Source organism: Paenibacillus sp. G34 (assembly GCF_056856875.1).
In genome coordinates this window covers 3,921,658-4,383,030 of the sequence record NZ_CM166469.1, presented here as the reverse complement: position 1 = coordinate 4,383,030, position 461,373 = coordinate 3,921,658, and the positions used below count along the sequence as shown (strand labels likewise).

General features: G+C 45.3%; 461 protein-coding genes, 4 tRNA genes, 1 other RNA gene, 3 pseudogenes, 1 riboswitch and 2 other annotated features (2 of these 472 cut by a window edge). Of the genes and pseudogenes, 397 read left to right on the top strand and 72 right to left on the bottom strand.

Annotation, left to right across the window (positions count from 1 at the left end; all coding sequences use genetic code 11):
- The 9 genes from recO to rnpB form a co-directional block, all read left to right on the top strand.
- Positions 1-648, top strand: the 3' portion of a protein-coding gene (recO, locus tag AC1VYS_RS20040; RefSeq protein ID WP_482911156.1) for a DNA repair protein RecO. 105 nt of this gene lie to the left of the window's left edge; the window shows 648 of its 753 coding nt (coding positions 106-753); the start codon falls outside the window, past its left edge; it ends in the stop codon at positions 646-648.
- 415 nt (positions 649-1,063) lie between these two features.
- Entirely contained in the window at positions 1,064-1,951 is an 888-nt protein-coding gene (glyQ, locus tag AC1VYS_RS20035; RefSeq protein WP_110897982.1) for a glycine--tRNA ligase subunit alpha, read from the top strand.
- Positions 1,944-4,019: a glycine--tRNA ligase subunit beta gene (gene glyS / locus AC1VYS_RS20030; RefSeq protein ID WP_482911155.1), complete on the top strand. Its 2,076-nt coding sequence runs from the start codon at positions 1,944-1,946 to the stop codon at positions 4,017-4,019. The genes glyQ and glyS overlap by 8 nt, the downstream gene beginning before the upstream one ends.
- Before the next feature lie 236 nt (positions 4,020-4,255).
- Positions 4,256-4,714, top strand: coding sequence for a YaiI/YqxD family protein (locus tag AC1VYS_RS20025; RefSeq protein WP_482911154.1), 459 nt, complete (start codon positions 4,256-4,258; stop codon positions 4,712-4,714).
- A gap of 47 nt (positions 4,715-4,761) precedes the next feature.
- Positions 4,762-6,582, top strand: a complete 1,821-nt coding sequence (dnaG, locus tag AC1VYS_RS20020) for a DNA primase (protein WP_482911153.1) — start codon at positions 4,762-4,764, stop codon at positions 6,580-6,582.
- Positions 6,583-6,627: 45 nt separating this feature from the next.
- A complete protein-coding gene (gene rpoD / locus AC1VYS_RS20015) occupies positions 6,628-7,767 on the top strand; it encodes an RNA polymerase sigma factor RpoD (RefSeq protein WP_154888049.1) in 1,140 nt (379 codons plus the stop codon).
- A gap of 185 nt (positions 7,768-7,952) precedes the next feature.
- Positions 7,953-8,711 carry a tRNA (adenine(22)-N(1))-methyltransferase gene (locus tag AC1VYS_RS20010; protein WP_482911152.1) on the top strand — a complete coding sequence of 253 codons (759 nt, stop codon included), beginning with the start codon at positions 7,953-7,955 and terminating at the stop codon, positions 8,709-8,711.
- Positions 8,687-9,802 (top strand): Nif3-like dinuclear metal center hexameric protein, encoded by a 1,116-nt coding sequence (locus AC1VYS_RS20005; RefSeq protein ID WP_482911151.1) that lies wholly within the window; start codon positions 8,687-8,689, stop codon positions 9,800-9,802. Before AC1VYS_RS20010 ends, AC1VYS_RS20005 begins: the two co-directional genes overlap by 25 nt.
- An 81-nt stretch (positions 9,803-9,883) precedes the next feature.
- Positions 9,884-10,292, top strand: an RNA gene (gene rnpB / locus AC1VYS_RS20000) — RNase P RNA component class A.
- Positions 10,293-10,587: 295 nt separating this feature from the next.
- Here rnpB and AC1VYS_RS19995 read toward each other — a convergent pair.
- Complete coding sequence (locus AC1VYS_RS19995; protein WP_482911150.1) at positions 10,588-11,817, bottom strand: aminotransferase-like domain-containing protein; 1,230 nt, start codon at positions 11,815-11,817, stop codon at positions 10,588-10,590.
- A gap of 112 nt (positions 11,818-11,929) precedes the next feature.
- Here AC1VYS_RS19995 and pdxR point away from each other — a divergent pair, with 112 nt between their 5' ends.
- Complete coding sequence (gene pdxR / locus AC1VYS_RS19990) at positions 11,930-13,456, top strand: MocR-like pyridoxine biosynthesis transcription factor PdxR (protein WP_482911149.1); 1,527 nt, start codon at positions 11,930-11,932, stop codon at positions 13,454-13,456.
- Between the two features lie 85 nt (positions 13,457-13,541).
- The gene (locus tag AC1VYS_RS19985; RefSeq protein ID WP_441929427.1) at positions 13,542-13,796 is read left to right on the top strand and encodes a hypothetical protein; all 255 of its coding nucleotides are present in this window, start codon (positions 13,542-13,544) and stop codon (positions 13,794-13,796) included.
- Positions 13,797-13,897: 101 nt separating this feature from the next.
- On the opposite strand, the gene AC1VYS_RS19980 is transcribed toward AC1VYS_RS19985, so the two are convergent.
- Entirely contained in the window at positions 13,898-15,772 is a 1,875-nt protein-coding gene (locus tag AC1VYS_RS19980; RefSeq protein WP_482911148.1) for a S8 family peptidase, read from the bottom strand.
- Positions 15,773-16,073: 301 nt separating this feature from the next.
- Here AC1VYS_RS19980 and AC1VYS_RS19975 point away from each other — a divergent pair, with 301 nt between their 5' ends.
- The 6 genes from AC1VYS_RS19975 to thiI all read left to right on the top strand — a co-directional run bounded on the left by AC1VYS_RS19975 (position 16,074) and on the right by thiI (position 20,969).
- The gene (locus AC1VYS_RS19975; RefSeq protein WP_434750110.1) at positions 16,074-16,580 is read left to right on the top strand and encodes a YpuI family protein; all 507 of its coding nucleotides are present in this window, start codon (positions 16,074-16,076) and stop codon (positions 16,578-16,580) included.
- Between the two features lie 173 nt (positions 16,581-16,753).
- Positions 16,754-16,972 (top strand): DUF1540 domain-containing protein, encoded by a 219-nt coding sequence (locus AC1VYS_RS19970; RefSeq protein ID WP_090914705.1) that lies wholly within the window; start codon positions 16,754-16,756, stop codon positions 16,970-16,972.
- A 34-nt stretch (positions 16,973-17,006) separates the two neighbouring features.
- The gene (locus AC1VYS_RS19965) at positions 17,007-17,435 is read left to right on the top strand and encodes a hypothetical protein (RefSeq protein ID WP_482911147.1); all 429 of its coding nucleotides are present in this window, start codon (positions 17,007-17,009) and stop codon (positions 17,433-17,435) included.
- Between the two features lie 226 nt (positions 17,436-17,661).
- Complete coding sequence (locus tag AC1VYS_RS19960) at positions 17,662-18,408, top strand: lytic transglycosylase domain-containing protein (protein ID WP_482911146.1); 747 nt, start codon at positions 17,662-17,664, stop codon at positions 18,406-18,408.
- 162 nt (positions 18,409-18,570) lie between these two features.
- Positions 18,571-19,719 carry a cysteine desulfurase family protein gene (locus AC1VYS_RS19955; protein ID WP_482911145.1) on the top strand — a complete coding sequence of 383 codons (1,149 nt, stop codon included), beginning with the start codon at positions 18,571-18,573 and terminating at the stop codon, positions 19,717-19,719.
- Between the two features lie 8 nt (positions 19,720-19,727).
- The gene (gene thiI, locus AC1VYS_RS19950) at positions 19,728-20,969 is read left to right on the top strand and encodes a tRNA uracil 4-sulfurtransferase ThiI (RefSeq protein WP_482915071.1); all 1,242 of its coding nucleotides are present in this window, start codon (positions 19,728-19,730) and stop codon (positions 20,967-20,969) included.
- A gap of 173 nt (positions 20,970-21,142) precedes the next feature.
- Here the strand turns inward: thiI and AC1VYS_RS19945 are convergent, their stop codons facing one another.
- Positions 21,143-21,844 carry a TerC family protein gene (locus tag AC1VYS_RS19945; RefSeq protein ID WP_482911144.1) on the bottom strand — a complete coding sequence of 234 codons (702 nt, stop codon included), beginning with the start codon at positions 21,842-21,844 and terminating at the stop codon, positions 21,143-21,145.
- 88 nt (positions 21,845-21,932) lie between these two features.
- On the opposite strand from AC1VYS_RS19945, the gene AC1VYS_RS19940 reads away from it, so the two are divergent.
- The 6 genes from AC1VYS_RS19940 to AC1VYS_RS19915 all read left to right on the top strand — a co-directional run bounded on the left by AC1VYS_RS19940 (position 21,933) and on the right by AC1VYS_RS19915 (position 27,870).
- Complete coding sequence (locus AC1VYS_RS19940) at positions 21,933-22,592, top strand: TerC family protein (RefSeq protein ID WP_482911143.1); 660 nt, start codon at positions 21,933-21,935, stop codon at positions 22,590-22,592.
- A gap of 440 nt (positions 22,593-23,032) precedes the next feature.
- Entirely contained in the window at positions 23,033-23,527 is a 495-nt protein-coding gene (locus AC1VYS_RS19935) for a hypothetical protein (RefSeq protein ID WP_482911142.1), read from the top strand.
- Positions 23,528-23,711: 184 nt separating this feature from the next.
- Positions 23,712-25,559, top strand: coding sequence for a translational GTPase TypA (gene typA, locus AC1VYS_RS19930; protein ID WP_482911141.1), 1,848 nt, complete (start codon positions 23,712-23,714; stop codon positions 25,557-25,559).
- 312 nt (positions 25,560-25,871) lie between these two features.
- A complete protein-coding gene (locus AC1VYS_RS19925; protein WP_110897963.1) occupies positions 25,872-26,168 on the top strand; it encodes a YlaH-like family protein in 297 nt (98 codons plus the stop codon).
- 90 nt (positions 26,169-26,258) lie between these two features.
- On the top strand, positions 26,259-27,320 hold the full coding sequence (locus AC1VYS_RS19920; protein ID WP_482911140.1) for an LCP family protein: 1,062 nt from the start codon (positions 26,259-26,261) through the stop codon (positions 27,318-27,320).
- Positions 27,321-27,417: 97 nt separating this feature from the next.
- On the top strand, positions 27,418-27,870 hold the full coding sequence (locus AC1VYS_RS19915) for a pyridoxamine 5'-phosphate oxidase family protein (protein ID WP_123062548.1): 453 nt from the start codon (positions 27,418-27,420) through the stop codon (positions 27,868-27,870).
- A 7-nt stretch (positions 27,871-27,877) separates the two neighbouring features.
- Here the strand turns inward: AC1VYS_RS19915 and AC1VYS_RS19910 are convergent, their stop codons facing one another.
- Entirely contained in the window at positions 27,878-28,534 is a 657-nt protein-coding gene (locus tag AC1VYS_RS19910) for a YhcN/YlaJ family sporulation lipoprotein (protein WP_482911139.1), read from the bottom strand.
- A gap of 80 nt (positions 28,535-28,614) precedes the next feature.
- Here AC1VYS_RS19910 and AC1VYS_RS19905 point away from each other — a divergent pair, with 80 nt between their 5' ends.
- From AC1VYS_RS19905 to AC1VYS_RS19895, 3 genes are all read left to right on the top strand, one after another.
- A complete protein-coding gene (locus AC1VYS_RS19905) occupies positions 28,615-28,761 on the top strand; it encodes a hypothetical protein (protein ID WP_482934403.1) in 147 nt (48 codons plus the stop codon).
- A complete protein-coding gene (locus AC1VYS_RS19900; RefSeq protein ID WP_482911137.1) occupies positions 28,762-30,096 on the top strand; it encodes a PhoH family protein in 1,335 nt (444 codons plus the stop codon).
- Between the two features lie 246 nt (positions 30,097-30,342).
- Positions 30,343-31,617, top strand: coding sequence for an extracellular solute-binding protein (locus AC1VYS_RS19895; protein ID WP_482911136.1), 1,275 nt, complete (start codon positions 30,343-30,345; stop codon positions 31,615-31,617).
- Here AC1VYS_RS19895 and AC1VYS_RS19890 read toward each other — a convergent pair.
- Together AC1VYS_RS19890 and AC1VYS_RS19885 are read right to left on the bottom strand one after the other, a co-directional pair.
- Entirely contained in the window at positions 31,614-32,693 is a 1,080-nt protein-coding gene (locus AC1VYS_RS19890; RefSeq protein WP_482911135.1) for a hypothetical protein, read from the bottom strand. The two genes, AC1VYS_RS19895 and AC1VYS_RS19890, sit on opposite strands and share 4 nt — an antisense overlap.
- 194 nt (positions 32,694-32,887) lie before the next feature.
- Positions 32,888-33,124 carry a DUF2626 domain-containing protein gene (locus AC1VYS_RS19885; RefSeq protein WP_110898524.1) on the bottom strand — a complete coding sequence of 79 codons (237 nt, stop codon included), beginning with the start codon at positions 33,122-33,124 and terminating at the stop codon, positions 32,888-32,890.
- Positions 33,125-33,437: 313 nt separating this feature from the next.
- Between AC1VYS_RS19885 and AC1VYS_RS19880 the strand changes: the two genes are divergently transcribed.
- The 37 genes from AC1VYS_RS19880 to AC1VYS_RS19700 all read left to right on the top strand — a co-directional run bounded on the left by AC1VYS_RS19880 (position 33,438) and on the right by AC1VYS_RS19700 (position 75,741).
- Positions 33,438-34,088, top strand: coding sequence for an RsfA family transcriptional regulator (locus AC1VYS_RS19880; protein WP_482911134.1), 651 nt, complete (start codon positions 33,438-33,440; stop codon positions 34,086-34,088).
- Between the two features lie 167 nt (positions 34,089-34,255).
- On the top strand, positions 34,256-35,221 hold the full coding sequence (locus tag AC1VYS_RS19875) for a ketopantoate reductase family protein (RefSeq protein ID WP_482911133.1): 966 nt from the start codon (positions 34,256-34,258) through the stop codon (positions 35,219-35,221).
- Positions 35,221-35,595, top strand: a complete 375-nt coding sequence (locus AC1VYS_RS19870; protein ID WP_482911132.1) for a DUF3397 domain-containing protein — start codon at positions 35,221-35,223, stop codon at positions 35,593-35,595. The genes AC1VYS_RS19875 and AC1VYS_RS19870 overlap by 1 nt, the downstream gene beginning before the upstream one ends.
- Before the next feature lie 150 nt (positions 35,596-35,745).
- Complete coding sequence (locus AC1VYS_RS19865; protein ID WP_482911131.1) at positions 35,746-37,446, top strand: peptide ABC transporter substrate-binding protein; 1,701 nt, start codon at positions 35,746-35,748, stop codon at positions 37,444-37,446.
- 190 nt (positions 37,447-37,636) lie between these two features.
- On the top strand, positions 37,637-38,569 hold the full coding sequence (locus tag AC1VYS_RS19860) for an ABC transporter permease (protein WP_482911130.1): 933 nt from the start codon (positions 37,637-37,639) through the stop codon (positions 38,567-38,569).
- A gap of 47 nt (positions 38,570-38,616) precedes the next feature.
- Positions 38,617-39,498 carry an ABC transporter permease gene (locus AC1VYS_RS19855; protein ID WP_482915070.1) on the top strand — a complete coding sequence of 294 codons (882 nt, stop codon included), beginning with the start codon at positions 38,617-38,619 and terminating at the stop codon, positions 39,496-39,498.
- 17 nt (positions 39,499-39,515) lie between these two features.
- Entirely contained in the window at positions 39,516-41,285 is a 1,770-nt protein-coding gene (locus AC1VYS_RS19850) for an ABC transporter ATP-binding protein (protein WP_482911129.1), read from the top strand.
- Positions 41,286-41,440: 155 nt separating this feature from the next.
- Entirely contained in the window at positions 41,441-43,072 is a 1,632-nt protein-coding gene (gene bshC / locus AC1VYS_RS19845; RefSeq protein WP_482911128.1) for a bacillithiol biosynthesis cysteine-adding enzyme BshC, read from the top strand.
- 57 nt (positions 43,073-43,129) lie between these two features.
- Positions 43,130-44,395, top strand: a complete 1,266-nt coding sequence (locus AC1VYS_RS19840; RefSeq protein WP_482911127.1) for an adenosylhomocysteinase — start codon at positions 43,130-43,132, stop codon at positions 44,393-44,395.
- A 275-nt stretch (positions 44,396-44,670) separates the two neighbouring features.
- Complete coding sequence (mraZ, locus tag AC1VYS_RS19835) at positions 44,671-45,108, top strand: division/cell wall cluster transcriptional repressor MraZ (RefSeq protein WP_482915069.1); 438 nt, start codon at positions 44,671-44,673, stop codon at positions 45,106-45,108.
- A gap of 18 nt (positions 45,109-45,126) precedes the next feature.
- Entirely contained in the window at positions 45,127-46,077 is a 951-nt protein-coding gene (gene rsmH / locus AC1VYS_RS19830) for a 16S rRNA (cytosine(1402)-N(4))-methyltransferase RsmH (RefSeq protein ID WP_482911126.1), read from the top strand.
- A 26-nt stretch (positions 46,078-46,103) separates the two neighbouring features.
- Positions 46,104-46,529 carry a hypothetical protein gene (locus AC1VYS_RS19825; RefSeq protein ID WP_482911125.1) on the top strand — a complete coding sequence of 142 codons (426 nt, stop codon included), beginning with the start codon at positions 46,104-46,106 and terminating at the stop codon, positions 46,527-46,529.
- Between the two features lie 12 nt (positions 46,530-46,541).
- On the top strand, positions 46,542-48,890 hold the full coding sequence (locus AC1VYS_RS19820; RefSeq protein WP_482911124.1) for a penicillin-binding transpeptidase domain-containing protein: 2,349 nt from the start codon (positions 46,542-46,544) through the stop codon (positions 48,888-48,890).
- A 92-nt stretch (positions 48,891-48,982) separates the two neighbouring features.
- Positions 48,983-50,941, top strand: a complete 1,959-nt coding sequence (locus AC1VYS_RS19815; RefSeq protein WP_482911123.1) for a stage V sporulation protein D — start codon at positions 48,983-48,985, stop codon at positions 50,939-50,941.
- 174 nt (positions 50,942-51,115) lie between these two features.
- Positions 51,116-52,603, top strand: a complete 1,488-nt coding sequence (locus tag AC1VYS_RS19810) for a UDP-N-acetylmuramoyl-L-alanyl-D-glutamate--2,6-diaminopimelate ligase (protein ID WP_482911122.1) — start codon at positions 51,116-51,118, stop codon at positions 52,601-52,603.
- Complete coding sequence (locus AC1VYS_RS19805; RefSeq protein ID WP_482915068.1) at positions 52,603-54,006, top strand: UDP-N-acetylmuramoyl-tripeptide--D-alanyl-D-alanine ligase; 1,404 nt, start codon at positions 52,603-52,605, stop codon at positions 54,004-54,006. The genes AC1VYS_RS19810 and AC1VYS_RS19805 overlap by 1 nt, the downstream gene beginning before the upstream one ends.
- Positions 54,007-54,027: 21 nt before the next feature.
- Entirely contained in the window at positions 54,028-54,996 is a 969-nt protein-coding gene (mraY, locus tag AC1VYS_RS19800) for a phospho-N-acetylmuramoyl-pentapeptide-transferase (protein WP_482911121.1), read from the top strand.
- Between the two features lie 3 nt (positions 54,997-54,999).
- Positions 55,000-56,421: a UDP-N-acetylmuramoyl-L-alanine--D-glutamate ligase gene (murD, locus tag AC1VYS_RS19795; RefSeq protein ID WP_482911120.1), complete on the top strand. Its 1,422-nt coding sequence runs from the start codon at positions 55,000-55,002 to the stop codon at positions 56,419-56,421.
- Positions 56,422-56,469: 48 nt separating this feature from the next.
- On the top strand, positions 56,470-57,567 hold the full coding sequence (gene spoVE, locus AC1VYS_RS19790) for a stage V sporulation protein E (protein ID WP_482911119.1): 1,098 nt from the start codon (positions 56,470-56,472) through the stop codon (positions 57,565-57,567).
- Positions 57,568-57,575: 8 nt separating this feature from the next.
- A complete protein-coding gene (gene murG, locus AC1VYS_RS19785; RefSeq protein ID WP_482911118.1) occupies positions 57,576-58,685 on the top strand; it encodes an undecaprenyldiphospho-muramoylpentapeptide beta-N-acetylglucosaminyltransferase in 1,110 nt (369 codons plus the stop codon).
- Between the two features lie 165 nt (positions 58,686-58,850).
- Positions 58,851-59,036 carry a hypothetical protein gene (locus tag AC1VYS_RS19780; protein ID WP_482911117.1) on the top strand — a complete coding sequence of 62 codons (186 nt, stop codon included), beginning with the start codon at positions 58,851-58,853 and terminating at the stop codon, positions 59,034-59,036.
- Positions 59,037-59,098: 62 nt separating this feature from the next.
- On the top strand, positions 59,099-60,382 hold the full coding sequence (gene murA, locus AC1VYS_RS19775; protein WP_482911116.1) for a UDP-N-acetylglucosamine 1-carboxyvinyltransferase: 1,284 nt from the start codon (positions 59,099-59,101) through the stop codon (positions 60,380-60,382).
- 59 nt (positions 60,383-60,441) lie between these two features.
- Positions 60,442-61,209, top strand: coding sequence for a cell division protein FtsQ/DivIB (locus tag AC1VYS_RS19770; RefSeq protein ID WP_482911115.1), 768 nt, complete (start codon positions 60,442-60,444; stop codon positions 61,207-61,209).
- A 295-nt stretch (positions 61,210-61,504) separates the two neighbouring features.
- Positions 61,505-62,779 carry a cell division protein FtsA gene (gene ftsA, locus AC1VYS_RS19765; protein WP_482911114.1) on the top strand — a complete coding sequence of 425 codons (1,275 nt, stop codon included), beginning with the start codon at positions 61,505-61,507 and terminating at the stop codon, positions 62,777-62,779.
- Positions 62,780-62,929: 150 nt separating this feature from the next.
- Positions 62,930-64,039: a cell division protein FtsZ gene (gene ftsZ / locus AC1VYS_RS19760; protein WP_434750146.1), complete on the top strand. Its 1,110-nt coding sequence runs from the start codon at positions 62,930-62,932 to the stop codon at positions 64,037-64,039.
- A gap of 397 nt (positions 64,040-64,436) precedes the next feature.
- On the top strand, positions 64,437-65,417 hold the full coding sequence (gene spoIIGA / locus AC1VYS_RS19755; RefSeq protein ID WP_482915067.1) for a sigma-E processing peptidase SpoIIGA: 981 nt from the start codon (positions 64,437-64,439) through the stop codon (positions 65,415-65,417).
- An 11-nt stretch (positions 65,418-65,428) separates the two neighbouring features.
- Positions 65,429-66,151 carry an RNA polymerase sporulation sigma factor SigE gene (sigE, locus tag AC1VYS_RS19750; protein ID WP_090923750.1) on the top strand — a complete coding sequence of 241 codons (723 nt, stop codon included), beginning with the start codon at positions 65,429-65,431 and terminating at the stop codon, positions 66,149-66,151.
- A 111-nt stretch (positions 66,152-66,262) separates the two neighbouring features.
- Positions 66,263-67,045 carry an RNA polymerase sporulation sigma factor SigG gene (sigG, locus tag AC1VYS_RS19745; RefSeq protein WP_110898501.1) on the top strand — a complete coding sequence of 261 codons (783 nt, stop codon included), beginning with the start codon at positions 66,263-66,265 and terminating at the stop codon, positions 67,043-67,045.
- Positions 67,046-67,262: 217 nt separating this feature from the next.
- A complete protein-coding gene (locus tag AC1VYS_RS19740; protein ID WP_482911113.1) occupies positions 67,263-67,655 on the top strand; it encodes a YlmC/YmxH family sporulation protein in 393 nt (130 codons plus the stop codon).
- 54 nt (positions 67,656-67,709) lie between these two features.
- Positions 67,710-68,609 carry a peptidoglycan editing factor PgeF gene (gene pgeF / locus AC1VYS_RS19735; protein WP_482911112.1) on the top strand — a complete coding sequence of 300 codons (900 nt, stop codon included), beginning with the start codon at positions 67,710-67,712 and terminating at the stop codon, positions 68,607-68,609.
- A gap of 6 nt (positions 68,610-68,615) precedes the next feature.
- Positions 68,616-69,317: a YggS family pyridoxal phosphate-dependent enzyme gene (locus tag AC1VYS_RS19730; RefSeq protein ID WP_441928760.1), complete on the top strand. Its 702-nt coding sequence runs from the start codon at positions 68,616-68,618 to the stop codon at positions 69,315-69,317.
- Positions 69,308-69,775 carry a cell division protein SepF gene (locus AC1VYS_RS19725; RefSeq protein ID WP_482911111.1) on the top strand — a complete coding sequence of 156 codons (468 nt, stop codon included), beginning with the start codon at positions 69,308-69,310 and terminating at the stop codon, positions 69,773-69,775. Before AC1VYS_RS19730 ends, AC1VYS_RS19725 begins: the two co-directional genes overlap by 10 nt.
- 16 nt (positions 69,776-69,791) lie before the next feature.
- Positions 69,792-70,055, top strand: a complete 264-nt coding sequence (locus tag AC1VYS_RS19720; protein ID WP_090923796.1) for a YggT family protein — start codon at positions 69,792-69,794, stop codon at positions 70,053-70,055.
- Positions 70,056-70,070: 15 nt separating this feature from the next.
- Positions 70,071-70,853 (top strand): YlmH family RNA-binding protein, encoded by a 783-nt coding sequence (locus AC1VYS_RS19715; protein WP_482911110.1) that lies wholly within the window; start codon positions 70,071-70,073, stop codon positions 70,851-70,853.
- Between the two features lie 246 nt (positions 70,854-71,099).
- Complete coding sequence (locus AC1VYS_RS19710) at positions 71,100-71,609, top strand: DivIVA domain-containing protein (RefSeq protein WP_090923744.1); 510 nt, start codon at positions 71,100-71,102, stop codon at positions 71,607-71,609.
- A 57-nt stretch (positions 71,610-71,666) separates the two neighbouring features.
- Positions 71,667-71,956 (top strand) — a binding site (T-box leader).
- A gap of 105 nt (positions 71,957-72,061) precedes the next feature.
- Positions 72,062-75,160 carry an isoleucine--tRNA ligase gene (gene ileS / locus AC1VYS_RS19705; RefSeq protein ID WP_482911109.1) on the top strand — a complete coding sequence of 1,033 codons (3,099 nt, stop codon included), beginning with the start codon at positions 72,062-72,064 and terminating at the stop codon, positions 75,158-75,160.
- A 218-nt stretch (positions 75,161-75,378) separates the two neighbouring features.
- A complete protein-coding gene (locus AC1VYS_RS19700) occupies positions 75,379-75,741 on the top strand; it encodes a DUF5665 domain-containing protein (RefSeq protein ID WP_482911108.1) in 363 nt (120 codons plus the stop codon).
- A gap of 39 nt (positions 75,742-75,780) precedes the next feature.
- Here the strand turns inward: AC1VYS_RS19700 and AC1VYS_RS19695 are convergent, their stop codons facing one another.
- Entirely contained in the window at positions 75,781-76,518 is a 738-nt protein-coding gene (locus AC1VYS_RS19695; protein ID WP_482911107.1) for a TraR/DksA C4-type zinc finger protein, read from the bottom strand.
- Between the two features lie 235 nt (positions 76,519-76,753).
- On the opposite strand from AC1VYS_RS19695, the gene lspA reads away from it, so the two are divergent.
- The 8 genes from lspA (at position 76,754) to AC1VYS_RS19655 (ending at position 83,306) form a co-directional block, all read left to right on the top strand.
- The gene (gene lspA / locus AC1VYS_RS19690; protein ID WP_482915066.1) at positions 76,754-77,251 is read left to right on the top strand and encodes a signal peptidase II; all 498 of its coding nucleotides are present in this window, start codon (positions 76,754-76,756) and stop codon (positions 77,249-77,251) included.
- Entirely contained in the window at positions 77,244-78,206 is a 963-nt protein-coding gene (locus AC1VYS_RS19685) for an RluA family pseudouridine synthase (RefSeq protein WP_482911106.1), read from the top strand. The genes lspA and AC1VYS_RS19685 overlap by 8 nt, the downstream gene beginning before the upstream one ends.
- A gap of 110 nt (positions 78,207-78,316) precedes the next feature.
- Positions 78,317-79,570, top strand: coding sequence for an LL-diaminopimelate aminotransferase (locus AC1VYS_RS19680; RefSeq protein ID WP_482911105.1), 1,254 nt, complete (start codon positions 78,317-78,319; stop codon positions 79,568-79,570).
- Between the two features lie 181 nt (positions 79,571-79,751).
- Complete coding sequence (locus AC1VYS_RS19675) at positions 79,752-80,663, top strand: decaprenyl-phosphate phosphoribosyltransferase (protein ID WP_482911104.1); 912 nt, start codon at positions 79,752-79,754, stop codon at positions 80,661-80,663.
- Positions 80,664-80,702: 39 nt separating this feature from the next.
- Positions 80,703-81,335, top strand: a complete 633-nt coding sequence (locus AC1VYS_RS19670; protein ID WP_482911103.1) for an HAD family hydrolase — start codon at positions 80,703-80,705, stop codon at positions 81,333-81,335.
- A gap of 29 nt (positions 81,336-81,364) precedes the next feature.
- Positions 81,365-81,655 carry an EamA family transporter gene (locus AC1VYS_RS19665; RefSeq protein WP_482915065.1) on the top strand — a complete coding sequence of 97 codons (291 nt, stop codon included), beginning with the start codon at positions 81,365-81,367 and terminating at the stop codon, positions 81,653-81,655.
- Positions 81,642-81,962: an EamA family transporter gene (locus tag AC1VYS_RS19660; protein ID WP_482934402.1), complete on the top strand. Its 321-nt coding sequence runs from the start codon at positions 81,642-81,644 to the stop codon at positions 81,960-81,962. Before AC1VYS_RS19665 ends, AC1VYS_RS19660 begins: the two co-directional genes overlap by 14 nt.
- 36 nt (positions 81,963-81,998) lie before the next feature.
- A complete protein-coding gene (locus tag AC1VYS_RS19655; protein WP_482911101.1) occupies positions 81,999-83,306 on the top strand; it encodes a DUF6080 domain-containing protein in 1,308 nt (435 codons plus the stop codon).
- A gap of 129 nt (positions 83,307-83,435) precedes the next feature.
- Here the strand turns inward: AC1VYS_RS19655 and AC1VYS_RS19650 are convergent, their stop codons facing one another.
- The gene (locus tag AC1VYS_RS19650) at positions 83,436-86,111 is read right to left on the bottom strand and encodes a YhgE/Pip family protein (RefSeq protein ID WP_482911100.1); all 2,676 of its coding nucleotides are present in this window, start codon (positions 86,109-86,111) and stop codon (positions 83,436-83,438) included.
- Positions 86,112-86,798: 687 nt separating this feature from the next.
- On the opposite strand from AC1VYS_RS19650, the gene pyrR reads away from it, so the two are divergent.
- From pyrR to AC1VYS_RS19550, 20 genes are all read left to right on the top strand, one after another.
- Positions 86,799-87,362, top strand: a complete 564-nt coding sequence (gene pyrR / locus AC1VYS_RS19645; RefSeq protein WP_441928729.1) for a bifunctional pyr operon transcriptional regulator/uracil phosphoribosyltransferase PyrR — start codon at positions 86,799-86,801, stop codon at positions 87,360-87,362.
- Complete coding sequence (locus AC1VYS_RS19640; protein WP_482911099.1) at positions 87,359-88,273, top strand: aspartate carbamoyltransferase catalytic subunit; 915 nt, start codon at positions 87,359-87,361, stop codon at positions 88,271-88,273. The genes pyrR and AC1VYS_RS19640 overlap by 4 nt, the downstream gene beginning before the upstream one ends.
- 125 nt (positions 88,274-88,398) lie before the next feature.
- On the top strand, positions 88,399-89,703 hold the full coding sequence (locus AC1VYS_RS19635) for a dihydroorotase (RefSeq protein WP_482911098.1): 1,305 nt from the start codon (positions 88,399-88,401) through the stop codon (positions 89,701-89,703).
- Between the two features lie 389 nt (positions 89,704-90,092).
- Positions 90,093-91,235, top strand: coding sequence for a glutamine-hydrolyzing carbamoyl-phosphate synthase small subunit (gene carA, locus AC1VYS_RS19630; RefSeq protein ID WP_482911097.1), 1,143 nt, complete (start codon positions 90,093-90,095; stop codon positions 91,233-91,235).
- 1 nt (position 91,236) lies between these two features.
- Complete coding sequence (gene carB, locus AC1VYS_RS19625) at positions 91,237-94,452, top strand: carbamoyl-phosphate synthase large subunit (protein WP_482911096.1); 3,216 nt, start codon at positions 91,237-91,239, stop codon at positions 94,450-94,452.
- A 106-nt stretch (positions 94,453-94,558) separates the two neighbouring features.
- A complete protein-coding gene (gene pyrF, locus AC1VYS_RS19620; protein ID WP_482915064.1) occupies positions 94,559-95,299 on the top strand; it encodes an orotidine-5'-phosphate decarboxylase in 741 nt (246 codons plus the stop codon).
- Entirely contained in the window at positions 95,296-95,937 is a 642-nt protein-coding gene (gene pyrE / locus AC1VYS_RS19615) for an orotate phosphoribosyltransferase (protein WP_482911095.1), read from the top strand. Before pyrF ends, pyrE begins: the two co-directional genes overlap by 4 nt.
- A gap of 273 nt (positions 95,938-96,210) precedes the next feature.
- Positions 96,211-97,158, top strand: a complete 948-nt coding sequence (locus AC1VYS_RS19610) for an ABC transporter ATP-binding protein (protein ID WP_482911094.1) — start codon at positions 96,211-96,213, stop codon at positions 97,156-97,158.
- Entirely contained in the window at positions 97,121-98,236 is a 1,116-nt protein-coding gene (locus AC1VYS_RS19605; protein ID WP_482911093.1) for an efflux RND transporter periplasmic adaptor subunit, read from the top strand. Before AC1VYS_RS19610 ends, AC1VYS_RS19605 begins: the two co-directional genes overlap by 38 nt.
- Positions 98,236-101,154, top strand: coding sequence for an ABC transporter permease (locus AC1VYS_RS19600; RefSeq protein WP_482911092.1), 2,919 nt, complete (start codon positions 98,236-98,238; stop codon positions 101,152-101,154). The genes AC1VYS_RS19605 and AC1VYS_RS19600 overlap by 1 nt, the downstream gene beginning before the upstream one ends.
- Positions 101,155-101,156: 2 nt before the next feature.
- On the top strand, positions 101,157-102,020 hold the full coding sequence (locus AC1VYS_RS19595; protein ID WP_441928710.1) for an ABC transporter ATP-binding protein: 864 nt from the start codon (positions 101,157-101,159) through the stop codon (positions 102,018-102,020).
- A 21-nt stretch (positions 102,021-102,041) separates the two neighbouring features.
- Positions 102,042-103,493, top strand: a complete 1,452-nt coding sequence (locus AC1VYS_RS19590) for an ABC transporter substrate-binding protein (RefSeq protein WP_482911091.1) — start codon at positions 102,042-102,044, stop codon at positions 103,491-103,493.
- A gap of 179 nt (positions 103,494-103,672) precedes the next feature.
- Positions 103,673-103,837: a hypothetical protein gene (locus AC1VYS_RS19585; protein WP_441928706.1), complete on the top strand. Its 165-nt coding sequence runs from the start codon at positions 103,673-103,675 to the stop codon at positions 103,835-103,837.
- A gap of 69 nt (positions 103,838-103,906) precedes the next feature.
- A tRNA-Met gene (locus tag AC1VYS_RS19580) sits at positions 103,907-103,980 on the top strand.
- A gap of 58 nt (positions 103,981-104,038) precedes the next feature.
- Positions 104,039-104,112: transfer RNA gene (locus tag AC1VYS_RS19575), tRNA-Ile, on the top strand.
- Positions 104,113-104,388: 276 nt separating this feature from the next.
- A complete protein-coding gene (locus tag AC1VYS_RS19570) occupies positions 104,389-104,814 on the top strand; it encodes a hypothetical protein (protein WP_482911090.1) in 426 nt (141 codons plus the stop codon).
- A 276-nt stretch (positions 104,815-105,090) separates the two neighbouring features.
- Positions 105,091-106,662: an SAM-dependent methyltransferase gene (locus AC1VYS_RS19565; protein ID WP_482911089.1), complete on the top strand. Its 1,572-nt coding sequence runs from the start codon at positions 105,091-105,093 to the stop codon at positions 106,660-106,662.
- Between the two features lie 126 nt (positions 106,663-106,788).
- Complete coding sequence (locus tag AC1VYS_RS19560; RefSeq protein ID WP_482911088.1) at positions 106,789-106,974, top strand: hypothetical protein; 186 nt, start codon at positions 106,789-106,791, stop codon at positions 106,972-106,974.
- A gap of 211 nt (positions 106,975-107,185) precedes the next feature.
- Positions 107,186-107,308, top strand: coding sequence for a YjcZ family sporulation protein (locus AC1VYS_RS19555; protein WP_342552018.1), 123 nt, complete (start codon positions 107,186-107,188; stop codon positions 107,306-107,308).
- Positions 107,309-107,466: 158 nt separating this feature from the next.
- Complete coding sequence (locus AC1VYS_RS19550) at positions 107,467-107,796, top strand: DUF1904 family protein (RefSeq protein WP_482911087.1); 330 nt, start codon at positions 107,467-107,469, stop codon at positions 107,794-107,796.
- Between the two features lie 164 nt (positions 107,797-107,960).
- Here the strand turns inward: AC1VYS_RS19550 and AC1VYS_RS19545 are convergent, their stop codons facing one another.
- The gene (locus AC1VYS_RS19545; RefSeq protein WP_482934401.1) at positions 107,961-108,575 is read right to left on the bottom strand and encodes a hypothetical protein; all 615 of its coding nucleotides are present in this window, start codon (positions 108,573-108,575) and stop codon (positions 107,961-107,963) included.
- A 157-nt stretch (positions 108,576-108,732) separates the two neighbouring features.
- Positions 108,733-108,993: a DUF6199 family natural product biosynthesis protein gene (locus tag AC1VYS_RS19540; RefSeq protein ID WP_482934400.1), complete on the bottom strand. Its 261-nt coding sequence runs from the start codon at positions 108,991-108,993 to the stop codon at positions 108,733-108,735.
- A gap of 205 nt (positions 108,994-109,198) precedes the next feature.
- Between AC1VYS_RS19540 and AC1VYS_RS19535 the strand changes: the two genes are divergently transcribed.
- Positions 109,199-110,347 (top strand): sensor histidine kinase, encoded by a 1,149-nt coding sequence (locus AC1VYS_RS19535; RefSeq protein ID WP_482911084.1) that lies wholly within the window; start codon positions 109,199-109,201, stop codon positions 110,345-110,347.
- Positions 110,348-110,480: 133 nt separating this feature from the next.
- Positions 110,481-110,963, top strand: a complete 483-nt coding sequence (locus tag AC1VYS_RS19530) for a NucA/NucB deoxyribonuclease domain-containing protein (protein WP_482911083.1) — start codon at positions 110,481-110,483, stop codon at positions 110,961-110,963.
- Between the two features lie 239 nt (positions 110,964-111,202).
- Here the strand turns inward: AC1VYS_RS19530 and AC1VYS_RS19525 are convergent, their stop codons facing one another.
- Positions 111,203-111,427 carry a hypothetical protein gene (locus AC1VYS_RS19525; protein ID WP_482911082.1) on the bottom strand — a complete coding sequence of 75 codons (225 nt, stop codon included), beginning with the start codon at positions 111,425-111,427 and terminating at the stop codon, positions 111,203-111,205.
- 214 nt (positions 111,428-111,641) lie between these two features.
- On the opposite strand from AC1VYS_RS19525, the gene AC1VYS_RS19520 reads away from it, so the two are divergent.
- The 3 genes from AC1VYS_RS19520 (at position 111,642) to AC1VYS_RS19510 (ending at position 115,596) form a co-directional block, all read left to right on the top strand.
- Positions 111,642-112,091 carry a hypothetical protein gene (locus tag AC1VYS_RS19520; protein WP_482911081.1) on the top strand — a complete coding sequence of 150 codons (450 nt, stop codon included), beginning with the start codon at positions 111,642-111,644 and terminating at the stop codon, positions 112,089-112,091.
- A gap of 226 nt (positions 112,092-112,317) precedes the next feature.
- Positions 112,318-112,403, top strand: a tRNA-Leu gene (locus tag AC1VYS_RS19515).
- Between the two features lie 271 nt (positions 112,404-112,674).
- Entirely contained in the window at positions 112,675-115,596 is a 2,922-nt protein-coding gene (locus tag AC1VYS_RS19510) for an insulinase family protein (RefSeq protein WP_482911080.1), read from the top strand.
- 150 nt (positions 115,597-115,746) lie between these two features.
- Here the strand turns inward: AC1VYS_RS19510 and AC1VYS_RS19505 are convergent, their stop codons facing one another.
- Positions 115,747-116,454, bottom strand: a complete 708-nt coding sequence (locus AC1VYS_RS19505) for a helix-turn-helix domain-containing protein (protein ID WP_482911079.1) — start codon at positions 116,452-116,454, stop codon at positions 115,747-115,749.
- Positions 116,455-116,743: 289 nt separating this feature from the next.
- Between AC1VYS_RS19505 and AC1VYS_RS19500 the strand changes: the two genes are divergently transcribed.
- From AC1VYS_RS19500 to AC1VYS_RS19480, 5 genes are all read left to right on the top strand, one after another.
- Positions 116,744-118,024, top strand: coding sequence for a MalY/PatB family protein (locus AC1VYS_RS19500; protein ID WP_482911078.1), 1,281 nt, complete (start codon positions 116,744-116,746; stop codon positions 118,022-118,024).
- Positions 118,025-118,264: 240 nt separating this feature from the next.
- A complete protein-coding gene (gene ung, locus AC1VYS_RS19495) occupies positions 118,265-118,966 on the top strand; it encodes a uracil-DNA glycosylase (RefSeq protein ID WP_261764477.1) in 702 nt (233 codons plus the stop codon).
- A 252-nt stretch (positions 118,967-119,218) separates the two neighbouring features.
- Positions 119,219-119,638 carry a hypothetical protein gene (locus tag AC1VYS_RS19490; protein WP_441928680.1) on the top strand — a complete coding sequence of 140 codons (420 nt, stop codon included), beginning with the start codon at positions 119,219-119,221 and terminating at the stop codon, positions 119,636-119,638.
- A 310-nt stretch (positions 119,639-119,948) separates the two neighbouring features.
- Positions 119,949-120,533 carry an LOG family protein gene (locus tag AC1VYS_RS19485; protein ID WP_482911077.1) on the top strand — a complete coding sequence of 195 codons (585 nt, stop codon included), beginning with the start codon at positions 119,949-119,951 and terminating at the stop codon, positions 120,531-120,533.
- A 127-nt stretch (positions 120,534-120,660) separates the two neighbouring features.
- Positions 120,661-120,789: a hypothetical protein gene (locus tag AC1VYS_RS19480; protein ID WP_482911076.1), complete on the top strand. Its 129-nt coding sequence runs from the start codon at positions 120,661-120,663 to the stop codon at positions 120,787-120,789.
- Between the two features lie 166 nt (positions 120,790-120,955).
- Here AC1VYS_RS19480 and AC1VYS_RS19475 read toward each other — a convergent pair whose 3' ends face one another.
- Complete coding sequence (locus tag AC1VYS_RS19475) at positions 120,956-121,306, bottom strand: hypothetical protein (RefSeq protein ID WP_482911075.1); 351 nt, start codon at positions 121,304-121,306, stop codon at positions 120,956-120,958.
- 226 nt (positions 121,307-121,532) lie between these two features.
- Between AC1VYS_RS19475 and AC1VYS_RS19470 the strand changes: the two genes are divergently transcribed.
- The 16 genes from AC1VYS_RS19470 (at position 121,533) to AC1VYS_RS19395 (ending at position 133,175) form a co-directional block, all read left to right on the top strand.
- The gene (locus AC1VYS_RS19470) at positions 121,533-122,270 is read left to right on the top strand and encodes a glycerophosphodiester phosphodiesterase (RefSeq protein WP_482911074.1); all 738 of its coding nucleotides are present in this window, start codon (positions 121,533-121,535) and stop codon (positions 122,268-122,270) included.
- A 274-nt stretch (positions 122,271-122,544) separates the two neighbouring features.
- Positions 122,545-123,600: a FecCD family ABC transporter permease gene (locus AC1VYS_RS19465; RefSeq protein ID WP_482911073.1), complete on the top strand. Its 1,056-nt coding sequence runs from the start codon at positions 122,545-122,547 to the stop codon at positions 123,598-123,600.
- 1 nt (position 123,601) lies between these two features.
- Positions 123,602-124,633 (top strand): FecCD family ABC transporter permease, encoded by a 1,032-nt coding sequence (locus tag AC1VYS_RS19460; protein WP_482911072.1) that lies wholly within the window; start codon positions 123,602-123,604, stop codon positions 124,631-124,633.
- 49 nt (positions 124,634-124,682) lie between these two features.
- Positions 124,683-126,398 (top strand): ABC transporter ATP-binding protein, encoded by a 1,716-nt coding sequence (locus AC1VYS_RS19455; protein WP_482911071.1) that lies wholly within the window; start codon positions 124,683-124,685, stop codon positions 126,396-126,398.
- Between the two features lie 634 nt (positions 126,399-127,032).
- The gene (locus AC1VYS_RS19450) at positions 127,033-127,353 is read left to right on the top strand and encodes a hypothetical protein (RefSeq protein WP_482911070.1); all 321 of its coding nucleotides are present in this window, start codon (positions 127,033-127,035) and stop codon (positions 127,351-127,353) included.
- 64 nt (positions 127,354-127,417) lie between these two features.
- Entirely contained in the window at positions 127,418-127,759 is a 342-nt protein-coding gene (locus AC1VYS_RS19445; RefSeq protein ID WP_482911069.1) for a hypothetical protein, read from the top strand.
- Between the two features lie 209 nt (positions 127,760-127,968).
- On the top strand, positions 127,969-128,373 hold the full coding sequence (locus tag AC1VYS_RS19440) for a hypothetical protein (protein ID WP_482911068.1): 405 nt from the start codon (positions 127,969-127,971) through the stop codon (positions 128,371-128,373).
- Between the two features lie 386 nt (positions 128,374-128,759).
- Positions 128,760-128,993, top strand: a complete 234-nt coding sequence (locus AC1VYS_RS19435; RefSeq protein ID WP_482911067.1) for a hypothetical protein — start codon at positions 128,760-128,762, stop codon at positions 128,991-128,993.
- Between the two features lie 145 nt (positions 128,994-129,138).
- Positions 129,139-129,558, top strand: coding sequence for a DUF4279 domain-containing protein (locus AC1VYS_RS19430; RefSeq protein ID WP_482934537.1), 420 nt, complete (start codon positions 129,139-129,141; stop codon positions 129,556-129,558).
- Positions 129,559-129,611: 53 nt separating this feature from the next.
- The gene (locus AC1VYS_RS19425) at positions 129,612-129,914 is read left to right on the top strand and encodes a hypothetical protein (RefSeq protein ID WP_482911065.1); all 303 of its coding nucleotides are present in this window, start codon (positions 129,612-129,614) and stop codon (positions 129,912-129,914) included.
- On the top strand, positions 129,901-130,602 hold the full coding sequence (locus tag AC1VYS_RS19420) for a hypothetical protein (protein ID WP_482911064.1): 702 nt from the start codon (positions 129,901-129,903) through the stop codon (positions 130,600-130,602). The genes AC1VYS_RS19425 and AC1VYS_RS19420 overlap by 14 nt, the downstream gene beginning before the upstream one ends.
- Positions 130,603-130,635: 33 nt before the next feature.
- Positions 130,636-131,073 (top strand): hypothetical protein, encoded by a 438-nt coding sequence (locus tag AC1VYS_RS19415; RefSeq protein WP_482911063.1) that lies wholly within the window; start codon positions 130,636-130,638, stop codon positions 131,071-131,073.
- 274 nt (positions 131,074-131,347) lie between these two features.
- Positions 131,348-132,112 (top strand): barstar family protein, encoded by a 765-nt coding sequence (locus AC1VYS_RS19410; RefSeq protein ID WP_482911062.1) that lies wholly within the window; start codon positions 131,348-131,350, stop codon positions 132,110-132,112.
- Between the two features lie 73 nt (positions 132,113-132,185).
- Positions 132,186-132,647, top strand: coding sequence for a hypothetical protein (locus AC1VYS_RS19405; protein WP_221789016.1), 462 nt, complete (start codon positions 132,186-132,188; stop codon positions 132,645-132,647).
- A gap of 12 nt (positions 132,648-132,659) precedes the next feature.
- Positions 132,660-132,782 carry an Imm53 family immunity protein gene (locus AC1VYS_RS19400; protein WP_221789017.1) on the top strand — a complete coding sequence of 41 codons (123 nt, stop codon included), beginning with the start codon at positions 132,660-132,662 and terminating at the stop codon, positions 132,780-132,782.
- 114 nt (positions 132,783-132,896) lie between these two features.
- A complete protein-coding gene (locus AC1VYS_RS19395) occupies positions 132,897-133,175 on the top strand; it encodes a DUF5071 domain-containing protein (RefSeq protein ID WP_482911061.1) in 279 nt (92 codons plus the stop codon).
- A 200-nt stretch (positions 133,176-133,375) separates the two neighbouring features.
- On the opposite strand, the gene AC1VYS_RS19390 is transcribed toward AC1VYS_RS19395, so the two are convergent.
- Positions 133,376-134,278 carry a manganese catalase family protein gene (locus AC1VYS_RS19390; RefSeq protein ID WP_123062476.1) on the bottom strand — a complete coding sequence of 301 codons (903 nt, stop codon included), beginning with the start codon at positions 134,276-134,278 and terminating at the stop codon, positions 133,376-133,378.
- Between the two features lie 289 nt (positions 134,279-134,567).
- Between AC1VYS_RS19390 and AC1VYS_RS19385 the strand changes: the two genes are divergently transcribed.
- The 4 genes from AC1VYS_RS19385 (at position 134,568) to AC1VYS_RS19370 (ending at position 135,916) form a co-directional block, all read left to right on the top strand.
- Positions 134,568-134,882, top strand: a complete 315-nt coding sequence (locus tag AC1VYS_RS19385; protein WP_482911060.1) for a hypothetical protein — start codon at positions 134,568-134,570, stop codon at positions 134,880-134,882.
- A 57-nt stretch (positions 134,883-134,939) separates the two neighbouring features.
- The gene (locus tag AC1VYS_RS19380) at positions 134,940-135,269 is read left to right on the top strand and encodes a DUF3889 domain-containing protein (protein WP_221789022.1); all 330 of its coding nucleotides are present in this window, start codon (positions 134,940-134,942) and stop codon (positions 135,267-135,269) included.
- A 154-nt stretch (positions 135,270-135,423) separates the two neighbouring features.
- Positions 135,424-135,651, top strand: a complete 228-nt coding sequence (locus AC1VYS_RS19375) for a hypothetical protein (protein WP_482911059.1) — start codon at positions 135,424-135,426, stop codon at positions 135,649-135,651.
- Positions 135,635-135,916 carry a LexA family transcriptional regulator gene (locus AC1VYS_RS19370; RefSeq protein ID WP_482911058.1) on the top strand — a complete coding sequence of 94 codons (282 nt, stop codon included), beginning with the start codon at positions 135,635-135,637 and terminating at the stop codon, positions 135,914-135,916. The genes AC1VYS_RS19375 and AC1VYS_RS19370 overlap by 17 nt, the downstream gene beginning before the upstream one ends.
- 105 nt (positions 135,917-136,021) lie before the next feature.
- Here the strand turns inward: AC1VYS_RS19370 and AC1VYS_RS19365 are convergent, their stop codons facing one another.
- The 3 genes from AC1VYS_RS19365 to AC1VYS_RS19355 all read right to left on the bottom strand — a co-directional run bounded on the left by AC1VYS_RS19365 (position 136,022) and on the right by AC1VYS_RS19355 (position 137,491).
- Complete coding sequence (locus AC1VYS_RS19365; protein WP_090923789.1) at positions 136,022-136,258, bottom strand: DUF3892 domain-containing protein; 237 nt, start codon at positions 136,256-136,258, stop codon at positions 136,022-136,024.
- A 155-nt stretch (positions 136,259-136,413) separates the two neighbouring features.
- Positions 136,414-136,857: a GNAT family N-acetyltransferase gene (locus AC1VYS_RS19360; protein ID WP_482911057.1), complete on the bottom strand. Its 444-nt coding sequence runs from the start codon at positions 136,855-136,857 to the stop codon at positions 136,414-136,416.
- 352 nt (positions 136,858-137,209) lie between these two features.
- Entirely contained in the window at positions 137,210-137,491 is a 282-nt protein-coding gene (locus AC1VYS_RS19355; RefSeq protein WP_482911056.1) for a hypothetical protein, read from the bottom strand.
- Between the two features lie 146 nt (positions 137,492-137,637).
- Here AC1VYS_RS19355 and AC1VYS_RS19350 point away from each other — a divergent pair.
- From AC1VYS_RS19350 to AC1VYS_RS19320, 7 genes are all read left to right on the top strand, one after another.
- A tRNA-Val gene (locus AC1VYS_RS19350) sits at positions 137,638-137,710 on the top strand.
- Positions 137,711-137,917: 207 nt separating this feature from the next.
- On the top strand, positions 137,918-140,122 hold the full coding sequence (locus tag AC1VYS_RS19345; protein WP_482911055.1) for a M1 family metallopeptidase: 2,205 nt from the start codon (positions 137,918-137,920) through the stop codon (positions 140,120-140,122).
- Positions 140,123-140,277: 155 nt separating this feature from the next.
- Entirely contained in the window at positions 140,278-141,981 is a 1,704-nt protein-coding gene (locus AC1VYS_RS19340; protein WP_482911054.1) for a CotH kinase family protein, read from the top strand.
- A gap of 253 nt (positions 141,982-142,234) precedes the next feature.
- The gene (locus AC1VYS_RS19335) at positions 142,235-142,654 is read left to right on the top strand and encodes an organic hydroperoxide resistance protein (protein WP_090923686.1); all 420 of its coding nucleotides are present in this window, start codon (positions 142,235-142,237) and stop codon (positions 142,652-142,654) included.
- A 255-nt stretch (positions 142,655-142,909) separates the two neighbouring features.
- Positions 142,910-143,110: a hypothetical protein gene (locus AC1VYS_RS19330; RefSeq protein WP_482911053.1), complete on the top strand. Its 201-nt coding sequence runs from the start codon at positions 142,910-142,912 to the stop codon at positions 143,108-143,110.
- A gap of 201 nt (positions 143,111-143,311) precedes the next feature.
- Positions 143,312-143,866 carry a copper amine oxidase gene (locus AC1VYS_RS19325; RefSeq protein ID WP_441928634.1) on the top strand — a complete coding sequence of 185 codons (555 nt, stop codon included), beginning with the start codon at positions 143,312-143,314 and terminating at the stop codon, positions 143,864-143,866.
- A 98-nt stretch (positions 143,867-143,964) separates the two neighbouring features.
- The gene (locus AC1VYS_RS19320) at positions 143,965-144,282 is read left to right on the top strand and encodes a DUF1292 domain-containing protein (RefSeq protein ID WP_482911052.1); all 318 of its coding nucleotides are present in this window, start codon (positions 143,965-143,967) and stop codon (positions 144,280-144,282) included.
- 224 nt (positions 144,283-144,506) lie between these two features.
- Here the strand turns inward: AC1VYS_RS19320 and AC1VYS_RS19315 are convergent, their stop codons facing one another.
- The gene (locus AC1VYS_RS19315; protein WP_482915063.1) at positions 144,507-145,982 is read right to left on the bottom strand and encodes an aminotransferase class I/II-fold pyridoxal phosphate-dependent enzyme; all 1,476 of its coding nucleotides are present in this window, start codon (positions 145,980-145,982) and stop codon (positions 144,507-144,509) included.
- Between the two features lie 177 nt (positions 145,983-146,159).
- On the opposite strand from AC1VYS_RS19315, the gene AC1VYS_RS19310 reads away from it, so the two are divergent.
- Together AC1VYS_RS19310 and AC1VYS_RS19305 are read left to right on the top strand one after the other, a co-directional pair.
- Positions 146,160-147,461 carry an MFS transporter gene (locus tag AC1VYS_RS19310; RefSeq protein WP_482911051.1) on the top strand — a complete coding sequence of 434 codons (1,302 nt, stop codon included), beginning with the start codon at positions 146,160-146,162 and terminating at the stop codon, positions 147,459-147,461.
- A gap of 403 nt (positions 147,462-147,864) precedes the next feature.
- Positions 147,865-148,464 (top strand): hypothetical protein, encoded by a 600-nt coding sequence (locus AC1VYS_RS19305; protein WP_482911050.1) that lies wholly within the window; start codon positions 147,865-147,867, stop codon positions 148,462-148,464.
- A gap of 142 nt (positions 148,465-148,606) precedes the next feature.
- On the opposite strand, the gene AC1VYS_RS19300 is transcribed toward AC1VYS_RS19305, so the two are convergent.
- Positions 148,607-149,212 (bottom strand): suppressor of fused domain protein, encoded by a 606-nt coding sequence (locus AC1VYS_RS19300; protein WP_482911049.1) that lies wholly within the window; start codon positions 149,210-149,212, stop codon positions 148,607-148,609.
- Between the two features lie 212 nt (positions 149,213-149,424).
- Between AC1VYS_RS19300 and gndA the strand changes: the two genes are divergently transcribed.
- Complete coding sequence (gene gndA / locus AC1VYS_RS19295; protein WP_482911048.1) at positions 149,425-150,834, top strand: NADP-dependent phosphogluconate dehydrogenase; 1,410 nt, start codon at positions 149,425-149,427, stop codon at positions 150,832-150,834.
- A gap of 153 nt (positions 150,835-150,987) precedes the next feature.
- Positions 150,988-151,497, top strand: coding sequence for a shikimate kinase (locus AC1VYS_RS19290; protein ID WP_482911047.1), 510 nt, complete (start codon positions 150,988-150,990; stop codon positions 151,495-151,497).
- A gap of 233 nt (positions 151,498-151,730) precedes the next feature.
- Here AC1VYS_RS19290 and AC1VYS_RS19285 read toward each other — a convergent pair whose 3' ends face one another.
- Positions 151,731-152,039 (bottom strand): rhodanese-like domain-containing protein, encoded by a 309-nt coding sequence (locus AC1VYS_RS19285; RefSeq protein WP_482911046.1) that lies wholly within the window; start codon positions 152,037-152,039, stop codon positions 151,731-151,733.
- Between the two features lie 166 nt (positions 152,040-152,205).
- Between AC1VYS_RS19285 and aroA the strand changes: the two genes are divergently transcribed.
- From aroA to ptsP, 5 genes are all read left to right on the top strand, one after another.
- A complete protein-coding gene (aroA, locus tag AC1VYS_RS19280; protein ID WP_482911045.1) occupies positions 152,206-153,501 on the top strand; it encodes a 3-phosphoshikimate 1-carboxyvinyltransferase in 1,296 nt (431 codons plus the stop codon).
- A gap of 36 nt (positions 153,502-153,537) precedes the next feature.
- On the top strand, positions 153,538-153,972 hold the full coding sequence (locus AC1VYS_RS19275; RefSeq protein ID WP_090923677.1) for a CoA-binding protein: 435 nt from the start codon (positions 153,538-153,540) through the stop codon (positions 153,970-153,972).
- A 136-nt stretch (positions 153,973-154,108) separates the two neighbouring features.
- A complete protein-coding gene (locus AC1VYS_RS19270; protein WP_482911044.1) occupies positions 154,109-155,389 on the top strand; it encodes a hypothetical protein in 1,281 nt (426 codons plus the stop codon).
- Positions 155,390-155,501: 112 nt separating this feature from the next.
- A complete protein-coding gene (locus AC1VYS_RS19265; protein WP_482911043.1) occupies positions 155,502-157,382 on the top strand; it encodes a glucose PTS transporter subunit IIA in 1,881 nt (626 codons plus the stop codon).
- Positions 157,379-159,139, top strand: a complete 1,761-nt coding sequence (gene ptsP / locus AC1VYS_RS19260; protein ID WP_482911042.1) for a phosphoenolpyruvate--protein phosphotransferase — start codon at positions 157,379-157,381, stop codon at positions 159,137-159,139. The genes AC1VYS_RS19265 and ptsP overlap by 4 nt, the downstream gene beginning before the upstream one ends.
- 142 nt (positions 159,140-159,281) lie before the next feature.
- Here ptsP and AC1VYS_RS19255 read toward each other — a convergent pair whose 3' ends face one another.
- Positions 159,282-159,815 (bottom strand): type 1 glutamine amidotransferase domain-containing protein, encoded by a 534-nt coding sequence (locus tag AC1VYS_RS19255; protein WP_482911041.1) that lies wholly within the window; start codon positions 159,813-159,815, stop codon positions 159,282-159,284.
- A 283-nt stretch (positions 159,816-160,098) separates the two neighbouring features.
- On the opposite strand from AC1VYS_RS19255, the gene AC1VYS_RS19250 reads away from it, so the two are divergent.
- The 4 genes from AC1VYS_RS19250 to AC1VYS_RS19235 all read left to right on the top strand — a co-directional run bounded on the left by AC1VYS_RS19250 (position 160,099) and on the right by AC1VYS_RS19235 (position 162,949).
- Positions 160,099-160,512 (top strand): hypothetical protein, encoded by a 414-nt coding sequence (locus tag AC1VYS_RS19250; protein WP_482911040.1) that lies wholly within the window; start codon positions 160,099-160,101, stop codon positions 160,510-160,512.
- A gap of 123 nt (positions 160,513-160,635) precedes the next feature.
- Positions 160,636-160,983 carry a bacillithiol system redox-active protein YtxJ gene (gene ytxJ, locus AC1VYS_RS19245; protein WP_482911039.1) on the top strand — a complete coding sequence of 116 codons (348 nt, stop codon included), beginning with the start codon at positions 160,636-160,638 and terminating at the stop codon, positions 160,981-160,983.
- A gap of 92 nt (positions 160,984-161,075) precedes the next feature.
- The gene (gene ccpA / locus AC1VYS_RS19240) at positions 161,076-162,083 is read left to right on the top strand and encodes a catabolite control protein A (protein WP_090923671.1); all 1,008 of its coding nucleotides are present in this window, start codon (positions 161,076-161,078) and stop codon (positions 162,081-162,083) included.
- 170 nt (positions 162,084-162,253) lie between these two features.
- Positions 162,254-162,949: a 5'-methylthioadenosine/adenosylhomocysteine nucleosidase gene (locus AC1VYS_RS19235; RefSeq protein WP_482911038.1), complete on the top strand. Its 696-nt coding sequence runs from the start codon at positions 162,254-162,256 to the stop codon at positions 162,947-162,949.
- 156 nt (positions 162,950-163,105) lie between these two features.
- Here AC1VYS_RS19235 and AC1VYS_RS19230 read toward each other — a convergent pair whose 3' ends face one another.
- A complete protein-coding gene (locus tag AC1VYS_RS19230; RefSeq protein ID WP_482911037.1) occupies positions 163,106-163,738 on the bottom strand; it encodes a GNAT family N-acetyltransferase in 633 nt (210 codons plus the stop codon).
- Positions 163,739-164,007: 269 nt separating this feature from the next.
- Here AC1VYS_RS19230 and acsA point away from each other — a divergent pair, with 269 nt between their 5' ends.
- Positions 164,008-165,732 (top strand): acetate--CoA ligase, encoded by a 1,725-nt coding sequence (acsA, locus tag AC1VYS_RS19225; protein WP_482911036.1) that lies wholly within the window; start codon positions 164,008-164,010, stop codon positions 165,730-165,732.
- Between the two features lie 116 nt (positions 165,733-165,848).
- Here the strand turns inward: acsA and AC1VYS_RS19220 are convergent, their stop codons facing one another.
- From AC1VYS_RS19220 to rpsD, 3 genes are all read right to left on the bottom strand, one after another.
- Positions 165,849-168,953, bottom strand: a complete 3,105-nt coding sequence (locus tag AC1VYS_RS19220; protein WP_482911035.1) for a transglycosylase domain-containing protein — start codon at positions 168,951-168,953, stop codon at positions 165,849-165,851.
- Between the two features lie 253 nt (positions 168,954-169,206).
- Positions 169,207-171,312 (bottom strand): methyl-accepting chemotaxis protein, encoded by a 2,106-nt coding sequence (locus tag AC1VYS_RS19215; protein ID WP_482911034.1) that lies wholly within the window; start codon positions 171,310-171,312, stop codon positions 169,207-169,209.
- Between the two features lie 201 nt (positions 171,313-171,513).
- Complete coding sequence (gene rpsD, locus AC1VYS_RS19210; RefSeq protein ID WP_090923666.1) at positions 171,514-172,113, bottom strand: 30S ribosomal protein S4; 600 nt, start codon at positions 172,111-172,113, stop codon at positions 171,514-171,516.
- A gap of 464 nt (positions 172,114-172,577) precedes the next feature.
- Here rpsD and AC1VYS_RS19205 point away from each other — a divergent pair, with 464 nt between their 5' ends.
- The 5 genes from AC1VYS_RS19205 to AC1VYS_RS19185 all read left to right on the top strand — a co-directional run bounded on the left by AC1VYS_RS19205 (position 172,578) and on the right by AC1VYS_RS19185 (position 177,691).
- Positions 172,578-174,554, top strand: a complete 1,977-nt coding sequence (locus AC1VYS_RS19205) for a sensor domain-containing diguanylate cyclase (protein ID WP_482911033.1) — start codon at positions 172,578-172,580, stop codon at positions 174,552-174,554.
- A gap of 197 nt (positions 174,555-174,751) precedes the next feature.
- The gene (locus tag AC1VYS_RS19200; RefSeq protein ID WP_482911032.1) at positions 174,752-175,609 is read left to right on the top strand and encodes a hypothetical protein; all 858 of its coding nucleotides are present in this window, start codon (positions 174,752-174,754) and stop codon (positions 175,607-175,609) included.
- 110 nt (positions 175,610-175,719) lie between these two features.
- On the top strand, positions 175,720-176,835 hold the full coding sequence (locus AC1VYS_RS19195) for an aminopeptidase (RefSeq protein WP_482911031.1): 1,116 nt from the start codon (positions 175,720-175,722) through the stop codon (positions 176,833-176,835).
- A 96-nt stretch (positions 176,836-176,931) separates the two neighbouring features.
- A complete protein-coding gene (locus AC1VYS_RS19190; RefSeq protein WP_090923662.1) occupies positions 176,932-177,177 on the top strand; it encodes an HPr family phosphocarrier protein in 246 nt (81 codons plus the stop codon).
- Positions 177,178-177,397: 220 nt separating this feature from the next.
- A complete protein-coding gene (locus AC1VYS_RS19185) occupies positions 177,398-177,691 on the top strand; it encodes an Fpa/YlaN family protein (protein ID WP_482911030.1) in 294 nt (97 codons plus the stop codon).
- A gap of 182 nt (positions 177,692-177,873) precedes the next feature.
- Here the strand turns inward: AC1VYS_RS19185 and cax are convergent, their stop codons facing one another.
- Complete coding sequence (gene cax / locus AC1VYS_RS19180) at positions 177,874-178,944, bottom strand: calcium/proton exchanger (RefSeq protein WP_482911029.1); 1,071 nt, start codon at positions 178,942-178,944, stop codon at positions 177,874-177,876.
- 183 nt (positions 178,945-179,127) lie between these two features.
- On the opposite strand from cax, the gene AC1VYS_RS19175 reads away from it, so the two are divergent.
- Positions 179,128-179,490, top strand: coding sequence for an Asp23/Gls24 family envelope stress response protein (locus AC1VYS_RS19175; RefSeq protein WP_434750339.1), 363 nt, complete (start codon positions 179,128-179,130; stop codon positions 179,488-179,490).
- Positions 179,491-179,596: 106 nt separating this feature from the next.
- On the opposite strand, the gene ftsW is transcribed toward AC1VYS_RS19175, so the two are convergent.
- Both ftsW and AC1VYS_RS19165 read right to left on the bottom strand, forming a co-directional pair.
- Positions 179,597-180,883, bottom strand: a complete 1,287-nt coding sequence (ftsW, locus tag AC1VYS_RS19170; protein WP_482911028.1) for a putative lipid II flippase FtsW — start codon at positions 180,881-180,883, stop codon at positions 179,597-179,599.
- A gap of 12 nt (positions 180,884-180,895) precedes the next feature.
- The gene (locus tag AC1VYS_RS19165) at positions 180,896-181,243 is read right to left on the bottom strand and encodes a YugN family protein (protein ID WP_090923657.1); all 348 of its coding nucleotides are present in this window, start codon (positions 181,241-181,243) and stop codon (positions 180,896-180,898) included.
- A gap of 210 nt (positions 181,244-181,453) precedes the next feature.
- On the opposite strand from AC1VYS_RS19165, the gene AC1VYS_RS19160 reads away from it, so the two are divergent.
- The 8 genes from AC1VYS_RS19160 (at position 181,454) to AC1VYS_RS19125 (ending at position 189,853) form a co-directional block, all read left to right on the top strand.
- Entirely contained in the window at positions 181,454-182,626 is a 1,173-nt protein-coding gene (locus tag AC1VYS_RS19160; protein WP_482911027.1) for a M20 family metallopeptidase, read from the top strand.
- Positions 182,627-182,760: 134 nt separating this feature from the next.
- Entirely contained in the window at positions 182,761-184,506 is a 1,746-nt protein-coding gene (locus AC1VYS_RS19155) for a DNA repair helicase XPB (protein ID WP_482911026.1), read from the top strand.
- 36 nt (positions 184,507-184,542) lie between these two features.
- Positions 184,543-186,348: a helicase-associated domain-containing protein gene (locus AC1VYS_RS19150; protein ID WP_482911025.1), complete on the top strand. Its 1,806-nt coding sequence runs from the start codon at positions 184,543-184,545 to the stop codon at positions 186,346-186,348.
- 96 nt (positions 186,349-186,444) lie between these two features.
- The gene (locus AC1VYS_RS19145) at positions 186,445-186,882 is read left to right on the top strand and encodes a YlbF/YmcA family competence regulator (RefSeq protein ID WP_482911024.1); all 438 of its coding nucleotides are present in this window, start codon (positions 186,445-186,447) and stop codon (positions 186,880-186,882) included.
- Positions 186,883-186,975: 93 nt separating this feature from the next.
- Complete coding sequence (locus AC1VYS_RS19140; RefSeq protein ID WP_095290540.1) at positions 186,976-187,239, top strand: YlbG family protein; 264 nt, start codon at positions 186,976-186,978, stop codon at positions 187,237-187,239.
- Between the two features lie 164 nt (positions 187,240-187,403).
- On the top strand, positions 187,404-187,841 hold the full coding sequence (locus AC1VYS_RS19135; RefSeq protein ID WP_090923653.1) for a hypothetical protein: 438 nt from the start codon (positions 187,404-187,406) through the stop codon (positions 187,839-187,841).
- 142 nt (positions 187,842-187,983) lie between these two features.
- Positions 187,984-188,895: a selenium metabolism-associated LysR family transcriptional regulator gene (locus AC1VYS_RS19130; protein WP_482911023.1), complete on the top strand. Its 912-nt coding sequence runs from the start codon at positions 187,984-187,986 to the stop codon at positions 188,893-188,895.
- A 94-nt stretch (positions 188,896-188,989) separates the two neighbouring features.
- The gene (locus AC1VYS_RS19125; protein ID WP_482911022.1) at positions 188,990-189,853 is read left to right on the top strand and encodes a PHP domain-containing protein; all 864 of its coding nucleotides are present in this window, start codon (positions 188,990-188,992) and stop codon (positions 189,851-189,853) included.
- Positions 189,854-189,873: 20 nt separating this feature from the next.
- Here AC1VYS_RS19125 and AC1VYS_RS19120 read toward each other — a convergent pair whose 3' ends face one another.
- Positions 189,874-190,116: a GNAT family N-acetyltransferase gene (locus AC1VYS_RS19120; RefSeq protein WP_482911021.1), complete on the bottom strand. Its 243-nt coding sequence runs from the start codon at positions 190,114-190,116 to the stop codon at positions 189,874-189,876.
- Between the two features lie 103 nt (positions 190,117-190,219).
- The gene (locus AC1VYS_RS19115; RefSeq protein WP_482911020.1) at positions 190,220-192,019 is read right to left on the bottom strand and encodes an Rqc2 family fibronectin-binding protein; all 1,800 of its coding nucleotides are present in this window, start codon (positions 192,017-192,019) and stop codon (positions 190,220-190,222) included.
- Positions 192,020-192,455: 436 nt separating this feature from the next.
- Between AC1VYS_RS19115 and AC1VYS_RS19110 the strand changes: the two genes are divergently transcribed.
- From AC1VYS_RS19110 to spoVM, 19 genes are all read left to right on the top strand, one after another.
- On the top strand, positions 192,456-195,314 hold the full coding sequence (locus AC1VYS_RS19110; RefSeq protein ID WP_482911019.1) for a calcium-translocating P-type ATPase, SERCA-type: 2,859 nt from the start codon (positions 192,456-192,458) through the stop codon (positions 195,312-195,314).
- Between the two features lie 175 nt (positions 195,315-195,489).
- Entirely contained in the window at positions 195,490-196,323 is an 834-nt protein-coding gene (dapF, locus tag AC1VYS_RS19105; protein WP_482911018.1) for a diaminopimelate epimerase, read from the top strand.
- A gap of 215 nt (positions 196,324-196,538) precedes the next feature.
- The gene (locus AC1VYS_RS19100) at positions 196,539-198,428 is read left to right on the top strand and encodes a bifunctional homocysteine S-methyltransferase/methylenetetrahydrofolate reductase (RefSeq protein WP_482911017.1); all 1,890 of its coding nucleotides are present in this window, start codon (positions 196,539-196,541) and stop codon (positions 198,426-198,428) included.
- Between the two features lie 19 nt (positions 198,429-198,447).
- Complete coding sequence (locus AC1VYS_RS19095) at positions 198,448-199,347, top strand: YicC/YloC family endoribonuclease (RefSeq protein WP_482911016.1); 900 nt, start codon at positions 198,448-198,450, stop codon at positions 199,345-199,347.
- 51 nt (positions 199,348-199,398) lie between these two features.
- A complete protein-coding gene (gene remA, locus AC1VYS_RS19090) occupies positions 199,399-199,659 on the top strand; it encodes an extracellular matrix/biofilm regulator RemA (RefSeq protein WP_006209218.1) in 261 nt (86 codons plus the stop codon).
- 13 nt (positions 199,660-199,672) lie between these two features.
- Positions 199,673-200,245, top strand: coding sequence for a guanylate kinase (gmk, locus tag AC1VYS_RS19085; protein WP_434750352.1), 573 nt, complete (start codon positions 199,673-199,675; stop codon positions 200,243-200,245).
- Positions 200,246-200,408: 163 nt separating this feature from the next.
- On the top strand, positions 200,409-200,621 hold the full coding sequence (rpoZ, locus tag AC1VYS_RS19080; protein ID WP_090923643.1) for a DNA-directed RNA polymerase subunit omega: 213 nt from the start codon (positions 200,409-200,411) through the stop codon (positions 200,619-200,621).
- Between the two features lie 162 nt (positions 200,622-200,783).
- Positions 200,784-202,097: a bifunctional phosphopantothenoylcysteine decarboxylase/phosphopantothenate--cysteine ligase CoaBC gene (coaBC, locus tag AC1VYS_RS19075; protein ID WP_482911015.1), complete on the top strand. Its 1,314-nt coding sequence runs from the start codon at positions 200,784-200,786 to the stop codon at positions 202,095-202,097.
- 3 nt (positions 202,098-202,100) lie between these two features.
- Positions 202,101-204,650 carry a primosomal protein N' gene (gene priA, locus AC1VYS_RS19070; RefSeq protein ID WP_482911014.1) on the top strand — a complete coding sequence of 850 codons (2,550 nt, stop codon included), beginning with the start codon at positions 202,101-202,103 and terminating at the stop codon, positions 204,648-204,650.
- Positions 204,651-204,777: 127 nt separating this feature from the next.
- Positions 204,778-205,266, top strand: coding sequence for a peptide deformylase (def, locus tag AC1VYS_RS19065; protein WP_482915062.1), 489 nt, complete (start codon positions 204,778-204,780; stop codon positions 205,264-205,266).
- 12 nt (positions 205,267-205,278) lie between these two features.
- Positions 205,279-206,238, top strand: coding sequence for a methionyl-tRNA formyltransferase (gene fmt / locus AC1VYS_RS19060; protein WP_482911013.1), 960 nt, complete (start codon positions 205,279-205,281; stop codon positions 206,236-206,238).
- 182 nt (positions 206,239-206,420) lie between these two features.
- Positions 206,421-207,782, top strand: coding sequence for a 16S rRNA (cytosine(967)-C(5))-methyltransferase RsmB (rsmB, locus tag AC1VYS_RS19055; RefSeq protein WP_482915061.1), 1,362 nt, complete (start codon positions 206,421-206,423; stop codon positions 207,780-207,782).
- Between the two features lie 255 nt (positions 207,783-208,037).
- A complete protein-coding gene (rlmN, locus tag AC1VYS_RS19050) occupies positions 208,038-209,078 on the top strand; it encodes a dual-specificity RNA methyltransferase RlmN (protein WP_482911012.1) in 1,041 nt (346 codons plus the stop codon).
- 7 nt (positions 209,079-209,085) lie between these two features.
- Positions 209,086-209,856, top strand: coding sequence for a Stp1/IreP family PP2C-type Ser/Thr phosphatase (locus AC1VYS_RS19045; protein ID WP_482911011.1), 771 nt, complete (start codon positions 209,086-209,088; stop codon positions 209,854-209,856).
- Positions 209,853-212,066 carry a Stk1 family PASTA domain-containing Ser/Thr kinase gene (pknB, locus tag AC1VYS_RS19040; RefSeq protein ID WP_482911010.1) on the top strand — a complete coding sequence of 738 codons (2,214 nt, stop codon included), beginning with the start codon at positions 209,853-209,855 and terminating at the stop codon, positions 212,064-212,066. The genes AC1VYS_RS19045 and pknB overlap by 4 nt, the downstream gene beginning before the upstream one ends.
- Before the next feature lie 60 nt (positions 212,067-212,126).
- Positions 212,127-213,044, top strand: a complete 918-nt coding sequence (gene rsgA / locus AC1VYS_RS19035; protein WP_482911009.1) for a ribosome small subunit-dependent GTPase A — start codon at positions 212,127-212,129, stop codon at positions 213,042-213,044.
- Positions 213,045-213,046: 2 nt separating this feature from the next.
- The gene (gene rpe / locus AC1VYS_RS19030) at positions 213,047-213,706 is read left to right on the top strand and encodes a ribulose-phosphate 3-epimerase (RefSeq protein WP_441928535.1); all 660 of its coding nucleotides are present in this window, start codon (positions 213,047-213,049) and stop codon (positions 213,704-213,706) included.
- A gap of 3 nt (positions 213,707-213,709) precedes the next feature.
- On the top strand, positions 213,710-213,961 hold the full coding sequence (locus AC1VYS_RS19025) for a hypothetical protein (protein WP_482911008.1): 252 nt from the start codon (positions 213,710-213,712) through the stop codon (positions 213,959-213,961).
- A gap of 165 nt (positions 213,962-214,126) precedes the next feature.
- Positions 214,127-214,207, top strand: a complete 81-nt coding sequence (gene spoVM / locus AC1VYS_RS19020; protein WP_019424875.1) for a stage V sporulation protein SpoVM — start codon at positions 214,127-214,129, stop codon at positions 214,205-214,207.
- 203 nt (positions 214,208-214,410) lie between these two features.
- Here the strand turns inward: spoVM and rpmB are convergent, their stop codons facing one another.
- Entirely contained in the window at positions 214,411-214,599 is a 189-nt protein-coding gene (gene rpmB, locus AC1VYS_RS19015) for a 50S ribosomal protein L28 (protein ID WP_024631107.1), read from the bottom strand.
- A gap of 637 nt (positions 214,600-215,236) precedes the next feature.
- On the opposite strand from rpmB, the gene AC1VYS_RS19010 reads away from it, so the two are divergent.
- The 9 genes from AC1VYS_RS19010 (at position 215,237) to glsA (ending at position 228,508) form a co-directional block, all read left to right on the top strand.
- Positions 215,237-217,036, top strand: a complete 1,800-nt coding sequence (locus tag AC1VYS_RS19010; RefSeq protein WP_482911007.1) for a DAK2 domain-containing protein — start codon at positions 215,237-215,239, stop codon at positions 217,034-217,036.
- Positions 217,037-217,137: 101 nt separating this feature from the next.
- Positions 217,138-218,001 (top strand): DegV family protein, encoded by an 864-nt coding sequence (locus tag AC1VYS_RS19005; protein ID WP_482911006.1) that lies wholly within the window; start codon positions 217,138-217,140, stop codon positions 217,999-218,001.
- 10 nt (positions 218,002-218,011) lie between these two features.
- A complete protein-coding gene (gene recG, locus AC1VYS_RS19000; protein ID WP_482911005.1) occupies positions 218,012-220,057 on the top strand; it encodes an ATP-dependent DNA helicase RecG in 2,046 nt (681 codons plus the stop codon).
- A gap of 291 nt (positions 220,058-220,348) precedes the next feature.
- Positions 220,349-220,636: a stage VI sporulation protein F gene (locus AC1VYS_RS18995; protein ID WP_482911004.1), complete on the top strand. Its 288-nt coding sequence runs from the start codon at positions 220,349-220,351 to the stop codon at positions 220,634-220,636.
- Positions 220,637-222,324: 1,688 nt separating this feature from the next.
- Positions 222,325-223,977, top strand: coding sequence for a LytS/YhcK type 5TM receptor domain-containing protein (locus tag AC1VYS_RS18990; protein WP_482915060.1), 1,653 nt, complete (start codon positions 222,325-222,327; stop codon positions 223,975-223,977).
- 58 nt (positions 223,978-224,035) lie between these two features.
- A complete protein-coding gene (locus AC1VYS_RS18985) occupies positions 224,036-224,947 on the top strand; it encodes a LytR/AlgR family response regulator transcription factor (protein ID WP_482911003.1) in 912 nt (303 codons plus the stop codon).
- A 222-nt stretch (positions 224,948-225,169) separates the two neighbouring features.
- Positions 225,170-226,414 carry an L-lactate MFS transporter gene (locus AC1VYS_RS18980; protein WP_482915059.1) on the top strand — a complete coding sequence of 415 codons (1,245 nt, stop codon included), beginning with the start codon at positions 225,170-225,172 and terminating at the stop codon, positions 226,412-226,414.
- A gap of 362 nt (positions 226,415-226,776) precedes the next feature.
- Positions 226,777-227,259: a GNAT family N-acetyltransferase gene (locus AC1VYS_RS18975; protein WP_482911002.1), complete on the top strand. Its 483-nt coding sequence runs from the start codon at positions 226,777-226,779 to the stop codon at positions 227,257-227,259.
- Between the two features lie 307 nt (positions 227,260-227,566).
- On the top strand, positions 227,567-228,508 hold the full coding sequence (gene glsA, locus AC1VYS_RS18970; protein ID WP_482911001.1) for a glutaminase A: 942 nt from the start codon (positions 227,567-227,569) through the stop codon (positions 228,506-228,508).
- 289 nt (positions 228,509-228,797) lie between these two features.
- On the opposite strand, the gene AC1VYS_RS18965 is transcribed toward glsA, so the two are convergent.
- Both AC1VYS_RS18965 and AC1VYS_RS18960 read right to left on the bottom strand, forming a co-directional pair.
- Positions 228,798-229,151: a YolD-like family protein gene (locus tag AC1VYS_RS18965; protein ID WP_482911000.1), complete on the bottom strand. Its 354-nt coding sequence runs from the start codon at positions 229,149-229,151 to the stop codon at positions 228,798-228,800.
- A complete protein-coding gene (locus tag AC1VYS_RS18960; protein ID WP_482910999.1) occupies positions 229,148-230,392 on the bottom strand; it encodes a DNA polymerase IV in 1,245 nt (414 codons plus the stop codon). Before AC1VYS_RS18960 ends, AC1VYS_RS18965 begins: the two co-directional genes overlap by 4 nt.
- An 872-nt stretch (positions 230,393-231,264) precedes the next feature.
- On the opposite strand from AC1VYS_RS18960, the gene AC1VYS_RS18955 reads away from it, so the two are divergent.
- The 7 genes from AC1VYS_RS18955 (at position 231,265) to AC1VYS_RS18925 (ending at position 240,352) form a co-directional block, all read left to right on the top strand.
- Positions 231,265-233,490 (top strand): hypothetical protein, encoded by a 2,226-nt coding sequence (locus AC1VYS_RS18955; RefSeq protein ID WP_482910998.1) that lies wholly within the window; start codon positions 231,265-231,267, stop codon positions 233,488-233,490.
- A 46-nt stretch (positions 233,491-233,536) separates the two neighbouring features.
- The gene (locus tag AC1VYS_RS18950) at positions 233,537-234,748 is read left to right on the top strand and encodes a HEAT repeat domain-containing protein (protein WP_482910997.1); all 1,212 of its coding nucleotides are present in this window, start codon (positions 233,537-233,539) and stop codon (positions 234,746-234,748) included.
- A 22-nt stretch (positions 234,749-234,770) separates the two neighbouring features.
- Positions 234,771-236,171, top strand: a complete 1,401-nt coding sequence (locus AC1VYS_RS18945) for a glycosyltransferase family 2 protein (protein WP_482915058.1) — start codon at positions 234,771-234,773, stop codon at positions 236,169-236,171.
- Positions 236,172-236,438: 267 nt separating this feature from the next.
- Entirely contained in the window at positions 236,439-237,242 is an 804-nt protein-coding gene (locus tag AC1VYS_RS18940) for a response regulator transcription factor (RefSeq protein WP_482910996.1), read from the top strand.
- Between the two features lie 310 nt (positions 237,243-237,552).
- On the top strand, positions 237,553-238,920 hold the full coding sequence (locus AC1VYS_RS18935) for a nucleotide sugar dehydrogenase (protein ID WP_482910995.1): 1,368 nt from the start codon (positions 237,553-237,555) through the stop codon (positions 238,918-238,920).
- A gap of 8 nt (positions 238,921-238,928) precedes the next feature.
- The gene (locus tag AC1VYS_RS18930) at positions 238,929-239,876 is read left to right on the top strand and encodes a hypothetical protein (RefSeq protein WP_482910994.1); all 948 of its coding nucleotides are present in this window, start codon (positions 238,929-238,931) and stop codon (positions 239,874-239,876) included.
- Between the two features lie 131 nt (positions 239,877-240,007).
- Complete coding sequence (locus tag AC1VYS_RS18925) at positions 240,008-240,352, top strand: DUF3139 domain-containing protein (RefSeq protein WP_482910993.1); 345 nt, start codon at positions 240,008-240,010, stop codon at positions 240,350-240,352.
- Positions 240,353-240,425: 73 nt separating this feature from the next.
- On the opposite strand, the gene AC1VYS_RS18920 is transcribed toward AC1VYS_RS18925, so the two are convergent.
- Positions 240,426-240,899: a stalk domain-containing protein gene (locus AC1VYS_RS18920; protein WP_482910992.1), complete on the bottom strand. Its 474-nt coding sequence runs from the start codon at positions 240,897-240,899 to the stop codon at positions 240,426-240,428.
- A gap of 313 nt (positions 240,900-241,212) precedes the next feature.
- Positions 241,213-242,070 (bottom strand): helix-turn-helix transcriptional regulator, encoded by an 858-nt coding sequence (locus AC1VYS_RS18915; RefSeq protein ID WP_482934399.1) that lies wholly within the window; start codon positions 242,068-242,070, stop codon positions 241,213-241,215.
- Positions 242,071-242,533: 463 nt separating this feature from the next.
- On the opposite strand from AC1VYS_RS18915, the gene AC1VYS_RS18910 reads away from it, so the two are divergent.
- From AC1VYS_RS18910 to AC1VYS_RS18810, 21 genes and pseudogenes are all read left to right on the top strand, one after another.
- On the top strand, positions 242,534-243,736 hold the full coding sequence (locus tag AC1VYS_RS18910; protein ID WP_482910990.1) for an LLM class flavin-dependent oxidoreductase: 1,203 nt from the start codon (positions 242,534-242,536) through the stop codon (positions 243,734-243,736).
- A gap of 14 nt (positions 243,737-243,750) precedes the next feature.
- Complete coding sequence (locus AC1VYS_RS18905) at positions 243,751-245,019, top strand: ABC transporter substrate-binding protein (protein WP_482910989.1); 1,269 nt, start codon at positions 243,751-243,753, stop codon at positions 245,017-245,019.
- 3 nt (positions 245,020-245,022) lie between these two features.
- On the top strand, positions 245,023-245,895 hold the full coding sequence (locus AC1VYS_RS18900) for a carbohydrate ABC transporter permease (protein WP_482910988.1): 873 nt from the start codon (positions 245,023-245,025) through the stop codon (positions 245,893-245,895).
- A gap of 183 nt (positions 245,896-246,078) precedes the next feature.
- Positions 246,079-246,894, top strand: a complete 816-nt coding sequence (locus AC1VYS_RS18895; RefSeq protein WP_482910987.1) for a carbohydrate ABC transporter permease — start codon at positions 246,079-246,081, stop codon at positions 246,892-246,894.
- Positions 246,895-247,057: 163 nt separating this feature from the next.
- Positions 247,058-248,275, top strand: a complete 1,218-nt coding sequence (locus tag AC1VYS_RS18890) for an MFS transporter (RefSeq protein ID WP_482910986.1) — start codon at positions 247,058-247,060, stop codon at positions 248,273-248,275.
- Between the two features lie 542 nt (positions 248,276-248,817).
- Entirely contained in the window at positions 248,818-249,444 is a 627-nt protein-coding gene (locus tag AC1VYS_RS18885) for a cell wall hydrolase (protein WP_482915057.1), read from the top strand.
- A gap of 213 nt (positions 249,445-249,657) precedes the next feature.
- Positions 249,658-250,332 (top strand): hypothetical protein, encoded by a 675-nt coding sequence (locus AC1VYS_RS18880; RefSeq protein WP_482910985.1) that lies wholly within the window; start codon positions 249,658-249,660, stop codon positions 250,330-250,332.
- A gap of 233 nt (positions 250,333-250,565) precedes the next feature.
- Positions 250,566-251,528, top strand: a complete 963-nt coding sequence (locus AC1VYS_RS18875) for a copper amine oxidase N-terminal domain-containing protein (RefSeq protein ID WP_482910984.1) — start codon at positions 250,566-250,568, stop codon at positions 251,526-251,528.
- A gap of 11 nt (positions 251,529-251,539) precedes the next feature.
- Positions 251,540-251,941: a hypothetical protein gene (locus AC1VYS_RS18870; RefSeq protein WP_482910983.1), complete on the top strand. Its 402-nt coding sequence runs from the start codon at positions 251,540-251,542 to the stop codon at positions 251,939-251,941.
- Complete coding sequence (locus tag AC1VYS_RS18865; RefSeq protein ID WP_482910982.1) at positions 251,938-252,420, top strand: hypothetical protein; 483 nt, start codon at positions 251,938-251,940, stop codon at positions 252,418-252,420. Before AC1VYS_RS18870 ends, AC1VYS_RS18865 begins: the two co-directional genes overlap by 4 nt.
- Positions 252,420-253,478: pseudogene (locus AC1VYS_RS18860) on the top strand (DUF5704 domain-containing protein); the annotation flags it as partial. The gene AC1VYS_RS18865 and the pseudogene AC1VYS_RS18860, both read left to right, overlap by 1 nt.
- A 222-nt stretch (positions 253,479-253,700) precedes the next feature.
- On the top strand, positions 253,701-254,741 hold the full coding sequence (locus tag AC1VYS_RS18855) for a WXG100 family type VII secretion target (protein ID WP_482910981.1): 1,041 nt from the start codon (positions 253,701-253,703) through the stop codon (positions 254,739-254,741).
- A 4-nt stretch (positions 254,742-254,745) separates the two neighbouring features.
- On the top strand, positions 254,746-255,042 hold the full coding sequence (locus AC1VYS_RS18850) for a hypothetical protein (RefSeq protein WP_482910980.1): 297 nt from the start codon (positions 254,746-254,748) through the stop codon (positions 255,040-255,042).
- A gap of 302 nt (positions 255,043-255,344) precedes the next feature.
- Positions 255,345-256,295 carry a copper amine oxidase N-terminal domain-containing protein gene (locus tag AC1VYS_RS18845; RefSeq protein ID WP_482910979.1) on the top strand — a complete coding sequence of 317 codons (951 nt, stop codon included), beginning with the start codon at positions 255,345-255,347 and terminating at the stop codon, positions 256,293-256,295.
- Between the two features lie 293 nt (positions 256,296-256,588).
- Positions 256,589-256,978, top strand: a complete 390-nt coding sequence (locus AC1VYS_RS18840; protein WP_482915056.1) for a CdiA family toxin C-terminal domain-containing protein — start codon at positions 256,589-256,591, stop codon at positions 256,976-256,978.
- A 19-nt stretch (positions 256,979-256,997) separates the two neighbouring features.
- Complete coding sequence (gene cdiI, locus AC1VYS_RS18835) at positions 256,998-257,366, top strand: ribonuclease toxin immunity protein CdiI (RefSeq protein WP_482910978.1); 369 nt, start codon at positions 256,998-257,000, stop codon at positions 257,364-257,366.
- Between the two features lie 300 nt (positions 257,367-257,666).
- The gene (locus tag AC1VYS_RS18830) at positions 257,667-258,581 is read left to right on the top strand and encodes a WXG100 family type VII secretion target (RefSeq protein WP_482910977.1); all 915 of its coding nucleotides are present in this window, start codon (positions 257,667-257,669) and stop codon (positions 258,579-258,581) included.
- A gap of 26 nt (positions 258,582-258,607) precedes the next feature.
- Positions 258,608-258,841: a hypothetical protein gene (locus AC1VYS_RS18825; protein ID WP_482910976.1), complete on the top strand. Its 234-nt coding sequence runs from the start codon at positions 258,608-258,610 to the stop codon at positions 258,839-258,841.
- Positions 258,842-258,870: 29 nt separating this feature from the next.
- On the top strand, positions 258,871-258,933 hold the full coding sequence (locus tag AC1VYS_RS18820) for a hypothetical protein (protein WP_482915055.1): 63 nt from the start codon (positions 258,871-258,873) through the stop codon (positions 258,931-258,933).
- 12 nt (positions 258,934-258,945) lie between these two features.
- Positions 258,946-259,353 carry a hypothetical protein gene (locus tag AC1VYS_RS18815; RefSeq protein ID WP_482910975.1) on the top strand — a complete coding sequence of 136 codons (408 nt, stop codon included), beginning with the start codon at positions 258,946-258,948 and terminating at the stop codon, positions 259,351-259,353.
- 484 nt (positions 259,354-259,837) lie between these two features.
- Positions 259,838-260,272, top strand: a pseudogene (locus AC1VYS_RS18810) (copper amine oxidase N-terminal domain-containing protein).
- On the opposite strand, the pseudogene AC1VYS_RS18805 reads toward AC1VYS_RS18810, so the two are convergent.
- Positions 260,251-261,159: pseudogene (locus AC1VYS_RS18805) on the bottom strand (IS30 family transposase); the annotation flags it as partial. The pseudogenes AC1VYS_RS18810 and AC1VYS_RS18805 sit on opposite strands and share 22 nt — an antisense overlap.
- A 177-nt stretch (positions 261,160-261,336) precedes the next feature.
- Between AC1VYS_RS18805 and AC1VYS_RS18800 the strand changes: the two are divergent.
- Positions 261,337-261,540 (top strand): hypothetical protein, encoded by a 204-nt coding sequence (locus AC1VYS_RS18800; protein WP_482910974.1) that lies wholly within the window; start codon positions 261,337-261,339, stop codon positions 261,538-261,540.
- A gap of 369 nt (positions 261,541-261,909) precedes the next feature.
- Complete coding sequence (locus AC1VYS_RS18795) at positions 261,910-262,635, top strand: restriction endonuclease (protein ID WP_482910973.1); 726 nt, start codon at positions 261,910-261,912, stop codon at positions 262,633-262,635.
- 263 nt (positions 262,636-262,898) lie between these two features.
- On the opposite strand, the gene AC1VYS_RS18790 is transcribed toward AC1VYS_RS18795, so the two are convergent.
- A complete protein-coding gene (locus AC1VYS_RS18790) occupies positions 262,899-263,657 on the bottom strand; it encodes a hypothetical protein (protein WP_482910972.1) in 759 nt (252 codons plus the stop codon).
- 316 nt (positions 263,658-263,973) lie between these two features.
- Here AC1VYS_RS18790 and AC1VYS_RS18785 point away from each other — a divergent pair, with 316 nt between their 5' ends.
- The 10 genes from AC1VYS_RS18785 to AC1VYS_RS18740 all read left to right on the top strand — a co-directional run bounded on the left by AC1VYS_RS18785 (position 263,974) and on the right by AC1VYS_RS18740 (position 269,454).
- Entirely contained in the window at positions 263,974-264,261 is a 288-nt protein-coding gene (locus tag AC1VYS_RS18785) for a hypothetical protein (protein WP_482910971.1), read from the top strand.
- Positions 264,262-264,404: 143 nt separating this feature from the next.
- Complete coding sequence (gene yaaA / locus AC1VYS_RS18780; protein ID WP_482910970.1) at positions 264,405-265,160, top strand: peroxide stress protein YaaA; 756 nt, start codon at positions 264,405-264,407, stop codon at positions 265,158-265,160.
- 249 nt (positions 265,161-265,409) lie between these two features.
- Positions 265,410-265,916, top strand: a complete 507-nt coding sequence (locus AC1VYS_RS18775; protein WP_482910969.1) for an SMI1/KNR4 family protein — start codon at positions 265,410-265,412, stop codon at positions 265,914-265,916.
- A 16-nt stretch (positions 265,917-265,932) separates the two neighbouring features.
- Positions 265,933-266,355, top strand: coding sequence for a hypothetical protein (locus tag AC1VYS_RS18770; RefSeq protein ID WP_482910968.1), 423 nt, complete (start codon positions 265,933-265,935; stop codon positions 266,353-266,355).
- Positions 266,356-266,453: 98 nt separating this feature from the next.
- Positions 266,454-266,879, top strand: coding sequence for a hypothetical protein (locus AC1VYS_RS18765; RefSeq protein ID WP_482910967.1), 426 nt, complete (start codon positions 266,454-266,456; stop codon positions 266,877-266,879).
- A 35-nt stretch (positions 266,880-266,914) separates the two neighbouring features.
- Positions 266,915-267,403 (top strand): HEAT repeat domain-containing protein, encoded by a 489-nt coding sequence (locus AC1VYS_RS18760; RefSeq protein ID WP_482910966.1) that lies wholly within the window; start codon positions 266,915-266,917, stop codon positions 267,401-267,403.
- A gap of 18 nt (positions 267,404-267,421) precedes the next feature.
- Entirely contained in the window at positions 267,422-267,796 is a 375-nt protein-coding gene (locus AC1VYS_RS18755; RefSeq protein WP_482910965.1) for a DUF7674 family protein, read from the top strand.
- A 33-nt stretch (positions 267,797-267,829) separates the two neighbouring features.
- The gene (locus AC1VYS_RS18750) at positions 267,830-268,201 is read left to right on the top strand and encodes a DUF7674 family protein (RefSeq protein ID WP_482910964.1); all 372 of its coding nucleotides are present in this window, start codon (positions 267,830-267,832) and stop codon (positions 268,199-268,201) included.
- A gap of 50 nt (positions 268,202-268,251) precedes the next feature.
- The gene (locus AC1VYS_RS18745; protein ID WP_482934398.1) at positions 268,252-268,884 is read left to right on the top strand and encodes a hypothetical protein; all 633 of its coding nucleotides are present in this window, start codon (positions 268,252-268,254) and stop codon (positions 268,882-268,884) included.
- Positions 268,885-268,938: 54 nt separating this feature from the next.
- Complete coding sequence (locus AC1VYS_RS18740; protein WP_482915054.1) at positions 268,939-269,454, top strand: hypothetical protein; 516 nt, start codon at positions 268,939-268,941, stop codon at positions 269,452-269,454.
- Between the two features lie 279 nt (positions 269,455-269,733).
- Here AC1VYS_RS18740 and AC1VYS_RS18735 read toward each other — a convergent pair whose 3' ends face one another.
- Positions 269,734-270,291, bottom strand: coding sequence for a DUF4879 domain-containing protein (locus AC1VYS_RS18735; RefSeq protein ID WP_482910962.1), 558 nt, complete (start codon positions 270,289-270,291; stop codon positions 269,734-269,736).
- Between the two features lie 581 nt (positions 270,292-270,872).
- Here AC1VYS_RS18735 and AC1VYS_RS18730 point away from each other — a divergent pair.
- The 18 genes from AC1VYS_RS18730 (at position 270,873) to AC1VYS_RS18645 (ending at position 280,632) form a co-directional block, all read left to right on the top strand.
- Complete coding sequence (locus AC1VYS_RS18730) at positions 270,873-271,763, top strand: WXG100 family type VII secretion target (protein WP_482910961.1); 891 nt, start codon at positions 270,873-270,875, stop codon at positions 271,761-271,763.
- A 5-nt stretch (positions 271,764-271,768) separates the two neighbouring features.
- Entirely contained in the window at positions 271,769-272,098 is a 330-nt protein-coding gene (locus AC1VYS_RS18725; protein ID WP_482910960.1) for a hypothetical protein, read from the top strand.
- A gap of 228 nt (positions 272,099-272,326) precedes the next feature.
- Entirely contained in the window at positions 272,327-272,665 is a 339-nt protein-coding gene (locus AC1VYS_RS18720) for a hypothetical protein (protein WP_482934397.1), read from the top strand.
- Between the two features lie 142 nt (positions 272,666-272,807).
- The gene (locus AC1VYS_RS18715; protein WP_482910958.1) at positions 272,808-273,404 is read left to right on the top strand and encodes a pentapeptide repeat-containing protein; all 597 of its coding nucleotides are present in this window, start codon (positions 272,808-272,810) and stop codon (positions 273,402-273,404) included.
- Positions 273,405-273,508: 104 nt separating this feature from the next.
- Positions 273,509-273,976, top strand: a complete 468-nt coding sequence (locus AC1VYS_RS18710) for a DUF6985 domain-containing protein (RefSeq protein ID WP_482910957.1) — start codon at positions 273,509-273,511, stop codon at positions 273,974-273,976.
- Positions 273,977-274,051: 75 nt separating this feature from the next.
- Complete coding sequence (locus AC1VYS_RS18705) at positions 274,052-274,537, top strand: hypothetical protein (RefSeq protein WP_482910956.1); 486 nt, start codon at positions 274,052-274,054, stop codon at positions 274,535-274,537.
- 5 nt (positions 274,538-274,542) lie between these two features.
- Positions 274,543-274,980 carry a hypothetical protein gene (locus AC1VYS_RS18700; RefSeq protein ID WP_482910955.1) on the top strand — a complete coding sequence of 146 codons (438 nt, stop codon included), beginning with the start codon at positions 274,543-274,545 and terminating at the stop codon, positions 274,978-274,980.
- A 93-nt stretch (positions 274,981-275,073) separates the two neighbouring features.
- Positions 275,074-275,454 (top strand): hypothetical protein, encoded by a 381-nt coding sequence (locus tag AC1VYS_RS18695; protein WP_482915053.1) that lies wholly within the window; start codon positions 275,074-275,076, stop codon positions 275,452-275,454.
- Positions 275,455-275,710: 256 nt separating this feature from the next.
- The gene (locus AC1VYS_RS18690; protein WP_482910954.1) at positions 275,711-275,995 is read left to right on the top strand and encodes a hypothetical protein; all 285 of its coding nucleotides are present in this window, start codon (positions 275,711-275,713) and stop codon (positions 275,993-275,995) included.
- Positions 275,992-276,372, top strand: a complete 381-nt coding sequence (gene cdiI, locus AC1VYS_RS18685; RefSeq protein ID WP_482910953.1) for a ribonuclease toxin immunity protein CdiI — start codon at positions 275,992-275,994, stop codon at positions 276,370-276,372. Before AC1VYS_RS18690 ends, cdiI (AC1VYS_RS18685) begins: the two co-directional genes overlap by 4 nt.
- Before the next feature lie 180 nt (positions 276,373-276,552).
- Entirely contained in the window at positions 276,553-276,810 is a 258-nt protein-coding gene (locus AC1VYS_RS18680; RefSeq protein ID WP_482915052.1) for an RNA 2'-phosphotransferase, read from the top strand.
- A 22-nt stretch (positions 276,811-276,832) separates the two neighbouring features.
- Positions 276,833-276,967: a hypothetical protein gene (locus AC1VYS_RS18675; RefSeq protein WP_482910952.1), complete on the top strand. Its 135-nt coding sequence runs from the start codon at positions 276,833-276,835 to the stop codon at positions 276,965-276,967.
- A 39-nt stretch (positions 276,968-277,006) separates the two neighbouring features.
- Positions 277,007-277,321, top strand: a complete 315-nt coding sequence (locus tag AC1VYS_RS18670; protein WP_482910951.1) for a hypothetical protein — start codon at positions 277,007-277,009, stop codon at positions 277,319-277,321.
- A gap of 29 nt (positions 277,322-277,350) precedes the next feature.
- Complete coding sequence (locus AC1VYS_RS18665) at positions 277,351-277,611, top strand: hypothetical protein (protein ID WP_482910950.1); 261 nt, start codon at positions 277,351-277,353, stop codon at positions 277,609-277,611.
- Between the two features lie 119 nt (positions 277,612-277,730).
- Complete coding sequence (locus AC1VYS_RS18660; RefSeq protein WP_482910949.1) at positions 277,731-278,075, top strand: hypothetical protein; 345 nt, start codon at positions 277,731-277,733, stop codon at positions 278,073-278,075.
- Between the two features lie 267 nt (positions 278,076-278,342).
- Positions 278,343-279,593: a WXG100 family type VII secretion target gene (locus AC1VYS_RS18655; RefSeq protein ID WP_482910948.1), complete on the top strand. Its 1,251-nt coding sequence runs from the start codon at positions 278,343-278,345 to the stop codon at positions 279,591-279,593.
- Positions 279,556-280,224 (top strand): pentapeptide repeat-containing protein, encoded by a 669-nt coding sequence (locus tag AC1VYS_RS18650; protein WP_482910947.1) that lies wholly within the window; start codon positions 279,556-279,558, stop codon positions 280,222-280,224. The genes AC1VYS_RS18655 and AC1VYS_RS18650 overlap by 38 nt, the downstream gene beginning before the upstream one ends.
- A gap of 126 nt (positions 280,225-280,350) precedes the next feature.
- Positions 280,351-280,632, top strand: a complete 282-nt coding sequence (locus AC1VYS_RS18645) for a DUF6809 family protein (protein ID WP_482910946.1) — start codon at positions 280,351-280,353, stop codon at positions 280,630-280,632.
- Positions 280,633-280,768: 136 nt separating this feature from the next.
- Here AC1VYS_RS18645 and AC1VYS_RS18640 read toward each other — a convergent pair whose 3' ends face one another.
- Positions 280,769-281,959 (bottom strand): right-handed parallel beta-helix repeat-containing protein, encoded by a 1,191-nt coding sequence (locus AC1VYS_RS18640; RefSeq protein WP_482915051.1) that lies wholly within the window; start codon positions 281,957-281,959, stop codon positions 280,769-280,771.
- 765 nt (positions 281,960-282,724) lie between these two features.
- Complete coding sequence (locus tag AC1VYS_RS18635; RefSeq protein WP_482910945.1) at positions 282,725-284,317, bottom strand: catalase; 1,593 nt, start codon at positions 284,315-284,317, stop codon at positions 282,725-282,727.
- A 218-nt stretch (positions 284,318-284,535) separates the two neighbouring features.
- Here AC1VYS_RS18635 and AC1VYS_RS18630 point away from each other — a divergent pair, with 218 nt between their 5' ends.
- Positions 284,536-286,500, top strand: coding sequence for an ATP-dependent DNA helicase (locus AC1VYS_RS18630; RefSeq protein ID WP_482910944.1), 1,965 nt, complete (start codon positions 284,536-284,538; stop codon positions 286,498-286,500).
- Positions 286,501-286,870: 370 nt separating this feature from the next.
- Here AC1VYS_RS18630 and cysK read toward each other — a convergent pair whose 3' ends face one another.
- The 4 genes from cysK to AC1VYS_RS18610 all read right to left on the bottom strand — a co-directional run bounded on the left by cysK (position 286,871) and on the right by AC1VYS_RS18610 (position 290,262).
- Positions 286,871-287,842, bottom strand: a complete 972-nt coding sequence (cysK, locus tag AC1VYS_RS18625; protein WP_482910943.1) for a cysteine synthase A — start codon at positions 287,840-287,842, stop codon at positions 286,871-286,873.
- 216 nt (positions 287,843-288,058) lie between these two features.
- Positions 288,059-288,445, bottom strand: a complete 387-nt coding sequence (locus AC1VYS_RS18620; protein ID WP_482910942.1) for a YhjD family protein — start codon at positions 288,443-288,445, stop codon at positions 288,059-288,061.
- Between the two features lie 549 nt (positions 288,446-288,994).
- Positions 288,995-289,228 (bottom strand): hypothetical protein, encoded by a 234-nt coding sequence (locus tag AC1VYS_RS18615; RefSeq protein ID WP_482910941.1) that lies wholly within the window; start codon positions 289,226-289,228, stop codon positions 288,995-288,997.
- Entirely contained in the window at positions 289,225-290,262 is a 1,038-nt protein-coding gene (locus tag AC1VYS_RS18610; RefSeq protein ID WP_482910940.1) for a nucleotide-binding protein, read from the bottom strand. The genes AC1VYS_RS18615 and AC1VYS_RS18610 overlap by 4 nt, the downstream gene beginning before the upstream one ends.
- 910 nt (positions 290,263-291,172) lie before the next feature.
- On the opposite strand from AC1VYS_RS18610, the gene AC1VYS_RS18605 reads away from it, so the two are divergent.
- The gene (locus AC1VYS_RS18605) at positions 291,173-291,901 is read left to right on the top strand and encodes a YitT family protein (protein WP_482910939.1); all 729 of its coding nucleotides are present in this window, start codon (positions 291,173-291,175) and stop codon (positions 291,899-291,901) included.
- Positions 291,902-292,100: 199 nt separating this feature from the next.
- Here the strand turns inward: AC1VYS_RS18605 and AC1VYS_RS18600 are convergent, their stop codons facing one another.
- On the bottom strand, positions 292,101-292,586 hold the full coding sequence (locus AC1VYS_RS18600; protein WP_482910938.1) for a DUF2188 domain-containing protein: 486 nt from the start codon (positions 292,584-292,586) through the stop codon (positions 292,101-292,103).
- 188 nt (positions 292,587-292,774) lie between these two features.
- On the opposite strand from AC1VYS_RS18600, the gene AC1VYS_RS18595 reads away from it, so the two are divergent.
- The 4 genes from AC1VYS_RS18595 (at position 292,775) to AC1VYS_RS18580 (ending at position 296,267) form a co-directional block, all read left to right on the top strand.
- Complete coding sequence (locus AC1VYS_RS18595) at positions 292,775-293,575, top strand: lipid II flippase Amj family protein (protein WP_482910937.1); 801 nt, start codon at positions 292,775-292,777, stop codon at positions 293,573-293,575.
- 175 nt (positions 293,576-293,750) lie between these two features.
- Positions 293,751-294,344, top strand: coding sequence for a TetR/AcrR family transcriptional regulator (locus AC1VYS_RS18590; RefSeq protein WP_482915050.1), 594 nt, complete (start codon positions 293,751-293,753; stop codon positions 294,342-294,344).
- An 80-nt stretch (positions 294,345-294,424) separates the two neighbouring features.
- Positions 294,425-295,663 (top strand): MFS transporter, encoded by a 1,239-nt coding sequence (locus AC1VYS_RS18585; RefSeq protein ID WP_482910936.1) that lies wholly within the window; start codon positions 294,425-294,427, stop codon positions 295,661-295,663.
- A 133-nt stretch (positions 295,664-295,796) separates the two neighbouring features.
- The gene (locus AC1VYS_RS18580; RefSeq protein ID WP_482910935.1) at positions 295,797-296,267 is read left to right on the top strand and encodes a GNAT family N-acetyltransferase; all 471 of its coding nucleotides are present in this window, start codon (positions 295,797-295,799) and stop codon (positions 296,265-296,267) included.
- A 141-nt stretch (positions 296,268-296,408) separates the two neighbouring features.
- Here AC1VYS_RS18580 and msrA read toward each other — a convergent pair whose 3' ends face one another.
- Together msrA and AC1VYS_RS18570 are read right to left on the bottom strand one after the other, a co-directional pair.
- Positions 296,409-297,371 carry a peptide-methionine (S)-S-oxide reductase MsrA gene (gene msrA, locus AC1VYS_RS18575; protein WP_482915049.1) on the bottom strand — a complete coding sequence of 321 codons (963 nt, stop codon included), beginning with the start codon at positions 297,369-297,371 and terminating at the stop codon, positions 296,409-296,411.
- 247 nt (positions 297,372-297,618) lie between these two features.
- On the bottom strand, positions 297,619-298,230 hold the full coding sequence (locus AC1VYS_RS18570) for a TVP38/TMEM64 family protein (RefSeq protein ID WP_482910934.1): 612 nt from the start codon (positions 298,228-298,230) through the stop codon (positions 297,619-297,621).
- 234 nt (positions 298,231-298,464) lie between these two features.
- Here AC1VYS_RS18570 and AC1VYS_RS18565 point away from each other — a divergent pair, with 234 nt between their 5' ends.
- Together AC1VYS_RS18565 and AC1VYS_RS18560 are read left to right on the top strand one after the other, a co-directional pair.
- Complete coding sequence (locus AC1VYS_RS18565; protein WP_482910933.1) at positions 298,465-299,403, top strand: Gfo/Idh/MocA family protein; 939 nt, start codon at positions 298,465-298,467, stop codon at positions 299,401-299,403.
- 91 nt (positions 299,404-299,494) lie between these two features.
- Complete coding sequence (locus tag AC1VYS_RS18560; RefSeq protein WP_482910932.1) at positions 299,495-299,809, top strand: hypothetical protein; 315 nt, start codon at positions 299,495-299,497, stop codon at positions 299,807-299,809.
- A 58-nt stretch (positions 299,810-299,867) separates the two neighbouring features.
- On the opposite strand, the gene AC1VYS_RS18555 is transcribed toward AC1VYS_RS18560, so the two are convergent.
- On the bottom strand, positions 299,868-300,686 hold the full coding sequence (locus tag AC1VYS_RS18555; RefSeq protein WP_482910931.1) for an AraC family transcriptional regulator: 819 nt from the start codon (positions 300,684-300,686) through the stop codon (positions 299,868-299,870).
- 192 nt (positions 300,687-300,878) lie between these two features.
- Here AC1VYS_RS18555 and AC1VYS_RS18550 point away from each other — a divergent pair, with 192 nt between their 5' ends.
- From AC1VYS_RS18550 to AC1VYS_RS18525, 6 genes are all read left to right on the top strand, one after another.
- A complete protein-coding gene (locus AC1VYS_RS18550; RefSeq protein ID WP_482910930.1) occupies positions 300,879-301,991 on the top strand; it encodes a Gfo/Idh/MocA family protein in 1,113 nt (370 codons plus the stop codon).
- A gap of 152 nt (positions 301,992-302,143) precedes the next feature.
- Positions 302,144-303,112, top strand: a complete 969-nt coding sequence (locus AC1VYS_RS18545) for a sugar phosphate isomerase/epimerase family protein (RefSeq protein ID WP_090922589.1) — start codon at positions 302,144-302,146, stop codon at positions 303,110-303,112.
- Positions 303,113-303,136: 24 nt separating this feature from the next.
- A complete protein-coding gene (locus AC1VYS_RS18540) occupies positions 303,137-303,865 on the top strand; it encodes a ThuA domain-containing protein (protein WP_482910929.1) in 729 nt (242 codons plus the stop codon).
- 356 nt (positions 303,866-304,221) lie between these two features.
- Positions 304,222-304,524 carry a winged helix-turn-helix transcriptional regulator gene (locus AC1VYS_RS18535; protein ID WP_192895048.1) on the top strand — a complete coding sequence of 101 codons (303 nt, stop codon included), beginning with the start codon at positions 304,222-304,224 and terminating at the stop codon, positions 304,522-304,524.
- 186 nt (positions 304,525-304,710) lie between these two features.
- Complete coding sequence (locus AC1VYS_RS18530; protein WP_482910928.1) at positions 304,711-305,439, top strand: hypothetical protein; 729 nt, start codon at positions 304,711-304,713, stop codon at positions 305,437-305,439.
- 195 nt (positions 305,440-305,634) lie between these two features.
- A complete protein-coding gene (locus AC1VYS_RS18525; protein WP_482934396.1) occupies positions 305,635-306,351 on the top strand; it encodes a hypothetical protein in 717 nt (238 codons plus the stop codon).
- 174 nt (positions 306,352-306,525) lie between these two features.
- Here AC1VYS_RS18525 and AC1VYS_RS18520 read toward each other — a convergent pair whose 3' ends face one another.
- A complete protein-coding gene (locus tag AC1VYS_RS18520) occupies positions 306,526-307,242 on the bottom strand; it encodes a Crp/Fnr family transcriptional regulator (protein ID WP_482910926.1) in 717 nt (238 codons plus the stop codon).
- A gap of 430 nt (positions 307,243-307,672) precedes the next feature.
- Here AC1VYS_RS18520 and adhE point away from each other — a divergent pair, with 430 nt between their 5' ends.
- The 21 genes from adhE (at position 307,673) to AC1VYS_RS18415 (ending at position 323,769) form a co-directional block, all read left to right on the top strand.
- Positions 307,673-310,285: a bifunctional acetaldehyde-CoA/alcohol dehydrogenase gene (adhE, locus tag AC1VYS_RS18515; protein ID WP_482910925.1), complete on the top strand. Its 2,613-nt coding sequence runs from the start codon at positions 307,673-307,675 to the stop codon at positions 310,283-310,285.
- Between the two features lie 815 nt (positions 310,286-311,100).
- Complete coding sequence (locus AC1VYS_RS18510; protein ID WP_482910924.1) at positions 311,101-311,259, top strand: hypothetical protein; 159 nt, start codon at positions 311,101-311,103, stop codon at positions 311,257-311,259.
- A gap of 283 nt (positions 311,260-311,542) precedes the next feature.
- Positions 311,543-313,801: a formate C-acetyltransferase gene (gene pflB, locus AC1VYS_RS18505; RefSeq protein WP_482910923.1), complete on the top strand. Its 2,259-nt coding sequence runs from the start codon at positions 311,543-311,545 to the stop codon at positions 313,799-313,801.
- A gap of 88 nt (positions 313,802-313,889) precedes the next feature.
- Positions 313,890-314,642: a pyruvate formate-lyase-activating protein gene (gene pflA, locus AC1VYS_RS18500; protein ID WP_482910922.1), complete on the top strand. Its 753-nt coding sequence runs from the start codon at positions 313,890-313,892 to the stop codon at positions 314,640-314,642.
- 177 nt (positions 314,643-314,819) lie between these two features.
- Positions 314,820-315,776, top strand: a complete 957-nt coding sequence (locus AC1VYS_RS18495) for an IS30 family transposase (protein ID WP_482910921.1) — start codon at positions 314,820-314,822, stop codon at positions 315,774-315,776.
- 31 nt (positions 315,777-315,807) lie between these two features.
- Positions 315,808-316,116 carry a hypothetical protein gene (locus AC1VYS_RS18490; protein WP_482910920.1) on the top strand — a complete coding sequence of 103 codons (309 nt, stop codon included), beginning with the start codon at positions 315,808-315,810 and terminating at the stop codon, positions 316,114-316,116.
- Between the two features lie 525 nt (positions 316,117-316,641).
- Positions 316,642-317,103 carry a hypothetical protein gene (locus AC1VYS_RS18485; protein ID WP_482910919.1) on the top strand — a complete coding sequence of 154 codons (462 nt, stop codon included), beginning with the start codon at positions 316,642-316,644 and terminating at the stop codon, positions 317,101-317,103.
- A gap of 373 nt (positions 317,104-317,476) precedes the next feature.
- Complete coding sequence (locus tag AC1VYS_RS18480) at positions 317,477-317,863, top strand: hypothetical protein (RefSeq protein ID WP_482910918.1); 387 nt, start codon at positions 317,477-317,479, stop codon at positions 317,861-317,863.
- Between the two features lie 60 nt (positions 317,864-317,923).
- A complete protein-coding gene (locus AC1VYS_RS18475; protein WP_482910917.1) occupies positions 317,924-318,217 on the top strand; it encodes a hypothetical protein in 294 nt (97 codons plus the stop codon).
- Positions 318,218-318,278: 61 nt separating this feature from the next.
- Positions 318,279-318,488 (top strand): hypothetical protein, encoded by a 210-nt coding sequence (locus tag AC1VYS_RS18470; RefSeq protein WP_482910916.1) that lies wholly within the window; start codon positions 318,279-318,281, stop codon positions 318,486-318,488.
- 96 nt (positions 318,489-318,584) lie between these two features.
- Positions 318,585-319,070, top strand: a complete 486-nt coding sequence (locus AC1VYS_RS18465) for a hypothetical protein (RefSeq protein WP_482910915.1) — start codon at positions 318,585-318,587, stop codon at positions 319,068-319,070.
- 40 nt (positions 319,071-319,110) lie between these two features.
- Entirely contained in the window at positions 319,111-319,287 is a 177-nt protein-coding gene (locus AC1VYS_RS18460) for a hypothetical protein (protein ID WP_482910914.1), read from the top strand.
- A gap of 32 nt (positions 319,288-319,319) precedes the next feature.
- Positions 319,320-319,487, top strand: coding sequence for a hypothetical protein (locus AC1VYS_RS18455; protein WP_482910913.1), 168 nt, complete (start codon positions 319,320-319,322; stop codon positions 319,485-319,487).
- A gap of 59 nt (positions 319,488-319,546) precedes the next feature.
- Entirely contained in the window at positions 319,547-319,918 is a 372-nt protein-coding gene (locus AC1VYS_RS18450; RefSeq protein WP_063562938.1) for a hypothetical protein, read from the top strand.
- Between the two features lie 148 nt (positions 319,919-320,066).
- Complete coding sequence (locus AC1VYS_RS18445) at positions 320,067-320,213, top strand: hypothetical protein (protein WP_482910912.1); 147 nt, start codon at positions 320,067-320,069, stop codon at positions 320,211-320,213.
- A gap of 89 nt (positions 320,214-320,302) precedes the next feature.
- A complete protein-coding gene (locus tag AC1VYS_RS18440) occupies positions 320,303-320,542 on the top strand; it encodes a hypothetical protein (protein ID WP_482910911.1) in 240 nt (79 codons plus the stop codon).
- 150 nt (positions 320,543-320,692) lie between these two features.
- On the top strand, positions 320,693-321,424 hold the full coding sequence (locus AC1VYS_RS18435; protein WP_482910910.1) for a PD-(D/E)XK nuclease domain-containing protein: 732 nt from the start codon (positions 320,693-320,695) through the stop codon (positions 321,422-321,424).
- Positions 321,425-321,484: 60 nt separating this feature from the next.
- Positions 321,485-321,778: a hypothetical protein gene (locus AC1VYS_RS18430; RefSeq protein WP_482934395.1), complete on the top strand. Its 294-nt coding sequence runs from the start codon at positions 321,485-321,487 to the stop codon at positions 321,776-321,778.
- 39 nt (positions 321,779-321,817) lie between these two features.
- Positions 321,818-322,234 (top strand): hypothetical protein, encoded by a 417-nt coding sequence (locus tag AC1VYS_RS18425; protein WP_482910908.1) that lies wholly within the window; start codon positions 321,818-321,820, stop codon positions 322,232-322,234.
- Between the two features lie 372 nt (positions 322,235-322,606).
- Entirely contained in the window at positions 322,607-322,741 is a 135-nt protein-coding gene (locus AC1VYS_RS18420; protein ID WP_482910907.1) for a hypothetical protein, read from the top strand.
- A gap of 182 nt (positions 322,742-322,923) precedes the next feature.
- Entirely contained in the window at positions 322,924-323,769 is an 846-nt protein-coding gene (locus AC1VYS_RS18415; RefSeq protein WP_482910906.1) for a hypothetical protein, read from the top strand.
- A gap of 629 nt (positions 323,770-324,398) precedes the next feature.
- Here AC1VYS_RS18415 and AC1VYS_RS18410 read toward each other — a convergent pair.
- On the bottom strand, positions 324,399-325,040 hold the full coding sequence (locus AC1VYS_RS18410; RefSeq protein ID WP_482910905.1) for a hypothetical protein: 642 nt from the start codon (positions 325,038-325,040) through the stop codon (positions 324,399-324,401).
- A 446-nt stretch (positions 325,041-325,486) separates the two neighbouring features.
- Here AC1VYS_RS18410 and AC1VYS_RS18405 point away from each other — a divergent pair, with 446 nt between their 5' ends.
- Positions 325,487-325,729, top strand: a complete 243-nt coding sequence (locus AC1VYS_RS18405) for a hypothetical protein (protein ID WP_482910904.1) — start codon at positions 325,487-325,489, stop codon at positions 325,727-325,729.
- A 40-nt stretch (positions 325,730-325,769) separates the two neighbouring features.
- Here AC1VYS_RS18405 and AC1VYS_RS18400 read toward each other — a convergent pair whose 3' ends face one another.
- The gene (locus AC1VYS_RS18400; protein ID WP_482910903.1) at positions 325,770-326,276 is read right to left on the bottom strand and encodes a stalk domain-containing protein; all 507 of its coding nucleotides are present in this window, start codon (positions 326,274-326,276) and stop codon (positions 325,770-325,772) included.
- 190 nt (positions 326,277-326,466) lie between these two features.
- On the opposite strand from AC1VYS_RS18400, the gene AC1VYS_RS18395 reads away from it, so the two are divergent.
- Entirely contained in the window at positions 326,467-326,889 is a 423-nt protein-coding gene (locus AC1VYS_RS18395) for a hypothetical protein (RefSeq protein ID WP_482910902.1), read from the top strand.
- 67 nt (positions 326,890-326,956) lie between these two features.
- Here the strand turns inward: AC1VYS_RS18395 and AC1VYS_RS18390 are convergent, their stop codons facing one another.
- The 5 genes from AC1VYS_RS18390 to AC1VYS_RS18370 form a co-directional block, all read right to left on the bottom strand.
- The gene (locus tag AC1VYS_RS18390) at positions 326,957-327,073 is read right to left on the bottom strand and encodes an IS3 family transposase (RefSeq protein WP_482910901.1); all 117 of its coding nucleotides are present in this window, start codon (positions 327,071-327,073) and stop codon (positions 326,957-326,959) included.
- The gene (locus AC1VYS_RS18385; RefSeq protein WP_482910900.1) at positions 327,027-327,305 is read right to left on the bottom strand and encodes a transposase; all 279 of its coding nucleotides are present in this window, start codon (positions 327,303-327,305) and stop codon (positions 327,027-327,029) included. Before AC1VYS_RS18385 ends, AC1VYS_RS18390 begins: the two co-directional genes overlap by 47 nt.
- Positions 327,260-327,841, bottom strand: a complete 582-nt coding sequence (locus AC1VYS_RS18380; protein ID WP_482910899.1) for an IS3 family transposase — start codon at positions 327,839-327,841, stop codon at positions 327,260-327,262. The genes AC1VYS_RS18385 and AC1VYS_RS18380 overlap by 46 nt, the downstream gene beginning before the upstream one ends.
- Positions 327,790-328,107 (bottom strand): transposase, encoded by a 318-nt coding sequence (locus AC1VYS_RS18375; RefSeq protein WP_482910898.1) that lies wholly within the window; start codon positions 328,105-328,107, stop codon positions 327,790-327,792. The genes AC1VYS_RS18380 and AC1VYS_RS18375 overlap by 52 nt, the downstream gene beginning before the upstream one ends.
- Positions 328,108-328,216: 109 nt before the next feature.
- Positions 328,217-328,420 (bottom strand): hypothetical protein, encoded by a 204-nt coding sequence (locus tag AC1VYS_RS18370; RefSeq protein WP_482910897.1) that lies wholly within the window; start codon positions 328,418-328,420, stop codon positions 328,217-328,219.
- 181 nt (positions 328,421-328,601) lie between these two features.
- Between AC1VYS_RS18370 and AC1VYS_RS18365 the strand changes: the two genes are divergently transcribed.
- The 9 genes from AC1VYS_RS18365 (at position 328,602) to AC1VYS_RS18325 (ending at position 339,488) form a co-directional block, all read left to right on the top strand.
- Positions 328,602-329,561: an IS30 family transposase gene (locus AC1VYS_RS18365; protein WP_482910896.1), complete on the top strand. Its 960-nt coding sequence runs from the start codon at positions 328,602-328,604 to the stop codon at positions 329,559-329,561.
- Positions 329,562-329,814: 253 nt separating this feature from the next.
- The gene (locus AC1VYS_RS18360; RefSeq protein ID WP_482910895.1) at positions 329,815-332,097 is read left to right on the top strand and encodes a stalk domain-containing protein; all 2,283 of its coding nucleotides are present in this window, start codon (positions 329,815-329,817) and stop codon (positions 332,095-332,097) included.
- A gap of 301 nt (positions 332,098-332,398) precedes the next feature.
- Entirely contained in the window at positions 332,399-332,869 is a 471-nt protein-coding gene (locus AC1VYS_RS18355) for a Fur family transcriptional regulator (protein ID WP_482910894.1), read from the top strand.
- 2 nt (positions 332,870-332,871) lie between these two features.
- Complete coding sequence (yidD, locus tag AC1VYS_RS18350) at positions 332,872-333,126, top strand: membrane protein insertion efficiency factor YidD (RefSeq protein WP_482910893.1); 255 nt, start codon at positions 332,872-332,874, stop codon at positions 333,124-333,126.
- Between the two features lie 460 nt (positions 333,127-333,586).
- Positions 333,587-335,617 carry a methionine--tRNA ligase gene (gene metG, locus AC1VYS_RS18345; protein ID WP_482910892.1) on the top strand — a complete coding sequence of 677 codons (2,031 nt, stop codon included), beginning with the start codon at positions 333,587-333,589 and terminating at the stop codon, positions 335,615-335,617.
- Between the two features lie 333 nt (positions 335,618-335,950).
- A complete protein-coding gene (locus AC1VYS_RS18340) occupies positions 335,951-336,985 on the top strand; it encodes a metal ABC transporter solute-binding protein, Zn/Mn family (RefSeq protein WP_482915048.1) in 1,035 nt (344 codons plus the stop codon).
- Positions 336,986-337,096: 111 nt separating this feature from the next.
- Positions 337,097-337,855, top strand: coding sequence for a metal ABC transporter ATP-binding protein (locus AC1VYS_RS18335; protein WP_482910891.1), 759 nt, complete (start codon positions 337,097-337,099; stop codon positions 337,853-337,855).
- A 50-nt stretch (positions 337,856-337,905) separates the two neighbouring features.
- On the top strand, positions 337,906-338,709 hold the full coding sequence (locus AC1VYS_RS18330; protein WP_482910890.1) for a metal ABC transporter permease: 804 nt from the start codon (positions 337,906-337,908) through the stop codon (positions 338,707-338,709).
- A gap of 59 nt (positions 338,710-338,768) precedes the next feature.
- On the top strand, positions 338,769-339,488 hold the full coding sequence (locus AC1VYS_RS18325) for a cytochrome c biogenesis CcdA family protein (RefSeq protein WP_482910889.1): 720 nt from the start codon (positions 338,769-338,771) through the stop codon (positions 339,486-339,488).
- 200 nt (positions 339,489-339,688) lie between these two features.
- Here AC1VYS_RS18325 and splB read toward each other — a convergent pair whose 3' ends face one another.
- Entirely contained in the window at positions 339,689-340,759 is a 1,071-nt protein-coding gene (gene splB / locus AC1VYS_RS18320; protein WP_482910888.1) for a spore photoproduct lyase, read from the bottom strand.
- A 188-nt stretch (positions 340,760-340,947) separates the two neighbouring features.
- On the opposite strand from splB, the gene mntR reads away from it, so the two are divergent.
- The 3 genes from mntR to AC1VYS_RS18305 all read left to right on the top strand — a co-directional run bounded on the left by mntR (position 340,948) and on the right by AC1VYS_RS18305 (position 344,298).
- On the top strand, positions 340,948-341,376 hold the full coding sequence (gene mntR / locus AC1VYS_RS18315; protein ID WP_441922205.1) for a transcriptional regulator MntR: 429 nt from the start codon (positions 340,948-340,950) through the stop codon (positions 341,374-341,376).
- Positions 341,377-341,563: 187 nt separating this feature from the next.
- The gene (locus tag AC1VYS_RS18310; RefSeq protein ID WP_482910887.1) at positions 341,564-343,171 is read left to right on the top strand and encodes a family 10 glycosylhydrolase; all 1,608 of its coding nucleotides are present in this window, start codon (positions 341,564-341,566) and stop codon (positions 343,169-343,171) included.
- 125 nt (positions 343,172-343,296) lie between these two features.
- Positions 343,297-344,298: a patatin-like phospholipase family protein gene (locus tag AC1VYS_RS18305; protein ID WP_482910886.1), complete on the top strand. Its 1,002-nt coding sequence runs from the start codon at positions 343,297-343,299 to the stop codon at positions 344,296-344,298.
- Between the two features lie 98 nt (positions 344,299-344,396).
- On the opposite strand, the gene AC1VYS_RS18300 is transcribed toward AC1VYS_RS18305, so the two are convergent.
- Together AC1VYS_RS18300 and AC1VYS_RS18295 are read right to left on the bottom strand one after the other, a co-directional pair.
- Positions 344,397-344,735: a hypothetical protein gene (locus AC1VYS_RS18300; protein ID WP_482910885.1), complete on the bottom strand. Its 339-nt coding sequence runs from the start codon at positions 344,733-344,735 to the stop codon at positions 344,397-344,399.
- Between the two features lie 5 nt (positions 344,736-344,740).
- Positions 344,741-345,733: a DUF1385 domain-containing protein gene (locus AC1VYS_RS18295; protein ID WP_441922213.1), complete on the bottom strand. Its 993-nt coding sequence runs from the start codon at positions 345,731-345,733 to the stop codon at positions 344,741-344,743.
- 320 nt (positions 345,734-346,053) lie between these two features.
- Between AC1VYS_RS18295 and AC1VYS_RS18290 the strand changes: the two genes are divergently transcribed.
- The 5 genes from AC1VYS_RS18290 to AC1VYS_RS18270 all read left to right on the top strand — a co-directional run bounded on the left by AC1VYS_RS18290 (position 346,054) and on the right by AC1VYS_RS18270 (position 350,237).
- A complete protein-coding gene (locus AC1VYS_RS18290; RefSeq protein WP_482915047.1) occupies positions 346,054-346,560 on the top strand; it encodes a YqhR family membrane protein in 507 nt (168 codons plus the stop codon).
- A gap of 77 nt (positions 346,561-346,637) precedes the next feature.
- Positions 346,638-347,081: a type II 3-dehydroquinate dehydratase gene (aroQ, locus tag AC1VYS_RS18285; RefSeq protein ID WP_482910884.1), complete on the top strand. Its 444-nt coding sequence runs from the start codon at positions 346,638-346,640 to the stop codon at positions 347,079-347,081.
- Positions 347,082-347,120: 39 nt separating this feature from the next.
- Positions 347,121-348,194: a M24 family metallopeptidase gene (locus AC1VYS_RS18280; RefSeq protein ID WP_482910883.1), complete on the top strand. Its 1,074-nt coding sequence runs from the start codon at positions 347,121-347,123 to the stop codon at positions 348,192-348,194.
- A 41-nt stretch (positions 348,195-348,235) separates the two neighbouring features.
- Entirely contained in the window at positions 348,236-348,793 is a 558-nt protein-coding gene (gene efp, locus AC1VYS_RS18275; protein WP_090922540.1) for an elongation factor P, read from the top strand.
- A 190-nt stretch (positions 348,794-348,983) separates the two neighbouring features.
- Positions 348,984-350,237 carry an aspartate kinase gene (locus AC1VYS_RS18270; protein ID WP_482910882.1) on the top strand — a complete coding sequence of 418 codons (1,254 nt, stop codon included), beginning with the start codon at positions 348,984-348,986 and terminating at the stop codon, positions 350,235-350,237.
- A gap of 74 nt (positions 350,238-350,311) precedes the next feature.
- Here the strand turns inward: AC1VYS_RS18270 and AC1VYS_RS18265 are convergent, their stop codons facing one another.
- Positions 350,312-351,061 (bottom strand): 2-phosphosulfolactate phosphatase, encoded by a 750-nt coding sequence (locus AC1VYS_RS18265; protein ID WP_482910881.1) that lies wholly within the window; start codon positions 351,059-351,061, stop codon positions 350,312-350,314.
- A 262-nt stretch (positions 351,062-351,323) separates the two neighbouring features.
- Between AC1VYS_RS18265 and spoIIIAA the strand changes: the two genes are divergently transcribed.
- From spoIIIAA to AC1VYS_RS18135, 26 genes are all read left to right on the top strand, one after another.
- Positions 351,324-352,328, top strand: a complete 1,005-nt coding sequence (gene spoIIIAA, locus AC1VYS_RS18260) for a stage III sporulation protein AA (RefSeq protein WP_482910880.1) — start codon at positions 351,324-351,326, stop codon at positions 352,326-352,328.
- A complete protein-coding gene (gene spoIIIAB, locus AC1VYS_RS18255; RefSeq protein ID WP_482910879.1) occupies positions 352,321-352,839 on the top strand; it encodes a stage III sporulation protein SpoIIIAB in 519 nt (172 codons plus the stop codon). Before spoIIIAA ends, spoIIIAB begins: the two co-directional genes overlap by 8 nt.
- A 29-nt stretch (positions 352,840-352,868) precedes the next feature.
- On the top strand, positions 352,869-353,072 hold the full coding sequence (spoIIIAC, locus tag AC1VYS_RS18250; RefSeq protein WP_017687585.1) for a stage III sporulation protein AC: 204 nt from the start codon (positions 352,869-352,871) through the stop codon (positions 353,070-353,072).
- Between the two features lie 32 nt (positions 353,073-353,104).
- Positions 353,105-353,494: a stage III sporulation protein AD gene (gene spoIIIAD / locus AC1VYS_RS18245; RefSeq protein ID WP_123062262.1), complete on the top strand. Its 390-nt coding sequence runs from the start codon at positions 353,105-353,107 to the stop codon at positions 353,492-353,494.
- Between the two features lie 56 nt (positions 353,495-353,550).
- Complete coding sequence (gene spoIIIAE, locus AC1VYS_RS18240; protein WP_482915046.1) at positions 353,551-354,705, top strand: stage III sporulation protein AE; 1,155 nt, start codon at positions 353,551-353,553, stop codon at positions 354,703-354,705.
- A 32-nt stretch (positions 354,706-354,737) separates the two neighbouring features.
- Complete coding sequence (gene spoIIIAF / locus AC1VYS_RS18235; protein WP_482910878.1) at positions 354,738-355,580, top strand: stage III sporulation protein AF; 843 nt, start codon at positions 354,738-354,740, stop codon at positions 355,578-355,580.
- A gap of 15 nt (positions 355,581-355,595) precedes the next feature.
- Positions 355,596-356,234 (top strand): stage III sporulation protein AG, encoded by a 639-nt coding sequence (gene spoIIIAG, locus AC1VYS_RS18230; RefSeq protein ID WP_441922235.1) that lies wholly within the window; start codon positions 355,596-355,598, stop codon positions 356,232-356,234.
- 71 nt (positions 356,235-356,305) lie between these two features.
- Positions 356,306-357,136 carry a SpoIIIAH-like family protein gene (locus AC1VYS_RS18225; protein WP_482910877.1) on the top strand — a complete coding sequence of 277 codons (831 nt, stop codon included), beginning with the start codon at positions 356,306-356,308 and terminating at the stop codon, positions 357,134-357,136.
- A 139-nt stretch (positions 357,137-357,275) separates the two neighbouring features.
- Positions 357,276-357,743 (top strand): acetyl-CoA carboxylase biotin carboxyl carrier protein, encoded by a 468-nt coding sequence (accB, locus tag AC1VYS_RS18220; RefSeq protein ID WP_482915045.1) that lies wholly within the window; start codon positions 357,276-357,278, stop codon positions 357,741-357,743.
- Between the two features lie 53 nt (positions 357,744-357,796).
- Positions 357,797-359,140 (top strand): acetyl-CoA carboxylase biotin carboxylase subunit, encoded by a 1,344-nt coding sequence (gene accC / locus AC1VYS_RS18215; protein ID WP_482910876.1) that lies wholly within the window; start codon positions 357,797-357,799, stop codon positions 359,138-359,140.
- 217 nt (positions 359,141-359,357) lie between these two features.
- Positions 359,358-359,768 carry an Asp23/Gls24 family envelope stress response protein gene (locus AC1VYS_RS18210; protein ID WP_090922519.1) on the top strand — a complete coding sequence of 137 codons (411 nt, stop codon included), beginning with the start codon at positions 359,358-359,360 and terminating at the stop codon, positions 359,766-359,768.
- Between the two features lie 146 nt (positions 359,769-359,914).
- Entirely contained in the window at positions 359,915-360,454 is a 540-nt protein-coding gene (amaP, locus tag AC1VYS_RS18205; protein ID WP_482910875.1) for an alkaline shock response membrane anchor protein AmaP, read from the top strand.
- Between the two features lie 14 nt (positions 360,455-360,468).
- Positions 360,469-360,702, top strand: coding sequence for a DUF2273 domain-containing protein (locus AC1VYS_RS18200; RefSeq protein ID WP_482910874.1), 234 nt, complete (start codon positions 360,469-360,471; stop codon positions 360,700-360,702).
- 218 nt (positions 360,703-360,920) lie between these two features.
- Positions 360,921-361,373, top strand: coding sequence for a transcription antitermination factor NusB (nusB, locus tag AC1VYS_RS18195; RefSeq protein ID WP_482910873.1), 453 nt, complete (start codon positions 360,921-360,923; stop codon positions 361,371-361,373).
- Positions 361,374-361,478: 105 nt separating this feature from the next.
- The gene (folD, locus tag AC1VYS_RS18190) at positions 361,479-362,336 is read left to right on the top strand and encodes a bifunctional methylenetetrahydrofolate dehydrogenase/methenyltetrahydrofolate cyclohydrolase FolD (RefSeq protein WP_482910872.1); all 858 of its coding nucleotides are present in this window, start codon (positions 361,479-361,481) and stop codon (positions 362,334-362,336) included.
- A gap of 10 nt (positions 362,337-362,346) precedes the next feature.
- Positions 362,347-363,711 carry an exodeoxyribonuclease VII large subunit gene (xseA, locus tag AC1VYS_RS18185; RefSeq protein WP_482910871.1) on the top strand — a complete coding sequence of 455 codons (1,365 nt, stop codon included), beginning with the start codon at positions 362,347-362,349 and terminating at the stop codon, positions 363,709-363,711.
- Positions 363,701-363,958, top strand: coding sequence for an exodeoxyribonuclease VII small subunit (gene xseB / locus AC1VYS_RS18180; protein WP_221788521.1), 258 nt, complete (start codon positions 363,701-363,703; stop codon positions 363,956-363,958). The genes xseA and xseB overlap by 11 nt, the downstream gene beginning before the upstream one ends.
- Positions 363,951-364,856, top strand: a complete 906-nt coding sequence (locus AC1VYS_RS18175; RefSeq protein WP_482915044.1) for a polyprenyl synthetase family protein — start codon at positions 363,951-363,953, stop codon at positions 364,854-364,856. Before xseB ends, AC1VYS_RS18175 begins: the two co-directional genes overlap by 8 nt.
- Positions 364,857-365,140: 284 nt before the next feature.
- Positions 365,141-367,048 (top strand): 1-deoxy-D-xylulose-5-phosphate synthase, encoded by a 1,908-nt coding sequence (dxs, locus tag AC1VYS_RS18170; RefSeq protein WP_482910870.1) that lies wholly within the window; start codon positions 365,141-365,143, stop codon positions 367,046-367,048.
- 39 nt (positions 367,049-367,087) lie between these two features.
- Positions 367,088-367,933 carry a TlyA family RNA methyltransferase gene (locus AC1VYS_RS18165; RefSeq protein WP_482910869.1) on the top strand — a complete coding sequence of 282 codons (846 nt, stop codon included), beginning with the start codon at positions 367,088-367,090 and terminating at the stop codon, positions 367,931-367,933.
- 85 nt (positions 367,934-368,018) lie between these two features.
- Entirely contained in the window at positions 368,019-368,504 is a 486-nt protein-coding gene (locus tag AC1VYS_RS18160; protein ID WP_482910868.1) for a hypothetical protein, read from the top strand.
- 86 nt (positions 368,505-368,590) lie between these two features.
- Positions 368,591-369,040 carry a transcriptional regulator AhrC/ArgR gene (ahrC, locus tag AC1VYS_RS18155; protein WP_110895260.1) on the top strand — a complete coding sequence of 150 codons (450 nt, stop codon included), beginning with the start codon at positions 368,591-368,593 and terminating at the stop codon, positions 369,038-369,040.
- A 23-nt stretch (positions 369,041-369,063) separates the two neighbouring features.
- Positions 369,064-370,782 carry a DNA repair protein RecN gene (gene recN / locus AC1VYS_RS18150; protein ID WP_482910867.1) on the top strand — a complete coding sequence of 573 codons (1,719 nt, stop codon included), beginning with the start codon at positions 369,064-369,066 and terminating at the stop codon, positions 370,780-370,782.
- 120 nt (positions 370,783-370,902) lie between these two features.
- The gene (gene spoIVB / locus AC1VYS_RS18145) at positions 370,903-372,231 is read left to right on the top strand and encodes a SpoIVB peptidase (RefSeq protein WP_482910866.1); all 1,329 of its coding nucleotides are present in this window, start codon (positions 370,903-370,905) and stop codon (positions 372,229-372,231) included.
- 204 nt (positions 372,232-372,435) lie between these two features.
- On the top strand, positions 372,436-373,254 hold the full coding sequence (gene spo0A, locus AC1VYS_RS18140; RefSeq protein ID WP_441922261.1) for a sporulation transcription factor Spo0A: 819 nt from the start codon (positions 372,436-372,438) through the stop codon (positions 373,252-373,254).
- A gap of 479 nt (positions 373,255-373,733) precedes the next feature.
- Positions 373,734-374,696, top strand: a complete 963-nt coding sequence (locus AC1VYS_RS18135) for a GGDEF domain-containing protein (RefSeq protein ID WP_482910865.1) — start codon at positions 373,734-373,736, stop codon at positions 374,694-374,696.
- 124 nt (positions 374,697-374,820) lie between these two features.
- On the opposite strand, the gene AC1VYS_RS18130 is transcribed toward AC1VYS_RS18135, so the two are convergent.
- Positions 374,821-375,240 carry a hypothetical protein gene (locus AC1VYS_RS18130; RefSeq protein WP_482934394.1) on the bottom strand — a complete coding sequence of 140 codons (420 nt, stop codon included), beginning with the start codon at positions 375,238-375,240 and terminating at the stop codon, positions 374,821-374,823.
- A gap of 14 nt (positions 375,241-375,254) precedes the next feature.
- Complete coding sequence (locus AC1VYS_RS18125; RefSeq protein ID WP_482910863.1) at positions 375,255-375,389, bottom strand: hypothetical protein; 135 nt, start codon at positions 375,387-375,389, stop codon at positions 375,255-375,257.
- A 284-nt stretch (positions 375,390-375,673) separates the two neighbouring features.
- Between AC1VYS_RS18125 and AC1VYS_RS18120 the strand changes: the two genes are divergently transcribed.
- The 4 genes from AC1VYS_RS18120 (at position 375,674) to AC1VYS_RS18105 (ending at position 380,754) form a co-directional block, all read left to right on the top strand.
- A complete protein-coding gene (locus tag AC1VYS_RS18120; protein ID WP_482910862.1) occupies positions 375,674-377,650 on the top strand; it encodes an AraC family transcriptional regulator in 1,977 nt (658 codons plus the stop codon).
- Between the two features lie 155 nt (positions 377,651-377,805).
- Entirely contained in the window at positions 377,806-378,840 is a 1,035-nt protein-coding gene (locus tag AC1VYS_RS18115; protein ID WP_482910861.1) for an NAD(P)/FAD-dependent oxidoreductase, read from the top strand.
- A gap of 249 nt (positions 378,841-379,089) precedes the next feature.
- Positions 379,090-379,743, top strand: a complete 654-nt coding sequence (locus tag AC1VYS_RS18110; protein ID WP_482910860.1) for a hypothetical protein — start codon at positions 379,090-379,092, stop codon at positions 379,741-379,743.
- A gap of 534 nt (positions 379,744-380,277) precedes the next feature.
- Entirely contained in the window at positions 380,278-380,754 is a 477-nt protein-coding gene (locus AC1VYS_RS18105; protein ID WP_090922478.1) for a hypothetical protein, read from the top strand.
- A gap of 140 nt (positions 380,755-380,894) precedes the next feature.
- Here the strand turns inward: AC1VYS_RS18105 and AC1VYS_RS18100 are convergent, their stop codons facing one another.
- Positions 380,895-381,494, bottom strand: coding sequence for a thymidine kinase (locus tag AC1VYS_RS18100; RefSeq protein ID WP_090922476.1), 600 nt, complete (start codon positions 381,492-381,494; stop codon positions 380,895-380,897).
- A 176-nt stretch (positions 381,495-381,670) separates the two neighbouring features.
- Here AC1VYS_RS18100 and AC1VYS_RS18095 point away from each other — a divergent pair, with 176 nt between their 5' ends.
- Positions 381,671-381,883 (top strand): hypothetical protein, encoded by a 213-nt coding sequence (locus AC1VYS_RS18095; protein ID WP_482910859.1) that lies wholly within the window; start codon positions 381,671-381,673, stop codon positions 381,881-381,883.
- Positions 381,884-381,973: 90 nt separating this feature from the next.
- Here AC1VYS_RS18095 and AC1VYS_RS18090 read toward each other — a convergent pair whose 3' ends face one another.
- Positions 381,974-382,291: a DUF2627 domain-containing protein gene (locus AC1VYS_RS18090; protein WP_482910858.1), complete on the bottom strand. Its 318-nt coding sequence runs from the start codon at positions 382,289-382,291 to the stop codon at positions 381,974-381,976.
- Between the two features lie 421 nt (positions 382,292-382,712).
- On the opposite strand from AC1VYS_RS18090, the gene lpdA reads away from it, so the two are divergent.
- From lpdA to lipB, 5 genes are all read left to right on the top strand, one after another.
- Entirely contained in the window at positions 382,713-384,137 is a 1,425-nt protein-coding gene (gene lpdA / locus AC1VYS_RS18085; RefSeq protein WP_482910857.1) for a dihydrolipoyl dehydrogenase, read from the top strand.
- A gap of 140 nt (positions 384,138-384,277) precedes the next feature.
- Positions 384,278-385,306 carry a thiamine pyrophosphate-dependent dehydrogenase E1 component subunit alpha gene (locus tag AC1VYS_RS18080; protein WP_441922279.1) on the top strand — a complete coding sequence of 343 codons (1,029 nt, stop codon included), beginning with the start codon at positions 384,278-384,280 and terminating at the stop codon, positions 385,304-385,306.
- A 2-nt stretch (positions 385,307-385,308) separates the two neighbouring features.
- On the top strand, positions 385,309-386,295 hold the full coding sequence (locus AC1VYS_RS18075) for an alpha-ketoacid dehydrogenase subunit beta (protein WP_090922464.1): 987 nt from the start codon (positions 385,309-385,311) through the stop codon (positions 386,293-386,295).
- Between the two features lie 37 nt (positions 386,296-386,332).
- Positions 386,333-387,814, top strand: coding sequence for a dihydrolipoamide acetyltransferase family protein (locus tag AC1VYS_RS18070; protein WP_482910856.1), 1,482 nt, complete (start codon positions 386,333-386,335; stop codon positions 387,812-387,814).
- A gap of 115 nt (positions 387,815-387,929) precedes the next feature.
- Positions 387,930-388,637 (top strand): lipoyl(octanoyl) transferase LipB, encoded by a 708-nt coding sequence (gene lipB / locus AC1VYS_RS18065; RefSeq protein WP_154888478.1) that lies wholly within the window; start codon positions 387,930-387,932, stop codon positions 388,635-388,637.
- Positions 388,638-388,670: 33 nt separating this feature from the next.
- Here the strand turns inward: lipB and prli42 are convergent, their stop codons facing one another.
- The gene (gene prli42, locus AC1VYS_RS18060; protein WP_090922458.1) at positions 388,671-388,772 is read right to left on the bottom strand and encodes a stressosome-associated protein Prli42; all 102 of its coding nucleotides are present in this window, start codon (positions 388,770-388,772) and stop codon (positions 388,671-388,673) included.
- A gap of 81 nt (positions 388,773-388,853) precedes the next feature.
- Here prli42 and AC1VYS_RS18055 point away from each other — a divergent pair, with 81 nt between their 5' ends.
- A complete protein-coding gene (locus tag AC1VYS_RS18055; protein WP_482910855.1) occupies positions 388,854-389,993 on the top strand; it encodes a M20/M25/M40 family metallo-hydrolase in 1,140 nt (379 codons plus the stop codon).
- Between the two features lie 118 nt (positions 389,994-390,111).
- Here AC1VYS_RS18055 and AC1VYS_RS18050 read toward each other — a convergent pair whose 3' ends face one another.
- A complete protein-coding gene (locus tag AC1VYS_RS18050) occupies positions 390,112-390,249 on the bottom strand; it encodes a Z-ring formation inhibitor MciZ (RefSeq protein ID WP_090922454.1) in 138 nt (45 codons plus the stop codon).
- 150 nt (positions 390,250-390,399) lie between these two features.
- On the opposite strand from AC1VYS_RS18050, the gene AC1VYS_RS18045 reads away from it, so the two are divergent.
- The 7 genes from AC1VYS_RS18045 (at position 390,400) to AC1VYS_RS18015 (ending at position 395,980) form a co-directional block, all read left to right on the top strand.
- A complete protein-coding gene (locus tag AC1VYS_RS18045) occupies positions 390,400-390,993 on the top strand; it encodes an NUDIX hydrolase (protein WP_482910854.1) in 594 nt (197 codons plus the stop codon).
- Positions 390,994-390,995: 2 nt separating this feature from the next.
- Positions 390,996-392,210 carry an endonuclease Q family protein gene (locus AC1VYS_RS18040; protein WP_482910853.1) on the top strand — a complete coding sequence of 405 codons (1,215 nt, stop codon included), beginning with the start codon at positions 390,996-390,998 and terminating at the stop codon, positions 392,208-392,210.
- Positions 392,211-392,363: 153 nt separating this feature from the next.
- On the top strand, positions 392,364-392,993 hold the full coding sequence (gene spoIIM / locus AC1VYS_RS18035; protein ID WP_482910852.1) for a stage II sporulation protein M: 630 nt from the start codon (positions 392,364-392,366) through the stop codon (positions 392,991-392,993).
- A gap of 107 nt (positions 392,994-393,100) precedes the next feature.
- The gene (gene fur, locus AC1VYS_RS18030) at positions 393,101-393,568 is read left to right on the top strand and encodes a ferric iron uptake transcriptional regulator (RefSeq protein ID WP_441922297.1); all 468 of its coding nucleotides are present in this window, start codon (positions 393,101-393,103) and stop codon (positions 393,566-393,568) included.
- A gap of 162 nt (positions 393,569-393,730) precedes the next feature.
- Positions 393,731-393,973 carry a DUF4227 family protein gene (locus tag AC1VYS_RS18025; protein WP_482910851.1) on the top strand — a complete coding sequence of 81 codons (243 nt, stop codon included), beginning with the start codon at positions 393,731-393,733 and terminating at the stop codon, positions 393,971-393,973.
- A 92-nt stretch (positions 393,974-394,065) separates the two neighbouring features.
- Positions 394,066-394,956, top strand: a complete 891-nt coding sequence (locus AC1VYS_RS18020; protein WP_482910850.1) for a tyrosine recombinase — start codon at positions 394,066-394,068, stop codon at positions 394,954-394,956.
- Positions 394,957-395,155: 199 nt separating this feature from the next.
- Positions 395,156-395,980, top strand: a complete 825-nt coding sequence (locus AC1VYS_RS18015) for a purine-nucleoside phosphorylase (protein WP_482910849.1) — start codon at positions 395,156-395,158, stop codon at positions 395,978-395,980.
- Between the two features lie 181 nt (positions 395,981-396,161).
- On the opposite strand, the gene AC1VYS_RS18010 is transcribed toward AC1VYS_RS18015, so the two are convergent.
- On the bottom strand, positions 396,162-396,713 hold the full coding sequence (locus AC1VYS_RS18010; RefSeq protein WP_482910848.1) for a glutathione peroxidase: 552 nt from the start codon (positions 396,711-396,713) through the stop codon (positions 396,162-396,164).
- Positions 396,714-397,012: 299 nt separating this feature from the next.
- Here AC1VYS_RS18010 and AC1VYS_RS18005 point away from each other — a divergent pair, with 299 nt between their 5' ends.
- From AC1VYS_RS18005 to sigF, 4 genes are all read left to right on the top strand, one after another.
- A complete protein-coding gene (locus AC1VYS_RS18005; RefSeq protein ID WP_482910847.1) occupies positions 397,013-398,188 on the top strand; it encodes a D-alanyl-D-alanine carboxypeptidase family protein in 1,176 nt (391 codons plus the stop codon).
- Positions 398,189-398,330: 142 nt separating this feature from the next.
- Positions 398,331-398,684 (top strand): anti-sigma F factor antagonist, encoded by a 354-nt coding sequence (gene spoIIAA / locus AC1VYS_RS18000; protein WP_342551759.1) that lies wholly within the window; start codon positions 398,331-398,333, stop codon positions 398,682-398,684.
- Complete coding sequence (spoIIAB, locus tag AC1VYS_RS17995) at positions 398,681-399,136, top strand: anti-sigma F factor (protein WP_123062222.1); 456 nt, start codon at positions 398,681-398,683, stop codon at positions 399,134-399,136. Before spoIIAA ends, spoIIAB begins: the two co-directional genes overlap by 4 nt.
- A gap of 14 nt (positions 399,137-399,150) precedes the next feature.
- A complete protein-coding gene (gene sigF / locus AC1VYS_RS17990; protein ID WP_090922432.1) occupies positions 399,151-399,906 on the top strand; it encodes an RNA polymerase sporulation sigma factor SigF in 756 nt (251 codons plus the stop codon).
- A gap of 83 nt (positions 399,907-399,989) precedes the next feature.
- Here the strand turns inward: sigF and AC1VYS_RS17985 are convergent, their stop codons facing one another.
- Complete coding sequence (locus AC1VYS_RS17985) at positions 399,990-400,949, bottom strand: DMT family transporter (RefSeq protein ID WP_482910846.1); 960 nt, start codon at positions 400,947-400,949, stop codon at positions 399,990-399,992.
- A gap of 109 nt (positions 400,950-401,058) precedes the next feature.
- Here AC1VYS_RS17985 and AC1VYS_RS17980 point away from each other — a divergent pair, with 109 nt between their 5' ends.
- From AC1VYS_RS17980 to AC1VYS_RS17855, 26 genes are all read left to right on the top strand, one after another.
- A complete protein-coding gene (locus tag AC1VYS_RS17980; RefSeq protein WP_482910845.1) occupies positions 401,059-401,952 on the top strand; it encodes an AraC family transcriptional regulator in 894 nt (297 codons plus the stop codon).
- An 813-nt stretch (positions 401,953-402,765) separates the two neighbouring features.
- A complete protein-coding gene (locus tag AC1VYS_RS17975) occupies positions 402,766-403,422 on the top strand; it encodes a stage V sporulation protein AA (RefSeq protein WP_482910844.1) in 657 nt (218 codons plus the stop codon).
- A complete protein-coding gene (locus AC1VYS_RS17970; RefSeq protein WP_482910843.1) occupies positions 403,409-403,831 on the top strand; it encodes a stage V sporulation protein AB in 423 nt (140 codons plus the stop codon). The genes AC1VYS_RS17975 and AC1VYS_RS17970 overlap by 14 nt, the downstream gene beginning before the upstream one ends.
- A gap of 90 nt (positions 403,832-403,921) precedes the next feature.
- Complete coding sequence (locus AC1VYS_RS17965; protein WP_482915043.1) at positions 403,922-405,529, top strand: spore germination protein; 1,608 nt, start codon at positions 403,922-403,924, stop codon at positions 405,527-405,529.
- Positions 405,530-405,632: 103 nt separating this feature from the next.
- A complete protein-coding gene (gene lysA / locus AC1VYS_RS17960; protein WP_482910842.1) occupies positions 405,633-406,964 on the top strand; it encodes a diaminopimelate decarboxylase in 1,332 nt (443 codons plus the stop codon).
- Positions 406,965-407,252: 288 nt separating this feature from the next.
- Entirely contained in the window at positions 407,253-407,684 is a 432-nt protein-coding gene (locus AC1VYS_RS17955) for a peptidylprolyl isomerase (protein WP_090922413.1), read from the top strand.
- 270 nt (positions 407,685-407,954) lie between these two features.
- The gene (locus tag AC1VYS_RS17950) at positions 407,955-409,274 is read left to right on the top strand and encodes a hypothetical protein (protein ID WP_482910841.1); all 1,320 of its coding nucleotides are present in this window, start codon (positions 407,955-407,957) and stop codon (positions 409,272-409,274) included.
- Positions 409,275-409,428: 154 nt separating this feature from the next.
- A riboswitch (FMN riboswitch) is annotated at positions 409,429-409,596 on the top strand.
- Positions 409,597-409,919: 323 nt separating this feature from the next.
- Complete coding sequence (gene ribD / locus AC1VYS_RS17945) at positions 409,920-411,023, top strand: bifunctional diaminohydroxyphosphoribosylaminopyrimidine deaminase/5-amino-6-(5-phosphoribosylamino)uracil reductase RibD (RefSeq protein WP_482910840.1); 1,104 nt, start codon at positions 409,920-409,922, stop codon at positions 411,021-411,023.
- 89 nt (positions 411,024-411,112) lie between these two features.
- Positions 411,113-411,781: a riboflavin synthase gene (gene ribE, locus AC1VYS_RS17940; RefSeq protein ID WP_482910839.1), complete on the top strand. Its 669-nt coding sequence runs from the start codon at positions 411,113-411,115 to the stop codon at positions 411,779-411,781.
- Between the two features lie 107 nt (positions 411,782-411,888).
- Positions 411,889-413,130 (top strand): bifunctional 3,4-dihydroxy-2-butanone-4-phosphate synthase/GTP cyclohydrolase II, encoded by a 1,242-nt coding sequence (locus AC1VYS_RS17935; RefSeq protein WP_482910838.1) that lies wholly within the window; start codon positions 411,889-411,891, stop codon positions 413,128-413,130.
- 96 nt (positions 413,131-413,226) lie between these two features.
- Positions 413,227-413,694, top strand: a complete 468-nt coding sequence (gene ribH, locus AC1VYS_RS17930; protein WP_090922403.1) for a 6,7-dimethyl-8-ribityllumazine synthase — start codon at positions 413,227-413,229, stop codon at positions 413,692-413,694.
- Between the two features lie 102 nt (positions 413,695-413,796).
- Positions 413,797-414,597, top strand: a complete 801-nt coding sequence (locus AC1VYS_RS17925) for a segregation and condensation protein A (RefSeq protein ID WP_482910837.1) — start codon at positions 413,797-413,799, stop codon at positions 414,595-414,597.
- Positions 414,566-415,255, top strand: coding sequence for an SMC-Scp complex subunit ScpB (scpB, locus tag AC1VYS_RS17920; RefSeq protein WP_482910836.1), 690 nt, complete (start codon positions 414,566-414,568; stop codon positions 415,253-415,255). The genes AC1VYS_RS17925 and scpB overlap by 32 nt, the downstream gene beginning before the upstream one ends.
- A 143-nt stretch (positions 415,256-415,398) precedes the next feature.
- Positions 415,399-416,181 (top strand): DUF2953 domain-containing protein, encoded by a 783-nt coding sequence (locus AC1VYS_RS17915; RefSeq protein ID WP_482934393.1) that lies wholly within the window; start codon positions 415,399-415,401, stop codon positions 416,179-416,181.
- Between the two features lie 211 nt (positions 416,182-416,392).
- Positions 416,393-416,866: a GerW family sporulation protein gene (ytfJ, locus tag AC1VYS_RS17910; protein WP_441922341.1), complete on the top strand. Its 474-nt coding sequence runs from the start codon at positions 416,393-416,395 to the stop codon at positions 416,864-416,866.
- A 137-nt stretch (positions 416,867-417,003) separates the two neighbouring features.
- Positions 417,004-418,191 (top strand): D-alanyl-D-alanine carboxypeptidase family protein, encoded by a 1,188-nt coding sequence (locus AC1VYS_RS17905; protein WP_482910834.1) that lies wholly within the window; start codon positions 417,004-417,006, stop codon positions 418,189-418,191.
- A gap of 49 nt (positions 418,192-418,240) precedes the next feature.
- Entirely contained in the window at positions 418,241-418,867 is a 627-nt protein-coding gene (locus AC1VYS_RS17900; protein WP_482910833.1) for a nucleoside recognition domain-containing protein, read from the top strand.
- A gap of 6 nt (positions 418,868-418,873) precedes the next feature.
- Positions 418,874-419,407 (top strand): spore maturation protein, encoded by a 534-nt coding sequence (locus AC1VYS_RS17895; protein ID WP_090922318.1) that lies wholly within the window; start codon positions 418,874-418,876, stop codon positions 419,405-419,407.
- A 63-nt stretch (positions 419,408-419,470) separates the two neighbouring features.
- Complete coding sequence (locus tag AC1VYS_RS17890; protein ID WP_482910832.1) at positions 419,471-420,289, top strand: S1 family peptidase; 819 nt, start codon at positions 419,471-419,473, stop codon at positions 420,287-420,289.
- A 234-nt stretch (positions 420,290-420,523) separates the two neighbouring features.
- The gene (locus AC1VYS_RS17885) at positions 420,524-421,273 is read left to right on the top strand and encodes a pseudouridine synthase (RefSeq protein WP_482910831.1); all 750 of its coding nucleotides are present in this window, start codon (positions 420,524-420,526) and stop codon (positions 421,271-421,273) included.
- Between the two features lie 322 nt (positions 421,274-421,595).
- The gene (locus AC1VYS_RS17880) at positions 421,596-422,123 is read left to right on the top strand and encodes a redoxin family protein (protein ID WP_482910830.1); all 528 of its coding nucleotides are present in this window, start codon (positions 421,596-421,598) and stop codon (positions 422,121-422,123) included.
- Between the two features lie 14 nt (positions 422,124-422,137).
- A complete protein-coding gene (gene resB, locus AC1VYS_RS17875; RefSeq protein WP_482910829.1) occupies positions 422,138-423,811 on the top strand; it encodes a cytochrome c biogenesis protein ResB in 1,674 nt (557 codons plus the stop codon).
- The gene (ccsA, locus tag AC1VYS_RS17870) at positions 423,808-425,070 is read left to right on the top strand and encodes a cytochrome c biogenesis protein CcsA (RefSeq protein WP_482910828.1); all 1,263 of its coding nucleotides are present in this window, start codon (positions 423,808-423,810) and stop codon (positions 425,068-425,070) included. The genes resB and ccsA overlap by 4 nt, the downstream gene beginning before the upstream one ends.
- Before the next feature lie 140 nt (positions 425,071-425,210).
- On the top strand, positions 425,211-425,927 hold the full coding sequence (locus tag AC1VYS_RS17865) for a response regulator transcription factor (RefSeq protein ID WP_110894386.1): 717 nt from the start codon (positions 425,211-425,213) through the stop codon (positions 425,925-425,927).
- A gap of 226 nt (positions 425,928-426,153) precedes the next feature.
- Entirely contained in the window at positions 426,154-427,380 is a 1,227-nt protein-coding gene (locus tag AC1VYS_RS17860) for an ATP-binding protein (protein ID WP_482934392.1), read from the top strand.
- Positions 427,381-427,572: 192 nt separating this feature from the next.
- Complete coding sequence (locus AC1VYS_RS17855) at positions 427,573-433,143, top strand: BclA C-terminal domain-containing protein (RefSeq protein WP_482910826.1); 5,571 nt, start codon at positions 427,573-427,575, stop codon at positions 433,141-433,143.
- Between the two features lie 76 nt (positions 433,144-433,219).
- Here the strand turns inward: AC1VYS_RS17855 and serA are convergent, their stop codons facing one another.
- Positions 433,220-434,815, bottom strand: a complete 1,596-nt coding sequence (gene serA, locus AC1VYS_RS17850; protein ID WP_090917287.1) for a phosphoglycerate dehydrogenase — start codon at positions 434,813-434,815, stop codon at positions 433,220-433,222.
- Between the two features lie 203 nt (positions 434,816-435,018).
- Positions 435,019-435,249: a binding site (T-box leader), on the bottom strand.
- Positions 435,250-435,578: 329 nt separating this feature from the next.
- Between serA and AC1VYS_RS17845 the strand changes: the two genes are divergently transcribed.
- Positions 435,579-436,172: a CPBP family glutamic-type intramembrane protease gene (locus AC1VYS_RS17845; RefSeq protein ID WP_482910825.1), complete on the top strand. Its 594-nt coding sequence runs from the start codon at positions 435,579-435,581 to the stop codon at positions 436,170-436,172.
- A gap of 46 nt (positions 436,173-436,218) precedes the next feature.
- Here AC1VYS_RS17845 and AC1VYS_RS17840 read toward each other — a convergent pair whose 3' ends face one another.
- Complete coding sequence (locus AC1VYS_RS17840) at positions 436,219-436,467, bottom strand: hypothetical protein (RefSeq protein WP_482910824.1); 249 nt, start codon at positions 436,465-436,467, stop codon at positions 436,219-436,221.
- Positions 436,468-436,620: 153 nt separating this feature from the next.
- On the opposite strand from AC1VYS_RS17840, the gene AC1VYS_RS17835 reads away from it, so the two are divergent.
- Entirely contained in the window at positions 436,621-437,439 is an 819-nt protein-coding gene (locus tag AC1VYS_RS17835) for a metallophosphoesterase (protein WP_482910823.1), read from the top strand.
- Positions 437,440-437,506: 67 nt separating this feature from the next.
- Here AC1VYS_RS17835 and AC1VYS_RS17830 read toward each other — a convergent pair whose 3' ends face one another.
- Positions 437,507-438,268: a polysaccharide deacetylase family protein gene (locus AC1VYS_RS17830; protein ID WP_482934391.1), complete on the bottom strand. Its 762-nt coding sequence runs from the start codon at positions 438,266-438,268 to the stop codon at positions 437,507-437,509.
- A 250-nt stretch (positions 438,269-438,518) separates the two neighbouring features.
- Here AC1VYS_RS17830 and AC1VYS_RS17825 point away from each other — a divergent pair, with 250 nt between their 5' ends.
- The 21 genes from AC1VYS_RS17825 to AC1VYS_RS17725 all read left to right on the top strand — a co-directional run bounded on the left by AC1VYS_RS17825 (position 438,519) and on the right by AC1VYS_RS17725 (position 458,408).
- Complete coding sequence (locus AC1VYS_RS17825; protein ID WP_482910821.1) at positions 438,519-438,869, top strand: hypothetical protein; 351 nt, start codon at positions 438,519-438,521, stop codon at positions 438,867-438,869.
- A 188-nt stretch (positions 438,870-439,057) separates the two neighbouring features.
- On the top strand, positions 439,058-439,672 hold the full coding sequence (locus AC1VYS_RS17820) for a genetic competence negative regulator (protein WP_482910820.1): 615 nt from the start codon (positions 439,058-439,060) through the stop codon (positions 439,670-439,672).
- A 43-nt stretch (positions 439,673-439,715) separates the two neighbouring features.
- The gene (prsW, locus tag AC1VYS_RS17815) at positions 439,716-440,414 is read left to right on the top strand and encodes a glutamic-type intramembrane protease PrsW (protein WP_482910819.1); all 699 of its coding nucleotides are present in this window, start codon (positions 439,716-439,718) and stop codon (positions 440,412-440,414) included.
- Positions 440,415-441,015: 601 nt separating this feature from the next.
- Positions 441,016-442,362, top strand: coding sequence for a germination protein YpeB (gene ypeB, locus AC1VYS_RS17810; protein WP_482910818.1), 1,347 nt, complete (start codon positions 441,016-441,018; stop codon positions 442,360-442,362).
- Between the two features lie 163 nt (positions 442,363-442,525).
- Positions 442,526-443,179, top strand: a complete 654-nt coding sequence (locus AC1VYS_RS17805; protein ID WP_482910817.1) for a flagellar brake protein — start codon at positions 442,526-442,528, stop codon at positions 443,177-443,179.
- A 391-nt stretch (positions 443,180-443,570) separates the two neighbouring features.
- Positions 443,571-444,275 (top strand): (d)CMP kinase, encoded by a 705-nt coding sequence (gene cmk / locus AC1VYS_RS17800; RefSeq protein ID WP_482910815.1) that lies wholly within the window; start codon positions 443,571-443,573, stop codon positions 444,273-444,275.
- Positions 444,272-444,859, top strand: coding sequence for a lysophospholipid acyltransferase family protein (locus tag AC1VYS_RS17795; RefSeq protein WP_482910814.1), 588 nt, complete (start codon positions 444,272-444,274; stop codon positions 444,857-444,859). Before cmk ends, AC1VYS_RS17795 begins: the two co-directional genes overlap by 4 nt.
- 136 nt (positions 444,860-444,995) lie before the next feature.
- Positions 444,996-446,210: a 30S ribosomal protein S1 gene (gene rpsA, locus AC1VYS_RS17790; protein WP_482910813.1), complete on the top strand. Its 1,215-nt coding sequence runs from the start codon at positions 444,996-444,998 to the stop codon at positions 446,208-446,210.
- Between the two features lie 185 nt (positions 446,211-446,395).
- Positions 446,396-447,718 carry a ribosome biogenesis GTPase Der gene (gene der / locus AC1VYS_RS17785; protein ID WP_482910812.1) on the top strand — a complete coding sequence of 441 codons (1,323 nt, stop codon included), beginning with the start codon at positions 446,396-446,398 and terminating at the stop codon, positions 447,716-447,718.
- A gap of 11 nt (positions 447,719-447,729) precedes the next feature.
- On the top strand, positions 447,730-448,353 hold the full coding sequence (gene plsY, locus AC1VYS_RS17780; RefSeq protein ID WP_482910811.1) for a glycerol-3-phosphate 1-O-acyltransferase PlsY: 624 nt from the start codon (positions 447,730-447,732) through the stop codon (positions 448,351-448,353).
- Positions 448,346-449,386 (top strand): NAD(P)H-dependent glycerol-3-phosphate dehydrogenase, encoded by a 1,041-nt coding sequence (locus AC1VYS_RS17775; protein ID WP_482910810.1) that lies wholly within the window; start codon positions 448,346-448,348, stop codon positions 449,384-449,386. The genes plsY and AC1VYS_RS17775 overlap by 8 nt, the downstream gene beginning before the upstream one ends.
- A gap of 115 nt (positions 449,387-449,501) precedes the next feature.
- A complete protein-coding gene (locus AC1VYS_RS17770; protein ID WP_441922394.1) occupies positions 449,502-449,777 on the top strand; it encodes a stage VI sporulation protein F in 276 nt (91 codons plus the stop codon).
- A 168-nt stretch (positions 449,778-449,945) separates the two neighbouring features.
- Complete coding sequence (locus AC1VYS_RS17765) at positions 449,946-450,125, top strand: DUF2768 family protein (RefSeq protein WP_095292896.1); 180 nt, start codon at positions 449,946-449,948, stop codon at positions 450,123-450,125.
- Positions 450,126-450,207: 82 nt separating this feature from the next.
- Entirely contained in the window at positions 450,208-450,843 is a 636-nt protein-coding gene (locus AC1VYS_RS17760; RefSeq protein WP_482910809.1) for a hypothetical protein, read from the top strand.
- A 26-nt stretch (positions 450,844-450,869) separates the two neighbouring features.
- Positions 450,870-451,196 (top strand): 2Fe-2S iron-sulfur cluster-binding protein, encoded by a 327-nt coding sequence (locus AC1VYS_RS17755; protein ID WP_482915042.1) that lies wholly within the window; start codon positions 450,870-450,872, stop codon positions 451,194-451,196.
- A gap of 86 nt (positions 451,197-451,282) precedes the next feature.
- A complete protein-coding gene (locus AC1VYS_RS17750; RefSeq protein ID WP_482910808.1) occupies positions 451,283-452,080 on the top strand; it encodes a hypothetical protein in 798 nt (265 codons plus the stop codon).
- Between the two features lie 466 nt (positions 452,081-452,546).
- Positions 452,547-454,025, top strand: a complete 1,479-nt coding sequence (gene spoIVA, locus AC1VYS_RS17745; protein ID WP_482910807.1) for a stage IV sporulation protein A — start codon at positions 452,547-452,549, stop codon at positions 454,023-454,025.
- A gap of 219 nt (positions 454,026-454,244) precedes the next feature.
- The gene (locus AC1VYS_RS17740; protein ID WP_482910806.1) at positions 454,245-455,342 is read left to right on the top strand and encodes a sugar ABC transporter substrate-binding protein; all 1,098 of its coding nucleotides are present in this window, start codon (positions 454,245-454,247) and stop codon (positions 455,340-455,342) included.
- Positions 455,343-455,420: 78 nt separating this feature from the next.
- Positions 455,421-456,938, top strand: coding sequence for a sugar ABC transporter ATP-binding protein (locus AC1VYS_RS17735; RefSeq protein ID WP_482910805.1), 1,518 nt, complete (start codon positions 455,421-455,423; stop codon positions 456,936-456,938).
- The gene (locus AC1VYS_RS17730; protein ID WP_145331744.1) at positions 456,935-457,921 is read left to right on the top strand and encodes an ABC transporter permease; all 987 of its coding nucleotides are present in this window, start codon (positions 456,935-456,937) and stop codon (positions 457,919-457,921) included. The genes AC1VYS_RS17735 and AC1VYS_RS17730 overlap by 4 nt, the downstream gene beginning before the upstream one ends.
- Positions 457,922-458,135: 214 nt before the next feature.
- Positions 458,136-458,408 carry an HU family DNA-binding protein gene (locus tag AC1VYS_RS17725; RefSeq protein ID WP_090917341.1) on the top strand — a complete coding sequence of 91 codons (273 nt, stop codon included), beginning with the start codon at positions 458,136-458,138 and terminating at the stop codon, positions 458,406-458,408.
- Between the two features lie 63 nt (positions 458,409-458,471).
- Here the strand turns inward: AC1VYS_RS17725 and AC1VYS_RS17720 are convergent, their stop codons facing one another.
- Entirely contained in the window at positions 458,472-458,651 is a 180-nt protein-coding gene (locus AC1VYS_RS17720; protein ID WP_482910804.1) for a hypothetical protein, read from the bottom strand.
- Positions 458,652-458,804: 153 nt separating this feature from the next.
- On the opposite strand from AC1VYS_RS17720, the gene mtrB reads away from it, so the two are divergent.
- From mtrB to AC1VYS_RS17700, 4 genes are all read left to right on the top strand, one after another.
- Positions 458,805-459,026, top strand: a complete 222-nt coding sequence (mtrB, locus tag AC1VYS_RS17715; RefSeq protein ID WP_441922412.1) for a trp RNA-binding attenuation protein MtrB — start codon at positions 458,805-458,807, stop codon at positions 459,024-459,026.
- Between the two features lie 202 nt (positions 459,027-459,228).
- The gene (locus AC1VYS_RS17710) at positions 459,229-459,774 is read left to right on the top strand and encodes a hypothetical protein (protein ID WP_482910803.1); all 546 of its coding nucleotides are present in this window, start codon (positions 459,229-459,231) and stop codon (positions 459,772-459,774) included.
- A gap of 107 nt (positions 459,775-459,881) precedes the next feature.
- Positions 459,882-460,745, top strand: coding sequence for a heptaprenyl diphosphate synthase component 1 (locus tag AC1VYS_RS17705; protein ID WP_482910802.1), 864 nt, complete (start codon positions 459,882-459,884; stop codon positions 460,743-460,745).
- Positions 460,746-460,760: 15 nt separating this feature from the next.
- Positions 460,761-461,373, top strand: partial view of a demethylmenaquinone methyltransferase gene (locus AC1VYS_RS17700; RefSeq protein ID WP_090917226.1) — the 5' portion only. The gene runs 116 nt beyond the window's last position; 613 of the gene's 729 nt are visible here — the first part of the coding sequence; its start codon is at positions 460,761-460,763; its stop codon lies off the right edge, out of view.

Here is a 461,373-nt window from a genome sequence, read left to right as displayed (position 1 = left end):
GTTCGAGGTGCCAAAAAGCCCAAAAGTCGGCATGCTGCACTGGTACAGCCCTTTACTTACGGTCAATATGTTTATTTTCGCAACACAGGTCTGGGTACATTGAATGCTGGAGAAATTATTGAATCCAATCATGAGCTCAGGGAAGATTTGGTAAAGGCTGCCTATGCTTCTTATGCATGTGAACTGCTCGATCGAGTGCTTCAGGATGAAGAGACTGGGGCGTTCTGGTTCAAGCAATTAAAAGCTTGTTTGAAGGCTTTGAAAGAAGATAAAGATCCTTTAGTCATTATAAGTCTGTATGAGATGAAAATATTACAGGCAGCTGGTTACGGACCACAACTGGATGAGTGTATTTCATGCAACCAGGAGCGGCCCGATGAGCAGTTATTTATTAGTCCCAGACTCGGCGGTGTCTTATGCAGGGCATGTAAACATTTTGACCCGCCAGCGATGTCCGTTAGTCCAAAAACTTTAAAGTTGCTGCGCTTGTTTGTACAGCTGGATCTGCAGCGCTTGGGAAATATATCTGTAAGTGAATCTACCCGTACCGAGATTAAAAAAGTAATGCGTGCTTTCATGGATCACCAGTTAGGTCTTCATCTCAAGTCCCGTTCTTTCCTGGATCAGATGGAAAAGTACGGGATTTGAACTGTGGTCACACTTGAAAATAGTTATTGACTTCATACTTCATTTTGTATATTATGAAGTATAAATTCTCTTTTTGGAGACATGCATTGAACGAGAAAGTAGGAAACTGGATTCAGAATATGATTGATATACGTACGAGCTTATGAATAGCTGGTGCATCAATGATAAGCGAGTCAGGGATGGTGAGAGCCTGATTGAATCGGTTTGTGAACAAGGCACTCGGGAGCATGAATGGACACGGAAAAGTGGGCCGGATCAGACAAGGATTTGTTTGACTCAGGCCAAGTAGGGTGGAACCGCGGGAATAGCTCTCGTCCCTACGTCTGTACATCAGGCGTAGTAGGGCGAGGGCTATTTATTATTGGCTGTACTCCTCCTATGCTTGCTAACAAACTACCCGAAAAGGAGCATGATTATGAATTTTCAGCAGATGATCTTGACGCTGCAACAATTCTGGGCCGAGCATAACTGTATTATTGTTCAGCCATATGACACGGAAAAAGGGGCAGGTACGATGAACCCGATGACCTTTTTACGTTCACTTGGACCAGAACCTTGGAAAGTAGCTTATGTTGAGCCTTCCCGCCGTCCATCCGATGGACGATATGGTGAGAACCCTAACCGGTTGTATCAGCATCATCAGTTCCAGGTCATTATCAAGCCTTCTCCGGATAATATTCAGGAAATCTACCTGGAAAGTTTGAAGCGTCTGGGTATTGATCCGCTTAAGCACGATATCCGGTTTGTTGAAGATAACTGGGAGAACCCTTCGCTTGGCTGCGCAGGTCTTGGCTGGGAAGTTTGGCTTGACGGAATGGAGATCACGCAATTTACGTATTTCCAGCAGGTCGGCGGCATTGAAACCAATCCGGTGGCTGTGGAGATCACGTATGGTATGGAGCGTCTTGCTTCTTACATACAGGAAAAAGAAAATGTATTTGATCTTGAATGGGTTGAAGGCATTGCCTATGGAGATGTATTCCGTCAGCCTGAATATGAACATTCCAAATACACGTTTGAAATCTCCGACGTGAAAATGCTATTTACCCTTTTTAATATGTACGAAGAAGAAGCAAATAAAGCGATGGCACAGCATCTGGTGTTCCCGGCTTATGACTATGTGCTGAAATGTTCCCATACGTTCAACTTGCTGGATGCACGTGGTGCGATTAGTGTAACTGAGCGCACAGGATACATTACCCGTGTCCGTAACCTAGCTCGTCAAGTGGCAGCAACATATGTGGAAGAGCGCGAGAAGCTGGGCTTCCCGCTGATCAAGAAAGGGGGAGCCGAGAATGTCTAAGGATCTGTTGTTTGAAATTGGTCTGGAAGAAGTGCCTGCACGTTTTATGCGCGCAGCTATCGCACAGCTTCAGGAACGCATCGTGAAATGGCTTGATTCATCCCGTATTGCCTATGGTGAAGTGCAAGCTTACGCGACACCACGCCGTCTTGCCATTCTGATTCAGAACGTAGCGGAGAAGCAGGAAGATGTGGAAGAAGAGGTAAAAGGGCCTTCCCGCAAAATAGCGCTGGATGACAGCGGTAACTGGAGCAAAGCAGCACTCGGATTTGCACGCAGTCAAGGCGTAGAACCTGATCAATTTACTTTCAAGGAACTGAACGGTGTCGAATACATTTATGCAACGAAAAGTAGCAAAGGTGTAGAGACAGCATCCGTTATTGGCGAAGGGTTGTTATCCGTACTACACGCAATGACTTTTCCGAAATTTATGCGCTGGGCATCCTATGATTTCAAATTTGTTCGTCCGATTCGCTGGATTGTTGCATTGTTTGGCACTGAAGTCATTGATCTTGAAGTCACGGGTATAAAATCAGGTAACGTGACACGTGGGCATCGTTTCCTAGGCAATGAAGCTGTGGTATCTGAGCCTTCAGCTTACGTGGAAGTGCTTCGTGCTCAGCATGTCATTGCAGATATCTCTGAACGTGAGCAGATGATTGTATCCCAGATTGAAGCACTTGCTGCCGATAAAAATTGGAATATTGCGATTAAGGAAGATTTGCTCGAAGAAGTATTGTTCCTTGTCGAAACACCAACGGTGTTGTTCGGCACCTTTGATTCCTCATTTCTGAATATTCCACAGGAAGTGCTGATTACGTCGATGCGCGAGCATCAGCGTTACTTCCCTGTATTGAATCAGGAAGGCCAGTTGCTGCCGTACTTTGTTACAGTTCGCAATGGCGGCAGCGATTCACTCGATGTTATCGCTAAGGGTAACGAGAAGGTGTTGCGTGCTCGTCTGTCTGATGCGAAGTTTTTCTACGAGGAAGATCAGAAGCTGGAGATTAAGGATTCACTGTCCAAGCTCGAAAGCATCGTTTTCCAAGAAGAACTAGGCACGGTGGGAGATAAAGTTCGCCGCATCCGTAAAATTGCTGACAGCCTGGCTTCGAAGTTGCAAGTATCTGGCGATGTGGCTGAATCGGTTAGCAGATCTGCAGACATCTGCAAGTTTGATCTGGTTACGTTGATGGTTGGTGAGTTTCCTGAATTGCAAGGTGTCATGGGAGAAGATTACGCTCGTAAAGCTGCTGAAAAAGAAGAAGTTGCTAAAGCTGTATTCGAGCATTACCAACCTCGTTTCGCTGGCGATCAATCTCCTGCATCTCTTGTGGGTGCAATCGTTAGTGCGGCAGATAAAATCGACACGATTGTAGGCTGCTTCTCCATTAATATCATTCCTACAGGCTCTCAGGACCCTTATGCACTTCGACGTCAGGCAGCGGGTATTGTTCAAATTTTGCTCGATCATCAGCTTCCGCTAACCTTGTCCGATGTATTCGGTGCAGCATTAGAAGTTCACGCGCAGATGAATCTATTGAAACGTTCAGATGCAGAGGTGCGTAAAGATTTGCAGGACTTCTTTGCACTACGTGTGAAAAAATTGCTTTCCGAATCCGTGCGCTATGACGTTGTTGATGCAGTGATTGCTTCCGGATTTGATGATATCAGCGCGATCGTTCCAAAAGGTGAGGCGTTGATGAAAGCTGTACTGGAAGCGGAAGAATTCAAAACAACGCTGGAATCGTTCAACCGTGTTGGAAACCTAGCAGCTAAAGCATCGAATGCTTCGGTACACCCTGAACTGTTTATGGAAGACGGCGAGCGTCAGTTGTTTGATGCCTGGAATCAAACGAACGAAACTTATCGTGATGCATTGTCTAAGCATAATGCTTCCGAAGCTTTAGCTATTGCTTCAGCATGGAAGGGTGCCATCACGGTGTTCTTTGACTCCGTTATGGTCATGGCGGAAGATGAAGCGGTGCGTGCGAATCGACTGGCTCTCCTTGCTGCCATAGATCAAGATTTAAAAGGTTTTGCTGATTTCTCCAAATTAGTTGGATAATCTTACTGTATTTGAATGATTATCTTTGTACAATTCGGCAGAATATAAGTTCAGTATTAAAGAATGATATATGAGGGTATAAATATACGGAACGGGTTGTTTCAGTGTTTGAGCAGCCGCTCCGTATTTTAGACTCTGTTTTTCTCCACGGACGACAGAAGGATTTTCGTTGATCGGGGTCGTATATTACAATAAGCAGATATTTTATGAAACCGGGTGGTCTGGGTTTGAATGAAATGAATATACGTCGCATCGTTGTGGATGGAGATGCTTGCCCGGTTAAGACAGAGATTGCCAATACTGCACGCCTCTTTCAGGTTCCTGTATTACTTGTCTCTTCCTTTGATCATTTGCTGCAAGGGGGAGAGGGTGTGCGAACCGTACAAGTGGATCGTAGTGATCAGAGCGCAGATTTATACATTGCGAATCATATCAAACCGTATGATGTGGTCATTACGCAGGATTATGGACTTGCGGCGCTTGCACTTGGCAAACGTTGTTATGTTCTATCGTTTAGAGGTCGAGAATTTAACGATCGAGATATTGATTTTATGCTTGATTCCCGTCATACAGCGGCTAAAGCTCGGCGCCGAGGGCATTATGGAAAAGGTCCAAAGCCCTTCACAGAGCAGGATCGAGAAATTTTTCAACATAAACTGACAAAACTTTTGAAAGATTTGCAGGAGAATGTGTAAGTTTATCGAATTATATTTACGTGTTAGAAGAGATGAAGGTGGCCGAGATGAGTACCGGACAAGGCGGTATACCCGAAAATATTATTGAATCGGTATTGCAACAACATGATATCGTCGATACGGTAAGCCGATTTGTACATCTGACCAAGCAGGGGAAGTATATGAAAGGCCTCTGCCCTTTTCATTCCGAGAAGACGCCTTCGTTCACCGTTACACCTGAGAAACAGATTTTCTATTGCTACGGTTGCGGCACGGGCGGAAATGCCATCAAATTTAGGATGGAAATCGAAGGGTTATCCTTTCCCGAGGCTGTCAAAACGATGGCAGAAGAAAGTCATATCTCCATGGGTGACTGGCAAGGGCGTGAATCTGCTCATGTAAATCCGGAGACGGCTCGTCTACTGGAAGCTTACGAGCTCACCGCGAAGCTGTATCATTTTTTGTTGAAAAATACAGAGCATGGCAAGGTGGCCATGGAATATTTACGCTCACGCGGTATTGGTGACAAATTAATTGATCAGTTTCAGATTGGTTATGCGCCTAACCGTTGGGACACGCTCGTACAATTTCTGGAGAAGCGCACTTATCCACTTGAAGAGATGGAGCGAGGCGGGCTTCTGTCAGAGCGAAGTGAAGGTCACGGATATGTAGACAAGTTCAGAGACCGAATCATGTTCCCGATCCACGGCAGGAGCGGCAAGCCAATTGCATTTGCAGGGCGGATATTAGGAGACGGACAGCCGAAATACTTGAACTCGCCGGAAACCCGGTTGTTTAATAAAGGCCGAGTTCTCTACAATCTGCACCAGGCTAAAAATGCAATACGCAAACAGAGGCAAGTCATTTTGTTTGAAGGCTATGGTGATGTGATCTCTGCCTGGGAACAGGACGTTCAGAATGGCGTTGCTGCCATGGGAACGGCGCTTACGGAGAATCAGGCTCTAATGATCAAGGGCATGTGTGATGAGGTTATCCTCTGTTATGATGGCGACCGGGCCGGACAGGCTGCTGCAATGAAGAACTTCCCTATATTGGAGGAGGCCGGATTGCAGGTTAAGGTGGCGCTTATTCCTGAGGGACTTGATCCAGACGATTTTATCCGAAAGCACGGCGGTGAACGATTCCGTAATCAGATTGTAGATGGTGCCGTAACAACTACAAAATTTAAGCTTATAAACCTCAAAAAAAACCATATACTGCTAGAAGGTGGCGGACAAATCGCCTATTCCAAGGAAGCGGTGAAGTTAATTGCTCCCCTGTCTTCACCAACAGAGCGCGAAGTATATCTTCGTGAACTAGCGGCAGAAGTCGATGTATCCTTTGAAACATTGAAGCAAGAATGTAACGAGGAACGGGAAGCGATGAAAAATAACGAGGATTATGGGGATAATAACCCGAAAAGGTGGAATAATGGTAGGCAACAAAATAGGCAGGTGCCTACACCAAATCTGTTGCCGGCTTACCATGCTGCTGAGCGCAAGCTGATCGCCTGGATGTTACAGGATGATGAAGCGGCTCAGTACGTTAATGAACATCTTGGCGAAGCTTTTAACTTGGATGATCATGCAGCTATTGCTGCTTATCTATATGCCTATTATGCGCAGGGCAAACCGCCGGATACAAGTCGTTTTATGTCTTCGTTGCATGATGATCGTCTGGAGAAGACAGTCAGTTCAATCTCGATGATGGATGGTCCAGGTGAATGGAGTGTTCAAGTGCTCGATGATTGCATCAGGGAAGTGTTAAAGTATCCGCGTAAAAAACAGTACGATCTGAAAAAAGAAGAAATGATTGCTGCAGAGCGGGCAGGTGATTCTGTACGCGCGGCACAAATTGCACTTGAGATGATTGCCCTAGAAAGACAGTGAACGTCTGGATTAGTTGGATGTTTCTAGGGAGGAGGGAGTCGAGTTATGGCGAATGATCAGCATACTGAACTAGAAACAGAATTAACACTGGATCAGGTTAAGGATCAATTGATTGAATCAGGTAAGAAAAGAGCCTCACTGAACTACAAGGAAATTATTGAGAAACTCTCACCGTTTGAGCAGGATGCAGAGCAGATGGATGAGTTTTACGAACAGCTTAGCGACCTTGGTATCGATGTTGTTAATGAAAATGATGAAGAGGTCACTCTTCGTCCTAGCGAGGATTCCGAAAACAATGGTCGAGAGGGAGACGATGAGTTTCACTTTGATGATGATCTAAGCTTGCCTCCTGGTATCAAAATTAATGACCCAGTACGGATGTACCTGAAGGAGATCGGGCGTGTACCTTTGTTGTCTGCTGATGACGAAGTACAACTCGCAAAACGGATCGAAAACGGGGATGAAGAAGCGAAGCGCCGTTTGGCTGAAGCCAACCTTCGTCTCGTTGTAAGTATTGCCAAGCGTTATGTAGGACGCGGCATGCTGTTCCTTGATCTGATTCAGGAAGGTAACATGGGTCTGATTAAAGCAGTAGAGAAGTTTGACCATAAAAAGGGTTACAAGTTCAGTACGTATGCGACATGGTGGATTCGTCAGGCCATTACACGTGCAATTGCCGACCAGGCACGTACTATTCGTATTCCAGTTCACATGGTGGAGACGATTAATAAGCTGATTCGGGTATCCCGTCAGCTGCTGCAGGAACTTGGACGCGAACCAACTCCTGAAGAAATCGCTGCGGAGATGGATCTAAGTGTAGAAAAAGTACGTGAGATTACAAAGATTGCACAGGAACCGGTTTCCCTCGAAACACCAATTGGTGAAGAGGACGATTCCCATCTGGGTGATTTCATCGAGGATCAGGAAGCGCTGGCTCCAGCAGATGCTGCTGCCTACGAGCTCTTGAAAGAACAGCTTGAAGATGTTCTGGACACTTTGACTGAGCGTGAAGAAAATGTTCTGCGTCTGCGCTTTGGTCTGGATGATGGACGTACGAGAACGCTCGAAGAAGTAGGTAAAGTGTTTGGCGTTACGCGTGAGCGTATTCGTCAAATCGAAGCTAAGGCTCTTCGTAAATTGCGTCACCCGAGTCGCAGTAAACGACTCAAGGATTTCCTCGAATAATTGAACTATGGGAGACTTTCTGCGAGACGCTTTTGGCGGCGGCGGGGTCTCCTTTAGTTTTAATTTGAACGGTTGGATTTCTTTCTTTTGGAAATTCATCCTTGAAATGTTTGATTGGATTTCATTTTATCGCTTTTCTTCACTCAATGCAAATCAATAAATTAAATGAATGGTGTAGGTGCTCCATGAAACTTTCGAATCGATTACAACGAATACATGATCAAATTCCTGAAGGAAGCCGGATGGCAGATATCGGCTCAGACCATGCTTTGCTGCCTGTCGCTGCAATTCGCAGTGGTAGAGCCGTTAGTGCAATAGCTGGAGAAGTAAACCCGGGCCCATATGATGCTGCTTGCAAACAAGTCAGTGACGCCGGATTGAAAGAACAAATTACGGTACGCCGTGGAGACGGACTCGACGTCATTACTGCCGGTGAAGTCGAGGTTATCACTATTGCAGGCATGGGTGGCGCACTTATCGCTTCCATTCTGGATCGAGGAATTTCCAAACTGGAAGGTGTGCAGTTGTTAATTTTGCAGCCCAATGTAGGCGAAGATATTTTGAGACGCTGGCTTCTTGAGCATCATTGGGTTGTCGTAGCCGAGCAGCTTCTTGAAGAAGATGGGAAGATTTATGAAATTATTACCGCGATGCCACAGGCCAGCAGTCCAATCGCCAATGAAGAGGTGTACCGCGCTCGTCCCTTGCAAGGTGATGTGGAGTTGACTGAAGACCTGCTGCTACGTATGGGGCCGTACTTGGTGGACCGTGCAACAGATGTATTTTTTGCCAAATGGGAAAGTGAGATTGTCAAATTACAAGGTGTAGTGCAGTCCATCTCCAAGTCCGATCAAGACTCATCCAGAGACAAAGCAGCAGAGATGGAACAGCTTATCACCAGCTTGAAGGAGGTATTGGCATGTTTGCCAAAGGTCAAACCGTAATTCAAATGATGGAGCGACTTGCTCCAAAATACCTGGCTGTACCTGACGATCGAATTGGTCTGCAGCTGGGAAGTTTGCAAAAGGAGATTACCCACGTTCTTGTGGCGCTGGATGTCACAGATGAGGTTGTGAATGAAGCGATTCGGATCGGTGCAAATTTGATTATTGCCCATCATGCTATTATTTTCCGTCCTGTTAAATCACTGAGTACCGATACACCTATGGGTAAATTGTATGAGAAGCTGATCAAGCATGATATTGCAGTTTACATCAGTCACACCAATCTTGACGTGGCGGAGGGTGGTATCAATGACTGGATGGCTGAAGCACTCGGTATAGACAGCAGGGAGTCCCTTGAGGATGTGCATACAGACCATCTGTACAAGCTGGCTGTATTTGTCCCTAGAACACATCATGAGCAAGTACTGCAGGCCATTCTAGAGGCTGGTGCAGGAAGTATCGGTCAGTATAACAAATGCAGTTTCAACACCGAAGGAACAGGCACATTTGTACCTGGTGATGGAACACAACCTTTTATTGGGTCACAGGGACAGATGGAGCGTGTAGAAGAGATACGGATTGAAACGATCGTACCTCAAAGTTTGCGGAGCAAGGTTATTCAGGCCATGTTAAAGGCTCATCCGTATGAAGAAGTGGCCTATGACCTTTATGCAATGGATATAAAAGGGCGCACACTTGGCCTGGGACGTCTTGGTCCTCTTCGGGAGTCTAAAACCCTTGGCGAACTGGTAGAGGTCGTTAAAGCTCAATTGAACGTGCCTCATGTGCGCGTAGTTGGTGATCTGGGCAAAAAAATCAAAAAAGCAGCTGTACTCGGTGGATCAGGCAGTCGTTATGTACTTACTGCACGTTTCAAGGGGGCGGACGTCATTGTAACGGGTGATATTGACTATCACACGGCACATGACGCGCTGATGGCAGGGATGTGCATCATTGATCCAGGTCACAACACAGAGAAGATGATGAAACCTAAAACAGCGGATTGGCTGCGTGCCCAGCTTGCAGATCAGCGATACGAGACAAAGGTGACTGCATCGGACGTGGATACTGAGGTATTCCGCTTCTTGTAAAAGAGGGGATGCAACTGATTTCCATTAATATTTAGCTTGTATGGTAAAGCAAATGCCTGTATACTATGTAATGTTGTTCGGAAAGCTTGACAGACAATCGCTGGTGGCCTTGTTGCCACGAGAGGAAAGTCCGGGCTCCACAGGGCAGGATGCTGGATAACGTCCAGTCAGCGCGAGTTGAAGGATAGTGCCACAGAAATGGACCGCCGATGGCCGGGTTTACCGGCACAGGCAAGGATGGAACCGAGGTGTAAGAGACCCCGAGGAACGCTGGTGACTTCGTTCCTGGTAAACCCCATCTGGAGCAAGACCTAATGGGACACAGTCACCTCTTTGGAGGAGACAGCCTTAGCCCGAGGTGTGTCTAGGTTGGTCGCTTGAGCTGTGCAGCAATGTACGGCCTAGATAGATGATTGTCGCTTCTGGTGGGAGGGTAGTTCCCGTCTGAACCACGAAGAGCACAGAACCCGGCTTACGGTAAGCTTTCCTAACTGCAACAACATGATTTAAGGGTATCAGAGATTTCATGTGTGATGTCGGCAACGCACATCACATGATGAACTTCCCAATTATACATTCAAATTAAATGATCCTGTTTACGACAGGACTGGTATATAAGTAAGGCGGCAGATTCGATTTATCGAATTTGTCGCCTTATTTTTGTTCGTAATGAGAACAGAAACACACACGCATAAAGAAAAACCGCTTATCCCTCGAATGGAACAAACGGCCAACTGTTGTGGTAATCAACTATAGATCATTACAGTTTCATATCTCCTAATTAATTACATCGTAACGACATGGTCTGATTGATTGGAAGCATGCCAGCGCTGGAGTGCACGATCCATTCGCTCAACAGCTTCAGGAAGTAGTTCCGGGTCGGTATGGGTGAAGTTAATACGCATCCGATTGAGCTCCGGTGTGCCCGCATAGAATGAATCGCCTGGTACAATACATACTTTTTCCTGAATGCCATAAGTGAATAAATTGCTGGCGAGCATGCCCTCAGGCAATTGTAGCCACAGGAACATGCCACCTTGTGGTGAATTCCATGTGATGCCGTCCCAATCTTTGGATGCCATGAGTGTGGTCAGCTTTTGCATGCGCTGCTCATAGTCCTGAGAGATCTGACGAATATGAGCATCCAGATCAAAGGTTTCAAGCAAGGCGTGCAGCGCCCGCTGGTCGATGCTGCTGGAGTGCAAATCTGCCCCTTGTTTTGCCCGAGCTGCGATTTTGACAATATCAGGAGAGGCCAGAATCCAGCCTGTACGAAGACCTGGCGCTACCGTTTTGGAAAAGGTGCTGGTGTAAATCACGTTCGAAGGTCCTTCATAGGAAGCAGCATCCAGTGCAGCAAGTGCAGGAACGTCTAGCTGTTCCGGGTTAAAGCGGATTTCACCATAAGGGTCGTCTTCCAGAATAAGCACATTATATTTACGACATAAATCCACGGCTTGTTGTCTTCTTTCCCGTGACCATACTTTGCCTGTCGGATTAGAGAATGTAGGGTTAATGTAAACGAGTTTAGGGCGATGCAGTTGAAGCTGCTCCTCAAGCGATTCAGGCAACATGCCGTGATCATCACAGGCTACGCCATGTGAGACGCCTTGATAGGATTGGATGACCTGCAAGGCTGCGAGGTAAGTGGGTGATTCAACGAGCACGCGATCACCAGGGTCCACGAGGATACGGCAGATCAGGTCAATGGATTGCTGTGATCCTGTAGTTAAAAGCATATGGTCAGGAGAAGCCGGCAGTCCTTTCGATTCCAGACGCTCGGCAATTTTGACACGAAGAGGACGGTAGCCTTCCGTTTCTGCATATTGAAGAGCGGCTGATCCGCTCATAAATACTTTTTCATAAGCGAGGCGAATAGCCTCCAGCGGGAATGAAGTCTGTGCTGGCAATCCACCAGCAAGTGAGATCATTCCAGGTGCCTGAGCAGCCTGTAACATGTCGCGAACGACAGAGGACGGGGTGTTTTGTGCCATTTTGGACCAAGGTGTACTCATATTATTCTCATCTCCTGTTATTCACTGTTATACTGATATTATAAACTATATTAGACGTAACGCACTATAACAGTAAAACAACGATCATAACAGTTGGGGGCGATAAGTAGACATGCATATTGAGCTTAAACGAGGGAGCAGTACCAAATTATATATGCAAATTGCCCTGACACTCGCGGATCGCATCCGCTCAGGATTGATTGAACCGGGCACCAGATTGCCGTCAGTTCGCAAGATGACTGCTGATTTAGGTGTTAGTTTGGTTACTGTGACCAAGGCCTACGCTGAACTTGAAGCAATTCAACTCGTTCGTTGCTCTCAGGGGAAGGGGTGCTACGTAGCCGGAGTTGAGTCTTCTGCACAAATCAATCGCACGGAGCATGGAGATTTTGGCCACAAAATAAGCAACAGTGACTCGGGCGCATTGCTGAACTGGCAGATGACCCTGGTTGATTACTTGCCCAGAGCGCAACTGTGGAGGCATTTTGACGCATCCCCGCAAGTCCGCTATGAACTGCATATGTCAGCAATCCAGCCTGAGTTGTTACCTACGCGTGATATTATTGACAGTGCTTATCACCTATCATCTGATCATGCCGAGCGAATGGCGGCCTATGGATCATTTCAGGGAGATTGGGAACTCAGACAGACGTTTGCAACACATTTTGCTGCGCGCGGACTTCAAGTCACGCCCGAAAGAATGTTAATCACGAGCGGTGCGCAACAGGGGATCGATCTGGTAGCTCGTACATTTATCGGTCCTGGTGATGTTGTGTATATGGAAGCACCCACGTATACAGGGGCAATTGACGTGTTTACGAGCCGGGGGGCCAAAATCATTACTGTTCCTATGGATAACGAAGGTATGCGTATCGATCTGCTGACTCGCTTGTGTGACACGTATCCGCCGAAGCTGATTTATACGATCCCTACCTATCACAATCCAACAGGGGTAACGATGAGTGCCCGAAGACGGGCTCAGTTGCTTAACATTGCACAAAGTTATCACTGTCTTATTCTGGAGGATGACCCGTTTGCAGATTTATACTTCCGTGACCCACCTCCTTCTTCCATCAAATCTATGGATAGTGCAGGGCATGTCGTATACATTAAAAGTTTCAGCAAAGTGCTGTCTCCAGGTTGCCGCGTAGCTTGCGCTATAGCGGACGGGAGTGTACTCACCCGGCTTGTAGCCGCCAAATCAACGGCCGATCTGGGGAGTCCCCTATTAACGCAGAAGGCATTGCAGGCTTACATCCATAATCAGTACGATACTTATGTATATCAGCTCAGAGAAGAGCTATACTCGCGCTTGTGTGCTGCTTCAGAAGTGCTGGAGAAGCATGCGACAAGGGATATGCAGTGGCGTCTTCCCGAGGGGGGACTTAATTTATGGCTGGAGTTCCAGGGGAGCATGGATATACATGAGTTGCATCGGCAATCTCTCGCTGCGGGCGTCTCATTTCTGCCTGGTTCTGCCTGCTATGTTGCTGAGAGCGACACATCCAGTTTACGGATATGCTTCACTGTGACAAGCGTGGAAGCTCTGACGGAAGGGCTTCGTATATTGTGTACTGTCATCGAGAGTGTCTCCTCGCAACAAGCCGGGGCAACGGCGGACAGGCTACCGCTCATTTAATTTTTAGGAACATGGACATCCATCCATACCACATCGTCTTCCTTGCAATAGGTTATAGTATCACTTGAAAGGGAGTTGGTTTGAAATGATGAACCATTGTTGTCCACAGGTTTCACCGATTGTATGTGACCCGATTCAGGTTGTTCAGGATTATTACATTCCACAGATCGTGCCTGTCATCCACCCGATTGAAGTTGTGAAACAACATCACTGTGTTCCGATTCCTCACCATATGTATCCAGTTGTTATAAGAGAAGAAGGTCCAATGTATGTATCCAGTCACAAGAAAAAATCCGTGAAAAAATCAAGCAAAGCTCGCTCGACTTCTCGCAAGCGCTAGTCGCAGTTAACGCCCCGGGAAAAAGAATCAAACCAAAGAGCAGCATACGCCCCGGGGCGCAGCTGCTTTTGTTTTTGTATAAGTTGACTAACTTATATAGATTATCGACTATATTTTTTTATCGTATTATCCATCTGTTGTCTGACATGCTGCGGCCAAAACTGTAGCGGAGCACTGCTTCCAGATGCGGCTTGCAATGCTTTATATACATCAATCTGCCCATAGCCATAGTACTTATCGTGGCCGGGCTCACCTAGATCAATTACACTCTGCCGCATCAGATCCATGACCTCCGTATTGGTTAGATCCGGGTTCAACGAGCGAATCAATCCTGCAAGCGCCGCAACGTGCGGACTGGCCATGGATGTACCTGACAGAGCAGCATATTGATTGTCCGGATAGGTACTGGCGATACTTGATCCCGGAGCCATCACATCCACATAATCGCCGTAGTTGGAGTACGACGCTTTATTCATATCCGGGTCTGTGGCCGAGACAGCAAAAACTTCAGGATAAGCAGCGGGGTAACCTGGACGCTCGGTATTATCGTTACCGGTTGCAGCGATAAGTACGATATCCCGGTCAAAAGCGTATTTAATAGCATCATGGAGAAATTGAGCGTCCGCGTAGTTACCGAGGCTCATATTAATGACTTTGGCGCCATGATCAGCTGCCCAAATGATACCCTCAGCAACCGCATAGGTTGTACCTGATCCAGAGTTATCGAGCACCTTGACGGGAAGAACCTTATTGTACCAGCTCATGCCAGCCACACCTTCGTTATTGTTCACGATGGCCCCGATAATACCGGCAACATGAGTGCCATGACCGACATCGTCCAGCGGTTTGTTGCCCGGGTTCACGACATTGTATCCTTCAAGCAATTTGCCTTTAAGATCCGGATGATTCACATCAACCCCTGTATCAACTACCGCTACGATAACATCTTTGTTCCCCTTCGTGATATTCCAGCCGCGATTTGTCTCAATGGCAGGCAGATTCCACTGATAATCCGAGAATAAAACATCGTTAGGGATAGGTACATCCGGTTGTTCAGCAGCCGTTTCGTTGGTTAAGTACATATAGTGGGGTTCCATATATAACGGATTCCACTTGCTTCCGAAATAATCACGCAATTGTTTATAATTCATCGTTTCAGACCGAAAAACATACGTATAACCGAGTTTGCGGGCAGACTGCATCTTCAAGTCTGAACGAATAATACGCATATCCCGTTCACCGGGATCTTGCCGGAAACGAATGACGATTTCATTTTCGTAAAAGTGGCTTGCATTGGCATTGTCATGTCCTGTCTTTACCGTAATCTCATTTAAGGTGTCGGGGTGTACCGATTCAATTTTGAATTTGCCTTCTCGCGGATACGGGATCATTCGCAAGTTTTTGCGCTGATGTTGCTCCACCGCATTTAATACGCTTTGACTAAACAGAGCGATGATCGCTCGTTTGCCATCCTTGGAGGGCTGTCCCATCACAAAGTATTTTTCTTTCCCAATTGGAAATGAAGAGGACTCAAAGCTTTGACGCTTGTTTACTGCCTTTTTTGCTAAATTCAGTGCATGATTTAACCTTTGTTGCTCTAGCTTGCTTCCTTGTTTGAACGTGCGGTCAAAATTTCTGATGGGTGACCCATGAATATTCATAAGCTGAATGGATCGAATGTGCCCGTGTGAATCTTGAAGTTCTTTTATATAGCGGGTCACCTGTGCATCAGTCATCTTGTTCGTTTTATCCAATATGATTCCGAGGTGCTGTTTGGCATCTACACGGGTCAGCAGATCAGTGGCTTTGATATCCTGAACTTTCAAACGCTGTTTGCTTGCATGTTCCTTCTGAGGATTCTCCTGCATAGCACTCGGTTGTGGTACGGTGCGATTGGATGTGGGAAGCAGTAAAGTCAGTGCTAAAGCGCCTGCACCTGCTGCAAGAGCCCAATTTATCCACTTTGGTCTGGACATAGACAGAACCTCCTCGTTCATTTTGGACAATGACCATTCGGCGTGCCAAGACACATGGCCGTTATCACGGATGTAGTTATCGTTAGGAGAAGAACATATTTTTATGCAAAAGAGTTTGGAGTCCTCCAACCGGTTTCGGAGGATGTTTCATGACAGAAATGGAAAGCGCGATTAAGGGATACCGCTCGTCAACTTTTTATGGTAGGATTATATCTGAGTATTCAAAAGGTCAGGGAACAAACACGGTTTGGCCGACCTGTATGTAAATATGTAAGGACTTATTTAAGGGGGAGCTACCTTTATGTCAGCAGCCAATGTACAGAAAACATGTGAGTCAACCAGAGAAAAGTTAAAACCGGCGATCGATCGGATCGAAAAGTTTTTGAATGAAAATGCTTTGCCTGAACTGGATCAGAACCAGACGGAGGAATCAACCGCCTTCTACAAAGGATTCCTTTCAGATCTCCGTCATTTGCTCGTTTTTTCTGAAGTTTCTTACGAAAAACTTGGCGTTGTGCTGCGTCGTGCCAACTTTGATGTCGAATTTGCCGAAAAGGCTCTTTATAATACGTATCACCAAAGTGTAAACAGCTTTTTCTATCCGAAAAATGAGTGCTACTCTGAGGACGGAAGATATGCTTACACAGGTCAGGATGCCATCCGTTTCCGTGACAAGCCGATTCGTGCGGTGCGCGACGTTATTCTGGAAATTTCCAAAACTTATGAAGAACTGCGTGACGACTTGGCCTATTACGAGAGTGACTATCTGACCCAGCGTCGCATGCAAAACCAACGTAACCACGCTTAAATATACGTAAACCCAGACCGCCCTTGTGGCGGTTTTTTGTGTTTGGATATAAAGCCGTTTCGACCTGAATGGTGTTGGGGGAGTGCGGTTCGTTGTACATGTTATCATCTGACATTTTGACGGAGAATATCGGATTTAGCACGGGGAAACAATAGGTGTCGAGGTGATAAAAAATGAGCCATGACAAACCAATTGTCAAATGCAGCGTATCCAACTGTCATTTCTGGGGAGAAAATAACTTTTGCCAGGCCGATGCCATCATGATTGACATTGACCAGCACGCTACCCGTCGTCTGCATGAGGAATTTGCCGGAGAGACATTCGACTCTGATCATCATGATCATGCACGTACCTCTTCAGCCACTTGCTGCCATACATTCAGACCTAAGTAAGCAGTCATCCAATTATTAACGGAGGTGCTTTCACGTGAAGAATGAAGACTTCAAAGACGAACATCTGGATCGTTACAACACAGAAGCGAAAAGTGAACAACAGCGCCAGCGTGTAGATTACCCGAGAAAAGCATACCGTGAGGAGTATGGGGCGGAGATTGCTCCACAGACAACGGTAAGAAAAAGGGATAGCGTTCGTGTCGACCGTGTACAGTCAGACTCAGTACCGCAGAAACATGAGGCTGACCGTATAATGGAATCTACAGGCCGTGTTGCAGGTTATATGGGTCTTGCCTTTGGGATTGCGTCATTATTCATGTGGTCTATTGTGCTTGGTCCGGCTGCAGCCGTACTTGGTTATTATGCTTATGTGAATGGCCGTAAAACATCAGGAGCCTGGGCTATTGGATTGGGCGTCGTTGCTACACTGAGCTACTTTTTTATGATTCCTTTTGCACGTTAAAAAAGGGGCTATCCTTTCGTGGGATAAGAGAAATATCTTCTGACCACAGGAATGTTAGAAAAACCTTCTGTATTCACTTCCTTATGGTGAATCAGAAGGTTTTTTTCGCATTCACGCATTTTTAAACGTCTTATCAGCTATTTTTTATGAAAATGATGGAACCTGTCTGTAAAACAATGTAGAATAAAGTCATTAAGCTTGAATGAAACGGGAGTGGATATAACCCATGCAAATTGATCCACGCAGTTCGCGGCAATTACTGGAGCTGCAATTGTCTAATATGAGTAACTCAACGAGCGGATCAGCGGTGCAAACTGGTTCGACGACAGACTTTTCTAATATGATGGATGGATTGTTAACTGCGGACACTCGTAGTATGAACGATACAGAGAATCAGCCTTTGATCTCCAAGAGATCGAACGACGGTTTGTTGTGGCTACAGCTCGGTAGTACCTATAGTCCGAATCTGAATACTGTAAGTTCTCCACGAGCGGACAGTCTAGAATCGCTGCTTGCTGTGAACAGTACAGGACAAGCTGATTCCGGTAAATCCGTGCCTACGGATTTCGAATCACTGATCTCACAGGCTAGTATGAAGTACGGTGTACCTGAGTCTTTAATCAAAGCGGTCATTGATACGGAATCAGGTTTTAATCCAAATGTTGTCTCTTCTGCAGGTGCGAAGGGTCTGATGCAATTAATGGATGGTACGGCAGCTGGACTTGGTGTGAGTGACTCCTTTGATCCGGGTCAGAATATTGATGCCGGGACCAAATATTTATCCCTTCAGCTCCAGCGTTTTGGCGGGCAGGAGAAAATGGCTTTGGCAGCCTACAATGCTGGCCCAGGTCGGTTGTCCAAACTGGGTGTTACCAATGATAATGAACTGATGAGTATGCTTCATTTGTTGCCTGTGGAAACACAGAATTATATCACTAAAGTGGAGCGGGCTCGTTCCAAGTATTCGATCTAAAACGGACATCTTCTAAGCATGTCGCAAATAAAGAGATCCAACTTAAAAGGCAGGCCTTCATTGCCTACTTTCAGTTGGTCTTTTTTTTGTGTTGTAGCGAGATCGTGGTACAATGCTCACTATAGGTTCATGAACGAATTGATAAGGAAGGTGCACCTCGTTTTGAAATATTTTGATTATGCTGCAACGACACCTCCATATCCCGATGTAGTTCGCACGATGGCGGAAATTATGGAAACACAGTTCGGAAACGCATCGTCGATTCATGGATATGGTCAACGTGCAGATCAACTACTGCGCCGGGCTCGGACGGGTTGTGCTGCTACAATTGGTGTAAAAGCAGATGAAATTATATTTACATCTGGGGCAACGGAGAGTAATAATCTGGCCATCAAAGGTGCTGCTCTTCGTTATAGCTCACGGGGGAAACATATTATAACGACAGCAACGGAGCACGCGTCTGTGTATGAGAGCGTGTTGCAGTTACAGCAGTGGGGATGGGAAATAACTTTTCTTCCTGTAGATTCAACGGGTGTCGTTACTGCTGAGCAAGTACTGAAAGCCGTTCGTCCAGATACCGTGCTTGTTAGTCTGATGCATGTGAACAACGAAACTGGTGCCATTCATCCAGTAGAAGAGATAGGTAATCTGCTCAAAAAAAATGCCCCGCGAGTCCTTTTTCATGTAGACGGTGTTCAGGGTTTTGGAAAAATGCACGTTGCACCAGCCAAATGGAAGGCTGATCTGTATAGTTTGTCCGCACATAAAGTACGTGGGCCCAAAGGTGCCGGGCTTCTCTATGTAAGAAGTGGCGTAGAGCTTACACCACTTCTGTCTGGTGGCTCTCAGGAGCATGGAATCAGGGCAGGTACGGAAAATACAGCCCTGATTGTCGGCATGGCCAAGGCGATGCGGATTGCAGCAGAGGGACAGATTGGTTTTTCAAGACGTATCCGCATTCTCCGAGATCGGGTGATGAAGACGATTGCTGCTATTCCGGAGCTTCAACTCAATAGTACCCAAGACGGAGCGCCACATATTGTACATTTTTCCTATCCTGCTATGAAAGCAGAAGTAGCACTGCATACCCTAGAGCAACTTGGATGTACGGTGTCCACTCAGTCTGCTTGCTCCTCGCGTTCAGCTGAACCGAGCCGGGTGTTGCTTGCGATGGGAAGAGATGCCTCCTGTGCGGCTGGGGGATTGCGAATTAGCTTTGGTGACGAACATACAGAAGAGGATGCAGCCATGCTGGAAAAGGCACTGCATCAGATGGTGGCACAATTACGGCCACTCGAAAGGCGGATGTAAATTAAATGTTGAATTATGATATGTTACTTCTCCGTTTTGGAGAGTTTATGTTAAAAGGAAAAAATCGTGCGCGATTTGAGAAAACCATCATCACTCAAGTTAAGGCACTGCTTAAGCCTTATCCAGGGGCAAGTCTGCGTAAAGAATATGGCCGAGTTTACGTGGATCTTGGCGGTGAATCCCACACACAGCTAATCCCCGTGCTTAAACGTGTATTCGGTGTGATGTCCATCAGTCCTGTGAAAGTAACACCTTCCGAGATAGACGAGATTGTGCAAACTGCGGTTGCGTTTATGGATGAACGTGCTGAGGAGTTCGGTGAAGTCACGACCTTCAAGGTAAATGCGCGCCGAGTGTGGAAGGCCTTCCCGCATTCTTCTCATGAAACCAATCATCTTGTCGGTTCACCGATTCTACGCAAATTTCAGCAGTTGAAGGTCGATGTTCGTGATCCAGATATTGAGCTGCGTGTAGAAATCCGCGAACAAGGTACGTATATTTTCAGTGAAGTTATCCCTGCCGCAGGCGGATTCCCACTTGGAACGAATGGCAAGGCAATGGTCCTCTTATCTGGAGGGATAGACAGCCCTGTAGCCGCTTGGGCTTCCATGCGTCGAGGGCTCGAAGTCGAGTGTGTGCATTTTTATAGTTATCCTTTTACAAGTCAGCGGGCTAAAGAAAAAGTGATCGATCTTGCGCGTGCGCTTGCAGATCATGCCGGTTCGATCAAATTACATCTCGTTCCGTTTACAGAAATTCAGACTGCATTTACTCAGTTGGGTCAGGATAATCTGATTATTACATTAATGCGGCGTTCCATGCTACGAATAGCTACCAAGCTGGCAGAACGCGAGCGCGCATTAGCACTGATCACTGGCGATAGTTTAGGTCAGGTGGCAAGCCAAACGCTTCCGAGCATGAATGTCATCGGACGCGCTACAGACCTGCCTCTGCTGAGACCGCTGGTTATGATGGACAAACAGGAGATTATTTCACTTTCCAAACAAATTGGTACCTATGACATCTCCATTCTGCCTTATGAGGATTGCTGTACATTGTTTGTTCCAAAATCACCATCGACTAATCCGAATCTGCGAATCGTGGACAAAATCGAAGCAACAATGAGCCATCTGTCCGAATGGCTGGATCAAGCGGTAGAACAGACAGAAACGATCACCTTGCATGCCGGGGAAGCTTCAGTATTGACGGGACAGCCAGAGAACAGTGAAATGAAGGATGACTGGTTCTAATTGTATTTGCGATTTTAGGCATATAACACTAGAAGTAGACATAATAATTGAAATGTAAATAGAACACAAAAATAACAGGACTAACCCATGTGTGAAGGGGCTGTCCTGTTTTTTTGTGTGAGACGTTATCGCGTAAGGGCATTGCTAATATCGCCCCTATATGCCTAGCTTGTTTATGAATAAGAACGTTGCCGTTCAGCTTGAGTTTTCTTACTAGTGGTTCGCTTACGGTAACCCGCAAAAACAACGCCTCCTATCACGACAACGATGAACAGGACGCGGAGTGCTGGATGCTCTGTGAAAAAAGGCAAAATTCGTTTCTCTTCTGTAATCATATTGGCCGCAGTATAACCTAGTACAATAGCGCCAACGTAGATAATCCAGGGAAAGCGGTTAATCAGTTTGATGAACAAGGTGCTGCCCCAAACGATAATCGGGACACTGATCAGCAGTCCAAGAATGACAAGTACCAGATGTTGCTGGGCAGCCCCGGCTACGGCGATTACATTGTCTAGCCCCATAGCTGCATCCGCGATAATGATCGTACGAACAGCCGCCCAGAGTGAAGTTCCTGCCTGAATGTCATTGTGCTCATCACCCTGATCAGCGAGCAGTTTGTAGGCAATCCAGACTAAGAGCAGTCCTCCCACGAACAGGAGCCAAGGTACCTTCAATAACCATAACACAACGACTGTAGCTGCAATCCGGATGAGAAGTGCGCCCCCTGTACCGTACAGGATCGCTTTCTTTTGCACCGAAGGGTGCAGATTTCGGGCTGCAAGACCGATGACGATAGCATTATCACCCGCCAGGATTAGATCAATAAAGACAACGTTTAACAAGGCCAGCCAAAATGTGGGACTAAACAGCTCCATGGCAATATGTCACTCCCTATATATTCTTCAATCAATAAGAATAGCATGTACAATTTCCACATACAAGTTAGAGTGGGGGGATGAGGAGATGGATACGCTGTGGCTGTTAACTCAAATTTTAATGATTAATTTGGTGCTGAGTGGAGATAATGCCGTTGTCATTGCAATGGCGAGCAAAGATTTACCTCCAGCTCAACGTAAAAAAGCAGTCTGGTGGGGTGCTCTTGGTGCGGTGCTGTTACGTTGCGTACTTACTTTTGCAGCTGTACTGCTGCTGGGTATTCCTTTTATTCAAGCGGCAGGCGGGTTGTTATTATTCTGGATTGCACTGAAATTACTACTTCAAAACGAGGATGAAGTACATATCCGTAATGCATCTACGACCTGGAAAGCAATTCAGACAATACTGGTTGCTGATTTTGTGATGAGTCTGGATAATGTATTAGCAATAGCTGCATTGGCTGATGGAGATTTGGCTCTAATTGTTATAGGGATTGCAATCAGCATTCCTATTGTAGTGTGGGGCAGCGGAATTATTGTGGATTTGCTCAAGCGATTCCCTCTTCTGGTCTTTGCTGGATCAGGTATATTGGCTTTTACCGCAGGAGAGATGTTAATGAGAGATCCGAAGCTAGGGGAGTGGCTGGGTGGAATGGCAGCGCAGGCTCATGCGATGTTGCCAGCAGCTTTGGCTTGTCTGGTTATAGCGGCGGGAGGGGCACACAGATTCGTTCGCCGGAATGCTTAGATGTTAATATGAGTTGAAATGAGTTTGGGTTTGAGGGGTGTCCCCTAAGGACACCTTTTCTGTTTTTTATTCATCTGCTTGAGAAGGTAGGAAGGTTCCACCAAGAAGAGTTTGCGTTATTTTTTTGCATGTGAATGGTGAAGATGTAAAGAATAGAACAATAAAGAGTGAAGTGACCATTGTATGATCAGGTGTTTAATATTATATAAGGTGTCTTTAGGGAAATATAGATTAAGGTTGGAAGCGTTAGGTTTATGTTAATGTTTATGTTACCGGAGTCAGGACGACTCATTTTCGGCATCAGTATAGTTTTTTGTGGAAACATCAGATACACTATAAACAAGGATTGAAGCTTATTTTTGCAATTATAAATGTGTTCAGTATTGGAATTCAGCACAGTATCAAAATTACATAGTTAATGAAAACAAGAGGTGATGAAGATGAAGAACGAAAGAGCTATTGGACTGTTCATTGTAATTGCCGGTTTTATCATTTTGCTCGGCAAATTAGGAGTGTTTGGGTTTATTGGTCGAAATTTCTGGCCTTTATTGCTTTTGCTGCCTGGGATAGCACTTTATGCATTGTTTTATGCCCGGGTCTCGCCGTCCTGGTCATTGATGCCTGCAGGCATCCTTACTGTATATGGTGTGCTATTTAGCATCACAAACATATGGGGCGCAGGACTGATGAGGTACCTGTGGCCCGTACTTTTGCTCGGGATTGCAGCAGGTCTGTTAGGGTATGCTATGGTAGAGCGGCGCAGACCCGAATATATCTACCCCGCGGCTCTTGTGATCGGTGCGGTGTCCATCGTATTGTTGGCGTTTACGCTACTCCAGACAGGTATCATTTATGTGCTTGCTGTTCTGCTTATCCTAGGTGGGTTATGGCTACTTGTTGGACGAGGCCGAAGAGGTCGAGGTAAGGTGTGGTGAATATATCCAGCAATATCATGCATCGTTCCGAGCGAAATATCTTGATTTTTACCTATGATAAATTATAATATAAGGGATATAGACATGCGTCGGGATATCACCGACGCTTATTTTGTGAGTAACCTGTGATTTTGCGGGAAGCAGTAGATAAGAATTGAAATTGGAAAGGATATGGATACAAACCATGCATTCAAGAGAACACATTCGCAATATTGCGATTATTGCCCACGTCGACCACGGGAAAACGACACTCGTCGACAAGTTGCTCCAGCAATCCGGTACATTCCGTGATCACGAGACGGTACAGGAGCGCGCAATGGACTCCAACGATTTGGAGCGTGAACGCGGTATTACGATTTTGGCCAAAAACACGGCTATAACTTATAAAGATTACCTGATCAACATTGTAGATACACCTGGACACGCCGACTTCGGTGGTGAAGTAGAACGTATCATGAAAATGGTAGACGGCGTATTGCTCGTTGTTGATGCTTATGAGGGCTGTATGCCACAAACGAAGTTCGTACTTCGTAAAGCGCTGGAGCACAATCTGACTCCAATCGTTATTGTAAACAAAATTGACCGTCCAGCGGCTCGCCCGGCTGAGGTTATTGATGAAGTACTTGACCTGTTCATCGAACTGGGTGCCAACGATCAACAACTCGAATTCCCTGTTGTATATGCTTCCGCATTGAACGGAACATCCAGCATGGAAGACGATCCTGCCAAACAAGATGACAACATGATGGCGATCTACGATACCATCGTAAGTCATATCCCTCATCCAACAGAGAACGTTGAAGAGCCACTGCAATTCCTCGTTACGCTGATGGACTACAATGAATACCTCGGACGTATCGCTATCGGTCGTGTAAACCGCGGCGTAATTCGTCAAGGCCAATCCGTTACTGTTATTATGCGTGATGGCAAAAGCAAAACAGCTCGTATCGAGAAACTGTTTGGTTTCCAAGGTCTGAAGCGTGTAGAGACAGAGGAAGCTGGCGCAGGTGATATCGTTGCGATTGCGGGTATTAAGGATATCAACATCGGTGAAACGATTGCTGACCCGAACAACCCTGAAGCTTTGCCGGTTCTGAAAATTGATGAGCCAACACTGCAAATGACATTCCTCGTAAACAACAGTCCATTCGCAGGCCGTGAAGGTAAATGGGTAACTTCCCGTAAACTACGCGAGCGTTTGTTAAAAGAATTGGAAACTGACGTATCCCTTCGTGTTGAAGAAACAGAGAGCCCAGATGCATTTATCGTTTCTGGACGTGGTGAGCTTCACCTTGGTATCCTGATTGAAAACATGCGTCGTGAAGGATATGAGCTTCAAGTATCCAAACCGGAAGTTATCATCAAAGAAATTGACGGTAAGAAAATGGAACCTCTTGAGCGCTTGTTGATTGATATTCCTGAAGAGAGCATGGGTTCCGTCATGGAGAGCCTGGGCGCACGTAAAGCAGAGATGGTTAACATGGTCAACAATGGTAGCGGTCAAGTACGTCTGGAGTTCCTGATTCCTGCACGTGGTTTGATTGGATATAGCACCAACTTCCTGACATTGACTCGTGGTTATGGCGTAATGAACCATGCATTTGACAGCTACGCTCCAGTCGTATCCGGTCAAGTGGGTGGACGTCACCAAGGAGTACTGATCTCAACTGAAACGGGTATTTCTACATTCTATGGAATGATGGGCGTTGAAGATCGTGGTACGCTCTTCCTAGAGCCTGGAACAGAAATTTACGAAGGTATGATTGTTGGTGAGCATACACGAGACAATGATATCGTTGTTAACATCTGTAAAGAAAAACAACTGACTAACGTTCGTTCTTCCGGTAAAGATGATACGGTTAAAATTAAAACTCCGATTATCTTCTCGTTAGAACAAGCGCTTGAATATTTGAACGATGACGAGTACTGTGAAATCACGCCGAAATCCATTCGTCTTCGTAAGAAGATCTTGAATAAATCCGAGCGTGAGCGTTCAGAAAAACAACGCAAAATGGCTCAAAATAACGCGTAATACCCACTACCCAAAAAGAAGTATAAAAGTCAATGTTTGAAGGGACATTATTGCACGATGGTACGATTCTTGTCTCTCGCCACTGGTAGTGGAGGGAGAGGAATCGATTCTGTAGAAGCGAAGCGCTCGCCTTTGTCACCGAATTTCAACACTTGATAGAGTGTTCACAGAAATTCGGGGACAACAGCGATCGAAAGAACGATCCGATCTCGGAACGGTCGAACGAGCGACGAAGAATCTCATTGTGCAGCAGTAAAGTCCCGCTAATGATTGAATTTTATACAGCATGATCATGAAAGGAGATGCCTTAACATGCAAGCATGGTTTGCATCACACCCGATCATCGCCTATATCGTCATCTTTGTACTGATTACTTACGTGTATAACAAGGTCTTTCGGGTACGCCAGAAATTGCCGATCGGTAAGGAAATTGTATTATATATTTTGATGGCGATGGGTACGTTCATGCTTCTTATTTTTCAGATCGACAAGTTGCCTATCATTCAATGTTTGTTAGTTGCTGTAGGTCTGATGCTGCTAGTGCGCGTGCGTTATTTCGTTGAAGGCCGTCAAAAGAAAAAAGCGGAAGCTGCCGCTCGAAATTCATAATGCTGTCTATGCATAAACACATCCGTTTTCCCTAGGGAAAGCGGTTGTGTTATATATAGACCAAACAGATGTGATAAAGGTGCTGAGAACATGAACTCAAATTCAAATGGATTGCCTCCTCGAAGACAAGCTTCGAATTCAACCGGCAATTCTGGCAATAAGAGCAATAAGGGAAAGCAGCCAAAGAAAAAGAAACGTTTGCGTGGGTTTGTCAGGATTTTTCTGAGTCTGCTTGTGATCGGTATTCTGGTCGGTGGGGGTTATTTATACTGGATTTATAATCAGGTTGCCAATACAGGAATAGATAAACCTGTTCCTCCAGGCATGTCGGCTACAACCAAACCACTGACGATGTTGCTGTTAGGTACAGATAATCGTCCAGAAACGGGCACGTTTTTATCGGATGTTGTAATGGTGGCTGCACTTAATCCGAATACGAAGACTGCAACGGTAGTATCTTTACCTCGTGATACACGTATTCAGATTGATGGCTACAAGTCGAACAAACTGAATGCCTATTATCCAAGGTTTAAGACACAAGAAAAAACATCTGGTAAAAAGGCAGAGGACCAGATGAAGGAAATGATGGGCAAATACCTTGGCGTGGATATCAACTATACAACCGTTCTGAATTTTCAGGCTTTCCGAGATGCGATAAATGCTGTCGGTGGAGTGGATGTAACGGTGGATAAAAACATGTGTTACCGAGATACGGCTGACAATACAGATATCAATCTGAAGGCAGGAGCCCAGCATTTGGACGGAAAAGAGGCGCTTGACTTTGTTCGCTATCGTAAGTCCAACTGTAAGCCAAAGACGGCTGAGTCCAATGATTTTGATCGAAATAAACGCCAGAGCCAAGTAATGAATGCCATGCTGGATCAGATGAAATCGCTTGGCGGAATCACCAAAATTGGCAAAGTGATTAGTGCGGTAGATAAAAACATGACCACGGATGTGGAATCCGAACAAATGAAAAACTTTATCGCGACGTATTGGAATATTTCCACCGCAGATGTACACTTTACTCCGGTTACGGGGGAGTGGAGAAGTCCTTATGTATATATCAATGAGACAGAATTGGCCAATGCCAAACAGGCGTTGCAAGATACACTTTCAGGTAAAGTGATGTCATCAACTCCCAAAGAATAGCAACCGTTTTGGGGATTGGAAGCTCGGTTCGCGGTGTGCTATAATAACATCAACCAAGATGAGAATTGCATAAAGAAGGTTAGGGGGGGCTGGTTGAATGTCCGAAGCCGTCACACAGTTAACAGATTCTCTTTTACAGCAATTTAAAGACGAGACTTTTGTGCTCCTTAACACTGTTGATGTCGAATCTGGAGGTCCGACTTCTACAGCAATCTCCTGGATTTATGCTGAAAATGCATCGACTTTTCGTTTGGCGATTGATCATCGTTCCCGTCTGGTGAATAATATGATACACAATCCGCTGATTACGATTACTGTTTTTGGCGAAGAGATGGTGTATGCAGTCAATGGACGTGCTTCCGTGCGACAAGATCCATTGCAAGACGTACCTTTTAATATGTGCTGTTTCGACATTCGGATTGAGGCGGTGAGGAATGCCCTGTTCTATGGCGCTCAACTGTCCTCTGTGCCTCAATTTGTCAAAATATACGATCAACGTGCTGCGGAGAAGCTCGATGAGCAAGTCTTTGCAGCCATGAAAAAAGCCTAGTGAGAGATCACTGGGCTTTTTGTTGTCTATTTTCCGATGTGTGTTGTTGCATGTACTGATCCTGGGCAGGTTCATCCGGGTTTTGACGAACTTTGACGTCTTTCGGTAGCTGTGGAATGATACGGCCTACCATATCGGCAAGTTCGGAAGCGAAACCGGAAATGGGATGGCCTTTGCGAATATGCTCACCAATCTCTTTAATACGTTCGGTGACGTCAGCATCGGCGGTTACGATGGAATCTACACCTTCCGGATCTTTACGCAAAGCTTCTGCAACGGCATATTTAATGGTACCAACGCGTGCCCGCTCAAGATCACCATCGACATCAATGCCGACAACGGCTGTGTTTCCGAGTATGACACAATTGGCATCCTGTACACCTTCAACTTGCTGGGCAAGAGCTTTGAGGTGACTCACTCGTTTTTTATTGCTCATTCGGCCTGCTTCGGTATCGTCCGCGACATTGAGGTCGTGAACTTCACCTGTATTTTCGTTCAAACGATCGAGGCGCGAAGGATTCATTCGATCTTCTTGCTGTGTTGTTATGTTTCCTCCGTAACTTCTTGGATGCATTTCATGCGGTTCCTGTGAAGCGTTACGTGTAGAACTATTACAGCCAGTAAGAATAAAGATTAGAAGCAGCGTGCATATCCCCATTTTCATAAATGTTCATCCTTTCTTGGAGTTTTTCAGAATGGTTGACAATTATTTTGCCCTAGTCGAATACATTTATGTATGGGAGCATGATTGTCCATGCCGCTGCTGAAGATCAGATGATCAAGATGAACTCGGGAATGAAGGGAAACGGAAGGCTCACACAGAGCACCTTCGTCATTCCCGAGAACACGTTCCAGCCCATGCCTTTAACGACGCCGCTTGGAGGGGATTGAATGAAAAAGATTTTTGTATTGGATACCAACGTGCTTCTGCATGACCCCAATGCCATATTTGCCTTTGAAGAACATGAGGTAATCATTCCCGCGGTTGTACTGGAGGAGATTGACTCCAAAAAAAGAAATGCCGATGAGATCGGCCGTAACGCACGTAATGTGTCCAGACTGCTGGATGGACTCAGGGAACTGGGCCACCTTCATAGTGGAGTTCCTCTTGCGAATGGAGGCAATCTAAAAGTTGAGCTTAACCACCGCAGTTTTGTGAGAGTTCAGGAAATGTTCGGGGAAGTGTCCAATGACAATCGAATCTTGGCCGTCGCGCTGAATTATCAGATTGAAGAGAATGAAAAAGAAGTAGTGGAGCGACAAGTTGTTCTTGTCAGTAAAGACGTTCTGGTACGGATCAAGGCGGACGTACTAGGACTGATCACACAGGATTACTTATCGGATCGGACGGCAGGTCTCAGCGAGTTGTACCCTGGATATACGGCGCTGAAAGTACACCCGTCAGTCATTGATGAGTTTTACACATATCGTTTCTTGCCGATCAAACCGTTACAACTGTCGTACTCTCTTCACCCGAATGAATTTGTCATTCTGAAGGATGAGATGGGGACAAACAAATCCGCTTTGCTTAAAGTGAATACGGAAGGTACAAAGCTGGAGCCGCTGTTCCTCAGTAATGACAATGTCTGGGGGATCAGCGCCCGAAATGCACAACAACGGATGGCACTGGAGCTTCTTCTGAACGACGATATTCCGCTTGTGACGATAACTGGCAAAGCAGGTACAGGTAAAACGCTTCTCGCTTTAGCAGCAGGATTGCTGAAGGTAGAGGATGATCACAAATACAAAAAGCTACTGATCGCACGACCTGTTGTGCCAATGGGCAAGGATATCGGATATCTGCCAGGAGAGAAAGAAGAAAAGCTTCGTCCGTGGATGCAGCCGATCTACGATAATCTTGAGTTTTTATTTGATACAAAAAAGGCCGGTGATATTGATAAAATACTAATGGGCCTAGGCAGCATTCAGGTAGAAGCACTGACCTATATTCGTGGAAGGTCCATTCCCGGCCAATTCATCATTATTGATGAAGCCCAGAATTTGTCTCGTCACGAAGTGAAAACCATTGTATCCCGTGTAGGTGAAGGCAGTAAAATCATTTTGATGGGTGACCCTGAACAGATTGACCACCCTTATCTTGATTCAGCGAGCAACGGACTTACCTATATTGTGGAGCGCTTTAAACAAGAGGGGATCAGTGGACACATTATGCTTGAAAAAGGAGAGCGTTCCAAGCTGGCACAACTTGCAGCAGACTTGTTATAGTAAACTTTTCTCCAGTTTATATCTGGATTTATTTCCCGGAAAATGTTCTACATGAGAGCCGACTCCTGAAGTCGGCTTTTTTTGCTGAAAAAATAAAAATCAATTGTTATACAGAATTGGATATGCTCGTAATATGCAAAATACAAGAAAAGTGTTTTTTGGCAGGGTAGGACAAGAGCACTACATATTTGATACAATAATGGTTGCGAGAAAATACAAAGTAAGTGAATTTAAGGAGGAGAGTGAATGAAGCGTAGACATCAGGTTGTACTATTTGCAGTGTTGCTGCTTTCGCTAACGATCCTCTCACCTAGTTTTGATTTTAGAGGTTCACAGCAAAATCAGTCACGAAATCAAGAGAAAGATACATATCCGGGTGGGTCATCCCGGAATGAGGAGACACGTGCTCCTCTTGAAATAATGGTATCCATGACGAAAGAGGAGTTTGCTTTGTTTCAAGAAGTGGCTGAAGAAGTGGCTTCTTCTCGTTTTGTCGAGGTTAATCTTCGCAATGTGGAACCGGATAAATATCAGGAAGTGCTGGATCAGGAGTTTTCGTTAGGAGAGAACGGAGATATTATTTTACTGCAAAGTGATCAAGTACAGCGCTATGCGAAAAAAGGATATCTTGTTCCTTTAAATGGGACGTCGCTCTCTAAGTCAATTGGAGATACGGTTAACGAGTTGCGGGGAATGACAGAGTGGAACGGATATCAATGGGCAATGCCCTTTGATGTTGATCCTTATGTGATGGGAATAACGCCTTCATATTTGAATGAAACCGGGTTGCCAGAGTTCCCGCTAAATAGGGAGCAATGGTTTAAACTAATCAAAGAATCTCCAACAAAGAGCACACCTTTGATTTCACTAAATATAGATGACACATACGGAGCAAGTGCGTGGTTGAGTTATTTGCCGCCGGGAATGAGTCCTGACCAGATTCTAAGGATGCAACCTGCATCCATGACAAATGAATTTCAGCAGGGAGTAAGCTTGCTCAGCGAGCTCCAACCCCATATTTTGCCTATGTCTGTAGATCCGGTATTATCTGCTTCAGATTATAAGGTGCAAACTCCGATGTTTGTATCTACACTGTCTCGTATTCGTAAGATGGATGAAGCTTCCAAGGGTCAGGGGTCGTTTGCTTCACCTCTTTATTTACAAGTCCTGAAGACGGCCCAGTCCAGAAGTCTGGTTATTACGGCAGGGTCAGCGGAGATAGATACGGCAAGCCGATGGATTGAAGGAATGTTGTCTGCTGCAACGCAGAATAAATGGGTTAAAGAAACCAGGCGCCTACCTGCAAGGCAGCAAGAGATGGAGAAGGAAACCGGAAATGTTGAAGCGCGGTATCGTGTGATTCCCAATCAACCCTGGTTATCCAAAGAATTCACTCCATTAAAACTGGCTGAAAACCAAGCGATGATCACTCGCTTTCAGAAACGGGTGCAGCAGGTGCTTCAAGGGAAGATGAGTGCTGTTCAGTATGTGAACAGCATCAAAAAAGAATCTAACCCTTAGAATGAAATGGCTAATTTCACTTCTAAAACACCTTTATCTGTAGAAACATCGGTAGCTTTGACAAAGGACAGAATTTTTTGTGGATAAAAACCAAGATCAAATTCTTTCTCCAGCATTCGGCGTGTTGTGTCGGGAAGTTCAAGCTGATTGAATACCAGTTTATCCACATGAAAGCGAATAGCGTTTTGCGGTTCGTTCTCAACTGTATAGTGGCCTTCGATGCTTAATTGTAACTGATCCCGCTGTCCCGAGGCTGTAATTTTAGCTTGATCAAATGTAAAGGCAAAATCCTCAAAGATTGCATTCTCCGAACGCAAAAACGAATTCAATTCTTCCTGGCCTATGCGAATGGTATACGTGGCTCCTGTTGTGGCAATGGCTCCATTTTGCTTTTGTACAAAATCGGGTAGATTCTGCATGGCCGACGCCAACGCTTTAAAATAACGTTTCACTTCGTATATGCCGATGTTTTCCCAATAGAGCGTTAATTCGTTCATTAATTTTTGGATAGCTGCCGCGTCACCGCTGGCGGTTATTTGTCTATCCACTTCTTTTTGCAATGAGGCGACCCTAGTACGCTGAGCCTCTAAATTGGTTTTCATGTCAGCAAGCTCCAAAGAGGTTTGACGAATTTGATCTGACGTTCGCTGTAATTCATTATATCGGGTTTGATACTTGTCCAACACGGCTTGATCTTGGCCGATAATGATCTGATAGTAGTCATACAGAACAAACAAATCTTTAAACGATCTTGCTCCAAGCACCGTCATGAGCAGGCTATCGCGCTCTCCTGTATAATAAGACCTTACAACTGCTCCCGCCCGGTCTTGCTGGATATGTATTTCCTTTTCCTGCTGTATCAGTTGGGCAGATAGTGTCTCATGTTGTTTGGCTAATTCCTGCTGCTTTTCTGTAATGCGTTCAATCTCGTGATCAATTTCTACAATAGATAATGCCTTTTGCAAAATGGCTTGAGTATCTTCGGGTGAAGATTCCCCGTAAATGAATGAAGAGGCGGGTTGTGCGAAAAATATAATGATGAACAAGATGGCGATCAGGCCATATCGATGCTTCACGATCATTCTCCTTCCTTAACTCCTACATACGTAAATATTGAGTACTCTTCCTAACTTAGCACTCTTCCTAACAATATATGAAATCCATACGAAAAATATCCTTAGTGGTTACATACCATTATATCTTCATATGTAATCTGAAAAACAAAAAAACAATCCGATAAGAGCCGGATTGCTTTAATGCTGCTGGCGGATTAGAGCGGCAGTCCCATTTCGAATACAGTCCAATAGCTGAACCCTGTGAACGTCACGATCATATAACCCCAGAAGAGCAATATATACGTACGTTCTGTAAACTTCAAGTATCCCAACAGAACAAAAAACGCAGTCTGCAGGAAGAAAAGCAAAGCCATTTCGACTAAATCTCCTGCAAAAGCCATCAGGCCAATCGCAAGCGTGAAGAACCCGAGTACCCTAAACATGCGTGCCACGGTAAATCCTCCTCTCTTATGTACGTTCATAGATTGTCTACATAATATTATACCGAGAAAGGAAAAACGTGTAAACAAATTTGGGTATGAAAGCGAATTCTTTTTTTGTGGGCTAGGATTAAAAGTCGGCAGAATTATCATGATTACGTATGAGGGAACCTGAATATGGAAATACATTTTAGTATGAAAATCAATTCTATGAACTCTATGAGAGGCATAAGAATGAGTAAGCAACTTTTATACCTAATTCACATAACGGGTTACCGGTTATGGGGACGGTTATTTCAGGATGGTGTTAGGAGGGTATTATAGCATGACTGCAGTGAGACAGGATGCTTGGAGTACAGAGGACGATTTGATATTGGCAGAGGTTACATTGCGTCATATTCGGGAGGGTAGCACGCAGCTAGCGGCTTTTGAAGAAGTAGGAGAAAAAATAGGCAGAACTTCTGCCGCATGTGGATTCCGTTGGAATAGTTATGTTCGCAAAAAGTATGAATCAGCCATTAGCAATGCTAAAGCACAAAGGCAAAAGCGCAGCTATCTTAGAAAACAGCCTGCAATGCTGGGTCCGCAGGTTGCTGCACTGGCAACATTAGACGCCGAAGATGGTATCTTTAAAACGGATGGGGTGTCTGATGAATCCTTGTCTATGGATGCGGTGATCCGCTTTTTACGGCAGTGGAAAGGCACAGTGCAGGAGAATAGCCGTCAGCTTAAAATGCTGGAAAAGGAATTGCGTGAGAAGGAAGATGAACTGCTGGAACTACGTTGTGAGAACGACCGACTCTCCAAAGAAGTCAACGAAGTACAGACAGATTATCGTGTTGTTAACGATGATTACAAAGCATTGATCCAGATTATGGATCGGGCACGTAGGCTTGCCTTTTTATCCGAAGAAGAAGAAGAACTTAAGACAAGGTTCAAAATGGATGCTAACGGAAATTTGGAACGGATTGAGTAGCAAATTTGAGTCTGAAGTATCATGATAATAACGTGCCCGCCAGACCTCCGTGATTTTACGGTAGGTATGTCGGGTTTTTAGTTGTGTATATTTGTTCTATTATAGAAAGAAAGGGAATACGGAAAAGCATATGAGAGATGCATCAAACGATGAAAGCAGGGGATTAGATGGTTATAGACGTAGTGGGAGCGGGTTCGCTAGGACTTCTATATGGAGGCAAGTTACAGGCAGCAGGTGAATGTGTGCGTTTCTGGACCAGAACATCAGAACAGGCTGATCAGCTTAAACAAAATGGATTCACAATTACCCAGAGCGACGAAGAAACATACATCAAGCTGGATGAGATACAGGCTAACCCGATATCCCAACTGGCGAATCATTGGAACAAGATGCCTGGCGACTGGATACTGCTCACTGTGAAGCAAACTCATGTAGAGGATTTTATTGCAATGATGGCAACATTAGAACATCAGCGGCACATAAGGATAGCTTGTTATCAAAACGGTCTTGGTCATTTGGAAAAGTTACAGGCTGCATTGCCACACACACTACTGTGTAGCGCGATTACAACAGAAGGGGCAAAACGTATAGGGGATCAAGTATACCGAGCGGGTTTAGGGGAAACACAATTAGGTTGGAGTAAGGCTTTGACTACAATGAATGAGATGATAATAGAAGAAAAACAAATATTTACTTTAGCCAAGGTTTTGCAGCAGGCAGGATTTGACTGTACAGTGTCGAATGAAATCGATAAGCTGATATACAGAAAACTGTTAATTAATGCGGTCATTAACCCGCTCACGGCAATATGGAGAATACCTAATGGTGAATTGCTTCACAAATTAGAGCGGGTCAGAATGATGCGCCAATTGTATGATGAGGCATTGACCGTTTACAAGGCTGTAGGCGTACAATTAGAAGGGGATTTGTGGGAACTGATTCAGGGAGTATGTCAAGCCACTGCTTCCAATACCTCCTCCATGCTTGCAGATATTTTACATAAACGTACAACAGAAGTTGAATCCATTAATGGATCCATCATAAGAATGGCGAAGCAGTTCAATCTGAAGGTACCTACACATGAAATGCTTTTTCATTTGATTCAAGGTATGCAATCAGAAGGGGTGAGTTGATGGGATTTTTCATCGTATTGAGTATATTGCCTTTTTTTCCGTTTTTTCTCGTGTATTGGGGCATGATGGTATGGAAGAAAGATAAGTCATTTGCACTACGGACAGCTATGGATATCACTACATTTTTTCTTATTTTCTCGGTTTCAGCGTTATTCAACTTAACATTTGATTCGAGTTTTGGTTTTTATCTGACATTAATACTCATACTAATTGCGCTTGGTTTTATCGGAGGTGCGCAAAATCGACTAAAAGGAAAGGTAGATGGGGGGAGAATGTTCAGGGCCGTATGGCGTATGTCATTCGTAATGATGAGTTTTGGATATGTTTTGTTTACTTTATTTGGATTATTTAGATACATTATGAATCAGATGTAAGGTTACATAACGCAAAATCCCGAAAAGATGTGGCGATTTTGTCGAAAACTGAAAAAAACATTACTTTCTGAAAAAGTAATGTAGATTTTTTTGACCGGTGGTTGTATAATCTATAAACATAAACCACATAAATTTAGGGGGAAAAGTTAGATGAAAAGGAAAAGTCTATTAGTCCTTTTGACGCTGATCTTGGCGTTCGGTACCGTACTTGCAGCGTGCGGATCGAAAAATGAAGGCACAGGTACCACAACAGATAACAATTCTGCAAGCGGAGAAAAGGGTCTTGCCAAAGATCAAGTTCTGAAAATTAACTTGTCAGCTGAACCTCCTACGTTTGACCCGGCTCAAGCCAAAGACAGCCAAACTAACACAGTTTTGAAATTCTTGTATGAAGGTCTTGTACGCATCGATGAAAACGGCAAAGAAGCTGCTGGTGTTGCTAAAGACTGGAAAATCTCTGAAGATGGTTTGAAATATGTATTCAACCTGAACCCAGATGCAAAATGGAGCAATGGTGATCCTGTAACAGCTGAAGATTTCGTTCGTTCTTGGGAACGTGCTTTGAAACCGGAAACAGCTTCTCCTTATGCGTACCAATTGTACTACATCAAGGGTGCTGAAGGTTTTAACATGAGCAAAGATAAAAATTTCAAAGGCACTAAAATCACTGATTTCTCCCAAGTGGGTGTAAAAGCTACTGATGAGCACACGCTTGAAGTAACATTGGAAAACCCAACTCCTTACTTCTTGGGTTTGACAGCATTCTATACGTACTATCCAGTACACAAGTCTGCTGACACGAATGATAAATTCTTCTCAGACTACAAAAACATGATCGTTAACGGACCATTTGTAATGGATCAATACGCTAAAGGTCAAAAAATTGTAGTGAAGAAAAACGAAGGTTACCATGCAGCGTCTGACATTAAATTGTCTGAAATCAATATGTCTTTGACAAACAGCAGTGCTTCTGAACTGCAAGCTTACAAATCAGGACAATTGGACTACACAGGTGCACCTAACGGTGAGATCCCGTCTGACCAAATTCCTTCTTTGAAAGCTGAACTGCCAAACGAGTTTAAAGCAACTGGTATTGCAAGTACGTATTACTACCAGTTTAACGTAAATGAAGCACCGTTCAACAACGCTAAAATCCGTAAAGCATTTGCAATGTCCATTCAACGTCAATTGATCGTTGATAAAGTAACACAAGGTGGACAAATTCCAGCATTCGGTTTTGTACCTCCAGGTATCCGTGGTGAAAAAGAAGAATTCCGTACGGAACACAAAGATGATTACTTCACTGAAAATGTAGATGAAGCTAAAAAGTTGCTTGCTGAAGGTATGCAAGAAGAGGGTTACACTACTTTGCCTGCAATCACTTTGATCTACAACACAAGTGACGGTCACGCGAAAATCGCTTTGGCTATTGCTGATATGTGGAAAAAGAACCTTGGTGTTGATGTGAAAACAGAAAACCAAGAGTGGAAAGTATTCTTGGATAACCGTCAAAAACAAAACTTCCAAGTCGCTCGTGCGGGCTGGTCTGCGGACTACAACGATCCGTTCAACTTCTTGGAAATGTGGAAAACTGGAAACACAAACAACGACTCTAAATTCAGCAATGCACAGTATGATAAAGACCTCGAAGATACTGTAAAAACAACAGATGTAGCTAAACGTATGGCTGCTTTTGCTGACGCAGAAAAAGTTCTGATTCAAGATGAAATGGGCGTAATGCCAATTTACTACTACACTAACGTATCTTTGACTAAGCCTTACCTGAAAGGCGTACAACTTGATTTCAGTGGAGCGATTGACTTCACTCGCGCATATCTGGAAGAGAAGTAAGTTGTTCTGAAGTCTAATATGATTACTTCGGGATATATATGTGGAATTCCATATATATCCCGATTTTTTTGTATGTGCACTGATTTTCCTTATAATTCTTGAAATTTCCGATAAATGGATTGGACTTTATTGCAGTCTGATTCTACAATCGATTTGTATACAAAATATTGTTTGTGGAGGTGTGCAAGGGTTGGTTAAGTACGTTTTGAAAAAACTGCTATTTATGCTGCTATCGCTTTTCATACTCGCATCGATGACTTTCTTCCTGATGAAAGCCATTCCTGGTGACCCTTTTACATCGGAAAAAAGAGTATCACCTGAGATTCGGGCCTTGCTTGAAGTGAAATACGGTCTGGACAAGCCGATGTATGTGCAATACTTCAAATACATCGGAGATATTGTCAAAGGCGACTTTGGGGTTTCGATGAACTACCTTAATCAAGGTGTCACAGAAATGATTATAAAAACATTTTCGGCATCTTTGAAGATTGGTATCTTTGCAATCATTATTTCCATCATCGTAGGGGTGTTGCTTGGACTACTTGCAGCCGTGTATCACCGTAAACTGATTGATGATGTCACGATGGTTCTTGCTGTTATCGGAATTGCTGTACCAAGTTTCTTGCTGGCGTCCTTAGTGCAGTTTGTGTTTGCATCCAAACTGGGATGGTTCAACGTTATGGGCTTCGACGGTCCACTTGACTATGTGCTTCCGGTTGTAGCTCTATCTGCATCACCAATCGCTTTTATCGCACGTCTAACGCGTTCAAGCATGCTGGAAGTTCTACATGCAGACTACATTAAAACCGCTAAAGCTAAAGGGTTGAAATGGCCTGCCATCATGTTTAAGCACGTTGTACGGAACGGTATTTTGCCAGTTGTTACGTATGTAGGTCCAATGACCGCTAACATTATCACAGGTTCTGTTGTTATTGAGCAAATCTTTAACATTGGCGGAATCGGTAAAGTGTTTGTGGAAAGTATCACAAACCGTGACTACACCATGATTATGGGGATTACTATTTTCTACGGTATTCTCTTGATGTTTGCACGTTTTCTTACAGATATCGTATACGTATTGGTTGATCCTAGAATTAAGCTGGAAAGCCGGAAGGGGGCATAACGTTGTCTGGCACGAATAATAACAATAATGGAACACCGAACACTGACCTGAACAGTCAGGCAGCGGTGAAGCCACAAGAAAGTATTTCCCTTTTTAGAGATGCAATGTATAGATTGGCGACGAATAAAGCTGCAATGATTAGCCTTAGTGTGCTGGTACTTGTTGTACTATTTGCTACACTTGGACCAACTTCTTTGTTTACGAAGTACAATTATTATTCTAATGACTTGCTTAATTCGAACGCTGCTCCCAGTGCGGAACACTGGTTCGGTACGGATGATCTGGGTCGTGATGTGTGGGTAAGAACATGGGTCGGCGCGCGTGTATCCTTGACGGTAGGTCTGGCTGCGGCGTTGATTGACCTTGTGATCGGGGTTATCTATGGTGCGATCATGGGTTACTATGGTGGACGAGTTGACGGAGTTATGAATAAGTTCTCCGAGATTTTGTACTCTTTGCCTTACATGCTGGTTGTTATCCTGTTGCTGGTTGTATTGGAGCCAAGTCTTACAACGATTATTATTGCCCTCACCATTACAGGCTGGATCAGTATGTCCTGGATTGTACGTGGTGAGATTATGCAACTCAAGAATAGAGACTTTATCCTTGCTGCAAGATCGATGGGTGCAAGTACTGGACGTCAATTGTTCCGCCACTTGTTGCCAAACGCAGTTGGGCCGATTATCGTTACTTTGACATTGTCTATTCCAAATGCGATCTTTGCTGAGGCTTTCCTAAGCTTCCTCGGTTTAGGTGTATCTGCACCAAGATCTTCTCTGGGATCGATGATCAACGACGCACTTACAGGATGGACGCTGTATCCATGGCGGATGTGGTTCCCGGCTGGTTTGATGGTTGTAACAATGCTTGCATTTAATTTGCTCGGTGATGGACTGCGTGACGCACTTGATCCGAAATTACGTAAATAGAAAGAGGAGGTGGGATTATGGAGCCGATTTTAACAGTCAAAGACTTAAGCGTATCGTTTACGACGCGCTCGGGTGAATTTGATGCCGTTAAAAATGTGAGTTTCGAAATTGGCAAAGGAGAAACGCTAGGGATCGTAGGTGAATCCGGTAGTGGTAAGAGTGTTACCGCCCAGACGATCATGAAATTGATCCCTTCCCCGCCTTCGAAGGTTAAGAGCGGAGATATTACGTTTCACGGACAGGATTTGCTGAATAAAACAGATAAACAAATGGAATCCATTCGTGGTAAAGATATCGGTATGATCTTCCAAGATCCAATGACTTCATTGAATCCTACGATTAAAATTGGTAAACAGATAACGGAAGTATTGCGTAAACATCAAAATATGTCCAAGAAAGCAGCGAATAAAGCTGCTCTTGAGATGCTTGAACTTGTAGGTATCAAAAATGCAGCAATTCGCATGAATCATTATCCACACCAATTTTCGGGTGGTATGCGTCAGCGTGCGATGATTGCGATTGCACTTGCTTGCCGTCCGTCATTGCTGATCGCGGATGAGCCAACAACAGCACTCGACGTTACCATTCAAGCTCAAATTCTCGATGTCATGAAAGACATGCAGAAAAAGCTTGGAACGTCTATAATGTTGATTACCCATGACCTTGGCGTTGTAGCCGGCATGTGTGACCGTGTGGTTGTCATGAAGGAAGGCGAAGTTGTCGAAACCGGAACAACAGCTGAGATCTTCAGCAATCCGCAGCATCCATATACGATTAAATTGCTAAACGCTCTTCCGCGTCTGGACGAGCCGAAAAAGGAAAAACCAGCACCTGCGGGTATTGTTAAAGGAAGCAACAAACCTTTGGTTCAAGTGAAAAACCTGAAACAATACTTTAACCTCGGTAAAGGTAACATCCTCAAAGCTGTAAACGACGTGAGCTTTGACATCTTTGAAGGAGAAACACTTGGCGTAGTAGGTGAGTCAGGTTGTGGTAAATCGACAACTGGACGTACCATTCTGCGCCTTTACGAGCCGACGGGCGGAAGTGTGAACTTCAATGGTACAGATATTTACAAATTGTCTCCACGCAAGATGAAAGAAATGCGTAAAGACATGCAGATGATTTTCCAAGATCCATATGCCTCGCTGAATCCGCGTTTTAACGTTATGGATATCATCGGTGAGTCTCTGGATATTCACGGTCTGGCAACAAGCTCCAAAGAGCGTAAGAGACGGGTAGAAGAGCTACTGGATCTCGTTGGTCTTAACCCAAGTCATGCTTTGCGTTATCCGCATGAATTCTCTGGTGGACAAAGACAGCGGATCGGGATTGCACGTGCACTTGCCGTTGACCCTAAATTTATCATTTGTGATGAGCCGCTTTCTGCACTGGATGTATCCATTCAAGCTCAGGTCGTTAAATTGCTTGAAGAGTTGCAGCAGCGACTTGGATTGACGTATCTCTTTATCGCCCATGACTTGTCCATGGTTAAACATATCAGTGACCGTGTCGCTGTTATGTATATGGGTAAAGTGGTAGAATTGGCTGAGAGCGAAGAGTTATATGCCAACCCAATTCACCCTTACACTAAAACGTTGCTTTCTGCCATCCCTGTTCCAGATCCGGAAGTAGAAGCAAATAAACGCCGTATTTTGTTGCCGGATGAACAATCTGGTCCAACTCAAAATGGTTCTGGCGGTTCTAAAAACGATCCATATAATTTGGAAAATGCTCAATTGATTGAAGTTTCCAAAGGACACTGGGTTGCAGAACCTTACGTATAATCGTTTCAAAAACGAATATGCTATTATTTACATCATAACCGCCGATTTAAATCGGCGGTTTTTTTATATTATTTGTGACTTTGCTTTGACGAAGAGCCACTGAATTCGGTACAATCAAGGAAGGCTCTTTTGAAGCAGAATAGGAGGCAGACCTCATGAAAGGGATTACCGAGGCGCTCCGCAGCGGATCAAAGCTTGCAGAGGATTATATCTGTACGGCAGATGCTGCGCGAAGCCTTTATGAATATGACATTCGCTGGGAAAACAGCCTCCATGCGCGTGCTGAATGGCTGAAGCAATCGGAGCATACACGTGTTGACCGTCATGAATTGGCGACGTATTTACGTTTATATAATAAGCGAGTGAATGATCATGACAAGGTTCATGATTCAATTAACCGACTTGTTGAAGAGGATGCATTGGTCGTTACCGGAGGACAACAGAGCGGCTTGCTCACCGGACCATTGTTCGTTATATACAAAGCAGCCAGTGTGGTTGCTGCCGCTCGCGAAGCAGAACACCAACTGAACCGACCTGTGATTCCTGTATTCTGGATTGCAGGTGAGGATCATGATTGGGACGAGGTAAATCATACATTTTTGCCTGATTCTCAAGGTGATATCCATAAAATTAAACTTCAAGGTCATTTTACGGGAAGAGATTCGGTAAGTCAGGTGGAAGTGAAATGGGAACAGTGGAAGGCGGTACTGGAGCAAGTAGAGCAGTTATTGCCAGATACCATCCATAAACCAGGTTTAATGAAGGTGATTACGGAAATTCATCATTCCAGTACAAATTTGAGTGATGCGTTTGCCCGAATGATATCCACTTTGTTTGCAGACACTGGTCTGATACTTATGGATGCTGCTGACCCGGATTTACGTAAGTTAGAAAAGCCTGTATTCGAGCGTATGATTCGGAAGAGCAATTCGTTACGTACAGCTTATTTGCAAGGAGCAACACTTGTGGAACAAGCAGGTTACGCCATGCCGGCAGAAGTGGCAGAAGATGGGGCCAATCTCTTTTATATTCATGAAGGCACTCGTTTGCTGTTAACGCTGAAAGATCACTTGTATCAAGATCGAAAAGGGTTGGTGTCTTTTACAGAGGAACGATTGTTGCAAGAGCTGGAAGATCATCCTGAACGTTTCAGTAATAATGTACTTACTCGGCCATTGATGCAAGATTCATTGCTGCCTGTAGCGGCTGTAATTTTAGGACAGGGTGAAATTGCTTATTGGGGTCTTACACGCGAAGCCTTCCGTACATTTGGATTGCAGATGCCGATATTACTGCCGCGTCTTTCCTTTACCATATTGGAAGAAGTGCAGCATAAACATATGAAGCAATACGGACTTTCTTTCCAGGATGTACAGTATGATTTGGAAGAAAAGAAGGCACAGTGGCTAGCTCAGCAGGAAACATTTCAGGTCGATGAGCAGTTCACACAGATCCGTGAGCAGTTTATAACGCTCTATCGTCCGTTGCTGGATCAGGTTGCAGAGGTGCATCCTGGGTTGAACCGGATCGGTGAAGCCAATTTAGCAAAAATGAACGAGCAGATTCAATATTTAGAGAATCAGACTCGTAAGGCGATTGAAGATAAACATCAAGTAACTTTAAGGCATTGGAACGGTATTCAGAATGCTCTGTTCCCGATGGGCAAACCGCAGGAGCGAGTACATAATGCTCTCTTTTACCTGAATCGTTATGGAAGCGACTGGGTTCAGGAATTGATTAAAGCATCTGCTGAATTCCACGGTCAACACAAGGTTATACCGATGTGAGTATCTAGATGATATGGATCTTTATAATAGAAGAAACACATTCGAGGGGGAGATAAAGTGAGCACATCTGCACTGCAAAACAGCATCGTTAAAGACATGGGACTTGCTTCTGAAGGCCATTTGAAAATTGATTGGGTCGAAGCACATATGCCGGTGTTAAACCGGATTCGTCGTCAATTTGAGCAGGATCAGCCTTTTAAAGGTCTGAAAGTATCGATTTGTCTTCACCTGGAAGCTAAGACAGCATATCTGGCAAAAGTCATTCAGGCTGGTGGAGCTGAAGTGACAATTACGCACAGTAACCCGTTGTCCACTCAAGATGATGTATGTGCTGCTTTGGTAGAAGATGGTGTCACGGTTTATGCTAAATATAATCCAGAGCCAGCCGAGTTCAAAGCACTGCAGCTTCGCGCTCTTGAAGTAAAACCTGATTTGATCATCGATGATGGCGGAGATTTCGCTACAATTATTGCTTCTGAACGTCCTGACCTTGCGGCTACGATTCGCGGAGGTGCAGAAGAAACGACAACAGGCATTATTCGTTTGAAAGCATTGGCGAAAGAAGGGCAACTGAAATTCCCGATGGTTGCGGTAAATGACGCATATTGCAAATACCTGTTTGATAACCGTTACGGTACAGGACAATCCGCTTTTGATGGTATCATTCGGACAACGAACCTGGTAGTTGCCGGGAAAAATGTCGTAGTTGCCGGGTATGGCTGGTGCGGTAAGGGTGTGGCCATGCGGGCAAAAGGTTTGGGCGCCAACGTTATTGTAACTGAAATTGACCCGATCAAAGCCGTGGAAGCACATATGGATGGATTCCGGGTTATGACGATGCTGGAAGCAGCAAAGTTGGGTGATTTCTTTATTGCGGTAACTGGCAATAAGGACGTTATTACTGGTGAACATTACGATGTTATGAAAGATGGAGCTATTCTTAGTAATGCAGGTCACTTCGACGTTGAGGTCAACAAACCGGAGCTTGCCAAACGCTCCGAATCAATTCGTACGGTTCGTCGCAATATTGAGGAATATCGTTTCAAAGATGGACGTAAAATGTATCTTCTTGCGGAAGGTCGCTTGGTAAATCTGGGAGCTGCTGACGGACATCCAGCCGAGATTATGGACACTACGTTTGCTCTTCAAGCACTTGGTCTGCGTTATGTGAGTGAACACTATGAATCTCTTGGTAAAAACGTAGTTAATGTTCCCTACGAAATTGACCAGCAAGTGGCGAGTTACAAGCTCGAGAGTCTGAATATTGCCATTGATTCTCTGTCCGCTGAGCAAGTAAAGTATCTCGATAGTTGGAAATTCTAAAGTTTCATCCAATAATTACAAGCTGATAAACTGTTTCGAAAGAAGTAAAATGGTGTATTGATGATATGGCTCATGTACGGGTGCACATACGATCACCCGTAACCGGGAAACGTCTCTGATCCTGAATGACAGGATCAGAGACGTTTTTTTGGGTGGAATCAAATAAAAAAGTAGAAATGTCAAGAAGGGTTTTGATTTTTTTAACCGAATCTATTATGCTTAGGTGGTGGAAAGTGGGGCAAAGTGGGGGAAATGGGTGAGGAGTGAGCGAGACAATGTTTATGGGCGAGTTTCAACATAGCATTGATGATAAAGGCCGGGTCATTATTCCGGCTAAATTCCGCGAATCTCTTGGAGCCTCTTTCGTTGTCACACGAGGTTTGGATCAGTGTCTTTTCGTGTACCCCATGGAGGAGTGGGGGGTCATGGAACAGAAGCTCAAAGCACTGCCGCTGATGAAATCCGATGCACGTGCATTTACTCGATTTTTTTTCTCGGGTGCAACTGAATGTGAACTGGATAAACAGGGCAGGGTAAATCTGCCGGGCAACTTGAGAGAGTATGCCAAACTGGACAAGGACTGCGTTGTTCTTGGCGTGTCGAACCGGGTGGAGATTTGGAGCAAAGGCATATGGGAAAGTTATTTCAATCAATCCGAAGAAGCATTCAACGACATCGCCGAAAAGCTGGTCGATTTTAATTTTGACTTATAAAGTAAGGAGGGGTGCAGGTTGTTTCACCACATCACCGTACTCAAAGAAGAGGCAACCGAGGGACTAAACATCAAGCAGGACGGTATATACGTGGACTGCACTTTGGGAGGGGCGGGACACAGTTCCGTGATTGCATCCAAGCTAGGTCCGGGGGGACGTCTGATCGCACTTGATCAGGATGATTGGGCTTTGGATAATGCACGCGAGAAGCTCGCTGCCTATGAAAACCAGGTTACATTGGTGAAAACCAATTTTAGGGATTTGGAACAAGTTCTCAAAGATCTTGATGTTCCTATGAAGGATGGTATACCACAGGTCGATGGGATTCTGTATGACCTGGGTGTTTCATCACCACAGTTCGACGAAGGAGAACGTGGGTTCAGTTACAATCACGATGCACCTTTAGATATGCGTATGGATCAGGATGCGCTTTTAACAGCCAAAGAGATTGTGAATGAGTGGCCGGAAGCAGAGATTGCTCGGATTCTCTATCGCTACGGTGAAGAGAAGTTCTCCAAACGGATTGCTCGTGTCATTGTGGAAAAACGTAGTCAGTCTGAGATCGAAACGACAGGCGAACTTGTGGAATTGATCAAAGAAGGTATCCCTGCAGCAGCCCGCCGTACCGGTGGACATCCTGCGAAGAGAAGTTTTCAGGCGCTGCGTATTGCTGTAAATGATGAACTGGGTGCTTTTGAGGAAGGACTTCATCAGGCTGTTCGTTGTTTAGCGCCAGGGGGGCGCGTATCTGTTATTACCTTCCACTCCCTTGAGGACCGGATATGTAAACAGATCTTCAGCAGCTATCTTGAAAAATGTACATGTCCACCTGACTTTCCGTTATGTGTATGTGGTGGGAAAGGGACTTTACGTCTCGTCAACCGAAAACCGCTGATTCCAACAGAAGCGGAACTGACCGAGAACTCTCGTGCACGATCAGCTAAGCTGCGTGTAGCTGAGAAATTGTAGAACAAAAGTGGAGGAGGAGCCCTCGAATGGCATATACACGCGGCAATCTAGCGGTCAAAGAAAAAGCCCAGGAACGTGTAACGCAGCAGAGGTACAAGGAAACAACCAAAGTCGTGACACGTCGCACGGGTCTGCCGGCTCGCGAAAAGTTTTTATACCTGATCACACTCTTTGCAGTCATTATTGTTGGTGGCGCGCTGATGTCTCGTTACGCTCATATTTATGAACTGAACAAACAGGCACAGTCTACAATTGTGAAAACTAAAAAGGCTGAGAAGGCCATTGCCGATTTGCAGGTGGAGAGAGAAACATTGAACAATCAGGTTATCGAAAATGCAAAAAGGCTGGGATACGTTGAGGCTTCCGGTAAGGATGTTATTTTTGTACCACGCTCAACAACGAATACATCCAAAGGTACTGAATCATCCTCGAATACGACCAGTAGTAAGTAAAGAGGTGTTTCGATGGTAAAAAGAATAAAAATGCGTACATTGCTAATAGGGGGATTCATTACCCTCTTTTTTCTTGTACTCGTAACCCGTATATTTTTTATTCAGGTGGTCAATGGCAGCACATGGCAAGAACGCGCGGCTGGTCTTATCGAAAGAGAACAGACGATTAAGGCTGCTCGCGGAACGATTACAGATCGAAATGGGAATGTGCTTGCTACGGATTCCCCGGCTTATACCGTTTCGGTTAACCCGCTCCTGATCAATCAGTTGGGGATTGAGGACGAAGTGACGAAGAAGCTATCGGCACTGCTCAAGAAAAATGAGAGTGAGATGCGTGCTCTCGTCACAGCGAAGAAAAGTGAGGGTGGGTTTTTCCAACAACGTGAAGTGCGTAGCGAAGGGTACAAGATTAGTCCTGAGCTTGCGGAAAAAGTCAAAGCACTACGTGAAGAGCTACAGGAACAATATAAGGCAGGCAATGCTATCGTCATGACCCAAGAGTCCAAACGTTTTTATCCGGAAGAGTCGCTGGCCTCTCATGTGCTGGGTTATATGAGTCGTGACGGCAAAGCTGTCAATGGGCTCGAAGTCTCATATGATGATGTGTTGACAGGTACAGACGGTTTTTTGAACTACCAGAAGGATGCCAAGGGCGTCAAACTTCCAAACTCACAGGATAACTACCTGCCGCCGAAAAACGGTAAAAACCTAAAGCTGACGATTGATGATACCATCCAGTTTTATATTGAGAGTGCAATGAAAGAGACGGTTGCGAAATATAACCCTCTGAGTATGACCGTCATTGCGGCTGACCCAAACACGATGGAGATTCTGGGGATGGCAAACTGGCCAACCTTTAATCCGAATACGTATGCGAGCACGCCGGATCAGAAAAACTTCATCAACCATGCAACACAGTCGATCTACGAACCAGGTTCTACGTTCAAAATTGTGACGCTTGCAGGAGCCGTGGAGGAAAAATTGTTTGATCCGAACGCTACGTTTGAGTCCAAGCGTATTTACATCGGCGGTTTCCCGATTAGTGATAACGGACATACGTATGGGAGAATCTCGTACCTTGAAGGTGTCAAACGCTCCAGTAATATTGCTTTTGTTAATCTGGGGTACAGCATGCTCGGGGGAGAGCGGCTACGTCACTATATCGATCAGTTCGGTTTTGGTAAAAAAACGGGCATTGACCTGCCTAGTGAAGCGGCTTCGCCAATCAAACCCCTGGTATACAAATCAGAGATTGCTACCGCTGCATATGGCCATGGTCTCGTACAGGTGACGCCAATCCAGCAATTATCTGCGATCTCAGCCATTGCTAATGGAGGCAAATTGCTTCAGCCTCATCTCGTGAAGGAGATTATTAATCCGAATGACGGTTCAACAGAAGTGGTCAAACCGAAAGTGATCCGTCAAGTGATTTCGCAAGATTCTGCCAAGCTTGTTAGCGGGTATTTGGAGCAGGTGGTAGCAGATCAGACGATCGGTACAGGACGTAATGCCTATATCGAAGGATACCGGGTTGCAGGCAAGACAGGAACAGCTCGAAAAGTTATCAACGGTCAATATAGCAAAAATAAAGACGTCGTTTCGTTTATTGGATTTGCACCGGTCAACAATCCAAAGATTGCTATGTTAATTGTAATTGACCAGCCGGATGGAACTAACATTGGGGGAGGGACTGCAGCGGCTCCGGTATTCAAAAAGGTTGTAAGCCAAACGCTGCAATATATGGGCATCCCAAAAGACACGGCCAAATCGACAAACAAGAAATCAAAAGAAACAGTTGTTGTGCAGGCCAAAGCTCCAGACCTTAGCGGTAAAACAGCCAAACAGGCTAGAAGTCAGCTTCTCAACTCGGGTATCGCTTATGTCACCCTTGGTCAGGGTGAAAATGTAATTCGTCAGTATCCAGAAGCGGGTTCCTCGATGAATCCTGGCCAACGGGTATATCTGCTGACAGAAGAGAGCAGTAAGATGAAAATTCCTGATCTCACGGGTGAGTCTCTCCGAGATGCATTAGAAGTCCTATCGCTGATGAAAGTAGGCGTAACTATAAAAGGTGAGGGTTACGTTGTGAAACAGAAGGAGCAGGTATCAGGCGAGCAACGAATGGTGCAGCTAACCTTACAGACAGCGAAGGCAGCGGTCACCGGTATTGCTGATGAAGCACCAGATTCTTCTGATCCAAATGCGAAAAGCCAAGACAAGGGTGCGCAAACAGGTGATGAGGATAAAGCGGCTGGGAATGATCCGTCAGGAAAGACTCCCAATCAGAGTCAGTCCAACAAGCAGGCGAGTCAAAGTGAAACATCTGGTGAACCAGCGACTGAAGGGGCCTCTCTACCATAAGCTTCATAGACAGCTTGTTCTAACCCCCGGTTGTCCTGAATATTCATGAAGGAGACAGTTCATGATTTTGGGACGAGTGGGGGGATCTTTTCGTGAAGGGATCAAGTGTAAATCTGCGTCGCAGATTGTTATGGAGTTTATTCATTCTGGTTATGTTATTTTCGGCCTTGGTCATCAGGCTTGCTTATGTACAGTTGGGGAAAGGGCCGGAGTTATCGGCCAAAGCGGAAGAATCCTGGCGTCGTAACATTCCGTACACGGCCAAAAGGGGAGAGATTCTGGATCGAAACGGAACATCTCTAGCCTATAACGTGACAACACCTACGATCATGGCGATCCCAGCTCAAGTCAAAGAAGCGGAGACAACGGCCAAGGCGTTGGCACCGTTGCTAGGTATGACGGAAAAGACAGTGCTGGCAACCATCAAGAAACGAGAATTGATCGTACGACTACAGCCCGGTGGCCGCAAAATTACGATGGAGAAAGCACAGCGCATCCGTGATTTGAAGCTTCCGGGTATCGTTGTTGCTGAGGATAATAAACGTTTTTATCCGTATGATGATCTTGCTGCTCATATTCTCGGATTTACAGGGATTGATAATCAGGGACTAACAGGTGTTGAAAAAAGATATGACGATAAGCTGAATGGTTTGAATGGCAGCGTGTCCTACTTGTCCGATGCGGCCGGAAGGCTCATGCCGGGCTCATCTGAGAAGTATGTGGAACCGAAGGACGGGCTAAATCTTAAACTGACCATCGATAAATCCATTCAGTCTATTATGGAACGGGAGCTAGACCAAGCTATGGTTAAGTTTCAAGCCAATTCTGCTCTAGCCATTGCGATGAATCCCAAAACCGGAGAAATTCTGGGCATGTCCAGCAGACCGGGCTACGAACCGGCGGATTACCAGCAGTACCCTTCTGAGATTTATAACCGCAACCTACCCATCTGGATGACGTATGAACCGGGTTCAACCTTCAAAATCATTACACTGGCTGCTGCGTTGCAAGAAAAGAAGGTAAATCTGCAGCAGGATCAATTTTTTGATCCCGGATTTGTAGAAGTCGGCGGAGCACGCTTGCGCTGTTGGAAAAAAGGTGGACATGGAAGCCAAACATTCCTTCAGGTGGTGGAGAATTCCTGTAACCCTGGATTTGTTGCTTTGGGACAGAAGCTTGGCAAAGAATCGTTGTTCTCCTACATTAAAAACTTCGGTTTCGGTTCAAAAACGGGAATCGATCTTAGTGGAGAGGCAAGTGGTATTCTTTTTAAATTAGCCAACGTAGGTCCCGTTGAACTTGCTACAACGGCTTTTGGTCAAGGTGTATCCGTAACCCCTATTCAACAAGTTGCGGCGGTATCGGCTGCTATTAACGGTGGCAAGCTCTACAAACCTTATGTTACGAAAGCATGGGTGCATCCCGAAACCGGAGAGGTGTTGGAAGAAGTGGAACCTGAACTGGTTCGACAAGTCATCTCGGAGGAAACGTCCAAACAAGTACGAGAAGCACTCGAAAGCGTTGTTGCCAAAGGAACAGGACGTCCAGCATTTATCGATGGTTACCGGGTTGGAGGTAAAACAGGTACAGCCCAAAAGGTCATCAACGGACGTTATTCTTCTTCTGAGCATATTGTATCTTTTATCGGTTTTGCACCGGCTGATGATCCGCAAATCGTGGTATACACAGCTGTAGACAATCCCAAAGGCATTCAGTTTGGCGGCGTTGTTGCCGCTCCAATTGTACAGAACATTCTGGAAGATTCGTTGCATTACATGAAAGTACCGGTGCGCAAGGATCAGCTTGCCAAAGAGTATAAATATGGTGAAACCAAAATTGTGACGGTTCCTGATCTTACCGGAGCTACGGTGGAAGATCTTTACGAGGATCTCAACATGAATTTTATGCTGGCGAAGTCTGGCAGTGGCAAATATGTGATTAATCAAGCGCCCAAACCGGGAGCAAGGGTGGATCAGGGCTCAACCATACGGATCTATATGGGCGATGTACTGAAAGATGAAGATGGACATGATCACACGAAACACGAATGAAGGCTTTCAGATAGGGTTTTAATTAAGGATACAATAAAGGATTAAGCGGAGATTCAGTCTCCTACCGCAACAAAATTTAATAGACCGCGTTTCATTATTTGGTGATATGGTCGATATTATTAGTATAGAAATCTGTTGATACAGAAGTATATTGGGAAAAGTGAGGTTATTCATGTGCTTTTAAAACAGTTTGAATCCAAGTTGATTACCGCCCGTCTCGTGGGCGACCCCCATACAGAATGTCACAACCTTCAGACAGATTCCCGGCAGGTTAAACCGGGTGATCTGTTTATCTGTCTTCCGGGGCATACGGTGGATGGACATGATTATGCAGGTAAAGCAGTACAGGGCGGAGCAGCAGCTCTCGTTGTAGAGCGGCAGCTTGACTTGCCTGTGCCACAGCTGATTGTAAAAGACAGTCGCTTTGCGATGGCAGTTCTGTCTGACTTCTTTTTTGACTCCCCAAGCCACAAGATGAAAATGATCGGTGTAACGGGAACCAACGGCAAAACAACAACGACCTATTTGATTGAAAAAATCATGAGCGATTACGGTCAAAAAACCGGGCTTATTGGCACGATTCAGATGCGTTATGATGGACGCACTTATCCGATGTCGGGAACAACGCCTGAGGCACTTGATTTACAACGCAGTCTGCATGATATGGTTCAGTCCGATACGGACTGCTGTGTGATGGAGGTTTCGTCACACGCACTGGAACAAGGCCGGGTAAAAGGCACGGATTTCCGTACGGCAGTATTCACAAACTTAACGCAAGATCATCTGGATTACCACCATTCCATGGAGGAATATCGCGGAGCTAAGGGATTATTCTTTGCTCGTCTCGGTAACGGTTATGCGGCAGATGCTTCTGAGCGGAAGTACGCAGTGATCAATGCGGACGACCCGGCTGCGGATTATTTTATTTCCGTAACGGCTGCTGAGGTTATTACATATGGCATGGGAGAAAACGCGGATGTCCGTGCGTCTTCAATTTCAATCACAGCTCAGGGAACCTCTTTCCATGTGGATACGTTTGCTGGCAGCACGGATATCGAGCTGCGAATGGTAGGCAAGTTCAATGTATACAATGCGATGGCAGCCATCTCGGCAACACTCGTGGAAGGAATCCCACTAGAAGAAATCAAGCGTAGTCTGGAAACAGTACCAGGCGTGGATGGCAGAGTGGAAGCCGTCAATGAAGGTCAGGCATTCGCTGTTATCGTGGATTATGCCCATACACCGGATGGACTGGAGAATGTGCTTCGCACCGTCAAAGAGTTTGCTGAAGGTCGTGTCATCTGTGTATTTGGTTGCGGCGGAGACAGGGATCGGACGAAACGACCGTTGATGGGGAAAATTGCTGCGAAGTATAGTGACTTTGTATTAGTGACTTCCGACAACCCGCGGACTGAAAATCCAGATTTGATTTTGAAAGACATTGAGCAAGGTCTGGTGGAAGAGTCTGTTCCATCCGAACGTTACACGATGACCGTGGATCGGCGTCAGGCGATTTATGAGGCTATTGAAATGGCAAGCCCAGCCGATGTAGTATTGATTGCGGGCAAAGGTCACGAGACTTATCAAATTATCGGCACAACCAAGACGGATTTCGATGACCGGATCATAGCCAAAGAAGCGATAAGGGGCAAATCCAATTGATAAAACGAACATTGGCGCAAATCGCCGACATGTGTGGCGGTACATTAAATGACGCTGTGGTTTATAGTGAAGTTGTAATCGAAGGGGTATTTACCGATTCACGTAAACCAGTGGCAGGAAGTTTGTTTATCCCCTTGGTGGGTGAACGTTTTGATGGACATGAGTTCGTGCAAGCTTGTCTGGAGCAAGGTGCTGCGGGTGCAATGTGGCAAAAGAATCATGGCGTCCCACCGCAGGGAGCGGTTATTTTGGTGGACGATACACTGGTTGCATTACAGACGCTTGCATCGGCATATCTTGCACAGAACAAGGCATCTGTCGTTGGCATTACAGGTAGTAACGGTAAAACAACGACAAAGGATATTGTGGACGCGCTTCTCTCAACCACATTTAAAGTGCATAAAACGCAAGGCAATTTCAACAATCATATCGGTCTGCCATTAACCGTATTGAGCATGACTCCAGATACGGAAATTATCATTTTGGAGATGGGCATGAGTGGTCGTGGTGAGATCCATGATCTCTCTGTCATCGCTCAGCCGGATGTTGCAGTCATTACCAACATTGGTGAATCACATTTGCTTCAGCTTGGCTCAAGACTTGAAATTGCTAGAGCTAAGGCTGAAATTGCGGCTGGAATGAAAGCTGGCGGATTATTCATATACAACGGAGACGAGCCTTTAATTGCTAAAGTGCTCGAAGAGTCCGCAACCAAACAACCTGAAGGCATGAAACGGTTTACGTTTGGGCTGCAAAGGGATAATGACGATTTTCCAACAGGGATGATGAACGCGCAGAATGGAATGGTGTTTACAACCAATCAGTCCGGAGACAAAGCCTATACACTCCCGCTACTGGGTACGCACAATGTAATTAACTGTCTGGCTGCCATGGCTGTAGCGCGTCATTTTGGGGTTACACCTGAACATATGGCGGCAGGCTTATCAAAGTTGAAATTGACTGGTATGCGTATTGAGGTTACACAGGCGGTCAGCGGACTGACTCTTCTGAATGATGCATATAATGCAAGCCCGACTTCTATGAAGGCTGCGATCGATGTGTTAGAAGGGTTAAAAGGATATCGGATGAAAGTGGCTGTACTAGGGGATATGCTGGAGTTAGGCCCTGAGGAGCAACAGCTTCATCATGACATTGGTACGTATATTACCCCTGATAAGTTGGACAGAGTGCTGGTATATGGACCATTATCCATGCACATTGCCGAGGGAGCGAAAAAGCATATGGCCGCTGAAGCTGTGTATGCTTTTGAGAATAAAGAAGATTTGACCCGCTATTTATTGGGAAATCTACATCCGAAAGATGTTGTCTTGTTTAAAGCTTCACGAGGCATGAAATTGGAGGATGTGGCTCAAGCATTACAGACAGCATCATTACACAATTGAGTAGACTAGAGGGGTGAACCCATGGATTTTCAGGTATTACTGTTAACAATCGGTGTTTCATTTATTTTGGCGGTGATCGCCGCACCGCTGCTGATTCCGCTTTTGCGACGGATGAAGTTTGGACAACAGGTCAGGGAAGACGGGCCTCAGAGCCATTTGAAAAAAAGCGGAACACCCACGATGGGCGGAGTTGTTATTTTACTAGCGTTCACGCTGGCATTTCTCAAATTCTCAGCTGTCAAAAACACAGACTTTTATGTGCTGCTTGTCGCAACACTGGGATTTGGTCTTATTGGTTTTTTAGATGACTATATCAAAATTGTATTCAAACGTTCGCTTGGACTAACAGCTAGACAAAAAATGCTGGGACAGCTGTTTTTCAGTGCCCTCATGTGTTATTTGCTTATTCAAAACGGACACAGCACCGCGATTTCCATTCCGGGAACTTCGGTTTCATTTGACTGGACGGGATGGTTCTATTATCCGTTTGTTGTGTTTATGATGCTGGCCATTACTAATGCGGTTAATTTCACGGATGGACTAGATGGTCTTCTTTCTGGTGTTAGTGCGATTGCTTTTGGTGCGTTTGCTATTGTAGCGATGCAAGCAACGTCGATGCCAGCTGCCGTAAGTGCGGCTGCCATGATTGGAGCTGTTCTCGGATTTCTGGTCTACAATGCTCACCCGGCTAAAGTATTTATGGGTGATACCGGGTCGCTAGGCATTGGTGGAGCCATCGGTGCAATTGCCATCGTGACGAAGACAGAGCTACTTTTCCTCGTCATCGGCGGTATTTTTGTCATCGAAGTCCTGTCCGTTGTGATTCAAGTTGTATCCTTCAAAACCCGTGGTAAACGTGTGTTCAAAATGAGCCCGATTCACCATCACTTTGAGCTTAGTGGCTGGTCTGAATGGCGGGTTGTTATCACCTTTTGGGCGGTAGGTGCCATTTTGGCCGCTCTTGGACTTTATCTCAACAAGGGGTTGTAAATTATGAACCATCCAGAAACATATCGCGGACAACAAGTTGTTGTGCTTGGGCTTGCCAAGAGCGGCGTACAGGTAGCCAAGGTACTTCATCGTGCCGGGGCTGCCGTTATCGTAAATGATAAAAAAGACAGGGAACAGTGTCCCGAAGCTTCCGAATTGGAGGCTTTGGGAATTTCTGTTGTATGCGGAGGCCATCCGGATGATCTGATTCATAGCGATGTGAAACTGGTCGTTAAAAACCCTGGCATTCCTTATCATGCTGCTCCTGTGCAGCAAGCTATTGAGTTAGGCATTGAAGTGGTGACTGAGGTAGAGGTTGCGTATCACCTCTGCGCGGCACCTATGATTGGCATTACCGGTTCTAACGGTAAAACGACGACGACAACATGGGTAGGAAATATGCTAGAGCAAACCGGTTTGAATCCGATTGTTGCTGGTAATATTGGAACACCTCTGTGCGAAGCGGCAGAGCAGGCAACACCCGACAACTGGATGGTCGTCGAGCTAAGTAGCTTCCAGCTCAAAGGCACGGTCGAGTTTCGTCCGCGTATTGCTGCACTGCTTAACGTGGCAGAAACCCATCTGGATTATCATGGGGGTATGGAGGATTATGTAGCTTCCAAAGCAAAGCTGTTTGCCAATCAGCAGCCAGATGACGTTGCCGTTCTCAATTGGGACGATGCGGTATGCCGTGAACTCGTTCCTTACATGAAGGCGAGATTAATTCCGTTCTCATTGACAGAGAAGCTGGATGCAGGCGTGTATGCAGATCCGCCTTATGTCGACGGGGAAGAGGATGATGTGAAACGTCAGGTGATCTACGCGGATGGCAACGGCCATCGACAGATGATTATCGATGTAGAAGACATTGGCATTCCTGGACGCTTTAATGTGGGCAATGCGTTAGCTGCGGTAGCTATTGCCATTGCAGCTGGCGCTGACCCGTCCATGCTGGCTGCACCGCTCGCCGATTTTAAAGGGGTTGAACATCGACTGGAGTATGTTCTGGAGCACAATGGTTCTGTGTACTACAACAATTCGAAAGCAACGAATTCAAAAGCAACAGTAATGGCGTTGAATTCCTTCAAGGAACCTGTCGTGCTGATTGCTGGCGGACTGGACCGGGGTTCGGATATGATGGAACTGCTGCCGGTATTCGAGGAACGAGTCAAAGCGCTGGTAGTCCTTGGTGAAAACCGGGCTAAAATAGCTAACGTCGCAGAGCTTGCTGGACTAAAGCATATTAAGGTCGTCGATAATGAGGAGGACGCTGCCCGTACGTTGACGGTTGCCGTTCAGGAAGCAGCAAGTCTGGCTGAACCGGGGGATGTTGTTTTGTTATCCCCTGCGTGTGCAAGTTGGGACATGTTTGCCTCCTATGAAGAACGGGGACGCATTTTTAAAGAGGCGGCGCATAACTTGTAAGTAGGGGGGTGGAAAAGCCCCTACTTCCATGCAAGGGGTGGCCTCCTGATGAAACAGACGCGACCGGCGCCGGATATTTGGCTCCTGATTTGTATTATGGCTTTGCTTGCCATCGGCATCATTATGGTGTATAGCGCAGGCTCGGTGCTTGCGTTTCGCAACTATGGCGATTCATTTTATTTTGTGAAAAGACAGATTTTATTCGCCGTACTTGGCCTTGCAGCCATGTTTGTAACCGCTAATGTAGACTACAGAGTATGGCGAAAGTATGCCAAACCGACTTTAATTGTCTGTTTTATTATGCTTATTGCGGTGTTAATTCCAGGAATCGGTGTTGTTCGCGGAGGTGCACGCAGCTGGCTGGGGATTGGTTCTTTCGGTATCCAGCCTTCCGAGTTCATGAAACTGGGTATGATTTTGTTTTTAGCTCACTGGCTAAGCAAAGAACCCGGCAAGATTAAAACCTTTACAACGGGTCTATTGCCTCCGCTCGGCCTGATGGGGCTTGCTTTCGGCATAATTATGTTGCAGCCTGATCTAGGTACAGGCACCGTAATGATGGGAGCTTCCATGCTCATTATTTTCACAGCGGGTGCACGCATGAAACATTTGGCTCTGCTTGCGCTCGGAGGAGTTGCGGGATTTGCAGCATTGATTGCAGCAGCACCTTATCGCTTGCAGCGAATCACGGCGTTTCTGGATCCTTGGTCTGATCCGCTCGGGGCAGGTTATCAGATCATTCAGTCTCTCTACGCCATCGGTCCGGGTGGACTGGCTGGTCTGGGGCTGGGAATGAGCAGGCAAAAGTACAGTTATGTACCTGAGCCGCAGACAGACTTTATTTTTAGTATCTTGGCGGAAGAGCTTGGTTTCATTGGTGGAATGATTGTTTTATTATTATTTCTGGTGCTGGTGTGGAGAGGCATGCGTGTAGCGATGACGGTTCCAGATGCCTTTGGCAGTCTGTTAGCTGTGGGGATTATCGGCATGGTTGCTGTGCAGGTCATTATTAATATCGGTGTAGTTATTGGACTGATGCCTGTCACGGGTATTACGCTGCCGCTAATCAGCTATGGCGGTTCGTCTCTGACGCTTATGCTTACAGCACTAGGCATACTATTGAATTTATCCCGTTATGCGAGGTGACTTATACGATGCGAGTCGTTCTTAGCGGCGGCGGTACAGGAGGACATATCTATCCGGCCGTTGCCATAGCAAGACAATGCGAGGCGGAGAATCCCGACTCGACGTTTTTATACATTGGTGGAACCCGAGGACTGGAAAGTAAACTCGTTCCTCAGGAAGATATTCCTTTTAAATCGATTGACATTACAGGTTTCAGGCGTAAGTTATCTTTTGAAAATGTAAAGACCATCATGCGCTTCGTTCAGGGCGTACGCAAGTCCAAAAAAATGCTAAAGGAATTCAAGCCGGATGTTGTCATCGGTACAGGCGGGTATGTCTGCGGCCCTGTAGTGTATGCAGCTGCGAAGCTGGGAATCCCAAGTGTGATTCATGAACAAAATGCGATTCCAGGTCTGACGAACAAGTTTCTCATGCGTTATGTAGATACGGTTGCTGTCAGTTTCGAAGGCTCTGAAAAATCATTTTCTGGTGCTAAAAAGGTCATCTATACTGGGAACCCGAGAGCAACAACGGTAGCTCAAGCTAGTCGGAATCGTGGGTTTGCCACGCTAGGCGTTCCGATGGATAGCCGAGTGGTGCTTGTCGTTGGGGGAAGCCGGGGAGCCAAAGCAATCAATCAGGCGATGATCGAGATGGCACCGATGTTGGAGCAGCTGGATGATGTCCATGTGGTTTACGTTACAGGTGAAACCTATTTCGATGAAACACGTGAATCGATCCGCAGTTCTTTGGGAACGATGCCCAATCATCTTCATGTACTTCCTTATGTACATAACATGCCTGAAGTGCTCGCCTGCACCTCTCTGATTGTCAATCGCGCCGGAGCTTCGTTCTTGGCGGAGATTACGTCGCTGGGGATCCCGTCGATTCTGATTCCGTCACCAAACGTAACCAACAATCATCAGGAAGCCAACGCGCGTACCCTTGAAAAGGGAGGAGCTTCACTCACAATGCTGGAGAGAGATCTTACAGGCAAAGGGCTGTATGAAGCGATTGCAGGCATTATGAATGACGAATCGGGACGTAAACGGATGGCAGAGGCTTCTCGAAAATTAGGGAAACCGGATGCAGCAGAAGTGCTCGTAAACGAAATCAAGCGTCTTGTTGCGGGACGTTAGTGAGAGTTAACGCATGTTTATGGGCGATTGTCACACACCAGACGGGACTGACATAAGATACCGTATAAATCGTGACAATCGTTCCATGATACCGCAGCACAGCATCATATCGGAGTAGATTCACCAGGGGGAAGATCGGAAGCCTGCCTGGCGGCCTCTCTAGTCATGGGCGGTAAAACCGAGGGATGGATTGCAGGTTCTCATGGATCGGATGTGTCACGGATATTTCAATTCGCTGAGATTGTACTGGAACAGTGGATGTACCACTTTTCATTGTTCACACAGGCCAAGCGACAGCAGAGGACGTCTTCACCCTTACACAGTCTAATCGTAGCATATGTCATCTCATGACGGTATTGACCTGATACCGTATGTCTTCGCAGTGGGTGAGCGTAAACCCCGGAGGTGATACATTGGACAAATTGGTGATTGAAGGTGGGCGACCCCTATCAGGATCCATACGCATCCATGGAGCAAAAAATGCCGCTTTACCGATCATGGCCGCAAGTTTGCTCGCAGACGGAGAAATTACGCTGCACAACGTTCCACACTTGCTGGACATCGAAGTAATGCTGTATATCCTGGAACGGCTTGGATGCACGTGTAGGCATGAGCAGGGAACAGTGACGATCAATACGTCTTTGGTCCGGTCACATGATGTGCCAGAAGACCTGATGAAGCAAATGCGCTCTTCCATTTTTCTGATGGGGCCGTTGCTCGCAAGGTTTGGGAAAGTATCCGTATATCAGCCGGGAGGCTGTGCAATCGGAGAACGCAAAATCGATCTTCATCTCCGGGGGCTCGAAGCACTTGGAGCACAGATTGAAGAACGGGATCAGCAGATGATATGCCATGGAGCCAATCTGACTGGGGCGGATATCCATCTGGACTTTCCTAGTGTTGGAGCAACCGAAAACATTATGATGGCTGCTGTGCTGGCAGAGGGTACAACTACCATTTTCAATGCAGCGAGGGAGCCGGAGATTCAGGATTTGCAGCATTTTCTGAACGCGATGGGTGCACGAATCATGGGGGCTGGCACCAATACAATCACGATAAATGGTGTTGAGAAGTTGCAACCCTGCACCTATGAAATCATACCGGATCGGATTGTCGCTGGAACCGTCATGATTGCTGCTGCTGCAACGAAAGGCAATGTTACGCTTACACACTGCAATCCGGCACATCTTACTTCGCTTATACATGTGTTAAAGCGCACTGGTGTTCAAATCACAGTCTGCAATGATATAATGACTGTGAGTTGTATGACCCGCCCAAAATCAGTAGACCGTATCGTGACTTCTCCATATCCTTCGTTTCCAACGGATCTGCAATCACAACTCATGGTGCTGCTCAGTTTGGCAGATGGATTCAGTGTGATGAAGGAGACCGTGTTTGAAGGCCGGTTTAAACATGTGGACGAACTAAATGTTATGGGAGCAGATATTTCTGTTGATCTGAACGCAGCTTTTATCCGCGGTGTTCCAAGATTATATGGTGCTACTGTGGAGGCTACAGATCTTCGTGCAGGTGCAGCTTTGGTTATTGCAGGTCTGGCGGCTCAAGGTAAGACTGTTGTGGAGCAAGTGCACCACATTGACAGGGGATATGATCAGATCGAAAAGTTATTCCAGAGTCTTGGAGCCTCGGTGGAGAGACAGTCAACTGTTTCGAAACAGTTGGATTTTGCCAATTAACGTCCTTGGCGTCCCCTTCTTGGAAGAGGAGGGGACCTGAGGCTTTGTGGAGCGTTATTATGCCTAAAAGTCAAATTCCGGTTCTCAAGAAGAATCGCCCAAAAGGAAACACAAGCCGTAAAATTGTAATTATCCTACTATTATTATTTATTGTATTGCTGGCTGTATTATTCTTTCGATCTTCTGTAAGCCGTATATCGGATATCGAAATTACGGGTAATGTGTACACAGCGACTGCGGAGTTGCTAGACAAGAGTGGTCTTAAGGAAGGCGACCAGTTTTTTGGAGCAAGTGCAACCGAAATTATAGAACGTCTTAAAACGATTAAAGCTGTCTCGACCGTTACGGTGGACAAGCAATTTCCGGGTACGATCCATATCAAGGTGCAGGAGTTCCCGACAGTCGCTTATGAGTTGGATACAACCGGGGCGCTTAAAGCCATATTGTCTAACGGGACGAGCCTGAATGTTCCGCCAACGATTGGTGTTGCCGTAGAGAAACCGATTCTGACGCAATGGAAGGCGAATGACCCGCTCAAACCTAAACTGAGCGAGGCATTAGCTCAAATTCCGAATGAATTAACAACGGACATTTCCGAAATCATACCTAATCCAACACCTTCTTTTCCGGATCAGATCCGTATGTATACCAAGTCACAGTTTGAAGTGATTACAACGATATCACTGTTAACGGATAAAGTGGAGTATTTAAATCAGGTGATCGAGACGGAACGTCCTGGCAAAATTACAATGCTTGAGGCAGATACGTATGTGCCATTTATACCGGATAATCCAGAGGATAATGCCGAGCCGGGGACAGGGCAATGATGTATGCCGCTGATTGGCGGCATATTGCGCAAAAGTGTAGGCAGGGTCGGGCTTTAGCACCGGTTGATGTATGAAACTTGTTCTTTCTGAGATGAAGAAAAAATGGTACACTTAAACTTACGGCACATGAGTTGCCTCCTTCTTTTTTCTTCAAGGTTTTATGTTACACATCCAGAACTTGGCACCCAAAAAAATTGTAGAAAAAAGAGGGAAAGCCTAAGCTGTGTTGAATATGTTTTAATGAGTGTTTGAACCCGAACGTATTTTACTATTGGAGTCAGGAGGTGCCACAGACTTGAGCAACAATGACATCATTGTTAGTTTGGACATCGGTACATCCAAAATTCGCGCTATTATTGGGGAAATTAATAATGGAACCTTTAATATTATTGGAGTTGGATCTGCCGACTCGGAAGGAATTCGCAAAGGTGTAATCGTAGATATCGATCAGACGGTGCAATCGATTCGCAATGCAGTCGATCATGCAGAACGTATGGTAGGTATTCAAATATCCGAAGTATATGTTGGAATCTCGGGCAATCACATTGGTTTAATGAGTAGTCACGGTGTGGTGGCAGTATCGAACGAGGATCGTGAGATCGGAGAAGAAGACATGGAGCGGGTGTTGAAAGCAGCCGAAGTTATTGCGGTTCCGCCCGAACGGGAAATTATTGATGTTGTCGCCAAGCAATATGTTGTAGACGGCTTGGAAGGCATACAAGACCCGCGTGGTATGATTGGTGTTCGTCTGGAAGTTGAAGCAACCATTATTACTGGGGCTAAAACCGCGATACATAATCTGTTGCGCTGCGTGGAAAAAGCGGGATTAAAAGTGAGTGACCTAGTCCTTATGTCACTCGGAGCAGGTCAACTTGCCCTGTCCAAGGATGAGAAAACGATGGGCTCTGTGCTCGTAGATATCGGGGCAGGAGCTACAACGATCGCCATCTTTGAAGAGGATAGTTTGGTAGCCACTTCAACACTGCCAATTGGTGGGGAATTTGTAACGAATGATATTGCTTATGGTTTGCGTACTTTGACGGATCAGGCGGAGAAAGTTAAGCTGAAGTATGGTTGTGCTTGGCTTGATGATGCTGCCGCAGATGTGATGTTTAAAGTTACACGCATTGGTAGCAATGTGGATAAGGAATTTTCCCAAGAAGATCTGGCGGCTATTATTGAGCCTAGGGTTCAGGAAATATTCCAGATGATCGGTACAGAGGTCAAACGCCTTGGTTACAATGAGCTTCCTGGCGGTTATATACTAACGGGAGGCACGGTCTCTATGCCAGGCGTTCTGCAAGTCGCACAACATGAACTTGCTGCTTCGGTACGTGTTGCCGTTCCGGATTACATTGGTGTCCGTGATCCTGGGTACACCAGCGGCGTTGGTATTTTACACAATGTTATTCGCAGTTTGCGCATCAGGCCCTCGAGCAGCAACGGCGGTAATAACAACACCAATAGCAAGAAACCGACGAACCGTCCGAAGCCGAATGCGGCTCAGGAATCGGAGCAAAAACCCGGTCTGTTCGAACGACTGAAGAATATGTTCAGTGAATTTATATAACAGGTTGGATCCATTTCATACATTCTTGAAGCCGTCTGAATGCGCTGGTACTAAAATAAACGCTTTCGTTCGTCGATATATGAAATTGATTCGGTTCAAATCAAAAATTGGACGGGCCATCCATGCACATTGAGGGGGAGATGGAATTATATGTTGGAATTTGATTTTGAGATGGAGAGCTTGGCTCAGATTAAAGTCATCGGTGTAGGCGGCGGAGGTAGCAACGCAGTTAACCGAATGATTGAAAATGGTGTACAAGGCGTTGAATTTATTACAGTAAACACGGATGCTCAGGCGTTACACCTGGCAAAATCCGAGCATAAACTGCAAATCGGAGATAAATTAACTCGTGGTCTTGGTGCGGGTGCTAACCCGGATGTAGGTAAAAAAGCAGCGGAAGAGTCCCGTGACTTGATCATGAACACGTTGAAAGGTGCAGACATGGTATTTGTTACAGCCGGTATGGGCGGTGGTACAGGTACTGGTGCAGCTCCAGTCATCGCTGAAATTGCCAAGGAGTGCGGTGCACTCACTGTAGGTGTTGTAACACGCCCTTTCACTTTTGAAGGTCGTAAGCGTTCCAGCCATGCAGAACAAGGTATTGAAGCGCTTAAGGAAAAAGTAGATACACTGATCGTTATTCCGAATGACCGTTTGCTTGAGATCGTAGATAAAAAGACGCCGATGCTGGAGGCATTCCGCCAAGCGGATAACGTATTGCGTCAAGCGGTTCAGGGTATTTCCGATTTGATCGCAGTACCGGGCTTGATCAACCTTGACTTTGCAGATGTCAAAACAATCATGCACGAGCGTGGTTCTGCGCTCATGGGTATCGGTGAAGCGACAGGAGAGAACCGTGCAGCAGAAGCAGCACGCAAAGCGATCATGAGCCCTTTGCTTGAGACCTCCATTGAAGGCGCACGTGGCGTAATCATGAACATCACAGGTGGCGTTAATCTGTCCCTGTATGAAGTGAATGAAGCAGCAGAGATCGTGACATCAGCTTCTGATCCGGAAGTGAATATGATCTTTGGTGCGATTATTGATGAAGATCTGAAAGAGGAGATCAAGGTTACGGTAATCGCGACTGGGTTCGAAGATAAACCTTCTGCTCCGCCAGTGCGCAAACCTGCTGCAGCAACAGAGACAGCGGAGACACGTTCACCGAATCTTCGTCCATTTGGAAACCAGCCAAGCAATGATCAGCTGGACATTCCGACATTTTTACGCAATCGTTCCCGCAACAACAATAACGAATAATACGTTAATTCAACCTCTTGTAAACCCGGCGCTGCTTCTGCAGCAGCCGGGTTTTTGCTGTTTTTTTATACAGTCTAACATACAGGAATGAACAAATTCTGAACAACTTGCCTGCGTATTCCGACAAAAAAAGTTGGAAACAAGCTCCCACATTTAGACAGACTTTGAACAGGAGGCTCCGTATACTTGGGAATATGCTCATGAATATCGAGATGATGAGGCAGTTGAGTCGATCAATCCGAGGCAGTTGAGTCGATCAATCCGAGGCAATTGAGTCGATTCAATCGGAGGCATTTGGGTCGATTGGAGCCAAAGCATTGGGGTGGATTCGATCCGAAGCATGCAAGATTGCTAGAAATCATGATTTCGATAGGTTGGATGCAGGCAGGTGAAGAGCGTGGTTGTTTATGTTGATCTCATCTTTTTGACAAATCTTTGTATTGATGGAGCGCTCATTGGATTGACGGCTTGGATGCGCCAAACGAAGCTGGTCTGGTGGAGATGGCTGTTATCGGCCATCGTTGGCGCGTTATATGTTGTGATGATGTTTGTACCGGAATTTGATTTTCTGTTCACGTTTTTAATCAAGTTTGGCTTCTCTCTTGTTATGTTGAGCATCGCGTTTGGATATAAGGGATTGCAGTCTTTTCTGAGGACGCTGGGTACATTTTATATTATTAATTTTGTCGCAGCTGGAGGCATCCTGGGTGTGCACTATATGCTTCAGAGTTCGGGTGATCTGTTCAATGGCATCTGGTTTACAGCGTCTGGTGGTATGTCATTTGATCTCAAGATTGCGTTCTGGTTCACATTTATTGTATTCTTCGCGGTTCTCTTATTATTCAAAATTGTGCAAGGTGCCAAACGTAAAGCGGATCGAATGACCACGTACCTTGGTCAAGTTGAGGTCAGCATTGATGAAGTTGTTGTGTCTTGTACAGGCCTTCTGGATACAGGCAATCAGCTTACAGATCCACTGTCACGTATGCCAGTGATGGTCATGGAAGTTTCGTTGTGGCAGGATATGCTGCCTAATTCATGGAAGAGCAGACTGAAGCATGAAGCGCCGGACAACCTCATTATGGAGCTGGATCATCAACATTTTCAGTGGCAGGATCGACTGCGATTGGTTCCCTATCGAGGAATTAACAAAGGAACGGCGTTTATGCTGGCGATTAAGCCAGATCGGGTCAAAGTGACGATGGAGGGAACGGAATATGTGACGACAAAGGTTCTGATTGGACTGGATGGGGGCGTTTTGTCGTCAGACGGGAAATATCAGGCCGTAATTCATCCTGAATTGGTGCAAGAAGATGCTTCTGCGCAGTCTAAGACTCCATCCGCGGAAGTCACAGAAAAGCCGCTGAATGTGGTATAGGAGGAACCTACATGCTTGTGAAATGGAAACTGGTTGCCCAGCTGCAATATTATCGTTTGTTGTTCCTGTTTGGGCTAAAAAGCGAAGAGATTTATTACATCGGGGGAAGTGAGGCACTCCCACCTCCATTGACACGGGAAGAAGAGGAGTACTTGCTACAGAAGTTATCGTCAGGAGATTCAGCCATACGTGCCATGTTAATTGAACGTAATCTGCGTCTGGTCGTGTATATTGCTCGTAAGTTCGAGAACACAGGCATCAATATCGAGGATCTGGTATCCATCGGTGCGATCGGACTGATTAAGGCTGTAAATACCTTCGATCCGGAAAAAAAAATCAAGCTCGCTACCTACGCTTCGCGGTGTATCGAAAATGAAATATTGATGTATTTGCGGCGTAACAGTAAAATCCGTACCGAGGTTTCTTTTGACGAACCGCTAAATATTGATTGGGATGGAAACGAACTTTTATTATCCGATGTGCTAGGCACCGAGAACGATACAATCTATCGAAATATTGAAGAACAGGTAGATCGCAAGCTGCTGCACAAAGCACTGGAGAAACTGACGGATCGCGAGCGAATGATTATGGAGCTTCGTTTTGGCTTGACGGATGGCGAAGAAAAGACGCAAAAAGATGTGGCAGATCTGCTGGGAATCTCCCAATCCTATATCTCCAGGCTTGAAAAAAGAATCATTAAGAGGCTTCGAAAAGAGTTCAACAAAATGGTCTGATCCAGTGGGAAAAGAAGAATGGGTATTACTGGCAAGGGTGCCAACGACGAATAAAAAAGCCTGCCCCGGAGATAATGTACATTAATGTTTCTCCTTGGGAGGTAAATCACGATGACCCGAAACAAAGTCGAGATTTGTGGCGTGGACACCGCAAAGTTGCCTGTTCTCACCAATATTGAAATGCGGGAATTATTCCATTCCCTTCAGCAGCACCATGATCGCTCAGCAAGAGAGAAATTAGTGAATGGCAACCTGCGTCTGGTACTCAGTGTCATTCAGCGTTTTAACAATCGGGGGGAGTTTGTCGATGATCTGTTCCAGGTTGGATGTATCGGCCTGATGAAAGCCATTGATAATTTTGATTTATCCCAGAACGTCAAATTTTCAACCTATGCGGTGCCGATGATTATCGGTGAAATTCGCAGGTATCTGCGTGACAATAACCCGATTCGGGTATCCCGGTCACTACGGGATATTGCCTACAAGGCACTCCAGGTTCGTGACAGTCTAACGAATAAAAATTCACGCGAACCGACGATATTTGAAATTTCAGAGGCACTGAATGTGCCGAAGGAAGATGTTGTTTTTGCACTGGATGCCATACAAGACCCAGTATCTCTATTTGAACCGATTTATCATGATGGGGGAGACCCGATTTATGTGATGGATCAGATCAGTGATGACAAAAACAAGGATGTGTCCTGGATTGAGGAGATTGCATTGCGGGAAGCCATGCACCGTCTTGGTCAACGGGAAAAGATGATTTTGTCGATGCGCTTTTTTGAAGGGAAAACCCAGATGGAAGTAGCGGACGAAATCGGGATATCACAAGCTCAGGTTTCACGTCTCGAAAAATCAGCTATACAGCAGATGCAGAAACATGTGAAGTCGTAGAATGACATAAAACAAAAGGGACGATCGATCGGATAACCATTCCATTGATCGTCTTTTTTGTGCAGTGTAGAAGGAAGGGGACTATGCAAGAACGCTGTTAATCGGGTGTGCTTTTGAAATATGCGATTGAAAAATAGGACATTTTTCGCCTACAGGACATATATTGATATAGAAGGATGCAGAACGGGCAGATGAGCGTTAACGGGGGGCGGAAGGGATGAAAGTGAATACAAGCGACTCAACATCACGCGGTATGAAAATTTCTGATTTTCAAACGAAGGATGTCATTAATATTACGGATGGCAAACGTCTTGGCCAGATCAGTGATCTGGAACTGGATCTCAAACAAGGACGAATTGAAGCCATTGTTGTGCCAGGATATAGCCGTTTTATGGGGTTGTTTGGAGGAGGAACGGACCTGATCATTCCTTGGAGAAATATTGTGAAGATTGGCTCGGATGTCATTCTTGTCAAAATGGATGAGGTGAAGGAACAGGTTTATGACGAGCGTGAACGGGAAGCCCGTTTGTATGATGAGCAGCAGCAGAGCCGTTCAGAACGCACAGAGCGACAGGAACGATTGGATCGGAGTCAACGAAGAACGATATAAAGGAGACAGAAGGCATCTGTATTTGGTAAACTGGAAGTTGTGAGGTGATCAGGAATGGAACCATTTGTATTGGATAAAGATATCGTTAAGGATATTGAAGGGCAAACGTATCATGGTGAACAAGATCCGCTGTTATTATATATTGAACCTTGGAAACAGTCGTTTGAACGGTTAACGGTGGGTTTTACAACCAGACACGGGGGCGTTGGTCAAGAACCTTATGCTACCCTTAATTGTGCGTATCACGTTGGGGATGATGCGGAAACAGTGCTTGTTAATCGCCGCCTTGTAACGGAGAAGCTTGCTTTTTCGCTGGATGCATGGACCTGTGGCGAACAGGTGCATGGTAAAGAGGTAGCTGTCATTACAGCCGAAGACAGGGGCAGAGGCCTGCTGGATCGTCAATCGGCATTGCAGAACACGGATGGTCTGGTGACCAACATACCTGGTATTCTGCTGACTTCATTTTATGCTGACTGCGTTCCGCTGTATTTCTATGATCCGGTGACACAGGCTGTAGGGCTCGCTCATGCCGGATGGAAAGGCACAGTTGCAGGTGTTGCTGTCTCCATGGTGGAAACGATGGAACGAGAGTATGGAAGCCGGAGAGCGGATATAAGAGCGGCTATTGGACCCTCCATCGGGGATTGTTGTTATGAAGTGGATGAGGCTGTCATGAAGCATGTCCGGGTTTGGCTGGATGAACCACAGGGTAATGATGAATACAATGATTCTGCCTCAAAGCGCATTTATACACCTGCTGCGAACGGAAAAACGATGTTAAACTTGAAAGAATGTAATCGACACATTATGATGAAAGCAGGAATATTGCCGGATCATATCGAATGTACAACATGGTGTACAAGTTGTCATCCCGAACTTTTTTTCTCCTATCGTAAGGAAAATGGGGTAACGGGAAGAATGGCAAGCTGGATTGGGCTGGAAGAGAGGTGACCCTCTGTGTCATTGGAGGAGCGTATACAACAAGTGAATCAGAAGATTGAAGATGCGTGTAAGCGCAGCAACCGCACTTTTGAGGATGTGAACGTGATTGCGGTCACAAAATATGTTTCACTGCAAACGACGGGTGCTGTGCTTGAACATGGTCTTGAGAATATTGGAGAAAATCGTTGGCAGGATGCACAGGCAAAATGGGAAGCCTTTGGCCAAAAAGGGACATGGCACTTTATCGGTCATTTGCAGACAAACAAGGTGAAAGACGTCATTGGTAAGTTTGCATACATACATTCACTCGATCGTTTGTCACTGGCAAAAGAACTGGATAAAAAAGCCGGCTCACTTGGAATTAAGGTGAACACGTTTATGCAGGTGAACATTTCAGGCGAAGAGAGCAAATATGGTTTGCAGCCTGAACAAACAAGTTCTTTTCTGAAGGATATTCAATCGTTCAAAAACCTTAAGGTCATCGGTCTGATGACGATGGCTCCTCATGAGGAAGATCCAGAGTTAACGCGCCCTGTATTTCGGGGGTTGCGTGAGCTGAGAGAGGATTTGAATGGACAAGCATTGACAACTGAACCGATTACCGAGTTGTCCATGGGCATGTCCAACGATTTCGAAGTGGCCATTGAAGAAGGGGCAACTTGGGTGCGACTTGGATCAATTCTCGTAGGAAAAGAGGAGGGAACACGATGGGCGTAATGAACAAATTTATGAATTTCCTAGGACTTCAGGAAGAGGAAGAGATTGTAGAGCGGGAGCGTCTTGCTGCACAGGAAGAACAAGAGTCTGAACAGCAGGAAAGTGAAACCTCTGCACTCGATAAACGTAGAAACCAAAGGGGGAATAATGTGGTTAGCATTCATTCCCAGAAAAATGTCAAGGTTGTCCTTTATGAGCCTCGTTCTTATGACGAAGCGCAGGAGATTGCCGACCATCTACGGTCGCATCGTACCGTTGTTGTGAATCTGCAGCGAATCCGTCAGGATCAGGCTTTACGTGTGATTGATTTTCTGAGCGGCACGGTATATGCATTAGGCGGCGGTATATCTAAAATTGGCGGCAACATTTTTCTCTGTACGCCAGATACGGTTGAAATTCAGGGAACCATTACGGAGATACTGGCTGACAGCGAGCAAGATTATAACAGAATGAGGTGAGCCTTTTTTGTATCAGATGATTGAAGGTATATTGGGTACGCTATACCAGATTTATTTTTACATGGTTATTGTCTACATATTGATGTCATGGCTTCCCAATGCACGGGAAAGCTTCATCGGTGAATTGCTAGGCAAATTTGTTGAACCCTACTTAAGTCCTTTCCGCCGGTTTATCCCGCCTTTGTTCGGTGTGTTGGATATTTCCCCGATTGTCGCGCTGCTTGTCCTTCGACTGGCGCTTGTTGGGTTACTCTCTATCGTTCAGTATTTAACATTTTAGGTTAGGGTGACATAGATGAGTGGTGATATTTACGAACATTTTAGCCATGATGAGCGTGACTTTGTAGATAAAGCTTCCGATTGGGTTGAACGGGCGAGCAAGGTTCATGATATGAAGCTCACCGATTTCCTTGATCCAAGACAGGTGTTTATTCTTCAAACCTTGGTCAACCGTACCGATGACGTTCAAATTCGTCTGGACGGCGGTTACGAAGGGGCTGAACGCAAGCGTGCATTGATTGCACCCGACTATCGATACCTGGATGAAGAAGATATGGGGATGCAGGTGCTTAGCATTACGTCTGACGATCAGAAAATCTCGGAACTCGAGCATGGGGACTATATGGGTTCCCTGCTCGGACTTGGGATGAAACGTGGCAAGATTGGAGATATTCAAGTGCTGGAGGATGGTTGCCATACTGTGGTGGCAGCGGAGACCGGCGCTTTTTTATCGCTTCAATTGAATCAGGTGCATCGGTTACATGTATTCACAGAGTTACTGCCATTGAATCAGATGAAATGGTCTGTGACGAAATTGGACACCATAGATATTACCGTTGCATCATTACGGCTGGATGGCATTTGTGCAGATGTGTATCGGCTGAGCCGGAGCAAAGTATTGGTTCCAATCAAGGCAGGACGCTGTAAAGTGAACTGGAAAGTGGTGGAAGACCCTTCGAAGCCACTTAAGGCGGGGGATGTAGTATCTATTCAAGGGTTTGGCCGTTTTAAGGTATTGGAACAAGATGGGATGACCAAAAAGGGACGTTGCCGAGTGAAAATCGGGAAATTTGCTTAAGGTTGTTGCAGGATAATCCGAATTCTTGTCGAAATGTTAAACGTAAAGGTAAAAAAATATTCGGCGATTCCGATATACATTAAAGTGCAAGATATTTGGATCTCTGATCATGTCATGTGAGGACAGAACTTGTATTCCGTACAGATTGCCAGATCCGGCATCTTGTATAGGGCTCACTTGGGTGGAACCCATATGCTGCAAACCTTCTCTAAACGTGAGAAGGAATTTTTACAGGAGGTGGACAGCATGCCATTAACGCCGCTGGACATACATAACAAGGAATTCTCCCGACGCTTGCGTGGGTATGACGAGGATGAAGTCAATGAATTTCTGGATCAAGTCATCAAAGATTACGAAGGCGTCATCCGCGAGAACAAAGAGCTGAGCAATCAGTTGCTGTCCGTTCAGGAGAAGCTGGATCATTTTGCTACCATCGAGGAAACTCTTAGCAAAACGATCATCATTGCACAGGAAGCTGCTGATGATGTGAAGAATAACGCGAAGAAGGAAGCTCAGTTAATCGTGAAGGAAGCAGAGAAAAATGCAGACCGAATCGTTAACGAAGCCCTTGGTAAATCACGTAAGATTGCGTTGGAAGTGGAAGAGCTGAAGAAACAGGCTTCGATCTATCGCGCGCGTTTCCGCACGCTTGTTGAAGCTCAGCTTGAACTGTTGACACAGGATGGTTGGGAAGCACTGGAGAGCCGTGAGCAGGAAGTGCGTGACCGTGAGCGGGAGATGAAAGAAATTTATTAGTCTGCTGCCCGGTTGACTTTTGCGGGTAAAGAAGCTATAACTATATTCATATTGAATAGTGATTCCATGACGGGCTCAGTACGTTATGATCTCATCCCTCAGAGAGTTGGTGTCTGGTGCAAACCAACGGATGAGTTATAGCCGAATATCTCCCCGGAGAAGTGACGCTGAAGCGGTAATGCAATGCCGTGTGTAAGCTGAACCGTAAACCGTACGTTATAACGGTACCCTGCATCAGTTTAGCGGGGCTTAAGCGCTGTTGATGACAGAGCATACTCAGGTAACCTGAATGTGGTTTGTGATGAACAGAATTAGGGTGGTAACGCGAGCATAACCTCGTCCCTTTCCAGGGACGAGGTTTTTTTGTGTCCCAAAACGGTGAGCGGAATGAGCAGAACGGGTGGTTTTTTTTCCATCAATTCATCTTAACAAAAGAAAGGAAGTTGAACAGCATGCAACGAGTGGATGTCAAAGAGAAAGCACGCGCACGAGAATTACGTGTATTAGATAAATGGAAAACGGAGAATACGTTCAAACGCTCCATTGAGAATCGAGAGGGTAAGCCAAACTTTGTATTTTATGAAGGTCCGCCTACAGCGAACGGTAAACCACATATCGGTCACGTTCTCGGCCGTGTAATCAAAGACTTTGTGGGTCGTTACAACACAATGAAGGGTTATCGCGTCGTACGTAAAGCAGGATGGGATACACATGGTTTACCTGTAGAGCTTGGTGTACAGAAGAAGTTGGGTATCTCCCACAAGTGGGAAATCGAAGATTATGGCGTGGAGAAATTTATCAACGAGTGTAAAGCGAGCGTATTCGAATACGAGCAGCAGTGGCGCGACTTGACGGAAGGTATTGGATACTGGACGGATATGAATAATCCGTACATCACACTCGACAACAACTACATTGAGAGTGTGTGGAACATCCTGGCGACGATCCATGAGAAAGGTTTGTTGTACCGCGGTCACCGCGTAAGTCCATACTGCCCTTCTTGCCAGACAACACTGAGTTCGCATGAAGTTGCACAAGGATACAAGGACGTTAAAGACCTGAGTGCAACTGCGAAATTCAAGCTGCAAGACAGCGGCGAATTCGTATTGGCTTGGACGACAACACCATGGACACTTCCTTCACACGTTGCTCTTGCTGTGAACCCGGAAATGGATTATTCCCGTGTACGTCAGAACGATGAAGTGTACATCATGGCAACAAATCTGGTGGAGAAAGTAATGAAAGACAGCAAAGGCGAGTATGAGATCATCGGTTCACTGAAAGGTGCGGACCTGGTCGGTAAAACGTACAGCCCGCCATTTAACTATGTACAGGCAGAGAAAACAAACATCGTGCTTGGTGCAGGATTTGTAACGGATGCAAGCGGTACGGGTATCGTTCATTTGGCTCCTGCACATGGTGAGGATGACTACCGTGTATGTCGCGAGAATGGCATTAGTTTTGTAAACATGGTTGATCTGGAAGGTAAGTTTGTGGCAGAAGTGACTGATTTTGCAGGTCGCTTTGTAAAAGATTGCGACATTGACATCGTAAGATACTTGTCCGAGAACGGCCGTTTGTTCAGCAAAGAGAAATACGAGCATAGCTACCCGTTCTGCTGGCGTTGTGATACTCCACTTCTGTACTACGCAATGGACAGCTGGTTTATCCAGACAACAGCGATCAAGGATCAGCTTATTGCCAACAACAGTGAAGTGGAATGGTATCCAGGTCATGTGCGTGAAGGTCGCTTCGGTAAATTCCTCGAAGATCTCGTGGACTGGAACATCAGCCGTGACCGTTACTGGGGAACACCGCTGAACATTTGGGTGTGTGAAGAGACAGGTGAACAGTTTGCTCCTCACAGCATTGCTGAGTTACGTTCGCGTGCCGTAGGGGATGTACCTGAAAACTTGGAGTTGCATAAACCATATGTGGATGAAGTAAAAGTGCTCAGCTCTTGTGGCAAATACGAAATGAAGCGTACACCTGAAGTGATCGATGTATGGTTCGACAGTGGCTCCATGCCGTTTGCGCAGCAGCATTATCCTTTTGAAAATAAAGAAGTATTTGAGCAGCAATATCCTGCAGATATGATCTGTGAAGGGATTGACCAAACGCGCGGCTGGTTCTACAGCTTGCTTGCGGTATCTACACTTTTGACAGGCAAAGCGCCTTATAAAGCCGTTATGGCAACAGGACACGTACTGGACGAAAATGGCCAAAAGATGTCTAAGTCTAAAGGCAATGTTATCGATCCATGGGAAGTCATCGAGGAATACGGTACGGATGCATTCCGCTGGGCGTTGTTGTCTGACAGTGCACCGTGGAACAGCAAACGTTTCTCCAAGGGAATCGTAGGAGAAGCGAAGTCCAAAATGGTGGATACGCTGGTGAATACTCATGCATTCTTGACGCTGTACGCGACCATCGATGGATTTGATCCACAGGAACATCCATTCCAAGTGTCTGCTCACAAATTGGATCGCTGGATTCTGTCCAGATTAAACAGCCTGATCCTTGTGGTAGAAAAAGCATTGTCCGTGAACGACTATCTGAACTCTTCCAAAGCGATTGAAGCCTTTGTAGATGAGCTCAGTAACTGGTATATCCGCCGTTCCCGTGATCGCTTCTGGGGAAGTGGTTTGACAGAGGATAAGCTGGATGCGTATCGTACCCTTACCGAAGTACTCGTGACTACAGCGAAACTGGTTGCGCCATTCACTCCAATGCTGGCTGAGGACATCTACCTCAACCTGACTACGGGGGAAAGTGTGCATATGGATGACTATCCTGTAGCGAATGAAGCATTAATCGATGCGGATCTGGAGCAAGATATGGAAACAGCTCGTCGTGTGGTTGAGCTTGCGCGTAACGTTCGTAACGAGACAGGTATCAAAACGCGTCAGCCATTATCCGAGTTGATTGTATCCCTTGACAAAGGTTTTGATCTGGCAAGTTATGAAGAGATCATCAAGGAAGAGATCAACGTCAAAGGAATCCGTACAGAGCATAACGATGCCGAATTTGTTGATTTCACACTCAAGCTGAATCTTAAAGTTGCGGGTAAAAAATACGGTAAAAACGTAGGTTTCCTGCAAAACTTGTTCAAAGGCATGACGGCGGATGAGACCCGTAAAGTGGTAGCAGAAGGTGCATTCAACGTCGTTTCTCCGGAAGGGGAGGAGCTACAGGTGACGGATGAGGAACTGCTCGTTGAGAAACAGGCTAAATCGGGCTTTGCTTCCGCATCCGGTTATGGTTTGACGGTAGCTCTCAACACGGAAATCACAACGGCGCTGGAGCAAGAAGGTTGGGTACGTGAAGTGGTTCGGGCGGTACAAGATACCCGCAAACGTCTGGATCTGCCAATCGAGAAAAGAGTGCGCCTGACGCTGGATGTGGATGCGGATCTGCAAGCAGCTATTGAAGCATTTGACGATGTCCTGCGCGAAAATGTACTCGTCACAGATGTGACCTTTGGTACGAAGGATGCAATGGAGCGTGTAGAAGCTGGAGGCAAAGCCATCGGAATCTACATTGAAGCCTAGGAGATAGGAACGTTTTCTGTTCTTGCGGATAACTTGATCTTTAGGATTAGGATATGTAATTAAATATAGGATATAAATAAATGAGCCACAGCTAAGGAAGCAATTCCATAAGCTGGGCTCGTTTGTTTTTTTGAGGATAAGGCAATGATTAAAATGTGAAGTTTTTTCTAAAAGTCGTTAGTTTGATCTATATTCATGTAAGGAATGGAGTAGCAAAAATGAGCAAACAAGAACAGTCAGTTGAATCCATAAAAGAAAACTCTGCTACGGATTCTGTGAATACATCCCACGACAAAATCGAAGAGTTACATACATTAACGAATCGGCTTGCCAATGAACTGGAGCGTTCACGAATTGCACAATATACAGAATTGCTGAACCGACCATGGAAACTCATCGGGTTAAATCTGTTATCCGGTGCAGCGAGAGGTGTAGGGATCGCCATCGGATTCACCTTTTTTGCCGCAACCATTATCTATGTGTTACAAGTTCTTGGAGCATTAAACTTGCCTATCGTGGGAGATTATATTGCCGATATTGTGCGCATTGTACAGCGGCAGCTTGATATGAACACGTATTAATAACATGAATTGCCTTCATGTAGTTCACTTCGACCAAGCTTAATACGTTTCATCATCCTCGGTATCCGGTTCAAGCAGTCCTGAGCCTTCGCCATTCTCCAGATACTGTCGATACTGGCGATTTCGGACAATGGAGACATCATGACCATAAATATCGGTTGCGACAAAGCTTTCATAAGCTTCAACAAAGCCGTCTAGCTCTTCCGTAGCTTCAATAGCCATCACATCGTAACTGTCGATATCACCATTTTCCGCCATTGCAGGAGAGTTCGAGTTGCCCCAGCTCTCCACGATCTGCCAGGCATCCTCACCATCAAAACCATTCTGATCATCCCGTTCATCCAGGCTGGTACGCCCAAAAGATGGAGCAAGGAATTCCTCCTCAACAGGACGATTCTCGGAAACGACCGTCTCAGGCTGGTGTTTTTTGCAGTATTTTGTGTATGGCACGGCTTCCATACGCTCATAAGGGATCGGTTGTTGGCAGACAGCGCATGTACCGTAATGACCTTCTTCGATTGAATGCAGGGCTGAGTCAATACGTTCGAGTTGAAACTCATCATGCTCTAACAGAGAGATATCTTTCTCTCGTTCATATACCTCGGTGGCAAGGTCACCAGGGTGGTTATCGATCGGTGAAAGTTCACCGGTCTGCAATTTTAAAGAGTCTCCCAAGCCGTAGTGTTCATTTTCTGATAACCGATGTTCGATATCGCGTTTGTCGGATAAAAGCTGGGAACGTAGAGATTGCATTTGCTCGGCTGTAAAATGTGACATGGCTTTCCCCTTTCTGTTCCATTTGGAATCCGGTTGATGTCTCCATCCTAGGATGTACCTTTTGGGGCTGGATTACAGAAGGCAAATGTTATCGTTTTTTCCAAGCTGTCTGAGCCTGCTTCTGCCTTGCACGTTTGCCATGTCATGGACGATCTCTGAATAGCTGTGCTACAATAAATAAGTCTGGCGAATGCTTGGTATCGCTGGAAAAGACAAGAACGGAGTGACAACAAACGTGGTGTATTATATCCTTGCTTTTATCGTATTTTTAGTGGATCAGGGAACGAAGTACCTGATTGCTACCCGGATGGAACTTAGAGAAGAAATTCCGGTCATTGGCAATTTTTTTGTCATCACTTCCCATCGTAATTCAGGTGCGGCGTTTGGCATTTTGCAGGACCAACGCTGGTTCTTTATTGTGGTGACCATCATTGTGGTTGTCGCTTTGATTTGGTATTTGCAAAAGGTAAAAGATACTCCGCACAAATTGCTGCCCGTAGCACTTAGCCTGGTGCTTGGAGGGGCAATTGGCAACTTCCTTGACCGTGCTTTGACAGGGGAAGTTGTAGACTTTGTGCAGCTTAATTTTGGTAGTTACACATTTCCGATTTTCAATATTGCTGACTCGGCAATCTGTATCGGAGTAGCGTTGATTGTTGTGGAAACATTGCTTGAAGGACGCCGTGAAAAAGCGGCTGCAAAGATTGAAGGGAATGAGCAGCATCATGAGTAATTTTAATGAGGAACAACATAATAATGAAGAGCAATTTAACGGTGAGGAACGGTTGGAATGGATCGTTGCCGCTGAACATAAGAAAGAACGTGTAGATAAATATGTTACAGATGCAGTAGATAACGTTTCTCGCTCTCAGGTTCAGCTATGGATCGCAGACGGAGCCGTTACAGTTAATGGTTCTGTAGTGAAGGCCAATGCGAAACTGTCGGAGGGGGATCAGATCGTGTTACAGATTCCCGAGCCTGCTGTGGTGGAGATCGTTGCGGAAGACATTCCGCTTGAAGTGGTCTACGAAGACAGTGACCTGATTGTAATTAACAAACAACGTGGACTTGTCGTACACCCGGCACCGGGGCATACTTCCGGTACACTTGTGAACGCTTTGATGTATCATTGCAAGGATCTCTCCGGCATTAATGGAGAACTGCGTCCTGGGATTGTGCATCGGATCGACAAGGATACGTCAGGCTTGATTATGGCTGCCAAAAACGACCGCGCTCATGCTTCGCTGGCTGCCCAGCTGAAGGAGCACAGTGTCAACAGACGTTATATTGCGTTGGTTCACGGTCATCTCAGCCATGATCAAGGTACGATAGATGCACCGATCGGACGAGACACGAATGATCGTAAAATGTACACGGTCACGGAGCGCAACAGCAAACATGCTGTGACTCATTTTACCGTGACGGAGCGCATTAATGACTACACCTTACTGGAGCTGAAGCTCGAAACAGGACGTACTCATCAGATCCGGGTGCATATGAAATTTATCGGTCATCCCCTTGTTGGTGATCCGACCTATGGACGTAATAAGGGCATTAGAATGAATGGACAGGCCCTGCATGCAGCAACACTCGGTTTTGTGCATCCTACTACAGGAGAATACATGGAATTCAACGCGCCGATTCCGCAGGATATGGAGGATGTACTGGCTTCGCTGAGAAGCCGTTGACGCTTGAAGAAAGTACAAATGTTCGGATATTTTGTCCATGGTGTTGAATGCTCAAATGCTTCATATTAAAACATGAGAAATTTGCGTCAAATGAGGAGATGAACGACATTATGAGTATCGATAAATATCAGGAAACATATATCCAAACCAATTTTGCCGACCGTATCGGTGGCTCCAACTATGGTAAAGACACGAACATCTATAAATTCGAGAAAATCAAACGTGCGAAAGCTTCGGCAAAAAAAGACTTTCCCGATGTCGAGCTGATTGACCTTGGTGTAGGCGAACCGGACGAGATGGCAGATGCAGGCATCGTAGCTGCACTTGCTGAAGAAGCAGGCAAACCGGAGAACCGTGGTTATGCCGATAACGGGATTCCTGAATTCAAGACAGCAGCAGCAGCTTACTTGAAAAACGTATTTAACGTAGAGGGTATTGATGCGGATACGGAAATCGTGCACTCCATCGGTTCCAAGCCAGCTTTGGCGATGTTGCCTTCTTGCTTCATCAACCCGGGTGACGTAACTATTATGACGGTTCCTGGTTATCCGGTCATGGGTACACATACGAAATACCTCGGTGGCGAAGTGTTCAACGTTCAATTGACTAAAGAGAATAATTTTCTGCCCGATTTGAAGGCGATTCCTGAAGACATTGCAAAACGTGCGAAATTGCTCTATTTGAACTATCCGAACAACCCGACTGGCGCAAGTGCTACGGTAGAGTTTTTCACTGAAGTTGTTGAATGGGCGAAAAAATACAATGTGGTTGTTGTGCATGATGCACCATATGCAGCACTGACATATGATGGGAAGAAACCATTCAGCTTCCTGTCCGTACCTGGTGCCAAGGATGTAGGTGTGGAACTGCACTCTCTCTCCAAATCTTACAACATGACAGGTTGGAGAATTGGCTTCGTAGCCGGTAATCCTCTCGTTGTCAAAGCATTCAGTGATGTGAAGGACAACAACGATTCCGGTCAATTCATCGCGATTCAGAAGGCAGCGGCTTACGGATTGAATCATCCTGAGATTACGGAGAAAATTGCAGAAAAGTATTCCCGCCGTCACGATATGCTGGTTGCAGCACTCAACGAGCTGGGCTTCCAAGCAGAGAAACCAAAAGGTTCTTTCTTCCTTTATGTTGAAGCACCAAAAGGTGTGGTCGGTGGACGTCGCTTCGAGTCAGGAGAAGACTTCTCCCAATTCCTGATTCGTGAGAAGCTGATTTCATCCGTGCCTTGGGATGATGCAGGTAACTTTGTTCGTTTCTCCGTTACATTTATCGCGAGTGGCGAAGAGGAAGAAAAACGGGTTATTGCTGAAATCAAACGTCGTCTGAGTGACGTAGAGTTTGAATTTTAATTCAAACATAGGATAATATAGACTTATGATTGGTATAAAGAGACCGGAAACGGTCTCTTTTTTATGTCAAAATATATTCATTATACTCTTTACAAAAATAACCAAGCAACTTATGATTAAGTCTTTACGTTATTTGTATAGACATCCAAGTCAGAATTGTTGTTGAAGGGAGTTATTACCATTGTTTTCATCAAGACAAAATACGGTATCATCGGCTGAGGGCAGCGCTGGAACGATTTCCGGCTTATTCAAATTGTTAAGGCCTAAACAGTGGACCAAAAATGTATTGTTGTTTGCAGCACTGTTGTTTTCATTTGAGGAAATTCGGACAGAAACCATTGTTGCAACAGGAGTTGGTTTTCTGTTGTTTAGTCTGGTTGCAGGCTGTGTTTATATATTAAACGATTATGTCGACCGGGAACGGGACAGACAGCATCCGACCAAGCAGTTCCGTCCCATTGCTTCCGGGCAGGTTAATCCAACACATGCGTTATTATTCGGAATTGCACTGCTGGTAATCTCTTTGGCAGGCGCCTTTATGATGAATCCGTTATTCGGTGTGTTGTGCGTGGTGTACTTCTTGCTGAACGTATCCTATTCATTTGTGCTTAAGCATCTCGTTATTCTGGATATGATGACCATTGCGGCTGGATTTGTTCTACGTGCCATTGCTGGGGGTGTCTTGATTCATGTTCCGTTCACACCTTGGTTCCTAATTTGTACGATGCTGTTATCACTCTTTCTGGCGATTGGTAAACGGAGAAATGAACTTACATTGCTCGAAGGCAACACAGGATCACATCGTAAGGTGCTGGATAATTACTCGATAACGTTACTGGATCAGTTCAACACGATCGTCACGACAGCAACCATCATCAGTTATTCACTGTTCACCTTTACGTCAGATCGCACCATTCATCTGATGTGGACCATTCCACTGGTGATCTATGGCATGTTCCGGTATTTGTATCTCATCCATATGAAAAATCAGGGCGGATCACCGGACCGTGTTTTGTTTGAGGACAAGCCTATCCTGATTACGGTTATTTTGTACGTAGTGAGTGTGATTACGATCTTTGCCATCTTCGAGTAGATGTAGAGAGAAGAGAATATAAGATAGAGGGGGATCAGGGTGAGACGTACGAAGGTTGCGATCTTTGATATTGATAAAACGATTATACGTAGTGACTCTATGTTCCAATTTGTATATTACGGGATGCGACGTTATCCGTGGCAGGTATGGAGACTGCCTGTCATTGCTCTTCACACGATATTATTCAAAGCGGGCTTTATGACGGTTGAACGTGTTAAACGTTCCTATTTTCAAGAAATCAGGCGTATGTCTGAAAAGGATCTGGAACATTTTTTTGATACACACCTGCGCACATCTATATATACCGAGGCCAGTGTAGAAATGCAACATCGGAAGGAAGCCGGATATCATGTGCTACTGGTGACAGCTTCCCCGCATGCGTATATGAAGTACTTTAAAAACTTCCCTTGGGTCGATCATGTCATCGGAACCGAACTTGTCCGGCATGAGAATGGATATACCTGCATTATTGAAGGTGCCAATTGTAAAGGGGAAGAAAAGGTACGCCGGATTCAGGCTTATTTGGCTGAAAAAAAGTTGGAAATTGATTATGAGCAATCCTGCTCCTATTCGGATTCGTTATCCGACCTTCCCGTCATGCAACTTGTAAGCCAGCGGTATTTTATTAACAAACGTGTTCCGGAGATGGAGGCATTAACGTGGGGGAAATAAGTTCGGCACGTCATACCGGCAAATGGTTGATGCTGGCCTCTGCGTTTCTGACAGCAACCGGGCAGTTGTTCTGGAAATGGGGATTGACGGAGTGGATCTACATGGGCGTCGGTTTTCTATGTTACGGATTGGGTGCAATTTTAATGATTAAAGCATTTGCTCGAGAGAAGCTATCGGTAGCATATCCGCTAATGTGTGCCAGTTATGTATTTGCTTTGATCTATGGGTACTTCTTGCTTGGTGAAGAAATTACGGTACAAAAGCTTGCAGCAGTTGTGCTCCTGGGAATCGGGGTGACGTTAACCAGTGTGGATCGATAGCTGGATGATTGCTGTATTGGTTGTGATGACGTTATGCGGAGCGATGGGCGGAGCGGGATTGAAATATTATGCTACCAGTCGCAAGCGACTTCATGTGCTTACTGGTCTTGGTTTTTATGGAACAGGTGCATTGCTGAATATCGTCTTGCTGAAATTTCTGCCGCTAACCGTTGTTCTGCCTGCCAACGCATTAACCTATGTGTGGACGCTTATCATTGCGAAATGGGCATTTAAAGAGACTGTGGGGCCGATGCGCTGGATGGGTGTGGTATGTATTATGGGTGGATTATGCCTGCTCGTATTATAAGGTTTAAAATTAATATCAACTATTGGATGTGAACGCATGAAATTTTTAGACTACATATTTTATGATCGTAGAGTAACCCGTATTTCTTTTGTTTTGTTTGCGGGTTTTGCCCTTTTTTATGGTTTGATGAATGGATCTTATATTATGTATATCAGTCAACACGCAGAGATGCTGGGAAAATATACACCGTTTAATACGGCCTTGTTCCCCCTAAATCTGTTTAATTTTGATCCTTCGATGTATTACGGGGACAACAGTTCTTCCGTGATTCATCCTTTAATCTCTTATCTGGCGGTGACATTGGCGGCTATTTCCAAACTGCTGGGAGGCAACTGGTTCTTTTTGATTGTACAATCGCTTGTGAATGCAGGATCGGTTGTACTGGCCTTTGTTTTCCTAAGTCAAAATGAAGAGAGACCTTCCCACACACCGCTGTTGTTCGCTTTATTGTTTGGTTTCAGTTCCTATCTCATGTTCACCGCCTTTATTCCGGACTCGTATCCGTATGTGCAATTTGTGATTCTTCTGTCCGTTGTTTACTTGCAGTACACACGTGCACAGAGTGACATTCGTTATGTCCCGAATGCGCTGCTTGCCACAATTAACTTCGGATTAACTTCGACCAATATTATACCGTTTGCCGGGGCTGTCTTCTTTAATATGCAGGCATGGCGTAACAAGTCGGGATGGAAAAAATATATTGGCATCATGGCGCTGGCCGTGCTGATGATCGTGGTGTTAACTGCTATTCAGTATGTTGCCTTTGGCGGACGAAGTTGGGTCAGTAACTGGCTGTTAGGGATTCAAAATGGAGGTACCAGTTATGCAACACCTTTCCAGTGGGCTGCACATTTTAAAGCGTTAGTATTACTGACGATTAATCCGATGTTATCTCCCAAAGTGCATTTGCTTGATCCGGGTATGGTCGCATTTGTTACCGATCTTTCCCGCTCTAATCCACTTTATGTTCAGATTACTGGAGGATTTTTATTGCTTCTTGCACTGGCAGGCTTCATTCGTGGTATTCGGGAGCGAAGTGTGTGGACGTTGATACCGTACATTTTATTTGCTTTCCTGCTTCATATCGTTGTAGGATTCGGGCTGGCTGTATATCAATATGATATGTACCTGTATGCAGGACATTATTTATTTGCTTTTTATCTGCTCGGTGGTATGTTTATCAGCGGTCTGCGTTCCGGATTTGGAAAAAAAGTACTGATTGGACTGCTCCTCGCATCGCTGCTCGTTACGGTCGGAAACAATATCTATCGCCATTTCGAAACGTTAACGACGATTAAACAATCTTATGAACAGCTGGAGCAGCAGCGTTCAGTGCAACAATAATGATTCAGAAAAGATTACAATCATATCAGGATGTATAAGTCCCGTTTCGTAGAAAAAGCTTCTTGAACATGACGTTCAGGAAGCTTTTTTTGGCTAGGTATAGATAACGTTATACATTGAACGGACGAATCAAGCGATGATCTTCGTCTTTTTCGCATTTTCGGCAGAACGTTTCGTCAAGCTGCTCAATGGGCGTTTCAATAAGAGAGCAAGAATCAGACTAAGCACAATGAACAGACATAACCACAGAATGTCCTTTATGGCTGTTGACCATAAGATGCCACCGACAGACTCACGTAGCAGACTGATCGCATAAGTGAACGGCATGAATGGATTTAACGCCTGAAAAAAGGGCGAGGTCATGCTGATCGGGAACGTACCACCCGAACTGGAGAATTGAAACACCATAAAGATGATCGCAATGCCTTTGCCAATATTGCCGAATACAGATAAAAGGGTATATGTGATCGTGACGAACACTGCACTGACCAGCATGGCGAATAAAATGAACCACCATTTATCTGCTACATAAGTCCCCAGAATCAATATGTCTCCTGCTGTAACACATATCGCCTGCAATAAACCAACGGTTAAGAAGGTAGCTAAACGACCGAGATACAGTTCATAACCTCGGTATGTACTCTCCGGGTTTTCTGCTTCCGCACGCAGCAGCGAAATTAACAAAGTTGAGCCTACCCATAGCGATAATACCGCATAGAACGGAGACATGGCTGAACCGTAATTCGGAATGGGGTACAGGTGCTGTTCTTTAATCTGTACTGGACTCGCGAGAAATGCACTTTCCTCTTCAATGTCCCCTCGCAGCAGTTTGGCCAGCTCGGCAAACTGATTATTGCCTTCGACTTCTCTTAATTTCTCGGCAGCCTTGCGGATTGCACTCTCCAGCTCTGGCAAGTCCTCACGAACAAGAGTAGCTACGCGATGTACTCCTTGTTGCACATCGGGCAGTTGTTGCTGTACAAAGCTTGACGCTTTTCCAATTTGCTTCTCTGCCTGAGGCAGATCATTACGAACAAATTCCGCAGCTGCATTTAATTGATCCTCCAGCTTAGGTAGATCATGCTGAATAAGAGAGGACACCGCACTCAAAGCACGAATAAAGGATTCACTCTTGCTACCAAGGGTTTGTGAAATCTCATGTACCTTGGTCTGAATGTCAGGTAGATCACCCTGAATTTTTACCAGCTCTGCTTGACCCAATTGAATACCCTCTTTAGCTGTAGCAAGAATTGCTGCAATGTCGGGAAGACGTTCCTTTGCTGCTTGCAGCGTATTTGCTGACGCTGACAGAACAGACTTGAGCTGTTCCGTTGCATCCGTAAGTGCAGGAACAATCTGGCTGTCAAAGATGCTTAGGAAGCGATCGACCCCTGTGCTAATGTTTCGATTCAGTTCATTTAATCGTTCAACAATATCTGCTGGAGGAATCGTGTTTTCCCGCAAGGCCGTACTGATGATTCCGGCCAGTTTTATCTGTTCCTGAAGCTGTTCAGATATTGTTTGCAATTGCTGTACCCTTGCACCCAGTGGATGAGAAGGTAGTAGAGCATCAATTCTGCCGAACAGGCCCGACATACTGTCCACGATTTTTACTGCAGTGCCTAGACGAGAAGTAAGACGGTCGATGTCATCAGCGCTCGGTAACCTACTCCAATCGGTTCCTTTCAATTGTTCGAACAAATTGCTAGCTGCGTTTGTTATTTGCTGCACAAACAACAAATTCTGCCGAATCGTTGGTGTAATATACCGGAATGCTTCCTGACTGGTACCTGCAAATTGATTCAATCCATTAGCAAACTGCACAGCGTTATCCGAAATTTCTGACACTTTATCGAGATCCTGTTCAGTAGCAGAAACGATAGCAAGAGCACGATTCGTCTTATCCAGGCCCGTTTGAATTACTCCAGAAACTTGTCCAAAGTTGGCATCAACCTCTTGAATACGGGCAACGGTTTGCTCTATTTCCGGTATTCGATCTTGCAGGGCAACCACCTGAGAAGCAGCGGCTTTGATCTGAGGCCAATACTGCTGTATTTTCAGCACATACCCAGCAGCCTCATTGATTTCGGGCAGTCGTTTCTCCAGTTGCACAATTTTTTGTGCCTGCTTCACAATCTCTGGCATGGTTTGGTCAACTTCGAGCACCTTCTGGCCTGCTGTCTGGATTTCAGGTAGATTTTTCTCCAGCATAAAGATGCCACTTTCCATTTTACGCAGTGTTGGCAATTGCGTATTGATCTCTACGCCAGCTTCCTTCAGCTTGGTAAGCACAGCTTCACTGACGGCTTCAGTGAAATTCTCATTAATCTGTGTTGTAATGGCGGATACGCCAGAGCCGGTTATTTTAGGGGCAATGGCGTTGACCTTTTCATTAACTGTGTATATGACTTCAGGGCGATCCAGTTTTCCATCCACAATGCCCGTGATCCGTGATGAAAAATCAGCAGGAATGAGCAAACTGGCATAATACTCGCCGGTTTGAACACCGCGGCTAGCCTCGGTCTGATCGACAAAGGTCCATCCGAGCTTTTTATTCTGACTTAAACTCTTCATTAACTCATCGCCAATATTAATGGTGGTGCCCGTAACTGTGGCTCCCTTGTCTTCACTAGTTACGGCGATTTTAATGCCTTGTGTATTGCTGTACGGATCCCAAACGGATTTGACATTCACCCAATCGTACACTCCTGGTAGTAATATGATGGCAATGATCAGAAATATACCTGTAGGTACTTTGAAAATATGTAGCCAGTCTGTTTTGTAAATTTGCCATATGTGACGCATGATGTCCTCCTTCAAAATAATGAAGGGAGCTATAACCGTGGATGGAAAAGGTCAGCTTCCTTACGTTGTTTACTCCCTAAGCTATATGTATATCGGAAAAAAGGCCGATTTAATAAATGAGCGTGTGTATAAACTTCCCCAATTGAAAGGAGAATGATTCATAGTCTTCATAGATTGAGGAGAAGTATTTGGAATTAGGGGACAGGTGGTGTTATTTGGATTAGAAACAGGTTGTAATTGTCTATGGATAAATATGCAGGTTTGTTGTATAATTATAAATGACGAATGACATGTGATGTGACATGGATGTTTTGTCGCCCAAATGCTGATTCTAATAAGAGGAAGCAGAGGATTTGCACCTGCGATGGTGAGGTGTTGACAGAGGGTTGTCTTTCTGTCATAATTCATGAAGACAAACGGGCATATTGAGTCAGAACTCTGTGAGGTTCCTCATATGCACGACATGAATAGCACCTTTAAATCAGTCCCGTGAGACTGGCAAGGTAACGTGAACGATTCATCATTTATTTGCTGCGGCAGACATAATGATGCATCCCGAGAGTAAACTTTCTTCAGCGACGTCTGAAGTTCGGAGACTCCTTGCCAATAAACACGGCAAGGAGTCTTTTTTGTTCTCCTCGTCACGGGGCCATGGTTTCGAAGGAAAATCCTGAGGAGGCTGAACGCATGAGCACAGAGACACATGTCATTATGGATGAAACGGCGATCCGCCGCGCATTGACAAGGATTGCCCACGAAATATTGGAGAAGAACAAAGGAATCGACGATTGTGTGCTGGTCGGAATTCGTACACGAGGAGTGTACTTGGCTGAACGAATCGCCGCGAAGATTGAAGAGATTGAAGGCGCCAAAGTTCCCTGGGGAGAACTGGATGTAACTCCTTATCGTGATGATCGTCTGGATGACAATCAGATGAATCGCAAGGAACTGTTGATTATGACACCTGAATCACTTTCCATTCATAACAAAAAAGTGATTTTGTTCGATGATGTACTGTATACCGGGCGCACGATACGGGCCGCGATGGATGCGCTGATGGACTGCGGAAGACCACAGAACATACAGCTCGCTGTTCTCGCAGATCGTGGACACCGGGAACTTCCGATCCGACCTGATTTTATCGGCAAGAACGTGCCGACTTCCAAATCAGAGGAGATCGAGGTTGCACTCATGGAAACGGACGGACAGGATGAAGTCAAAATCACACAGAACCGAGGGGAGCAGGCATGATGATTACACAGTCAGCGTTGAGAGACCGGAGCTTGCTTGGATTGAAAGACCTTAGCCGCGATGAGATCGAGTCGATTCTGAATCGCGCAGCTCATTGGGAAGGACAGAAGGAAAAGTTGGTTCCGATTCTGGAATCACACTTTGTAGCCAACATGTTCTTCGAGAACAGCACGCGTACCCGGTTCTCATTTGAAATGGCAGAGAAACGTCTGGGAGCTCAGGTCTTGAACTTCACAGCAGCCGCATCAAGTGTAGAAAAGGGCGAATCGATCTACGATACGGTTCGAACACTTGAATCTATGGGGATCGATGCAGGAGTTATTCGCTTGAAACCGGCGGGTGTCTTGCAGCAACTGGCTCAAAAAGTGAGTGTGCCACTTGTCAATGCGGGGGATGGCAATAATGAGCATCCGACGCAGGCGCTTCTTGATCTCTATACGATGCGGAAGGCCTTTGGTGAGCTGAAAGGCCTGCGTGTTTCGATCATCGGAGATATTTTACACAGTCGGGTAGCACGCTCCAACTTGTGGGCACTGCAAAAGTTTGGAGCAGATGTACGCTTCTGCGCACCGCCAACGATGCAGGCGCCAGAGCTTGCACAGTATGCACCTTATGTAGGTCTTGAAGAAGCGCTGGACGCTGATGTAGTCATGATGCTCCGGGTTCAACTGGAACGTCATCAACATGGCCTGATCACTTCAGCTGAGGATTATCGCGAACACTACGGATTGACGGAAGAACGGGCGTCACGCCTGAAGCCAAATACGATTATTATGCACCCTGCTCCTGTAAATCGGAACGTTGAAGTGGACGATGCGGTTGTAGAGAGTGAAGCATCACGCATTTTTCCACAGATGGCTAACGGAGTTCCGATCCGCATGGCGGTTATGGAACGTGCGATGAAGCTGTAACAAGGCCTAGCATAGAGTCATAGGCTGGCGAGACGATGTTCTTACAGACCAATATAGAGAGTAGACGATAAACAGATCATCTAGCGGATATAACCTGCTGGACAGAACCGAAGCGGAGGGCAATTATGGTACAGGTGATAAAAAACGCAAACGTCTTGAATCAACAAGGGGAACTTGAACGGAAAACCATTCTTATAGAAGAAGGTAAAATCAAAACGATCGCTGGCCCGGAGGATGAAATTGTACGGAACGCCGAGAAGTCAGCAGAGCAGGTAACGGATGCATCAGGCAAGCTGGTCATCCCTGGGTTAATCGATATGCACGTGCATCTAAGAGAGCCTGGATTCGAACATAAAGAGACGATCGAAACAGGAGCTCGCTCCGCTGCGCAGGGTGGTTTTACAACGATCGCCTGCATGCCTAACACAAGACCGGTGACGGATACGCCCGAGGTTGTGGAACTGGTGTTGAATAAAGCGAAGGAAGCAGATCTGGTTAAGGTGCTACCCTATGCAGCGATCACCAAAAACGAATTGGGCCGCGAACTGACCGACTTTGTTGCATTAAAGGCAGCAGGCGCAATCGGCTTCACGGACGACGGTGTAGGTGTGCAGAACGCGCAGATGATGAAGGATGCTATGAGCCTCGCAGCCAGTATGGATATGCCCGTAATTGCACACTGTGAGGATGATTCTCTGGTTGTTGGCGGATATGTCACCGAAGGTGAATTCTCCAAACGCCATGGTATCAAAGGTATCCCGAACGAGTCCGAAGCCATTCACGTAGGACGTGACATTCTGCTCGCAGAAGCAACAGGGGTACACTACCATGTGTGCCACGTCAGCACAGAACAATCAGTTCGCCTGATTCGCTTGGCGAAATCGCTTGGCATCAAAGTTACCGCTGAAGTTTGTCCGCACCACCTGGTGTTGTCAGATGAAGACATTCCGGGCATGGATGCGAATTGGAAAATGAACCCGCCGCTGCGCTCACCGCGCGATGTGCAAGCTTGTATCGAAGGATTGCAGGACGGAACGCTCGACATGATCGTAACCGACCATGCACCGCATAGTGAAGAAGAGAAAGCAAAGGGCATGGAGCTTGCACCATTCGGTATCGTTGGATTCGAAACGGCCTTCCCGTTGCTCTACACGAAGTTTGTTGAAACAGGATTATGGACTTTAGACTTCCTGGTAAAACGCATGACGGCTGATCCGGCTCGCGTATTCAGACTGGATACCGGCAAGCTGGAAGCAGGAGCGCCTGCCGACCTCACGATGATCGATCTGAATCAGGAGAAGGCGGTTGACCCGGCAACGTTCGCAACAAAAGGTAGAAACACACCGTTCACAGGCTGGAAGCTGAAAGGCTGGCCGGTACAAACATGGGTGGATGGCAAAAGTGTATGGAATAACACGTTAGAGCAATAAAACGGCACTATGCTGACGTAATACATTGTTACAAAGATACAATGGTACTAATAATAAATTTTAATGAAACACCAGCTTATGGTTTACTTTCTTATTTAGAACAAACTCAAGGCAAGTCATGCCGAGAGCCCAACATACAAAACAAACACAGTTAAATGTACTTTTTTGAACTTTGAGCACCACCTTAGCTGCGAAGTGGACAGAAAGGACCCGAAGAAGCGAAGCGCTCGCCTTTATCACCGGATTACCCCATTTGAAAAATGGAACCAAAGTAATCCGGGGATAACAGCGATCGCAGGTTTTTTTGTCCACGAAGCCTCACGCTAAAGTAACTCCACGTTCAACCCAAGTCCATTTAACTTTGATAAACACAGAGGGAGTGAAATGGGATGCAGGGACAGGCAAGATTATTGTTGGAAGACGGCACGCTGTTCACCGGAAAATCATTTGGAGCGGAAGGTGAAACAACAGGAGAGGTCGTTTTTAATACGGGAATTACAGGCTATCAAGAGGTACTTTCAGATCCTTCATACTGTGGTCAGATCGTAACAATGACGTATCCATTGATCGGTAACTACGGAATTACCCGGGATGACTTTGAGTCAATTCGTCCGTACGTACATGGTTTCGTAGTACGACGCCATGAGCCGACGCCAAGCAACTGGCGTGCAGAGTATAGCGTGGATAATCTGCTGAAAGAATACGGCATCGTAGGCATCAGCGAGATTGACACACGGATGTTGACTCGCCGGATTCGTCACCACGGTACAATGAAGGGAATTCTCACAACAGGATCGAAACCTGTCGAAGAACTGCTGGAGATGATGGGGGACACGACGATCGAACAATTGCGTAACCAGGTACCTATGACATCTACAGAGCATGTGTACAACAGTCCGGGAACGGCAGAACGGATTGTACTGGTCGACTACGGCGCAAAAACAGGAATTTTGCGTGAACTCAGCAAACGCAACTGTGACGTTGTTGTTGTACCGCATGACGTAACGGCTGACGAGATTCGCCGCCTGAACCCGGATGGCATTCAGTTGTCCAACGGCCCTGGGGACCCGAAAGACGTACCGCATGCCGTGAAGATGATTAGCGAGTTGCTCGGTGAATATCCGATCTTCGGCATCTGCCTAGGTCACCAGTTGTTCGCCCTGGCAGCAGGCGCAGACACGGAAAAACTCAAGTTTGGACACCGCGGAGGCAATCATCCGGTCAAAGAACTGGAGAGCGGACGTTGCTTCATCACATCCCAGAACCATGGTTACACGGTAAACGAAGAGTCTGTGAAAAGCACGGAACTCGAAGTTACACATATCAACAATAATGACAAGACCATCGAAGGTCTGAAACATAAAACATATCCTGCCTTCTCCGTACAGTATCACCCGGAAGCAGCGCCAGGGCCTTATGATAACAGCTACCTGTTTGACCGTTTCATCGAAATGATTCGCGAGCATAAGATCACTAACCCGCAAAAGCCGCGTCAAGCCGTATTGGCAGCCGCAGTGAAAGGAGCGCAATAACATGCCGATTAACAAAGATCTCAAAAAAATCCTGGTGATTGGTTCCGGTCCAATCGTCATCGGTCAAGCGGCCGAGTTCGACTATGCCGGTACGCAAGCTTGTCAGGCACTGAAAGAAGAAGGCGTGGAAGTTGTACTCATTAACAGCAACCCTGCGACAATCATGACGGACACGAATATGGCTGACAAAGTCTATATTGAGCCGATTACGCTTGATTTTGTAACCCAAATCATTCGTCAGGAACGTCCAGACGGCTTGCTGCCAACACTGGGCGGCCAGACAGGTCTGAACATGGCGGTAGAACTCGCACGTGCGGGAGTACTGGAGCGCGAAAACGTAAAATTACTTGGAACACAACTAACTTCTATCGAAAAAGCGGAAGACCGCGATCTGTTCCGTGATCTGATGCGTGAGCTGGAACAGCCTGTACCCGAAAGTGTTATCGTTACAACACTGGAAGAATCTCTGCAATTCGCTGGTGAGATCGGTTATCCAATCATTGTGCGTCCGGCCTATACGCTGGGCGGAACAGGTGGCGGAATCTGTGCAAACGAAGAAGAGTTGCGTGAAACCGTCGCTGCCGGAATTCGTTATAGCCCGATTGGTCAATGTCTGGTGGAGAAGAGCATCGCCGGCATGAAAGAAGTCGAGTACGAGGTTATGCGTGACAAGAACGATAACTGTATCGTGGTCTGCAACATGGAAAACTTTGACCCGGTAGGCGTTCATACAGGTGACAGTATCGTTGTGGCACCGAGCCAAACACTGTCTGACCGTGAATACCAAATGCTGCGTTCCGCTTCCCTGAAAATTATCCGTGCCCTGAACATTGAGGGAGGATGTAACGTACAGTTCGCACTTGATCCACACAGCTTCCAATATTATGTCATCGAGGTTAACCCTCGTGTAAGCCGTTCATCGGCACTAGCTTCCAAAGCAACAGGTTATCCGATTGCAAAAATGGCTGCCAAAATCGCGATGGGTTACACACTGGATGAGATTGTTAACCCGGTTACAGGCCAAACATATGCTTGCTTTGAGCCAACACTTGATTATATCGTAAGTAAAATTCCACGCTGGCCGTTCGACAAGTTCACATCGGCTAATCGGAAGCTGGGTACACAGATGAAAGCAACAGGCGAAGTGATGGCGATTGGACGTACGTTTGAAGAGTCCATTCACAAAGCGGTTCGTTCTCTGGAGATCGGCGTACACCGTCTGTACCTGAAAGGTGCAGAAACACTGGATGAAACGACACTGAACGAACGTCTGATGAAAGCTGACGATGAGCGTATGTTCCTGATCGCGGAAGCTTTCCGCAGAGGTTATACGCTGCAACAACTGCAGGATCTGACCAAGATCGACTGGTGGTTCCTGGATAAAATTGAAGGGCTCATTAAGTTCGAAGATCGCGTTCGCGCTGAATCCGAATTGACTTCCGAAACGCTTTATCAAGCGAAACGCCTCGGTTTTACGGACCGTGCTATCGCTGAGCTGCGTGCCGAAGGTCAACCTGGAGGTACATTGACGACCGAAGCAGAAGTCAGAGCACGTCGTGAAGAGGAGAACCTTCGTCCAGTTTATAAAATGGTAGATACCTGTGCGGCCGAGTTCGAAGCAACAACGCCATACTACTACTCGACATATGAAACAGAGAATGAAGTCATTCCTTCAGACAAGAAAAAAGTCGTGGTGCTGGGTTCCGGCCCGATCCGGATCGGTCAAGGTATCGAGTTCGATTACTCCACAGTACATGCGGTATGGGCTCTACAGAAAGCTGGATACGAGGCGGTTATTATCAATAACAACCCGGAGACTGTATCCACAGACTTCAACACATCTGACCGCTTGTACTTCGAACCGCTGTTCTTCGAGGATGTCATGAATGTCATTGAACAAGAGCAACCGGTAGGCGTTATCGTGCAGTTCGGTGGTCAAACAGCGATCAACCTGGCAGCACCGCTGCGTAATGCAGGAGTAACGATCCTTGGAACAGATTTGGAAAGCATTGATGAAGCAGAGGATCGCAAAAAGTTCGAACGACTGCTCTCCCGTTTGGAGATTGCACAGCCAAAAGGTAAAACGGTCACTTCCGTAGATGATGCTGTGGAAACAGCTCAATCCCTTGGATACCCTGTACTCGTTCGTCCTTCGTATGTCCTGGGCGGTCGAGCAATGGAGATTGTATACTCCGATGCGGAACTCTTGACTTACATGGAGCAAGCGGTGAAAATCAATCCGGAGCATCCGGTTCTGATCGACCGTTATATGCTGGGTAAAGAGGTTGAAGTGGATGCTATCTGTGACGGTGAAACGGTACTGGTTCCGGGCATCATGGAGCATATCGAACGCGCAGGGGTTCACTCTGGTGACTCGATCGCGGTATACCCTCCGCAGCATCTGTCAGCAGATCTGAAAGAGAAAATTGTAGAGATTACGATCAAAATCGCCAAGGAACTGAAAACGATCGGACTGGTGAACATCCAGTTTGTTATCCACGACGGTCAGGTTTATGTCATCGAGGTTAACCCGCGTTCTTCCCGGACGGTGCCTTTCCTGAGTAAAGTAACCAACATTCCAATGGCGAACCTGGCAACACAAGCCATCCTGGGCGTGAAACTGAAAGACCTTGGTTATGTGGATGGTCTGTGGCCAGAAACGGATCACGTATCGGTAAAAGTGCCAGTGTTCTCCTTCGCGAAGCTGCGCCGTGTTGAACCAACTCTCGGACCTGAGATGAAATCAACAGGCGAGGTTATGGGACGTGACCCGAACTATGCGAAAGCCCTGTTCAAAGGTCTGATCGGAGCGGGAATGAAAATTCCGGCTACGGGAGCCATTGTGGTGACTGTCGCAGACAAAGACAAGGACGAAGCAGTACCTTTGCTCGAGGGTTTCTACAGACTGGGATACAAAATTATGGCAACTGGCGGAACGGCAGCTGCGCTTCAAGCGGCGAACATTCCGGTAACCGTTGTGAATAAATTGAGCGAAGGCTCACCTAACATTCTGGATATGATCCGCAGTGGCGAAGCGAATTTTGTGTTCAACACCCTCACTAAGGGTAAAACGCCACAGCGTGATGGATTCCGTATCCGCCGTGAAGCGGTTGAGAATGGTGTGGTATGTATGACTTCCCTGGATACGATTCGGGCGCTGCTAATCATGCTGCAAACGATCAACTTCTCCTCGGAGGCTATGCCAGCCTTTGTATAATAAATAGTCACTTGATGAAGGACATCAGTCAGCCTGCGGGCTGGCGGGATGTCCTTTATATCGGGCAAAAATGGAAAAAATGAGCATGCGGAAGGGGCGCTGGGATATGAATCACCCGAATTTCAATGATATGGCTGGACGTCTGATGGTTGCACTCGATTATCCGGGGGCAGATGAGGCACAGAAACTGGTACAAGCTCTTGAGGGGATTCCCTGTTATCTCAAGGTCGGCATGCAGCTTTTCTATGCAGCGGGTCCGGACTTCATTCGGGAGTTGAAAGCGAGAGGTTACTCCGTGTTTCTTGACGTAAAAATGCATGATATTCCGAACACTGTGCGTGGCGGAGCCGAAAGCATCACACGGCTTGGAGTGGATATGTTTAATGTACATGCGGCGGGCGGGACCAGCATGATGCGTGCAGCACGTGAAGGCGCGGAAGCGGCACTTGCTGCTGATCCTTCGCTAACAAGACCTGAAATTATCGCTGTGACACAATTGACCAGCACGAGTATAGAGACGATGAATAACGAGATCGGTATCCCTGGAAGTGTGGAGCAGGCGGTCGTTCGTTATGCCGGACTGGCGCAGGAAGCCGGACTGGATGGTGTGGTGGCTTCTCCACTCGAAGTGCCAGCGATTCGGGCAGCATGTGGCAGTGATTTTCGCACGGTAACCCCAGGCATTCGTCCAGCAGGCAGTGGCCTAGGTGACCAGACACGTGTCCTGACACCAGGTGAGGCCATTAGCAGAGGCAGTCATTACATCGTTGTGGGCAGACCCATTACCGGTGCACCAAACCCGCGTGAAGCGGCAGAGACCATTTTGAAGGAGATGTTGAACGTATGATCGAACTTAGCCAAATTCCAAACCATATTGCTTCCCAGTTGCTAAAAATTAAAGCGGTGGCACTGCGTCCGCAGCAGCCATTCACATGGACATCCGGCATCAAATCACCAATCTATTGTGATAATCGGCTGACGATGTCTTATCCTGAGATCCGTAACGATATTGCAGAGGCATTTGCCGCGATCATTCGTGACCAGTATCCGGATGCAGAAGTGATCGCAGGTACAGCAACGGCAGGCATTCCGCATGCTGCCTGGGTAGCTCAGAAGCTGAATCTGCCGATGGCTTATATTCGAGATAAGGCGAAAGGCCACGGCAAAGAAAATCTGATTGAAGGTTTAATCAGCGAAGGACAGAAAGTAGTCGTGATCGAAGATTTGATTTCAACCGGCGGTAGTTCGATTAAAGCGGCAGAAGCTGTACGTGCAGCAGGCGCAACACCACTCGCAGTTCTGGCTATTTTCAGCTATCAGCTGGATAAAGGTGTGAAGGCATTCGAAGAGGCAGGCATATCCCTGCAAACTCTATCGAATTACACAGCGCTGATGGATGTGGCTTTGGCTCAGGGAACGATTCAGGAGAGTGACTTTGCCCTGTTGCAATCGTGGCGTGAAGATCCTTCTTCATTTGGTAAATAATATCATTCGGTGGACGACAGACCGCTGCTTAGCAAACGGTATCAAAATTGTAATGATTGCCGTAATGACGGCAAAACAATCGAATAATCAAGAGGCATCCCGTATGTTGGGGTGCTTTTTTGTTATGTTCATCAAAATATTAACTTTTTCACGCTGACGTTGTAAAAAGCTTGTAACTTTTAGTGGAGAACAGTCGTTTATAATTCAGTGTAGCATGGAACAGATTTCTAGTTTTAGGGAGCATGAAGGAAATGTGTGGCATAACAAGAGAGGATGAGCGTGATTGCTGGCATGAAAAAGTTATTTTCAAAGAAAAGACCTGCCAAGAGCCAATCGGGCGATGAACATGAGCAGGACCAACTTGGGCTGGAGGAAAGGGCTGCATCAGGAGAATCTTCATACATAACACGGCCTGAGTATCCAGATCCCGAAGCCGTCATGTCTGATGAGTCATCTGTCTTGGAAGAGACTGCAGTTGCTATAGCTCCAGAGCAAACACCTCAGAAGGCCAAAGCGAAGCCAAAGAAGGAATTGTTACCTCCATATGATGGACCTGTATTGGAGGTGCGTAACGTTCACCGCAGCTTTCAGACAGGCAGTCGTATCATTCATGTGCTCAAAGGTATTGATATGGAAGTAAAGCCGCAGCAGCTTGTTATGCTGAAAGGGCGATCAGGCTCAGGTAAAACAACACTGCTGAACATGCTTGGCGGACTTGATCAACCTTCCAGCGGAGAGATTTTATTCTCCGGACAGCCGCTTCAGGATTGGGGAGATCAGAGGCGGACAGCTTTGCGGCGTAAGGAAATTGGTTTTATTTTTCAAGCGTATGCACTTATGCCTTTATTATCTGCCTGGGAAAATGTAGAGCTTTCGCTCCGCATGGCGGATGTACCGCGATCGGAATGGAAGGAAAGAGTGGGTCATTGTCTGGATTTAGTTGGACTGACCAAACGCGTGAAGCACCGGCCTTTTGAAATGTCCGGAGGGGAGCAGCAGCGTGTGGCTATTGCTAAAGCGATTGCACATAGGCCTCGCCTGCTGCTTGCGGATGAACCAACGGCGGAGCTGGATTCTAAAATGGGTGCACAGGTTATGGCTGTGTTCCGCAATATTATTGAAGTAGAACAAGTAACGATATGTATGACTACACACGATCCTACAATTTTGGAGGTTGCGGACCATGTTTATGAAATGGCGGACGGCAGATTTCTCACGTAAAGGTGCCGTTTCGAAGAGGGGGAAACGCACAGCTCTTATTGTACTTGGTGCAATACTTGCTGCAACGATGTCAGGCTGTTCATTGCTGCCATCCGAATCGGAGGAAGAAGTGCTTCCACCAATAACACCGCCAACGATCTCCAAAAAACCGGAATATGAAGTCCGTACGGAGACGCTCGAGAAGAAGGTGAGCGGTAGCGGCAAGATGATGAGTCAGCGTGAAGAAAAGGCATATTTTACGCTGGATGGCATGCACATCAAAGAGTTGAATGTAAAAACGGGGGATAAAGTGAAGAAAGGACAGGTTCTCGCTGTCCTCGACGTAGCAAGTGTGGAGAAGGAGATCCGCGGCAAGCGGCTTCAGATTCGCAAATCGGAAGTACAGATGAAGGAAACACTTCGTAAGAAGGATGAGATGGACCCGGTGGAGTTTGAAGAAGCGACTATCGCTTTTGAAGAACTTCGTCAGGAGCTTGCTGATCTGGAAGAAAAGCTGGGACAATCCACGTTGACGGCTCCATTTGCAGGTACCATTATTGCGGTCCAAGTCGAGAAGGGGGCAGCTGTCAAAGCGTATGATCCTATTGCGACCATTGCGGATACGTCTAACCTGGTTGTGGCGGCTACATTTGCCAAGGAGGATCTGGAGAAGTTTACGTCTGGCATGAAGGCAGAGGTCGACATCAACGGTGCTGGCAAAGTGGCTGGTAAGATCAAAGCAATGCCTACGGCTAACGCTTCAAGTAACAATAGTGGCAATGGATCAGGTCAGGGCGAAGGCGGATCACCTCCGCAGAAGGAAACGCTGGATCAATATGTTCTTGTTACCTTGGCGAAGATGCCTAAAAATGTAGAACGCGGTACGCCTTTAACGGTTTCGATTGTAACCCAGCGCACCGAGAACGCAATTGTCATTCCTGTATCTGCTCTGCGCTCCATCGGTTCCAGAACCTATGTACAGGTGATCGAGAATGATGGTAGCAAGCGTGAAGTAGACGTTCAGGTTGGACAGCAGACATCAACCGATGTTGAGATTCTGAAAGGTCTGACGGTTGGTCAGAAAGTTGTGGGACGCTAATGGGGCTGCCATTACTTCGGCTTCTGTTCCGCAAAATGTGGAACACGCGCTGGATGACCTTCAGCACATTAATCGGCTTGATTGTGGCGGTAGCGTTCACCGTCAGTATTCCAATGTACGCCGATGGTGCACTGAAACGGGTTGTCGCGCAGACGTTACAGGATAACAGTGAGGGTTTGCCAGCGGGATCACTGTTGATGAGTTACCAGGCACCTGGGGGTGCAAAGACCGATACGAGAGGCTTGGATGAGGTGGATCGCTACATTCGTGAGGATGTTCCCCGCGACATTGGATTTCCATTCCATACGTATGTGAACACGAGATCGATCCGCAGTACAGAGGTTAGTCCGGAGGACCCTACCAAAGTCGATGCCAGCCGTGTGCGAAGCATGACACTCGGTACGATGAGTGGACTAGATGCTCAGGTCAATTACTCGTCTGGTGTCAAACCCGGCAATCAAGTCAAAGGGGACATCATTGAAGCCGTGATGCTCGAAGAAGGAATGTACCGGAATGATCTGCACGTAGGAGATATTTTGGAATATCCGATCTACAGCGGTCTGGATATCACGTTGCGTGTGAAAATTACGGGTTCTTTCAAGGCGGACAATCCGAATAGTCCTTATTGGGTTCAAGGCTTCGATGGCATGATGAATGGATTGTATGTGAATGAATCGGTTTTTAATGACGTATTGCTCAAAGAAAAGGGCGTTCCGCTCCAGAACTCTCGCTGGTACTATGCTTTTGATCTGAAAGAGGTTCAGACAAGCCAGTTGTCTGGCCTAAGCTCTGTACTGGAACGGCTGGATATTGATCTGTATCAGCGGCTGAAAGATACCAAAGTTGATATTACCTTCGGTGATCTGCTCAAGCAGTTCCGTAGTCAGAGTCTGCAATTGCAGACGATGCTATTCACGCTCGCTGCACCGATGATTGCGATGGTCTTTTATTTTATAGCGATGAATGCCAGACAATCGTTGCAAAAACAGGAAAGTGACATTGCAGTGCTGCGCAGTCGCGGAGCCTCAGCTCGTCAGATCTTCTCGCTATATCTGCTTGAAGGAATTTTCCTGGGTGTGATTGCATTGGTCGTTGGACCACTTTTGGGATGGTTCATGGCAAAAAGTATCGGCTCGGCGAGTGGATTTCTCTCATTCGTTGATCGAAAGTCCATACCGATTGGAGTCTCGAAAGAAGCGATTCTGCTTGGTGTAGCAGCCGTACTGGTCGCTATTATTGCATCGCTTATTCCGGCTATTACGTATGCACGGGCAACCATTGTATCCGCTAAAAGACGTCAGGCGCGTACTGATCGTGCGCCGCTCTGGCAACGCTGGTTCCTTGATGTCGGACTGCTGGGCCTGGCTGGTTATGGATACTATCTGTTTTATGAACGCCAGATGCTGACGTTCCAGACAGGAATGACAACGGATCAGTTACAGGTGCAGCCATTTCTGTTCTTTGTACCTGCGTTAGCGATCTTTGCGCTCGGACTGTTTTTCCTGCGTTTGTTCCCATGGATTCTGAAGCTGATCCAGTTGATCGGACGCAAGTTGCTGCCAGTTCCGCTGTATCTGACACTGACACAGTTGTCACGTTCATCATCATCCTACTATCCGCTCATGATTCTATTAGTGCTGACGCTCGGACTTGGGGTGTATAACTCGGCTGCGGCCCGAACCATTGATTTGAATTCAACGGAACGCACGCTATACCGTTATGGCTCAGATGTTATTATGCAAACGGTGTGGGAAGGAACCCCTGAGGTGAAGCCAGGAGGTTCTGGACAAGGTGGCGGATCAGGCGGAGGACAGCAAGGTGGAGGCGGCGGAGGTGCCGGTGGTGGCGCAGGTGGAGGAAATGGCGGTGGAGGAGCTCCTGGCGGTGGAGGTGGCGGCGGTTCATCGCAGCCAACCAAAATCATATATTCTGAGCCGCCATTTGAAGTGTTCCGCCAATTAAACGGCGTGGAGCATGCTGCACGTGTGCTGCAAACGAAAGGCAATATTATTGTCTCGGGTAAATCCGGCGGACAAGGGATGCTCGTCGGCATCGATAATGTGGACTTTGCCCAAGTTGCCTGGTTCCGTAACGATCTATTCCCTGCACATCCTTATAAATATCTTGATTTGCTTGGCAAATATGAAGGGGCTGTTCTGATCTCCTCGAAATTTGCTGATAAGTTCAAGCTCAAAACGGGAGACATGGTCTCTATGGGTATACAGGGTCAAGCGATCGAATTTGTTGTTTTTGGCATTATTCCATATTGGCCTTCACAATACCCGGATCAAATGCCTTTCTTTGTGGCTAATCTGGATTATATCTACGATCAGGTTCCGCTAATGCCCTATGAGGTATGGTTGAAAATGAAACCGGATGCCAAGGTGGCTCCATTAATGGAGAAACTTGCGGCAGAGGGTATCGAGCTATCCTCAGTCCGTGATGTACGAACTGAACTGGTCACTCAGGGGAAACATCCATCCAGAGGCGGAGTATTCGGCATTCTGAGTTTGGGTTTCCTTGTATCGGTCATCATCTCGTTAATCGGTTACGTGCTGTACTGGTTCTTTAACCTTTCGGGTCGTGTGGTACAGTTCGGTGTCCTGCGAGCCATGGGTCTATCCAGAGCACAACTTAGTGGTATGTTATTGCTGGAGCAGGTTTTCACGGCTGGGCTTTCGATTCTGCTGGGGATTAGTATTGGTCAGGTTTCAAGCAGGCTCTTCCTGCCCTTCCTGCAAACGACCGATAATGTGTCTGCACAGGTTCCGCCATTCCGCATCGTTTTTGAACAGCAGGATATGCTGCAGTTGTATGGTGTAACCGTAGTGATGTTAATTATTGGAGCATCGATGTTGCTCTGGCAGATTCGCAGACTTCGGGTTCATCAGGCGGTCAAAATGGGAGAGGAGAGGTAAACGTGATCCAATGCGAAGGACTAGTCAAAATTTTTAAATCCAGCGATGTGGAAGTCGTTGCCCTTCAAGGTCTCAATCTGACCGTCAATCAAGGCGAAATGATGGCGATTATCGGCAACAGCGGCAGCGGAAAATCAACACTGCTCAATATTCTGGGCGGTCTGGATCGCCCTACCGCAGGTACAGCGGTTGTCGGAGATTGGGATTTGCTCAAAATGACGGACGCTCAACTGGTGGAATACAAACGTCACACCGTCGGATTCATCTGGCAAAATAACGGTCGCAATCTGCTTCCTTATCTCACCGCACTGGAAAATGTGGAAACACCGATGATACTGGGTGGCAAACGTGATCGTGCGTACGCCATGCAGCTACTCGAATGGGTCGGTCTGAAGGATCGGATGCATAACAAATTGCATCAACTGTCGGGCGGTGAGCAGCAGCGCGTAGCGATTGCGATCTCCTTATCCAATCGGCCAAAGATTCTATTGGCGGACGAACCAACCGGTTCCGTCGATTCAGAGACATGTGATACGATCATGAACATTTTTCGCAAAATGAATAAGGAACTCGGCGTTACCATTGTCATTGTTACCCATGATTTGACGCTTGCTGGCAAGGTTGATCGGATCGTTGCGATTCGGGACGGTTTGACGAGCACTGAATTTGTGAAGCGCAATCCAAATCTGGACGATGATCAGGGACTGTCTGAAGCAGGTGCTCCTGATATTCATGAAGCTTTCGTCATTATTGATCGTGCTGGACGGCTTCAGGTGCCGAAAGAATATCTGGAAGCCTTATCGATTGATAGCCGCGCTACATTGGAATTTGACGGTGAACGTATTGTTATTACACCGCCAAGATAATTTACGAGGGGGAAATGGGAGATGAAAAACAGGTTGTGGGGAAAACGTGTGCTGGCCGTCATGGCAACAGCAACACTGGCATTGCCGCTCATTGCAGGATGTACAGCGAGTGAGAATACAGATAATGAACAGCGCGTGCTGCGCGTAGCGACGCTCTGGGGAGGTCAGGATGACAGCTACTTCCGTCAGCAATTTACGGATGCTTTTGAGCTTACGCACAAAAATGTGACGGTTGAGATCGTACCTGCAATTGATCAAGGTAGCATGTACGGTTATGGAAATCAGGAGGAACAAAAAGAAGCACCAGACACCATGGAGAGCTTAAAGAAAATTATGACAGGAGATAATCCGGTGGATGTCGTTATAGCAGATACGACTACAATCAAGTCGCTAATCCAGGAGAACATGGTTAAGCAGCTTGATCCGTTAATGCAGGAAGACAAATTTGACACCAGCGATATCGTGCCAAGTGTGCTTGAGGGAATCAAGGATCTGGGCGATCAGAACATTTATGCATTGACGCCAACGTTCTCCTCCTCTGCTTTGTTCTATAACAAGGGGATGTTTGAAAAAGCGGGTGTTGAGCCGCCAACCGATAACATGACGTGGGACGATATTTTTAATCTGGCAACGCGTCTTACTAAAGGGGAAGGTAAAGACCATGTCTTCGGAATGGCATTCACTACCTATAACGGCGGCTCCCCATATTACTCCATGCAGCAGTATTATAATTCACTGCAGCTGAAAGTTTTTGACGATAAGGCAGAGAAAATGACCGTGGATTCACCGCAGTGGGAGAAAGTGTGGAGCACTGTTAGCAAACTGGCGATTGATAAGGTCATTCCGAAAGGTGACGAGCCGCAGGATCAGCAAACGGAGGGGCGCTACAATCCTCTTCAGGGCGACTTGTTCCTGAGTGGCAAAACAGCGATGGCGATCGGGGACTACAATTACATCAATCAATTAATTGATGCCAATAAAAATGCTGATAAAATGAAAGATTTCACGAAAGTAGAGTGGGATGTCGTTACCCCTCCCGTTCATCCCGAAGCTCCTGAGATCGGAGGTAACATCTATCTGAGCAGCTTGATGGCGATCAATAGCTCGGCCCAGAATCCGAATGATGCGTGGGAACTGATCAAGTATATGAACAGCGAGGATTGGGCGAAGATCAAGGCGCGTAGCAGCTATGAATTGGTATCCCGGAAGAGCTTCATTAAACCAAAAGATGGTTTAGATTATAACATTCAGGCGTTCTATACATTGAAGCCGGTGCCACCAACCAACACGAATCTGGATAAAATGTATCAGAAGATGCCTGGACTGTGGCAAGTAAGCGACAAAGGTATGGAGTACTTTAATCAAGTATTAGAGAATAAAAAGACACCGAAGGAAGCGCTGGGCGAATGGGCAGCTAAAGGAAATGAGATGCTTGCGAAGTTGAAAAAAGATCCTAAAGCAACATTCCAATAAGTTCTGCTTTCCAACGATCAGACATATCAGCGCATCAGTTCATATTATTAATGAATTACATCAGCATTACGTTTAAAGGGGCCGCTGGAGATTTTATGATCTCTGGCGGCTATTTTTACGAAATTGGGGTATTCTACAATTAGAAGCAACATATGAACCCTTTGGAAAGGACGAGCAGCATGAGATGGATATATTTCGGCAAGCTGTATGCAACGAAATTTCAGGCAGGCTGTCTGGCAAAAAGATTGGAGCAGGATGGCTGGATTTACGGGCACAATGAGCCTGAAGAAGTTGAAGTATATCGTTCGCGGAAAGGTCGTTATGGTGTACGATTTATTCCCTGAGATTCTCTCTTGACTTGTAGTAGATAAATGGTGTATATTAATTAAGTCGCTGTTTATTAATTTTAACGACGCGGGGTGGAGCAGCCCGGTAGCTCGTCGGGCTCATAACCCGAAGGCCGCAGGTTCAAATCCTGCCCCCGCAATATAGCTTTACTGGATGGTTTACAGCGATCATCTGCACTGTTATATATTATTTGTCTAGGGCCCTTAGCTCAGTTGGTTAGAGCGGTCGGCTCATAACCGATTGGTCACAGGTTCGAGTCCTGTAGGGCCCATATTTCAGAACCCTTGCGATGCAAGGGTTTTTTTCTGTTTTCATAGATCATAATCTATAGTTTATATCGCGGTAGAGGCAGAGTGTCTCTATCCTTTTTCTGTCGATCATAGGGAAAACCTCAAATTTTGTATAATTTGCATAATGAGTAAAGGGAGGCAAATGCTCTGTTTCTCTTTAGTGGTGTATCACTTTTTCAAGTACGGGGATGGATGTCCATGCCAGATGATGATTCTCGCATATACTATCTCAATCCCACCTATAGGAGGTAGATTTCATGACTCAGTTAATTGATGCAAGAACCTCGCAAAATGCGAGTTTGGCCAACTCCATTGCCATTCCAATCCTGGTCATTAATACACCCCAGTTATTTGGTCAGATTGGTTTGGTAACAACAGCTACGATCGGTGCTAACCCTCGGGTTCAGTTCAAAGGAACCGTATCTGTACAGCTTCCTTTGGCACTCGTTGGTGTAACGATTACGGTTGTTCGAGGAACAGTAGCTACAGATCCAGTCATTTACTCTGCAACTTCCACATTTAACTTGAGCGTACTGGCACCGCAGGTTATTACATTCTCTGCCGACGATTATAACCCGCCAATTACACCACAATTAACGTACACGGCCTTTATCAGCACAAACTTGCTTGGTACTGTTCGTGTAGGTCCAGAGAACTTCGATGGTGTCTTGTACTCTGACTAATGGTTACTCGCTTGTTAGAAACATAAATGCGAGTCCAATCTGTTTTTGATTTGCTACGAAGTTTATGGATTTAAATTTTTATTTGTCGTTGTGCCTGTTCCATGCGGAGCAGGCTTTTTTTATAGAGAGTGTAGAAATGAATGACGCTCTGCATTCGGGGGAGAATGAACAGAGTATAGAAATTAGAATCAGAAGGATATGATATAATTATTTTTTTCATAGAATCAGATGACTTGGTCCTAATAATATAGATAGAAAGCGAGTTTGATATAAGTGATGATGGAGAAAGAAAACCGGTATGTCAAGTTTAGCGAAGCGCCAGTTTGGGATTGGCAGAGAGCTTATTATGAACAGATGGGACTTCAAGCTTGGGAGAATCGCCAAGTGCCTCAATATATTACGAGCAATCCCTTTATTGCAACTGCCTATGCTGAAATGATTTTTAGTTTTTTGCAGGATTTAATGGTCAAAGACGCGCAGTATGAGATGGTAACCATCGTTGAACTTGGTGCAGGAGCAGGCAGGTTGGCCCATCAGGTGTTAAACAAGCTGTGTGCGTTGCAGGAAATTGCGGGCGTAGAGCTGCCACCTTTTCGTTATGTGATGACAGACCTTGCTATGGAGAATATAGCAGGGTGGAGAGTGCATCCATCGATGAAGGCATACATAGAGCAGGGGATCGTGGATTTTGCACGTTTTGATGCGACGCAGGATACAGAATTGAATCTGGTTATGTCAGAAACGAAGATCAGGCAAGGGGATTTGCAGCAGCCTTTGCTCATCATTGCCAATTATTTTTTTGACAGTATTCCGCAGGATTTGATTTACATTGGAGAGGGACAAGTATTTGAATGTGATCTGCTTGTTGAACTTCCGAAGCATGGAACCGAAAAGAAACCTGCCGAGATACTGGAAAGTATGGCATTGCAATATAAATATCGACCTGCACCTGAGTACAGTGAACCGACCTATCCACACTCCGAATTGATGGCTCTGTACAAGGCTGAGCTAGAGGATTCGCATATTCTGCTTCCGTTAACAGGCCTGGATTGTCTTGAACGATTGAACAAGCTGTCCCGTTCAGGATATGTACTGATTACTGCGGATAAAGGGGATCATCGGCTGGATTACTGGAAATATGCAGAGCCGCCTGAATTCGCGTTTCACGGCAGTTTCTCGCTCTCGGCTAACTATCATGCGTTAAAGGTTGTGTTGGAACAACAGGGAGCTACTGCTTATTTTACGGCACATCATTATAAAGATCTAAACGTAGGTATGATTTTAATGCTGGAAAAGCCAATGCATTATGTAAATACAAGGCTGGCGTATCATCGTTTTGTTGAGCGTTTTGGTCCGGATGATTTTTTTAGCTTAAAAGAATGGGTAGACCTTAAGGTGGACGAAATGGAACTGAAGCAGTTGCTGGCTTTCTGGCGATTGGGTGGGCATGATGCCGAGTTTCTGATGGTTGCGTTTTCTCGGTTCAAAGATCTGTTACTTGATGCAAGTGATGAGGAGATGTTTGACCTTCACTCTGGCATCCAGCAGATGTGGTCCTCTTATTATGCGATGGAACATCGACATCAGGCTGCTCTCGTATCAGGTCAGTTACTATTAGAGATGTTTATGTATGAAGATGCTAAAATTTTCCTGGAGGAATCACTGACTGGTGACCCTGACGCACTGACTGCTGAATCTGATGCACAACAGATAACGGTATTGTATGATTTGGCTGTGTGTTGCTATGAGTTGGAACTGGAGCAGGAGGCACTTGTCTACGCGCGCCGTGTAATTCAACTGGATCCGAACCATGAAGAGGCGGCGGCACTTCTGGACGGTTTAGAGTGAGTCTCGGTTCACGACCAGCTATATTAGTTTAATTCCATTTAAAATGAAACCTTTATCCAATTTTTTACGTATTACTAAAAGGGATTATTCCAATTTCAAGTAATGATTAGAGGGAGGAGTATAGCAATGAAAAAAGGCCTATCTATTTTGTTATTGCCGTTGTTATGGCTTGTAGGGGCTCTTAGCATTCTCGGTGGAAATAGCAACAGTATGAGCGATCTTATCTCACTTAAAAATGATATGGATCGGGATCGGGATTCCAGTAATGATGGACAAGCCATTTTTAATCAGATCGAAGGGATCAAAGGTTAGTTACATAAGGATCATAGTGTAAGCCATACCTGAACCGGTGGGGATGCGGTTCTTGGTCTAGAATCAACTTACTGGCCAGCAAGAAAACTTGATATTGTTGACAAAATGCGCTCCCAAGGATTGGGCGATTAGACTTGGACATTCGCCCTGTCACTTGGGGATAATACGCATATGTTATGGCATACCTTGAAATTCAAAGGAGGCCAATGAAATGAGTCAAGTTGGATACGGTTGTGGCAATGTTGGTGGATTTGGCGGAGCGTGGACTTCGACTAGCGCAATTCTCGTTCTCTTCATTTTGCTCGTCATCATCACAAAATCTTTCTGGCTGTAAGATAACGGTCAGGCGCGCATGCATCAGCTCCACCAAGACTTTGGTGGGGCTTTGCTCATGTTTTACAGTCCAATATGACATGAATGACATTTGACAACTGAAAACAATGTGCTTAAAATCACATAAGGAGACTACTAACATAGATTGAAGGGATTGCAATGCCGTTTATACGATTCAAAGGATTTACGGGTTCTAAGCTGGAGGAAGTTGTGCCTCAAATTACCGAACAAATGGCCTTAATTACTCATATTCCGCAGGAACGAATGAAAGCAGAGCGTCATGATGTACAAGCCTTAACACCATCCCCGGCGTCGATAGAGATTTTGATGTTTCAGCGTGATCAGGAGATACATGATCGAATTGCATCGTCCATGCAGTCTATTTTAGAGAAGGCTGATTTGCCGGATGTGCACATTTTTTTCAATATATTATCCCCCAATCTGTATTATAAGAAAGGCAAGCCGCTGACAGATTACCGATTGGATTAGAATGCTGAAATGTAAGAAGTTCTAGGGTATGTCTGAAAATGCATTAAAAGATGCACTTCAGTTGGTTTCAAGACACACCCTAGATCCTTTTGGGAAAAAGAAAAACGAAAAAGCTGCCTCCAGAGAAGCAGCCTGAGACGTGCAGTTGGACCATGCGCGTCTTTTTATTTATGCAAGGGTCGTCTGGTATCCATATTTATTGAAGCACAGGAGGTGCTGTAAGTTAGGTGACGAATGGTCAAGATCAAAGCGAGTACAGCTAATGAAAGAGCCGCAGCTGCCCAAAGCGCTTGGGTTGGTCCTACATATAGGATTGTGATTACCGTCATGATCAATCCAATACCTGTTATCGTATAATTCGAAAATGAGAGCAGGTTATCGGTTTTAGCTATATCTTCGCCTCTTACCAATCGTGGCTGGAGTCTTTCCAGAACCATTGCTTCCCAGCGGATGACTACCGAAAGAAATAAGGCACCTAGACACATAAGTGTAATATGTAATTTCAGGTGGGGTAGAGAGGATGCGATCCCAATGAGCAGCAGTGCTTTCGTTAAAGGAATACCAACCATAAGTCTCGATAATGTATTGCGTTTCATCAGCATATGGAGCGTGAATCCTGCTGTCGCCTGAGCTAGCAGGTAGACGAACAGAAACAGTAGTGCATATCCAATCCATTGAGTCTGTCTGTACATTAAACAGGTCAACGTTGTGATTGAGATCACTTGTATAAGTGAGAGCAGCGTTCTGGCAGCCCAGAATGGATAAAATGCGATGTTCATACCAAGTAGTCCTTTCTGCAACGATACTTCTATATCATTTATCTTACGGTGCACGCTGCAGTAAAACCACAAACAAAGTTATCATATTCCCGTCAGAAAATACGAAAGACCAGTTGCTCAGGTGGCATCTGGCCTTGCTTTAAACTATTTTTTTGTATTAAGCCATGGCAAGCGTAAAAGCAATCAGTAGCATAAGTAGACTGGACATACGCACCAGAGTCATATAAGATTTGTTGGGTTCGTTCTCACCTCGTACGAGCCAGCCATAACGAAGATACCAGCCAAACTTGGGGAAACACAGATTGATCATACATAACACCATAAATATAAAAAAGAGAGTTTTCATCGTCGATCTTCCTTCCTCGTCAACCATTAACGGCCCTGCCTTTAAGGTCTGTGCCTGGAAAAATGTAGACAATCAGTGTACTGACGATGATTAATAAACTTTATCTGTTTATTTCTGAAAGATAGGCAGGTTTTTGTGAATGGATAAAGATTGATATGATTAAGAACTATTACCCAAGAACTACATTGTTTGAATAACTGTGGTACAATAAAATAGATTGTTTAATATCAACACATACCATCTGGAGTTAAGGATGTGAGATGGAGGAGACACAGACATGAGTCTATATAATCAACTCCCGATGCAATGGGAATTTATTATTTCGAAATTAAAATCCTCCGTTACGGTAGTTGACGCTACCTCGCCTGAGCTTCCGCTCATGTATGTAAACGAACATTTTACCCGGCTGACCGGATATACGCACGATGAGTCGATCGGGCAGAACTGCCGGTTCCTGCAGGGAACAGATACAGATCCCGAAACCGTTTCACGTATTCGGGAAGCGTTAGCCAAACAACAATCGATCAAGGTCGAGATTTTAAATTATACCAAGAGTGGTCGGAAGTTCTGGAATGAACTGAATATTGATCCCATCTTCAATGAATCAGGGGATTGTCTTTACTTTGTTGGCATTCAGTATGACATTTCTGAACGGAAATTTGCGGAACAGCAACTGAAACTTGCCGCATCGATGGCAGAGAAAACGAGCAGAGGGCAGCTTGAATTCATCGGCAAGTTGAATCATGAGCTTCGTACACCGTTAAACGGAATCATGGGCATGATCGAACTTGCGGGAATGGGTGATATTACTGAAGAGCAAAAAGAATATCTGGATCTTGCACGTCAATCTGGAGAAGCGCTCCTGAACATTGTAAACAACAGTCTGGACATGGCAAAGCTCGGCAGGGGAAAAATGGGAGTGGAACATATCGAGTTCCAGCCATTAAAGCTGATTCAGCAAATTGTGAAGACACATGAACTGGCAGCCATGAATAAAAAAATTCGTTTATTTTGTCATGCAGATTTGGGTATTCCTGATGTACTGTGGGGAGATCCATTAAGACTACGGCAGGTGCTTGATAATTTGCTGAGCAATGCCATCAAGTTTACGGAGCAAGGAGAAGTGCAGCTTCTCGTGGATGTCAAGCAGCAATCGCATGAGATGACCATGCTGACTTTCTCTGTGCGGGACACAGGTATCGGCATTCCGTCTCATCAGATGGACCAACTGTTTGATGCCTTTACGCAATCTGATATTTCACATGCTAGAAGGTTTGGAGGCAGTGGACTGGGATTAACGATTTGCAAAGAGCTGTTGGAATTAATGAACGGTACCATTACTGTAGATAGTGCTGAAGGAAGAGGGACAGAGTTTCAGGTGACCGTGCCTTTTCTAAGTGGGCAAAGTATCTTTAACGCAGGATAACGCAGGAAAAGACAGTGTAAAACAAGCAGCCGGAATAAATCTGGCTGTTTTTTTGTTGTGAAATGGATTGTTTTACGAACTGGCGTTCTGTTATAATGCTATGGACGTTAGTGTTACATGGGGGAGGCACATCATGAGTAAGAGACGCGGCAGAAAAGGAAATCGAGGGAAACAGCGATTCAAAGGAAAACTGCTAACCTTAGTGGGCATGATATTGATTGCTCTTTATGCTTGGGCCGGGGGGGAGTGGCCGCTGGACATTCCATCTCCGTTCAAACCAAGCGAGAAGAGTGTAGATCATACGATTACTTTTCCTGCAGATCGATATCCTGAAACAGCAAACCATATTCGGAAGGCAATTCAAGCCGGGCATGCTGATGTCTGTACGATTGACCGGAAAGGCGCCGAAGGGAACAGGGAGTTGTCACTGAAAGGCGTGCCTGTCAGAAAAGGCAAGGATCGGGATGAGTGGCCTATGGCGATGTGTGCAGAAGGGGGCAAAGGTGCGGATATCCAGTACATTACGCCTAAAGATAATCGCGGAGCAGGCTCATGGGTGGGCAATCAACTAAGTACATATCCGGATGGTACGCGTGTTAAATTTGTTGTGAAATAAAACAGCACATGTGGCAGCAATGGAAAGGTTCGGAGGCGAAGTTTTTTAACTAGGGGAAATTTAAAAAAGTCATGATCAGTCACCATAAGAAAAACCAGACGTTAGTGGCGTCTGGTTTTTGAATATAGGTTCGCTGTATTAGAAAGACAAGGTCTATTGTATGCAGCTTATATTTATCTAAAAGCATATGTCTATGTCTCTATAATTAGGAGCAGTTGAATATGCACAATGACAAGGATCTACACGAGCTGCATATTGCCTAGATGGTGAGAGCGAAGGGTTAACAGGCGAGTGACCTGTTCTACTTCATCAAACGGAATCCACACATTTCCCTGTACAGTCCGTAAAGAGAGAATGGAGCTGTCTGCTGATCGCTCCGGGAAGCCGGTTACGGTCTGTCCGCTTGTATTCCGAACTAAAATTTGTTGATTGCGCCGAATGGCGATTTCTACCTCTTTTTTCATAAGTCATTGCTCCTGATTTATAAGATGTTCATCCATATTTCTAAGTTATCAATGGTTAATTTGTCTTCTTTATCTAGTCTATCAGAACTAGGTATAGATTTCCAGTAGAGAAATAATCAAACTGTTCTAGGTGAATTGACTTAGCTAGTGGAAAGGCGTTACTGAACATAAACTACAGGGTTATATAAGGTATGAGGAAGAGGAGGGGAATAGCATGACGAAACTGTTTGTTGGGCTTGCTCGTTCGGAGCATGATGCAGTTATCTTATTGAATGCTTTGAAAAAAGAGGGTATCAAAGACCAATACCTGGGGGCTGTAGCCAAAGAGCAGCTGGATTTGGAGATGATCAGTGAGAAGACGGGGTTGCCCAAACCGCTAAAAGGTGCCGGAACAGATGGAGCGTTAGGAGCGCTGAAGGGCATATTAGCCGTGCTCGGAAAACGAATGGATCAGACCGCATCGATCGGGAAAGCGGTGCGAAGATTAGCGGGCAATGAGATTGGAAGTGAGACAGATGACCTAGTCTTAACACTGACAGCAGCAGGCATTCCTGAAGAGGACGCACGTCATTACGAGGACTGGTTACTGCAAGGTCATATTCTGGTTTTTGTAGAGTGCAGTGAGGATCAGATCGAGCGTGTGAAGTCCATTTTGCTTTTTTAGTTTAATTTAAGGCTGATTTTAGGTTCCTTTAATGTTGGAGGGGTATTCTTATCTCACACCTCCCTTAATATAGATGGTTTACCGGAAGTCCGGGACCGCAACTCGGACTTTCTAGGCACTGCGAGCTGACGCTTGCAGTGCCTGTTTCATTTTTTTAGAAAAAAGGGTTGCATTATTAATTTGTTCATGGTAAGATATTTCTTGTCGCCAAGAAAATAATACATACGCCGGGGTGGCGGAATTGGCAGACGCACAGGACTTAAAATCCTGCGGTAGGTGACTACCGTACCGGTTCGATCCCGGTCCTCGGCATCTTAAAGAAAAGATCACATAAGCCTTGTTAAACAAGAGCTTATGTGATCTTTTTTTATGTACTTTTTTGCCGCTAGAAATATGATTTCATCTTAATCAGTTTCTTCATAATCCCGCAGTTCATAAACATAACACCTTCATAATACATATCAGAAAGTGGATTCGGCTGTCTTTTTATGAAGTGAGGTCACAATGGTGTATACTATCGATAGGCATATATTACCTTTAGCATCAACCAACACAACAATCTATGGACGGAGGACTCTAGTTTATGTTGAAACAGCTTAAGCCATACAAGGTATTACAGGAGCGCAGAATTGAAGAACTAAAATCCGATGCGTATCTGCTGGAACATCTAAAATCGGGTGCTCATATCGTATTGTTGTCCAATAGCGATGATAACAAGGTGTTCAATATCGGTTTTCGTACACCTCCCGAAGATGATACAGGGGTAGCTCATATTCTGGAACACTCTGTGCTCTGCGGATCGAAAAAGTTCCCAGCCAAAGATTCCTTTGTGGAGTTGCTCAAGGGTTCACTGAATACATTCCTTAATGCCATGACGTATCCTGACAAGACAATCTACCCGATTGCGAGTCGCAATGATCATGACTTCCATAACTTGATGGATGTGTATCTGGATGCGGTATTAAATACGAATATTTATGAGAATGAAAAAATATTTTTGCAGGAAGGTTGGAATTACAACCTGACTTCACCAGAAGACGAACTGACATACAACGGCGTGGTGTATAACGAGATGAAGGGGGCCTTTTCTTCGCCAGAACGGTTGGTTCGACGAGAGGTGCTGAATTCTCTTTTCCCGGATACAACATACTCCTGTGAGTCTGGAGGATTCCCGGAGGCCATTCTGGATCTGACTTATGAAGGACTGCTTGATTTCCACAAACGATACTATCATCCGTCCAACAGCTACATCTATCTATATGGTGATATGGATATGGAAGAGAAGCTTCAATGGCTGGATGAACATTACCTGAGCAATTATGATCGGATCGACATTGATTCAGAAATCAAGCTACAACCAGCATTCCCCGCACGAGTGGATGCGGTAAAGTCTTACTCTGCAGGAAGTACAGAATCTGAAGTGGACAACAGCTTTTTGACCTATAATGCGGTGATTGGAACAAGTCTGGATAAGGAATTGAACATCGCTTTTCAAATTCTTTTATATGCGCTGCTCAACGCACCGGGAGCTGTTCTGAAACAAGCCTTGCTGGATAAAGGCATCGCGAAGGATGTCTACGGCTCTTATGATGACAGTCTGTATCAGCCCGTGTTCACGGTAGGACTGAAGAAGAGCAATCTGTCCAGCAAAGAGGATTTCCTCGGAACGATCAAAGAAGTGCTGGAGCGTGTTGTGAAAGATGGATTTGACCCGAAAGCATTGCTTGCTGGCATTAATTCCTACGAGTTCAATCACCGGGAAGCGGACTTTGGCCGTATGCCAAAAGGGCTGATCTACGGATTCTCCTCTCTGCAAAGCTGGCTCTATGATAAGGAAGCACCGTTCACTTATTTGGAGGCGAATGATGTATTTGCAGAACTTCGCACCAAAATGAAGCAGGGCTATTTTGAACAGCTTGTCGAGAAATATCTTTTACAGAATACACATACGTCATTTGTTGCTTTGACCCCGGATAAAGGCTTAAACGCACGGAAGGAAGCAGCGCTGAAGGAACGTCTGAAGTCGGTGCAGGCCGGACTTAGTCCGGAAGAAGTGCAGGACATGATTAAACGTACTGAAGCGCTTGTTGAGTACCAGAACACACCTTCTACCAAGGAACAGCAGCAGGTGATTCCAACGTTGTCCATTGAGGATATTGATACGAAGGCGTCTAAACTGTATCAAACGCTGAACCATGTGGATGGCACAACGATATTGCATCATAACTTGTATACGAATGGCATCGGTTATTTGAGACTGTTGTTTAATATCAAGGAAGTGCCGCGCCGTCTGCTGCCTTATGTAGGATTACTCAAAAATGTTCTTGGATACGTGGACACCCAAAACTACTCGTTTAACGAGTTATCAAATGAAATTCATATCCATTCCGGCGGAATCCATAGCGGGGTTGGTTCATATGCCAATGCACACCAGCACCACGATTTCAAAGCGACGTATGAATTTAATGCCAAGGTGCTTTATGACAAACTGGGATTTGCCTTTGATATGATCAAGGAGATCGTGTTTACGTCCCGTTTTGACAACTCGAAAAGACTTTTCGAGATTATTTCTCAGGTCAAAGGAAATTTGCAACGCAGTCTGATCAACAGTGGTCATTCCGCAGGAGTTGCCAGATCGTCCTCTAAACATTCGGCCGTTGCTGATTTCCGGGAGACGGTTAGCGGGATTGCTTATTATCAGTGGCTTGAGGATCTACAGGCGAACTTTGATGCGAAAAAAGAACAGCTGTCCTCCAGCCTGCAAGAGCTGATGGGTTACATTTTCAGACCGGAGAACTTGCTTGTCAGCTACACGGCAGACGATAAAGGATACGAAGGTCTTGAAGAGCAGATTTCCGATCTTAAAGCCAAGCTTTTCACACATGAAGTGGCGAAGGAAGCTTTCACGTTTGAGCCTGTCACCCATAACGAAGGATTCCGTTCTCCATCCGAGGTTCAGTATGTGGTGCAAACCGGAAATTATATTGACAAAGGGTACAGCTATACGGGCTCACTACGTGTATTACAAGGCATCTTGTCACTGGACTATCTGTGGAACAATATCCGTGCCAAAGGTGGCGCTTACGGCTGTATGTCCGGGTTCAGACGGAATGGTGACAGTTTTCTGGCTTCCTACCGTGACCCGAATCTGGATAAAACCTACAAAGTATACGAGGAGATTCCGCAGTATCTGAACGATTTTCGTGCCGACGAACGGGAGATGACTCGTTATATCATTGGTGCAATTCAGGATCTGGATACGCCAAGAACGCCTTATAGCGAAGGGGCATTCTCACTGGAATGTTATCTGTCTAATGTGACGGAAGCTGATCTGCAGCAGGAGCGCAATGAGGTGCTTGGTACGAAAGAGAGCGATATTATCGGGTTTACCGGATTTGTTTCTGCCATTCTGGAGCAACAGCATCGGTGTGTTATTGGAAATGAGCACAAGATTGAGGAGCAGAAGCAACAGTTCGATGAAACGTTGGATCTGATCAAACATTAAGGTGCGGTAACCAGGGTTACGACTGTGAAAAGAAAGATTCAATAAATATCTTTAGAAAAAACATCTGTTGATAACAAGAAGAGACACTTGCAAGGGCTGGTAAGTAAAACAGCTTGGGCAAGTGTCTTTTTATCTTATTCGGGACCCTGTTTAAGTCACCGCAAGCATGTTGTAAATTTTAAGCGTACGCAGATCCTCTTTGGATATTTTCAGCTCGTTGTAAAGCTCTGGCGTTTCCGGCAACGGTGTTCGGGAGAAAAGCATTTTCAGTGCAATGGGCATAAACGGCCTGAATGAAACACCAGCCATAAGTCCCCATTTTTTCTCCGATTCCTGGAATGACGCCAGAATATTAATATATAAATTCTCCAGTGGCGTAGCCTGATTTTTCAAAATGAGCGTAGTCAACGTATCATAATGCTCGGTGTGCCCCCAGTACATATTTTCGCATTCCTGATAATTGTCATAATCCTTCACATTCATATACATCACCGTGCGATAGCGGTTGGCATCCGATTGAGCCATCATGTCAATCACGCAGCGAATAAGACTGTTATTACGGCCGTCGTAGAAGTACGAATAGAAGCGGGTGGAGTTTTTGAAAAAGCTGGACTGAACCGTATTCATCAGCGGAGACGCATGCCTGGGTTCCTTGTAAAGCAATTGCTCTACCTGAATGTTGAGCGCATCCGCAATCTGGTGCAGAGTGACAAGATCCAGCGTAATATCGCCGCTTTCATATTTGGAAAGAGTTCCTTTACTCTTGAAAATCTGGTCTGCCAGCTGTTGGACAGTGAGCCCGCGCCATTTGCGAAAGATTCGTATTTTTTTGCCCACTTCCTGGTTGATATTGTTCATTGGGGTGCTCCTTATCCAGTTAAAGTATCATGAATGTTTCCTGAGAATAGACAAATAAGCTGAAAGTCTTTCTTAAAAGCTAAAACCTATCAGAAATATATCACTTTTACAGCAAAAAGCCTATTCTAAGGAAACAACAACAGAAATTTGTTTCTTCTGAGTAGATTCTCTTGCATTTGATGCAACTCCGGGCGGCATGGAACAATAGGGGGAGAAGAAGTGATGAACGAAGAACGGATCGATCCAACATCCATAAATGATGAAACGAAAAGACAGAGGAGTTAACCCCATGACCAAGATGAGCAAGATGAACAATACGAACAAGATAGACAATTCTTATAATTTTGATGAGATCATTGACCGCACCGGAACGAACGCGATGAATACGGATGGTTTCCGCCAATATATTTTTAACGCAACGAGTGAGATGAAATTCCCGTTTAAGGATGAGGAGTTCATCCGCATGTGGATCGCCGATATGGAGTTTGCTACACCTCCCGAGATTTTAGATGCCGTGAAAGAGCGTCTGGATCGCCGGATTATGGGCTACTCTCAAGTTTTTGACCCGAGTTATTACGAGGCAGTTACGAGCTGGATGGAACGATATTATGACTGGTCCTTCCCGAAGGAACATCTAGAAACGTCCAATGGCATTATTCCTGCGCTGTATGAACTGGTGGAGTATATCTGCAAGCCGGACGAAAAGGTATTGATCCTGACACCGTCCTATGGATTTTTCAAATCGGCAGCAGATCATAACCGACTTGAGCTGGTGTGCTCGGATATGTTGAATGAAGAGGGGCACTATACGATTGACTTTGACGATTTTGAAGCGAAGGCCAGAGACGAGAACGTTCGGGTATGCATTTTCTGTAATCCGCATAATCCATCTGGACGCATCTGGAGCACGGAGGAATTGAAGCGAGTAGGTGAAATCTGTTTGAATAATGAGATATGGATCATATCAGATGAAATTCATTGTGATCTGCTTCGTACGGGAAAAGCACATACCCCACTCGCCAAACTGTTCCCGGATACGGACCGAATTATAACTTGTATGTCTCCCAGCAAAACGTTCAACATGGCCGGTCTGATGTTCTCCAACGTTATCATTCCGAACAAGGCACTAAGGGAGATCTGGCAGGCACGTCATTACGGCTTCAAAAATCCGCTAAGCATTGCGGCAACTCAAGCAGCTTATGAACATGGCGATGAATGGCTGGGACAGTTAAAGCTTTATCTGGATGATAACTTTGCATATGTTGATGACTATATAAAAACAACTCTGCCACTAGCTGTCTTTCATATCCCAGACGCCACATATCTGGCCTGGATTGATATTACGCCGTATGCACCGAAGAATGTCAGCCTACCACTATTCTTTGCGGAGCAAGCGGGTGTATTGCTAGAGGACGGGGGAATGTTTGTGGCAAACGGCGAAGGATGCATTCGACTGAATCTAGCTTGCCCTCGTTCTATCCTGAAGGAAGGCTTGAGTCGAATTAGCCGGGTGCTGGTGGATCAAAAGACAGAACAAAAACAGGCGAAAGAGGTGCCTGTACACGTATAGCATTGGTACGTTTTACGATGAGCACGGATATATACAGATGAATACTGGAGGGGCGGAGCAGAGCATATTCTGTTTCGTCCCTTTTTGAGTGATTCTTTTATTTATCTGAACGGTTTCCTTTCCCTTCATCGCACACTTCTGGTCTGTGGACTACGGTTATGTTAAAATGATGGATAGTCTATGAGTCGTGGGACATGTGACTCTTGCAGGGAAGAGCCCTTCCAAACGGGCTACACGGATATGTATTCATCAGGGGAAAGGAGCCTAAATATTATGTTTGGAAATGATTGGGACGAGGTGTTACAGCAGGAGACGGAAGCGGAGTATTTTGACAAGATTCGTTATGCACTCGCTGCCGAATATAAAACACAGACCGTCTACCCGCCCAAGGAGGATTTGTTCTCTGCCTTGAAGCTGACTCCGTATCATCGGGTGAAAGCCGTTATTATTGGTCAAGATCCTTATCATGGTGCGGGTCAGGCGCATGGATTAAGTTTCTCAGTCAGACCTGGAGTGCGCGTACCGCCTTCACTGAAAAATATATATAAAGAACTTCAGGCCGATCTGGGTGTGCCTGTTCCGAAGCACGGTTCACTTATTCACTGGGCAGAGCAGGGCGTACTGTTGCTCAATGCGGTTCTGACGGTTCGGGAGAGTCAGCCCAACTCTCATCAGGCCTTGGGGTGGCAGACGTTCACGGATGCTGTTATTCGTGAGCTGAATGAACGCAATGAGCCTATGGTGTACATGCTATGGGGAAGTCATGCTCAGAAGAAGGGTGCTTTTATTAATAGAGACAAACATCTGGTGCTCGAATCAACACATCCGAGCCCTTTAGCTGCACATCGCGGCTTTCTTGGCAGTCGGCCGTTTTCCAAAGCGAATGAATTTCTCGTCTCCAAAGGTATTAAACCGATCGATTGGACAATACCTGAAAACTAGATATGTTGAACAAATCATTTACACAAGGAACGGACAGGACAGAAAAAACCTGAAAAAGCGAAGCTAAGAGCTTTCTGAAAGAAAGCTGCACCGGAAGCATAGGCTTCGCCTTTATCACCGGATTTTCCCCTTTGGAAAAGGGAATCAAAAAATCTGGGGATAACAGCTACTCTCCAGGTTCTTCTGTCATTGGAGTGTGTCTGTGTAAATATCTTTGATTCAACGGATATAGATAGATTGGAGGCGAGCACATTGCGACATTGGATTGGACGAAAAGTAGCAGTATACCGGGCAACAGGAATTCGCGAGCCTCTGAAGGGAACGCTGGTGGAGTGGGATGAAGAAACGGAATGTGTTCGAATCGGACCGAAACGGATTAAAGTGTCGTTTGACAATATTGCCATGATCAAACCTCTTCCTGACGAAAGCTTGCCTTTGAGGAAAGCGCGTTCCGAAGTGCACAAGATCGGATATGTGATGAAAAAAGCAATCCAGTTTGAAAATGCGATTTATTTCAAGTCACAGATTATGATCTGGCGGCGTGCCAAAATTGTAGCGTTATCGACTACGATTGTAAGACATGACGAAGATCAGGTCGAGCTTGAAGACGGTCGTCTGCTTCGCAAGGACAAGCATATGTTTGTGGTACGTTCGCGGCGTGGCATACGATAGTCTGATTAAAATTTAATATGGTTTTCATACTGCGATCATACGGCGTTAATGTTTCGACCTTATATTAGGTAGTAACAACCCCTTCTAAATGAATGTGTATGGATTTGGGAACCCGGCCGGCTGCAAACGGCCGGGTATTTTTTTCTTTTTTTAGCGGGAGGCCCATGAAACCAACATGGAGAGGCGAAGAAACAAATGATATATAAACTTCCTATAAAGCTGTGTATGTATTCTGTTAATGTGCTGTAACATAGCAATGACATTTGTGCTGTATACTAAGAAGATCGATCTCAAGAAGGAGTGAAACCACTTGAAACGGATATGTGTTTTTGCAGGATCTAACCCGGGAAATCATCCTGATTATATGGAGTACGCTGCCCAGCTAGGTAAACAGATTGCAAACAGCGGATATGCTCTGGTCTATGGCGGTTCTTGTATGGGCTTGATGGGTGCAGTCGCAGATGCGGCTCTTGAGGCAGGCGGAGAAGTAATTGGTGTTATGCCTACGGGGTTATTCCGGGGTGAGGTGGTTCACGGCGGACTTACTCAACTGATTGAAGTGGGTACGATGCATGAACGGAAGTCAACGATGGCACAATTATCCGATGGGTTTATTGCACTCCCTGGAGGTATGGGCACGTTTGAGGAGTTATTTGAGGTCCTCTGCTGGGCTCAGATCGGTATTCATCGCAAGCCCGTAGGCCTCTTGAATGTCAACGGTTATTACGGACCGCTAATGAAAATGGTTGAGCACAGTGTACACGAAGGCTTCTCCAACACATCTCACCTCAGTTTGTGGAGTCTCGAGTCTGATCCGGCCGAATTGCTTGCTCAGATGGCTACCTACATTCCTAAGGAACTAACTCAGAAATGGTCTGAGCTGAGCGAGAAGTAAAAGTCAAAGAATGAAATTTCAAGCAGTAAGCTGCTGCTTCAAGAGAAAAACTTCCTCATTTGCCCAAGCAAATAATGCTTACGGACATAGTCTATAGTGTACTTTGATGAAGAGGGGAGTGTCACTCATGAGCAATCTCAAAGGAGCAGGTTACGGCTACTGTGGAGGTTTCGGTGGTGGAGTATGGACATCAACAGGCGCAATCCTGGTATTGTTTATCCTGCTGGTTATCATTTCCCGCACATTTGTACTGTAATTCAGACCATTCTATAACGGGTGTATGCTGAATTACGGCATCATTCGAGAAAATGGCCTTTCCAAAGAGACGCCAGCGGCTGCTGGCGTTTCGGGGAACGGTTTTTTTTGCTTGTTCAAAAAAGATCTCCATCCCATAGCAATGAGATAGAGCTATATATTGGAAACTATACGACGATTTCTGTAGTATCGCTGGGCAGAATAAGTGTTTTCCAGGCAATGTATAGTCCAATAGCGGAAGCGATCAGTGCAAGGATGGCCGCAACAAAGGCCAGTTTATCCAGTGTATTCTGTTTGGGTTCGATGACGCTGGACTGATTACTTGTTCTGTCGGGTATAGAGAGTCCTCGAACAGAAGCTCGCGGAATGGTATGTCGTGATCCGGGAGGTCTTAGCGTACTGAATGTTGATCCGGGTTTTGATCTATTCTTAGATAAACGCTGGGATGAAGACTTTTGGGCAGAACAAGACCTGGAAGAGCTCAAGTGCTTTCTTGTTCGTGGTTTCATTGGTTTCAAAGGGCAACCTCCTTACAGCGGAGTGCAGTTGTCTACGACTGATATTATATTATGTTGGTTTTTAGATTGAGTTCGCAAAAATGAGTGAATCCCCAGCCCTTTAAATGTTAGATCCGTGCTGAATGAACAAGCCATCATATAATTAAACGTTCTCTTAATACGTGTATAACAAACGGTGTATATAGTGAGGTTCATAGAATCCACTTTGAATGCAGGAGGGGCTGTATTGAACAACATTGAAATTATTGCCCACCGAGGTGCATCTGCGGTGTGCCCTGAAAACACGATGATTGCATTCGAGCGAGCTCTGGATCTGGGTGCAACGGGAATCGAGACAGATGTGCAGATGTCAGCCGATGGCCAATTGGTGTTGATCCATGATGAAACTTTACAACGAACGGCGGGAAGCGCGGGCTGGGTTAAAGATTGCACTTACGATACATTGCGTACTTTTGATGCAGGGTCGTGGTTTCATTCGGATTTTACAGGAGAGCCGATTCCTTCGCTGGAGATGTTATTTAACCTGGTGCAAGGCAAAAAAATTCTGATTAATGTAGAGTTGAAAAACGGCATAGTTTCATACAAGGGGATGGAAGAGAAGGTCATTCAAGTTATTCGGGAGTGGAACATGGAGCAGCAGGTTGTTCTGTCCAGCTTCAACCATTCCTCGCTCGTTAAATGTAAACGCATCGCCCCGGACATTCGCACAGCGCTTTTATATATGGAGAAGTTGTATCGTCCTCATGATTATGCAGCCAAACTGGAGGCATCCGGTCTTCACCCTTACAAGTTAGCTGTGTCAAAAGAGGAAGTAGCTGCTGCTCTTGCACAAGGCATGGTCACTTACCCCTTTACTGTGAATGACCCTGGCGAGATGCAGAAGATGATTGATATGGGAGTGCAAGGAATCATCACCGATTTTCCAGATGTACTTGCTTCATTGATGACTCCGCAGAGGCGTTAAACAATTAGAGGAGTCAGATTCGATTTTAACCAAAATGATAAAAGTGAAAGCCATACAGAAGATTAGCGCTGTATGGCCTTTTTTATGCATATTCATGCGGAAATATTCATATCTGCAAGAAAGTTGTCCTTTTTGTCCATTGCCAGACGGAAAGGATTGTCTTACAATGTTCTATGGGAATGAGAATCAATATCAATAGAAGCGGTATTTTTGGAGAGGTGATTGTTATGTACATAAAGTTAACAGGCTTCACTCATAACGCAGGTGGACAAGTATGAGCTCAAATAGTTCTTCCACGCATTCTAATGCGGAGTCACCTACAGCGAAAATTCACACACGCCCATGGGCAGCCACTCTCATTCTTACTGGTGGTATTCTGTTACTTGCTCTGGGTATGGCATTGTCCATTTCGTTTGGTGCTGCGGATATACAGCTCGGTGTCGTCTGGCAGGCTGTATTTAATTTCAACCCAGACTTGACGCCTCATCAGATCATATGGGAGATTCGGCTGCCGCGTATTCTTGGCGGGGCAATGGTAGGTGCTTGCTTCGCTGTTGCCGGTGCGATTATGCAAGGTATGACCCGGAATCCGCTCGCCGATTCGGGGCTGCTTGGTCTGAATGCTGGCGCGGGATTTGCGCTCGCAATCTGTTTTGCCTTTTTCCCAGGCTTGCCGTATATGTACATCATTATGTATTCCTTCCTGGGAGCCGGACTTGGCGTGCTGCTTGTGTATGGTTTCGGTGCGGCATCCAGATCAGGTCTGACACCGCTGCGTCTCGTGCTGGCTGGAGCCGCGGTATCGGCTATGTTATCAGCACTTAGCGAGGGCATTGCGCTCTACTTCAGAATCGGACAAGACTTGGCTTTCTGGACTGCCGGAGGGGTGGCCGGAACGAAGTGGTCCCAGCTTGAAGTGATGTTTCCTTGGGTGCTCGCAGCACTCATCGTTGGCATGATCATCTCGCGTTCGATTACGCTGCTTAGTCTTGGCGAGGACATCGCAGTTGGACTGGGACAGCGTACCGGTGTGATCAAGCTGGTCGGTCTGATTGTAGTACTGATTCTGGCCGGTACTGCTGTATCTGTCGTGGGTGCAGTCGGATTTGTCGGTCTGATTATCCCCCACCTTACACGGAAGTTGGTTGGGGTCGATTATCGCTGGATTATTCCTTGTTCTGCCGTGATGGGAAGTCTGTTGCTTGTATTTTCGGATCTGGCTGCACGTATGATTAACCCGCCTTACGAGACGCCGATTGGCGCCTTGGTTGCCCTCATCGGGGTACCGTTCTTCCTATATCTGGCGCGCAAAGAAAGGAGGACGCTGTAACATGGGTTCCTCAACTATGGGTGGTGCAGAGCGCAAAAAGAAAACGAAAGGTATCGTTGTTCTTGTTGTGCTCGGTCTTTTGATTATTACAGCTTTTATTGTCAGTATGAATACCGGATTTACCAAGCTATCTCCGCTGGAGGTTTTACGGACACTGTTTGGCAGCGGTACACCGAAGCAGGAACTGATCTTGTTTGAGTTCCGGCTACCTCGCATCGTGATTGCCGTTCTGATCGGAGCGGGTCTTGCGTTGTCGGGCTGTATCCTGCAAGGGGTATCGCGGAACGCGCTCGCCGATCCAGGAATTCTAGGTATTAATGCTGGAGCGGGGCTTATGGTGATGCTGTTTGTTTCCTTTTTCCCGACGACAACAGCAGCTCCGATCTTTCTGCTTCCGATCCTTGCGCTGATTGGCGCAAGCTTTGCGGCATTTCTAATCTATATCCTTTCCTACAAAAAAGGGGAGGGCATCTTGCCGACCCGTATGTTGCTCACGGGAATCGGGATTGCAGCCGGTATCAGTTCGGCTATGATCGTGTTAACGCTGCGGCTTAGTCCGGAGAAATATCAATTTGTAGCGACATGGCTTGCAGGCAGCATATGGGGCTCCAACTGGAAGTTCGTCTGGGCACTGTTGCCGTTTATTCTGGTGCTTGTACCGCTTGTATTAGCGAAGGCACGGGTGCTGAATGTATTAAATCTTGGAGATCAGACAGCAAGTGGTCTTGGTGCTCCCGTAGAACGTGAACGGGTAATTCTGCTTGCTGCTGCGGCAATTTTGGCGGGAGCCTGTGTATCTGTGAGTGGCGGCATCGGTTTTGTTGGTTTGATCGGGCCTCACTTGGCGCGTCGTCTGGTCGGGCCAAAACATCAGTTTTTGCTGCCTGCATCTGCACTGGTCGGATCATTTCTCGTTCTGGTCGCGGACACGTTGGGACGTGTCATTTTGCAGCCTTCCGAGATTCCGGCCGGGATTCTGGTTGCAATTCTGGGCGCACCATATTTCCTGTATCTCTTGAGCAGGACGAAATAAAAGGTAATCGTCATATTGACGGGGATTGCCGTAAGGGGGAACATGGTTCATGCTTCGTCGTTTTTTTGCCTATTACAGGCCTTACAAAAAACTGTTCATTCTGGACTTCACCTGTGCAATTTTGGTCGCATTGCTGGAATTGGCCTTTCCGCTAGCGGTGAACCGGGTTGTAGATGATCTGCTTCCAGGTGGACGCTGGGACTGGATTTTATGGGCATGTCTAGGACTGCTGGGCATTTATTTGATCAATTCATTCCTGAATTATGTTGTCACCTATTGGGGACACAAGCTGGGGATTAATATCGAGACGGATATGCGTAAAAGTCTGTTTAATCATGTGCAGAAGTTATCCTTCCGTTATTTTGATAATACGAAGACCGGACATCTGGTATCCCGCATGACAAATGATTTGATGGATATCGGAGAGATTGCTCACCATGGTCCGGAGGATGTATTTATTGCCGTGATGACGTTGGTTGGTGCTTTTAGTATCATGATGAGCATTAACGGGAATCTGGCGATTCTCACGTTTATCATTGTGCCGCTGATTATCTATCTATCTTTGTATTTCGGTAACAAAATGTCCAAAGCGTTCAGCCGAATGTTTGGGGATATTGCGGATTTCAACGCACGCGTAGAAAACAATATTACGGGTATTCGTGTCGTTCAGGCTTTTGCCAATGAAGAGTATGAAAAAGCACAATTCGCTGTAAATAACGGCCGTTTCCGTCAAACCAAGCTGGTTGCATACAAAATTATGGCCTGGAACTCTTCAATCAGTTATGTGCTGATGAAGCTGGTATCGTTGTTTGTACTTGTATGCGGAACCTGGTTTGTCATAAATGGAAGTATGACCTATGGTGAGTTTATCGCCTTCATCATGCTGTCCAATGTGTTCCTGACGCCGATCCAGAAGATTAATTCGGTCATTGAGACGTATCCTAAAGGCATTGCAGGGTTCAAACGTTATACGGACTTGCTTGATATGGAGCCGGATGTCAAGGACCGCCCTGATGCCGTTCCGGTATCCCATCTACGCGGAGATATTCGTTACGAGCAAGTAACTTTCGGTTATTCGGATCAAGAGCCAGTTATTCAGGGTATCGATCTAAGTGTTCGTGCCGGTGAAACGGTAGCTCTGGTCGGTCCATCGGGTGCTGGGAAAACAACACTTTGCAGTCTGCTGCCGCGATTCTATGATGTGCTGGAAGGGCGCATCACGATTGATGGTCAGGACATTCAGCACATGACACTGGATTCCTTACGCAGTCAGATCGGGATCGTGCAGCAGGATGTGTTCCTCTTCGATGGGACGATTCGGGAAAATATTGCGTATGGCAAACTGGATGCATCGGAAGAAGAAATCTGGATGGCCGCTCGTCGGGCCCAGATGGAATCCCTGATTCTGTCCATGCCGGAAGGGCTGGATACATTGATTGGTGAGCGCGGAGTGAAGCTGTCCGGTGGACAGAAGCAACGGTTATCCATTGCTCGAATGTTCCTGAAAAACCCGCCGATTCTGATTCTGGATGAAGCGACATCTGCGCTCGATACGGAGACGGAAGCAGCAATTCAGCAATCTCTCGCGGAACTGTCTGAAGGACGAACCACACTGGTCATTGCCCACAGGCTGGCGACGGTCAAAAACGCAGACCGCATTGTGGTGGTGGCCGAGCAAGGCATCACGGAGCAGGGACGTCATGAGGAACTGCTTGCTTCTGGCGGCGTCTATAGTCGCCTGCACTACGCGCAGTTTGGTGCATAGCTCAGGGTAAGAATTTACGAATGTTTTCGTGAGTGATAAGTAAAATGCATTAACAATTGTAAATCAATCAATCAATAATAGTCTATTCATACTAAAAGCTCGTAACTGAAGTCATAACTTGAGTTTCGAGCTTTTTAGTATGTGTATATATTGACACTTGGAGGGGGAGTAGTATTATCATTTTGTCAGGAGATTCAATAATATTTTTATAAATTAGAGTAAAGAGAAATAAGGAGAGAAAACGTGGTATTGCGCATTATAACATGTTGTTACTTAAAGAGAGTGAGGGAAACTTATGAAAAAGAAGTTATTTGTGTTTGGTCTTCTCTTTCTAATCATGTTCTATAAGTTCAACGAGTATTTATGCTGAAGGAGAGGCGCCTCCGGCAACGATCTATGTAAATGACGAAAAGCTGGATTTTGATGCGATTATTGCGTACTCAGGAGTGTCTATGGCTCCTTTTCGTGAAATATTTGAAAAATATGATATGAACAGTACAAATGAGAACAGTAAACACAAAAAGAAACCTCCTTTGGGTAATGATAGTTATAGCTTTGACTGAAATGTATAATATGCTTACGAAAAGTAGTGAAGTTTATTGACAAAGAGTCTATCTACTGGGAGGCGATTTACATGTCAGATCTGACTAAAATACTACTTACCTGTGTCGGTTTTGTTTTTATTTTATGGTTGTTATTATTGGGGATTCGTAAACTGATGGGACATAACCAAGGCTCAGGTTCTCGAAACTTGGCTGGCTGGTTTATGGGACTTTTTATTACTGGTGCCGTACCTCTTACGTTTGCATTGTATACCTACACAACGGACGAACGTCTGGATGCCAACATTGGGTTAGGGCTTGCCATGCTATTTGCCTGGACGTATTGTGCGCTGCTGTTGTGCGCTGTATTGGGTGTGTGGGGAAGGTATTGGTGGCGTGGGAAAAGAAAGTGATGGTGACTCCGAATAAGGATATGCTTAGTTGGTGTAGTTTATATTTTGCTTTAGTGGAGGTACAATGTTTGATCAAAATGTGATAGTAGAGTGGGCTAAGTCCCATAATGTAGAATCTACAGCTCGAAGTTATTGCTTATCGTGCGTAAATAACTACTTGGCAGAGTCTCCAGAAGACGAGAAACTGTATTTTGGAGAGTACTACCCTGAAAAATTAATGCTAGAAGTAGAAAAAGTTTATTGCATAATAAATTGGAATGAGCCTGAATATTCTCACATTATTGCCTTAGTCCCTATCATTTACGATGGCAAGGAGATTGGCAGATATGAGTTGTTTTATAGGATGTCAGGGGAGATTTACGATGACCTGTTAGTGATTGATGGGCAAGAACAGTTAGTTTATTAAGTCAATCTTCAAATGATTTTACTAAAAAAGTAACGGAAGAACTGTAGGTAAGTCGAACGGTTATACATCAAATAATTGAATTTATTTTTAAATTTGGGGATTTTACATAATTTAAGGTCTGAATAGGAAGAGGAACTACCTTCCAGCCTGAATTTCAATGATTATATTATCGGTTATAGAAATATGGAATATTCCTAGAGAGGTACTTCATGAAAGTAAAATGTATATCAAATAAAAGTGACTCATTATCCACTAAGGCAGGTTACCCAATAAATTATCAATGTGAGTCATTAATTATTGGGGCGACATTTAATGTGTATTCGATCGGATATTGGGATAATTATATGTTTTACTTATTGAAAGTTGATCATCAGGACCCCGATTTAAATCTTGACCCGGTATGGTTTCCGTATGAATGGTTCGAAGTTATTGATCAAAAAATTCCAAATTCTTGGTACTTCAATTTTATAGGTGAACCAAATCGCGAACAAATTTCAACGATCCTTGGCTATAAAGAAATCGCGTTTAATTTCGACCATCATGTCGGATTAATGGAGAGAGAAAAATACCACTTAGATTTATTTTACAAAATGAAAGCTGAAATTGATAACTAACGCTAAAACTTTGGGGATAAACACCCTCAGGGTTTTTCTTTCCCCGTTTAGTGCCAAGTAAATCGGCATGAACTAAGGGTTGCTAAGTTTATTCATTCGCGATGGCGTGATGATTGCCCCAAACGGCCTTTACTACATGAGGGCGCGCTAGTACAACCGCTCGCCTGAAGAAAACGAATTAATCGCTTGTATTTAGAGAATACAATCAACATTAAGAAAGAGTTCATTTTTTTGCTGAAATCGTGCTCCCACAGTTGTTAAGAGAGAAGATTTTTATAGATTGGATCAGCAAATATAATATTCGTATATTTTAAAATAGTTCTTTTAAGCCGGAGATCAAGTAGGATAAAATGACTGAGGAAGAGCGGGGAAATAGGAGGTTGCAAATGAATTTACTTGATTTACAAGCTGACTTTAATCAGGCCTATTCGTTTGATGAAATTAAAAAGAATTCAATTAAGACACTGGAAGAATTAATTGCTAACAGTGAAAATAATTATCTACACGAAGAAGAAGAGAAATTACCTTCCGGACTGAAATTCAAAGATTATATTATTAGTTATACATATACAGAAATTATGATAAATAACGAGTATAGATTGTATCCTTTTTTTACTTAGTTCACCCGAAAACAAAGAAATCAGAATTCTACTATGATATTGAGTATACGATTGACGGTGAGTTTTCCGATGAATTTTTCTCGAATTATTAAAGTCGACATGAAGAAGATTGAGTGCAACAGTAACGAAATGCACTTTGGAAGGAATGAAAATGAAAGGTAAGTTTACATTTGTCATACGTGATGAGGTTTTGGACTTTGATGATATCAGTGAAAGATTAAGAATGAAACCAGCATTGATTACCAGAAGGGGACAATCCATAAAGAAGGGGGGCGAACTTCAGGCTCCATATGATATCTGGTCATTTGATGTGTTAATAACGAAAGGCGCCGAGCCCGAGGAGGCTCTGAATAATTTATTGGATAAGTTGAACCAGAACTGCAAACAAATAAATAGTTTGATTAAACAATACAAGGAAGTAAACATAAGCGGGTATTTCAGATCAGATTATGGTCAAATGGGGCTGGAGATTTCACATGCGACGATGAAAAAAATGGTTGGTTTAGGACTTGGGCTTGAGATACATATCTTATCTTATGGTGGAGTAATCACAGGGGATGAATAGTCGAATTCTCCTCTCCACTTGTTTGAATACGGCAGTGTATGGAGGAAAATAGTGTGATCAGGGCAACTGCAGATGATGTCTTAAAAATTGTAGACAAGTATTCACGTCTTGATATTGAAAATGCTTCTCCGATGGATGGGCTCTGTGTGGCCCTTTTAGATGTATATCGTTGTTCACTTTCGCAATCTGAAGCAAGAGAGAAAATTACTTTTGAGTGCCATAATCTAGCCCATGAGGACAAGTTTTTTGACTTTTTCAGTGATATTTTTATCAATGATGCCGAGAGTTGTTTTAAATGCATACAGAATTATAATGTGATCACTTGGAGAAACGGGGAAAGTTATGAACCTTACTAAGATACTTTTAAAAGAGTTGCAGGGTAGTTTAAAAGAACTTTCGTTTGAGTTTGAGGGTTCTTCTAATCCTTGGGTTTTTTTTAGATCTAGAGAAGGATATGTTCAAGAATATATTGAGATTGATAAAAGCAATTGGGAATCCAATGCAATCCGCTGTACCTTTCAAACAGGTTCGAAATCTGTAAGTAGCACTAAGCTTGAGAGGCATCAAGTAAATGAGTGGTACGTATATCAAGATAAAGAAGAACTAAGAAGTGTTTTTAAACATTTTCTAGAAATTATAGAACAATTTGCATTACCTTGGTTTGCTAAAAATACAGAATTCATTCCACCTGCTGCGCCCAATTATTTAGAGGAAAACTGGAGAAATTCTATTGAAGATTTTGTAAATAAAAATAAACTTAATCTGCATAGCTCGGAGAGCATTGAGATATTGGATCAGCTTGTTATAAAAGGACTTGTGGAAGATGAAATTTATAATATTAGTTATTGTTTTGGTGAAATAATCAGGAATCAATTCGGTGGGCAATGGATATATGACGCAGAAAAAGGGCCGAGAGTATATAACATGGGTGGTATTCCTGCGTATAAGCGTTGGCCTCATGTATTAGTGAATAATGTGATTAAAGAGAAAAATCTGTCACTAAAGAGATATTTCGAAGATATTGCATATGTATTAGAAGGTTGAAGGATAATTATTTGGCTGAAATGAGTTGATTTTATGTATGAAAAAATGATAGCTCCTTTTGAAGTGGTACCCTTTGAGCTTATGACAAAATTAGAAGCTAGGACTTATCTTGGGTGGTTTACTTCTGAGATTCCAAAAAGAATAGAAGTACTTAGAGCCTTTTACCATGAGACGACAGGTTCATCTCCAAATGACTTGGACTTATCAGAAAAATCTTTAGGGATTTTATGGAGATGGTTTATTCCTCAAATTACGATGGTCCCAAAGACGGCGGAAGAATTGGAAGAAGAAATTAGTATGACACCTGAATGGTTAAGAGATGAGGTGCTAAAAGAAAATTCTAAAAAGTTCAGTGAAGAAACTAGTTCAATCATTATTGATATAGGAATATATTTTGGTACTGTTTTATTAATTTATTTTCTAACCTTGACTGGGGAGTTGTTCATACGCCTAAAAATTATGTATATGTGAACCGCCCAGTTATTAAAGGGTTTGGGAAAGTAGAAATGAATCCAATTGCAATTGTTTATAATATCTCTCTGAGATATTTAAGAAACAGAAGTAATGAAAGACAATTAATTGATGTATTTAATGTTTGGAAGGAATATTTATAATGTATTAGCCAATGCTCCATCATCGTTCATAACGCTTCGTATTTTGAAGAAAGTTACCAACTAAGGTAAGTTTCGCTTGAGTTTGATGTTCCCGGAACGTTCACACCATTTTAAAGGAGTTTATATAATAGATGATCATGATCAATCGGTATTCGTTAGTTGATGATAAGAGTGGTATGACTATTGGAAAATCCTTGGATTTGGTTGGGTTGACTGGAAACTATATCGAAACCGTAGGTGATGAGGACTTTCATAAAGTAACGCTAGTTCATTTTCAATATAATGATGAGTTTGTAGCATACTGTAAGGAGAAAAAAATGAGTGTTAACAACATAGAGATCACTATTCTTGATCACGAAGAAAAGCCAATGGGATCATATTATTTTTTTCTCAGAGAACCTCTTTCATATAATCGATTTACAGAATTTAATGAAGTTTTAACACAGTTTGAACTGGTTGGGGATTTGTACCAAGTGGCAACAGAAGAGAGTATACTCATTTGGAATATGCGAAGAAAACCTCTAGCTAAAACGAACGAATGGGTAGGACTATCTCTAGAACAACGAATTGGATGGCTAGAAGTTGCCCGATTATATCGAGGAATCCAGCTTTATTCTCAGGAGCGGCAGAATGGCATATATCACATGGATGCGACTAACATCGAGGACTCCGCTTCTTTTTATTGTGCCTTAGGTGAGGCAGTTAACGGTCCAGGGGGATACTATGGATTTAACTTGGATACTTTGTCCGACTGCTTATGTGGTGGATTTGGAGCCATAGCACCATTCGTAATTATTCTTCAAAATGTAGATCATGAAAGGTGTTCAAATGAGGGTTATTTTCAACAGTTAAAAGAAGTGCTAGCGGATGGAAATGTAACGTTAGTCTTTAGTTGATCTTATAAGAATCATGGGTAATCTGATCAAAAATAGATAGTAAATAAATAATACATAAATAGAGAGGTTGTTCATGAATAATTACTATTTCTCATTCCCCATAGATAAAAGCCGGGCTCAAAAAGCGATTGAGATTATCCGTGTATTTTATGCGCATCCATTCCCAATCGGAATTGTTATATACCAGGACTCGTATGAAATTACACAGAAGTTAGGCCGGAAGTATGACACTGTGCTTCAGACAAGAATGTTGCCTTTCAAAGAACTAACAACGCGGACGGGACAAGTGGATTGTTTCATCATTCAAAATGCCCATGAGATTGAATTTTTTGTTCAACATGAAGGTTGTGCTGTTAACGTTATTGTGTTCGATCCTCTCCCAGATGGAGAGCGGGCAATAAAATATGGATTCCGGATATTTGAGAATGTTGAATACTACGAATTTTCTATTGCTGGATTGGAAGAAGCGCAGTTTCAAGAGCTGGCAATGGAATTGAATCGGATTCACGGAGTGGAACAGCTACATGAAGATTAGGAGAGGTTAGTTATGGAGACTTTAGCGTGGATTCAACACAGGTATGATCAGAACTGTGATGGAGAATGGGAGCATGTGTATGGTGTGAAAATTCAAACGATCGATAATCCGGGCTGGTATGCCGGAATTTCCTGAGGAATAACGAATGAATATCAGAACGATGCTACCTAAAGATAAATTTGATGTCCAATCCGTAGAGAAACTTGCCAAACGGAGTAACGATGAACTGAGAGATATTTTACCCGAACTATGGAGGGGTTGCAGGATGGGAATTGGCCGATTTCGAAGCCCGTGGAGGATTTACTGTTAAGATTCGGAGACGAATTGATTCCTCATATTCAATATGTATTTCAAACGAGAGACCCGCAGTGGGAGTATTTTATGCTGACTGGGCTAATCTCTCGATTACCTTTAGAATGTCTGCGTATGTTAAAACCTGATTTAGAAATAGTTATAGAATGTCCCACAGATAGCGAGATACTTGAGGAACTGGATGAAGTTATCATGCCTTTGCTGAACCAGTTATAGTCATGGAAATGGCACGTTTACTTTGAAAATTGCGATTTGTTAAGGAGTTAACTACATATACTCCATTTATTTATTTATTTAATTCTAAAGGCCCTCAGACCTTCTATGCGTTGACGCAGTTGGGTTCGAGGGCTTTAGTTTATTAGATAATAATATTTAGGGAAACAATCAACTAAACACCCTATTAAGCACCTTGTCCCTTAATCCGCAATATTCCCCGCCATCTTCAGACGACGTGCAATCTCTTTGAAGTCTTCATGAGAGATCCCTGGCGCAAACTCTTCTTCCACCGCCGGAGCTTCCGGAATAGGAAAGCCTTGAGGAATGCCCTGAATGACCTCAAGAGGTTGTCCATCTTCGGGATGCGTGCCTTTCCAGATTTGGTCGATGGCATTGAAGTCTTTATCACTATAGGTGTACAGCTTGGTGTGTACGCCTTTTTCTTCGTATTTACGAGCCTCGTTGAAGGCTTTGTTATCTAGAGAAGGGATCGGGATCAGTTTGGTCACATTGACACCTGTTGCAATTTCAATCGCTTTAGCATATGCCACCACATGTACACCTCCGCGCACGAGCAGGAAACCAACAACTTCGCGGGCGGCAGGATGATCCGTCATTTCGTATACTTTCATCTTGTGCGTACGTGCCCCACATTCGAGGAAGAAATTATGCAGCAAATCCTCGACCAGATTGCCACTGTTGAAGACATTGGCGCCTGTCCACGGATTGCCCATCGAATCAAAAGGCATCGCGCCTTGTGCACCTGCCAGAAAATGATACGATAGCCTTGCATCCTTGACGGAACCGAGCGGTGTCTGATCAGGTTCTTTATATTCGGTTGATCCTCGGAGACAATGATTGATCCCATGGGATACCAGTTCAACATGTCCCAATTCTTCGGCCGTAATACTCATGACGAGGTCGTAGAAAGGCTTCAGTTTTTCTTTGGAGCGAAAATTAAAGGATTGGTAGAGGTAGTTGTTCAGTGTGGACATTTCTCCAAATTTACCACCAAGCAATTCCTGTATAGCTGCTGCTGCATTGGGATCAGGCTTTTCGACGTTGGGAATTTCAATCAGAATTTCATCCAGACGTTTGAACATGCAGATATAACCTCCTTGAATATGGGGTGAAAATGGACTCGGGCGGACGTTGGATTCAGCTTGGTCAGTCAAAGCCCATTACACGGTCTATGGATTTTTTAAACAGATAAACTATGAAATGGGTCTAAAGGGGCATGTAATATTTGCTACGCATGCTTGAAGGACGTGTTGAATGGTTCGTTTGGTATTTCCATTTTCACGAATATTATGTACAATCAGACAAGTTGTTTTAAGTGTTGCGTTGATCTTTGGTCATGGATCGGAAGCAGAAGGGAAGGAATACAGACATATGAGATCTAGATGGGTACATATCGTATGTTCAATGATGAGTTTAATGATGTTGTTCACGTACATCAACACTGCACATGTCGCAGCAAGCAGTGTGGGGAATGATGTTCAGGTTGATGAACAGACAAGGCAAATGCTTATGGAGAAGTATGGTTTAGAGCCTGCAGAAGAGTCCCAGGCAGAGCGGCATTTACTTTCCGGGGATTGGGGGATGAGCTTCAGTAATACTTCCGAGGTTGATCCATTGGTTAAACTGATGCCGGTTGTTCCATTTTGGCTGTTGCCAGCGATCTGGATTTTTCGAATCTGGGTGTAAAATGCAATCCGAACGGGCACGATATCAGCAAACACATTCTCCCAAGGGGTGAAATGCATGAGAGTGCTTATGATAATGGTATTAACACTTGTTCTAGGTTTCGCAGGCATCTCAACGACCATTTCGGCAGCAAGCAGCAACATTCCGGATTATGCGAAATGGGGCATCATCGCCGTGAAGGAAACCCAAACGAAGTACAATGTCGACATTCTGGATTACAAACATATCGGCCGTTCGTCGCTTAGCGCGAATCAGTCCAGAGAGCAGTTCAAGCTGTGGGTTCGTGCCAAAGACGGCAAGCAATTTGCTGTTTATGTTAATGTGGATTTTAATCCGAATACGCAGCAGTTAAAAACAGTGCAATTTTCCGAATCAGATCGTCATTAATATTCGATCTTCACCAGATGAACCAGACTTCCGTCTTGCACCGGGTATGTCTGGTTTTTTATTTTTCGAAATTCCTTTTTTTGTTATTGAATAAAGAACTTATGTTCGCATATAATGATGAATACAAACAAACGTTCTTATTGGAGGGATGATCATGCTAGGGAAATATGTTGGCCAGATGGTGGAGCTTGTGTACATGGATCGTGCGGGACAGATTACGCAGCGGCAGATCCGAATCAACAGCATGCGAGGCGGAGTAATTCGGGCATCTGATGGCATGGAAGGGCTACCCCGGACTTTTCTGGAGCAAAATATCCTGGCATGGCGCCCTGTGGCGGATCGGAAACGGAAGGGAGAACTGAAGTATGCTGAACGACTTTGAACGTAAAATCTTGCGTATTATGGTCAACTATGCAGGTCAGCAGCGGCGAATTCCACGTATGGATGAACTGGAAACCAAGACAGGGCGCAACCCGGCCCACATCCGGGAGTCACTGCAGTCGCTTGAACAGAAAGGATATATCTCCTGGCCTCAACCGTCTACGATGGAAAACATACAGATTTTGCAGGCCTGGGAACAAGAAGCTAAGCCCGTGCGAAAAGCTCAACCTGCTGGCAATGCAGTAAAATATTTTACGGATTACTGATTCGTTGAGGAACGAGTAGGTACGCCTAGGTGTAGCAGACTTCTGCAGAAGTTACAGCAAAAACGCCAATCCGTAAGGATTGGCGCTGTATCATGAATGCATTTATCAGAAATTCGGAAGCTGATCAAGGTTGTTGGTCGGGTCGCCGTCGGCATCGCCGCGAATATACATTTCTCCATCCTTGCCTTTGAATACATTCACACCAGCGATTGTTCCAGCCTTCACTTCGTTCAGAGCTTGCTGATAATCCAGAATACGGCCTGTCGATGTCTGGAAGGCGGTCAAGTCACCGTCACCATTCTTTTGTACTGCTGTGAACGTTTCGCGTGTTGTTTGATCCATCATGTCACACTCTCCTTCTATGACCAAATGGGAATAGGTTTACCCTGTTAGCCTGTCCGAATTGGAGGGAAGTATGCATTCTTTAGAACATTCCACATTCCGAGAATAGCTGTGTAATGTATGTAGTGCCTGTGTTGTCGAGTTGTTCTGCTGGCCTACAAGTTTTTTCTCATACGGACATGTAGGATATCGGCATCGTAAAAAGGTTCTTCCGAAATCACTTCATAGCCGAGTTTATCGTAAAATTTCTGCGCCTGACACTGGGCATCCAGCAGCGAATAGGTTAATCCAAGCTCACGAGCAAGCTCCTCCATCGCTAACAGGAGCACGCGTCCATACCCGTATGAACGGTAGGACTCCAGTACAGCAATTCGCTGCATTTTGGCCGTATCTTTGCTGTAATAGATGAGACGCCCTGTGGCGACAGCCTGCCCATCGGTGTGAAGCAATACATGATGCACGTCAGGACTAATAACATCGTATTGATCTATTTCAAGTTCTTCGGGTACTTGTTGCTCAATGACAAAAACCTGACGGCGAATCCCAAGAGCCTGTTTTAATTCTTCTTCTGTCGTGACATAACTAATCTCTGCTGCCAAATTCGATTCCTTCTTTCTGCTCCATGCGCACAAGTTCAGACTGCATTATACAAAAAAATGCTTTTCCTGTATAGTTAAGTTTGGTACATATTGGGACTTTGGACGAGGAGGAGAGTCATGGGAATGGCGGCTATTATGACCATTACATTGTTGATGTCGGCGGGAATGATCGCTTTGTTATATTATGTGACCAAGAAGGCATACTCACGCAAATGGGATGAAGAAGAGTGAGAATGTAGTTCTGATGGGTACGGTCAGAGACATTGTTGATCGGAGATTGAACTGATATTAAATTTACTGATACAAGCGTATATATGGTTTATGATACAGGCTATAGATCTGACCCTGCTGTTTAAGGCAAAAATTCACTGTTTTTCTGTGGTGAGTATACCTCTTCATTTACGGATTTGGAGTAGACGTCCATCCAGACAGGCAACGATTCATTTTGTTGATTCGGTTGGTGCAATTGCTGAAATTGTACCGTATGCTCGTCCCGTTCTAATCTACAGCCAGTCAAGATAAAGGTCATAAGGAGCAAAACAGCAACATGTGTAGCAGTAAGTTTCCAGTCTTTATTAGGGTGTTTATTGTTATGGCGTGCATTAAGCGGTTGGTTCGTGTTTTGTTTGATCATCACTTTACATTCTCCTCATGCAGAATATCGTAATCTTTCCATTATTGTGCTCCAATATGAATGATTTAAAACCAATTAATGATTGACAATGAACACGTTTACTTGGTATGATACTGTTACTTGATTGAACGAAACCTAATATACATGATCTGTTAGCTCAGCTGGGAGAGCACTATCTTGACAGGGTAGGGGTCAGTGGTTCGAACCCACTACAGATCATACAAAAGAAGCCTTGCGTAGCAAGGCTTCTTTTCTTTTTTCTAAACCGTTGATGGATCGTTAATAGGCTCTTGAGGGAGAATTGGGGGCGGTAATGGGGACATACTTTAAGCTTTTTTAAACGAAATTTAAATCAAACCTAAATTAAACGTAAGGTTGGTCTCTTATTATTATATGTGAAGAACATACAGCAGAAGGAGAGAGAACATGCACCTTTCAAACATCAAATCCACAATCTTTATTAAAAAAGCGATACTGAGCACCTTCGTGATGACACTTGCGGCATCTCCGCTGGTCCACGCTGCGCATGCTGAGAGGTCCCGAGAGTCCATCGCGGCCACTGGTACAGAGCAGGTACAAGTCAATTCCGGCACGCACCAGACTGTATCTCAAGACCAACAATCCCCGATTCAGTACCAGATCAAAGCACGTCTGGACGAAAAGGACATGACAATACAGGGTAGCCAGACAGTGACCTACCTGAATACGAGCAAAGATACACTTCAAGAGTTGGTCATGCATACCTATGCAGATGCCAATCGGTCTAAAGCGACCCAGACACAAATGTATATAAGCCAGAATGAGCAAATTGCCAAAGAATACCCAGAGAAGAAAGCGTCTGATTTTTTGGGTGGAATGGATATTGTGAAAGTGGCACAGCAAGGAGAGAAGCTTCTTTTTGATAACAAAGATCAGGCATTGCGTGTACAATTGAAGGCACCTCTACAGCCGGGTAAGTCAATTACCTTCCAAGTAGATTATCGGATCGACATTCCTTTTGGCATGCAACGATTATCGTATTACAAGGATCAGGTCAACGGAGCACATTGGTTTCCGGTGATGTCTGTGTATGACGAGACTACACATCAATGGAATAGGACACCGTATAGCACTTCATTCGAGAGTGATTACTACACTTCGTCCGATTTCGATGTTGAGTTCAATGTGCCTGAGTCATATCAGGTCGTCATGCCGGGAGATATCACTTCCAAAGTCAGTGCTGAACAGGGACGAAAAGTGGTTACGGCGCGCGCCGGGAACACGAGAGAATTTGCCTTTTTTGCTGGTCCTAACTTAAAAGTCGAACGTGAGACGCGTAATGGTCTTACCGTGGAATATTTTTATTCGGGTGATGACCCTGCCAAAAAAACTGCAGTGCATAAATACATTGATTATGCATTTAAAGTCATTGCGTTTTATAGCGAAAAATATGGTGAATATCCGTATCCCGAATTTCGTGTCATCGAAACGTATGTGGATGGCTTTGGCGTAGAATATTCAAGACTAATACAGATGCCGGAGCGTGCTGCGGCGTTATCACCTGAAGATGATACCACGTTTATACATGAGATTGCACATCAGTGGTTCCATGCTTTAATCGGGAACAACTCGGAAACGGAGTCCTTTCTGGATGAAGGTTTTGCCGATTTCTCTACGGTGTATTTTTTAGAAAAGCAGGGCAATAAGCTGGGAGGCTTTAGATCGATTCAGCTCGATCCGTCACCTATAGATCTACCCATTGCTTCAACGAATGAGCAAGTAGGCGAAATGGCTAATTATGTATTTTACCAAAAGGGACGTCAGGCCATTTATCAATTATACCGCTCTGTTGGTGAACAAAAATTTGATGCGTTCATGAAGGAGTATTTTAATCGCTTTGTCTATCAAAACGCTACAATCGATGGATTACTTGGTACCATTGAGGATGTGCTTGGTAAAGAACAGCGTCAGGACATGGAAAAAGCTTTAAGAAAGCCAGGATTTGAGCTTAAGCAAGAATATCAAATGTCCGAGAAGGAACTTGCGGCATATATGCATGATGCCTATCAGCCACAGTATGAAGCAGTAGTGAACAACATTCCAAATCTGCCTTACGAAGTGATGATTCGTTTAATGGAAAAGTCCTTTCGGGGGGAGCCATTAACCATTGTACTTGGAGATCAGGTGAGCGAAGCAGCAGCAAAACAACAGGAACAAGCGACCAGCCAGTTAACTCAAATCTTTGATGTATTTGGCATTCAATATGATGTGGTTCGGGATAGAAAAGAGTTAAAGCAGAAGCTGAAACGTGAGATTGGTAGCAGTAACCTCATTCTTGTTGGTAATGCGAAGTCGAATGGTATTGTTCAAGCTTTGAAAACGAACATCAATGTTCGGGCAAAGGGTATCGGTTTGAAATGGAAAGAGGCCATGAATACAGCAGGACATTCAGGAGCATATGTCATTAAACATCCATTTAACCAGAATCGTCTCTTGATTCATTACTATTGGAATGGTGATCATCTCAGCGCCAAAGCATCAGAGTCCTTTATGGAGAAAGTTCTGGAATCACTAACGCTCTCTAATAATGTTTATCAATTCTATGAGCTGGATGGGAACGGTAAGTTGAAAACTAGCAAAAAAGTCGAATGATACTTTTAACACCATATAGCAAGCATAAGAAAGAATTGTTATGAAGAGTCGCCTATAAGGCGGCTCTTTTTGCTTGTTCAGTTCCATTTAAGGTTTCTCTTTTAAACTTCTCTGTAGCAGGATTTTAAAAGAGAGAAAAGGTGGGAAATGAAATCATGAACAACAAATGGCGAAATGTTATGGCAACTACAGTGATTGCTTCGATGTTATTGGCGGCTTGTAGCAATGAGGGCGGAACTCTGCAAACAACAACGACTACAACTAAGGAGAACCAATCTACGGAAGATCAGACGCAAACGGTGGATTACGCACAAAACTTTAATAAAACGGAAGTCATGTCCTTTTCCATTGATGTGGATGAGGATGCCTGGCAGGAGATGTTGGACACGGCGACAGAGGAGAACTATATCCAAGCAAATGTAACGATAAACGGAACAACGATCGAAAATGTAGGCATTCGAGCCAAAGGAAACTCCAGTCTGAGGCAAGTCGCACAGGATGATTCAACCGATCGGTATAGTTTCAAAATCAAGTTTGACAAATACGTTAAAGGTCAGACCTGGAATGGTCTTGATAAAATGGTCGTGAATAATATGATTTCCGACGGCAGTTATATGAAAGAGTATCTCAGCTATGACATCATGAGTTATATCGGAGTTGATGCACCGCTGTTTTCTTTTGCCAACATAAACGTAAACGGAAAGGCGTGGGGGTTATATTTGGCTGTTGAAGACATAGACAGCGGATATCTGGCACGAGCGAAGAATGGCGAAGGAGAAATCTACAAACCCAATAACGATGACAATATGGGAGCGGGCGGAATGGGAAATCCAATGGGAATGGGGAACCCACCAGCAGAAGGAGATGTTGGCATGATGGGAGACCTTCAGCCTCCTGAAGGCATGGAACCCCCAAGTGATACAGGTGCAGGAACAGGGGATGCCAACACTCGTGGAGAGGGTGGTCGCGGATTCGGCAGAGGCGGCGGAATGAATGGAGGGACGAACGGCGTATCCTTAGTGTATACGGATGATAAATTATCCAGTTATTCTGGCATTTTTGATAATGCAAGGACCAAAACGACGGAAGAAGATGAACAACGTGTGGTTGAGGCACTCAAAAACTTGAATGCTGGCACCGATCTTGAGAAGTATGTGGATGTTGATGCTGTACTCAAATATTTTGCAGCTCATAATGTGGTGGTGAACATGGATAGTTACACGTCCAGTATGGGGCATAACTATTATTTATATGAGAATAACGGCAAGATCAGTATGTTGCCATGGGACTACAATATGGCTTTTGGGGGATTCATGGCAGGTTCCTCATCCGATGTGGTTAATCTTGCTATTGATACCCCGTTATCAGGCGTAACGATGGAAGAGCGGCCGATTCTAAGCAAGTTGCTGGAGGTGCCTGAATACAAAGCAAAGTACCATGAATACTTGCAACAAATCGTGGACGGTTATTTTGCAAACGGAAAATTTGAGAAGACGGTACAGACATTAGATAATATGATCACAGATTACGTTAAAAATGATGCTACTGCGTTCGTGGCATATGATAAGTATAAAGAAGCTGTTGCTGAATTGACTAAATTAGGAACATTGCGTGCCGAGAGCATTCAAGGGCAGCTTGATGGAACGATTCCTTCCACTACGGAGGGGCAAAAGGCGAGTGCGGATAAACTGATAGATGCATCTTCCGTTGATCTAACCAAATTGGGAGATGGCCTCAAAGGAAACGGGATGAGGGGTGGATTCGGAGGCCCAGGGTTCAATCGTAATTCCGGCAATCAAAATCAACAGAGTGAAAAAACGGAGCAATCCGAAACAACCAAATCGGATACATCCCAATAAACTCAGATGTCAGTCTGTTTTCCATTGCTAGGTATTTGAGATTACACGAATGTTTGTGCTTTGGTTTTGCCTTAAAACAATATAGTGAGCTACCTTACAAGGTGGCTCTTTTTAATTTCATTGTTTTCAATGTCTATTTCAAAAAACTATTTACAAAGGTGATTAAATTGTGTACAATCAATTTGTAAACAAGTTAAAAGAAAACATGTTCAAACCATATAACAAACTTTAATCGGAAGAGGAGAATTTTAATATGAAAACTCTATATGAAACGACAGTGATTAATACAGGTGGACGCCAAGGGATCGTACAATCCCCGGATAACGTATTCATGATGGATGTAGCTACACCCCCGGAGCTTGGAGGTCAAGTAACAACAGCAACCAACCCGGAGCAATTGTTTGCAGCAGGATACAGTGCATGTTTTAACTCTGCGTTGGAATTCCAATTGAAAAAACACAACGTAACGATTGAACGTAGCACAGTATCTGCAACAGTTGCCTTGGTAGCGGACCCTGCAGATGGTGGTGTAAAGCTGGATGTGGAGCTTGAAGTGAAAATTCTCGGTCTGGATGAAGAAACGGCACAAAAATTTGTGAAACTTGCACATGAATACTGCCCTTATTCCAAAGCGATCAAAGGGAATGTTAACGTTAAAGTGGAGCAGGCGTAAGCAAATAGGATTCGTAGCGCTCCTTTTAGAATAGAATAAATGCAATAGACAAAAACCTTCGAGGAATCGGGGGTTTTTTAACTTCTGTTTGCTTCACTCCTAATTTTAACTTTAATGGAATATAGTTGAAAGTAACAAACTGAATCATTTAATAAAAGTAATAATATTGAAATTTCGGATAGGTAGGCACACAATTGGGCAGATCCCCATATGATGCAGTATGTAGTCAGCATTATGGGAAATGGGGAATCCGGGATGGCAAAGGCAAAAGGAAAGAAAGCTCCCGCGTTAAAAAGTGACAAGATGCGTGTATCCATGAAGCTGGTTACATCCGATGTATGTGATCGCTGCAAGACACCTTGCTCTCGTGGGACAGAATATGCCTTACGAATGAGAGAAGGCGGGGCAGTTGGCAAAGGGGTTCCCTGTATCCTCACTCGCCACGTATCTTCGTGACACTTCTTCTAATGACGTATATATACGAAGTGACACATTAGGGTATCCTGAAAGCAGGATAGCCTTTTTTTGCGTTTCCCAAAGCGTGGTAAATATTTTGGATAAAAAATGAAAAATGATGAAAAACAGCGCAACTTTGTGGAGGCATTCGCAGTATAAATCTACAAACAGGCTAACAGCAAGGGAGGGTATATTGACGGGATGAAATGGAAAAGAGTGCTGCTATGTGTCATGGTATTCTCCTTGCTGGGCGGATCTTTATTATTTGCGGACTCTGTAAATGAGAAGATTCGTGTGCTCATTAACGGCAAGGAAGCGTCTGACGGTGGTTATTTGATTGATGGAACGACTTATGTACCTGTTAGGGAGGTAGGAGGCCTTGCTCGGTGGGACAACAGTAACAAGCGAGTAACGGTGATCAAGCCGAATGTACATATTTTTCTCTTCAAGGGGGACACTGTGTTTGGGAATGTCAATGTGGGGAAATTGAAATTCAATGTGTTCTCACAGGTAGATAGTCTCACAACCGATGTGGCTGCCGTGAAAGTCACCATAACGGACCCGAGTGGTCAGGTAAAGGATATTCAGGCACAGGATTTGACTACACAGAAGGATAACTTCTGGTTCCGCACCTATGATTTTACCTATGATTTTAGTCGTGCTGGCAAGTACCAGATCGGTTTTCATATTAAAGAAAATGCAAATAGTAACTATGTGCTGGTCGCCGAAAAAATCATTACAGCACTGAACAATTAAAGACGAAATAAACGCTGACCGGTAAATTGACCTGGCCCTGTGAACATGTTACGATATGCAAGGTTACACATTTTCTATTGATGAAGCGAGGTATTACAATGAGCGATCACAAACACGAGCATGGAGATAACTGCGGTTGCGGTCACGACCATGATCACGATCATGAACACGAAGAGATCCTTCTCACATTGACTGATGAGAATGGTCAAGACGTGGAAATGGTTTTGGTAGAAACGTTTGACGTGCAAGATCACGTTTATGCACTTCTGCTGGAACGCAATAATCCTGAAGCTGACGGCATCATCCTGCGTATGGAAGAAGAAAACGAGGAAATGATGCTCTACAATATTGAAGACGAAGCAGAGTGGAACCGTGTTGAAGCGGCATACAACGAACTGGTTGCTTCTCAAGAATAGTCAATCTTTTGGAATATAACATGAGGACTCCCTGAATTTCAGGGGGTCTTTTGTTGTTTAGTTGGATGGTCAGGTTTGTGCGAGAGTGCGATAGACAGAAGGACAGAAAAAATGCAAATCAAAAAGGACCAGGTGTTAGACCCAGTCCTTTACTGTTCAAGCTTTGTTTTAGAGTTCTTTAGTTTTGCGTGCCTTTCACGCCCTCATCTCAACTAAATGCCATTCTAGAAAATGGCGTCAGCTTCTACGATGACTTTGACGTTCGTAACGCTACGGTCTTCGGGTCCTTTAACTGGCAGTCCAACCTCAACATGATCAATGATATAATCGATGTTCTCTTGCGTAATAACCTCACCCGGAAGCAGAATTGGAATTCCTGGTGGATATACGTAGATGAACTCCGAGATAATGCGACCAGCAGACTCCTTGAAAGGAATGACCTCGGTATCTCCGTAAAAGGCATCACGCGGTGTCAGCATCAACTGAGGAATATCTGGAACTTTGACAACTAGTTCATGCGCCGGATTGACTTGATAATAAGTACGGGACAGATCTTGTAGCGCATTGAGCAAGATATTTACACTGTCATCCGTATCACCTGGCGTGATGAGGCACAGAATATTGTACATATCACTAAGTTCAACTTCGATATTATAATGCTCACGTAGCCAATTTTCGGTCTCATATCCTGTAATACCGAGATGGCGCACATGAATCGTGACTTTCGTTGGGTCATAATTGAAGGTTGCTTCCGTACCTAACAATTCTTTTCCAAAACAGTACAAGCCATCAATGTCATTAATCGTACGACGAGCAAACTCAGCAAGATCAATGGCCTTTTGCGCAATTTCATGACCATTCAGGGCCAGATTACGTCTGGATGTGTCCAGCGATGCAAGCAATACGTATGAGGTAGATGTCGACGTCAGCAGGCTCAGAATGGTCTGTACGCGCTGTGGATTCACGAACCCGTTCTTGGTGTTCAGATTCAGCACGGAACTCTGTGTCATCGAGCCGCCAAGCTTGTGAACACTGGTCGCAGCCATATCGGCTCCAGCGGCCATTGCAGACAGCGGCAGATCCTCATGGAAATGAATAAGCACACCATGTGCCTCGTCCACCAGAACAGGCACCTGATAGCTGTGAGCCAGCTCTACGATGGATTTGAGGTCTGTACATACGCCGTAATAGGTTGGGTTGATGACTAACAAAGCTTTGGCATCCGGGTGGCGCTCAAGCGCACGACGAATGGATTGAATGGTCACACCGTGATCGATGCCAAGGTTAGCATCCTGTGCAGGAGAGACAAATACAGGTTTCGCTCCTGAGAAAATAATGGCAGACAAGACGGATTTGTGTACGTTGCGGGGCACGATAATTTTGTCCCCGGGTCCACATACCGATAGAATCATCGTCATAATCGCACTGCTTGTACCCTGTACACTAAAATAGGTATAATCGGCTCCAAAGGCATCTGCGGCCAGCATCTGTGCCTCGCGAATGACGGCTGTAGGTTGATGCAGGTCATCGAGTGGTGCGATGTTGATTAAATCTATGGAGAAGGCGTTATCGCCTATAAATTCACGGAATTCGGTATCCGCTCCCAATCCTTTTTTATGTCCCGGAATATGAAACTGTACGGGATTGAGTGCCGCGTGATTTTTCAAAGCGGTAAACAGCGGCGTACGGTGGTGATTCATCAGTGCTGTCACAACCCTTCCTAAGTAAAATGGTAAACAAAGATGAGTATAGCAAAATAAGCACTGAATGCAAGCGGTATGAACGACAAATTTTTGAATTGGTGAGATTTGCTTGTCATGTGCCCGGTTACACTATGTGTAGAGGACCGGTAAATGAACCTTGAAAGGGGAAAAAGAATGCAAACCGACATCAAACCAGCCAAGATTCTAAGATCGCCTTTTTTTATCGCGATGTGGCTGACACTTTTTCTGGTGGAGATCATTAAAGGGGCACTGCTAGTCGCCGTTCTCCCCGTATATATGGATAATATTCTGGGGCTGTCTGCTGGCGTCATTGGCGTCGCATTTGCTCTTCAGTATCTGGGAGATAATCTGTTTAGAGCCCCTTCAGGCTGGGCAGCAGAACGAATCGGCTTCCGCGCCACGATGGTAACGGCTCTGATCTGTACGTTGATTGCCGTTATCATGATTCTTTTTCTCAAAAGTGCCGTTGGACTGTCCATGGCTTGTCTCATTCTCGGGATCGGTACGTCACCTTTGTGGCCTTGTGCAATGACGGGAGTAACCGCGATGTCAGGCCCGCAGAACAAAAATGGCACAGCGATGGGCGCACTGGAGATGGCCGCTCTGGGAGGGACGGGGCTTGGTCCTGTCGGCATGAACTGGCTGCTGGAAAGAACCGGTCATGATTACCGTACGATTTTCCTTGTCCTCATGGGATGTGCGGTTCTGGTCATTCTCGTTGCCATGATTCTTCCGGGCCGTGTTGTAATCGAGGGAGGGCAGAACGCAGAAACGGGTGTCGCTGGAGAATCCGTAAAACAGAAGTATCCAGCCAAGCCGAACCTGCTTACACCGTTTATTCGCCTGCAACAGAGCGTTAAGCGTACATTACACCGGGTGCGCAGCACGCTGAATGTCAACCCGCTCGTCTATCCTGCATTGTTCATGCAATCATTCGTGATCGGCTTGCTCAGCCCTGTGATTACACTGTATACGCGAACTGATTTGAATATTTCACCGAACCTGTACAGTTTGCTACTTATTGCAGGGGGAGGTATTACGGTCATTGCCCTGTTGCCTGTTGGTAAAATGGTAGACCGATTTGGAACGAAACCATTCCTGAACATCGGATTTTTAATGGCAGCCGTTAGCCTCTTTATTTTCTCGACAGTGACAACCATTCCTGTTGTTTTTGGGATCGTAATGCTTGTCGGCGTAAGTTATGCCATGATTCTTCCGGCATGGAATGCTTTTGTTGCAACTTTGATTCCGGAAGGTGAGCGCGGGGCGATCTGGGGTTTTTTTCTAACGCTGCAAGGGTCGGGAATGGTTGTAGGTCCGATTGTATCGGGATTGTTGTGGGACCACATCAGTCACCCGGCTCCGTTTATCGCCAGTGCTATTGTGATGGCCGGACTTTTCGTGGTGCACTTTGTTTTGGCACGTAAACCGTTCCGTACGGCCCCTGTTGGGTAGACGAAGAACGGCATAACTCGAATATGATCAAAAAAAGGAGGTCCATCAAACCTGATCTACTCAGGGAGATGGGTCTCCTTTTAGCTTTGTTTTGTCGCAGAGAACCATCATTTAGTGCAAACTAAGTGTCAACAATTTCATGCACGACAATAATCATGATTTGGACACAAGCATCATTTAAGCAAATGACATCTTATAAAATGGCAGCAGCATATCATGAATATCCAGGGGCTTGCCCCTGTGCACCTGCGGAAAGCTGTAATTCGGATTCGCATTCGGTGAAAAATAGTCAAATAACCAAGTACCCTTACATAAAATGAAGTATAAAATAGGGTAAGCCGATGTAACACAAGCGCTTGAAACATGAGGCCGGAGCAGATCCGGTACAGATGGAGGGAGTGCCGTGAACAAAAGTTATGAAGTTGAATATTGCAATCTGGAGCTGCGGTTCAACCGTCGGCATATCCAAAATCTAATCAAAGACCTAATTCGTGAGGGGTATTCACTATATTGGAGCGAGGACGAATCCTTCTTTATTCTGTCAGTCCGCACCGGACGTAAGCTGGTAAAGCTCCGTTTTCAACAGACGCGCAGTGGGAATTACAAGATGACAGGGGATTATCTGATCAAGGATGCCAAGCTTGCAGAGTGGCTAGAGAAACTGATTGGCGATACACGCGGGCATGCTGTAGTGAAACGCTTCAAGGATCAGCAGATGACGGTGGAGAATATTTTGTTTGGTGAAGTCATTCGTCTGGTGGAAGTGTCGGGATTTAAGCAACGGGTTATTTTTCAAAAAGAACCTGCGCCAACGGCGGAAGAGATGGAAGAAATGTTCCTCTCGCGCGAAGGCGAGGAGAGGCTTATGCTATTGCGCATGGAAGTGGATGATGAGCTGGAACGCCTGTTTAATGCCATACAGATCGACAATACAGAGAAGGCCAACGCCTGCCGTGAAGCGCTGCGGCGATTATCCGGGCATCTGCTGATGCTGGAAGGATGAGGAGAAGAGTATTGAAGCATCGTTTTATTGAAGAGGGCTGTTCCCAGATGTCATTAACGGACTAGGGGCAGCCCCTTGTTATGTAGAGGGAGACGTTAATTTTCAATCCCGAATTTGTCGGGTCTGATACTCTTCCGCTCGTCTACGGACGCTGAGGATCAATAATGGAATAGTCCGAACTCTCTACATGAGTATCAAATTCCTCAATCCCTTGTTCCAGGATTAGATATGCTTCATCCGGGGTGATCGGAATGACCCACAACAGAGGGACTGTCTCCTGGCCAATGTGAATAAGTTCGAGGGCTTCGTTTTCTCCCCGTAACTCGTCAATTAACAAGGCAGTTGCACTCCATTCTGTGGGTGCTAGCGTACTTGATTTCATCACACGCGGGATATCCGAATTCGGAGCATTTTCGATATGATGCGTAATGATATCTGCCAAGTAGGTGTTGACACGTTCTACACTTACACCGCCTAAATCGGAAGGTAGTGCAAGCATCCACTCTGCGGAAACTTGTTCCCCTGATGGTCTGGTAGCTTGAGACAAGCCTACAGTGACGAACCGGGAAATCTCAGACTGCAACGTTGCTGGAAAATAGTATATTTCGACATGGATACTTCGCTCTATTTTGGAAAGTACGATTCTGCTCTCTGGCATGCCCCATTCATTCATATACGTCCCCAAAAGATAAGTTCTTCGGATATCGAGTGAAAACCGTTCTCCGTTTAAAAGTTGCTCATAACTCATTCGCTAACTCCTCCAAATCTGATGATGATTCATTGCTCCTACTATAATAACGTATTTTATGAAAATACGATGAACTCCTTTGCCGATTATGGCGTTTTCTCGCTGTTTGAACAGGAGGCGGGGTTCACTTTCATACATAAAACCGTTAAAATGAGTGTATTGTTGAGAATTTTTTTCAATAAAATTAATTGGAGCAAAGGATGGAGGACCAGATGACAAAACAACAAATCGGCGTAATCGGCCTGGCAGTCATGGGTAAAAATTTGGCCTTTAATATTGAAAGCAGAGGATTTTCAGTATCGGTATTTAACCGTTCCCCAGAGAAAACACATGACTTGCTCAAAGAAGCCGAAGGCAGAAACCTGACAGGTACATTCTCCATTGAAGAATTCGTAACCTCCTTGGAATCCCCGCGCAAAATTCTGATCATGGTACAAGCAGGTAAAGCAACGGATGCTACCATTGAACAGTTGCTGCCTCACTTGGATGAGGGCGACATCATCATCGACGGTGGTAACGCCTATTTCCCTGACACGGTTCGTCGCAGCAAAGAGCTGGAGGACAAAGGCATTCGCTTTATCGGTACAGGCGTATCCGGCGGTGAAGAAGGCGCATTGAAAGGCCCTTCCATTATGCCAGGCGGCCAGGAGAGTGCTTATAAATTGGTAGAACCGATCCTGACGGCGATTTCGGCCAAAGTCGGTGACGACCCATGTTGTACATATATCGGACCAGACGGAGCCGGACACTACGTGAAAATGGTACATAACGGCATCGAGTACGGTGACATGCAATTGATCGGTGAAGCCTATCATCTGCTGAAATCGGTACTGAATGTATCGGTAGAGGATTTACATCAAATTTTCACAGAGTGGAATCAAGGCGAGCTTGACAGCTATCTGATCGAGATCACGGCAGACATCTTCTCCAAATACGATCCGGAAACAGGCAAACCGATGGTTGATGTCATTCTGGATGCTGCTGGACAAAAAGGAACAGGTAAATGGACAAGCCAAAGCGCGCTGGATCTCGGCGTACCATTGTCCATGATTACGGAATCCGTATTCTCCCGTTTCTTGTCGGCGATGAAAGACGAGCGTATCGCTGCAAGCAAAATCCTGAACGGACCTAAGGCAGAAGCATTCTCTGGTGACAAAAAAGCATTCATCGAGAGCGTGCGCAAAGCGCTGTTCGCAAGTAAAATCGTATCCTACGCCCAAGGTTTCGCACAGATGCGTGCTGCATCCGACGAATATGGCTGGGATCTGAAATACGGCAACATCGCGATGATCTTCCGCGGTGGCTGCATTATCCGTTCGCAGTTCCTGCAAAACATCAAGGAAGCATACGACAAAGATGCAGCCTTGAAAAACCTGCTCCTGGATCCATACTTCCAAAACATCGTGGAATCCTACCAGGATGCATGGCGTGAAGTGGTGGCGGTTGCAGTGAAACAAGGTATTCCGGTACCGGGCTTCTCCAGTGCATTGTCCTACTACGACAGCTATCGCACAGAGCGTTTGCCAGCGAACCTGCTGCAGGCGCAACGTGACTACTTCGGCGCGCATACATTCAAACGCGTAGACAAAGAAGGCAGCTTCCACCACAACTGGATGGAGTAATCTTCGAAAAAAGGAATGTCATGAGGGACTTGGAGGATCGGATCATACCGGTGACCACCAGGTCCCTCTTTCTTGGTCTTTCCCCGTTCGATGGGCTGTGTTATGATAGGACAAAAGTGCTCACGAAATGCTTGAATTAAAGGAGTGTACACCTTGAGCAAGTCTAAAAATATTATTCTCATCGGCATGATGGGAACAGGCAAGTCGACCGTTGCCGAGATGCTTTCTCGCCAGTTGGGGTATCAATTAATCGATGTGGATGCCGCAATTGAACAGGAAGAAGGCTGTACCATTCCGGAATTGTTTTCGGGCAAGGGAGAAGCGTACTTTCGTGATGTAGAGAACCGGGTGCTGTGCACGGTACTTGAGAACGAAGGACAGGTCATTGCAACTGGAGGCGGGGTTGTACTCCGTTCGGATAACTGTGAATCCATGTCAGCAAATGGTTGGGTTGTTGCCCTAACAGCAGATCCTGAGGTCATTGTGGAACGTGTGAGCGGGTGTGATAACCGTCCACTGCTTGCAGGCAATGCGGAGGAACGAATTCGGACGATTATGGAAGAACGCAAAGACGCATATCGATTTGCGGATTACACGGTGGATACAACGGCATTGTCTGCGGCCGAAGTGACTCGTCTAATTTTAGCGCATTACCGCGTCTAAGCTTGTGATCATCGAAGCTGAGGCATGTATAGGTTAACCAGTATTCTTTACAAGAGATACTCTGATGACTTAATAATCTGCCATCGCTGAGTAAATAAATCGTTCAATGTTTATAGATTGAGTTGGACGTAATAGCGTATTAAAAAACGGGCCAGATGGCCCGTTTTTGGAAAGAGCAACAGTATGGGGCAACCTACCTGAAAATAGATTAAAAGCTGCTTATACGTTTTTGCCTATTCGTTTTCCTGCTGCCACTGAAGCATGCCGCCGACCATATTGGTACAGCCGTCATACCCGAGTTGCTGGAGATATTCACATGCCCGCTCACTACGATAACCGCTACGACAGATGATGATGATCTCACCTGACTTGTCAATTTCGGACAATCGATCTGGAATCTGTCCCAGTGGAATGTGCTTGGCACCATCGATCATGCCTTGTGCGACCTCTTCGTCCTCGCGGACGTCTATCATCTGCAGCTTCTCTCCCGCTTGGATACGGTCACGCAGCTCAGATGGTTGAATTTCAGCAATTTGTGTCATATTCAGGTCCTCTTTTCTATATGGACTTAACGCCTCTAATGATACCCAAGGGACGCAGGGGATGTCAATTTGGCTATACGCAGCCTCACGAATACCATTTATGCAGCTTCACCATTACCATTTATGCAGTTTCACCATTACGAGCAGTAAAAGGAGAATATCATCCATGGACGTTATTGTTAACCCTACCCCTAATCTGAATGGGGAAATTGGAGCCTTGTCCTCCAAAAACTACACTACCCGTTATTTGCTGGCTGCTGCGCTGGCGGAAGGAACAAGCACGATTCATTTCCCGGCACATAGTGAGGATAGTGACGCCATGCGCAGATGTATTCGTGATCTGGGCGCTGTGCTGGAAGAGGACGACAGCAAAATCGTTATCCAAGGCTTTGGAAGCCGTCCCCGAGATGTACGTGAGTTAAACGTAGGAAACGCCGGCGCTGTACTTCGTTTCCTGATGGGGGTTACCGCACTTTGCCCTGAAGTTACATTTGTGAACACATACCCCGATTCACTGGGTAAACGGCCGCATGATGATTTGATTGATGCACTTGGTCAAATGGGGGTCGAGGTGGAGCATCAGCAAGGGCGCCTGCCGATTACAATTAAAGGCGGTCATGCCAAAGGCGGACATATTCGTGTGTCTGGCTCTGTAAGCTCTCAGTATTTGAGTGCATTGCTGTTTGTAACTCCGTTGCTAGCTGAAGACAGCACGATTGAGGTTCTGAATGATTTGAAATCCAAAGTAGTCATCGGTCAGACGCTGGAGGTTCTCGCACAAGCAGGGATCATCATCCATGCAAGCGACGACTACATGTCATTCCGGGTACCTGGCGGACAGGCTTACAAGCCTACAACGTACACTGTTCAAGGAGATTACCCTGGTTCGGCTGCCGTACTGGCTGCCGCAGCAGTTACACAGTCTGACGTGAAAATTCTGAGGCTAATGGAGCAGAGCAAGCAAGGGGAGCGTGCCATCGTTGATGTGTTGCGTATGATGGAAGTACCGCTCACACATGAGAATGATGTGGTTCACGTTCAGGGAAACGGCAGATTAAAAGCGATTGAATTTGACGGGGATGCGGCTACGGACGCCGTATTGGCCATGGTAGCGGCAGCAGTGTTTGCGGAAGGCACGTCACGGTTTTATAATGTAGAGAACCTGCGTTACAAGGAATGTGACCGTATTACGGATTATTTGAATGAACTGCGGAAGGCCGGAGCGAATGTGGAGGAGCGTCAGGCTGAGATTATTGTGCACGGACGTCCAGAAGGTGTTGAGGGCGGCGTAGAGATCAATGCTCACTATGATCACCGTGTCATTATGGCGCTTACTGTCGTGGGTCTGCGTGCCAAACAACCTATCCGTATTCGGGATGCACACCATGTAGCCAAGTCATATCCGCAATATTTTGATCATTTGCAGGCGCTTGGCGCCTCGGTTCAGTGGGTAAAAGAGTAAATTAACACGTTAAGCAGAAAAGGATGGTGCTTGAACATGGAATTTAACAACCCTACTCGAGAAGAAATTGGACACATCTTGCGCAATGCAGGCAACATCGCTGTTGTCGGCTTATCGGACAAATCGGATCGTACATCGTATATGGTCGCGGAAGCTATGCAGAGCAGGGGATATCGTATCATCCCTGTTAATCCGCAAGCACAGGGAGAGATTCTTGGCGAGAAGGTATATGCTACACTCGCAGATATCCCCGAGCCTGTTGATATCGTTAATGTTTTCAGACGTGAGGAGTTTTGCGCGGAAGTGGCTCGTGAAGCCGCTGCGATTAAGGCCAACGTATTATGGCTTCAACTTGGCATCCATAACGATGAGGCTGTCCAGATTGCGGCAGAGAATGGCATGACTGCAGTTACCAATCGTTGTATCAAGGTAGAAGATTCCATCGTTCTGCGCGGCGCTGGCCGCGGCTAAGAGCCATACTGCTGTCAAGGCAGTGTTTACACTAACGTACGACTCATACAAGAATCCCGTGTTCTTTCAAAGACACGGGATTTTTCCTGTTAAACGTAGTAAGATGGAATGGAATGTTAAGGAGGATGAATTACAGATGAGATGGTGTTTTAAAAAAGTAGTCATTTTGTTTCTTATTGTTGGAAGTGTAGCAACTCTACAAGTAGAAGCTCCGGTGTATGCTGCCAATAAAGCTATTCATGCAACAGATGTGTGGACAAGACAGTCACTTTATGCTGCACCTGCCAAGAAACCCGAAGTGAAGTGGGGAGTCAACTTTAAAGATGAGGTAAAACAGCTGGTTGTGGATTCCAAAGGTCTTCTTTATGTTATTTCACATTTTTCAGGCCACCCTATATTGACAGCAGTGACACCTCAAGGAAAAGTGAAGTGGTCTACAAAGCTGGAACATATAAATAACATATCAGACATGTACCTGTACAATGACAACTCTCTGATTATCCTTGGGAACGATATTCCCGACAATGACAGAGGGGCTGAAGATTTAGGCACGATGAGCATTTCGAATTATACCTTAGAAGGTAAACAGATATGGGAGAAGAGGTACAAGAATTACAACACTAATCATAATGTTGACATTAATGAGGCTGGAGTCATTGTTTTTACGGCTTCGCATATTGAAAACATACATAACAAGAAGTCTGAAAGTCAGGGAGAAGATTTAAAAGAAGAGAAACGATTGCTCGGCATTCGTATGGATGGCAGTGAAAGGTTTAACAGTCTTCTGGGAACCCAAATTAATCTCAACCCTTATCTGATCGTTTCTGACCCTATTTATGCTAAAGATCGCATTTTTTTGACGGTCTCGTCTCTTGGTGATATGAAGCAAGGCTGGACAGAGACATCGGGTGAACTGATACAGTACAGCCAAGAGGGGAAAAAGATATCGAGCACTCGGTATACGGGACAGAACCTCCAGAGTCCGATTTATGATAATCATCAGATTTATGTTGTTGGAGACGATAAACTCCAGATCTTTGATGCCCAGGGTAACCTGAAAAAAACCGTCAAAGGGGCATTCCGAAGTACGAATAACTTACAGGGGCCCTCAATCAGAAAACAGGGTGACGTCATATTTGGCTCGAACATATATCATGCAAAGAGTAAGAAAGTAACGACGTTTGACAATGAGAACCTAACGACTTTTACGAGTGAACCAATCATTGATCGTAACGGGAATCTGATCTATCTATATAAAAATGCTGCTCAAAATGTAAACTATCTCGTGTCAATGAAACTGGACACATCCAAAATCAACTGGAAAATGACCATTAATCATGAATTAGGCAATCAGTGGCTTATTTCCAAGGATGGCACAATATACTTAACTGGTACTAAACTGATGGCTGTTCGGTAACCAAAACCTGCAGCTTCATATAGAACTCAGATGGGGGGGATATTACTCCCCTTTTTACTTTGACAAAATGCTGTGTAAAGCTTACCATCTAGGATAGAAAGGAGAGGTCGCCATGAATTGGCTCGGATCCTTGCAGCAGCTCGGAAGAGCGGTTATGCTGCCTACAATGGTCCTGCCTGCTGCAGCCATTTTGCTCAGTGTGGGCAGCCTGCCCTGGAACGCCTGGGGAATGGGAGTTGTTGGTGAAGTGTCTACCGTGGCCGGACACGGTATTTTTTATTTTTTGCCGTATTTGTTCGCTGTCGGCGTGGCGCTGGGACTCTCCAACCAGGCCGGTCAAGCTGGACTTGCAGCGCTGGCTGGTATCGTTATTTATGATCAGGTTACCCGAAATTTCGGGGATGGCACGGTGCAACCTGCATCATTAATTGGAATTATACTCGGTGCATTAGCCGGTGGAATGCATAATCGGTTCAAAAGCATCAAACTGCCCGAGATCTTACAGTTTTTCGGCGGTTCAAGGTTTGTTTTACTTATTGTCGGGCTATGTTCGGCTCTGTTCTCCTGCTTCATGTTGTGGATTGCTCCGGTTCTGCAGCATGGTCTGAATTCCATTGCAACATGGGAATACAGTCTTGGCGGTTTCGGATTGTTCATCTATGGCGTTTTATACAGGGTTCTGGTTGCTTTTGGGCTTCACCATCTGCTGAATAATGTATTCTGGTTCCAGCTGGGAACCTATGAAACGCCGAGCGGTAATATTGTGCAAGGGGATTTACCGCGATTTTTTGCTGGTGATCCGACTGCTGGTTTTTTCATGGCTGGACTCTTTCCGATTATGATGTTTGCTATTCCTGCGATTGCGCTTGCGATTATTCAGGAGGCTAGGGAAGATCTGAAGCCCAAAATAAGAAAAACGTTTCTGACTTCTGCGCTGGTCTGTTTTTTAACAGGGGTTTCAGAACAAATCGAGTTTGCTTTTCTTTTTGCGGCGCCGTATCTGTTTATCGTACATGCAGTGATGTCCGGAGTGGCCATGTGGCTTAGTTACTGGCTGGATATAAGGCACGGATTCTCATACTCGGCTGGTATAATTGATTACATACTCAATTTTCATCTGTCTGAGAATGCTTGGAAGCTCATTCCGATTGGCATACTATATGGGCTGGTCTATTATTTCCTGTTCCGCTGGGCGATTCGTACGTTCAAGATACCCACACCTGGACGGGAAGAAGGATCAATGCTGGAAGATTGGGTTGGAAATATTCCTTATCAAGCCCCGTTGGTTTTGGAAGCATTGGGCGGGAAAAGTAACATCGTTCAGGTGGAAGCATGTATTACACGCTTGCGTCTGACGGTTCATGACGATCGGTTGATCGATACAGGCGCAATGAAGAATTTAGGATCAGCCGGACTGATCAAGCTAGGTGGCGGTAACGTGCAGGTGGTATTCGGCACCTATTCCGAACTGATTCGGGAAGAGATTGCAAAGCTGCTCGAACGGGATTTACAACAGGTGTTATTCGCTGCACCGGTGCAAGGTAAAATGCTTCCGATTGAGGAAGTGCCGGATCAGATTTTTGCAGCCAAGCTGGTCGGAGACGGTGTAGCTTTTGTACCGGAGCGGGGAGAGCTGGTCTCGCCTGTCTTTGGAACGATTATGCATCTGTATCCAACGATGCACGCCCTTGGTATTTCCACGCGGGAGGGTCTGGAGGTTCTGCTTCATATCGGGATCGACACCTCGCAACTGAAAGGGCACTTTGAAGCCTTCGTACAAGAAGGTGATACGGTAGAGCCTGGACAATTGCTGATCAAATTTGATCTGGCTGTATTGCGTGAACAGGCGGCGTCACTCACGACTCCGATGGTCATTACGAACCCGGATCGTGTAAAATCATGGAGCTTTGCTCCATTCAAGCAAGTGAAGAAAGGTCAGGCATCCGTCATGTCCGTGGTGCTCTATGACAGGAACGTTGGAGGGGTAGAATGAAGATACAAGGCATCAATGGAGCTGCAGGCATCGCCATCGGCAAAGCATTTGTCCTGCCCAGCTGGGAATGGGATCTGCCCGACCAGAAGATGGATTCGGTGGATCTCGCCCAGGAATTCGAACGGCTGTACGAGGGTATACGGACATCGAAGGATGAGATTGAATATATCAAAAATGAGTTCAAGGAAGTTGTAGGCCCGGAGGAATCCAGCATTTTTGATGCACATCTGGCTATTTTGGAAGATCCGGTGTTCATGAACGAGATCCGCGGTATTATTGAACGACAGTACAAGGCGGCAGAGGTGGCGGTTAAAGAAGCGATAGACCACTTTGTCACCATGTTTGACCTGCTGGAAGATGAGTATATGAAGGAGCGGGCGATCGATATCAAGGATGTCGGCAACCGCCTGCTTAAACATCTGCTCGGTGCTCCAGAGATTACGCTGCCTTCAGATACACAGCCTTACATCCTCGTGGCCAAAGAACTGTCACCATCGCAATTGGCGCATTTAAATCCAAGTTACGTTTTGGGTATTGTTACGCTAATTGGAGGTAAGACGTCTCACTCGGCCATTATGGCACGTGCGCTCGGGATTCCTCTCGTTTCCGGACTGGAAGCGAGTCTTGGCATGCCAGTAGAGACGGGAGACATGCTGGTCGTGGATGGTGATAATGGCCTGGTATTTACGGAGCCGGATCGCAAAACCATTGAACGATACACAATGCTTCGTAACAAGGAACTGAAGAAAAAGGAACAGTTGCAGGTACTTGCTACGGTGGATGCAGTGACCAAAGACGGAGCAGTGCTGCAGCTCGCTTCCAATATCAGTTCTGTAAAGGAGCTTGATCTGGCGTTGAAACACGGCGCCAAAGGTGTAGGTTTGTTTCGAACTGAATTCCTGTATATGGATCGTGCGACCTTCCCTGGAGAACAGGAGCAGTATGAGGTGTACCAACTTGTCAGCGAGAAAACAGCAGGACAGTCGGTGGTCATTCGTACACTCGACATTGGAGGCGACAAAGAGCTCGATTATTTTGAACTACCCGAAGAAGATAATCCGTTTCTCGGGTATAGAGCGATTCGAATCAGTCTGGATCGCAAGGATCTCTTTAAAACACAGCTTACTGCGATTCTTCGAGCAAGCGCCGCAGGGAATGTTAAGATTATGTATCCGATGATCTCATCCGTTGAGGAGTTACAACAAGCCAACGAAATTCTGCGAGAGGCGATGGCTGATCTTGACGAGCGTGGCTTGGCTTACGATGCAAACATTCAGGTAGGCATCATGATTGAGGTTCCCGCAGCTGTTATGATTGCAGATTTGCTTGCGGAAGAAGCAGATTTCTTCAGTATTGGAACGAATGATCTGGTACAGTATGTACTGGCGGTGGACCGAATGAATGAACAGATTGCACATATGTATCATCCGTATCATCCGGCAGTGCTGCGTATGCTTCGGGCTACTGTAGACGCGGCGCATACGGCAGGAATCGATGTCAGTGTCTGTGGTGAAATGGCGGGGGACGAGCGTTCCATTCCATTATGGCTGGAACTGGGGATTCGTCATCTGAGCATGTCTCCGCAATCCTTGTTGCGCGTGAAGCATAGAGTTTTGAATACAACGGCTGCGGATGCGAAAGAGGAAGCACGTAAGTGCTTTGCTTTGCGAACAAGCGGTGATATCGAGGAGCGTTTGCAGATCTTTAACGATGCAAGCGGCAGCCCCGACGATCAAAGCGGATCAAATGCATCTTAAATAAAATGAACATTAGCAGACGATGAATACCTTTAAATTAATATATTCACTTTTGTACCACTTTTTCCAAAAGATATCAAAAAACCGCTATGCATTTACTTGCACAGCGGTTTTTTTGATTGATTTTTTCGTATGCTCGCTTTTATTTGGAGGCTTTTTCAGCAAGTGCATCACAGAATGCTTTTCCGTAGGGAGGAAGATCCGGTGGACGACGAGCGGAGATAATGTGTCCATCCACAACAACGGCTTCATCTTTCCATATCGCACCTGCGTTTTCCATGTCATCCCGAATACCTGGTGTAGAGGTTACGGTGACCCCCTCCAGAATTTTGGCGGAGATGAGCACCCAGCCTGCATGACAGATTTGTCCGATCGGCTTATGATCCGTATGCATTTCCTTCACAAGTTCCAGTACTTTGGGGTAACGTCGCAATTTATCTGGAGCCCAGCCCCCTGGTACTAAAATTCCATCATAATCGGAGCTGCTCAGCTCATCGAAACTGTACTCAGCCGTAGCGGGAACGCCATATTTACCGATATATGTTTTTCCTTTTATTTCGCCAGCCAGATGTACCTCGGCACCTTCTTCGCGTACACGGTGGACAGGATACCATAGCTCCAAATCCTCAAATTCTTCATCGACCAATGCGATAACTTTTTGACCGGTTAATCTCATATGTCAGCTCTCCTTCTATAGCGAATTTGGCAGATCGTGTCTTATATTGTACCAGATTTGTTGTATGGCTTCATGCTAGAATAGTTTCCTTGTGAACGGATGAACCCTATACCGATCAATACCAGCCTGCATTCGACAGCCTTCATCTGGTGACAGTGGTAATTTGTGCAACCTTTAGTTTACAGCAGGATTTAGCCGGAAATAGGTCGAATGGTACATACATAGAGAGTAAAGAACGAATGAGGTGATGGTTGTGCGCAAGTCGTGCAGATGTGGACATGTTATGGAATTGGAATTAAGAACGGTCGTATACGCCAAAAAGGTAGAAATTCGAAACGTACCTGTTTTTGCATGTACAGACTGTGTATCATACGAGGTTCTGAAGCCGGTCAAAACTGATTTAACCGATTGTATCAACAAATTGGGTGAACAGCCTGTGAAGCAGGATGTCTCCTTCGGGGAACAGAACGAATTGGCTGACCTGTTACATGAACAGCTCTTGGCCTGGCCGGATGCAACGGATCAAGAGATGGAGTATCGAATGAAAGAAGCGGTGGAGGGACGAATCAATCTATTGCTGGATATTATGGGCTACGCACAAAAAGCAGAGGACCAGGCGTGGATTGAAGATACCGAACGTAGACTGGCACAGTTGTCTGGTTTTGTATGGCAGGCACATTTCTCAAATGCCGTCTAGTTTTGACGTGCAAAATGCTTGTTTTCATGAAAATTGGATTTTTTGCTCACTATTTGTTAAGATATCGAAGAGTGAAAACGCTCAACATGGCGTTATTGCTGATTAAAGGGGGATGTATAACGAATGGCTGACATGACTAAAATGACAAGTATTGAACAGCTAAACTCCGCTGTGCAGGCGACGGAGGACCAACCCTTGCTTCTGTTCAAGCATAGTACTCGCTGTCCGATCAGTGCGCATGCTTATCAGGAGATGAACGATTATTTGCATAACTCTCCGAATGAAAACGTGAAATACGGCATCATTTACGTGGTGGAAGATCGCCGGGTATCTAACGAAGTAGCTGAGAGACTAGGTGTAAAGCACGAATCTCCCCAAGTAATTCTGGTCAAAAAAGGAATGCCAGTATGGCATACTTCTCATTCTGAGATTACGAGCAGGACACTTGCTAACACTTTAAGTGAGTCCTAGAGCCTATTTTAATTGATTAATGCTATAATTTGTCGTAATATAAATCTTAATGAAAATGGAATGAAAATTTACTGGTAATGGAGCGAAGTACTGTGACGGTAACCATTTATGATGTGGCACGTGAAGCTGGAGTGTCTATGGCAACGGTATCACGTGTAGTTAACAATAACCCTAATGTCAAACCGCAGACGCGGAAAAAAGTATACGAAGCAATTGAACGGCTCGGATATCGTCCGAACGCGGTAGCCCGCGGTCTGGCGAGCAAAAAGACAACTACGGTTGGAGTCGTTATTCCGGACATTTCGAACTCTACCTTTGCGGAGATTGCTCGCGGAATCGAAGATATCGCGAATATGTACCATTACAATATCATTTTGTGTAATGCCGACAAAAAGAAGGAAAAAGAAATCCGTGTTATTAATACCCTGCTTGAAAAACAAGTGGACGGGCTGCTCTTTATGGGCGGAACCGTAACGGATGAACACATTCAGGCATTCCAATCTGCTGCAGTTCCGATTGTATTGTGTGCAACAAGTGATGAGAAGGGTACATTCCCTTCTGTGGATATTGATCATGAAGCAGCAGCATTTGATGCAGTCAACACGCTGATTCGTCACGGTCATAAAGAGATCGCCATGATCAGTGGTACGCTGCAGGACCCGGCCAACGGATTTGCGCGTTTCCAAGGGTATAAGAAAGCATTGGAAGCAGCAGGCATCGAATATCAAGAGGATCTGGTTCGGATCGGTAACTATCGTTATGAATCCGGTGTGGAAGCGATGAAATATTTCCTCGGACTCAAGAAAAAGCCGACAGCGATCTTTGCTGCAACGGATGAAATGGCTATTGGCGCGATCCACAGCATTCAGGATGATGGTCTGAAAGTACCGGATGATTTCTCTATCATTAGCGTAGACAACATTCGTATGGCTTCCATGGTGCGTCCGCAGTTAACAACAGTTGCTCAGCCGATGTACGATCTGGGTGCGGTAGCGATGCGTTTGCTGACCAAACTGATGAAAAAAGAAAATGTGGAGAATCCAAGAGTGATTTTGCCGCATGAAACGATTCTTCGTCTGTCTGTAAGTCACGCAGGTTAATATGTTATTTCGTGAAGCAAGAGAAAGGGAGAAGGCGTTCTCTCTACATAATAATGTTTAATTGTGCAGAAGCTCCGGAAACGGGGCTTTTGTGCTGAAAATGACTTTTCGTAATGAGTTGAACTTGATCTCATATGCAAGATGATAACAGTAACAGGGAGGATACAACAATGCGTGAAACGATAGGGATTATGGGCGCTATGGACGAGGAAGTTGAGCTTCTGCTTCAAGGTATGAAACAGCATGAAACGGTGAAACAAACAGGCATTACGTATGTTGCTGGTGAGTGGCTTGGCAAGCAAATTGTAGTATGCAAATCAGGCGTAGGGAAAGTAAATGCGGCGGTAACTACGCAGATTCTGATTGATCGATTCCAGGTGAACCGGGTGATCTTCACTGGTGTAGCCGGAGCGGTTCATCCGGAGCTGAACATCGGTGACATGGTGATCTCCTCAGTATGTGTACAGCATGATATGGACGTAACGCCGCTAGGATTCGAACGTGGAGTGATTCCGTATCAGGAGACATCGGCATTCCCGGCGGAGCCTGCATTAATTTCGCTCGCTGAAGAAGCATGTACGGTGCAGGGCGCGCATTACCGGATTGGCAAGGTGTTGTCTGGGGATCAGTTTATCGCGAGCAAAGAGACCGTGAACATGCTGTACACGGAGATGGACGGAGCTTGTGCAGAGATGGAAGGGGCGGCGGTGGCTCAGGTATGTTATATGAATCGGGTGCCTTTCGTTGTGTTACGTAGTATGTCTGACAAGGCAGACGGTTCTGCACATGTGAATTTTGCCGAGTTTACGGTGCAGTCTTCCCAGCGTTCCCATCGTATTGTGGAACACATGCTTGAACATATGTGATTCGAAACACGTGACTTACCCGCAATGAGACACGAATAAACCGAAATGAGACATCAATAAACCGCCTCACAGATGCATTTTCCGTTTACGATGGAGAATGATCTGCAGGGCGGTTTTTGTATGTATTCACTTCGCGATTCGTACCGTTACCTTTTTCTAATACATAAACCGATGACGGAAGCGGACACGGTCAAACTGTTCCTCTGAGGTCATAGGTACTTGGCTGCCGATTCGTACCATAAGGCAATTTGCGGGATGGGAGCAGATTTCGGGATCATCTGTGGCGTACCAGGTCATATCAATGTTCTGCATGAGCCGTTCCATCATTTTGCGGTAATCCCATACGGTCAGCCCGCTGCCTTTCAAGTCCCAATGCCAATAATACTCTGTCGTGAAAATAATGTAGTTTTCCATGTACTTATCTTCCATTGCGGTAAGCAGCATTTCACGTCCAACACCAAGGGAGCGATAGTCGTCCGCAACTTCGATGGCTCCGAGCTCGATCAGGTCTGTCATTTTGCCTTCCGACCATCGTTCGCATTCATCGGCGTAGTGAAAAGTGACATATCCGATGATGATATTATTCTCATGGGCAATTATAATTCGCCCTTCGGGTAAGGCGGCAATCTCGGCAATGGCTTCTTGTTGCTCTGCTGGGCGCCGAAAGGCATCCAGATCGGCATGTAAAGTCATTTGCATAATCTGCTCCGCGGGCACGGGGCCCTCAATCGTAATTCGGTGGCCGGACTTGAAAATGGAACGTATATGATGCTCCTTGATATGCTCCATGGTTCATTCCCCTCTCTCCCCCTACTTATAGCAAAAAACCAAAAAATTGAAAAGCCGTAGACGATGTTTGTTTCAATTTGCTATAATTGCGTTGACAAAAAATGTTCACAATTCAACACCGTTTGAGTGCATCGTTTGGGTCAAGCAAGTACATGATGAGAAGTTCTCTCTACTAATGTAAGCGCTAACTGGAAGTTCAGTCAACACAAAGGCAACACGAATGAACCCTGAAGGGAATCGAAATGTCGAGTTGAAGGAGGCTGGCAAGCATGAGTCAAGCACATAATGAGATGCTGCAAACGGTGGTGTCTGAATCGAATCTGGGCGATTATACGGAAGCAAGAAGCCGGTTTGATTGGGAAACGGTAGAAAGGCACTTTACGTGGCACGCCAGCGGAAAAGTGAATATGGCACATGAGGCGATTGATCGCCATGTCCTGGAAGGAAGAGGCGGGAAGACGGCTTTGCTCTACAGCGATGCTTCTCGTGAGGAAGCTTACACCTTCGCGGATCTAAGTGAGCAGTCGAGTCGTTTTGGTAATGTTCTGCGTAAATATGGCGTAGCCAAAGGAGATCGTGTATTTATTTTTATGCCACGAAGTCCTGAACTGTATTTCAGTTTGCTGGGCATTTTGAAAGTGGGCGCTATCGCGGGTCCTTTATTTGAGGCTTTTATGGAAACGGCAGTAAAGGATCGGCTGGATGACAGTGGTGCGGTAGCACTTGTGACAACACCGGAGCTTCTGGGACGCATCAAACGCTCGGAACTGCCTGAGTTGAAGCATATTTTTATTGTCGGCGGCGGTCCACAGACGGAAGCCGGATTGATTGATTTTGATGCAGAGATGTCTGCGGCTTCGGATGATATGGAGGTTGAATGGCTGACACGTGAGGACGGACTGTTAATTCATTATACATCTGGCTCTACCGGGAAACCCAAAGGGGTGTATCACGTTCAGAATGCCATGATTCAACATTATTATACAGGCAAGGTAGTGCTCGACCTGCGCGAAAACGACGTATACTGGTGCACTGCTGATCCCGGCTGGGTAACAGGCACTTCGTACGGAATTTTCGCCCCATGGCTGAATGGGGTAACCAATGTGATCCGTGGCGGTCGTTTCAGTCCACAGGACTGGTACAGCACGATTGAGAAAAACAAGGTGAGCGTATGGTATAGTGCTCCTACGGCATTCCGTATGCTGATGGGCGCAGGGGACGAGACGATTGCCCAGCATGATCTGAGCAGTTTGCGTCATGTGATGTCGGTAGGCGAGCCGTTAAATCCGGAGGTGGTACGTTGGGGCTGGAAGGCTTACGGTCAACGGATTCATGATACGTGGTGGATGACGGAAACGGGGGCACAGTTAATCTGTAACTATCCGGGGATGCCGATTAAGCCGGGTTCCATGGGGCGTCCTCTGCCCGGTGTAGAAGCAGCTATCATTGATGATCGTGGGCAGGAGCTGCCGCCGTACAGCATGGGCAACCTGGCCATTCGTACCCCTTGGCCGTCGATGATGGCGAAGATCTGGAACAATCCAGCCAAGTATGAGGAATATTTCAGACTGACAGGCTGGTATGTATCAGGGGATTCGGCCTACATGGATGAGGACGGTTATTTCTGGTTTCAGGGACGAATTGATGATGTCATCAACTCTTCAGGTGAGCGGATCGGGCCGTTTGAAGTGGAGAGCAAGCTGGTAGAGCACCCCGCGGTTGCTGAAGCTGGCGTGATCGGGAAACCTGATGTGACACGGGGGGAGATCATCAAAGCCTTTGTCGCGCTTCGTGAGGGGTATGAGGCCACACCTGAACTGAAGGAAGAGATCTATCGGTTTGTCAAAGAAGGCTTGTCGGCTCATGCAGCACCGCGTGAGATTGAATTCAAGGAGAAGCTACCGAAGACACGATCAGGCAAAATTATGCGACGTGTGTTGAAGGCGTGGGAGCTTGATTTGCCTACAGGTGACTTATCCACCATAGAGGATTGAGTATTACGAGCATTGGAAATGGAAGAGTAATAAGCAAAGCCGCATGCCAGTGTATTCACACTGAACATGCGGCTTCTTCATTTAGTATTCATGTTATGACATCGGATGTTACCGGATTAAGGCTCATAGTGTATCGCTGCGGAGGGAGCGGATTCTCCCACACTGTTGATCGCTGATACTTTGAACCAACCACTGGTTGATGCCGGTACACCATAAACCATACTTGTACCTGATGTGGTACCAAGCTTGGTGAAAGGTTCCGAACCTGTCTCGCTATAGAAGACAGCATAGCTCTGCACGCCGTCAGCTTCCGGGTTAGGCGCCCACTGAATTCGAAGTCCCTTTGAGAGTGTAGAGACACTCACTTGGCTTGGTGTGCTTGGAGCCGTCGTCGGTGCACTGTTGTCACTGACGGCCTCTCCAGGGGTTACTATCGTACCAGGTACCTCAATAGGCTCTTTCACTTCCGTATCTGGCCCAGCGGCACCAGCGCTGCTTACAATTGCACTTGGCGCGGATTCCTTGCCTGCAACGTCAACAGCAGTGACATAAAATGCGATGTTACTACTTGCTGTTGCATAAGCTGAGAAGGATCTGGACTCACCTGAGAGCACGACTTGACCTTGATTCTGGAACCCGGCGCCACCGACTGAACGATAGAGACGATATCCGACTACATCACTTTCAGGTGTCGCATTAAATGTAATGGAAGCACGTTCTCCTGAGATGGAGATGCGAACATTGCCAGGTGCATCCGGTGCTTTGCCGTTATCCGTACGTGGATCAACCTCCGTTGGCAGATCAGCACCAGCATCTTCAGGCAAGTAGTATGCAAGAGACTCGTGACGACTCATACGTTTAAATGCATTTTGCAATTCTTTGATGAGATCCGAGATCGGTTTCTTGCGTTTGACAACGGTTTTTTCTTTTAACATATCCGCGGGTGTTTCATCACGCGGAATGTAGTTTACGCCGTTGTACGTAATATATTTTGCTTTAGCGACACCATCATCGCTTTCCTTCGGTATAAATTTGCTGTTGAAAATGTCAGTAACAAATTTATCGGTCAAGGATGTTGGCAACTTGCCACTATATGCGGACACCGTCCGAGTTTCGATACCAGAAGGTTTTTTGAATGAGTTGGTCACAAACAGGTCCTTCTTGGTTTCTATTACTTCATTCATAATTTTTGCCCAAAGTTGTTGAGCGCGTTTACGCTGTGATTTGTTTTCCAGTGTATTTATAGGCTGTTTATAACCAACCCATACACCTAGCGTAACATCTGGCGTGTATCCTTCAAACCAGACATCAGCGTAGTTTTGGGTCGAACCTGTTTTACCAACAATCGGTACACTTGATCTGTACTTGTAGTTTTCTCGTACTTTATCAGCGGTACCCTCGGTTATAACAGTACGCAGCATATCGGTCATCAGATAGGCTGTCTGCTCCGAGAAAGCCTGTACGGGTTCACTATCGTGTTTGTATACAATATTGCCTTTGGAATCAACAATTTTACTGATCATGTAGGAATCATTATATACACCTTTATTGGCAATCGCACCGTAAGCGCTTGTCAGTTCTTCCACGGTTACACCATATTGAAGTCCACCGAGAACACCTGTCTGTGCTTGATAATCCTGCTTTTGAATCGTCGTAATACCAAGTTTTTTCGCAAAAGTCCAGGCTTTGTCGATGCCAACTTCTTCATTGAAAAGTTTCAAGGCCGGTATGTTTAGTGAATAATTCAATGCCCGGCGAGCCGTTACCAGACCCTGATAGCGGTTATTCGCATTCTTCGCGATATGATATCCACTGGGACCGTTTTTCAGGATAATTGGCGAATCGTCAATGATGGAGGCGGGTTGAATAAGACCTTCCTCCAGAGCTGGCAGATAAGCGGCAATAGGTTTCATTGTTGAACCCGGCTGACGGATCATCTGAGTTGCATAGTTCATCTGCTCATCCTGAAAACTTCGTCCTTCAATCATGCCGAGGATTGCTCCTGTTTTGTGATTGATCAGTATCGCTGCCGTCTGCTCTTTTCCTTTGACGGGGTCATCTGCTGAAAAGTTACTGTTATCTTCAGCAATGGTGCGCATCGTTTTGTAGATGTTTTTGTTAATCGTTGTATAGATGCGATATCCGCCAGTGCGAAGCTGTGACTGAGCTTCTTCCAGCAATGCACTGTTTTCCTTCGGTAGAGCTGCTGCATCTGTGCTTTTGCCTTTTTCTTTTGTTTTGTCCTCGCTCAGTTGCTGCATGATAATCTGTGCTGCTTGACGTTCCGTTTCCATCATAAGGTATGGATAAGTGTTATAGGCTTTAACGGTTTTCGGAGCAAGCGAGCTTTTGATATCAAAGGCAAGTGCATTGTTGTATTCCGATTGCGTAATTTTTCCAAGTTCCAGCATACGACGCAGAACCAGTTTTTGACGATTGATGGCGCGATCAAATTTATCCTCTACAAAATCGCCCTTACCATTAAAGGCGGAGTAGGAAGAGGGCGACTGGGGTAATCCAACCAGATAAGCGGCTTGAGCTATGTTGATTTTTTCGAGATCATTGATATTAAACAATCCCTTGGCCGCTGCTTTGATTCCATAGACGTTGTATCCGCTAGAGCCATTGCCGAAAGGAACCTTGTTCAGATAAGCGGTCATAATCTCGTCTTTGGTCAGAAAACGTTCCAGTCGAAGGGAAAGTAAAATTTCTTTTACTTTACGATCTTCCGTACGATCCAGATTCAAAAATACGCGTCTAGCTAATTGCTGCGTAAGCGTACTGCCGCCTGTTTGTACCGATTCTTTCAGCACTTTTTGTTTCACGGCACGCAGTGTTCCGCTCATGTCTACACCTTTATGTTCGTAAAAATGATTGTCTTCAATCGAAATCACGGCATCAATAACCTTTTTGGGGATCTGGTCATAGGTGACCGGACGTCTGTCTTCTTCCGTGCGAAGTTGACCAATCGGACTGCCGTCAGAAAAGTAAGCAAAGCCTGTGATGGAGTTTTCGCTGACTTTTTGTTCAATCAGGGCCCTTGACCGGACAGGTTCGTCTTTGACGATCGAACTGACGTAACCCATTAAAGCACCGCCAACGAATAGTACGCCCATAAACCCAAGGACAACCATCCACATAACGAAGCTACCTAGTCTGCGTGCAAAGCTACGCTTGCGTACAGGCGGATCTTCAGGCTTTTTCTTAGTAACATCAACCATTCAGTGTCTTCCTCCTTTTAACAGCACTAATTATAGCATAAAAAGACCCGTTTGCATGCCTGAGAAATACAAGTAATGGTCGAAATTTGCCAATCTGGCATGGATTATGATATATAGCATGTGATATCGGAGGACATTTCATGAGTTGAAAAAGAAAGGAAAAAGACTGCCTCAGCATGTAAACAGGGCAGCCTCTATAGCTAAAAGAGCTATTAAAAAGGTTCTATATGGTAAAATAAACGATTTTGTTACATTACGTTTTGAAACGCTGGATCAGCTCCAGCAGTTCTTGGGTCAGGTGTGCCAGCGAAGCAGAAGCGGCAGTGATTTCCTCCATAGATGCGAGCTGCTTCTCAGACGCTGATGCAACATGGTTTGCATGATTTGCTGTTTCATGACCAATGGATTTGAGCTGCTCGAGTGATGAATCGACCTGTTGCGACTCACCTAACATCTGTTTGGCAATCGTAGAGACTTGCTCGATCTGCTCGTTCACATCGGTAATCTGTGAAGAGATGGATAAGAATAACTCACTGCTTTCGTTCATCACATCTGCAATGTGAATCACTTCAGCACTTCCTTTTTCCATATTTGCCACGATAGCATGAACCTCTTGTTGTACCGACTCAATCAGGACTGCAATGTCGGCAGCCGATTGTCGTGACTGTTCTGCCAAATTGCGAATTTCGGCAGCTACCACACCGAATCCACGACCATGTTCACCTGCTCGGGAAGCTTCTATAGAAGCATTAAGGGCGAGAAGGTTGGTTTGGCGGCTTACTTCGGTAATCATACTTGTAATACGTCCAATTTCTTCTGAGCGTTGTTGAAAATGCTCCAGAGCAGTCATGGATGATTGAACAGATGAATTCGCAAGGTCAACCATAACCATAGCAGCCTGCATCTTGTCTGTACCTGATGAAGTCCGTTCGGTCACAGATCTGGATGCTTGGCTTACTTCAGCAGCGGCTTCTGCTATTCTTCCAATACCTGCTGTGATTTCATTCATTGAACGAGAGGAGAGTTGTAACTCCTGCACCTGCTTCTCTGCCTTATTCGCAACTTCCAGTCCCGTGAGCGCCATCTGTTCAGCGGCTTTGCTTGTATCCTCTGCGCCGGCTGTTAATTGCTGCGAAGTCGAGCCTACAGATAAGGCATGTTCAGATATAACGGAGATCGTATGGCGCAATGTATTCATCATTTCATTCATGTGAGTGGCCATGACTCCGAATTCATCCTTCGATTTTACAGGTAACGTCTGAGTTAGATCGCCTTCGGCAAGTTGGCCGGCTACAACATTTACTCTGTTCAGCTGTTTTACAATGGAAATAATCGTGAATGTGACTACTCCTGCGAGCAGAAGTACCGCTAATATAGCAATGAGTACAGACCATTTTAAGCTATCGTAAAAAGGCTGGAGTATCACGTCTTGAGGTAAGACGGATACCAGATACCAGTTCGAATTCGAGCCTTGAAGCTTAGCCGGTGCGGCAATAAATAATTCGGGTTTGTTACTATCGATCGTAGCATAGAAGCCAGTCTCATTAGACTGCACACGCTGAATAAGCGTTTGGGTATTGGGGGGAATTTCAGCATTTTCTTTGGTTAGTTCCGGTTTAGAGCCGTGAGCCGCAATGTGCCCCTCACTTGTAATCAGCATGGCATAACCCTGATCGGGATTCAGTGATGCGATATTTTGCTGGAATCGATCAATGGTAAAATCGGCCCCGACAATGCCTAGGAAGGTATTGTTTTCGTCAAGCAAAGGCATAACGATGGAAACGAGCAATGTTTCTTTACCGGCGACTTTATATGTGGTGGGCTCGGACCAATAAATCGTTTTGGTTGCTTTTGGCTGCTGATAATATTTACTGGTCTCGCTATTGCCTTCGTAAGTGGTGAGAGGCTCAAAATGCAATGTGTTACCGTCTCGGATTACATAAGGAATAAAGCGGCCAGTAGTATCGTCATATTTATCTTTATTGACATGTTCGGCGTCCTTGCCATCAAAGGCATTAGGTTCCCATCCAGTATAGAACCCAAAAACCTTCTCGTCTTTCTTTAAATACTCCTCCAAAAGACGGACGATATCTTCACGATTCAGCGATCCGCTTTTTGAAGCATCCAGCAAGGTTGTGCTTAAGCTGTCCAACGTGTTATTTACCTGGTTGATGTCTGTCATGAATTCGCTCGTAGCCACATTGGCCGATCGTTCCGCAACAGTTTCACCATATTGCAGGCTTTTATCGTAGATCGCTTTGGTGTTGAAGGCAATTAATGCGCCGATGGAGCACAGGAGCACAAGCCCGAGTAATAATCCCAGTTTCACGGCGAGCTTGCTGTTTCGTATAAATTGCATGTGCAGACCCCCCTCTGATGTCTTTCTAATGATACTTATTTATTTGCTTGTTATTTCTTTCTGCATCCCAAAAGGGACTTATCATATTATCGTTATGTAGGGGCAAATAATGAAGGGATTTAGGAAGAAAAGAAAAACAACAACAAAAAAACAGCTGCCGAGAAAATCTCGAACAGCTGTTTTTTTGTTGTGATCCAACGATTAACGGTTGTAGAACTCGACGATTTGTTTTTCATCGATGTCTTGGGACAATTCAGCACGCTCAGGCAAGCGGATGAATTTACCTTCTACAGCTGCATCGTTGTATTCAACGTATGCTGGAAGATGCGAACGGTTTTCCAAAGCTTCCTTAACGGAAGTCAGACCGCGGCTTCTTTCACGCAAGCCGATTACATCGCCAGTGCTTACTTGGTAAGAAGCGATATCGACTTTTTTGCCGTTTACAGTTACGTGACCGTGTGCTACCAATTGACGCGCTCCAGCGCGGGAGTTAGCAAAGCCAAGACGGTAAACGAGGTTGTCAAGGCGGCACTCAAGCAAGAACATGAAGTTCTCACCGGCAATACCTTGCATTTTTTGCGCTTTGGAGAACAATGTGCGGAATTGTTTTTCACCCAAACCGTACATGTGGCGCAATTTTTGTTTTTCTTGCAACTGCATACCGTAGTTGCTCATTTTTCTGCGTTGGTTAGCTCCGTGCTGACCTGGAGGGAAAGGACGTTTCAATTCTTTGCCTGTTCCGCTCAGGGAAATGCCGAGGCGACGGCTTAATTTAAATTTAGGACCAGTGTAACGTGCCATGTTTAAAGTAGCTCCTTTTTAGTTAAAGTTCATATAGGGCTCTGTTTGCGCTCCAATTTGTTGATGCGGGCTTGGCCTCGCATAGAACGATCAGGAAAGTTCAGCCGCTGTCCTGAAAGCAACAAAAAGAATGAGGGTGACACAACCGGTAATGCCCAAATTTAAAGACCGTATTAGTAGTCTTCATCAACAATTTATTCTACATTCTGAAAGGAGTAAAGTCAAGTAATACATAAAGTCAGAAAAACGTCTAAATTTGTCGATAGGTCATTAGGCCCAAAATAATGGGACAATTTTCTGAAATATGAGTGCAAAAAAGCTTCAAACAGAGTAAAATAGATGGTATCTTAACTTTAAACAATGTTACGTACCAAGGTTTCGCTAATATTTTGCAGATTTGCGATAATCGATGCAGATTAATGCATCCGCCCAGGATGCAAAAACGGTGCAAAGGAGCGCCTGACATGTTGGAACATCTAAGAAGTTTACCTGCCAGTCTGAATTCGCGAAGTGCGGGCGATTCCACATCGTTTACTGTGCGTTCATCTCATGATGATCATGCGTTGTGGATGCAGAAAATGGATATCACACCTTTTGACTTTTCATATTTAAGTAATTTATTAGGACAAGCCTTCCAGGATTGGACAAGCCAGAAAGATTCTGTGCTGGACAGACCAATTGCTGTATACAGTGTATGGAATACGGAAGGTGAGTGCATGGGAGAGAACTTCGACCATGATACGGATTCCGATATCAATGTACGTTCACTGGTTTTGGAGTGTGCCGAAAAGGAACAGACTTTGTCAAAAAGAGGAATCAGCAAGCATGGAGAGTATTTGCTGATTGCCGAGCCTCTGTTTTCAAGAATCAATAAAGATATATTTGCTGTGTTCATTGCTCTAGTCTTTGAATCTCACCGATCCGAAACGTCAGAAGCTGTGGTTCGATCTGAGGCCTTGCATTACCGTACCTGCTTTTACCGAAGATTTGAATACATATTTATGACGGACTTGCTGCATGCACACGAACAAACCGCCCGGGAGGAACACCGAAGATCCATTCTTTTTCAGATCGTACAGCGAATGCATGACAAGATGGATGTCGGTGCGATTTTGGATGAGGTATTTGTCAGTATGGATTATCTGTATCCTTCTACACACATTATGCTCTATATGTCTCAGGATCAGAGAAGTTTTAATCCTCGTATTAAACCACTCCTTATTCAGGAACGTGGAGAAGATATCTGTGTTCGCTCATTTATGGAAGGCAGATTGATTGTCTCCCGGTCTGACGAGTCGGACAAGCGGATCATTGAAGTTGGTTTGCCACTCAAAGGCAAGCAGGGTATATATGGAGTTTTTCATATCGAAATGAATGAGGAATTGATGGAAGATTCCGATCTGCAACTGATTGCTATGATGGCAGACACAGCAGGGACAGCTTTTGAAAATGCAAAACTTCATGAACAATCCCATATGTTGATTCAGGAACTTCGTGTAATCAATGATTTGACACAACGCCTTAACAAAAGCCTGCAATTGATGGAGATTTATCAATTTTCCGAGCAGGAGCTAAAAAGCATATTTCAAGCCGATTTTTGCTGCATTTTGCAATTAAATGACAGTACGAACAGGTTTGAGGTGATGGCGACCAATGTAAAAGATATCCGACATCGAACATACCCGGTGGATTCCGGGATTGCGGGTTATATGTATCAGACAGAAGAGCCGTTAATTATATCTGACTATACGCAATTTGATAAGGTAACTTCCAGTTTCATGGAACTGACGGGCGCTATGTCTTTAATCGCAGCCCCGATCAGAGTAGACGGACAGGTGAAGAGCGCTATTTTGCTAGCTCATGTGCGGGAGCATTTCTTCTCTTACGAGAATTATAGACTGTTGCAAATGTTATCGATTCACCTCGGTCTTGCTCTGACCAATGCAACTCTGCATGCCGAGGTACGCCGAATGGCTAATCTCGATATGTTGACTGGACTTTACGTAAGGCATTACTTGGATAATATTATTCATGAACGTCAGGCCCATGATTACTGCGGTTCACTGATTGTCGTCGATATCGATCAGTTTAAACAGGTGAATGATACTTTTGGTCACCAGACAGGGGATCAGGTATTGAAACAAGTAAGTGATATTGTCACAAGTTCAGTTCGAGCCGAGGATATCTGCGCAAGGTGGGGTGGTGAAGAACTGGCGATCTACATGCCCCAGATTGGAATTCACCAAGCTCTTGTTTATGCGGAACGGATCCGAACCCGAGTTGAGGCGGAGACCCGGCCGTCTGTAACGGCGTCGAGTGGTATCGCTGAATGGAATTGGATGGATGAGAAGGTAAGTGTGGAGTCTCTGTTTTATCGTGCAGATATGGCCCTATACAGTGCAAAGAACGGCGGCAGGAATCGAATCGTCATAGAGGATTAGGATGGTAATAGGAAGGTACACGTTAAGAGAGAAACATTCCGGTTGCGGAGTCGTTTCTCTTTTTTTTTGAGGCCTGAAATTGGAGGGGCGATACATGAGATAAAAGTCCAGGCTACTCGTCAGGTCCATAAAGAATGAAGTATAAGCGCATAGTGTGTGGGCAATCTATGGAGAAATGACTGAAAGGTGGAATGGATATGCTGAACCGTCGGTCTACGTTTACCTTTTTGCTAATTTTGTGCCTCGTGCTAACCATGGTTCCAGGATGCGGAATGCTCCAGCATGATCGAACGCCGGAAGAAATATTTTCTCTGGCATTATCGGGTATAGCGGGGAAAGAGACCTTAACATTCGAGGGCCAGGCCGGTTTAAGACGAGAGAATAACGGCATGTTTGAAAACCAATTTAAATTTGAAGGCAAGCTGGAGGATCATGACAGGCTGACATTGCAGACCCGATTACCAGGTGCCGTGACTGCAGCGGGTTCAGGAATCAGTCTGAATGCGGTGAAAAATAATGGTCAACCGAGCGGCTTCAGTGCCTCATTTGAACGAAATAAAGGTCAGTGGACTGCTTTGACAGCAGAGCATGAGCCTTTGCGCGGGTCGTTGTCCCGTTTCAATCCTATTGCGCAATTGGAGAAGATCGATGGTATGAAAAAAACGATTCAATCCGAATATGGATCGGGACGTCAGATACAAATACTGCGGATTGAGCTTGCGCCAGAGGAAGCAAAATCCTGGGCGGCAAGTCAACTGACGGATGAAATGGATTCCATTCGTGAGGAGTATATGCATAAGGCGAGTCAAGTCAAAGGTGCAGACAAGAAAGAACTGGAGCAGAATTTGCAAAAAGTGTGGCAGCAGGGAAAGGATACGATGCAACAGTTAATCCAAAAGGCTGAGGTACACACGGTTTATCATCTGACTGTTGATCGTAAAACCAGCTTGCCGGTGCGGCTGTCCTCTGAAAGTCAGGTGAAGTACAGGGATAATAGCAATCGGAGTAATGTGGAGGCTTTGGTAACCGATGTAAACTTTAAATCATATCAATAAACAAAACCTGTGACTGCCTACTGACGAGATTCCTAGTGCGTGCTACAATAGTAACGTAATTTACCGTTGTTCAATTCATTGAATGGCAGATGACAGGAGGATTTATCAAAATGAAGGACCCAAGAATTCAGAAGCTTGCAGCGAACCTCGTAGGTTATTCTGTCGATGTTCAGCCTGGAGAAAATGTATTGGTTGAGATGATTGGATCAGAGCGTGATCTGATTAATGCCATTATTGAAGAAGTGGGCAAAAAAGGCGGTAACGTTTTTGTGCAGTTAACGGATCGAACCGTTCAGCGTGCGATGCTGCGTGATGCTACGGAAGAGATGATGAGAACGTGGGCAGAGATTGATCTGAACCGTATGAAACAAATGGATTGTTATATCGGCATTCGTGCGGGGGAGAACGTGAATGATCTGTCCGATGTGCCGGAAGAAAAAATGAAGCTCTACAATTCTCTGTATTCCCATCCGGTACATAGCGAACAACGTGTTAAACATACGAAGTGGGTGGTACTTCGTTACCCTAACGCAAGCATGGCACAACTCGCGAACACCAGCACGGAAGCATTTGAAGACTTCTATTTTGACGTATGTAACCTGGATTATGCGAAAATGGACAAAGCGCAAGACTCACTCGCGAGTCTTATGCAACGTACAGATAAAGTACGGATTACAGGGCCAGGCACAGAGCTGAGTTTCTCCATCAAAGATATTGGTGCAGAGAAGTGTTCCGGGCAGAAAAACATTCCGGATGGCGAAGTTTACAGCGCACCAGTACGCAACTCCGTTAACGGGACGATAAGTTATAACACACCAACGTTGTATAACGGAATTACGTTTGAGAATATCAAATTCACATTCAAAGACGGTAAAATTGTAGAAGCATCCAGCAATGATACGAAACGATTGAATGAAATTCTGGACTCAGATGAAGGCGCACGTCATATCGGTGAGTTCGCGATTGGTTTCAATCCACACATTCTTCACCCGATGAAAGATATTTTGTTTGATGAAAAAATTGCGGGTAGCCTGCACTTTACGCCAGGTCAGGCATATGAAGTAACAGATAACGGAAACCGTTCATCCATTCACTGGGATCTCGTTTTGATTCAGCGTCCAGACTACGGCGGCGGGGAAATCTATTTCGATGATGTTCTGATTCGTAAAGATGGCATCTTTGTCATTCCTGAGTTGGAGTGCCTGAATCCGGACCAGTTGAAATAGGAACTGTATTTTGCAGTTGCTAGGAAAGCGGATTCACGGTATCATGTAGTGGTAATTAATAGATGATACCAAAAGTAAAAAGACGGAGGGATTCCTATGTCGAGTAATAACGCGGCTGTAGTGGAAATTGCTCAAACAGCAGGCAAGTTTACTTCTTCAATCGTGCTTCATTCAGAGAACAAGTATATCGACGTAAAAAGTATTCTTGGGTTGTTTACAACGCTGATTAGCACGCACAGTTATGAACTGCATGTTCATGGCCCGGATGCAGATGAAGCGAAGGCAGCAATGTCAGAAGTATTTGCAAAGCATGGCCTGAATGTAAACATCGCATCTGAATAACAACTTTTAAGAAACACCTCTGCCTTTTGGCAGGGGTGTTTTTAATCATAGCAGGACATACCGTCTTCCGATCAGCCTGGAAAAGAAAGAAAAGGCTATAATCCAGCTCACAACTCATGGGGTTATTTTGGTCAGGTTCTTGTATTAGCTCTTCATTTCGTCTAATATTAGAGGTAGAACGTCTTTACGCGATTTTTGGGACATAGGGGGGAAATGATGCATGACTTCATCTGATCTGCAGGACCAGCTGAACCTGAAAGCAATCAGTCTTCTTCAAGAAGATGCAGATAAAATACAGAAGCTTATTGAAGTACAGATGGAGAATCTGGCTACTCGCTACTGCCCTCTCTATGAGGAAGTATTGGATACACAGATGTATGGGTTCTCCAAGGAAGTTGATTTTGCTGTCCGTGCAGGACTCCTTCCAGAAGGTACAGGTAAGCAGATGGTTAGCGCGCTTGAGCGGAATTTGGCGATTTTATACGAAGCCTTGAACAAAAAGAATGAGTTATAGCCTGCAATCGCGCGGGTCAGAATAGAAGGCATGCAAATTCATTGCATGCTTTTTTTGTATTCAAAGACGTACTGTCTGATGTTGCAGTAGGCAGTAGGGATACAAAAACAGTCGCGGGAAAGGAACTCCCTCGACTGTCTCTTGATTCATGTAATAACGGTATAACAGCAAAGTAAGGGTTGTTATACCAAGAAGAACGAAACGCCCAGAATGACATAAACAACAAGCAGCAGCAGACCTTCATACCAGTTGGTGGAGCCGTCTTGTGTAATCGATTTAGCGATAAAAACAGACACACCGATAGCTACCAGCTCAATGGTGGTAAACACGATATCCATCGTACGGCCAGTGAAGTAACTGACAAAGATCAGTACCGGGGCTACAAACAGGGCAATCTGCAAACTGCTGCCAACGGCTATTTCCACAGCAGCTCCGATCTTGTTTTTCATGGCAAGCATGATAGCTGCGCTGTGTTCGGCTGCGTTTCCGATGATAGCGACCAGGAACGCACCAACAAACAGCTCGCTCAGTCCGAACTCTGAAGTAAATACTTCAAGTGTGCCGACTAGCCATTCGCTGACAAAAGCAACCATGACTGTGGCGATCACGAGATAGAGGATCGACTTTTTCTTCGACCACGCCGGAGCATGCTCATGAGGAAGTTCCTCGTCCTGATCATCCGTTACGTCCGCAAGATAGCTCTTATGTGTAACCATAGAGAATATCAGCCAGGCGATATAAGCTAAGATAAGCAATCCAGCAACAATCAGACTGAGTGTATTGGTATCTCGTTGCGTAATGGAGTGGGTGTTCAGAAATACGGCTGGGACAAATAAGGCAATGATGGCTACGATCATCAGGGAGCCATTCAATCCCGCAAGCGAAACGTTGTAATTCTGAATCTTAAACTTTAATCCTCCGGCAAAGATGCTGAGCCCCAGTACCAGCAGCAGATTACCGATAATAGATCCGGTCAGACTGGCTTTGACCATATCGAACAAGCCCTCTTTCACGAGGAAGATCGCAATGATTAATTCGGCTGCGTTACCGAAGGTGGCATTCAGGAATCCGCCTAGTCGTTGTCCGGCATAGTGGGCTACATTTTCAGTCGCTTTACCTAAAAAACCGGCCACAAAAATAACCGAAATGGCAGATATCACGAACTGTAGAATCGAATCCCATTTCAATAAGTGGGCGATGGCACTGAGCGCAAAAAATGCAATCAGCAAAAAGGATGAAATCCGGTTTCTCACAAAAAACACCTCGGTTATTCACTTATTTTGTTTTGAAATTTACGTTATGTACCTATGCGATTAATTTCATATTTCAATATAACCAAATGGTGGCAGGTTGTAAACGCATCTTTTACAGTTAAATTTGCTTTTTAGGGTGGAAAGGATTTAAAATACGAGTAACGAAGTGGAGGAGGATGTGGCATGGCAGAACAACTTCAAATGGAGAGCGGAAACATCCGGATTGCCGATGACGTGGTTGCGAAAATTGCCGGAATGGCTGCAATGGAAACACCTGGAATCGCTGCAATGTCTGGAGGTTTGTCAGAGGGCTGGGCGAAACGTCTCAGTGGTAAAAACGTGCAGAAGGGCGTAGGCGTCGAGGTCGGCCAGCTGGAAGCAGCCATTGATCTGCGCATCATCGTCCTGTATGAAACCCCGATTCATGAAGTTTCCCGTATGCTTCAGCAGAATGTAAGAGAAGCGGTAGAGACGATGACCGGATTACGTGTAGTTGAAGTCAATGTGAAGGTCGAAGGTGTATCTTTCAGAGGTGACGATCTGTAAATCTTTAGACTTCACGATAGGAAGATGAACATATCTTTTTGTTCCTTATCCTTATACAAAGAAATAAAAAAAGACTTTGCATCTGTTTGATGCAAAGTCTTTTTTGTTAGCGAACCCGGCGAATGGAATCGCGGGAACGAAGTGCAGGGGATGTACGCGTCTGAACCGTAACCGATTTGGTTTTCTCTTCCTTGATGGCTTCCATGTTGTTGGTGCGTGAGATGCTCAGCACAATGCCCATCGCCACCATCATCACAAAGAGTGAAGTTCCCCCATAACTGATAAACGGGAGTGTAACACCCGTTACCGGTATCGTTTGAGTGACCCCTCCAATATTGATGAAGGCCTGAATCGCGATCAACCCCATGATGCCTATACCCACCAGAGTTCCGAATGGATCTGGACAACGTAACGAGACGATAATGCCTCGCCAGATAAAGTAAAGGTAAACGAGTAGGAACAGTGCACTTCCAATGAAACCAAGTTCTTCTCCAATGACGGAAAAAATAAAGTCATTATAAGCATTGGGCAAATAATGCAGCTTCATCGTACCTTGTCCAATACCTGAACCTGTAATACCGCCATCACCGATGGCAACAAGTGAACGGTAGAGGTTGAGACTTCCGCCATTAATGTCAGACAGCGGATCAAGGAAAGCCTGAATCCGTCCGATCTTGTAATTCTGTTCTGCCGTTACGGTTGTTGTGGCATCAATTGCGGGCGTATTTGGAGACATGGAGGAAAATAAGGCATTCGCTCCAATGGCGAGTGCACCCCCAAGTACAACCAATAGAATAGAGCCCAGGATATGCTTCATGTTGGCGCCGCCAGCATATATGACCAGACCGCAGGTAGATACCAGAATGAAACAGGTACCAAAATCGGGCTGCAACATGATTAATCCTGCAATAAATCCGACGATGAACAGGACTGGGAAATATCCGGTCTTGAAATCACGGAAACGTTCGCCCTTTTTGGTGATGAGTGCAGACAAATATAAAATAATTGCGATTTTGGCGAACTCTGCAGGCTGCAAACTGAATCCAAACACCCGAATCCAGCTTCTTGCACCATTTAACACGGCACCGGATACCAACACGATTAAGAGCAGTGCGGTGGTGAACAGGAAAAAAGGTGCATAGAGTTTTTTGTACTTGTTAAAGCGGATATTCATGGCAAAAAACATGCCAAATAGACCGATAATCGCCCACACAAGTTGTTTTTTCGTGAAGTAAAGGGCATCGTTTTTAAAACTTTCGCTTGCGATTGCGATGCTGGAACTGGAGCTAAATACCATCACCAGTCCAAAGCCCACCAACAATAAAGTGAGGATTAGCAGTTGAAAATCCGGCGTGCCTCTCTTCGTTCTCGTCTGGGCCGTTTGTTGTTTCATGATATGGCCCGCCTAAGCTTCGAGCAGTTCTTTGAGCTGCTGCAATTTTTGGGTGGCCAGCTTCACGACTGGCTGCGGAACGGAAGAGTCGTAATCAAGTCCATGCGGGAAAGTAGCTTTGCCCAGATAAACGGCTTCAACGGCCAGAACCGTATCGGGTTTCTCCAGTTTGCCTTCTACCGCGCGCGTATTAATGCGTACAAAGTATTCTGAGTTGGTTTGTTCATCTTCGATTTTGTAGTCATATGTAGCACGGTAATATTCCCATTGCCACCGGACAAATCCGACTTTCTCGGCGCTCTCATCCAGGTATGCCAAGTCGCTTTTCAAGCCATCCAAGCCTGTATTCTCAAAAATCATAAGCGTTTGATCCTCCTCATAAGCTTCCGAGTATAATTCTCGTGTGTTTCTCTAGTTCATGATAGTATGTTTCCCCTTCTCGTGCAAGCTTTCCAGAGGCCTTTCATATCGGTTTTCGTTCAATTCTGCTACAATATACAGCAATAGGTTTAAAGAGGAAGGTTCAGGGCTGTAATCAAACCCTGTTGAGGATCGAAAGGATGGGATGATATGACAAATAATATATGGTGGGAAGATCTGCAGATCCACATGGTGGAATGGCGGCGTCACCTTCATCGCAATCCTGAGGTTTCCTTTCATGAGGAGAAGACATCTTCCTTTGTGGCAGATATGCTGGATAGCTTTGGTATGGAGGTTAAACGTCACGTAGGTGGCCACGGGGTTATAGGAACACTCCGTGGAGACAAGCCTGGGCCTGTGGTGATGCTTCGAGCCGATATGGATGCATTGCCGATCCAGGATGAGAAGGATGTGGAGTATGCCTCCCAGCAAGCTGGGGCGATGCATGCTTGTGGCCATGATGGTCATATTTCAATGTTACTGGGAACGGCGCTTTATTTCAGTCGCCACAAACAGGAGGTTCGCGGAGAGATCCGTTTTCTGTTCCAGCCAGCGGAAGAACTGCTTCCCGGCGGCGCTGTTCAGGTCATTGCAGACGGAGCGCTGGAAGGTGTAGACGTTATCTACGGGATACATCTATGGACGCCGCTTCCTGTTGGCGTGGTTGCAAGCACAGCGGGGCCGATGATGGCTGCGGCAGATGACTTTTATATTGATATCAAAGGAAAAGGCGGTCATGGAGGCATGCCGCAAGCTACTGTTGACAGTGTCGTAGCGGGCTCTGCACTTGTAATGCAGCTTCAGACAATAGTCAGCCGTTCGGTTGATCCCTTACGTCCCGCGGTATTAACCATTGGAACGATGCAAGCCGGTTCTGCGCAAAATGTTATTGCGGAGCAATGCAAGCTGAGCGGCACGGTGCGTACGTTTGATGAAGAGACGCGGATCGGAATGAAAGAACGTGTACTTACCATGGTGGCTCAGACAGGAGCTGCATATGGTGCGGAAACCCAGGTGAAATACATTATGGGATATCCGCCCGTAGTAAATGACGCACAGGAGACGGCTCGCTTTTTCAATGAAGCTACGTCCGTATTTGGGGCAGAGCGGGTGCAAAACTCTCCGATGCTGATGCCTGCCGAGGACTTTGCTTATTATTTGCAGAAGGTTCCGGGATGCTTCATGTTTGTCGGTGCAGGCAACCCGGAGAAGAATGCAGTGTATCCACATCATCATCCGATGTTTGATTTTGACGAAGACGCGATGCAGACGGGTGTAAAACTGTTTGTTGCCATGGCGAAGGGTTACGCAACCGAATGCTGAGAATCATAGTTGGGCATCCTGAACATACCTAGGTATGGACAGGGTGCTTTTTTTGGTTTTAATTGCATGAAAATGATCATTGTCAACGGTAATGTTGTAGTATAAATCTTTTGTTCAGATGATGAGGATTAGAAATGGATGTGGAGAAGATGGAGATGCTCGATCAGAATCAGCCGGGTGCTTGTATTGTACAGCGTGATTTCACGGTATTGCTCGAAGTGGGACATCCCGGGTTTGAAACAGCTAGAGCGCAGCTCGGTATGTACGCTGAACTCGTGAAGACACCGACAACGTTTCATACCTATCGTATTACGTCCTTGTCACTTTGGAATGCGGCTGCATTAGGATGGAATGCGGAACGTGTGAACAAGAGCCTAGAGCTCATCTCACGCTGGAATGTTCCTTCGGCTCTTACACAGGATGTGCGCAGAATTATGGAGCAATACGGCAAATTAAAGCTACATGCCGAACCAGACCATACCAGAATGCGTCTAACTAGCGAAGACCAGCACCTTCTGGACGAGCTGAGCAGCATGAAATCGATATCTGCTTTTTGTATGGAACGAACCAACGAGCATGAGCTTGTCTTATCGGGGGAAAAGCGCGGTTTATTGAAGAGGGAACTTACACGTCTTGGTTACCCCGTATTGGATTATGCTGGATATCGGAAAGGGAATGATCTTGCTTTTAGCTGGCGGTCTAATATAAATGTTTTAAAAGATAGTGCATCTAGTGCATACGGAGAAAAAGAGCAAGCTGCGTTTGCGCTTCGTGCTTATCAGCAGAAAGCAGTGGATGCTTTTGCAGGAGGTGAAGGGATCGGGGGAAGTGGGCTGCTGGTACTACCCTGCGGAGCAGGCAAAACGATTATTGGCATGGCTGTGTTGGAACAACTGCAATGTGAATGTCTTATTCTAACGTCGAATACAACGTCTGTCCGGCAATGGATACAAGAGATTCAGGATAAAACAACGATTACTTCAGAGCAGGTCGGAGAGTATTCGGGTCAGAAAAAACAGGTGAAACCGGTAACGGTGGCAACCTATCAAATTTTGACTCATCGGAAGTCTAAGGATGCGGATTTCACTCACATTCATCTTTTGCAGGAACGAAAGTGGGGACTGATTATCTATGATGAAGTACATTTGCTGCCTGCGCCTGTTTTTCGGGCTACAGCAGATATACAGGCAACGCGCCGTCTGGGCTTAACCGCAACGCTTATTCGTGAAGACGGATGTGAACAGGATGTATTCTCGTTGATCGGACCCAAGTTATACGATATGCCATGGAAAGAGCTGGAGCAGCAAGGCTGGATTGCTGAGGTGAAGTGTCAGGAAGTGAGGGTACCCTTTTCTCCCGAATTAAGATCGACTTATGTGCATGCCGAAGGTAAACATCAATTTCGTCTTGCAGCTGAAAATCCTGCAAAACTAAAGGTTGTAAAGCGTTTACTGGAACGTCATCAAAACCTTCCAACACTTGTCATTGGGCAATATCTTGACCAGCTTGAGATGATTGCCCGGGAAATTGATGCACCTCTAATCTCTGGATCGATGTCACAGCAGGAACGTGTTCAGTTGTTTTCTGCTTTTCGAAAGGGTGAGATTCAAACGATTGTTGTATCCAAGGTCGCCAATTTTGCGGTTGATTTGCCGGATGCTGCGGTGGCACTCGAAATTTCGGGTAGCTTTGGTTCAAGGCAAGAGGAAGCCCAGCGGTTAGGTCGGATTCTGCGCCCTAAAGCCGGCGAAAACAAAGCCTATTTCTATGCACTGGTTTCGGAGAACAGCAAGGAACAGGACTTTGCGTTAAATCGGCAGATGTTTTTGGTAGAGCAGGGGTATGAATATGCCATTGTATATGAGCAGGATACGTTTTAATAACTTAACTTGTTGCGGAAGAGGAGGGAAATGGAGATGTCTGATCTTGAATTAGGAATGGAACAAGTGGTGCAATCGGGAAAGATGCCTGAACTGAAATTATGGTCTGCACTTACGACTGTGGAACGTCGGGTGTTAGGTACTATTTTTCACAAATATGCGGGTCAAACGTTCCCTTCTCTCCTGCCTTCGGAAGATTGGGCTAAGGAAGGGTTAAGTGGAGCTGAAGCCAGGCTTGCTTTTGCTATGCTTCGTCGTAAACAATGGATCAAATCTGTATACAAAAGCTGGGGAGAACACTCCTTTCATATCCCTGAATGTTATTTGTCTACTTTGACATTGGTTTATGCTGATCGGGTTGGATATGCTGTGGAGCCGATGGTTGCATCCGTTGAACGTATCGTTAAAGAAGGGAAACCGCATATCGCTGGAGAACTGCTTCATCTGCTTGCTTGGATTCAAAGGGAGGGGCTGCCTCTGACGGGAAAAGGCACCATACATAAGAGAAGCATACAAAAGTTAAGCACATTAACGATATTGTCAAAAGATGATTTTGAACATTTGGAGATTACCTATGAACATAAGGACTTATATCCGGTGCATGTGGTCATTCTGCTGGATCTGTTGCTCTGTTTAAACTTGTTGCAGAAAATGGATCGGGGGTTTGAGATCAGGCAAGATAAGCTTCAGCAGTGGATAAGGTTGCCCTGGTCTGTGATGCATAGTGAAATTTTCCAAGTATGTATGGATAGATATGGAGGGTCCGGAGCAGAGATGCAGCACTTTCGCTATCAGTTGGCGGGACTGACGCCTGGCTTGAAACAGTGGTGCCGTGTACTGAATCTGGAGGGAGATATAGGGACCAGAGGTTGGCTTCATGCTTTGGCTGGCTGGGGATTTGGTGAAGTTGGCGAGGAAGAAAATGGGGGACTGGCGTTTCGTTGGCTGACTCCTCCAGCGGAACTTTTGAAAAAGGAAACGGAACATATTCAACGTTCAGAAATGCATGAGCAAGAAGAGAGACAATTGAGTAAATTTTATGTGCAACCAGATTTTGAAGTTATGGTACCGCCGGATGTTTCTGCAGAAGTTTGCTGGGGATTGGAGCACTACAGTGAACGGATTACGCGCGACCAGATGACTATATATAAGTTATCCAAAGAACGAATGGAGAACGCCGTTTCCAGTGGAATAAAATTGGAATCTATTGTGCATTTCTTACGGAGGCATGGACAGGGGGAGTTGCCGGAACATGTCCTTGCTGCTTTGCAAGACTGGGCAAAAGGCAGCGAGACTGTATCCGATCACGAGTTGCTTCCATTGCCCTTGGTCTCAGCATGCGTGTACACAGAAAAGCAGAGACGGGTTGGTGATTTGAATACTGCGAGCGGTATGAGATCCTCTGAGAAGACGGAGACGAATCAGAATCGTTTTTACAGGTCTGAGACATCAGGATTCATTCAACGATCTCTTATGCCAGGTAAGACGGTGGATCATCATGATATTGATTCTGATTCGAATTATGATATGAACGAAAAAGTAGCGTGGAGCCGAAGAAAGGCTGATGTACCTGAGACTTGGCATAAGGAATGGAGAAAGTATCATCTATCTACTGCACGTCAAATTGCAGCCCAAGCCATCGAATGGCAGGTGAAATTGGGCATTCAACAGGGTAACGATACGTTTGTTCTGATTCCACATCAGTTGGAGGGGCATGAGCAGTGGATGCTGGAAGGGTGGTGCATTCTGGATTCGAGTCCATTCGCATCACCTACCGAATGGCGAACATTTACCCCGGAAGGCTGGGATACAATGCGTATTATTCTGCCGGATGAAGTCTAGTCTACAGGAAAAACTCTTCTTAACTATTCTAGGATATGCTATGATGAAGTAGTCTACCTTAAGTAGAACTTTATATATAGATAGGATGAATAATTCATGAGCGTAGCGGAAATAAACACGGTCGATATGGCCCAAGTGTTAACGGGCGCATATGAACTGGGCGACATGATTAACCAATCTGCCGAAGTGTCGGATTACTTATATTGGAAGCAGCAAGTCGAAACAAGTTCTGAGATTCAGGAGGGCATCCGGAGATTGAATGCCAAGAAAGAGCTGTTTGAAGAAACACAGCGTTTTGGCCATTTTCATCCCGACTATCACGCAGCGAAGGACCAAGTAAAGGTGCTTGAGAAGGAATTGGAATCTTTTGAAGCAGTCATTCGTTTCAAACAGGCTGAGCAAGCATTGGATGAGATGTTGTTCCAGATGTCAGAAACCATTGCTTTTGCTGTATCGACTACCATTAAGGTACCGAGCAATGATCCGAATCCCAAAGGCGGCTGTGGCAGTGGTGGTAAATGTGGATGCAGTTAAAGCCGAAGACAGTTACATCATAGCATTTTAGACGTTGAACAGACCGGGCCTTTCGAGGGCCGGTCTCCATTTATAGAAGGGCGGGGAACGATGGTGTTTGCGGAAAGAACAGGATTCATTATTTGGGTAAGTGATTTGAAAGCGGCTCGCAATCTCGAAAAATATGGTACCGTGCATTATATCTCCCGCCGTATGCATTATGTTGTGATGTATGTTAATGCAGAACGGGCTGAAGATACGATGAAAAACGTAAAGCGACTTTCCTATGTGCGCAAGATTGAGCGCTCCTATCGAAACGAGATTAAAACCGAGTATGCCAGCAAAACGATGGACAAAACAAGCTTTTACGGAATATAGCAGGAAACATAGGAGGGACCCGCCGGTCGCTCTTTTCTTAGAAAGGAGCATAAACGGACTTTTGCGAAAAAAGTTAAACTTACGCCTTGTTGTTACGGGACTAATGTTGTAATATATTTGGTAATAAATAGATAGAAAGTCCTATCTGGTGGAGAGTGATTCCCATGCGTGATAAGGTGATGCAACGTTGGAGCACCTACGAGCCGTTTTTTGTGGCTCTCGGAGACAAGAAAGTGGCTGACATCGTCATTACCCATCATGCAAAGATGCGGTATGCAGACCGTATTGAGCCTGCACGTAGTGATGATGATCATATTGCGGCTTGGTTATGGGAGTGTCTGAAGCAGGACAGGGTAACACCATATTACCGCAATGAACAGGATGTTTATCTGATTGACGATGATCTGGTGGTGGTTGCTGAGTTTTCCGAGCTTGAAGGAGAATACGATATTACTGGCAATCCGCTGCACAAAATGATTGTAGTGACGTTTCTGGGACGAATGTCGGAGACGATTGAACTGAGAGACCTGAAGTCGTATTATTCTTGGCTGAGACACTCAAGAAGAATGACACTGGTCAAAAATAGCCGAAAGCATAGATGATGAAGCAGATTCAAGATTGCAATCATAGATTTTATGTGACATTTTATGTACTAACGCATGCAGACAAGCTGCATGCTTTTTTTTGTTGCCAGGCTGGAAATCGGATACAATATAGAAAGCGTAATTGAAGAGGGGCGAAGATATGAATTTTCATCAACTGCACATTTTTTATACGGTAGCGGAGAAGGGGAGTTTTTCCGCAGCTGCGCAGGCGTTACATATGACACAACCGGCCGTGACGATGCAGATCCAATCGCTCGAGGACTATTTTGGTACTAAACTGCTGCATCGTTCCACCAAAAAAATAGAATTGTCGGAGGCTGGGAGGACGCTACTGCCTCACGCCAAGCGAAGTGTAGAAATGGTTCGTCAGACAGATGAGGCCATGTCTGCTTTTACGCAGAAGCTGCAGGGAAGATTACAGCTCGGAGCAAGCCTCACGATCGGTGAGTATGTACTGCCCCGTATGCTGGGGCCTTTTGCAAAGCAGTATCCTGATATCTCCATTGTGATGAAGGTAATGAATACCACCCAGATCATGGATGAGATTCTGAAGCATCAGTTGAATTTTGGATTAATTGAAGCACCGGTAAATCACCCGGATATGATCGTTGAACCTGTGATGCAGGACGAACTGAAACTAATTGTACCAGCAGGACATGATTTGGCAGGGCGCGGTAAAGTGAACCTGGAAGAGGTTATGAATTACCCATTTGTGCTTCGCGAGGAAGGGTCGGGCACACGTCAGGTCATGGAAGGTCAACTGAAAAAGAAAAAAATAGACCCGAGTGATATGAATGTGGTCATGGAGCTTGGAAGTACAGGTGCCGTCAAATCCGCTGTGGAGGCGGGCGTAGGCATCACCATGTTGTCTCCTTCGTCAGTGCAGCATGAACTGGCTCTGGGGCTTGTTCACATTGTGGATATACGCGGGCTCGAATTCAAGCGGCAGTTTTACGCGATTCACCTCAAGTCCTCTTTGTTGCCACTGTCGGCTGTTGCTTTTCTGGGATATTTGCGTCAACAGGAGCAAGAGCGGGGAGAACAGGTTTAAGTATGAACTATATAGGAGTAGGTACAATCGAGGATTTATAAAATCAGACGTGTGAGAAGAATAGTCAGTATTTTTTATGAAAGGAAGGATGCTCATGAATCAGCATCAAGGACGCTGTGATCTTCATACGCATAGTCAGGCCTCTGATGGAATGCAGCCACCGGCTGATAATGTGAAGCTCGCAAAGCTGAGAGGATTAGCGGCAGTGGCCTTGACAGATCATGATACGGTAGCCGGTGTAGCAGAAGCAAAGCGAGCGGGGAAAGAGTACGGTATAGATGTTATAGCTGGAGTTGAAATCAGCACGCGGGCTGGTGGTAAAGATATTCATGTGCTTGGTTATTACGTGAATACGGAGGATGAGTTATTTCTGCAGCGGTTGCGAGGATTAAGAGAAGCAAGAGATGAGCGTAATCATCTGATTATCGGCAAACTTCAGGAACTTGGTTTAGATATAAGCTGGCAGGAAGTGTTAGATGAATTGGGCCGGCCGTTAGAGCCGGATGAGAGTATTGGCAGACCTCATATGGCTGACGTGTTGGTGAAGAAGGGATACGCTGTCGATATGCGAGATGCATTTGACCGCTATCTTGCTGAAGGCAAGCCTGGTTTCGTGTCTGTACCCCGAGTTACCCCGATGGATGCGTGCGAGTGGATCAGAGCAGCGGGCGGAGCCTCTGTTATTGCCCATCCTGGTCTCTATAACGATGATGAATTGGTACGTCGACTTATCGCAGAATCCCTTCCGGATGGCATTGAAGTATTTCATTCAGACCATGGCCCGGAAGAGGAACGCAGATATGCTGAAATGGCTAGGGAATACGATCTTATTGTGACAGGTGGCTCAGATTACCATGGCGAACGACAAGGCGTTGTTTTTCATGGAGATCTGGGTAGCAAGACGGTACCTTTTGAAGTGCTCGAAATACTGCAGGCGGCTGCACACAGCAAGAGGTAACCTCATTAGGAGGGGTATCCCTAAATCGAATAGTTCACCCAATTGCCTCGTTTAGCTCCAAGCCGATCGAACAATTGTTGCGCACGCTCGTTGGTCATGGCTGTAATCCATGACATATATTCACACCCAAGTTCTTGCGTATATTGCTGACAGCGTGCGAATAATTTCGTTTCTGCTTCTCCTTCTCTCAAGGCTTCTATGACAAAAAGGTCATTCATAATCGTTACACGTTCTGCTTTCATCGAACTGTACGTGAAGAACAAAGTTGCGAATTGTATTCGTTGAAAACCTGAAAACCCCTCGGCCTTTGCTGGCAGGGGGTTTTTCAGTTTGCGTTACAGCTCAACCTATGAGATAAGTGGCAGCTTATCCATTTTTTATCGAGGACGGTAAGCTTTTAATTAATTCATCGTTTGGTGTTACAAACAGAGTTTTCTGATGGTCGTATATGACAAATCCGGGTTTTGCACCACTTGGTTTGCGAACGTGACGAATATACGTGTAATCCACTGGCACGCTGCTTGATTCCTTCGCTTGGCTGAAATAAGCGGCGAGTTGAGCGGCTTCCTCCAGCGTAGCTTCACCAAAATCGGTGCTGCGAATAACGACATGGGAACCCGGAATGTCTTTGGTATGCAGCCATGTATCATTCGCTGACGCCAGACGATTGGTCACATACTCGTTCTGTAGATTGTTTTTGCCGACCAGAATGTCGATCCCCTCTGACGAAGTGAACTGATGCACAGTTGGACGATCATTTTTCTTCTTTTTCTTGCCTTTTTTGTTCCGATCACGCAGATACCCCTGCTGTACAAGTTCGTCTCGAATTTCTTCGATATCGTTCATGGAGGCGATGGACAGCTGCTGAAGCAGGTTGTCCAGATAGGCAATTTCGTCCTTCGTTTTGCCAAGCTGTTCGTGAATGACAGCCAGACTGTTTTTGTACTTGTTATAACGTTTGAAATAACGCTGGGCATTATCGGATGGTGTGAGCAATGGATCAAGCTGAATCGTAATGTTACCCTGATCCTCATCGTAAAAGTTAACAAGCTCTACACTTTTGTCACCTTTGTTAACCAAGTGCAGGGAAGCAAATAACAGCTCGCCCCACAGTCTGTACTTGTCCGCATCGTCGGCCTCAAGCAAGTCCTTGTTGAGGTTGTCGAGTTTTTTAATGTTTTTGCTACGCTCATTTTGCAAAAAACGGAGCAGGTCGCTGACTCTCTGTTTAACCGTATCTCGTTCGGCCTTGTCTCCGTAGTAATCCTCCATACATTTGCTTATCGTATCATATGTTTTCTCTTGATCCTGAATACTGTGCAATCGTATGGCGGAAAAGATCATTTTTCCTTTGGCGTTCAGCCCTGTTACAGGAGTGTACTGATGTTCTTTTACAAATTGGATGACTGACTCGAAAGCAGTCCAGAGTGCTCCTGCCTCCATACGGTCTGAATCGGAACCTGTTCGAGTGGCAATCTCGCCTGCAATCAGCGGACTCATCCCACTAAAAGCATTGACGAGCCAGCGTGAGGCGTCTGCTTTTGTTTCTATAGCCGTTTTAGTTGTGTCCGATTGTGCTACAGCTTCATTTCCGTCTGCATCTGAGGCTGCTGTAACCATCTGCTCAAACTCGTTTTGGGATACCTCTAACGGATTGATTTTATGTTGTTCAGGCGGTGCAGTGTAAGAAAAACCTGGCATAATCACACGATAGCTGCTGATGGATGGTGTGACGTGGTGAATCCCATCCAATATCGTATCCGTTGCAGGGTCAAGCAAAATGATATTACTATGGCGACCCATGAGCTCGATGATGATGCGTTTGGCCGAAACGTCGCCAAGCTCGTCCCGCTGACGTACGTCAATATGAATGATCCGTTCCATCCCGATCTGACGGATATTTTCAATGATAGCTCCTTCGCAATGTTTTCGCATCAGCATGCAAAACATCGGTGCTTCTGTTGGATTCAAAAATGTCTTCTCTGTAAAATGTACACGCGGATACGTTGGGCTTGCCGAAACAAGCAATTTGCTGTTGCCTCGCTGGGCACGCAGGGTGAGCACCACATCATGGCCGTTTGGCTGATGAATTTTGCTGATACGTCCTCCGATACAGCCTTGCAATTCATGTACGATGGCTCTGGTAACGATACCGTCAAGTGCCATATGATCCACTTCCTCTCTATTGAGCATCTGCATGAGTTCATGCGGAATGCTTCATCTATAACGGTTTACAGGCAACCGTAGCATATGTAACAACATCAACATGGTTATTAACGAGTGGCTGACTGCCTTTTAAATATTGTAAGGCGGCTTGCCTAAGAGTGTGTCTGAAAACGCTGAAGGAAGCCAATTCTGCTGAATTCTCGTTCCAAGCCAGGCAGTTTTCCGCAGGCGTGCGGGGGCACGTCAACCTTTATTTTAGCTTATTCTGTCCAATGAGGAAAGGATTCACCTTCCGGGTGCTAATCGTGGACCTGTCCGAATACATATAGAGCAGGTAGTTTGTCCGGCACAGTGTACAGCCTGCCCAAACAGCATGCCGGCGAGTGATGAGAGCTTGCATTGCAGATGAAATAAGACTGGGAGGGAATTTTGGAGCATGGAACATACCAAGTGGCATCAACTAAACGACGAAGAGCTTCGTGAAACTCTCGGCGTTAGCCCGCAGGAAGGGTTGACGGACGAAGCAGTGGCTGAGAAACGGAAGATCGCCGGTTCGAATGAATTGAGTGAGGGAAAGCGAATATCGCCGATCACTCTCCTGTTGAATCAGTTTAAGGACTTCATGGTGCTAGTGCTCATGGGAGCAACGCTGGTATCCGGTTTGCTTGGAGAGTACCTGGATGCGGTAACGATCGTGGCTATTATTGTGTTGAACGCCATTTTGGGATTTGTACAGGAATTCCGGGCCGAACGTTCTCTTCGTGCACTTAAACAGCTCTCGGCCCCTGCCGCCAAAGTGCTCAGGTCCGGACAGGAAGTACATCTTGCTGCCAACCTATTAGTACCGGGAGATATTATCATGGTTGAAAGTGGTGACCGCATCCCCGCTGATGTTCGCTGGCTGGAAACCAATAGTTTGGATGTAGAGGAATCGGCACTAACCGGGGAATCCGTGCCTGTCAGCAAACATTGCAGACCCATCGCAAGTGACGATGTTCCTCTGGGGGATCAGAAAAACATTGGTTTTATGGGCACCATGGTCACCCGAGGGACAGCCAAGGGTGTTGTCATTCGAACGGGTATGGATACGGAGATGGGCAAAATTGCTGATCTTATCCAGAATACGGAGGAGCAGGAGACTCCGCTACAGCACAGACTGGAACAGTTAGGCAAAATTCTGATCTTTGTTGCATTGGGATTAACCGTCATGGTTGTAGTCGCAGGTATCTTACATGGACAACCCGCGGTAGGTATGTTCCTGGCAGGTGTCAGTCTCGCCGTAGCCGCTATCCCTGAGGGGTTGCCGGCTATCGTTACGATTGCACTTGCGCTGGGTGTGCAGCGAATGATCAAACGGAAAGCGATTGTACGTAAACTGCCTTCGGTAGAAACTTTAGGCTGCGCTTCGGTGATCTGCTCAGATAAGACGGGCACGCTCACGCAGAACAAAATGACGGTAACGGATGTATGGCTGGAGGGACGCAGTGTTAAGGTGACCGGAGATGGTTATGCGCCGGAAGGACATATGTTGGAAAATGATCGAATCATAGAGCTGAAAAATGATCAGTCACTCCGAAGAATGCTACAGATCAGTGCTCTTTGTAATAATGCCAGCATAGTAGAGACGGTTCTGGACGATCCAGGCAGCAAGAAAAAGAGCAAGGAGTCCAAAAAAGACAGCAAGAAAGGTCGGAAGAAAGGCGAACTGGAGGAAGAACAGGTTAGTGCCGGCCAAGTGCTCTGGGAGTTAAAAGGGGATCCGACAGAGGGTGCACTGGTGACTATGGCCTCCAAAATGGGTCTTACTCCGGCGGGCCTCAAGGAATTATATGAGCGGGAGCAGGAATTCCCGTTTGATTCCGAGCGTAAACGCATGTCTGTGATGGTTAAACATCAAGGCGGGCGTATGGTTTATACAAAAGGTGCACCTGATGTACTGATCGAACATTGCAGTTACATTTTGTGGGAAGGTAAAGTGGTTCCGTTTACCGGGACTCTGCGCCAGAAAGTGATGGCTGCCAACGAAAGCATGGCGGGTAACGCCTTGCGGGTACTCGGTATGGCTTATCGTGAAGTCAAGTTGAAGGAACATGTGGCTGACGAGCATGCAGCTGAGAGCCAACTTGTATTTGTTGGGCTAGCTGGCATGATCGATCCGCCTCGCCGTGAAGTTCGTGACGCCATTGCGACATGCCGCAAGGCTGGCATACGTACGGTGATGATTACAGGCGATCATGGAACCACGGCAGAAGCAATCGCTCACCAGCTTGGTATCCTTCCTCGCGGCGGAGCGTCGTTAAGCGGGCAACAGCTGGCAGGCATGACGGATGAACAATTGGATAAAACGGTGAACGATATCTACGTGTTCTCCAGAGTATCTCCTGAGCATAAATTGCGTATCGTCAAATCATTGCAGCGCAAAGGACACGTTGTTGCGATGACCGGAGATGGTGTGAACGATGCACCTGCCATCAAGGCAGCAGACATCGGCATTGCGATGGGAATCACGGGAACCGATGTGACGAAGGAAGCTTCCTCCTTGATTTTGAGTGATGATAACTTCTCCACCATCGTGGCGGCCATCGAAGAGGGGCGTAACATCTATGAAAACATTCGCAAGTTTATCCGCTATTTGCTTGCTTCGAATGTTGGCGAAATATTGACCATGTTTTTTGCGATGATGATGGGTTTGCCGTTGCCACTCGTGCCAATCCAGATTCTATGGGTTAACCTAGTGACAGATGGTTTGCCAGCGATGGCGCTTGGGGTTGATCAGGCGGAAAAAGATTTGATGGAGCACAAGCCTCGTGGCGCAAAGGAAAATATTTTTGCCCGCAGGCTGGGCTGGAAAATTATTAGCCGCGGTGTATTGATCGGATTGTGTACTCTTGGCGCCTTTTGGCTGACGCTTCAGGCCGCACCGGATCATCCAGGGCAATTGATCAAGGCACAATCCGTTGCCTTTGCCACATTGGTACTTGCACAGTTAATACATGTGTTTGACTGTCGCAGTTCCCGTTCCATTTTTCACCGAAATCCGTTACAGAATAAATACCTGGTTCTTGCTGTCATCTCATCGGTTGTGTTGATGCTGGTGGTAATGTACGTGGAACCGTTGCAACCCATCTTCAAAACGGTACCTCTTGGTTTGCGTGAATGGGCCATTTGTATCGTAGCTGCGGGCATTCCAACGTTCCTTATGGGTGCTGGCAGTGTCTGGGGTGGCCGCCGGAATCGTCGCCGCATGGGTGGTCCTGGACGCTTCGTACCGAAAAGTACAAAGTTTTCAGCATAAAATCAATAGCTTTTATTGATCCGTTTCGATATGCTATCCTCAAAATGATTCAAAGCGAAGGCTTTGATATTTTGCAGGATAGCTTTTTTGTATGCTTTGTATGCATGAATGGAGACTGGCTATAAATAAACTATAAAGCTTTGGTGGCAGACTGCCAAAAGGAGTGGGCAAGATTATGGAATTTACAAAAATGCACGGACTAGGCAACGATTTTATCGTTGTATTTGGTGAAAAACAGCTTCCAGCAGATGCTGCTGAACTTGCGGTAAAATGGTGCAATCGTTTTTTTGGCATCGGTGCAGACGGCTTGGTTTATATACTGCCTTCAGAGAAGGCGGATTTTCAGATGCGAATTATGAATTCCGATGGTTCGGAAGCAGAGCAATGCGGTAACGCTATTCGTTGTGTGTCCAAGTACGTATATGACCATGGGCATGTTGATCGCGAGCAGATTACGATTGAAACGATTGGTGCAGGGGTTCAACCTGTAACTCTTAATATTCAGGATGGCAAAGTGGATACGGTTCGAGTAGACATGGGCGAGCCCATTCTGGACGGTCTTCAAGTCCCTACAACTGTGGATGCGAATCCAGTGGTCAATCACAACATTGAAGCGAATGGACATGCATTCAAATTCACAGCGGTGTCCATGGGTAACCCTCACGCGGTCATCTACGTTGAAGATGCGGTGAACTTTGATCTGACAACTTGGGGGCCATTGCTTGAGGTACACCCAATGTTCCCGAAAAAAATCAATGTTGAATTCGCAACGGTACGTGACCGCGGATATGTAGATATGCGTGTATGGGAGCGCGGGGCTGGCCCAACACTGGCCTGCGGAACAGGAGCTTGTGCAACGCTGGTATCTTCGGTGCTGAATGGTCATACAGATCGTACAGCGGTGATCAGCCTTAAAGGCGGGGATCTGAACATCGAGTGGAGTGAGGCGGACAACCACGTTTATATGACAGGGCCAGCCGAAGTTGTTTTCAAAGGAGTTACCTCATAAATAAAGTAGCCGTTTATACCGAAGAGGCCTGGGGGCCTCTTTTTTTATCCGAAAGATCCAAGCTGTCCGGCCGTAACGGACGAATTCACAATGCGAAGTGCAAAATGTCTACTGGTGCCGGACATACATCAAATACCTGTGTTTTTCTTCGTTTTTAAGCATTTTTTGTGTTACATTAGTATGAAAACGATCAGAGTCAGGCGGGGGGAAATGGGATGAAGGCAGATTTACGTACAGCGATGCAGCAACGTGTTCTTGTTGGGGACGGGGCCATGGGGACATTTCTATATCAAATGGGATTTCCGGTCGGGATCTCTTATGAAGAATTGAACTTGATTTCACCTGAAGTTGTGGCGGACGTACATCGTCGTTACCGCGATGCAGGCACAGATATATTTGAGACAAACACATACTCGGCGAATTTTGACAAGTTGTCCAAGTTTGGACTAGAGTCCAAGGTTGAGGACGTGAACCGTGCGGGCGTACGTATCGCGAAAGAAGTGGCGGGGGCAGAGGGATACGTTCTTGGTGCAGTAGGTTCGATTCGCGGCGGTAAACGGACAAATGTGTCTACTAGTGAATTGAAACGCTTCTATCAACAACAGATTTTTGCGTTACTGGACGAAGGTGTGGACGGTATCCTGCTTGAAACGTTCTATGATATCGAAGAGATGGATATCGCGCTTCTGCAGGCCCGCAAGCTGAGCGATCTGCCTGTGATTGGACAATTCGCGGTAGAGGATGTAGGCCACACGCTGGACGGTTACACGATGCCTGAAGCATTTCGTATTATGCGTGAACAGGGTGCTGACGTCATCGGTTTCAATTGCAGGTCTGGTCCGAACGGGATCATGCGCGCGATGGAAACGGTATCGGGACGCATCGGTATTCCGATGTCCGTATATCCGAACGCGGGTGCGGCGGACTATGTGGATGGTCAGTTCCGTTATGGTGCAACGCCAGAGTACTTTGGTCAGACTGCAATACAGTTTGCGGATCTTGGTGCGCGTATTATCGGCGGCTGCTGCGGTACAACACCAGATCATATCACTGCGATTAAACAAGCGCTCGCGGAGTACGTACCACTGCCGATTGCTGAACCTGATTCTGCGGAAACAGCGCCACGTATCGTGCTTCATGAAAATGTGGATGAACGCGCAGGACGAGGAGGCCAGCCAACGATTGTGGATCTGGTCAAACAACGTCACACGGTCATTGTAGAGCTTGATCCTCCGCGTGATCTGGATGTTGCCAAATTCATGAAGGGTGCCGAAACGCTGAAGGCGGCAGGAGCGGATGCCCTGACACTTGCCGACAACTCCCTTGCTGTAACACGTATGAGCAATATGGCGCTTGGCCATCTGGTTCAGGATCGCACGGGTCTTCGTGCACTTGTGCATATTGCCTGCCGTGACCGTAACCTGATCGGAACCCAGTCTCATATGATGGGATTTGATGCATTGGGTATTAACCATGTGCTTGCCGTAACGGGCGACCCAGCAAGGTTTGGTGATTTGCCTGGTTCAAGCTCCGTGTATGATCTGACGTCGTTTGAAATCATACGAATGATCAAACAGCTGAATGACGGCGTAGCCTTTTCGGGTAAACCGTTGAAGCAGAAAGCGGGCTTTGTTATTGGAGCTGCTTTCAACCCGAATGTGAAACATCTGGACAAAGCAGTACAAAGGCTTGAAAAGAAAATCGCCTCCGGGGCAGACTATATTATGACTCAGCCTGTATACGATCCCAAATTAATTGTCGCGATGCGTGAGGCGACCAAACATCTAGACATTCCTATTTTTGTCGGCATTATGCCGCTAGCAAGCGGCCGAAACGCGGAGTACCTGCACAATGAGGTTCCAGGTATCCAATTGTCGGATGAGGTGCGCTCCCGCATGGCAGGACTTGAAGGCGAAGAGGGCCGTGCCATGGGAGTAAAGATTGCGAAAGAGTTGCTGGACGTAGCCACAGAGCACTTTAAGGGCATCTATCTGATGACTCCGTTTATGTTCTATGGCATGACGGCAGAACTGACCCAATACGTCTGGGAGAAGTCGGAGCATCAATGTCCTACTTGTTTCAACCCTAATAATCAATTACAATAGTAAAACGGATGTGATGCCGATGTCATTCAGTATGACCGGATACGGTCAATCCGCCTTTCATTTTGGCGGCTACAAGGTACAATTGGAGATCAAATCAGTCAATCATCGTTATTGCGAAGTGATGATGCGTCTGCCAAGAGAGTGGACGTATTATGAAGATGGTTTGAGAAAGATCGTACAGAGCCGCTTAAAGCGCGGGCGGATTGATGTTTATGTAATGAAAGAAAAAGAGGAAGACCAGGCTCTCCCCGCTGTTCTGAATGAACAGGCGGTCAGGGCCTATCTGCAGGCAGCTGAGCGGCTGGAGTCTCATTTTGGAATGCAGGGCAGACCGAGTATTGTGGATATGCTGGGGCTGCCAGATGTCATGGTTCAGCCGGATGGGACAAGTTCTGTTCCGGAGGAACAAAAAGACGACTGGGAGCAGGTTCTGCAGAACGGATTAAACGAAGCTCTGTCCAGTCTGGAGCAGATGCGCGCTCGCGAGGGTCTTCATCTGGCCAGTGACCTGGAACGGCGGATTACCCGTCTGGAGTCGCTGCACAGCGAGATGCTTGTACTTGCACCGACTGTGGTGAGCGATTACCGCAACAAGCTGAGACAGCGTCTTACGGAGTTGCAGGAGGACGGCTCTTTCCCTTTTGATGAGCATAAATTGGGTATGGAAATTGCAGTCTTTGCTGATCGTTCCAACATTGAAGAGGAGCTTACACGTTTACTCAGCCACTTCGGGCAATGCAGAGAATTGCTAAAGAGTGAGGAACCGGTAGGCCGCAAGTTGGACTTCATGATTCAGGAGATGAATCGTGAAGTGAATACGATCGGATCAAAAGCCAACCACTTGGCTCTGGTGAACCGTGTTGTCGAGATGAAGGCGGAGCTGGAGAAGATTCGTGAGCAAGCGGCGAACATCGAATGAACGGCCAAATTTCGACAGAAGAGTCGCATGTATAGGGGGAAGAACCTGAATATGGCAATCAAACTCATTAACATTGGATTCGGTAACATCGTATCGGCGAACCGGATTATATCCATCGTGAGTCCGGAATCGGCGCCGATCAAGAGAATTATACAAGAGGCCAGAGATCGTCACATGCTGATCGATGCAACCTACGGAAGACGTACACGTGCCGTAATTATTACGGATAGTGATCATGTTATCCTGTCTGCAGTTCAGCCTGAAACGGTCGCCCATCGTCTTTCTTCGAAAGATGATGATAACGACGAATAAAATGGAGTGTAATATGTCTAAGGGATTACTGATAGTGTTGTCCGGCCCATCTGGGGTCGGGAAGGGTACAGTATGCAGCGCATTGCGCAAACGGGTTCCGAATCTGACTTATTCGGTATCAGCAACGACTCGTCAGCCACGTTTGGGTGAAGAGCATGGAGTGAACTATTTCTTTCACTCGCATGATGAGTTTCTGAAGATGATTGCCGAAGATCAACTGCTGGAACATGCAGAGTATGTTGGTAATTATTACGGGACTCCACGTGATTTCGTGGAGAGAACACTCAACGAAGGCCGCGATATCATTTTGGAGATCGAGGTTCAGGGCGCACTTAAAGTGAAGGAGAAATTCCCTGAAGGGATTTTTGTCTTCCTGCTTCCTCCTTCTTTGGACGAGCTGAAAGATCGGATTCAAGGTCGCGGTACCGAGAGTCAGGCGACGATTGATCACCGGATGTCCGTTGCGGTGGATGAGATCAATCTGCTCGAACAGTATGATTACGCTGTGGTGAATGATGAAATCGATTTGGCTTGTAAACGAATAGAAAGCATCATTATCGCCGAACATTGTAAGATCAATAAATAATCCTTTTTGCCGCCGCGTACAGCGATATTCATGGGGCTGTTGTCATATCATGTTAAGGATAAAGTTCGGTCTGGACTGTTACCAGTACATGAAGGCACGCAACATAAAGGTTCTGTCCGGCGGCAACTTGTGATTATACTAAAGCAAAGAGGTGTTCTGTAATATGTTGTATCCTTCGATTGATGAAATGATGAACAAAGTTGACAGTAAGTATTCCCTGGTTGTTGCGGCATCGCGCCGGGCTAGACAGCTTCGTGAGGGTGAAAAAACAGAGCTGAGAAACGCAAAATCCCATAAACAGGTTGGCGTCGCTTTGGAAGAGATTTATGGTGATCATCTCGTTGTGATCAAAGGGCAGGACGAAGAAGAAGAGTAAGCCCCCGGGCTGCTCTTCAACTGCATACGGCGGAAGCCGAATCATTTTGACAACCGAAAGGTTGTTATTTTTTTACGAATAAGCCTTGATCAGACTTAACTATTATTTTACTTTTACTTTTTGCTTATATAGACGTCTTAATATTATCGGGGGATATTGAACATGTTGAACGGTAAAAAAATCGTGCTTGGCGTAACAGGAGGCATAGCGGCTTATAAAGCAGCAACATTATGCAGCAAACTGGTGCAAAAAGGAGCGGATGTGCATGTCATTATGACCGCTTCGGCAACACAGTTTATTACCGAATTAACGCTGCAGACGTTGACCCGAAACGCAGTATATACAGATACATTTGATGAACGAGAGCCTGCGGTTGTTTCGCATATTAATCTCGCGGATCTGGCTGATCTGGTGTTGGTGGCTCCGGCCACAGCGAATGTGATCGCCAAGATGGCACACGGTATGGCTGATGATATGCTCACCACTACGCTGCTTGCCACTACTGCACCCGTGATGATCGCCCCTGCTATGAATGTGCACATGTATGATCATCCAGCGGTACAGCACAATATGAATCTACTGGCTGAACGCGGCACGCTAATGATTGAACCAGGTGAAGGACTGCTGGCCTGTGGTTATGTCGGCAAGGGACGTTTGGAAGAACCGGAGACCATTGTAGATGTAGTGGAGCGTTTTTTTGCAGAGCTTGATTCAGCAACATTGAAACGCACAGAACAGGCTCGGATCGAGGTTGTGGCACAACATGGTGTACAGGAAAAAATCCAAGAGTCGTTGTTAAGTGGGATGATAGGGCAAAATCCGCCTTTAAAAGACAAAAAGGTTGTAGTTACTGCTGGCGGTACGATTGAGCGCATTGATCCGGTACGTTATATTACGAATGATTCATCTGGAAAAATGGGGTTTGCCATCGCTGCTGCTGCGCGTGATCTAGGGGCTGATGTGAAGCTTGTTATGGGCAATACACAGGCAAAGCCGCCGGAAAATGTAGAAATCGTCCCCGTACAGTCTGCACAGGACATGTATGAGGCGGTATCACAGGAGTGGGATGATGCGGATATCGTTATTAAAGCAGCCGCAGTGGCTGATTATCGCCCGAAGGAAGTTTACATGGAGAAAATCAAGAAGAAAGGCGACACCTTGTCGCTCGAACTTGTGAAAAATATAGATATTTTAGAAACACTGGGCAAGCGGAAAACCCATCAGTTTTTGATCGGTTTTGCTGCCGAGACCCAGTCGCTCGAGATGTATGCACGTGAGAAACTGGAACGGAAAAATTGTGATCTGATCGTAGCCAATGATGTCACCCGCTCGGGAGCAGGATTTGGAACAGACACCAACGCGGTGCACATTTATGACCGTGAAGGGTTGGTAGAGGAGCTTGAACTGATGTCCAAGGAAGATGTGGCGCATCGCTTGCTCCAAATTGCGGCGGAGCGCATTGCCGGGAGGAATTAGAAGATGGAGATTGCCAAGGTCATTGTCGATGTTCCTGTAAAGCAGACCGACCGGCCTTTTGATTATCTGGTACCCGACTCCATGAAGGAATGGATTGAGGTGGGGAGCAGGGTAGGTGTACCTTTTGGACATCGCACCGTGCAAGGGTTTGTCGTTGATTTGGTTCCCCGTACGGGAGAAGAATCGTTTAAGTTAAAGTCTATTCAGGAGTTGCTGGATATTGTGCCGCCGCTGTCGAAGGATCTGGTGGAACTGGCAGAATGGATGAGCAATCGATATGCGAGCAATCGGATTTTGTCCTTGCAAGTGATGGTGCCAACGGCGCTGAAAGGAAAAGCCGAGCGATATATTTCACTTGGTGATGGGCTTGATGGACATGCGGATAGTGATTCTTCCAACGAGGAAGTTTTGTTAGTGTGGGGAGAGGAATCCACTACAGAGAAGGTTCAGCAGGATATTATTCGTTTTGTCAAAAGCCGGGGACAGGTGCCCTTACAACAATTAAGCCGCAAGTATCCGAACCATGCAGCCTTGATCAAAAAGCTTTTGCTGAGCGGTGTACTACTGGAAAGTCAGGCGATCAAGGACAAGCTGAATAAAAAAACGATGAAATCGGTGAATCTGGCGGTGGATGTCGCTGTTGCAGAAGAAGCACTGTCCTCGTTTCCGGCAAAGGCGCAGCGGCAGAAAGAGATTCTTTCTTTTTTGCTGGAGATGAAAGATCTGTTACCGATGCCTTTGAAGGAAGTATTGTCTACTCTGCAGGTATCGGCGGCAACGATCAAAGGGCTTGAGGAAAAAGGGTTAGTCATGACGGAGGACGTAGAGGTCTTCCGCGATCCATATCAAGGCAGACGTTTTAAGCCAACAGAACCGCTGAAGTTGACAGACGAGCAACAAGGCGTTTATAGCAGTATCAACGGGCGTTTGCAGGAACAGCGTCACGGTGTGTTTTTGCTGCATGGCGTCACTGGAAGTGGTAAAACCGAAGTTTATCTGCAGACGATTCAACAGTGCATCAATCAGGACAGACAAGCCATCGTGCTTGTGCCGGAAATAGCACTAACCCCACAGATGGTGGAGCGCTTCAAGGGACGTTTTGGCGATCAGGTTGCGGTCATGCACAGTCGTCTTTCTGGCGGTGAACGTTATGATGAATGGCGTAAAATTCGGGAAGGCCAGGTGAAGGTCGCGATTGGTGCCCGTTCAGCTGTATTTGCCCCATTCAGCCGTTTGGGGCTGATTATTATGGATGAAGAACATGAAACTTCTTATAAACAGGAAGAAACTCCGAAATACCATGCGCGTGATGTGGCTGTCAGAAGAGCGCAACAGCACCAAGCTGTCGTGGTTCTCGGTTCAGCTACACCTTCGCTGGAAAGTTATTATGCTGCGCGCTCACTAAGCAATGATGATTTTGCTCCGCTTTTGTTAAATATGCCTACAAGGGCACTTGGCAACAATTTGCCGGATGTACGGATCATCGATATGCGTGAAGAGTTGAAGGATGGAAATCGTTCCATGTTCAGCAGGGCGCTACACAAAGGTCTGGAAGAACGCATGGAGCGTGGAGAACAGACGGTTCTTCTGCTTAACCGCCGCGGGTATTCAACCTTCGTCATGTGTCGCAGTTGCGGATATGTAGCGGGTTGTCCGGAATGTGATATCTCTTTAACGTATCATCAACGTTCCAACAATTTACGTTGTCACTACTGCGGATATGCAGAAGCAGCACCCGAAACATGTCCGGATTGCGGAAGCGAGCATATAAGGTACTTTGGTACAGGGACGCAGCGGGTTGAGGAAGAATTGGCCAAGCTCTTCCCGGGAATTCGCGTGATCCGCATGGATGTAGATACGACTACGGAAAAGGGCTCACATGAAAAATTGTTAAAACAGTTTCGGGAGAAAAAGGCCGATGTCCTGCTTGGCACCCAAATGGTTGCCAAGGGGCTTGATTTCCCCGATGTCACCCTGGTAGGAGTCATCACTGCAGATTCGGCTCTTAACTTGCCTGATTTCCGTGCCGCGGAGAAGACCTTTCAATTGCTGACACAAGTTGCAGGCCGGGCGGGCCGTCATCAATTGCCGGGTGAGGTATTTGTGCAGTCCTATACGCCTGAACATTACTCCATTGGACATGCAAGCCAGCATGATTACGTATCTTTTGTGAGAGAGGAACTGCTGCACCGTAGAAATTTGCAGTATCCACCCTACTGTCGCCTGATTCTGGTGACGTTCTCTCATGAACAGCTTCCGGTACTGATCCGACTAGCTGAAAACTATACTCGATTGCTGAAAGAGAAGGCGAACGCTGCGGGTTGGCTTGGCAGTCTGGATCGTTTCAGCAACGAAGCGTTTGACGTTCTGGGTCCTGTAGCTTCGCCTATTCCGCGGATCAAGAATAGATACCGATTCCAATGTATGATAAAATGGCGTGGGGATGTGGACGCTATTGGCCTGGCTTTGGCAACGGCCCGGCATATGGACGATGATGTTCAGGCCCAAAAGTTGCTAATTAGTCTGGATGTAGACCCGCAGATGTTAATGTGAACATTTTACAGCACTTCGATGCAAAAATGTGGATGTGAACAAGCGGTATAAACATAGATTAAAACCAATATACGAAGATCAGATGATGTCGCGAAACTATGATAAGGATTGGGAAGGTGCTTACAACATGTCGATTCGAATTATCGTTAAAGAACCAGATGAGGTGCTTCACAAAAGAGCCAAGGAAGTTACCAAAGTTACACCTAATGTACAAAAGTTGCTTGATGATATGGCAGATACGATGTACGACGCAGAAGGGGTAGGTCTTGCCGCTCCGCAAGTCGGTATTTTGAAACGTTTGATTGTAATTGATGCAGGAGATGAGCAAGGGCTGATCAAAATGATTAACCCGGAGATCATTTCCAGTGAAGGAGAACAGTTCGGACCTGAAGGATGTCTGAGTATTCCTGGAATTAACGGTGATGTTCGTCGTTTCGAGACAGTGACCGTTAAAGGCCTCGATCGTGAAGGTAAAGATTTGATTATTACAGGAAGCGGTTTGCTATCCCGTGCGTTTCAGCACGAGATTGACCATCTGGATGGCGTGCTCTTCACAGATATTGCTGAAAAAGTATATGAAATTGCGCCAGAGCAAACAGGACCGCGTCGCAATTAAGGAGTGATTGATTTGAATATCGTTTTTATGGGAACACCTGAATTTGCTGTTCCTTCGCTGGATATGTTGATGGCCGAAGGGTACAACGTGGTAGGCGTAGTTACCCAGCCCGATAAACCGCAAGGACGTAAAAAAGTTCTTACACCTACACCGGTCAAGGCCGCAGCTGAACGCTATGGCCTGCCGGTGTTTCAGCCTGTCAAACTTCGTGATCCGGAAGCAGTAGCCCGCCTTGCGGAATGGAAACCGGATTTGATCGTCACCGCCGCATTTGGACAGATTCTTCCCAAAGCGGTGCTGGAAATGCCGGTTCGCGGCTGCGTGAACGTGCACGGATCTCTTTTACCCAAATACCGCGGAGGAGCTCCGATACAACGTTCTATCATTAACGGAGAATCCGTTACAGGGGTTACTCTGATGTACATGGCAGAAGGACTGGATACCGGGGATATGATCTCTCGTGTGGAAGTGCCGATCACGGATGAAGATACATCTGGCAGCATGTTTGTCAAGTTGAGCGAGGCGGGGTCCAAACTGCTTCAAGCGGAGATGCCACGTCTGATTGCAGGCGAAACGACAGCTGTTTCTCAGGATGATTCAGAGGCTTCATATGCTCGTAATCTGACTCGGGAAGATGAAAAATTGGACTGGAATCGAACATCACGTGAATTGTTCAACCAGATTCGCGGGCTTGTGCCTTTTTCGGGTGCCTTTACGATGTGGGACGAGCAGGTATTTAAAGTTTGGGCAGCGGCCAATCCAGATCAGGTGACCAATGAAGCTTCGGCTGCTTCAAACGCTGGACAATCTGAGCCGGGAACGGTGCTGCAACTGAATAAATCAGGAATTGAAATACAGACTGGCAATGGCTCTTTGTGGTTGACGGAAGTCCAACCTGCTGGCAAAAAAGTAATGCAAGCTGCTGACTTTGCTCGCGGTGGAACATTGAAACCTGGTATGGTGCTGCGATGAGTAATTCAAGATCAGGACATTCTTCAGGAAAAGAACGCAAGGGAGCAGGTAGCGGAAACGCAGGAGGCCCCGCCAATCATCGTCAGACTAGCAAGGGTTCTTCTCACAGCCAGGGTCGGCGTGCAGGAAACAAGACGGTACCGGCTTCTTCTTCTGCTAAGGGAAGCCGGAATCATGATCGTATGCAAAAACCGAAGACATCTGCTCGTGCACTCGCAGTCAAGGTACTGTCTGCGGTGGAACAGGACGGAGCATACAGCAATTTGGAGCTGAACCGCCGCCTTAAAGAAGCAGAACTTAGTTCTGCAGATGTAGGACTCGCTACGGAACTGGTGTATGGAACGATTGCAAGACTGAACACGCTGGATTATTATCTGGAGCGTTTTGTTGCCAAGGGGACGGCAAAATTACAGCCTTGGGTACGCAGTTTGCTTCGGATTAGTACCTATCAATTAATTTACCTGGATCGAATTCCGGAACATGCCGTCGTCAGCGAAGCAGTGAACCTGGCTAAGAAGCTTGGTCATCAGGGAATCTCGGGTATGGTTAACGGTGTGCTGCGGAATATGATTCGAAACAAGGAGCAGTTGCATGTTCCCTCCCATCTTCCAGTTGCTGAACGAATCTCACTGGAGCATTCTCACCCGCTGTGGATGGTGGAGCGGTGGATTGCTCAATATGGGGAAGAGACAACAGAAGCCATCTGCCGTGCGAATAATGAACCTCCAGCAGTGAGTGTACGTGTGAACACAACGATGACAACACGTGACAAGATGATGGAGGAGATGGCGAGCACGGGGGCAGTGGTTGAAGCTTCGCTTCTTAGCCCTGACGGTATTCTGGTTCGCAGCGGAGGCAATATGGCTCTTACGGCATGGTATCGGGATGGACTTTTCTCCGTTCAGGACGAAAGTTCTATGTTGGTCGCTGAAGCCGTAGCGCCGGAAGAGGGACAAAACGTGCTGGATTGTTGCGCAGCGCCTGGCGGCAAGACAGCTCATATCGCAGAGAAAATGCGGGACCGTGGACGCATCATAGCTAACGATGTTCATGCACATAAACGCGAGCTTATTTTGGATCAGGCTGAACGTCTTGGATTAAGCTGCATTGATGCGGTAACCGGGGATGCGCTTGATCTAGACAAGCGATATGCCGAGTCTTCGTTTGACCGGATTTTGCTGGATGCACCTTGCTCAGGTCTAGGAGTCATTCGTCGCAAGCCGGATGTGAAGTGGACTAAATCCTCATCCGACATTGAAGACATCTCCAGTTTGCAACGAGAACTTCTGGATTGCGTTGCGCCATTGCTCAAACCAGGTGGCATTTTGGTATACAGCACCTGTACCATTGAATCAGCAGAGAACGAGGATATGGTGGCGGACTTTTTGGATCGTCATCCAGAGTATAAGGCCATCGAAACGTCAGTGTGGTCGCAACCGGAAACCGGGCAATGGCAGGCTGTGAATGGCGGTGTACAGATTCTGCCACAATACGCTCATAGTGATGGTTTTTACATCGCAAGGTTGACAAGAACGACCCATTAACCGTTTAATAGAGCACTAAAGGAAGGCCGCCGAGGAAAACCCTCGGCGGATTTCTTTGTGAGAGGCGAATAGCTTATCAAATGATGCCAGGGTGCGATGGCAACAGTGAGATGTTATAATGCATGAAGAACGAGTCTCAAGGGTATACATGGATGTAAAGTGCCGTTTGTGATAGAATAGGACGAATGCAGTAAAACGATGGATTGCAAAAGAAATGCAAATGAAAAGAAAAAAGGAATAGGTGTTGAAAACAAAATGAAACCTTTTATATACGATTTTTCCCTGGAACAATTGCAGCAATGGGCTGTGGAAAACGGGGAACCTGCGTTTCGCGGTGGTCAGATTTTTGACTGGATTTATGTGAAACGTGTAAATGATTTTAGTGAAATGACAAATCTCTCCAAGGGACTGCGCGAGAAGCTAGCAGAGCAGTTTGAATTCGTAACCCTTAAGGAAATTACCAAGTTTGAGTCCAAGGATGGCACGGTGAAATTCCTTTTTGGTCTGCATGATGATCATGCGATTGAAACGGTTATTATGAAACATAACTACGGGAACAGCATCTGTGTAACAACACAGGTGGGCTGCCGGATCGGTTGTACTTTCTGTGCATCCACACTCGGGGGTCTGAAACGTAATCTGACAGCAGGAGAAATCGTTGCTCAGGTTGTACAGGCTCAGAAAATTCTGGATGAGCGCGGCGAACGGGTCAGTAGCATCGTGATCATGGGTTCGGGCGAACCTTTTGAAAACTATGAAGCAACGATGACGTTCTTGCGGATTATGATTCACGAAAAAGGACTGAACATTGGTCAGCGTCATATCACCGTGTCTACAAGTGGAATCGTGCCGAACATCTACAAGTTTGCAGATGAAGACACGCAGATTAATCTCGCGATTTCGATCCACGCGCCAAACGATGCTCTTCGCTCAAAATTGATGCCGGTTAACCGTCGTTTCCCGTTTGATGATGTGATGGAATCTCTTCGTTATTATCTGGCGAAGACTGGCCGGAGAATTACGTTTGAATACGCATTGATTGGCGGTGTAAACGACCAGCCAGAGCATGCGGCTGAACTGGCAAGTGTGCTCAAGAGCATGTTATGCCACGTCAACCTGATCCCGGTTAACCATGTGCCTGAGCGCAAATATGTTAGAACATCAAGAAGTGATATCTTTAACTTCCAGAGAATTCTCTCGGAACAGGGAGTTAATGTAACGATTCGCCGTGAACAGGGACATGATATTGCTGCCGCTTGCGGCCAGCTTCGTGCAAAGCATATGGAGTTGAGGTGAGAGCGTTTTGATCAAAACAGTTCATGTGAGCCATATCGGACGAGTACGTTCGGTGAATGAAGATTCAGCCTGGATTCGTAATCTCGATACAGGATATATTCTGGGAATCGTCGCAGACGGCATGGGCGGACATCTTGCTGGGGATACGGCAAGCCGCCTCGCAGTGGAGACGCTGGTGCAGGATCTCGCAACACTTGAGCCGGGTTTGTCTCATGCATCGCTGTCCGCTGCGCTTAGCGATGCGATTCTTCATGCGAATGAAGTCATATTCCGCACAGCGTCTACAGACGATAAGTATCATAATATGGGAACGACGGTCGTCGCAGCCTTATTAAATGATGCAGAAGGTGTAATTGGACATATCGGGGACAGCCGTGCATACAAAATTGTAGGCAAGGAAGTATTTCAGTTGACCGAAGACCATACACTGGTGAATGAATTGTACAAAAATGGTCAGATTAGCAAAGAAGACGTATCTCATCATCCGCGTCGAAATGTGCTTACCCGTGCGCTTGGCACGGATGCTGAAGTGAAGGTTGATATGGATAGCGTACGGTTGGAAGAAGGCGAAGTACTGCTTCTCTGCAGTGACGGACTCAGTAACCTGGTCAGCAATGAGCAGATTATTCAGGTTGCGGGTAATCTTGAACTTCCACTGGAAGATCGCGCAGATCGACTGCTTCAACTGGCATTGCTCGCTGGGGGAGACGATAACATTACGGTCGCCTTATTTGAGCCTCAGCAGCAAGATACCGTAGAAACGGGGTGTGAGTCATGATTGGGCACCAGCTAGGCGGACGCTATGAAGTGATTGAGCGTGTCGGCGGCGGCGGCATGGCTCTTGTGTACAAAGCCCAGGATCTGCTTTTGAATCGGAACGTGGCGATTAAAGTGCTCAGACAGCAGTTCGTGCATGATGAAGAGTTTATTCGCCGTTTTCGTAGAGAGGCACAATCGGCAGCATCGCTTTCTCATCCGAACGTAGTCAGCATTTATGATGTGGGTCAGGAAGATGATGTTCATTATATTGTCATGGAGTACGTTGAAGGCAAAAATCTAAATGAAATTATCAAAGAACGTGCGCCATTGCAGGTCGACGAAGCGGTACACATTGCTTCACAGATCGCGGATGCACTGGATCACGCGCATCATAATCAGATTATTCACCGGGATATCAAACCGCATAACATATTGATTGGCCGGAACGGCCGTGTAAAAGTAACCGATTTCGGTATCGCCCGTGCGGTTACCTCTACAACGATCACGCAGACTGGTTCTGTCGTGGGTTCCGTGCATTATTTCTCGCCAGAGCATGCCAAGGGCATTGTGACTGGGGAGAAGTCGGACTTATATTCTCTTGGAATTGTACTCTATCAAATGCTTACCGGTCAGCTTCCTTTTTTGGGGGAGAGTCCAATTAGTGTAGCCTTGAAACATTTGCAGGAAGAGTTTGATGAGCCGCGCAAGTTCAATCCGCTCATTCCGCAAAGTGTGGAAAATGTCATTTTGAAATCGATGCGTAAAAATCCGCAGGAGCGTTATCAATCAGCCAAAGAAATGCAGCATGATCTGGAAACATGTCTTATGCCAGAGCGACGCAATGAGTCCAAGGTTGATTTTCCGGATGAAGACGACATCGATCAGACGCGGGTTATGCCGGCCATCAAGCCGGAACCACGCGGTATGACCTCCACCTCCACGGGTACGATCCCTACAATGGAGAACGATGAAGCAGGGAAGTTGGGTAACTCGAAAAAGAAAAGCTGGAAAAAACCGACGCTGATCATTTCATTGACTGTTCTTCTTTTAGTCGCCATGGTTGGGGTGGTATGGTATGTAAAAGACATGCTTGTTGTGCCTGAAGTAACCGTGCCTAATGTGGTCAATCAGACAGAAGAAAAAGCCCGTCAAATGTTAGAGGCGGAGGGTCTGGTTGTGAGTAACGAGGTCATCCGACAGTACAAAGAAAATGTAGATCCAGGCATTGTCTTTGACCAGAGCAGAAACGAAGGCGATGTGGTCAAAAAAGGCTCGGAAGTGCAACTGAGCGTTGGCATGGAGAAAAAGAAGGAAAAAATGATTGACGTTAAGGGAGATCCTTATACTGAAGCGGTCAAAAAATTGACTGCGCTCGGTCTTAAGGAAGACCAAATCAAACGTAAGGACGAGTTTTCCAATGAAGTGGATTCAGGCTCTGTCATTTCCCAGACGCCTGGCGTAAATGAAGAAATTGATCCTGAGGTTGATGTAATTGAGCTAACCGTAAGCAAGGGAACTGAAACGGTTAAAATGCCTGATTTAAAAAATCATACACGCAGTGAAGCAGAACAAATGCTGAAAGAAAAGGGTCTTGTGCTCGGACAGGTGCAGGAGGAATCCAGTTATACGGTTGAAAAGGGCAAAGTTACTCAACAATGGCCTGTGGAACCCGGAACAGACGTGAATCCTGGAGATAAGATTACGATCTTTGTTAGCACAGGATACCCGGATCAGGCACTGGAGTATCCGTACAACATCAACGTATCACCGAAAGAAGCCGGAACAAACAGTAAAATTCGTATTACCTTTGAAGATGCACGTGGCAAAAATCAGGAGTGGGGCACACGCACGATCAATTCCGCTCAGGTCTTGACGATTCCACTTGTGCTTGCACCAAACGAAAATGGTGCAGTTTCCGTCTATCGTGATGGTAAATTCCTGGATACGTACGTTGTATCTTACAGTGAAGCAAAGAATGGTACGGTGAATGTACCTTCCATTGACCCTGAGCAAAACACACAAGCTCCGCCAGAAAATAACCCTGATCCGGGGAATGGTGACAGCGGCAGTGTGGATAATGGAGAGCAGGGTGAGCCTAACTCTACTCCGGCAGACGGGGAAGGGGACAATCAAGAAGGCGACACATCCGCAATGAAGACGGATAAAGGCCCGGGTAAACATAAAGAGGATAAGAAAAAAGGAGTTATCAACGCATCAGGCCGTCCATAAGGACGGCTTATGCTGACGTAAGGAAAGAATATAATCAATCTGAAGGAGGGCGACGGAGCTGTGCCAGAAGGTATCATCGTTAAAGCATTAAGTGGTTACTACTATGTCATGCCGGTGGAAGACAACGGGGTTCCTTCGGTTGAAGGTTCCGCCGTTCAATGCAGGGCCAGAGGAATTTTTCGTAAAAGAGGAACTTCTCCCCTTGTTGGTGATCGTGTAAATTACACGCTGACGGAGAACGGGGAGGGAACTGTGGACGAAATTCACAAACGCGAGACGGAATTAATTCGTCCGCCAGTGGCGAATGTTGGTCTGGCTGTTCTGCTATTTTCAGTTAAAGAGCCTGATATGAATCTAAATCTGCTGGACAAGTTTCTCGTTCATATTGAGCAGGCTGGACTGGGTGCACTAATCGTGCTGACAAAGCAGGATTTGATTGACCCGGATGCCGAAGATCGAGATATTGTCGCTGAGGTGAAGGCAATGTACGAGCAGATTGGTTATGAGGTTATTTCAACCAGTTCTCGAACTGGAGAAGGCAGTGAGTTGCTCCGAGAACGCCTTGCGGGCAAGATCAGCGTATTCTCCGGTCAATCCGGTGTGGGCAAGTCTTCCATGCTAAACGCTTTGATGCCGGGACTTACCCTGGAGACGAGTGCAATTAGCATGCGTCTTGGACGCGGTAAACACACAACTAGACACGTTGAGCTTATTCCACTGGATAATGGCGGATTCGTAGCGGATACGCCCGGATTCAGCCAGTTGGATTTTCTGGAGATTGGCGTGGAGGAATTATCCACTTGTTTCCGGGAGTTCGCTCAGTTTGCCGATCAGTGCAAGTTCCGTGGGTGTACACATACGCATGAACCGAGCTGCAGGGTCCTAGCAGCTAAGGAGGAAGGCTTGATCTCCGAAAGTCGGTATAAACACTATGAGCAATTCCTGACTGAAATGAAAGATAAGAAGCGGAGGTATTAATTATGATTAAAATTGCCCCATCTATACTGTCAGCTGACTTTGCCAAGCTCGGTGCAGAAGTTGCCGAAGCACAAGCGGCAGGCGGAGACTGGATTCATGTTGACGTCATGGACGGTCACTTCGTTCCTAATATTACGCTCGGCCCTGCTATCGTGAAGGCTATCGCACCTCATACAACACTGCCGCTTGACGTTCATCTGATGATTGAAAATCCGGAACGGTACGTGGAAGAGTTCGCTAAAGCCGGTGCAGCAGTGATTACAGTTCATGCTGAGGCGTGCGTGCATCTGCACCGTGTGATTCATCTCATTAAGGAGCAGGGAATTATGGCAGGAGTTGCTCTCAATCCAGGTACTCCGGCAAGTGCAATTCAGGAAGTGCTGGACGATGTAGATATGGTTCTTGTTATGACTGTGAATCCTGGTTTTGGCGGGCAAGCGTTTATTTCCGGCACAATGAACAAAATCAAGCAAATTCGCACGTGGTTAAATGAGAAAGGGCGTCATGACGTACATATCGAGGTAGACGGTGGCATCGCTGCTGATACAGCCCCATTAGTCGTGGAAGCCGGCGCTGACGTTCTGGTAGCGGGAAGTGCGGTATTTGGACGGGAAGACCGCGCGGCCGCAATAGCCGAGATTCGCAGCAGTTACGAGGGTTAATTCATGACTCTCAAAGAGACGCTGTGGACAATGGCGGGGAGCATGGTTACGGGGCTGGTACTTGCACTGTTTGCAGTTCTTCAAGCTCCATTCAACGCGCTCACATCATTAATCGGGGTTGCCGTGGTCATTATGTATTTCCGTAAATTCGATCGGAAGGGACATCGGATTACTTTTGTCATATTCAGCATACTGTATTATCTCATGAGTGTTTTTATGATCGCGGTATATCAGTACATTCCTACCCAAACGTAAATGGGCTGATATCAGGCTTGTCATTGTGGAATAGGGACAGCAAGTTCCGCATAAATATGGTTACATGAGCAGGTTTCTCATGTAGCCTTTTTTGTCGTGTTTGGGTGAAAAAGGCCTGAAGCATAGGATACGGCGGATGCATGAGCATGATGGGGAGGGTGAAGTATGAAATTTTACACATTCAAACTGCCGAAGTTTTTGGGAGGGTTTGTAAAGGCGATCCTGAATACGTTTCAAAAGAACTGATTTGAACAACAGTAGCACAGTTAGGGGAATACCGCCGCTTTGGCTCAAAGGCTCATCTGGAGAACCGGATCTGCATGATGTGCCATGCGGCGGCCATTCCTATGTGTATCGTGAATTGCGGCTGTGCTTTGTAGAAAACCAAAAAAGCACCTGCAAGGAACAAGGTGCTTTTTGCTTACCCGATTTATAGTAGCTTTGCGTGATTATACGCGAGTCACTTTACCGGCTTTCAGTGCACGGGTGCTTACGTATACACGTTTTGGTTTGCCGTTCACGAGAATACGAACCTTCTGAACGTTTACGCCCCAAGAACGACGGTTACGGTTGTTAGCGTGGGATACGTGGTTACCGGTGCCCGGTTTCTTACCTGTCACATAACATTTGCGAGACATAGATTACACCTCCTATCCTAAAATAACCAGTGCCTTTGGGAGAGACAAACGTCATTCCATAAGGACTTAATTGTTCTTTCCTGATCCTAAAGATCAGGCTTCAGTAGCTAATGGGTTGTTCAAGCCGGCATGGCCGGATCATTTCCATTACTTAACCTGCATAAAACAATACTTAAATATAATATCATAATCAAAAAAGCTTCGTCAACTGATCCAAAAACTTTATTTATTTCTCTTGTCTAATATAGTACAATGTTGAGTAGTCCATAGTACAGCCATGAACAGGCTGTTGCCGCGGGATGCCGGAGAAAAAACCGTACGTAGAGGTTGGAGGTTTGCTTTTTTGGCAACGCTGTGAGATGCGGCATTCCATCATTGGCACCAGTCTCCATGCGGCATTCATGTCGGCTTCTGATACCGGTGCATATCCCTATGCCCTCACAACGGGTTGCAGAGAATGCAGGATATTGGTAGCCCGGCCGCCCAGACCGTTAATCCGGCTGACATGTTGTATTGTATGCCTGTGCCGGACAAAGGTATGGACGAAGAATAACGCAGCCGCGTTAGCGCATGAACAGACCAAAATGATTCTTGGTGCAAGGTGTTCGTGTATCAAGCTAGGAAGGGGAATTCTCACTTGAGTATACGTTCTTTAAATGGAACAGATTTCACCGCAATGGTTATTGCCGGAGCGGAACAACTAGGGCAGCACGCAGAACATGTCAATTCCCTGAATGTTTTCCCTGTGCCGGATGGTGACACGGGAACAAATATGAATTTGACGATGACTGCTGGCGTTGCAGAGATCAAAAGAAAGAGCTCTGCTTCCATAGGCGAAGCTGCCGGAATATTATCCAAGGGTTTACTTATGGGCGCACGCGGAAATTCAGGGGTTATTTTATCTCAATTGTTCCGTGGTTTCAGCCGCTCAGCAGCACCTTTTGAAGAATTGAATACGATTCAATTCGCAGCAGCGCTGCAAAACGGTGTTGACGCAGCTTACAAAGCTGTTGTGAAACCGGTGGAGGGAACAATTCTTACCGTAGCCAAGGAAGCTGCCAAACATGCCAGCTACTACGCAAGACGGACGAATGATATTACTGAATTAATGAATGAAGTTTTGTTAAAAGCAAAAGAAGCACTGGCGATGACTCCAGAATTGCTGCCTGTCTTAAAACAGGTCGGTGTAGTGGACTCGGGTGGCCAGGGGCTTGTATATATTTATGAAGGCTTTATGGAAGTGTTATTGAAAACGGACGGCAGTTCACGTGCCCCACTGCAAAAGGACTCCGCTTCGTCGGTAACATCACAGGTGAAAACGCCTGCAACTGAACCGGTTGCAACGAAGATGACACAGGTGATCGCTCCAGAGATGCCTTTGTCAGCTCAGGCCCGATTAGATACGGAAGACATCGAATTCTTATACGATATGGAGTTTTTCATCAATCGTGAGCTTGGCGAGAATGCAGGAACAGCATTTGATGAAGAGTTGTTCCGGAAAGCGTTGTCAAAAAATGGAGATTCCATCATCATTATCGCAGACGATGAAGTGATTAAGGTGCATGTGCATTCCAAGACACCTGGTGATGTATTGAATCTTGCTTTGAAATATGGAGAGATTACACAGATTCATATTCTCAACATGCGTGAACAACATCGTGATTTGCTGAGTGCAGGTATGGATATTGCGGCTTCACCTGATCTTTTTGCTGAAATTCCGCAGGAGAAGACAAGCGCATTGGAAGAAGCGGTGCTCCCGGCTCATGAAATGGCGCCGTATGGTTTTATTGCGGTTTCTTCCGGTGACGGCATTGCGGAAATATTCAAAAGCCTAGGTGTAGATGTGGTGATGTCTGGTGGACAGACAATGAATCCAAGCACAGAGGACTTTGTGAAAGCCGTTCGCTCGATTGCGGCGGATCAAATCTTTATTTTGCCGAATAACTCCAATATTGTATTGGCTGCTGAACAGGCCCGTGAATTGCTGGAGGATGAACGCCGGATTACCGTTATTCCGAGCAAGACGATTCCACAAGGCATGGCAGCGGCGTTTGCTTTCCAGGAGGATGAGTCTGCGGAAACGAACCGTGAACAGATGCTTGAGGCCATTAGCCGCGTGCAGTCCGGACAAGTGACTCATGCCGTTCGGGACACGCAGTATGATGAACTTGATATCAAGGCTGGGAATTACATCGGAATCTATAACTCCAAGATTGTTGCGACGGACGAGAGCATGCTTCATGCTTGTGAGGGTCTCCTTGGGCAGATGATGGAGAGCGGAGATGAAGTGGTTACGGTTCTCGAGGGGGAAGAGGCTGACGCTGAGATTACTTCTTCTCTTGTTGCATGGCTGGAAGAGCAGTATCCTGACGCGGAAGTCGAGGTACATCAGGGAGGACAGCCGGTGTACTATTATCTGTTCTCTGTAGAGTCCTAATTGCGGTTGTTTCACAAGCCAATCACTATCGATTTTAGACGCTGAACGAATGACTTGTTAAACATGCATGATAGCACTTGATGTGAAGAGGAGGAGAGCCTGTGAGCCACAAGGTTGCGATTGTAACGGACAGTACGGCGGATATTCCTGAGGAACTGGTTCGTAAATACGGTATACATGTGGTTCCCTTGCGTGTGTTGTTTGGGGAAGAAAACTATGCGGATGGAGTGGAGCTGACGTCGGAGCAGTTTTACGACAAGTTAAGGCAGAGCGCAGTTCTGCCTACGACTTCTCAGCCTTCTCCAACCGATTTTATGAACGTGTACCAGACCTTGCTGGATGAAAATCCGGACAGGCCTATTGTGTCTATACACCTGTCTTCAGGCATGAGTGGTACGTATCAATCGGCTATGCTCGGCAAGTCGCTTCTGGAACGTGAAATGGACCTTACCATTATTGATTCAAAATCAGCTTCCTACGGGTATGGTTTAATGGTAGTGCAGGCTGCCGAGCTTGCCGAACAGGGTAAGTCTGTAGCTGAGATTGCTGCAGCAGTTGAGGCAATGCAGCAATCCCGCAAGCTGTTTTTTCTGGTGGATACGCTGGAATATCTGCAGAAAGGCGGGCGGATTGGCAAGGCCTCAGCGATCTTGGGAACACTGCTCAACATTAAACCGATCCTTTCTATTGATGAAGAAGGCATAATCTACGCCGTAGAGAAAGTCAGAGGTCATAAAAAGGCAATGGCACGTATTATTGAACTGTTCCAGAAGGATCTAGCCGGAAAACGGGTCAACCTGGCGGTAGGACATACGGCAGATCCCGCGTCAGCAGAGGCTTGTGCGGAACAGTTACGGGGCCATTTTACAATCAATGAAGTGATCTATACGAATATCGGGGCCGTCATCGGCAGTCATGTAGGGCCCGGTGTTATTGCCATCTTTATGTGGCCTGTTCCGGAATGAGGGATTAGATATGAACTTAGAAGAAATATCAGTGAAACAAATTAACGGCGTGAGTGCTCTCAAAGAGGGAGAGCTTCACGCCTTTGGCATCTCTAGTGTGAAAGACTTACTGGAGTATTATCCGTTTCGTTATGAAGATTATCGTCTGCGTTCGCTTAGCGAGGTTAAGGACGGAGACAAAATTACGGTACAAGGTCAGGTAATGGGTGTGCCGGTATTGCAGCGTTATGGCAAAAAGTCACGTCTGACCTGTAAAATCATGACGGAAGAGTGGATGATTACGGCAACTTGGTTTAACCGTCATTTTCTCAAAGACCAGCTTACACCTAACCGGGAAATTGTACTGACAGGCAAATGGGAACAAAAGCGCATGCAGCTTACGGTGACGGATTCGGAATTTCCCGATAAAGGAGATGGACGTTCAGGTACATTGCAACCTGTCTATTCCGTCACGGGTAAGGTAACGCAGCAGTGGATTCGCAAGACGATTAACCAAGGATTAGCTCAGTATGGTGAGATGATTCCGGAGATTTTGCCACTAGCACTCATTAAAAAATATAACTTGATGCCACGCAAGCAGGCCATAGCCGGTATTCATCGTCCGCAGGACAATCAGGAAGGCCAGCGCGCTAGACAGCGCATGGTCTATGAGGAGTTATTTTTGTTCCAGCTCAAAATGCAGGCATTTCGTGCGCTGAATCGAAATCGGATGGATGGTATGGTGCATACGACGGACAATACGACGATTCGTGAGTTTGTACGCAGTTTGCCGTTTGAGTTGACGGATGCGCAGAAGAAGGTCGAGCTTGAAATCTTGCATGATATGCGATCACCCTATGCGATGAATCGATTGCTTCAAGGCGATGTAGGTTCAGGTAAAACGGTAATTGCAGCGATTGCGCTCTATACGACGGTGCGTTCGGGCTTTCAGGGGGCACTGATGGTGCCGACTGAGATTCTGGCTGAGCAGCATATGCGTTCCTTACAGAAGCTGTTTGAACCTTTTGGTGTAACGGTGGGGTTGTTGACGGGTAGTGTAAACGGACGCAAACGGAAAGACTTGATTGCATCCTTGCAGATGGGGATGCTGGATATTGTTGTGGGCACACACGCCCTGATTCAGGAAGATGTTTTCTTCCGGGAGCTGGGTCTTGTGGTTACGGACGAGCAGCATCGCTTCGGGGTGAATCAGCGTAGCGTTTTAAGACGCAAAGGGTATAATCCGGATGTATTAACGATGACGGCTACGCCGATCCCGCGGACACTTGCGATCACGGCATTTGGTGATATTGAGGTATCGACGATATCGGAGCGGCCGAAGGGACGAATTCCGATATCCACGTATTGGGTCAAGCATGACATGATGGAGCGGGTGCTCGGTTTTATTTCGAGAGAGGTGGACCAAGGCCGTCAAGCCTATCTGATCTGCCCACTGATCGAAGAATCGGAGAAGCTGGATGTGCAAAATGCAATTGATCTACATATGCAGATGCAGCAGAATTTTCCGAAATACAAAGTGGGATTGCTGCATGGACGCATGACAGCTGCAGAAAAAGAAGAAATGATGCGGGAATTCTACAGTAATGACATTCAGTTGCTGGTATCCACCACGGTGGTAGAAGTAGGGGTCGATGTACCCAACGCCACACTCATGGTTATTATGGACGCGGATCGTTTTGGTTTGTCCCAGTTGCATCAGCTTCGAGGGCGTGTTGGACGAGGTGCGCATGCGTCGTACTGTGTGCTGATTGCTGACCCGAAGACGGAAGTTGGGCAGGAACGCATGAAGGTCATGACTGAAACAGAGGATGGATTCGAGGTGTCGCGGCGTGATTTGGATCTGCGGGGGCCGGGAGATTTCTTTGGCACCAAACAGAGTGGGTTGCCTGAATTCCGACTGGCCGATATGGTAGCGGATTTCGCGGTGCTGGAACAAGCGCGGGATGATGTGTCTGCATTGATTGCGGATGCTACGTTCTGGACGTCCGTTGACTACACGCCGTTGCGTGAATTTCTTCAGCAGCAGCAGGTGTTCAAGGGTGATCTGATTGATTAAGCACTAGACGTGGAATGTGGACAAGCAGTTTGGAAGCGTAAGGTTGCGTAATTCAGATACGTGGCCTGAATGCGTAATGAGATACGTAACCTGAATTCATAACCTGAATTTATAACGTGATATCGCAAAGTGAAGCGTAAAGTAAATGCTAAACTGAATGTGTTACTTCAAAGCTTAATTTGTATGTGCTGTGTTTGTTTTGAGACATGTTTTGGAAAAAGTGACAAGTGACCAAGCCCTCCCGACATATGAATAAGAAGTGAGTTCATTTCTTGGGAGGTGCTGTACGTTTTGGGTTACCAACAATATGGAATTAGTCCGCAGCTGGTGGAGCGGATCAAACTAAAGATGAAAAATCCTGCAGTCAAAGAGCGCATTAAAAAGCTGATTGATGGCGTGACCAAGGCGGATTTGCAGGATAAGGCGAAGGTTCGCAGGTTGGTAAAATCGTCGGCAGTCATTATGAATGAAAATTTCTCGCCAGCACAGGAAGAGCAGTTTGTCGCTTTTGTGGTTGCGCAGAAAATCGATCCGAACAATACGTTTCATTTGATTAAGCTGTGGGGTATGTTCAGGTAAAGTTGAATGTGATGGTGTTACTTCAAAACATATAGGGGTTTGCACGGGACACTCCGAGTGCAGTACCATCTTCCGAGCGCTGTTATCCCCGGATTTTTTGGAATTACCCTTTATAAGGGTAAAATCCGGGGATAAGCGTATGCTTCCGATGTAGCTTTCTTGCAGAAAGCTTTCAGGCGCCCGCTTGCGCTTCTTCAGATTGGTTCTGCTCTCTCCGTTATAGTGTCAACTGAATTTTTTGAAAGATCACATTACATTCAAGAGAGATGTTAATGTAAAGAAGGGTGTTTCATCAGTCATACGTGACTTGATGAAATGCCCTTTTGGATTTTTTCAGAGAGGATTATCTCTGCTTTCCTCCAATTGGAATGGTAGACTGCAACATACAAGTAGTAGTAGACGTAACGTCACAGTATGAGATGCGAGATGTTTGACGGTTATCAGGCACTGTTATTTTTTGATAGATGTGAAGGAAATTAGATTGGAAATGTTTAAAATACTGAGAGTGCAGCAGGGAGGCGGGTTCTTCTAACGATCACCAGAGACGCTATTTAGGGTATATCATACCCTGTTATTTTCTAACGATCTCAGGGAAGCTTATTTGAGTTGTTTGGCGCTAAAATGGGCTTGTTTCTTCTGTTTTTGCTGAAATAAGCTCGCTGGTGATCGTTACAATTTCAAAAGGTACTATTTGGCTCAAATAAGCTCATCTGAGATCGTTAGAATTTGGAGCGCTACCTTGAGGAGGAAAATAGTAGTTCGGATTACTCTAACAGAGTAGCTTGGTTGTAGCTTGGTGATGCAGAAGGGGGAACTTTCCGAGATTGACAATTCAGCGTTTATCGAAGGCAAGAACGGTGTAATGGAGACTTCATAGATATGATACGACACGACTATATTAGAGAGACATATAATCCCGACGACAAGACGTGTCCTCCGTATGACAGCAATTAGTCAATAGGTAGTCATGCTGGATATAACGAGTTATATTTCATCAAAAGAAATGTTGCTTCATCTGTTGTCTGATCTATACGCACAGTTAAATGAGATCAAATGGATTTTCGGTTGGCCTCTTTGGACACTGGGACACGGTCGTTTGGGGTCATAGTTGCAACCCATATCGCAATTAATGTGGCGATGAAAATTCCGTTATGAGGCAGTTCTGTGAGTATGAAATCTTGGACAACCAAAACCAGAATTGAAATACATAAAACGACTTGGAGTACTCGTCCTGTGGATCGTTCAACATGGTTGGAACGTCCAGAGACCCATTTTAAGATATAAAATATAAGACTAAATAGCAGAAGTGAACCAAGGAGCAGAATTGCAAGCATGTACTGAGCACCTTTCTGTGGAAAAATTGGATAGTAAGAGTATCTTCATGTGACGCATATTAGTTTCCTGATTATACCACATTTTTACTTAGAGCTAAGAGTGCATTGAATATTACTTTTAAGAGAAAATGGTTATATCAGAAGAGGATTAGTTCTCCTGTTTGATTTGATGAAACACCCTTTTTTAGTTTTCACAGGATATCCTTTGCTTTCCTGCAAGGGGAAGGGTAAACTGATGCATACGAGTAGGTAGATACCATGTCAGCGCGGGATGGATGAAGATGATCTGACGCTGTTATTGTGATTTTTTTCAGATAGATAGAGGTGGAGGAAGTTCGATTGGAAATGTTTACGATGTTGCTGGGGTTGTTTGAGCGGGCGGCGCTGCTGATTATATTTTTGTTTTTTCTGTCACGGGTGCCGCGGTTCAGGCAGATTTTGCAAAAGGGCAAGTTAAGATGGCAGGAATACACGGCCTTAACCTTGCTATTCTGTGCGTTTGCCATCTTTGGTACATATACCGGCATTAATGTAGAAGGATCACTCGTCAATGTGCGCATTATTGCTATTCTTTCGGGTGGCATATTGTTTGGTGCACCTGTAGGCATTATTACGGGGATTGTCTCTGGGGTGCATCGGTATCTGATTGATATGGATGGCATAACCGCGATTCCATGTCTGATCACAAGTATTCTGGCAGGTCTGGTATCAGGTTATATTCACAAATACACCGCTAAATCCAAACGCTGGATGATCGGTATCGGGGCAGGCATGATCATTGAAGCACTCACGATGCTGCTGATTCTTTTATACTCTTATCCTGATCCGCTGGGAGCAGATATTGTTTCGAAGATTGCATTGCCGATGATTCTGGGTGAGGTGAACATTGGTCTGATCGTGCTTTTGGTACAGAGTGTGGAGGGGGAAAAGGAGTTAATTGCAGGTCGTCAAGCCAAGTTGGCATTGGAGATTGCCAATAAAACACTGCCTTATTTCCGCTCGATTGATGAGGATTCGCTCCGTAAAATATGCAAAATCATTCAAGAAGATATCCAGGCCGACGCAGTAGCCATTACGGATACCCGTAATGTTTTGGCTTATGTTGGTTTTGGTGAGGAACGTTATCATATCGGTAACGAAATTATTAGTGAAATGACCAAGAAGACGATATCGAGTGGGGAAATTACGATTAGTAATGATGTAACGGATGAGAAAACCCCTGATATCCACTCGTTGCTCATTATACCGCTCAAAGAACGGGGCGATGTGACCGGTGCGCTCAAAATCTATTATCGCAAGGCCTATAAAATTACGTATCCACTGCAAACGATGGCTGTAGGACTCTCGCAGATTATTTCCACTCAGATGGAGGTGTCTCGCGTGGAGGAGATTAAGGCTGCAGCGAACAAGGCGGAATTGCGTGCATTACAGACAACGATTCATCCTCATTTTTTGTTTAATGCGCTGAATGCCATCGCATCGTCTATACGCACCAAGCCGGATCGTGCGCGGGAACTGATCGTTAACCTCTCAGGTTACATGCGCTATAATCTGGAGCTGTCGGACGAGTTAATTGATATTCATAAGGAACTGGAGCAAGTCCGCAACTATGTCGAGATTGAAAAAGCGCGCTTTGGCAGCAGACTCACGGTTATCTATGAGATTGATGAAGTGGCTGTGCATATTCCAAGCCTTGTTATTCAGCCGCTTGTGGAAAACGCGATTATTCATGGTATTCTGAAGGTCAAAGGCCCCGGAACCGTGCGGATTCGGGTACAGGATCATCCTGATTTTGTGCGTGTTAGCGTGAGCGATACAGGTGCAGGCATTAGCGCCGATATTGTTGAAAAGGTCTACCATGACCGCATGCCGGGCAACCAGATTGGACTGTACAACGTGCATCGGCGCGTGAAACTGATATACGGACAAGGCCTAACGATTACAAGGTTGGAGCAAGGGACCGAGATTTTATTTGATGTACCCAAAGGAGATGTCATAACAAAGTGATGATGGAGCGATGAAAGCGTCAGATACAGGAAAGTTGCACGCAGTCGACAAAAGAAGAATGAGAGCATTGATTGTAGAAGATGAAATTCCGGCAAGTGAGGAATTGAGTTATCTGATTCAAGAGCATAGCCAGATTGAGGTTGTGGATTGTCTGGAAGATGGCCTCGATGTACTCAAGTTTTTACAGGAGCAGGAAGTGGACGTGATTTTTCTCGATATTAACATTCCTTCGCTGGATGGCATGATGCTGGCTCACCATATTGGCAAGTTTGCATGTAAACCTTACATCGTATTTACGACAGCGTATAAGGAGCATGCGGCTGAGGCTTTTGAACTGGAAGCATTTGATTACATTTTAAAGCCCTATGATGAGAAACGAATTGCAACCATGTTGCACAAGCTGGAGCTGACCTTCAAGCGGGATCAGGAGCAAAGTGAGAGCAGGTTTGGTGAAGTGCAAGGGGAAGAGCAGTCATATCGACATGTGCAAGGTTATGGATCAGCCAATGGACTTGGAGTGGAACAAGGGTATGCCGAAAGACAAGCTCCGCTTCATACTGGCACATCTCAGGCACATCAAGGACTGGAGCAGCGACCGATATCTTCTAGTACTCCATCACATACAGCGGATCATCTGCCGGGAACACGGATCAATCTTTTGCGCAACGACAACATCATTGTAACGGATTCAGCGGACATCTATTATGCAGAGGCTCAGGAGAAAGTCACCAAAGTGTATACCAAAAACGGAGAGTTCACGATGCCCGTCAGCATATCGGATTTTCACAGTCGCTTGCCGCAGGATACCTTTTTCCGCTGCCATCGTTCCTATCTCGTTAACCTTTCTCAAATTCGTGAGATTGTGCCTTGGTTTAACAATACGTATTTGCTCCGTCTGCGTGATCTGGAAGCTGAAGTGCCAGTCAGTCGTGGCAAGGTCAAAGAATTCAGGCAGCTCATGCGCATATAACGGCATTTCATTCCGTCTCTGATGCAACTCATGCTCAGAACGGCTCGATGAATCCCCTTTCATGTATGATGTTCTTGTGAACGCATTCAAGTACCTTACCTTTGAACGGTACAAGAGAATGTTCAACATGTTACAGACATCGGCAAAGGGGAGATTAAGATGAAAGCAGCTATTTCATCCGCTTCATCAGCATCTAATTCAACAACGACTTCATCGATAAAAATGAACCGCTGGCTTATTGTACTGGGTACGATTATTGTACAAATGGGGCTTGGCACTATCTACACCTGGAGTTTATTTAATCAACCGCTGTCTGATCGTTTCGGATGGGACGTCAGCTCGGTCGCGATAACTTTTTCAATTACGAGTTTTGCTTTGGCATTTGCTACGTTGTTTGCAGGCCGATTGCAGGAGCGCTGGGGTCTTCGGCGCTTGATCCGTCTAGCCGGGGTGGTGCTCGGGCTAGGACTTATTCTAAGTTCTCAGGTTAGCTCGTTAACGCTACTGTATCTGCTGGCTGGTTTTGTGGTTGGATTTGCAGACGGTACGGCGTATATCACGTCTTTGTCCAACCTGATCAAGTGGTTCCCTGAACGTAAAGGACTGATCTCGGGTATCTCGGTGGGTGCCTTCGGTACGGGCAGTCTGTTGTTCAAATATGTGAACTCCGCCCTGATTGGTGCGGTTGGTCCGGCACAAGCCTTTATGTATTGGGGCATGATCGTGCTTGTATTGGTTGTCGCAGGATCATTCCTGATCCGTGAAGCGGTGGTTCGTGAACAGTCTCCGGCAAGTGCCAAAGAGGGCACAAAACTGGCAGAAGTTCGTCATGAGTATACCGTTAAAGAAATGCTTCGTACAAAAGAGGCTTATATGCTCTTCGGTATTTTCTTCACAGCTTGTATGAGCGGTCTGTATCTGATCGGCATTGTCAAAGACATTGGTGTACAGCTCGCAGGTCTTAATGTGACAACAGCTGCAAATGCGGTGGCGATGGTTGCTATTTTCAACACGGCAGGCCGTATTATTCTGGGTGCTTTGTCGGATAAGGTGGGACGGATGAAGGTCATTGCCGGAGCACTGCTGGTTACAGCTGTAGCAGTCATGACGCTGAGTCTGGTGCCGCTGAACTTCGGAATCTTCTTCGCTTGTGTGGCGGCCATTGCCTTCTGCTTCGGTGGTAACATCACGGTTTTTCCAGCCGTTGTGGCCGATTACTTCGGTTTGAAAAATCAAAGCAAAAACTATGGCGTCATCTACCAAGGGTTTGGATTTGGTGCTCTGGCCGGATCATTCATCAGCGCGCTGCTGGGAGGATTCCATCTCACCTTTATTGTTATCGCTATACTTTGCGCGGTATCACTCTTGATGGCACTGATCATCACACCTCCAGGCACAAGCCGGCGGGCACGAGCTTCCCATGAAAAACAGATGCAGCAGCTTAACCCGTCATCCCGGGCAAGCTAAGTTGTAGTTGTATCGTTGTACAGATCCATATATACGTATCACAACATCACAGAGACGTATCGATTTTGATATCGCATGGTGCTAAGAACAAATACAATACCAAGATCAGATTTATGGAAAGCGGTCTCAGATGAGGCCGTTTTTTACTTTTTGAAAAAGCTCCGTCGATGCCCCCAGTTCACGCTGTCAAGTGTAGTAGATACGTCACTATGCTGCTGTCTATCCCTAGATGTGCATTGTCTCCTTTGCTTCTGTTATACTCTAGGTGAATCGAAGACAAATCGCACTTTAATAACGCGGTATGACGATTCACAACTACGGCATGATTACTATGAAATGATCTATCCCAAGGAGGCATATTCATGAACTTTGTAAAATACACAGAACCGGACTTTGAACATTATTATGCACTCGTTTCCAATGAGGACGTCATGAAGCAGATTACCGAGCGGGCGATCCCGGAGCCGGAAGCGAGAACACAGTTCGATTCCATGCTAGATTATAACCTTCGTTCTATATGCGGGCACTATCGAGTGACCACGCAGGATGATGCGGGTGTGGCCTACGCCAAATTGATTCTGGATGAAGATAACCCAAGCCGGGCAGAGATGGGGTATATGATTCTACCGGAGCATTGGGGCAAAGGTCAGGGTACAGCTATCGCGTCCCGCTTGATTATTCAGGCTCAGGCTGCAGGCATTGAGGTTCTATATGCCGTTATTGATCCTTCCAATGCGGCATCCCGTCAGATTTTGCTGAGACAAAATTTTGAATCCACTTGGGTGGGAGACTACGATGGTTTGCCAGGAGAGATTTTGGAGTTGAATCTACGTGTGAAGCGCTAAAAGGGTTGGTTTACGGTATACAAGTTGAATTGCAGCACCAAAGCCTCATTGTTGAATTGCAGCACCAAAGCTTCATTATAGAAAAGCTAGATGCAATCCCAGCCGTGAAATTTTATTTTCAAGGTCACAGTGTAATGTCTATACCTGAAGGGTAATACACAAGATAAGTGTACAGGTATATAGATGTATAAGTATAAGTGTATAAGGCATCTTGCATGAGTACAGTCCCTATATTTCGTGGCGGGCACTTGTTTCTCGTGCAGGATGCTTTTATTAGATAGAAGGCTAAAAGCGGAGGAGATGACATATGAGTGATTCAACGATGGAACGACTGAATGCATTGCTGCCGGAATGGCTGGAGACCAGCCGTCTGCATACGGGACAAGGGAAAGTGGCTTCTTATATTCCGGAACTGGTCAAAGCATCTCAGGATGATCTGGGAATACATATCATGGACGCGGAAGGTAACCATGTGTCTGCCGGCGATTGCGGTGTTCCTTTTACGATGCAAAGTATCTCCAAAGTGTTCACCCTCATTCTAGCCCTAATGGATCATGGAGAAGAAGCAGTCTTCTTTAATGTAGGAAAAGAACCAACAGGTGATGATTACGATTCGATGATCAAGCTGGAACTGGTTGAACCAGGCATTCCGTTTAATCCTCTTATTAATGCGGGTGCGATAACGGTATCTTCTCTCGTTGGTGGTGACTGTAAGGAAGAAAAGTCCCGCCGCATTCTCGAATTTTTCCGCAAGTTAGCGAGCAACGAAAGACTGGGGTATAACGAGGAGGTTTTTCGCTCCGAATCGGAAAGTGGTCACCTGAACCGCTCCCTCGCCTATTTTCTCAAACATAATGGTGTCATCAAAGATGAGGTAGAAGATGTGCTTGCCGTGTATTTCCGCCATTGCTCCATTGAAGTGACCTGTGCCGACCTGGCTCGTATGGCGCTGGTTCTTGCTTATAATGGAACCGATCCGATTACTGGCGAAGAACTTATTCCCCGTCGTTATGTGCAGATCGCCAAAACGTTTATGACGACCTGCGGGATGTATAATGCTTCTGGTGAATTCGCCATCGAGGTTGGTTTGCCCGCCAAAAGCGGCGTTTCCGGTGGTATTCTGACGCTGGTTCCGGGACAATTTGGCATCGGTGTGGTCGGCCCGGCACTCAATCGCAAAGGCAACAGCCTTGCCGGGGTTCACTTGCTCGAGCGTCTGTCCAAGGAGTTTGACTGGAGTTTCTTCTAAGTTCAACTTATATAAATGCTGGTTGTTTTATTGTCTGATCGGGCAAAATAGCTTGAAAAGCGAACCTATTATTTACCCTTGCATGCAGTGGATGAATCAGATTCCAGGCATTTTGCTTCTTATGAACGAGGCAGGATGCACGGACATCGGTTTATCTACTGCTTTTTTATTACCACAAGATAATCGTAGGGATTCAGTCCTGTACAACTTGCAGCTGTTGCATCGATCAGAGCGTTTCCCCCATAAGAGTATGTGAAGAAATGCTCATTTTGCTACATCACTCACACTCTCATTCATCCATCCATTCACCTGCTGGTGTTACACCTGTAATGAGATTCATCTGAAGATCCCGGGTGCCGTTATCGGTTAGCAGTCTGAGTGTGCGGGCGGGGCGATCCAATCTGAGCACACGTCCGGTATAAGAAACATCATCATGCTCGTGGAACAGCATGATCGTAACGCGGTCGCCAAGTACCATGGAGTTACTCAGCAAACGGGACATTTCATCCGCCGCCTGGGCATCCAGGGATGGACGAGTGCGGGGGGCGAGTTGCTCCTGATGAAGAATATAAGCCTCCCGATGTTCGGGAAGCATCATGCGTGAAGATTCAAAAAGTCCGTTTTGCTGTAATTTTTTACTCATTTATAGTGACCTCCAATTTTATGAGAACGCTCCTGGGCCTGAGCGGATGAGCACAGGGATGAGGCACGCATGATGGCGGTATCTCCGAACTTGCGCTTGATATCATCCGTGGCTCGTTCCAGTTCTCTCTTGCGTTCGCGGTCGTCAAACCAGGACAACTGTACTTCGGAATCGGGCACAAGTCCGCTCAGTGACACATGGATGCGCCTTATGGGTAGTCCGTCCCAATGGCGCAGGAACAGAGCTGCCGCCGCATCATATACTTCATCTGTGATGTTGGTCGGCTCATTCACCTTCATCTGACGGGAGAAACCGGTTGGTCGGTCGTAATCTTGTCCGCGACATCCGACCGAAACGACGTGCCCCATGAGTGATTTGTCCCGGGAACGCCGACTAACGAGCTCTGCCAGCTCCAGTAGCACAACCCTGATCTCTTCCCAGGTCTCGTAATCCCGAGGTAGTGTCATCTGATGTCCGATGCCTTGCTGCTGGTGGGTATATGTTCCGGGTTTCACCGGAGAATCATCCATACCGCGGGCGATGCGCCATAACACCTCACCATTTACACCCCAGCGCTCCTTGAGCCGGGACAGCGGTGTGTTCGCCAGATCGCCAATCGTATGAACGCCCATCTTGTAAAGATGCTGGGCCATGCGTGAACCAACCATGAACATATCGCGTACAGGTTTTTCCCAGATTGTGGAGGGCATATCCTTACGTGGCAGCGTGTAGATTCCTCCTGGGACTTTTTTGGCATACAGATCACAGGCCATTTTGCTGACCACCTTGGTATCACTGATGCCGATTCGGATATAAACGCCTGTTTCATCCAAGACTCGGGACTGAATGCTGCGTGCAATCGTTTCGGGGTCGCCGAACAGATCCAGGCTTCCGGTGACATCGAGAAATTGCTCGTCGATGCTGTAGGGCTCCACCAAATCGGTATAGGACTGAAGGATACGTGTAATATGAAGAGATACACGAATATATTCGGCCATTCTTGGGCGAATAACGACCACATCAGGGCACTTGGCAAGCGCCTCGCCGAGCCGTTCCGCGGTTGTAATACCAAAGGACTTGGCGAGAGGACACGCTGCCAGAATAATACCGGAACGTCTGGCCGGGTCACCGGCTACAACGAGGGGACGATCCTTATACTCCGGATGTGCAGACTTCTCCACACTGGCATAGAACGACTGGCAGTCTGCCAGCATGATGACACGTCTGTCTTGGCGGGGCATGATGTTTTCTCTCCTTATCTGCAATTCTTGATGATACTCCTGTCGTCTAATCCTTGAAGAGAGTTGTTTATTTACAGTTTATTTACAGTATGGAACAAGTGTTCTTGTTTTATAAGCATAAAGGACAATTCAAAATGCGGCAACCGGAATTATTTTGCAAATTGGACACAATTAAACGATTGCCCGATGAGAGTCAATAATTAGGAAATAAGATACACCTTTTTACATTTAATGTGAGAGATCTGTGACCTACGGGTGATGACCGGTAGTTCATTTTGATTTTTGTAAAAGGGTACTTCTTGGACAGAGTCCTAGATAGGGGGACTGATGTCCTTTTTTCATTTTCAGCACTTTTCAGAAAACCTTGATGTGACGCGGATTTTCATTGATGCGTTATCGGACTATAGTATCAATTTTGTAATCTTTATGGTTAATACTGTAAAAAAGGCGAAACTTTAAAATGTTACTCGCGTTTAATGGGGTATATGTTTTTCGGGGGAAGAGTGCCTGCAATCCGCGTTGCACATAACAATATTAAGCGAAGTTGTGCAGGAACTGCAGTGCATTTATCTGTGCTTTACGGCAGACCATGAATGTAAAAAGACCGCAAACGGAACAGTTGCCTTGGTGTGCTGACTGATGGTGCAACTGGCCGGGTATGGGCAGAACGTTCCATATCATGTTTGCTTCCATCAGCCTAGTTACAATGCAGAGGCTTAGCGCTATAGTGAGAACTACACCGCTGACATCTCTACCAAGCGGACATCCGAAGCGGAATGATCGTATGTTACCTGTGCGGGTTCATTCTAAACGCATGAACCCGAATCATGGGGAAGCAGGATGCATACTAGAGAGGTGAGCAATCAGAAGTCATGAGCAGACAACGACGCAGACGCTGGTTACTGACAGCTTTGACAGGAGCGGTAGTGCTGACTGGCGGTTTACTTGCCGGATGGCATTACATGCAGCCAAAGCTTGTCACGTATACAGCAGAGAATGGCACGGAGATGAAATTCAAGACTGACGGAGATCGGTTCATGCAGTATGGGCCAGATGGAACGTGGAAGGAAATGTTCGTCAAAGGGGTGAACCTGGGAGCAACTTCACCGGGCCATTACCCGGGAGAGTTTCCGCTCACCGAGGAGGATTACCTGCGCTGGTTCGAGCAGATTCAGGATTTAGGCGCGAATGTGATTCGGGTCTATACCGTCCACCAGCCGATTTTTTACTCCGCACTGGTCGATTATAATCGTGGCCGGGAGCAACCGTTATATTTTATACAAGGCATATGGTCACCTGAGGAGGAATTGATCGAGAAGCGGGATGCCTATGCCGATCATATCGAACAGAGGTTCAAGCAAGAGATTGAAAAAGCGGTATCTGCCGTGTATGGGGATGCAGACATTCCTGCCAAGAATGGAGAATCCAGCGGCAAATATAGAACGAACGCAGGGAAATACTTGATGGCCTGGCATGTAGGTACCGAGTGGGACCCGGCGATGGTGGACAACACTAACAAGGTGCATGCAGATGTGCCGCAGTACAAAGGTGTTCATTTTTCCGGGAGCGCAGAAGCTTCTCCGTTCGAAAACTGGCTGGCAGAGTTACTGGACTATGCGGCCGTTCAGGAGAAAAAGTATGGATGGGAACATCCGATGACGTTCACCAACTGGGTCACAACCGATGTGCTGGATCATCCGGGAGAGCCGCTGTATGAAGAGGATCTCGTCAGTGTGGATGCACGGCATATTTTACCAGAAGCATGGGACGGAGGTTATTTTGCTGCCTACCACGTGTACCCGTATTATCCAGATCTGTTCCACGTTGATAAGACGTTGCAAACGATCAAGGATGAAAAGGGAGAGTACAACACGTACAAAAGCTATCTGAACAAGCTCAAAGCCGAGTTTTCCGATATGCCTGTAATGATTACAGAGTATGGTGTACCATCCTCCTTGGGTATTTCGCATCTGGGTATGGGTGGCCGAAATCAGGGCGGGCATAACGAAGTACAGCAGGGAGACATCGATGCTTCGCTGACGCAGGATATCTATGATGAAGGGTACGCAGGAGCGATTCTGTTTATGTGGCAAGATGAGTGGTTTAAAAAGACCTGGAACACGATGCCACTGGAAATTCCGGCAGATCGCCGGGCATACTGGCTAAACGTGCTAACCAACGAAAAGATGTTTGGTTTGCTCGCCATGGACCCAGGGAAACAGGAACAACTGACCATTGATGGCAAGCTGGATGACTGGGACAAGCTGAAGAAAGAAGAAGTCACCGTCTGGCAAGGGCAAGTGAGTGGTATCCGGGAGATGAAAATGACCCATGATGAAGCTTACTTGTATGTGGGTCTGACCTTGGATCAGCCATTTGACCCAGATAAGACTGTACTTCGCATTGGAACAGATACGCTTGCCGGAGGCAGTCAGCCAAGCAACATGTTGCCAGGCAAAACGCTAAGTGATGGTCTGGAAACGGTCATTACACTGGGCAAAGATAACGAATCCCAGGTACAGATTGCGAAGGACTATGATTTTAATCAGCGTTTGTATGGCAAGGACGGATATAACATGATTCCAGACGAGCAACTCAAGTCAACGGATCCGTTCCATCCGTGGGAACTGGCTGTCAGTCTGAAGATGACCCCGCCAGATACACGTTCGGCGCATCCATTCATGGCTGAGAAGGTGGGAACGTTAAAGAGAGGTACGACAGCTCCAGGACAGGCAGACAGCGATTCGTTAACAGCTTGGCAGTATAACGGCAATCAGGTGGAAATGCGAATTCCTTGGATGCTGCTTGGTTTCGGTGATCCGAGCTCCTTGCAGGCCATCGAATACGGACCATTGAAAAACGGTCGGGAGTTTTCTACAACTAGCGTTGAAGGTATCACGCTGGTTCCGTGGTTGACGGATCGTTCCACGAAACAGGTATCCTGGCCTGGGGGCGAGCAAACAACGCTGGATTTGAAAACTTTACCCGTCTACAGCTGGAAACCTTGGGAGCAGGTCGAATATAGCGAAAGACTTAAGTTAAGCTATGAGAAAATGCGGCAGACCTACGAAAAAATGCCTAGTTTTCAGATCGAATAAATCAGCATAGAACATCATAAGCGAGTATAAAGGAGGACTTTTTCACATGTTCCAGAGTTTGGCTTTGGCTTATTGGTTTTTGATTGCCTGCATCGCACTTGTGATTGTCGGCGTCATCGTTCTGTTTGCCATGAAAATGTCCCACAACGGCAAACGACGCAAAACCGCTTTGTATGAAATGAAGCAACGAGACTATTTCACGTATCTGCAGACCGCATTGACGGAGAACAGTCCACTCAAGCTGCCGCCAGGCAAGCTTGCCCCGCTAGAACGGCGGGTTATTCAGGACAAGCTGATTGAATGGATTGAACAGTTCAAGGGAGAGTATCGTGACAAGCTGATTGAATTGTGCAGGGAGGCCGGATTCGTTGAACACGATCTGAAAGAGCTGGGCCGTCTGCGTTACGGGCGTCAGATTGATGCAGCATATCGTCTGGGCGGCATGCGCTGTCCCGAAGCCGTTCCGGGTTTGATGGAGCTGCTTAAGGATGAGAAGCCAGGCCCGATGGCCTTCATGATTGGACGTTCGATTGCGAGATGTACTACCCGGCATGGCGAATTGAAAGATATGCTTGCCCTGCTTTTAACGAAAGGAAAATCGATTCATCATCTGGCTGCAGACATCTTATGGGAAGCGAATCTAGATACGAGTCGTGTGCTGATCGAACTGCTAGAAGATCGCAACCCCGATTTTGTCAAAGTAGGACTTGTGGCGATGTGGGGACAAGCGGTACCTGAAGTTATGCCTGCACTCGACAGACTCGTCGGAGCAGAGCATCAGGATGTGCGTGCCGAAGCAGTGAAGCTGTATCTCAGCGCAAGTCCGGCACTTAAGGATGACACAATTCTTAAGCTGATTCAGGACACCGATCCGGAAGTCCGCGCGGAAGTAGTACAGGCGCTCGGCTCGAAGCATGCATCAGGCAGCATTCCGTTGCTGCGCAAGGCACTTCGTGATGAAGACTGGAGAGTTCGCTACAATAGTGCGGAAAGCCTGAGCAAGCTGGGCGAACCGGGATTCGAAACTTTGTGTCAGGCAGCGGTGCAAGGAACGGGTGCAGAGCGCGAGATTGCCATGCAGCAGATTGAGAGTACGATGCAGCATTCAGGAACCGACCATAAGGCGGTAGAGCAGATGATTGCACATAACAAAAAAAGACTGCTGTACGAACGTTATTTTGGCCCGCTGCGCGGCGAAAACCGTACAACCAAGAAACGCGCAGGCATTGCAACAGTAGGAGGGGATTACACTGCTTAGAGATCTATTGCTCATCTACGGTATGGTCGCCATCTATTATGTGGTGTTTGTTAATACGCTCTATTTTTCCATACTGGCCTTATCGTTTCGTAACATCTGGACGATTTTTCGGAGGTCACATTACTCCAAGTACAACACACTATCCGGCTCGGAACTGGTGCCTTCGGTATCTTTGCTGGTGCCGGCGTACAATGAGGAACTGACGATTATTGAAAATGTAAACTGCCTGATGACACTGAACTATCCAACGTATGAGGTCATCGTGGTGAATGACGGCTCCAGCGATTCCACCTTGAAGGTGCTGTTAGAGGAATACCGTCTGAAGCTGGTACCGAATACGCAGATTCGCGGGAAGATTGCTTGCAAGACCATTCGAGGCATCTATCATAATCCGGATTTTCCGGACTTGTATGTAATTGATAAAGAGAATGGGGGAAAAGCTGATTCCCTCAACGCAGGGATCAACTTGTCCCATTATCCGCTGATCTCTTCCATCGATGCGGATTCACTTCTGGAGAAGGATGCCCTGATTCGGATGGCACGCATGTATATGGAGAATCCGGAAGAGACCGTTGCGATTGGTGGGGATGTCCGAATTGCCAACGGCTGCAAAATCGAAAACGGGGCGGTACAGGACGTATCCTTGCCACGTAAGATTTGGCCTATGTTCCAATCTATCGAATATTTGAAAGCTTTCCTCGGCGGACGAATTGGCTGGAGTCACATGAACGGTCTGATCATCGTCTCTGGCGCATTCGGTATGTTCCGTAAGGATGCTGTTATCGCCGTAGGTGGATACCGCGACGGTTATCCAGGTGAGGACATGAACATTATTATCAAGCTTCACCGCTATATGCTCGAAAATAAACTGAAATATCGCGTTGCCTTCTGTCCAGAAGCGGTGTGCTGGACGCAGGCACCGGATTCCTACCGTATTTTGTCCAGTCAGCGCAAACGCTGGGGGCGCGGGAATCTGAAAAATATGCTGGAGAATCGCGGTATGCTGTTCAACCCGAAATACAAGGTTATGGGTATGATTACCATGCCATATAACGTTATTTTTGAGGCTTTGAATCCGTACTTCCGAATTACCGGCTTGGTGGCTTTGGCTGGATACGTGCTTCTGGACATGACCCAGTGGCCGATCCTCGTTCTGTTCGGATTGTTGAATTTTGTGAGTGGATATCTGCTGAGTGTTGGGGCGTTGATTCTGGAGGAGATTGCATTCAAACGATATAACAAGCTCTCCGATCTGGTCAAAATGCTTGTCTACTCCGCTCTGAAATTTGTGGGATATCATCAACTCGGCGTGCTGTGGAGATTGCAGGGACACATTCAGTTTTTGCAAAACAACAATTCATGGGGCACGATGACACGCCAAAGCTGGTCTGAGGAATCCAAGGACGCGAGCAAAGCGGCTTAATTGTAACAACATTATAGATGTTCAACTCCATTTTTACGCGATGACAGAGAGGACAGAAATAATCTGAAGAAGCGAAGCTAAAAGCTTTCTGAAAGAAAGCTGCATCGGAAGCATAATCTTCACCTTTATCACCGGATTTTTCCCTTGAGAAAAGGGGATCAAAAAAATCCGGGGATAACAGTGATTGGAAGATTGTTCTGTCATCGGAGTATTTGTGTAAACGACTTGTTGAACTTGTATAGAACATGAAGAAGGGTGGAAAAGAACATGCCAAATACGGCGACATTGCAGCGTGAGGCTGCCGTTAATGTGTACCGCAATGTAGAACAGGGATTAAAGGAGACGGGTGCCGAAGCTTGTGGCTTAATGTTCATTCACTGTGCAGGTCAGGTTCAGCCGGAGCAGCAGGTCAGGATACATCTGGAGCAGGCAGGATATATGTCTTTCCAGATATGGCAGGATAGTCATACGCAGACGATTGCCGTGTTGTTACCAGGGCTTACGCTCGATGAGGTTCACTATGAAGGACTTCGTATCAAGCAGGAGCTGCAGGAGAGTGTTCCTGGTGCTGATCCACAGATCACACTGGCCAGTTTCCCGCCGGGGGAGCGCCCTTCGAAGGCAACGATTCAGCATATGGCCGAATCTTCGAAGCTTGTGGATTCATCGGAAATTCACATCTATACGCTGGAACATACGGCGGATGACCCTGAACGGATTCTGATCGTAGATAATGATCCGACGGTTCGTGAATTTTTGCAGCTGCGTTTGAAAATGCAGGGATACGAAACCTACGAAGCGGTGGATGGACTCGCTGCACTCGACCTGATTGAAAAAGTAACACCTGACCTGGTGCTGACCGAGCTGAATCTGTATGGCATCGATGGACTTCCATTCATTCACCACATCCAGAAGCTGGAGATGGAGCAACCACCCAAAATCGTGGTGTTGACCGAACAGCGGGTGGAGCAGACGATTAGCCAATGCTTCAGTAGCGGGGTAGACGATTATATGACCAAGCCGTTCTCTCCTGTAGAGCTGGACGCCCGGATCAGACGCTGCCTGCACTAGAAGATAAGTAGATTAGAGTCAAAACGCTTAATTACAACCACATCTATATGATCTGAACTATTTATTTACACATTAACGGAGAGGACAGAAAAAACCTGAAAAAGCGAAGCTAAAAGCTTTCTGAAAGAAAGCTGCATCGGAAGCATAAGCTTCGCCTTTATCACCGGATTTTCCCTTTAATAAAAGGGAATCAAAAAAATCTGGGGATAACCGCTACTCTCCAGGTTATTCTGTCATCGGAGTGTCCGTGTAAATCTCCTTAGTTCAGCTCATATAAGCAACATCAAATATATTGCGCGGAGGGAATATCATGGAGAATCAACAATTTCACACTTTACTGAACGCGATCGAAAATAAAGAAGCGGTACTGGGCGTTGTCGGCCTCGGTTACGTCGGCCTTCCCCTTGCGGTGGAGATGGTCAACCAAGGATTTACCGTTATCGGTATTGATCTGGATGCTTCCAAAGTCGACAGCATCTACAATGGAGATTCCTATATTCACGATATTTCGTCCGATGAATTGAAAAAAGTGATGCAAAGTGGCCGTTTCCAGCCAACCACGGACTACAGCATGCTGCGAGTCATTGACGCACTGAGTATCTGCGTACCGACACCGCTCAGTGAAAATCAGGACCCGGATACTTCTTACATCGAGACGGTTGTAGATCAGATTAAGCTGCATATGAAACCTGGCATGCTGATCACGCTGGAAAGCACGACGTATCCAGGTACAACGGAAGAGCTGATTCAGCAGGAACTGGATAAAGTCGGACATGAGGCGGGCAAAGACTATTTCCTGTGCTTCTCACCTGAGCGAGTGGACCCGTCTAACGGCCGTTTCACCACATTTAATACACCGAAAGTCATCGGTGGTACAACCGAAGCTTGTTTGAAACTAGGTACGGCGCTGTACAGCAAATATGTAGAGACTGTGGTTCCGGTATCTTCACCTAAAGTAGCGGAAATGTCCAAATTGCTGGAAAACACCTTCCGCAGTGTCAACATTGCCTTTGTCAATGAAATGGCGATGATGTGTGACCGGATGGGCATCGATATTTGGGAGGTTATTGACGCGGCTGCGACGAAACCGTTTGGCTTTATGCCATTCTATCCAGGTCCGGGCATTGGCGGACACTGCATCCCGCTCGACCCGATGTATCTGTCGTGGAAGGCCAAAGGATTCCGTTTTTACAGCAAATTTATTGAACTGGCGCAATCCACCAATGACAATATGCCGTATTATGTATTGAATAAAACATCAACCATTTTGAATGAATACGCGAAGTCTGTTCGTAAATCGAACATTCTGCTGCTTGGCATGTCGTACAAACCGAACATTGCCGATCTGCGTGAATCACCAGGACTGGAAGTATACGAGCTGTTTAAGGAAAGCGGCGCAAACGTTAACTACTACGACCCGCATGCCGAATCGTTCAAGGATAAACATGGAGAAACCGTACACAGCCAAGCCTTTAATCTGGAGCAGTTCAAAACGTATGATTGCATCGTGCTGATCACCAACCACAGCGACTTGCCTTATTATGATATTGCGGAACTGGGTGTGCCGATTCTGGATACACGTAATGCATTCCGCACGTACAATCACTCCCACATTTACAAGATCGGTCACTCGGTACAACATCCTGTGTTTGCACCGAGTGAAGCGGTTCTCGTCTGAGGCGACTGATGAGAATACAGGGCAAGTTGGCAGGTAAGGCGAAATGGGCTATTGTGGCTGTGGTGTTCTGCCTGCTGCTCCTGTCCTGGCTGTTCAAATGGTTTTCGCATGAGGAACACAAGGCAACCTGGCTGTGGGATACGTCGATCATTATGAAGCAGACACCTGAGATTATCGCGTTCGCCAAGGAACAGGGCGTGGATACTATTTTCCTGCAAGTTCAGGATGAGGTAACCGATGCGGCTTATCGCAAGTTCATTGCGGCTGCGAGCAATGCCGAGATCGAAGTGCACGCACTGAACGGTCATGCCGACTGGGCTTATCGCGAGAAGCGTGCAGAAGGACTTGCTTTTATTGAACGCGTGCGGGCATACAATTCTTCTTCTGCGAAGAATGAACGCTTTGAAGGCATTCAGCTCGATGTCGAGCCGTACCAGTTAAAACGCTGGGAGAATGAGGAGAGCAGTGTCATTGCCGAATGGCAGAACAATATGGAGGTCTGGACGGAAGCCGGAAAGGCGGCAGGACTGTATATGAGCGCAGCGATTCCATTCTGGCTGGATGCTCGTCAGTCGGCTGGAGGCAAGGAGACGTTTAGTCGCTGGGTCATCTCGCGTTTCGATGCGGTAGCCATTATGGCTTATCGGGACAGCGGGCAGCAGATGTATGATCTGTCCAAGGAAGAGCTGGCTGAAGCGGATGATCTGGGCAAGAAGGTCTGGATTGGAGCAGAACTCGCGGATACACACGAGGGAGATCATCTGACCTTTTTCCGCAAGCCGATCAGCAATATGGATGAAGAGATGCAGAAAGTGTTCAAGCTGGGCGCCTCGCATTCATCGTTTGCAGGCGTGGCCGTGCATCATTATGAGGCCTGGTATGCGAAGCAAAACGGTATCCCGCTGGCGCGCAAGACCGGGGAAACGAAGGAAGAATCACAGCATCAGAACCAATAACACAAGCTTTAACGTTTAGTGGATAATCCCTTCTGGGCAAAGCAGCAGGTATTCGTTCCTGCTGTGTGTAGCTCAGAAGGGGTTTTTATATTATATAGAGAATGTGAACGTGTAGAAATGGAGGTTTCTCTATGTCGAAAAGAGTGAAAATCAGTTTGATTGCTACTTTAGCGTTAGTTGTCGTGATATCAGGTTGGGTGTACTTCAGTTTATTCGGTAATCCGATTCAAATGAAAGATGCTGAAGAGAAAGTAAGGGCCTATTTAATTCAACAAAAGGGATATTCCCCTGAGGAAATGATAGATATAACGGGTAACTATTCCTTCACAAGCTCAGAGGCTCCATATGGTGCTTCCGTAACATTTGCTGATGAGCCTAATAATAAATATCATTACATCCTTTTCAAGGACGGGCACATTCAGCAGCACAGCTACATGAACGATGATCCCAAACATCAGGAGCCTATGGTTAGATAAAAAGAGTCCCAACTGGTGCGCCTGTCCCCCGTTTGGGTAACACTCTACCTTTGTAAACCAGGTGTAGCGTAAGTTACTCTTTACTCACTTGTACCGTTTTCGTCTGCGAGTTATAAGAAACATTAATGTCGTAGACCGAAACGATATCTTTTAGCGGAAAATAAATGCGGTTTTCAATCAAAAGAACGGGATCACTCAATCGAAATGACTCACCATTGTGCTGGAACGTATCACTTCCTACCTTGAACTGTAATTCTGGGGTAGGAATTGCAAAGTCTTCATTGAGGACCTTAAACGTTTTGGTTTCGGATTGAAAGGATAACGCTTTGGAATTAATCTGAAACGGAAGGCACCTCACGAATCCGTCAAGATCAACGTAGGTGTGCCCTTTAACAATCAGACCTGTAAATGATTTTTCGCCTAACACATTGGATTTGATGTTTACCGTTGAGCCGGAAGCGGAGAGAGAAGCCGCATTTACGGATGAACTGAAGCCAGCCATAGCAAGAGTTAGCACAGCCACCACTAAAAACTTGGAAATACGCATGATAACCACTCCTTTGATATATTCCTTTGGTATATTCATAAGGATTAACGTAAAAACCGGTACATAAGTTACATATGTTAAGAGTAAGTTTTAGGAAGTGCAAGATGAGATTTTTTCGTACTGAATAAGGCAAACCCCGATCACTCGCATAGTGAAGGGGCTTGCCTTATTCAGGTTATTTTTGCGCTTGAGAACAGGAAAGTGTTCCGTTAGCGCGCCGGTTCTCTTAACCAACTCAAATCATCTAATCTAATCTAATCTAATCTAATCTAATCTAATCTAATCTCAACTCAAATCAACTCATCTAATCACTCTACTGTTCCGTTGTCGTTGTCCGATAACGGTTGGGAGGTAGACCGACTTGCTTTTTAAAAGCTTTAGAGAACGAAAACAAGTCCGGATAACCTACCGAATGAGCCACCTCTGTTAAGCTGAGCGTGGTCTGTACGAGCAGGAGTTTGGCTTGCTTCATTTTGAGCTGCTGGATATATTGCACAGGGGACAAGCCGTAAGCTTTGCGAAACTGTTTGGCAAAGTGGGTACGATCCACTCCTGCATGAGCAGACACACCTTCCACCGAAATGCCACCTGCGTAATGAAGTTCAATGTATTCTTTTCCTTTCTGAAGCCAAGGAGTAGCTGCATCCGGTTGCAAGTCTTTGGTCGCCGGGGAACGCGCAATGCGGTCGAAAAGTCCAAGAAACCGGGCCAGTCGCCCCAGATCACTGGCACCGTTCTGCGGTTTACGAACGTCTTCTATAAATGACCGCATGCTGCCTGCGGACTCGGGTGTCAGTACACCTGAACGATACGGATTGTCAGGGCTTAAGCCAATTCGGGAGAGAAGTTCAGCGGCATATGCTCCATCAAAGGCAATAAATATTTTTTGCAATGGTTGCTCTGGATCAGTCCAGTACTCATGCGTCACATGCGGAAACAAACAGAAGGCATCTCTGGCTCGCAGGGAATACCGCTGTCCGTTCTGAATGAAGGTACCCTCACCCTCCAGTACAAATAACAAATAATGATAAGGCGTAGTACGAGGACCAATGTGATAGTTACTTTTAGCAATGTTACGACCAATGCGTAACGGCCAGGCACCGCTGGCTCTCTCAAATTCAGACGGAGTAAAAAATAAAATATCCAAAAACTCGTGGTGGTCCTCCTTCATGCGCTCAAGCTCGGTCACCAGGAACACCTCTTTATTATATAAGTATCGTCGATGGCATCTAAAAGGTTCATTTATAGCCTATTATACAGGTGGGTTTTATATAAATTCAAGATCAGGTAAACCTGAATTCGAAAAACGACCACAAAATGATAAAAATAAATTGCCGCGAAATGACATTGATCACAGACAAATCAATTGATATGATGTCCATACCTATTAAACCAAGTTAATTAATCGGCATTTGTGATTATTATGGTTGCTAAATTGATTTACAAAATGACACGACAACGGAGGGTGCAGAAAAGACCTGAAGAAGCGAAGCGTGCGCCTTTGTCACCGGATTTCCCCCATAAAAGGAGAATGAGAAGAAATCTGGGGACAAGAGTGCTCGAAAGGTTTTCTGTAACCGAAGTGTTTGAGTGGAACTTTATAAAGCAATTATCCATAGAAGGGACTGACGTGAATGAGTGAACAGGAAGAGATGAAGTTTGGATGGTTTTTACCGACCGCCGGAGATGGGAAGTATGTAGGTGTAGAGCCGGAACGTGAACCAAGTCTGGATTATCTGGTACAGGTGGCAAAGACGGCGGAGACGGCAGGGTTCGAATTTGTACTCATTCCGACAGGGGGAGCCTGTCTGGACGCGTGGGTGGTCGGCTCGGCGGTAATGAGTCACACCAAGACATTGCGTCCCCTTGTAGCGATTCGCCCGGGTCTTGTGACACCCGTACTCGCAGCTCGCATGGGTGCGGCACTGGATCAGCTCTCTGGCGGTCGCGCCATGATTAATGTAGTTACGGGCAGCTCGGTTCGAGATCTGGAAGAGCTCGGTGATCCGCTGGCACATGCGCATGATGAACGATATGTTCGCGCTAGCGAGTATATGGAAGTCATGAAACGTTCGTGGACACAATCGACTGGGTTGAATCTGACGGAGTTCGCCGGAAGTGGTGCACAACCAGGCGAAGATGCATCCAGCGAACCAAATCCTGAATTTAACGGTCAATATTACAACTTCAAAGGCCCGGTAGGCATGCCGGAGACGGTCCAGAAGCCGCATCCCCCATTTTATCTTGGAGGAAGTTCTCCGATTGCGAAGCGAGTAGCTGTTGAACATGCAGATACGTTCCTGATGTGGGGCGAGCCACATGACTGGATTCAAGAGCAGATTGAAGAGATCGAAGTCATTCGGGAGCAGGTAAAAGAGGAGACGGGTCAAGATCGTCAGCTCCGTTACGGTATGCGTGCTCAAGTGCTCATTCGGGATACGGAAGAAGAGGCATGGGCAGCAGCATGGGAAATCATCAGCAAAGTACCGCCGGAAGCGATTGAAAAGGCCAAAGCAGCTTTTGCCGAGACGGATGCCACCAACCAGCGCAGACAGAATGAGTTACGGGAACTGTCCGAGAAACAGCAGTTTGTGGTTGGACCGAACCTGTGGACAGGTTTGTCGGTTGTACGCTCCGGGGGAGCCATCCTCATCGTGGGTACAGCAGAGCAGGTGGCAGAACGTTTGATGGAATACGGAGACTTGGGCGTGACGACATTTATTCTGTCCGGTTATCCGCATCTGGAAGAAGCCGAAATCTTCGGCAAGACGGTGATGCCGATCATCCGCGAGAAATGGAAAACAAGACAAAAAAGGCAGTCTATTACTGCCAACTAAGGAGGCCCTCTTTTATGAAGAAAAATAAAAAAATGATCCTGCCGCTTGTCAGTATGCTGGTGATGTCCATCTTGCTATCCGCTTGCGGCGGTGGAAATAATGCGGCATCCGGAGAGAACGGATCTTCAGGTAAAGTGACCATTAGCTTCATGCACTGGCGCGGCGAGGATTCCGAAGCTTTTAATAAGACGATCGACGCGTTTGAAAAAGAAAATCCGAACATCCATGTGGAGATGCAGACGCTCCCATCGGATCAGTACCAATCCACTGTGCAATCCAAAATCAGTGACGGCTCCACAGGGGATGTGTTTGCATCTTTCCCGGGCGCTCAGTTCCAGGCATTCACCAAAGCCGGATTATTTACGGATTTGACGGGATCATCCTTCCTGTCGGCTTATAATCCAAAACTGATCGAAGCTGGACAGCATGATGGCAAACAATATGCGATTCCGTACCAACTTGTATATAACGATCCAATCTATAACGTCAAACTGTTTGAAAAGTACGGCTTAACCCCGCCGAAAGATTGGGAAGGGTTCCTGGCGCTGTGCCAAAAGCTGAAAGACAATGGCATTATTCCGATTGCCTTTGCCGGAGCGGACATTGGTCCAGGCCAATTCATGAATACGATGGTGATGAACAATGCGCCGAGTGACGACATTTTTACCAAAGTTGAAGCAGGCGAAGCTAAACTGACAGATGAGTTCTGGGTGAAAACGTTGACGCAAATCAAAGAACTGAACGATAAAGGATACTTCCAGCAAAATGCACTGGGTACGAAAGACCCGGCAGCAGGTGCACTGTTTATTCAGGAAAAAGCAGCGATGCTTGCAAGTGGATCGTATCAACTTGCTCAGAACAAACAACAAAACCCAAATCTCGAGCAAAAGTTGCTCGCACCGATCACGGTAAGTGCCGATCAAGCGAAATATGAAGGGGTACACACGACCACATTCATGCTTGCGGTAAACAGCAAGTCGAAACATCCGGAAGAAGCGAAGAAATTCCTTGAATTCCTGAGTAAACCGGATGTAGCTAGCGCATACGCCAACCAGACAGGACAAAATGTAACGGTGAATGACGTGAAGTATGATACACCAGAGCTTCAGGTTGCGGGAGAATGGGCAAACAAAAAGACCGTGTTCCAGCCACGGTTTACTATCCTGAACGGAGACAACCAGAAGGCGGTAACCAACTCCATTCAGGCTGTGCTGAGCGGTACTTCCCCGGAAGAAGCCGCACAGCAGGCACAAGCGATCATTGATCAGCATATCGGGAAATAAAAGATGAAAAACCGTATTCAGCTATCCCTGTTTCTGTTACCCGGATTGCTGCTGTACGTTGGATTGTTCGTATTTCCTACATTGACGGGGCTGTTCTACTCCTTTACGGATTGGGACGGGGTATCCCCGTCGTATGCATTTGTAGGGCTGGATAATTACAAGGACAGTCTCAGCAGCATCGTATTTCGCAAAGCATTCGGCAATAACGTGGAGTTTATGTTAACCGTTGTGATTGCACAAACTTTTATTTCACTTGTTCTGGCTTTGCTTTTGGTACGTAATACCAAGACAAAAGTGGTACTTCGGGCGTTGTATTTCCTACCTGCGATTCTGTCGTCGGTATCCGTTGGTCTGATCTGGGCGTTCATGTATGACCCGTCCATTGGACTGATCAATTATGGACTAAACGAGGCGGGCATGAGCGGCATGGCTCGTAACTGGATCGGTGATCCGAAGATTGCGATTTTCTCTATTGCTGCGGTGCAGGTTTGGGCTCACGCAGGACAGATGATGATTGTGTTCATCGCAGGTCTGCAAGGGATTCCAGCAGAACTGTACGAAGCGGCACGTATGGACGGCGGGAGCAAATGGCAGGTATTCCGTACCGTGACCTGGCCGCTGCTGGCTCCTTCGGCAACGATTGTGGTAGCCTATACGACCATCCAGTCGTTTAAGGCCTTTGATCTTATTTTCACGATGACGGACGGAGGTCCGAACTATGCCACTGAAATTTTGACCACATATATCTATCATACGGCCTTTGGCAGCTACTCGTTTGGTCTGGCTTCTGCAGGTTCGATGATCTTCCTGGTGCTGCTCGCGCTGTTGACTCTGTTGCAATTCAAGGCGCTGCGTGCAGACCGGGTAAGCTATTAACGGATAGGTGATTACTTCTTTTCATGAGCGTTATCGGCGAGAATGACAAGTCAGGATGTATACAGGAGTAAGAGAAAGAGCCATGGCCCAGAACCCGAGAGCTGTGTTCGAAGAATACAATCAGTTGATTATGGATGTGAGATTCACTTGAAGTGTGAGGTTAAGAGGAAGGAGGGATTTTATATGGTTATCAAATGGTTCAATCGACTGATCCTGTTTGTGTATGCAATGCTGATCCTTGTGCCGCTGTACTTTGTATTTGTATCTTCGTTCAAAACAAGCAGCAATTTCTTCACGAGTCCATTCAGCTGGCCTGACCCGTTTACCTGGGATAATGTGACGGGCTTGTTCCGTAATCAGCCGATGTGGCAATACTTCGGGAACAGCATGATTGTGACGCTCGGCACAGTTGCGATTGAACTGTTGCTCAGTAGCATGATTGCTTATGCCATTGTCCGCTGGGGCGGCAACGTAGGCAAAATGGTGTTTGCTCTATTTGTAGCAGGTTTGATCGTGCCGTCTCAGGTCAGCATGTTGCCGATCTATTCCCTCACACGTACGCTCGGATGGTCCGACAGTCTGACAGGTTTGATTATCGTATCAGCTGCGATGTTGATGCCCGTCTCCGTGTTTATGCTGACGGGGTTCATGCGTATGCTGAATTCGGAAATTTTGGAAGCAGGCAGTATGGATGGGGCCAACGAGTGGAGACTCTTCACCCGAATTGCTCTCCCACTGGCAGCACCTTCACTGGCAGCAACAGCTACGTTCCTACTGGTGATGGTGTGGAATGACTTGCTCATTCCGATGCTTATGCTCACCAGCAAATCCAAGCTGACCTTGCCACTTGCCCTGATGCAATTCCGCGGGGAGTACGTGACGAATTATCCGATGATGCTGACTGGTGTTCTCGTGACAGCCATCCCGATGATTGTGCTGTTCCTGCTGCTTCAGCGTTATTTCGTTGCAGGACTTACGGCAGGTTCCCTTAAAGGTTGAGGGGCAAGAAGGAGACCGAAAGCTCCTTCACAAAAACAAGTTCGTTTTATATTCGTTGTAAATTGGCGTCACCTTGTATTTTGCATTGATTTCTGGTTCATTCTGCATAATAATGGTTTAGTGTCAGGATGACTACATAGAGATCAAGGGAGCTATTAATCTGATGAGTAAATTGGAAGTGTTGCGGAATCCCAAGCAGCGCAAGCTGCTGTTCAGTGCCGGCATGAGCTGGCTGTTTGATGCGATGGAAGTTGGCATGATCTCCTTTATCGTAGCTGCACTCGCGAAGGAGTGGAGTCTTAGTCCAGGACAAGTCGGGGTGCTGACGAGTGTCAACTCGATTGGTATGGCCCTCGGTGCTTTGCTTGCAGGTGCACTTGCAGACCGTTTTGGACGAAAAGCGATTCTGATGTGGACGTTGTTGATCTTCACTATTGCAAGCGGTCTATCTGCACTCGCTACCGGGTTTGCGGTATTGTGTGCACTGCGTCTCGTTGCAGGTATTGGTCTTGGCGGCGAGTTGCCCGTGGCATCTACGCTCGTATCGGAATCGATGCCTACTGCGGAACGTGGACGTGCGGTTGTGTTATTGGAAAGCTTCTGGGCAGGGGGATGGATTGTATCGGCGCTGATTGCCAATTTTGTCATTCCAGAGTACGGATGGAGAATTGCATTTGCGATTGGTGCGCTACCAGCATTCTACGCGTTGTATTTGCGCCGTGCCATACAAGATCCGCCGCGGTACAAGAATCATACGAAATTGCATAAAATCACGTTCCGCGAAAAAGTTACGACGGTCTGGTCTGCACCACATCGCCGGACTACGTTGATGCTATGGATTTTATGGTTTACCGTTATTTTCTCGTATTATGGCATGTTCTTGTGGCTGCCTTCGGTTGTAATGGCAAAAGGTTTTACGTTGGTCAAAAGCTTCCAGTACGTGCTGATCATGACGATCGCACAGCTACCGGGGTACTTCACCGCGGCGTACTTCATTGAACGTTTTGGCCGCAAATTTGTGCTTGTCGTGTACCTTACTTTGACTGCATTCAGTGCGATTGCATTTGGACTGGCAACGACAGAAGCGACTATTTTGGCTGCCGGAATCTGCTTATCATTCTTCAACCTGGGAGCTTGGGGCGGACTGTACGCTTACAGTCCGGAATTGTATCCAACATCCGTCCGTTCCACAGGCGTTGGACTAGCTACATCGGTAGGCCGGATCGGTGGTGTACTTGCACCATTTATGGTAGGTATGCTTGTTCAGAAGTCAGTTCCAATCAGCCTGATTTTCACCATTTTCTTCGTGACCATTCTCATCGGAGCAGCTGCCGTGCTGTTCTGGGGTCGGGAAACGAAAGGGCAGGAACTCGCCGAATAATCGTCAGAAAATTTTAGCGCAACTTTTGTGCGGGTCTGTCTGCCTACGGAAATGGAGACTAGACAAGCGGTACAGTGTTGATATAAGAAGAGGTGTGACCCTGATACGACCATGGGCTCATGCCTCTTTTTGATATGCGCAGGACTCATTTTTTCATGCTCCATCGGTCCGATAGACTGAACATTTTTGATACCCTATAATGACACTCGGGATGTCCAAATGTGAGGATTCAGGGGGAAGTAGTATATCTGGATTCAGAAAATTGGAGGGTTAAGGAAATGAGGAATAAGAATAGATTTGAGATGGATCAGATGCTTGTGATGGATGTATTGCGAGAAAAGAATGAAATAAATACAGCGAGTATAGCCAATGAGAAGAAAAAAATGAATGAAAAGCATATAGGGATTGATCTTCATAATTTTGATGATCTTAATGATCTTAGCCCAAACACAGACATAGACGTTATGCAGCCGATCACCGTCAGTCGTAAAGTCACTCATGGCCGAGGGAGAAAGACTAACAAAAGAGCAGGCCGAGTCAGTATGCTACTTGGAGCTTGCGCTATGACACTTGGACTTACCGTTGCCGCACCTTCGGCTGGAGCACAGAAGCTGGAACAAGGGATTCGCAGTGAACACGTGGTACAGCTACAGGAGCAATTGAGCGAGCTTGGTTATTTTGACGCTGGAGTAACAGGTTATTACGGTTCGATCACTCAGAGCGCGGTTCGAGATTTCCAACAAGCGCAGGGACTGAGTGCCGATGGTGTAGCAGGTCCGGTGACGCTGGACAGACTGAACCAAAAGGTCAAAGCCGAAGGAGAAACGCTGCGTCAGTTGGCGAAGTTGATCCATGGGGAAGCACGTGGGGAATCTTTTGAAGGGCAGGTCGCTGTGGGGGCAGTTGTCTTAAACCGGGTGCAATCGGGAGAGTTCCCGTCATCGATCTCTGAAGTTATCTTTCAAAAAGGGCAATTCACCGCTGTCGACGATGGTCAGTTTAATCTGAAGCCAACCGCAACCTCGTTTAAAGCTGCACGTCAAGCCCTCAATGGCGCTGACCCAACACATGGTGCGCTGTTTTATTACAATCCGAAGATTGCTACGTCCGAGTGGAGCAAGAGCAGAACGACACTGCTGACCATTGGGCAGCATGATTTTACGAGATGAGGATAGAAGAGTAAATAATCATTATAGAAGAAAAAAGACCTTGCTGCACTCTACGCATGTAGTTGTGTACCAAGGTTATTTTTTATGAAAAGATCTAGCCCGTATATTTTGAAAAACGCTTCCAGGTATAATTAAATAAATTTCCATAATTATAAAATATAGAGATTCATTGTATTATGATATATAGGATTTGTCGGAATAAGGAGGTTTAAAATGGGGATTGAAAATAACTTAAAGAGGATTAGAACTGAAAAAAATTCAACTAGTTCACAAAGATTATTTTCTTTTGTATGTGTAGTTATACTTGGAGGGATTTTGGGGCTAGTGGCAAAACTCGTGGATACTCAGGGCATTAACCCCATATTTGACGATATTGGTGGACGTCTAGGTATTTGGATTTTTGTGGCAGTGCTTGTATCCGTGTTTAGTTATTCTCCTAAATTGGCGGGAGTTAAGATATTCTTTTTTTTCTGTTCACTGCTGATTGTTTATTATCTGTACACTGTGTTTTTCTTACATTTCTTTTCAGTGAAGGAAACGCTGTTCTGGGGAATCTGCGCAGTTTTATCTCCCGTATGTGCCTATGTAATGTGGTATGCGCGTGGTAATGGATATGTAGCTAGTATAATTTTGTCCCTTCCCGTAGCTGTTTTGTTGTCCGAAGGTTATGAATTAAGAAATGCTTATTTGCCTGAACATGAGCATCATTATTTAGTTCCAATTCTTATGGGGATTTATTTAATCATGATTATTATTTTGTTACTTGTTGTTCCTGAAAAAAAATTCATGTTCTTCATCGTACTTCTTTTAGCTCTGATGTTATCTTTCATCATGATGTACTTCAATGTCTTAAGACTAATTTTCGGTGGATTAAACGGCCTTGTATGAATGAAAATCAACGACATCCAGGATGAAGTGCACCGAGAAATATGTGACCAAGTTGGGATTTTCATCCTGGTTATGAGGTGCAACGAACCCTACCTTATACCTATCTCTTTTGAGAGTTTAGTGGTAAAATATTCTTATTATTTCCAATTTTGTTTGATTTATTGAATCTATCGAACTAACGAAATAGGAAATGAAGGCAAACGAAAGTACATAAAAGTATAGGAAGAAGAGTGATGATTACCATGAAGAAATTGTTATTGACCGTACTAGCAGGTGTATCTATGGTGGGGATGATTGGATCGGGAACAGAGTCAGCAGCAGCGGCAGGTGCACCCAAACAAGTCGAAGTACTCTTGAACACGATCAAAATGAAATTTCCAGATGCTAAGCCATTCCAAGACGCTCAGGGTAGTGTTATGGTTCCCATCCGATTTGTATCCGAAGCTTTAGGGGCAAAGGTTACATACTCTAAAGAAGGAAAAGTATCCAAAGTTGGGGTTCACAGTAAGGATCACAAAGTAGATATGACGATTGGTCAAACCTCAGCACTAGTCGATGGACAAAAGAAAGACTACGGCACGCAGATTATATTAAAGCAAAACCGGACGTTTGTTCCTCTTCGCTTGGTTAGTGAGGGACTAGGCGAGAAAGTCGAATGGGATAAGATTGGTCGCTGGGTCTGGATTGGGAACAAGGATTTTCGGAGTACAGATGATAAGGAATTTAAGCTGACAAAGCTGAGTGATTTTAAGGCTTACATGAAGAGCGATAATTTGTTTAGAAATTCTGCTAATGAAATGTATGGTGGTGTGAAAATTATCAAAGAAACAGATCTGCCCATCCGACTAGGTGACAAACAGGTGGTCTACAGTATTGATAAGGTAAGAGACCAACAAATGAATATGGATCTAATCCAAGTTCGCAGTAGTCAGAGAGGAAATCCCATTGCCTTTATGGTGAAAAATGAATTTGCTAAATTTCGTGGCGTGATTGATGCAGCCTTTGTAAATAACGGAGATAAAACAGGAATGAATTACTATCCAGTAGTCAGTCAAATAGATAAATTCCAGAATAGCGAGTACATTCAAGATTACACTGGATGGATGGACTTTAAAACTTCGCAGGCAGATTATATTTTGCTTGTAGATGGCGATATCTACGATTACGTTGTAGCGATTGTTAATCCCTTCAAGTGAGGGCTAGCCAGGTGAAGATGAAACGCAAATTCAGCACCCTACTTAGCTTGGTATTTATTCTGTCTTCTGTACTTCTATTATTTACGTTTCGCCCCGTTCAGGCTGAACCAGGGGTATTCTCCATCAGTTCTAACAGATTGTTGCAGGATAAAGAAAATACGAATCTGTACTACTTTGTAGGAATGGTGTATTACGAAGTTTGGAGTAATTCTGCAGGAAATTGGACAGGAGAAGGGCATCATCCTAATTCGACTGTTCCAAAGGTAGATGGTGGAATTTACGAGTTTACATTTGGATCGAATCGAAAGGTTAAGAGCATTACAGTTGAACAATTTAAGTTTGATTGGATGTCGCCTGATGGGGAAACATCGCTTGCCAACTTAACATTGAGAAATCTAGAACAGGAGAGTTGAAATATAAACCAAAAAAATATTATTATAATGCAACTTCTTCAGTGAATTATAACGATTACTATGAAAGAACAACTGTTAACGGAATTGGAACCAATAAAGCATCTAAAAAAGTTTATGTACACAATGGTGTTCTTAAAGCAATCAAAGATCCAGTTAACAGAAAACAAGAAGAAATAGATGAAAACAACAAAACTTTTGCACCTAAGGTAGAAGGATGGAAATATTTCTTCCCAACCCTTTTCAAAATCGAACTTGAACCACCTGTGGGCAAGGCGATCGTCAAATACTGGACGACTACCGGGCAAAGTCTGGACGGTGTAGACGGCTTCGCTAACCAAGAAGTGAGGTTGGAGAAGGATCAGCCGTATAACTTTATGCATACTGCTCCTGGTGAAAAATACAACTACTTGGGTCACAAAAAAAGTACGCAGGGAGATCCTTCGAGTCTATCTCGAAAATCCGGAGATCCGGGGCAGTAGTATCTGTAGAAGTGATTGGCAGGTTATACGATTTTGAAATCACAGATATCGCTGACTACAACTGGGAACTGGTCTTCCGCCGATTCAAGGGAAGCATTGCTCCGACGTGGATTAGCTACTGGACAGGCACAAAGGATATTGACGGGGACAAGCGGGGCAATTTTTCACAGTTCACCGTACCGATTCGTCCGGGAAGTCATCCGCTTCAGGGGTATCAGAATGTAGCCGTGAAGACGGGATACCATTTTAAATTCGATTTTAAAACCAAAGGAAATATGTTTGGCCCGCGAGATGGCATTCGGCTTACACCGACCTTTGATTTTGTGAGCAAGGATGGAAAAACGCGTGTTCCAGTAGATTTGTACTATTCGACCAATCAACGGAACTTTATCCGCATTGGTTCGGCGGAGGATCAGGTGAAGCGGTTTGTCATTCTGAACGATCGGATGCGTCAGGTGCCTGGGGTGCAACTGCGTGATACCGCAACGTACAAGTACAATCGCTATGGTGAGATACACCCGGGTATGATGAGCGAGCAAGCGTATCAAGAATACTACCGGGACAAGTTTACGAAGATGAAAACACCCGTCGGTGGATACAGTCTGCTGCTGATGCCAGAACAGCTACGGACATTCATCGGGCCAAAAACGAACATCCCAACGACAGCCAGTGCAGATGTACTGCGAGCCAATGCGGCAATTCAGCAATGGTATGGCGAGTATAGCTTACCAGCAGAGCCCTATGTGGTTCAGGCCGGAACCAATCTGGCCGAGTATGGGCGAACGCATGGTGGACTGGATGCTAAATCACCAATCTTCTTGAAAAATGGATATATTGTGGTGAACTTTAACCTGGAGTCTATTCGGGAAGGTAATCTTGCCGCTCCGCATTTGCAATATATTCACGCGCCGCTAATGAACCAGTGGTTGCTGGAAGGTTTCCAGCGTCAGGTGCTGGATAGCTACGAAAATTCATTTACGTTACGAGATGGAGATGTGGTCTTTTACCATGCGGATCGCTCGAGCCGAGATGATTTCAGTGCACAGGTGCCGCATTAAGCAAGCAAGAGAAAGTATTTTTAAATTAGCTATAAGGAATCCAAGTAAGGGAAAGATTGCGTGTGTGACGCGTTAGTTTTAACGAAAAGAAGACGTAGAGTCCGAATCTGGACAGATGGAGAATGCGATGAGTAGAATACAAGTGACCCCGGAGCGGTTGTTTGAAGCGGCACGAGAGGTGGAGGAGACTCGCGGGCGTATGGAAGCGAGGAACTCGTTCGCTTGATGCGCTGGATGGAATCGATGTGGTCGGGAATGGTACGCGAGCGGTTTCTAGAACGCTTTGAAGAGAACCAGCCTAGGATGATCGAAACGTTAGAAAGCTTGGCCCACATTGCGAAGGAGCTTCGAGAGATCGGCAGGCGGTTTCAGCAGGCGGATGAGGTAAGCGGAGCAGCCGTAGCAGGCGCTGTAGCCACCATGTCTATTGGGTTAAAAGCGACGCAGAGCAATGATAATAAGAGGTATCGGATGCAGTATGATCCTCAGTACCACATCTATCTACCGGTCAATGAGAAGGGGGTAACCGATCAGGCAGCCTTGCAAGCGTATGAACGAGATCATGGAAAGATCGATATGACTAAGATGGGGCAAGCTCCTGGGGCAAATCCTGCCCCGGAACAGGATTTGTTTCAGTTACAGATTGAAGCATTCGAGCTCAGAGTGAATCCATTTACAGGAGAACCTGTCACGGATGATTATGCGAAGATGATGATCTCCTCCTTGAAGTGGAGTCAGATTGTAGCCGGGATTGGGATGGTCGCGGGTAGTATGAAAAGTGGCAAGGGTCCCTATAAGGGTCGCGGAACCAATGCAATATTGGACAAGATGAAGCAGACGATTCGGGATGCAAAGGCGAAGCGAGATAAGGGGAGTAAGAGTGTCAAGACGGGTGATGGTGCGAATGTCCCTAAACTAGTATATAGTAGAATTAATGTACGTAATGGTGATGCTAAAGTAAAAGGTTCTGGTTTAAATTATGCATTAGGAAAACATGGTGGAGTGAATAAGCCTAACAAATCACAGTTTTCTATTTCTTCTGATGAGTTAAAGAAATTATTACAATCGAAACGGGTTGTGAATTCACCAGTAACTATTTCACCTACTTCGGGAGATTTTGTGCGTCAGGTTAATGTAGGTTTCCCCGTAGGTAATTTTCCAATAAATAGAGGTGGTGCACCTACGGATATAATAACAGTTATTACTGATAAAAAAGGTAATCTTGTAAATACTTTCCCAGGTGGCTTGGGGTTTGGAGAGTAGAGGTATGTTCAAAGTTATATTAGAGTCTGTAGACGGTGAGCAATTGGACAAAGTCTTTGAAGATGGAAATGATAAATATTTGCAACAAGACGAAGATAAGTTTGAGATGTTAGGAGAGTTGTCAACTTGCAGTTATGATGTTTACACAAGCAAAGACATGGATCTGCTAATACTTGAACTTAGGAGATTAAAGGAACTACTACTTGATTCCAATGAAATCAAGCATATTGAAGAAATTATTCTTTTGGCTTGTAAATGTAAAAATTTAGAAAATAGCAGATTGATATTTACTCCTTTTTAAGAGAGAGAACATTAAGAAACCTTGAATAAATTCGAGTCTTTCGAGGTTTCTTTTTTGCTTAGGGGCGTTTCCCATTATATAAGGGTTTATCCATCTTAGTTGTCTGGGTAACATTTTTCAATTCTATGACCAAGTAAGAATATTTCGTTACATTGAACAGGTCCATTATGGTCAGATACCACCATAATGACCTGCTTTTTGTTAGTGTCCACAACGTGGATATATTCGGACCTTTCATCTGATAAACGTGAATTGATAAGATATACATAGAAACCTACATAGGAAGTAGAGGAGTTCAAAAGATGAAAAAACTAATGTTAGCAGTATTAGCGGGTGCAATCAGTGTGAGTTTAATTGGATCAGGAGCGGAATCGGCCTCCGCAGCGGGTAAATCTAAGCAAGTAGAAGTGCTATTAAACACCATCAAGATGAAATTCCCAGATGCTAAGCCATTCCAAGACGCTCAGGGTAGTGTTATGGTTCCCATCCGATTTGTATCCGAAGCGCTGGGTGCGAAAGTTACATATTCTAAAGAAGGCAAAGTTTCTAAGGTCGGAGTGTACAGTAAAGATCACAAAGTCGATATGACGATTGGGCAAACCTCAGCACTAGTCGATGGACAAAAGAAAGACTACGGCACGCAGATTATATTAAAGCAAAACCGGACGTTTGTCCCTCTTCGCTTGGTTAGTGAGGGCCTGGGTGAGAAAGTAGAATGGGATAAGATTGGTCGTTGGGCATGGATTGGAAATAAGAATTTTCGAAGTACAGATGATAAGCAGTTTAAGTTGACGAAGCTGAGTGATTTTAAGGCGTATACGAAGAGTGACATATCCTTCAGAGACATTAATGGAAAGGTTCATACAGGTGTGAAAATTATCAAAGAAAGTGATTTACCAATCAGATTGGCAGATAGTCAGGTCGTATACAGTTTGGATATGGTCAAAAGCAAGAAAACAGGGGAGGACTTGATCCAGATTCGAGCCAGCGAAGGAGGGTATCCCATTTCATTTTTGGTCAAAAATGATTTTGCTAAACCTCGTGGTGTAATCGATGTTCTGTATGTAGATAATGGAGATGATACGGTCATGAATTATTATCCTATAGTTAGCTCTTTGGATAAATTTCAAAATGGGCGATATATTGAAAATTATGATTACAATAAATTTAAACTTAGCTCTGCAGATTACTTATTACTTAAATCGCTTGATTGGGAGAACTATGCTATAGCTATTGTGAATCCATTTAAGTAGAGGGGTTAATTATGATGCAACGGATAATAAGCTTCTTACTCACAATGGTATATTCTTTTCTTCCCTATTCGCTATTTTCACATTTCAATCTGGTACGGCTGAGGAAGCCGTTTCCACTGTTGGGGCAGAAAGGCTCTTGCGTACGGCAAAGGCCCCTATAAGGGTCGCGGAACCAATGCAGCTCTGGACAAGATGAAGCAGACGATTCGGGATGCGAATGCGAAGCGAGAGAGTTTGGGTAATGCGGCTAAGGGGACGGGTGATGCAAGTTCTCACCCAATTTAGATAACCACATTATTAAAGTAGACACTATTGTACCTCGTAGTAGAGGAATCGGGGGCGCCCATAATAGAGATGAATTTATAAAAAATAATATAAATATTACCAACGTTGAGCCGCATCCAACTATGGTTGGTGTAGAAAAAATAACGTACCAAGTTCCTTCTATAGATGGAAAAATAGGTAAAATTACTGGATGGAAGGCGACTTCTTTTAAGAAAACTGTATATGATCCAAAAGTTATTTCTGACCAAGATTATCTTAAGTATGGAAAGGAAGCGGCAAACAATGCTGTTACGAAAGGGACACTAGGTAATCCTTGGGTTGGCTATGATAGTAATGGTGTTAAGTGGATGGGTTACTCAAAAGGTGGGGAAGTAACATCGTTCTTTCCTGAATTCTAAGCTAAGGGGCAACAAACTAATGAAAAGAGATTTCAGGTTGTTAGATTCGGATATTCAAGATAAAAGTCATTTTCCGATTACGGCGTTTTTTAATAGTATTCCAAATTCTGATTTCGTGGAAACAGTCAAACATTTTAGTTTAGGTATTGGAGTAGGCATTAATGCAACAGTATGTCTATTTCCTGACGATTTAGACCCTGATGAAGATAAGTTTGATGGTGTTATGTTCTCACTACATGATGATGAAGAAGTCGTAGTAGATTATCGTACATTTTTTTTTTATCTTCGGTTAGCATGTTCAGTATATTTGGAAGGTACTCCAAATGATAAGGGTGTTATTGAGGGTTACCTAAAGCAAATTAGAGAGAAGCATAATTTAGTTAGCTGATTCAATCATCAACATGAGAGGCGGTTGCTAAAATAGCACCACCGAGTGCCCAATGAACTCATCATTCAACCAATAACACAGTTAACCGATGTTATACCTGTATAAAGATTTCTCCATTCTTGTGGTACGCACATCAAATGCTTTAGTTTTATAACCTAAATAACACTATTTCGTTCCATTGAACAGGTCGATTATGGTCAGATACTACCGTAATTGATCTGTTTTTTGTTATCTTCGTTTTCTTACGTTTTTTCAAACATACTCGCAACTGTAGAGTCGAATCTGGAGATGGAGAACGTGATGAGTAGAATACAAGTGACCCCGGAGAGACTGTTTGAAGCGGCACGAGAGGTCGAGGAGACTCGCGGACACATGGAAAATACTCGTGAGGAACTCGTTCGGGTGATTCGCTGGATGGAATCGATGTGGTCCGGGATGGTACGCGAGCGGTTTCAGCAGGCGGATGAAGTCAGCGGAGCAGCCGTAGCAGGAAACGTAGCGACGAAGTCGATTGGGCTGAAAGCGACATCAACGACAAAAGGATTAGAGGATAAAAACCAAGTGGGCCTGCAAGGATATGATGCCAGCTGTGTGCCCCCTCCACCGGATGCATGCCGTACTCCTGTTGCGGACAATCACAATGTATTTCAAAAATCGCTGGATAGTTTGCTTGAACTGGGTACGGCCTTCATGCAGTCCGCAGACGATCGCTACCAAAAGCGCTATGACAGTGTAGGCGGATTTCTGGATTATTGGACCTTTGGTATTCCGAGTGGACTGGTAGAAGAGTATGTGGATAGGGCGAATAAAGCATTTGACTCACCAAATGATACCGCCAATTGGCTGACCTTTGGCATCCATGGTACAATCCGTGAATCGATATTCCCCGCGAATGCCTGGTCCAGCGAGCATTGGGCCAATATGATGGGCATGGGAGGCATGATGGTTGGAGGCGGGATTACCGCCAAGATGATCAAACCGCATAATTTGCTAACATCGTCAGGAGGGGGGATAAAGCTTGATGCGTTTAATCGCCCACCTGGATCGGGGCAAATGGCGGGTGAAGCTAAATTACCTAATCGTAAAATAATCAACCTAAATGAGAAGACTCAAAATGTAAGAGGAGATATTAATAAAGAAATAGAAAAACTTAGGAATTCCGACGAATACAAAAATCTTTCAAAACACAGAGAGATAAATTTGATAGAAAATTAAGAAAGTTAAGTAATGGAAATGTTGCAGTGGCAGATGTGAGTATTCCTGGTATAAAAAAAGAATTTCAAGCACACAGCCAAATTCATTCTGCTGAAAGTGTTGGTAGTAATATCAAGAATTTCAGTTACTTTAAATTTGATAGGTCATTGAAAAGTTATGTTGAGGATGAATTTCCAAGATTTAATGACACGGAGGCAAAGATTCTCGAAGATATTGTCTCTCAAATAAAAGACCCTAATGTCAATTGTTTACATAACTAGATGCTTGTCAAAGTTGTTCCAATCTAATCATGGAATTTAGACGAAAGTTTCCCAATATTGAGCTAAATGTTTATTCTAATAGTATGAAATAAGGAGTGATGGAAATGAACTTGGCAAGTTATGAATCAATAAAATCATCTATAGTGTTAGACTTTGAGGAATATCTTGAGGAAGATGCACTAAATGTAGCACAGGTTTCAGCAAAAATTCTTGAAGAAGATTGGAGAATGGTAAACGATAGTTTGTTTACTAAAACACTATATTTTGTTTCTATTGCTATAGAGAGTTTGAAATACAAAGAAATTGCTGATTTTATATATTCTAAATTGAATATTTATGTGGAAAACACTAAATTCGAAGAGCATATCGATCAAGATGATATTGAAATGTTGACAAGAGACATTAATATATGTAAAAAGTTAATCAATGATAAAGGGGGATATAAAATCAAGGAAACAAGTGATTCTGCAAAATCTAGAGTAGAGTATATATTAGGTTTGAAGGTGGAGTAGTTATTGCAACGGAGTAATGGTTACCTATTCTAGGTGAATCTATCATGCAACTATTCACATTTGTAATTCACACAACATCGATATGAAGATTCTACGTTTCAATTGTGTGCATAAAACACTTTAATTTTATAACCTTGAATATCACTATTTTATTATATCAAACAGGTTGATTATGGTAGGTATGCCACCATGATTGACCTTTTTTATTAGTGCTAAGCATGGGCAATAACTTGTAGGTGAAAACCCTGTTACAGGCTTGACAGTAAGAACTATTAACCAACAGGGGATGTCTCGATTTGAAAATTAAAGGAATCCGAAGGCTAACAATAGCTTTAAATTCACTAGTTTGTATAAATATTTACTGGTATAATATTCTGAATATTACCAGTTATGATCTATTTTTAGGATGTTCAAGCCGATAAATAGAGTATAGAGTCATGAGAAATCGATAGGAACTATATTAGGAAGTTGAGAAGTCAAGAAGATGAAAAAACTAATGTCAGCGGTATTAGCAGGCGCATTAAGTGTGAGTTTGATGGGGTCGGGAGTGAAATCGGCTTCTGCTGCGGGGTCGCCCAAGCAAGTGGAAGTGTTGTTAAATACGATAAAAATGAAATTTCCAGATGCCAAGCCATTTCAGGATGCTCAGGGGAGTGTTATGGTTCCCATCCGATTTGTATCCGAAGCGTTAGGTGCGAAAGTTACATATTCTAAAGAAGGCAAAGTATCTAAGGTAGGCGTGTATAGGTAAAATCACAAAGTAGATATGACGATTGGACAAACCTCAGCACTAGTCAATGGACGAAAGACAGACTATGGCACACAGATTATATTGAAGCAAAATCGGACGTTTGTTCCACTGCGCTTGGTTAGTGAGGGTCTCGGCGAGAAAGTAGTTTCCTCTGAAAAGGATTCGTGAGCGGTTCTCCAACTCAGGCATTTACGTGGTCTGTTATTGATCAAGTCCAGAGCGTTTTCCAGAGCTTCATCCGTGATCTGGGCAAAATCCGTCCCTTTGGGAAAAAACTCTCGCAGGAGGCCATTGGCATTTTCATTCGAGCCGCGTTGCCAGGAGGAATAGGGATCTGTAAAATACAACTGCACCCCATGAACGGCTTCCAGGCTGGTGTAACAGGCGAATTCCTTGCCACGGCCTGCGGTAGCGGTTTGGAATGCACGGACAGGGTACTGCGAAGCGGCTACCCCAAAGGCAATCTCCATGGATAGTGCGGTACGATCAGGCATACGAATCGCTGTGTACAAACGGGTTTTCCGTTCGATGAACGTCGCTACACAGCCCTTGCTTCTCTCACGGCCCGAGACCACCGTATCCAGTTCCCAATGGCGGAAAGTTTTCCGGTTACGAACCTCTTTCGGACGCTGCGAGATGTGCCTGCCCACAGCAAACCGTCCGCGTGTTTCTGCCGGCTTTCGACGTCTGAGGACGGCAAGCACGCCTTTCACCAAGCGGCCTGTATAAAGCCAACGATAGACCGTTTTAAAACTTACCATCGCTTGACCTTCCTGACGAAAACGCTCTACGATCTGTTCCGGAGACCAAGTCGCCTGAAGCTTTTCTTCGATGTGACTCGCCAGTTCTGGATTCCACTTCCCTGCGGAAACAGAGGCCTTGCGACGCTGGACATAGCCCTCTTGAGCGTTCTCCGCGACGTTGGCTTGTTCTGCTACTTTTCGGCGGAGTTCCCGGCCAATCGTGGCATGATGTCTACCGAGTTCTTTGGCAATCGCTCGGGTACTTTTTCCCTGCTTGTGGAGGATTTCTAGCTTGTGATAATCAATGAAGATGAAACGGTCGGTTACGCCCCGTTCAGGCTGAATAAGGCGTATACTCTATCAGCTCTAACAGATTGTTGAGCAAAAATTCTTGAGGGGTGAAATAAAAACGGATAGAGATAGAATTTATTTTGAGAAATGATAAGATCATCTCAGCATACCCAGTATACTAAATTGGAGGGCATTTCAATGACGACAAAGTATAAATATAAATTGAAGTATATAGATGAATTTAATATAGTTGTGTTGGATTTTGATGAGGAAAAATCAATAGCGTTTGCTAGTATGATAAGTGATCCCTTAGGATCAGACATACCTTGGAGATTTAAAGATTTGAAGAAGGAAATTGAGAATTATGTTGATTTATTAAGGGAGAAATATATCGGAATATAGACAGGGAGGAAATGCATCTAGCGTTATATCTTATAAAGACTGTACAATAATTGAAGATCCATTTTATGGTGAGGAAGAGGATGCAAGTGAACCGATCTGTAGGTTGGAGACAGTTGAATTTGTGAAAATTATATTACTATGGGCTTACGAAACGTATAAATATAAAAGCCAGAAGGGAGGAATTGCTCTAGAAGAGGCAAAGTTGGTTACGAACTGGGATTGAACAAAAAATGATAGAAGTTAAGACTATAGAAAATGAATAAATAGCTTGAATTTTTAATAGATTTTAAGCACTGATGATGAACCAATAGTTGTTCGAGAGAATTCTGCGTCACGGGATGTTTTATTAACTAATTTGGAGGAAGAGTCATGGCAAGAAGAAAAAGTAAGGCGAAACAGGAGGAAGAACTATTTCAGGGGCTAGCTGGCTTGGCGATGCTGGGAGGCACTGCGGGTACATATTCATTAACCACTTCATGGAAAGCATCAATATGTGTTGGAGTTCTTGGAGTTATAGGTGTAGTTACATTAATGATTAGTCTTCAACGTAAGCGAATGAAGCGTTTAAAGAGGTCAGGAATCGCAGAGATTGATCAAATGGATGGATTTCAATTTGAGCAGTATCTTGCGCATCTTTTTCGCTCTCAAGGATATAAGGCTGAGGTTACGAAAGCAGTCGGTGATTTTGGAGCTGATTTAATCCTGACCAAAGAGGGAATGCGAATTGCAGTTCAAGCGAAGCGCTACAGTAAAAATGTAGGAATCAAGGCAGTCCAGGAAGCACAGTCTTCCATTGCACATTATAGAGCAGATGAAGCGTGGGTAGTTTCCAACAGTGAGTATACTGCAGCTGCCTATGAACTTGCAAAGTCTAATAAAGTGAAATTATTTAGTAGAGAGTCTTTAATTGAGATGATGCTAGCAATGAACGATCAGAAAGTTACTGAGTTTCAAGCTGCCGATTCTAAAATATCTCCAATAAAGAACGTCTGTCCAAGATGTGCAAGTGACCTTGTAGAACGTTCAGGTCCCAAAGGAGTCTTCTATGGATGCAGTAGTTTCCCTAAGTGTCGTCATACTGCACCATTGAAATGAGTATTAAATCAAAGGGAACTCCGCAAGCATCTTAATAAATCACAAGACATGCAACAATGCGAGCTAGCCGTCCGTGTTGTGGTGTTTTTTATCGTCTAAACGTATAAATAGATTTAAATAGATCACGACTAGTGCCGGATGAAGATTGATTGGATGGGTGGATTTGAACAGGAAAGATTAATGGCTTTTTCGCTTAAGTATTCAATTCATCTTGCGAGATGATTGAATACTTATTGGGCGATAAAGTAGAACTAATCTAACTTTTACTCATTAAACGGAATAGTCAACGAAGTCGGCTCTACAATAGTTTCTTCAGTGTCATAGTCATAGATTTCATTAAATACCAATTTAATAGATTCCAGCTTACCGGGATCATCAGTGTATACAAATCCATTCTCAAAATTATCAATGACTACACCGTCATATTGATGATATACATATCTATCCCTTAAGAAATTACGATCGGATGAGATAGGATTGCCCATGTTTGGATGGACAGAATTTAAACCGTAAAATCCGACATTTCGATCCGTTGTATTCTCAACGCTGTAGAGAACTCTAATATACGTTATAGTCGAACCAATTTTCTCTTGATTCAAAGTGGAAATGTCCTTCTGAGTATCTTCTGGAATTTCAGTCGCCTCTAGTAATTGAACATTAACCAGATAAACAGACAGTGGGCCAAGAGAAATAGTCTGATCCAGTGGGAGAGTTCTTAACAGTTTAACTTGTCCACCATAAGGGAATGGTTCAGTATCCCCGACTTTGGATGGGAGCGGTGATGAATAACTGTTACTGTTATACAGCTTTTCCCTAAGATTTTTGGCTGCTTGCTCGAATGAATCGAGATTTTTAAAATCCCGTTCAGCTCGGAAGGGCTTTAAACCAGACTCCATTACAAGTTCTGAAGAAGCTGTCTGAGGCTGTAATGACTTGATTTCCATTGGTGTAGATGTGGCATAACTGGAACTTCCTGAACCGCTTAACATTGCAAGAACAACAAGTAATTGAATAATAAACATAAGAAGCGGCACCCTTCCTCTCTAGACATAGATTATTTATGTATATGCTCCAATAATCATAACAAATTGGGTAAGCATGACCATGAGAATATCGACCTAAATTCTGATAATAACATATTGACGAGTTGTTTATACCCGATAGTAGCTAAGACCCATGATATAAGATAGGCGCCAGGGATTGTTAAGCTCAAGATTTAAGCCAGTTTACTACAAGTATTTTAATATCCATTACAGGAATTGAAACAGGTCAATAGCCCGATATGTGAAATTAGTTCCTTCTGGTAACATATTATGAAAGAAATCAGGGGGAGTATAAATGAAGTTACTAAAGACCTCATTGGTTGTAGCAGCCGTACTGATTATTGCTTCTTTTGCATGGTACGGATCTTATAAGAGTGATATGAAGAAACTTGAAGATGATCTGAGAACGTATTTAACAATTGAAAAAGGGATAGATGACCAGACAATTACAAGTATCACTGCTCGTCGTAGCAAAATGCCGATGTATCCTGTTGTTGTTCAATTTAAGGGTAATCCAGAAGAACATATCTACTACTACAGAGAAGACGAATGGATTCAGCTGACCCCTGATCCGAATTCGTAAATAATTATGAGATTATTCAAAATTCTCGAATCTTCTGAAGAAGGCGCGAGGGGATGATATGCTTCAATCATTGGATTCGTCCGCCTAATCCTGTACAATGAATAACAAACAAAACAACGGTAGATTAAGGATGGATCAGCACGATGAGGATTATTATATCACCAGCCAAAAAGATGAAGGTTGACACTGATCTGATGGCTAGCGCGCATATGCCGCAATTTATAAATGAGTCAGAACAACTCCTGAGTCTGCTTCAGACGTTATCGTATGACGACCTCAAAACGTTGTGGAAGTGCAACGATGCTATCGCGGAACTGAATATGGAGCGGATTCAGAGCATGAATCTAAAGGCAAATCTTACGCCAGCCATCTATGCCTATGAGGGCATTCAATATCAATATATGGCACCGGGGGTTTTTCAGCACGAGGAACTGACATATCTGGAGCAGCACTTGCGTATATTATCTGGATTTTATGGCATGTTACGTCCTTTGGATGGCGTTACCGCGTATCGGTTGGAGATGCAGGGCAAGCTGCAGGGTCATGGGTTCAAATCTCTTTACCAGTTCTGGGACAGTAAGCTGGCTGATCAGCTTCAAGCGGAAAGCAATTGTATTCTAAATCTGGCTTCCAAAGAGTACAGCAAGAACATCACCCCTTATCTGAAACAAGAAACTCGGTTTATTACGTGTGTCTTCGGACAAATGGTAAATGGAAAGCTGGTTGAAAAAGCAACCCGCGCCAAGATGGCCCGAGGTGAGATGGTACGTTATATGGCAGAGCGAAAGATTACAGATGTGCAGGAAATCCAAAGCTTTGATCGGCTGGATTTTATTTTCTCGGAAGAACAATCGGATGAGCGTACTTATGTGTTTATTTATTCAGAGGAAAAGGAGTAGTGCAGCTTATTAGGAATGCAAGAGAATAACAAGCTGTTTTATTGCATCAAAGGGTCGCCATCTGGCGGCTTTTTTAATTTTTATATCCTTCAAAAGGAAAAAAGTCTCTAAAGTAAGGACTAATTAACTATTACCTAAATTAAGGGAAATGACGATACTTATATTTCGACCATCTTTATATTTTTTGGGAATGATTTTGTTATAGGGATGCTGCCTCCAGAGACATTACACACGAGGGGAGTGGTTATATTGTCATTAGTCCAAAATACAATGAACGGACTGAAGAAAAAGTTGGAATTGTCTAGTGGTTATCTGTACTTACAAGATCGTGAAGGTAATGTAGAACGATATAGTTGTACATTTGGTCAACCAGTAGGTGATGGCGAGATCGATCGGTTTGAAGCATCTACAGAACAGAACATACCGTTGGATTATCTTGATTTTCTGAAATTCTCTAATGGCTGTAGTTTATTTAATCATGAGATCTATGGGGGAGAAAAAAGGCTCTTTCCACTAGATCAAGTAAAGTATCTGTATGCTAACGTGAACAGTCGCAGGGGTTATTTGGAAATAGCTTATATATCGGATGATACGATAATGATAGATTGTAACGCCTACTCTAACGGGGAGAAAAACTATATGTTCGCAGGAAACAGCACTTCATCATTTGAAGATTTTAAGAGTTTGGGCTGTAACTTTGAGACATGGTTATACCGTTTTATAAGTACAAATGGCTCCAAGTATTGGACCTGGTGAAGATTGGAGTGAACGGATGAACGTTATGGATATCAAAATGTTACCTGATCGAGTAGATGCAGGAATGTTATTGTCATTATTCAGAAGTGTTCTGCAAGAGTTCAGACATGGAAGTCTCGATAAAAATGAATTTTTGTTACTTTTAACCGAGTTAACAGCTCGACAGGTTTGTACGTATGAGCTTCTGGAACAAGATACAAGAAACGAGGTGGATAACGTTGTAAAGGTATTATGGAACGTAGATTCGTATGAAGATGTAGATATATTACTTTCTATCGTAGTTAACCTTGGTTTAAGTCAATCCTTTAATAAGATTGAACAGTTTTTACATACAAACAAGAATATGGAGCCAATGATTCGAAGGGAAATTGAAGAAACTGTTGCTGAGGTTGGAAAGCATATTTCTAATCCTTATCATGATCTAGAAAGGTTTAAATAAGTTGAAGTTTCATAATTGGGGAAGGTGATCTTTTGAAAAAAGCATTACTCATCGGTATGTTTGTGATCATTGCGATACTTTGTTGGGTTTGATATTCAATGAATGACCTTACGCGGGTAGAATCAACTACGCACATTGTTTCAGTTGAACTACAGGATGATTCATCATGTAGGGTAACTGTTGGGAATCCGTCAAAAGGACACAACAAAACGAAGACAGAAACATTTGAAAGTCCATCATGCAACAAATTAAAAGAAGGAGATGAGATCACTTTTCGATATCTTAACGAGGGGAAATATTTATACATCGTTTCAATTAATAAAGAATCGACAAAAGATCCTCTGACAGGCGTGATTACTAAAAAGGAGGAAAATGAAGGGCGATTTTATATTCATGTTGTATCTCCTGTTTTTGGTATAGAGACCTTCCAAATGGACAAAAAGGATTGGAAAAAGGTACATATTAAATCTAATATTACATTTTATATAGACCATCATTGGGGGGAGACGATTAAAATCCTATAAATCGATTCTATTCATCCAATTTTTTATAAGGGAGGTTGTATCTAATAAACACTGCGATCCAGAAATTATTAGCTGAAGAGAGGTTCCAGGAAGCGATGACTCTGATTGCTGAACTTGGAGAAAAAAGAGATCAATCTTCAGTTGCGTTTCTCATTGGAATATTGACCAAAACTCAAAATACTCTTGTCAGAAATGAAGTGGCGATTGCACTGAAAGATATCGGAGACAATAGAGCGGTTTATCCGCTAATTGATGCTCTTTCTAATGCTCAGTTGAGAAGGAGCAGGGGCACTTTGTTATACGCACTGGAAGAAATGCATTATGAGCCTTATATCGAGATCATTGTAGCATTGATTGGAGACGCCAGTCTGGAAGTAAGGATGCAGTCATTTCTATTATTTGAAAATGCAGCGGACAAATTAAGCGAGCAGCAAAAGCGGATTTGCATGAATGTTATATTGCAGTGCAAAGCTTTAAGTACAAATGAGATGTTTGATGAGGCGTTGGCTTTGTTAAAGAAGTAACTTAGAGGAGAAAATAAGATGATACACAAAAGTGAAATATCTAGTTTGTTTTTAGAAGTGTTCCCCGAGTTTGAAGCGGCCTATCAAGAGCATATCTCTGAATACAATGAGGAGCTAGCCCATGTTTTTTTCGGCGATCATGTCACTAGTGAAGTAATTAATGAATTGAAGTTGGAAGCATTCAACAGTAAGGCTGTTAAATATTTTGCGTTTTTCGAGGAAATAGCGAACGAAGCGGATCTCTATAGTAGACAAGTTTTAACCACAACCATTTTAACAAGAATTGGTGATGGCATCACTATATTTAAAGAAGCTCAAAAATATATGGGTGAACGAACCAGACAATTATCGGATGAAGTAGAGTTATGGATTGGAAGGAATGATACTACCTGATGAGACAAAATGTATAAGTAAGGAGAATGATGGATGGAGAAAGATATCTTAATAAGTCAATTTCTAAAACTGTTTCCGGAATTTAATGATCGATATATTGAGCATATGGAGTTTAATCAAGAGTTTCTAGGACATGTATTCTTTGGAGATGAAGTGTCTACTCATGTGGAAAGATTGCTTCAGGAACATAGGGACATTGAACAAATTGAAAAGTTCTTCCGTTTTTTTGAATGGGTGGCATTACACTCGAGCCTTTACATTGTACAAGTGCTATCTACAACTATAATGTACAACCTTGGAGGGGATGGTGATGTTTTACATAAAGCGAATCAATATATGGGGCCCCATACTAAAAGGCTCTCAGTAGAAATAGAAGATTTACATACAGGAAAGCATTTTTCATAGAGTGAAGCGAAAGAAAAGGATGGAAGTCTGCTGAATTTGGAGGTGAGTGTGTGTCGAGTTGGATGAAATGGATTTGGGGTGCTACCGTTCTCGTTAATCTAGTTGCATTTATTTGGTTTCTAGTTGCTGCTACATCCAATTTTCAAAGATCACTCGATTTGGTCGGTATGCCGATCATGCTTCTCTGTGGTATACCATCGCTTATGATTAATATGATTTCAATAGTCGTTTTAATAAGGAAATGGAATTCTCCGTTAAGTATAAGTACTATGATCTACGGAGTCGTATTTATCTTTATATTAATTTTCTGTACTCCAGCTTTTATAAACGCTTTAGAACATACGGTGAGACCAGAGCAGGTGGACAGTGATCCTTTCAGCCGCACATCGGATGAGAAGTACGAGTACAATCTTGAGATAATCAACATGTCCCAGCGAAATAATCAGGTGAATTTAATTGTGAAAGAGGTCTCTAATCAAGCTGATCAAAAAACGATCCCGCTAGCTCTGGACGCGAAAGAGATCGCAGCCAACACGACGGGGCCAGGATCTGATTGGCAGTGGACTGTCCTAGAACCTACAGAACAACCTGGAATATACAAACTTATCACTACCGAAAGATTAGACATGCATAAGGTCTATATGATTGATATTGCAGAGGGCATATCCCAAGAAATGAAGTGATTATGAAACAGAAGTGTACAAACTGAATGAGATATGATGGAGAGTGAGATGACGATGAATAACTATATAAACTCTTTTATAAAAAAGTTTGATTATTATTTTGAGCAGAAAGAAATCTCACATATTATTTATGTACATGATCAAGACGATCATGAGAGATTAGATCAAGTCCTGTTTCTTGAGAAAGATGATGGTCATGTCATAGGCTTGTATATAAGAGGCATGAATCCGTTAATTTCAGTGAATAGAATAGACGATTTGGATGATTTTAATTTATTTGCGAGTTATGAAAGACTGGTTGAATCGAAGGAAAGTATAAAACTCCGAGTAGAGAATATACGTTTGTTTTTTAGCTCTAAATATAACGAATTATTAGGTTTTTATTTATCGAATAACGATGAGTTCAGTTCTCTATTTGTACTATTTCTACAAGATGAGATGGATGTTAAGAAGAATTGGAGTAAGTCAGACGCCAGCAAGATACTGAAAAGTAGGTATTCAACTGAAGGTTATATTACGTACGAGAAAAAGAGTCAGGGTGACTGGGAAGAAATTGAAATGGAATATTAATCGGAAGAACAATGCCAGAATCTCAATTGATGAGGTGAAGTAAACTGTACCCTGTAAAGTAGACGTTTTAAAAATGTCTCTTTACGGGGTACAGCTTTTTTTATTTTGATGATGCTTTGTGCTGCGTAATCTTAAATTTGTGAAAGCATCTTCAAAAATTGTTTTAATAATAATGTCCTAATTCAATTGTTAAAAGAAGAAAGAGACGCCACATCACCGTACTTAGGCATAGTTACATAACAATAGAAGTTTAAGCCTTTGTATGTTCGACTTTAGAACTTAACGAACATTAATCCAAGCGGTCCACTGTGTTGGAATATTAATGGAATAGACGGTTCCTACGAACTGCCCACCCGTACTAGGTGCCTCATATAGCCAAGAATGAGCAAAGGCATCTATAACACGATCACCGTCCAGATCTATAGGTTCAGACCAATTGTTTGTCATTTTATTGCCTGCGAGTGTACCGAAGTGAGAGCTATCGTAACCAATCTGGAACGTAATACACTGAATCCAATTCCCACCGTGATCATTGGCAGTGGAGAACGGGTTGCTATTGAAGCCGTAAATTTCTTGACCGCCATTAGGAGAAACAACAGCGTACACATTAATGTGAGATACTTTTGGCGCAGGTGCATGCAAAATGGGGCCCCCATTGTCTTTTTGCGCTTTGAATTCAGCCTTGGCTGCCTCTACAGCTTCACGGAATGCTTTTGAATTCATAACTTCTTCTTTCGTTAAAGGTTTGGGTTGAGCCGTCTGAGACTCTGCAAAAACAGCTACATTAAACGAGCAGACTAAAACAAGAATAAGAGCCAAGCTAAACAATTTTTTCATAGAGATCAATTCCACCTTTCTTGTTATGAATAGACTAGCAGATAAAGATACATGTATTTACGTAACAAAAATGAACTTGCAGATGGAAACCTACGTATCCTCCTTTCGTTATGAGAATGATCCTTCCCATATTTACTGTTTCTGTTGATACACGAAGAGGGAAGAAAATTGCAGGCTAGAGTGCTCTAGCAAGTTTGGAGTGATATATGAAGTAAAGCCTGATCATTGATTTTAGATTACAAAATTATTGTTTAAATTGAAATATATTCCATATGTATAATCATATAGTACTTCTTGTTATTGAAGGTAGTCAAGTATATTCACAAATTACACAAAATGTTAGATAGATTGTTTTCATAGTAGAAAGAAAAAGTTATAAGACTTGAGCACGATTGTAATTAAATCTGATGCAGGATAATGTATCAAAAACAGGAAGTTAGCTGGATGAAATTGCCATTAAACTTCTGTTAACATAGATATATCCTACATAAAATAAGCGGTGAAAACGGATGAGTACAATCAAAGTAACACCTGAGCAGTTACAACACGTATCCAGTCAGGTGGATTAGGCGAGGCAGCAATTGGAGCATATCCAAGCAGATGATGTTCCTTCAAGCCATGTGGATGGGTGTGCACAGGAGCGTTTTTATGATGATTTTGAGCGGTCACGCCCCGTACTGCAGAAAGCGCTGGATAGTATGGTATACACTTCGAAGGAGTTAAAGGATATTGCGACACGCTTTGAGAATGCAGACGCGAAGAAGGGCAGTCTGGGCAGTGTTATTGGTGCTGTTGGTGCTGCATTGATGATGAAGAGTTCAATAAGTGATACGGGTTCAGAGGACAAAGGCTACCGGATGGCACAAGTCGATGTCTATGGTAGGCTGATGTGGATGCCTGTAAACGAAAATGGTGTTCCCGATCAGGCATCTTTGCAGGCTTACGAGAAGGATCAGGGACATTTGGATATCAATCGGATGCAAGCAGCAGGCCATGTGGAAGATCCTGGGGAAGATATTAATGCGTTGCAGATTAAAGCTTTTGAAAATCGAATTAATCCCTTCACGGGCGAGCCTGTATCCGATAAGTATGCTCAAATAATGCTGACTTCTCTGAAATTCAGCCAAATAATTATGGCTTTCCAGATGGTTCGCGGAAGTATGCCGGGTCGCAAAGGGCCGTTTCATGTGTCTGCTTCTGATCCGGCTGCGGCGAAGATTAAAAAGAATGTGGCAGCGGCTGAAGTGAGGAAAGGCAGTAATATTAAAGGAATGGCTGATTCTCTAGTTAAAGATACTGGCAGCATCTCCAATAACACCACAAACCTCAGGGGCTGGGCAAAAGGTTTGGGAGCAGGAAGCAATCAACCCCGTTTTGATGCTAGACTAGATGATAAAGGTACTTACATCAATCCTTTTACTGGTGAAAAAGGGGGACGAAGTGTAGGTACACATATTCCGCTTGGGAAGTGATATGAATGGATAAAGAAAGTTTATTGGAAATTTTGTTAGACCCATTAACAAGTGATGCAGATAAGGATGATGCCGTTATTGAACTGGGAAATCATTTTCAGGACGACGACACGATTGATATTCTAATCAAGGTATCAAACGACAGTAACTACGACGATATGATAGCGGCAAGTTGTGGAGAGTCTATAGCACACATATGGCTGACTAATCAACGAATTGATTATGAAAAATTATCAAATTTAAGAGGAATTACATTGAATGAAGCGTTGTCTATGATTAAAGCGAACCGTCCTGATTGGTATAGGACGTATTCAGAGTTGTATTATCAATCATAGGTTAAAGACAGCCCTAAAGACCAACCTTTAGGGTTCCTTTGTTGTGAAGCTAACCGATGCTGTATCAGTTATTCAAGAAATTGTAGGAGTTCAACATGGTAGATTCAAAGATTAGGAAGGAGTACTTACTGTGTTAAAAATAAAAAATGTAAAGCAGTCAGATTCAGGATTTTATACGGAATCTTCTTATACACCATCTGTAAAACATATAATATATTGACAGAACATATGTCAGATGATTGTATTCCAATTCAAATTGAAGGTGGCGGAGGTATTTGGTTGCATAATGAAGGGGCTCTTGGAGAAATTGAATTCATTTATCCCAAGACAGTTCAGGGTCCTTTACTTCACAATGTGGGACAAAGTATTATGGGTACTCCGCATTTTGAAGTTACAGACCATATATATGAAAGTCCATTCGTTCAAGTTTTTGAAGGTGGCTTTGCAATCTGGCTAAAAGAAGTAACCCATATTGAATTGGGTATATCAGATAGAGGAATTATCTATTTTATTTCTAACGACGAACTATGTGGGATATTAGCAACAAAGGCAGTAATAAATGAGTGAAATTTCAACCCTTACAGGCATAGAGTGAGACGTGAAAAGTTTTCATATCCAAGTAGGCCTTAGCATATTGAACAACTGAAGAAAGCAATTGATAAAGAAGGAATAGCAGATAGAATATTATGGTTTCCCTGAGGAGTGTAAAATGGAAGGAAAAGATATTATTAATATGTTTGCTTTGCATAAAAAGTGGGTCGAGACAATTGGTGATGAAGGTGAGCAGTTAAAGTTAGATGAAGTTGATTTAAGAGTATTTGACTTATCTGATGTATTACTTGAACAATCCTATTTAATAGATTGCACTTTTGATCCCAAACTGGAAAATGTTGATTTTCATTCATCATTATTAGCCTCATCAACTTTTATCATTGCATCTTTAGATCAATGTGATTTTTATAAATCAGATCTCAGGTATACGGATTTTTCCAACTGCATCATTAGAAATAGTAGATTTAGTAAAGGTGATTGTTGGGAGGCAACATTCAGTAACACATATGTAGTAGATTGTAATCTGATTAATGCATCTTTCTATCTAACGGATTTTAGAAATGCAAGACTAGAGAATGTGGATATAAGTGTATCGTCATTTGATGAAACGTTGTTAAACGGAGTAACACTAAAACGTATTAAAGGTATAGAAGAAGCTTTTTTTCGGAGTATAAATATTGGCACGCTGGAAAAACCAGTGCTGTTAGAAAAAGAAAAAGCTAGGGAATGGTTTTTAGAAAAGTGTGAACCCTAACTATTGTTGTTTTTTATATCAAACAAGGGGATGCTACAATACAACATTACGGCGAGAACAAATCTACTAATCTTGCTGAACATAGAATTGAGGAAGATCTTATAATGAAAATGAATGATTCAGTTTTCGGCGAGCTCGAACATGATTATGTTTGGACTAAGGACATGACTATTCAATTTTTTGAAAATGAAAACAAAATATCACTCATGATTGATGGAGATGAGGACGGTATATTTGATGAAGAACAGTACCTGGCATATCAGGCATTAATGAAAAATTGGAATGATTTGCAGCAAAATTTCTTACAAAAACTCTTAGAATATTATCAACAAAAGCGATATGAACTGGGTTATGATATTGCTTTTCATGAGAACTATCCCTTAGTTGAAACAACGGACCAAATTCTGGAGATGATTGAGTTAGATGGAATTGTGGTTCCCTATGGAGATATAAAGGAAGGCCGAGATATTGGAGTACTATTTAATTGCTCATGGGATAAGGAAAATGGAGTGGGACTTCGTTTATTGGATGAAGAAGTGATTGAGGTTGGGTATCAGGATATCGTAATTTAATTTTGCTCAAGCTTGCGAACAACTACAAAAGATTAGGTCGTCCGTGGAACATAATCAGGAGGGGATTTCAATCTCATGGGCACTTCAGCTGTTATTTTAACGCAAAAAGATAAATATTCTCCAGATCAGCTCTTGGCTGATACGATTGTTGCTGCTTTTCATTCGGACGCTGCTCTTTATTTCTATAACAACAAAACGTATACCAATGAAGGAGAATTTTTATATACAACGCTTAACATTAACCGTAAGTCACCTACAGGTGACAATGAAGCCTCATTGATTTTCCATATTCACAGCATAAGTAGCCCGAGTACTGAATTTTATGCTCACGAAGATTTAGGTTTAGATCTTAGCGAAACCTTATGCCAAGTCGGGCATATTGAAGATATCTATGGTAATCAAGAGTTAATAATTCATTTTATTTATGAATATCTCAAACTGAATCCTGATGATTATTTCTGGATAGCAGACAATGATTGGCTATACACCCGGGAGGACATGCAAAAACTGAAATCCGCATCATATGATCCAGACTGGTGCTATCAGAATCCTAGAGACTAAGACTAATGAGTAAAAGGATGATGGCTTTGACTTTACAAAAAACAGTGGAAACACTGCATCAATGGATTGACCAGAATTGGTCGACATTAGATCAGACTGAATTAAAAACAACGAGGGAGACGGTAGACTTTTTATACCATCAATTGATATCTGAAATAGATCATACGAACAACTCGGATCATTTATTGGAAGCAATCCATTACGAACTTACTCATTTCTTTCTGCCGATTCCTTGTGTAATGAAGATGTATCAAAGATTGATTTGGTTGAATCCATCTGACCGTTCCCATTATGAAAGGTTTACAGATTACCTTTTACAATATGGTCCCGATTGGGAAGAAGAGGCAAATACCTTAATCGAACTTTACATGAAAGAAGATTTTCGAAAGGCTTGTGAATTTACACAAAAGATTGAGCAAGTTAAAGATTTTGAAAATAAGTAATGCATGTCCAGATATCATTTCAGATAGTGACCCTATAAAAGACTTTATCAATGGTTTGAAGTTCGAATAGGAGGAGATATGTTGATTACTCAAATGAATGAGGAAATTTTTTCGACTAATTTATCTAAAGCAGTTGATACGATAAGGAAGACTACAAACATTTCGACCAATATCGTTAAGTTTGTCATCGAGCCCGTTGAGGAACAGGGGAAAATGTTAGATGGTGGCGATGAAATGATGAGACGCCTTGTGTTATCCACAGAGAATATTGGCGATAAAAAACTAGGGTTAAAAGATGTTGTTGGGGTTTTAGGAGGGCTTTTTCCGAAAGCTCCGATATGGATTAATGTATCTTTTGTAGAAATGGACGGAGATATCGCAATCTTCAAGCTGGAAACCAGTTTGCGCTTTAGAAAACCGAGTTTATTAAGGAATACTGAAACAGGTCATGCTCCTTTTAAAGCCATTATATAGACGGAGACTCTTTGAAATAAGAAGATGATTGGATTGGGAATATCCGGGACGAAATAATGAATTCATACTTATAGGAGATACGAACATGTTTAAATATAGGTATGCCATTGAATATAAAGAAGATTTCAACGAAGTTATCCTGGACTTAGGCATTGATTCATCTTTAAAGAACGGTTATCTAATTACTAATTCTTGGGGATCAGATATTTTTGGATAATTCGCCACAACAAAGGAATATATCGGAAAACTAATCGAATTGCTGAAAGGGAAAATACCGTTATACGAAGGTGGAGGGAACGTCAATTTAATAAAATCAGACAAGTCTTTTACAACTTTTGAAGATATCTTTGCTGAAGATGATGAAGAGGACAGTACATGTGAAATTGAGACGGTAGAATACGTAAAGATACTATTGTTATGGGCAAAAGAGAACTTTCAATATAAAAGCCAGAAAGGTGTTATTTTGAAAGAAGACGCGGAATTAGCTGTAGGTTGGATCAATAAAAAAAGTACTGAGATTTCGGAGGTTCTGTTCGGATGAACGATGGAAGAACACTGACAACGAAAGCCGAAATAGATCAATTAGTTGAATCTTATTTCTGGATTATTGATTTTCCAAGAGCTTTAACATACTTTGGAGATCACGAAAGACATGGGTATGGTTCAGGTCCACTGGAGGTACAATTTTCATCCTATCATTCGCCAGAAGAAGAAGAGTACATTGGTGATCAGAAAGTATGTTTTATCGGAGAACCTGCAGCATACGATGAAGATGTAATGGCAGTCATGGAGCATGATGAATTTTATAAATATTTGTTGATTTACAGTGAGAAATACGTGGAGGAGCATCCAGAAGGTAAACAGGAGATATATAAGTTATTAGATCTGGTGAAAAAAAGATTGGGTTTACATTCTTAACTTTTTGATTGTGAAACGTAATATATAAGACCATTAACGTTACCAGAAGGGAACATAAGGTTGTACGAAGGTGAAAGAGGATTAAATCTGGACATATCAAAATTAAGCAAAGAAATTTCGTATGCATTACGACATGCACCTTGTGAATATGACTTGAGATAGATCATGAAGGGTGGGTGAATCCTTTTTCATGGAACATCCAGGCATTTATTTGAACGTATTATGAATGAGGGGCTTAAACCAATGGCAAGACAGTACGTTCATATGTCGGTTGATACTACTACAGCCAGTATGGTAGGAAAACGCAAGGATTCAAATCCAATACTATTAAAAATTCAGGCAGGTAATGCTTCACATGACGGGGTGAAATTTTACCAAGGCAACAATTTAGTTTGGTTGTCAGATTATGTTCCACCTCAATATATTTCTGCAGAATAGGCTTACGAATGAGGTGAACGAAGTGTATCTTGAGAGAGCAAAAGTAAAAATAAATAATATACATTGGGATAAGATCGGAACCATTGTGGCTGATGAAGATTCTAAATTAGGTTATGAGTTTTTAAGAAGATTAGCTGTGTTTTTTAAAGAGGAATAGCTAAAACCCCTACCACCAGCTTTTACGAATATAGCAAAATTGCTGGGTGACGTTGAGGATGAAATAGAGATTTCAATGTATTGTAGTCCAGAAGCAATAAAGTTTTTAAACAAAAATGTGTATGTACAAAGAATATTGGAGTATTACTTACAGCTAGCTAAGTATGCAGATGAATTACCAGTTGTCCATAAATACTTAAATATTTACGAACTTTTAATTAAAGTTATTGAAAGAGGTGGCTCATTTTCGATTAAACCGCTCTCATTAGATATAACAAATGTGGCTCATTTCCCTTTAAATGAATGGTATACTAGTTTTTTGGAAAAAGAACCGACCGACATTAAAGACCTTTAGTCTTGGAATAACTTTGAGGGGATCAGATAATGAAACTATCAAGAGAACAAGCTGAAAGATTAGCACTCCAATATGTAAGTAAAGATACAAATGAAAACTACAAATTGATACTAATTAGTGTTGAGGTTTCTAAATCCTCTCCCAACTATTGGGCGGCCACATTTGAAGTTAGAACCTCAGAAGATCATGTGTTAGAAGGCCCTTTACTGATACTTGTTGATGATAATCTCGAAAAGGCAATGAGCTTAGATAAAGCAGTAGCAGCTCACTTGGCTAATGGTGATGTTTAAGGGGTTAACCATTCAACTCACTCCTGTCGAATCTTTAAAATCCCTTTCCCATAACAGCCATTAATGAACGGTATTAGAGAAGGGGATTTCTTAAACTATTTAAAAAGGGAGAATGCTTCGTGCAATGGATAATTCTTATTGGCAATGAAGACTTTAATCTTAACCATATTCGTAATCTGAAACATTACGGTCAAAATAAAACTACTAATCTTGCTGAGAATAGATTTGTTGTAGATTACGGTGACGATCATGTTTTTTATGAAAGTTCAGAAGACATCATTAATGATTATGAAGAAGTTGATATAAAACGAATTCCTTTTTCAAACCCTCAATTTATAATGATGACGTATAAGAATGAAAAATTGATGAAACAAATATTGTCCCAAGAGAATTTTCCGCGTGGCATTTATATTGATGATGATAATGGAAAGATAGCCCCAATAGAAGATTTTATGGTGTCTTAATTATTATGTGGAACAGGCCTTGATTTCAAGTCGTATGATAAGTTATAAGTGACTATTGAGGTTGTTACAGAAAATTAGGGAATCACATCGTTTTATCTGTTGCATTTAGAAGAATGGAAGTGGAATTAGGGTATAGGACTGTAGTATTGAAACACAGTATTAGGATAGTAGGTTTACGTAGCAAATAAGGAGGTTGGACGGATTAAATTACCATTAAACTTCTGCTAACATAGATTTTATCCTATATTAGATGAGCGGTGAGCATGGATGAGTACGATTAAAGTATCACCTGAGCAGTTACATCGCGTATCCAGTCAGGTGGATCAGGCGAGGCAGGAATTGGAACATATCCAAGATAATCTCTCCAGACAAATCATGTTTCTTCAGGCCATGTGGATGGGTGTGACGCAGGAGCGTTTTTATGATGATTTTACAAGGTCACGCCCCGTACTGCAGAAAGCGCTGGAGAGTATGGTATATACTTCGAAGGAGTTAAAGGATATCGCGACGCGATTTGAGAATGCTGATGCGGAGAAGGGCAGTCTGGGCAGTGTTATTGGTGCTGTTGGTGCGGTATTGATGATGAAGAGCTCAATAAGTGATACGGGTTCAGAGGACAAAGGCTACCGGATGGCACAAGTCGATGTCTATGGTAGGCTGATGTGGATGCCTGTAAACGAGAACGGTGTTCCCGATCAGGCATCTTTGCAGGCTTATGAGAAGGATCAGGGACATTTGGATATCAATCGGATGCAAGCAGCAGGCCATGTGGAAGATCCTGGGGAAGATATTAATGCGTTGCAGATTAAAGCTTTTGAAAATCGAATCCATCCTTTTACAGGTGAGCCTGTATCCGATAAGTATGCTCAGATGATGCTGACTTCCCTGAAGTTCAGCCAGATATTTATGGCTTTTCAGATGGTTCGCGGAAGTATCCCGGGTCGCAAAGGGCCGTTTCGCTTACCTGCTTCTGATCCGGCTGTGATGAAGATTAAAAAGAATGTGGAAGCGGCTGAAGCGAGGAAAGGAAACCAGCAAAAAAAGGAGCCTAATAGCAAGGGACAATCAAGTGTGTCTGATCTTTATGATAAGGATGGAAAGTATACAGGAGGTAGAACTCAAAAGGAATTGGATGATTTGGCGAGTGACCCCTCGCATGGTTGGGAAATCAGAGATCAAGGTTTGAAAGAAAGAGAGATAGGACTAGATTTAGAGCAAAAAGGTAAATTAGGAAAGATCATACGTGACCCACAAGAGAATAAAGGCGCTGAATTTATTGATACTACTACTGGCCAAAAATGGGACGTGAAGAGTTTTGAGTCTTATCCTCACGGTCATACTTCACCGCGAAAGGGCGCATTCAGAATTATAAAATCTATGGATAAAATAAACGAGGAATTCGATCGTGGATATAATGTTGTTATTGATGTACGAGAGCTAGTTCCTGAACACGTTAAACAGCTTAAAAAGGCGGTAGAAGATGCCGGGGTTAAAGAACGAGTTATTTGGTATCCATAATAAAGGTGGTGCAGCAATGAAATTAACTAACCAACAAAAACTGATAGAGCAATTAAATTCACATCGAGTGTGGATTGAAACTCTCGGAGAGAAAGGTGAAAAATTAGGCCTAGATGAAATAGATTTTCGTCATATAGATCTTTCAGGATATCCATTGGATCAAGCCTATTTGACCGAATGCGCTTTTGATGGAATGAGTCTGGAACATATAGACATGTCATCATCGTTGTTATGTTCGTCGAGCTTTACTAAAAGCAACTTAGTAAATGCTGACTTTTATAAGGCAGATTTATCTTATGCAAATTTTACAGATGCAGATGCTCAAGGTGCAAGGTTCGCCAAAGCTGATCTTTCTGAGTCCGTTTTTATTAATACGAATCTAACAAATGCAATGCTAATTTCTAGCTCTTTATATCTTACAGATCTTCGCAATGCTAATATGAATCATGTAGATATCAGCTCGGCCTCGTTTAGAGAAACTTTACTGCAAGGAGCTACATTAACAGGACTTCAAGGAATAGAAGAAGCTTTTATAAAAAGCATTAATATCGGGACATTAGAAGAACCAAATATCCTATTGGGTGATGAAGCTATAAAATGGTTGCAGGATAAAAGTTTGAGTAAGGAATAGATGTTTGGTGTTTGGGACATAGTTTAACTTTAACTTTGACTCAATGAAAAAATACTAGCGCATTTCCCGCTAAATTCCCACTTCACCTCATCCCATGAACTATAATTTTCCTGAGGTGACCTTACCATGAAGGATAATATGTCAAACCTGATCGAAGATTTGTTTCACGGGAACCTACGGTTAGACGAGTCGATTCATCCTGAACAGGCTGAGTATTACGAAATTAACAGCCAAATATCGGATATCATGCAAAACTACAAAACAAAGCTCCCGGACACAGAATACGATGCCTTGGAGCAGCTGATCGACTTGATCGGACAGTCCACATCCAGATATGTGGAAGCGGCGTTTGAGCAGGGTTTTCGCACAGGTGGCAGACTGATGATTGAGGTTTTAGCCAAACCGTGAGTATCTATCTACCTTATGAGCCAGCAGACAATACACAGCAATATTAAAAATCCCCTTCTCCATTACCACCAATCACGCTGGCATGGGGGAGGGGACTTTGCTTTATAAATTATTCTTTTATCTTACCACCCCAAACCTACCGCGCACCAATATTCTTCCCTGCTGGCGTTCCCGATCCAATCAGATCACTGCCACCTGCAAGCTTCAGGAAGTTACCCAATACAGGCGTACCGTCTGCGGCACGGGTTACCGAAGGAACGAGGGAGACAAAGTCGGCTGCGCTGGCGAGCAGGCCTTTGTCGTTAACGCTTTTTTTGTTTTTCCACCAGACGTTGGTGCTGCTGACATCGGTTCCGCTGGTTTTGTCGCTGGCGCCGCCCTGGAAGGACAGGTTGTTGGTGAAGATGTGAGTACCTTTGTCAAAAGCAAAGTTGCTTTGTCCATTGTTCCATGAAGTATTGTTGGTCATCTGAATCGAACCTGGATTGCTGTTATAGGTAAAGCCATGTTTTTTGTTATTAAACGCAATGTTGTTCTCGACAATGTGATTTACGGCAATCTTCTCGCCACCCAGCTTGAAGCCGTTACCATCGCTGTTCGAAGTGGACGTTCCGTCAGCAGTTGCGCCGTTGCCGTATGCGATGCTGTTGCGGATCGTGACCGCACCGATGGCACCTGTTTCCGTTTTACTATAGAGATCCCAGCCATCGTCCACGTTATAAGCGGCAATACAGCCGTCAAAGACGTTCCCTGGACCTACGGTAAGCTTGGCGGCAAAACCGTCTGCATCCTCGCCGTCATCCGGGTCGTAGTTGTTGTGGGAGTAGGAACGAATGACTTCGTTATAGGAAGGCCATTCACTTTTGGCAGCCGTTGAAGCATAACGTCCCATCTGAATGCCGGTATCCCGGTTATGGTGGGCTTCGATCTGCTCCAGACGGTTGTAGCTGCCGCTGATGAAGATACCGTTATCTCCGGCTCCTTTGACTTCAAGTCCTTTTACAAACCAATAATCTCCGAACATTTGCAATCCCCGATTCGTGGAAGCGAAGGCTTGAGCCGAGAAATCAAAGACAGGTTTTTCCGATCCGTAGGCGACCAGATTTTTACGTTGTGAAGAGGTACCGCTGTTGCCGCGTTCAATCGTAATCGTTTGTGAAAAGCTGTAGGTTCCGCCGCGCAGATAGATTGTTTTGCCTGGGGCGATCTGGGTCAGAGCATTAGCCAGCGACGTTGGACTATTGATCGTTCCCGGATTGCTGGCAGAGCCGTTAGGGGACACGTACAAATCACCTGCGGCAAGCGTAATATCGGAACTATTTACCATGGACTCTGACGCTGAGGTATTAGGAACCCCGTCTTCCAGAAGTTCTGCGGCACCGACCGAACCACCGCTTAACAATAATAGTGGGAACGCAGCACTGAGACAGATGTTGGTCATTTTGGATTTCAGGGAACGCTGGGATCGTGCAGATGCATGAGTAGATGTGGAAGGGAATAATTTCATGATGCAAGCCTCCTTGGTTAATTGGAATAAAATAAAAGCGTTGGCTGGAACCGAGTATGGACTGAACAAACAAAACAGCGCAGAACAAAGAAAAACAGAGCAGAGCCTGACTTCAATAAGAGCAGCATATGATACGATACTTGCTTCGTCCTACCCGCCCTACTGCCTAAAAGGTATCCACTCGGACACAGCTTCATGGTAAATGTTGTAAACGTTATCATCAATAATCATTTGATCAGGTTGCGTTTAGGACTGGCAGGACAGGCATAAGCGCTCCGAATCCTGTCCCATCCACAATGGAAATGTAATCCGATCATTGGCTGATCGGCTTTTTTTAACGAACCATCGTCCGAAATGAACGTGAATATGCCTGTTTTTCCCGAGCTGATCACACGAGACTTATCCCGAATTTACCGCTTTAAACTTCATTTTTCTCCAAATCAACAGCTGCCACCAAATAAAAAGCCCCATAAGCGGCTGCCAATACAGGCATCCAGACTCACGGGGCGATAATTCATCTAACTTTTTATGCTGACAATACTCATCCAGTTATGGACAATACTCGTCCAGCTAATCTAGCGCCTATTAATATCCATCCGTCTCGCGACTACGCTTTGCAGCCTGCTCAACGCTCGGATCATGCTTCGGTTGTACTGTTTCACTATCGTCTGTGGATACAGCAGCCAGTCCTTCTGCCACACGTCTTCCGTAATCCGCATCCGCTTGGGTAAAATGAGAGATCATGCGCTCCCGGATATCCGGTTTGCATTGGGCCAGTGCGCCGACCATGTTGTTGATTAACTCATCCCGCTCCCAGTTCTCGAACGCCCGGTACGTATCCCCGGCTTGTCCAAAATCATTCGTACGCTCAATTTTCTCCCGCACCAGATGGCCTTCCACCAGCGGTTCATGCTCCTTGCCACGGGGCTGAGCTTCCGTTAGTCCTCCAAGCGAAGAAGGCTCGTAATTCACATGTGGATTCTGACCCGGCGCCCGGTCGACTTTGTACTGCATTTGCCCGCCGCTTTGATTGGTGGCTACCCGGTTCTTCGGCGCATTCACGGGCAGTTGCAGATAGTTCGCACCCACCCGGTGACGCTGGGTATCCGAATAGGAGAAGGTGCGTCCTTGCAGCAGCTTGTCATCCGAGAAATCAAGCCCGTCCACCAGCACACCCGTCCCGAATGCGGCTTGTTCCACTTCATTAAAATAATCCTCGGGATTGCGATTCAACGTCATTTTATCTACAGGCAGAAACGGAAACTGATCCTGCGGCCACAGCTTGGTCGGGTCCAGCGGGTCAAAATCCAGTTCCGGATGCTCGCCATCCTCCATCACCTGAACGCACAGCTCCCATTCGGGATAGTCGCCCTGTTCAATCGCATGATACAGATCGAGCGTGGCGTGGTTGAAGTTCTGGCCTTGAATTTCACTGGCGTCCTTTTGCAGCAGGTTGCGGATGCCTTGTTTCAACGGTTCCCAGTGGTATTTGATCAGCACACCTTTGCCGTCCTGGTTCACCCATTTGTATGTATTTACGCCTGACCCCTGCATCTGACGATAATTCGCCGGAATGCCCCATGGAGAGAAGAGAAAGGTCACCATATGTGTCGCTTCGGGACTGAGGGAGACAAAATCGAAAAACCGCTCCATATCCTGTGCGTTAGTCAGTGGATCGGGTTTGAAGGCGTGCACCATATCCGGGAATTTGAGCGGGTCACGGATGAAAAAGATTTTCAAATTATTGCCGACCAGATCCCAGTTGCCGTCTTCGGTATAAAATTTAACGGCAAATCCGCGCGGGTCCCGCAGCGTCTCCGGGGAATGCCCGCCATGGATGACGGTCGAGAAGCGTACGAACACGGGCGTTTGTTTGCCTTTTTCTTGAAACAGACGTGCCCTTGTGTACTTCGATACGGGTTCATTTCCCGCCGTTCCATATGCTTCAAATACGCCATGAGCGCCAGCCCCGCGGGCATGCACGACCCGTTCCGGGATACGCTCGCGGTCGAAGTGTGTAATTTTTTCGAGAAAGTGATAGTTCTCCAGTGTGGTTGGTCCGCGGCTACCTACGGTTCTTACGTTCTGATTGTCGGTAATCGGATGGCCCTGCCGATCCGTCAACGTTTCGTTGGATGGGTCTGAGGAATGGCCGGATGGTGAAGAATGTTTATCCATAGAACGGTATACCCCTTTCCTAAAGTTGGATTCCTGTATATATTTTCCCTGTGGACAACATCTATACATAGCCCTATCTAGGTTTCTCCGTTAACCAAGTGAAAAAAAGCTTGTCTCCTGATCTATCACATGCGATAATTAACTTTTGCCCTGCGGCCTTTTTTGAACGGAAAATGAATGAAAGAGGACCGCGTCTAAGAATGGAGGTTGACCCAGGATTGTCTACACAACGTTACCCTTTTGCGTATGATCCGGCTGAACCTTTTGTATCCCGTCTGGGAGAGTGGGTTGCCGATGTGTTTTATGATATTTTGCCAGAGTCCGGCTTCGAGGTACGGGACGAACAGATTTTTATGGCGTACCAGCTCGAGCGGGCCTATGGAGATAAAAAGACGATTATGGCCGAGGCTGGCGTAGGAACAGGTAAAACACTCGTTTATCTGCTCTACGCGGTTTGTTATGCACGTTATACGGGCAAACCGGCGGTGATTGCCTGTGCCGATGAGTCTTTGATTGAACAGCTGGTGAAGCCGGGCGGAGATATTGCGAAGCTCGCTGAACATCTGGATTTGCAAGTGGATGCACGTCTGGGCAAGTCGCCAGATCAATACGTCTGTCTGAACAAGCTGAGTGCGGTACGATTCGCGGATGATGATGCGCCAGTGATTGAAGAAGTGTACGAGAGCCTGCCGGAATTTGTGAACACGCCGGGAACGCTTCAGGCTTTTCATCCGTATGGTGACCGCAAACAGTATCCGCATCTGAACGACCGCCAGTGGAACAAGATCAACTGGGATCCGTTTCAGGATTGTTTCGTGTGTCCAAAAAGACAACGCTGCGGCCTGACGCTGTCGCGTGATCATTACCGTCGTTCCAAAGACATCATCATCTGTTCCCATGATTACTACATGGAGCATGTGTGGACCTATGAAGCGCGCAAACGCGAAGGACAACTGCCTTTATTGCCGGATCACAGCTCGGTTGTATTTGATGAAGGCCATTTGCTGGAAGAAGCGGCATTGAATGCTCTCAGTTACAAGCTGAAACACCGCATCTTCGAGGAACTGGTCACACGTCTGCTCGAAGGCGAGATTCGTGAATCTCTTGCGGAGCGAGTAGATGAGGCGATTGAAAGCAGTGAGCGTTTGTTCCGTCTGCTCGATACGTATACGGTGGCCATTCCCGGTTCGGAACGGAAAGAAGTTCGGGTGGAAGCACCATTGCTGCGTGAGATTGAACGTTTGACGAATGTATTGGATGCGATTGGCGAAGAGCTGGTATTCGAGAGTGGATTATTCTCGCTGGACGGGTACCAGATGCGTGTCGTGGAAGAACATCTCGATATGATTCAGACGGCATTGTCTTTGTTCCGCAAGGAGGATGGTTACATCTGTTGGGCGGAAGAGAGCGAGGAAGAGACCACGTTGTCGATCATGCCGCGTACGGTAAAAGAAATACTGAACGAGCGTGTGTTCAACACTGGCATTCCGATTGTCTTTTCATCCGCTACGCTGTCCGTGGACAACTCATTCCGCTATGTGGCGGATAGTCTGGGGATTGACGATTTTGTATCGTTCTCCGTCGCTTCTCCGTATGATTACGCAGATAAAATGCAGATGAAAATTGCTGAACAGGCTGTTCCAGGTCAAGCAGAGAACAAGAACCGTTTGCGTGATGCGGCGGCTTTGCTTCAGGAGAGCGGCGGTCGTGCACTGATTCTGTTCCGTACGATGGAGGAGTTGCTTGCGTTCAAGCAGGATATCGTGCATGTACCAGAGGCGCAGGGCTTGCGCTTTATGTATGAAGGAGATCGGGAGATCAGTGATCTGATCGCTGCGTTCCAGCAGGATGAGGAGAGTGTGCTCTGCTCCGTCAATCTGTGGGAGGGACTGGATGTTCCGGGGCCTTCGCTGTCCAACGTGATAATCTGGTCGCTTCCGTACCCACCGCAGGACCCGGTATTCAATGCCAAACGGAATGCATCGGCTTCACCATATGAAGAGATCGATCTGCCGTATATGCTGCTGCGGGTGAAGCAGGGTCTTGGACGTTTGATTCGGACAAGCAGTGATTCCGGTTCGGCCGCGATTCTGGATGAGTCGATTTATACCCAAAAGGAAGCTAAAGACCGCATTGCGGCGCTGCTCCCGGAAGGTGTGGAATGGACAACTTTGGCCCATTAATCCGTAACCACGTTTCTAAGCGTTAAACGAATATGTAGGTGCAGCATGGATGCAGTACGACAAGATGGTTCATGTTTTGCGATTGAACTTTATGATTGATATTTTCTCATTCATATTTTGTGATTTATGTTTCCGCTGTATGACTCATGTCTTATGTCTGATACCTGCGCTCTGCGTGATTACTTTTGTGTTGCGAAAATAAAAATAAGCTCCTGTTCTCTTGGATACATGATCCGAGGTGAGCAGGGGCTTTATTTATTTTGATTATCTATCGGTTATTCATTTGGTTCTCGGTTTTATTATGTGATATGAACCGTAGAGCTTGTTGTTTAGACATTGTCGTGTAATGAATCCATTACCTTTGGCCTTGTTAAAAAATATCCATGCTCAGATACCGTTCCCCGGTATCCGGCGCAATGCAGAGCACGCGGTGCCCCGGCCCCAGTTCCTTCGCGATGCGAAGGGCGGCCCACACCGAAGCGCCAGAGGAAGGGCCAAGCAACAGCCCTTCCCGGGCAGCAAGCTGCCGCATCGTATCCAGTGCGTCCTCATCGGACACCTGGATGATGGCATCCCATACGTCGGTATTCAAGATGTCCGGGATGAAACCCGGACTTGTACCGACGAGTTTGTGCGGCCCGGGCTCGCCGCCGGACAGCACCGGGGAACCTTGCGGCTCCACCGCATAGATACGGAGGTCCGGAAGCTGCTTGCGCAGCTCTTCGCCCGTTCCGGTGATCGTGCCGCCGGTTCCGGCTGTTGCGATGAAGGCGTCTAGCCTGCCATCCATCTGCTGCATAATCTCGGGCGCGGTAGTAATCCGGTGAATATCCGGATTCGCCTGATTCTCAAATTGCTGCGGAATGAAGCTGCCCGGCAGATCGGCATGAAGTTCCTTCGCTTTACGAATAGCCCCAGGCATCCGCTCCGCAGCAGGCGTAAGTACAACCTCTGCACCGTAAGCCTTCAAAATGTTGATACGTTCCTTGGACATATTGTCCGGCATGATGAGGATCGCTTTGTATCCTTTGGCGGCAGCATTCATCGCAAGCCCAATCCCGGTATTACCGCTGGTCGGTTCGATAATGGTTGCCCCAGGTTGCAGCAATCCATCTCGTTCAGCCTGAGCGATCAGGTTGTAGGCGGCACGATCCTTGACGCTGCCGCTTGGATTGAAATACTCCAGCTTGACGAACACGTCAGCAGAGTCACTGCCTGTAAGACGGCTGAGCCGAACCGCAGGGGTCTGGCCGATCAGTTCCGTCACATCTGCGGCTACGAGCGGATGTGGCTTTGTATTTTTTGAAAGTGAAGGTAATTGCGAATTTGATCTTATATCCATAAAGTACAGCTCCTTGATTGAAGAGACATTGAGGACGTATCCGTTTCCCGGATTGGAATGGTGGGATATGTCTCCTCCATCTTAATGACAGAGCACGCAATGGTCAACCTGCTCAGCAGTCACTTGCTTGAAATATGGAGTCTCGCCAGAGCCTTGCTTCTTTCATCTGCAAGCTTGGGAACCAATCGCGCCTCATACCCCGAAAACCAATCGTATTCAAGTTTGTGTCAGATCCATCTTCAGATGGAGACTCAGCTCTTTTTTGACCTCATTGCGTGCAAATGTCCAGAGCATATAGAACTGTTGCATATACCCCCTGCATAAATAAACGGTTTCAATGCCATCCTTTCCCCGCGTTTCCTCCAGAACTTTCACGCCGCGTTTCCTCATCTGTTTGCGCAGCTCCAGCATTTCCTTAAGAACCTCATTCTGAATGCGAGTGAGGGACAAAATATAGACCTCAGGCATTTTCAGGAGCAGCGTATCCAGCGTTCGAATATCCCGTTCAAGTACATCCAGTAAAAGCGTGCGCACGACCATGCCTTTGATCAGGCGGTGATCTTCATCGGAAGGGGTGGGGGCGGAAGTAGAAGAGGATGTCATGCGATTCACTTCCTTAGGCTATAATTGGAATTTTATGTTTACAGAACATGTGTTCCTATATTATAATCAATATATGCAATAGAGATACGTTATACAACCGGGAAATAATGGGAGGTTGAATTTAGAGTATGGGTGATGATACTGGCATCCTGCTTTATTAGCGGCATATGGCGGAGTTTAAAGTTTAAGGTTTGAGGGCTAAAGTCTAAACGTAAGCTTCAGGAATTTGTATGTATGAGTAAAAAAGGACAAGCTTCAACCAAAATTTAGGTATAATTTATGGGTTTTGCAGGGAACCTAAGGTCAGATGCAGTAGGCTACTTGGTCAAAATCCATTGTTTCAAATGTAATAAAGATTTAGTAATTAGTAAAAAACAAGCAAAAAGCCCAGCCGTAGGCGGCGGGCCTGGTAACATGCTACCGTTACAGCGGTAGTATGAAGAGAATGTGTATGCATCAAACGTAGAAATCGAGTAAAAAATCGGTTGAAATTATTGTGAAAGTATAGTCCTCTATTGAAGCTAAAATTCAGTGGGTTTGTTGCCAAAGTTAAGCAAGATATTGAGGTTTCTCGTAGTACGCCTCTTTTTCTAGAATGACCTTGTAAGGCCGCTCTTTGCCCTTTAGTGATGGGCCTATTGTAGTGAGCGGTACGGCCGGTTTGTGGAAACGGTCTTCTTCCTTGGATTCCGGAACCGGTCGTGATGAATCAGGCGCAGAACTAAGGCGAACTTTCTTTTCGCTGCCCCAGCGCTTGCTTATTTTTTTCATTTCCGGTCTCATTCCGGTTCGCCTCCTAACAGATCGTTGATGGCGTTAAACAGTTGACGATTTTGCAAGTCAATGTGCTGAAATACCGCCTCATCCGCTTCAATATGACCAATAATGTGAACGGTAATTACATACCTCTTGGCTACAGGATAGCATAGCAGATACTCTTTCTCAAGGTAATCGTCGTACAGATTTACTTTGATTTTGTTTTCTTGATATGAATCGACAACGAGAATACGTTTAGGATCATCTGGCGGCTTGTCATCATTCGCGGACAAGTTGTATTTTCTGCCCGGTTCTCCAACATTACCACATAATTGCTCAATATAACCATTACCATCTGTACGATAGATCGCGGTGCCGCGGACGGTGAATGGCGGACACGAGACAAAGGCACTTCGCAGTGCATCACTCATGCGTTCTAACATCTGGTCATCTGCTTTGCGTGTGCGCAGCAATTCCCTAAAGAAGCGCAGCAGTTTGAATAACTGTAAGCGTGCTTGATCTTCAGAGCGTTTATGATTCTCGATAATACGCTCGGCTTCGGGATCACTCCAGCGTCCTTGTTCTTCGATGCTGTCTGCGATCTTGGAGCAGGCCACGGATACGGCTGGGGCCCACTTTCCGTCAGAACGAATCTCATATACCAGCGGATTCAATCCGAGCAGATCGGTGGGCATCCGCAGTCCTTCGATTTTTGCAACATCCTTGATGTCCGTAATATCTTCAGGAAGAATAAAAAAAATACGCTTTCGTCCCAGACGGCCCATAAATAGACCCATTTCAAGCATTGTATTATCCCGAACCGATGCGTAGTACTTCCCGCGAATTTTGGATATGTCATCCGGATGGAAGATGAAAATAGCAAAATCCGTTGTGCGCACCTCGGCTTCCAGATCATCCATGGTATAGCTACTTGGATTAAATACCCCTGAGTACCACGGGGTAACTTCGGCTGAAAAACGCAAGTTTTCGTGTACAGCGGCTGCAATCGGCTTCGCTTCCAGCGAGCAGCCAATAAAGACTCTTGGCTTTAACGTTTTCATCAATCCGCCTCGCTTAAACGGTAATGGGATTCAATTGTTATATTATACCATAAACAGCAGAGTAAGTCTGGAAACGTTTGAATTGTATTGGCGATACCGTTCGCTATAGTGTATGTGCGTAAGGAAAAGGATTCCTTTGCAAACGACCAGAAAATAAAAAAAGGCCCGTAATTGTCACAGTTAGGTGACTGCACTGTTATATTTGCTGGCTTCGGTCATAGAATAAAGGAGCAGGTAGCACCATTCTCAAGCATTGCTTGTGCCTGTGTGTCTGTATGACGACTGGAGCAGTTCAGAGGCTGCTTTATGCGTGTTTTTGCTGGGTTGCTTGTTTAGACCCGGTCACATTGGTGTTATATAATAGAAGTACAAGCAAGTTAGCTTTGGTGTTTAAGCAGAATTGAATGATTATAGGTTTGGAGTCACGTTTGAACTTATATTCACACAGGAACGGAGAGTGCAGAACCCATCTGTAGAAGCGAAGCGCTCGCGTTTATCACAGGATTTTTCCTTTTGAAAAAAGGAATCAAAAAAATCCGGGGATAACAGCGATCGAAAGAGGGTATTGCAATCGGAGTGGTTAGGTGTGAAACAAGGTGTTCAATGTTGAATCTCTGTAATGTTTCAATTCGTTTAACCAAGCACAGCTAACCACAACACACAGAAAGGATCAGGATACCATGAGTCCCCGAAGGACAATCTCCCCAAGGACAATCTGGAAACGTTACGATCTCTCATACACATAGCGCCCCTTGTAGAGTAAACCAACCGGTTCAAAAAAACGGCTGACTCTGCGAAAGAGGGGATTGGGATGAATATTCGAAGGACGTACACGATGATTTCTTCCAGGCTTACCTTATGCAGGGTACGGTCGGTCTAAAAACCAACTACAAACTGCGAGGGAACCTGTATGAAGAGAACATCGTTAACCGTACAACACGTTAAGACAGAAGCGATCAAGTTTGCAATTATGTTGCTTGGTACATTTATTTTGGCATTTGCTTATTATCACATTAACTTTCAGAATCATTTATCGGAGGGCGGATTTGTCGGTCTGGCCCTGCTCGGAAAATATGCAACGGGTTTATCGCCGGCAATCGGCATGTTGCTGCTCGACATTCCTGTCATGATCTTGGCCTGGTTCCTTAAAGGCTGGAAATTCATGATTCAAGCTCTGCTTGGTGTGGGTGCATTTTCCCTTTTCTACGACGGCTTTGAGCGTTATTCCACACTGGTGATGAATTTTAACGGAAACCTGTGGATTCCTGCAGTACTGTCCGGTGTATTAACCGGAATTGGTGCGGGAATTGTGCTTCGCTTTGGTGGAGCGACAGGCGGAGACGATATTCTCGCCGTGCTCGTCAGTCGCTGGAAGGGATGGAAGCTGGGAACGGTTTTCTTTGTCAGTGATGCGTTCGTTCTGGGATTGTCACTCTTCTTTCTTCCGGTAAAAGAAACTTTATATACAATTCTGGCTGTATGGATTGCCAGCAAAATGATTACGTATGTGGTCAGCATTCCGGCTCGCGGTACAGTGGTTACAACGTCGGCTGTGAAGTTGCCGATTCCATCGGTTGCTGCCAAAGCGGTCAATGTGGCTACAACACGGACTTCCGTGGCGCAAGGTGTAACGCATTGAGCAGGCAGTTCAGAAAAACCCATGGCTTATATGGCATAAAAAGTATTCGAGCTTTATCAAGCTTTGACTGGTTTGAAGCAAGCTTTGATTTGGAGAGGAAATCCCTTTTGCCTGCAGACTTTGCAGCAAGAGGGATTTTTTGTTATACATCTAGATAACTGATTAAGAAAAGGATGCTCATTAACCAAAGGGTAGGACATTACGATTTAAGAGAACGAGCAATTTGTCCATCCTGATTATGAATGATGGCTCGAATATCTTGTTTGCTGCTCCAGGCTTTGGCGGCATCTACAGCTTCCGCTTTGGTATCATAAGTGGAATGGTAATCGGATGTACCTTCTTGTTTAATGGCCCAGCCCGTTTCGGTCGGTACAACATGAATGTTGTGATGACTCTTGGACGAGGAGACAGGTTCAGAGTGGCGCCGATCCCGAGAAGACGATTCTGAAGATGGCGACTTATCCTGTTTTTTGGATGATGTATGAGAAGATGAATCGGAGTCTGATCCCTTATGATCAGGATGATTCTCATCCCATTCCTCCGCCTTGGCCGTTGCAATAGCAATTGCCCGTCCTTCCTCAGAACCGTCATCGAGCAGAGCGTTGGCAATGTCGATCGCTTTATGCCGAATGCGTGGCTTCAAATTTTTCATGGATACCGGGTAGTCGTTTTTGTTCCATGGCATACGTTATCCCTCCTGAAATAGTATGGATTAGTAGTATATTACCCTTAGGCCCACAGGCAAATCAGGATAAATGCCAAACCAGTTCTCCTCCCTTTTCTATACTTCCGGGGGCATAGGGCGTATAATACGTTGATGAAGAAAATTAGATAAAATCAAACATAAGCACCAATATAAAGGAGAACGTACATATGTTCAGTTTAAGTCTGGCTCTTCCGATGTTATTCACCATGCTGATCCATGCCACAGATAGCCTGTCCTATGCACTTCGTCTTGGCGGTTTACGTACACGTCGGATTGCACTGGCAATATCCCTCGCAGGCATTTTGCTGCTCGTTTCCCGCACCTCCAATATGGCCCAAGGTCCCATGATCGGTAGTCTGGTGGATGCCGCGACTCGTGGAGCCAATCCGCATTTTGCAGCGCAACTTCATTGGTTGATGGGGGCAGCAACGCTAGGGACGGCATTAGCTATACTCTGTTTTCCGACGATGGTAAAGCTCTCATCCAGAATGGTTGTGCATTTTGAAGTGGCGGGTTCCATTCCTGGCATGGTGCGGCAACTTCTGAAGCGGAGTAAGCTTCGCAATGCAACGTATTACATCACTCCGCCATCGTTGGAGATGGCCAAACGTTTGGTACAACACGGCATGCCAAGGCGGTTAATGCTGCTCAATGTAGCGGTGACTGCGATCTATACCACAGGTGTGTTATCCAGTTTATACGCAGCTTATCTGTATCCGGCGCAGGCTGTTGCTGCATCCCAATCGACTGGATTGATTAATGGGATGGCAACCATTTTACTTACGATTCTGGTTGACCCTCGAATTGCACTGCTCAGTGACCGATCATTACGCGGCGAGATCAGACTGAATCGCATGAACCAGATTTACGGCTGCATGTTAATTTCCCGTCTTTTTGGTACACTGGTGGCGCAGCTACTGTTGATTCCCCTAGCCTACTGGATTGGCTGGATCGTAAGTATGATGTAGCGCTGTACTGATTATTTGACATAACGTTCTAGATACTCGCAAACTAGCACAGTCAGGGATTCCCTCATTCTCACTAATCATTGAGAAGGGATGCCTGACTCTTATCCATTGACAGAAAAAAATGGGTTATGATATTATTAGACCGAATAGTCGGTTTAATTGAGGGGGTGTGGTTATCGAAGTCAAACGGAGAAAAGACGTTGCTCAGATCAAGAAAGATATCGCACGTAACACCAAGGAGCTTTTTGCCCAGAAGGGGTATGGGGCCACTTCGATGGAAGACATATGCACGATTAACAATCGAAGTAAAGGCAGTATCTATTATCACTTCAAAAGCAAAGAGGAGCTGTTTATGTACCTCATCAAGCTGAACAACGAAGATTGGATGAATGAATGGCTTGAGAAGGAAGCCCAATATAAGACTGTTATTGAGAAGTTGTATGGACTGTCCGATCACTACGTGGATGACATGGCGAATCCGCTAAATCATGCCATTAACGAATTTGTCTCCGGTCAGATCGTTAGTAAAGAAATGATGGATGAAATGCTTTCGCTGATCCGGATTCCTTATGCAACTTATGAGCGTATTATTTCTGAAGGCATTCAAGCTGGTGAACTAAAACAGGGTAACCCACAGGACATGATGCATATTATCTACGGTCTTTTTAGCGGACTCAGTACGCTTTATTTTGAGAAAGATCTGGATGAAATCCGGCGTCTATACCATATCGGGATAAGCAGTCTACTGACGGGTATTCAACAACGTTAACGAGAAAAACTGATGTAATATCAGTTTTTCTTTTTAAACATTAATAAACCGAACAGTCGGTTTAAAAAAGGGGATGGAATATGAGCACGTTATTAAGAAACAGAGCGTTTCTTATCATTACCGGTTCAGACTTGTTGCAGAACCTCGCGATATGGATACGAAATATGGCAATCCTCTACTATATTATGGATCAGACGCAAGGCAATCCGGTTGCAATCTCCCTTATCACGGTACTGGAGTATGCTCCAATCTTTGTATTCTCCATTATCGGCGGTGCACTCGCTGATCGCTGGAACCCGAAACGAACGATGATTATAGGGGATATACTCAGTGCCTTGTCGATTGTGACGATTATTGCCATTTTAAGCTCAGGATACTGGCAGATTCTTTATGCTGCAACACTGGTTTCCTCGATTGTCAGTCAGTTTTCTCAGCCCTCATCGGTCAAGATTGTTAGACGGAATGTAAAAATAGAGCATGTACAGTCGGCGATCGCCGTAACGCAAAGCGCAAACTCCCTTTTCCTTATTTTAGGGCCAGTTGTAGGTACCTTTCTCTATACTGTCATGGGCATTCAGACATCCATGATGGTTTTGCTAATATTGTTTATTGCTTCCGCTATACTGCTAGCGTTTCTGCCGAAGGATGCTACCAAGCGTGAAACCGGAACGTCTTTATTAGCTGAGATCAAAGAGGGATGGCAGTATGTCAGCCGATCCCGTTCACTCAAAATGTTAGGTCTGGTGTTTGCTTGTGTAGGTCTTTCTGCGGGTCTTATTAATCCGCTCGCGATTTTCCTCATTACAGATCGTTTGGGACTGGAGCAGACTGCACTTCAGTATCTGTCAGGAGCATCTGGGCTTGGCTTGCTGATTGGCGGGGTATTTGCCGCGGCCGTCAGCAACAAGTTGAATCAAACGAAAACATTAATCATCGGACTGCTCTGTCTCGCAGTAACGATGCTGGGTGAAGTTTTATCCAGTTGGCTTTGGTTGACGTTGGGGCTTACCTTCCTTAGTTCTATTAGCCTTGCTTTTATAAATATCATTATCTCTTCCTATATGGTCAGTCGGATTGATGAGCACGTCATTGGCCGGGTGAATGGAACCATTACGCCATTATTTATGGGAACGATGCTGATAGGTTCTTCACTAGCTGGTGTGATCATGAATCATACATCCCTGCTTATCGTATACGTGATCTCGGTGACCATTATGCTTCTCAGTATGATTCCGGGATTAAGGATACGGTTTAACGATGATGAGATCACGGTAGAAGATGACAAGCAGAACAAAGTGGAGGAGGCGTTATACAACTGAGCTTGTCATGTAATTAAAAATGGGGTTAGGATGGAAATGTGTTAAACTTAGATTCATTTCATTCTTGTACGAGGCTAACAGAGGATGAACAATGATTGTATTTTACTCAAAGGTCTCAAGAAGGGGGGATTCAATGGAGATTTCATTACGTAAAGCAGGTTTAGAAGATGCAGCCACTATTCATGAAATGAAAGTCAAAGCCTTTATGCCTTTGTTGGAGAAATATCACGATTCTGATACAAGTCCCGCTAATGAATCCATAGAAAAAGTGATTACTCAGATCAATCAATCTTTTACAGATTATTTCATAATTTATTATCTTGAGATTGCTGTCGGTGCAATTAGAGTCGTGAAAAAAGATAATCAGAATTATCGCGTTAGCCCCATCTTTATAATGCCAGAGCACCAAGGAAAAGGAATTGCCCAAAAAGTCTTAACAAGAGTTGAGCAGATCTATGATGATGCAAAGTTATGGGAACTGGATACCATCTTAGAAGAGGAAGGAAACTGCCACTTATATGAAAAAAAAGGCTACAAAATGTCGGGTAAAACAAAAGCAGTTAACGACAAAATGACCATAGTATTTTATGAAAAGCATTTATAGATGAATAACCATTGTAGTGAGTTAACCACCTTTCAGTAGTTAGTTATCGTTTTAAGAAAATGATAAGCAAGTTTACATCTCGAAAACAGCAGAAGAGCAGCGGGTTAGTCCCGTTGCTCTTCACTGTTTTTAGATATACATTTATTCAAACAGAACGCGATATTCGCCGTATCCTTCTTTTTGCAGATCCTCTTTAGGGACAAAACGAAGTGCCGCCGAGTTGATGCAATAACGCAGACCGCCTGCTTCCGTAGGGCCATCCGGGAATACATGCCCCAAGTGGGAATCCCCTTCACGGCTGCGAACTTCGGTACGAATCATGAAATGGCTGAGATCTGTTTTTTCCTTCACGTTGTAGTCCCGAAGTGGACGAGTGAAGCTTGGCCAGCCGCAACCGGAATCGTATTTGTCTGTAGAGCTGAACAGCGGCTCCCCAGAAACGATATCCACATAGATACCATCCCCGTGATGGTCCCAGAATTCATTGTGGAAGGCTGGTTCCGTCGCATTGTTCTGTGTGACCTCATATTGCAGTGGAGTCAGAACCTGCTTCAGTCCGCTTTTGTCCACATTCCCCGACCAGTTACGCTCAATGAAATCCTGGCGGCCTGAGCCTTTGCTATAACGTTTGTAGTGAGCAGGGTTCTTGCGGTGATAGTTCTGATGATGGTCTTCTGCCTCATAGAACGGTTTGGCAGGCAGGATTGGAGTAAAGATGGGTTTGTCAAAACGTCCGCTCTGCTCCAGCGCAGCTTTGGAAGCTTCAGCGATCTGGCGCTGCTCCTCACTGTGGTAGAAGATGGCCGTCTGATAAGATGATCCGCGGTCATGGAACTGTCCACCTGCATCTGTTGGATCAATCTGCTGCCAGAAGAGCTCAACCAGTTTTTCGTATGGGAAAATAGACGGATCAAACGTGATTTGTACCGCTTCCACATGACCAGTTGTTTCCGAGCATACTTCCTCATAGGTGGGATTCTCGGTATGTCCACCTGTATAACCCGAAACGATCTTATGAATTCCGGGGAGTTCTTCAAAAGGGGATACCATACACCAGAAGCATCCGCCTGCAAATGTTGCTTTTTCCAATGACTGTTGTTCCATGCTATATTCACTCCATTTCTGACGAAGATCCGGCGCCTGCATTTGAACTGTCGCTCTGTTTTGTAGCATGCGTTAGCTCCAAGACATCTGCTCTAGTTCGAGAATGTGCTCCAGCAATCATCGTTATATTTAAATTTCTAAATATAAATATTTGGCTTGCTCTTCTATTATATCCCGAATGGTCAAGTCAACCAAGCGGGATAACGGGAACAAGCGTGAATCAGGCAATATGAGTGCTGGCAGATATTCAAGCTTTTTTACGTGACCGGTAACGGAACAAGAGCAAGATCATAGCCATAACGATCATGTATCCGCCCAGTATCCCCAAACTCAGCCAAATCGATGAGCCAGCCTGTGCACCTGCGTATGCAAAAACCAAGATTGCAGGCATTTTGCCAATCGCTGTCGCGGCCATAAATACCCAGAAGGGGGTGTACGTAATGCCTGCATAGATATTAACGGCCATCTGAGGCACAACGGGCAGCAAACGCATCGTCATCACGCCCATGAACGGGTGCGCCTCCATCCATGCGGTAAAACGGTTCAAGCCACGAATGCGTTCAAGGTATCCCCGAGCCTGCTGTCTAAAAATGGTTCTTGCTCCTGCATAGACAAGCATCGCCGCTAGCGTTGTGCCTAGCCAGCAGATCCATGCTGCCATGGTTATGCCATAACTGTACCCAAAGGCAATAATAACAATCTTGTATGGAATAACAGGTACGAGGGCAAAAAGTGTTGCCATGGCAAGTAAAAGCGGAATGGACTGATGGTCATCGGCCCATCCCAGCAGTTCATATCTGTAAATAAACGTGACTCCGGCAAGTAAAACATAAACGAGGAGCCATAACCATTTTCGCAAAAGCCAAACGCTCCTTTCGGTTCAGATCCGTAGGGACATCAGGTCCGTCCGGTTCTGCCATACTTTATAAGTTTACCACGCCAGGCCGCGATATGAATAATCATTAGACCTTCTTTCTTGCAGATCACTGGCAAGTTGGAGACGGAGAGGTTACACTATAGGACGGAGAAAGTCATAGGCCGAATTACAAATGAAGGCTGACGAATGAAAATAGCTGAAGGTGGAATGCTCATCATGGAAACGATCAAGCGTACCCGAATTGCCATGATCGGACTCGGAGGAATCGCACGTAAAGTATATTTGCCACTGCTCACTGCCCATCCACGTGTGGAGGTTGTTGGCATCATGAACCGCTCACCTGAACCTGTAAAGGAAATTGGACAGGCGCATCGCATTGAGCGGGGCACGACCGAACTGAAAGAGCTGCTGTCCTGGGATTTGGATGCGGTGTTTGTACATACGGCAACGGAAGCCCATTTTGAGATTGTGATGGCTTGCCTGGAGCGGGGACTGGCGGTTTATGTAGACAAGCCATTATCCTACACCCTCCGGGAGTCGGAAGAGATGACTGCATTTGCAGAGGCACAGGGGCTGCTGCTTGCTGTTGGATTCAACCGCAGGTTCGCACCGATGTATCAAAAGGCAAAAGAATGGATGCAGGCGGGAAAAGGTTACCAAACACTCTCCCTGACCAAACATCGCACGAGTTTACAAGATCGCCCGGCCGCCGAGACCATCTACGATGATCTCATTCATATGCTCGATCTGATGTTGTGGTACGCAGATAACGATGTGCAACTTGTGCACCAGTGGCTTCGCCAAGATGATCAAGGGCGGTTGCTACATGCGGCTGGAACAGCCAAGCAAGGAAAAACTGCACTTGCTCGGTTCGAAATGATTCGTGCCGCAGGGGCTGATCTAGAAAAGGTAGAGATGCACGGCGGAGGAAGATCAGTAGAAGTTGTGAATATGGATACGGCTTATTATACAGAACAGGGGAAACTGGAGACGAAGGAGACGTTTGGAAGCTGGGATACGGTGCTGACACGCAGAGGTTTTGCTGGAGCCGTAGATCATTTCCTAACATGTCTGGATACTCCGGATGACTGCCAGATCAGTGCGAGTTATGTGATGGACAGTCATGAGCTCGCTGAGAAGCTGATCAAGGGATAAGTAATTGAATTTGATCCATACCGATCTAAAAATGGATACAGAATCAATGGAGTAAATACAGTTGAATGAGGTAAAGGAGTGCTAACAAAGCATGGATGAGTATCAGAAGGAACGTAACAAACAAATTGAGGAAGCCGTCATTGAGTCTTACAAGCAAGAAGAAGAGATGATGATTCTGGTCTTTGCTCAGTGGTGTGTGAATAACGGACTTGATCCGGAAGAGATGTATGGGCAGGCGTATCCGGATCAGCAAAGCAATGAGCGTTTGCAACAAGTGCAGAAGCTGATTGTATCCAAAGAGGAAGCTGGTGACATTCCGGACGATACGGTGCTTGGCGTGCTGTCCATGTTTGGCAACGAAGACCTCGCTATGGTGGTGTCCGAGGCCATCGCCGCGCGCAAATAAGTTCGTTGTACGTATACTATTGCATGACGAGCTCGGCACTCCCATATCAACGACATCGTTACATCTGTTCCCGGTGAATCAGGCGGAATTCCTTTGGCGACATGCCAAACCGGGAACGGAATACTCGGTGGAAGTATGTATAGTTATTGAAGCCGGAGGATTCAGAGACTTGTTCCAAGGTCATTGGACTAAAAATAATCCGTTCTCTGGCCATATTAAGCCGTACATCGAGCGTATACTGCATAATGCTTTTGCCGAACGTTTCTTTAAAAAGATGCACTCCTCGTGAGACGCTGATGCCCAGATGTGTTGCTACATCGTCCAGCTTAAACAGGGAGGAAGCATTCTCTTCGATATAATTTTTAATCTCGTAAGCGACATAATTGGTTTTCGTATGGGTGGGATGCTCCGATAACATGCGATCTACTTCCAAACATAATATACGCATATAATAACTCGAAATTTCGGGGTATGGATTGGATAGGCGGCGCTGCTCCAAGATCAGCTGTCTGAATAGAGTTAACAGGCTTTCGGACAATTCGACCTTGATTCGAGTCGGCCGTTTATGTTGTTTCCACCACTCGTCCACCCAGGAACCGTTGAAGAAAATATGATAGTCCCCACTTTCCACAAGCCGCTCCCCCATGGGATTGTACTCATTGTCTATTCTCAGTTCATAAGGCTCATCCGGGTCAAAAAGAAGCAAGTCTCCTGCGTCAATCATGGACATGGAGCCATCAATCCGAGCACGGCAACGTCCATCCGTTTGCAGTCGCATCAAGTAATTTTTCACCCCGTCCGGTTGTACCATGCTATAGGGTTTACGATGAAATGAAAAGCCAGCTGTAAGAACTTGGCAGGAAAAGTCTGTTGGCATATGAAGACTCCTTGTTTGAAATCAAAAATTATGACCAGATAGTTCATGTTTCAATCATATTATTCATTTTAATTGAAGCGCAAACAGAATACCATAGACTTAGAGTTGAGCAACATAAACAAACTATGGTTCCAACAAGCATTTTAGACAGCCGAACATATCTCTTATATGCGTAAGGAGATGAACATCATCGTGGAGAAAATGAAAGCAGGCATCATTGGATGCGGCAATATCAGTGCCATTTACTTAGAAAATCTTAAAACCAATCCTTATATCGAGGTTGTGGCGGTCGCTGACCTGATCCGTGAGCGTGCTCAGGAACGGGCAGATGAATTTAATATCGCAAACGTTTACAATGTAGATGAGTTGTTACAAAATGATGAGATTGAGCTTGTGCTGAACCTGACGGTTCCCGGCAGTCATGCGATGACCGATATCGCTGTGTTGGAGTCGGGAAAACATGTGTATGCGGAGAAACCGCTGGCCATTTCGCTGGAAGATGGACGGAGAGTTGTCGAGCTTGCTGAGGAAAAAGGATTGTACGTCGGCTCTGCGCCAGACACGTTCCTTGGCTCAGGCATTCAGACGGCTCGTAAAGCCATTGAAGATGGTTTGATTGGCAAGCCGATTGCAGCTACCTCGTTCTTCATGGGCGGAGGGCCTGAGGCGTGGCATCCTGATCCCGAGTTTTTCTATGTTGCAGGAGGCGGGCCGATGTTTGACATGGGACCTTATTATTTGACGGCCTTGATTACGCTGCTTGGTCCGATTCGCCGGATCAGCGCGTCAGCAGGCATTCAGATTGCCGATCGCAAGATTGGTTCGGGAGCGAAGGAAGGAACCGCCCTTCGTGTAGAAACACCGACCCATCTGGCTGGTACGATTGATTTTGCGGATGGAGCTATTGTAACGATGATTACAAGCTTTGATATCCGCGGGGCTTCTGACCTGCCTCGTATCGAAATCTATGGCACCGAAGGCACGCTCAGTGTCCCTGATCCTAACTTTTTCAATGGTGAAGTTAAGCTTCGCCGTTATGGTCAAGACACTTGGGAGACGGTTCAGCCGGCTTTCGAAAGCGGCCACAACGAGAGAGGTATCGGTTTGACCGAGATGGTGGAGTCCATTCGTGCCGGACGCGAGCATAAAGCAAGCGGTAAGCTGGCATATCATGTACTTGAGGCCATGCACGCATTTCAGCGTTCTTCTCTTGAAGGCAAGCACATTCATCTGGAGAGCACCTATGACAGCGTTGTAACAACCAATGCCAGTCCATCCGAAAATGAAACAGTTGAATCTCATTAATGGATAATGGAGCTTCGAGAAGATCCATGAGTGACAACGTTGAATTTTCGGGATAGAATCATGCTTGTTTTTCCACAATAACTAAACAAGCATGAGAACGGAACAGCAAAACACAGCAATCATACATTATCTAAATCAGGGAGGAATTGCACTTGAAACTGGGCGTATTTTTGGTATTATTCGGTGGACGTAAATTGGAGGATGCCCTTGATTATGTAGCTTCCAAGGGACTTAAAGCAGTAGAGATCGGAACAGGTGGACACCCGGGGAACGCTCACTGTAAGCCGGATGAGTTGTTAAGCAATCCTACAGCACTCAAAAATTTCAAAAATGCAGTGGAATCCCGCGGACTGACAATAAGTGCTCTGAGTTGCCACGGTAACCCGTTGCACCCGCAAAAAGACATTGCCAAAGGCTTCCATGATGATTTCGTAAAATCGGTAGAGCTGGCTGAAAAGCTGGAAGTGCCTGTTGTGAATACATTCTCTGGCTGTCCGGGAGACCATGAGGATGCGAAGTATCCGAACTGGCCTGTTGCGCCTTGGCCGAATGATTTTCAGGAAATTTTGAAATGGCAATGGGAAAACAAAGTAATTCCTTACTGGACGGAATGGGGCAAATTTGCTGCAGACCGTAACGTAAAAGTAGGTTTGGAGTTACACGGTGGATTCTCAGTGCATACACCAGCTACGTTGCTGAGACTGCGTGAAGCCGCAGGTGAAGTCATTGGTGCGAACCTTGACCCAAGCCACATGTGGTGGCAAGGCATTGATCCGGTGCAGGCGATTCACATTTTGGGTCGTGAAAATGCAATCCATCACTTCCATGCCAAAGATACAACGATCGATCCGGTGAACGTAAATAAACACGGGGTAACGGATATGCAGGATTACACGAACATGTTGGATCGTGCTTGGCAGTTCCGCTCCGTGGGTTATGGACATGATAACAAAACGTGGGCGGACATTATGAGTGCTCTGCGCCTGGTTGGATATGATTATGTAGTAAGTATTGAACATGAAGACGGTCTGATGTCGGTTGAAGAAGGATTCTCTAAAGCCGTGCAAAATCTCCAGCAAGTATTGATCGAGGAACCGCTGGGCGATATGTGGTGGGTTTAGAGCTATACTAGGGGGAAATTGATTATGATTAACGTCACCATTTGGAATGAATTTGTCCATGAGAAAATACATGATGAAGTCAGGGAAGTTTATCCGGACGGTCTACACCGTGCGCTTGCTGACGGACTTGGCGGCGAGGGATTTGCGATTCGTACTGCTACATTGGATCAGCCTGAACACGGTTTGAGTGATGAAGTGCTGGATTCCACGGATGTGCTTGTATGGTGGGGACATATGGCACATGATCGCGTCAGTGATGAGATTGTACAGAGGGTAGTGCAGCGCATATTGAACGGCATGGGTATGATTGTGCTGCATTCCGGTCATTTCTCCAAGCCTTTCAAGGCACTGATGGGAACGAGCTGTGATCTTAAATGGCGTGTAGCAGACGAGCAGGAGATCGTGTGGTGTGTCAACCCGTCCCATCCGATTGCAGAAGGCATTGAAGGCAAGATTGTATTGGAAAAAGAAGAGATGTACGGTGAATTCTTCGATATTCCAGTACCGGATGAACTGGTGTTTGTAAGTAACTTCCAGGGCGGAGAGGTATTCCGTAGCGGATGTACGTTCCGTCGCGGCGAAGGTAAAATCTTTTATTTCCGGCCTGGGCACGAGACGTACCCGACTTATTACAATCCGGAAATCCTGAAAGTGATCAGTAACGCTGTAAAATGGGCTTACCCTGCCCGTAGCTCGAAGCCGCAATATGGCAAGAGCGAACCTGTAAGACCAATTGGTGGCGTGCTGGTCTAAGCCGCAGTAGCTTTAGCTAGGGTGCGTCTTGAAACCCTCATGGACAATTCATAATAAGTCGATAAAGTAAAACCGAGCCCTTCTCCAGGTTGTCTGACCGTGGTAGAAGGGTTCTTTTTGGGTAATATAAGAATATCAGTTGTTAAACGATATTTCCCATGGTTACCTGCCATAACGTGTTGTATACTGAAGGAACGGAACAGCGATCTTGTCTGTACGTCATGTCTTGCTTCTAAAATGTAAAGTTTTTTGCAGCAGACGTTTTCTTTAAAGCTCAAATGTGTTATTATGAAATATACTAACAAAACGTAAGTTGAGTGATCTCTAAAGAGGTGATAAAAGTGGAAGATCAAGATATGCGGATGTGTCCGCGCTTTGAGACGGCGTTTTCTTTTTTGGGCAAGCGTTGGAATGGTTTGATTATTCAAACGTTGATGAGTGGTTCAAAGCGATTCAAAGACATCTCCAATCTGATACCGTCCATGAGTGACAAAATGTTGTCTGAACGGATGAAAGACCTGGAGAGTGAAGGCATTCTGGTGCGTCATGTGTACCCAGAAACGCCAGTGCGAATTGAATACGAACTGACCGAGAAGGGCAAGGCATTACAGCCTGTCATGAATCAGATTCAAGACTGGGCCGAGCATTGGGTGGAATAAACTCAATTGCATGTTATGTGAGAGCATAACAAAAACTCTTGATTTCCAGTGAAATCAAGAGTTTTTTGTCTTCTGAGACGGTTTACGTGGGACTTTTTCACGCTTGCTGTGCACATGTTGTCAGCAGATGTAGTATAATCTATAGAAAATGGCCGCAGACGGCCGGAGCGAAGGAGGCCACTTGTCATGAGAGAAGAAAGCTTATCCCGTGAAATACGCTACGGCAAACAAGACATCGCAGAACTTGAGAGCGCATCCATTCAGGTTCATCTGATTTATCAGAAAACGGCAGAACTGTTCAAACGCTCAGTTGATTCACGTTCGGGTAGTGATAACCCTGTCCAGACAGACGCGTATTTGTTGAACGGCGCTGGCTCAGGATCGTCTCCGGCGGTGCTGCAAAAATGGATTCAAGCGCCCAGCGGCTGGAAATGTATCGGCTGTGAACTGAGGTTGCCTGATCGTGTGTCTCTTTCAAAACAACAACCTTTTAACGATCGGCTTTGTCTGAAGGCCGGAAACGGGAAGTTGGTTCAGATCGAAATGCTCATTCAGGCCGTCGTCTGGTCACAATATGAAAAAATCCGCATGTTCGCACCTTGGCTTGGTGATGAGCCATTTTATACAGCGGATGAACTAGAAGTCATCGCACGCTACATTGTACCAACGTATTTCTCGGATCGTCCACTGCATGAGCAGGGCAAAGTGTTCAAAATTCATCAGCCATACGGTCATATTCCATTGTATCAGGAATACGTAGATGCACCTTCCTGCTGTGTACAGGTAGACGGTGCATTACTTGAAGGTCGTTTGCTTACTGGTGTTTTTGTATCAGACAACCAAACGTTTGGGCTGAATCCCTATGTGAAGGACGGCGATGGCGGCCGTACCTACATGCAAGCTTTTATTCAATAGTGGCTTGGTCCAAAGCATGGCTAATACACTATAGGAGGGTCTGCTTGCAGGCTCTCCTTTTTTTTAGATACTAGCTCTTCAAGCAGGGGAAAGAGAAAAGTAACGGCATTGACACTGTTTTTTATCAAAGAATGTGCCATAATAAAGGGTATGGACAACAGGGTGAATGATTTTACGCAGGGTGGTGTTACCTACATGATGAAGAAAATTCCCGGTTACATAGGTCTATGCATGCTTGTTCTCGTCATTTTGACGGGGTGTACCAGAGAGACACAGCCTTCCGAACAACCGGTTGTCTCAGAGAAAGATTCAACGAATACGATTACTGTTGCTATTGATGGCAGTACCTTTTTACCCGACGCAACGAAGTCCATCAAACGGGATTTCAGTGAAGGATTGACGCTCAAAAAAGCTTTGCTGAATAGCGGGCTGGTTGATTTTACGGCAGACGGCAAACGGATCCAGTCTGTGGGTGAGGTTTCTCTTGATTCATCTCTGAGCTGGGCAGTGAAGTTAAACGGTAAGGATATTGAGCCGGAAAATTGGGATACCGAGCTTCATGCCAAGGATGAAGTCATTATATACGTCAAAGCTGCTGACAGCGGGGGAGATGGTGTCGCATATCAGACAACCCTGCTTAAGGTAAGTGGTGGTAGCATCAAGCCAAATCTAAATCGGCAATATGCTGGTATTTATGTGCAGGAGTGTACCGTTCGTGATGTATTGAAATCCAGCGGGGTAGTACGATTGTCAGAAAACAACAAATTTGTTGTTGCTGTCGAGAATGTGATGCCCCGCATGAATCAGCGCTGGGTAATTAAAGTGAATGACAAGGAATTAATGGAGAACGGGTTGGATATGAAATTAAGTCCGCGAGATTCGATAAAACTTGAACTTGTCAACCCATCTTGAACATATAAAAAGAAGCACAAAAAGCCCAATTGGATTCAGCGAAATTGGGCTTTTTTACGTGGAATGATATTGTTGAAAAGTTGGTTAAGGCAAGAGATATACTACTCGCTAACGAGCTGTAGGGACAGTGTGCTACGGTGTTTCAAAGTGCTTTCTCGAGATTCTGCGTTCGCGTCAGATGCGGCAGATTTCACTCGGGCATAGTTCGCAGTGACAGATCCCTTGCAACATCTTCAGGTCTTTAATGACAATCATGCCGTTGTCATACTCGATCGCATCTTTTTTGCGAAGATCGCTGAGCATGCGGTTTACACTTTCACGGGTAGCTCCAATCATATTGGATAGATCCGTGTGGGTAATTTTTTTATGAATCATCACATGATCTCCATGCGCTTCTCCATAGGAATTAGACAGCCGGATCAAGGTGGAACAAAGTGCACCTGGTTTGCCGTACAACATCAAATCGCGGAACTTGGTTTGGGTCAAACGATGGTGAATGCCCATCCATTTCATGAAATCAATCGCAAAGTCACAATGCTGACAGATCAGCATTTCCAGGTCTTTGTGTTCCAGCACACCAATCTCGCTATCCTCGAGAACCTCCGCGGAGAAGCTGTGTCTTGAACCGAAGAACGGATCAGCCTGACCAATCATGTCGCCCGTCTGGTACATGTACATGATCAGTTCCTTACCCTCATCGGTCGATTTGGTGATCTGGGCACGTCCCCGTTTCATATAATAAAGTTTGTCAGAGACGTCACCTTCCCAGTACAGATGAGTTCCTTCCGGGTAGGTGCGGTCTTTCATCGTTACGAGCAGATGATTAAAATTTACTTCCGAGAAGCAGTTAGTGTTCCCGCGGTTTTCCAGTACGTTTGTTAGTTCTCCCATACGTTGATCTCCCCTTTGTCTCCCCGGTAAGCTGATTGTTATCCGAAATAATGCCCCCGAGGTTCGCCGCAAACTGTGCCATCCTGATGTAGGCATCTCGGCCGTGTGGAGGTACGGTACAAATTGCGGTGGTTCAATTTTTAAGTTCAGTATATACCTAATCTTACCGTTTGAGGGGCATGGAAAGCCTTTAAAAATGGCGAAATTTCAAACATTGTGATTAAATTCACTTTTTGAGGGGAAGGATGAGGCTGTTGGTCTACTATTTATAATAGAAAGTGAATTCTCATCGGAAAGGGGCTGTTAAAAACTTAATTTAAATTTGTCATACTTTGTGAAAAAAATCACATAATATATCTTTTCCCCATGATACGATGTGGATGTAAAGAAGAGAGACAAACCAATACGAACCTTTAGGAGGATGAGGGAGATGGCTGTAAAGAATGAAGTCGCCCCAACAAAAGAACCGACAGCAGGTCAGTATATTCAAACGTTAATTGATAAAGCGAACAAAGCACATGCAGCTTTCATGTCCATGGATCAGGAGCAGATTGACCGGATTGTGCAGGCAATGGCCCTTGCGGGACTGGATAAACACATGATGCTCGCCAAAATGGCCGTGGAAGAAACGGGACGTGGTGTGTATGAAGATAAGATTATTAAAAATATATTCGCAACAGAGTATGTTTATAACAGCATTAAATACGAAAAAACAGTAGGTGTTATTGAAGATAATGAGTATGACAGCTTCCAGAAAATTGCGGAACCGGTTGGTATCATCATGGGGATCACACCAGTGACCAATCCGACATCCACAACGATGTTTAAAGCACTGATTGCCATAAAAACACGGAACCCGATTATCTTTGGTTTCCACCCATCTGCACAGAACTGTAGCCGCGAGGCAGCGAAAATCTTGCTTGAAGCTGCTGTGAAAAACGGTGCTCCGGCAGACTGTATCCAATGGATTGATGATCCATCCATGGATCGTACCAACGCATTGATGAACCACAACGATGTTGCTCTCATCCTGGCGACAGGCGGATCAGCAATGGTACGGGCGGCGTACAGCTGCGGTAAACCGGCACTGGGCGTAGGGCCAGGTAACGTACCATGCTTTATCGAGAAAAGTGCAGATATCAATCAGGCGGTAACGGATTTAATCCTGTCGAAATCTTTTGATAACGGAATGATCTGTGCATCCGAGCAAGCGGTCATTATTGAAGAACCGATCTTTGACCAAGTGAAAAAGAAAATGATCACCAACGGCTGTTATTTTGTAAACAAAGAAGAGGCAGCCAAATTGACAGCAGGTGCAATCAACGCAGAGAAATGTGCGGTTAATCCATCCATTGTAGGTCAGTCCGCTGTGAACATTGCCAAAATGTGCGGCATTGAAGTACCGGCAGGCACTAAAATTTTGGTAGCCGAGATTGAAGGTGTAGGCACCAAATTCCCATTGTCCGCCGAGAAACTGAGTCCGGTGCTGGCATGTTACAAAGTTAAATCTGCAAAAGATGGTATTGAACGCGCAGCAGAAGTGGTTGCTTTTGGCGGAATGGGTCACTCTTCCGTAATCCACTCGAACAATGAAGAAGTCATTAACCAATTTGCGGATCGTCTGCAAACCGGCCGGATTATCGTGAACTCACCTTCCACACATGGCGCAATCGGGGATATCTATAATACGAATATGCCATCACTGACACTGGGTTGTGGATCGTACGGACGTAACTCGACATCTTCCAACGTAACTGCTGTGAACCTAATCAATGTGAAAAGGGTGGCTCGCCGTACCGTGAATATGCAATGGTTCAAAGTGCCGAACAAAGTCTACTTCGAAAAAGGAGCAACACAATACCTTGCCAAAATGCCGGACATTACGCGTGTAGCCATTATTACGGATGCGATGATGGTCAAACTCGGATATGTGGAAAAAGTGGAGCATTACCTGCGTCAACGTCAGACACCGGTAGCGATTGAAGTCTTCTCTGAAGTTGAGCCAGATCCATCAACAACAACAGTAGACCGCGGTACAGCCATGATGGAACGCTTCCAACCAGACTGCATTATCGCACTCGGTGGCGGATCACCAATGGATGCTGCCAAAGCCATGTGGTTGTTCTATGAATATCCAGATACGGACTTTAACAATCTGAAACAAAAATTCATGGATATCCGTAAACGGATTTACAAATATCCAAGACTCGGATCGAAAGCAAAATTCGTAGCCATTCCGACAACATCCGGTACAGGTTCGGAAGTCACATCGTTTGCGGTAATTACCGATAAAGAGCATGGCAATACGAAGTATCCGCTCGCTGACTATGAATTGACACCAGACGTAGCGATTGTTGACCCTGAGTTCGTATACAGTTTGCCAAGAACCGCAGTAGCCGATACCGGTATGGACGTATTGACACATGCGATTGAAGCGTACGTATCCGTTATGGCGAATGACTACACAGACGGTCTGGCAATTAAAGCGATTCAACTGGTGTTCCAATACCTGGAGCAATCGTCAGTGCAAGGCGACAAACTGGCACGTGAAAAAATGCATAATGCATCCACAATTGCAGGTATGGCTTTTGCCAACGCATTCCTGGGTATTAACCACAGCTTGGCGCATAAATGGGGCGGACAGTACCATACCGCACACGGACGCACCAATGCCATCCTATTACCACACGTTATTCGTTACAATGCGAAAAAACCGACGAAATTTGCATCGTTCCCGAAATATTCGCACTTTGTGGCAGATGAGCGGTACGCCGAAATCGCACGTATTCTAGGATTGCCAGCACGTACAACCGAAGAAGGCGTGAACAGCTTGATCAAAGCCATCCGTGATCTGAACAAAAAACTGGGCATTGAGGAATCATTCCAGGAAATCGGCTTTGACGCCAAAGACTTCGAATCGCGTGTAGACTACTTGGCAGATCGTGCCTTCGAAGACCAATGTACAACAGCGAATCCAAAACTGCCGCTGGTAACTGAGCTGGCCGATGTGTACCGCAACGCTTTCTACGGCAAATTTGAATAATAAGCAGCATAAATTACAACTAGCCATTTCAGGTTAAGGTAATAGATTCAGGGGTTCTCCACTTTGGGGAGCCCCGATTGCCGTATCGTTGCATAGCCGAAGGAAAGAACATGGAGAACGGAAAGGAGGTGAGGTGAGAAAAAGGAAAGTGAGTAACGGCAGAAAACGATAGATCGTTGTAGGAGGTGATACAAAGAGGGCAGAAAATCGGAGGAGCGAAGCATTCGTTTTTCAGGAACGTTCTAGCCTCTTGCATGAGCGAGGATAACACGACGGCACACCAGTGGAGCAGTAGCAAAGCCGAAACTCGCGTAAACAGCAGAAAAATGGGCAGAAAAACGGAGGAGTGAAGCGTCCGTTTTTCAGGAACGTTCTAGCCTCTTGCATGAGCGAGGATAACACGACGGCACACCAGTGGAGCAGTAGCAAATGGCGGTGCTCGCGTAAGCAGTAGAAAAATGGGCAGAAAAACGAAGGAGCGAAGCATTCGTTTTTCAGGAACGTTCTACCCTCTTGCACGAGCGAGAATAACACGACAGCGCGTCAGTAGAGCAGTAGCAAAGACGGAACTCGCGTAAACAGCAGAAAAATGGGCAGAAAAACGGAGGAGTGAAGCGTCCGTTTTTCAGGAACGTTCTACCCTCTTGCATGAGCGAGAATAACACGACGGCGCACCAGTGGAGCAGTAGCAAAGGCGGTGCTCGCGTAAGCAGCAGAAAATGGGCAGAAAAACGAAGGAGCGAAGCATTCGTTTTTCAGGAACCTACTTGAAGTCCTTGGTTGCTCCGAGCATAGCGGAGTAATGGTTCCCCAAAATGGTAGGAACAAAGGGGACGGTGGCTGTTTGCACATTAGAGGTTCACACGATAACGGAGCGGGCAGGACAGACGGAAGAAGCGGAGCGTTCGCATTTATCCCCGGATTTTCACTTTGGAAAAGTGAATCGAAAAAATCCGGGGATAACGGCGATCTGAAGTTGTTCTGCCCGCGGAGTGGTCAAGTGTGAACAGCCCTCGTATTGTGCAATAAGACAACATCCAAAGTTTGTGATAAAAATCACAGATGGTGTGACTTGCTCGACGTATACTGAAAATATAAGAAAAACATTCATCCCGCGGTTCCGGTTCCCCAGTAGAGAGAACGTGTTCCGGGTTATGTGAAACAATTCACAAAAAAATCGCGGCTTTGGACACATAATGATACGTTTATTTCAAAAATATAATGTGTCCAGAAATCCAAAAAAGCGGAGGGATTACGATGTCGGTGATCGAAAAAGATGTTAAACAACAAACAGGCTGGAGAAACTTTACCAAAGGAACATGGACCAAGACGGTTAACGTGAATGATTTTCTGGAACATAACCTTTCCCCATACTATGGTGATGAGGCGTTCCTTGCAGGTGCAACCCAGAATACCAAAGAATTGTGGGATATTGTATCTGACCTGACCAAGAAAGAACGGGATAACGGTGGTGTGCTTGACGTTGATGTAAATACGCCGGCGACAATTACTTCCCACCAACCAGGATACTTGGATCAGTCCAAAGAGCAGATTGTCGGGGTTCAAACAGATGCTCCGTTCAAACGTTCCATTCAGCCATTCGGCGGAATTCGAATGATGATCGATGCTTGTGAAGCATATGGTTTTGAAATGCCTCAAGGTGTCATTGATATATTTACTAACATTCGTAAAACGCATAACCAAGGTGTATTTGATGCTTACACTTCCGAGATGCGTGCAGCACGTAAAGCAGGTATTATCACAGGTTTGCCGGATGCATACGGTCGTGGCCGGATCATCGGAGACTATCGCCGGGTTGCTTTGTACGGAGTAGACTTCCTTATTCGTAACAAAAAAGGTGAACTCAATTCACTCGAAGTCGACGTAATTGATGAAGATGTTATTCGTTTGCGCGAAGAGTTGTCTGAACAGATTCGTGCACTGCAAGAACTGAAACAACTGGGTGAGATGCATGGCTTCGATATTTCATTGCCAGCAACAACGGCTAAAGAAGCATTCCAATGGCTGTATTTTGGTTACCTCGCAGCGATCAAGGAGCAGAACGGTGCCGCAATGTCCCTTGGACGTGTATCCTCCTTCCTGGATATTTACATTGAACGTGATTTGCAAGAAGGTATCCTGACGGAAGAACAGGCTCAAGAACTGGTTGACCACTTTGTCATGAAACTGCGGATTGTCAAATTCCTGCGTACGCCGGATTACAACGAATTGTTCAGTGGTGACCCAACATGGGTAACGGAATCCATTGGTGGGATGTCTGTCAACGGTGAAACGCGCGTCACTAAAAACAGCTTCCGTTTCCTGCACACACTGCACAACTTGGGACCTGCACCGGAGCCGAACTTGACTGTCCTGTGGTCCACGAAGCTGCCTGAAGCTTTCAAAGATTATTGCAGTAAAGTATCTATTGAAACCAGCTCCATCCAATATGAGAATGATGATCTGATGCGTCCAATCTACGGCGATGATTACGGTATTGCCTGCTGTGTATCCGCAATGAAGATCGGTAAACAAATGCAATTCTTCGGCGCACGTGCCAACTTGGCGAAAGCATTGCTATATGCAATCAACGGTGGACGTGACGAAAAATCAGGAGCACAGGTTGGTCCAGAATATCCTGCGATTACAAGTGAAGTACTGGACTATAATGAAGTGATGAAACGTTTCAAACCGATGATGGAGTGGCTGGCTAAACTGTATATGAACACTCTTAACGTGATCCACTACATGCATGATAAATATAGCTACGAGCGGATCGAAATGGCGCTTCATGACCGAGACATTTTACGTACGATGGCTTGCGGTATCGCGGGACTTTCGGTAGCAGCTGACTCACTCAGTGCGATCAAATATGCCAAAGTTAAACCGATTCGTAATGAACAAGGCATTGCGGTTGACTTTGAAATCGAAGGTGAATTCCCTTGTTACGGCAACAACGATGACAGCGTGGACAGCATTGCTGTAGAGCTGGTAGAAAGCTTTATGAGTATGATTCGCAAGCACAAAGCATATCGTAACGCAATGCCAACGCAATCTGTGCTGACCATCACTTCCAATGTCGTGTACGGTAAGAAAACAGGGACAACACCAGATGGACGTAAAGCAGGCGAACCATTTGCACCAGGAGCAAATCCAATGCACGGCCGGGACAAAAAGGGCGCACTCGCATCCCTCGGTTCTGTAGCGAAATTGCCTTATGAACACAGCCTTGATGGTATCTCGAACACCTTCTCCATCGTGCCTAAAGCATTGGGTAAGGAAGATGCTACGCGCAAATCCAATCTGACAGCGATGATGGATGGATACTTTGGTCAAAATGCGCATCACTTGAACGTAAACGTATTTGATCGTCAGCAACTGATTGATGCAATGGATCACCCGGAACAATATCCGCAATTGACTGTACGGGTGTCGGGTTACGCAGTTAACTTCATTAAACTGACGCGTGAGCAGCAACTGGATGTCATCAACCGTACGTTCCACGGTTCAATGTAAGTCACTTTTACAGTAATCCAGATCGAGTATCCGGATTTTAAATAAAAATCAGGCGCACAGCGGATGCGAAAAGAAAGGAAGAGGCAGCATGGTTAACGGACATATTCATTCACTCGAAACTTTCGGGACGGTAGACGGCCCAGGCATCCGCTTCGTGCTTTTTATGCAAGGATGCCTGCTCAAATGTCAGTATTGCCACAACCCTGACACTTGGGCACTGGATGGCGGGAAAGAGATGACACTGGAGAAGGTACTGGCTGAGATTCAGCCGTACCTGTCCTACTACCGCAGCTCTGGCGGCGGACTTACCATATCTGGCGGTGAACCTACACTGCAAGCACATTTTGTAGCTGAAGTATTCAAGGAAGTAAAACGTCGTTGGGGACTTCATACTACGCTGGATAGCAACGGTTTCAATGAACCGGATCGTATCCATGATCTGCTCGATAACACAGATTTGGTATTACTCGACCTGAAACATATCGATGACGAGAAACATATCAAGCTGACGGGGAAATCCAATGAACGTACGCTGAAGACAGCAAGATGGTTATCCGATCATGGTCGAAAAATGTGGATCAGACATGTATACGTGCCTGGTATTCATGATCAGGAAGAGGATTTGTTGAATCTCGGGCGTTTCATTGGCACGCTAAATGGAGTAGAGAAGTTCGAAATTCTTCCTTATCATCAAATGGGGATCTACAAATGGGAGGCACTGGGTAAAGTTTATCCGCTGGATGGAGTGCCTTCACCAACTGAAGAAGAAGTTGAACGGGCGTATCGTCTGATTGAACAAGGCCGTGCAGAAACAGCAGGTTTGGCTTGTTCAGGCAAATAGATTCACATTTAATCAAGCAACCTTTACGAGCTTTGACTCGTAGGGGTTGTTTTTATTTTTAGAGACGGATTTTAATATGAAGTGCGACACCTACTGGAAATAAATGAAAAATGGCCCATGGCCGGATTCGTGTAGAATGAAGGTTCCTACACCACATTCACACAAGGAGAATCCACCATGAGCTACACACATCTTAGCATAATTAAGCGCAGCAAGCTAGAAATCCTCCATCGGCAAGGTCATAGTTCAAGAGCCATCGCAAAGGAATTGGAAAGGCATCCTTCGACGATTTGTCGTGAGTTGGAACGCACTACATCTGCCGAGGTATACCATGCGGAACAAGCCCAGCAAGCTTACCATGAACGGCGAAAAGCTTCTGTATCGCCAGGCAAGTGGTCTAAGGCCTTAGCGAATTCGCTGGAGGAAAAACTCCATGAGACATGGTCTCCAGAGCAAATCATGGCACGTTTTCGCATGGATGGCTTGCCTGTGGTTTCCTTCAGAACGATCTATCGCTGGATATACAAAGGCAGACTGGTTCAAGGCAGGCTACGGGTTCTCCGTCATAAAGGAAAGCGACAGAAACCCGCTGAAACTCGCGGTAGATTCCGCGTTGGAAAGCCCATTGCTGAGCGTCCCAAAGAGGTTCGCTCTCGTGAAACATTTGGACACTGGGAGCTAGACACGATGGTTTCGAGTCGTGGAAAAAGCAAAGGATGCATCGCCACATTCATTGAACGCAAGACACGTCTGTATACGGCTATACTCATGCCAGATCGAACAGCCTTATCGATGGAAATTGCCCTTGGCGTAGCCATCTCACAATACCCGAAGGGCACGTTTCTCACCGCTACGGCAGACCGTGGTAAAGAGTTTGCCTGCTATGCGAATGTGGAAGCCACCCATAACCTGGACGTTTATTTTGCTGATCCGTACTCATCTTGGCAGCGGGGTTCCAATGAAAATGCAAACGGGCTACTTCGAGAGTTTTTTCCGAAAGGATTGGATCTTGCCGAAGTAGAAGATGACGAGCTTGCCCGTTCACTCGATTTAATCAATAACAGACCCCGTAAATGTTTGGGATGGAAAACCGCTCACGAATCTTTTTCAAAGGAACTGTCGCACTTGGCTTGACAATCCGTCAAAATAAAAGGAGTCGATAGATATGGTTAAGATTACTTTCTTAGATGGAACCGATATTACAATTAACGATGAGGCTGTGATATATGGTTATACAAATTTTTCCGATAATCCGGAAAAGGAATTCTACTTAAAAGAATTTTACACCAATTCTAATAGTGGAATTGAAGGTAAGAAAACTTCCCGATTGACAACATATGATGAGAAAATTGGTATTATGGGATTCATACTTTCAGTTGATTGTTTTTTAATTGGAGAAGACACGAAGAACAGCATACTTTATCGTTCTACAGCAGTAAAATCTGTAGAAAATTTGGACTTCTATTTTGATTAATATAAAGCATCCCTTCGGGGTGCTTTTGTTGTTTACAGAACATATATAACAGCCAAATGAAAAACACCGCTGAAGGATATCCTCCAACGGATAATCATTGACAATTAAAGGAATCTGGTGTTCTTGATAAGGAGACTTACTCCACTAGGAAGTGTTTCAACTGTACCAAGTTCCTCAAAATCGATATTGTAGTGTAAAAGCAAGTCGCGAGTATTAGAGTTGATATAACTAAAGTAGTCATAGTCTGGGAAATTGGGATCTTCATAGGAATTGGTTGCATAATGGAGTATCTGACGCTCTTTTGTGTATGGTATTGCATGCTGAGCACGTGTGACTTGTTCATTCTGAAGAGGTTCCATGATTTGTCTTTGCAATATTCCAGAATCCCTTAGTGAGTCATGACCAATAACATAGTACATTTTATAATGCACCTACTTATAACAAGTTTAATTCGACATAAATAGAGGTAAACCCTTCCTGCATGTCGAATTAAACTTGTTATAACAATAGCTAGGAGTGAACAAGATGAGTGATAAATTATCTAGTATCATTGAAAAGATGGGAGTAGAAAAGGTTAACATCGAAAAATTAAAAAATGAACAAATTGGTGCCCTTAAACAATTGTATAGCAGTGTAAGAAGTTGGTTTGAAAACAACGAAAGTAAGAGCATTAAAATTACTGAGGAAGAGACGTTTGATATTACAACAGGATATACTGAACTTGAAATTCAATTTACAGAAGTTCATCGAGTGACTATTCGACCTCATGTCAGTTATCCCGAAGGCAAGTTCTTTGTTCATGTGAATTACTATAAAGAATACACAGGACTGTCTGATCTTACAACTTCCCCAGCTAACACAACTAAGCTGATTTATTCTTCAGGAGAATGGGAGATACAACCGAACTTTAATTTTGAAACACAGAACGAGTTGTTTACTGAAGATTCTTTCATGGAGGATCTGGAACAGAAAATGTTTAGGAATTAAGCATCCTTATGGGTGCTTTTTTTTATATATGCTGACAGTACGATTGAGTAGTAGCCAAACTGACCACGACTGAATAGCTGTACTCCGAAATTGCTGTTACCAATTCCACGACTCGACATAATTATGACGGTGAAATGTGTATCGGATCGTAAGACTTGTCTATGTGGATGAGTTTGTTCATATTTATATAATTAATGTGACAGTATCACTTTTTAAAACATAGTAGATAGAGACTTATTGTTGTATAATTGTGGTAGTTATGTAGGAATAGTATGTACAGTATTATCATTAGTTATCTGAGTGAAATAATACTTTCATCATTAATCTATCTATCTATCTATCTATCCTCACATTTGAATTGGAGTTGATCAAAATGGAATTAGTTAATTCTTGGGAAGACATTAAAAGTAACATGCAGACATTTGATGATTACAGATGGTCAAAGGATTACAATAGATACTATAGAAAAAGAATTGAGCTAGGGATATGTTTTATAGTATGTATGGATGACAATGGAAATAGAAATTTTTATCCAAGCAGATTCATTGGATATTCCAACAATTCAGCACTGAATCATACGGATCATGTTGAGAAGCATGGTCGCGATACTAATGAGATCATTAACACCATCTTGGGTAAAACTCCTGAGCAGAATGAACAGATATTGAAGTGTTTTGAAGATTTTTGCGTAAAAATGGATATCAATTACAAAGAGAATGGAACAGGGGATAATCCTAGAAGGTTTTGGGTTTACAACTAAACGCAATTTGTTTTCGTTTCAGCAAAATTATTCTTTCATAAGAAAAGGAGTGTAAGTTAAATGGAAACTGTTAAGATTGGACAAGGATACGAAGCACCAAATGGGGACTATTGTGGCATTAGATTTCAGCAAGAAGGAGAACAAATCATAGAGGTTAGACTAACAGGCTCGGCAGCAGCAGTAATTAATTCTAACAAAGAGGCTTACGGAGAGGTATTCAATTGGATTGAAGAAGTTGGACTTGCCATTATAAGTACAGGAGAAATTTCTTCTTTTCAAGTGATCTTGGTGGATTCGACTAGAATCAATGATAAGGCTTTTGTGGTTGAAAATTGGACTCAGCTTCGAAAATAAATGAAAATTTGTTGAATTAATATATGTGCAACAAAAAATTCTACGAATGAGAGGGATTAATATGGGTGATTTTGAAAATGCAGTTATCAATCTATTGGAAAAATTAAATGGAGTAAAAGGGTACACTGATGACAACGGAGTAGCGAGAGTGATGGATAACGATGATTTAATGGATGCTATTAAAAAAGTAACAGAAAAGTTAAGTGATATAGGTAAATTAAGAACAAGACTTACAGAAATTGATATTGTCCAAGAAAGTCAAAAGATTTAGTTGAAACATCAAGTGGGGGAGGTGAGTATGAGTTCTATTTACATAATTTTAGTAGATAAAAGAGTAGTTTTATTTTGACATTAAAGGAGTGAAGGTGTGGACATAATAGGCACAATCATTACTGCAACCATTTCCTCAGCTGCGGTTGCAGCATTAATAAATATGTTAAGCAACGACAAAAATCAAAAATTGAAATACATAACTGAAGAAAGAGCAAAGTGGCGCGCGGATGTCAAAATGAATGCTTCCAGAATTTATTCTGGCGATTACAAGGGTGGTACTGAGCTTAAAACTCTCACCACACATTTAATGCTGAGTTTAAATCCACTCAAAAATACAGTAGATGTACTCGATCATAAAATCACTGAGCTGCTAAAAGAAATAGAATCTGGAGAAGTGAAACCCGAAGCTCTTAATGATTTTAGAATTTATATTGGAATCTTATTAAAGTTTGATTGGGAAAGATCAAAGAACGAGGCATTGCCATGGTACAAAAGGGAGCTTGAAGACACAATTAAAAGAAGATATTTAATTTCTTTTTATTCACAAGAATGTAAAAGGCAAAGTAATGAGCATGATTAGAATATGTTAAAACGAATCTTTTATAAGGAGTGTATATTTAATGGAACTCACAGCAAGCCAAATCAATGTAATTGAGATATTAACTGAGTCAGAGGGTCTTGATTTTGACATTGCCAGAAAGATTGCTATTGAAAGAAATGGAGACCTTTCTAAAGCACGAGTTGTAGCCTCAGATTACAAACTTCACGAGAGCCACAAGAGTAAAGGTGAAATGTGAGGCTCAAGTAAATTATTAGGAGGGAAATATTAATGGAAAAGACAAGATGGTTTATTGTATGTCCTAATTGTGAAACCGAAGAAGAAATGGATGATGAGTATACCGAAGATGATTTAGATAAGAAAGGTTTCCTTTTAGATGCACAAAGAAAAAGAGTGATTAAACATTGTATACCATGCCTTACAAATGGAAAGCGCTGAGACCGCTAGGAGAAAGAATATATGAAATATGACTTTTTTGGAGAAAGTGGTGAGATAACTTGAAAAACAATACTATTGTACTTTATGGTCTTGCTGTTGGTTATATTTTGTTGGCTCTAGCTTCTTTAAAGTTTGATGTTCCTAGTAACTATACTGCTGCTGCTGCGGTTATTGCATTTTTTCTAACGGTTTTTGATTTTTTTAATATCACAAAGGAATTTACAAAGAATAATTTAGGAAGAAAAATTCAAAGCATATTAGCAACTTCGACTTTGATATTTATAGTAATTTTAACAATTTGTTTATCATATTATTTTGATAAGTTTCTCGAAAAAGAATATGTAGATGCTATAAGTAATTATGTAACCTATGCAGCAATTGGAGTAGTGTTTATAACTAAGGGAATGGAAAGCAGACATAGAAAGGATTAAGTGAAACTTACATTTGATGAGAAAGTGAGGTTAGAGAATTGAAATATTATTCGATGCCTGAAACAAAGCAAGAATGCTCGACACTCATATACAGTTGTGGTTAATCTATATGCTAGTCAGGATGACACGGAAGAATACATAACAGAACGTGAGAGTTAATTCTGATGAGAAGCTGGATAAAGAGGAACTGGCACAACGAACAGCAAATGTAGTACATGGATTGATTGAGTTTCGTGCAGAGTTTCAGAGTTATGATCAAGTTCAGATTGTGGGAATTGCTTTTGCAAATGCATAAGACAGCGAGAAATGAAACTATTGAATAGGATGTAGATTACTATTATAGATGTCAAAGGTTTATTTCATAAAGACAGGGGAGAGATCAGGATGAACGTAAACGATAAGATACTTGAAGGATTCGCTAGAATGGCTATGGCTGACTACGATGTAAAAGAAGCAATGGGAAAACTTGAAGAGACTCAAGAAAAATATAAAGATGTAAGAGTCGAGGGATGTGTTCAAGAAATCTTAAATATTCTAAATGAGAACAAAAAACTAACAGAAGAAAATCTAAGGTTAATTATTGGAGCTTTAGCTGTCAATCTTAAGGATATATATGTGAAATAACTATTTTATTTACATTTAATTAAGATCGGTAAGACAGAGAATTATTACACCTTCTGAAAATCAAAATACAATAAACAGAATGAGGTATGCACAATCGATCAAGAATTAGCTTTAAAAAGACTTGAAGAACAAATTTCTAAAATTGAAGATTTGAAACGAATACTCAGAGGAGCTTCATCGCCTGAATTCAAAAAGTGGCAAAGAGACACTGAGGTTCTAATCACTAAAATATTTGGAGATGAAACCCGTCATTCAAACGATTTTAATGGAATAAATTATTATCTCTTTTTCTCTCATCGGAATACTCCTGACTCCAAACGTATTGAGGCCTATCAAGAAGGTTTGAATGAAGCCGCATCGGTGCTGAAATCATTTATGGAAGAAATAACTGATTTCGGAATAACTAATTCAATATCTAGTATTACGAAGCCATATGATACTGTTCTTAAACTTTGTAATAGGTTTCATATGGTCGTTAGACAGTTGAGATCAAGACATAATAATAGATCTACTCTTGATATTAATGATGAATATGACGTACAAGATTTGTTTCACGCACTACTGTTGCTTGATTTTGATGATGTTAGACCAGAAGAATGGACACCAAGTTATGCAGGGAGCAGCTCAAGGGTGGATTTTTTATTAAAGAAAGAGCAAATTATTATTGAAATTAAAAAAACTAGAAAAGGACTGGCAGCGAAAGATGTTGGAGATCAACTGATAATTGACATTCAAAAATATCAGAGTCATCCTGATTGTAAAATGCTAATCTGTTTTGTTTATGATCCAGAAGGAAGAGTAGCAAACCCCTTTGGGATTGAGAGTGATTTGAGTAGAGAATTCGAAGGGATTCCAGTAAAAGTTGTTATTAATCCAAAATGATTTTACAGATAAAATGGCTATTTCAATGAGAAGGAGTGAGTGCATTTAGTGGAGTACGCCGTGCATTATATTTCGCCGGATGATTCAACAAAGATATTCCATGAAAAGCTACCAGTTGATTTAAAAAACAGGTATAGAAACACGAGTTATATCTACAAGGTAGTTTATGAAGTTTACACCGGGGAAGAAGACAGCTTGGAAAAGTCAATTACATTGACGAGTGAGAAAGAACTGAACATCGATGAGTTATCAGATAGGGTTGCGGTTATATATGACAATGAAAGTGAGTTTAATGATTATCGTCTATATCAACTTGTTGCCATTTATGTGAAAGTGGCCTATATAAATGATTAGGTAAATGACTTGTTACCACGAGTAAACGGAGGAGATATCATGAATGCTTTTACGCTACTAGATCCATCCCATAAGGATGATGATGGGATTATTCGTTTTTTTAATGTATCAGCCAACATGATCGATTATCGTGGTGACAGGGACTATTACATTGATATTTATCCAATGGAAGCCAAAATACTTAAAGAAAAAGAAGACAGAATACCATTTCAAATTAACGGAAGATCAAGAACTACCATTAAGAAAAAATCGTTAACAAAGAATAAATTCGGTGAAGTTTATGGATTTAACCCATTTGGGATTGGGTCTAGTTTAAGTTGCTATCATGAAGAGATAGATATTACAATCAAACTGTGTATTGAAGATATGTGGAGAAAAATAGAGAGTAGAGATAACATTACCGACTGGGTGTTTAATTTCAAAGACAAAGAGCCAACTATTTATGGAAGAGAATAGATGAAAGATGTGTTTCATTGTCTTAATGTTTATGAGGTGACTTATGTTTATTGAGGACACTCCTGATGGATATAGAGTAAGTGTGGAACGCAATTTAGAAAATCAGTGGAGCGTAAGAATTACTGAAATTAAAATAGGACATAAGTATGTCGTGGTTGGCCCCTTATACAGTAAACAACGGCACATGGTAGGTCGAGAGTGTGTTGTAATTGACTTCTTAGAAAATAAATGTGGTTTTACCGACAAGGCAAAGGTAAGATATAACGATACCAATAGAGTGGGCCAAGTATCGTTAGGGAATTTAGCTAGCTCGTGATATTAACTAGACATCTTTTTGTAATGAAAGTTTTGAGTGAATGGGAGATGAAAAGTATGGCAGAGCTTTGTATTTGTGGATGTGGTAGATATGCAGCTAAGGGATCTTCTTTTAATAATGAAAAATGCAGTCTGAGCTACAATCCTAATGACTATCCTTATGAACAAGATGATGAAGATAAAAAAAGCTAATATGTATACTATCATGATATGCAAGTTTGATTAAAATTTAGAAGGAGAGTATTTGTGGTGGAAAACTGGAGGCTAAGCAAAGAAGAATATAAAATACTTCTCTCATACATAGGCTGTGGCGATATTCCTAATGCTGATATTTTAGTTTTCGGGGCACAGGGGGGTATGGTGTAACAGAGAATGTGAAAGCCAGAACGCAGTTAATTTTAGCTGGTGGGGATGTTAGCAATTACAGTATTGAGGCTAAAAATTGGCGAGAGGGATTTTTTTATCCAGATTCAGATCAACTTCTTGCAACTCATGAGAATAAACGGACAAAAGATTTTACTGCTGGTGTATTTAATGCTGCCATTGCAAGGCTTTGTCTAGCCCATGAACGAAGCTCAAGCAACAATTGGTTTCAAGGTGCTGCTAATGTATTGGCATATGAAGCAATCAAAGAGTACATTGGTAGAAGACTTTATAAGCCAAGAGCTGAAGGAATTCAAACTGCTTTGATTGATTGGAGGCCACTCCCTAGGTTAACTGAGAGAATCTGGCCGATTGAATATGGAGCCGTTGCAGCATCACCTGAAGACAAACCAAATCAAGATAATCCCTATTTAGCGGTGTTCAATAAACTTAAAGGCAGATTCAATCCCAAAAAGTATGCCACTACAAGTTTTAGTGACTTCAAAGAAGATATGAATTTTAGAGCAAGTATAATAAAAAATGCTTTAATAAAATCGAAAGCGCAAATTCTTCTTGGGATTGGTGGAGCGGGTGGCTTTAAAAAGGATGCTCTTGAAGTAATGTTTGGAAAAGATATTTTTTCAACAATACCTTTTACATGTGATATGAGAAACAGCAAGGGACAGTTACAAAAAGCATTTAAAGCAGAAGTACCATTAGATAACAAGACCTTGTATATTTTCTTAATACCATTTCCTTCTGCTGGACAAGGGTTTTCATCTCAAGAAAATGGCTTGGGTATGCTGGAGGAACTTTCAAACAATTATTTGGAACCAATTTTGATGAAGACTAAATAAAATGTATAGATTTGATAAAGACATATAATTAAACCCACCAATTAAATGGCGGTTTTTTTGTTGCGTTCAAATAGCAACAGAACATTATCACTAAACTCCGAAAGGCTGGCGCAAAGGCATGCAAAAGAGAACCAAATGGAGCACATTACTATATGTATTTAAAGTTTGACTAGGATTCATTGAGATATGGAAAAGAACGTGTAGTCAGTAAGTAGCAAAGACCGGCTACTAGTCTATACTTTAAGAAGATGAATCAAATACATATTTCATGCAAAAAAAAGATCCCTGCAAAAGCAGAGATCAGTTGAGTCGGCCTAAAACCTTAATTTCTTTATTAGTTTAATAACCAGAAACACTATGATAAATATAGCAATATATGACCCAATTAATGAGGAGATGTTGATTTCATAGCTATAACTAATAGGAATAACAGTAAATAGGTTGATGCTGCCTGATAACAGTTCACTACTCCTTAAAGTAAGGTAAGGATACATCATCCCAAATTTGTACTCATAGTACAACTGTCCCGTAATAAGTTTAGAGGGTAATATTGTGGACAGAATGAACACAATTATCGATGAAATTGTTACAGTAGAGTATTTTCTCAGGAACATCTTTCCACAACCTTATTATTTATAGTTTTTCCAGCTATCTGTAAACTGAACCATTTGTTCTTTTTCAATTTTGAAAGGAGTACCAGATAGGCCATATGTCAGAACACCAGTTGCTTGAATATCGGCATAGAGGCCGTTACTTTGAACCTTAACTTCCCCTCTTTTATGTGACCAAGAACCAATTGCAAAACCATCTTGGTAACTGTCTTTTACTGTACCACCAACAAAAGTGCTACCATCAAGTTTGATATCGTAAACGATGAGCATATCGACATACCCGATAGCTGGAATTCCCCAAAAAACCTTTCCAATTCTGTTTTTGTGGGTTGTAACAGCACGAGTCTGGAATTGAGGTTCTTCAGAAATTTCAACTTCATAATCAAAGTCTACATCATTTTCTTTATAGATTCCCTCTAAGTAATTGTGTAGCTCGTTATTTGACATAGATGCTACTTCGTTGACAAATTCATCTGTTAACTGAGTAGAATCTATAGTAATGTTCACTGTGTCATATTCTTTGTTAAGTGCTTGAATTTCAGTGTTAATTTTGCCCAGAAGTTGTTCCTTATCAACATCATTGCTGGGATTAGCAAATACGGAGGCTGACATGGAGAATGTTAGTACAGATGCAAGTAAAACAGATACTAGTTTTTTCACAATAAGTTCTTCCCTTCATACTATTTATTAATTTACCCTCTGTCAATTACATTAACATCTCTGAAGTGGGTAAACTAGGGAATTATTAATAAAAGGTTAATATTTACTAGAATAATAGTTGTTTTTACCAATAAAGTATTATGTATATATAGGTATAAAGAATGAAAATTCGACATGTATCTACAATATGATAGATATCAATGCATTGTTAAAGGCAAGATTTCCATGAATTGAACAACTCATAAGGATTGAAATAAAAACTTCAAAAAATTATAGATAGGTCGTTTTTAATCTAATAATCCTGAGATTGATTAATCAATTCAATTAAACCTTGTATTAAGAGGTCATGCTTTATGATGAGAGTTCATACAGTTACTTTGTAATAAACGATTCTTTCCAGTATTATTGAGATTAATTAATTACATATATTTTTGGAGGTAGTGTCGATGAATGAGATAAACGAAGAAAAGTTAGCCCTAAGTTTAGGTTGTATTGCGGTTGGATCAAAAATAAAAGTCAGAGGGCGGTTTTACAAAGAATTTAATGTACCAAGGCATGAAGATGTCATTTTAACCGCTATTCCCACAGAAAGTGGAGAGGGTATATATTTTCTCTCTGAAGATGATATACACTTCACTCCTAAAGACGTGGCTGGTCGTATTGATGAACCAATAGCGTTTAGTTGGTAAATGACAAGTTTGATTTGAAAAAGGGGTGGAGCAATCCACCCTATAGTTTTACCAATTTATCTTCAGTAATATCATATTTATACACTGAGCCATTAGTGAGTTCTACATAGTAAAATCCCCAAGTAACGATGTGATCAGGATGATCTTCATAAACTCTGATTACGAAATACTTTCCATCATCACTGTATCCTTCATCCATCATTCCAAGCTTGTATTTATCTACGTCTTTTTTAATCTTTGCATACACATACTTATAAGCGTTATCCTCATTAACAATAAACTTTGGCTGTTTACCAATATAGAGATTGTCCCCTTTAATAGAAATAGATTGATTGAATGCTTGACTTACACTTCTAGCTGGCACATATGTAGTGTTGTTGTATGTAATGGCACTGACGTTAGACTTCTTTGTTCCGTCTACATACAGGTTCAGTTTTTGAATAGCTGCTTTGATTGGCGCACTATTTGTTGCTGCAAATGCTGTAGCTCCAGTTATCGTTGATCCAATTAGGATTCCTATTACTAAACCTTTTAATTTGTCTTTCATTATAATGCTCCTCTGTTATATGTAGTATATTACTTATTATAGTATACAATTATTTTGATATAGCAGACTACATGAGAATAGACTAACTGATACGTAAGGGGGTATTATCTCGATTTAATTTATGATGACAGGGTTGGAACGATTATTGTCGTAATAGTAATAATGCAAACACAAAAAAGGAGAGAGCTATATGCCTAGATTTATTGAGATTGAAGAGATTATTGGTGACCACAAGCATAGCAGTCTTGCAGGAATTGGAGCGATTAATTATATATTTAACTATGAAGGCATGGCAGTAATTAAAACTACTAAAGGCTTTGTGATTACAAACAATAGTTATGAAGTTTTTAAAGTACTGTTAGCACCATACCAGTTCAATGAGACTGAAATAAATGGAACTTTGTTACAAGTAGCTGGATTGAATACAAAAGACAGACCTATTAAAGCAATTATTAATTTAAACAAAATAAGTTCACATTCTGGTGGTCAACATGGTGTAATTCAATTTGAAGATGGGAGCTCAATCGAATCGACGTTTATCCCTCAAGCGTCAATTATTAAATTGAAATTGAATCAAGGGGATTATATTCTTCGTCACAGTAAAGAAGAGTAGATATAAATAAAAATGGCATAAGAAGAATTTGGTCAAGACCCCATTTTGTAGACATTATAAAAAGACCCTAAGCCGCAAACTGGCGTCGGTACTCTACTGGCGTCAATTTTTTTAGTTTTCGTTGTGGCCGTTTTTGGTTATAAAAACGAATATAATTTTTCGATTTTGCTTTGTGCTTCGGCAAGCGTTCGGATATGATAAGGATAGAGTCCTTCCGTTTTGAGATGCGAGAAGAAACTCTCCATTGAGGTATTGTCATAACAATTTCCTCGTCGAGACATGCTGATTCGGGCGCCAACCTTTGGCAGCATGTCGTGGTAAGCGTGAGACGTGTACTGGAATCCCTGGTCGCTGTGAACGACGAGTCCAGTCACGTCTTTTTGCTTCGCGAACGCTTTGCTGAATGTGCGGAGCACGAGTTCATTGTCGTTGCGTTCACCATTTCGTAAGCCACAATCTCGTTATTAAACAAATCCTTTATGGCCGAAAGATATATCCAGCGCTCTCCTACACGATACTGGGTAATGTCCGTGACCCATTTCTGATTTGGTTTTTCTGCACTGAAGTCCCGCTTCAAGTGATTCTCTGCTACGCGCTGAGCAGGTGCATACGAACTGCTAGAGTGCCGTTTACGACGAATTCGAGATTGGATACCGAGCGTTTGCATCAGCCGAAGTACCTTTTTGTGGTTCATCCAAATTCCTTGATCTTGCCAAAGGAACAGTTGGAGCTGTCGATACCCGTATTTGCCTTCATATCGTTGATAGGTTTGAAGTACTTGTTTCTTCGCCTTTGCATCGCGATCGAATTGATTACGTTTTACATAGGCATAAAATCCACTCCGGGACACGCCAAACACATGGCAGAGTTTCTGAATATCACCGTTTTCCGCTACCTTTTCTATGATCTGAAATCGTTCTTGTTTGCTTCCTCCTTCCAGATGACCAAGCACTTTTTTAGCAACTCATTCTCCCGTTTCAGTTTTTGCACATAGCGTTCTTGATCCAAGTATTCTTTCCGTCGACCTCGCTGATCCATCAGTCCAAACTCACCTTGTTTCCGATATTTTCGCATCCAGCGCTTCATTCGTCCTGGGTCATGAATCCCCAGATGTTCATTAATCTTTCGATAAGTCCACCCCTCAACTGTATGCAGGCGAATAGCCTCATTTTTTATCTTCTCCGAATACGTTTTAAACTTTTGTCCCTTGATCGCCATAAAAAATGCACCCCCTAGAATTCATCGGTTAAACCCATGGGTTTTTCCAATGTCTATTCTAAGGGGTGCACTTCACGAATGAGGGTGGCTTTTTATGACTCATCTTTTATTAGTATTTAGGAATATTAAGAAAAGTGACCCCAGCATTCTCCAAGTCACCATTTACATCCCTACACAAAGAAATTTTCAAAGCCTCATGAGCTTTTGCATGTTCTTCTGGATCACCTGATATTTTGAGTGTAATCTTAAAACCTTTGCTGTTTTTTTTCAGTATATAAGAGTTTAGATCCATCTGAAAATTCGCTGTACTCATAAATATCACCACCCAAAATAACCTGTTCTCCAGGATAAGAAACTTTAGTTAATGGCTTTTCCATTTGACGGATTGTAATATGAAGTGCGACATCTACTGGAAATAAATGAAAAATGGCCCATGGCCGGATTCGTGTAGAATGAAGTCACCACAACAACCATTCACACAAGGAGAATCCACCATGAGCTACAACACACATCTTAGCATAATTGAGCGCAGCAAGCTAGAAATCCTCCATCGGCAAGGTCATAGTTCAAGAGCCATCGCAAAGGAATTGGGAAGGCATCCTTCGACGATTTACCGTGAGTTGGAACGCACTACATCTGCCGAGGTATACCATGCGGAACAAGCCCAGCAAGCTTACCATGAACGGCGAAAAGCTTCTGTATCGCCAGGCAAGTGGTCTAAGGCCTTAGCGAATTCGCTGGAGGAAAAACTCCATGAGACATGGTCTCCAGAGCAAATTATGGCACGTTTTCGCATGGATGGCTTGCCTGTGGTTTCCTTCAGAACGATCTATCGCTGGATATACAAAGGCAGACTGATTCAAGGCAGGCTACGGGTTCTCCGTCATAAAGGAAAGCGACAGAAACCCGCTGAAACTCGCGGTAGATTCCGCGTTGGAAAGCCCATTGCTGAGCGTACCAAAGAGGTTCGCTCTCGTGAAACATTTGGACACTGGGAGCTAGACACGATGGTTTCGAGTCGTGGAAAAAGCAAAGGATGCATCGCCACATTCATTGAACGCAAGACACGTCTGTATACGGCTATACTCATGCCAGATCGAACAGCCTTATCGATGGAAATTGCCCTTGGCGTAGCCATCTCACAATACCCGAAGGGCACGTTTCTCACCGCTACGGCAGACCGTGGTAAAGAGTTTGCCTGCTATGCGAATGTGGAAGCCACCCATAACCTGGACGTTTATTTTGCTGATCCGTACTCATCTTGGCAGCGGGGTTCCAATGAAAATGCAAACGGGCTACTTCGAGAGTTTTTTCCGAAAGGATTGGATCTTGCCGAAGTAGAAGATGACGAGCTTGCCCGTTCACTCGATTTAATCAATAACAGACCCCGTAAATGTTTGGGATGGAAAACCGCTCACGAATCTTTTTCAAAGGAATTGTCGAACTTGGCTTGACAATACGTCTTTTAGAAAAATGACTCTGATTAAAACATGCTGGATTCATGGCATGGAGCATTCTGAATTTCATATGGTGAAGCAGGGCTTGTTCATATGAACAGATAATTATTTTCATAGTTTTTCACTTCTATTAAAAGTTTACAATTCTTATTCATTATTTTTAGCAACTTTTCCCGTTTTTGAGCGTCTAATCATATGACTTTTAGAGGGGATATTAATAAATGGGAGCAGAAGGAGCCAAAGACAAAGAATGAATTTGAAGAAGAAGTTGTCCATACTTACCGCTTTTGCTGTTTTTCAGGCGTTTGCAGTTATTCCTGCGAATGCACAAGCAGCCGAAACAAGCGAAACGACACCAGTGAATAGTGCAAAAGTAAATTCCGTTGAGGTTGTGAAGAAAGAGCAGCCGATTGTTGAGAGCGAAGTGAAATCAGGAACGGCGAATGAGCCTGTTAACAATCCATCAACCAACACACAACCTGTCAACAATGAAAGCGCAATAGAAGCAAATCCGGAAACAACAACTCCTTCAGGAACAGAAGCTACTCCGGTGAATCCTGAAACAGGAACAGATGGGGAGCAAGGAACCGGTGAGGAAACAACCACTCCAACTCCTGCTGAAGTGGAACCAACGACGAATGGAACATCTTCATCTGCGAGATCGGGTGGAGATTTGACGCTCTACATGAACAGCAACAAGATGATTCAGGATGGAAAAACGTATCTGGCTGGCCAGCCGATGGCCGTGAAAAATGGTGTATCTTACGTAGCCATTCGTGCACTAGTGGACCGCGTAGGCTATGATGTGAAATACGATAATACGACTAAAGAGACGATCATTCTCAGCGGTACGGACGAACTTCGTTTCAAAACAAACAGCAAATTGTATACCGTTAACGGTGAATCCAGAACGATGAAAGGCCCAGCTTATCAAGAAAAAAACACGTTCATGATTCCATTGACGTCTATCACTCAGGCGCTGAACATCACATATACCGTTAATCAGCCTGCCAAGACGGTTGTGTTGAAGCTGAACACCAAGCCGGTAGCCAGCTTTACTGTTCAAAAGGAAATTTTTGCTGGAGATCAAGTGATTTACACGACCAAGAACAGTTCCCCGAATGGCCTCCCGATTGTGGATGAGCAATGGACTGGACGTCAAGATACCTTTGATCAGCCAGGGGTTTATACGGTGACTTATACAGTTCAAGATTCCAGTGGTCAGTGGAGTAATCCTTATACGCTTACAATTAAGGTCGAGCGTCCAAATCTTCCCCCAGTAGCGATGTTTACAACGGACAAGGAAGAATACAAAATGGGTGAAAAAATCACCTATACGGATCAAAGTACGGATGATGAGAATGCGATTGAAAAAAGAGATTGGAGCAACAATGCACTTGCATTTTTTATTCCAGGACCGAAAACCGTATCTCTTACCGTCACAGATAAGCATGGTTTGAGTGACACATACACCAAAGAGATTATGATCACAGGTGAGACACTGTACAATCAGTCCGATTTCTATAAGTTGTTCACACCGGTAGGGGACAAATTTACATTCAATGGCGGGGAAGTTCCTGCTATGGAAAAAGTACCATTTACGTACACGGATGAGCCAAGCTTGCTTATTCGTAGTAACAGCCCTGAGACCGTTAACCAGGAAGGTATCGTCTACAAGGAATCCTCCTTTGGACAGACGCGTTTCATGATTCACCATGTCAATAATACGGGAAAAAGAGTGAAAATGTATGTGATTGCGACCAATAACAATCCATATACAGCTGTATTTGAACAGCAAAATATGGGCTTTGCAGGACCGACGCCATTTGCTACCGTTGCGGGCAAGCTGTCCATTGATAAATGGTTCAAATCCATACAGACCGGAGCAGATTCGAAGAGAGTGTACATCCAGCCAGGGGAAAGTAAATTGATTCTGACGGAACTGAACAATATTTCGATGAAAGAAGGGCAGGTCATCTCCCTTTATTCAGACACTTTCAGTGACTATACACTCACCTACAACATTGTAATGATCGAAGAAAATAAAGATCCGATGGCTGTGTTGTCCTCATTGCCAGTTCTGGATCGTGACGGCGTTCATAACCGTGGGACTTATCCAAACGCAACACGAATTATTACGTACGATCAGGAGGTTGGCAACAAGCCTTCCCGTCTGCCACTCGGGGATAATGCAAGTGATCCGAATCTCGACGGCACAGACCCGATGGCCTTCACAAGCGCTTCTAACGCTGGTAACTTCGGTGTACTGTACAAAATCACCTTGAACAATGTTGCTCCGCGTACACTGATTTCGTTTAATCCTCGCGGAGGAAAGTATTATGGATCAGCACTTGTGAACGGACAGTTGGTACAGTTGTCGAATAACAGCCAATCTCTAAGTGCGCCGAATGAACAGAATGTGTTGTATCGCACAGGTTCTTACGGTGAGAGTGTAACCATTGTTTTCTCTGCTGCACCGGGTAGTAACTTGCCGGTAAACATTCTGTTTACCCCGCTTCCGGCTGAGAAGTAATATTCTAATGAATCAAACCGCACGGTTTGGAGTGAAAGCTTATATTTTATATACCCGTTCACCCCAAAAGTCACCTGTATGACCTATATTCTGAACCGTCATCAAAGGACTCCAAAACTATGGGGTCCTTTGTTTATGAAGTTCACGTAAAAACGGTGATCCGCTTCAGGCCTTCGTTGACTATGATCTTCATTTCATGCATTATTAGAGGTATACCAATAGAGCATAAGCTTTGGCTTTTGCCCAAAAAATGTCGCATGATGAAAAATGCAGTAATGTATGACAGGAGGTGCTTTAAATCATGCTGTCGACGGAAGAAATAATATCAACTATGTCCTCACAGGGACTTCGTATAACTGATCAACGCAAGACACTTGCACGGTTATTTGCCGAATCTCCAGGGTATCTTACACCCAAGGACGTCTACGAATATATGGGTAAGACATACAGCGGATTAAGCTTTGACACGGTGTACCGGAACTTGCGTGTGATGCAGGAATTAGGTGTGCTGGAGCAAGTGATCTTCGAAGATGGAGTGAAATTCAGAGCGCATTGCAGTGAAGGCCACCATCATCATCACATGATCTGCCTGAAGTGTCAGAAGACCTATCCGATCGTTTTTTGTCCAATGCAACTTGCTGATGCTCCCGAGCAATTTCAGGTCGTGGATCACAAGTTTGAAGTGTTCGGATACTGCAAGGATTGTGCCGAACATGCTCCAGCCAAAAAGGCAACTGCACAGCAGCATGCGCACAGCCATGGGAAGAACTAAAGATGAAACTTTCGCGTAGAATTGTGCAAGCTCCGATCCGGGTGTACCGCAATTATATATCTCCATTAAAACCGCCGACATGCCGATTCTATCCTACGTGTTCGGCGTATGCGATGGAAGCTATTGAAGTGCATGGTGCCCTCAAAGGTTCGTTTCTAGCGGCGAAACGGATTGCCAAATGTCATCCGTTTCATCCGGGCGGTGTAGATTTGGTTCCACCTAAGGTGGAGAAAAATGTAGTGATATCCGAACCGTAATGTTCAGTAGAGCCTAATGTTCATTTTTACCCCGAAACTCGGCTCTATTTGGCGGTATACTTGACAACAAGGTCAGCATTTCAGTATATTTTTTGTATATGATTTTCCAGTGAAGGGATAAGTACAGACACACCCCCAGTGCAGAGAGCCGGAGAAGCTGAGAACCGGTCTGGGAGGAGGATGGAAGATGGTCCCGGAGGAACCTCTTTCGAGCGTGCAATCAGCGACTTGTCGCTATTGTCGTAAGCCTGAGGCGTGATCCAGCGTTAATGGACGGTCGAAGGACCGGCAGAGCCTGCGTTTTGCGAAAAATGCGGGGAATTTGGGTGGTAACACGTGAGAGATACTCTCGTCCCATACAGGGCGGGAGTTTTTTTGTGTTCATTTTCAGATCAGGAACAATATCCATTCGACCCATTGCATGTATCCATGAGAACAATTGAAGGAGGAGAAGTCATTCATGACGGATCAAAAAACATTTTATTTGACAACACCGATTTATTATCCAAGCGACAAGCTACATATCGGGCATGCGTACACAACGGTAGCAGGTGATGCAATGTCTCGTTATAAACGTTTGCGTGGTTACGAGGTGCGTTATCTGACAGGTACCGATGAGCATGGCCAGAAGATTGAGCGTAAGGCCCAGGAGAAGGGACTTTCCCCGCAGGCTTTTATCGATGAAATTGTCGTAGGCATCAAGGAACTGTGGAACAAGCTGGACATCTCCAATGATGACTTCATTCGTACAACCGAGGAGCGTCACAAAACCGTCGTACAAGATATCTTTGATCGTTTGCTGAAGCAGGGAGATATCTACAAGGGGGAGTATGAAGGCTGGTACAGCATTCCGGATGAAACTTATTACACTGAAACACAGCTGGTTGATGTAGAAAAGAATGAACAAGGCGAGATCATTTCGGCGAAAAGTCCCGATAGCGGACACCCGGTCGAACTCGTCAAGGAAGAATCTTACTTCTTCCGTATGAGTAAATACGCAGATCGTTTGCTGAAATATTATGAAGAAAATCCTGGTTTTATCCAACCGGAATCTCGCAAAAACGAGATGATTAACAACTTTATCAAGCCGGGACTTGAAGATTTGGCTGTATCGCGTACAACCTTTGAGTGGGGCGTCAAAGTTAAAGGCGATCCGAAACACGTCGTATACGTATGGATTGACGCGTTGTCCAACTATATTACAGCACTCGGCTACGGTTCTTCGGATGCTTCACTGTACGATAAGTTCTGGCCAGCGGATGTTCATCTGGTGGGTAAAGAAATTGTTCGTTTCCATACGATTTATTGGCCAATCATGCTCATGGCGCTGGATCTGCCATTACCGAAAAAGGTATTTGCACATGGCTGGCTGTTGATGAAAGATGGCAAAATGTCCAAATCCAAAGGAAATGTAGTAGATCCGGTAACCTTGATCGATCGTTACGGTCTGGATTCGCTTCGTTACTATTTGCTACGTGAAGTGCCGTTTGGTTCGGATGGTACATTCACCCCGGAAAGCTTCGTGGAGCGTGTAAACTCCGATCTGGCGAACGATCTGGGCAACCTGTTGAACCGCACGGTCGCAATGGTTGACAAGTACTTCGAAGGCAAAGCGCCTGCGTTTGCTTCCAATGTAACGGAATTTGATGCTTCGCTTGAAGAAGCAGGGCATGCAACGGTAGAAAAAGTGGAGCAGGCGATGGAGAACTTGCAGTTCTCAGTAGCGCTTACGGCCATCAGTCAATTTGTTAGCCGCAGTAACAAATATATTGACGAAACACAGCCATGGGCTCTGGCACGTGATGAAGCGAAACGGGATGAGCTGGCATCCGTGATGTCCCATCTGATCGAAAGCTTGCGAATTGCTTCCATTCTGTTGCAACCGTTCCTGACTCGTGCGCCGCGTAAAATTTGGGAACAGCTGGGTATCCAAGAAGGTGAGCTGACGGCTTGGGATTCAGCGAAACAATGGGGCATCGTGCCTGCAGGCAACGCATTGCACAAAGGCGAGCCGATCTTCCCGCGTCTGGATGCGGAACAGGAAATTGCTTATATCTCTGAAGCGATGACAGGTGGACAAAAGGCTGCACAGCCTGATGCTAGCCAGCCAGAAGCTGGAGCAGCTACTCCAGCTTCAGCAGAACCGGTAACTGCACCTGAAGGTAAGGAAGAGATTGGCATTGATGATTTTGCCAAAGTTGAGCTACGTGTGGCACAAGTCATCGCTTGTGAGCCGGTCAAAAAGGCAGATAAATTGCTTAAGCTTCAACTGGATCTTGGTTATGAACAACGTCAGGTGGTATCTGGAATCGCGAAGTTCTATTCACCAGAAGAGATGGTTGGACGTAAAGTCATCTGTGTGACCAATCTTAAACCAGTAAAACTCCGTGGAGAACTGTCCCAAGGTATGATTCTTGCAGCTTCTCACGGAGATCAGTTAACCTTGGCTACCGTACCGGACAGCATGCCTAACGGCGCACAAGTAAAATAAACAGATTCTATAAGCGACACAATACAATAAGCTTGATCAATCGTACAGAGATTGTCACAAGTTTGAACCAAGGGCGGTCCGAAGTGATTCGGACCGCTTTTTTATGCTTTAAAAAGATCTGATGATAGGAGAACAAGCATATATTGTTATGAACTGCACACTTCGGGAAAGAATGAATAGGACATGAGCCTTGACAAGTAGGAGGATGTTACCTATAATTCTTTCAGTAATAATTACGATTAAGTGATGCGGAGTGAATCATATATGACATTTGTTCAAATGAAAAGACATGCACGATTAGATCGATCCAGCAATCTTGGCAAACGAAGCACAATGAAGCTGCTTTGGAGCAGTTTGCTCATCCTCAGTTTGCTTTTATTGTCCGCATGTGGACAGAACAGCGAGAATACAGCTAAGATTGTTGAAGGCAAAGTAAATGTAGTGACGACATTTTACCCGGTATATGCGTTTACTGCGGCGATTGGCGGAGAGGATGCCAATGTCATCAACCTGTTGCCTACAGGAGTAGAGCCGCATGACTGGACACCGAAGAGCCAAGACATCGTGAATACATCCAAGGCTCAGCTTTTTCTCTACAATGGTGCAGGTCTGGAGGGATGGGTGCCCAACTTTTTGAAATCACTGAACAGTGATACAAAAGTGAAATCCGTTGCCGTCAGCGAAGGTGTCAAGTTGTTAGCAGCAGAAGGGGACGATGGTCACGGACATGGTGAAGAGCATGAAGATGAACATGCCGATGATCACGGACATGGTGAAGAGCATGAAGATGAACATGCCGATGATCACGCGAATGAGAGTGGCAATGAGGCGCAGGTAGCTGACCATCACATCGATCCTCATACATGGGTTAGCCCCAAATCAGCAATGATCATGGCGGAAAATATCAAGAACAGTTTAGTAGAGGTTGATCCTGAACATAAAGCAGGTTACGAGCAACGTTATGAGGAGCTACGCACCAAGCTTGAGGCACTGGATCAGCGTTTCACGAATGAATTAGCGTCCGTACCAAACAAGGAAATCGTGGTGTCACACCAAGCATTTGGTTATCTTGCACGTGATTATGGCTTGAAGCAACATGCGATCATGGGACTGTCGCCGGATGCAGAACCAACAGGACAGGATATCGTGAAACTGGCTAAACTGGTCAAAGATGAAGGTATCAAGTATATTTTCTTTGAAGAGCTGGTGTCGGACAAATTAGCTAAAACATTGGCTAGTGAAGCAGGGGTAGAAACGATGGTACTCAACCCGGTGGAGGGTCTGACGCAGGAACAGGTTAAGAACAAAGATGATTATTTCACCCTGATGGAGAAAAATTTGCAAAATCTGCTGATCGCATTAAAATAAGAAGAATGAAGGTAAACATCCAAAAGTCTTTGCTGTCCCATCGGCGAAGACTTTTGGAATGTTAAGTAGTATATTTACGTATTTTTATTTATTATGAAGGGCGGCTTTGCCATGCAGCAAATCATGCCATTATGTCATGATCCGATTATCGAGATCGAGGATTTGTCTTTTTCCTACGGGGATCAGCGTGTGATTCAAAATCTCAATTTTATGGTTCAGCAGCGGGATTTTGTAGGGATTATCGGTTCGAACGGAGCGGGAAAAACTACGTTGCTTCGTATGCTGGTAGGACTACTGCCTCCTGCACAAGGAGATATCAAGTTGTTCGGACAGTCGATTCGCAGATTCAAGGACTGGAACCGGATCGGTTACGTACCACAGAAAAATGCGTTTAATCCGCTGTTTCCAGCGACTGTTCGTGAAGTTGTCATGTCTGGCTTATATAACAATAAGAACATGTTCCGCCGTATCTCTCGTCAAGGCCAACAACAGTGCATTGATGCGATGCAGGTTATGCGAATTGAGGATATAGCGCATAAGCGCATTGGACAACTGTCGGGCGGTCAGCAACAACGTGTCTTTTTGGCTCGTGCGTTGATTAATCACCCCGATCTGTTAATTCTCGATGAACCTACGGTGGGGATTGATGCAGAGTCACAGGCCAGTTTTTTCGAGCTGATTACCCACATGCATGAACATCATCGGATGACGTTTCTAATGGTGTCTCACGATATGGACCGAATGGAGAGTTATCTAGGCGCGGAAGCTGCCCTCACCAACGGCAAGATTCATTTCCATGTGCGTCATTCACATGAGATCGAGGATTGTGCAGAGACTAACCTGCAGCATACTACCGCACAGGTTCGCTAGTTATGTTTGTGGACCATTAGATTAACGAGGCCGAAGGAGTCGTGTTTGTTTTGGAAATATTATGGAGTGATTTTTTTCAGCGTGCCTTAGCAGGTGGATTGCTTATTGGCATTACCGCACCGCTGATCGGACTGTTTCTCGTACTGCGCAGACTGTCGATGATCGGAGACACGTTGTCACATGTGACAATCGCGGGAGTAGCGCTTGGTTTTCTGATCGAGGTTTACCCGATCGGTGTTGGTTTGATTTTTGCCGTACTCGCATCGTTTGCCATTGAAAAGCTGCGTAAGGCATATAAGACCTATGCGGAGTTGTCCATTGCTATTATTATGTCTGGAGGCGTAGCTCTGGCTTCGCTGTTTTTCACACTGGGAAAAGGGTATAACGCGGATGTTATGAGTTATTTGTTCGGCAGTATCTACACGCTGGATGCAACGGACCTCAAGCTGGTTGGCATCGTGACGTTAATCGTTGTTATTGTGGTTGCTTTCTTACATAAAGAGTTTTTCCTGCTGAGCTTTGAGGAGGATGCAGCTGCGGTCACAGGTTTGCCAGTCAAAATGCTGAATATGTTAATTACAGTGATGACAGCACTGGTGATTAGTACAGCAATCAAGATCGTAGGAGCTTTGCTCGTATCTGCATTGTTGACTATTCCTGTAGCAGTTAGCTTACTCATGGCTCGAAGCTTCAAATCAGCGATTATTCTGTCGGTAGTGATCGGAGAGATTGCTGTTGTGATTGGACTAGTTACAGCGGGGATCTGGAACTTGGCACCAGGAGCGACGATAGTACTGCTGTTAATTGGTATGTTGATTTTAACGATGATCGCCAAAAAAGGGTTCCGTGCCTGACGTACTAATAATTAAAGATTAACAAGCAAGTGAACCCAAGGGAAGGGAGACATTGCTTCATGCCTGATGTTAATGTTTGGCTGGCATTCGTTGCCGGCCTCGCTTCTTTTATTTCACCATGTTGTCTTCCGCTGTATCCTTCATACCTCTCGTACATCACGGGAATGACCGTGCAACAGTTGAAGGATGATCGTAATCAGCGTGAGGTGCGCTTGAAGACACTAACGCATACACTGGCGTTTATTCTCGGTTTCTCGGCTGTGTTTTATTCGCTTGGACTTGGCGCCGGATTGTTTGGTCAGTTCTTTAATGATAATCGTGATTTGATTCGTCAATTGTCAGCGATTTTGATTATGTTGATGGGGTTGTTCCTACTCGGCATTTTCAAACCACAGTTTTTGATGAAAGAACGGAAACTTGATATGAAATGGAAACCAGCCGGTTATCTCGGTTCATTTATTTTCGGTATTGGTTTTTCAGCGGGGTGGTCGCCTTGTATTGGACCGATCCTTACAGCTATTATTGCGATGGCTGCGAGTGAACCATCAACTTGGCTTAAACTAATCACGGGTTATACCGTTGGATTTGCGCTACCGTTCTTCGTTCTGGCTTTTTTCATCGGATCTACACGCTGGATTCTGCGGTATTCAAACATTATGATGAAGATTGGCGGAGCATTAATGTTGTTAATGGGCATCTTGCTGTTCACCGATCAGATGACCCAAATCACAATTTGGCTGCAGCAGATCACTCCAGAATGGATGATCAATTTAACGTAAAACTTCGAATTAACTTGAAATTATGCAAAATAAATTAAACAAAGCAGGAAGTATGAACCAGAAAAGTCCTGGAACATGCAACCTGCTTTTTGATCTGAACTGACCCTATAGGAAGATACGTGAAATTTTAATAGGAAGCTACGTAAAATTCTAATTTGAATTGAGCTTTTTACAAAATGGGACTAATCATTGCTCTTGGTTTAAGTGAAATAATCAATGTTGGCTAACGGGAAATGTTCAAAAATGCGTTCTGTAATGAATTCTCGCAGGGCATCTTGCTGGTCATCTTTGTAGACGTATTTGTACTGACCCCAACGACCCCATTTCATTTTCCGCTTCTCAATATCCATCTCCAGCTTTGTTTTGGGATATCGTTTCTCAATGGTGGCTTTAGCCGTTTTGGTGAAACGATGCTGGATCATTTCAAAAGTCAGATCCTTGGTCGCTTCTTCAGGCAGTGTATCTGCGAGCTTTTGAAGTAACTCCGCATAACCTTCTTGCCAGCCATCGTACCACATGATTGGAGCGATGATGAAACCAAGCGGATAACCGGCACGGGCAATTTTACCTGCAGCTTCAATCCGCTCTTCAAAGCGAGAGGTAGCAGGTTCGAAGTTTTTGATGACATAGTCTGAATTGACACTAAAGCGGATACGCGTGTGACCATTATGCTTGATGCCCAGAAGTGGATCGACATGATGATATTTCGTAACGAAGCGAAGACGGCCATATTCCTCTTCAGCCATAAAACGAATGAGATCACTCAAGTTCTCCGTGATATGTTCCAGTCCAACGGGATCCGATGTACAAGCTGCTTCAAAACGGGTAATTTCAGGTTTTCGTTCCTCAATATATCCTTTGGCAGCCTCTATAATCTCCTCCGTGTTTACATACACACGAACATAAGGTTTGGCACCGAGTGTAGTTTGAAGATAACAATAGTGACAATGCCCCATACAACCTGTCGAGATGGGAATCGCATACTCTGCTGAAGGTTTGGACTGGTCAAACTTAAGTGTTTTGCGCACACCAACAACGAGAGTCCGCTTAGCCATCCGGTATTTCTCCTGTTCCGTCTCTCCGGGCAGGTTTGTGATTCGATTGTGCGAGGTGGTCATCTGATAAGGGATGTTTTGAGATGTGACCCACTCCATGATCCGTTTACCTTTTTCATATTCAAGCGCACCGGGTTCAAAATACACCAAATCGGGAATAAAGGGTTTAGTACCCTTTGCTTTACGAACAGGGGGCTGGGCAACGCTTGTGCTCACAAAATCACTCCTTTCAGTACGAAACTGTGTTTAGTTTGCCTCGTCTGAAGGAAAGTCACGCCTGCCAAATCCTTGTGTACAGAAATGGCCGAAATGGGTAGGACTTGCCAATGCATATTGATAACATGTATCATTAGAAGATAGGGACCAGGTACGTAGAACCGGTCAGAGAGAAGAGAGGGAAGCAGATGCCAACGCCCAGTATGGAAGACTATTTGGAGCGTATATACAAATTGATTGATGAAAAGGGCTATGCTCGTGTGTCTGATATAGCTGAAGGACTGGAAGTGCATCCTTCATCCGTGACGAAGATGATCCAAAAGCTGGACAAGGACGAGTACCTGATCTATGAGAAGTACCGCGGGCTGGTGCTGACGCCAAAAGGAAAAAAGATGGGCAAACGACTAATGGAGCGCCATCATCTGCTGGAGCAGTTTTTAACCACCATCGGTGTGCAGGAAGAGAACATTTACAATGATGTGGAAGGCATTGAACATCATTTGAGCTGGGATTCCATTACTTGTATAGAGTCTCTGGTGGAATACTTCCGTCAGGATGAGAGTCGCCTGCAAGATCTCAAGAACCTTCAGGATATCATGAGTAACACGGAATCTTGAGCTTTGAATTCATAAGGTAACGAACTAAAAGATGCTTCTTGCCAGTGGTGTGGCAAGGAGTTTTTTTATTTTTAAATTTTTAATCTGTCCAAAATCTGGTCTATTTCGCAACTAAACCGGTCTGCCAAGCGTCTATTAAACTAGTAGAATTTACCGCAAATTTTAATGATGTAGGAGGATTGTATTGATGAGATTGCGTAAAGGTTTATTGCTTCTGCTGATTTTTGTATTAGGTCTGCAGACAACAGGTCTGACTGCTCAGGCAGCTGCTACGAAAGAGATTTCTATTTTTCTGGATGGTCAGCGTTTGGAATCGGATGTTTCACCTTATATATTGCCTAAGGTGAACGTAACGATGGTTCCGTTGCGTGTCATTAGTGAAGGACTGGGTGCTTCTGTGTTATGGTCCCAGGCAACCCGGACGGTGACGATTCAGAAATCGGATTCGATTATAACGATGACGAGTGGACGACAGCAAGCGAATGTTGACAATACCGTGGTTAATTTGGATGCGTCAGTCCAATTAAAACAGGGGCGCGTCATGGTTCCCATTCGTTTTGTGAGTGAGAATCTGGGGATTCAAGTGAACTGGAATCAGGTTGCTCAGACAATTGATCTGTATACTGGAGAGGCAACTACACCAACACCTGAACCAACACCAGCAATACCATCAGAGCCGGGAGGGGCTGTTACGCCAGCAACCGATGAGATGCGCGGGGCCTGGATTTCGACAGTCAATGGCGATTGGCCATCTTCTGGCGCGAAAGGAAATATAGAGAAACAGAAGCAGGAGTATACGCGCCAACTCGATCAATTGAAGGACATGGGCATTAATGCTGTATTTGTACAAGTTAGAGCAAATGCAGACGCTATCTATCCTTCAAATCTGGCGCCATGGAATAGTGTTCTGACTGGGACGCAGGGTAAAGATCCCGGCTACGACCCATTAGCTTTTATGATTGAGGAAGCGCACAAGCGCGGGCTCAAATTCCATGCCTGGTTCAATCCATTCCGGGCAACGAACTCGGCCTCGACGTCTAATCTGGCTGCTAACCATATTTCCAAGATTAATCCAGACTGGATTGTGAATGCATCAGGCAAACTGTATATTAATCCAGGCATACCGGAAGCAAGAGAGCACATTATGGATACCATTATGGAAGTTGTAAATAACTATAATGTGGATGGTGTTCATTTGGACGATTACTTCTATCCTTCCAATGTGACCTTCAATGATGATGCTGCCTACAGAATGTATAACACGTTAAACACAACAGATCGCGCGGCTTGGCGCCGTGACAACATTAATCAGTTTGTGCAGCAACTCGGACAGAGTATTCATCAAGTGAAAGCTAATGTCGAGTACGGGATCAGTCCTTTTGGTGTCTGGCGTAACAAAGCAAATGATATCACTGGGTCTGACACCAAAGCAGGCGTAACAGCCTATGACAGCATGAATGCAGATGTCCGGATGTGGATCAAACAGGGCTGGATCGACTACGTTGCACCTCAAGTGTACTGGAGCATGACCTTAAGCGCTGCAAGATACGATAAAGTTGTGGATTGGTGGGTTAATGAGGTAGCGAATACCAATGTAAAACTGTACATCGGCCACGCTCCTTATAAACTGGGGACGCCAGAGATTGGATGGCAGACATCCCAAGAAATCATTGATCAATTGAACTATAATAAGAAGTATCCAACCATTGGCGGAGATATCTATTTCAGTTCCCAGCATCTTACCAAAAACCCGCTGGGCTTGATCGATCGACTGAAAGCTTACTATGGAATGTAGTGTTACACGCTAACGTTTCCGTATAAACATTTTCTTATTCATCACATCATAGTTATATGACCAACCCCTTTTCTCATACAGTGGCAGTAGCAAGCATGGCTGCCTGGAGAACGGGGGTTTTTGGTATGTTAATTAACGGAGTATTTGAGGGTGGAGGCGTGAAAGGGATCTCACTTGCAGGGGCTGTACAGGGAGCACAGGACTGTGGAATGCAATTTAATCGGGTTGCCGGTACATCATCCGGTTCGATTGTTGCTGCGCTTCTGGCTGCGGGATATCGGGCTGAAGAGATGAAAGTGATTATTGAGAGCACACCGTTTGCTTCGCTATTACAACGATCACCTATATTTAATACACGCTGGATCGGTCCGGCAGCAAGGCTGTTTTTGAAAAAAGGTCTATATTCGGGAGAAGCGTTGGAATCATGGATAAGCAGGATGCTGGCGCAAAAAGGAATACGGACCTTCGCCGATTTGCCAGCCGGTAAGCTGCTGATTACAGCTTCAGACATTACTAACGGCAACATTCTTGTTCTGCCTGATGATATTCGGCGCTTTGGGATCGAACCGACGAAACTTGAGGTTGCTAAAGCGGTGCGGATGAGCTGCAGTATTCCCTACTTTTTCGATCCGGTTATTATCCGGAAATCACCGATCATGTCCAAGGGGTTAGCCTTTCAGGATCAGTTTGTGTATGTCGTGGATGGGGGGCTGCTTAGTAATTTTCCGCTTTGGTTGTTTGATGGAGAACGTACGGAGTCAGGGCGAGAGATTATACCAGTGGTTGGGTTCAAGATGGTAGGTAAAACCGAAGTGGAGCCGACGCGGATCAAAGGGCCACTCACCATGCTGCAAGCGCTTGTCGAGACGATGCTGACTGCTCACGATGAGCGTTACATTGAACAGATCAACCGGTTCCGCACAGTTAAGATTCCTACGCTTGGCATTAAACCGACCCAGTTTAATCTTTCCGTTCAGGACAGTACAAACTTATATCGGTCTGGCGTTGCCTCTGGTCTGGAGTTTTTCAACACATGGAATACGAAAATCTATAACGAACAATTGGAGAAGCAGCGAAAAGAACTTCGTAAAAAACAGGCGGAATCACCTCCGCTGGTTCCTGTATAAAGACTAAAAAAACAATTCTCCTTTGCTGAGGAGAATTGCTTTTTGGGTTTTATTTTTGCGGTGAATTTGGAACAGAGCCTGCAGCACGATGACAAAAATTAGTGATACTTGGGAATGTCATCATCGTTGTTCTTTCCTTTTTGGCCTTGAATCACCTGGAAAGGATAGTCCTTGCGTTTCTTAGACGAACTGCTTTTTCTGGCATTGGTATGATGCTGTGCATTCACTTTAGCCATCGTTTTAGCCGAAGGTTTAATCTTCGGTGTTTTGGTTTTTCGTGACCAACGGGCAGGTGGATATTTGTACAGCAGGAACACCACACCGAACACAATCAGAGGGATAAGAATACTGGACAATGAGGCTCTAGTCAAAAAACTGATGATTCCAAAAGAAGCCAGTACCACGACTACCCAGAAAACAATGGCCTGCCTATTCATATCATTCACCCTTTCACAGGATCAAATGTGGCTACAGGAACTTCAGATGTGGACGAAACGTTGGCGAGCTTGGCGTCCAGTTCGAGCATGCGGTTAAACGATGCAATGGATACTTCCACCTGAGCGTTCGTAGGTTCTTTCGTTGTAAGTAGTTGCAGCCACAGGCCCGGATATCCCAAATAACGAAGGACAGGAATATCACGAAGCGAATTCGTGATCTTGAGTAGTTCGAACGAAACACCCAGCACGACTGGCAGCAACAGCAGACGCTGTCCCATCCGTTCCCATAAATTATCATATGTGAACACAGAGTACAGGAATATACCGATAATAACGGTCAACATAATAAAGCTGCTTCCACAACGGTAATGCAGTCTGCTGTACTTCTGAACATTTTCTGGGGTCAACTTCTCTCCTGCCTCATATGCACTAATGACCTTATGCTCTGCTCCATGGTATTGAAACAGACGTTTGATCATCGGTGTCTGCGAGATTAACCACAGATAGGCAAGCAACAAGATCAGTTTGATGACACCTTCCAATACATTATGCAAGAATTGATTGTCGAATACATTTTTAAATAAGAAGTCCTCGATCACGACAGGAAGCAGCGTCAACACAATTTTGCCGAAAAGGAAGGACAGGATGGCAACAGCCGTCACACCAATTATCATGCTAAGGCTCCATCCGGACCCTTGTTTCTCTTGTTGTTTGGCTTTTTCTTCCGGTTCCAGTTCATCATCAGCATAAGCGTCAGCAGAGTAGTTGAGATGTTTGCTGCCTTTGACACTTGAATCTATAATGCTGACAATTCCGCGCAATAAAGGAATCCGCCGCAATTTCATGACCCAGGTCTTGTCTTGCTTGGGAACTTCCAGATACGTAATTTCGCCGTCTTTTCTGCGAACAGCCGTAACGTTGACGTGTTTACCGCCGAACATTACACCTTCGATAACGGCTTGCCCCCCGTAGCTGACAGGCTTGGATTGTTGAGGCAAATTATTCACCTTCCTATTCTATTCTAAGCCTTTACAGTGAAAGGCAGTTTAATATCCTTATTGTATCGAATTTTGAGAGCAATTTCTAGTTTACGGACTAATCCCGCGGGAGAAGCTGTTAAGATTGTCCCGTTTTGAACATACTACGCCCTAGAACTGTGAGGAAATGTCTAGCATGCCTGAGAGATCATCTTGCGAAGAAGGAGATTTTAACGATGACAGATCATAATTATGACGATGTCTTAACGAACGACAATCACGAAGAAAATGCAGACCGGCACACTAAGCGGCAACTCCCTCAAGAAGGCAATGACAAAGTAATGAAAAGGCGCTCCGTACCGAAGCAGGGGGAAGCGCACTATTATACAAATCGATTTTCCTTTGCACTGGAGTTGGGGTTCTTTGCCGGTTTGATCTGGGGCGGTATTCATTGGCTGTTCCATCTGCTTCATTTTACGGTTGTACCCGTAGGTTTTCTGGCGGAGCCGTTCTTCAAACATAAGTATATCTATACTCCGGCAGGTCATCTGACAGGTTGGTTATGTTTTATCGTGTTTTCCATCTTTGCTTCGTTGTTATATACCTTTACCATCCGAAAATTAAAAGGGCCGTTCCCTGGCATGGTGTACGGGGTCGTCTGGTGGATTATCCTCTTTATCCTGCTTGGCCCCAAACTGGGTATGATGAAACCGCTAAACCGTTTGACATGGGATTCAATTTTCACAGAAATATGTTTCTTCCTTCTTTGGGGGCTGTTCATAGGTTACACTGTAGCGATGGAGTATACCGACGAACGGAAACGTGAGCCTGAGCACGCAGGAGCCTAGACGCAAAAAAGCTTCTCAATCCGGTGATGGCTGTGTTAAAATAGCAGATGGTTATTTGCAGAGAGGGTGGAGCAGCGATGAAACGAATTATTGTGATCAATGGCCCGAACCTGAATATGCTTGGTGTTCGTGAACCAGGTATCTATGGAACGCTTAGTCTGAAGGATATTGAAGACAAAATTCGCAGACAGGCTGAAGAACTGGAAGTCTCCATCGCTTTTTATCAATCCAACCACGAAGGGGACATTATTGACCGCATTCATGCCGCAATGGGTGAGGCAGACGGTATCATGCTGAATGCCGGAGCGTTTACACATTACAGCTATGCTATACGTGATGCAATCAATGCCGTGAAAGTTCCTACCGTGGAGGTTCATCTATCCAACATTCATGCACGCGAAGCGTTCAGACATCATTCAGTACTTGCAGCGGAAACGATCGGGCAGATTGCCGGATTTGGCGAAGTAAGCTATGAACTGGGATTGCTGGCTCTCGTGCGTCATCTGGACAAACAAACCTGAGCCGGGAACCCGGGAATGTGAGAGAAAGAAGGGTTACCGATGGAAAACAAAAGAGTACACAAGTTACGCGAGGCCATGGCTGAGCGTGAACTCAAAGCAATGCTGATTACGAACCCGATTAACCGTCGTTATACGACGGGATTTACCGGCTCGGCGGGATATGTGCTTATCACAGAGCAGGAGGCTTATTTGCTTACTGATTTCCGTTATATGGCGCAGGCATCCTCGCAAGCCCAAGGTTTCAACGTTGTGGAGCACGGTGTTAAACCGATGGATTCCGTACGTGATTTGCTGGTTAAAGCGAATATCAACGAGGTTGGCTTTGAACAGGATTCCGTCACATTCGGTACGCATGCTTCTTATGCTGAATCGTTGCAATCGGTTAAACTTACAGCAGTATCCGGTATTGTTGAGCAACTTCGAATGTTCAAGGATGCTGACGAAATTGCGGTGATGCAGCGAGCTGCAGATTTGGCAGATGCCACTTTCAGTCACGTTTTGCAATTCGCGAAACCGGGTATGACTGAACGTGAAGTCGATCTGGAAATGGAATTTTTCATGCGCAAGCATGGGGCAACCAGTTCTTCCTTTGACACGATTGTCGCATCAGGTAAACGTTCTGCGTTGCCTCACGGTGTAGCTAGCAGCAAGGTGATTGGACAGGACGAACTGATTACGTTTGACTTTGGTGCATTGTTGGACGGATACTGTTCCGATCTGACACGTACAATTGCAACGGGTAACCCTGTACCTGAGCTGCGCAAGATTTATGACATCGTTCTGGAAGCACAGTTACATACGCTGGAGAATCTGAAACCAGGTATGACCGGACGGGAAGCGGATGCACTTGCTCGAGATATCATTGCGAGTTACGGATATGGAGAACAATTCGGACACAGCACAGGCCACGGTCTGGGCATGGAAGTTCATGAAGCTCCGCGTCTGTCCAAGCTTAGCGATGATGTATTGGAACCCGGAATGGTAGTTACCGTTGAGCCGGGAATTTACATCGATGGTCTTGGTGGCGTACGAATTGAAGATGACGTTGTGATTACCGAAACAGGTATCCATATTCTTACGAAATCGGACAAAAAGTTCACCGTTATTGGCTAACATACCCAAACACTATTTACTTATATCAGGAGGGATTTTTTGTGATTTCAGTTAACGATTTTAAAACAGGCTTGACCGTACAAGTAGACAATGATATTTATACCGTACTTGATTTCCAACACGTAAAACCAGGTAAAGGCGCAGCTTTTGTACGTTCAAAGTTAAAAAACCTTCGTAATGGTAACACGGTTGAAAAAACGTTCCGTGCAGGTGAGACGATCGGTCGTGCGATCATTGAAAACCGCGGCGTATCGTATCTGTATGCAAGTGGTTCCGAGCACACATTTATGGACAATGAAACATACGATCAATTCACACTGACTAGTGATCAACTGGAGTGGGAACTGAACTTCCTTAAAGAGAACATGAACGTGAAAATCGTTAGTTACCAAGGTGAAATCCTGGGTATCGACTTGCCTACAAGCGTTGAGCTGAAAGTTATTGAAACGGAGCCAAGCGTTAAAGGTAACACAGCACAAGGCGCTACGAAAAATGCAAAAGTGGAAACAGGTCTGAATGTACAAGTTCCTTTGTTCATCAATGAAGGCGATGTGCTTCTTATCGATACTCGTGAAGGTAAATACTCTTCCCGGGCGTAATTTCACTTGCTGTAAGCTTGAAAGCACGAATGAAAACCCTTTGCCATGCATGTGGCAAAGGGTTTTTTTGAAAAAAGATTAGCCTAAGAGGCGCTTTCGTAATATACTGGGTTAAAGTCATTTCTCGTAGAGAATAATGACGAAAGATATCAATTGATGCATACTGCACAAGGTAGGGAGTGGATTTGCGTTGTCATTGTACGTCATGAAATTTGGGGGTAGCTCGGTCGGAGATACAGAACGCATGAAGCGTGTAGCCGGACGTGTTGTGGAAAAAGTGGATGAAGGACATCAATGTGTCGTTGTGGTTTCGGCCATGGGGGATACTACAGATGATTTGATTGATCAGGCGAAGCAGTTAAACAGCGATCTGCCTGCTCGTGAAATGGATATGTTGTTAACGACAGGAGAACAGATCTCAATCTCCTTATTGTCTATGGCCATCCAGGCACTTGGACGCAAAGCGGTATCCTTTACAGGGTGGCAAGCCGGGTTCCGAACCGAGCCGGTGCATGGTAAAGCTCGGATTCAGGATATCCGCCCTGAGCGTGTCAATGCTGCGCTCGCTGAAGGCAACATCGTTATTGTTGCCGGTTTCCAAGGCATGACAGAAGATGGCGAGATCACTACTCTGGGCCGCGGTGGTTCGGATACAACAGCCGTTGCGCTTGCAGCAGCCATTCAAGCGGACGCATGTGAGATCTATACGGATGTGGACGGGATCTATTCCACAGATCCGAGGATCGTCAAAGTGGCACGCAAACTGAAAGAAATATCCTATGACGAAATGCTGGAGCTTGCGAATTTGGGGGCGGCGGTGTTGCATCCTCGTGCTGTAGAGTACGCGAAGCATTCCGGTGTACCTCTGATTGTAAGATCAAGCTTTAACCATAATGAAGGAACGGTTGTGAAGGAGGAAGCAGCAATGGAACAAGGGGTAGTGGTAAGCGGAATTGCGTATGACAAAAACGTAGCACGGATCAGTATTTTGGGTGTGCCGGATGTTCCGGGTGTTCTTGCCGAAGTATTTGGTGAACTGGCTTCCGAGCAACTGGATGTGGATATTATCGTTCAGAGCGGAGTGCAGGATGGCAAAGCGGACTTTTCCTTCTCGGTTGCACTGTCTGATCGTGAGAAAGCACTTCGTGTCATTGAAGGCCTTCACAGCCGTTTGCCTTACCGCGAAGTTACCTCCGAAGAGAACTTGGTTAAAATCTCCATTGTTGGTGCAGGTATGGTGAGTCATCCAGGAGTGGCTGCCAAAATGTTCAAGGTGATCTCTGGTGAAGGCGTAAGCATCAAAATGGTCAGCACATCTGAGATCAAGGTGTCATGCGTTATTGATGGAGAGAAGCTTCATGATGTGATTAAAGCTCTGCACACGGCGTATGATCTGGATACGGCTGAGCAAGCCGTAATCGGTGGACCGCAAGTTCGCAGATAACACATAAATACACAGTTGAATTAGAAGAGGTGTACCGTTGCCAACAGCGCAGCAGTACACCTCTTTTATTGTATCTACAGCCGTTTGCACATATGACCTCCTCGTAATTTGCGGTAAGGTTTCAACTCATTTTGTTCCCTCATCTCTGGCACACAATCCAATAGATTCAATTGCGAACAGTAGGTAACATCATGCATTCTCCCCAGCTTATCAAGCCTTCGTGCACTGGATGATGTTCGAACCAAATCGGTTATTCGATCCTGACATTGAGATACAGCCTGGTGAAGTATGATGCCAAGATCATTTAGCTGTAGCGGGGATCGGGTCTGACGATACAATTCTTCAATAATGCATCCAGCACATAAGCCATCCTCTAATGCAAAATCATCTTGTTCTCCTGCGCACAATAACAGGATGTCCCGTTGTAATTCAATAAGAGCAGTAGCAACAGCTTTTACATTCAAGAAGGAACCGGCGAGAATATGTCTTGCTTTGGATGCCTTGATCAAAGCTCTTGTACCGTCTGTAGTGGTCAGGATGATGATTTTGTCTGCAATGTCGCCACTCATATATTCATAGGGGGAATTTCCCGCCTCGAATCCGGTTATTTTTTTGTCAAAACGTTCCCCGCCTCGAATGCTGTTCCGCACCTCCAACTGCTTGGCTTGGGGAACAGTCTCAGTAGCTATGACACCTGCAGCATGATGGGCTAGGGCGGTCACAATTGTACTTGTCGTCCGCAAAACATCAATGACCACCACACTCCGACCCTCAATATCTATAGTACGTACTTCATTTACATTACCTACAACGTCGACACGCACGCCCCACAACTCCTTTCTGTTCCCAGGTGTTGATACATCAGCTTCTCAACCGGAACAGTCCATTCTATCTGCAAGCACTATATGCATGAATGCCTAGACAGGTGCCTAGAACAAGGGTGTCTATGAATTTTGAATCTCAAGCCCCATCGTGGAAATATGATAGATTTCAGCGTCATAAAATGAATGTACAGGCATAAACTTGAGATATGAACAAGATCAGAGATGCAATCATGATGAATTACAAAGTTGGAGGAGCCTACACATGAAAGTGAAATGGAGGGATCTTTTTCCGGAACCCATCCGAACTATCCTTGGCAGAATGCCGCCCGCTCTATTGGAACAGGTGGAAGAAGTCCGAATTCGAGAAGGCAGGCCCTTGGAAATCAATGCAGGAAACAATTATCACTTCCTTACATTAGAAGGCGTACCAACAGGAAAACCTGAGGAAGCGTATATTCCTCAAAAAGAAGTGACGCACAGACTGCTTGATCTGATAAGCAATCATTCGCTCTATACCTTGGAAGAAGAACTGCGAAAGGGATTCATCACGATCCCGGGAGGACACCGAATCGGACTTGCTGGCCGGACGGTACTCAGCGGAGGACGTGTAGAATATTTACGTGACATCAACGGCTTTAATGTTCGTGTCGCCCGTGAAGTACAGGGAATTGCTGATCCGATTCTCCCATATTTGCTCGATATGAAGAGTGGACAGGTGCTGCATACGCTGATTCTATCTCCGCCACAACAGGGCAAAACAACGTTGTTGCGAGATTTGGCAAGACAGATCAGCAACGGCAATCATCTGTCCAGCGGCGGCGAACTAAGACAGGGGATACGCCCACGTCTGAAAGTTGGAATTGTGGATGAGCGTTCTGAAATTGCCGGAAGTTACAGAGGTGTCCCTGGATTTGATGTAGGTCCCCGTACTGATGTGATGGATGGATGTCCGAAGGCTGAAGGGATGATGATGATGCTTCGTTCCATGTCACCTGATGTTCTGATTGTGGACGAGATCGGTCGGCCGGAGGATGCCGAAGCTGTGATGGAAGCTCTGCATGCCGGTGTTTCAGTTATTGCCACTGCGCATGGACGGGATTTGTCTGAACTATCTGCAAGACCCGCCTTGAGGACTCTGATTGCAGAGCAAATGTTTCAGCGCTATGTACAACTGAAGAGGACGAGCCGAGGCATGAGCTTCCAGCTTGCTGACGGCAAGATGAGAGGGCTCCAGCAAGCCGGGGCTGGAGGTGACGCCTTTGGTTAAGATGCTTGGCGCGCTTTTGGTTTTGTTAGCTAGCACACTCGCCGGCTTTTACAAAGCTAGGCAATATGCATTGCGACCAAGGCAGTTGCGAGAATTGATTGCTGCGCTGCAGCGGTTGATGACAGAGATCAATTATGGGTTAACGCCGCTCCCAGATGCGATGAACAAGATGGGAGCACAGACCAAAGACCCGATAAGAAGCCTTTTTTTACACGCAGCTGCACAGATGGAACCTCCACATGGCCTTACGGCCCGGGAGAGTCTGCAGGCGAGTGTAGAACAGGTGTGGGGAAGATCTGCCATGAAGTCAGACGAGCGGGAAGTCATGCTGCAGTTAAGTTTCAGCCTTGGCACCAGTGATCGTCAGGATCAGACGAAACATATTTCGTTAGCCATTCAGCAACTTATGCATGAGGAATCCCGCGCACAGGCCGATCAAGTAAGGTACGAACGTATGAGCCGTAGCCTGGGGATGCTTGTCGGAGCGTTAATCGTCATTCTGATCTTCTGAAATAGCCGGGATAGCGAGGTGCCAAGGTCATGAATTTAGAAGTGAACGCAATCTTTCAAATTGCGGGCATTGGAATCATTATAGCGATGATTCATACGGTGCTGAAACAAATGGGAAAGGAAGATATGGCTCACTGGGTGACCGTAATCGGATTTGTCGTTGTCCTGTTCATGGTCGTCCGAATGCTGGACAGCCTGCTGCAAGAGATTAAATCCATATTTCTTTTTCAATGAAAAACGGTCATAAAGCCGAATGGTGGTGACCCGTGGAGATTATTCAAGTTGTTGGTCTGGCACTCATTGCAACTGTACTGATTTTAGTTATTAAAGAACAAAAGCCGATGTTTGCCTTTCTGATTGCGGCAGCGACCGGAGTAGTGATCTTTATGTTGCTGATTGGCAAGATTGGTGCAGTCATCGAAGTGTTGAAACGTCTTGCCGAAAATTCTGGCATGGAAAGCATCTATTTGAAAACGGTACTGAAGATTATAGGCATAGCTTACATTGCTGAATTTGGCGCTCAGATTGTCAGGGATGCAGGGCAAGAGAGCATCGCATCCAAGATTGAACTGGCTGGCAAAGTGTTGATCCTTGTACTTGCTATTCCAATCATCAGCATTATTATCGAAACCGTCATGAAACTGATGCCGGTGTAGAAAGGGCGTGCGGATAACAGATGAAATCCTTGCATGACAAGCCGCGCTGGCGCCTCATGATTGTGCTGATGGTTTGTTTAATGGTTGGTCTAATTGGACAGGTCGCGGCAAGTACACCTTCAAACGATTGGATGCAGCAGCAGGCCGATCAGCTTCCGAAAGATCAGGTGGAGAAATATTGGGATCAGCTGATGAAGCAATACGGCGGTTTTTTTCCGGAAGGGAAAACGCCATCCTTCATGGACATGTTGATTCCAGGGAATGAAGGATTCAGTCTGAAGTCGGTATTCTCTGCGATTGGCACGTTTACGCTACATGAGATTTTATATAATGGCAAACTACTAGTCACGATCGTCATGTTAACGGTGCTGAGCATGATTCTGGAAACACTACAGACCGCATTTGAGAAAAACAATATTAGCAAGATTGCTTATTCGATCTGTTATCTAGTCATTATTATCATTGCGATCAACAGCTTCAGCGTGGCGATTGGGTATGCAAAAGATGCCATATCCAGCATGATCAACTTTATGATGGCGATGGTTCCGCTATTGTTCACACTGCTCGCTTCGATGGGCAATGTTGTCACCGTTTCGGTGACTCACCCATTGATCATTTTTATGATTCATCTCGTTAGTACACTGATCCATCTGCTCGTGTTCCCGCTGCTCTTTTTCTCAGCTGTGCTGCATCTGGTCAGTTCACTCTCTGATAAATATAAATTGACGCAAATGGCAGACCTGTTACGCAACATTAGTGTAGCCTTGCTAGGCATCTTGCTGACGATGTTTCTGGGTGTCATTTCAGTACAAGGGGCCTCAGGCTCGGTTGCCGATGGTGTCAGTCTGAAGGCAGCCAAATACATTGCAGGAAACTTTGTGCCTGTAGTAGGCAGAACATTTGCAGATGCAACAGATACGGTTATCACAGCATCACTGCTTGTCAAAAATGCGATCGGGCTGACCGGTGTCATTATTATCTTGTTTCTCTGTGCATTCCCGGCCATCAAAATTCTTGCACTGGCCTTGATATACAACGTAACTGGAGCGATTATGCAGCCACTTGGGGAGACTCCGATCGTAGATTGCTTGCAAGCGATTGGCAAAAGCATGATATATGTATTTGCTGCGCTGGCTGCGGTTGGACTCATGTTTTTCTTGGCGATTACAATTCTGCTGACTGCAGGTAATTTAACCGTGATGATGCGTTAAATGCCTACCGATTGGGAAAGGGGCTGAAGAGGATGGGGTGGCTGAGCAGCTGGCTGCAGGATCTGATCATGATCGTTTTACTTGCAACGTTTGTAGATATGCTGCTTCCAAATCGCTCTATGGAACGGTACGTCAAGCTTGTGCTGAGCCTTCTCATCCTGCTGACCCTGTTATCCCCCATCACTAGACTGCTACGAAGTGATCCGGTAGGTGAACTGAAACGAGCTATGACCGCCATGGATGCCCCAACAGACGGTCAAGCAACGTTAGAACAAATTCTGGCTCAGGGTAAGAAAATGCAAGCAAGCGAACAACAGCAGTCCTTGAAGTGGACGGCCAAGGAAGTGGCAAACACCATGAAAGGGCAGATTGAAGAAATGACCGGTGCGAAAGTTCAGTCTGTTGAGGTGCAGCTGGCAATGAAAAAACAAGAAATGGATTCCGAACTAACCACTTCTGTTGAATTGCCTGTCATTCAGCATGTTGAGGTGCAGCTGGCAGGTAAGATTGTCAGCTCAGGGCTTGATACAGAAGGAGCAGAACCTGTGAGTAGCAGCCCGATGCCAGAAACGAAAGATTCCTCGGAGCAAAATGAAACTCAGCCCGGTATTTCAAAGGTTCAGGTTGATCCGATTGAAATTGCCAATGTGCAGATTGATACAAACCGTGAACAATCAAGCATGGGGCAAATACCGTCTAATCAAGCTATCGAAAGACCTGTTACCAGCAACAATAGTGAGGATTCCAATGCACAACAAGCAGGTGTTTCACGCTCTGAACACGCTGTGCAGATCATTACACTGCTTAAAGAGAAATGGAAAGTTGATGCAAGCCAAGTGCGAGTGACCGATACGAAAAATGCAGAAGTGCTCTGAGAAGGAGGGAATCCGATGAAACAATGGTTTAAAAAGCTGGAAACCTTGCTGGGTGGCGGTGAAGGTGGTGCGAAGCGCAGTCAAACCTTGCGATGGTTAATTATTCTGGGACTGATCGGTGTGGGCATCATGCTGTTTAATTCCTTTGTTAACGTCAAAAAAATTGATTCTGAAAACATCGGGCGGGAACCCCCTGAACAAGCAAGCTCCATATCGACCATCCAGAATGATTTGCTTGAAGAGAACCCTTTTCAGGCGATCGAAATTGCTTTTGAAGACAAGATCAAAGGAGTGCTGGAAAATATCGTTGGCGTAGGCACCGTTGATGTAATGGTTACCGTGGATTCCACGGAAGAGCTGGTGGTGCAGCGGAACGTTAAAGACTCACAACAACTTACTGAAGAGACGGATGCTAATGGTGGAAAAAGGCATATGACGCAATATACCCGTGACGGAGAAATCATCACGTATGAATTGTCAGGAGACCAGACGCCTATTGTCACGAAAAAGCTCAAACCGCAAATCCGCGGAGTGCTCGTTGTGGCGAGAGGTGCAGAGAACAAGGTTGTGAAAGACCTGATAACAGATGCTGTTGAAAAAGGTTTAAACGTAGCTGCGTACCGGATCTCGGTCGTTCCGCGCAAACAGGATTGAAGCATTCATTCATCTAGAAATTACAAGAAATATATTGTCAGAATCAACCTATTTTGAGGAGGATATTCTAAATGAATAACAAACGTCAAACGATATGGCTTGTCTCCATGCTGAGTCTGATGGTTATCTTGTCTGCATACTATCTGTTTACTGAAGATTCAGGCCCTGTTAATCCCCCCGTTGCTGACAGTCAGCAAGTGGACGGTATGAAGTCGGGAGAGGCGAAGGAAACCGCTGGTATTCTTGATCCAACAGAAGGCTTGGTTATTAACGAAGTTGTGAATAGCGGAGAAGTAACTGGTGATTCGGGTGTAGCAAATCCAACTGAAAATACAACGGGAGCAAAGGGACAGGAATCAGGTGATACTGAAAAAACACCAGCCGCTGAGCCAGGCACTAAAGAAGGGGAAGCAGATAAAAAGACAGAAAATAGCACGGATAAAGGAGCAGCTACCACACCTGAAACCGAAGGGAAAACAGAAGGCAAGGCTACCAAAACAGATGAGGAAGTGCTCAAAGAGATGGAACAGCAAAATACCACTGTATCGGCAAGCAGCCAGTTCCAAAACTACCAGTGGCAACGTGAAGAAAGCAATAATCGCAAATATGAGGAATTGATGACCATTGCAGGTGATTTGAGTAAAACGCCAGAAGAAAATGCAAAAGCGACAGAACAACTGCGTGTGCTTGAAGATAAAGAAGCCAAAATTACAAGTATTGAAGAGACACTCTCTCAACAGTATGCAAATGCTATCGTTGAGGAGGAAGCTGATAAATATAAAGTGGTTGTTCTGAGTGATAAACTGGACGTTAAACAGGCGGTTTCCATTGTGGATCTGGTCATGAAGGAACTGGCTGTATCCCAGAACAAAATTAGCGTGCAATATGTCACAGAACAGTAAGTGGAAATGTGATAAAGAAGCCCAGGGAGCTTGTTCGACTCTCGGGCTCTTTCCATTTTTAATGATTATGATATAATACTAAAAGCCATATGACCGTCCTAGTGAGACTGGCATGATGCCGAAGGAGTGAATGATGGAAATGTTTAAATTGAGTGAAATTAAAGAACTGATCAAATTGGTTGATGAAAGTTCTGTTCAGGAATTGGAAATTGAAAATGAAGGATCGCGTTTATCGATTCGCAAACCGGGTAAAACGGAGTTCGTACAGGCTGCTGCCGTACAACCGCAAATGGTTGCTGCTCCGCAGGCACAACCTGCTGCTGCAGTTGTGAGCGAGACTGCTCCGCAAGCTGATACAACAAGTCATTTACATAAAATTGTATCTCCGATGGTAGGTACATTTTACAGAGCTTCCTCTCCGGAAGCGGGTCCTTTTGTGAGCGCGGGTGACAAAGTTGTTGAGAAAACAACGGTATGCATCATCGAAGCCATGAAGCTGATGAACGAGCTTGATGCGGATATCAAGGGAGAAATCGTTGAAGTACTGGTTGAAAATGGACAGCTTGTCGAGTATGGACAACCCCTGTTCCTGGTGAAACCGGAATAACGTATTACGGTTTAACATCAGCCGCATGAGCTTCGAAGGAGGACAATAACGAAATGAAATTTCATAAAATATTGATTGCCAATCGTGGTGAAATCGCTGTGCGCATTATTCGTGCCTGCCGCGAGGTTGGCATATCGACAGTGGCGGTTTACTCGGAAGCGGACAAGGATTCCTTGCATGTCCGTCTGGCAGACGAAGCTTACTGTATCGGACCAACACTGTCGAAGGACAGTTACCTTAACTTTACTAACCTGATGAGTGTAGCCACATTGACGGAATGTGATGCTATCCATCCGGGATATGGCTTTTTGGCCGAGAATGCTGATTTTGCGGAAATCTGTGATTCCTGTAACATTACATTTATTGGTCCTTCACCAGAAGCCATCACGAAAATGGGTGACAAGGCTGTAGCTAAGCAGACCATGAAGGATGCAGGTGTACCTGTTATCCCTGGATCAGACGGCCTTGTAGAAACAACGGAAGAAGCGATTTTGATCGGCCGTGATATCGGTTATCCTGTCATTATCAAAGCTACCGCTGGCGGTGGTGGTAAAGGGATTCGGATCGCTGAAGACGAAGAGCAGTTGGTGAAACAGATCACAGCTGCACAGCAGGAGGCTCAGAAAGCATTCGGCAATGCCGGTGTTTATCTGGAAAAATTCCTGACAGGCATGAAACATGTCGAGATTCAAATTATGGCCGACAAGCATGGCAATGCCGTACATCTTGGCGAGCGCGACTGTTCGGTTCAGCGCCGTCGTCAGAAGCTCGTTGAGGAAGCACCTTGTCCTGTGATTAACGAGGAAGTGCGTAAGCTGATGGGTGAAGCTGCTGTCCGGGCTGCCCTCGCGGTGAATTACTCCGGAGCAGGTACACTTGAGTTCCTGCTTAGCCCTAATGGCGAGTTCTACTTTATGGAGATGAACACACGTATTCAGGTTGAGCATCCGGTAACCGAAATGGTGACTGGCGTGGATCTGATCCGTGAAATGATCTCTGTTGCCGAAGGGAACCCGCTCTCTTTCCGTCAGGAAGATGTAGTCATTAACGGATGGTCGATTGAATGCCGGATTAATGCTGAAGATCCTGATCGTAACTTTATGCCTTCACCAGGCAAGATCGGTTTTTACCTTGCACCTGGTGGTCCAGGGGTTCGTGTGGATAGCGCAGCATATCCTGGTTATACGATCTCACCATTCTATGACTCCATGATTGCAAAATTGATCGTTTGGGGCGCGACTCGTGATGAAGCGATTGCTAAAATGAAGCGTGCTTTGGCCGAGTTTGCGATTGAAGGTATCTCCACAACGATTCCTTTTCATCAGAAACTTCTGGAGCATCCAACGTTTATTCGCGGAGATTTTGATATTAAATTTCTCGAGGAAAACGAGATTTAACAGTCATATTGGACTTGTTTGTCATAAACCAGCCCAAATGATATAGTATGTAATAATAAGAGCGCATGTCTCCTGCATCGGATAAGCCCGCACACCAGCGGATGGTTGCAGGAGTTCCGGTAAAGCCGGACCAGAAGGGTTCTGAGTGTTTATGAAAATGAACCGGCGCCCTGACGGATGGCCGCAAACTTATCTCGCGAAAGGTGTGTTGAACATTATGAGTACACTACCGACAGAATTTGAACGTACGGATATCGGTGAAATCCAGATCGCACCTGAAGTTATTGAAGTTATTGCTGGACTTGCAACAGTGGAAGTCAAAGGAGTAGCAGGTATGAGCGGTGGATTCGCTGGTGGGTTCGCAGAACTGCTCGGCCGTAAAAACCTTTCAAAAGGGGTTAAGGTTGAAGTGGGTCAACGCGAAGCAGCAGTGGACGTTTCCGTTATTATTGAATATGGATACCGTCTGCCACAGGTTGCTACTGAAATTCAACAAAACGTGAAGCGCTCCATTGAGAATATGACAGGACTTAACGTGAATGAAGTGAATGTTCACATCCATGACGTTCAGTTCAAGAGTGCTGAAAAAGTGGAAGAGATCGACCTGAACACGCAACGTGTAAAATAAAAAGACAGATTTCCCCCGGCACTTCTGCCGGGGGTTATCCCGTCTTGGACGGGTCTTTCTTTATACACTTGGAATGGACATGTTGATGAACTTTACGCTATTCAGCAGTTAGGCAATGTGAGTGAGCAAGGGAGGCTGTGCAGTTCGTGGCTAAAATACTGGATCGGCTTCTGTTGTTTATATACAGCATAAGCGTAGGCGCAATATCGGCAGCTGTCATCTTACTGATTAGCGGTGTGCTGCCATACGAATTGAATTACCAGCAGGAACAAAATGTTATTGTTGCGTCCATTGTCGCAGCTGCAATTTTGTTTGTCCTGAGTTTGCGTTTTTTCTACATCTCAATTCGGCGTGAGCGCGGCTCGTTGCCGTCTGTGGATCAACGTACCGAGTTCGGGGATGTGCAGATTTCGATGGAGACGATTGAAAACCTCTGTCTGAAGGCAACCTCCCGTTTTCGTGAAGTACGTGACGTCAAAGCGCGCATCCGCGTGGTTGAGTCAGGACTGGAGATTAAGATTCGGGCCGTTGTGGATGGGGAGACCCCGATCCCGGCGCTGACCACGGATCTGCAAAAAGCGATACACGATCATGTTCAGGAGATCACAGGTATTCCGGTTTCTTTTGTAACAGTGTATATCGCTAATGTGACCCAGTCGCCTAACTACAAGAGTCGCGTGGAATGAGGTGAGTTTCACTGATGTTGTGGAAAGAGATTTGGGATAGCTATAAGGGACGTATTATTGGCGTTGCCTTTGGGATCTTATTAGGATTTCTCTATGTATGGATCGGTTTTTGGGATATGTTGTTCTTTGCACTCTTGGTGTTCATCGGGTATACATTTGGCAGACGAAGCGATGCGAAGCTAGGCTCGTTTATTCCCTGGGGGGAATTACGACAATGGCTTGGAGATCGCTGGAGTCCGTTTAAATAAACCTATCAGAACCCTGCAATATGTTTCTTCCGAAAATAGAACTGTAGTTTGAGTTGCCCGATTTTCGGAGGAAACGTTTTGCAGGTTTTTTTGTGAAAAGAGATCGCAATATCAGAGAGTTCCGTGGGTATCCTGTATGTATAAGGTTACGAATTGGTTCCTTGGATTTTAAAATAAGCATGATGACGCTCTGAATAGAGCGCTGCAGGAGGCAGGACATGAAAAGACGTTTGGCAAGGGAAATTGCAGTACAAAGTCTGTATCAGATGGAAATGAACGAAGTAAGCGCAGCTGAAGCGGTGAATATGCTGATTAATGAAGCGGCTGAGGAGAATGAAACGGAAGTTGAAATCCGTGATGAAGATAAAATGCGCAGTTACGTTACCGAATTGGTGCAAGGTGCGTGGACTCATAAGGAAGCGATTGATGGTTTGCTCGTGGATTATTTGAAAGGCTGGCAACTCAGTCGGTTATCACGTGTAGATCGCCAAATTTTGCGTTTGTCCACATATGAGATGGTGTTCCGTGATGATATTCCAGCCAAAGTTTCGGTCAATGAAGCGATCGAGTTGTCGAAATATTTTGGCACAGATGAGTCTGGCAAATTCGTTAACGGTGTTCTTGGTCGCATGATTCAGGAAGTCGACAGTATTAAGCAAAAACTATCCTAAGGGAACGTTCTGAACAGAGAAGCGTAGAACAGCCCAGGTTTCCGGTAAGTGATGTATCTAGATCGTTTTATCTAATATATGTTCATATAAGGGAGAGAGAGTACAATGACAGCATCTATTATTAACGGTAAAGAAGTATCCCAAGAGCTCCGCGCAAGCATGACAGCAGAAGTTAAACAGCTTAGCGAACAGGGGGTAACACCTGGTCTGGCTGTTGTGCTCGTCGGTGAAGATCCGGCTTCTCAAGTTTATGTACGTAATAAAGAAAAAGCATGTCATGATCTCGGTTTTTATTCCGAAGTGCACCGTTTGGATGCAGGTACGTCTCAAGCTGATTTGCTTGCACTTGTGGACAAGATTAACAATCAAAAGTCAATTCATGGTATTCTGGTGCAGCTTCCATTGCCAGGTCACATTGAAGAGAAAGCGGTCATCGATGCGATTGCTGTAGAGAAAGACGTAGATGGATTTCACCCCGTTAATGTAGGGAATCTGGTTATTGGTGATGATAGCTTGTTGCCATGTACTCCTGCAGGTGTCATCGAACTGATTAAACGCACTGGAATCGAAATGTCTGGTAAACACGCAGTTGTTATCGGTCGCAGTAACATTGTGGGGAAACCGGTATCCTTGCTGCTACAGCGTGAAAATGCAACCGTGACAATGTGCCATTCCCGTACGGCGAATATGAAAGAAATTACACGTCAGGCGGATATTCTTGTCGTAGCGATTGGTCGTGCTAATTTTGTGGACGCGGATTATGTTAAACCGGGCGCTGTTGTGATCGATGTCGGCATGAATCGTCTGGAGAACGGGAAACTCGCAGGTGATGTAGACTTTGAAAGTGTAAAAGAAGTCTCGGGCCCAATTACACCTGTTCCTGGGGGCGTTGGTCCAATGACAATCACCATGCTGATGCAGAACACTCTGATCGCGGCAAAACGCGCTCACGGATTGGCCTAGGTATTCGTCTGTGAAAGAGCAGAAAATCTATTCTATAAAAGACCTGAACCGATACATCCGCATGAAACTGGAATCGGATCAGGTTCTGTCGGACGTCTGGCTGCGCGGAGAGATTTCCAATTTCACGCATCACTCCAGCGGCCACATGTATTTTACGTTAAAAGACAAGGATAGCCGAATTAAATCCATCATGTTTGCGTCTCATAATCAGCGTTTACCCTTTGTACCGAAGGAGGGTGCAAGGGTCATTGCGCGTGGCAATGTTTCTGTATATGAACGAGACGGGCAGTATCAATTTTATGCGACACATATGCAGCCTGACGGTATAGGGAGTTTGTATCTGGCTTATGAACAGCTGAAAAAGAAACTGGAGGACGAAGGATTGTTCTCTCCTGATCGGAAAAGGCCTATCCCACGTTATCCACAAACCATCGGTGTTGTAACTTCTCCTACAGGGGCTGCCGTTCGAGATATCATGATAACACTTCACCGTAGGTATCCTTCGGCCAAAGTGGTGTTGTACCCTGTACTTGTTCAAGGCAAGGGGGCTGCTCCATCGATCGTCAAAGCGATTAACAATCTTAATCATATGCATGAAGCAGATGTGCTGATCGTTGGTCGCGGCGGTGGTTCACTGGAAGAACTATGGGCTTTTAATGAAGAGATCGTTGCTCGGGCAATTGCTGCTTCAACGATTCCTGTAATTTCTGCAGTTGGCCATGAAACAGACTTCACCATCGCAGACTTTGCTGCCGATTTACGTGCTGCAACGCCAACAGCGGCAGCGGAACTCGCTGTACCGAATCGTGCAGAGTTATTGGAACAGATTGCGCGGAGACAGCGTCAGTTACAAAACAGTCTGAAGCAACGTGCTGTATATCATCGTGAACGGTTAACTCGTCTCCAGCGTTCTCCAGTACTGGTGCATCCACGAAGAACGTTGATGCAGCACACGGAACGTCTGGACATGCTTCAACAACGCTTACAGCGAAGTGTGGATACTCGCATGAGATGGACGGGAGAAAAGCAAGAACGGTTACGAGCGGCTTTGCAGCGTTTTAATCCTCGGGAGCAGGTGAATACAGCTCGTCGGGACAATTCAGCAGCGCGCAAACAGCTTGAACTTGCGATGAGATCGATCACACGCAGCAAACAGCAACAGTGGAAGTCACTGGTAAGGCACCTCGATGCACTTAGCCCACTGAAAGTGATGTCACGTGGTTATAGTCTCGTTTACGATGAGCAGGAGCAACGGTTGATCAAATCCATCAATGATGTACAGCCGGGAGACTCGGTGAAGATCAAATTAGCGGACGGACAGCTGGACTGTCAGGTCTGGGGAATGAAGGAGGACAACAACATCCATGGCGAATGAACCGGAACTGAATTTTGAAGAGGCAATGGCGGCATTGGAAGACATCGTAGGTCAACTGGAGCATGGGGATGTTCCTCTGGAGCAAGCGATTGATTTGTTTCAGCGCGGAATGAAACTTTCCCAGTTATGCGGCCTGAAGCTGGAACAAGTGGAACGTAAGATCGAGATGATCGTAGAAGAAGATGGAGAGCTTCGCAAGAAGCCTTTTGGCACGGCAGATGATGAGAGCGGTGAGATCAATGAGTAATCGTGCATCATTCGAAACTTATCTTCAGGAGATTACTGGTGAAGTCACCGAAGCGCTAAAGCACATCCTTCCAGAACATTGGGATGTGCCGCATTCGCTAACGGACTCCATGCAGTATTCCTTAATGGCTGGCGGTAAACGGCTTCGTCCACTCCTGGTCGTTGCTGCGGCGGAAGCCTTCGGCGCGGAGCGAGCAGCTGCGTTGCCGGCAGCCTGCGCCGTGGAGATGGTTCATACGTATTCGTTGATCCACGACGACCTGCCTGCGATGGATAATGATGATTATCGTAGGGGAAAATTAACGAATCACAAAGTATATGGAGAAGCTACAGCTATTCTTGCAGGTGACGCACTGTTAACCCATGCTTTCTACAGCATTGTTCAAGCTGGTCGTCAAAGTGGGGTAAGTGCTGAGGCATTGTTAGCGATTACTCAGGATTTAGCAGAACTTGCCGGGGCGAGAGGAATGGTTGGCGGTCAAATTGCCGATATGGAAGGCGAGCAGGGAATGACGGACTTGTCCCAGCTTCAGTACATTCATTTGCATAAAACAGGTGATTTAATTGTCTTCTCTCTCCTTGCAGGTGCTCGTATTGGCGGTGCTACAGAAGGGCAGTTGGAAGCACTTCGTGTATTTGGCCGTGACTTGGGGCTGGCATTCCAGATTCAGGATGATATTTTGGATCTGACGGGTGACGAGCAGAAAATGGGCAAAAAGACTCAAAGCGATGTGAATCAGCAGAAGGTCACTTATCCGTACTTTATCGGGATGGAAGCCTCTGTTGCTGAGGTCAAATCTCTCACGCAATCTGCCAAAGATGCACTCGAACGAGCGCAATTACCGGATGCTTCACGTTTAATGGAGATTGCTGATTATTTGATGAGTCGTGACCATTAACATTGGACGAAGTCATATGATTCAATGTGAGATGATCAGTGTAATGATAGTAATGGCCTTCTTATGCCAACAAACGTAAGATTTTTGCATGCGTTCAAGAATACATAATACAGATCTTAGGATATGAACCGGGAGTGCCAATAACTCGTGATCAGATACAGCGGGCTGTGAATTATGATTCTTGTTCTTTTATGGTATAATGGTTCAATGTTATTCAATCCATTACACTTAATAAATGATATAAATTCAATAAACAAACATTCTAGGAAAGCGGGGAGATTCTCGTGCTGCTTCCACAAATTAAACAACCCAGTGATCTAAAGGTGATGTCCCAGGACGATCTTGCTCTTTTGTCAGCAGAGATCCGGCAGTTTCTGATTGAGAAGCTGTCTGTTACAGGTGGGCATCTTGCACCGAACTTAGGAGTGGTTGAGCTCACGGTGGCCCTGCACTACTGCTATAACAGTCCAACGGATAAAATGATTTTTGATGTAGGGCACCAGGCTTACGTGCATAAAGTTTTAACAGGACGGATGGATCGGTTTGATACGCTACGCCAACAGAACGGATTATGCGGATTTGTCAAACGGAACGAAAGTGAACATGACGTATGGGAAGCCGGTCACAGTAGCACCTCATTGTCAGCTGCTATGGGAATGGCTCTGGCTCGCGATCTAAAAGGTGAGGATAATCAGGTTATCGCGATCATTGGTGATGGAGCGCTTACAGGTGGTATGGCGTTTGAAGCGCTGAACCATATCGGCCATGAACAGCGGAAGTTGATGGTGATTCTGAATGATAATGAAATGTCCATCGCACCCAATGTGGGAGCCATGCACAAATATTTAAGTAAAATTCGTTCAGATCGTCATTATTTGAAAGCAAAAGATGATGTAGAAGGAATTCTTAAAAAGATTCCGGCCATTGGTGATCGCCTGGCCAAATCAGCGAGCTGGATCAAAGACAGTGTCAAATATATGATGGTTCCTGGTGTTCTTTTTGAAGAACTGGGCTTCACGTATTTGGGACCTATTGACGGACACGACATCCCACAACTAATTGAAGCGTTCAAGCAGGCTGACAATGTGGATGGTCCTGTGATGGTTCATGTGCTTACTACCAAGGGCAAAGGTTATCAGCCAGCTGAAGCCGATTCTCATAAGTGGCACGGTATTTCACCGTACAAAATTGAATCAGGTCAAGTGCTTAAAGCGGTTGGTAAACCGATGTACACGGAAGTGTTCGGTCAGACACTGATTGAACTTGCCAAACAGGATAAACGCATTGTTGCAGTTACACCTGCTATGCCTACAGGCTCGGGTCTGATTCCTTTCAGCAAAGAGTTTCCAGATCGTATGATCGATGTGGGGATTGCTGAGCAGCATGCAGCCACGATGTGTGCGGCACTAGCGATGGAAGGGCTAAAACCGATCTATGCGGTATATTCCACGTTCATGCAGCGTGCCTATGATCAAATCGTGCACGATATCTGCCGTCATAATGCAAATGTAATCTTTGCAATTGATCGTGCAGGTTTTGTTGGGCCTGACGGTGAGACACATCAAGGGGTATACGATGTTGCGTTTATGCGCCACATTCCGAATATCGTACTGATGATGCCAAAAGATGAGAATGAATTGCGCCATATGATGAAAACGGCGCTTGATTATAATGAAGGTCCAATTGCGTATCGTTACCCGCGTAACAATGTGGTTGGCGTACCATTGGATGATATACTCGTTCCAATTCCAATTGGATCATGGGAACAATTACGTCCAGCAGAAGGGTATGCCATTATTGCATCAGGTTCGATGGTTCAACTGGCTGAGGAAGTTGCAGATACGGTTAAGCGTGAGGGAATGAATGCTGGCGTAATCAATGCACGTTTCCTCAAGCCTTTAGATGAACAAATGCTGCATGATCTGGCTGTTCGTGGGACAAAGCTAATCGTACTTGAAGAAACATCTCAAGCGGGCAGTATGGGAAGTGCAGTATTGGAGTTCTACGCTGAACAAGGCATGCATGATGTTCATGTGCATCTGATGGGCATTCCGGATCGTTTTATCGAACATGGCAGTATCAAGGAACAACGTGAAGAAGTTGGGCTTACGGTAGAGAATGTATGTGCGGAACTGCGTAAAATGGCCGTTCAATCTTCCTATGGAATGTCCAAGACACGTTTCCCTTCCTAACATTAGAATCAAATGAAAAGTAGCGGATAGGAGAAAGACATGTCACTCCCGAAAGAACGAATTGATGTGCTACTGGTGGAACAAGGCTACTACGAAAGTCGTGAGAAGGCAAAAGCTGCAATCATGGCTGGACTTGTTTACGCCAATAATGAACCGATTGAAAAAGCAGGCATGAAAATTCCCAGGGATGCTGAACTGAAGGTAAAGGGCTCTGTGCATCCTTATGTAGGCAGAGGCGGACTAAAACTTGAAAAAGCGATTCGTCACTTCGGCCTGGATATGAGTGACCTTGTTATGCTGGATATCGGTTCATCTACCGGTGGTTTTACAGATTGTGCTCTTCAGCATGGTGCTTCCCATGTATATGCGATTGATGTCGGGTATAATCAACTGGATTGGTCCCTGCGTAATGATGATCGGGTCACCGTTATGGAACGTACGAATTTTCGTTATGTCACACCTGAGAATCTGAGCGGCCCTGAGCCGAACTTTGCAAGCATTGATGTATCCTTTATTTCCTTGCGAATTATTCTTCCACCGCTGTTAGCACTGTTGCAGCAGCCTGCGGATATTGTGGCATTAATCAAACCACAGTTTGAAGCGGGGCGGGATAAAGTGGGGAAATCTGGCGTTGTCCGTGACCCGAAGGTGCATAAGGATGTTTTGCAGACAATGCTTCATTTTGCCAGTCAACTTGGATTAAGCCTGAAAGGTCTTACCTTTTCGCCTATTACAGGTGGTGAGGGCAATATTGAATTTCTCGCACACTGGCGTCTGGAAGCACCAGAGGCCGCACAACCAGAGAACGACGATACTTCACTTGATACACTTGCTGAGCAAGTGGCAAAGGAAGCTGCTCATACTTTTACGGGAAACTCATCATAGGATGGGTTTCTTTTCGCTGGAAAGATGTTTGGGGATAAAGGGAAACGGTTGTTCGATCTCGAATATGTCATCGAGGTGAGCCGTGATGAATGGTCAATATGACACAATAGTTATTGGTGTTTTTGCTGTCTGTTTGATCGTATGGTTGTTTGTGGGACTGCGTAGCTGGATGAATCGGCCGATCCCGGTTAGCTTGGCAGAGTTGCAACTCAATGAAAACATTCAAGATTCTCCTGCTCTGACTTTACTTGAAGCAAATGGATATGATGTGATTGGTGGGAAAATGAAAGTACCTCTAGCTTTTGAGGCGGATGACTCGGTACTTTACAGCAGGTTGTTTATTGATTATGTTGCAGAGCGGGAGGATGCCCGGTATCTGGTCAAAACATCCCGTCGCAGACAGCCGCTTGAACTGAGCGGACCTGCTATAAGAGATCGCTTCTTGCCCTATCTGTTATTATATCCCGGTTGTGAAGGATTGCTTTATGTTGACCTGGAGGATTCAGATATAATGGTAATCAGACTGATGGATTATCAGGAAGACGTGTATGATGGTGAGGATCTGGATTAATATATAGTAAGCATGAAATATGGTATGAAACAGCATTGCGGGCAGGAAGTGCCGCATCAGTGCAATACATTTAACTGGAGGCATGTATGAAGGGACAACGACATATCAAGATTCGTGAGATTATTAGTCAAAATGAAATAGAAACACAGGACGATTTGGTTGAAGCACTACGTCAATCTGGTTTTCAGGTTACACAAGCAACGGTATCTCGGGATATTAAAGAGCTTCTGTTAATTAAAATTCCCATGGACGATGGACGATATAAATATTCTCTGCCAACCGATCAGCGTTATAATCCGATTCAAAAGCTCAAGCGTGCCCTTGTGGATAACTTTCTCCACATTGATCATACCAATAACCTTGTGGTGATGAAATGTCTGCCAGGGACGGCGAACTCCATTGCCGCCTTGCTCGATAATATTGAATGGACTGAAGTGATGGGCACAATCTGTGGAGATGATACAATCCTTATCATCTGCCGTACTGAAGACAACAGTGTCACTGTTATTGAGCGCATCATGGGATATATTGCTTAAATCAGCCGGAGGTGTTTTTGCAGATGTTAGTTACATTATCGATTCGCAATCTCGCCGTGGTGGAAGAAGTCGATGTGGTCTTTCATCCGGGATTTCATGTGTTGTCTGGGGAAACCGGTGCAGGTAAATCCATTATTATCGATGCTCTTGGTTTGCTTGCCGGGGGAAGAAGCTCAGCCGATCTGATTCGTTACGGATGCGACAAAGCAGAGATGGAAGCGCTATTTGAGATGGAGCCCAGTCATCCCGTATGGAGCACATTAGAACAGCTTGGTATTCACTGTGAGCCGGAGGAACATCTGGTAATTCGGCGCGAATTAAACACGCAAGGCAAAAGTACGTCACGGATTAATGGACAGCTTGTAAATTTGACGATGCTGCGCGAAGTCGGCGAGAAGTTGATCAACATTCATGGGCAACATGAGCATCAAAGTCTGTTGCGTGCCGAAAGTCATCTCGGACTCCTGGATACGTATGGCTCCGATATCATCGGGCCAGTTAAAGCTAGGTATCAGGAGCGGTACAGCAAATTTATTGCGGCGGAGAAGGAGTTGCGAGCACTACAAGAGTCAAGCCAGCGGGCTTACCAACTGCTTGATATGTATCGTTTTCAATTGGAAGAGATCGCTGCAGCCAGCCTTACCCGTGGAGAAGATGAATTACTCGGCGAAGAACGGGTCAAACTATCCCATAGTGAGAAAATGATGGACAGTGTTGCTGGTGCTTATGAGCTCCTGAGTGGACAACGTGGATTAGAAGCGGTAAGTATAGCTCTGTCCCGAATTGAAGATATTTCGGGTTATGACAGCAAGGGATTACAGCCTATCGTGGAGCAACTGCAGTCTGCCTTTTATCAACTGGAAGATGCCACGTTCCAGTTACGGGACTATCGGGAACGAATCGAATTCAATCCTGGCAGATTAGAGGAAGTGGAGCAACGCTTAAATCTGATCTCTGGACTAAGACGTAAATATGGGGACAGTGTGGAACTCATTTTAAATTATTATGAGCAGATAAGCCATGAAACGGACCAGCTCGAAAACAAGGATGAACGTTTAGAAAAGCTTCGTGCGGAGCGCGACAAGTTGTTGCTACTCGTAATGGAGTCAGCGGAAGAACTCAGCAAAGTGCGTAAGCAATGTGCTGAGGAACTGGCGGCTCAGGTAGAAAGTGAGCTCAAGGACTTACAGATGGAACGAACGTCACTGCGTGTTCAGATTGTGCCTGCTGAAGATCCAAAGGGCATTGAATGGAATGGACGTCGCATCCGATTAAGTCGCCAAGGTGCTGATAATGCGGAATTCCTGATCTCACCGAACCCAGGTGAGCCTCTTCGACCTTTGGGGAAAATCGCTTCAGGGGGAGAATTGTCCAGAATTATGCTGGCGATGAAGAGCATATTTGCTCGCCATGACCGTATTCCGGTATTGATTTTTGACGAAGTAGATACAGGGGTCAGCGGTAGGGCAGCACAATCCATTGCAGAAAAACTTCATCGTCTGTCTTCAACGTGTCAGGTGTTCTCCATTACACACTTGCCACAAGTGGCTTGTATGGCTGATCATCAGTATTTGATTGAGAAACATGTTTACGACGGGCGCACGATGACTCAAGTGGAATCTCTGTCCCAAGAAGGGCGAGTGAAGGAATTGGCACGTATGCTCGGTGGTGTGGAAATTACAGAAAAAACACTGCATCATGCGCAAGAAATGCTGAATTTGGCGGAAGCCAAAAAAGGGTGAAACGGACGGCTGGCGTAATGTTTGACAGTAATAAAAGCCTGGGGGCAGGGTTATCTTATAGGTACGCAATTGGCGACCACCTTTCGTCAAGCGAAAGAAGCAAAGGGAGTGTGACAGCCATTGAATTCCCCCCTCAGGAAGAAATTGCTAGGTCTTTTATTTGCCTTCTTTCTATGTGTACTTAGCCAGATTGTTCAGCCGATGCAAAGTTATGCTTCCCTGCCTGATGAAGTACAGGTGTTTGCAGGCAGGCAAGCAGATGTACGGCTGGCAGTACCCGCTGGTTCAAGCGCAGTCGTTGATCGGCCTGATATCGTTGGACTGGAACATAAGTCTGGGATTAAGCTCACTCGGCAGCAACCTCTGCATCTTCATCCTCAACAGACGGGACATGCTACACTAACCTTAAAATTATGGGGGAAAATTCCTGTAAAAACCGTCAATGTGAAAGTAATTCCTGATCTTCGTGTCGTTCCAGGAGGTCAAACCATTGGTGTTAAAGTTAAGTCTGCTGGCATCCTGGTTGTTGGACATCATCTGGTGCGCTCTAATCCGGATGAACAAAAATCCCCTGGTGAAGCAGCAGGTATCAAATTAGGTGACTTGATTACTCATATGGATGGCAAGCGTCTCGATGGTGTGGCAGGTGTATCTGAGGCCGTAGAACTTGCAGGAAAACGTAATCAGGGTATTGATGTCGTTCTGAAACGTGGCAACGAAACCATTAAAACCAAGTTAACCCCGGCGTATGATGCAGAAGACAAAGCATGGAGACTTGGATTGTACATTCGTGATTCAGCGGCTGGTGTAGGTACGCTTACCTTCTATGCACCTGATCAAGGGGTATATGGGGCGTTAGGTCATGTCATTACGGATATGAACACTCAAACCTCCATCGTTGTGGGTAGCGGACAAATCGTACAGTCTAATGTGACGTCTATTTCGAAAAGTGAGACCGGTGATCCGGGAGAAAAAAGAGCTCATTTTCTTAAAGAAAGCAAAATTTTAGGCAATATTGAGCGTAATACGGCGTTTGGCATCTTCGGTAAAATGTCGCAAAATCCGGAACACAGTTTGTATTCGCAAGGCATTCCCGTTGCGTTCTCTCATGAAGTGAAGGAAGGACCGGCTGAAATTCTGACTGTAGTGGATGGGCAGCAGGTAGAACGTTTCTCTATTGATATTGTGCATGTAGCTGATCAATCGGAGCCAGCGACGAAAGGCCTTGTACTCCGTATTACAGATCCTAAGTTAATTGATAAGACGGGTGGCATTGTGCAAGGGATGAGCGGTAGTCCGATTGTTCAAGATGGCAAGCTCATTGGTGCTGTGACTCATGTCTTTGTCAACGATCCGAAATCTGGGTATGGATGCTTTATCGAATGGATGCTGCAGGATGCTGGTGTGATGATGAAAAAAGATCAAGCGAAAAACCTTAAGGCTGGATAAACAGCTTTAAGGTTTTTTTGTCGAAAGTAAACATATTATATCGGTTGTTGAAATAAAATATTTATTATAAAGGATCAATAAAAAAAAATAAAGAAAAATAATTTTCGACAGAAGGAATTTCACTTGGCGTGTCGAAAATTTAACGTGTAAGGAAATGTACGAAATTGTAAAAGACGAGGTTTTAAATAAAAGGAGGATACCGTTTTGCAAAAAATTGAGGTATTGCTGGCCGATGATAACCGTGAATTTACGAATTTGCTTGCCGAATATATATCCGAGCAGGAAGATATGGAAGTAACCGGTATTGCATACAACGGCGAAGAAGTATTGCAATTGCTGGAACAAACTCGGGATGTGCCGGATGTGTTGATTCTGGATATTATCATGCCTCATCTGGATGGACTCGGTGTACTGGAACGTCTGCGTGGTCTGAATCTGTCTCCGCAGCCTAAAGTAATCATGCTCACCGCATTCGGCCAGGAAAACATCACACAGCGTGCTGTGCAACTCGGAGCTTCCTACTACATTCTTAAGCCTTTTGACATGGAAGTACTGGCCAATCGTGTACGTCAGCTTGTTGGCACACAAACGACAATGTCTACAAGCAGCGGCTCATCTTCTTCTTCCATGTTTATGAACAAGTCCAATGTCGTGCCGATGGGCAAACACAAAAATCTGGATGCCAGCATCACGTCGATCATACATGAAATCGGAGTTCCTGCGCATATTAAAGGATATCAGTATTTGCGCGAAGCCATTACAATGGTGTACAACAATATCGAAATTTTGGGGGCTATAACCAAAACGTTGTATCCGGCGATTGCCGAAAAGTTCAAAACGACGCCGTCTCGCGTCGAACGTGCCATCCGTCACGCGATTGAAGTGGCATGGACACGCGGCAACATCGACAGCATTAGCCACCTGTTTGGCTACACGATCAACATCAGCAAGTCGAAACCGACGAACTCGGAATTTATCGCGATGGTTGCTGACAAGCTGAGAATTGAGCATAAGGTGAGTTGAAAGGATTCGGAGTAAGGTTTGAGCAATTTTACTGTCTAAACAATTTAGGCGGTAAATATGTGGAACAGATCGCTGGAGCCCGACTAACTTCTATGATGTAAACTAACTAATACCGTCATTTATTGGGTTTGGAAAAATCCAATGAAGGCGGTATTTTTTATGAATGATATTGAATTTCAGTTAGATCATGTTCATGTTAGGCTGTACTGTTCATCAAAGAATTTATCACTGGCTCCGCAAAAGATATGATTTGTTCACCAGTTAATCTCTTTGCAGTGTTTATGCGCCTACGTCTAATGAATGGGATAGTGATCTATGTGACTTTTTACCTAAAAAGTTTACAGATTTAAGCAAGGGATTGGTGCTTTTTTGAAAAAATTTACGTGAAGTTAACGCTTTTTTAGGTAAAAAGTGGTACGATGTGACCACGGATAGATCAAAAGTGACATGGTTGATGACATGGCGAGGAGTTGATACATGTGTTTACTCAAATAGGTGAAATAGCCGAACCGATTCCAGTCGTATTGCCAGAAACCAAGTGTGATGCCTTATATCAACTGTTTAAATCAAATCCGAATCTGGAAGGTGTAGCGGTTACAGGTAAAAAGGGCATTTCGTTAATGATGCGAACTCGATTTTTTCAACAGATCGGTTCACAATATGGCTACAATTTGTATATGGGACGCCCTGTAAAACTGCTTATGAACGTGAATGCACTGGTTGTCGATTATTCCGAACAGATCACGGATGTCAGTGTAATGGCGATGAAGCGTGAAGAAGCAGATCTGTATGATCTGGTTCTAGTAACATCTGGAGATCGATTTCATGGGGCGGTAAGTATACGGAGACTATTACTCGCAGTTGCGGATGTAAGAGCTGAAATGGCTATTTTCATGAATCCGTTAACAGGGCTTCCGGGTAATCGAATTATAGACGACCGATTAGTTCAGGTACTAAAACAAGATCAGTTCAGTGTTCTATACATCGATCTGGATCAGTTCAAATCGTATAATGACAGTTATGGCTTTAAAATGGGGGACGAGCTGATACAAGCAACGGCAGCTGTGCTCCGTGAGCATTTTGGGGTAGCAGAGGCCTTTTTAGGCCATATTGGCGGGGATGATTTTATCGCAATCCTGAACCACCATCAGTATAAACAGGTGTGTGAAGAAGTCATTTCTCAGTTTGAGGAGTTGAAGAAAGTTTTCTACAACGAACAGGACTGGAGCAATCAATATGTGATGGGCGAAGGCCGCTCGGGCTTGAATCGACCGATTCCTTTGGTGTCCGTATCTATTGCAGTGGTGACCAATCTCTATCAAAGGTATGAAAATATGAATCAAATTGTACATGAGGCAACTCGTGTGAAAAAAAGCTGCAAATCCATCAACGGCAGTATTATTTGTGCCAATGACATCGAAGGGGAGGTAGTATTAAGCTAGCTATGATTGAATTGAGATACTACATAAACTTAATGTGTTCGTTTAAAGAAAATAACCCCTTAGTTAAAGTTTATTAGTCAAAGTTTAAATGTCGAAGTCAAACAAGCCAGCATTTTGCATATAATCAGTAGATTCGAATGTCTACAGATGAATAAGAAGAAGCGGCAGGTGGACTTGTTTTGTTCGATACAGGACTTGGGGGTATTTGTCCTAAGACCCTAACATCGGTTGTATTTTCTTTTAGCTCGGACACTTTAGATTCATTCTCTTCAGAAACTTCCTTAGGTGAAGCAACAGATGTCGGAAGCTTTGCTGAATTTTGGTGTGTTGGTTCCTGAATTTCGGCTGCCAGCTCGCCGATCTTATGATTGACTTCGCTCATTTTGGACTCTATGTCTTGCACAACTTCTCTTTTTTTCTGAAAAACGGTGCGTTCTGCATTCTCAATCATATGCGATTTGCCAGGATCATTGTGCGTGTCATTCTCCAGCACAATCCGGTCGGACCGGATCTCCCCCTCAATGGTATGAATAGAACTTTGCATTCTGTCCCGTAAACCTACCAGTTTTCCCACTGGATTTGTTCATTGAATTTAACTTTCTGTTGCATCAACCCCTGAATTTCTTTATCTCGGTTTGAGGTGGGGTTAGCCGGTGTGAAACTGCTTTTGGTTGCAGGTGAAATTGAATTCATGTGCCCATCTCCTTCTTAATTAAGCATGGTCATAGTTATTTACACATATATCGGATGAAATGAGAAATAAATGAAGCTTCGACATGCTCATTAAAATGCATTTCTTTACGTATAGTATTGCAAACTTCATCAGGTTAATTGATAATGGTTATCAATTGATAAAAAATTAGCCAAGATCGATTGGTGAAATAGTCGGGACGGCGTTGCATGCATTTAAAAGAAAAAGAAGAACATAAATCATTTTGGGTGGTTATCGTGTCAGGAGAAAAGGGGATTGGAGAGTAATGATGAAAATAAACGAACAGGTGCAATACTGGAATTATGCGGCCATGAAGGTGCTGGACATACGACGTATCGTCATGAAGCCTGGAAAACAACAGCAATCATATACACTACCTGCTGCTGGTTTTATATATGCGATTCGAGGGTCGGCTGATCTTCAATTGGATGCACAAACATATAAAACAGAATCTTTTTTTATGCTTCACGGGGCCAAAGGATCACTATTGAATATAGAGACCCATGAGGATTTTGAATATATCATGTTATATTACAGAGCATTTCGAGCTTTTCCGAATTATCGTAAAAGGTGGCTACAGGGACAGTCTCTGGGTACTCCGTTTACATTGCAATATGGGTTTACACCAAGTGAACCGTTGGAATTGCTACGATATCTTAATGAGATGGAGAAATCATGGGAGCAACCAACAAATTTGGACCTGCTTCATACGAAGAGTCTATTTTATCAATTCATTCATGAACTTATGGTTCAGCTGGCTGCACAGGAGAGTCGAACCCAACTCGTTGATCCGGTGGAACTGACACTTGAATACATAAATAAGCATTATAGAGAACAAGTTACACTTGATTTTTTAGCAGAAAAATTCAATTTTAGCTCTCGTCATCTATCTATGCGATTCAAACGCAAGACCGGTTACAGTCCTATTGATTACTTAATCCAGACGCGAATTGGCAAGGCAAAGGATTTACTTGTGCGATCAGATGCTAAGCTTGGTGCTATCGCAGCAGAGGTTGGCTATTCTGATGCTTATTACTTTAGCCGGATCTTCAAGAAACATGTTGGCATGTCTCCGAGTTTGTATCAAAAGAAAGTGAGGGAATTCGGCCGAATAGAAGATCGTCCATTACAAGTATCCGAATCGTCCATTGGCTGGGCATTGAAGTCGAGATATATTGATTATGATAATCATTATCGATATATAAACGGAGGGTCCACACCAATGAAAAGAAAAAATCCAGGTTACAGCATGATCATGATTGCAATATTAAGTTTAACGATGCTCCTTACGGCCTGTTCTTCGGGTACCGCCAATACACTTTCAACTGGAGAAGGAACGGGTGCCAGTTCTACTAACAGTAGTTCATCAGTAACATCAGAGACGGGAAGTCAAGTAAACAAAGATAATGAAACACGCACCGTATCAACCATCAAAGGTGATGTTATCGTTCCGGCTAATCCGAAAAGAGTTGTTGTGCTGTATCTTCAAGGTGACGTGGTTGCACTTGGAGTCAAGCCAATCGCTACATCAGATGTATACGACGGGGCTGCTTACAAGAGTGAGCTTGAAGGTGTGAATTCATTAGGTACCTGGTTCGAACCGAACCCTGAAGCGGTCATTGACCTTGATCCAGACCTGATTATTGTTCCGTCAGAAGAAACATATAACACGTTGAAAAATATCGCACCTACGGTGTATATTCCGTACGAGAAAATGACAACGGAAGAACGACTTCACAGCATAGCCAGCATTTTTGGCAAAGAGAAGGAAGCTGAAGTCTTGATTAACAACCTTAACAGCAAAGTGGAAGAGAGTAAAAAAACTCTTGCAGACGCTGGTATATTGGATAAAACCATTTCCATTATTGAAGGCGGACTGAAAGGTATGGTCGTTGTGGAGAGCAAGCAATTTGGTCGGGGTTCTCAAGCGATCTATGAGTATTTGGAGATGAAAGCTCCTAAAGTAGTGCAAGACAAAATCGATGTCGTATCAGACGAAGATGGCTCTACAATCTCAATGGAGGTTCTACCAGAATACATAGGTGACTATGTATTTCGCTCGGTATATGAAGGAGCAGAAAATCTAACTGATAATCCGATATGGCGTAATATTAAGGCGGTTAAAGAAGGTCGTCTGATCGAGATCGATTTTGATTTCTTTTATTATTCAGACATCTATTCGATCAATAAACAGCTCGATTTTGTTGTAGATAAACTGTTGTCTGCCCCAAGAGCACGCTAATTGATGAGGAAATCGTGGACATAAGGGTGGTTACACAGGCGGCGAAAATGATATAGGCATTGTAATTTGAACCAATTTCCATTAGACTTAAACGATAATGAGAATCAATATCATGTAATCGACGTTAGGGTCGAATGGATGGAGGTCCTATAGAGATGAATCAAGATTTAGAGCTTTATGATGTAACGATTATCGGAGGCGGCCCGGCGGGCATGTACTCTGCTTTTTATAGCGGTATGCGAGATATGAAAACGAAATTAATTGAGGCACGTGACAGATTGGGTGGACGGATGCTGTTTTATCCGGAAAAGATGATCTGGGATGTTGGAGGGGTAACACCCATCCTGTGTGAAGATCTGGTTAAACAGTTGGAGCAGCAGGCGCGCACATTTGAACCGACACTTGTATTTGAACAACAGATTGAAGGATTTGAACGTAAAGCGGATGGTACTATTTTGCTAACTTCAGCTACAGGTGAGCAACACTGGACACGTACCGTCATTTTGGCTATAGGATACGGGATATACAAAATGGCGAAACTGGAGCTTGAAGGCGCAGACCGCTATGAAGTATCCAATCTACATTATACGGTGCAAGAGCTCGAGCCTTTCCGTGGTAAGCGGGTGTTAATCTCCGGTGGTGGAGACTCCGCTGTGGATTGGGCGAATGAGCTGGAGAGCCTGGCTCAGCAGGTAACGGTCGTACATCGGCGTGACCATTTCGGAGGACTGGAACGGAACGTGTCGCGGATGAAAGAATCCTCAGTTGATGTGCGGACACCCTACGCAATTGAGAAGCTACACAGTATAAGTGGTGATATGATCGAACAAGTAACCGTTACACATATGGAGACTGGCAAGACGGAGATGCTTGAAGTCGACGCAGTGATTGTCAATCATGGCATGAAGAGCGATTTTGGACCGATTCGTGAGTGGGGACTGGATTTGGGTGAATGGCATGTCAGCACAACCGAAAGGCTACAGACCAATATTCCTGGCGTTTTTGCCGCTGGTGATTTTGTAGATTATGGAAGCAAGTTGTATCTGATCGCGGGTACATTTACGGATGCAGCTCTGGCTGTTAATAGTGCTAAACTGTATATGGATCCGGAAGCCGAGAAAGTGGCGTATGTCTCTTCACATAACAGTCGTTTCAAAGAGAAAAACAAAGCACTTGGTGTTGTAGAATAGGTATAATCGCAGGTACTAAAATAACTTCGGGAGTTTTCCGGGGTTATTTTTTTGCATCATGCGGGTATGAAGAAGGTAGAATTGCACAAGCTAGAATAGCTTTCAATTGAAGATCAACTCTAAACCATCTATAATCAAAAGCTACAACAGACTTATGTGGATAATAACAAACAGATGTCACTACTTGAAATTAAAAAAGTCATAAAGCTTGCAACGGGAGTTTATTTCGACAAGAGTGGAGTGCAGTGTATGAAAAGAAGTTCAACATCTGGACAACAAAATGCTACGTTTATTCAGCGCTTGCTTCAGCGGGTGAACAAGAAACGAATTAAATGGTCTGCGGTTTATCTTGCTACAGCTGGAGCTCTCCATCGTTTATTGGTCGAGGGACGTCGCAAACGTGTAGCCGTTAAAAAACAACAGCAAGACTTGCCTCTCAGCGTATTGAAATCGATGAAGCTTGAGCCAGGGGATATTGTCTATACACCAAGTTCGGAATCAACTTATTATGCCGGCCATATGGGCATTATTGGTCTGGACGGAAAGGTGTATCATGTGCACCCTTACGGGCCCGTTTTTGCCGATACATTGGACTGGTACCTTACCCGCTTTTATCAAGGAGATCGTTTCATTGTGTACCGCTCCAAGCTCCGTCAGGTGGGATCTCGTGCAGCGGAATGGGTGCAGGAACATTATCAACAGGTGAAGTATTATCGTTTGCAAACAAATCTTCTCAGCATAGAACGAAACTATTGTTCCAAATTTATATATCAGGCGTATAACTTTACATCCGGATTGGATCTGTGGGAGCGAAAGTTTGCTAAACTTAAGCAGGGATTCATCTATCCGTTCCGGATTGAACGTTCATCGGATCTGGACGTGCTGGGCACATTTTATAAATGATGCGATTAAAAACCGGCTTGACAGCTGTTTCTCGGAATACGGAGGACAGGTGTCGTTGGTTTTTTTTAATATGTACTGAGATTAAAACAGGAAAAACACTCAAAACGTCGAATAAAATATGAGATAGGCACGCACAACTTGGAATCGTATTTACATAACAGGTGGCTTAGTTTCCCAGGTCAAGAAAAAACGACTACAAGGTAGGCGAACAAGAAAGAGTGAAGCGAACATGAAATGGCTGGGCTTCTTACGAAGGTTTCGGCAACATCAAAACGTAGTGAAGCTATCGGACTACACTCCAAAAAAGGAAAGGAGGAACTACTGTTCCATTTGCAGGAAAGATGTGAAAAGTGTTGTTTATTATGCAGCTCCGCAGGGAAATGTTACAGGTGTATGCAGTTCTTGTAAGTCCTTGGCTGACGAAAGAGGTATGTTTCCCATTTAATAAGAAGAAATGCGCTCAAGGAACAACATTATTTTGATTTATGCGCGTTTTTGTAGTACATTAGCAAATGTATTCGAAGGAGGATTCTAATGTACTCAGGAAGACAAGACGATACTTTATACATCATGACCTACACCTTAAATAGCGGTATCAAGGGTACGGTTCCACTGTCTAATAAGCAGATTGTTGAATGGCTCGACTGTTATAGAAATGAGAGACGCTTCGTAACGGAGATCGGCAAAGAGTTTTTTGGATTAAATGCAGGCTTGGTTGCAGACTTCAAGGTTCAAAATCATTTATCCGATTATCAACAGACGATCATGCCTACGCAGCAGCAGGATAACCTGGAACGTCTATCCAGTGCTTATAAATCCACCGAGCTATTAATGAAAATTGATTGTAAATGCGGCACGGCCTATGTCACGGAATCTCCTTACAAGCGTACGAAATGGTATTGCACAAAATGTAAAGAGATTGTATTCCTGGATGCCAAAAAAGGTATGGTAGAAACGTCACGTGGCGATGCATATTACATGACCAACAAATATTTTGTTTCCCGTGACTAGCGGGAAGTGATTTGGAGAGCATCGCATACAGCGGTGCTTTTTTGTGTCTGTTTCTTTAATGGTAGTAGAAGTCATGGGAATGTAGATGATATCATTGCAATAAAAAAAGCCCAATATGGGCTTTGGAGCTGGGCATTGCGTTATGACGGGCATTCCACTTTGTGAGGAGGAATGAAGCAGCAGCGGCAGCGGGGCTCGTAAGCTTCCGAATCGCCAATCATGACAACCGGACCTAATGTAACGGGTTCCCCGTTGACAATTCGCTGTGTGAAAGCTGCGTCCGGGCTGCCACAGACTGCACAGAACGCAGATAGTTTCTCGATATCATCAGCCATGGCAAGCAGGCCGCCGATATATCCGAATTCTTTTCCGCGATAATCCATGTTAAGTCCATCAACGATCACATGTTTGCCACAGTATGCCAGTTCGGAGACAAGTTCCATAATTGCACTACTAAAAAATTGAACTTCATCGAAGGCAACAACATCGGCATCTATCGTCTGATTCAGAATGGTTTCTACCGATTCCGGCGTTAATTGCCGGGGAATAGAATGAGCAGGCAATCTGTAACCGATCCGGCTTACGATCTCATCCTGAGCGAAGCGATCATCCTCGGCTGGTTTGTAGGCAACGACCTTTTTACGGCCAAATTGAATAAGTTTTTGACAACGGCGAATAAGTTCACCGGATTTTTCACTGAACATGGGTCCAGTAATTACGGTAATACGTCCAGTTTGCACGGTGCTGCTACCCCTCTCGCATACGGAATTCAAAAAAAGCGACCATTACAGATTAACACATCTTCTTTGGAAAGAGCCAGAACTAATATAAAGTAGTTTGTGTTACGATATGGATAGTTACAATGTAGGTTTAGAAATCTGGAGTCAATGGATTTAACTGAAAAGAGGTGTTAAAAATGAACGAAGCATTAACCTCACTGAAGCAGCGTTATGAGGATTTAAATAAAGCAGGCCAGCTGGATGGTGCTGTGCAGGCATTATTTACGGAACTGCTAACAGAAGCTGAACGTCTGCAAGCCAGCAATCTTACACTACGCAGAACAATTCTTAAATCCTCATCGAAGGAGTCGCGTATGTCTACCAAACTGCGGGATGCCTTATATGAATGAAGCTTGCAAATGATGTGGAAATTACTCTGCTTCCTCTTCTGTGGTTAACCTGTCTTTATGTAAAATAGAAGGAAATAAAAAAGCCCGGAATCATGAACTGCTTCCGGGTGTTTCCATCTGTTCAGGTTGTTTTTTCGAGCGGAAACGTGGTCCTACATAATTACGTTTGCGGTCACGAAACAGAATCCAGCCGGCCAGAAAACTCATGCCTGCTGCAAAAAGCACAAGCCCGCCCAGGAAGGAAAGCCACTGGAAGCCAGGGGCAATCAGGTCGTTTCCATGCTCAGCATAATATAGGAACAGGGCATCTTTCATCATCAGAAAACCCTTCATAGCCATTAATCCGGGGATGACGAGTATAAGTATGGCAAGGAATCGTGCAAAGACTATTTTTGTATTCATGAGCATTATACCCTTTCTGCCAGAGTAGACATAAAATAAAGGTTACGCTTACAGGGAATCCCTGCTTATATCATAGCTTGGATTGTATTAATTTGTCCATGCGAGAATGGTCAAACTTTGAGTTGGCTGCGTAAGGAGAGTACAATGATATATAGAGGGTACGAAGTAAATTAGGTACCACAGGTCATTTTATTATTATTTATATAAGTTGAACTATTTTTTACACATTAACGGAGAGGACAGAAAAAACCTGGAAAAACGAAGTGCTCGCCTTTATCACCAGATTTTCTCCTTTTGAAAAACGGATGTGAAAAAATCTGGGGATAACAGCGATTGAAAGGTTATTCTGTCATCGTAGTGGGCTGTGTAAAGCTCTAGTTCAACTTATATAGTTCAAAAAAATGAGTATATAGAGGAGAACATAGAGATGCCAATACCATGTGATATTGCCGTACTCGGCGGAGGAACGGGAGGATACGTTGCTGCAATACGTGCCGCTCAACTAGGCAAAAAGGTCGTTATTATTGAAAAGGACAAGCTTGGTGGAACGTGCCTGCATCGTGGCTGTATCCCAAGCAAGGCGCTACTGAAGAGTGCCGAAATGTATGCCGAGATTCAAGACAGTGAGAGCTACGGCATTGAGACGACTGGAGCAACTTTGGTGTTCCCGAAAGTGCAGGCACGTAAAGATGCGATTGTGGAGCAACTTCATCAAGGCGTTCAATATTTAATGAAAAAAAATAAAATTGAGGTTATACACGCGAAAGGGCGAGTGATCGGGCCTTCCATCTTCTCCCCGCAGAGCGGAGCAGTGGCAGTAGAGTTCGAGGATGGTGAGATGGACACGGTCGTTCCAACCAACCTGATTATTGCCACCGGCTCTCGTCCACGTGTACTGCCGGGTCTTGAACCGGATGGAAGATATATTATGAGCAGTGATGAAGCGTTGCGTATGGACGAGCTACCTGCTTCAATTCTCATTGTGGGAGGTGGAGTCATCGGCCTTGAGTGGGCCTCCATGTTGAATGATTTTGGTGTGAGTGTGACGGTAGTTGAGGCAGCAGCCCATGTACTTCCTGCAGAAGATGAGGATGTGGCCAAAGAGATGCAGCGTTTGCTTGGTAAACGGGGTGTGCGTTTCCTTACTGGCGCCAAGCTGATACCGGACAGTTACCGCACCGAAGATCAGAACGTACACATTGATGTAGAGCTCGCGGGAGATAAACTGGAAACCCTGACGGCTGAAAAAGTGCTAGTATCCATTGGACGTCAGGCTAACGTAGAAAATATCGGGCTTGAGAATACCGATATCAAAGTCGAACGAGGCTTTATTGCGGTCAACAAACATCTGCAAACTGGAGAAGGTCATATCTATGCAATTGGCGACTGCATTGGCGGATTACAGCTCGCACATGCCGCGAGTCACGAAGGGATACTGGCAGTGAATCATCTGGCCGGGGAGAGTGTACATCCGGTTGAAGCACATCGTATCCCGCGTTGCGTATATACACGCCCGGAAGCGGCTAGCATTGGCTTTACGGAGAAGGAAGCCAAAGAACGCGGACACGAGATCAAAACCGGCAAGTTTCCGTTCCAGGCCATCGGCAAGTCCTTGATCCACGGAAGTCGTGATGGATTCGTGAAGGTGATTGCAGATGCCAAAACGAATGATATTTTGGGAGTACATATGATTGGCACCCACGTGACGGAACTCATTGCTGAGGCTTCATTAGCACAGATGCTGGATGCGACGCCATGGGAAGTCGGGCAGACCATTCATCCGCATCCTTCATTGTCGGAAATCATGGGCGAAGCGATGTTAGCTGTGGATGGAAAAGCAATTGGAATGTAAGCCAAACAGCCGAGTGAGAAAGGTACTTTCCTTTTTCGGGCAAAAAGGATTATAATAGGGTTAAGCCAAGTCTTAGTACCAGGTTATAAGAGTGGGTAGTAAGACTTGCAAAAGGCTCTGATTAAAAGGAGGTACCTCATATGAGTTCACAAGGTACTGCAGACGCGGTTCATCGACATCAACAACTGGGACTTAGCGATGGAGAAGTTTTAGATATGTACAAATACATGCTGCTTGCACGCAAGTTTGACGAGCGTTGCTTGCTCTTGCAGCGGGCCGGCAAAATTAACTTTCACGTATCCGGTGTAGGTCAGGAGGCTGCGCAAGTCGGTGCGGCTTTTGGTCTGGATCGAGACCACGATTATTATTTACCTTATTATCGCGATTACGGCTTCGTTATGGCTGTAGGCATGACCCCGCGTGAGCTGATGCTGTCTGCATTTGCGAAAGCGGAAGATCCAAACAGTGGCGGACGGCAGATGCCGGGTCACTTTGGTCACAAGAAGCTGCGTATCGTTACAGGCTCTAGTCCGGTTACCACGCAGGTTCCTCATGCGGTTGGCTTTGCTCTTGCTGCCAAGATGCAAAAGAAAGAATTTGTTTCTTTTGTTACCTTTGGTGAAGGTTCAAGCAACCAGGGGGATTTCCACGAAGGCGCAAACTTTGCAGGTGTGCATAAGCTGCCTGTCATCATTATGTGCGAGAACAATCAATATGCAATCTCGGTTCCTATTCACAAACAGCTCAGCGGCAAAATTTCTGATCGTGCGCTGGGTTATGGTTTCCCAGGATTGCGTGTAGATGGCAATGATGCACTTGAGGTATATGCGGCAGTGAAGGAAGCGCGCCAGCGTGCCATCGCAGGAGAAGGACCAACACTGATTGAAGCGATGATGTATCGTCTGTCTCCACACTCCACTTCGGATAATGATCTGGCCTATCGGACCAAGGAAGAAGTTGAGGAGAACTGGAAAAAAGACGGCGTGCTTCGCATGAAAAATTACTTGATCGAATGTGGCATCTGGGACGAAGCCCGGGATGCGGATCTGGCTTCCCAGCTCGCGCTGGAAATGAAGGAAGCAACTGAATATGCAGACAACGCGCCATATCCGAAACCTGAGGACACACTGACGCATGTCTATGCGGACAGCGAAGAAGGGGGACGGTAATCATGGCAATGATGGAATATATTGATGCAATCCGTCTCGCAATGAAAGAAGAGATGGAGCGGGACGAGAATGTTTTTGTTCTTGGTGAGGACGTCGGTGTAAAAGGTGGCGTGTTCACGACAACCAAAGGGTTGCAGGATCAATTTGGCGAGATGCGTGTCATGGATACGCCATTATCTGAATCGGCGATTGCCGGTGTGGCTATCGGTGCAGCCATGTACGGTATGAAGCCGATTGCGGAAATGCAATATTCGGACTTTATGTTGCCAGCAACAAATCAGATTATTAGTGAGGCGGCCAAAATCCGCTATCGCTCCAACAATGATTGGAGCTGTCCAATTGTGATTCGAGCGCCAATCGGTGGCGGGATCTTCGGCGGCTTGTACCACTCCCAATGTCCGGAATCCATCTTCTTTGGTACACCGGGACTTAAAATCATTGCTCCTTACTCGGCGTATGACGCGAAAGGTTTGCTGAAAGCGGCTGTCCGCGACCCGGACCCGGTACTCTTTTTCGAAAATAAAAAATGCTACAAGCTGATCAAGGAAGATGTGCCTGAAGATGATTACATCGTTCCAATCGGTAAGGCCAATGTGCTTCGTGAAGGTGCCGATATTACAGTTATCGGGTACAGTCAGCCATTGCATTTTGTTATGCAGGCCGCTGAGGAGCTGGAACGGGAAGAGGGCATCACGGCACACGTACTGGATCTGCGTACGCTGCAACCGCTCGACCGTGAAGCGATTATTGATTCTGCCCGGTTGACAGGCAAGGTGCTGATCGTGCACGAAGATAACAAAACCGGTGGTGTAGGCGCAGAAGTGGCGGCGATCATCAGTGAGGAATGTCTCTTTGATCTGGACGCCCCTATTCAGCGTTTGTGCGGTCCAGATGTACCGGCTATGCCAATCAGTCCTACGCTGGAGAAGTTTTATATGCTGAGCAAGGATAAAGCCAAAACAGCCATGCGCGAACTTGCAGCGTATTAATCGATAAAGATAGAACAAAGTTTGGAGTGATAAATCAATGGCTGAACGTATGAAATGGATCGAGGTCATTATGCCGCAACTCGCGGAATCTCTGGTCTCGGCTACTATAGCCAAATGGTTAAAAAAACCGGGTGACCGTGTGGAGCAGTACGAGCCGATCTGTGAAGTCATTACGGATAAAGTGAATGCCGAGATACCTTCTACGGTGGATGGCATTATGGGTGATCTATTGGTGGAAGAAGGAACGACCATTGCGGTAGGTGAGGCCATCTGCCGTATGCAAGTCGCTGCTGGCGATGAAGATATGGCGGAACAAGTGACACCTGCTGCGAGCCAGGAGCAGCAATCGCAACAAGCTCAAGCACCGCGTACCGGAGGCCAATCTCCTGTAGCAGCTGCAGGTTCGAATGCAGCAGCATTTGATCCGAATCAGCCGATGCGTCATCGGTATTCTCCTGCAGTACAGTCCTTGGCAGCAGAGCATGGACTGAATCTGCAGCAGGTTCCGGGAACAGGGGCTGGCGGTCGAATCACACGTAAAGACGTACTTGCCTATGTTGCGCAAGGTGGTCAAGCGAATGCATCATCAGCGTCTGAACAAACATTTGTTGCGTCTAATCGGGAAGTACAGTCGACATCTTCTTCACCGTTCAGTGGAATTAGAGATACAGGTTTGAATACAGGTTCGGTAGATTCTGGTGGCGTCGCAGGACAGACGCTACCTGCGTCCGATGCGGGCGTTCCTGTGCGTCATTCCGGAATCCATCTGACCGAAAGTCCGAAAATTCCACAGATTGAAGTGGAAGGCGGCGGACAAGGAAGATCGGAATATTTTATCGATGTTACCCCAGTGCGTAATGCCATAGCGCGTAACATGCGTCAAAGTGTATCTGAAATCCCTCATGCGTGGACAATGATTGAGGTGGATGTAACCAACCTCGTGATGCTACGCAATAAGTTGAAGGACGAGTTCAAACGGAAAGAGGGCATTAACCTGACCTATCTTTCGTTTATGATGAAGGGTGTCGTCAATGCGATTAAAGATTACCCGATTATGAACTCAGTATGGGCTGTTGATAAAATTATTGTGAAGCGGGACATTAACTTGTCCATGGCTGTAGGTACAGAGGATTCGGTACTTACACCTGTCATCAAACAGGCGGACCAACGGAATATCGCAGGTCTTGCTCGTGAGATCGATGATCTGGCTCGCAAAACCCGTGAAGGCACGTTGAAGCTGGATCACATGCAGGGCGGTACATTTACGGTGAACAATACAGGTTCATTTGGTTCGATCTTGTCCCAGCCGATTATCAACTATCCACAGGCCGCTATTCTTACCTTTGAATCCATTGTGAAGAAACCGGTGGTCATTAATGATATGATCGCGGTGCGGTCCATGGCTAACTTGTGTCTTTCTCTGGATCATCGGATTCTGGACGGGGTCATCTGTGGACGGTTCCTGCAACGTGTTAAGGAGAACCTGGAAGGCTACAACATGGAAACAAAAGTGTATTAAGTTTATGATAGAATGACGGGAAAGTGTATGTGCCTCAGGCCGTGCACTTTTCTGGCTGTCTAGAGACAGACTTATTTTCATATATTAAACCATGGGCAGAAGGATGTGGGGAAACATGGGCAAACCGCTGAATGTGGCATACATACCGATGCTGGATTATGAGGCGGCATGGAATCTTCAGAAATCAATTGTGCAGCAACTGGACGAAGGCGAAGGCCCTGAACAGATGTTGCTTTTACAGCATCCACCAACCTATACCATTGGTTCACAGAACCATCCGGAGCATCTGCTTTGGAGTGAGGAAGAGTTGAAAGCACAGGGCATCTCCTTGTTTCAAATTGATCGCGGCGGTGATATTACTTATCATGGACCGGGTCAATTGGTAGGTTACCCTTTGTTAGTACTTGGTCGGGATGAGGAGCTGGATCTGCATGCTTACTTGCGTAAGCTGGAGCAGGTGATGATCGATTATCTCGCCGATCAGGGCGTTGAATCCGAGCGCAAAGAGGGATATACGGGCGTATGGATCGGTGATCTGAAGATTGCGGCCATCGGCATTAAGTTTAATCGGTGTAAGCATCGACGTGGATTTGTGACGAGTCACGGGTTTGCTTTTAACATTACCTCAGGCATTCAACATGCTGGGTTTCAGGGTATCATTCCATGCGGAATTGAACAGTATGGTGTGACTTCTTTGGAGGATATCACGGGGAATTCATACACGGTTGAGCAGGTAGCCCGGGATATTGTACCTTATTTTCAGCGTATATTCCCATATGATCTGATATGGAGTACGGAAAAAGAAGCCCTCCAGCGTCTGTAGTGGGCGCGTTAAGAGAGCTTCAGATCAGGGTGACTATCCAAACAGCAACGGTTCCAGTGCGATGAAAAGAGTGGAGCCAACCATAGCTGCCAGCATGAGATAGATCACAATTTTGAACCATTTCTTATTTTGCATGAAGAGAGAACTCCTTTCAGAACTTTTGAACAAGCCATAGTACCTGTATTGTACCGTATCTACGATAGGGAGGAAAGTCTAATGATTAATGAACAGCGTGTGATTCAGCATTTTATGGATCTGGTGCAGATTGATAGCGAAACAAAAAATGAGCAGAATATATCCAAGGTGTTAAAAGAACAATTCGCGTGTCTTGGTCTTCATGTCTATGAGGACGATACAATGAACGAGACAGGGCATGGAGCGGGCAATCTGGTCGTTACACTGGAAGCTGAAGGTGTGGCAGGTGTAGAAGGTGTAGAGCCGATGCTCTTCACATGTCACATGGACACCGTAACCCCCGGACAGGGAATCAAACCGGAGCTTGGTGAGGACGGATGGATTCGCAGTGAGGGCACAACAATTCTTGGAGCGGATGACAAGGCGGGCATTGCAGCTCTGTTTGAAGCCATTCGTGTTATTCAGGAGAACAACATTCCGCATGGTAAAATTCAGTTTGTGATTACGGTCGGAGAAGAGTCTGGTCTTGTCGGTGCACGAGCAATGAATCCGAAAGATATCGATGCTTCCTTTGGTTATGCGCTGGATTCTAACGGAGCGGTGGGTACGATCTGTGTTGCTGCTCCAGCAAGAGCCGAGATTGAGATGAAAATCTATGGCAAGTCAGCCCATGCCGGAGTGAATCCGGAAGATGGAATCAGTGCCATTCAAGTTGCAGCCAAAGCGATTGCGGCGATGAAGCTTGGACGCATTGACGACGAAACGACAGCGAATATTGGTAAGTTCCAAGGTGGCTCTGCACTGAACGTGGTATGTGACTTTGTTCAGATCGATGCGGAGGCTCGCAGTATTGTGCAAGAAAAAATCGAACAGCAAATTGCCCAAATGCGTGAAGCATTGGAGACGACATGCCGCAAATACGGTGCAACCGCAGAGTTTCGCAGTGAGATCAAGTATCCAGCTTTTGGTTTCCATGACGACCATGAGGTGGTGCAACTTGCACAGCGGGCGATCCGAAGCCTGGGCCTGGAAACAAGCACGTTTGCTTCTGGCGGGGGCAGTGATGCCAACATTTTCAACGGTTTTGGTATTCCGACAGCTAACCTGGCGGTGGGATACGAGGACATTCACACGACCAAAGAACGCATTCGCGCAGCAGACATTGTGAAACTGTCCCAGGTCGTTATCGCGATTGTGCAAGAAACGGCAAAAGGCAAATAAGCGATCAGATTAATTGATCGTATATTAGATGATGTAACCTTAGCATCGCTTGAAAAAGAAATGAGAGTCCGAATTCGGTGTAGACCGGGTTCGGACTTTTTGAACAATGGTGAACGTTCTAGCCTTTACGACCGGCAAGCATGTCGCTTAATTTGGTTTCAGGGCCCCATTCACGCATCCATTGTCTAAGAATAAGCTGTACTTGTCTCGCTTGTCCGACCACATGTGCAGATTGAGGCGTGAGATAACTTTTCATTCGGTGAGTCCCCCTTGGTTCTCGCTGTACGCATTAGACTTGTACACACGATTAAATTCTTATAGGCTCACCATATGCCTGTAATCACCACTTTATACATCTCAGTTCATTGAACGATTTTTTTACACATGAAAAGGAGTTGAGGTAATCATGAAATCCGACACATCTGCTGAATCCATCTATGCGCCCCAACCGGCGAATCCAAAGCTCGATGAAGTGACCGTATCCACCAAGCCAATCTTCGAAGGTAAAGTGATCTCGCTTCAGGTAGACACCGTAAAACTTCCAAACGGCCAAACTGCGACCCGGGAGATTATCAAACACCCAGGGGCGGTAGCGGTGCTGGCATTGAAGGGAGACCGCATGTTGGTCGTGGATCAATACCGTCAGGCGATGGGGCGTACCGAAATTGAAATTCCAGCAGGTAAGCTTGACCCGGGTGAACAGCCTGAAATTGCTGCTGCACGTGAATTGAAGGAAGAAACGGGATATACGGCCAAGTCGCTCCATCATTTGCGGTCTTTCTACACCTCACCAGGTTTCGCGGACGAAATCATTCACCTTTATATCGCGGAAGAACTGGAAGCTGGGGATATGGCCCTTGATGAAGATGAGTTTCTTGAAGTATCGGAAATTTCGCTGGAAGAAGCATACAAGCTGATGGATGAAAATCGGATCAGTGATGCCAAAACGATGATGGCCGTATATGCGTGGGATATTTACAAAACGACAGGACGGTTTTAATTATGCCAAATCAAGAGGGAACGTCGTCGCTTTGGGAGCCGTGTTACTCGGATCTTCATATCCACATCGGACGCACATCCCGTGGTGAGGCAGTCAAGATTAGCGGCAGCCGCGACTTAACTTTTGAGAATATTGCCCGTGAAGCATCTATTCGTAAAGGGATTCATCTGCTTGGTGTCATCGATAGCCATTCACCAGTTGTGCAGAGGGATATTGAGGAGCTGCTGGACAACGGTACGATGTCTGAGGTTGAGGGTGGCGGCATTGCGTATCAGGACACAACCATTCTGCTGGGAACGGAAATAGAACTGCGTGAACCTGAAATGCGTGAGTTCCACATGCTGGCCTACTTCCGGGATCTGGCTACAATGAAGTCTTTTACAACCTGGATGACACGTTATATGAAAAATGTAAACCTAAGCTCCCAGCGGGTCTACGTGCCGGCTCTTGAGATGCAAGCGGAGATCAAAGCGCGCGGCGGGTTGATTGTTCCCGCTCATGTGTTCACCCCGCACAAGGGCATTTATGGCAGTACAGCACCACGTATGGCGGATGTGCTGGATACAAGCCTTGTGGATGCGGTTGAACTGGGTCTAAGCTCGGATTCCTCTATGGCGAGTTACATTCGGGAACTGGATCAAGTTCCGTTTCTAACGAATTCGGATGCGCATTCACTAGGTAAAATCGGGCGGGAATACAATGAGTTACAGATTGCATCGCCTTCGTTTGACGAATTCCGTATGGCCTTGCGAGGGGAAGAGGGAAGACATATTGCGGCCAATTATGGTTTGAATCCAAAACTTGGTAAATATCATCGGACGTATTGTGGAGCATGTGGTAGCGTTATGGATGAGAAGGATCTGTCCGCTGAGCGTTGTCCACTTTGCGGTAGCCTAAAGCTTGTTCAAGGGGTGCTAGATCGTATTCTGGCTATCGCGGACCGCGAAAAGCCGGAGCTTCCAGCAAACAGGCCGCCATACTACTATCAGGTTCCACTGGAATTCATTCCGGGGCTTGGGAAAGCCAAACTGCGTCAACTCTTGGATCGTTTTGGAACGGAGATGGCTGTGCTGCACCGCACAGATGAAGCTCAACTGGCCGAGGTGGTCGGGCCGCTACTCGCTGAATTGATTGTGGCAGCTCGCAAGGGTGAACTTACATTATCCTCTGGCGGTGGAGGCACGTACGGTAAGGTTGCGGCGAAAGAGAAGGAATAGTAGAGCCAGCAAATGGAGCAAAGTTTAACAATTCGGACAAGAAGTCATACAGGCGGGTCCCGGTTCATAAGCTGAAATATAAGGATGATCAAGTAGGCTAAAGCTTGAAGTATCTTCTTCAGCTGCATAACCGGAAAGGGGACTCGTACCCGTATGCGTTCTTCCTATTTTACGTTCAAAGGACAAACTTCGTTATATGTATTCGTGGCTGTCTTGTTTCTGGTCGGTGTTATCTTTGGCGCATTGATGGTCAACGCCCTATCTCTTGAACAGCGGCAGGATCTCGAAGCATACTTAGGTAATTTCTTCATGACGGTGCAACATAGCTCACAAGGGGCAGAGAGTACGTCCTATTGGGATATTGCTATGCTTCATCTGAAATGGGTCGGATTAATTTTTATTCTAGGCTTGTCCGTTGTCGGTTTACCGGGAATATTGGTGCTGGATTTTCTGAAAGGTGTGCTGATCGGTTTTACTGTGGGTTACCTCGTTGGACAGTATTCATGGAAAGGGCTGCTGTTTGCACTTGTATCCGTAGCACCGCATAATCTGTTTGTCATTCCGATCCTGCTGATCTGCAGTGTGGCGGCGATGACGTTCTCGTTATATATCATACGTAGTCGTGTTTTGATGCACCGTGCACCAGGGCGCCAAAGGCCTTTTGCTTCCTACGTTATCTTGACTGTGGTGATGGCAATGCTGTTACTTGGGGTGGCTTCTTTTGAAACCTGGGTTACCCCCGCAATGATGCGTTGGGTCACGCCGATGCTGCTCCCTGTCTAGCTTGTACTGCATGTCCTAAAATGTTGACTTTGATATTGAACTCCCCCTATAATGAAAAGAGTGGGTTAAGTTGCAGTGTGCAGTGATTTCCTAGGGGGAGGGAGAAAATGGAAGCACGGATTGATAAAATTAAGCAGCAACTACAGTCCCAAGGTTATAAATTAACGCCCCAGCGGGAAGCCACCGTTAGAGTACTTCTAGAGAATGAAGAAGATCATCTGAGTGCAGAGGATGTATTCATGCTCGTTAAAGAAAAGGCTCCCGAAATCGGTCTGGCAACCGTGTACCGTACCCTCGAACTATTGAGTGAGCTGCATGTTGTAGAGAAAATCAACTTCGGCGACGGTGTAGCGCGTTATGATCTGCGCGGAGATACATCCAAGCATCACCATCATCACTTAATCTGCGTGCAATGCGGAAGTATGGATGAAATACGTGAGGACTGGCTTGGACCGCTTGAAGAACGACTGGAGCGGGAATTTAACTTTTCGACAGTAGATCACCGACTGGACTTTCATGGAATTTGTTATCGTTGCAAAGCTAAAAATGAACAAAAGCCCAAAGATGAAGAATAACATAGTCTATCTTCAAGCTCTCACCGGCGGTTTTGACGGGGGAGCTTTTTTGGTCCCGGACCTCTTGTAAGGTTCGTTCAGGCATGGCATAATACCCGATGGACGGACATACCCTGTTTCAAGGACAATACTGGACTTGAATAGGGGAAGGGGATCGTTTCAATGATTATATCTGTGCGGAGAGGGCTCCGTTTTATACGTTTTATTGTATTTTTTGCTGCGCTGGTTTATCTGTTCTATCACGTACTGGACCTGTTTAACGGCTGGATCTCACCCGTGGATCAGTATCAAATGCCAACCGGCAATGCGGTTAAAGTATTTCAGGAAACGGATTGGTCAGGCATTGGAGAAGCACGTCCTACAATGGCTGAGCGGCTTCGCCTCTTTTATTGGTACGGAGAATAACTGCCAGCACGGAGAGTAGCTCCGCCAGCCAGGGATGCAAATACGGAAACAGCCTGCCGGTTGGCATTGCTGTCAGATGAGGAGTGTTGTACATGCATCAGACCATACACGCCTATGCTTTATACCTGGAAGAAGATAAGGGAATGTCAAGCAGTACGCTGGAATCTTATCTCCGAGATGTGGACAAGTTCGTGGAATTTGTGAGAAAGGAATACGGGATTCGCGAAGCGGGTGAGGTTAGACGAACGCATATTGTCCTGTTTGTTGGCCAACTAAAGAAGGATGGCCGTGCGAATGCTACGATTGCCCGCAGCATCGTATCTTTGCGATCGTATTTTCATTTTCTGATGCGTCGCGGTGAGATTGTACAGGACCCTACATTTGATGTGGAAGCACCAAAGGCTGACAAGACACCTCCCCAAGTTCTTACCATTGAGGAGATCGAATTGCTGCTTGCCTCTCCTGATGTCAGCTCTCCGCAAGGCGTTCGAGATCGAGCCATGCTGGAGTTGTTATACGCTACGGGCATTCGGGTATCGGAGCTGATTGCGCTTGATGTGCGGGACGTACAGCCTGGAATGCGTTTCATTCGTTGCGGCGGGGCGGGGAAAGAACGTATTTTACCGATTGGTGCACCAGCTGCCCACTGGGCGAGCGTATATATGGACGAGTTCCGTGGTCAATTGCTTAAAGCAGGAACGGACGAGCAGGCACTGTTTGTAAACGTATCCGGCAGGCGTTTGACCCGACAGGGATTCTGGAAGCTGTTAAAAAAATGCGCAGTGGATGCGGGTATCCCGGGTGAAATTACACCGCATACGTTGCGCCATTCATTTGCGGCTCACCTTATTGCGAATGGAGCTGATACTCGTGCGGTGCAGGACATGCTTGGTCATGTCGAACAGCCTGGGCAGCAATACAGTCAGCATGGGCGCAAGACGATGAAAGAAATTTATGAGACCCATCATCCACGTGCCAAATAAAGCATGGACTATGGTTTGGGCCATGAATAAATGAATACTGTATCGTTTTAAGTTGAAATTATGATGAAACCAACCAACGCCGTTATACATACGCGGGTTATATGTTCGAAGGCTGGGTTAATACACCAACACAGGCTAGGCATCACAACCCTGCTTAATCATAAACGGATTGTTACTACACAAGGAGGAACAGCATTTTATGACAACACTAAATCAACAGATGATTACAGAGGCAGCAGATTACATTCAGAGCAAAAGCTCCATTAAGCCGGAAGTCGGTCTAATTCTCGGGTCAGGACTTGGCGTTCTGGCTGAATTAATTGAGGATGGCATTAGCATCGCGTACCAGGATATTCCTCATTTCCCGGTGTCCACTGTTGAAGGACATGAAGGTGAACTACTGCTTGGCACGATTCAAGGTCGTCCAGTTGTGATGATGAAAGGTCGCTTTCATATGTATGAAGGATACGGCCCGGAATTGACGGCATTTCCGGTACGTGTCATGAAAGCACTGGGCGTAAGCAGTCTGTTAGTAACGAACGCTGCTGGCGGCGTAAATACATCTTATCAAGCGGGCGACTTGATGCTCATCTCCGATCATTTGAATATGACGGGGAAAAACCCGTTAATTGGACCAAATGATGCTGCACTTGGCGTGCGCTTCCCCGACTTGTCCGAAGCCTATAGTCGTCGTTTACGTGCCCTTGCTAAGGATACGGCAGCATCTCAAGGCTTTAATGTGCAAGAGGGGGTATACGCGGGTCTGCTTGGACCTAACTACGAAACTCCAGCAGAGATCAGAATGCTTCGTACTCTTGGTGCGGATGCAGTAGGCATGTCTACCGTTTCCGAAGTAATCGTAGCTCGCCATGCGGGCATTGAAGTGCTCGGCATTTCTTGTATCAGCAACATGGCTGCTGGCATACTGGATCAGCCTTTGTCTCATGATGAGGTTATGGAAACGACAGAACGTGTACGTGAAGCTTTCCTTGCCCTAGTGCTGGCGATTATTCCTCAGATGTAATGAGGCATTGATGAACGAGCTGAACGGATCTTTAGTTTGACGAATGGAATAGGGAACAAATCATTGGAGGATGTTTACTCCATAGATTTGTTCCCTTATTTAATAATATGACATATGAGAAGAGGATAATCTTTAATAATCAAGGACCAAACATGCTTGTTAATTAACGTTAAATTATTAACTACATTGAAAGCAATGATCTAATGTTTGGCTCAATTTCAAATGGTTCAGTTGGTGTCTCAAATCTTCCTCGCACATGACCGTTCTGATCGATCAAAAATTTAGTGAAGTTCCACTTAACCCCGTCACCCTGATAAATATCGGGGAATTTTTCTTTAAGAAATTGATCCATCCATTCCCCGCTAGCCGTTTCAGTGTCAAAGCCTAGAAAGGGTGCTTGCTCGGTTAAAAACTGAAAGATCGGATGAGCGTGCAGCCCCCGGACTTCAATTTTTTCAAATAACGGAAACGTTAACTTTAATTGATTTTCACAATGAGCTTTCACTTCTGAATTGTCCCCTGCTTCCTTTTCATTAAACTGATTACACGGAAACGCAAGAATTTCAAAACCATAACGCCGGTATTTTTCGTGCATCTGTTGTAGAGTCGCAAATTGACGTGAGTAACTACACTGACTGGCCGTATTAATAACAAGAAGTACTTTTCCTCGGTATACACTTAAATCAGCTGGCCTGCCATCAATGAATTGGATTTTCATATCATAAAAAGACATCTACATCTTCCTCCTGAATATTTAAATTGTGACATATACATCATAATCTGATATCGATTATAGGTGAAATATATATAAATGATATATAACATAGGTAAGACCTATAAATGATGTTCCTATGAGCTGTATAAGTTTTCAAAAGATAAATACGTACGAACAGCACACCTGTCTTTTGCTTGGATAAAAAAAGTTAGGGAAAACCTGCTGAGAATGGAATAATTTACTTCAAACCCGCCGACAATGGATAGCAGTACATGCGAGGACTAACTACCGAGCTATTCATTTGAGGAGGGAATTTAGTGAAGAAAAGAATAATGGCATCGTTCATGACCATTTGTATTCTGCTGCCCTTAATGGCCTCACCGGCTTTGGCTGAGGAAGCACCTAAAGCTGCTGGAGGAACGGACTTGGCTCCATCTGCACGTTCGGCGATATTGATGGATGCAGATACGGGAACCGTAATTTATGAGAAAAACAGCCATGATCAGCTACCCCCAGCGAGCATAACGAAAATTATGACCATGCTGCTTACGATGGAAGCGATTAGTTCAGGCAAACTAAAGTTAACGGATCAGGTAAGAACGAGTGAGTATGCGGCGTCTATGGGCGGTTCACAGATCTTTCTGGAGCCTGGTGAAGAGATGTCCGTAGATGACATGTTAAAGGGTATTGCTATGGCTTCTGGCAACGATGCATCTGTTGCCATGGCCGAGAAGCTTGGCGGCTCGGAAGAGGCTTTTGTGCAGATGATGAATGAACGTGCGCAGGAGCTGGGAATGAAGGATACACGTTTTGCTAACGCGAATGGACTGCCCGTGGCTAATCATTATTCCTCTGCGCATGATATCGCGGTCATGAGCCGTGAACTGCTGAAACATCAGGGCATTACGAAATATACCGGTGCTTATCAAGATTACTTGCGTAAAGACTCTGAGAAGCCGTTCTGGCTCGTGAATACGAACAAGTTGGTACGTTTTTATCAGGGAGCAGACGGACTTAAAACGGGGTACACGTCTGAAGCAAAATTCTGTCTGTCGGCTACGGCGTCCAAAGATGGGCTGCGCGTCGTTGCAGTTGTGCTTGGCGAGCCGAATACGAAGACCCGAAATAGTGAAGTGTCCTCGATGTTTGATTATGCTTTTGGTCAATACACGATGAAGGCACTATACAAAGCGGGTGATCTGCTGGGTAGTCTGAAGATTGAAAAAGGTGATGTTGCCGAGCTTCCGCTCAATGCAGCTCAGAACTACAGCGTTCTGATGCGCAAAGGAGCCAAGTCAACGGATATCCGGCATGAACTGATTGTAGTCAAAGAATTGAAAGCTCCGGTCAAGGCGGGTCAAAGTGTAGGCAAGCTCGTTGTCTATCAAGGAGACGAAGTGATTAAAGAATTCGACATTCAGGCTCCGCAGGACGTAGGAAAAGCAGGCTGGTGGAAGCTGTTCAAGCGAACGACCTCCAATTTGTTTGATTAAGCGGCAGGATGCGCCTTTCTGCTGGTGAATGGAACAATTTTTGTAGTTAAATAGGAGTTTTCTTCTAGTTTTGTCGGGGGGCAGGAAAAGCTTTTGGCAACGTAGAAATCCTTGTTCAAGACAGGGAGGAGAGTGGGCAAACGTGAACTTGAATGTGGACATGGAGCATCACCGCGGGATATTGATTGTGCGATTATCCGGGGAACTTGATCATCATACAGCTGACATGGTGCGAATGCAGATGGATGAAGCGATACAGCGCAGACAATGCGAACATCTGGTGCTGAGTTTGAAAGACCTACAGTTTATGGACAGTTCAGGACTAGGTGTTATTTTGGGAAGATACAAGTTGATCAAAAATAAAGGCGGCAAAATGGTTGTCTGCGATGTAAATCCGCCGGTATACCGTTTGCTGGAAATGTCGGGATTGTTCAAGATCATGCCGATATACGAAAATGAGGGAACTGCTCTCTCAGGTCTGGAGGTCGTCTCATGAATGAAGGAACAGGGACAAATTTCATGAATCTGCAATTTGCGGCCAAGTCGGAGAATGAATCGTTTGCACGGGTGACCGTTGCGGCGTTTATCTCTCAACTTGATCCAACGATGGACGAGCTCAGTGATCTGAAAACGGTCGTCTCTGAAGCGGTGACCAACAGCATCATCCACGGCTACAATAACAATCCGGAAGGTGTTGTGACCATTCAAGCCGAGATTCGTGACGATATGATCACGATTATTGTAGAGGATCGCGGCGAAGGCATCGAAGATCTTGACCTGGCCAAACAGCCGCTGTATACGTCCAAACCCGAACTTGAGCGGTCGGGCATGGGCTTTACGATCATGGAAAATTTTATGGATGAATTCGAAGTCAGCAGTGAGCCCGGCAGAGGCACCTCCATCAAGATGAAAAAAAGGATTGAATCCAAGAAAGCTTTGTATAATTAGGGGTTGGTATTCTTATGGATGCTGAAGTGAAACCATCTTCACAGACCTATTTGGACGATGCCGAGGTCAAACGGCTGATTGCGCTCAGTCAGTCGGGTGACCATGAATCACGGGATACGCTGGTGAACTGCAACATCAGACTCGTCTGGTCCGTCGTGCAGCGTTTTATGAACAGGGGATATGAACCGGAGGATCTGTTCCAGATTGGTTGTATCGGCCTGCTCAAGTCAGTGGACAAGTTCGATCTCAGTTATGACGTAAAGTTCTCGACGTATGCGGTACCGATGATTATTGGTGAGATTCAGCGTTTTCTGCGGGATGACGGGACCTTAAAGGTCAGTCGTTCGCTGAAAGAGATGGCCAATAAAGTTCGCAAGAAGAGGGACGAGCTGTCCAAACATCTGGATCGACTGCCCACAATTAAGGAAGTTGCCGCTGAACTCGGGGTTACCCCAGAGGAAGTGGTATTTGCCCAGGAGGCTAACAAACCGCCAACTTCCATTCATGAGACCGTATTTGAAAACGATGGTGATCCGATTACACTGATGGATCAGATCGCGGACGAATCTCAGGAGAAGTGGTTTGACAAGCTGGCGCTGAATGAAGCAATCGGCGGTCTGAGTGAACGGGAGCGGCTTATCGTATATCTACGATATTATCGGGATCAGACTCAATCCGAAGTGGCAAGCAGGCTGGGGATATCCCAGGTGCAGGTCTCACGGTTGGAGAAAAAAATACTGCAATCGATTCGCGATCAAATCGCGCAGTGATTCAGGATTATTCAGGGCTGATTCCATCCATTGGTATGGGTGTACATTCATCACAATACGACAACTAACAACCTCAATTCGCGTTATTTAGCGATGGGGTTATTTGTCGTTTTAATATTTTGTGTGGACACGGAGGACGAACGTTTGAACTGTAAAATGACAATTAAAAGGATAATACAGCCAGTACCTAACCATTGATAGATACCGAAGGGTTCATTCAGCCAAAGAACTGTAGTACCAACTGCTGCCAAAGGTTCGGCGCTCCCTAACAAGCTGGTCTCCTGAGGCGTGAGGTATTTCAGGCTGGCAATGTAGAACCAGAACGCGAGAAGTGTGCCAATCAATATGGAAAACAACAAATAACTATAGGTCTCTGGTGTCAGCAGTGTAAGGTGGATCTTCCATGGCGCATGAACAAAGCTCATAGCCACTCCTCCAATTACCATGGCCCAGCCAACAACCACGAGAGAATCAAACTTGTTAAGCAGTCTGACCGCATACAATGTATAAAATGCGGCAGATACAGCCGACAACAATCCCCAGATCACCGCTGGCTGCGAGACGGATAACTGATTCAGAGAGCCATTTGTTAACAAAAGGAAGCATCCCACAAGCGCCAGAACAGCGCAGATTATATGTTTGGCTGTAAGCAGGGAGTGTTTACGCAACACCATGTATACCATGATCATGACAGGAGAAAGATATTGCAAAAGTGTGGCGACAGCCGCATTGCCGTGATCAATGGAAGCCATGTAAGTGTATTGTACAGCCAACATGCCGACCAAGCCAAAGATAATAAAGGGCAGGGCTGTTTGTTTCGATTTCCAAACTTCAACAATCTGAGAACGGCTACGTGTAAATAATTGCAGTAAAAGAAGAAGGATACCGGCACTTAACAATCGCACGGTTACATACCAATTAACATTGATATGGTGCATTTGAAATAGATTTTGAGCCACCGTTCCTCCGACACCCCAGCAGGCAGCTCCTGTCAAAACCAGAAGTATACCTTTGAACTTGGGTGTTGACACTATTGATTTCATGTTTATTCGCCTCGCCTTAAATATAAGAATAGTGATATAGTAAGACGGAATTGATTTAATTAATATCAAGATTACACAAAAAAAATATAAAAATATTGAGATGGAAACGATGAGAAAAATAAAATTTGACATCGATCAACAGCTAAAGGAAATGACAGAACATCGTACAGATGATCTGTCTATCGCTTGTTACAAGACAACTATATCTAAGCATGTACAAGGGTATATTCCTTTGCACTGGCATGATGAATTGCAGTTTGTAGCTGTGATTCAAGGTGAAGTATTATTTCATATTAATGAACAGCAAGTAGCGGTTACAGAAGGAAATGGGGTATTCATTAACAGCGGCATGATGCATATGGCAGAGGATTGGAGTACGGGCGATCCGAGCATGTATCTCTGTTTGAATGTGTCCCCGCAATCACTGGCCCCTGCCGAACTTTACATGAAATACGTGCACCCGTATGTAACAGCAACGAATTTGCCATATCTTATGATCGAAAAATCAGACTCCTGGGGAGAGCAGCTTCTTCAGAATATCGCTGTTGTGAGACAAGAAATTGAAGAGCAGGCTCCATATTATGAACTGAACATTGCAGGAGTTGTGCTGGAGATCTGGAAAAGGTTAATTATGAATGGTTACTCACTCGAACATAACGAAACAGAGATGATCCGTAGCAAACGTATGAAGCATATGCTGATGTGGATTCATCAAAACTACGCCGAGCCGCTCAGGCTGGAGGATATAGCAAAGGCAGGTCAGTTAAGCCGTGCAGAGACCTGCCGAAACTTTAAGCACATACTGCGTACAACCCCCATGCAATATGTGCTGGATTATCGTATCCGAAAAAGTACAGAGCTTTTGCGTTTCTCACAGCGCAGTGTCACCGAAATCGCGTATGAGGTTGGGTTCAACAGTACCAGCTACTTCATCGAACAGTTCCGAAAAATGATGAAAATAACGCCTTTACAGTATCGAAGGGAAGAGCAGAAGGGAAGCTAAGATGAGGATAATGAGATACGTAGTTAATGGTTAGGGTTATGAATTGTCAGACAGGAGCATCTCCTAATGAATCAAACAAGTATGATCCTGGCCAAGCATACTTAACTAGGGCGAGCTGAATGATATCGGCTTGCCTTTTTAATTTCTTTCTATGCCAATCCCATCTAGGGCGCCCAGCGTCTTCTACGTTTTTTTTCTTCTTCCCAAAGCGCCTAGTGCCCACGTGTTTTTCACTTGAGCGCACCCGGCTTTCAGTCCTTCCCCCTGCCCCGGCCTGCAAGTTTCTTTCATTTGGTTTGGAAAAGAGAGGGAGGCAAGCCAGCGGAGGGATGGAATCGGTAAAAGGAGCGAAGCGAGCGCGTTTATCACGGGATTTCCTCCTTGAAAAGGAGAAAATCAGAAATCCGGGGATAACCAGCGCCCGATACCGATCCATCCCGTAGCGTCCAGCGCCTTCCACGTTTTTTTCTCTCAGTACGCCTAACGACACCCACATGTCTTTCTCCTTCCATGCACCAGCATTCAGCCTTTTCCCCCTGCCCGCACCCGCAAGTTTCTTTCATTTGGTTTGGAAAAGAGAGGGAGGCAAGCCAGCGGAGGGATGGAATCGGTAAAAGGAGCGAAGCGAGCGCGTTTATCACGGGATTTCCTCCTTATAAAGGAGAAAATCAGAAATCCGGGGATAACCAGCGCCCGATACCGATCCATCCCGTAGCGTCCAGCGCCCCCTCCACACTCTTTCCAACTTAAATGTAATAAATTTGCACAATCTTCAAATACTAACCTAAATTACGCAGTAAAGGAGTGCTTTGGATGTCCGAGACCCCCACTCCAACGGTCTACGTTCGCATGCGCAGCCGAATTCGCATCCAGAGGGGGCGAGCGGTCCAACTGAGGGATATTGCCCACGTACTGGCCTCATCCGATGATCAGGAGGACAGGTTGCTGGAGATGGAACTGCTACGGCCCGGACCGGAGGATGGTAACCTGATCCTTATTGACATCCTGCAGATTATTCCCCGAATTCGGCAACTATTGCCTGACGTCAACGTGGAGTTAATGGGGCCGGGACATACATTAGTCGAAGTGATGGCAGGTAAAGGTCAGGCCTCTAAATCACTGTTTATTCTGGTATGGCTGTTGCTGTTTTTTGGTTCAGCTCTGACCATTATGAATTTTCACGCAGATGTGAATATGCAGGAAGTGCAGATTCGCATTGTGGAGATGCTGACAGGACAACGGGACGAGCATCCGTACTTGTTTCAGCTTGCGTATTCCCTCGGAATCGGCTTCGGCATGGCTGTGTTTTTTAACCATCTGTTTAAGAAGAAATGGAATGAAGAGCCTACACCGCTCGAAGTGGAGATGTTTCTGTACCAGCAAAATGTTGACCAATTTGTCGTCATTGAAGAGACGGAACGTATGCATAAGCAGAATCAGCGGGAGATGAACAACGATGAGCGTGCTTAACGGAGCGATCAGTATTGTGCTTGGCATTGCGGGGGGAATCGCTGTGGGAAGTGGTGTTATTGCTCTTATCCTTGTCCTCGATATGATTCCCAGACTGGCTCAAGTGACGCAGTCCTATGATAAAACACATTGGTACGAGGGGGCTCTCATCGGGGGTTCTCTGCTGGGCACGGTAGCCGATTTCTGGCATTGGAAAATGCATGGCGTTATGCTGCTCAGTCCCATTGTCGGACTGTTCTGTGGTGTGTTTGTTGGCCTGCTTGCAGCAGCGCTAACGGAAGTGTTGAATGTACTTCCTGTTCTGGCGAAAAGGCTGGGCATGAGGTCGTACTTGTTTGGACTGTTACTCGCGATGATTCTGGGAAAAATGACAGGTTCATTGTTTGACTTTTTCGTTTATCAGCGGTAAAGCAGCATGACAGGTTTAAGGAGGATGGACATGGACGAACATAACAATCAAGCGGGTCATGAACAAGAAGATAGCACTACGGAAGATTTGATGCATAAGTCTGCTTATGAAATCCAAAAGGAAGAAGAGAAGAGGGAATATCAGAAGAAAAAGCAAAACGAGATGTCTGACAGTATCGAGGAATCCGTGCACTATTGGCAACACAATGACGACATCTCTCCGCGCATGAGTGATAACAAAAACACATTGAAGCAAGTGCTCGGTCTTGGCGAGTCTTTTGATGTTACGCTGAGGGAGATGGTGCTTGGCGGCAAACATGTAGGGCTACTGATGTTGAGTGGTTTTGCCAAAGACGAGATTTTGCTTGAAGTGTTAAAACGATTAACGTACCTCTCACCAGATCAAATATCCGATCACGCGCTTAAATCTTATTTTGAATGTTACATTCCTCATATCCAGGTAGAACGAGTAGAAAAGATGAGTGCCGTCATCAGTAAAGTACTGACTGGAATGAGTGCCTTTTTTGTTGAGGGCGACCGATCTGTTCTCATTATGGATACTCGGAGTTATCCGGTTCGCTCCCCCGAGGAGCCTTCGCTTGAACGTGTCGTTCGTGGTTCGCGAGATGGTTTTACAGAAACACTGCTTACGAATGTGACGCTGGTGCGCCGCAGAATACGTGATCCTGGGCTGAAGTTTGAGATCATGCAGGTTGGGCGAAGAACACAAACCGATGTATGTGTGGTGTACATTGACGATATTGTGGATAAGGTGCAGGTCGATTCGGTTCGTGAAAAAATACTGCGTATCGATATCGACGGCATTCCGGCAGCTGATAAACAGTTGGAGGAAGCAATTATTAATAAAGGATGGAATCCATTCCCCCTGGTTCGTTATTCGGAACGTCCTGACGTTACAGCTTCTCACTTGCTGGAAGGACGAGTCGTTATTTTTGTAGATACTTCCCCCAGCGTAATGATCTTGCCGACGACCTTTTTTGATCTATGCGAACATGCGGAGGAGAACAGGCAGACTGCTCTTATGGGAACCTATTTGCGCTGGGTGCGTTTTGCAGGCATCCTGATCTCTCTGTTTCTGTTGCCACTATGGATGCTGATGGTCATCGAGCCTTCGCTGAAACCTGTCGGTTTGGATTTCATCGGCCCACAGGAAAGCGTGAAACTGCCGATTATTATTCAGTTTCTGCTCATCGAGCTGGGTGTAGACTTATTACGGATGGCTGCAGTTCATACCCCGACGCCTCTGGCTTCAGCCATGGGTCTGATTGCGGCTATATTGGTCGGAGATATCGCGGTAAAAACGGGGTATTTTGTCAATGAGGTCGTGCTCTACATGGCTATTGCGGCGATCGGAATGTTTGCTACACCAAGTTACGAGTTAGGACTGGCGAACAGATTGGTCAGATTATTGCTACTGGTTGCAGTTGCGATATTCAAGGTGCCGGGTCTGGTCGTTGGAACAACGTTGCTGATTGTAGCGTTAACCATTCACCGTTCATACAACTCATCGTATCTTTGGCCATTTATACCGTTTAATGCAAAGGCATTTGGCAACTTCTTATTCAGAGTTCCATTGCTTGTCAGCAAGAAACGTCCATCGTTCAACAAAACACGTGACAACACCAAGATGTCAGATGATCCCGACGGTGAGTTGCGAAAAAGCAAAAAACACAAATGATGTTCCGAAAAATCCATTCATCTCCCGGCTTAATTTGATATACTGGTGTAAAATCAATGGAATAGTAAATGTTCCAGTATACAAAAAGTGAGGAATGCAGACGATGTATTTACACGGTACAAGTAGAATAAATGAGCAAGGTCACCTGGAGATTGGTGGAGTAGACGTTACAGATATGAAAGAGCAATTTGGAACACCGCTCTATGTTGTGGACGAGCAATTGGTTCGAGAGCGCTGCAGAGAGTACATGGAAGCATTCCGCGCTTCCGGTCTGGGCTTCCAGGTTGCGTATGCGAGTAAAGCATTCTGTGTCATGGCGATGTGTGCCCTGGCAGCAGAAGAAGGTCTTTCTCTGGATGTTGTATCTGATGGAGAGTTGTTTACCGCTTTGCAAGCAGGTTTCCCGGCAGATCGTATTCATTTCCACGGCAATAACAAAACGCTGGAAGAAATCGAAATGGCGCTTGATGCAGAGATCGGCTGTTTCGTGGTAGATAACTTTAATGAGCTGCACCTGCTTCAAGCTGTAGCAGCAGACAAAAAGCGCAATGTGAATGTCCTTCTGCGTGTAACGCCAGGTGTTGAGGCGCATACACATGAATATATTTCAACAGGGCAAACGGACTCTAAGTTCGGTTTTGATATCGGTAACGGTACAGCATTCGAAGCGATTGAACTGGCATCCAAACAGCCTAACCTGGTACTACTCGGTGTGCATTCTCACATCGGTTCTCAAATTTTTGAGGTTGAAGGGTTCCAGATGGCTGTTCAACGTGTTGCTGAATTTGCGGCGAGTGTGTATGAGCGTTTGAATGTGGCCTTCAAAGTCGTAAACCTCGGTGGCGGGTTCGGAATCCGTTATATCGACGGGGATACACCGCTTGAGGTCGCACAGTACGTGAAGGCGATTACGGATGCTGTCAAAAATCATTTTGCTCAAATCGGTTACGCTGTGCCTGAAATCTGGGTTGAGCCGGGCCGTAGCATCGTAGGTGAAGCGGGTACAACGCTCTATACGGTGGGTACGAGCAAAGACATTCCAGGCGTGCGTAAATATGTTGCAGTAGACGGTGGTATGACCGATAACCCGCGTCCTGCGCTGTACGAATCCAAGTATGAAGCTGTGCTGGCGAATCGTGCTAACGAAGCAGCAACAGAAACCGTATCCGTAGCGGGTAAATGCTGCGAGAGCGGTGACATGCTGATCTGGGATCTGGACTTGCCGAAGGTGGAAAGCGGTGACTTGCTTGCCGTAGCCTGCACAGGCGCGTATAACTATTCCATGGCGAGTAACTATAACCGGATTCGTCGTCCGGCAGTTGTATTCGTCAAAGACGGTCAAGGTGATGTGGTCGTACGCCGCGAGTCGTATCAGGACATTATTCAAAATGACCTCGTTCCAGCACGTATTGGCAAACAGGCAGTTACACGTTAATTCATCAAATTGATACACTGAATAGGAATAATCATGTTCCTATAGCACAAGTTCTATAGCATAGAAGAGGACGGAACGGGATTACCCTTTCCGTCCTTTGCTGAGCATATGACTTTGATTTAGATACTTTTGTCTGTGCATCGAGAGCAGAAAATCAAAAAAAACGGCTCTTTCTTTTGCGATTCGGTTCTTTTCGGTGTACACTAAGAAAAGTGCTGTAATGCTTGACCACGAGTTTGGTATTGCGTCACAATTACTTTGCTCTATATTGAAAGGAGTCATTTACATATGGCGAAACAAGCGAAAATTAAATTGGCAAACGGCGGAGAAGTTCTGATTGATCTGTTCGATCAAGAAGCTCCAAATACCGTAGCAAACTTTGAAAAATTGGCAAACTCCGGTTTTTATAACGGACTCGTGTTCCACCGCGTGATCCCGGGCTTCGTAGCTCAAGGCGGATGCCCTAGTGGTTCCGGTACTGGCGGTCCTGGTTACACAATCAACTGTGAGATCAACCCGAACAAACACGAGCGTGGAACACTCGCGATGGCACATGCTGGCCGCAACACAGGCGGAAGCCAGTTCTACATCTGCTACCAACCACAGCCACATTTGGACGGACAACATACTGTGTTTGGTAAAGTAAGCAAAGGTATGGAGTTTGTTGATGCATTCGAAGGCCGTGACAAAATGGAAACTGTTGAAGTCGTAGAAGTTTAATTCGATCTGCAACAGAGTAAACACCTTTATGACCCTTGGTACGTTCCTATTACGGAAGTACCAGGGGTTTTGTGCATTTTGCTGCCTTTTTGCAAGATTGTCTTAGATCGTCTTGTCAAAATTAAGCTTAAAGGAACTGGCGGGCGAAGAGATCCTGGGTTATTCTGGCTAAGTACAGACTGAAGGAACCGAATACATGAGGTTTGACAGCACAATGGAGAGTACTGTACTTAGTTACTTTCATGAAAATTTGAAAGGATGTTGTTAACTTTGGAGGTTGTACAGCAGCTTAAATTACTTCAGCACATTTATAGTGGAAGTACGATTTGGGACGAGGAGTTGCGTGCTTCTAGACATACTATGCCTGAGGATGTAACGACTGAGCAGTTGCAGGTTTTAGAGGCAGCTGGACATGAACCCAATCGGTTTGTGAAACCCCAGCATGAGGAGACCATCAGTGAACTGAGAGCATTGGCTGAGCGTTGGACACTTCAGGACGCAGCTCAGGCTTTTGTGGCTTCGTTATGGTCGGCTCCGATGATCTGGCGTTCGCTTCTTACAGGTAAACTAATTGCAGCCTGCATGCCAGATCATGAATATAAGCCGTATCCTTCCAGTCATAAGTGCCAGATCTGCGGTTTGGACGTGAAAGACGGTGTAGATACATCGCTGCAATGGTACTGGCGGATGACAAACGGTACACCGCTGGACGGTGATATTTTTGGACATGTTCTCGCTATGAAGGAGATAGTCTCTTCCCAGGAACCTCCGGTTCCGAATGAATATGATCGCTGGACGCTGCGCGCCGTATTGACGGTATTGCGCAACCTGCCTCCCAAAACGCGTTACAGCAAGGCAGCAGATGCGCTCAAAAAAGAACAACTGCTGCCTTCGAAAAAGATATATGTATATCGTGATCTACTTGAAACGCTGGCACTGGTCGGCATTTTGGACACGCCAGAACAGCCAGGAATGATTACAGCCTTCACATCTTATGCCGAACGCGACAAGAGACCTAACACCCGAGTTGAGGTCCAGGCTCCTTTGGCATGGTGGGATTCATCTGTCGGAATTAACGAGGACAATCTGTCCCGAATTTTCGATGGGTTCGATTGCAGTGATGTGGCGCTAGGAGACAAGCCTGAACCGAATCCACAGTCGAGTGAGACCGTTATTGGTGCATTCGAAAGCAGACGAGGTGTGGGTTCCAAAGCCAAGGTACCGAAAAAATCTCCAGATGCCGGCATAGGTGAGGTGCAGCCAGGAGACGTATATGCGGTGAAAGTACTTAGTGGCGCTTGGGTGACCGTCTACTGTCATGAAGTGAAGGACAAACGTGCTATCGTCGAATATTTGGAGGGTGTATTCCCTGAAATGCCAGGAAAAGAAGAACTTATTTTAACCGTTCGTCCGAGGCCAGATGAACGCTGGCTATGTTCAGCAAGCGGAATCGACTCCACGAGCTGGGTAAGAAGAGTCGCCAGGGATATGGCAGCCCCTGCTGCTTCCCAGCCGAAACCTGGGAGTGTTCCGTTCCACGCTGCAAAGGATTTGAGGCACATGGCAAGCTGGTGTTTTCCTGACCTCTAGACTTTATTTTTTCCGTGGTTGATTGAAATCCGTGTCTCATGAGAGATGCGGATTTTCTAATATAATGCTTATTAAAAGTTAGTATGTGACAAAAAGAAACAAAAATAAATTGATTTTTTGACATTAAAGTGCTAACATCCAATTAATAACGAAAGCGATCCTTCAGGGCAGGGTGTAATTCCCTACCGGCGGTGATGCATATGTCGAGGAATTAAGTTTACCATACGACATGGCAAAGTCCGTGACCTGTCTGCCTACGGCAGATGGCTGATCTGGTGTGATTCCAGAACCGACAGTATAGTCTGGATGGGAGAAGGAGTGGGTGTATGCCAAGCAGGCTGCACTCCGCAGGAGTGATGTTACACAGCATTTATCATCTGATTTGATGTTGTGTAGGGAAAGCTTATTTTTAATGAGTTTTTCTGTACATAATACCGTAACAAAAGAGCTCTTTACCTAATATGTTGTATTCAACAAGGTATGTGTTTGTTTTCACTTGCCTGTTATGCGGATTTGGTGAAGTGTCGTTATGGTTGTACACCATTCACTCCTGTAGATGACAGTAGTCTCTCATCATCCCCACCGGAACGGATTGTTCGGTGGGGATTTTTTAGTTCAAGATTATAACCGTGGGGTGAACAATATATGGAAATGATCAATGATGAATTTTATATGGCGTTAGCACTGGATATGGCAGAACGGTCACAAGGACAGACTGGAATTAATCCTGTCGTGGGATGTGTCGTAGTTAAGGATGGACGAGTTGTTGGTCTCGGAAGCCATCTGAAGAGAGGTACCGGGCATGCGGAAGTGCATGCACTTAACATGGCTGGAAGCGATGCGGAGGGCAGTACCGTCTACGTAACGCTTGAACCTTGCAGTCATTACGGTAAAACTCCGCCCTGCAGCGAACGTTTGATTCATGAGAAGGTCAAACGGGTGGTCGTCTGTTGTGAAGACCCGAATCCACAGGTATCTGGCACAGGTATCAGTATGCTTCGTAAACAAGGTATCGAGGTTGAAGTGGGTGTTTTGCGCGAACGCGGAAGACGTATGAATGAAAAGTTTATTAAATTTATTACAACAGGGCTGCCTTTCGTTACCCTCAAAACAGCATCTACACTGGATGGCAAAATTGCTACTCGCAGCGGAGACAGCAAATGGATCTCCAACGAACCGGCACGTGAAATTGTACATGCGCTTCGCCATCGTCATCAAGGTATTATGGTTGGTGTGGATACGGTTATCGCCGACAATCCAGAGCTGACTACCCGTTTGCAAGTAGAAGGGATTAGTCCGGTACGGATCGTAGTGGATTCCAAGCTGCGTCTGCCTGTAGGCTCCAAAATGGTCAAGGATGGCCTTGCGCCAACGTGGGTGCTTACTACCGATGAGGCTAGCCAGGAAGCGGCAGAGCGCCTTGAAGCTTACGGTGTTGAGGTAATCCGCTGCGGCCCGGGGCCGCGCGTAGATTTGCTGCACGGGCTGAGCAAACTGGGAGAGCGTGATATTGGCTCCATTTTGCTGGAAGGCGGCGGCACACTGAATGGTGCGATGCTAGAAGCACGGCTCGTAGATCGGTTGCTTATGTTTATCGCTCCGAAGATTGTAGGTGGATATGATACACCTGGAAGCTTCCGTTTTGAAGGCGTAGAGCGCATGAGTCAGGCGATCCAATTGCATCAGCTGGAAATTGAGCAAGTTGGGGATAATATCAGTATTGGCGGCATTCCGGTTTGGCCAGAATAAGCCAGAGTAATGCATCACATTGATTTGGACTCGCAAGGATGCGTGCGACATCAAAATATGTACACAGTTTTAGATTAGGAGGCGGCAGTATGTTTACGGGTTTGGTGGAAGAAGTAGGTCAGATCCGGCGCATTGGCCGTAAAGGCGAAGCCTTGGTTCTGAACATCGGAGCTTCTGTCATTATGGATGATCTTAAGATTGGAGACAGCGTCGCAGTTAACGGGGTTTGTCTGACAGCTACTACGCTTGAAGGCGGAGGTTTTACGGCAGACGTCATGCCTGAAACGTACCGTCATACGAATCTGAGTCAACTCCAATCTGGAAGCAAGGTTAATCTGGAACGAGCCATGTTGTCCGGTGGACGATTTGGCGGGCATATTGTGCAGGGGCACGTCGATGGAACTGGAGTCATTGGTAGCATCACGCGGGATCAGAATGCGGTTGTATTTGAAATCAGGCCGGATGACCATGAACTTTTCCAATTTTTGATTCCGAAAGGTTCGGTAACTCTGGATGGAATTAGCCTGACTGTGGTGCAAACGACCCAAAGTTCCTTCACGGTTTCCATTATTCCTCATACGATTGGGGAAACGGTGCTTAACATGAAAAAAACGGGAGATAAAGTCAACATTGAGTGTGATATTTTGGGTAAATATGTAGATCATCTGTTGCAGTACGGCAAAGGTAATCCAGGAAAGAGTAAAGACAAGCCGCGTAGTATTAGCGAAGAGTTTCTCTCGAATCACGGATTTGCCTAAAGCTCGATCGATCTATACAACATAAAGATGGATTTGAATAATCCTTATTTTATTTGCGCAAAAAAAATGTATTCATCAAAATAAACCGGAAACAGGAGGTGCAGCCGATGTCAGAACAATCCGAGCCATCCATTCTGGACTCAATCGAAGCAGCTATATATGATTTGATGCGGGGGAAACCCGTCATTGTGGTGGATGATGAGGACCGGGAGAATGAAGGCGATTTTATTGCTTTGGCGGAAAAGGCGACCCCGGAAGTTATCAATTTCATGATTACCGAAGGTAGAGGCTTAGTCTGTGTTCCGATTACACAGCATCGAGCAGACGAATTGAACCTTAAACCGATGGTTCAGCAAAATACGGATTTTCACGGGACGGCATTCACGGTCTCTGTGGATCACATGGATACTACGACAGGCATTTCGGCGCATGAGCGTTCAATCACCGTTAAAGGTTTGATTGACCCGAACGCGAAAAGCAGTGATTTCCGCAAGCCGGGCCATATGTTCCCGCTGATTGCTAAAGATGGCGGTGTGCTGCGTCGTGCCGGACACACGGAAGCCGCAGTAGATCTTGCAATCATGTGCGGCTCTTACCCTGCAGGTGTCATCTGTGAGGTAATCAAGGAAGATGGCACGATGGCCAGACTTCCAGACTTGCAGGAGATTGCACGTAAGCATGATCTGAAGCTAATCAGTATTCAGGACATGATTCGTTACCGGAATGAGAAGGAGCAGCTGGTTCAGCGTGAAGTGTCTGTACGCATGCCAACCGATTTTGGAGAATTTCAAGCGGTGGCGTATACCAATGCTGTGGATCATAAAGAACATGTCGCATTGGTCAAAGGCGAGATTGACGGCTCCAAACCTGTATTGGTCCGTGTACACTCCGAATGTTTGACGGGCGACGTATTCCACTCTCACCGCTGCGACTGTGGTCCGCAGTTTGATGCGGCACTGAAACAGATTCATGATGAGGGGAACGGCATACTGCTCTATATGAGACAGGAAGGTCGCGGGATTGGTCTGATCAACAAACTTAAGGCTTACAAGTTGCAAGAGGAAGGTCTCGACACCGTAGATGCCAATCTGAAGCTTGGTTTTGCTGCTGATCTGCGTGATTATGGTATCGGGGCTCAGATCTTGAAGGATCTCGGCGTTCGTCAAATTCGGTTGTTAACGAATAATCCACGTAAGATCAAAGGTTTGGAAGGATATGGTCTGGAAGTGGTAGAACGTGTGCCGATTCAGATGAAGGAGAATGTGGATAATACCGCTTATCTTCACACCAAGCAAGCTAAACTGGGGCATATGCTCAAGTTTGATGATATTGAACAGAACGAACAGTAATTAACCGAACATGCTGGTTTTCTGATATAAATATTGGGATTTACACGGTAAGCAGTAGAAGCTAAAACATCATATATCGACAGGGAGATGACGATAATGCCTAATTATTTTGAAGGACATTTAGTATCGGAAGGTTTAAAATATGGCGTGGTCGTTGGACGGTTTAATGAGTTCATTACGAGCAAGTTGCTTAGTGGAGCGCTGGATGCATTCAAACGTCACGGCGTGCAGGACAATGAAGTGGATGTAGCCTGGGTGCCAGGAGCTTTCGAAATCCCGCTTATTGCACAGAAAATGGCCGAAAGCGGCAAGTATGATGCAGTCATCACTTTAGGAACGGTTATCCGTGGATCAACAACACATTATGATTATGTCTGCAACGAGATGGCGAAAGGGGTAGCAGCGATTAACCTGAAAACAGGTGTACCTACCATCTTCGGACTGGTTACCACGGAGAACATCGAACAGGCGATTGAACGTGCCGGAACAAAGGCAGGCAACAAAGGCTGGGATGCGGCTACAGCTGCAATTGAAATGGCGAACTTGACGAAACAGCTAAAATAGTGCTTATTTAATAGTAGTGCCCTGCTTTGCGCAGACGAAATCGGGAGACCGGCTTCGAACGGCTAGCAGGGTTTTTATTTTTCTGGCGGGAGGATTCGTCTAGTGACGGTAGTTACATACAAACTGGAGACTTTTGAAGGGCCTTTGGATCTGTTGTTGCACCTGATTGATAAGGCTGAGATCGACATCCAGGATATTCCCATCAGCGATATTACCGATCAATACATGGCGTATCTGCATTCCATGCAGGAGCTGGAACTGGATATTACAAGTGAATTTCTGGTGATGGCAGCTACGCTGCTGTCCATCAAGAGCAAACTTTTACTGCCCAAACCACCGGTAATCGAGGATTTCGAGGATTATGATTATATGGAAGATGAAGATTATGATCCACGTGCTGAACTGATTGCACGTCTTATCGAATATCGCAAATATAAAGGAATTGCGCGGCATCTCCATGAACGGGAATGGGAGCGAAGCCTTATTTTTTCCAAAGAACCCGAGGATCTGCGCCCCTATATGCCTGCTGAAGAGCAATCGAATCCGGTACAAGGACTGCATACTTCTGATCTCATTGCGGCGTTTCAGAAGGCGCTGCGCAAGGCTGAGAAGCGCACAACGGTCACACGGATCAAACGGGATGAGATTTCCGTCAAGGATCGCATACGTGAAGTCATCGGTTCGCTTCAACAGTTGGGGCCTGGAGGCCGATTACTGTTCTCCAAGTTGATGGATGATCAGATCTATCGACATGAGATCGTGGTGACGTTTCTAGCGGTGCTGGAGCTTATGAAGATGAAGCAGATTGTTTGTTATCAGGAGCGGTTGTTTGAGGATATCGTTATGGAGTGGAGAGGGGAAACAACGAATCATGGATTTTCCGAAATTGAAGTCGATTATTGAGGGCCTTTTGTTTTTGTCCGGAGAAGAAGGCTTAAGTGTAAAACAAATCGCCGAGATCGTAGATCAGCGCGTAGAATTAGTTGCGGATGCGATTGAGGATATGATTGGTGAATTTGCCCGTCAGGGGAGAGGCGTACAAATTCTGAAGATTGCAGGTGTCGTACAACTCGGAACATTGCCGGAACATGCGGCGTATTTTGAGAAGTTGGCCTACTCCCCTGCACGTACGTCTTTGTCACAAGCGGCGCTTGAAACATTGGCGATTGTAGCTTATCGTCAGCCCATTACACGGGTGGAGATTGAGGAGATTCGCGGTGTGAAATCGGAACGAGCTATCCACACTCTGGTGAATAAGGATTTGATTGTGGAAGTGGGAAGAGCGGAAGCGATAGGGCGCCCAATTTTGTACGGAACGACGAAATCATTTCTCGATTATTTTGGACTTGCCTCGATTAAAGATCTTCCCGAACCTGGTTTGTTTGAAGACTCGGAAAATTTGGAGGAAGAAACCCAGTTGTTATTCGATAAGTTGGATATAAACCATACAGATGTCGTGGATGCAGACGTGCAGAATGTATTTGATTTTGAAGAAGAAACAGCATTTCCCGAAGAAGATATAACGCCGTATCCAGACGATGACTCTTCAAGTTCATCTTGATTCTAGGTGATCGGCAAGAAAATTCAGAGACAAAGTGGAGATAATCTGCTTTGTCTCTTTGTGTTTTATCAAAATATTCGGCAAAAATTGGGGAGATTGAATAGAATGGTGAATTTTTTCCAGTAAGAAATGCCATACTAGACATGAAAAGAATTGAGGGCTTGGAGGTAAGGCCTGTGTGGATCTGGCTTGGAGGAATCGGTTTGTTCATCGCATTGCTGATTGCCGCAGTCCTCATCTCAAATGTTCATGTACATGTTGTATTTCGTAAACATAAGAGCGATGACTATGCAAATATCAATGTTCGGTTGCTGTATGGCTTCGTGCGGATGAATTACGAGATTCCGAGCATTGTTTTCCGAAATATGAAAGAAGGCTTCCTGCTTAAGACAGAACAGTCCATGAACCATTCCCGAGGGGAAGTGTTGGGCAGTCAGCAGGTGAACAAACGAAAAGTTAAAAACTGGGCAAAAGAAGTCAAAGTGATGCTTCGAGCAACGGAGGCTTTGAAAATTTGGGTCAGACAGACGCTCAGACGTGTGCATATAACCAATCTGTTTTGGTCTACTGCGGTTGGCGTGGGTGATGCTGCATATACAGCAATGCTGTCAGGCTGGTTGTGGAGTATCAAGTCCATGATTGTTGGTTTCTTGACATATCAGATGAGATTCAAAACGGTACCTGACCTTGAAGTTCTTCCTGTGTGGTCGGATGAGATGGAATTCCGAACAGAACTTGATTTCAGATTGCGCATTCGTATGATGGCCATTGTTGTTGCAGGGCTAAGACTTCTCACTCGTGTCCTGCAGGTTGAGGGGGGCTGGAAAATGTGGTTCAAACTCCTTCAGCAGCAACGCCGCAAATTTAAAGAAAAGAAGAAACATAGGCGGATTGTCGATAAAGAAGCTAGAAAATCCGGAACTTAACAAGGGCATGATTGATGAATTAAATGTGTAATTGAAATTTCGATCATATACGATGGGTTCCCTACATGGATTACATAACTCCCCGAAACTTGGGGATGATATGGTTAGATCAAAAACCTATACAAGTTGACCGTTACATTGACACAAGCGTATTTAGGTTAATTATTTCAGTCAACGGATATAGCTTATATTGAAACTGGAGGGAATACACATGTCAGATCATCCAATTCAAGGCTTAATGGAAACTGCAATGGAAAATATCAAGGCCATGGTGGATGTCAATACAATCGTTGGCGATGCTGTAGAGACACCAGATGGTACGGTTATTCTGCCGATCAGTAAAGTCGGATTTGGGTTCGCGGCAGGCGGAAGTGATTTCAACGTAAGTGATGCAAAAGGAAGTGGTACATCAAGCACAACGGAACATGCTCATTCCGCGAAGGTCGCATCTCCGTTTGGCGGCGGTAGTGGCGGCGGTGTATCCATTCGTCCGATCGCTTTTCTTGTTGTTGGCAAACAAGGTGTACACATCGTACCATTGGATAATTCGACGCACTTGTTCGAAAAATTGATCGATTCAACACCTTATGTACTTGATCGCATCCAGGAAATGTTCCGTCACCGTAATCATGGAACAACGGAACATGACGTTCGAGTGACAACGGATCATACGACGTATAGCTAAGCCACAAGGTTATCTCCCCGATCCCTCAAGCACTATGGTGCAAGAGGGATTTTTGCTGTTTTTACCTGTGCGGGACATACTCCAGGTTGTCCGAACATAGGATAGTACAAGATTCCAAGTGACCCGGAGGAATGTGGATGCGAAAATTAATGAAGGCTATTGTAGGTATGCTTATGCCTGTGCTGCTGTTCTCAACCATGGGTGCACCGTCTGTTCAGGCGACGATTACTGGGCCCTCTAACCATGCTCAAAGTGCAGCGCTCATTGATGTGACATCAGGTCGAATTCTGTATAGCAAAGATGGAGACAAGGAGCTGCGCATCGCGAGTTTGACTAAGATTATGACTGCTATCGTTGCGATTGAAGAAGGGAAGTTAGATGCGAAAGTCAAGGTAAACCCTTCTGCTTTTGCCAAGGAAGGATCCTCGCTGTACCTTAAGCTGGGCGAGGAAATGACACTTGAAAATATGTTATACGGTCTCATGTTGCGCTCAGGAAATGATGCAGCCTCGGCGATTGCCGAACATGTGGGCGGCTCAGAGGAAGGTTTTGTTTTGCTTATGAACAAAAAGGCCGAGCAAATCGGATTGACACGTTCCCATTTTTTGAACCCGCATGGTCTGGACGCCGAGGGTCATTACTCCACAGCGAATGATCTGGCGAAGTTAACCGCTTATGCGCTCCATAACCCGGTGTTTAAACGCATCGTGGCAACAGAGAACAAATCCGCACCTAATCCGAATGAAAGCTGGGAATACTCCTGGCACAACAAAAACAAAATGCTTCGATTGTACGAAGGTGCAGACGGCGTTAAAACCGGATACACCAAAAAAGCATTCCGCTGTCTGGTCAGCTCGGCAACACGGAATGGACAACAACTGGCAGCGGTGACACTTAACGATGGTGATGATTGGAACGACCATGCGAAAATGCTGGATTTTGGTTTTGAACATTTTCCGCTAGTGGAGATCGCAAAGCAGGAACAGCCTGTGCAGAACATGGAACTCGTAACCGGGCGTGGGTTTAAATACCCGCTCGCCAAAGGTGAAGAAGAAAATATAAACAAAAAATTGATTTTGTTCGATAAACGTGCACAGACCAATGTTGGAGAGAAAGAACAAACAGCAGACCCTTCGTTTGGACTGGCAGGACGAATTGATATGCAGCTGAAAGGTGAATCAATCGGCTCCATACCTGTGTATTTCAAAGGCAGCTATATTCCGCCAGAGCCAAAAGTCGAAGATGTTACACTTGGTGGCATTGGGGAGATCACGACATGGCTTTCAGCGTGGAAAGCAGTATTAGGCCGACTGTTATCGCCTTGATAAGAGTAGAAGCATAACTGTGTGGCTGTTAAGAGGAGGGGTGATTTCAGTGATTAATCTGATCTGGTTGATGATGATCTTGATCGGATTTGCTTTTGCAGCAGTGAACGGGAAAATTGAAGTGGTTACTCAGGCAGCATTTGATGGTGCTGCAACCGGTGTGACCGTATGTTTCGGTCTGATCAGTGTGCTTGTATTCTGGATGGGGATGATGAAAATGGCAGAAGATGCTGGTCTCCTTGGGCGAATAGCAAAGCTGCTTGGACCCGTTGTAGGATTTCTGTTTCCCGATGTACCGAAAAACCACCCAGCCATGGGTTACATACTATCCAATATGAGCGCTAATTTGCTCGGCCTTGGAAATGCGGCTACCCCGATGGGGATCAAGGCTATGCAGCAGTTGCAGGAGCTAAATCCAGACAAGCAAACCGCTTCGCCAGCCATGTGTACACTGCTGGCGCTGAACACCGCCAGTATTACGATTATTCCAACAACGCTGATTGCAATCAGGTTGAACTATCATTCAGCGAATGCTACCGAGATTGTAGGCACAACGTTGATGGCTACTATTATTGCTACGCTTGCTGCCATTATGGCAGATCGCTGGTATCGAAACAGAACCCTCCGCAGATCGCCGGGTATATCCCAAAGCGGTAATCCTGGTATGAAAGGATGAGCAGCCTTGTTAACCTTCATTAACTGGATTTCGGTCTGGGCCATTCCGGTTATTATCGCGTTTGTTCCATTATATGCGTTTACCAAAAAGGTCCCGGTCTACGAATCCTTTGTTGATGGGGCCAAGGATGGCTTCTCGACTGCAATCAGCATCATTCCACATCTGGTAGGAATGATGGTTGCCATTAGCGTTTTTCGTGCCTCGGGTGCACTGGATTTTGTGATTCAATTTTTCACTCCACTTGTGTCTTGGATGGGCGTGCCTGGAGAAGTACTTCCATTAGGCATACTACGTCCTTTAACCGGGACAGGCTCGCTAGCTTTTACAACGGATCTGATAAAAACGTACGGCCCTGATTCTATGATTGGCCGGATGGCATCTACCATTCAAGGTAGTACGGACACGACATTATATGTGCTAACTGTATATTTCGGAGCAGTCGGTATACGGAATGGGCGGTATGCACTCAAAGTGGGATTGTTTTCTGACGTAGTTGGATTTATAGCTGCGCTTGCCATTTGTTTGATCGTTTTTGGTTAAACTATTGCTCCTTTCCTTCCGATATACTAGTTATGCTAGAATAATAACGGAGGAGAGTGAGACATGCATAAGAGTTGGAAACGAATACTCCGTTACGGTTTGACAAGTATGCTCGCCATGACGATGCTTGTAGGTTCAACAGGGTTAGCGGGTGCTCAGGCTGAACAGACGATACATTTTAACGGATACTTTGACAAATCATTGCGTGCGCAAATGGCGGTTATGGCCGATTCTTTTCCGGTAGTGAATGTACGCCTGGTTAAAGCAGAAGAGCCGGATATGGTTTATTATGATGTAGGCACTTCAATTCTGATATCCAAAGACGAAGTGCTAACCAATTACCATGTTGTACAGGAATTCGCTGAGCTGTCTGGTGGGGATAAAGGAACTTTAACGGTAGCTAGCCCGGGAGCACTCAATCAGGCAGTTAAAGCTAAGATTGTCAAAACCGATCCGGTAACGGATATGGCTTTGTTGAAGCTGGACAAACCGATCAACGCTGAGCCGGTAAAGTTTGCTGATGCCCGTGACAATCAGGTCGTATACACCATCGGATTTCCTAAAAATCCGTCCGGAGATCTTGTGATTTTGGATGATGATTTGCCTTCGACCTATAACACGATAACGAAGAGTCGGGTGTTCAGTTCTTTGGCTGCGGATGTACCGGGTAAAGCAGGTATAGGGAACATCGTTAAAGCGATGGCTCAAGGCAATTCAGGTGGACCAATACTTGATCAGAATAACCAAGTCATCGGCATGATGACATTTGTATATGGCGGACGAACCTATTTCATTACTTCAAAGACATTGCAGACGTTTGTGAAAGAAGCCGCGGTGCCGGCGAAAAAGCCAATTGTGGTTGCAGGCAAAGTTTCAAACTAATTTTATTCACATTGAGATACGAGAGTCGTTAATAATAAAGAGAGTTTATCTAAGCGTGGTCTGAACGTAATCGGACGTGGCGAGGGTAAGCTTTTTTTTGCATTCAAACGATAAAAACATCTATTATTCAACACATAAATTAACGATAATGCTCGACTGTTCACAAAAACATTGGATAATCCTTGTGATTTCCTGGTTGGATGGGTATCATTAGTGTGAGGTGACATGACAAACATGGAAAGATTACAAAAAATTATCGCACAGGCAGGTATTGCATCCCGCCGTAAGAGCGAGGAATTGATCCTGTCCGGCAAAGTAGAAGTTAACGGGGAGGTCGTAACCGAACTGGGTACGAAAGCGAACCCCGAAGAGGATATGATTACGGTAAATGGAAAACCGATCCGCAGTGAGAAAAAAGTGTATTTGATGCTGAACAAACCCAAAGGGGTCATTACTAGCGCATCAGACCCGGAAGGTCGGAAAATTGTATCCGATTATTTAAAGGGTGTTAAGGAACGTGTTTATCCGGTAGGGCGTCTCGATTATGACACAGAAGGTCTGCTTATTCTAACCAATGATGGCGAATTTGCGCATCTGCTGACCCATCCAAAGCATCACGTGCCTAAAACGTATCTGGCTACGGTTAAAGGTGTACCGCATGGTACAGAACTGGAAAAACTCAAAAATGGAATTATGCTTGAAGACGGTATGACTGCTCCAGCAGAGGTTGAGTACAAGGATGTGGATACGGCTGGCAAAGAGTCCGTGATCTCCATCACGATTTATGAGGGACGAAACCGTCAGGTAAGACGTATGTTCGAGGCGATCAATCATCCCGTTACACGTCTGAAACGGATTTCGTTCGGTGGAATTTTGCTGCAAAATCTGAAACGAGGACTGACTCGTAATTTGACCAAAGAGGAAGTCAACAATCTGATTACCCTCGCAAAATCCGAACCCGCCAAAAAAATGAAAAAAAGGTAATGTGAGGACACATAATTTTCATAAAACCGCCGCAGATTTGTGACGAAATTCGCTATAATTGTTCATAGGATGTTCACAGTTTCTATGACAAGAGTCTAAATAAGTGGAATACTTCTTTTACACATTAACGGAGAGGACAGAAAAAACCTGGAAAAGCGAAGCGCTCGCCTTTATCACCGGATTTTTCCTTTAAGAAAAGGGGATTCAAAAAATCTGGGATAACAGCGATTGTAAGGGTATTCTGTCATTAGAGTGGGCTGTGTAAAATCTTTATTTCAACTTATATAGCTAACGAAATCGTCACTTCAAAGGGGAGCAGCACATGGGGAAATCAAGAAGAACGGTGCAAATCGTTATTTTGTGCTTGATCCTGGTGTTGGGCGGATACGCGATTACAACATCGGTATCCGGCTCGAATGGCAAACCAAAGGAAGGGGATCAAGCCCCTTCTTTTGAACTGCTGGGCCTGGATGGTCAAGTTCATACGTCTGATGAGTATCAAGGGAAAGCGATGGTTATCAATTTCTGGGGCACATGGTGTGAACCTTGTGTGAAAGAGATGCCTGCACTTCAAGCGCAGGCTGACAAATGGAAGGATAGGGGTGTCCAATTTGTCGGAATCAACGTTGGAGAAGACCAGATGACGGTTGAAAATTTTGTGAAGCAAGTGGGTGTTACATTTCCGATTATGTTAGACCGGGACAAAAATTCAGTTCGGGACTATGGAATCTCACCGATGCCAACAACATTTTTTGTGTCTGATTCGGGTAAAATCTCCACTATTCATATCGGGCAATTGGATTTGGACACACTTGACGCTCAAATCTCACAGCTGGCGAAGCAGCCCTGACAGGAGGTCTACTTGTGTTCCAAAATACAAAATGTGAGTGTGGTCATCAGAATCCGGTAGGAACCGTATTATGTGAAGCATGTGGTAAGCCGCTTCTGGAGGAAACGGTTCAATCGAATGAAGTGCTGGAGATGCGTTATGATGGCATGGCACGGCGTTCACAGCGCAGTAATCCCAACATTATTGATCGCATATGGAATTTTTTCTCATCCGTCAAAATTGCTGTTTATATGATCGTTCTTACACTTGTTGGCTCTATGCTGGGCACGATCTACCCGCAAGAGAGTACGTTTCTGAATATGGATCCTTCCGTTTATTACAAAGAAACCTATGGTCAGTTAGGCCATATTTATTATCTTCTGGGTCTATCTCATACATATGAATCTTGGTGGTTTATTACACTATTGGTGATGATTGGAGCTTCGCTTGTCATCTGTAGTCTGGATCGTGTGCTTCCGCTTTACAAGGCGCTGAACAAGCAGCGTATTCGGAAACATTTACAATTCCTGACGAGACAACGTCTCGTGTATCAAGGTTCCGTCGAAGAGGCGCCTGAAGAGTGGATTAAGAAAGCGGTTACTCCGCTGCGTAAGAGAGGGTATCGTGTTCATACGCAAGGGGATGCATTGCTTGCTGAGAAGCAGCGTTTTAGCCGATGGGGTCCTTATGTCATTCATATTGGACTTATCATTTTCCTGCTCGCTGTACTCGCACGTGGACTTCCAGGTTTAAATCTGGACGAGCATGTGGCTTTCCCCGAAGGAGAAATCAAAAAAATTCCGAATACGTCCATGTATCTGAAAAACGAAAAGTTTAGTGTAGAGTTTTACAGTGAAGATGAAGTGCCGGAGCAGTTCAAAAATTTGAATAAAACGGTTCCCAAATTGTTTGAAACCAAGGTCGTTTTATATGAATGCACAGCAGATTGCTCGGATCTCTCCAAAAAACCTCAGCTTGCAGAGGTTGCAAGACATGATGTTCGAGTGAACCATCCTCTGAATTACCAAGGTCTGAAGGCATACCAGTTTGACTATGATCTCACGCCGACGATTCGCTCGGTCACTCCGGATCTGGTCAATGCGAAGACTGGGGAAGTTTACGGTGCTTTGAAGATTGATATGATGGATACACAACGCTCCTTTGAAGCAGGTCCTTATAAACTGACTGTTAAAGAAAAATTCATGGACTTTGCGCTGGACGACAAAGGAGAGCCTAAATCCAAATCACCTTCGCCCAATGCACCTGCATTCCTCTTTCATATCGAAGGACCGGATTTGCCGGATAAGGGAATTCAGTACTTATATTTTGCCAAACAAATAGACAAGCAACGTTTTCAGCAGGACGCAATCAATCGTCAATTGGTAGGAGGAGAACTTCCTTTGCAGCTGGAGGTTGATAGCATGGACAAGGTTGACCTTATTCAATCGGTAAGTTACCTGAATATACGCGTGGACAAAGCAATGCCGTTTGTATGGGTAGGGGCTGGAATTGTCATGCTGGGTCTTGTCATGGGCTTTTATTGGCATCATCGCCGCATTTGGATTCGATTCGATGATGAGCGAATTACGCTTGGCGGGCATACCAACAAAAACTGGTTCGGCTTCAGACGAGAAGTTGCTGGTATTTTGAAACAGATGAATCTGGAAGTGGATGAGAAGTCGTTGGATAACGGGGGGAACCAAGCATGAATATACTGGATTTCAGCAGCGACGCATTTATCGTATCTTTTTTTCTGTATTGTGCTGCGTTTTTATTATATGCCGTGGCCGTCATGGGCAAGAAATGGAGTAACCGTGATCCCCTGGATCATATGAATCGTTGGGGTAAACGTGCTTTTGTAGCATCTACGGTTGCGTTAACTGCACATTTTGTTTTCTTCGTCACACGCTGGATTGGTGCAGGCCATATTCCGGTAAGTAATATGTACGAGTTTATGTCCTTTTTATCCATGATGATCATGGTTGCATTTATCGTAGTATATGCGATTTATCGGAAATCTCTGCTGGGCTTGTTTGCACTTCCACTTACAATTATCATTATGGCATACGCTGCCGTATTTCCTCAGGAAGTTCAACCACTGATTCCAGCATTGCAATCAATCTGGTTAAAAATTCACGTTACGCTGGCAGCCTTGGGTGAAGCGTTTTTCGCTGTAGGTTTTGCTGCCGGATTCATGTACCTGCTTCGAACGGTTGATTTTAGTGGAAAAGACAAGTCTTCTCGCCGTCAGCGCGGGTGGGTAGAATTCACGCTCATAACAATTGTCGTAGTCATCGGATTTATTGGAACGGTATTTGCTTTCCGTGCAGCTGGCTATGAAGCCGTTTTTGCTCAGAAAACAGTCAGCATTGACACAAAGGGAGAGGAAAATAGTACAATAGAGAAAGTGATTTATCGCATGCCTCCTATTTTTGCTCCATATAATAGTGAAGTGGAGAGCATAAAACCGTTTCTCGGAATGAAAGAGCCGTTACTTGAAACGCCTTCGTGGATGAATGGCGTGAATGCAGGACGTAAGCTAAATACAGTCGTTTGGTCGATCATTACAGGTCTGATTCTATACGGTATTATTCGTTTAATTGTACGCAGACCGCTTGGACAGGCGTTACAGCCGATGATGAATGGTATTGACGCAGATGACCTCGATGAGATTAGTTATCGTGCTATCGCGATCGGATTCCCTATTTTTACGCTGGGAGCTTTAATTTTTGCCATGATTTGGGCTCAGATTGCCTGGAGTCGTTTCTGGGGCTGGGATCCCAAAGAGGTATGGGCATTGATTACTTGGCTGTATTATAGTGTTTATCTGCACCTACGTTTATCCAAAGGATGGCAAGGTCAAAAGTCGGCATGGCTTGCTGTGCTTGGTTTTCTGGTCGTCATGTTTACACTGGTTGGGGTAAATCTGATCATTGCGGGATTACATTCTTATGCTGGTGCAGACTAGGATAGTGCATTCAAACTAGTGGGCAAAACAACGGTAAATTCATGATGTACCCGTTCACCAGAACTGGGTATTCAAATATTGTTCGCAAGATCGAACATAATAGAAGTGATGAGGAGTATTGTAAAGGGGCTTGAGTGGGCATGTCAGAACATGAGAATCGTATTTTGGTCGTGGATGATGAAGAAAGAATCCGCAGACTGCTTAAAATGTATCTTGAAAAAGAAGGGTATGAAATTGATGAAGCGGAGGATGGCGAAACAGCACTTCGTAAAGCGACGGCTGGAGATTACGGTCTCATTTTGCTTGATGTCATGCTTCCAGGCATGGACGGTGTTGAAGTGTGTACCCGACTTCGTCAGGTGAAATCTACCCCTGTATTAATGCTCACCGCAAAAGGGGAAGAGATTAATCGTGTACAAGGTTTTGAAGTAGGGGCAGATGACTATGTTGTGAAGCCGTTTAGCCCGCGTGAGGTTATTTATCGGGTGAAGGCCATCTTGCGTCGTTCTTCAGCTACTGCATATCTTTCCAAGGAGAGTAACTCGAGCAACAATATTGTTTTTCCGCATCTCGTTATTGAGCATGATGCTCACCGAGTGACTGCGGGTGGCGAAGAAATCAGCTTAACGCCGAAAGAATACGAGTTGCTGCATTATCTTGCAACATCTCCTGACAAAGTTTTCTCCAGAGAAGAACTGCTTAAGGATGTATGGAACTATGAATTTTTCGGTGATCTTCGCACCGTAGATACCCATGTAAAGCGTCTTCGTGAGAAGCTGAACAAGGTATCACCTGAATCGGCAGCGATGATAACAACTGTGTGGGGTGTCGGTTATAAACTGGAAGTACCGAAATAACTTTGCTTTCTGGAGATCATTGGTTGGAAAGTTATGGATAACGATTATTTGCCTTGTCGGTTGTGTACTTATTGCGCTGGGTTTGTTTCTGTTGCCCTATATTGATACTAACTTTGCTGAGTCTGAATCCAGAGATATCAAAAGGCTGTTTACTTATATTTGCATTGTCGGATTTAGCTTAACTACGTTTTTTGCATTGTTTCTGTTCACTAAGATCACACAGCCCATGCAGCAATTAATTCAAGCAGCTAACGCCATCCGCAAGGGGAAGTATGAAACGAGACTTTCTCTTCGTACCAATGACGAAATCGGTGAACTTGCATACACGTTTAATCACATGGCGGTTCAACTGGAAGATACCATTCGAAATTTGAATCATGAGAAGGAACATTTGGCGAGTGTGCTAAGAAGCATGACGGATGCCGTGATTACTTTTGATGGTGAGGGCAAGGTGATCTTGACGAATCCGCCTGGTGAGAAAATTATGCAGGCCTGGTATGCTCTCGACTGGGCTCAGGAGGATGAAGGATTAGATGGGTATCCGTCTGCGAATCCGTCTCGGGATGTTCCTGAACCGCTGGTACCCTTATTCAGACTGGTGATGGAGCAAGGAGGGGACCAGAGCTCCAATGTTCACGTTCAACAAGGAGTATGGTCTGTGCAAATGGCCCCTTTGTATGCAGATAGTGTGGTGCGGGGTGCAGTGGCTGTGTTGAGAGATGTTACCGAAGAAGTGAAAATGGAGAAGATGCGTCGGGACTTCGTTGCCAATGTATCTCATGAAATTCGTACACCGTTATCAATGATGCAAGGATACAGTGAGGCGCTACTTGACGGGATGGCGACATCACCCGAAGAGAGTGAAGAACTGATTCAGGTTATTCATGACGAGTCGCTGCGGATGGGCAGACTGGTGAAGGATTTGCTTGATCTGGCCCGAATGGATGCAGGACATACCGATATGAACATGAAGGAAGTTGAGCTGGGTGAACTTCTTGAACGTGTCTATCGAAAATTTATGGTTCGCTCAAAAGAGCAGGAGATTCAGCTTCAATTTGAATGCAAACAACAGACGATCCCACTTCAACAGGCTGATGAAGACAGGCTGGAGCAGGTATTCACGAATTTATTGGATAATGCTTTCAGGCACACACCTGGTGGTAAAAGTGTAAAAATCTCTGCTGAGCTTGTCACTCATCTGCGCGCTCCATTTGCCAAGGTAAGTATAAAAGATCAGGGTGTGGGCATCCCCACTTCAGACTTGCCTTTTATTTTTGAACGTTTTTATAAAGCAGATAAAGCTCGGGTTCGGGGAGAGAGCGTGGGAACAGGACTCGGTCTTGCGATTGTAAAAAATATCGTAGATGCTCATCAGGGCACGATTCATGTCAATAGTGTGCTTGGTGAAGGTACGGAGTTTATTTTGCAATTTCCCGTAGAATCTTCGAAATAGGTGGATTTTAAACAAAAATTGCCGAAACACCCTCTAATTGAGGGTGTTTTTTTGTTGAAGTATTCCGTTTAATCTTGTTCAACGTGGAACAGGTCGTATTCTTTTTGTACGCAATAAAATGTCCAAGATAATTTTTGATCTCCTCCTTCATAAGATTGAAAAATAAGATGTCAAAGGAGGATTGAGTCAAGTATGTCCGATGGACGTAAAAGAGTGAATATTAAAGCGTTTTTGGAAGGGAGATCATTCCGGGCAGGTTCGCCGTTTATCCCCATAACAGTTAGTGAACTTGAGCAATATGAGTCTATTCTTCGTTCTCTTGCTGTAACCATTCCCGCTGCAATTAGTCAGCCGAGTGCGGCGAATATACTTGCGCTGCAGAACGGATTACGTCAATTACTTACATTTGTGAACGAATCTGAGTTGCGTGCTGGGGTAAAAGCGGAGCTCCAAGCTGTATTAGAACTGACCATTGCTTCTTCTGAAGTCATTCCTGTTCCTCTAATTAATCTTGCAGGGAATGTGCAAAATCTGTTGGATGACTTGTTGAGTGTAACATTACTTTTGGAGGTACCTCCCGAAGTAAAGGATCGGTTAGTTGGATTAATTCGTTCCATATCGATCTCGTTAAGCAGAGCCACAACGACTTTTGGTACAGGGGGGATTACGGGGGCAGCAGGTCCTCCCGGTGTTCCGGGGGTACCAGGAGTCCCTGGAGTTCCTGGAGTGAGAGGTGCTACGGGTCCAACAGGTGCAGCAGGGCCAGCTGGATCTGGGGGTGCTGTCGGCCCTATAGGCCCGCAGGGTCCACAAGGACCACAAGGACCACAAGGAGCGACAGGAATTCCTGGTGTAGGATTAAACAATATTACAACGTTTAACCCTGTAGCTGGATCAACTTACGCTCAAGGTCAGGTTGTTAGTTATGAGGGAAGTCTTTATGTGGCCAACGTAAATGGCCCGGTGGGTGTACCTGGAAGTTCACCTGATTACACGCTCTTACTTGCCGCCGGTTCTACAGGTGCAACAGGGGCAACAGGTGTAGGACTTTCTGGAGCTGTTGCTTTTGATGCTGCTCTTGCACCTGGATATTCTGCAGGTCAAGTGGTTACTTATAATGGCAGTACTTATATTGCCAGTGTGGCAGGTCCGACAGGCACACCAGGTACATCTTCGGACTATACATTGATCGCTGCATCAGGGGTGACAGGAGCTACTGGGGTGGGACTTAACGGTGCTATCACCTTTGACCCAGCTCAAGCGCCAACGTATTCAGCAGGCCAAGTGGTCACATTCAATGGCAGTACGTATATTACTAATGTCGCTTCACCGACAGGTACGCCTGGAAGTTCACCTGATTATACACTAATCGCTGGTGCAGGACCGACAGGGGCAACCGGCGCTACAGGTGTAGGGCTCACTGGGATTGTTACATTCGATCCTGCTCAAGCGCCAACATATCCATTAGGTCAGATTGTAACGTCTAATGGTAGCACATATATTACGAATGTCGCCGCGCCAACGGGTACACCTGGAAGTTCACCAGACTATTCGTTGCTTGCAGGAGCAGGCTCAACTGGAGCCACCGGAGCAACAGGTATAGGTTTGGAGGGAGTTGTACCCTTTGATCCGGCTGTTGCGCCGACGTATTCAGCAGGCCAAGTGGTCACATTTAATGGCAGTACGTATATTACGAATGTCGCTTCACCGACAGGTACGCCTGGAAGTTCCCCAGATTATACATTACTTGCTGGAGCAGGGCCATCAGGAGCTACAGGATCGACAGGAGTTACTGGTTCAACGGGAGCGACAGGTGTAGGATTAAGCGGTATCGTGGCATTTGACCCAGCGGTAGCCCCGACGTACCCAGCCGGTCAAGTGGTGACGTTCAATGGGAGCACGTACGTCACCAATGTAGCCGCGCCAACGGGCACGCCAGGCACTTCGCCAGACTACACGTTATTAGCAAGTGCAGGAGCCACAGGAGGAACAGGTGCTACTGGGGCGGGTGTAACTGGTAGTACAGGTATAACAGGGACCACGGGAGCCACTGGTGTAGGATTGAGTGGCATCGTAGCATTTGACCCAGCGGTAGCTCCGACATATCCAGCCGGTCAAGTGGTGACGTTCAATGGTAGCACGTACGTCACCAATGTAGCCGCGCCAACGGGCACGCCAGGCACTTCACCGGATTACACGTTATTAGCAAGTGCAGGGGCAACAGGCGCAACGGGCACAGCCGGAGAGACCGGAGCAACCGGTGCAAGCATTACGGGTGCAACAGGAGCCACGGGTGCAGGATTAAGCGGCATTGTGGCATTTGACCCAGCGGTAGCTCCGACATATCCAGCTGGTCAAGTGGTGACGTTTGATGGTAGTACGTATATCACCAATGTAGCCGCGCCAACGGGTACGCCAGGCACTTCGCCGGACTACACGTTATTAGCAAGTGCAGGGGCAACAGGTGTAACTGGTGAAACGGGAGTGACTGGAGCAACTGGCGTAAGCATTACGGGTGCAACAGGAGCCACGGGTGCAGGATTAAGCGGCATTGTGGCATTTGACCCAGCGGTAGCTCCGACATACCCAGCCGGTCAAGTGGTGACGTTCAATGGCAATACGTATATCACCAATGCAGCTGCGCCAACGGGTACGCCAGGCACTTCGCCAGACTACACGTTATTAGCAAGTGCAGGGGCGACAGGTGTCACGGGTGTAACTGGGGAAACAGGAATAACGGGAGCGACTGGTGAAACCGGGGTGACTGGCACAACGGGAACAGCCGGAGAGACCGGAGCAACCGGTGCAAGCATTACAGGTGCAACAGGAGCCACGGGTGTAGGATTGAGTGGCATCGTAGCATTTGACCCAGCGGTAGCTCCGACATATCCAGCTGGTCAAGTGGTGACGTTTGATGGTAGTACGTATATCACCAATGTAGCCCCGCCAACGGGTACGCCAGGCACTTCGCCAGACTACACGTTATTAGCAAGTGCAGGGGCGACAGGTGTCACGGGTGTAACTGGGGAAACAGGAATAACGGGAGCGACTGGTGAAACCGGGGTGACTGGCACAACGGGAACAGCCGGAGAGACCGGAGCAACCGGTGCAAGCATTACGGGTGCAACAGGAGCCACGGGTGTAGGATTGAGTGGCATCGTAGCATTTGACCCAGCGGTAGCCCCGACATATCCAGCTGGTCAAGTGGTGACGTTTGATGGTAGTACGTATATCACCAATGTAGCCGCGCCAACGGGTACGCCAGGCACTTCGCCGGACTACACGTTATTAGCAAGTGCAGGGGCAACAGGTGTAACTGGTGAAACGGGAGTGACTGGAGCAACTGGCGTAAGCATTACGGGTGCAACAGGAGCCACGGGTGCAGGATTAAGCGGCATTGTGGCATTTGACCCAGCGGTAGCTCCGACATACCCAGCCGGTCAAGTGGTGACGTTCAATGGCAATACGTATATCACCAATGCAGCTGCGCCAACGGGCACGCCAGGCACTTCACCGGATTACACCTTATTAGCAAGTGCAGGGGCAACAGGCGCAACGGGCACAGCCGGAGAGCCCGGAGCAACCGGTGCAAGCATTACAGGTGCAACAGGAGCGACAGGTGTAGGATTGAGTGGCATCGTAGCATTTGACCCAGCGGTAGCTCCGACATACCCAGCCGGTCAAGTGGTGACGTTCAATGGCAATACGTATATCACCAATGCAGCTGCGCCAACAGGCACGCCAGGCACTTCGCCAGACTACACGTTATTAGCAAGTGCAGGGGCGACAGGTGAAACGGGAGTGACTGGAGCAACTGGCGTAAGCATTACGGGTGCAACAGGAGCCACGGGTGTAGGATTGAGTGGCATCGTAGCATTTGACCCAGCGGTAGCTCCGACATATCCAGCTGGTCAAGTGGTGACGTTTGATGGTAGTACGTATATCACCAATGTAGCCGCGCCAACGGGTACGCCAGGCACTTCGCCGGACTACACGTTATTAGCAAGTGCAGGGGCGACAGGTGTAACTGGTGAAACGGGAGTGACTGGAGCAACTGGCATAAGCATTACGGGTGCAACAGGAGCCACGGGTGTAGGATTGAGTGGCATCGTAGCATTTGACCCAGCGGTAGCTCCGACATATCCAGCTGGTCAAGTGGTGACGTTTGATGGTAGTACGTATATCACCAATGTAGCCGCGCCAACGGGTACACCAGGCACTTCGCCGGATTACACATTGATTGCTGGAGCAGGGGCGACAGGCGCAACAGGCACAGCCGGAGAAACCGGAGCAACCGGTGCAAGCATTACGGGTGCAACAGGAGCCACGGGTGTAGGATTGAGTGGCATCGTAGCATTTGACCCAGCGGTAGCTCCAACGTACCCAGTTGGTCAAGTGGTGACGTTCAATGGCAGTACGTATGTCACCAATGTAGCCGCGCCAACAGGCACGCCAGGCACTTCGCCGGACTACACGTTATTAGCAAGTGCAGGGGCGACAGGTGTAACTGGTGAAACGGGAATAACGGGTGCGACAGGTGAAACGGGAGTGACTGGAGCAACTGGCGTAAGCATTACGGGTGCAACAGGAGCCACGGGTGTAGGATTGAGTGGCATCGTAGTATTTGACCCAGCGGTAGCTCCGACATATCCAGCCGGTCAAGTGGTGACGTTTGATGGTAGTACGTATATCACCAATGTAGCCGCGCCAACAGGCACGCCAGGCACTTCGCCGGATTACACGTTATTAGCAAGTGCAGGGGCAACAGGTGTAACTGGGGAAATTGGAGCCACGGGAGTAACGGGAACGACTGGTGGAACCGGGGTGACTGGTGCAACGGGTACGGCCGGAGTGACTGGAGCAACGGGCGCAAGCATTACGGGTGCAACAGGAGCCACGGGAGTAACGGGAACGACTGGCGAAACCGGGGTGACCGGAGCGACGGGTATGGCCGGAGTGACTGGGGTAACCGGAGCAAGCATTACGGGTGCAACAGGAACCACGGGAGTAACGGGAACGACTGGCGAAACCGGGGTGACCGGAGCGACGGGTACGGCCGGAGTGACTGGAGCAACGGGCGCAAGCATTACGGGTGCAACAGGAGCCACGGGAGTGACGGGAACGACTGGCGAAACTGGGGTGACCGGAGCGACAGGTACGGCCGGAGTGACTGGAGCAACGGGCGCAAGCATTACGGGTGCAACAGGAGCCACCGGAGCGACTGGCGAAACCGGGGCGACGGGTATCGCCGGAGTGACTGGAGCAACAGGGGGGACTGGTGCAACGGGCACAGCCGGAGTCACTGGAGTCACCGGAGCAAGCATTACGGGCGCAACAGGAGCCACCGGAGCAACAGGTACGTCCGTAACAGCAACCTCAGCTTTTGCTGAAAATACGAGTGGTACGATCCTTGTTCTTTTGGGTGGTACATTAATCCCACTGACAAACAATCAAAACATCGGAACAGGTATTACGGTTAATGGAACTAGCGATACTTTTACTTTAGCTAACACAGGAAGGTACTTTATTTCTTACAAAATCAGTTTAACAGCTGCAGCTCTAATACAGTCCCGGGTGTTGCTTAATGGCGCAGCGATTCCAGCCAGTGTTGTCTCGCCTGCGCTTTCCTTGAGTCAATTGCAAACAGAATTTATCGTCTCGGTTACTGCTGGTTCGACCATTCAACTTCAGCTTTTCGGCCTCGCGGGCACGGCTGTGCTTTCGCCACCAGGTGCCACTTTAACTATTATTCAATTAAGTTAACCATTTTCAATCTCATAGCACGCAAAAGAGACGGGGCTCATCGTTCCCGTCTCTTTGTGTAATATTTACATGTGTATTAACCGAGCACAATCTCAACAGCTGTATTTAGTTCAGGCAGAGACGTAAGCTGAACAAGTACATCTTTCGGCACTTCTTTATCAACAGTCAGGATCATGATCGCAGCACCACCGATAATTTTACGGCCAACCTGCATCGATGCAATGTTTACGTCATTTTGACCAAGCAAAGTACCTACACGTCCGATGATACCCGGTTTATCGTTGTGCGAGATCAAAATTTGATGGCTTTCCGGTGCGATATCTACAGGGAATTTATCAAGACGAACAATCCGTTCACCGTATCCTGCAAGAAGCGTACCTGCCACACGGCGTTCTTCAGCATCTTGTGTTGTTACGAGTGTTACGGTAATTAGGTTTGTAAATCCTTTTGTAGCAGAGGTTTGGCTCACAACAACATTCAGGTCACGAATTTTGGCCAAGTGCATGGAGTTGACAATATTGGCCTCTCCGCCCAGATGTCTTGCCAGAATGCCTTTCACAATATAACGAGTGAGTGGTGATGTATCCACTTCTGATAGGTCACCGGCATAGTCAATGCGAATCTCTTGGACTGCATTTTGAGTGATCTGTGCTGCAAAACTTCCTAGCGTTTCACCCAATTTAAAGTATGGTTGCAGTTTGTTCATAACGGTTGGTGCGACAGCTGGCATATTAACTGCATTTTTAAATGGTTCATTGCGAAGAATGTGAAGCACTTGTTCAGATACGTCAATCGCAACGTTCTCTTGAGCCTCTACGGTTGATGCGCCCAAGTGCGGTGTAACGATAATGCTTGGATGATTCAGGAATGGATGATCTGCTGCAGGCGGTTCACTTTCAAATACGTCGAATGCTGCTCCAGCAACAATTCCTTCATCAATCGCTTCTACAAGCGCCATTTCATCAACTACACCGCCGCGGGCACAGTTAATAATACGCATGCCTTTTTTCATGACTTCAAATTGCGGACGTGAAATCATATGACGTGTTTCTGGTGTGAGTGGAGTGTGCACAGTCATAAAGTCCGCATTACGGATAATATCATCAACACTTGCCAGCTTGACTTGTAGTTTCTCGGCACGCTCCTCTGTAAGGAATGGATCATAAGCGAGAATGTCCATGCCGAATGCTTTGGCACGTTTGGCTACTTCGCTACCGATTCTTCCCATACCGAGCACACCGAGTGTTTTATTTCTTAATTCAACACCAAGGAACGTTTTACGATCCCATGTACCCTGAATCGTTTTGGCATATGCCTGCGGAATGTGTCGTGCCAGTGCCATCATCATGGCAAATGTGTGCTCACAAGTTGTAATGGTATTACCGTCAGGTGCATTAATGACAATAATACCGCGTTGTGTAGCAGGTTCCAGTTCAATATTATCTACGCCAACTCCTGCGCGCCCAATCACTTTAAGATTGGTACCAGCCGTCATAATACGTTCAGTAACACGGGTCTGGCTACGAACGAGTAGGGCATCATAATCTCCGATAATAGCAACAAGCTCATCTTCACTAAGTCCGGTTTTCTTCTCGACAACGACATCACTTGCATCCACCAGCTGCTGAATTCCCAGATCACTGATTGGATCTGACACTAACACTTTGTACATGGTTTCTTCCTCCTTAGATTTGTATATCTATAATCGTCAAGGTTTGTTCTCCGGCAGGAGACGTTCCTTAAAACCAAATTGATCCTTCCCTCCAACAACGCGGTGTCGTAGCAGAGGAGGAGGGTAAACTAACAGGGTGATTCCACAGGACTCTTTTATCAAAAATAATCAAAAAAACTCTCAATCCACATACTGCTTGCGCAATAAGGGACGAGAGTTGTCGTGGTACCACCCTAATTCACCGCCGTTTCGCAACGACAGTCTTAGCGGTCAATGAAGACCGAAGAGGATAACGGGTCTAAACCGATTGCACCTACTCCAATTTCAATGCAATAACTCAGGAGCGCTCAAGATCATCTGTCTGCCACCGATTTTCACCAACCATCGGCTCTCTGAAGGACAAAGCAATGTCTTTTTTCCATCATCGTGTTTAACGTAACTAATTTTTTCATAATGTATCATGGCTTACATGAGCATGTCAATAGGCTTAAATGTTTTAATTCTTCATGTTAAAGGTTATGATTTTTGGAACTTCAGAGCGTGTCTTCGATCTCACTAGAATAAATTATATTAAGATTTAAGTGCTTAAACATACTGTTTCGTGAAAGGAATTTTACTGCATTAATGAAGTAACGTTTTGAGGTGATCAACCGGGACTTGGGACAGGTCTTGAACCGAATTGGTTTTTTGGCTATCATTTAGTATACTATCGGATTGGTCAATGAAATTATTATCAAATAACTCAAGAGGACAGACGCATGCAATGAAAAATAAGAAATTTCCGAAGTTTAAAATTCAGAAGGCAGAGCCACAGCAATTAACAGAACGTTTGCTCTTGATTAATCTGTACTTTACCCAAGGGCTTACTTTGGTCGTAGGGATCGTATGGATTTTGCTTCAGAAAAGGGATTTATTCGAAGTTCTAGCCTTGCCTGATCCTCTCCATTTTTTATGGTGGGGTCTTGGTCTCGCTGCTATTATGCTTGTTATGGATCTGGTGCTGTCCTATGTTATACCGCAGGAAAGTATGGATGATGGGGGCATAAATGAACTGTTGTTTCGGGGGCGTCCAATCTGGCATATTGTATGTATAGCAGCCTTGGTGGCTGTATGTGAAGAGTTATTGTTCCGCGGTGCAATTCAACATGCGATTGGTCCATACTGGACAAGTATTTTATTTGCAGTTATTCATATTCGTTATCTACGCCACTGGATTCCTACAGGATGGGTGTTTGTTTCGAGCTATGGATTGGGTTTTATCTATTTGCAGTCGGGCACATTATGGGCACCGATTTTGTGTCATTTTATCATTGACCTAGTATCCGGATTAGCGATACGTTTTCGGAGGGGATCATGAGTCAGCCATTAAGCAGGATGAAAACATATGGCAGCCAACGTCAGCGTCACTCGGACAATAAAGAGAAAACCGGGCGGAACTCGGCTTCACAGACAAGTTTCGTTGCTGAAACGGCAGTTGCTACAGAAACAGTGGGACTTCCACCAATTACTTCAATTTCGTTGCCGAGATCACAACGCGGGTCGAGTGCATCCTCACTGGAGAGTCCGGTATTACCGCAACGAGCACCTAGTCGCTCCAAGAAAACGGCAAACCAGAAGGAAAGTTCAGTTTCCGAAGCCAGCACTTTACCCACTCGAACTGAGCTACATCCTTCACGCCGTTTGAGATTAAGCAAAAGATTTGTCAATTCACTTATTTTTATTTTTATTATGTTAACCGTTGGTTTGGTATGGTGGGGAATTAAGGGAGCCCCTCCTTTAAACACATTCCTCCCATTACCGTGGTAATGTTAGTCGGTTTAGTCTTTTTCATGTTAGTTGTAGTTGTATTGCTTCTCTTTCATATGTGGCGTGAAGCTCACGCAACTGTGATTACTGAGGACGAAGTGGAACTTGCCCATCTGCCAGCCTCTTTCGACGGAGCCAAGATTATTTTTTTATCAGATACCCATGCTCGATTGTTGAAAACAAAAGAAGTGGAGCAGTTGAGGGGGAGAGCTGATTGGATACTCATCGGGGGAGATATAGCAGAAGAAGGACTTTCCTGGTCGGTTGTCAGACAAAATATGAAGTTTTTGTCGGGGTTGGCTCCAACCTATGCTGTTTATGGAAATCATGACAAAAAGGCAGGTACCACTTATTTGTCTAGGCTTTTAGCTGATTCCAACGTGCAACTCCTTCAAGACAAGACTGTTTATTTGCAAAAAGGCATGGAACAGATCCAACTGCTCGGATTAGATTATCGTTCAAAGCAGGCAGAGAGGTTGTTGCGAAATATGGGAGAGGGTTGTTCTAGAATCGTACTGATTCACGACCCTTTGGAAGTATTGCGGTTAGACATTGATGTAGATCTGATACTGAGTGGACATACCCATGGAGGACAAATCGTTGTCCCGTTGTTAGGACCCGTATTGATGAGCAAGGCTTATCGGGCTGTAAAGAGCGGCTGGTTTTCCTTGAAACGTAGCGATGAAGATCCTCGTTCAGGAAAATTGCTTGTAAGCCGGGGGTTTGGTACAAGCCATCTACCCTTCAGGCTAGGTTGTCCCGCAGAGATCCATCTCATCACTCTGCGTGTTCCTGTAACAAAAAGCCCTGATCAATAAGATCAGGGCTTTTTGTCGCACATTACATTTTTTCGCAGTGATGCAGTAGCCCTAGCATTGGCATCTATTAACGCGACTGCAACTCGATCGCACGCGGATCAACAAAGGAATACCCCTTTTTCTCAAGCTGTGTTAATAACTCGTCCAGAGCCTCGACTGTCCAAGGTAATTCATGCATTAAAATGTTACTTCCAGGATGCAGTTGGTCCAGAACATTTTCGATGACTTTGTCTGGTTTGTTTTTGGTGCTCTTATCCCAATCCAGTGAGCCGTTTGACCAAGTCATATACAACATGCCTTGTTCTTTGACCGCATCTTTCAACGCATCATTTCCGGAGCCAAAAGGGGGTCTGAAAAACCGAGGTTGCTCTCCAGTGGTGTCTTTCACAATCTGCTGAACGTCAGTGACCTGTTTCCTAGCTTCTGAACCGGACATTTTCTTCAAATCTTCATGATCCCAAGCGTGGTTTCCGATAATCTGTCCTCGCTTATGAATGAGTTTCAATAATTCCGGTTGACGTTTGACTCGATTTCCATTGATAAAAAAAATGGCTTTGGCCTGATGTTTATCTAATGTATTAATAAGTGAAGTAATCATCTTTTCGTCCTTTGGCCCGTCGTCAAATGTTAACAAGACAACTTTAGCAGGGCTGGATTCATTATTAGGTTTAATAACGTAACTCGAATTCATGTGATATGTCTTCTTCGTAAGTACTTCACTTGAATTTTCATTCGTAGATGGAGCTGCTGGATTTGTTCCAACTGTTTCTTCGTTTGCTCGGTTAGGTAGATCATTTAATGTATCTTTTTTTGACTTTTCAGACTCCATTTCATGACTTGAGGTGGGCTTGTTCTTCCCATTGTTAAGGGTCATATCCGTGCTTGTTTTAGTTTGATTGGATTCAGGGGAGGAATGGTCTTGTGAACTGCAGGCAGATAGCAGCATAGCTGCGATGAGTAACAGTGATGTGGCGTGTTTTAGCATTTTTTCAACTCACTTTCCTGTATTTATACGGAATGAGATTGTCTTCTACAGCAAACACTACTCTTGATTTTAACACTTAAAGGAGGTTGGTGTAATGAAGGCGTCATCCTTTTTCTGGGGTATTGTCGTTGGCGTTGCAGCCAGTTCTTGGTTAGCAAAAGGCAGAATGCCCATGTTGTCTTCAGGTTCATCCCGAAACATGGTTGACCAGGCCAAACATAAAATGATGGAGATGACTTTCCCTGGCATGGATAGCTTCAGCAATAAACCCGACCATCATGGTGAACCGCACAAGGCGGCATCAAAAGGCAACAGAGTAATCACACCGAAAGAAAAAGAAGAAAATATGAACATGCTTAAAGATTTTATTCGTACCAACCCGGATGTTAAACATGAGGTAGAGCAAATTTTGAGCCAAACAAATACAACAATACCGGGTTTATAACCCACGGCAACCATTAAGAATCATCCACAGTCTTGATTTGATGTGGATTGATTCTTTTTTTTGTTGATTTTACTTCGTGCATTTACAGGTATAAAATGATAACATAACTACATAGATTTATTTTCAGCACATATTGTTTTGTGCTTCATAATCTGTTATAAGACTTGCTTATAAAGGGGAGATCCTGTATGAAAATAGAACGACTAAGTCACGATAAGATACGGATTTTCCTGACCTTTGACGATCTGAGCGAGCGCGGAATACAAAAAGAAGATATGTGGCAGGAGTTACCGAAGGTACATGAACTGTTCACTGAAATGATGGACCAGGCTTATTCTGAACTTGGCTTTGATGCTACAGGTCCGCTGGCTGTTGAAGTATTCGCACTACCCGCTCAAGGGATGGTTGTCATCGTTACTCGTGGAAAATATGATCCGCAACAATATGGTTCAGGTCATGAAGATGATCTTCCTGAAGAGGTATATGAAATGGAAGTTACATTGGAGCAAAGTGACTCCATCGTATACGCGTTTAAGGATTTTGAGGTGCTGATTGAAGCTGCCCATATGTTACGTCAACATGTTACGGATGCGGGGAAACTGTATTCTTATAAAAATAAATGGTTCTTACATTTTGAACCGGATGATGTGGATACTACCAAACACGCGGCATTGATTGCATTGCTGGCTGAGTTTGGCGAAGGTTCTTCAGTCACACCAGCTGTCATGGAAGAGTATGGAAAGGTCGTTATTCCTGAACAAGCGATTGATGTTATCTGCACCCACTTCAAACGTCAGGAGTAAACTCCAGTAATAATCGCTTCACTAGTCAGAGGAGGGAATTTCGGTGCTTTTGTTTTCGCTACTAGCTGCAGCAGTTGCTCCGGGTCTCGCCTTGTTAACATACTTTTATCTTAAAGACCGTTATGATTATGAACCACTTCACATCGTTTTACGAGTATTTCTGATGGGTTTTCTGATTGTTCTGCCCGTAATGATTATTCAACGAGGTATGATGCTGTGGTTTGGAGAGAATCCCATTCTTGAATCCATCTTGATCTCGGGCGGGGTTGAGGAGTTTGTCAAATGGTTTGTGATTTATCACATTATTTATAATCACACCGAATTTGATGAGCCTTATGATGGGATATTATATTCCGTAGCGGTATCATTGGGCTTCGCCACGGTGGAAAATGTGCTATATGCTTTTGCAGGCAACGCATCCGTCTCAGGGATGTTTATTAGAGCCCTTTTGCCCGTATCCGGTCATGCAATGTTTGCTGTTATTATGGGGTACTACATGGGTAAGGCCAAGTTTATAGATGTTAAGAAGAAAAAGCGTTGGTATCTCAGTTTGTCCCTCATTCTGCCATTTTTCTGGCACGCATTGTATGATGTCATCATGAATACGATGGTGAATAACTGGTTATGGTTCATCGCGCCTCTGATGGCGGGTCTGTGGTATGGAGCAATAGGTAAGATTACACGGGCCAATAATCGTTCTCCTTTTCGTTTCGTGAAACGAGAGGAAGAGATTAAATTATAGAAATACGGACACACTGGTGGACATAAAGCGTTTAAAACGCAGACCCCGGTGTGTCTTTTTTGTGTTCTATAAACCCGGGGAACGACGATATGAAACGGGGATGTATGATGACGAGAATCAAAATAAAAATAAGATGCAAGCAATGTGGTGAGCGATTCACATTAAGAGGCAAGAAAGAACTGGGCCGTATTGATACGGGCTTTAAACAGTGTCTTTGTGATAACAAGGATCAATTCGACATTGAGGAAGAGGGTATGGCAACAAGCTATTTGCTACACTAACGGACTATTTTCAATTACCTGAGGACCTGAACTTCTGTTATAAGATAGCAAAGGGTGATCATTTATAGGCAAATTTCGTTCTGACTGGAAATCGCATGCATAAGAGGTCTTTCTTCGATCCACAATAAGGGCAGTGGTTAAGGCGTGTCTTAAAATCCACTGAAGTGCATCTTTTACCGATTTTCGTCCCCTGCTGCGTCACTTTCCCTTGACGTGCCCCGGCACGCCTGCGGTAAACTTCCTGGCTTGGAACGAAAAATCGGCGAAATCTGCTTCCTTCAATGTTTTCAGACACACCCTAGAAGAAAGGAGAATTTACCGTGTATAAGCGATTAAGTTCAGTGATGTTTCCGATATTTGCAGTTCTCCTGATCGGTGCGATGGTGTGGGGGTATCAGGAGAATCAGGAAAAGAATGCGATACTTATTAAGGCGGAGAACCAATATCAACGTGCGTTTCACGACCTCTCATTCCATATGGACAAATTACATTCGGAGATTGGAAACACACTTGCTGTTCATTCAAGCTCGCAAGGCATGCATCGCAAAGGATTGATGAATGTGTGGAGGCTTACAAGCGAAGCGCAGAATGAAATCAATCAGCTGCCGCTCGGCATGCTTCCCTTTAATGAGACGGAGGAGTTCCTATCACGTATCTCAAAATTTGCGTACCAAGCATCCATGCGTGATTTGACAAACGAGCCGCTCAGTAAAAAGGAGATGGGTAATCTGAAGACGCTGTATCAAAATTCTTCGGAGATCAAGAGTAGTCTGAAGGAAGTACAGCAAAAAGTATTGACCGATCGTCTGCGCTGGATGGATGCTGAAACTGTTATGGCAACTCAGGATCAAACCAATGATAACTCAATCGTTGATGGCTTCAGAACGGTAAATAAAAAGGTTCAAGAGTATCCTGAACTGGATTGGGGCCCTTCTGTCTCTAATATGTTTAGCAAACGTTCCGTGAAGAAGCTTGGCGGACTTCCTGTATCCAAAGAGCAAATTCAAGAGAAGGCTGCCAAATTTTCGGATGTGGACACCGGCAAAATTCAGATTCAGGAGAACGGAAAAGGGACGGACTGGGAATCGTACACAGCGACTGTCCAACATGCCAGAAACGGCAAACTGATGATGGATTTTACTCGCAATGGCGGAATGCTTATCTCGTACAGTGACACACGACCGGTTGGAGCCAAAAAAGTATCCCGTCAAGAGGCAATGAAACAAGCCGATCAATTTCTTCAAAATAAGGGATACAAGGATATGAAGGCTGTCAACTACGATGAATTCGGTAATCTGGCAAACCTTACGTATGTGCGCAAACAAGGAGATACATTAATATATCCCGAAAAGATGTCAGTACGTGTAGGGCTGGATACGGGCGAGGTTACCGGCTTTCAAGCAAGTGACTACGTGTATGAGCATAACGACAAACGTCAGATTCCAAGCGCGAAACTTACTGCAGGGCAGGCACGTAAAAAACTGAATTCCGATTTCAAGGAAAGTTATGTGCGCAAATCATTGATTGAGAACGACTACAGCAAAGACGTTCTCTGTTATGAATTCGGTGGAAAAATTAACGGTTCGCGTTACCGTATCTACATTAATGCCAACACAGGAATGGAAGAAGCTGTTGAGGAGATTAAACCGGTTAATGCAACTTCCTAAAGCAACTTCCTAGAAAAAACATAACAAGATGTGTAAACTCATAAAAAAAACGTGAAAACAGACCATTGTTATGGTCTGTTTTTTCTTTGTTCCATGTGAGAAAGGTCATGGTATAATAGTCCTTGCAAATACCAAGATAAATACATAAGTGGCGGTGAACCGATTGTTTCCTAAAATAAACGAAGTGTTGTATATCCAAATCGCATCGGCTGACGAAAAAGAGGAGCATAAAGAATACAAATCGCGTATCGCAGATACGGATGAAAGCAGTTTTTTGATTGAAGTTCCGATGCAACAGGGGAACAGTCGCTTGAAAAGACTCTTTTTCGGAGAAGAATTATCCGTATCCTATATCAACGAGAGTGGTGTCCGGCATTACTTTAACACTTATGTGACAGGGTTTGAGGAAGATGTTGTTCGTCTGGTTCGCATTCGAAAACCGCTTCCCGACGAGATTTCCAAGATTCAGCGTCGCAGTTTCCTTCGTGTTCATGCCAGTCTAGAATTGGCCCTTCAATGTGAAGACCTGACACGTGCAGTCATGCTGACTGAAGACATCGGAGGCGGTGGACTATCTATATACATAGAGCCTGATGTAAAAGTACAGGAAGGACAAAAGCTGAAATGCTGGCTGCTTGTTCCTTATCGCAATGGGGCGATAGATCATGTGCAATTCGAGGCTGAGGTGGTTCGTATTAAGAAACTGGAAACTGGCCGTGAATTGGGAATGCTGAAATTTTCGCAGATCACGGATTCGGAGCGTCAGAAAGTTATCAAATTTTGTTTTGAGAGACAACTGGATTATCGTATGAAATAAGCATATACAAGCATAAGCTATGTCTGTACTGGGCAACGTAAGGCAAAAACGGAGAATGATGATATGAATAAATGTTCTGATACACGGAGATTTGAACACATTTACTTTATGATTTCAAAACGGTTGGAACGGAGAGCGCTGCTATTCATTGGGTTTCTCCTGACCCTCGTTATCCTTTGCCAATTGTTACTGCTTGTACCTGATTTGAAGAAAATAATGACAACGATTGACCGGCTTGAAGGCACTCCGATTCATATGCAAAGCAACAACAATGAGCACATTGGTTGATTTGTCTGTTTTTGCATCCATGTGTAGAGTGTGGTATAATTTTCACGATGCAGGCAATGCCTGTTTTTTTATTGAGGTTTATCGTTTGAGGAGGAATGCCCCGTTGGCTAGCCAGAACACATCAGAAAACGGGAAGATGAACGTTGCAATTGACGGACCTGCTGGTGCCGGAAAAAGCACGGTGGCCCGATTGGTTGCAGAGGAACTCGGATACATTTACGTTGATACAGGCGCAATGTATCGTGCGGTATCCTTGCATATGCTTCGGAAGGATGTATCTCCCGATGATATGACTCAAGTACTTCAGGAAGCACAAGATTTGGTTATTGATTTACAACCAGATCGAGGTGGACAGAAAGTGTTCTGCAATGGCGAGGATGTTACCTCGGAAATCCGCTCCCGTGAAGTTACGGGAATCGTGTCTCGATATGCGCAAATCGAGGGGCTGCGTACACAATTAGTGGATACTCAGCGGCAAATGGCTTTGCGCAAGGGCGTCGTCATGGATGGGCGCGATATCGGAACCACTGTATTGCCCGATGCGGAAGTGAAAATTTTCATGACTGCCAGTGTGCAGGAACGTGCGCTTCGCCGTTTCAAGGAAGTGGAACCATCCGAAGGGCTGACGTTGGAGCAACTAGAGCGAGACATTGCCACCCGTGATAAATTGGATGAGAACCGGGAAATTTCCCCGCTGCGTTGTGCAGAGGACGCAATTGTCCTGGATACAACGAAGATGAATATCCATGAAGTGGTTGACAAAATCGTATCTTATTGCACAATGGTCAGAGGAGAGAGCAGTCTATGATTTACACCTTTTGCAAGACCTTACTGCGGATCATGTACACCATTCTTTTTCGCCTGGAGGCAGTTGGACGGGAAAATATCCCTAAAGACGGCGGCGTATTACTATGCTCCAATCATATCAGTAATTTTGATCCGCCAACCGTTGGCATCAAAATTCGCCGTCAAGTGAGATTCATGGCGAAAAGCGAATTGTTTGATGTTCCGGTATTTGGCTCAATCATTAAAGCTGTAGGTGCCTTTCCCGTGAAACGAGGAGGCGTCAGCAAAGAATCTATCAAAACCTCACTCAATATTTTGCGTGGTGGTGAAGTGTTGGGTATTTTTCCAGCAGGAAGCCGTCATAATGATGGGGGAATTGGTAAAAAAGGAGCAGCGAGTTTTGCTCTCCGCAGTGGTGCCACCGTTATCCCTACTGCTATTATCGGCAACTACAAGCTGTTTCGTAAGATGAAAGTAGTATACGGCGCACCGGTCAATTTGGACGAGTTCAAGGAAGACACTTCCGGAGATGCTTTGGAAAGAGCAACCGAGAAAATTATGTCCAAAATTAACGAAATGGTGAAAACAGGCGTGCCTAGCAAATAAGGCAGTCTGAAGTGAGTGCATGTTTCCATATTTTTGAGGGAAACTACTTCTAAGTGCATTCGCATGAAAGTGTTTTGAACTCTGCCAAGGCAGGTTTGAATATAATGGGGTTTTTGAATTGAGGAGGGTATTTGACATGTCGGAAGAAATGAAAAATCAAGAAGCAACCCAAGATGAGTTGGATCAATTCGTTTCCTTGAAAAAAGGAGATACTGTAAAAGGTACCATCGTCAAATTGGAAGATAACCAAGCTTATGTAAGCATTGGATATAAATATGACGGTGTTATTCCAGTTCGTGAACTGTCTTCGCTCCACGTAGACAGCGCGTCTGATGCAGTAGAAGTTGGACAAGAAGTTGAAGCTAAAGTACTTAGCATCGACGACGAGAAAGAAAAACTCGTTTTGTCCAAACGTGCCATTGACAGCGAGAACGCTTGGGAGCAATTGCAAAAGCATTTTGAAGACCAAGACGTATTCGAAGTTGTTGTAGGCGATGTCGTTAAAGGCGGTCTGGTTGCAGATGTGGGCGTTCGTGGGTTTATCCCGGCTTCCATGGTTGAGCGTCATTTCGTTGAAGACTTCAGCGACTACAAAGGACGTACACTGCGCGTTAAAGTGAAAGAGATCGATCGTGAGAACAACAAAGTGATCCTTTCCCAAAAAGACGTTCTGGAGCAAGAATTCGAAGCAAACAAAGTTCAAGTTATGGCTGGTTTGCAAGAAGGTCAAGTGATCGAGGGTACGGTTCAACGCTTGACTCAATTCGGTGCTTTCGTTGATGTAGGCGGAGTAGACGGTCTGGTACACGTATCCGAGCTGGCTTGGACTCACGTTGAAAAACCATCCGATGTACTGTCCGAAGGCGACAAAGTTAATGTTAAAGTGCTGAAAGTTGACCCTGAAAAAGGTAAAATCAGCCTGAGCATGAAAGCTGTTCAACCAGGTCCTTGGGAAACTGCTGGTGACAAATTCAACACAAGTGACATCGTAACAGGTGTTGTAAAACGTCTGGTTGATTTCGGTGCATTCGTTGAAATCGCTCCTGGTGTTGAGGGACTTGTGCACATTTCACAAATCTCCCATAAACACATCGGCACTCCGCATGAAGTGTTGAAAGAAGGACAAGAAGTTCAAGTGAAAATCTTGGACATGAACCCTGCTGAGCAACGTGTAAGCTTGAGCATCAAAGAGACGGAAGAAGCTCCTGCTCAACCGCAAAAATCAGAGCGTCCAGCAAGAAACAACGCTCCACGTGAAGAAATCAACAATCCTAACGTTTCCTTGAATAATCAAGGCATGAGCACTACGCTCGGCGAACTGTTTGGTGACAAACTCAGCAAATTCAAATAAGTTATACATGCATGGTTCTTAGTTATATACTGCATATTTTGCTGAACAATAAAAGCAAGATCGGCGAGCCCAAGCGGGTTCGCCGATTGTTGTTATTGCGATAATTTCGTTTACGAAACGTTAGCCAATCCATAGCTTTTTTGCTATGATGAGTAACGTAAGTATGGACAGGAGGAGTGGAATGTATGGCAAGACCAGTTGTGGCAATTGTCGGCCGACCGAACGTGGGTAAATCCACCATTTTCAATCGGATTATTGGCGACAGACTGGCCATTGTGGAAGACAAGCCGGGCATTACCCGTGACCGGATTTATGGAATCGGTGAATGGAACGGAAAAGCATTCAGCATTATTGATACAGGTGGTATCGAAATTGACGGCGAAGACGTCATTATGAAATCCATTCGCATGCAGGCAGAACTTGCGATTGAAGAAGCGGATGTTATTGTATTTATGTGTGATGCTAAGGCGGGTATTACACAGTCTGATGAAGAAGTTGCAGAGATGCTTTACCGCTCAGGTAAACCGATCGTTGTGGCCGTGAACAAAGTGGACAATATTGGACGCAGTGAGCTGATTTATGAGTTTTACGGCTTTGGTTTTGGCGATCCAATTGGGGTTTCCGGAAGCCACGGCACAGGTGTTGGTGATTTGCTTGATGCAATTGTGGAGAAATTACCTGAACTTGAGGAAGAGACATACGATGAAGACGTGATTCGTGTAGCTCTGATCGGACGACCTAATGTAGGTAAATCTTCACTGGTGAACGCGATTTTGGGTGAAGAACGTGTTATTGTCAGTGACGTAGCCGGGACAACTCGTGATGCAATTGACACTCCTTTTGAAAAAGACGGGCAACGCTACGTGCTAATTGATACAGCTGGTATGCGAAAGCGTGGTAAAGTATATGAAACGACGGAGAAATATAGCGTGATGCGTGCGATGCGTGCTATTGAACGTGCCGATGTCGTTCTGATTGTCATTAACGGTGAAGAAGGCATCATTGAGCAGGACAAGCATATCGCAGGTTATGCATACGAAGCGGGTAAAGCTTCCATGTTCGTGGTGAATAAATGGGATATCGTACAGAAAACGGATAAAACGATGAAGGAATTTGAGACGAAAATTCGGGATCACTTCCTTTTCATGACGTATGCTCCGATTGTCTTTTTGTCCGCACTCACAAAACAACGCTTACAAAAATTGTTGCCTGTGGTACAACGGGTAGCAGAACAACACTCTCTGCGGGTTCAGACACATCTGCTTAACGATGTCGTATCTGATGCTGTAGCGATGAACCCACCGCCAACCGACAAAGGGCGGAGAATGAGAATCAACTATGTGACGCAGGTAGCGGTTAAACCGCCGACCATGGTTATTTTTGTGAACGACCCTGAATTGATGCACTTCTCGTATGAGCGTTACCTGGAGAATAAAATCCGTGCAGCGTTTGATTTCGAAGGAACGCCAATTCGCATATTTACTCGGAGGAAGTCCGACGAAGGTTAGGGGAGAAGTTTGTGATTTTATCCATCGCAGCTATTGTACTGAGCTACCTGCTTGGTTCGATCAGTTTTAGTGTTCTTCTTGCAAAAGCAATACGGGGAATTGACATACGTCAACACGGAAGCGGTAATGCCGGGGCTACGAATACGTTGCGTATTCTAGGTAAAGGGCCGGCTATTGCGGTTCTGCTGCTTGATGTAATCAAAGGTATTGCTGCAGTATGGATTGGCATATGGTTAAGTGACGGGTCTCCATGGATTGCTGCATTCAGCGGTATTGCTGCCATTGCAGGTCATAACTGGCCGCTTTATTTCCATTTTCGCGGAGGTAAAGGTATTGCTACTGCGATTGGAGTGTTGGTGAGCCTGGCCTTTCTTCCTGCGCTTTATGCCGGGATCATCGCCATTGTGTCTATCGTTCTGACACGTTATGTTTCGCTAGGTTCTTTAATTTTCGTTGCATTGACTCCTGTTTTCATCTTGATCCTGCCTGGGTATTCGATGAGTATTTTCTGGGGCAGTCTGATTATTTGTCTGTTTGCATTCTGGAGACATCGTACGAACATTGCGAAGCTCGCCAAAGGACAGGAAAATAAATTGGGATCAAAGAACCCTGGAGGGGGGAAACGCGTTGTCTAAAAAAGTTGCCGTACTGGTTGCAGGCAGCTGGGGAACTGCCTTGGCTAGTGTGCTCGCCGCGAATGAACTGGATGTGGTGATGTGGACACGCAGTGAGGAACAGGCAGCGGAGATCAATACACTGCACACAAATGCACGTTATCTTCCGGGTGCAGAGCTATCTCCTCGCATCCGCGCAACCAGCAATATGGAAGCTGCGGTTGCAGATGCGGCGGCTGTGTTAATTGTTGCCCCTTCGTCTGCGATGCGTGCCGTTACACATCAATTTAAACCTTTCTATAAACCCGATATGCTGATAATTCATGCTACGAAGGGCTTTGAAACGGAAAGTCTGAAACGGATGTCTACCGTCATCTCCGAAGAGCTTGAATGTGAAGAAGGGCACGTTGTTGTATTGTCTGGCCCTAGTCATGCTGAAGAAGTGGTGAAACGCTGTCCAACAACCGTGGTTGTGGCTTCACTGGATAAACCATCTGCCGAGGCGGTTCAGGGATTATTTATGAATGCCTATTTCCGTGTGTACACGAATCGGGATATGCTTGGTGTTGAACTAGCGGGTGCATTCAAAAATATTATTGCGCTTGGGGCGGGCATGTCGGATGGCCTTCAGTTTGGTGATAATGCCAAAGCAGCGCTGTTAACCCGCGGTCTTGCCGAAATTACTCGGATTGGTGTAGAGATGGGAGCTAATCCATTAACGTTTTCTGGACTAGCGGGGATTGGTGATTTGGTTGTAACGGCTACAAGTCAGCACAGCCGGAACTGGAGAGCGGGCTCTATGCTAGGGCAGGGTCAGAAGCTGGATGATGTGCTTCAGTCGATGGGCATGGTTGTGGAAGGTATTCGAACAACACAGGCCGCCTATTTTATATCACAAAAATATGGCGTTCAGATGCCGATTGCAGATCAATTGTATCATGTCTTATTTCAGAATCGGCAGCCACGTGATGCCGTTGAAGCATTGATGGGGCGGGACCCGAAAACGGAGATGGAAGTCATGAAGCTGGAAACTTGGGAGCAATGGCATTCCTGAGTGAATGGTTTCATATATCGTTTCAAGAGTCTAGATAAAATGGATGCAGCTTACTCACCTTTTCCTTAGCAGACTCATATGATACACATGAGTATTGCCGGAGGAGGGGAGACGAATGGGTAACAACATTTCGAAAGACGCACTGAAAGCCATCAACAAAAAGACGGGCAAAACGATCACTGAAGGAGCTGTCAAAAAGCTGGCAAGTACAGTGAAACCAACTACAATGCAGAATGAGGCTCAATTGCGCCAGTTGATTAAACAAGTATCCGCCATGGCGAAAATACCGGTATCTGAGGATACGGTTCAGGATATTGTGAGTGCAGTCAAGAAAAGCGGGCTGAATCCAAGCAATATGGAATCGTTAATGAAGATGATGATAAAAAAATAATAGATCGTGCCTGTTCAAGCAGGAGCGAGCATAACGAAAGCAAGCCAGCATCTGCTGGCTTGCTTTTTTGTCTTTTTATTGGAAAAATACGCTCGATTTCATGTTATAATGATTGCAATTGTCACAATTTCGTGATGAATATCGGATTGAAGGGGAGACTGCTGGTTTATGAGCGCTATGGACAAGATGTGGCTGTCATTGGTTGCTATTCTCATTATGGGGTTATCTGTATTTTTAATTACATTTGCTCGTGCCAAAACAAAAGGTTTTGTGCGGGGGATTCTTTCGCTTATTGCCTTTTTAATTATGCTCATCGGTTTTTTTGGTGGAATCGCTTCTCTGACCTAGATTTCGTATGAGAGAGAACATCCGCATAAGCGCATCATAAGAACGGACACAATGAAAAGACGGATGGGAGGAGTGTGTACCTATGGAACCGCATGAGACGGAGGATTGGACTGCGCGTTATCCGGAATTACACGAGGCATTGCTGCACATGGCAAAAACCTGGAATAGTCAGCCTTACACTTGGTTGCTAGGAGGAAGCTGCGGCTTGCTGCTTCAGGGGGTGGAACTGCAACAAGCGCCTAGAGATATCGATGTATATGCAGATATTGCTGCAGCCAAAAAGCTGCATGTCTGTGCTCCGGGGCTTAAACTTGATGAGCCTACGGTAGACAAAACCGGCCCCTATGCTTCCCTGCTCAGTCATTACCAAGTAGGTACATGTTCTCTGGAACTGGTTGGTGGTTTTGAAGTGTGGGCGCGTCGAAGCTGGTATCGTACCCAGATTGAGCATGTACTTGCTCTCTATGCACCTGAAGTTCAAGTGGATTCATATCGGCTAAGATTGATGCCGCTTGCCCATGAATTACTTTTTAATCTGCTTCGCGGACGTGAAGATCGGTATGTGCCAATCTCATTAAGGATTCGTCAAGAGCCTGAGCTTCATCAACCTGCAATGATTGCCTTAGGCCAACATAACGTATGGACATCCAGTTTTAGAACAGAAGTAGAGGAACTGATTGGGTTTACATGGTCGGAAGAGACAGGGGGGGAGAGGTAGTGCAAGAGGTTATTACGTTTTTACCGATGAACAAATCCATCAAAGTCCCGTCCGGAATGACCATTTTACAAGCTGCGCGTCGAGCTGGTGTGCGAATAACAACCCGATGCGACGGCAAAGCGGCATGTCTGATGTGTAAAGTGAAAGTAGGACAGGACGAAAGACATGCGCTCCTTCCCCCTACAGATGCTGAGAAGCGAAAACTTGGACTGTTGCTTGAGGAAGGGACAAGACTTTCATGTCAGGCTAAAGTATGTGGGAAACTGTCGGTGCATATCCCGGAGGATCCACTGAAAGCAGCGATACGGAAGCAGCTTGAACAGCAGCAACAAGATGACGATTGGTTTCTATAGCTTCTGGAGAATTACTATAATATAATGTCCAGATCACAAAACAACTCCGATTCTATGCTTTGAGTTATCAAGGAGGATGCGAATAAATGAATAAAAAGAAGAGAACATCCATAGAAGGAAGACAGCGGCTGAGGTTGCTGCAGCAGGTTCAATGTCTTTCTATGCTTCTGTTGCTCATGTTTACAATGAGTGGATGTTTGTATCCGGTGCAGAGCAAAACGGAGCCGAAAACGGCTTATCGCGAAAGCGTGAACCGAATTCAGAGCGCAATTGATGCGTTCCAGAAGGATAAGGGTGTTCTGCCAATTCTGAACGCGGACGCGGATACGCCGAAGTATGAAAAGTTTAGAGTAGACCTGCCGAAATTAAAGCAGCTTGGTTATCTTGATGATATACCAGGAACGGCTTTTGAGAGCGGTGGTAGCGCTTACTTTTTGATACAAAATGAGGAAGTTGAACCAACGGTCAAGGTGATGGATCTTCAGACTGTGCAGAAAGTTAATGATGTGCAGCGCATGGTTAATCAGTACAAATCCGTACATAATCAGAAGTTGCCTGCGGGCGAAGAACTGTATCCTGGCTTCCACAAAGTGGATATGAAGATGGCAGCACAGGCAGGCTCTCCTTCAATTACCTTGAACAGTGTCTATTCGGGACAGGAAATACCCTTTATGATGGATGCCCAGGGTACAGTCTATGTGGACTATGCTTTTGATATTATGCAGGCTTTGGAGAAAACAGATGGCTCATCTGATGCGAAAGACGCTCATAATGTCGGGGATTTGCGTGACCATTTGCTCGCTCAATCGTATTTTGTACCTGTTAAATCCGTTCCCTATACACTGAAGAATAACACACCTGTCGCGCAGGCCGTTCAAAACTAAAGCATCTAAATAAAGAGTAAGCGTTATTAAAAGTAAGTCTTATCTATTTATAGAACTCCCAAGAGAGATATCCTGCGATTCGCGGGGTGTCTCTTTTTTTATAAAGAGAAGGGTTCTAAATGAGAAGTGTCATAAAGAAAGCAACCCTCTCATAAAGTAGATTGAAATAAAGACGCGCAGTCCGGGATCGGAGGATGCACTTCATGTCACCATCATGAGATAAAAAAACAAAAAAACACGTCATATTGCCGCATACGGATACATAAGATGATACTAGTCCAATTGCATGTACGAGTTAACGCCGCTCTCGCCGGTTTCATCAGAATGCAACGTTCGGCGGCGGACGACTTCCGGGCACTCACAAAGGCGGCTCTACCGTTGCAGGGATTTCAGTCTTCTGATTGAAAAAACGAAGCGGATGCTCTTTAGCATTTTTCCTTCGGAGTAATTTAAGGAGGGGATTTCATTGGAGAAAGTGGACATTTTTAAGGACATAGCTGAGCGGACCGGAGGGGATATTTATCTCGGGGTTGTCGGCGCAGTCCGGACGGGGAAATCAACATTTATTAAACGATTCATGGAAACGATCGTATTGCCTAACATCACAAGTGAGGCTGATCGTGCCCGTGCAGTGGATGAACTTCCACAAAGTGCAGCAGGCAAAACAATCATGACAACCGAACCTAAATTTGTGCCCAATAATGCAGTCCAGATCAAAGTGGCTGAAGGGCTCGATGTCAATGTTCGTTTGGTAGATTGTGTGGGTTACGCGGTGGAAGGTGCGAAGGGGTACGAGGATGAGAACGGTCCACGTATGATCTCCACACCTTGGTTCGAGGAGCCGATTCCATTCCAGGAAGCCGCGGAGATTGGTACCCGAAAAGTCATACAGGAGCACTCTACACTTGGTGTGGTGGTCACAACAGACGGAACCATTGCCGAAATCGCGCGTAGTTCCTATGTTGAATCAGAAGAGCGAGTGATCGCAGAGTTAAAAGAAGTGGGGAAACCTTTCGTTCTGGTCATCAACTCGACCCGACCTCGTAGTGAGGAAGCGTTGCAACTTCGGAGCGAGCTGGCTGCCAAGTACGATATTCCGGTCATGACGCTAAGTGCTGCGACGATGACGGAAGATGATGTCACGGGTGTACTCCGCGAAGTATTATATGAGTTCCCAGTGCATGAAGTGAATGTGAACCTCCCGAGCTGGGTTATGGTGCTGAATGACACACATTGGCTCCGTAACAATTATGAGAATTCGGTACGGGATACGGTAAAGGATATTCGCAGATTGCGCGACGTTGATCGTGTCGTGTCACAATTCATGGAATATGAATTTATCGACCGTGCGGGCCTTAGTGGTATGAATATGGGGCAAGGGGTAGCAGAGATAGATCTCTATGCACCAGATGAATTATATGACCAGATTCTCGTGGAAGTTGTAGGTATTGAAATTAGAGGCAAGGATCATCTGTTACAACTTATGCAGGAGTTCTCTCATGCCAAGAGAGAATATGACCGCTTCGCAGAAGCGCTGGAAATGGTCAAAACAACAGGTTATGGTATTGCTGCTCCTTCACTCGCCGAGATGGCGCTGGATGAACCGGAACTGATTCGTCAGGGTACGAAATTCGGCGTTCGCCTGAAAGCGACGGCACCGTCCATCCACATGATCCGTGTCGATGTGGAGTCGGAGTTTGCGCCGATTATCGGTACGGAGAAGCAAAGCGAGGAACTGGTCAGGTACCTGATGCAGGACTTTGAGAACGACCCGATCAAGGTATGGGATTCAGATATGTTTGGCCGTTCATTACACTCCATTGTGCGTGAAGGTATCCAGGGTAAAATTGCGATGATGCCGGATAATGCAAGGTATAAGCTGCAAGAGACATTGGGACGAATCATTAACGAAGGATCAGGCGGTTTGATCGCTATTATACTTTAATTTTCCAAAAGACTGTGAGACGTGATCTCATGGTCTTTTTCTTATGGTTTATTTCTTGAATATGGATGAAATGGATGGAGAGTCGGATTATTTTCAAAAAATGCATCAAGTTTCAGCTTTAAATCACTAAAACCTATTTACATACTAGGAATTAGCCGTTATATTAATACTCAACTATTGTGATTGAAGTCACAGCGAGTGATACAGGGGGAGAATGAGATGAAGAAAACAAGTTCAAAATGGGTATGGCTAAGCGTATTACTGGTATTCACACTGGCGTTGTCGGCTTGCGGAATAAAAAAAGAACCAGCCGCCTCTTCTGCATCAGGATCAGCAGGTGAAACACCGAAGACGGAAGCCGTTACTGGACCTTTAAGTGGTAAACGAATTGCGCTAATTATGGAATTTAATACAGGGACATTTTCACAGCAGTATGTACAAGGCGTGAAAGAGGAGATCGCCAAATTCGGCGGTGAACTCACCACCTTTGTTGCGGATAATGATAAAGCAAAGATGGTATCGTTGCTCGACAGTGCGATCAACCAGAAATTTGATGTCATTTTGACAGACCACGGTGATTCGCTTCTGGAACCAGGGGTGAAAAAAGCGGTTGAGCAAAAGATACCAGTCGTTGTATTTGATGCAGCGATCAGTGTTCCAGGCGCTACGGTGTTGTCACAAGATGACCAGAAGATGGCTGAACTAACACTGGAACAGATGAAAAAGGATATCAATGGCAAAGGTAACATCGTGAAAGTATGGGTGGCTGGTTTTGCTCCAATGGAACGTCGCCAGATTGCTTACGGAGCGTTCCTGAAGGCTAATCCAGAAATCAAAGAAATTGCGACATTTGGTTCTGCACAGAACCCGGCGCTGGATACGCAAGCCAAAATGGAGGCCATCCTGAAACAATATCCAAAAGGTGAAATTACAGCGGTTTGGGCCGCGTGGGACGAGTTTGCGAAAGGTGCGGCGCGTGCGATTCAGCAAGCTGGGCGCGATGAGATTAAGGTGTATGGAATTGACATGAGTGACGAAGATCTGCAAATGATTCAGGACCCGAAAAACCCTTGGGTTGCCTCCGCGGCTGTAGATCCGACAGACATTGGACGTGTACAAGTTCGATATGCATACCAGAAGTTGCATGGGGACCAAACCGAAGATGCGGTTGTTCTTAATCCGGTGTACGTACAACGTGAGGCTCTACCTGATAAACAAATCTCCACATCTGAGCTGTCTGAGTACGTAAAAGGCTGGGGAGGCAGTACTCAAGGGATCAAGGACTGGATGAGCGAGTACGGGATCACTGCGAAGTAAGCAGCGATAGAAGCGCGCCGCGAGGCGCGCTTTTTTTTTCAGCAATGACAGGCAATACAGTTGATTGGAGGCAACATCATGAAGGACCCGATATCACTGGATATGGAGCATATCCATAAGCATTTTTCAGGCATACCTGCGCTGAGGGACGTACATTTTTCCGTAAAAGGGGGAGAGATCCATGCCCTCCTTGGAGCGAACGGGGCCGGCAAAAGTACGTTGATGAAAATATTGTCAGGGGCGTACCAACTGGATGAGGGGACGATACGCCTGAATGGCTATAAGCTTAACCTTCTTTCTCCGAGAGAAGCCAAGGCAAGTGGCATTCACTGTGTATATCAGGAAGTGGATGCTGCACTTGTACCGCAGCTGACAGCTGCCGAGAATATAATGCTGGATCAGTTAGCTTCATCTGCTGGAGGATGGTGGAGAAGTCCAAAAGTACTGCAGCAGCGAGCCAAGGAAGCCCTAAAGCAATTAGGTGCAGACAACATATCAATTCATCGTAAGGTGGCCGAGCTGACCCTAGCCGAGAAACAGATGATTCTGCTTGCGCGTATCCTGATTCAGGATGCCAAGGTCATTATTTTCGACGAGCCGACGGCACCTCTGAGTCAAGAGGAGACCGATGCCTTTTTTCGTATTGTACATCTGCTGAAGGAACGCGGGGTAGCCTGCATTTTCATTACCCATCGTCTTGCCGAAGTAACGAGCCACTGTGACCGGGTTACCATCATGAGGGACGGGCGTCATGTGTTCACAGGTGAAACGGGTGGGCTAACGATGAATGAACTGGTTACGCAAATGCTGGGCAAACCGTTTGAGGAGGAGTTTCCAAAAACAGAGGCACCTGTGGGTGATCTGCTGCTGCAAGCTCGAGGTCTTCGGCGGGGAGTGAAAGTGAGAGGTGTGGATCTTGAGGTTCGCCGTGGTGAAGTGCTGGCTGTGGTCGGACTTGTAGGTGCAGGCAAAACGGAATGCTCTCGTCTGCTAATTGGTGCGGACCCGCTGGAAGCAGGGGAGATTCAGCTTCACGGACGTAATATTCGACTGTCCCAACCAGCAGATGCAACGGCTCTGGGCATTGTTTCCGTACCGGAGGAACGACGTAAACAGGGCATTTTCATTCAGGAGAATGTGGAACGCAATCTGAGCTTACCTTTGCTTTCCCGGCTTAGTACGTTTGGGTTTGTTAACCGGAAACGTGAACGTCTGCACGCAGATTCACTTGTGGAACGGCTGGGTATCAAAACTTCTTCCGTGAAACAGGAAGTGAAGTATTTAAGCGGCGGTAATCAGCAAAAAGTAGCGATCGGCAAGTGGCTGCATACTGATGCAGATGTATTTATTTTTGACGAACCAACCAAAGGTGTAGATATCGGGGCGAAAAGCGACATTTTCCGCATCATTAATGAGCTGGCATTGGCGGGAAAAGCAGTCATCTATTTCACCTGTGAGCTGGACGAAGGCATGGGCATCGGAGACCGGATTGCGGTCATGTGTGAAGGCGTTATCGTAAAAGAATTTAAGCGTGGCGGGACAAATCAAGAACAGCTGCTATACTATGCAAGCGGTGGACAAGAGGTGGAAGTATGAAGGATAAATCACTGGATTTTGCGTTCCGGTACGGAGCAATCATTGTTATCATAGGGGTTATTGCCTTTTTCGGAATTAAATTGCCTTATTTCTTTACGTACAGCAATTTGACAGACATTTTGGGTTCGATCTCGATCGTAACGTTCGTGGCCATTGGTGTAACATTATCTCTCATTGTAGATGGATTTGACCTCTCCGTAGGAGCAACGGTCTCTCTGACAACTGTGGTTACAGCATCATTGATGATCTGGTATCAACAGCCTCTTGCTGTCGTTATTATCGTACCTCTGGTTATCGGGGCTGTCATTGGTCTGTTGAACGCACTGCTGATTGTTAAATTGCGTATTCCGGATCTGCTTGCAACGCTTGCAACAATGTACATCATTGGAGGTATCCACAAAACGTATGCGCAGGGTTATACTATTTACAACCATATGCAGTTCCCGGATGGAAGCAAGGCTGCTGGAGAGATGGACCCGACGTTTCTGTTAATTGGACAAGGGAAATGGCTAGGGATGCCGATCTCGGTTATCCTGCTGCTTATTGCTGTAATCGGTGTTCATATCTTTTTGACATACACCAAATATGGCAGGCAAATGTATATTACAGGCGGAAATGAGGAGGCGGCAAGGCTCTCTGGGATCAAGGTGAAAAAGGTCCGAACGCTTGCTTATGTGGCAGCTGGTGTGTTTGCTGCCATTGGAGGAATCATCTACGCATCCAAAGTTGGGTCTGGACAGATTGATGCCGGATCTCCATTGTTAATGGAATCCGTAGCGGCTGTATTTGTTGGTTTTTCTGTCTTTGGCGCTGGGAAGCCGAATGTGATTGGAACCTTTATCGGCTCAGTTCTGATTGGTGTTCTGGTCAATGGATTGACGATGATGAATGTCCAGTATTTTACACATGATATTGTCAAAGGCGGAGTGCTTGTGCTGGCTCTGGCAGTTACATTTTACGTTTTAAACCGTAGCCGCACTTGAAATTGTGTGCTGTCTGTATTAGTATAAAATTTGTTCGGCGTCAGAAACACCCGTGTTTTCAGGCGACAATTGCCAGAAATGACTGTGGGCCGCAGATGGAATGCATATTCATTGCTCAAAATGTTCAACGTTTTTTGTGAATGAACGTATATTTCCTAATAAAACGGAAACACAGTATAACATTCAGGACATTGATTCAGGAGGTGAAAAACAAATGAACAAATCAGACTTGATTACACACGTATCCGAGGCTACTGAATTGTCCAAAAAGGATGTAACGAAAGCGGTTGATGCCGTATTCGAAGCAATCTCTGAGGCTCTTCAAAACGGAGACAAAGTACAATTGGTTGGTTTTGGGAACTTCGAAGTTCGCGAGCGCTCTGCACGTAAAGGACGCAACCCGCAAACAGGTGAAGAAATCGAAATTCCTGCGAGCAAAATTCCTGCATTCAAACCAGGTAAAGCGCTCAAAGACGGAATTAAATAAGATTTCTACATATTCCATATGTCAACAAAAAGACCGTGACTTGTTCACGGCCTTTTCTTTTGCCTATAAACGGGGAATTTTCTCGTTCTGCTGCTCTGCCTTTCTGCTTTCCTTCGAAAGTTCCGGCTGCTCGCTGTAAGCGATTAGAATTAGTTCCTTGCCGGTAACCGCAGACAGACGCTGCTCGATCTCCTGTAACTGGTGCACATGCTCGTCCGCGAGCACAGCAGGGGTGTATTTCATTCAAACTCTCCTTTCCTGGCTGTTACGGTACCCTTATAGTATGACCTGGGAACTATGGTTTCTTGCGGTATATTCCATTACGGACACTGGTTGACAAATGGAACAATCTTGATCATCATTAACGCTATGAAATTAGAAAAGGGGACGTGCGCGATGGATCACACTACGGGCAATGACTTTATCGTAATTAAAGCAGAAGAAAATGGTGTGCAGGTGATTGGCTTGACACGCGGACAGGACACACGTTTTCATCATACGGAGAAGCTGGACAAAGGCGAAGTCATGATTGCCCAATTTACAACACATACTTCAGCCATTAAAATCCGGGGAAAAGCAACGCTTATTACAAAACACGGAGAGATAGAATCCGAATAGTCCAGTCGCTGGATCAGTGATGAAATAAGTGGATGATAAACGAGTATAGTTAGGCATAGAGATGAAAGAGTTTGACTAGGTATAGTGATAAGTTGATATCCAGATGAAAATTGCAGGCATAGCCTGCTTTTTTTGATTGTACAATGAGGTATGAGCCTTTACCGGACAGACTACAATAACAGGTAGAGGCAGGGAGGCGCTTATGAAGCCCGGAATGATTGTGACTGTATCGATGCTGTCTACGGTTGCGGCAGTCATCTTGCTCGTGGTTTTTCAAAGCTTACATACACGTACCTGGGGAGCGGAGAGGGCAGAGCCTGTAACCGCTTCTCATCAAACGATTCAATTGACAAATGATAATCTGGTTGACGTGTTAAGCACACTTCATATGTCTACCCCAATCGCGAGAGTGGAATGGAAACAATCCATTTTGACACTTGACCTCAAAGTAAAAGGAACAGATACAAGCTATACTGAAATATATGAGAATATGGCATCAGTCATTGATCTGAGTTTTCGCAATATGGACAACGTAGATCAGGTGCTGCTTCGAGTCATGGCTGAGGATGAATGGACGCATAAGCGTCATTTGCTTCTTGCTGCAGATATTCGGCGTGGGGAATGGCCGATGTATGCAATTGATATGCTTCGCACCTGGAAAAGTACCACTTTTTCAGACGAGTTGAAGGACTGGTTCAACCTGATGCAGACGGAACTGTGGAAGAAGCAGTTCGAAATGATAAGTTAGGGGTAATCAAATAGCAGGATTCAGTGCGTGTCCGATAAACATATGCTATAATATATAAGATTGTAGTGCAGAAATGGTTTGACAAAGCAAAGCCTCGGAGGATGAGAATGAATTCATATCGCGTACCCCAACTAGCAAAGAAATATACGGATTACGACATGATTCGACAACATACGGAAATCCCGTCATTTCCGGATAGCCGGGCGCGTCTGTTACAGGTATTTGTGAGCCGTACAGACGAGAAGGAGCATCAGGAACTGTTCGCTCTCGCGACTTCGCTCGTTCAGTTGGCTATGGATACTCATGATCGAATCGATACGATATCCGGCGATCGGGGAGAACAGGAGATGCGATCACGTCAGTTAAATGTCCTCGCTGGAGATTATCTGAGTAGTCGTTTCTATCAACTGCTCGCCCACGCAGGCAAAATTGAGATGATCGGAAAGCTTAGTGGTGCTGTTGCCGAAGTGAACGCACGCAAGATGACGCTGTATGAACGGATGAAAAAGCTCCTCGTTTCTGCTGATGAATATTTGCGTGAAACGGTACAGCTGAGAATGCAGCTGTTTCTTTCATTTACAGACATGATCTCTGGTGAGGATAAATCACTATGGAACAGCTTGCTGATGGAGTTCAGCACTTGTGAAACGATCACAGAAGAGATGAATCGAATGCGTGACGAGAAGCAGATGCTTCATAGCTATGCATTCTGGCATATTTATGAAAATGGCAGTGAAGAGGAACGCATGCATTTGTCTCAAACAGAGATTGAACCACGGATTTGGAGTTCTATGGTGCTGAAACACAGCGTAAGCGAGGTGCTGCTGAACAAGCTACGCGAATGCACACACCGCATTCAGCTTTTGCTGCAAGATGAGGGAGGTCTTCCGGGTCTGCAAGAGGTTGATGCGATTCTTAAGCCTTACCTGTCCTATGTGCAGCCTTCACATGCGGCAGTAAAGGGAGATTGAGGGGGAGACAGACGAATGGGTAGCGGAGAGACTAAACCGAAAGAAGAGTTTGTCCATTCGGTTTTTCAGAGTATAGCCGGCAAGTATGACGTCATGAATGATATTCTGAGTTTCCGCAGGCATAAGGCTTGGCGCAAATTCACGATGAAAAAGATGAATATGTCTAAAGGTGATACTGGACTGGATTTGTGTTGCGGCACATGCGACTGGACGCTCGCTATGGCACAGGCAAGTGAAACGGGGCACATGCACGGGCTGGATTTCAGTAGCAACATGCTGGAAGTAGGTCAGACGAAAATTGATGCGGTGAACCGTTCAAAACAGATTACGCTCGTCCAAGGAAATGCTATGTCTTTGCCTTTTGAAGACAATACATTCGATTATGTAACGATTGGGTTCGGTTTACGTAACGTGCCTGATCTCAGACAGGTTTTATCTGAAATGAAACGGGTTGTGAAACCTGGCGGTATGGTCGTTTGTTTGGAACTATCCAAACCAACCTGGCAGCCGTTTAAAGGCATTTATTATTTTTATTTTGAGCATATGTTGCCGAATATGGCCAAACTGTTTGCCAAACGTTATGAGCAGTATAAATGGCTGCCGGACTCTCTGGCGCTTTTCCCGGGTA

What these genes read in the sequence shown, in the direction of transcription:
- AC1VYS_RS18650 (WP_482910947.1), top strand. Translation starts at nt 279,556, where the DNA reads ATGCCGGGGTTAAAGAACGAGTTATTTGGTATCCATAATAAAGGTGGT.
- AC1VYS_RS19190 (WP_090923662.1), top strand. Translation starts at nt 176,932, where the DNA reads ATGTCGAGTAATAACGCGGCTGTAGTGGAAATTGCTCAAACAGCAGGC.
- AC1VYS_RS18595 (WP_482910937.1), top strand. Translation starts at nt 292,775, where the DNA reads ATGTTCAGTTTAAGTCTGGCTCTTCCGATGTTATTCACCATGCTGATC.
- AC1VYS_RS19330 (WP_482911053.1), top strand. Translation starts at nt 142,910, where the DNA reads ATGGCAAAGGCAAAAGGAAAGAAAGCTCCCGCGTTAAAAAGTGACAAG.
- AC1VYS_RS19545 (WP_482934401.1), bottom strand. Translation starts at nt 108,575, where the DNA reads ATGAACATCGCATTTTATCCATTCTGGGCTGCCAGAACGCTGCTCTCA.
- AC1VYS_RS19415 (WP_482911063.1), top strand. Translation starts at nt 130,636, where the DNA reads ATGTATGAAAAAATGATAGCTCCTTTTGAAGTGGTACCCTTTGAGCTT.
- AC1VYS_RS18225 (WP_482910877.1), top strand. Translation starts at nt 356,306, where the DNA reads ATGAATAACAAACGTCAAACGATATGGCTTGTCTCCATGCTGAGTCTG.
- ahrC (WP_110895260.1), top strand. Translation starts at nt 368,591, where the DNA reads ATGAAGGGACAACGACATATCAAGATTCGTGAGATTATTAGTCAAAAT.
- AC1VYS_RS18720 (WP_482934397.1), top strand. Translation starts at nt 272,327, where the DNA reads ATGTCAGATGATTGTATTCCAATTCAAATTGAAGGTGGCGGAGGTATT.
- spoIIIAG (WP_441922235.1), top strand. Translation starts at nt 355,596, where the DNA reads ATGAAACAATGGTTTAAAAAGCTGGAAACCTTGCTGGGTGGCGGTGAA.
- AC1VYS_RS17955 (WP_090922413.1), top strand. Translation starts at nt 407,253, where the DNA reads ATGGCGAAACAAGCGAAAATTAAATTGGCAAACGGCGGAGAAGTTCTG.
- cysK (WP_482910943.1), bottom strand. Translation starts at nt 287,842, where the DNA reads ATGGATATAAGATCAAATTCGCAATTACCTTCACTTTCAAAAAATACA.
- spoIIIAF (WP_482910878.1), top strand. Translation starts at nt 354,738, where the DNA reads ATGGGGTGGCTGAGCAGCTGGCTGCAGGATCTGATCATGATCGTTTTA.
- AC1VYS_RS19640 (WP_482911099.1), top strand. Translation starts at nt 87,359, where the DNA reads ATGATGATTACACAGTCAGCGTTGAGAGACCGGAGCTTGCTTGGATTG.
- AC1VYS_RS18915 (WP_482934399.1), bottom strand. Translation starts at nt 242,070, where the DNA reads ATGAAGGAGGACCACCACGAGTTTTTGGATATTTTATTTTTTACTCCG.
- AC1VYS_RS19770 (WP_482911115.1), top strand. Translation starts at nt 60,442, where the DNA reads ATGCCTAAAAGTCAAATTCCGGTTCTCAAGAAGAATCGCCCAAAAGGA.
- AC1VYS_RS18095 (WP_482910859.1), top strand. Translation starts at nt 381,671, where the DNA reads ATGAACGAAGCATTAACCTCACTGAAGCAGCGTTATGAGGATTTAAAT.
- AC1VYS_RS17985 (WP_482910846.1), bottom strand. Translation starts at nt 400,949, where the DNA reads ATGAAATCAATAGTGTCAACACCCAAGTTCAAAGGTATACTTCTGGTT.
- AC1VYS_RS18800 (WP_482910974.1), top strand. Translation starts at nt 261,337, where the DNA reads ATGACGACAAAGTATAAATATAAATTGAAGTATATAGATGAATTTAAT.
- AC1VYS_RS18555 (WP_482910931.1), bottom strand. Translation starts at nt 300,686, where the DNA reads ATGCCAACAGACTTTTCCTGCCAAGTTCTTACAGCTGGCTTTTCATTT.
- AC1VYS_RS18710 (WP_482910957.1), top strand. Translation starts at nt 273,509, where the DNA reads ATGAAAATGAATGATTCAGTTTTCGGCGAGCTCGAACATGATTATGTT.
- AC1VYS_RS19970 (WP_090914705.1), top strand. Translation starts at nt 16,754, where the DNA reads ATGAGCCATGACAAACCAATTGTCAAATGCAGCGTATCCAACTGTCAT.
- AC1VYS_RS17880 (WP_482910830.1), top strand. Translation starts at nt 421,596, where the DNA reads ATGGGGAAATCAAGAAGAACGGTGCAAATCGTTATTTTGTGCTTGATC.
- AC1VYS_RS19150 (WP_482911025.1), top strand. Translation starts at nt 184,543, where the DNA reads ATGTCTGATCTTGAATTAGGAATGGAACAAGTGGTGCAATCGGGAAAG.
- AC1VYS_RS19655 (WP_482911101.1), top strand. Translation starts at nt 81,999, where the DNA reads ATGAAATTTTTAGACTACATATTTTATGATCGTAGAGTAACCCGTATT.
- AC1VYS_RS17760 (WP_482910809.1), top strand. Translation starts at nt 450,208, where the DNA reads ATGGAACCGCATGAGACGGAGGATTGGACTGCGCGTTATCCGGAATTA.
- AC1VYS_RS19275 (WP_090923677.1), top strand. Translation starts at nt 153,538, where the DNA reads ATGGAATTTAACAACCCTACTCGAGAAGAAATTGGACACATCTTGCGC.
- AC1VYS_RS19340 (WP_482911054.1), top strand. Translation starts at nt 140,278, where the DNA reads ATGAACAACAAATGGCGAAATGTTATGGCAACTACAGTGATTGCTTCG.
- ribH (WP_090922403.1), top strand. Translation starts at nt 413,227, where the DNA reads ATGCCTAATTATTTTGAAGGACATTTAGTATCGGAAGGTTTAAAATAT.
- AC1VYS_RS18645 (WP_482910946.1), top strand. Translation starts at nt 280,351, where the DNA reads ATGAAGGATAATATGTCAAACCTGATCGAAGATTTGTTTCACGGGAAC.
- AC1VYS_RS18740 (WP_482915054.1), top strand. Translation starts at nt 268,939, where the DNA reads ATGAATAACTATATAAACTCTTTTATAAAAAAGTTTGATTATTATTTT.
- scpB (WP_482910836.1), top strand. Translation starts at nt 414,566, where the DNA reads ATGGATTTTCCGAAATTGAAGTCGATTATTGAGGGCCTTTTGTTTTTG.
- AC1VYS_RS19125 (WP_482911022.1), top strand. Translation starts at nt 188,990, where the DNA reads ATGAATCAGCATCAAGGACGCTGTGATCTTCATACGCATAGTCAGGCC.
- AC1VYS_RS19875 (WP_482911133.1), top strand. Translation starts at nt 34,256, where the DNA reads ATGGTTATAGACGTAGTGGGAGCGGGTTCGCTAGGACTTCTATATGGA.
- AC1VYS_RS19285 (WP_482911046.1), bottom strand. Translation starts at nt 152,039, where the DNA reads ATGACACAAATTGCTGAAATTCAACCATCTGAGCTGCGTGACCGTATC.
- AC1VYS_RS17825 (WP_482910821.1), top strand. Translation starts at nt 438,519, where the DNA reads ATGAAGGCGTCATCCTTTTTCTGGGGTATTGTCGTTGGCGTTGCAGCC.
- AC1VYS_RS19680 (WP_482911105.1), top strand. Translation starts at nt 78,317, where the DNA reads ATGAGTATCGATAAATATCAGGAAACATATATCCAAACCAATTTTGCC.
- rpmB (WP_024631107.1), bottom strand. Translation starts at nt 214,599, where the DNA reads ATGTCTCGCAAATGTTATGTGACAGGTAAGAAACCGGGCACCGGTAAC.
- aroA (WP_482911045.1), top strand. Translation starts at nt 152,206, where the DNA reads ATGGACGTTATTGTTAACCCTACCCCTAATCTGAATGGGGAAATTGGA.
- AC1VYS_RS18015 (WP_482910849.1), top strand. Translation starts at nt 395,156, where the DNA reads ATGACAACACTAAATCAACAGATGATTACAGAGGCAGCAGATTACATT.
- AC1VYS_RS17865 (WP_110894386.1), top strand. Translation starts at nt 425,211, where the DNA reads ATGTCAGAACATGAGAATCGTATTTTGGTCGTGGATGATGAAGAAAGA.
- AC1VYS_RS19935 (WP_482911142.1), top strand. Translation starts at nt 23,033, where the DNA reads ATGAAGAACGAAAGAGCTATTGGACTGTTCATTGTAATTGCCGGTTTT.
- AC1VYS_RS18165 (WP_482910869.1), top strand. Translation starts at nt 367,088, where the DNA reads ATGTCACTCCCGAAAGAACGAATTGATGTGCTACTGGTGGAACAAGGC.
- AC1VYS_RS18360 (WP_482910895.1), top strand. Translation starts at nt 329,815, where the DNA reads ATGAATTTGAAGAAGAAGTTGTCCATACTTACCGCTTTTGCTGTTTTT.
- AC1VYS_RS17845 (WP_482910825.1), top strand. Translation starts at nt 435,579, where the DNA reads ATGAAAAATAAGAAATTTCCGAAGTTTAAAATTCAGAAGGCAGAGCCA.
- AC1VYS_RS17965 (WP_482915043.1), top strand. Translation starts at nt 403,922, where the DNA reads ATGCATAAGTCTGCTTATGAAATCCAAAAGGAAGAAGAGAAGAGGGAA.
- AC1VYS_RS19400 (WP_221789017.1), top strand. Translation starts at nt 132,660, where the DNA reads ATGGAGACTTTAGCGTGGATTCAACACAGGTATGATCAGAACTGTGAT.
- AC1VYS_RS19525 (WP_482911082.1), bottom strand. Translation starts at nt 111,427, where the DNA reads ATGAAAAAAGAGGTAGAAATCGCCATTCGGCGCAATCAACAAATTTTA.
- dnaG (WP_482911153.1), top strand. Translation starts at nt 4,762, where the DNA reads ATGAGTACCGGACAAGGCGGTATACCCGAAAATATTATTGAATCGGTA.
- folD (WP_482910872.1), top strand. Translation starts at nt 361,479, where the DNA reads ATGACAGCATCTATTATTAACGGTAAAGAAGTATCCCAAGAGCTCCGC.
- AC1VYS_RS19255 (WP_482911041.1), bottom strand. Translation starts at nt 159,815, where the DNA reads ATGAGATTAACCGGTCAAAAAGTTATCGCATTGGTCGATGAAGAATTT.
- AC1VYS_RS18785 (WP_482910971.1), top strand. Translation starts at nt 263,974, where the DNA reads ATGAAGTTACTAAAGACCTCATTGGTTGTAGCAGCCGTACTGATTATT.
- acsA (WP_482911036.1), top strand. Translation starts at nt 164,008, where the DNA reads ATGAGTCAAGCACATAATGAGATGCTGCAAACGGTGGTGTCTGAATCG.
- priA (WP_482911014.1), top strand. Translation starts at nt 202,101, where the DNA reads ATGGAGATTGCCAAGGTCATTGTCGATGTTCCTGTAAAGCAGACCGAC.
- AC1VYS_RS18160 (WP_482910868.1), top strand. Translation starts at nt 368,019, where the DNA reads ATGAATGGTCAATATGACACAATAGTTATTGGTGTTTTTGCTGTCTGT.
- AC1VYS_RS19320 (WP_482911052.1), top strand. Translation starts at nt 143,965, where the DNA reads ATGAGCGATCACAAACACGAGCATGGAGATAACTGCGGTTGCGGTCAC.
- AC1VYS_RS18770 (WP_482910968.1), top strand. Translation starts at nt 265,933, where the DNA reads ATGAACGTTATGGATATCAAAATGTTACCTGATCGAGTAGATGCAGGA.
- AC1VYS_RS18105 (WP_090922478.1), top strand. Translation starts at nt 380,278, where the DNA reads ATGTACTCAGGAAGACAAGACGATACTTTATACATCATGACCTACACC.
- AC1VYS_RS18425 (WP_482910908.1), top strand. Translation starts at nt 321,818, where the DNA reads ATGAATGCTTTTACGCTACTAGATCCATCCCATAAGGATGATGATGGG.
- yaaA (WP_482910970.1), top strand. Translation starts at nt 264,405, where the DNA reads ATGAGGATTATTATATCACCAGCCAAAAAGATGAAGGTTGACACTGAT.
- AC1VYS_RS18640 (WP_482915051.1), bottom strand. Translation starts at nt 281,959, where the DNA reads ATGGTAAATAGTTCCGATATTACGCTTGCCGCAGGTGATTTGTACGTG.
- glsA (WP_482911001.1), top strand. Translation starts at nt 227,567, where the DNA reads ATGAGTGATTCAACGATGGAACGACTGAATGCATTGCTGCCGGAATGG.
- AC1VYS_RS19715 (WP_482911110.1), top strand. Translation starts at nt 70,071, where the DNA reads ATGAGTGGTGATATTTACGAACATTTTAGCCATGATGAGCGTGACTTT.
- AC1VYS_RS19130 (WP_482911023.1), top strand. Translation starts at nt 187,984, where the DNA reads ATGAATTTTCATCAACTGCACATTTTTTATACGGTAGCGGAGAAGGGG.
- AC1VYS_RS18605 (WP_482910939.1), top strand. Translation starts at nt 291,173, where the DNA reads ATGAAGAGAACATCGTTAACCGTACAACACGTTAAGACAGAAGCGATC.
- accB (WP_482915045.1), top strand. Translation starts at nt 357,276, where the DNA reads ATGTTTAAATTGAGTGAAATTAAAGAACTGATCAAATTGGTTGATGAA.
- AC1VYS_RS18530 (WP_482910928.1), top strand. Translation starts at nt 304,711, where the DNA reads ATGAGAGAAGAAAGCTTATCCCGTGAAATACGCTACGGCAAACAAGAC.
- AC1VYS_RS18795 (WP_482910973.1), top strand. Translation starts at nt 261,910, where the DNA reads ATGGCAAGAAGAAAAAGTAAGGCGAAACAGGAGGAAGAACTATTTCAG.
- AC1VYS_RS19870 (WP_482911132.1), top strand. Translation starts at nt 35,221, where the DNA reads ATGGGATTTTTCATCGTATTGAGTATATTGCCTTTTTTTCCGTTTTTT.
- AC1VYS_RS18920 (WP_482910992.1), bottom strand. Translation starts at nt 240,899, where the DNA reads ATGCGTATTTCCAAGTTTTTAGTGGTGGCTGTGCTAACTCTTGCTATG.
- rpoD (WP_154888049.1), top strand. Translation starts at nt 6,628, where the DNA reads ATGGCGAATGATCAGCATACTGAACTAGAAACAGAATTAACACTGGAT.
- AC1VYS_RS19195 (WP_482911031.1), top strand. Translation starts at nt 175,720, where the DNA reads ATGAAGGACCCAAGAATTCAGAAGCTTGCAGCGAACCTCGTAGGTTAT.
- AC1VYS_RS19520 (WP_482911081.1), top strand. Translation starts at nt 111,642, where the DNA reads ATGACGAAACTGTTTGTTGGGCTTGCTCGTTCGGAGCATGATGCAGTT.
- lysA (WP_482910842.1), top strand. Translation starts at nt 405,633, where the DNA reads ATGTATTTACACGGTACAAGTAGAATAAATGAGCAAGGTCACCTGGAG.
- AC1VYS_RS17970 (WP_482910843.1), top strand. Translation starts at nt 403,409, where the DNA reads ATGAGCGTGCTTAACGGAGCGATCAGTATTGTGCTTGGCATTGCGGGG.
- sigG (WP_110898501.1), top strand. Translation starts at nt 66,263, where the DNA reads ATGACCCGAAACAAAGTCGAGATTTGTGGCGTGGACACCGCAAAGTTG.
- prli42 (WP_090922458.1), bottom strand. Translation starts at nt 388,772, where the DNA reads ATGCAAAATAAGAAATGGTTCAAAATTGTGATCTATCTCATGCTGGCA.
- pgeF (WP_482911112.1), top strand. Translation starts at nt 67,710, where the DNA reads ATGGAACCATTTGTATTGGATAAAGATATCGTTAAGGATATTGAAGGG.
- spoIIIAE (WP_482915046.1), top strand. Translation starts at nt 353,551, where the DNA reads ATGATTGTGCTGATGGTTTGTTTAATGGTTGGTCTAATTGGACAGGTC.
- AC1VYS_RS18700 (WP_482910955.1), top strand. Translation starts at nt 274,543, where the DNA reads ATGAGTAAAAGGATGATGGCTTTGACTTTACAAAAAACAGTGGAAACA.
- AC1VYS_RS19900 (WP_482911137.1), top strand. Translation starts at nt 28,762, where the DNA reads ATGAAAAAGATTTTTGTATTGGATACCAACGTGCTTCTGCATGACCCC.
- AC1VYS_RS19155 (WP_482911026.1), top strand. Translation starts at nt 182,761, where the DNA reads ATGGATGTGGAGAAGATGGAGATGCTCGATCAGAATCAGCCGGGTGCT.
- lipB (WP_154888478.1), top strand. Translation starts at nt 387,930, where the DNA reads ATGGGCAAACCGCTGAATGTGGCATACATACCGATGCTGGATTATGAG.
- AC1VYS_RS18935 (WP_482910995.1), top strand. Translation starts at nt 237,553, where the DNA reads ATGGAGAATCAACAATTTCACACTTTACTGAACGCGATCGAAAATAAA.
- AC1VYS_RS19455 (WP_482911071.1), top strand. Translation starts at nt 124,683, where the DNA reads ATGCTTCGTCGTTTTTTTGCCTATTACAGGCCTTACAAAAAACTGTTC.
- spoIIAB (WP_123062222.1), top strand. Translation starts at nt 398,681, where the DNA reads ATGAATGAAGGAACAGGGACAAATTTCATGAATCTGCAATTTGCGGCC.
- AC1VYS_RS17770 (WP_441922394.1), top strand. Translation starts at nt 449,502, where the DNA reads ATGGGTAACAACATTTCGAAAGACGCACTGAAAGCCATCAACAAAAAG.
- aroQ (WP_482910884.1), top strand. Translation starts at nt 346,638, where the DNA reads ATGAAACGAATTATTGTGATCAATGGCCCGAACCTGAATATGCTTGGT.
- AC1VYS_RS18025 (WP_482910851.1), top strand. Translation starts at nt 393,731, where the DNA reads ATGATTATATCTGTGCGGAGAGGGCTCCGTTTTATACGTTTTATTGTA.
- AC1VYS_RS19510 (WP_482911080.1), top strand. Translation starts at nt 112,675, where the DNA reads ATGTTGAAACAGCTTAAGCCATACAAGGTATTACAGGAGCGCAGAATT.
- AC1VYS_RS19960 (WP_482911146.1), top strand. Translation starts at nt 17,662, where the DNA reads ATGCAAATTGATCCACGCAGTTCGCGGCAATTACTGGAGCTGCAATTG.
- typA (WP_482911141.1), top strand. Translation starts at nt 23,712, where the DNA reads ATGCATTCAAGAGAACACATTCGCAATATTGCGATTATTGCCCACGTC.
- AC1VYS_RS19725 (WP_482911111.1), top strand. Translation starts at nt 69,308, where the DNA reads ATGGGCGTAATGAACAAATTTATGAATTTCCTAGGACTTCAGGAAGAG.
- AC1VYS_RS18755 (WP_482910965.1), top strand. Translation starts at nt 267,422, where the DNA reads ATGATACACAAAAGTGAAATATCTAGTTTGTTTTTAGAAGTGTTCCCC.
- ftsW (WP_482911028.1), bottom strand. Translation starts at nt 180,883, where the DNA reads ATGAAACAACAAACGGCCCAGACGAGAACGAAGAGAGGCACGCCGGAT.
- AC1VYS_RS18695 (WP_482915053.1), top strand. Translation starts at nt 275,074, where the DNA reads ATGAATGAGGAAATTTTTTCGACTAATTTATCTAAAGCAGTTGATACG.
- rpsA (WP_482910813.1), top strand. Translation starts at nt 444,996, where the DNA reads ATGTCGGAAGAAATGAAAAATCAAGAAGCAACCCAAGATGAGTTGGAT.
- AC1VYS_RS18890 (WP_482910986.1), top strand. Translation starts at nt 247,058, where the DNA reads ATGAGTAAATTGGAAGTGTTGCGGAATCCCAAGCAGCGCAAGCTGCTG.
- AC1VYS_RS19420 (WP_482911064.1), top strand. Translation starts at nt 129,901, where the DNA reads ATGAACCTTACTAAGATACTTTTAAAAGAGTTGCAGGGTAGTTTAAAA.
- AC1VYS_RS19435 (WP_482911067.1), top strand. Translation starts at nt 128,760, where the DNA reads ATGAATTTACTTGATTTACAAGCTGACTTTAATCAGGCCTATTCGTTT.
- cdiI (WP_482910978.1), top strand. Translation starts at nt 256,998, where the DNA reads ATGAAAAGAGATTTCAGGTTGTTAGATTCGGATATTCAAGATAAAAGT.
- AC1VYS_RS19145 (WP_482911024.1), top strand. Translation starts at nt 186,445, where the DNA reads ATGAGCGTAGCGGAAATAAACACGGTCGATATGGCCCAAGTGTTAACG.
- ileS (WP_482911109.1), top strand. Translation starts at nt 72,062, where the DNA reads ATGCAACGAGTGGATGTCAAAGAGAAAGCACGCGCACGAGAATTACGT.
- pyrF (WP_482915064.1), top strand. Translation starts at nt 94,559, where the DNA reads ATGAATCACCCGAATTTCAATGATATGGCTGGACGTCTGATGGTTGCA.
- AC1VYS_RS18375 (WP_482910898.1), bottom strand. Translation starts at nt 328,107, where the DNA reads ATGGCGATCAAGGGACAAAAGTTTAAAACGTATTCGGAGAAGATAAAA.
- AC1VYS_RS19300 (WP_482911049.1), bottom strand. Translation starts at nt 149,212, where the DNA reads ATGAGTTATGAGCAACTTTTAAACGGAGAACGGTTTTCACTCGATATC.
- AC1VYS_RS19325 (WP_441928634.1), top strand. Translation starts at nt 143,312, where the DNA reads ATGAAATGGAAAAGAGTGCTGCTATGTGTCATGGTATTCTCCTTGCTG.
- AC1VYS_RS19095 (WP_482911016.1), top strand. Translation starts at nt 198,448, where the DNA reads ATGTCATTCAGTATGACCGGATACGGTCAATCCGCCTTTCATTTTGGC.
- pdxR (WP_482911149.1), top strand. Translation starts at nt 11,930, where the DNA reads ATGCATATTGAGCTTAAACGAGGGAGCAGTACCAAATTATATATGCAA.
- AC1VYS_RS17905 (WP_482910834.1), top strand. Translation starts at nt 417,004, where the DNA reads ATGCGAAAATTAATGAAGGCTATTGTAGGTATGCTTATGCCTGTGCTG.
- AC1VYS_RS18520 (WP_482910926.1), bottom strand. Translation starts at nt 307,242, where the DNA reads ATGGGAGAACTAACAAACGTACTGGAAAACCGCGGGAACACTAACTGC.
- AC1VYS_RS19450 (WP_482911070.1), top strand. Translation starts at nt 127,033, where the DNA reads ATGTCAGATCTGACTAAAATACTACTTACCTGTGTCGGTTTTGTTTTT.
- AC1VYS_RS18400 (WP_482910903.1), bottom strand. Translation starts at nt 326,276, where the DNA reads ATGAAAGACAAATTAAAAGGTTTAGTAATAGGAATCCTAATTGGATCA.
- rsmB (WP_482915061.1), top strand. Translation starts at nt 206,421, where the DNA reads ATGCAAAAACCGAAGACATCTGCTCGTGCACTCGCAGTCAAGGTACTG.
- AC1VYS_RS18925 (WP_482910993.1), top strand. Translation starts at nt 240,008, where the DNA reads ATGTCGAAAAGAGTGAAAATCAGTTTGATTGCTACTTTAGCGTTAGTT.
- AC1VYS_RS18470 (WP_482910916.1), top strand. Translation starts at nt 318,279, where the DNA reads ATGGGTGATTTTGAAAATGCAGTTATCAATCTATTGGAAAAATTAAAT.
- AC1VYS_RS19480 (WP_482911076.1), top strand. Translation starts at nt 120,661, where the DNA reads ATGAGCAATCTCAAAGGAGCAGGTTACGGCTACTGTGGAGGTTTCGGT.
- AC1VYS_RS19925 (WP_110897963.1), top strand. Translation starts at nt 25,872, where the DNA reads ATGCAAGCATGGTTTGCATCACACCCGATCATCGCCTATATCGTCATC.
- AC1VYS_RS18335 (WP_482910891.1), top strand. Translation starts at nt 337,097, where the DNA reads ATGCAGCAAATCATGCCATTATGTCATGATCCGATTATCGAGATCGAG.
- AC1VYS_RS18495 (WP_482910921.1), top strand. Translation starts at nt 314,820, where the DNA reads ATGAGCTACACACATCTTAGCATAATTAAGCGCAGCAAGCTAGAAATC.
- AC1VYS_RS19410 (WP_482911062.1), top strand. Translation starts at nt 131,348, where the DNA reads ATGATCATGATCAATCGGTATTCGTTAGTTGATGATAAGAGTGGTATG.
- AC1VYS_RS20005 (WP_482911151.1), top strand. Translation starts at nt 8,687, where the DNA reads ATGTTTGCCAAAGGTCAAACCGTAATTCAAATGATGGAGCGACTTGCT.
- AC1VYS_RS20010 (WP_482911152.1), top strand. Translation starts at nt 7,953, where the DNA reads ATGAAACTTTCGAATCGATTACAACGAATACATGATCAAATTCCTGAA.
- AC1VYS_RS19980 (WP_482911148.1), bottom strand. Translation starts at nt 15,772, where the DNA reads ATGTCCAGACCAAAGTGGATAAATTGGGCTCTTGCAGCAGGTGCAGGC.
- AC1VYS_RS19335 (WP_090923686.1), top strand. Translation starts at nt 142,235, where the DNA reads ATGAAAACTCTATATGAAACGACAGTGATTAATACAGGTGGACGCCAA.
- AC1VYS_RS19570 (WP_482911090.1), top strand. Translation starts at nt 104,389, where the DNA reads ATGACTCAGTTAATTGATGCAAGAACCTCGCAAAATGCGAGTTTGGCC.
- AC1VYS_RS19975 (WP_434750110.1), top strand. Translation starts at nt 16,074, where the DNA reads ATGTCAGCAGCCAATGTACAGAAAACATGTGAGTCAACCAGAGAAAAG.
- AC1VYS_RS17730 (WP_145331744.1), top strand. Translation starts at nt 456,935, where the DNA reads ATGAAGGATAAATCACTGGATTTTGCGTTCCGGTACGGAGCAATCATT.
- ptsP (WP_482911042.1), top strand. Translation starts at nt 157,379, where the DNA reads ATGAAGATACAAGGCATCAATGGAGCTGCAGGCATCGCCATCGGCAAA.
- AC1VYS_RS19160 (WP_482911027.1), top strand. Translation starts at nt 181,454, where the DNA reads ATGACAAATAATATATGGTGGGAAGATCTGCAGATCCACATGGTGGAA.
- AC1VYS_RS19375 (WP_482911059.1), top strand. Translation starts at nt 135,424, where the DNA reads ATGCTAGGGAAATATGTTGGCCAGATGGTGGAGCTTGTGTACATGGAT.
- AC1VYS_RS18620 (WP_482910942.1), bottom strand. Translation starts at nt 288,445, where the DNA reads ATGACATCCTCTTCTACTTCCGCCCCCACCCCTTCCGATGAAGATCAC.
- AC1VYS_RS18750 (WP_482910964.1), top strand. Translation starts at nt 267,830, where the DNA reads ATGGAGAAAGATATCTTAATAAGTCAATTTCTAAAACTGTTTCCGGAA.
- AC1VYS_RS19985 (WP_441929427.1), top strand. Translation starts at nt 13,542, where the DNA reads ATGATGAACCATTGTTGTCCACAGGTTTCACCGATTGTATGTGACCCG.
- AC1VYS_RS17750 (WP_482910808.1), top strand. Translation starts at nt 451,283, where the DNA reads ATGAATAAAAAGAAGAGAACATCCATAGAAGGAAGACAGCGGCTGAGG.
- AC1VYS_RS18905 (WP_482910989.1), top strand. Translation starts at nt 243,751, where the DNA reads ATGAAGAAAAATAAAAAAATGATCCTGCCGCTTGTCAGTATGCTGGTG.
- AC1VYS_RS18635 (WP_482910945.1), bottom strand. Translation starts at nt 284,317, where the DNA reads ATGGATAAACATTCTTCACCATCCGGCCATTCCTCAGACCCATCCAAC.
- lpdA (WP_482910857.1), top strand. Translation starts at nt 382,713, where the DNA reads ATGCCAATACCATGTGATATTGCCGTACTCGGCGGAGGAACGGGAGGA.
- AC1VYS_RS19355 (WP_482911056.1), bottom strand. Translation starts at nt 137,491, where the DNA reads ATGATCAAACAAAACACGAACCAACCGCTTAATGCACGCCATAACAAT.
- AC1VYS_RS18090 (WP_482910858.1), bottom strand. Translation starts at nt 382,291, where the DNA reads ATGCTCATGAATACAAAAATAGTCTTTGCACGATTCCTTGCCATACTT.
- AC1VYS_RS18715 (WP_482910958.1), top strand. Translation starts at nt 272,808, where the DNA reads ATGGAAGGAAAAGATATTATTAATATGTTTGCTTTGCATAAAAAGTGG.
- AC1VYS_RS17705 (WP_482910802.1), top strand. Translation starts at nt 459,882, where the DNA reads ATGAATTCATATCGCGTACCCCAACTAGCAAAGAAATATACGGATTAC.
- AC1VYS_RS19270 (WP_482911044.1), top strand. Translation starts at nt 154,109, where the DNA reads ATGAGATGGTGTTTTAAAAAAGTAGTCATTTTGTTTCTTATTGTTGGA.
- AC1VYS_RS19565 (WP_482911089.1), top strand. Translation starts at nt 105,091, where the DNA reads ATGATGGAGAAAGAAAACCGGTATGTCAAGTTTAGCGAAGCGCCAGTT.
- AC1VYS_RS19915 (WP_123062548.1), top strand. Translation starts at nt 27,418, where the DNA reads ATGTCCGAAGCCGTCACACAGTTAACAGATTCTCTTTTACAGCAATTT.
- spoIIIAC (WP_017687585.1), top strand. Translation starts at nt 352,869, where the DNA reads ATGAATTTAGAAGTGAACGCAATCTTTCAAATTGCGGGCATTGGAATC.
- AC1VYS_RS19365 (WP_090923789.1), bottom strand. Translation starts at nt 136,258, where the DNA reads ATGGATCAAACAACACGCGAAACGTTCACAGCAGTACAAAAGAATGGT.
- glyQ (WP_110897982.1), top strand. Translation starts at nt 1,064, where the DNA reads ATGAATTTTCAGCAGATGATCTTGACGCTGCAACAATTCTGGGCCGAG.
- AC1VYS_RS19740 (WP_482911113.1), top strand. Translation starts at nt 67,263, where the DNA reads ATGAAAGTGAATACAAGCGACTCAACATCACGCGGTATGAAAATTTCT.
- carA (WP_482911097.1), top strand. Translation starts at nt 90,093, where the DNA reads ATGCAGGGACAGGCAAGATTATTGTTGGAAGACGGCACGCTGTTCACC.
- AC1VYS_RS18665 (WP_482910950.1), top strand. Translation starts at nt 277,351, where the DNA reads ATGAAACTATCAAGAGAACAAGCTGAAAGATTAGCACTCCAATATGTA.
- AC1VYS_RS18340 (WP_482915048.1), top strand. Translation starts at nt 335,951, where the DNA reads ATGAAGCTGCTTTGGAGCAGTTTGCTCATCCTCAGTTTGCTTTTATTG.
- AC1VYS_RS18490 (WP_482910920.1), top strand. Translation starts at nt 315,808, where the DNA reads ATGGTTAAGATTACTTTCTTAGATGGAACCGATATTACAATTAACGAT.
- AC1VYS_RS19370 (WP_482911058.1), top strand. Translation starts at nt 135,635, where the DNA reads ATGCTGAACGACTTTGAACGTAAAATCTTGCGTATTATGGTCAACTAT.
- AC1VYS_RS19530 (WP_482911083.1), top strand. Translation starts at nt 110,481, where the DNA reads ATGAGTAAGAGACGCGGCAGAAAAGGAAATCGAGGGAAACAGCGATTC.
- AC1VYS_RS17720 (WP_482910804.1), bottom strand. Translation starts at nt 458,651, where the DNA reads ATGAAATACACCCCTGCTGTGCTCGCGGACGAGCATGTGCACCAGTTA.
- AC1VYS_RS17855 (WP_482910826.1), top strand. Translation starts at nt 427,573, where the DNA reads ATGTCCGATGGACGTAAAAGAGTGAATATTAAAGCGTTTTTGGAAGGG.
- AC1VYS_RS17860 (WP_482934392.1), top strand. Translation starts at nt 426,154, where the DNA reads ATGCAGCAATTAATTCAAGCAGCTAACGCCATCCGCAAGGGGAAGTAT.
- AC1VYS_RS17830 (WP_482934391.1), bottom strand. Translation starts at nt 438,268, where the DNA reads ATGGAGTCTGAAAAGTCAAAAAAAGATACATTAAATGATCTACCTAAC.
- AC1VYS_RS18125 (WP_482910863.1), bottom strand. Translation starts at nt 375,389, where the DNA reads ATGAATTCAATTTCACCTGCAACCAAAAGCAGTTTCACACCGGCTAAC.
- AC1VYS_RS18420 (WP_482910907.1), top strand. Translation starts at nt 322,607, where the DNA reads ATGGCAGAGCTTTGTATTTGTGGATGTGGTAGATATGCAGCTAAGGGA.
- AC1VYS_RS18440 (WP_482910911.1), top strand. Translation starts at nt 320,303, where the DNA reads ATGAACGTAAACGATAAGATACTTGAAGGATTCGCTAGAATGGCTATG.
- mraZ (WP_482915069.1), top strand. Translation starts at nt 44,671, where the DNA reads ATGTTTATGGGCGAGTTTCAACATAGCATTGATGATAAAGGCCGGGTC.
- AC1VYS_RS18130 (WP_482934394.1), bottom strand. Translation starts at nt 375,240, where the DNA reads ATGCAAAGTTCTATTCATACCATTGAGGGGGAGATCCGGTCCGACCGG.
- AC1VYS_RS18945 (WP_482915058.1), top strand. Translation starts at nt 234,771, where the DNA reads ATGGTCGCCATCTATTATGTGGTGTTTGTTAATACGCTCTATTTTTCC.
- AC1VYS_RS19820 (WP_482911124.1), top strand. Translation starts at nt 46,542, where the DNA reads ATGGTAAAAAGAATAAAAATGCGTACATTGCTAATAGGGGGATTCATT.
- pyrR (WP_441928729.1), top strand. Translation starts at nt 86,799, where the DNA reads ATGAGCACAGAGACACATGTCATTATGGATGAAACGGCGATCCGCCGC.
- AC1VYS_RS19460 (WP_482911072.1), top strand. Translation starts at nt 123,602, where the DNA reads ATGGGTTCCTCAACTATGGGTGGTGCAGAGCGCAAAAAGAAAACGAAA.
- pknB (WP_482911010.1), top strand. Translation starts at nt 209,853, where the DNA reads ATGATTGGGCACCAGCTAGGCGGACGCTATGAAGTGATTGAGCGTGTC.
- AC1VYS_RS19200 (WP_482911032.1), top strand. Translation starts at nt 174,752, where the DNA reads ATGCTGAACCGTCGGTCTACGTTTACCTTTTTGCTAATTTTGTGCCTC.
- AC1VYS_RS18365 (WP_482910896.1), top strand. Translation starts at nt 328,602, where the DNA reads ATGAGCTACAACACACATCTTAGCATAATTGAGCGCAGCAAGCTAGAA.
- AC1VYS_RS18580 (WP_482910935.1), top strand. Translation starts at nt 295,797, where the DNA reads ATGGAGATTTCATTACGTAAAGCAGGTTTAGAAGATGCAGCCACTATT.
- accC (WP_482910876.1), top strand. Translation starts at nt 357,797, where the DNA reads ATGAAATTTCATAAAATATTGATTGCCAATCGTGGTGAAATCGCTGTG.
- AC1VYS_RS19220 (WP_482911035.1), bottom strand. Translation starts at nt 168,953, where the DNA reads ATGGTTGATGTTACTAAGAAAAAGCCTGAAGATCCGCCTGTACGCAAG.
- AC1VYS_RS19025 (WP_482911008.1), top strand. Translation starts at nt 213,710, where the DNA reads ATGACTCTCAAAGAGACGCTGTGGACAATGGCGGGGAGCATGGTTACG.
- rpe (WP_441928535.1), top strand. Translation starts at nt 213,047, where the DNA reads ATGATTAAAATTGCCCCATCTATACTGTCAGCTGACTTTGCCAAGCTC.
- AC1VYS_RS18900 (WP_482910988.1), top strand. Translation starts at nt 245,023, where the DNA reads ATGAAAAACCGTATTCAGCTATCCCTGTTTCTGTTACCCGGATTGCTG.
- AC1VYS_RS18120 (WP_482910862.1), top strand. Translation starts at nt 375,674, where the DNA reads ATGATGAAAATAAACGAACAGGTGCAATACTGGAATTATGCGGCCATG.
- AC1VYS_RS18565 (WP_482910933.1), top strand. Translation starts at nt 298,465, where the DNA reads ATGGAAACGATCAAGCGTACCCGAATTGCCATGATCGGACTCGGAGGA.
- AC1VYS_RS19590 (WP_482911091.1), top strand. Translation starts at nt 102,042, where the DNA reads ATGAAAAACAGGTTGTGGGGAAAACGTGTGCTGGCCGTCATGGCAACA.
- AC1VYS_RS18940 (WP_482910996.1), top strand. Translation starts at nt 236,439, where the DNA reads ATGCCAAATACGGCGACATTGCAGCGTGAGGCTGCCGTTAATGTGTAC.
- bshC (WP_482911128.1), top strand. Translation starts at nt 41,441, where the DNA reads ATGAAAGGGATTACCGAGGCGCTCCGCAGCGGATCAAAGCTTGCAGAG.
- AC1VYS_RS18560 (WP_482910932.1), top strand. Translation starts at nt 299,495, where the DNA reads ATGGATGAGTATCAGAAGGAACGTAACAAACAAATTGAGGAAGCCGTC.
- cdiI (WP_482910953.1), top strand. Translation starts at nt 275,992, where the DNA reads ATGAACGATGGAAGAACACTGACAACGAAAGCCGAAATAGATCAATTA.
- def (WP_482915062.1), top strand. Translation starts at nt 204,778, where the DNA reads ATGTCGATTCGAATTATCGTTAAAGAACCAGATGAGGTGCTTCACAAA.
- AC1VYS_RS18395 (WP_482910902.1), top strand. Translation starts at nt 326,467, where the DNA reads ATGCCTAGATTTATTGAGATTGAAGAGATTATTGGTGACCACAAGCAT.
- AC1VYS_RS17735 (WP_482910805.1), top strand. Translation starts at nt 455,421, where the DNA reads ATGAAGGACCCGATATCACTGGATATGGAGCATATCCATAAGCATTTT.
- AC1VYS_RS18200 (WP_482910874.1), top strand. Translation starts at nt 360,469, where the DNA reads ATGTTGTGGAAAGAGATTTGGGATAGCTATAAGGGACGTATTATTGGC.
- fur (WP_441922297.1), top strand. Translation starts at nt 393,101, where the DNA reads ATGGAAGCACGGATTGATAAAATTAAGCAGCAACTACAGTCCCAAGGT.
- ytxJ (WP_482911039.1), top strand. Translation starts at nt 160,636, where the DNA reads ATGGCTGACATGACTAAAATGACAAGTATTGAACAGCTAAACTCCGCT.
- AC1VYS_RS18910 (WP_482910990.1), top strand. Translation starts at nt 242,534, where the DNA reads ATGAGTGAACAGGAAGAGATGAAGTTTGGATGGTTTTTACCGACCGCC.
- AC1VYS_RS18110 (WP_482910860.1), top strand. Translation starts at nt 379,090, where the DNA reads ATGAAAAGAAGTTCAACATCTGGACAACAAAATGCTACGTTTATTCAG.
- AC1VYS_RS17765 (WP_095292896.1), top strand. Translation starts at nt 449,946, where the DNA reads ATGAGCGCTATGGACAAGATGTGGCTGTCATTGGTTGCTATTCTCATT.
- AC1VYS_RS19880 (WP_482911134.1), top strand. Translation starts at nt 33,438, where the DNA reads ATGACTGCAGTGAGACAGGATGCTTGGAGTACAGAGGACGATTTGATA.
- AC1VYS_RS18525 (WP_482934396.1), top strand. Translation starts at nt 305,635, where the DNA reads ATGATGAAGAAAATTCCCGGTTACATAGGTCTATGCATGCTTGTTCTC.
- AC1VYS_RS19685 (WP_482911106.1), top strand. Translation starts at nt 77,244, where the DNA reads ATGAGTAATTTTAATGAGGAACAACATAATAATGAAGAGCAATTTAAC.
- AC1VYS_RS18990 (WP_482915060.1), top strand. Translation starts at nt 222,325, where the DNA reads ATGTTGCTGGGGTTGTTTGAGCGGGCGGCGCTGCTGATTATATTTTTG.
- AC1VYS_RS19135 (WP_090923653.1), top strand. Translation starts at nt 187,404, where the DNA reads ATGCGTGATAAGGTGATGCAACGTTGGAGCACCTACGAGCCGTTTTTT.
- AC1VYS_RS19395 (WP_482911061.1), top strand. Translation starts at nt 132,897, where the DNA reads ATGGAGGGGTTGCAGGATGGGAATTGGCCGATTTCGAAGCCCGTGGAG.
- glyS (WP_482911155.1), top strand. Translation starts at nt 1,944, where the DNA reads ATGTCTAAGGATCTGTTGTTTGAAATTGGTCTGGAAGAAGTGCCTGCA.
- nusB (WP_482910873.1), top strand. Translation starts at nt 360,921, where the DNA reads ATGAAAAGACGTTTGGCAAGGGAAATTGCAGTACAAAGTCTGTATCAG.
- AC1VYS_RS18460 (WP_482910914.1), top strand. Translation starts at nt 319,111, where the DNA reads ATGGAACTCACAGCAAGCCAAATCAATGTAATTGAGATATTAACTGAG.
- AC1VYS_RS17795 (WP_482910814.1), top strand. Translation starts at nt 444,272, where the DNA reads ATGATTTACACCTTTTGCAAGACCTTACTGCGGATCATGTACACCATT.
- AC1VYS_RS18850 (WP_482910980.1), top strand. Translation starts at nt 254,746, where the DNA reads ATGTTCAAAGTTATATTAGAGTCTGTAGACGGTGAGCAATTGGACAAA.
- AC1VYS_RS19905 (WP_482934403.1), top strand. Translation starts at nt 28,615, where the DNA reads ATGATTGTCCATGCCGCTGCTGAAGATCAGATGATCAAGATGAACTCG.
- AC1VYS_RS19610 (WP_482911094.1), top strand. Translation starts at nt 96,211, where the DNA reads ATGAGCGTGATTGCTGGCATGAAAAAGTTATTTTCAAAGAAAAGACCT.
- AC1VYS_RS17835 (WP_482910823.1), top strand. Translation starts at nt 436,621, where the DNA reads ATGTTAGTCGGTTTAGTCTTTTTCATGTTAGTTGTAGTTGTATTGCTT.
- AC1VYS_RS19345 (WP_482911055.1), top strand. Translation starts at nt 137,918, where the DNA reads ATGCACCTTTCAAACATCAAATCCACAATCTTTATTAAAAAAGCGATA.
- AC1VYS_RS19665 (WP_482915065.1), top strand. Translation starts at nt 81,365, where the DNA reads ATGCTGGCCTCTGCGTTTCTGACAGCAACCGGGCAGTTGTTCTGGAAA.
- ribE (WP_482910839.1), top strand. Translation starts at nt 411,113, where the DNA reads ATGTTTACGGGTTTGGTGGAAGAAGTAGGTCAGATCCGGCGCATTGGC.
- AC1VYS_RS18070 (WP_482910856.1), top strand. Translation starts at nt 386,333, where the DNA reads ATGGCTGAACGTATGAAATGGATCGAGGTCATTATGCCGCAACTCGCG.
- AC1VYS_RS18960 (WP_482910999.1), bottom strand. Translation starts at nt 230,392, where the DNA reads ATGCCCCGCCAAGACAGACGTGTCATCATGCTGGCAGACTGCCAGTCG.
- AC1VYS_RS19235 (WP_482911038.1), top strand. Translation starts at nt 162,254, where the DNA reads ATGCGTGAAACGATAGGGATTATGGGCGCTATGGACGAGGAAGTTGAG.
- adhE (WP_482910925.1), top strand. Translation starts at nt 307,673, where the DNA reads ATGGCTGTAAAGAATGAAGTCGCCCCAACAAAAGAACCGACAGCAGGT.
- AC1VYS_RS18610 (WP_482910940.1), bottom strand. Translation starts at nt 290,262, where the DNA reads ATGAAAACGTTAAAGCCAAGAGTCTTTATTGGCTGCTCGCTGGAAGCG.
- spoIIM (WP_482910852.1), top strand. Translation starts at nt 392,364, where the DNA reads ATGCGTTCTTCCTATTTTACGTTCAAAGGACAAACTTCGTTATATGTA.
- rpoZ (WP_090923643.1), top strand. Translation starts at nt 200,409, where the DNA reads ATGTTGTATCCTTCGATTGATGAAATGATGAACAAAGTTGACAGTAAG.
- AC1VYS_RS19695 (WP_482911107.1), bottom strand. Translation starts at nt 76,518, where the DNA reads ATGTCACATTTTACAGCCGAGCAAATGCAATCTCTACGTTCCCAGCTT.
- sigF (WP_090922432.1), top strand. Translation starts at nt 399,151, where the DNA reads ATGGATGCTGAAGTGAAACCATCTTCACAGACCTATTTGGACGATGCC.
- AC1VYS_RS18975 (WP_482911002.1), top strand. Translation starts at nt 226,777, where the DNA reads ATGAACTTTGTAAAATACACAGAACCGGACTTTGAACATTATTATGCA.
- AC1VYS_RS18535 (WP_192895048.1), top strand. Translation starts at nt 304,222, where the DNA reads ATGCGGATGTGTCCGCGCTTTGAGACGGCGTTTTCTTTTTTGGGCAAG.
- AC1VYS_RS19910 (WP_482911139.1), bottom strand. Translation starts at nt 28,534, where the DNA reads ATGAAAATGGGGATATGCACGCTGCTTCTAATCTTTATTCTTACTGGC.
- AC1VYS_RS18010 (WP_482910848.1), bottom strand. Translation starts at nt 396,713, where the DNA reads ATGTCTTTTTATGATATGAAAATCCAATTCATTGATGGCAGGCCAGCT.
- AC1VYS_RS17890 (WP_482910832.1), top strand. Translation starts at nt 419,471, where the DNA reads ATGCATAAGAGTTGGAAACGAATACTCCGTTACGGTTTGACAAGTATG.
- AC1VYS_RS17975 (WP_482910844.1), top strand. Translation starts at nt 402,766, where the DNA reads ATGTCCGAGACCCCCACTCCAACGGTCTACGTTCGCATGCGCAGCCGA.
- AC1VYS_RS18300 (WP_482910885.1), bottom strand. Translation starts at nt 344,735, where the DNA reads ATGAATAGGCAGGCCATTGTTTTCTGGGTAGTCGTGGTACTGGCTTCT.
- AC1VYS_RS18765 (WP_482910967.1), top strand. Translation starts at nt 266,454, where the DNA reads ATGAATGACCTTACGCGGGTAGAATCAACTACGCACATTGTTTCAGTT.
- AC1VYS_RS19710 (WP_090923744.1), top strand. Translation starts at nt 71,100, where the DNA reads ATGCCATTAACGCCGCTGGACATACATAACAAGGAATTCTCCCGACGC.
- AC1VYS_RS19850 (WP_482911129.1), top strand. Translation starts at nt 39,516, where the DNA reads ATGGAGCCGATTTTAACAGTCAAAGACTTAAGCGTATCGTTTACGACG.
- AC1VYS_RS19405 (WP_221789016.1), top strand. Translation starts at nt 132,186, where the DNA reads ATGAATAATTACTATTTCTCATTCCCCATAGATAAAAGCCGGGCTCAA.
- murD (WP_482911120.1), top strand. Translation starts at nt 55,000, where the DNA reads ATGAACCATCCAGAAACATATCGCGGACAACAAGTTGTTGTGCTTGGG.
- AC1VYS_RS18880 (WP_482910985.1), top strand. Translation starts at nt 249,658, where the DNA reads ATGGGGATTGAAAATAACTTAAAGAGGATTAGAACTGAAAAAAATTCA.
- AC1VYS_RS19920 (WP_482911140.1), top strand. Translation starts at nt 26,259, where the DNA reads ATGAACTCAAATTCAAATGGATTGCCTCCTCGAAGACAAGCTTCGAAT.
- AC1VYS_RS19945 (WP_482911144.1), bottom strand. Translation starts at nt 21,844, where the DNA reads ATGGAGCTGTTTAGTCCCACATTTTGGCTGGCCTTGTTAAACGTTGTC.
- der (WP_482910812.1), top strand. Translation starts at nt 446,396, where the DNA reads ATGGCAAGACCAGTTGTGGCAATTGTCGGCCGACCGAACGTGGGTAAA.
- AC1VYS_RS18080 (WP_441922279.1), top strand. Translation starts at nt 384,278, where the DNA reads ATGAGTTCACAAGGTACTGCAGACGCGGTTCATCGACATCAACAACTG.
- AC1VYS_RS18210 (WP_090922519.1), top strand. Translation starts at nt 359,358, where the DNA reads ATGAGTACACTACCGACAGAATTTGAACGTACGGATATCGGTGAAATC.
- AC1VYS_RS19215 (WP_482911034.1), bottom strand. Translation starts at nt 171,312, where the DNA reads ATGCAATTTATACGAAACAGCAAGCTCGCCGTGAAACTGGGATTATTA.
- AC1VYS_RS18310 (WP_482910887.1), top strand. Translation starts at nt 341,564, where the DNA reads ATGAGATTGCGTAAAGGTTTATTGCTTCTGCTGATTTTTGTATTAGGT.
- AC1VYS_RS18115 (WP_482910861.1), top strand. Translation starts at nt 377,806, where the DNA reads ATGAATCAAGATTTAGAGCTTTATGATGTAACGATTATCGGAGGCGGC.
- spoVM (WP_019424875.1), top strand. Translation starts at nt 214,127, where the DNA reads ATGAAATTTTACACATTCAAACTGCCGAAGTTTTTGGGAGGGTTTGTA.
- AC1VYS_RS19165 (WP_090923657.1), bottom strand. Translation starts at nt 181,243, where the DNA reads ATGATTTTTGAGAATACAGGCTTGGATGGCTTGAAAAGCGACTTGGCA.
- AC1VYS_RS17915 (WP_482934393.1), top strand. Translation starts at nt 415,399, where the DNA reads ATGAAAAGAATTGAGGGCTTGGAGGTAAGGCCTGTGTGGATCTGGCTT.
- AC1VYS_RS19865 (WP_482911131.1), top strand. Translation starts at nt 35,746, where the DNA reads ATGAAAAGGAAAAGTCTATTAGTCCTTTTGACGCTGATCTTGGCGTTC.
- AC1VYS_RS18875 (WP_482910984.1), top strand. Translation starts at nt 250,566, where the DNA reads ATGATTACCATGAAGAAATTGTTATTGACCGTACTAGCAGGTGTATCT.
- AC1VYS_RS18725 (WP_482910960.1), top strand. Translation starts at nt 271,769, where the DNA reads ATGGATAAAGAAAGTTTATTGGAAATTTTGTTAGACCCATTAACAAGT.
- pyrE (WP_482911095.1), top strand. Translation starts at nt 95,296, where the DNA reads ATGATCGAACTTAGCCAAATTCCAAACCATATTGCTTCCCAGTTGCTA.
- AC1VYS_RS18965 (WP_482911000.1), bottom strand. Translation starts at nt 229,151, where the DNA reads ATGAGTAAAAAATTACAGCAAAACGGACTTTTTGAATCTTCACGCATG.
- AC1VYS_RS18830 (WP_482910977.1), top strand. Translation starts at nt 257,667, where the DNA reads ATGAGTAGAATACAAGTGACCCCGGAGAGACTGTTTGAAGCGGCACGA.
- AC1VYS_RS19895 (WP_482911136.1), top strand. Translation starts at nt 30,343, where the DNA reads ATGAAGCGTAGACATCAGGTTGTACTATTTGCAGTGTTGCTGCTTTCG.
- AC1VYS_RS19995 (WP_482911150.1), bottom strand. Translation starts at nt 11,817, where the DNA reads ATGAGTACACCTTGGTCCAAAATGGCACAAAACACCCCGTCCTCTGTC.
- AC1VYS_RS18290 (WP_482915047.1), top strand. Translation starts at nt 346,054, where the DNA reads ATGAAAAGGCGCTCCGTACCGAAGCAGGGGGAAGCGCACTATTATACA.
- AC1VYS_RS18585 (WP_482910936.1), top strand. Translation starts at nt 294,425, where the DNA reads ATGAGCACGTTATTAAGAAACAGAGCGTTTCTTATCATTACCGGTTCA.
- AC1VYS_RS19230 (WP_482911037.1), bottom strand. Translation starts at nt 163,738, where the DNA reads ATGGAGCATATCAAGGAGCATCATATACGTTCCATTTTCAAGTCCGGC.
- AC1VYS_RS18040 (WP_482910853.1), top strand. Translation starts at nt 390,996, where the DNA reads ATGCCAAATCAAGAGGGAACGTCGTCGCTTTGGGAGCCGTGTTACTCG.
- AC1VYS_RS19205 (WP_482911033.1), top strand. Translation starts at nt 172,578, where the DNA reads ATGTTGGAACATCTAAGAAGTTTACCTGCCAGTCTGAATTCGCGAAGT.
- AC1VYS_RS18305 (WP_482910886.1), top strand. Translation starts at nt 343,297, where the DNA reads ATGTTAATTAACGGAGTATTTGAGGGTGGAGGCGTGAAAGGGATCTCA.
- AC1VYS_RS19265 (WP_482911043.1), top strand. Translation starts at nt 155,502, where the DNA reads ATGAATTGGCTCGGATCCTTGCAGCAGCTCGGAAGAGCGGTTATGCTG.
- AC1VYS_RS19310 (WP_482911051.1), top strand. Translation starts at nt 146,160, where the DNA reads ATGCAAACCGACATCAAACCAGCCAAGATTCTAAGATCGCCTTTTTTT.
- rlmN (WP_482911012.1), top strand. Translation starts at nt 208,038, where the DNA reads ATGAAACCTTTTATATACGATTTTTCCCTGGAACAATTGCAGCAATGG.
- yidD (WP_482910893.1), top strand. Translation starts at nt 332,872, where the DNA reads ATGAAACTTTCGCGTAGAATTGTGCAAGCTCCGATCCGGGTGTACCGC.
- AC1VYS_RS19380 (WP_221789022.1), top strand. Translation starts at nt 134,940, where the DNA reads ATGAGAGTGCTTATGATAATGGTATTAACACTTGTTCTAGGTTTCGCA.
- ribD (WP_482910840.1), top strand. Translation starts at nt 409,920, where the DNA reads ATGGAAATGATCAATGATGAATTTTATATGGCGTTAGCACTGGATATG.
- AC1VYS_RS19505 (WP_482911079.1), bottom strand. Translation starts at nt 116,454, where the DNA reads ATGAACAATATCAACCAGGAAGTGGGCAAAAAAATACGAATCTTTCGC.
- AC1VYS_RS18815 (WP_482910975.1), top strand. Translation starts at nt 258,946, where the DNA reads ATGAACTTGGCAAGTTATGAATCAATAAAATCATCTATAGTGTTAGAC.
- AC1VYS_RS19440 (WP_482911068.1), top strand. Translation starts at nt 127,969, where the DNA reads ATGAAAGTAAAATGTATATCAAATAAAAGTGACTCATTATCCACTAAG.
- serA (WP_090917287.1), bottom strand. Translation starts at nt 434,815, where the DNA reads ATGTACAAAGTGTTAGTGTCAGATCCAATCAGTGATCTGGGAATTCAG.
- AC1VYS_RS18020 (WP_482910850.1), top strand. Translation starts at nt 394,066, where the DNA reads ATGCATCAGACCATACACGCCTATGCTTTATACCTGGAAGAAGATAAG.
- murG (WP_482911118.1), top strand. Translation starts at nt 57,576, where the DNA reads ATGCGAGTCGTTCTTAGCGGCGGCGGTACAGGAGGACATATCTATCCG.
- AC1VYS_RS18055 (WP_482910855.1), top strand. Translation starts at nt 388,854, where the DNA reads ATGATTAATGAACAGCGTGTGATTCAGCATTTTATGGATCTGGTGCAG.
- AC1VYS_RS19250 (WP_482911040.1), top strand. Translation starts at nt 160,099, where the DNA reads ATGGAATTGGAATTAAGAACGGTCGTATACGCCAAAAAGGTAGAAATT.
- AC1VYS_RS19550 (WP_482911087.1), top strand. Translation starts at nt 107,467, where the DNA reads ATGCCGTTTATACGATTCAAAGGATTTACGGGTTCTAAGCTGGAGGAA.
- dapF (WP_482911018.1), top strand. Translation starts at nt 195,490, where the DNA reads ATGGAATTTACAAAAATGCACGGACTAGGCAACGATTTTATCGTTGTA.
- mtrB (WP_441922412.1), top strand. Translation starts at nt 458,805, where the DNA reads ATGGATCACACTACGGGCAATGACTTTATCGTAATTAAAGCAGAAGAA.
- AC1VYS_RS19535 (WP_482911084.1), top strand. Translation starts at nt 109,199, where the DNA reads ATGAGTCTATATAATCAACTCCCGATGCAATGGGAATTTATTATTTCG.
- AC1VYS_RS17740 (WP_482910806.1), top strand. Translation starts at nt 454,245, where the DNA reads ATGAAGAAAACAAGTTCAAAATGGGTATGGCTAAGCGTATTACTGGTA.
- AC1VYS_RS18405 (WP_482910904.1), top strand. Translation starts at nt 325,487, where the DNA reads ATGAATGAGATAAACGAAGAAAAGTTAGCCCTAAGTTTAGGTTGTATT.
- AC1VYS_RS18895 (WP_482910987.1), top strand. Translation starts at nt 246,079, where the DNA reads ATGGTTATCAAATGGTTCAATCGACTGATCCTGTTTGTGTATGCAATG.
- AC1VYS_RS17885 (WP_482910831.1), top strand. Translation starts at nt 420,524, where the DNA reads ATGGAAAGATTACAAAAAATTATCGCACAGGCAGGTATTGCATCCCGC.
- carB (WP_482911096.1), top strand. Translation starts at nt 91,237, where the DNA reads ATGCCGATTAACAAAGATCTCAAAAAAATCCTGGTGATTGGTTCCGGT.
- AC1VYS_RS18600 (WP_482910938.1), bottom strand. Translation starts at nt 292,586, where the DNA reads ATGCCATGGAACAAAAACGACTACCCGGTATCCATGAAAAATTTGAAG.
- AC1VYS_RS18050 (WP_090922454.1), bottom strand. Translation starts at nt 390,249, where the DNA reads ATGAAAAGTTATCTCACGCCTCAATCTGCACATGTGGTCGGACAAGCG.
- AC1VYS_RS19555 (WP_342552018.1), top strand. Translation starts at nt 107,186, where the DNA reads ATGAGTCAAGTTGGATACGGTTGTGGCAATGTTGGTGGATTTGGCGGA.
- AC1VYS_RS17980 (WP_482910845.1), top strand. Translation starts at nt 401,059, where the DNA reads ATGAGAAAAATAAAATTTGACATCGATCAACAGCTAAAGGAAATGACA.
- AC1VYS_RS19650 (WP_482911100.1), bottom strand. Translation starts at nt 86,111, where the DNA reads ATGCGTCACATATGGCAAATTTACAAAACAGACTGGCTACATATTTTC.
- AC1VYS_RS19500 (WP_482911078.1), top strand. Translation starts at nt 116,744, where the DNA reads ATGACCAAGATGAGCAAGATGAACAATACGAACAAGATAGACAATTCT.
- AC1VYS_RS18355 (WP_482910894.1), top strand. Translation starts at nt 332,399, where the DNA reads ATGCTGTCGACGGAAGAAATAATATCAACTATGTCCTCACAGGGACTT.
- remA (WP_006209218.1), top strand. Translation starts at nt 199,399, where the DNA reads ATGGCAATCAAACTCATTAACATTGGATTCGGTAACATCGTATCGGCG.
- AC1VYS_RS18075 (WP_090922464.1), top strand. Translation starts at nt 385,309, where the DNA reads ATGGCAATGATGGAATATATTGATGCAATCCGTCTCGCAATGAAAGAA.
- AC1VYS_RS18980 (WP_482915059.1), top strand. Translation starts at nt 225,170, where the DNA reads ATGAACCGCTGGCTTATTGTACTGGGTACGATTATTGTACAAATGGGG.
- AC1VYS_RS19115 (WP_482911020.1), bottom strand. Translation starts at nt 192,019, where the DNA reads ATGGCACTTGACGGTATCGTTACCAGAGCCATCGTACATGAATTGCAA.
- AC1VYS_RS17755 (WP_482915042.1), top strand. Translation starts at nt 450,870, where the DNA reads ATGAACAAATCCATCAAAGTCCCGTCCGGAATGACCATTTTACAAGCT.
- AC1VYS_RS19585 (WP_441928706.1), top strand. Translation starts at nt 103,673, where the DNA reads ATGAGATGGATATATTTCGGCAAGCTGTATGCAACGAAATTTCAGGCA.
- AC1VYS_RS19465 (WP_482911073.1), top strand. Translation starts at nt 122,545, where the DNA reads ATGAGCTCAAATAGTTCTTCCACGCATTCTAATGCGGAGTCACCTACA.
- AC1VYS_RS19635 (WP_482911098.1), top strand. Translation starts at nt 88,399, where the DNA reads ATGGTACAGGTGATAAAAAACGCAAACGTCTTGAATCAACAAGGGGAA.
- AC1VYS_RS18985 (WP_482911003.1), top strand. Translation starts at nt 224,036, where the DNA reads ATGAGAGCATTGATTGTAGAAGATGAAATTCCGGCAAGTGAGGAATTG.
- AC1VYS_RS19780 (WP_482911117.1), top strand. Translation starts at nt 58,851, where the DNA reads ATGGGCGGTAAAACCGAGGGATGGATTGCAGGTTCTCATGGATCGGAT.
- AC1VYS_RS19825 (WP_482911125.1), top strand. Translation starts at nt 46,104, where the DNA reads ATGGCATATACACGCGGCAATCTAGCGGTCAAAGAAAAAGCCCAGGAA.
- AC1VYS_RS19185 (WP_482911030.1), top strand. Translation starts at nt 177,398, where the DNA reads ATGACTTCATCTGATCTGCAGGACCAGCTGAACCTGAAAGCAATCAGT.
- mntR (WP_441922205.1), top strand. Translation starts at nt 340,948, where the DNA reads ATGCCAACGCCCAGTATGGAAGACTATTTGGAGCGTATATACAAATTG.
- AC1VYS_RS18705 (WP_482910956.1), top strand. Translation starts at nt 274,052, where the DNA reads ATGGGCACTTCAGCTGTTATTTTAACGCAAAAAGATAAATATTCTCCA.
- AC1VYS_RS17935 (WP_482910838.1), top strand. Translation starts at nt 411,889, where the DNA reads ATGTCAGAACAATCCGAGCCATCCATTCTGGACTCAATCGAAGCAGCT.
- AC1VYS_RS18370 (WP_482910897.1), bottom strand. Translation starts at nt 328,420, where the DNA reads ATGAGTACAGCGAATTTTCAGATGGATCTAAACTCTTATATACTGAAA.
- ftsZ (WP_434750146.1), top strand. Translation starts at nt 62,930, where the DNA reads ATGTTGGAATTTGATTTTGAGATGGAGAGCTTGGCTCAGATTAAAGTC.
- AC1VYS_RS19600 (WP_482911092.1), top strand. Translation starts at nt 98,236, where the DNA reads ATGGGGCTGCCATTACTTCGGCTTCTGTTCCGCAAAATGTGGAACACG.
- xseB (WP_221788521.1), top strand. Translation starts at nt 363,701, where the DNA reads ATGGCGAATGAACCGGAACTGAATTTTGAAGAGGCAATGGCGGCATTG.
- AC1VYS_RS19110 (WP_482911019.1), top strand. Translation starts at nt 192,456, where the DNA reads ATGGAACATACCAAGTGGCATCAACTAAACGACGAAGAGCTTCGTGAA.
- pflB (WP_482910923.1), top strand. Translation starts at nt 311,543, where the DNA reads ATGTCGGTGATCGAAAAAGATGTTAAACAACAAACAGGCTGGAGAAAC.
- pflA (WP_482910922.1), top strand. Translation starts at nt 313,890, where the DNA reads ATGGTTAACGGACATATTCATTCACTCGAAACTTTCGGGACGGTAGAC.
- AC1VYS_RS18325 (WP_482910889.1), top strand. Translation starts at nt 338,769, where the DNA reads ATGCCTGATGTTAATGTTTGGCTGGCATTCGTTGCCGGCCTCGCTTCT.
- AC1VYS_RS19100 (WP_482911017.1), top strand. Translation starts at nt 196,539, where the DNA reads ATGAAGGCAGATTTACGTACAGCGATGCAGCAACGTGTTCTTGTTGGG.
- AC1VYS_RS19315 (WP_482915063.1), bottom strand. Translation starts at nt 145,982, where the DNA reads ATGAATCACCACCGTACGCCGCTGTTTACCGCTTTGAAAAATCACGCG.
- AC1VYS_RS19430 (WP_482934537.1), top strand. Translation starts at nt 129,139, where the DNA reads ATGAAAATGAAAGGTAAGTTTACATTTGTCATACGTGATGAGGTTTTG.
- AC1VYS_RS18480 (WP_482910918.1), top strand. Translation starts at nt 317,477, where the DNA reads ATGGAATTAGTTAATTCTTGGGAAGACATTAAAAGTAACATGCAGACA.
- AC1VYS_RS18615 (WP_482910941.1), bottom strand. Translation starts at nt 289,228, where the DNA reads ATGAGACCGGAAATGAAAAAAATAAGCAAGCGCTGGGGCAGCGAAAAG.
- gndA (WP_482911048.1), top strand. Translation starts at nt 149,425, where the DNA reads ATGACAAAACAACAAATCGGCGTAATCGGCCTGGCAGTCATGGGTAAA.
- AC1VYS_RS19175 (WP_434750339.1), top strand. Translation starts at nt 179,128, where the DNA reads ATGGCAGAACAACTTCAAATGGAGAGCGGAAACATCCGGATTGCCGAT.
- AC1VYS_RS20025 (WP_482911154.1), top strand. Translation starts at nt 4,256, where the DNA reads ATGAATATACGTCGCATCGTTGTGGATGGAGATGCTTGCCCGGTTAAG.
- AC1VYS_RS17820 (WP_482910820.1), top strand. Translation starts at nt 439,058, where the DNA reads ATGAAAATAGAACGACTAAGTCACGATAAGATACGGATTTTCCTGACC.
- AC1VYS_RS18955 (WP_482910998.1), top strand. Translation starts at nt 231,265, where the DNA reads ATGAGCAGACAACGACGCAGACGCTGGTTACTGACAGCTTTGACAGGA.
- AC1VYS_RS18950 (WP_482910997.1), top strand. Translation starts at nt 233,537, where the DNA reads ATGTTCCAGAGTTTGGCTTTGGCTTATTGGTTTTTGATTGCCTGCATC.
- AC1VYS_RS18280 (WP_482910883.1), top strand. Translation starts at nt 347,121, where the DNA reads ATGGAAAACAAAAGAGTACACAAGTTACGCGAGGCCATGGCTGAGCGT.
- AC1VYS_RS18045 (WP_482910854.1), top strand. Translation starts at nt 390,400, where the DNA reads ATGAAATCCGACACATCTGCTGAATCCATCTATGCGCCCCAACCGGCG.
- AC1VYS_RS19940 (WP_482911143.1), top strand. Translation starts at nt 21,933, where the DNA reads ATGGATACGCTGTGGCTGTTAACTCAAATTTTAATGATTAATTTGGTG.
- AC1VYS_RS19720 (WP_090923796.1), top strand. Translation starts at nt 69,792, where the DNA reads ATGATTGAAGGTATATTGGGTACGCTATACCAGATTTATTTTTACATG.
- msrA (WP_482915049.1), bottom strand. Translation starts at nt 297,371, where the DNA reads ATGGAACAACAGTCATTGGAAAAAGCAACATTTGCAGGCGGATGCTTC.
- ung (WP_261764477.1), top strand. Translation starts at nt 118,265, where the DNA reads ATGTATTCATCAGGGGAAAGGAGCCTAAATATTATGTTTGGAAATGAT.
- spoVE (WP_482911119.1), top strand. Translation starts at nt 56,470, where the DNA reads ATGAAACAGACGCGACCGGCGCCGGATATTTGGCTCCTGATTTGTATT.
- ccsA (WP_482910828.1), top strand. Translation starts at nt 423,808, where the DNA reads ATGAATATACTGGATTTCAGCAGCGACGCATTTATCGTATCTTTTTTT.
- AC1VYS_RS18930 (WP_482910994.1), top strand. Translation starts at nt 238,929, where the DNA reads ATGAGAATACAGGGCAAGTTGGCAGGTAAGGCGAAATGGGCTATTGTG.
- AC1VYS_RS19390 (WP_123062476.1), bottom strand. Translation starts at nt 134,278, where the DNA reads ATGTTCAAACGTCTGGATGAAATTCTGATTGAAATTCCCAACGTCGAA.
- AC1VYS_RS18485 (WP_482910919.1), top strand. Translation starts at nt 316,642, where the DNA reads ATGAGTGATAAATTATCTAGTATCATTGAAAAGATGGGAGTAGAAAAG.
- spoIIIAA (WP_482910880.1), top strand. Translation starts at nt 351,324, where the DNA reads ATGAAAGTGAAATGGAGGGATCTTTTTCCGGAACCCATCCGAACTATC.
- AC1VYS_RS19605 (WP_482911093.1), top strand. Translation starts at nt 97,121, where the DNA reads ATGTTTATGAAATGGCGGACGGCAGATTTCTCACGTAAAGGTGCCGTT.
- AC1VYS_RS18845 (WP_482910979.1), top strand. Translation starts at nt 255,345, where the DNA reads ATGAAAAAACTAATGTTAGCAGTATTAGCGGGTGCAATCAGTGTGAGT.
- AC1VYS_RS18735 (WP_482910962.1), bottom strand. Translation starts at nt 270,291, where the DNA reads ATGAAAAAATTGTTTAGCTTGGCTCTTATTCTTGTTTTAGTCTGCTCG.
- metG (WP_482910892.1), top strand. Translation starts at nt 333,587, where the DNA reads ATGACGGATCAAAAAACATTTTATTTGACAACACCGATTTATTATCCA.
- AC1VYS_RS18540 (WP_482910929.1), top strand. Translation starts at nt 303,137, where the DNA reads ATGATTAACGTCACCATTTGGAATGAATTTGTCCATGAGAAAATACAT.
- gmk (WP_434750352.1), top strand. Translation starts at nt 199,673, where the DNA reads ATGTCTAAGGGATTACTGATAGTGTTGTCCGGCCCATCTGGGGTCGGG.
- AC1VYS_RS18655 (WP_482910948.1), top strand. Translation starts at nt 278,343, where the DNA reads ATGAGTACGATTAAAGTATCACCTGAGCAGTTACATCGCGTATCCAGT.
- AC1VYS_RS17710 (WP_482910803.1), top strand. Translation starts at nt 459,229, where the DNA reads ATGAAGCCCGGAATGATTGTGACTGTATCGATGCTGTCTACGGTTGCG.
- AC1VYS_RS17725 (WP_090917341.1), top strand. Translation starts at nt 458,136, where the DNA reads ATGAACAAATCAGACTTGATTACACACGTATCCGAGGCTACTGAATTG.
- AC1VYS_RS18790 (WP_482910972.1), bottom strand. Translation starts at nt 263,657, where the DNA reads ATGTTTATTATTCAATTACTTGTTGTTCTTGCAATGTTAAGCGGTTCA.
- mraY (WP_482911121.1), top strand. Translation starts at nt 54,028, where the DNA reads ATGGATTTTCAGGTATTACTGTTAACAATCGGTGTTTCATTTATTTTG.
- coaBC (WP_482911015.1), top strand. Translation starts at nt 200,784, where the DNA reads ATGTTGAACGGTAAAAAAATCGTGCTTGGCGTAACAGGAGGCATAGCG.
- AC1VYS_RS18510 (WP_482910924.1), top strand. Translation starts at nt 311,101, where the DNA reads ATGGTAGGAACAAAGGGGACGGTGGCTGTTTGCACATTAGAGGTTCAC.
- AC1VYS_RS19560 (WP_482911088.1), top strand. Translation starts at nt 106,789, where the DNA reads ATGAAAAAAGGCCTATCTATTTTGTTATTGCCGTTGTTATGGCTTGTA.
- recG (WP_482911005.1), top strand. Translation starts at nt 218,012, where the DNA reads ATGAACTTAGAAGAAATATCAGTGAAACAAATTAACGGCGTGAGTGCT.
- AC1VYS_RS19445 (WP_482911069.1), top strand. Translation starts at nt 127,418, where the DNA reads ATGTTTGATCAAAATGTGATAGTAGAGTGGGCTAAGTCCCATAATGTA.
- AC1VYS_RS18885 (WP_482915057.1), top strand. Translation starts at nt 248,818, where the DNA reads ATGCTACTTGGAGCTTGCGCTATGACACTTGGACTTACCGTTGCCGCA.
- AC1VYS_RS19700 (WP_482911108.1), top strand. Translation starts at nt 75,379, where the DNA reads ATGAGCAAACAAGAACAGTCAGTTGAATCCATAAAAGAAAACTCTGCT.
- AC1VYS_RS19385 (WP_482911060.1), top strand. Translation starts at nt 134,568, where the DNA reads ATGAGATCTAGATGGGTACATATCGTATGTTCAATGATGAGTTTAATG.
- AC1VYS_RS18475 (WP_482910917.1), top strand. Translation starts at nt 317,924, where the DNA reads ATGGAAACTGTTAAGATTGGACAAGGATACGAAGCACCAAATGGGGAC.
- rpsD (WP_090923666.1), bottom strand. Translation starts at nt 172,113, where the DNA reads ATGGCACGTTACACTGGTCCTAAATTTAAATTAAGCCGTCGCCTCGGC.
- AC1VYS_RS18455 (WP_482910913.1), top strand. Translation starts at nt 319,320, where the DNA reads ATGGAAAAGACAAGATGGTTTATTGTATGTCCTAATTGTGAAACCGAA.
- AC1VYS_RS18175 (WP_482915044.1), top strand. Translation starts at nt 363,951, where the DNA reads ATGAGTAATCGTGCATCATTCGAAACTTATCTTCAGGAGATTACTGGT.
- sigE (WP_090923750.1), top strand. Translation starts at nt 65,429, where the DNA reads ATGCTTGTGAAATGGAAACTGGTTGCCCAGCTGCAATATTATCGTTTG.
- recN (WP_482910867.1), top strand. Translation starts at nt 369,064, where the DNA reads ATGTTAGTTACATTATCGATTCGCAATCTCGCCGTGGTGGAAGAAGTC.
- ytfJ (WP_441922341.1), top strand. Translation starts at nt 416,393, where the DNA reads ATGTCAGATCATCCAATTCAAGGCTTAATGGAAACTGCAATGGAAAAT.